The sequence below is a fragment of the Streptomyces thermocarboxydus genome (genome assembly GCF_024760485.1).
In the GTDB taxonomy this organism is placed as follows: domain Bacteria; phylum Actinomycetota; class Actinomycetes; order Streptomycetales; family Streptomycetaceae; genus Streptomyces; species Streptomyces cellulosae.
Window position 1 is genome coordinate 2,916,833 of record NZ_CP058273.1, and the last position, 457,088, is coordinate 3,373,920.

Annotated in this window: 419 protein-coding genes, 10 tRNA genes, 3 rRNA genes, 6 pseudogenes and 2 riboswitches (2 of these 440 running past the window's edge); of the genes and pseudogenes, 210 read left to right on the plus strand and 228 right to left on the minus strand. The window is 72.0% G+C overall.

The features are described from left to right. Both AY578_RS13320 and AY578_RS13325 read right to left on the minus strand, forming a co-directional pair. Positions 1-2,018, minus strand: partial view of an ABC transporter permease gene (locus AY578_RS13320; protein WP_215049189.1) — the 5' portion only. The gene continues 562 nt to the left of window position 1, outside the view; the window shows 2,018 of its 2,580 coding nt (coding positions 1-2,018); its start codon is at positions 2,016-2,018; the stop codon falls past the left edge of the window. Beyond that, positions 2,015-2,833, minus strand: a complete 819-nt coding sequence (locus tag AY578_RS13325; protein WP_026243481.1) for an ABC transporter ATP-binding protein — start codon at positions 2,831-2,833, stop codon at positions 2,015-2,017. Before AY578_RS13325 ends, AY578_RS13320 begins: the two co-directional genes overlap by 4 nt. A gap of 656 nt (positions 2,834-3,489) precedes the next feature. Here AY578_RS13325 and AY578_RS13330 point away from each other — a divergent pair. Together AY578_RS13330 and AY578_RS13335 are read left to right on the plus strand one after the other, a co-directional pair. Further along, positions 3,490-3,981 (plus strand): DUF485 domain-containing protein, encoded by a 492-nt coding sequence (locus tag AY578_RS13330; RefSeq protein ID WP_258902383.1) that lies wholly within the window; start codon positions 3,490-3,492, stop codon positions 3,979-3,981. A gap of 29 nt (positions 3,982-4,010) precedes the next feature. Then, on the plus strand, positions 4,011-5,594 hold the full coding sequence (locus tag AY578_RS13335; protein WP_037778230.1) for a sodium/solute symporter: 1,584 nt from the start codon (positions 4,011-4,013) through the stop codon (positions 5,592-5,594). Between the two features lie 34 nt (positions 5,595-5,628). Here the strand turns inward: AY578_RS13335 and AY578_RS13340 are convergent, their stop codons facing one another. The 3 genes from AY578_RS13340 to AY578_RS13350 form a co-directional block, all read right to left on the minus strand. Further along, entirely contained in the window at positions 5,629-6,543 is a 915-nt protein-coding gene (locus AY578_RS13340) for a coiled-coil domain-containing protein (protein ID WP_202415012.1), read from the minus strand. 175 nt (positions 6,544-6,718) lie between these two features. Then, entirely contained in the window at positions 6,719-9,544 is a 2,826-nt protein-coding gene (locus tag AY578_RS13345) for an SUKH-4 family immunity protein (protein ID WP_258902384.1), read from the minus strand. A 2-nt stretch (positions 9,545-9,546) separates the two neighbouring features. Next, a complete protein-coding gene (locus AY578_RS13350; protein ID WP_078611401.1) occupies positions 9,547-10,542 on the minus strand; it encodes an SMI1/KNR4 family protein in 996 nt (331 codons plus the stop codon). A gap of 344 nt (positions 10,543-10,886) precedes the next feature. On the opposite strand from AY578_RS13350, the gene AY578_RS13355 reads away from it, so the two are divergent. Continuing rightward, on the plus strand, positions 10,887-11,417 hold the full coding sequence (locus tag AY578_RS13355; RefSeq protein ID WP_136239592.1) for a YwqJ-related putative deaminase: 531 nt from the start codon (positions 10,887-10,889) through the stop codon (positions 11,415-11,417). 43 nt (positions 11,418-11,460) lie between these two features. Continuing rightward, on the plus strand, positions 11,461-11,955 hold the full coding sequence (locus AY578_RS13360) for an SUKH-3 domain-containing protein (RefSeq protein WP_258902385.1): 495 nt from the start codon (positions 11,461-11,463) through the stop codon (positions 11,953-11,955). Positions 11,956-12,019: 64 nt separating this feature from the next. Here AY578_RS13360 and AY578_RS13365 read toward each other — a convergent pair whose 3' ends face one another. After that, positions 12,020-13,333: a sensor histidine kinase gene (locus tag AY578_RS13365; RefSeq protein ID WP_019522628.1), complete on the minus strand. Its 1,314-nt coding sequence runs from the start codon at positions 13,331-13,333 to the stop codon at positions 12,020-12,022. A gap of 168 nt (positions 13,334-13,501) precedes the next feature. Here AY578_RS13365 and AY578_RS13370 point away from each other — a divergent pair, with 168 nt between their 5' ends. The 7 genes from AY578_RS13370 (at position 13,502) to AY578_RS13400 (ending at position 19,146) form a co-directional block, all read left to right on the plus strand. Beyond that, positions 13,502-14,374, plus strand: coding sequence for a helix-turn-helix domain-containing protein (locus AY578_RS13370; RefSeq protein WP_161107713.1), 873 nt, complete (start codon positions 13,502-13,504; stop codon positions 14,372-14,374). A 6-nt stretch (positions 14,375-14,380) separates the two neighbouring features. Then, positions 14,381-14,451 (plus strand) — tRNA-Gln (locus AY578_RS13375). 122 nt (positions 14,452-14,573) lie between these two features. Further along, on the plus strand, positions 14,574-16,019 hold the full coding sequence (gene glmU, locus AY578_RS13380) for a bifunctional UDP-N-acetylglucosamine diphosphorylase/glucosamine-1-phosphate N-acetyltransferase GlmU (RefSeq protein WP_063823411.1): 1,446 nt from the start codon (positions 14,574-14,576) through the stop codon (positions 16,017-16,019). Between the two features lie 89 nt (positions 16,020-16,108). Then, positions 16,109-17,089, plus strand: a complete 981-nt coding sequence (locus AY578_RS13385; protein ID WP_019522625.1) for a ribose-phosphate diphosphokinase — start codon at positions 16,109-16,111, stop codon at positions 17,087-17,089. 208 nt (positions 17,090-17,297) lie between these two features. Further along, entirely contained in the window at positions 17,298-17,891 is a 594-nt protein-coding gene (locus tag AY578_RS13390; protein ID WP_019522624.1) for a 50S ribosomal protein L25/general stress protein Ctc, read from the plus strand. A 75-nt stretch (positions 17,892-17,966) separates the two neighbouring features. Continuing rightward, positions 17,967-18,569, plus strand: coding sequence for an aminoacyl-tRNA hydrolase (gene pth / locus AY578_RS13395; RefSeq protein ID WP_019522623.1), 603 nt, complete (start codon positions 17,967-17,969; stop codon positions 18,567-18,569). Between the two features lie 91 nt (positions 18,570-18,660). Next, positions 18,661-19,146: a hypothetical protein gene (locus AY578_RS13400; RefSeq protein WP_019522622.1), complete on the plus strand. Its 486-nt coding sequence runs from the start codon at positions 18,661-18,663 to the stop codon at positions 19,144-19,146. A 77-nt stretch (positions 19,147-19,223) separates the two neighbouring features. Here AY578_RS13400 and ppc read toward each other — a convergent pair whose 3' ends face one another. Next, the gene (ppc, locus tag AY578_RS13405; protein ID WP_019522621.1) at positions 19,224-21,956 is read right to left on the minus strand and encodes a phosphoenolpyruvate carboxylase; all 2,733 of its coding nucleotides are present in this window, start codon (positions 21,954-21,956) and stop codon (positions 19,224-19,226) included. Positions 21,957-22,249: 293 nt separating this feature from the next. Here ppc and AY578_RS13410 point away from each other — a divergent pair, with 293 nt between their 5' ends. From AY578_RS13410 to AY578_RS13425, 4 genes are read left to right on the plus strand one after another with little or no spacing between them, the layout of a single operon-like run. Beyond that, a complete protein-coding gene (locus tag AY578_RS13410; RefSeq protein WP_136239587.1) occupies positions 22,250-23,263 on the plus strand; it encodes an acyl-CoA desaturase in 1,014 nt (337 codons plus the stop codon). Continuing rightward, the gene (locus AY578_RS13415; protein ID WP_026243476.1) at positions 23,260-23,934 is read left to right on the plus strand and encodes a TetR/AcrR family transcriptional regulator; all 675 of its coding nucleotides are present in this window, start codon (positions 23,260-23,262) and stop codon (positions 23,932-23,934) included. The genes AY578_RS13410 and AY578_RS13415 overlap by 4 nt, the downstream gene beginning before the upstream one ends. Positions 23,935-23,975: 41 nt before the next feature. Further along, positions 23,976-24,227, plus strand: coding sequence for a type II toxin-antitoxin system Phd/YefM family antitoxin (locus tag AY578_RS13420; protein ID WP_006135801.1), 252 nt, complete (start codon positions 23,976-23,978; stop codon positions 24,225-24,227). After that, positions 24,224-24,472: a type II toxin-antitoxin system RelE family toxin gene (locus tag AY578_RS13425; protein WP_161231215.1), complete on the plus strand. Its 249-nt coding sequence runs from the start codon at positions 24,224-24,226 to the stop codon at positions 24,470-24,472. Before AY578_RS13420 ends, AY578_RS13425 begins: the two co-directional genes overlap by 4 nt. 1 nt (position 24,473) lies before the next feature. On the opposite strand, the gene AY578_RS13430 is transcribed toward AY578_RS13425, so the two are convergent. After that, the gene (locus tag AY578_RS13430; protein ID WP_258902387.1) at positions 24,474-25,298 is read right to left on the minus strand and encodes a trans-aconitate 2-methyltransferase; all 825 of its coding nucleotides are present in this window, start codon (positions 25,296-25,298) and stop codon (positions 24,474-24,476) included. A gap of 115 nt (positions 25,299-25,413) precedes the next feature. Between AY578_RS13430 and AY578_RS13435 the strand changes: the two genes are divergently transcribed. Beyond that, entirely contained in the window at positions 25,414-25,911 is a 498-nt protein-coding gene (locus AY578_RS13435; protein WP_136239584.1) for a MarR family winged helix-turn-helix transcriptional regulator, read from the plus strand. Here the strand turns inward: AY578_RS13435 and AY578_RS13440 are convergent. After that, positions 25,870-26,637: a LuxR C-terminal-related transcriptional regulator gene (locus AY578_RS13440; protein ID WP_019522615.1), complete on the minus strand. Its 768-nt coding sequence runs from the start codon at positions 26,635-26,637 to the stop codon at positions 25,870-25,872. The two genes, AY578_RS13435 and AY578_RS13440, sit on opposite strands and share 42 nt — an antisense overlap. Before the next feature lie 293 nt (positions 26,638-26,930). Between AY578_RS13440 and AY578_RS13445 the strand changes: the two genes are divergently transcribed. Next, complete coding sequence (locus AY578_RS13445; protein WP_258902389.1) at positions 26,931-27,386, plus strand: GNAT family N-acetyltransferase; 456 nt, start codon at positions 26,931-26,933, stop codon at positions 27,384-27,386. Here the strand turns inward: AY578_RS13445 and AY578_RS13450 are convergent, their stop codons facing one another. The 4 genes from AY578_RS13450 to galT form a co-directional block, all read right to left on the minus strand. After that, positions 27,387-28,358: an SGNH/GDSL hydrolase family protein gene (locus AY578_RS13450; RefSeq protein WP_019522612.1), complete on the minus strand. Its 972-nt coding sequence runs from the start codon at positions 28,356-28,358 to the stop codon at positions 27,387-27,389. It lies immediately after the preceding gene. A gap of 110 nt (positions 28,359-28,468) precedes the next feature. Then, positions 28,469-29,641: a galactokinase gene (galK, locus tag AY578_RS13455; protein WP_215188954.1), complete on the minus strand. Its 1,173-nt coding sequence runs from the start codon at positions 29,639-29,641 to the stop codon at positions 28,469-28,471. Positions 29,642-29,669: 28 nt separating this feature from the next. Further along, complete coding sequence (galE, locus tag AY578_RS13460) at positions 29,670-30,632, minus strand: UDP-glucose 4-epimerase GalE (RefSeq protein WP_136239581.1); 963 nt, start codon at positions 30,630-30,632, stop codon at positions 29,670-29,672. After that, a complete protein-coding gene (gene galT, locus AY578_RS13465; protein ID WP_028959648.1) occupies positions 30,629-31,690 on the minus strand; it encodes a galactose-1-phosphate uridylyltransferase in 1,062 nt (353 codons plus the stop codon). Before galT ends, galE begins: the two co-directional genes overlap by 4 nt. 176 nt (positions 31,691-31,866) lie before the next feature. Here galT and AY578_RS13470 point away from each other — a divergent pair, with 176 nt between their 5' ends. Then, a complete protein-coding gene (locus tag AY578_RS13470) occupies positions 31,867-33,546 on the plus strand; it encodes a sodium:solute symporter family protein (protein ID WP_258902390.1) in 1,680 nt (559 codons plus the stop codon). Between the two features lie 21 nt (positions 33,547-33,567). Continuing rightward, positions 33,568-33,879 (plus strand): hypothetical protein, encoded by a 312-nt coding sequence (locus tag AY578_RS13475; RefSeq protein ID WP_258902391.1) that lies wholly within the window; start codon positions 33,568-33,570, stop codon positions 33,877-33,879. Between the two features lie 618 nt (positions 33,880-34,497). On the opposite strand, the gene AY578_RS13480 is transcribed toward AY578_RS13475, so the two are convergent. The 10 genes from AY578_RS13480 to rsmI form a co-directional block, all read right to left on the minus strand. Continuing rightward, the gene (locus AY578_RS13480) at positions 34,498-35,169 is read right to left on the minus strand and encodes a helix-turn-helix transcriptional regulator (RefSeq protein WP_019524226.1); all 672 of its coding nucleotides are present in this window, start codon (positions 35,167-35,169) and stop codon (positions 34,498-34,500) included. Positions 35,170-35,451: 282 nt separating this feature from the next. Next, a complete protein-coding gene (locus tag AY578_RS13485) occupies positions 35,452-37,359 on the minus strand; it encodes a BamB-related PQQ repeat family beta-propellar protein (RefSeq protein ID WP_136239579.1) in 1,908 nt (635 codons plus the stop codon). 68 nt (positions 37,360-37,427) lie between these two features. Continuing rightward, on the minus strand, positions 37,428-39,212 hold the full coding sequence (locus AY578_RS13490) for a BamB-related PQQ repeat family beta-propellar protein (RefSeq protein ID WP_028959630.1): 1,785 nt from the start codon (positions 39,210-39,212) through the stop codon (positions 37,428-37,430). Between the two features lie 244 nt (positions 39,213-39,456). Then, the gene (locus AY578_RS13495; RefSeq protein ID WP_136239577.1) at positions 39,457-41,268 is read right to left on the minus strand and encodes an ABC-F family ATP-binding cassette domain-containing protein; all 1,812 of its coding nucleotides are present in this window, start codon (positions 41,266-41,268) and stop codon (positions 39,457-39,459) included. Positions 41,269-41,380: 112 nt separating this feature from the next. Continuing rightward, positions 41,381-42,277 (minus strand): 4-(cytidine 5'-diphospho)-2-C-methyl-D-erythritol kinase, encoded by an 897-nt coding sequence (locus tag AY578_RS13500; protein WP_019524222.1) that lies wholly within the window; start codon positions 42,275-42,277, stop codon positions 41,381-41,383. Continuing rightward, complete coding sequence (gene rsmA / locus AY578_RS13505) at positions 42,274-43,176, minus strand: 16S rRNA (adenine(1518)-N(6)/adenine(1519)-N(6))-dimethyltransferase RsmA (protein ID WP_028959629.1); 903 nt, start codon at positions 43,174-43,176, stop codon at positions 42,274-42,276. Before rsmA ends, AY578_RS13500 begins: the two co-directional genes overlap by 4 nt. Before the next feature lie 50 nt (positions 43,177-43,226). After that, a complete protein-coding gene (locus AY578_RS13510; RefSeq protein WP_136239576.1) occupies positions 43,227-44,483 on the minus strand; it encodes a resuscitation-promoting factor in 1,257 nt (418 codons plus the stop codon). A gap of 118 nt (positions 44,484-44,601) precedes the next feature. Then, positions 44,602-45,483: a TatD family hydrolase gene (locus AY578_RS13515; RefSeq protein WP_161107703.1), complete on the minus strand. Its 882-nt coding sequence runs from the start codon at positions 45,481-45,483 to the stop codon at positions 44,602-44,604. 9 nt (positions 45,484-45,492) lie between these two features. Beyond that, entirely contained in the window at positions 45,493-45,846 is a 354-nt protein-coding gene (locus AY578_RS13520) for a hypothetical protein (protein ID WP_019524218.1), read from the minus strand. Positions 45,847-46,038: 192 nt separating this feature from the next. After that, positions 46,039-46,890 carry a 16S rRNA (cytidine(1402)-2'-O)-methyltransferase gene (gene rsmI, locus AY578_RS13525; RefSeq protein ID WP_215187929.1) on the minus strand — a complete coding sequence of 284 codons (852 nt, stop codon included), beginning with the start codon at positions 46,888-46,890 and terminating at the stop codon, positions 46,039-46,041. 85 nt (positions 46,891-46,975) lie between these two features. Here rsmI and AY578_RS13530 point away from each other — a divergent pair, with 85 nt between their 5' ends. Beyond that, entirely contained in the window at positions 46,976-48,721 is a 1,746-nt protein-coding gene (locus AY578_RS13530; protein ID WP_136239575.1) for a dolichyl-phosphate-mannose--protein mannosyltransferase, read from the plus strand. 52 nt (positions 48,722-48,773) lie between these two features. On the opposite strand, the gene AY578_RS13535 is transcribed toward AY578_RS13530, so the two are convergent. After that, positions 48,774-49,238, minus strand: coding sequence for a hypothetical protein (locus tag AY578_RS13535; protein WP_019524215.1), 465 nt, complete (start codon positions 49,236-49,238; stop codon positions 48,774-48,776). Positions 49,239-49,405: 167 nt separating this feature from the next. On the opposite strand from AY578_RS13535, the gene AY578_RS13540 reads away from it, so the two are divergent. Both AY578_RS13540 and AY578_RS13545 read left to right on the plus strand, forming a co-directional pair. Then, complete coding sequence (locus tag AY578_RS13540; protein ID WP_215187930.1) at positions 49,406-51,034, plus strand: penicillin-binding transpeptidase domain-containing protein; 1,629 nt, start codon at positions 49,406-49,408, stop codon at positions 51,032-51,034. Positions 51,035-51,202: 168 nt separating this feature from the next. Next, positions 51,203-52,828 carry a penicillin-binding transpeptidase domain-containing protein gene (locus tag AY578_RS13545; RefSeq protein ID WP_370879088.1) on the plus strand — a complete coding sequence of 542 codons (1,626 nt, stop codon included), beginning with the start codon at positions 51,203-51,205 and terminating at the stop codon, positions 52,826-52,828. A gap of 27 nt (positions 52,829-52,855) precedes the next feature. Here AY578_RS13545 and AY578_RS13550 read toward each other — a convergent pair whose 3' ends face one another. After that, positions 52,856-53,218, minus strand: coding sequence for an SsgA family sporulation/cell division regulator (locus tag AY578_RS13550; RefSeq protein ID WP_161107700.1), 363 nt, complete (start codon positions 53,216-53,218; stop codon positions 52,856-52,858). Between the two features lie 210 nt (positions 53,219-53,428). On the opposite strand from AY578_RS13550, the gene AY578_RS13555 reads away from it, so the two are divergent. The 4 genes from AY578_RS13555 (at position 53,429) to AY578_RS13570 (ending at position 57,299) form a co-directional block, all read left to right on the plus strand. Continuing rightward, positions 53,429-54,523 carry an energy-coupling factor ABC transporter permease gene (locus tag AY578_RS13555; protein WP_258902393.1) on the plus strand — a complete coding sequence of 365 codons (1,095 nt, stop codon included), beginning with the start codon at positions 53,429-53,431 and terminating at the stop codon, positions 54,521-54,523. A 1-nt stretch (position 54,524) separates the two neighbouring features. After that, entirely contained in the window at positions 54,525-55,286 is a 762-nt protein-coding gene (gene cbiQ / locus AY578_RS13560) for a cobalt ECF transporter T component CbiQ (protein WP_019524210.1), read from the plus strand. Beyond that, on the plus strand, positions 55,274-56,044 hold the full coding sequence (locus AY578_RS13565; protein ID WP_037953351.1) for an energy-coupling factor ABC transporter ATP-binding protein: 771 nt from the start codon (positions 55,274-55,276) through the stop codon (positions 56,042-56,044). The genes cbiQ and AY578_RS13565 overlap by 13 nt, the downstream gene beginning before the upstream one ends. A gap of 82 nt (positions 56,045-56,126) precedes the next feature. Beyond that, on the plus strand, positions 56,127-57,299 hold the full coding sequence (locus AY578_RS13570; RefSeq protein ID WP_258902394.1) for a serine hydrolase domain-containing protein: 1,173 nt from the start codon (positions 56,127-56,129) through the stop codon (positions 57,297-57,299). 12 nt (positions 57,300-57,311) lie between these two features. Here AY578_RS13570 and AY578_RS13575 read toward each other — a convergent pair whose 3' ends face one another. The 4 genes from AY578_RS13575 to AY578_RS13590 form a co-directional block, all read right to left on the minus strand. Continuing rightward, entirely contained in the window at positions 57,312-57,587 is a 276-nt protein-coding gene (locus tag AY578_RS13575; protein ID WP_028959621.1) for a DUF1876 domain-containing protein, read from the minus strand. A gap of 120 nt (positions 57,588-57,707) precedes the next feature. After that, on the minus strand, positions 57,708-58,220 hold the full coding sequence (locus AY578_RS13580) for a YbaK/EbsC family protein (RefSeq protein WP_019524206.1): 513 nt from the start codon (positions 58,218-58,220) through the stop codon (positions 57,708-57,710). Between the two features lie 106 nt (positions 58,221-58,326). Then, the gene (locus AY578_RS13585) at positions 58,327-60,549 is read right to left on the minus strand and encodes an MMPL family transporter (protein ID WP_258902395.1); all 2,223 of its coding nucleotides are present in this window, start codon (positions 60,547-60,549) and stop codon (positions 58,327-58,329) included. Positions 60,550-60,660: 111 nt separating this feature from the next. Further along, the gene (locus AY578_RS13590) at positions 60,661-61,263 is read right to left on the minus strand and encodes a TetR/AcrR family transcriptional regulator (RefSeq protein ID WP_019524204.1); all 603 of its coding nucleotides are present in this window, start codon (positions 61,261-61,263) and stop codon (positions 60,661-60,663) included. Positions 61,264-61,451: 188 nt separating this feature from the next. Here AY578_RS13590 and AY578_RS13595 point away from each other — a divergent pair, with 188 nt between their 5' ends. Further along, positions 61,452-64,703, plus strand: a complete 3,252-nt coding sequence (locus tag AY578_RS13595) for a S41 family peptidase (RefSeq protein ID WP_258902396.1) — start codon at positions 61,452-61,454, stop codon at positions 64,701-64,703. Between the two features lie 83 nt (positions 64,704-64,786). Here AY578_RS13595 and AY578_RS13600 read toward each other — a convergent pair whose 3' ends face one another. The 4 genes from AY578_RS13600 to AY578_RS13615 form a co-directional block, all read right to left on the minus strand. Next, on the minus strand, positions 64,787-64,963 hold the full coding sequence (locus tag AY578_RS13600; RefSeq protein WP_020700088.1) for a hypothetical protein: 177 nt from the start codon (positions 64,961-64,963) through the stop codon (positions 64,787-64,789). Between the two features lie 76 nt (positions 64,964-65,039). After that, positions 65,040-65,924, minus strand: coding sequence for an SDR family oxidoreductase (locus AY578_RS13605; RefSeq protein ID WP_136239569.1), 885 nt, complete (start codon positions 65,922-65,924; stop codon positions 65,040-65,042). After that, on the minus strand, positions 65,921-66,859 hold the full coding sequence (locus AY578_RS13610) for an alpha/beta fold hydrolase (protein WP_028959618.1): 939 nt from the start codon (positions 66,857-66,859) through the stop codon (positions 65,921-65,923). Before AY578_RS13610 ends, AY578_RS13605 begins: the two co-directional genes overlap by 4 nt. Next, the gene (locus AY578_RS13615; protein ID WP_019524199.1) at positions 66,856-68,373 is read right to left on the minus strand and encodes a flavin-containing monooxygenase; all 1,518 of its coding nucleotides are present in this window, start codon (positions 68,371-68,373) and stop codon (positions 66,856-66,858) included. The genes AY578_RS13610 and AY578_RS13615 overlap by 4 nt, the downstream gene beginning before the upstream one ends. 189 nt (positions 68,374-68,562) lie before the next feature. Here AY578_RS13615 and AY578_RS13620 point away from each other — a divergent pair, with 189 nt between their 5' ends. The 3 genes and pseudogenes from AY578_RS13620 to AY578_RS13630 all read left to right on the plus strand — a co-directional run bounded on the left by AY578_RS13620 (position 68,563) and on the right by AY578_RS13630 (position 71,400). Further along, the gene (locus tag AY578_RS13620; protein WP_026243726.1) at positions 68,563-69,192 is read left to right on the plus strand and encodes a MerR family transcriptional regulator; all 630 of its coding nucleotides are present in this window, start codon (positions 68,563-68,565) and stop codon (positions 69,190-69,192) included. An 86-nt stretch (positions 69,193-69,278) separates the two neighbouring features. Continuing rightward, positions 69,279-70,484 (plus strand): NAD(P)/FAD-dependent oxidoreductase, encoded by a 1,206-nt coding sequence (locus AY578_RS13625; RefSeq protein ID WP_136239568.1) that lies wholly within the window; start codon positions 69,279-69,281, stop codon positions 70,482-70,484. Then, a pseudogene (locus AY578_RS13630) lies at positions 70,481-71,400 on the plus strand (RNA polymerase sigma-70 factor). Before AY578_RS13625 ends, AY578_RS13630 begins: the two are co-directional and overlap by 4 nt. 12 nt (positions 71,401-71,412) lie before the next feature. Here the strand turns inward: AY578_RS13630 and AY578_RS13635 are convergent. Next, the gene (locus AY578_RS13635) at positions 71,413-72,213 is read right to left on the minus strand and encodes an exodeoxyribonuclease III (RefSeq protein WP_136239567.1); all 801 of its coding nucleotides are present in this window, start codon (positions 72,211-72,213) and stop codon (positions 71,413-71,415) included. Positions 72,214-72,264: 51 nt separating this feature from the next. On the opposite strand from AY578_RS13635, the gene AY578_RS13640 reads away from it, so the two are divergent. The 3 genes from AY578_RS13640 to AY578_RS13650 all read left to right on the plus strand — a co-directional run bounded on the left by AY578_RS13640 (position 72,265) and on the right by AY578_RS13650 (position 73,603). Next, positions 72,265-72,741, plus strand: coding sequence for a GNAT family N-acetyltransferase (locus tag AY578_RS13640; RefSeq protein ID WP_136239566.1), 477 nt, complete (start codon positions 72,265-72,267; stop codon positions 72,739-72,741). A gap of 203 nt (positions 72,742-72,944) precedes the next feature. Further along, positions 72,945-73,223, plus strand: coding sequence for a hypothetical protein (locus tag AY578_RS13645; RefSeq protein ID WP_240801112.1), 279 nt, complete (start codon positions 72,945-72,947; stop codon positions 73,221-73,223). 35 nt (positions 73,224-73,258) lie between these two features. Continuing rightward, entirely contained in the window at positions 73,259-73,603 is a 345-nt protein-coding gene (locus tag AY578_RS13650; RefSeq protein WP_136239565.1) for a hypothetical protein, read from the plus strand. Between the two features lie 366 nt (positions 73,604-73,969). Here the strand turns inward: AY578_RS13650 and AY578_RS13655 are convergent. The 7 genes from AY578_RS13655 to galU all read right to left on the minus strand — a co-directional run bounded on the left by AY578_RS13655 (position 73,970) and on the right by galU (position 79,573). After that, positions 73,970-74,043: transfer RNA gene (locus tag AY578_RS13655), tRNA-Ala, on the minus strand. A gap of 60 nt (positions 74,044-74,103) precedes the next feature. Next, complete coding sequence (gene sepX / locus AY578_RS13660; RefSeq protein WP_215048043.1) at positions 74,104-75,369, minus strand: divisome protein SepX/GlpR; 1,266 nt, start codon at positions 75,367-75,369, stop codon at positions 74,104-74,106. A gap of 173 nt (positions 75,370-75,542) precedes the next feature. Continuing rightward, entirely contained in the window at positions 75,543-76,205 is a 663-nt protein-coding gene (locus tag AY578_RS13665) for a GNAT family N-acetyltransferase (protein ID WP_037953348.1), read from the minus strand. A 17-nt stretch (positions 76,206-76,222) separates the two neighbouring features. Further along, positions 76,223-76,744 carry a MogA/MoaB family molybdenum cofactor biosynthesis protein gene (locus AY578_RS13670; RefSeq protein WP_028959613.1) on the minus strand — a complete coding sequence of 174 codons (522 nt, stop codon included), beginning with the start codon at positions 76,742-76,744 and terminating at the stop codon, positions 76,223-76,225. After that, a complete protein-coding gene (gene moaC, locus AY578_RS13675) occupies positions 76,741-77,256 on the minus strand; it encodes a cyclic pyranopterin monophosphate synthase MoaC (protein WP_019524183.1) in 516 nt (171 codons plus the stop codon). The genes AY578_RS13670 and moaC overlap by 4 nt, the downstream gene beginning before the upstream one ends. 86 nt (positions 77,257-77,342) lie before the next feature. Continuing rightward, positions 77,343-78,665, minus strand: coding sequence for a molybdotransferase-like divisome protein Glp (gene glp / locus AY578_RS13680; protein ID WP_258902397.1), 1,323 nt, complete (start codon positions 78,663-78,665; stop codon positions 77,343-77,345). Next, positions 78,662-79,573: a UTP--glucose-1-phosphate uridylyltransferase GalU gene (galU, locus tag AY578_RS13685; RefSeq protein WP_019524181.1), complete on the minus strand. Its 912-nt coding sequence runs from the start codon at positions 79,571-79,573 to the stop codon at positions 78,662-78,664. The genes glp and galU overlap by 4 nt, the downstream gene beginning before the upstream one ends. A 92-nt stretch (positions 79,574-79,665) precedes the next feature. Between galU and AY578_RS13690 the strand changes: the two genes are divergently transcribed. Beyond that, complete coding sequence (locus AY578_RS13690; RefSeq protein WP_078504557.1) at positions 79,666-80,301, plus strand: 5-formyltetrahydrofolate cyclo-ligase; 636 nt, start codon at positions 79,666-79,668, stop codon at positions 80,299-80,301. Between the two features lie 94 nt (positions 80,302-80,395). Here AY578_RS13690 and AY578_RS13695 read toward each other — a convergent pair whose 3' ends face one another. Continuing rightward, positions 80,396-83,233, minus strand: coding sequence for a penicillin acylase family protein (locus AY578_RS13695; protein ID WP_136239618.1), 2,838 nt, complete (start codon positions 83,231-83,233; stop codon positions 80,396-80,398). Between the two features lie 228 nt (positions 83,234-83,461). Here AY578_RS13695 and AY578_RS13700 point away from each other — a divergent pair, with 228 nt between their 5' ends. From AY578_RS13700 to AY578_RS13720, 5 genes are all read left to right on the plus strand, one after another. Then, complete coding sequence (locus tag AY578_RS13700; protein ID WP_051101641.1) at positions 83,462-85,036, plus strand: potassium/proton antiporter; 1,575 nt, start codon at positions 83,462-83,464, stop codon at positions 85,034-85,036. A gap of 224 nt (positions 85,037-85,260) precedes the next feature. Further along, on the plus strand, positions 85,261-86,553 hold the full coding sequence (locus AY578_RS13705) for an MFS transporter (RefSeq protein ID WP_258902398.1): 1,293 nt from the start codon (positions 85,261-85,263) through the stop codon (positions 86,551-86,553). Positions 86,554-86,620: 67 nt separating this feature from the next. Further along, positions 86,621-86,932, plus strand: coding sequence for an FmdB family zinc ribbon protein (locus AY578_RS13710; RefSeq protein WP_026243722.1), 312 nt, complete (start codon positions 86,621-86,623; stop codon positions 86,930-86,932). A 160-nt stretch (positions 86,933-87,092) separates the two neighbouring features. Continuing rightward, a complete protein-coding gene (locus tag AY578_RS13715) occupies positions 87,093-87,926 on the plus strand; it encodes an S-methyl-5'-thioadenosine phosphorylase (protein WP_037778488.1) in 834 nt (277 codons plus the stop codon). A gap of 238 nt (positions 87,927-88,164) precedes the next feature. Then, positions 88,165-88,746, plus strand: coding sequence for a hypothetical protein (locus AY578_RS13720; protein WP_052183272.1), 582 nt, complete (start codon positions 88,165-88,167; stop codon positions 88,744-88,746). Between the two features lie 53 nt (positions 88,747-88,799). On the opposite strand, the gene AY578_RS13725 is transcribed toward AY578_RS13720, so the two are convergent. Further along, on the minus strand, positions 88,800-89,828 hold the full coding sequence (locus AY578_RS13725) for a P1 family peptidase (RefSeq protein WP_258902399.1): 1,029 nt from the start codon (positions 89,826-89,828) through the stop codon (positions 88,800-88,802). Positions 89,829-89,871: 43 nt separating this feature from the next. Between AY578_RS13725 and AY578_RS13730 the strand changes: the two genes are divergently transcribed. Further along, complete coding sequence (locus tag AY578_RS13730; protein WP_202503938.1) at positions 89,872-90,045, plus strand: hypothetical protein; 174 nt, start codon at positions 89,872-89,874, stop codon at positions 90,043-90,045. 17 nt (positions 90,046-90,062) lie between these two features. Here AY578_RS13730 and mscL read toward each other — a convergent pair whose 3' ends face one another. Beyond that, the gene (gene mscL / locus AY578_RS13735) at positions 90,063-90,587 is read right to left on the minus strand and encodes a large conductance mechanosensitive channel protein MscL (RefSeq protein WP_136239620.1); all 525 of its coding nucleotides are present in this window, start codon (positions 90,585-90,587) and stop codon (positions 90,063-90,065) included. A gap of 321 nt (positions 90,588-90,908) precedes the next feature. Between mscL and AY578_RS13740 the strand changes: the two genes are divergently transcribed. Then, positions 90,909-91,655 carry a DUF6227 family protein gene (locus AY578_RS13740; RefSeq protein WP_258902400.1) on the plus strand — a complete coding sequence of 249 codons (747 nt, stop codon included), beginning with the start codon at positions 90,909-90,911 and terminating at the stop codon, positions 91,653-91,655. Positions 91,656-91,700: 45 nt separating this feature from the next. Here the strand turns inward: AY578_RS13740 and AY578_RS13745 are convergent, their stop codons facing one another. The 5 genes from AY578_RS13745 to AY578_RS13765 all read right to left on the minus strand — a co-directional run bounded on the left by AY578_RS13745 (position 91,701) and on the right by AY578_RS13765 (position 97,918). Next, positions 91,701-91,997, minus strand: coding sequence for a hypothetical protein (locus AY578_RS13745; protein WP_019524168.1), 297 nt, complete (start codon positions 91,995-91,997; stop codon positions 91,701-91,703). Positions 91,998-92,106: 109 nt separating this feature from the next. Continuing rightward, positions 92,107-94,371 carry a fructose-specific PTS transporter subunit EIIC gene (locus AY578_RS13750; RefSeq protein ID WP_258902401.1) on the minus strand — a complete coding sequence of 755 codons (2,265 nt, stop codon included), beginning with the start codon at positions 94,369-94,371 and terminating at the stop codon, positions 92,107-92,109. A 121-nt stretch (positions 94,372-94,492) separates the two neighbouring features. Continuing rightward, positions 94,493-95,440, minus strand: coding sequence for a 1-phosphofructokinase (gene pfkB / locus AY578_RS13755; protein WP_019524166.1), 948 nt, complete (start codon positions 95,438-95,440; stop codon positions 94,493-94,495). Then, positions 95,437-96,198, minus strand: coding sequence for a DeoR/GlpR family DNA-binding transcription regulator (locus tag AY578_RS13760; RefSeq protein ID WP_215048952.1), 762 nt, complete (start codon positions 96,196-96,198; stop codon positions 95,437-95,439). The genes pfkB and AY578_RS13760 overlap by 4 nt, the downstream gene beginning before the upstream one ends. Before the next feature lie 190 nt (positions 96,199-96,388). Next, the gene (locus AY578_RS13765; protein WP_215048953.1) at positions 96,389-97,918 is read right to left on the minus strand and encodes an MFS transporter; all 1,530 of its coding nucleotides are present in this window, start codon (positions 97,916-97,918) and stop codon (positions 96,389-96,391) included. Positions 97,919-97,980: 62 nt separating this feature from the next. On the opposite strand from AY578_RS13765, the gene AY578_RS13770 reads away from it, so the two are divergent. After that, positions 97,981-98,943, plus strand: a complete 963-nt coding sequence (locus AY578_RS13770) for a helix-turn-helix transcriptional regulator (protein WP_019524163.1) — start codon at positions 97,981-97,983, stop codon at positions 98,941-98,943. Between the two features lie 14 nt (positions 98,944-98,957). Here AY578_RS13770 and AY578_RS13775 read toward each other — a convergent pair whose 3' ends face one another. Both AY578_RS13775 and AY578_RS13780 read right to left on the minus strand, forming a co-directional pair. After that, positions 98,958-99,665: a TetR/AcrR family transcriptional regulator gene (locus AY578_RS13775; RefSeq protein ID WP_258902402.1), complete on the minus strand. Its 708-nt coding sequence runs from the start codon at positions 99,663-99,665 to the stop codon at positions 98,958-98,960. A 422-nt stretch (positions 99,666-100,087) separates the two neighbouring features. After that, positions 100,088-101,086, minus strand: coding sequence for a sigma-70 family RNA polymerase sigma factor (locus AY578_RS13780; RefSeq protein ID WP_019524161.1), 999 nt, complete (start codon positions 101,084-101,086; stop codon positions 100,088-100,090). A 194-nt stretch (positions 101,087-101,280) separates the two neighbouring features. On the opposite strand from AY578_RS13780, the gene AY578_RS13785 reads away from it, so the two are divergent. Continuing rightward, positions 101,281-101,799: a GNAT family N-acetyltransferase gene (locus AY578_RS13785; RefSeq protein ID WP_258902403.1), complete on the plus strand. Its 519-nt coding sequence runs from the start codon at positions 101,281-101,283 to the stop codon at positions 101,797-101,799. A gap of 28 nt (positions 101,800-101,827) precedes the next feature. Here AY578_RS13785 and AY578_RS13790 read toward each other — a convergent pair whose 3' ends face one another. Next, positions 101,828-102,589 (minus strand): dioxygenase family protein, encoded by a 762-nt coding sequence (locus AY578_RS13790; protein ID WP_161107683.1) that lies wholly within the window; start codon positions 102,587-102,589, stop codon positions 101,828-101,830. 128 nt (positions 102,590-102,717) lie between these two features. On the opposite strand from AY578_RS13790, the gene AY578_RS13795 reads away from it, so the two are divergent. Next, complete coding sequence (locus AY578_RS13795) at positions 102,718-103,236, plus strand: MarR family winged helix-turn-helix transcriptional regulator (RefSeq protein WP_019524158.1); 519 nt, start codon at positions 102,718-102,720, stop codon at positions 103,234-103,236. A gap of 94 nt (positions 103,237-103,330) precedes the next feature. On the opposite strand, the gene AY578_RS13800 is transcribed toward AY578_RS13795, so the two are convergent. Together AY578_RS13800 and AY578_RS13805 are read right to left on the minus strand one after the other, a co-directional pair. Beyond that, positions 103,331-104,887, minus strand: coding sequence for an MFS transporter (locus AY578_RS13800; RefSeq protein WP_019524157.1), 1,557 nt, complete (start codon positions 104,885-104,887; stop codon positions 103,331-103,333). A 146-nt stretch (positions 104,888-105,033) separates the two neighbouring features. Then, positions 105,034-105,681, minus strand: a complete 648-nt coding sequence (locus AY578_RS13805; RefSeq protein ID WP_258902404.1) for a TetR/AcrR family transcriptional regulator — start codon at positions 105,679-105,681, stop codon at positions 105,034-105,036. 286 nt (positions 105,682-105,967) lie between these two features. On the opposite strand from AY578_RS13805, the gene AY578_RS13810 reads away from it, so the two are divergent. The 3 genes from AY578_RS13810 (at position 105,968) to AY578_RS13820 (ending at position 108,407) form a co-directional block, all read left to right on the plus strand. Next, entirely contained in the window at positions 105,968-107,260 is a 1,293-nt protein-coding gene (locus tag AY578_RS13810; protein ID WP_215048954.1) for a M6 family metalloprotease domain-containing protein, read from the plus strand. 86 nt (positions 107,261-107,346) lie between these two features. Then, on the plus strand, positions 107,347-108,165 hold the full coding sequence (locus AY578_RS13815; protein WP_258902405.1) for an SAM-dependent methyltransferase: 819 nt from the start codon (positions 107,347-107,349) through the stop codon (positions 108,163-108,165). A gap of 169 nt (positions 108,166-108,334) precedes the next feature. Beyond that, a tRNA-Arg gene (locus AY578_RS13820) sits at positions 108,335-108,407 on the plus strand. A gap of 97 nt (positions 108,408-108,504) precedes the next feature. On the opposite strand, the gene AY578_RS13825 is transcribed toward AY578_RS13820, so the two are convergent. Further along, positions 108,505-109,344, minus strand: a complete 840-nt coding sequence (locus AY578_RS13825; RefSeq protein WP_161107671.1) for a site-specific integrase — start codon at positions 109,342-109,344, stop codon at positions 108,505-108,507. A 412-nt stretch (positions 109,345-109,756) separates the two neighbouring features. Here AY578_RS13825 and AY578_RS13830 point away from each other — a divergent pair, with 412 nt between their 5' ends. From AY578_RS13830 to AY578_RS13875, 10 genes and pseudogenes are all read left to right on the plus strand, one after another. Further along, the gene (locus AY578_RS13830; RefSeq protein WP_028959601.1) at positions 109,757-110,419 is read left to right on the plus strand and encodes a hypothetical protein; all 663 of its coding nucleotides are present in this window, start codon (positions 109,757-109,759) and stop codon (positions 110,417-110,419) included. A gap of 95 nt (positions 110,420-110,514) precedes the next feature. Further along, the gene (locus tag AY578_RS13835; protein WP_370879087.1) at positions 110,515-111,450 is read left to right on the plus strand and encodes a hypothetical protein; all 936 of its coding nucleotides are present in this window, start codon (positions 110,515-110,517) and stop codon (positions 111,448-111,450) included. Between the two features lie 40 nt (positions 111,451-111,490). Continuing rightward, positions 111,491-111,805, plus strand: coding sequence for a hypothetical protein (locus tag AY578_RS13840; protein ID WP_028959599.1), 315 nt, complete (start codon positions 111,491-111,493; stop codon positions 111,803-111,805). Further along, positions 111,802-113,004, plus strand: coding sequence for a putative T7SS-secreted protein (locus AY578_RS13845; protein WP_215188906.1), 1,203 nt, complete (start codon positions 111,802-111,804; stop codon positions 113,002-113,004). Before AY578_RS13840 ends, AY578_RS13845 begins: the two co-directional genes overlap by 4 nt. 12 nt (positions 113,005-113,016) lie before the next feature. After that, positions 113,017-113,589, plus strand: a complete 573-nt coding sequence (locus AY578_RS13850; RefSeq protein WP_028959597.1) for a hypothetical protein — start codon at positions 113,017-113,019, stop codon at positions 113,587-113,589. Then, positions 113,586-114,284 (plus strand): hypothetical protein, encoded by a 699-nt coding sequence (locus AY578_RS13855; protein WP_161107674.1) that lies wholly within the window; start codon positions 113,586-113,588, stop codon positions 114,282-114,284. The genes AY578_RS13850 and AY578_RS13855 overlap by 4 nt, the downstream gene beginning before the upstream one ends. Beyond that, a complete protein-coding gene (locus AY578_RS13860) occupies positions 114,281-114,829 on the plus strand; it encodes a hypothetical protein (RefSeq protein ID WP_028959596.1) in 549 nt (182 codons plus the stop codon). The genes AY578_RS13855 and AY578_RS13860 overlap by 4 nt, the downstream gene beginning before the upstream one ends. Positions 114,830-115,058: 229 nt before the next feature. Further along, positions 115,059-115,665, plus strand: a pseudogene (locus AY578_RS13865) (serine/threonine protein kinase); the annotation flags it as partial. Between the two features lie 462 nt (positions 115,666-116,127). Further along, positions 116,128-116,628, plus strand: a complete 501-nt coding sequence (locus AY578_RS13870) for a DUF6232 family protein (protein WP_258902406.1) — start codon at positions 116,128-116,130, stop codon at positions 116,626-116,628. Further along, on the plus strand, positions 116,625-116,957 hold the full coding sequence (locus AY578_RS13875; RefSeq protein WP_028959593.1) for a hypothetical protein: 333 nt from the start codon (positions 116,625-116,627) through the stop codon (positions 116,955-116,957). The genes AY578_RS13870 and AY578_RS13875 overlap by 4 nt, the downstream gene beginning before the upstream one ends. A 65-nt stretch (positions 116,958-117,022) precedes the next feature. On the opposite strand, the gene AY578_RS13880 is transcribed toward AY578_RS13875, so the two are convergent. Both AY578_RS13880 and AY578_RS13885 read right to left on the minus strand, forming a co-directional pair. Then, positions 117,023-117,694, minus strand: a complete 672-nt coding sequence (locus tag AY578_RS13880; protein ID WP_028959592.1) for an enoyl-CoA hydratase-related protein — start codon at positions 117,692-117,694, stop codon at positions 117,023-117,025. An 89-nt stretch (positions 117,695-117,783) separates the two neighbouring features. Beyond that, positions 117,784-118,137, minus strand: coding sequence for a GvpU-like protein (locus AY578_RS13885; protein ID WP_019524133.1), 354 nt, complete (start codon positions 118,135-118,137; stop codon positions 117,784-117,786). A gap of 302 nt (positions 118,138-118,439) precedes the next feature. Between AY578_RS13885 and AY578_RS13890 the strand changes: the two genes are divergently transcribed. Then, positions 118,440-119,456 carry a helix-turn-helix domain-containing protein gene (locus tag AY578_RS13890; protein WP_136239629.1) on the plus strand — a complete coding sequence of 339 codons (1,017 nt, stop codon included), beginning with the start codon at positions 118,440-118,442 and terminating at the stop codon, positions 119,454-119,456. A gap of 18 nt (positions 119,457-119,474) precedes the next feature. Here AY578_RS13890 and AY578_RS13895 read toward each other — a convergent pair whose 3' ends face one another. Next, positions 119,475-120,104: a DUF4352 domain-containing protein gene (locus tag AY578_RS13895; RefSeq protein ID WP_258902407.1), complete on the minus strand. Its 630-nt coding sequence runs from the start codon at positions 120,102-120,104 to the stop codon at positions 119,475-119,477. 132 nt (positions 120,105-120,236) lie between these two features. On the opposite strand from AY578_RS13895, the gene AY578_RS13900 reads away from it, so the two are divergent. The 3 genes from AY578_RS13900 to AY578_RS13910 all read left to right on the plus strand — a co-directional run bounded on the left by AY578_RS13900 (position 120,237) and on the right by AY578_RS13910 (position 122,559). Next, entirely contained in the window at positions 120,237-120,950 is a 714-nt protein-coding gene (locus tag AY578_RS13900; RefSeq protein ID WP_258902408.1) for a nucleotidyl transferase AbiEii/AbiGii toxin family protein, read from the plus strand. Positions 120,951-121,071: 121 nt separating this feature from the next. Continuing rightward, positions 121,072-121,581, plus strand: coding sequence for a glutathione peroxidase (locus AY578_RS13905; RefSeq protein WP_251143604.1), 510 nt, complete (start codon positions 121,072-121,074; stop codon positions 121,579-121,581). 87 nt (positions 121,582-121,668) lie between these two features. Further along, complete coding sequence (locus AY578_RS13910; RefSeq protein WP_258902410.1) at positions 121,669-122,559, plus strand: MerR family transcriptional regulator; 891 nt, start codon at positions 121,669-121,671, stop codon at positions 122,557-122,559. 189 nt (positions 122,560-122,748) lie between these two features. Here the strand turns inward: AY578_RS13910 and AY578_RS13915 are convergent, their stop codons facing one another. From AY578_RS13915 to AY578_RS13925, 3 genes are all read right to left on the minus strand, one after another. Beyond that, positions 122,749-122,937: a DUF397 domain-containing protein gene (locus tag AY578_RS13915; protein WP_258902412.1), complete on the minus strand. Its 189-nt coding sequence runs from the start codon at positions 122,935-122,937 to the stop codon at positions 122,749-122,751. Positions 122,938-123,162: 225 nt separating this feature from the next. Next, on the minus strand, positions 123,163-124,020 hold the full coding sequence (locus AY578_RS13920; protein ID WP_019524126.1) for a type II toxin-antitoxin system RelB family anti-toxin: 858 nt from the start codon (positions 124,018-124,020) through the stop codon (positions 123,163-123,165). A gap of 329 nt (positions 124,021-124,349) precedes the next feature. Then, complete coding sequence (locus AY578_RS13925; RefSeq protein WP_026243718.1) at positions 124,350-125,105, minus strand: GOLPH3/VPS74 family protein; 756 nt, start codon at positions 125,103-125,105, stop codon at positions 124,350-124,352. 238 nt (positions 125,106-125,343) lie between these two features. Here AY578_RS13925 and AY578_RS13930 point away from each other — a divergent pair, with 238 nt between their 5' ends. From AY578_RS13930 to AY578_RS13940, 3 genes are all read left to right on the plus strand, one after another. Next, positions 125,344-127,980: a D-alanyl-D-alanine carboxypeptidase gene (locus AY578_RS13930; protein WP_258902414.1), complete on the plus strand. Its 2,637-nt coding sequence runs from the start codon at positions 125,344-125,346 to the stop codon at positions 127,978-127,980. 134 nt (positions 127,981-128,114) lie between these two features. Further along, positions 128,115-130,016, plus strand: a complete 1,902-nt coding sequence (locus AY578_RS13935) for a DUF8823 domain-containing protein (protein WP_258902415.1) — start codon at positions 128,115-128,117, stop codon at positions 130,014-130,016. Between the two features lie 240 nt (positions 130,017-130,256). After that, positions 130,257-131,819, plus strand: coding sequence for a sodium:solute symporter family protein (locus AY578_RS13940; protein ID WP_136239634.1), 1,563 nt, complete (start codon positions 130,257-130,259; stop codon positions 131,817-131,819). A 178-nt stretch (positions 131,820-131,997) separates the two neighbouring features. Here AY578_RS13940 and AY578_RS13945 read toward each other — a convergent pair whose 3' ends face one another. Next, positions 131,998-133,116: an ADP-ribosylglycohydrolase family protein gene (locus AY578_RS13945; protein WP_258902416.1), complete on the minus strand. Its 1,119-nt coding sequence runs from the start codon at positions 133,114-133,116 to the stop codon at positions 131,998-132,000. Positions 133,117-133,250: 134 nt separating this feature from the next. Further along, positions 133,251-135,735 (minus strand): annotated as a pseudogene (locus tag AY578_RS34080) (tetratricopeptide repeat protein). 124 nt (positions 135,736-135,859) lie between these two features. On the opposite strand from AY578_RS34080, the gene AY578_RS13960 reads away from it, so the two are divergent. Continuing rightward, on the plus strand, positions 135,860-136,204 hold the full coding sequence (locus tag AY578_RS13960) for a hypothetical protein (RefSeq protein ID WP_258902420.1): 345 nt from the start codon (positions 135,860-135,862) through the stop codon (positions 136,202-136,204). A gap of 22 nt (positions 136,205-136,226) precedes the next feature. On the opposite strand, the gene AY578_RS13965 is transcribed toward AY578_RS13960, so the two are convergent. The 3 genes from AY578_RS13965 to AY578_RS13975 form a co-directional block, all read right to left on the minus strand. Continuing rightward, positions 136,227-136,796, minus strand: a complete 570-nt coding sequence (locus tag AY578_RS13965; protein ID WP_258902421.1) for a hypothetical protein — start codon at positions 136,794-136,796, stop codon at positions 136,227-136,229. A 69-nt stretch (positions 136,797-136,865) separates the two neighbouring features. Continuing rightward, positions 136,866-139,454 carry a bifunctional FO biosynthesis protein CofGH gene (locus AY578_RS13970; RefSeq protein ID WP_258902422.1) on the minus strand — a complete coding sequence of 863 codons (2,589 nt, stop codon included), beginning with the start codon at positions 139,452-139,454 and terminating at the stop codon, positions 136,866-136,868. A 24-nt stretch (positions 139,455-139,478) separates the two neighbouring features. After that, the gene (locus AY578_RS13975) at positions 139,479-140,339 is read right to left on the minus strand and encodes an LLM class F420-dependent oxidoreductase (RefSeq protein ID WP_215189064.1); all 861 of its coding nucleotides are present in this window, start codon (positions 140,337-140,339) and stop codon (positions 139,479-139,481) included. A 245-nt stretch (positions 140,340-140,584) separates the two neighbouring features. Between AY578_RS13975 and AY578_RS13980 the strand changes: the two genes are divergently transcribed. The 4 genes from AY578_RS13980 (at position 140,585) to afsS (ending at position 146,005) form a co-directional block, all read left to right on the plus strand. After that, positions 140,585-142,096: a CehA/McbA family metallohydrolase gene (locus AY578_RS13980; RefSeq protein ID WP_161231253.1), complete on the plus strand. Its 1,512-nt coding sequence runs from the start codon at positions 140,585-140,587 to the stop codon at positions 142,094-142,096. Positions 142,097-142,109: 13 nt separating this feature from the next. Further along, positions 142,110-142,505 (plus strand): nitroreductase/quinone reductase family protein, encoded by a 396-nt coding sequence (locus AY578_RS13985; protein WP_136239912.1) that lies wholly within the window; start codon positions 142,110-142,112, stop codon positions 142,503-142,505. Positions 142,506-142,630: 125 nt separating this feature from the next. After that, a complete protein-coding gene (gene afsR / locus AY578_RS13990) occupies positions 142,631-145,588 on the plus strand; it encodes an SARP-family global regulator AfsR (protein WP_258902425.1) in 2,958 nt (985 codons plus the stop codon). A gap of 228 nt (positions 145,589-145,816) precedes the next feature. Beyond that, the gene (gene afsS, locus AY578_RS13995) at positions 145,817-146,005 is read left to right on the plus strand and encodes a co-regulatory small protein AfsS (protein WP_019524593.1); all 189 of its coding nucleotides are present in this window, start codon (positions 145,817-145,819) and stop codon (positions 146,003-146,005) included. Positions 146,006-146,136: 131 nt separating this feature from the next. On the opposite strand, the gene AY578_RS14000 is transcribed toward afsS, so the two are convergent. The 3 genes and pseudogenes from AY578_RS14000 to kbpA form a co-directional block, all read right to left on the minus strand. Beyond that, entirely contained in the window at positions 146,137-146,667 is a 531-nt protein-coding gene (locus AY578_RS14000) for a hypothetical protein (RefSeq protein ID WP_136239914.1), read from the minus strand. Positions 146,668-146,869: 202 nt separating this feature from the next. After that, a pseudogene (afsK, locus tag AY578_RS14005) lies at positions 146,870-149,225 on the minus strand (protein serine/threonine kinase AfsK). A 222-nt stretch (positions 149,226-149,447) separates the two neighbouring features. Then, positions 149,448-150,170, minus strand: coding sequence for an AfsK-binding protein KbpA (gene kbpA, locus AY578_RS14010; RefSeq protein WP_078611467.1), 723 nt, complete (start codon positions 150,168-150,170; stop codon positions 149,448-149,450). 134 nt (positions 150,171-150,304) lie between these two features. Between kbpA and AY578_RS14015 the strand changes: the two genes are divergently transcribed. The 3 genes from AY578_RS14015 to AY578_RS14025 all read left to right on the plus strand — a co-directional run bounded on the left by AY578_RS14015 (position 150,305) and on the right by AY578_RS14025 (position 152,284). Continuing rightward, complete coding sequence (locus AY578_RS14015; protein ID WP_019524577.1) at positions 150,305-150,940, plus strand: TetR family transcriptional regulator; 636 nt, start codon at positions 150,305-150,307, stop codon at positions 150,938-150,940. Positions 150,941-151,159: 219 nt separating this feature from the next. Then, positions 151,160-151,585: a pyridoxamine 5'-phosphate oxidase family protein gene (locus AY578_RS14020; RefSeq protein WP_019524576.1), complete on the plus strand. Its 426-nt coding sequence runs from the start codon at positions 151,160-151,162 to the stop codon at positions 151,583-151,585. 15 nt (positions 151,586-151,600) lie between these two features. Further along, on the plus strand, positions 151,601-152,284 hold the full coding sequence (locus AY578_RS14025) for a pyridoxine/pyridoxamine 5'-phosphate oxidase (RefSeq protein ID WP_019524575.1): 684 nt from the start codon (positions 151,601-151,603) through the stop codon (positions 152,282-152,284). 23 nt (positions 152,285-152,307) lie between these two features. Here AY578_RS14025 and AY578_RS14030 read toward each other — a convergent pair whose 3' ends face one another. Beyond that, on the minus strand, positions 152,308-152,907 hold the full coding sequence (locus AY578_RS14030) for a GNAT family N-acetyltransferase (protein WP_019524574.1): 600 nt from the start codon (positions 152,905-152,907) through the stop codon (positions 152,308-152,310). A 102-nt stretch (positions 152,908-153,009) separates the two neighbouring features. Here AY578_RS14030 and AY578_RS14035 point away from each other — a divergent pair, with 102 nt between their 5' ends. Next, complete coding sequence (locus AY578_RS14035; protein ID WP_019524573.1) at positions 153,010-154,209, plus strand: flavin-containing monooxygenase; 1,200 nt, start codon at positions 153,010-153,012, stop codon at positions 154,207-154,209. Between the two features lie 42 nt (positions 154,210-154,251). On the opposite strand, the gene AY578_RS14040 is transcribed toward AY578_RS14035, so the two are convergent. Then, complete coding sequence (locus AY578_RS14040) at positions 154,252-155,559, minus strand: MFS transporter (protein ID WP_136238218.1); 1,308 nt, start codon at positions 155,557-155,559, stop codon at positions 154,252-154,254. A 72-nt stretch (positions 155,560-155,631) separates the two neighbouring features. On the opposite strand from AY578_RS14040, the gene AY578_RS14045 reads away from it, so the two are divergent. After that, positions 155,632-156,672, plus strand: coding sequence for a GlxA family transcriptional regulator (locus AY578_RS14045; RefSeq protein WP_136238219.1), 1,041 nt, complete (start codon positions 155,632-155,634; stop codon positions 156,670-156,672). A gap of 415 nt (positions 156,673-157,087) precedes the next feature. Here AY578_RS14045 and AY578_RS14050 read toward each other — a convergent pair whose 3' ends face one another. The 3 genes from AY578_RS14050 to AY578_RS14060 all read right to left on the minus strand — a co-directional run bounded on the left by AY578_RS14050 (position 157,088) and on the right by AY578_RS14060 (position 159,132). Further along, entirely contained in the window at positions 157,088-157,555 is a 468-nt protein-coding gene (locus tag AY578_RS14050; protein WP_019524570.1) for an ATP-binding protein, read from the minus strand. A 496-nt stretch (positions 157,556-158,051) separates the two neighbouring features. Then, positions 158,052-158,564 (minus strand): EF-hand domain-containing protein, encoded by a 513-nt coding sequence (locus AY578_RS14055; protein WP_019524569.1) that lies wholly within the window; start codon positions 158,562-158,564, stop codon positions 158,052-158,054. A 187-nt stretch (positions 158,565-158,751) separates the two neighbouring features. After that, positions 158,752-159,132 (minus strand): STAS domain-containing protein, encoded by a 381-nt coding sequence (locus AY578_RS14060; RefSeq protein WP_136238221.1) that lies wholly within the window; start codon positions 159,130-159,132, stop codon positions 158,752-158,754. Between the two features lie 361 nt (positions 159,133-159,493). On the opposite strand from AY578_RS14060, the gene AY578_RS14065 reads away from it, so the two are divergent. Both AY578_RS14065 and AY578_RS14070 read left to right on the plus strand, forming a co-directional pair. After that, entirely contained in the window at positions 159,494-160,075 is a 582-nt protein-coding gene (locus AY578_RS14065; protein ID WP_019524567.1) for a sigma-70 family RNA polymerase sigma factor, read from the plus strand. Further along, positions 160,072-161,250, plus strand: a complete 1,179-nt coding sequence (locus tag AY578_RS14070; RefSeq protein WP_258902427.1) for a maleylpyruvate isomerase N-terminal domain-containing protein — start codon at positions 160,072-160,074, stop codon at positions 161,248-161,250. Before AY578_RS14065 ends, AY578_RS14070 begins: the two co-directional genes overlap by 4 nt. 141 nt (positions 161,251-161,391) lie before the next feature. Here AY578_RS14070 and purU read toward each other — a convergent pair whose 3' ends face one another. Both purU and AY578_RS14080 read right to left on the minus strand, forming a co-directional pair. Next, positions 161,392-162,273, minus strand: a complete 882-nt coding sequence (gene purU, locus AY578_RS14075) for a formyltetrahydrofolate deformylase (RefSeq protein ID WP_019524565.1) — start codon at positions 162,271-162,273, stop codon at positions 161,392-161,394. A gap of 47 nt (positions 162,274-162,320) precedes the next feature. Further along, positions 162,321-162,767, minus strand: a complete 447-nt coding sequence (locus AY578_RS14080; RefSeq protein WP_019524564.1) for an SCO4402 family protein — start codon at positions 162,765-162,767, stop codon at positions 162,321-162,323. 172 nt (positions 162,768-162,939) lie between these two features. Between AY578_RS14080 and AY578_RS14085 the strand changes: the two genes are divergently transcribed. Further along, positions 162,940-164,247, plus strand: coding sequence for an ABC transporter substrate-binding protein (locus tag AY578_RS14085; RefSeq protein ID WP_161108012.1), 1,308 nt, complete (start codon positions 162,940-162,942; stop codon positions 164,245-164,247). Positions 164,248-164,298: 51 nt separating this feature from the next. On the opposite strand, the gene AY578_RS14090 is transcribed toward AY578_RS14085, so the two are convergent. Both AY578_RS14090 and AY578_RS14095 read right to left on the minus strand, forming a co-directional pair. Beyond that, positions 164,299-166,089, minus strand: a complete 1,791-nt coding sequence (locus AY578_RS14090; protein WP_258902428.1) for a hypothetical protein — start codon at positions 166,087-166,089, stop codon at positions 164,299-164,301. A gap of 188 nt (positions 166,090-166,277) precedes the next feature. After that, a complete protein-coding gene (locus AY578_RS14095; RefSeq protein ID WP_019524561.1) occupies positions 166,278-167,663 on the minus strand; it encodes an NsdA family TPR-like regulatory protein in 1,386 nt (461 codons plus the stop codon). A gap of 311 nt (positions 167,664-167,974) precedes the next feature. Here AY578_RS14095 and AY578_RS14100 point away from each other — a divergent pair, with 311 nt between their 5' ends. The 4 genes from AY578_RS14100 (at position 167,975) to AY578_RS14115 (ending at position 172,008) form a co-directional block, all read left to right on the plus strand. Next, positions 167,975-168,637, plus strand: a complete 663-nt coding sequence (locus tag AY578_RS14100; protein WP_019524560.1) for a bifunctional DNA primase/polymerase — start codon at positions 167,975-167,977, stop codon at positions 168,635-168,637. A 67-nt stretch (positions 168,638-168,704) separates the two neighbouring features. Beyond that, entirely contained in the window at positions 168,705-169,481 is a 777-nt protein-coding gene (locus AY578_RS14105; protein ID WP_037778536.1) for an ABC transporter ATP-binding protein, read from the plus strand. Further along, entirely contained in the window at positions 169,478-171,070 is a 1,593-nt protein-coding gene (locus AY578_RS14110; protein ID WP_019524558.1) for a hypothetical protein, read from the plus strand. Before AY578_RS14105 ends, AY578_RS14110 begins: the two co-directional genes overlap by 4 nt. A 197-nt stretch (positions 171,071-171,267) precedes the next feature. Beyond that, positions 171,268-172,008, plus strand: a complete 741-nt coding sequence (locus AY578_RS14115; RefSeq protein WP_019524557.1) for a dienelactone hydrolase family protein — start codon at positions 171,268-171,270, stop codon at positions 172,006-172,008. A 36-nt stretch (positions 172,009-172,044) separates the two neighbouring features. On the opposite strand, the gene AY578_RS14120 is transcribed toward AY578_RS14115, so the two are convergent. Beyond that, a complete protein-coding gene (locus AY578_RS14120; RefSeq protein WP_028960670.1) occupies positions 172,045-172,923 on the minus strand; it encodes an alpha/beta fold hydrolase in 879 nt (292 codons plus the stop codon). Positions 172,924-173,490: 567 nt separating this feature from the next. Further along, positions 173,491-174,183, minus strand: coding sequence for an iron-dependent transcriptional repressor DtxR (locus tag AY578_RS14125; RefSeq protein ID WP_006134258.1), 693 nt, complete (start codon positions 174,181-174,183; stop codon positions 173,491-173,493). A gap of 243 nt (positions 174,184-174,426) precedes the next feature. Between AY578_RS14125 and AY578_RS14130 the strand changes: the two genes are divergently transcribed. Beyond that, entirely contained in the window at positions 174,427-175,182 is a 756-nt protein-coding gene (locus AY578_RS14130) for an SIS domain-containing protein (RefSeq protein WP_019524555.1), read from the plus strand. 189 nt (positions 175,183-175,371) lie between these two features. Here the strand turns inward: AY578_RS14130 and AY578_RS14135 are convergent, their stop codons facing one another. Next, positions 175,372-176,766 (minus strand): PAS domain-containing protein, encoded by a 1,395-nt coding sequence (locus tag AY578_RS14135; protein WP_136238224.1) that lies wholly within the window; start codon positions 176,764-176,766, stop codon positions 175,372-175,374. A 511-nt stretch (positions 176,767-177,277) separates the two neighbouring features. Beyond that, entirely contained in the window at positions 177,278-178,378 is a 1,101-nt protein-coding gene (locus tag AY578_RS14140) for a citrate synthase 2 (RefSeq protein WP_019524553.1), read from the minus strand. A 307-nt stretch (positions 178,379-178,685) separates the two neighbouring features. On the opposite strand from AY578_RS14140, the gene pdxH reads away from it, so the two are divergent. Next, the gene (gene pdxH, locus AY578_RS14145; protein WP_028960667.1) at positions 178,686-179,354 is read left to right on the plus strand and encodes a pyridoxamine 5'-phosphate oxidase; all 669 of its coding nucleotides are present in this window, start codon (positions 178,686-178,688) and stop codon (positions 179,352-179,354) included. Between the two features lie 63 nt (positions 179,355-179,417). On the opposite strand, the gene AY578_RS14150 is transcribed toward pdxH, so the two are convergent. The 9 genes from AY578_RS14150 to AY578_RS14190 all read right to left on the minus strand — a co-directional run bounded on the left by AY578_RS14150 (position 179,418) and on the right by AY578_RS14190 (position 190,273). Beyond that, positions 179,418-179,999, minus strand: a complete 582-nt coding sequence (locus tag AY578_RS14150; protein WP_019524551.1) for a hypothetical protein — start codon at positions 179,997-179,999, stop codon at positions 179,418-179,420. 35 nt (positions 180,000-180,034) lie between these two features. Further along, positions 180,035-180,649, minus strand: coding sequence for a TetR/AcrR family transcriptional regulator (locus AY578_RS14155; protein WP_028960666.1), 615 nt, complete (start codon positions 180,647-180,649; stop codon positions 180,035-180,037). Positions 180,650-180,656: 7 nt separating this feature from the next. Next, a complete protein-coding gene (locus AY578_RS14160; RefSeq protein ID WP_258902433.1) occupies positions 180,657-181,391 on the minus strand; it encodes an enoyl-CoA hydratase family protein in 735 nt (244 codons plus the stop codon). Then, the gene (locus AY578_RS14165) at positions 181,388-182,968 is read right to left on the minus strand and encodes a 4-coumarate--CoA ligase family protein (RefSeq protein ID WP_137209437.1); all 1,581 of its coding nucleotides are present in this window, start codon (positions 182,966-182,968) and stop codon (positions 181,388-181,390) included. The genes AY578_RS14160 and AY578_RS14165 overlap by 4 nt, the downstream gene beginning before the upstream one ends. Positions 182,969-183,004: 36 nt before the next feature. Next, positions 183,005-184,168, minus strand: coding sequence for an acyl-CoA dehydrogenase family protein (locus AY578_RS14170; RefSeq protein WP_019524547.1), 1,164 nt, complete (start codon positions 184,166-184,168; stop codon positions 183,005-183,007). A gap of 153 nt (positions 184,169-184,321) precedes the next feature. After that, positions 184,322-186,169, minus strand: a complete 1,848-nt coding sequence (locus AY578_RS14175) for an acetyl/propionyl/methylcrotonyl-CoA carboxylase subunit alpha (RefSeq protein WP_028960664.1) — start codon at positions 186,167-186,169, stop codon at positions 184,322-184,324. Between the two features lie 8 nt (positions 186,170-186,177). Continuing rightward, on the minus strand, positions 186,178-187,776 hold the full coding sequence (locus tag AY578_RS14180; RefSeq protein WP_161231635.1) for an acyl-CoA carboxylase subunit beta: 1,599 nt from the start codon (positions 187,774-187,776) through the stop codon (positions 186,178-186,180). Further along, positions 187,773-189,464, minus strand: coding sequence for an acyclic terpene utilization AtuA family protein (locus AY578_RS14185; RefSeq protein WP_161231634.1), 1,692 nt, complete (start codon positions 189,462-189,464; stop codon positions 187,773-187,775). Before AY578_RS14185 ends, AY578_RS14180 begins: the two co-directional genes overlap by 4 nt. Then, positions 189,461-190,273, minus strand: coding sequence for a TIGR03084 family metal-binding protein (locus tag AY578_RS14190; RefSeq protein ID WP_258902434.1), 813 nt, complete (start codon positions 190,271-190,273; stop codon positions 189,461-189,463). The genes AY578_RS14185 and AY578_RS14190 overlap by 4 nt, the downstream gene beginning before the upstream one ends. Positions 190,274-190,793: 520 nt before the next feature. Here AY578_RS14190 and AY578_RS14195 point away from each other — a divergent pair. The 3 genes from AY578_RS14195 to AY578_RS14205 all read left to right on the plus strand — a co-directional run bounded on the left by AY578_RS14195 (position 190,794) and on the right by AY578_RS14205 (position 193,466). Further along, complete coding sequence (locus AY578_RS14195) at positions 190,794-192,137, plus strand: MFS transporter (protein WP_037953931.1); 1,344 nt, start codon at positions 190,794-190,796, stop codon at positions 192,135-192,137. A 93-nt stretch (positions 192,138-192,230) separates the two neighbouring features. Then, on the plus strand, positions 192,231-193,070 hold the full coding sequence (locus AY578_RS14200; RefSeq protein WP_028960659.1) for an IS5 family transposase: 840 nt from the start codon (positions 192,231-192,233) through the stop codon (positions 193,068-193,070). A gap of 39 nt (positions 193,071-193,109) precedes the next feature. Continuing rightward, positions 193,110-193,466 (plus strand): type II toxin-antitoxin system RelB family anti-toxin, encoded by a 357-nt coding sequence (locus tag AY578_RS14205; RefSeq protein WP_234008112.1) that lies wholly within the window; start codon positions 193,110-193,112, stop codon positions 193,464-193,466. An 11-nt stretch (positions 193,467-193,477) separates the two neighbouring features. On the opposite strand, the gene AY578_RS14210 is transcribed toward AY578_RS14205, so the two are convergent. Then, positions 193,478-194,428 (minus strand): EamA family transporter, encoded by a 951-nt coding sequence (locus AY578_RS14210; protein WP_028960657.1) that lies wholly within the window; start codon positions 194,426-194,428, stop codon positions 193,478-193,480. 245 nt (positions 194,429-194,673) lie between these two features. Here AY578_RS14210 and AY578_RS14215 point away from each other — a divergent pair, with 245 nt between their 5' ends. Continuing rightward, a complete protein-coding gene (locus tag AY578_RS14215) occupies positions 194,674-195,126 on the plus strand; it encodes an NUDIX hydrolase (protein ID WP_258902435.1) in 453 nt (150 codons plus the stop codon). 13 nt (positions 195,127-195,139) lie between these two features. Here AY578_RS14215 and AY578_RS14220 read toward each other — a convergent pair whose 3' ends face one another. Continuing rightward, positions 195,140-196,528 carry a hypothetical protein gene (locus AY578_RS14220; RefSeq protein ID WP_028960655.1) on the minus strand — a complete coding sequence of 463 codons (1,389 nt, stop codon included), beginning with the start codon at positions 196,526-196,528 and terminating at the stop codon, positions 195,140-195,142. A gap of 131 nt (positions 196,529-196,659) precedes the next feature. Beyond that, positions 196,660-198,717: a restriction endonuclease gene (locus AY578_RS14225; RefSeq protein WP_028960654.1), complete on the minus strand. Its 2,058-nt coding sequence runs from the start codon at positions 198,715-198,717 to the stop codon at positions 196,660-196,662. 198 nt (positions 198,718-198,915) lie between these two features. On the opposite strand from AY578_RS14225, the gene AY578_RS14230 reads away from it, so the two are divergent. Both AY578_RS14230 and AY578_RS14235 read left to right on the plus strand, forming a co-directional pair. Further along, positions 198,916-200,184, plus strand: coding sequence for a hypothetical protein (locus AY578_RS14230; RefSeq protein WP_028960653.1), 1,269 nt, complete (start codon positions 198,916-198,918; stop codon positions 200,182-200,184). 41 nt (positions 200,185-200,225) lie between these two features. Next, complete coding sequence (locus AY578_RS14235) at positions 200,226-200,651, plus strand: VOC family protein (protein WP_028960652.1); 426 nt, start codon at positions 200,226-200,228, stop codon at positions 200,649-200,651. A 9-nt stretch (positions 200,652-200,660) separates the two neighbouring features. Here the strand turns inward: AY578_RS14235 and AY578_RS14240 are convergent, their stop codons facing one another. Then, complete coding sequence (locus tag AY578_RS14240) at positions 200,661-203,546, minus strand: FAD-binding and (Fe-S)-binding domain-containing protein (protein WP_258902436.1); 2,886 nt, start codon at positions 203,544-203,546, stop codon at positions 200,661-200,663. A 291-nt stretch (positions 203,547-203,837) separates the two neighbouring features. Here AY578_RS14240 and AY578_RS34265 point away from each other — a divergent pair, with 291 nt between their 5' ends. The 6 genes from AY578_RS34265 to serC all read left to right on the plus strand — a co-directional run bounded on the left by AY578_RS34265 (position 203,838) and on the right by serC (position 211,092). Then, a complete protein-coding gene (locus AY578_RS34265; protein ID WP_475360437.1) occupies positions 203,838-206,408 on the plus strand; it encodes a roadblock/LC7 domain-containing protein in 2,571 nt (856 codons plus the stop codon). Continuing rightward, the gene (locus AY578_RS14255) at positions 206,405-206,752 is read left to right on the plus strand and encodes a DUF742 domain-containing protein (protein ID WP_019524534.1); all 348 of its coding nucleotides are present in this window, start codon (positions 206,405-206,407) and stop codon (positions 206,750-206,752) included. The genes AY578_RS34265 and AY578_RS14255 overlap by 4 nt, the downstream gene beginning before the upstream one ends. Next, entirely contained in the window at positions 206,733-207,368 is a 636-nt protein-coding gene (locus AY578_RS14260; RefSeq protein WP_026243761.1) for a GTP-binding protein, read from the plus strand. Before AY578_RS14255 ends, AY578_RS14260 begins: the two co-directional genes overlap by 20 nt. Then, complete coding sequence (locus tag AY578_RS14265; protein WP_028960648.1) at positions 207,365-208,597, plus strand: cytochrome P450; 1,233 nt, start codon at positions 207,365-207,367, stop codon at positions 208,595-208,597. The genes AY578_RS14260 and AY578_RS14265 overlap by 4 nt, the downstream gene beginning before the upstream one ends. Continuing rightward, a complete protein-coding gene (locus AY578_RS14270) occupies positions 208,594-209,844 on the plus strand; it encodes a cytochrome P450 family protein (protein ID WP_028960647.1) in 1,251 nt (416 codons plus the stop codon). The genes AY578_RS14265 and AY578_RS14270 overlap by 4 nt, the downstream gene beginning before the upstream one ends. 129 nt (positions 209,845-209,973) lie before the next feature. Next, positions 209,974-211,092 (plus strand): phosphoserine transaminase, encoded by a 1,119-nt coding sequence (gene serC, locus AY578_RS14275; protein WP_026243760.1) that lies wholly within the window; start codon positions 209,974-209,976, stop codon positions 211,090-211,092. A gap of 77 nt (positions 211,093-211,169) precedes the next feature. Here the strand turns inward: serC and AY578_RS14280 are convergent, their stop codons facing one another. Next, positions 211,170-212,159: a YncE family protein gene (locus tag AY578_RS14280; protein ID WP_028960646.1), complete on the minus strand. Its 990-nt coding sequence runs from the start codon at positions 212,157-212,159 to the stop codon at positions 211,170-211,172. A gap of 88 nt (positions 212,160-212,247) precedes the next feature. Between AY578_RS14280 and AY578_RS14285 the strand changes: the two genes are divergently transcribed. Together AY578_RS14285 and AY578_RS14290 are read left to right on the plus strand one after the other, a co-directional pair. Continuing rightward, positions 212,248-212,925, plus strand: a complete 678-nt coding sequence (locus tag AY578_RS14285; protein ID WP_028960645.1) for a GDSL-type esterase/lipase family protein — start codon at positions 212,248-212,250, stop codon at positions 212,923-212,925. Between the two features lie 81 nt (positions 212,926-213,006). Continuing rightward, positions 213,007-213,999, plus strand: a complete 993-nt coding sequence (locus AY578_RS14290; protein WP_019524527.1) for an aldo/keto reductase — start codon at positions 213,007-213,009, stop codon at positions 213,997-213,999. A gap of 133 nt (positions 214,000-214,132) precedes the next feature. Here the strand turns inward: AY578_RS14290 and thpR are convergent, their stop codons facing one another. Further along, entirely contained in the window at positions 214,133-214,705 is a 573-nt protein-coding gene (gene thpR / locus AY578_RS14295) for an RNA 2',3'-cyclic phosphodiesterase (protein ID WP_019524525.1), read from the minus strand. Positions 214,706-214,824: 119 nt separating this feature from the next. Here thpR and AY578_RS14300 point away from each other — a divergent pair, with 119 nt between their 5' ends. Beyond that, the gene (locus AY578_RS14300) at positions 214,825-214,962 is read left to right on the plus strand and encodes a hypothetical protein (protein ID WP_019524524.1); all 138 of its coding nucleotides are present in this window, start codon (positions 214,825-214,827) and stop codon (positions 214,960-214,962) included. Positions 214,963-214,984: 22 nt separating this feature from the next. On the opposite strand, the gene AY578_RS14305 is transcribed toward AY578_RS14300, so the two are convergent. Continuing rightward, the gene (locus tag AY578_RS14305) at positions 214,985-216,349 is read right to left on the minus strand and encodes an MFS transporter (RefSeq protein WP_019524523.1); all 1,365 of its coding nucleotides are present in this window, start codon (positions 216,347-216,349) and stop codon (positions 214,985-214,987) included. 31 nt (positions 216,350-216,380) lie between these two features. Next, a complete protein-coding gene (locus AY578_RS14310) occupies positions 216,381-216,818 on the minus strand; it encodes a MarR family winged helix-turn-helix transcriptional regulator (RefSeq protein ID WP_019524522.1) in 438 nt (145 codons plus the stop codon). Between the two features lie 202 nt (positions 216,819-217,020). On the opposite strand from AY578_RS14310, the gene AY578_RS14315 reads away from it, so the two are divergent. Then, positions 217,021-217,203, plus strand: coding sequence for a hypothetical protein (locus tag AY578_RS14315; RefSeq protein ID WP_037778541.1), 183 nt, complete (start codon positions 217,021-217,023; stop codon positions 217,201-217,203). A 22-nt stretch (positions 217,204-217,225) separates the two neighbouring features. On the opposite strand, the gene AY578_RS14320 is transcribed toward AY578_RS14315, so the two are convergent. Further along, positions 217,226-218,677, minus strand: coding sequence for an NCS2 family permease (locus AY578_RS14320; protein ID WP_019524520.1), 1,452 nt, complete (start codon positions 218,675-218,677; stop codon positions 217,226-217,228). A 242-nt stretch (positions 218,678-218,919) separates the two neighbouring features. Here AY578_RS14320 and AY578_RS14325 point away from each other — a divergent pair, with 242 nt between their 5' ends. The 3 genes from AY578_RS14325 (at position 218,920) to nhaA (ending at position 223,739) form a co-directional block, all read left to right on the plus strand. Beyond that, positions 218,920-219,213 (plus strand): DUF2530 domain-containing protein, encoded by a 294-nt coding sequence (locus AY578_RS14325; protein WP_019524519.1) that lies wholly within the window; start codon positions 218,920-218,922, stop codon positions 219,211-219,213. Between the two features lie 142 nt (positions 219,214-219,355). After that, positions 219,356-221,755, plus strand: a complete 2,400-nt coding sequence (locus AY578_RS14330; protein ID WP_215188180.1) for an HAD-IC family P-type ATPase — start codon at positions 219,356-219,358, stop codon at positions 221,753-221,755. Positions 221,756-221,834: 79 nt separating this feature from the next. After that, complete coding sequence (gene nhaA / locus AY578_RS14335) at positions 221,835-223,739, plus strand: Na+/H+ antiporter NhaA (RefSeq protein WP_258902437.1); 1,905 nt, start codon at positions 221,835-221,837, stop codon at positions 223,737-223,739. Between the two features lie 83 nt (positions 223,740-223,822). Here the strand turns inward: nhaA and AY578_RS14340 are convergent, their stop codons facing one another. Next, positions 223,823-226,948 carry a sacsin N-terminal ATP-binding-like domain-containing protein gene (locus AY578_RS14340; RefSeq protein WP_258902438.1) on the minus strand — a complete coding sequence of 1,042 codons (3,126 nt, stop codon included), beginning with the start codon at positions 226,946-226,948 and terminating at the stop codon, positions 223,823-223,825. 98 nt (positions 226,949-227,046) lie between these two features. Here AY578_RS14340 and AY578_RS14345 point away from each other — a divergent pair, with 98 nt between their 5' ends. Beyond that, on the plus strand, positions 227,047-228,309 hold the full coding sequence (locus AY578_RS14345; RefSeq protein ID WP_215188181.1) for an SLC13 family permease: 1,263 nt from the start codon (positions 227,047-227,049) through the stop codon (positions 228,307-228,309). Positions 228,310-228,660: 351 nt separating this feature from the next. Further along, the gene (locus AY578_RS14350) at positions 228,661-229,350 is read left to right on the plus strand and encodes a M23 family metallopeptidase (RefSeq protein ID WP_258902439.1); all 690 of its coding nucleotides are present in this window, start codon (positions 228,661-228,663) and stop codon (positions 229,348-229,350) included. A gap of 66 nt (positions 229,351-229,416) precedes the next feature. Here the strand turns inward: AY578_RS14350 and AY578_RS14355 are convergent, their stop codons facing one another. From AY578_RS14355 to AY578_RS14365, 3 genes are all read right to left on the minus strand, one after another. Next, the gene (locus AY578_RS14355) at positions 229,417-229,602 is read right to left on the minus strand and encodes a DUF397 domain-containing protein (RefSeq protein ID WP_019523890.1); all 186 of its coding nucleotides are present in this window, start codon (positions 229,600-229,602) and stop codon (positions 229,417-229,419) included. Then, complete coding sequence (locus AY578_RS14360) at positions 229,599-230,477, minus strand: helix-turn-helix domain-containing protein (protein WP_215048553.1); 879 nt, start codon at positions 230,475-230,477, stop codon at positions 229,599-229,601. The genes AY578_RS14355 and AY578_RS14360 overlap by 4 nt, the downstream gene beginning before the upstream one ends. Before the next feature lie 120 nt (positions 230,478-230,597). Then, positions 230,598-230,963 carry a VOC family protein gene (locus tag AY578_RS14365; protein ID WP_028960639.1) on the minus strand — a complete coding sequence of 122 codons (366 nt, stop codon included), beginning with the start codon at positions 230,961-230,963 and terminating at the stop codon, positions 230,598-230,600. A 100-nt stretch (positions 230,964-231,063) separates the two neighbouring features. On the opposite strand from AY578_RS14365, the gene AY578_RS14370 reads away from it, so the two are divergent. Both AY578_RS14370 and AY578_RS14375 read left to right on the plus strand, forming a co-directional pair. Beyond that, positions 231,064-232,053 carry a helix-turn-helix transcriptional regulator gene (locus AY578_RS14370; protein ID WP_161233067.1) on the plus strand — a complete coding sequence of 330 codons (990 nt, stop codon included), beginning with the start codon at positions 231,064-231,066 and terminating at the stop codon, positions 232,051-232,053. Positions 232,054-232,218: 165 nt separating this feature from the next. After that, on the plus strand, positions 232,219-233,025 hold the full coding sequence (locus AY578_RS14375) for a hypothetical protein (protein WP_251143090.1): 807 nt from the start codon (positions 232,219-232,221) through the stop codon (positions 233,023-233,025). A gap of 56 nt (positions 233,026-233,081) precedes the next feature. Here the strand turns inward: AY578_RS14375 and AY578_RS14380 are convergent, their stop codons facing one another. Further along, positions 233,082-234,008, minus strand: a complete 927-nt coding sequence (locus AY578_RS14380; RefSeq protein WP_019523895.1) for a DUF3027 domain-containing protein — start codon at positions 234,006-234,008, stop codon at positions 233,082-233,084. A gap of 377 nt (positions 234,009-234,385) precedes the next feature. Here AY578_RS14380 and AY578_RS14385 point away from each other — a divergent pair, with 377 nt between their 5' ends. The 4 genes from AY578_RS14385 (at position 234,386) to AY578_RS14400 (ending at position 237,924) form a co-directional block, all read left to right on the plus strand. Then, entirely contained in the window at positions 234,386-235,816 is a 1,431-nt protein-coding gene (locus AY578_RS14385) for an MFS transporter (RefSeq protein WP_019523896.1), read from the plus strand. Between the two features lie 61 nt (positions 235,817-235,877). After that, positions 235,878-236,357 carry a DUF2771 domain-containing protein gene (locus AY578_RS14390; protein WP_106432475.1) on the plus strand — a complete coding sequence of 160 codons (480 nt, stop codon included), beginning with the start codon at positions 235,878-235,880 and terminating at the stop codon, positions 236,355-236,357. A 23-nt stretch (positions 236,358-236,380) separates the two neighbouring features. After that, positions 236,381-237,070, plus strand: coding sequence for a futalosine hydrolase (locus AY578_RS14395; protein ID WP_019523898.1), 690 nt, complete (start codon positions 236,381-236,383; stop codon positions 237,068-237,070). Beyond that, positions 237,067-237,924 (plus strand): 1,4-dihydroxy-6-naphtoate synthase, encoded by an 858-nt coding sequence (locus tag AY578_RS14400; RefSeq protein ID WP_215189343.1) that lies wholly within the window; start codon positions 237,067-237,069, stop codon positions 237,922-237,924. Before AY578_RS14395 ends, AY578_RS14400 begins: the two co-directional genes overlap by 4 nt. Positions 237,925-237,990: 66 nt before the next feature. Here the strand turns inward: AY578_RS14400 and AY578_RS33855 are convergent, their stop codons facing one another. Then, positions 237,991-238,374 carry a cold-shock protein gene (locus tag AY578_RS33855; protein ID WP_019523900.1) on the minus strand — a complete coding sequence of 128 codons (384 nt, stop codon included), beginning with the start codon at positions 238,372-238,374 and terminating at the stop codon, positions 237,991-237,993. Positions 238,375-238,538: 164 nt separating this feature from the next. Between AY578_RS33855 and AY578_RS14410 the strand changes: the two genes are divergently transcribed. Further along, positions 238,539-238,814: a hypothetical protein gene (locus AY578_RS14410; RefSeq protein WP_136238246.1), complete on the plus strand. Its 276-nt coding sequence runs from the start codon at positions 238,539-238,541 to the stop codon at positions 238,812-238,814. On the opposite strand, the gene AY578_RS14415 is transcribed toward AY578_RS14410, so the two are convergent. Both AY578_RS14415 and AY578_RS14420 read right to left on the minus strand, forming a co-directional pair. Beyond that, entirely contained in the window at positions 238,796-239,425 is a 630-nt protein-coding gene (locus AY578_RS14415) for an HAD family hydrolase (RefSeq protein ID WP_258902440.1), read from the minus strand. The genes AY578_RS14410 and AY578_RS14415 overlap by 19 nt on opposite strands. A gap of 242 nt (positions 239,426-239,667) precedes the next feature. Further along, the gene (locus AY578_RS14420; RefSeq protein ID WP_136238247.1) at positions 239,668-240,639 is read right to left on the minus strand and encodes a hypothetical protein; all 972 of its coding nucleotides are present in this window, start codon (positions 240,637-240,639) and stop codon (positions 239,668-239,670) included. Positions 240,640-240,756: 117 nt separating this feature from the next. Between AY578_RS14420 and AY578_RS14425 the strand changes: the two are divergent. After that, positions 240,757-243,428, plus strand: a pseudogene (locus tag AY578_RS14425) (helicase C-terminal domain-containing protein). 240 nt (positions 243,429-243,668) lie between these two features. Continuing rightward, entirely contained in the window at positions 243,669-245,312 is a 1,644-nt protein-coding gene (locus tag AY578_RS14430; RefSeq protein ID WP_019523905.1) for a DNA repair helicase XPB, read from the plus strand. Positions 245,313-245,389: 77 nt separating this feature from the next. Here AY578_RS14430 and AY578_RS14435 read toward each other — a convergent pair whose 3' ends face one another. After that, on the minus strand, positions 245,390-246,184 hold the full coding sequence (locus AY578_RS14435; protein WP_028960634.1) for an ABC transporter permease: 795 nt from the start codon (positions 246,182-246,184) through the stop codon (positions 245,390-245,392). Then, entirely contained in the window at positions 246,181-247,137 is a 957-nt protein-coding gene (locus AY578_RS14440; RefSeq protein ID WP_019523907.1) for an ATP-binding cassette domain-containing protein, read from the minus strand. The genes AY578_RS14435 and AY578_RS14440 overlap by 4 nt, the downstream gene beginning before the upstream one ends. A gap of 224 nt (positions 247,138-247,361) precedes the next feature. On the opposite strand from AY578_RS14440, the gene AY578_RS14445 reads away from it, so the two are divergent. After that, entirely contained in the window at positions 247,362-248,093 is a 732-nt protein-coding gene (locus AY578_RS14445; RefSeq protein WP_019523908.1) for a GbsR/MarR family transcriptional regulator, read from the plus strand. A gap of 100 nt (positions 248,094-248,193) precedes the next feature. Here the strand turns inward: AY578_RS14445 and AY578_RS14450 are convergent, their stop codons facing one another. Continuing rightward, positions 248,194-248,379: a hypothetical protein gene (locus AY578_RS14450; RefSeq protein ID WP_019523909.1), complete on the minus strand. Its 186-nt coding sequence runs from the start codon at positions 248,377-248,379 to the stop codon at positions 248,194-248,196. A 274-nt stretch (positions 248,380-248,653) separates the two neighbouring features. Here AY578_RS14450 and AY578_RS14455 point away from each other — a divergent pair, with 274 nt between their 5' ends. Then, entirely contained in the window at positions 248,654-250,744 is a 2,091-nt protein-coding gene (locus AY578_RS14455; RefSeq protein WP_251143468.1) for a HelD family protein, read from the plus strand. 181 nt (positions 250,745-250,925) lie between these two features. Here the strand turns inward: AY578_RS14455 and AY578_RS14460 are convergent, their stop codons facing one another. Together AY578_RS14460 and AY578_RS14465 are read right to left on the minus strand one after the other, a co-directional pair. Beyond that, positions 250,926-251,615 (minus strand): copper homeostasis protein CutC, encoded by a 690-nt coding sequence (locus AY578_RS14460; protein ID WP_028960631.1) that lies wholly within the window; start codon positions 251,613-251,615, stop codon positions 250,926-250,928. 94 nt (positions 251,616-251,709) lie between these two features. Further along, a complete protein-coding gene (locus AY578_RS14465) occupies positions 251,710-252,387 on the minus strand; it encodes a maleylpyruvate isomerase family mycothiol-dependent enzyme (RefSeq protein WP_037778452.1) in 678 nt (225 codons plus the stop codon). Between the two features lie 101 nt (positions 252,388-252,488). On the opposite strand from AY578_RS14465, the gene AY578_RS14470 reads away from it, so the two are divergent. Then, entirely contained in the window at positions 252,489-253,391 is a 903-nt protein-coding gene (locus tag AY578_RS14470) for a Vgb family protein (protein ID WP_258902441.1), read from the plus strand. 34 nt (positions 253,392-253,425) lie between these two features. On the opposite strand, the gene AY578_RS14475 is transcribed toward AY578_RS14470, so the two are convergent. Continuing rightward, complete coding sequence (locus AY578_RS14475; RefSeq protein ID WP_258902442.1) at positions 253,426-254,331, minus strand: DUF3800 domain-containing protein; 906 nt, start codon at positions 254,329-254,331, stop codon at positions 253,426-253,428. Positions 254,332-254,580: 249 nt separating this feature from the next. Here AY578_RS14475 and AY578_RS14480 point away from each other — a divergent pair, with 249 nt between their 5' ends. Next, on the plus strand, positions 254,581-255,243 hold the full coding sequence (locus tag AY578_RS14480) for an HD domain-containing protein (protein WP_258902443.1): 663 nt from the start codon (positions 254,581-254,583) through the stop codon (positions 255,241-255,243). Between the two features lie 34 nt (positions 255,244-255,277). Beyond that, positions 255,278-256,336: a GNAT family N-acetyltransferase gene (locus AY578_RS14485; RefSeq protein WP_258907343.1), complete on the plus strand. Its 1,059-nt coding sequence runs from the start codon at positions 255,278-255,280 to the stop codon at positions 256,334-256,336. Here the strand turns inward: AY578_RS14485 and AY578_RS14490 are convergent. Together AY578_RS14490 and AY578_RS14495 are read right to left on the minus strand one after the other, a co-directional pair. After that, on the minus strand, positions 256,318-256,608 hold the full coding sequence (locus AY578_RS14490; protein ID WP_019523917.1) for a DUF4031 domain-containing protein: 291 nt from the start codon (positions 256,606-256,608) through the stop codon (positions 256,318-256,320). The two genes, AY578_RS14485 and AY578_RS14490, sit on opposite strands and share 19 nt — an antisense overlap. Beyond that, the gene (locus AY578_RS14495) at positions 256,605-256,994 is read right to left on the minus strand and encodes a DUF8819 family protein (RefSeq protein ID WP_026243691.1); all 390 of its coding nucleotides are present in this window, start codon (positions 256,992-256,994) and stop codon (positions 256,605-256,607) included. The genes AY578_RS14490 and AY578_RS14495 overlap by 4 nt, the downstream gene beginning before the upstream one ends. Positions 256,995-257,050: 56 nt before the next feature. On the opposite strand from AY578_RS14495, the gene AY578_RS14500 reads away from it, so the two are divergent. Both AY578_RS14500 and murQ read left to right on the plus strand, forming a co-directional pair. Continuing rightward, entirely contained in the window at positions 257,051-257,986 is a 936-nt protein-coding gene (locus tag AY578_RS14500) for a MurR/RpiR family transcriptional regulator (RefSeq protein WP_019523919.1), read from the plus strand. A gap of 86 nt (positions 257,987-258,072) precedes the next feature. Further along, complete coding sequence (gene murQ / locus AY578_RS14505) at positions 258,073-259,008, plus strand: N-acetylmuramic acid 6-phosphate etherase (protein ID WP_258902444.1); 936 nt, start codon at positions 258,073-258,075, stop codon at positions 259,006-259,008. 39 nt (positions 259,009-259,047) lie between these two features. Here the strand turns inward: murQ and AY578_RS14510 are convergent, their stop codons facing one another. Further along, positions 259,048-259,677 (minus strand): hypothetical protein, encoded by a 630-nt coding sequence (locus tag AY578_RS14510; protein ID WP_258902445.1) that lies wholly within the window; start codon positions 259,675-259,677, stop codon positions 259,048-259,050. A 135-nt stretch (positions 259,678-259,812) separates the two neighbouring features. Here AY578_RS14510 and AY578_RS14515 point away from each other — a divergent pair, with 135 nt between their 5' ends. Beyond that, entirely contained in the window at positions 259,813-260,382 is a 570-nt protein-coding gene (locus AY578_RS14515) for a hypothetical protein (protein ID WP_258902446.1), read from the plus strand. A gap of 113 nt (positions 260,383-260,495) precedes the next feature. On the opposite strand, the gene AY578_RS14520 is transcribed toward AY578_RS14515, so the two are convergent. The 6 genes from AY578_RS14520 to thrC all read right to left on the minus strand — a co-directional run bounded on the left by AY578_RS14520 (position 260,496) and on the right by thrC (position 267,806). Next, the gene (locus tag AY578_RS14520) at positions 260,496-261,977 is read right to left on the minus strand and encodes an MFS transporter (RefSeq protein WP_215188759.1); all 1,482 of its coding nucleotides are present in this window, start codon (positions 261,975-261,977) and stop codon (positions 260,496-260,498) included. A 189-nt stretch (positions 261,978-262,166) separates the two neighbouring features. Continuing rightward, positions 262,167-263,294, minus strand: a complete 1,128-nt coding sequence (locus AY578_RS14525; RefSeq protein WP_215188758.1) for an NADH:flavin oxidoreductase — start codon at positions 263,292-263,294, stop codon at positions 262,167-262,169. A 220-nt stretch (positions 263,295-263,514) separates the two neighbouring features. Further along, a complete protein-coding gene (groL, locus tag AY578_RS14530; RefSeq protein ID WP_019523925.1) occupies positions 263,515-265,137 on the minus strand; it encodes a chaperonin GroEL in 1,623 nt (540 codons plus the stop codon). A 355-nt stretch (positions 265,138-265,492) separates the two neighbouring features. Further along, positions 265,493-265,696, minus strand: coding sequence for a cold-shock protein (locus AY578_RS14535; protein ID WP_004986573.1), 204 nt, complete (start codon positions 265,694-265,696; stop codon positions 265,493-265,495). A gap of 430 nt (positions 265,697-266,126) precedes the next feature. Continuing rightward, entirely contained in the window at positions 266,127-266,402 is a 276-nt protein-coding gene (locus AY578_RS14540) for a ubiquitin-like small modifier protein 1 (protein ID WP_019523926.1), read from the minus strand. 114 nt (positions 266,403-266,516) lie between these two features. After that, entirely contained in the window at positions 266,517-267,806 is a 1,290-nt protein-coding gene (gene thrC, locus AY578_RS14545) for a threonine synthase (RefSeq protein ID WP_019523927.1), read from the minus strand. Positions 267,807-267,823: 17 nt separating this feature from the next. Next, positions 267,824-267,971, minus strand: a riboswitch (SAM riboswitch). Between the two features lie 136 nt (positions 267,972-268,107). On the opposite strand from thrC, the gene AY578_RS14550 reads away from it, so the two are divergent. From AY578_RS14550 to otsB, 3 genes are all read left to right on the plus strand, one after another. Beyond that, on the plus strand, positions 268,108-269,076 hold the full coding sequence (locus tag AY578_RS14550) for a glucosyl-3-phosphoglycerate synthase (protein WP_019523928.1): 969 nt from the start codon (positions 268,108-268,110) through the stop codon (positions 269,074-269,076). Positions 269,077-269,221: 145 nt separating this feature from the next. Continuing rightward, positions 269,222-270,610: an alpha,alpha-trehalose-phosphate synthase (UDP-forming) gene (locus AY578_RS14555; RefSeq protein WP_215188757.1), complete on the plus strand. Its 1,389-nt coding sequence runs from the start codon at positions 269,222-269,224 to the stop codon at positions 270,608-270,610. 10 nt (positions 270,611-270,620) lie between these two features. After that, positions 270,621-271,481, plus strand: a complete 861-nt coding sequence (otsB, locus tag AY578_RS14560; protein ID WP_019523930.1) for a trehalose-phosphatase — start codon at positions 270,621-270,623, stop codon at positions 271,479-271,481. Between the two features lie 115 nt (positions 271,482-271,596). On the opposite strand, the gene AY578_RS14565 is transcribed toward otsB, so the two are convergent. Both AY578_RS14565 and AY578_RS14570 read right to left on the minus strand, forming a co-directional pair. Beyond that, the gene (locus tag AY578_RS14565; protein ID WP_019523931.1) at positions 271,597-271,833 is read right to left on the minus strand and encodes a DUF3263 domain-containing protein; all 237 of its coding nucleotides are present in this window, start codon (positions 271,831-271,833) and stop codon (positions 271,597-271,599) included. A 16-nt stretch (positions 271,834-271,849) separates the two neighbouring features. After that, a complete protein-coding gene (locus AY578_RS14570; RefSeq protein ID WP_037953895.1) occupies positions 271,850-273,118 on the minus strand; it encodes an extracellular solute-binding protein in 1,269 nt (422 codons plus the stop codon). Positions 273,119-273,233: 115 nt separating this feature from the next. Between AY578_RS14570 and AY578_RS14575 the strand changes: the two genes are divergently transcribed. The 4 genes from AY578_RS14575 to AY578_RS14590 all read left to right on the plus strand — a co-directional run bounded on the left by AY578_RS14575 (position 273,234) and on the right by AY578_RS14590 (position 276,865). Continuing rightward, positions 273,234-274,205 carry an ROK family protein gene (locus AY578_RS14575; protein ID WP_258902447.1) on the plus strand — a complete coding sequence of 324 codons (972 nt, stop codon included), beginning with the start codon at positions 273,234-273,236 and terminating at the stop codon, positions 274,203-274,205. Continuing rightward, complete coding sequence (gene nagA / locus AY578_RS14580) at positions 274,205-275,368, plus strand: N-acetylglucosamine-6-phosphate deacetylase (RefSeq protein WP_258902448.1); 1,164 nt, start codon at positions 274,205-274,207, stop codon at positions 275,366-275,368. Before AY578_RS14575 ends, nagA begins: the two co-directional genes overlap by 1 nt. Positions 275,369-275,485: 117 nt before the next feature. Then, positions 275,486-276,415, plus strand: coding sequence for a 1-phosphofructokinase family hexose kinase (locus AY578_RS14585; RefSeq protein ID WP_019523935.1), 930 nt, complete (start codon positions 275,486-275,488; stop codon positions 276,413-276,415). A 66-nt stretch (positions 276,416-276,481) separates the two neighbouring features. After that, positions 276,482-276,865 (plus strand): SH3 domain-containing protein, encoded by a 384-nt coding sequence (locus AY578_RS14590; RefSeq protein ID WP_258902449.1) that lies wholly within the window; start codon positions 276,482-276,484, stop codon positions 276,863-276,865. A 63-nt stretch (positions 276,866-276,928) separates the two neighbouring features. Here the strand turns inward: AY578_RS14590 and AY578_RS14595 are convergent, their stop codons facing one another. Together AY578_RS14595 and cdgB are read right to left on the minus strand one after the other, a co-directional pair. Beyond that, positions 276,929-277,858, minus strand: a complete 930-nt coding sequence (locus tag AY578_RS14595; protein WP_215188844.1) for a carbohydrate-binding protein — start codon at positions 277,856-277,858, stop codon at positions 276,929-276,931. A gap of 114 nt (positions 277,859-277,972) precedes the next feature. Beyond that, on the minus strand, positions 277,973-279,658 hold the full coding sequence (gene cdgB / locus AY578_RS14600) for a diguanylate cyclase CdgB (RefSeq protein ID WP_019523937.1): 1,686 nt from the start codon (positions 279,656-279,658) through the stop codon (positions 277,973-277,975). Between the two features lie 315 nt (positions 279,659-279,973). On the opposite strand from cdgB, the gene AY578_RS14605 reads away from it, so the two are divergent. Beyond that, positions 279,974-280,558, plus strand: a complete 585-nt coding sequence (locus AY578_RS14605) for a flavin reductase family protein (RefSeq protein ID WP_019523938.1) — start codon at positions 279,974-279,976, stop codon at positions 280,556-280,558. Between the two features lie 53 nt (positions 280,559-280,611). Further along, a complete protein-coding gene (locus AY578_RS14610) occupies positions 280,612-281,079 on the plus strand; it encodes a GNAT family N-acetyltransferase (RefSeq protein ID WP_019523939.1) in 468 nt (155 codons plus the stop codon). Between the two features lie 75 nt (positions 281,080-281,154). Here AY578_RS14610 and arfB read toward each other — a convergent pair whose 3' ends face one another. Continuing rightward, positions 281,155-281,580, minus strand: coding sequence for an alternative ribosome rescue aminoacyl-tRNA hydrolase ArfB (gene arfB / locus AY578_RS14615; protein WP_019523940.1), 426 nt, complete (start codon positions 281,578-281,580; stop codon positions 281,155-281,157). Positions 281,581-281,740: 160 nt separating this feature from the next. Between arfB and AY578_RS14620 the strand changes: the two genes are divergently transcribed. Together AY578_RS14620 and AY578_RS14625 are read left to right on the plus strand one after the other, a co-directional pair. Continuing rightward, positions 281,741-282,316: a TerD family protein gene (locus AY578_RS14620; RefSeq protein ID WP_019523941.1), complete on the plus strand. Its 576-nt coding sequence runs from the start codon at positions 281,741-281,743 to the stop codon at positions 282,314-282,316. A gap of 115 nt (positions 282,317-282,431) precedes the next feature. Further along, complete coding sequence (locus AY578_RS14625; RefSeq protein ID WP_028960615.1) at positions 282,432-282,986, plus strand: GNAT family N-acetyltransferase; 555 nt, start codon at positions 282,432-282,434, stop codon at positions 282,984-282,986. Here the strand turns inward: AY578_RS14625 and AY578_RS14630 are convergent. Then, positions 282,983-284,398, minus strand: coding sequence for a M1 family metallopeptidase (locus AY578_RS14630; RefSeq protein WP_258902450.1), 1,416 nt, complete (start codon positions 284,396-284,398; stop codon positions 282,983-282,985). The two genes, AY578_RS14625 and AY578_RS14630, sit on opposite strands and share 4 nt — an antisense overlap. A gap of 50 nt (positions 284,399-284,448) precedes the next feature. Between AY578_RS14630 and AY578_RS14635 the strand changes: the two genes are divergently transcribed. Next, entirely contained in the window at positions 284,449-284,949 is a 501-nt protein-coding gene (locus AY578_RS14635; protein WP_026243693.1) for a hypothetical protein, read from the plus strand. A gap of 18 nt (positions 284,950-284,967) precedes the next feature. Here the strand turns inward: AY578_RS14635 and AY578_RS14640 are convergent, their stop codons facing one another. Continuing rightward, complete coding sequence (locus tag AY578_RS14640; protein WP_258902451.1) at positions 284,968-285,645, minus strand: pentapeptide repeat-containing protein; 678 nt, start codon at positions 285,643-285,645, stop codon at positions 284,968-284,970. A gap of 129 nt (positions 285,646-285,774) precedes the next feature. Here AY578_RS14640 and AY578_RS14645 point away from each other — a divergent pair, with 129 nt between their 5' ends. The 3 genes from AY578_RS14645 to AY578_RS14655 are packed head-to-tail and all read left to right on the plus strand — an operon-like array spanning position 285,775 to position 288,914. Beyond that, complete coding sequence (locus AY578_RS14645) at positions 285,775-286,932, plus strand: NAD(P)-binding protein (protein WP_161107979.1); 1,158 nt, start codon at positions 285,775-285,777, stop codon at positions 286,930-286,932. A 58-nt stretch (positions 286,933-286,990) separates the two neighbouring features. Next, positions 286,991-287,965 (plus strand): zinc-binding dehydrogenase, encoded by a 975-nt coding sequence (locus tag AY578_RS14650; RefSeq protein WP_258902452.1) that lies wholly within the window; start codon positions 286,991-286,993, stop codon positions 287,963-287,965. A 52-nt stretch (positions 287,966-288,017) separates the two neighbouring features. Next, entirely contained in the window at positions 288,018-288,914 is an 897-nt protein-coding gene (locus AY578_RS14655; RefSeq protein WP_136238261.1) for an aminoglycoside phosphotransferase family protein, read from the plus strand. A 55-nt stretch (positions 288,915-288,969) separates the two neighbouring features. On the opposite strand, the gene AY578_RS14660 is transcribed toward AY578_RS14655, so the two are convergent. Together AY578_RS14660 and AY578_RS14665 are read right to left on the minus strand one after the other, a co-directional pair. Beyond that, positions 288,970-289,046: transfer RNA gene (locus AY578_RS14660), tRNA-Thr, on the minus strand. Between the two features lie 70 nt (positions 289,047-289,116). Continuing rightward, a complete protein-coding gene (locus tag AY578_RS14665; RefSeq protein WP_019523949.1) occupies positions 289,117-289,533 on the minus strand; it encodes a DUF3224 domain-containing protein in 417 nt (138 codons plus the stop codon). 114 nt (positions 289,534-289,647) lie between these two features. Between AY578_RS14665 and AY578_RS14670 the strand changes: the two genes are divergently transcribed. From AY578_RS14670 to AY578_RS14685, 4 genes are all read left to right on the plus strand, one after another. Beyond that, positions 289,648-290,631: a helix-turn-helix transcriptional regulator gene (locus AY578_RS14670; protein WP_020700081.1), complete on the plus strand. Its 984-nt coding sequence runs from the start codon at positions 289,648-289,650 to the stop codon at positions 290,629-290,631. Positions 290,632-290,834: 203 nt separating this feature from the next. Beyond that, on the plus strand, positions 290,835-291,923 hold the full coding sequence (locus AY578_RS14675; RefSeq protein ID WP_019523951.1) for an ABC transporter ATP-binding protein: 1,089 nt from the start codon (positions 290,835-290,837) through the stop codon (positions 291,921-291,923). 184 nt (positions 291,924-292,107) lie between these two features. Continuing rightward, positions 292,108-292,563 carry a hypothetical protein gene (locus tag AY578_RS14680; protein ID WP_028960609.1) on the plus strand — a complete coding sequence of 152 codons (456 nt, stop codon included), beginning with the start codon at positions 292,108-292,110 and terminating at the stop codon, positions 292,561-292,563. 762 nt (positions 292,564-293,325) lie between these two features. Next, on the plus strand, positions 293,326-294,057 hold the full coding sequence (locus tag AY578_RS14685) for a nucleotidyltransferase family protein (protein WP_019523953.1): 732 nt from the start codon (positions 293,326-293,328) through the stop codon (positions 294,055-294,057). Between the two features lie 76 nt (positions 294,058-294,133). On the opposite strand, the gene AY578_RS14690 is transcribed toward AY578_RS14685, so the two are convergent. The 6 genes from AY578_RS14690 to AY578_RS14715 form a co-directional block, all read right to left on the minus strand. Further along, complete coding sequence (locus AY578_RS14690; protein WP_202503129.1) at positions 294,134-295,792, minus strand: DoxX family membrane protein; 1,659 nt, start codon at positions 295,790-295,792, stop codon at positions 294,134-294,136. A gap of 118 nt (positions 295,793-295,910) precedes the next feature. Then, positions 295,911-296,849 (minus strand): 23S rRNA (guanosine(2251)-2'-O)-methyltransferase RlmB, encoded by a 939-nt coding sequence (gene rlmB, locus AY578_RS14695; protein WP_019523955.1) that lies wholly within the window; start codon positions 296,847-296,849, stop codon positions 295,911-295,913. A 209-nt stretch (positions 296,850-297,058) separates the two neighbouring features. Beyond that, positions 297,059-298,459, minus strand: coding sequence for a cysteine--tRNA ligase (gene cysS / locus AY578_RS14700; protein ID WP_136238263.1), 1,401 nt, complete (start codon positions 298,457-298,459; stop codon positions 297,059-297,061). A gap of 147 nt (positions 298,460-298,606) precedes the next feature. Beyond that, a complete protein-coding gene (gene ispF / locus AY578_RS14705) occupies positions 298,607-299,101 on the minus strand; it encodes a 2-C-methyl-D-erythritol 2,4-cyclodiphosphate synthase (protein WP_136238264.1) in 495 nt (164 codons plus the stop codon). Further along, positions 299,091-299,867, minus strand: a complete 777-nt coding sequence (ispD, locus tag AY578_RS14710; RefSeq protein WP_019523958.1) for a 2-C-methyl-D-erythritol 4-phosphate cytidylyltransferase — start codon at positions 299,865-299,867, stop codon at positions 299,091-299,093. Before ispD ends, ispF begins: the two co-directional genes overlap by 11 nt. Before the next feature lie 354 nt (positions 299,868-300,221). Further along, positions 300,222-300,704, minus strand: a complete 483-nt coding sequence (locus AY578_RS14715; protein ID WP_003953493.1) for a CarD family transcriptional regulator — start codon at positions 300,702-300,704, stop codon at positions 300,222-300,224. Positions 300,705-301,357: 653 nt separating this feature from the next. Here AY578_RS14715 and AY578_RS14720 point away from each other — a divergent pair. After that, the gene (locus AY578_RS14720) at positions 301,358-302,053 is read left to right on the plus strand and encodes a copper chaperone PCu(A)C domain-containing protein (protein WP_136238265.1); all 696 of its coding nucleotides are present in this window, start codon (positions 301,358-301,360) and stop codon (positions 302,051-302,053) included. 85 nt (positions 302,054-302,138) lie between these two features. Here AY578_RS14720 and phoP read toward each other — a convergent pair whose 3' ends face one another. Both phoP and phoR read right to left on the minus strand, forming a co-directional pair. After that, the gene (gene phoP, locus AY578_RS14725) at positions 302,139-302,810 is read right to left on the minus strand and encodes a two-component system response regulator PhoP (protein WP_019523960.1); all 672 of its coding nucleotides are present in this window, start codon (positions 302,808-302,810) and stop codon (positions 302,139-302,141) included. Positions 302,811-302,815: 5 nt separating this feature from the next. Further along, the gene (gene phoR / locus AY578_RS14730; protein WP_136238266.1) at positions 302,816-304,102 is read right to left on the minus strand and encodes a two-component system sensor histidine kinase PhoR; all 1,287 of its coding nucleotides are present in this window, start codon (positions 304,100-304,102) and stop codon (positions 302,816-302,818) included. A gap of 218 nt (positions 304,103-304,320) precedes the next feature. Here phoR and phoU point away from each other — a divergent pair, with 218 nt between their 5' ends. Both phoU and AY578_RS14740 read left to right on the plus strand, forming a co-directional pair. Then, positions 304,321-305,022, plus strand: a complete 702-nt coding sequence (gene phoU, locus AY578_RS14735; RefSeq protein ID WP_136238267.1) for a phosphate signaling complex protein PhoU — start codon at positions 304,321-304,323, stop codon at positions 305,020-305,022. A gap of 143 nt (positions 305,023-305,165) precedes the next feature. After that, entirely contained in the window at positions 305,166-305,321 is a 156-nt protein-coding gene (locus AY578_RS14740; protein WP_019523963.1) for a hypothetical protein, read from the plus strand. 66 nt (positions 305,322-305,387) lie between these two features. On the opposite strand, the gene AY578_RS14745 is transcribed toward AY578_RS14740, so the two are convergent. After that, positions 305,388-306,674: an MDR family MFS transporter gene (locus tag AY578_RS14745; RefSeq protein ID WP_240801033.1), complete on the minus strand. Its 1,287-nt coding sequence runs from the start codon at positions 306,672-306,674 to the stop codon at positions 305,388-305,390. Positions 306,675-306,849: 175 nt separating this feature from the next. On the opposite strand from AY578_RS14745, the gene AY578_RS14750 reads away from it, so the two are divergent. Next, positions 306,850-307,611: a phosphoglyceromutase gene (locus AY578_RS14750; RefSeq protein ID WP_019523965.1), complete on the plus strand. Its 762-nt coding sequence runs from the start codon at positions 306,850-306,852 to the stop codon at positions 307,609-307,611. A gap of 80 nt (positions 307,612-307,691) precedes the next feature. On the opposite strand, the gene AY578_RS14755 is transcribed toward AY578_RS14750, so the two are convergent. The 10 genes from AY578_RS14755 to AY578_RS14800 all read right to left on the minus strand — a co-directional run bounded on the left by AY578_RS14755 (position 307,692) and on the right by AY578_RS14800 (position 314,717). Continuing rightward, positions 307,692-308,939 (minus strand): tyrosine-type recombinase/integrase, encoded by a 1,248-nt coding sequence (locus tag AY578_RS14755; RefSeq protein ID WP_258902608.1) that lies wholly within the window; start codon positions 308,937-308,939, stop codon positions 307,692-307,694. Beyond that, entirely contained in the window at positions 308,939-309,178 is a 240-nt protein-coding gene (locus AY578_RS14760) for a helix-turn-helix transcriptional regulator (protein WP_093845636.1), read from the minus strand. The genes AY578_RS14755 and AY578_RS14760 overlap by 1 nt, the downstream gene beginning before the upstream one ends. Next, positions 309,171-310,466, minus strand: coding sequence for a replication initiator (locus AY578_RS14765; protein ID WP_258902609.1), 1,296 nt, complete (start codon positions 310,464-310,466; stop codon positions 309,171-309,173). The genes AY578_RS14760 and AY578_RS14765 overlap by 8 nt, the downstream gene beginning before the upstream one ends. A 153-nt stretch (positions 310,467-310,619) precedes the next feature. Further along, on the minus strand, positions 310,620-310,865 hold the full coding sequence (locus AY578_RS14770) for a SpdD protein (protein ID WP_129839395.1): 246 nt from the start codon (positions 310,863-310,865) through the stop codon (positions 310,620-310,622). A 25-nt stretch (positions 310,866-310,890) separates the two neighbouring features. Then, positions 310,891-311,085, minus strand: a complete 195-nt coding sequence (locus tag AY578_RS14775; RefSeq protein ID WP_109539118.1) for a hypothetical protein — start codon at positions 311,083-311,085, stop codon at positions 310,891-310,893. Between the two features lie 15 nt (positions 311,086-311,100). Then, on the minus strand, positions 311,101-311,292 hold the full coding sequence (locus AY578_RS14780; protein WP_129839397.1) for a mobile element transfer protein: 192 nt from the start codon (positions 311,290-311,292) through the stop codon (positions 311,101-311,103). A gap of 12 nt (positions 311,293-311,304) precedes the next feature. Further along, the gene (locus tag AY578_RS14785) at positions 311,305-311,952 is read right to left on the minus strand and encodes a DUF2637 domain-containing protein (protein WP_258902612.1); all 648 of its coding nucleotides are present in this window, start codon (positions 311,950-311,952) and stop codon (positions 311,305-311,307) included. An 88-nt stretch (positions 311,953-312,040) separates the two neighbouring features. Continuing rightward, positions 312,041-313,420, minus strand: coding sequence for an FtsK/SpoIIIE domain-containing protein (locus AY578_RS14790; RefSeq protein ID WP_258902613.1), 1,380 nt, complete (start codon positions 313,418-313,420; stop codon positions 312,041-312,043). Then, positions 313,420-313,776 carry an SCO3933 family regulatory protein gene (locus AY578_RS14795; protein ID WP_258902614.1) on the minus strand — a complete coding sequence of 119 codons (357 nt, stop codon included), beginning with the start codon at positions 313,774-313,776 and terminating at the stop codon, positions 313,420-313,422. Before AY578_RS14795 ends, AY578_RS14790 begins: the two co-directional genes overlap by 1 nt. A gap of 155 nt (positions 313,777-313,931) precedes the next feature. Continuing rightward, positions 313,932-314,717: a GntR family transcriptional regulator gene (locus AY578_RS14800; protein ID WP_258902615.1), complete on the minus strand. Its 786-nt coding sequence runs from the start codon at positions 314,715-314,717 to the stop codon at positions 313,932-313,934. 107 nt (positions 314,718-314,824) lie between these two features. Here AY578_RS14800 and AY578_RS14805 point away from each other — a divergent pair, with 107 nt between their 5' ends. From AY578_RS14805 to AY578_RS14845, 9 genes are all read left to right on the plus strand, one after another. After that, on the plus strand, positions 314,825-315,232 hold the full coding sequence (locus AY578_RS14805) for an NUDIX hydrolase (RefSeq protein WP_093769033.1): 408 nt from the start codon (positions 314,825-314,827) through the stop codon (positions 315,230-315,232). Positions 315,233-315,278: 46 nt separating this feature from the next. Beyond that, positions 315,279-315,710 (plus strand): ATP-binding protein, encoded by a 432-nt coding sequence (locus AY578_RS14810; protein ID WP_258902617.1) that lies wholly within the window; start codon positions 315,279-315,281, stop codon positions 315,708-315,710. 155 nt (positions 315,711-315,865) lie between these two features. Next, positions 315,866-316,051: a hypothetical protein gene (locus tag AY578_RS14815; RefSeq protein WP_258902619.1), complete on the plus strand. Its 186-nt coding sequence runs from the start codon at positions 315,866-315,868 to the stop codon at positions 316,049-316,051. After that, positions 316,048-316,446 carry a hypothetical protein gene (locus tag AY578_RS14820; protein WP_258902620.1) on the plus strand — a complete coding sequence of 133 codons (399 nt, stop codon included), beginning with the start codon at positions 316,048-316,050 and terminating at the stop codon, positions 316,444-316,446. The genes AY578_RS14815 and AY578_RS14820 overlap by 4 nt, the downstream gene beginning before the upstream one ends. A 32-nt stretch (positions 316,447-316,478) precedes the next feature. Then, positions 316,479-317,435 (plus strand): IS481 family transposase, encoded by a 957-nt coding sequence (locus AY578_RS14825; protein WP_258902621.1) that lies wholly within the window; start codon positions 316,479-316,481, stop codon positions 317,433-317,435. Positions 317,436-318,776: 1,341 nt separating this feature from the next. Further along, positions 318,777-320,165, plus strand: coding sequence for a 3'-5' exonuclease (locus tag AY578_RS14830; protein ID WP_258902622.1), 1,389 nt, complete (start codon positions 318,777-318,779; stop codon positions 320,163-320,165). Continuing rightward, positions 320,162-320,863, plus strand: a complete 702-nt coding sequence (locus AY578_RS14835) for a DarT ssDNA thymidine ADP-ribosyltransferase family protein (RefSeq protein ID WP_258902623.1) — start codon at positions 320,162-320,164, stop codon at positions 320,861-320,863. The genes AY578_RS14830 and AY578_RS14835 overlap by 4 nt, the downstream gene beginning before the upstream one ends. Next, positions 320,845-322,677, plus strand: coding sequence for an ADP-ribosylglycohydrolase family protein (locus AY578_RS14840; RefSeq protein ID WP_258902625.1), 1,833 nt, complete (start codon positions 320,845-320,847; stop codon positions 322,675-322,677). Before AY578_RS14835 ends, AY578_RS14840 begins: the two co-directional genes overlap by 19 nt. Before the next feature lie 202 nt (positions 322,678-322,879). Further along, positions 322,880-323,236, plus strand: coding sequence for a GIY-YIG nuclease family protein (locus AY578_RS14845; protein ID WP_258902627.1), 357 nt, complete (start codon positions 322,880-322,882; stop codon positions 323,234-323,236). 256 nt (positions 323,237-323,492) lie between these two features. Here the strand turns inward: AY578_RS14845 and AY578_RS14850 are convergent, their stop codons facing one another. Then, a complete protein-coding gene (locus tag AY578_RS14850; RefSeq protein WP_161230928.1) occupies positions 323,493-323,951 on the minus strand; it encodes an SRPBCC family protein in 459 nt (152 codons plus the stop codon). 161 nt (positions 323,952-324,112) lie between these two features. Here AY578_RS14850 and AY578_RS14855 point away from each other — a divergent pair, with 161 nt between their 5' ends. Together AY578_RS14855 and AY578_RS14860 are read left to right on the plus strand one after the other, a co-directional pair. After that, positions 324,113-324,775, plus strand: a complete 663-nt coding sequence (locus tag AY578_RS14855) for a Type 1 glutamine amidotransferase-like domain-containing protein (RefSeq protein ID WP_258902629.1) — start codon at positions 324,113-324,115, stop codon at positions 324,773-324,775. Between the two features lie 20 nt (positions 324,776-324,795). Then, positions 324,796-325,233 (plus strand): RDD family protein, encoded by a 438-nt coding sequence (locus AY578_RS14860; RefSeq protein ID WP_258902631.1) that lies wholly within the window; start codon positions 324,796-324,798, stop codon positions 325,231-325,233. A gap of 186 nt (positions 325,234-325,419) precedes the next feature. Here the strand turns inward: AY578_RS14860 and AY578_RS14865 are convergent, their stop codons facing one another. The 8 genes from AY578_RS14865 to AY578_RS14900 form a co-directional block, all read right to left on the minus strand. Beyond that, positions 325,420-325,869, minus strand: a complete 450-nt coding sequence (locus tag AY578_RS14865) for a DUF4234 domain-containing protein (RefSeq protein ID WP_258902632.1) — start codon at positions 325,867-325,869, stop codon at positions 325,420-325,422. A 165-nt stretch (positions 325,870-326,034) separates the two neighbouring features. Further along, entirely contained in the window at positions 326,035-326,241 is a 207-nt protein-coding gene (locus AY578_RS14870; RefSeq protein WP_258902634.1) for a hypothetical protein, read from the minus strand. A 122-nt stretch (positions 326,242-326,363) separates the two neighbouring features. Beyond that, complete coding sequence (locus tag AY578_RS14875; RefSeq protein WP_258902635.1) at positions 326,364-326,675, minus strand: type II toxin-antitoxin system Phd/YefM family antitoxin; 312 nt, start codon at positions 326,673-326,675, stop codon at positions 326,364-326,366. Between the two features lie 58 nt (positions 326,676-326,733). Next, entirely contained in the window at positions 326,734-327,732 is a 999-nt protein-coding gene (gap, locus tag AY578_RS14880) for a type I glyceraldehyde-3-phosphate dehydrogenase (RefSeq protein ID WP_137210874.1), read from the minus strand. A 111-nt stretch (positions 327,733-327,843) separates the two neighbouring features. Next, positions 327,844-328,800: a GlxA family transcriptional regulator gene (locus AY578_RS14885; RefSeq protein ID WP_258902636.1), complete on the minus strand. Its 957-nt coding sequence runs from the start codon at positions 328,798-328,800 to the stop codon at positions 327,844-327,846. Positions 328,801-328,938: 138 nt separating this feature from the next. After that, on the minus strand, positions 328,939-329,322 hold the full coding sequence (locus AY578_RS14890) for a molybdenum ABC transporter substrate-binding protein (protein ID WP_234008108.1): 384 nt from the start codon (positions 329,320-329,322) through the stop codon (positions 328,939-328,941). A gap of 62 nt (positions 329,323-329,384) precedes the next feature. Beyond that, positions 329,385-330,140: a nucleotidyl cyclase domain-containing protein gene (locus AY578_RS14895; RefSeq protein WP_258902637.1), complete on the minus strand. Its 756-nt coding sequence runs from the start codon at positions 330,138-330,140 to the stop codon at positions 329,385-329,387. Positions 330,141-330,196: 56 nt separating this feature from the next. Beyond that, on the minus strand, positions 330,197-330,943 hold the full coding sequence (locus AY578_RS14900) for a hypothetical protein (protein WP_161230916.1): 747 nt from the start codon (positions 330,941-330,943) through the stop codon (positions 330,197-330,199). A 110-nt stretch (positions 330,944-331,053) separates the two neighbouring features. On the opposite strand from AY578_RS14900, the gene AY578_RS14905 reads away from it, so the two are divergent. Further along, on the plus strand, positions 331,054-331,752 hold the full coding sequence (locus tag AY578_RS14905) for a Crp/Fnr family transcriptional regulator (protein ID WP_161230915.1): 699 nt from the start codon (positions 331,054-331,056) through the stop codon (positions 331,750-331,752). A 35-nt stretch (positions 331,753-331,787) separates the two neighbouring features. On the opposite strand, the gene AY578_RS14910 is transcribed toward AY578_RS14905, so the two are convergent. Next, positions 331,788-332,210, minus strand: a complete 423-nt coding sequence (locus tag AY578_RS14910; protein ID WP_161230914.1) for a PTH2-like family protein — start codon at positions 332,208-332,210, stop codon at positions 331,788-331,790. 49 nt (positions 332,211-332,259) lie between these two features. Here AY578_RS14910 and AY578_RS14915 point away from each other — a divergent pair, with 49 nt between their 5' ends. Next, positions 332,260-333,090 (plus strand): helix-turn-helix transcriptional regulator, encoded by an 831-nt coding sequence (locus tag AY578_RS14915; protein WP_258902638.1) that lies wholly within the window; start codon positions 332,260-332,262, stop codon positions 333,088-333,090. A 51-nt stretch (positions 333,091-333,141) separates the two neighbouring features. Here the strand turns inward: AY578_RS14915 and AY578_RS14920 are convergent, their stop codons facing one another. The 3 genes from AY578_RS14920 to mshA form a co-directional block, all read right to left on the minus strand. Further along, positions 333,142-333,948 (minus strand): hypothetical protein, encoded by an 807-nt coding sequence (locus AY578_RS14920; protein WP_019523980.1) that lies wholly within the window; start codon positions 333,946-333,948, stop codon positions 333,142-333,144. Between the two features lie 121 nt (positions 333,949-334,069). Continuing rightward, positions 334,070-334,582 carry a type III secretion system chaperone family protein gene (locus tag AY578_RS14925; protein WP_019523981.1) on the minus strand — a complete coding sequence of 171 codons (513 nt, stop codon included), beginning with the start codon at positions 334,580-334,582 and terminating at the stop codon, positions 334,070-334,072. After that, positions 334,575-335,912, minus strand: coding sequence for a D-inositol-3-phosphate glycosyltransferase (gene mshA, locus AY578_RS14930; protein WP_019523982.1), 1,338 nt, complete (start codon positions 335,910-335,912; stop codon positions 334,575-334,577). Before mshA ends, AY578_RS14925 begins: the two co-directional genes overlap by 8 nt. A 220-nt stretch (positions 335,913-336,132) precedes the next feature. Between mshA and AY578_RS14935 the strand changes: the two genes are divergently transcribed. The 3 genes from AY578_RS14935 to AY578_RS14945 all read left to right on the plus strand — a co-directional run bounded on the left by AY578_RS14935 (position 336,133) and on the right by AY578_RS14945 (position 339,941). Then, entirely contained in the window at positions 336,133-336,954 is an 822-nt protein-coding gene (locus tag AY578_RS14935) for a class I SAM-dependent methyltransferase (RefSeq protein ID WP_258902639.1), read from the plus strand. A 204-nt stretch (positions 336,955-337,158) separates the two neighbouring features. Then, complete coding sequence (locus AY578_RS14940) at positions 337,159-338,262, plus strand: C40 family peptidase (protein WP_136238275.1); 1,104 nt, start codon at positions 337,159-337,161, stop codon at positions 338,260-338,262. A gap of 335 nt (positions 338,263-338,597) precedes the next feature. After that, positions 338,598-339,941 carry a PP2C family protein-serine/threonine phosphatase gene (locus AY578_RS14945; RefSeq protein WP_258902640.1) on the plus strand — a complete coding sequence of 448 codons (1,344 nt, stop codon included), beginning with the start codon at positions 338,598-338,600 and terminating at the stop codon, positions 339,939-339,941. Positions 339,942-340,042: 101 nt separating this feature from the next. Here the strand turns inward: AY578_RS14945 and AY578_RS14950 are convergent, their stop codons facing one another. The 3 genes from AY578_RS14950 to AY578_RS14960 form a co-directional block, all read right to left on the minus strand. Further along, a complete protein-coding gene (locus AY578_RS14950) occupies positions 340,043-340,375 on the minus strand; it encodes a DUF2516 family protein (protein WP_078504549.1) in 333 nt (110 codons plus the stop codon). Positions 340,376-340,570: 195 nt separating this feature from the next. Continuing rightward, a complete protein-coding gene (locus AY578_RS14955) occupies positions 340,571-341,203 on the minus strand; it encodes a hypothetical protein (RefSeq protein ID WP_019523987.1) in 633 nt (210 codons plus the stop codon). Between the two features lie 79 nt (positions 341,204-341,282). Next, positions 341,283-341,774, minus strand: a complete 492-nt coding sequence (locus AY578_RS14960; RefSeq protein ID WP_019523988.1) for a helix-turn-helix domain-containing protein — start codon at positions 341,772-341,774, stop codon at positions 341,283-341,285. A gap of 323 nt (positions 341,775-342,097) precedes the next feature. Here AY578_RS14960 and AY578_RS14965 point away from each other — a divergent pair, with 323 nt between their 5' ends. Further along, a complete protein-coding gene (locus tag AY578_RS14965; RefSeq protein ID WP_136238277.1) occupies positions 342,098-343,186 on the plus strand; it encodes a MerR family transcriptional regulator in 1,089 nt (362 codons plus the stop codon). Positions 343,187-343,259: 73 nt separating this feature from the next. Next, positions 343,260-344,126 (plus strand): GNAT family N-acetyltransferase, encoded by an 867-nt coding sequence (locus AY578_RS14970; protein WP_161230911.1) that lies wholly within the window; start codon positions 343,260-343,262, stop codon positions 344,124-344,126. Here AY578_RS14970 and AY578_RS14975 read toward each other — a convergent pair. Beyond that, complete coding sequence (locus AY578_RS14975) at positions 344,104-344,316, minus strand: hypothetical protein (protein ID WP_019523991.1); 213 nt, start codon at positions 344,314-344,316, stop codon at positions 344,104-344,106. The two genes, AY578_RS14970 and AY578_RS14975, sit on opposite strands and share 23 nt — an antisense overlap. Positions 344,317-344,397: 81 nt before the next feature. Here AY578_RS14975 and AY578_RS14980 point away from each other — a divergent pair, with 81 nt between their 5' ends. Beyond that, the gene (locus tag AY578_RS14980) at positions 344,398-345,027 is read left to right on the plus strand and encodes a DinB family protein (RefSeq protein WP_215188578.1); all 630 of its coding nucleotides are present in this window, start codon (positions 344,398-344,400) and stop codon (positions 345,025-345,027) included. 1 nt (position 345,028) lies between these two features. On the opposite strand, the gene AY578_RS14985 is transcribed toward AY578_RS14980, so the two are convergent. From AY578_RS14985 to AY578_RS15000, 4 genes are all read right to left on the minus strand, one after another. Further along, positions 345,029-345,865 (minus strand): carbohydrate ABC transporter permease, encoded by an 837-nt coding sequence (locus AY578_RS14985; RefSeq protein ID WP_019523993.1) that lies wholly within the window; start codon positions 345,863-345,865, stop codon positions 345,029-345,031. Continuing rightward, positions 345,862-346,893 carry a carbohydrate ABC transporter permease gene (locus AY578_RS14990; RefSeq protein WP_019523994.1) on the minus strand — a complete coding sequence of 344 codons (1,032 nt, stop codon included), beginning with the start codon at positions 346,891-346,893 and terminating at the stop codon, positions 345,862-345,864. The genes AY578_RS14985 and AY578_RS14990 overlap by 4 nt, the downstream gene beginning before the upstream one ends. After that, positions 346,890-348,185 (minus strand): ABC transporter substrate-binding protein, encoded by a 1,296-nt coding sequence (locus AY578_RS14995; protein ID WP_026243700.1) that lies wholly within the window; start codon positions 348,183-348,185, stop codon positions 346,890-346,892. The genes AY578_RS14990 and AY578_RS14995 overlap by 4 nt, the downstream gene beginning before the upstream one ends. Before the next feature lie 83 nt (positions 348,186-348,268). Beyond that, on the minus strand, positions 348,269-349,495 hold the full coding sequence (locus AY578_RS15000; protein WP_019523997.1) for an aminotransferase class V-fold PLP-dependent enzyme: 1,227 nt from the start codon (positions 349,493-349,495) through the stop codon (positions 348,269-348,271). A gap of 234 nt (positions 349,496-349,729) precedes the next feature. On the opposite strand from AY578_RS15000, the gene AY578_RS15005 reads away from it, so the two are divergent. Continuing rightward, the gene (locus AY578_RS15005; RefSeq protein WP_258902641.1) at positions 349,730-350,425 is read left to right on the plus strand and encodes a FadR/GntR family transcriptional regulator; all 696 of its coding nucleotides are present in this window, start codon (positions 349,730-349,732) and stop codon (positions 350,423-350,425) included. 16 nt (positions 350,426-350,441) lie between these two features. Here the strand turns inward: AY578_RS15005 and AY578_RS15010 are convergent, their stop codons facing one another. The 5 genes from AY578_RS15010 to AY578_RS15030 form a co-directional block, all read right to left on the minus strand. Further along, positions 350,442-352,481 (minus strand): HelD family protein, encoded by a 2,040-nt coding sequence (locus AY578_RS15010; RefSeq protein WP_215048796.1) that lies wholly within the window; start codon positions 352,479-352,481, stop codon positions 350,442-350,444. 48 nt (positions 352,482-352,529) lie between these two features. Continuing rightward, positions 352,530-353,132, minus strand: coding sequence for a TetR/AcrR family transcriptional regulator (locus tag AY578_RS15015; RefSeq protein ID WP_258902642.1), 603 nt, complete (start codon positions 353,130-353,132; stop codon positions 352,530-352,532). A gap of 36 nt (positions 353,133-353,168) precedes the next feature. Continuing rightward, positions 353,169-355,259: an aminoglycoside phosphotransferase family protein gene (locus AY578_RS15020; protein ID WP_258902643.1), complete on the minus strand. Its 2,091-nt coding sequence runs from the start codon at positions 355,257-355,259 to the stop codon at positions 353,169-353,171. Positions 355,260-355,665: 406 nt separating this feature from the next. Continuing rightward, positions 355,666-356,400, minus strand: coding sequence for an HAD family hydrolase (locus tag AY578_RS15025; protein ID WP_019524002.1), 735 nt, complete (start codon positions 356,398-356,400; stop codon positions 355,666-355,668). A 29-nt stretch (positions 356,401-356,429) separates the two neighbouring features. Next, on the minus strand, positions 356,430-357,314 hold the full coding sequence (locus tag AY578_RS15030) for a GntR family transcriptional regulator (RefSeq protein WP_078504546.1): 885 nt from the start codon (positions 357,312-357,314) through the stop codon (positions 356,430-356,432). 173 nt (positions 357,315-357,487) lie between these two features. Here AY578_RS15030 and AY578_RS15035 point away from each other — a divergent pair, with 173 nt between their 5' ends. Further along, positions 357,488-357,676 (plus strand): hypothetical protein, encoded by a 189-nt coding sequence (locus tag AY578_RS15035; RefSeq protein WP_006133950.1) that lies wholly within the window; start codon positions 357,488-357,490, stop codon positions 357,674-357,676. 61 nt (positions 357,677-357,737) lie between these two features. On the opposite strand, the gene AY578_RS15040 is transcribed toward AY578_RS15035, so the two are convergent. Continuing rightward, entirely contained in the window at positions 357,738-358,652 is a 915-nt protein-coding gene (locus AY578_RS15040; RefSeq protein WP_161108331.1) for a winged helix-turn-helix domain-containing protein, read from the minus strand. A 176-nt stretch (positions 358,653-358,828) separates the two neighbouring features. Between AY578_RS15040 and AY578_RS15045 the strand changes: the two genes are divergently transcribed. After that, entirely contained in the window at positions 358,829-359,014 is a 186-nt protein-coding gene (locus AY578_RS15045; protein ID WP_019524005.1) for a hypothetical protein, read from the plus strand. A 193-nt stretch (positions 359,015-359,207) separates the two neighbouring features. Here the strand turns inward: AY578_RS15045 and AY578_RS15050 are convergent, their stop codons facing one another. Together AY578_RS15050 and AY578_RS15055 are read right to left on the minus strand one after the other, a co-directional pair. Next, positions 359,208-360,464, minus strand: coding sequence for a GNAT family N-acetyltransferase (locus AY578_RS15050; RefSeq protein WP_019524006.1), 1,257 nt, complete (start codon positions 360,462-360,464; stop codon positions 359,208-359,210). A 72-nt stretch (positions 360,465-360,536) separates the two neighbouring features. Continuing rightward, positions 360,537-361,208 carry an RsiG family protein gene (locus AY578_RS15055; protein WP_106432478.1) on the minus strand — a complete coding sequence of 224 codons (672 nt, stop codon included), beginning with the start codon at positions 361,206-361,208 and terminating at the stop codon, positions 360,537-360,539. 177 nt (positions 361,209-361,385) lie between these two features. On the opposite strand from AY578_RS15055, the gene dtd reads away from it, so the two are divergent. Next, positions 361,386-361,811 (plus strand): D-aminoacyl-tRNA deacylase, encoded by a 426-nt coding sequence (dtd, locus tag AY578_RS15060; protein WP_026243702.1) that lies wholly within the window; start codon positions 361,386-361,388, stop codon positions 361,809-361,811. A gap of 50 nt (positions 361,812-361,861) precedes the next feature. On the opposite strand, the gene ygfZ is transcribed toward dtd, so the two are convergent. Genes ygfZ through AY578_RS15075 form a run of 3 tightly spaced genes read right to left on the minus strand, consistent with a single transcriptional unit; the run spans position 361,862 to position 363,898 of the window. Then, on the minus strand, positions 361,862-362,827 hold the full coding sequence (gene ygfZ / locus AY578_RS15065) for a CAF17-like 4Fe-4S cluster assembly/insertion protein YgfZ (protein WP_019524009.1): 966 nt from the start codon (positions 362,825-362,827) through the stop codon (positions 361,862-361,864). A gap of 9 nt (positions 362,828-362,836) precedes the next feature. Then, positions 362,837-363,274 (minus strand): Fur family transcriptional regulator, encoded by a 438-nt coding sequence (locus AY578_RS15070; protein ID WP_019524010.1) that lies wholly within the window; start codon positions 363,272-363,274, stop codon positions 362,837-362,839. A 48-nt stretch (positions 363,275-363,322) separates the two neighbouring features. Further along, entirely contained in the window at positions 363,323-363,898 is a 576-nt protein-coding gene (locus AY578_RS15075; RefSeq protein WP_019524011.1) for a heme-binding beta-barrel domain-containing protein, read from the minus strand. A gap of 232 nt (positions 363,899-364,130) precedes the next feature. Here AY578_RS15075 and AY578_RS15080 point away from each other — a divergent pair, with 232 nt between their 5' ends. After that, positions 364,131-364,493, plus strand: coding sequence for a DsrE family protein (locus AY578_RS15080; protein WP_028960573.1), 363 nt, complete (start codon positions 364,131-364,133; stop codon positions 364,491-364,493). A 5-nt stretch (positions 364,494-364,498) separates the two neighbouring features. Here AY578_RS15080 and AY578_RS15085 read toward each other — a convergent pair whose 3' ends face one another. The 8 genes from AY578_RS15085 to AY578_RS15115 form a co-directional block, all read right to left on the minus strand. Continuing rightward, on the minus strand, positions 364,499-364,759 hold the full coding sequence (locus AY578_RS15085; RefSeq protein WP_019524014.1) for a DUF3099 domain-containing protein: 261 nt from the start codon (positions 364,757-364,759) through the stop codon (positions 364,499-364,501). A gap of 72 nt (positions 364,760-364,831) precedes the next feature. Further along, positions 364,832-365,119: a DUF1416 domain-containing protein gene (locus AY578_RS15090; RefSeq protein ID WP_004986406.1), complete on the minus strand. Its 288-nt coding sequence runs from the start codon at positions 365,117-365,119 to the stop codon at positions 364,832-364,834. Positions 365,120-365,151: 32 nt separating this feature from the next. Next, positions 365,152-365,997 carry a sulfurtransferase gene (locus AY578_RS15095; protein ID WP_019524015.1) on the minus strand — a complete coding sequence of 282 codons (846 nt, stop codon included), beginning with the start codon at positions 365,995-365,997 and terminating at the stop codon, positions 365,152-365,154. 127 nt (positions 365,998-366,124) lie between these two features. Further along, on the minus strand, positions 366,125-366,232 hold the full coding sequence (locus tag AY578_RS34085; RefSeq protein WP_350328463.1) for a putative leader peptide: 108 nt from the start codon (positions 366,230-366,232) through the stop codon (positions 366,125-366,127). A 182-nt stretch (positions 366,233-366,414) separates the two neighbouring features. Further along, on the minus strand, positions 366,415-367,155 hold the full coding sequence (locus tag AY578_RS15100; RefSeq protein WP_258902646.1) for an LmeA family phospholipid-binding protein: 741 nt from the start codon (positions 367,153-367,155) through the stop codon (positions 366,415-366,417). Positions 367,156-367,885: 730 nt separating this feature from the next. Then, positions 367,886-368,983, minus strand: coding sequence for a hypothetical protein (locus tag AY578_RS15105; protein WP_028960239.1), 1,098 nt, complete (start codon positions 368,981-368,983; stop codon positions 367,886-367,888). Between the two features lie 3 nt (positions 368,984-368,986). Beyond that, a complete protein-coding gene (locus AY578_RS15110; RefSeq protein WP_028960240.1) occupies positions 368,987-369,241 on the minus strand; it encodes a MoaD/ThiS family protein in 255 nt (84 codons plus the stop codon). Positions 369,242-369,281: 40 nt separating this feature from the next. Then, positions 369,282-370,166, minus strand: coding sequence for an alpha/beta hydrolase (locus tag AY578_RS15115; protein ID WP_370879127.1), 885 nt, complete (start codon positions 370,164-370,166; stop codon positions 369,282-369,284). 266 nt (positions 370,167-370,432) lie between these two features. Between AY578_RS15115 and AY578_RS15120 the strand changes: the two genes are divergently transcribed. The 6 genes from AY578_RS15120 to AY578_RS15145 all read left to right on the plus strand — a co-directional run bounded on the left by AY578_RS15120 (position 370,433) and on the right by AY578_RS15145 (position 376,197). Next, positions 370,433-371,212, plus strand: coding sequence for a winged helix-turn-helix transcriptional regulator (locus AY578_RS15120; RefSeq protein WP_019527477.1), 780 nt, complete (start codon positions 370,433-370,435; stop codon positions 371,210-371,212). Positions 371,213-371,319: 107 nt separating this feature from the next. After that, entirely contained in the window at positions 371,320-372,342 is a 1,023-nt protein-coding gene (locus AY578_RS15125) for a LacI family DNA-binding transcriptional regulator (protein WP_078504698.1), read from the plus strand. 390 nt (positions 372,343-372,732) lie between these two features. Next, entirely contained in the window at positions 372,733-373,698 is a 966-nt protein-coding gene (locus tag AY578_RS15130; RefSeq protein WP_161108336.1) for a S1C family serine protease, read from the plus strand. A 99-nt stretch (positions 373,699-373,797) separates the two neighbouring features. Continuing rightward, positions 373,798-374,532: a response regulator transcription factor gene (locus tag AY578_RS15135; protein ID WP_019527474.1), complete on the plus strand. Its 735-nt coding sequence runs from the start codon at positions 373,798-373,800 to the stop codon at positions 374,530-374,532. Continuing rightward, complete coding sequence (locus AY578_RS15140) at positions 374,529-375,998, plus strand: sensor histidine kinase (protein WP_019527473.1); 1,470 nt, start codon at positions 374,529-374,531, stop codon at positions 375,996-375,998. The genes AY578_RS15135 and AY578_RS15140 overlap by 4 nt, the downstream gene beginning before the upstream one ends. 13 nt (positions 375,999-376,011) lie before the next feature. After that, entirely contained in the window at positions 376,012-376,197 is a 186-nt protein-coding gene (locus AY578_RS15145; protein ID WP_019527472.1) for a DUF1737 domain-containing protein, read from the plus strand. A gap of 64 nt (positions 376,198-376,261) precedes the next feature. On the opposite strand, the gene AY578_RS15150 is transcribed toward AY578_RS15145, so the two are convergent. Then, complete coding sequence (locus AY578_RS15150; protein WP_019527471.1) at positions 376,262-378,082, minus strand: bifunctional metallophosphatase/5'-nucleotidase; 1,821 nt, start codon at positions 378,080-378,082, stop codon at positions 376,262-376,264. 183 nt (positions 378,083-378,265) lie between these two features. Here AY578_RS15150 and mshD point away from each other — a divergent pair, with 183 nt between their 5' ends. Continuing rightward, on the plus strand, positions 378,266-379,192 hold the full coding sequence (gene mshD / locus AY578_RS15155) for a mycothiol synthase (RefSeq protein WP_028960243.1): 927 nt from the start codon (positions 378,266-378,268) through the stop codon (positions 379,190-379,192). A 55-nt stretch (positions 379,193-379,247) separates the two neighbouring features. On the opposite strand, the gene AY578_RS15160 is transcribed toward mshD, so the two are convergent. The 5 genes from AY578_RS15160 to AY578_RS15180 all read right to left on the minus strand — a co-directional run bounded on the left by AY578_RS15160 (position 379,248) and on the right by AY578_RS15180 (position 384,189). Further along, positions 379,248-380,033, minus strand: a complete 786-nt coding sequence (locus tag AY578_RS15160) for an ABC transporter (RefSeq protein ID WP_215048844.1) — start codon at positions 380,031-380,033, stop codon at positions 379,248-379,250. Further along, positions 380,030-381,553 carry an ABC transporter permease gene (locus tag AY578_RS15165; protein WP_258902650.1) on the minus strand — a complete coding sequence of 508 codons (1,524 nt, stop codon included), beginning with the start codon at positions 381,551-381,553 and terminating at the stop codon, positions 380,030-380,032. Before AY578_RS15165 ends, AY578_RS15160 begins: the two co-directional genes overlap by 4 nt. Beyond that, a complete protein-coding gene (locus tag AY578_RS15170; protein WP_258902651.1) occupies positions 381,550-382,410 on the minus strand; it encodes an ABC transporter ATP-binding protein in 861 nt (286 codons plus the stop codon). The genes AY578_RS15165 and AY578_RS15170 overlap by 4 nt, the downstream gene beginning before the upstream one ends. 391 nt (positions 382,411-382,801) lie before the next feature. Continuing rightward, complete coding sequence (locus AY578_RS15175; RefSeq protein ID WP_028960246.1) at positions 382,802-383,641, minus strand: hypothetical protein; 840 nt, start codon at positions 383,639-383,641, stop codon at positions 382,802-382,804. Further along, positions 383,638-384,189 carry an RNA polymerase sigma factor gene (locus tag AY578_RS15180; RefSeq protein ID WP_028960247.1) on the minus strand — a complete coding sequence of 184 codons (552 nt, stop codon included), beginning with the start codon at positions 384,187-384,189 and terminating at the stop codon, positions 383,638-383,640. Before AY578_RS15180 ends, AY578_RS15175 begins: the two co-directional genes overlap by 4 nt. Before the next feature lie 145 nt (positions 384,190-384,334). On the opposite strand from AY578_RS15180, the gene AY578_RS15185 reads away from it, so the two are divergent. From AY578_RS15185 to pstB, 10 genes are all read left to right on the plus strand, one after another. Next, positions 384,335-384,760 carry a GntR family transcriptional regulator gene (locus AY578_RS15185; protein ID WP_019526699.1) on the plus strand — a complete coding sequence of 142 codons (426 nt, stop codon included), beginning with the start codon at positions 384,335-384,337 and terminating at the stop codon, positions 384,758-384,760. After that, entirely contained in the window at positions 384,757-385,644 is an 888-nt protein-coding gene (locus AY578_RS15190) for an ABC transporter ATP-binding protein (protein ID WP_258902652.1), read from the plus strand. The genes AY578_RS15185 and AY578_RS15190 overlap by 4 nt, the downstream gene beginning before the upstream one ends. Continuing rightward, positions 385,641-386,648, plus strand: coding sequence for an ABC-2 membrane transporter-related protein (locus AY578_RS15195; protein WP_258902653.1), 1,008 nt, complete (start codon positions 385,641-385,643; stop codon positions 386,646-386,648). The genes AY578_RS15190 and AY578_RS15195 overlap by 4 nt, the downstream gene beginning before the upstream one ends. A 269-nt stretch (positions 386,649-386,917) precedes the next feature. Beyond that, on the plus strand, positions 386,918-389,152 hold the full coding sequence (locus AY578_RS15200; RefSeq protein ID WP_258902654.1) for an RNA degradosome polyphosphate kinase: 2,235 nt from the start codon (positions 386,918-386,920) through the stop codon (positions 389,150-389,152). Beyond that, positions 389,133-390,329 carry a CHAD domain-containing protein gene (locus AY578_RS15205; protein WP_370879126.1) on the plus strand — a complete coding sequence of 399 codons (1,197 nt, stop codon included), beginning with the start codon at positions 389,133-389,135 and terminating at the stop codon, positions 390,327-390,329. Before AY578_RS15200 ends, AY578_RS15205 begins: the two co-directional genes overlap by 20 nt. A 26-nt stretch (positions 390,330-390,355) precedes the next feature. Beyond that, positions 390,356-390,796 carry an NUDIX hydrolase gene (locus AY578_RS15210; RefSeq protein WP_161108341.1) on the plus strand — a complete coding sequence of 147 codons (441 nt, stop codon included), beginning with the start codon at positions 390,356-390,358 and terminating at the stop codon, positions 390,794-390,796. A 230-nt stretch (positions 390,797-391,026) separates the two neighbouring features. Beyond that, complete coding sequence (gene pstS, locus AY578_RS15215; protein ID WP_258902656.1) at positions 391,027-392,154, plus strand: phosphate ABC transporter substrate-binding protein PstS; 1,128 nt, start codon at positions 391,027-391,029, stop codon at positions 392,152-392,154. Positions 392,155-392,289: 135 nt separating this feature from the next. Further along, positions 392,290-393,297 carry a phosphate ABC transporter permease subunit PstC gene (gene pstC / locus AY578_RS15220; RefSeq protein ID WP_019526692.1) on the plus strand — a complete coding sequence of 336 codons (1,008 nt, stop codon included), beginning with the start codon at positions 392,290-392,292 and terminating at the stop codon, positions 393,295-393,297. After that, the gene (gene pstA / locus AY578_RS15225; RefSeq protein ID WP_019526691.1) at positions 393,294-394,352 is read left to right on the plus strand and encodes a phosphate ABC transporter permease PstA; all 1,059 of its coding nucleotides are present in this window, start codon (positions 393,294-393,296) and stop codon (positions 394,350-394,352) included. Before pstC ends, pstA begins: the two co-directional genes overlap by 4 nt. Positions 394,353-394,398: 46 nt before the next feature. Then, positions 394,399-395,175: a phosphate ABC transporter ATP-binding protein PstB gene (pstB, locus tag AY578_RS15230; protein WP_006136313.1), complete on the plus strand. Its 777-nt coding sequence runs from the start codon at positions 394,399-394,401 to the stop codon at positions 395,173-395,175. A gap of 105 nt (positions 395,176-395,280) precedes the next feature. Here pstB and AY578_RS15235 read toward each other — a convergent pair whose 3' ends face one another. Continuing rightward, positions 395,281-396,279 carry an inorganic phosphate transporter gene (locus tag AY578_RS15235; RefSeq protein ID WP_019526690.1) on the minus strand — a complete coding sequence of 333 codons (999 nt, stop codon included), beginning with the start codon at positions 396,277-396,279 and terminating at the stop codon, positions 395,281-395,283. A gap of 7 nt (positions 396,280-396,286) precedes the next feature. After that, positions 396,287-396,907 (minus strand): DUF47 domain-containing protein, encoded by a 621-nt coding sequence (locus AY578_RS15240; protein WP_026244101.1) that lies wholly within the window; start codon positions 396,905-396,907, stop codon positions 396,287-396,289. A 237-nt stretch (positions 396,908-397,144) separates the two neighbouring features. Here AY578_RS15240 and AY578_RS15245 point away from each other — a divergent pair, with 237 nt between their 5' ends. Continuing rightward, positions 397,145-397,567 (plus strand): metal-sensitive transcriptional regulator, encoded by a 423-nt coding sequence (locus AY578_RS15245; protein ID WP_028960254.1) that lies wholly within the window; start codon positions 397,145-397,147, stop codon positions 397,565-397,567. 4 nt (positions 397,568-397,571) lie between these two features. Here the strand turns inward: AY578_RS15245 and AY578_RS15250 are convergent, their stop codons facing one another. Both AY578_RS15250 and AY578_RS15255 read right to left on the minus strand, forming a co-directional pair. Next, complete coding sequence (locus AY578_RS15250; protein WP_026244100.1) at positions 397,572-397,781, minus strand: hypothetical protein; 210 nt, start codon at positions 397,779-397,781, stop codon at positions 397,572-397,574. A 115-nt stretch (positions 397,782-397,896) separates the two neighbouring features. After that, a complete protein-coding gene (locus tag AY578_RS15255; RefSeq protein ID WP_258902658.1) occupies positions 397,897-398,745 on the minus strand; it encodes an SCO4651 family lipoprotein in 849 nt (282 codons plus the stop codon). A gap of 102 nt (positions 398,746-398,847) precedes the next feature. Between AY578_RS15255 and AY578_RS15260 the strand changes: the two genes are divergently transcribed. Further along, entirely contained in the window at positions 398,848-399,009 is a 162-nt protein-coding gene (locus AY578_RS15260; protein WP_168713413.1) for a hypothetical protein, read from the plus strand. A 118-nt stretch (positions 399,010-399,127) separates the two neighbouring features. Beyond that, positions 399,128-400,669, plus strand: a complete 1,542-nt coding sequence (locus tag AY578_RS15265) for an FAD-binding oxidoreductase (protein ID WP_258902659.1) — start codon at positions 399,128-399,130, stop codon at positions 400,667-400,669. Positions 400,670-400,770: 101 nt separating this feature from the next. Here AY578_RS15265 and AY578_RS15270 read toward each other — a convergent pair whose 3' ends face one another. Beyond that, positions 400,771-401,478, minus strand: coding sequence for a phosphatase PAP2 family protein (locus tag AY578_RS15270; protein WP_028960257.1), 708 nt, complete (start codon positions 401,476-401,478; stop codon positions 400,771-400,773). Positions 401,479-401,687: 209 nt separating this feature from the next. Next, on the minus strand, positions 401,688-402,635 hold the full coding sequence (locus tag AY578_RS15275) for a bifunctional lytic transglycosylase/C40 family peptidase (protein ID WP_237490671.1): 948 nt from the start codon (positions 402,633-402,635) through the stop codon (positions 401,688-401,690). A 413-nt stretch (positions 402,636-403,048) separates the two neighbouring features. On the opposite strand from AY578_RS15275, the gene AY578_RS15280 reads away from it, so the two are divergent. The 6 genes from AY578_RS15280 to AY578_RS15305 all read left to right on the plus strand — a co-directional run bounded on the left by AY578_RS15280 (position 403,049) and on the right by AY578_RS15305 (position 410,135). Further along, positions 403,049-403,357 (plus strand): DUF8827 family protein, encoded by a 309-nt coding sequence (locus AY578_RS15280; protein WP_019526682.1) that lies wholly within the window; start codon positions 403,049-403,051, stop codon positions 403,355-403,357. Positions 403,358-403,555: 198 nt separating this feature from the next. After that, complete coding sequence (locus AY578_RS15285) at positions 403,556-404,356, plus strand: DUF8175 domain-containg protein (protein WP_028960259.1); 801 nt, start codon at positions 403,556-403,558, stop codon at positions 404,354-404,356. Continuing rightward, positions 404,346-405,677, plus strand: coding sequence for a hypothetical protein (locus tag AY578_RS15290; protein WP_028960260.1), 1,332 nt, complete (start codon positions 404,346-404,348; stop codon positions 405,675-405,677). The genes AY578_RS15285 and AY578_RS15290 overlap by 11 nt, the downstream gene beginning before the upstream one ends. Next, on the plus strand, positions 405,674-407,233 hold the full coding sequence (locus AY578_RS15295; RefSeq protein ID WP_019526678.1) for an SCO6880 family protein: 1,560 nt from the start codon (positions 405,674-405,676) through the stop codon (positions 407,231-407,233). The genes AY578_RS15290 and AY578_RS15295 overlap by 4 nt, the downstream gene beginning before the upstream one ends. 14 nt (positions 407,234-407,247) lie before the next feature. After that, positions 407,248-408,657, plus strand: coding sequence for an ATP-binding protein (locus AY578_RS15300; protein ID WP_136238303.1), 1,410 nt, complete (start codon positions 407,248-407,250; stop codon positions 408,655-408,657). Between the two features lie 20 nt (positions 408,658-408,677). Next, a complete protein-coding gene (locus AY578_RS15305; RefSeq protein ID WP_258902660.1) occupies positions 408,678-410,135 on the plus strand; it encodes a type IV secretory system conjugative DNA transfer family protein in 1,458 nt (485 codons plus the stop codon). On the opposite strand, the gene AY578_RS15310 is transcribed toward AY578_RS15305, so the two are convergent. From AY578_RS15310 to AY578_RS15330, 5 genes are all read right to left on the minus strand, one after another. Beyond that, positions 410,124-410,681: a GNAT family N-acetyltransferase gene (locus tag AY578_RS15310; RefSeq protein WP_215049427.1), complete on the minus strand. Its 558-nt coding sequence runs from the start codon at positions 410,679-410,681 to the stop codon at positions 410,124-410,126. The genes AY578_RS15305 and AY578_RS15310 overlap by 12 nt on opposite strands. Before the next feature lie 73 nt (positions 410,682-410,754). Beyond that, positions 410,755-410,871: ribosomal RNA gene (gene rrf, locus AY578_RS15315) — 5S ribosomal RNA — on the minus strand. Between the two features lie 84 nt (positions 410,872-410,955). After that, positions 410,956-414,039, minus strand: a 23S ribosomal RNA gene (locus AY578_RS15320). A 305-nt stretch (positions 414,040-414,344) separates the two neighbouring features. Further along, positions 414,345-415,873, minus strand: a 16S ribosomal RNA gene (locus AY578_RS15325). Together the 16S, 23S and 5S rRNA genes form the textbook arrangement of a ribosomal RNA operon. Before the next feature lie 622 nt (positions 415,874-416,495). Continuing rightward, the gene (locus AY578_RS15330) at positions 416,496-417,044 is read right to left on the minus strand and encodes a MarR family winged helix-turn-helix transcriptional regulator (RefSeq protein ID WP_019527782.1); all 549 of its coding nucleotides are present in this window, start codon (positions 417,042-417,044) and stop codon (positions 416,496-416,498) included. Between the two features lie 122 nt (positions 417,045-417,166). Between AY578_RS15330 and AY578_RS15335 the strand changes: the two genes are divergently transcribed. Next, positions 417,167-418,435: an MFS transporter gene (locus AY578_RS15335; RefSeq protein WP_258907354.1), complete on the plus strand. Its 1,269-nt coding sequence runs from the start codon at positions 417,167-417,169 to the stop codon at positions 418,433-418,435. 9 nt (positions 418,436-418,444) lie between these two features. Here AY578_RS15335 and AY578_RS15340 read toward each other — a convergent pair whose 3' ends face one another. Both AY578_RS15340 and AY578_RS15345 read right to left on the minus strand, forming a co-directional pair. Beyond that, positions 418,445-420,100, minus strand: coding sequence for an ATP-binding SpoIIE family protein phosphatase (locus AY578_RS15340; protein WP_026244268.1), 1,656 nt, complete (start codon positions 420,098-420,100; stop codon positions 418,445-418,447). A gap of 169 nt (positions 420,101-420,269) precedes the next feature. Next, complete coding sequence (locus AY578_RS15345; RefSeq protein WP_161232536.1) at positions 420,270-421,646, minus strand: NAD(P)/FAD-dependent oxidoreductase; 1,377 nt, start codon at positions 421,644-421,646, stop codon at positions 420,270-420,272. 377 nt (positions 421,647-422,023) lie between these two features. Here AY578_RS15345 and AY578_RS15350 point away from each other — a divergent pair, with 377 nt between their 5' ends. Continuing rightward, positions 422,024-422,740, plus strand: a complete 717-nt coding sequence (locus AY578_RS15350) for a TetR/AcrR family transcriptional regulator (protein ID WP_161108290.1) — start codon at positions 422,024-422,026, stop codon at positions 422,738-422,740. Positions 422,741-423,494: 754 nt separating this feature from the next. On the opposite strand, the gene AY578_RS15355 is transcribed toward AY578_RS15350, so the two are convergent. Further along, on the minus strand, positions 423,495-425,645 hold the full coding sequence (locus tag AY578_RS15355) for an asparagine synthase-related protein (RefSeq protein WP_258902664.1): 2,151 nt from the start codon (positions 425,643-425,645) through the stop codon (positions 423,495-423,497). Positions 425,646-426,383: 738 nt separating this feature from the next. Between AY578_RS15355 and AY578_RS15360 the strand changes: the two genes are divergently transcribed. From AY578_RS15360 to AY578_RS15375, 4 genes are all read left to right on the plus strand, one after another. Further along, complete coding sequence (locus AY578_RS15360; protein WP_019526033.1) at positions 426,384-427,808, plus strand: NsdA family TPR-like regulatory protein; 1,425 nt, start codon at positions 426,384-426,386, stop codon at positions 427,806-427,808. Positions 427,809-427,873: 65 nt separating this feature from the next. Continuing rightward, a complete protein-coding gene (lhgO, locus tag AY578_RS15365; RefSeq protein ID WP_019526034.1) occupies positions 427,874-429,097 on the plus strand; it encodes an L-2-hydroxyglutarate dehydrogenase in 1,224 nt (407 codons plus the stop codon). A gap of 96 nt (positions 429,098-429,193) precedes the next feature. Next, the gene (trmB, locus tag AY578_RS15370) at positions 429,194-430,030 is read left to right on the plus strand and encodes a tRNA (guanosine(46)-N7)-methyltransferase TrmB (RefSeq protein WP_258902665.1); all 837 of its coding nucleotides are present in this window, start codon (positions 429,194-429,196) and stop codon (positions 430,028-430,030) included. 63 nt (positions 430,031-430,093) lie between these two features. Next, positions 430,094-431,413 carry a PrsW family intramembrane metalloprotease gene (locus AY578_RS15375; protein WP_026243994.1) on the plus strand — a complete coding sequence of 440 codons (1,320 nt, stop codon included), beginning with the start codon at positions 430,094-430,096 and terminating at the stop codon, positions 431,411-431,413. A 109-nt stretch (positions 431,414-431,522) separates the two neighbouring features. Here the strand turns inward: AY578_RS15375 and AY578_RS15380 are convergent, their stop codons facing one another. From AY578_RS15380 to AY578_RS15400, 5 genes and pseudogenes are all read right to left on the minus strand, one after another. Continuing rightward, complete coding sequence (locus tag AY578_RS15380) at positions 431,523-432,545, minus strand: M23 family metallopeptidase (protein WP_019526037.1); 1,023 nt, start codon at positions 432,543-432,545, stop codon at positions 431,523-431,525. A gap of 12 nt (positions 432,546-432,557) precedes the next feature. Next, a riboswitch (cyclic di-AMP (ydaO/yuaA leader) is annotated at positions 432,558-432,715 on the minus strand. Positions 432,716-433,019: 304 nt separating this feature from the next. Continuing rightward, positions 433,020-433,093, minus strand: a tRNA-Met gene (locus tag AY578_RS15385). 63 nt (positions 433,094-433,156) lie between these two features. Then, positions 433,157-434,290, minus strand: coding sequence for a dihydrofolate reductase family protein (locus AY578_RS15390; RefSeq protein ID WP_019526038.1), 1,134 nt, complete (start codon positions 434,288-434,290; stop codon positions 433,157-433,159). A gap of 86 nt (positions 434,291-434,376) precedes the next feature. Continuing rightward, on the minus strand, positions 434,377-435,036 hold the full coding sequence (locus AY578_RS15395) for a response regulator (protein ID WP_019526039.1): 660 nt from the start codon (positions 435,034-435,036) through the stop codon (positions 434,377-434,379). Between the two features lie 30 nt (positions 435,037-435,066). Beyond that, a pseudogene (locus AY578_RS15400) lies at positions 435,067-436,070 on the minus strand (HAMP domain-containing sensor histidine kinase). A gap of 392 nt (positions 436,071-436,462) precedes the next feature. Between AY578_RS15400 and AY578_RS15405 the strand changes: the two are divergent. Beyond that, positions 436,463-436,756 (plus strand): DUF3040 domain-containing protein, encoded by a 294-nt coding sequence (locus AY578_RS15405; protein WP_019526041.1) that lies wholly within the window; start codon positions 436,463-436,465, stop codon positions 436,754-436,756. Between the two features lie 95 nt (positions 436,757-436,851). Here AY578_RS15405 and AY578_RS15410 read toward each other — a convergent pair. The 4 genes from AY578_RS15410 to AY578_RS15425 all read right to left on the minus strand — a co-directional run bounded on the left by AY578_RS15410 (position 436,852) and on the right by AY578_RS15425 (position 440,475). Further along, a tRNA-Lys gene (locus tag AY578_RS15410) sits at positions 436,852-436,924 on the minus strand. 154 nt (positions 436,925-437,078) lie between these two features. Next, complete coding sequence (locus AY578_RS15415; RefSeq protein WP_136239674.1) at positions 437,079-439,274, minus strand: DEAD/DEAH box helicase; 2,196 nt, start codon at positions 439,272-439,274, stop codon at positions 437,079-437,081. A gap of 228 nt (positions 439,275-439,502) precedes the next feature. Beyond that, entirely contained in the window at positions 439,503-440,051 is a 549-nt protein-coding gene (locus AY578_RS15420) for a hypothetical protein (RefSeq protein ID WP_019526560.1), read from the minus strand. A 73-nt stretch (positions 440,052-440,124) separates the two neighbouring features. Continuing rightward, on the minus strand, positions 440,125-440,475 hold the full coding sequence (locus AY578_RS15425) for a metallopeptidase family protein (RefSeq protein ID WP_026244081.1): 351 nt from the start codon (positions 440,473-440,475) through the stop codon (positions 440,125-440,127). Positions 440,476-440,559: 84 nt separating this feature from the next. Between AY578_RS15425 and AY578_RS15430 the strand changes: the two genes are divergently transcribed. The 7 genes from AY578_RS15430 to AY578_RS15460 all read left to right on the plus strand — a co-directional run bounded on the left by AY578_RS15430 (position 440,560) and on the right by AY578_RS15460 (position 447,279). Continuing rightward, entirely contained in the window at positions 440,560-442,209 is a 1,650-nt protein-coding gene (locus AY578_RS15430; protein WP_019526558.1) for a metallophosphoesterase family protein, read from the plus strand. Positions 442,210-442,289: 80 nt separating this feature from the next. Then, positions 442,290-442,362, plus strand: a tRNA-Glu gene (locus AY578_RS15435). 39 nt (positions 442,363-442,401) lie between these two features. Then, positions 442,402-442,476: transfer RNA gene (locus tag AY578_RS15440), tRNA-Asp, on the plus strand. 24 nt (positions 442,477-442,500) lie between these two features. Beyond that, positions 442,501-442,574, plus strand: a tRNA-Phe gene (locus tag AY578_RS15445). A gap of 107 nt (positions 442,575-442,681) precedes the next feature. Further along, complete coding sequence (gene hrpA, locus AY578_RS15450) at positions 442,682-446,662, plus strand: ATP-dependent RNA helicase HrpA (RefSeq protein ID WP_215188287.1); 3,981 nt, start codon at positions 442,682-442,684, stop codon at positions 446,660-446,662. 91 nt (positions 446,663-446,753) lie between these two features. Beyond that, positions 446,754-446,828 (plus strand) — tRNA-Asp (locus AY578_RS15455). A gap of 220 nt (positions 446,829-447,048) precedes the next feature. Continuing rightward, complete coding sequence (locus AY578_RS15460; RefSeq protein ID WP_019526556.1) at positions 447,049-447,279, plus strand: DUF6274 family protein; 231 nt, start codon at positions 447,049-447,051, stop codon at positions 447,277-447,279. A 436-nt stretch (positions 447,280-447,715) separates the two neighbouring features. On the opposite strand, the gene bldC is transcribed toward AY578_RS15460, so the two are convergent. Next, positions 447,716-447,922 (minus strand): developmental transcriptional regulator BldC, encoded by a 207-nt coding sequence (gene bldC / locus AY578_RS15465; RefSeq protein ID WP_003949541.1) that lies wholly within the window; start codon positions 447,920-447,922, stop codon positions 447,716-447,718. A 540-nt stretch (positions 447,923-448,462) separates the two neighbouring features. Beyond that, on the minus strand, positions 448,463-449,305 hold the full coding sequence (locus tag AY578_RS15470) for a DUF8083 family protein (protein ID WP_136239671.1): 843 nt from the start codon (positions 449,303-449,305) through the stop codon (positions 448,463-448,465). Between the two features lie 220 nt (positions 449,306-449,525). On the opposite strand from AY578_RS15470, the gene AY578_RS15475 reads away from it, so the two are divergent. After that, positions 449,526-450,614 (plus strand): Leu/Phe/Val dehydrogenase, encoded by a 1,089-nt coding sequence (locus tag AY578_RS15475; protein ID WP_258902783.1) that lies wholly within the window; start codon positions 449,526-449,528, stop codon positions 450,612-450,614. Positions 450,615-450,933: 319 nt separating this feature from the next. Then, positions 450,934-451,182, plus strand: a complete 249-nt coding sequence (locus AY578_RS15480; protein ID WP_006133346.1) for a DUF3073 domain-containing protein — start codon at positions 450,934-450,936, stop codon at positions 451,180-451,182. Positions 451,183-451,305: 123 nt separating this feature from the next. Here the strand turns inward: AY578_RS15480 and purM are convergent, their stop codons facing one another. The 6 genes from purM to purL form a co-directional block, all read right to left on the minus strand. Then, entirely contained in the window at positions 451,306-452,373 is a 1,068-nt protein-coding gene (gene purM, locus AY578_RS15485) for a phosphoribosylformylglycinamidine cyclo-ligase (protein WP_019526553.1), read from the minus strand. A gap of 33 nt (positions 452,374-452,406) precedes the next feature. Next, positions 452,407-453,933, minus strand: a complete 1,527-nt coding sequence (purF, locus tag AY578_RS15490) for an amidophosphoribosyltransferase (protein ID WP_019526552.1) — start codon at positions 453,931-453,933, stop codon at positions 452,407-452,409. Positions 453,934-453,995: 62 nt separating this feature from the next. After that, positions 453,996-454,781, minus strand: coding sequence for an META domain-containing protein (locus AY578_RS15495; protein WP_137210932.1), 786 nt, complete (start codon positions 454,779-454,781; stop codon positions 453,996-453,998). 56 nt (positions 454,782-454,837) lie between these two features. Further along, the gene (locus AY578_RS15500) at positions 454,838-455,635 is read right to left on the minus strand and encodes a maleylpyruvate isomerase family mycothiol-dependent enzyme (RefSeq protein ID WP_258902792.1); all 798 of its coding nucleotides are present in this window, start codon (positions 455,633-455,635) and stop codon (positions 454,838-454,840) included. A gap of 9 nt (positions 455,636-455,644) precedes the next feature. Beyond that, positions 455,645-456,877 carry a hypothetical protein gene (locus AY578_RS15505; protein WP_258902795.1) on the minus strand — a complete coding sequence of 411 codons (1,233 nt, stop codon included), beginning with the start codon at positions 456,875-456,877 and terminating at the stop codon, positions 455,645-455,647. A gap of 123 nt (positions 456,878-457,000) precedes the next feature. Continuing rightward, positions 457,001-457,088, minus strand: partial view of a phosphoribosylformylglycinamidine synthase subunit PurL gene (gene purL / locus AY578_RS15510; protein WP_258902798.1) — the 3' end only. The gene runs 2,171 nt beyond the window's last position; 88 of the gene's 2,259 nt are visible here — the last part of the coding sequence; its start codon lies beyond the right edge, outside the window; its stop codon occupies positions 457,001-457,003.

Sequence of the window (457,088 nt, forward strand, 5' to 3'; positions counted from 1 at the left end):
ACGTACCGGGCGAGGGTGTCGATCGACGTGTACATCGCGCCGGCGTCGATGGCGCCCTCGCTGCTGGTGACGGCCCGCACGGTGAGGGTGCCGGTCCTGCCGTCCTCGAAGGCGACGTCGACCGTCGAGCCGAGGGTGATGCCGTGGTCCTTCGCGTAGTCCTCGTGGACGGACATGGAGTCCGGCCGGTAGGCGTCCGCGAGCTTGCCCTCGACGGTCTCGATGCGCATGTCGACGGCGTACGTCGGGTCGGTGGCGGTGATGGCGGTGCCGTCGCTCGTCTTGCCGTCGGGCGTGGTGAAGTCGGCCTTCGTCCACTTGTACTCGGTGACCCGGTCCAGGCCCTCGGTGGCCTTGACCGCCGCGACCGCATCGGGGCTAAGGCCCTGCCCGTTGTCGTCCTGGACGATGAAGTCCGTGCCGACCACCTTGTCGAGCTCCTCCGTGGCCGAGGCGACCATGGAGGATCCGACCACGGACAGGCACGCCACCAGCGCGAGGCCGATCATCAGCGCGGCGCCCGTCGCGCCGGTGCGGCGCGGGTTGCGCAGGGCGTTGCGCTCGGCCATGCGGCCGACCGGGCCGAACACCCGCAGCAGGACCGCGCCGAGGACGCGGACCACGCCGCTCGCCAGCACCGGGCCGATGACGACGAAACCGATCAGGGTCAGCACGATCCCGAGGCCCAGCCACGAGGAGCCTTCGGTGGCCTTCTCGGCTGCGCCCGCCAGGTAGAGGGCGGCCGCCCCACCGCCGGTGAGGACCAGGCCGGTGACGGCACGGACCCGGCCGGTGCGGCCGTCCGCCGGGGTGCCGGAGTCGCGCAGCGCGGCCATCGGGGAGATCTTCCCGGCGCGGCGGGCCGGCAGGTAGGCGGCGAGGACGGTGACGACCACGCCGAGGAGCAGGCCGACCGCGGGGGTCGTCCAGGCGACGGTGAGGTCGTCGGTGGACAGCTCCATGCCGATGGCGCCCATGAGCTTCATCAGCCCGACCGCGAGGCCGACGCCCGCGCCGACGCCGAGGACGGAACCGACGACGCCGAGCAGCAGCGCCTCGATCAGCACGGAACGGTTGACCTGCCGGCGGGAGGAGCCGATGGCCCGCATCAGGCCGATCTCCCGGGTGCGCTGGGCGACCAGCATGGAGAACGTGTTGATGATCAGGAAGATGCCGACGAGGAAGGCGATCCCGGCGAAGCCGAGCATCGCGTACTCCATGACGTTCATGAAGCTCTCGACGTCCTTCTGGTTGGCCTCGGCGGTCTCCTTCGCGGTGAGCACCTTGTAGCCGCCGCCGAGCTCGGCCACGACGTTCTGCTTGAGCTGGTCGTCGCTGACGCCCTCGGCGGCCGTGACGTTGACGTCGGTGTAGACGCCGGTCTCGCCGGTGAGGACCTTCTGGGCGGTCGGGGTGTCGAAGTAGAAGACCGCGGCGCCGGGGTTGGTGACGGCGAAGTCGGCGATGCCGGAGATCTTCGCGGTGTGCGTGCCGAGCGCGGTGATGACGCTCAGCTCGTCGCCGATGCCCAGGTCGTGCTTCTCGGCCGTGTCGGCGTCGAGCATGATCTGGCCGGGGCCCTTCGGCGCCGCGCCCGAGGTGATGTCCATGGTGCGGGCGTCGTTGGAGTTCCAGCTGCCGACGACGGTCGGGGCGCCGCTGGTGGGTGAGAGGTTGTCCCGGTCGCCGTCGATGACCGTGACGGCGGTGGAGAACACCGCGCCCTCGGCCTCCTTCACGCCGTCCGCGCGCTTCACCTCGTCGACCACGGAGGCCGGTATCACCTGCGGCCTGCCGTTGCCGGCGGAGGTCTCGCCGCCCTCGTCGGCGTCCTTGGAGCTGACCGTGACGTCCGAGGCGGTCGCCGCGAACAGCTTGTCGAAGGTGGTGCCCATGGTGTCCGTGAACACCAGCGTCCCGCACACGAACGCCACCGACAGCAGCACCGCCACCGCCGACAGCGCCATGCGTCCCTTGTGCGCGAAGAAGTTGCGCAGCGAGGTCTTCAGCACGGTCATGACGTGCGCCCCCGGGTGTCGAAGTCGGGGGTCTGGGGGTCCCCGCCGGAAAAGCACAGCATGCGGTCGAGGACCTGCTCGGCGGTGGGCTGGTGCATCTCGTCGACGATGCGGCCGTCGGCCAGGTACAGCACGCGGTCCGCGTAGGAGGCGGCGACCGGGTCGTGGGTGACCATGACGATGGTCTGGCCCAGCTCGTCGACCGAGCGGCGCAGGAAGCCGAGCACCTCGGCGCCGGCGCGGGAGTCGAGGTTGCCGGTCGGCTCGTCACCGAAGATGATCTCCGGCCGGGCGGCCAGCGCCCGCGCCACCGCGACCCGCTGCTGCTGGCCGCCGGAGAGCTGCGTCGGCCGGTGCTTCAGCCGGTCCGCGAGCCCGACGGTCTCCACCACCCGGTCGAGCCACGCCTTGTCGGGCTTACGGCCGGCGATGTCCATGGGCAGCGTGATGTTCTCGATCGCGTTGAGCGTCGGGAGCAGGTTGAACGCCTGGAAGATGAAGCCGATCCGGTCGCGGCGCAGCCGGGTGAGCTTCTTGTCCTTCAGCCCGGTGATCTCGGTGTCGTCCAGGTAGATCTGACCGCTCGTCACGGTGTCGAGCCCGGCGAGGCAGTGCATCAGCGTGGACTTGCCGGACCCCGAGGGGCCCATGATCGCGGTGAACTGTCCGCGGGCGATGTCCACGTCGACGTGGTCGAGGGCGACGACACGGGTCTCCCCCGACCCGTACGCCTTCACGACCTGCCGCGCCCGCGCGGCAACGGCCGTAGTCCCTCCAGTACCCCCGTGCCTGGGAATGGTCACAGCCGATGTCACGGTAAGTCTCCTATGTCGGTCGTCAAGAGAAAGCGCTGCTCCCGGCGGCCGCCCTGGTGTGCGGCGGCCGCCCGGTGCGTGGTGTGCGGGACGTGCTTCAGTCTGGCGGGGGGAGGGGGCCCGGCGCGCTGATGTTCAGCGCAGTCTTCTGCTGTGGAAAACCCCACCCCCGGTGCTGTGCTCCGCCACCCCCCAGCGGCGTAAAGCCAGGTTAAGGACGGGGACGGCCCCGCTTCGTCCTCCGGTGGGACGAACCCTCCCCGAGCCGCGGTACGGAGATGCCCCTAGGGGCTCTCACCCCTGGGGCGGACACCGTCTCGGGGTCGGTCATCCTTCGGTCGCCCCCCGTTCTCCTCCCGTCCGCGCCCCGGAGCCCGCCCCGCCGGGCCCGCCGGCGTTCACCCTGACGCCGCGTCAGGGGCAAGCGCGGGCCCCGCCGGTGGACAGCGTGATGTCCCGCGTACACCGCAAAAGTCGGAGTTAATCCGGGTAACACCCCAGCTCAGGGCATGTACCACCCACGAGAGCGCTGACCGGCGCGCGAGTTGCGCCAAACCGTCGCGCTCCGCTCTACGCGCGAGTAACGTGCGGGCTCCGCTCCGCCACCCCCCTCCCTGCGGTCCCCGCACGGACCCGAACCACGCAAGGAGCACGGGATGCCCTCCGACCCCTTCCCCCCTCCCCGCGACCCGCACCGTCCCCCGCCCCCGTACGCCGATGCCCCGTACACCCATCCCCGCGCGGACGTCCCCCACGCCGCCTCCCCGACCCACCGCACCTACCCCTGGCTGCCGCCCGCCCCGCCGCCGCCCCGGCCGCACCGGGCCCCCCGGCACGCCCCCCTCGGCCACCACAGCGACCTGCGCCGGCTGCGCCACGCCTACCGCTGGCAGCGCCGCACCGCCACCCTCACCGCGCTCGGCTACTTCGTGCTCTTCCTGGTGCTGTCCGCGTTCGCGCCGGCCCTCATGTCCGGCACCGCCGCCGGCGGCGTCCCCACCGGTCTGCTGCTCGCCGTGGGCCAGGTGCCCGTCACCTGGCTCGCCGTCGCCCTGTACGAGGCGACCGCGCGCCGCCGCGTGGACCCGCTGGCCGCACTGATCCGCCGTCAGGCGGTCGTCGACGCCCGGCGGGAGGCGGTCCGGTGAACCCGCTGTTCGGCGACACCGCCGAGACCATGTCCCTGGTGGGCTTCTCCACGGTCGCCACCATCACCCTGCTGCTGTGCGTGCTGACCGGCCCCGACCGGGACGACCTCGACGAGTTCTACACCGGCTACAGCTCCCTCTCCCCCATGCGCAACGGCCTCGCCATCGCCGGCGACTACATCTCCGCGGCGACCGTCCTCGGCACGAGCGGCGTCATCGCCCTGTTCGGCTACGACGGCGTCGTGCTCGCCCTGAGCACCGCCCTGTCGCTGATGCTGCTGATGTTCCTGCTGGCCGAACCCCTGCGCAACGCGGGCCGGTTCACCATGGGCGACGCGCTGACCCGCCGGATGCCGGGCGCCCGCTCGGTGCGGATCACCGCCAGCGTCGTCACCCTCGCCTCCCTGCTGCCCCTGATGCTGGTGCAGCTCGCCGGCACCGGGCAGCTGATGGGGTTCATCCTGGGCTTCTCCGGCGAGTCGATGCAGACCGGGTGCATCGTCGGCGTGGGCGCGTTGATGATCAGTTACGCGGCGATCGGCGGCATGAAGGGCACCGCCCTCATCCAGATCCTGAAGATCGTGCTGCTGCTCGGCTCGGGCCTGGTGGTCGCCGCGCTGATGCTGCACCGCTTCGACTGGGACCCGGGCGCCCTCTTCGACGCGGCCGCCGCGAACAGCGGCACCGGCGACGCCTTCCTCGCCTCCGGGCTGCAGTTCGCCGGCAGCGTGAGCCCCGGCATCGACATGATCAGCTCGCATCTCACGGTGGTCCTCGGCGGCGCCTGCCTGCCCCACATCACCATGCGCATGTACACCGCGGACAGCGCCCGTCAGGTGCGCCGCTCGATGTCCTGGGCGGTGTCAGGGGTGGCGCTGTTCGTGCTGGTCATCACGGTCGTCGGGTTCGGCGCGACCGCGCTGCTCGGGCGGACCGTCGTCGCCGGGGCCGACCCGCGGGGCAACACCGCGTATCTGCTCGGCACGCGCGCAGTGTTCGGCGCGGAGGTGTCCACCGCGGAGACCGTCCTGTTCACCACCGTCACCACGGCGATCTTCCTGACCGTCCTCGCCTCGGTCGCCGGGATGATCCTCGCCTGCGCCAACTCCCTCGCGCACGACGTGTTCGCCGCCCGCGTCCAGGACATGACACCCCGCCGGGAGATGCTGCTCGCCCGCCTGTCCGCCGCGGCCGTCGGCGTCCCCGCGATCCTGCTGGCCACCCTGGTGCAGCACCACAGCCTGCACCCGCTGATCACGCTGTCCTTCTGTCTGGGCGCCTCGGCCATCGCCCCCGCCCTCGTCTACGGCCTCTTCTGGCGCCGCTACACCCGCACCGGCCTGCTCGCCACCCTCATCGGCGGGACGCTCTCCGTGCTGGTGCTGATGCCGGGCACCAACCTGGTCTCCGGATCCCCCGTCGCCGCCTTCCCCGACGCCGACTTCACCTGGTTCCCCTTCACCACCACCGGGCTGCTGTCCATCCCCGCCGGCTTCCTCTGCGGCTGGCTCGGCACCCTCGCCTCCGGCCGCCCCCGGGCGGAGGAACAGCGCCGCCAGTACGAGGCGGTCGAGGGCCGGATCCTCGCCGGCGCCATCCGCAGAAGGCCCTGACCGGCGGCGGACGCCGACCGGCCGCGCGGGTACGTCACTCCACCGCGCGGCCGGTCAGCGCGGACAGGCTCGCGCACACATGGTCCATCTGCGTCTGCACGTCCTCCCGCCGGTCCGCGTGCTCCCGCAGCACCCGCTCGGTCTCCCGCTCCACGCCCTCCACGCGCGCGCAGGCCTCCGCCAGCACCTCGGCCGCGCGCTCCCGCGCCTCGTCCGCGCCCCGCCGGGCCGCCTCCTCCGCGTCGGCGAACGCCTGCCGCGCCTCCGCCAGCACCCGCTCGGCCCGCTCCTCCGCCTCCGCCTGACGGGCGTCCAGCTCCGCCGCCCGCGCCGCCTCCTCCTGCGCCACCTCGTCGAGCCGCTGCGCCTGCGCCCGCGCCTCCTCGGCGAGCAGCTCCGAGGTGCGCTCCCGCATCCGCCGCACCTCCGCCAGCGCCTCCGTGCGCCGCTCCTTCACCTCGAGCCGCGCCTCGATACGGATCTCGTCGGCCTTCTCCCGCGCCACGGCCAGCCGCTCCCTGGCGTACTCGTCGGCGACGGCGCGCAGCGTGTCCGCGTATGCCCGCGCGGCCTCCTCCACCTCGGAGGCGTCGTCCCGCGCCAGGTCGACCAGGTCCTGAGCGTGCTGCTTCGCCGACTCCCGTACGGCCGTAGCCTCCTCCAGCGCCAGCAGGAACAGCCGCCGAGGACCGTCGCCGAGCGACTCGTACGTCTGCTCCGGCAGCCCCGCCGCCCGCTCGCGCAGCCGTTCGAGCTCCTCCTCCATCTCCCGCGCCAGGACGGTGAGCCGCGCCGCGCGCTCCCACGCGGCGTCCCGGTCGTCCGACAGCGCGTCGACGTACGCGATCACCTGCAGCGGGCGGTAGCCGCGCCCCCGGCGGACGATCTCGAACCCCTGCGACGACACCGATGTGCTGCTCACCCTGGAACCCCTTCCACCGACGGACATGAAGCCCAGCACGACGACCGAGCACAAAAGGGATGAATCGCGCACATCTTGATCGATGACAAGGAAGTGTTCATAACGCGACACTCCGCCGGGCGGGGGCGGACAGACGTGAGCCGGGCCCGGTCGTCGTCACGACCGGGCCCGGCTCACGGGTCACACCTTCAGCGGCGGCGGCTCACAGCAGCCCGTCCCACATCTGCTCCAGCAGCACCGACCACCAGGTCTCCGGCGACCCCAGCGCCGCCGGGTCCAGCGCGGCCAGCTGCGCCTGGAAGTCGACCGTCCAGCGGCCCGCCTGCTCCTGGTTCAGCCCGAACCGCAGCCGCCACATCCGGCCCAGCAGCGCCAGGCAGCGCGTGAACTCCGGCAGCCCGGTGTTCACGAACTGCGGCGGCACCGCCGTCCCGCCGGGACCGGCCTCCACCGGCACCGCGACGATGTTCGCCGTGCCGTACTGCACACAGATCGCCTTGCCGAAGTCACTGCCCATCACCAGGTACGAGCCCGCGTCCGGCGCCGGCTGCACACCCCGCTCCGCGGCCAGCTCCGCCAGCGTCGGCACCGGGCGGCCCGGCTGGGCCTGCGCCCAGAAGAACGGCCCCATGTCCGTCGGCAGACCCGCCGTCACCAGCGTGTGCGCCACCACCGGCGGCACGCCCTGACGGGACACCGCCGCCTGCTCGAACCGGAAGACGCCCGGCCCGAACGCGGCCGCCAGCTCCTGCCCGATCGCCTCCGGCGGGATCGGCGGGGCCGGCTGCACCGGCGGGATCGGCGCCCGCACCGGAGCGGGCCGCGCGGGACCGTCCGCCACCTGGTGCAGCTCGCCCTGATGGGCGAGGAGCTGCCGCATGCCCTGCTGCCGGCTCGCGTGGTCCGTGCCGTACGGCGCGATCGACGTGATGCGCGCCTGCGGCCACTGCTCGCGGATCATCCGCGCGCAGTACGCGCCCGGCAGCTCGCACGACTCCAGCTCCGTGTGCAGCTCCAGCACCTGGTTCGGCGGCACGTTCATCGCGCGCAGCTCGTGGAAGATCTGCCACTCCGGGTGCGGGGTGCCCGGCGCGGAACGCCGGATCAGCTGCTGCTCGGAGCCGTCCTGCGCGCGGTAGCGCAGCACGGCCTGGTAGCCGGGACCGACGGTGGGCTGACCGGGCGGCTGCTGCGGATACCCGTACGCCGGCGGCTGCCCCGGCACGGGGACGCCCGGCGGAGGCGTGCCGGGAGGCATGGCGCCGGGAGGCATCGCGCCGGGCGCCATCGGCGGGGTGCCGGGCACACCGGGCGGCGCCGGGGGCGGGCCCGGGCCGCCGACCGGGGGTGCGGCCAGGACGGTCTCCGCGTGGTGCACGGGGGCGGCGCCGGGTGCGCCGGGCTGACCGGGGGCACCGGGCTGGCCGGGCGCACCGGGATGGCCGGGCTGTCCCGGAGCACCAGGCGGACCGGGAGGCTGAGGCGCGCCAGGAGCACCCGGGGCACCGTGCTGACCAGGGTTACCCGGAGCACCGGGGGTACCGGGCGGGCCGGGAGGCTGCGGTGCGCCGTGGGCGCCCGGGGCGCCCGGCTGACCGGGAGCGCCAGGCGGACCGGGAGGCTGAGGCGCGCCAGGAACACCCGGGGCACCGTGCTGACCAGCAGCACCAGGCTGACCCGGAGCACCAGGCGGACCAGGCGGCTGAGGCGCGCCCGGCCGGCCGGGAGGCGTCGGCACCCCCGCGCCCGAGCTGTTCGGGTCGGCGAGCATCGTCGCCGCGTGATGCACCCCGCCCGGAGGCGTGCCGGGCGCACCCGGCGGAGGCGGCGTAGGCGCACCCGGCGGAGGCGTCTGCCCTCCACCCGGTCCCTCCGGACCCAGCGACGACACCAGCTGTGTCGGCACATAACCGCTCCCGCCACCCTGCGCGGGAGCGGGCGCGGGCGTGCCTCCCGGACGCACGCCCGGCGTGCCCGGGGCGCCCGGAGGCGGCGGGGTCGTCGGACCCTGCCCCCGCCTCGGCGGCGGAGTCGCCTTGCTGGTCGCGGCGTCGGCGATGTCACCGGCGTCCGGGGCATGCGGAGCCGACGGCGGCACGGGCGTACCCGGCGCCGGGGTTCCGGGAACTCCGGCCTGAGTGGGAGGCGGAGGCGTCGCGGGCCCCGCCTGGGTGGGAGGCGCAGGCGTGGCCTGACCGCCCGCGACCGCCGGCGCGACCGCCGTCGGCGGGAGCTGGCTGCCGCCCGACATCAGCGCCGTCTTCGCGTCCGGCGTCGCCGGGGCGTCCTCGCCCGGCTCCCTCACCTGCGGCGCGTACACGGTCTGCGGCAACGGCACCGAGCGGTCCTCGCCTGCGTCCGCCGTGGTGTCCGTACCGGCCCACGGCGTGCCCTCGCCCGGAGCACCGCCGCCGGCCGCCGGCCACGCGGCCCCACTGCCGCCGGACGCGGACGCCGCGGCACCGGAGATCGCCGAGGAGCCCTCGGAGCCACCCGTGCCGGAACCCTGCCCCGCACCCGAGGACGCGGACGACGACGCCCAGCCCGCGTCCGGCGCACCCGCCTGCCCCGGCACCGCGCCGGCGCCGGAATCCGCGGACGCCGCCGCAGCCGCCCCCGCACCCCCCGACGTCTCCCCCCGCCGGTCCGGAATCCCCAGCCGGTCCGCCGCCTCCTGCAGCCACTCCGGCGGACTCAGCAGGAACGACGTCTGATTGAGGTCCACCCGCGCCGCGGGCGCCGGCGCAGGCTCCTCCGCCGCCGCCTCGTCCCGGCCGTACTCCTCCTCGTACCGGCGGATCACCTCACCCACCGGCAGCGCCGGCCACAGCGTCGCCTCACCGCTGTCCCGCGCGATCACCAGCCGCTGCCCGCCGCCGTCGACACGCGGACCGTCCGCACGGTCCTCCGCCCACACCACGAACCCGAGACCGAACTCCCGCACCCGCACCTCACGATGCTGGTACGCGGGCACGTCCCCGTTGACCCACTCCTCCGCGCGCTCCTGCGCCTGCGCGAACGTCACCATCGCTACGACTCACTCCCCGCGGAAGAGACCGGAACGGCACGCGCGAACCCGCCGTCCACCATCAGATTCGCCACCGTCTCCAACTCCGGAGGAGACCCCGCGAGCCGCGACAGGAACACGTCGAAATCCTCACCGCACGGCAGCAGCAGCCGCTCCACACGGTCCGCCGGCGACCACGAAGGATCCACGTCCCGCACATCGTCGTACGCGCTGAACCACACCGAACCCTGCCGCTCGCCCCTCACCTTCACGGCCAGCAGACCGCCCTGCACGAAGGCGACGCACAGAAAGTCCTTGGTCAGATGGTCCCGCAGACACTTGTTCACATACACCAGATCGTTGACCGCGGCCTCGTCCCGCACCGTGAAGAACGGCTGGTCCACCAGCAGACCCAGCTCCGCGTCCAGCGCCGTCCCCACCGGCGCGCAACCGCCCGCCGCCTTCAGGAACGACCGGTACGCGCCCGGCAGCCGGTACCCGAGATCCTCCTCCACACCCAGCACCTGCGACTCCGTCACCGCCACACCCGACTTCGGCAGCCCGAAGTGCGCCGGACGCGTCTCCTGCAACGGCCGCGTGCCCCGCTTCGCATGGTCCACCGCCGCCGTCGCCACACCACCGTGATGCCGCAGCAACGCCTTCACCTCGACCGGCACCAGCTCCAGACGCCGCGTCCCCGCCACGTGATGCCACGTCCAGCCGTGCGGCGTCGCCACCGCCGGCACCGTGTCCCACAACTCGTGACCCGTCGCCGCCAGCGCCGCGTTCGCCGACACATAGTCCGTCAGCCGCAGCTCGTCCACACCGAAACCCTCCGGCGGATCCGCGATCTCCGCGGCAGCACGCGCATAGGGCGAGAAGTCGGGGTAACCGCGCTCGTCCACCCGCACCCCTCTCGGGTGACGGGCCGCCCGCACCGGATCCGGGAAGTGCACGACCTGCCCGGCATAGGCCGCGTTCGGCGGCGCGGCGGTCTGCCCCAGCCGACCTGTCGTCATGGCGGTTGCCCCCTGCGGCACTCTGTACGACCCGCCCCGCCCCGCCACCGGGGCCGTCACGGACCGTATTCGACTGTCACGTCTGTCTCGACTGCTTCTGGTGCCACGACCCCTCGGCGCCCGCGCACGGAACACCGCCGGATCGCGGTGCCGACAGCCTATGCGGTACACCCCCACCGGTCACCGGGCACGGTCACCAGGCCCTCCGCTTCCGTGACCCCACGTCACCCTGCCGTGACAGCCCGCCCCCGCCCTGGCGTGTCGCCCCGCCCCAGCTTCCCCAGCTGCCACGCGATTTGGCACTCTGTGACCACCGGGGGGATGCTCGGGAGGGGATGACGATCATGAACGCGACGCAGACGGGGACGCACACCGGACCAACCGGCGACCCCCGCTCCGGCGACCCCCGCGTCGGCTGGAGCGCCACCGACACCACCCCCGCACCCGCCCTCCGGCACCGCCGCGACGGCATCCTCCCCACCATCGCCGCCGCCCTCTCCGTCCGCGGCGCCACCCTCACCGGCACCGCCGGCCGCGGCGACACACCCCCCGCACTGCACCCCCTCGTCCAGGACTTCCTCGACACCCTCACCAGCGACCAGCGCGACCGCTTCACCGGACGCTGCGCCGAAACCATCCTCATCTCCCGGCACATCGCCACCGCCGACGCCGCCCGCAGCAAAAGAGCCGCCCGCAAACCCATGACCAACGGCGAGGCCCGCAAAGCCCTCAAACACGCCAAACTCACCACCCGCCGCATCCGCGAGGACGGCGACCCCCTCCACGGCAGCTACGCCGCCCCCTGCCGCGCCTGCACCGCCCTCACCGCCCACTTCGGCGTCCGCACGGTCGACCCCGCCGCCACCAACGGCTGAACCACCCCCGCACCACCACACGACCTCGACGAACGAAGAGCAGATGCACACCGACCGCACCTCCACCACCCGCTTCGCCGTGCCCGTCGACGCCGCACTGCGCGCCGCCGGCTGGCAGCCCGGCCGCTGGGACATCAAACAGGCCGAGATCTGGGCCGACACCCTCCGCGACCACACCTCCCCCGCCGGACACCGCCACACCGTCTTCCCCGCCGCCGTCGAAGCCTGGGCCGAATTCGGCGGACTCCACATCCGGCCCACCGGACCCGGCCGCCAGATCGCCCCCACCCCGGTCCACATCGACCCCCTCCACGGCCTCCACCTCGCCCGCACCCTCGGCGACCTCGGCCGCGCCCTCGACACCGAGGTCTGCCCCCTCGGCACCGAGACCGACACCCAGGCACTCCTCGCCATCGACACACAAGGCCGCGTCTACGCCCTCGACCACACCGGCGACTGGTACCTCGGCCCCGACATCGACCACGCCCTCGCCACCCTCATCTCCGGCATCCAGCCCCAACGCCTCACCACCGGCTGACCAGGAGCGGCCCCCGGCCCCACGACGCCGCGATCCACGAGGCCGGGACCTACGACGCCGGGACCTACGACGCCGGGATCACCGCCGACACCCGGAAACCCCCCGCATCCGTCGGCCCCGACACGAACACCCCGCCCAACGCCGACACCCGCTCCCGCATCCCCACCAGACCGTTCCCCCCCGAAGGCAGCCCCGCCGACGAACCCACGCCCGACGGCGGCTCGTTCTCCACCTGCATCGCGATCTCCGACACCCGATGCGCCAGCCGCACATACGTCTTCGCACCCGCCGCATGCTTGTGCACGTTCGTCAACGCCTCCTGCACCACCCGGTACGCCGTCGCCTCCACCTCCGGCGCATACGAGCGGCACTCCCCCTCCACCGACAGATCCACCACCATCCCCGCCGCCGCCGACTGCCCCACCAACTCGTCGATCTCCGCCAGCGAAGGACCCTCCGCCGGCTCCTCCACCGCCACCCGCGACGCCGCCGCAGCAGCCGCCGCACCCACCGCCGCCAACGGCACCGACGCACCCTCCGCCCGAGACCGCACCGCGTCCCCGCCCGCACGCAGCACCCCGAGCATCTCCCGCAACTCCGTCAACGCCTGCCGGCCCATGTCCCCCACCAGCGCCGCGTTCCTCACCGCCTTCTCCGGATCCTTCCGCGCCACCGCCTGCAACGCCGCCGCGTGCACCACCATCAACGACACCCGGTGCGCCACCACGTCGTGCATCTCACGCGCGATCCGCGTCCGCTCCTCGTTACGCGCCCACTCCGCGCGCTCCTCCGCACGCTCCGCCAGCAACTGAAGCTCCCGCTCCAGACTGTCCGCCCGCTCCCGCAGACTCTCCATCAGCCGCCGCCGCGCCCCCACGTACAAACCCAGCAGCACCGGCGGAGCCGTCACACCCAGCGCCGTCGTCACCGACGCGAACGGCACCAGCCAGTCACCGACGTCCACGTCCCCGCGCGCGATGTCCTGCCGCATCCGCACGAACATCACGATCAGCACACCGACCATCTGCATACCCGCCAGCGAACCGATGATCCGGCGCGGCAGATCCGACGCAGCCAGCGAATACAGCCCCACGATCCCCAGCAGGAACCCCATCGCGGCCGGCGTCACCGCGATCGCCACCAGCACCACCGCGATCGGCCACCGCCGCCGCACCAGCAGCACCGACCCCGCGGCCAGCCCGAACACCACCCCCACGGCGACCGGGATCCCCGCCTCCCACGCGAACGGAACCCCCTCGACCCCGCACTCCAGCGCGGAGGCCGCCGCAAGCCCCACATCGAGCACGGCACTCCGCCGCCGCTCCCACCACCAGGGCCCTCCCCGGGCCGTCACATGCTCTTCCCCCGTCGCGGTCATGCCCCCCAGCCTAAAGGCGCTCCCCGTCCGTTTTCCGGGGAGTTTTCACCTCAACCCCGGACCACACCGACCGACCGATCAGCCGCGATACGCCCCACAATCCCTCGAACTGCTGAATCGCGCACCGTTCGACCCGGGAACCCTCCATTCCGGCCGGACGGTATGCCCATGGCACATCCGACCGGCAAATACGCCGACTTCGAAGGCCTGCGCGAACAGGCCGTCGCCCTCCGGCGCGAGGGACTCAGCCGACGCCAGATCCGCGACCGGCTCCACGTCGACAACAACGACATCCTCAACCGCCTCCTCCAGGGCGAACCCGCCCCGGACTGGACCCGGCGCCCCAACGCCAAGGACGACCTGCGGGCGCGGGCCCGCGAGCTCCGCCTCCAGGGCTGGACCTACGACCAGATCCAGGTCGAGCTGGGCTGCTCCAAGAGCTCGATCTCGTTGTGGGTGCGGGATCTTCCCAGGCCGGATCGGAAACGCAGCCGCGAGGAGGCTGCGGCCATCGCCCGGCGGGGCTGGGAGGCGAAGCTGCGACTCCGCGAGGAGGAGCGGCAGCGGACCCGCGCGGCTGCGACGAACGAGATCGGCTCAATGACGGACCGCGAACTGTTCCTGCTCGGGGTGGGCCTCTACTGGGCCGAGGGCTCGAAGCGAAAGCCGCACAACCCGCAGGAGCGCGTCACCTTCGTCAACAGCGACCCGGACATGATCTCGGTTTTCCTGGCCTGGCTGCGCCTGCTCGACGTGGACCCGGCTCAGATCAGGTTCGCCGTACACATTCACGAGAATGCCGACGTACAGGGCGCCGAACAGTTCTGGGCCGACCATGTGGGCGTGGGCCGGACCGGCTTCCTGAAGACGACGCTCAAGAGGCACAACCCGGCGACGAACCGGAAGAACACCGGTGACACGTACCGGGGATGCCTCCGCGTGGACGTGAGGAACGGAGCCGACCTGTACCGTCGCATCGAAGGCTGGTGGTACGGCATAGTAGGGGCTGCCACCTCGTCCGATGCGCGAAATCGGACATAAGGGTAATCCCGGGTCGTCTAAGGGCAAGACGTCAGATTTTGGCTCTGATCATGGGGGTTCGAGTCCTCCCCCGGGAGCACATCCTCAGTTCGGGTCCTGACCGCTACCGGTCAGGACCCGCGCCCATGTCGGCCCGGAAACGCCCCGGTATCCTGCGGATGTCCATCCCCCCACCTCCAACACAGCCGAAGGGCATCCCGTGAGCGCCAATCGCCCGGCAGCCGTCGTCGTTCTCGCAGCGGGTGAGGGCACCCGTATGAAGTCGGCCACACCCAAGGTCCTGCACGAGATCTGTGGTCGTTCCCTGGTGGGTCATGTGCTCGCCGCCGCCGGTGAGCTGGACCCGGCGCATCTCGTCGTCGTCGTGGGTCACGCCCGTGAGCAGGTGACCGCGCATCTCGCCGAGGTCGCCCCCGACGTGCGGACCGCCGTGCAGGCGGAGCAGAACGGCACGGGGCACGCCGTGCGGATGGGTCTGGAGGAGCTGGGCGGTGCCGTGGACGGGACCGTGGTCGTGGTGTGCGGCGACACCCCGCTGCTGACCGGTGAGACGCTGCGCCGGCTGTCCGAGACGCATGTGGCGGACGGCAATGCGGTGACGGTGCTGACGGCGGAGGTGCCGGACGCGACCGGGTACGGCCGGATCGTCCGGGACGGTTCGGGCGCGGTGACGGCGATCGTGGAGCACAAGGACGCGTCGGACGAGGTGCGGGCGATCCGGGAGATCAACTCGGGTGTGTTCGCGTTCGACGGTGCGCTGCTGGCGGATGCGCTGAAGAAGGTGCGTACGGACAACAGTCAGGGCGAGGAGTACCTGACGGACGTGCTGGGGATCCTGCGTGAGGCGGGGCACCGGGTGGGTGCGTCGGTGGCGGGGGATCACCGGGAGATCGCGGGGATCAACAATCGTGTGCAGTTGTCCGAGGCGCGGCGGATTCTGAACGACCGGCTGGTGACGGCGGCGATGCTGTCGGGCGTGACGGTGGTGGATCCGGCGTCGACGTGGGTGGATGTGACGGTGACGTTCGAGCGGGACGCGCTGGTGCATCCGGGGACGCAGTTGCAGGGTGCGACGCATTTGGGTGAGGGCTGCGAGGTGGGTCCGAACACGCGGCTGACGGATACCCGGGTGGGTGCGGGGGCGCGTGTGGACAACACGGTGGCCGTGGGTGCCGAGGTGGGTCCGGAGGCGTCGGTGGGTCCGTTCGCGTATCTGCGTCCGGGGACGCGGCTGGCGCGTAAGGGCAAGATCGGTACGTACGTGGAGACGAAGAACGCGTCGATCGGTGAGGGGTCGAAGGTTCCGCATCTGTCGTATGTGGGGGATGCGACGATCGGCGAGTACTCGAACATCGGTGCGGCGAGTGTGTTCGTCAATTACGACGGACAGGACAAACATCACACGACGGTCGGGTCGCACTGCCGGACGGGGTCGGACAACATGTTTGTTGCTCCTGTCACGGTCGGAGACGGTGCTTACACGGCTGCGGGCTCGGTGATCACGAAGGATGTGCCGCCTGGTTCCCTGGCGGTGGCCCGTGGTCAGCAGCGCAATATCGAGGGCTGGGTGGCTCGTAAGCGTCCGGGGAGTGCTGCCGCGAAGGCCGCGGAGGCGGCGTCGCGGGAGCCGGCCGGCGAGGACTGACCGGAGAGCGTCCCGTCCGGGACGGCGTACCGTGAGAGGTGCGGAAACGCGCACCCCACCAGCTGAGACACCTCTGAGGAGACAGTGCTGTGACCGGGATCAAGACGACCGGCGAGAAGAAGATGATGTTCTTCTCCGGCCGCGCCCACCCCGAGCTTGCCGAGGAGGTCGCCCAGCAGTTGGGTGTCGGGGTCGTCCCGACGAAGGCCTTCGACTTCGCGAACGGCGAGATCTACGTCCGGTATCAGGAGTCGGCCCGTGGCGCCGACTGTTTCCTGATCCAGAGCCATACGGCGCCGATCAACAAGTGGATCATGGAGCAGTTGATCATGATCGACGCGTTGAAGCGTGCGTCGGCCCGTTCGATCACGGTGATCGTGCCGTTCTACGGGTACGCCCGGCAGGACAAGAAGCACCGTGGCCGTGAGCCCATCTCGGCGCGTCTGATCGCCGATCTGATGAAGACGGCGGGTGCGGACCGTCTGCTGACGGTGGACCTGCACACGGACCAGATCCAGGGCTTCTTCGACGGCCCGGTGGACCACCTGTTCGCGCTGCCGCTGCTGGCGGACTACGTGGGCGCGAAGGTGGACCGCTCGAAGCTGACGGTGGTGTCCCCGGACGCCGGCCGTGTGCGGGTGGCGGACCGCTGGTGCGACCGGCTGGGCGCGCCGCTGGCGATCGTGCACAAGCGCCGGGACAAGGACGTGGCGAATCAGGTCACGGTGCACGAGGTGGTCGGTGAGGTGAAGGGCCGCGTGTGTGTGCTGGTGGACGACATGATCGACACCGGTGGCACGATCTGCGCCGCGGCGGACGCATTGTTCGCGCACGGTGCGGAGGACGTGATCGTGACAGCGACGCACGGTGTGCTGTCGGGTCCGGCGGCGGACCGTCTGAAGAATTCGAAGGTGAGTGAGTTCGTGCTGACGAACACGCTGCCGACGCCGGGTGAGCTGAGCGAGAGTCTGGACAAGATCACGGTGCTGTCGATCGCGCCGACGATCGCGCGTGCGGCGCGTGAGGTGTTCGAGGACGGTTCGGTGACGAGCCTGTTCGACGAGCAGTAAGGGTTCTGCAGTCCGACATCTGTTCGGCTGCCGGTGATCGTTTTGGGTGCGGCCTCCTGGCCCGGGTAAACTGCACGAGTTGCTCGGCGAGGGAGGCCGTACCGCTTCTTCGGAAGTTGTCGTACGGCGGTCCGTTATCGACGCGCTCTTCGTAGCAGGCCGTTCGTGGCCGGGTGACCACGTCCGTTTCTGACTATGAGGAGTGATCATGTCCGAGGTGAAGATCGCCGCCGAGACGCGCACCGAGTTCGGCAAGGGTGCCGCCCGCCGTATCCGTCGTGCCGACAAGGTTCCCGGTGTTCTGTACGGTCACGGTTCCGACCCGATCCACCTGACCTTCCCGGGTCACGAGCTGCTGCTCGCCCTGCGTACGCCGAACGTCCTGATCGCGCTGGACATCGACGGCAAGTCCAACGAGCTGGCCATTCCGAAGGCTGTCCAGCGTGACCCGCTGAAGGGCTTCCTCGAGCACGTCGACCTGCAGCTGGTGAAGCGCGGCGAGAAGGTCCAGGTCGAGATCCCGGTGCACGCCGAGGGCGAGCTGGCCCCGGGCGGCAACCTGCTGGAGCACGTCCTGGACGCGCTGCCGGTCGAGGCCGAGGCCACGCACATCCCGGAGAGCGTGACCGTCTCCGTCGAGGGCCTGGAGGCCGGCGCTTCCGTCCTCGCCAAGGACATCAAGCTCCCCAGCGGTGTCACCCTCGCGGTCGAGGAGGACGCCGTGGTGCTGCAGGTCCTGGCCGCGCAGGCGGAGGAGGCGCCCGAGGGCGCCGAGGAGGGCGAAGAGGCCGCCGAGGCCTGAGCCTTTCGGATCCAGTCGTAACGTCGGCCGCTGCTCCCGTGCGGGGCGGCGGCCGACGCGTATGTGGGAGGAAGCGTGGGCGTGACGGAGGACGCGGCGGGCCCCTGGCTGATCGCCGGGCTGGGCAATCCGGGGCCGGGGTACGCGATGAACCGGCACAACGTGGGGTTCATGGTCGTGGATCTGCTGGCGGAGCGGATGGGCGGCCGGTTCAAGCGGGCGGCGAAGGCGCAGGCTCAGGTGGTGGAGGGCCGGATCGGTCCTCCGGGGCCGGGGAGCCGCCGGGTGGTGCTGGTGAAGCCGATGTCGTACATGAACCTGTCGGGCGGGCCGGTGAACGCGCTGCGGGAGTTCTACAAGGTGCCGCCGCAGCGGGTGGTGGCGGTCCATGACGAGCTGGACATCGACTACGGGACGCTGCGGCTGAAGCTGGGCGGCGGGGACAACGGGCACAACGGTCTGAAGTCGCTGACGGGCGCGTTCGGCCGTGACTACCACCGGGTGCGGTTCGGGATCGGGCGGCCGCCGGGGCGGATGCCGGTGGCGGACTACGTGCTGAAGGACTTCTCGTCGGCGGAGCGCAAGGAGCTGGACTACTTCGTGGACCGGGCGGCGGACGCGGTGGAGTGCCTGGTGACGGAGGGTCTGGAGCGGGCGCAGAGCGCCTACAACTCCTGATACGCGGCCGAAGGCGACTTCGGCCGACATGTCCCCAGGAGCCGCCCGCGGGAGTTGACCGGGCGCGAGGTCATGGCCAAAGATCGCGGCCATGCCTTCCGCTGTCCGTTCCTCGCGCGGTTCCTCCGCGCTGCGCTTCGGCCGGTTCACGGCGATGGGCGCAGTCGCCGTGCTGATCCTGATCGCCGGTGTGTGGGCGTCGTGGGGGACGGCGCAGCACGTGATGCTGACCAAGGGCCGTGAGCGCGGCACCGTCGAGGTGACGCGGTGCGCCGAGGACGCCTGCGAGGGTCCGTTCCGGCCGCTGTCGCCGGGGGCGCAGCCGCGCGAGAGGGTGGTGCTGGACGACACGGTGGCCGTGGAGAGGGGCCGCACCTACACGGTGGTGCTGAAGCCGGGCGGCCGGGAGGCGGTGCGCTCGGGTCCTGCCGGGGTGCTGTACGCGTGGGTGCCGCTCGGGGGCGCGCTGCTGCTGGCGTCGGTGGTGGTGGCGGGCGGTCTGCTGCGGACGCGGCTGGGGTGGGTGATGGCGCTGGCGGGCGCGGGGCTGCTGACGGCGGCGTTCGTGGCGCTGTAGTTCTGGACGTGCAAGGGGCGGTGCCCTCCGGGTCGTGAGGATCCGGAGGGCGCCGCCCCTTCGTCGTGTTCCGGGGGTCAGCCGGTGTTGCGCAGGCCCGCGGCGACGCCGTTGACGGTGAGCAGCAGGGCGCGGGCGAGCAGCGGGTCGGGCTGGTCGCCGGCGGCGGCCGCTTCGCGCTGGCGCTTGAGCAGGGCGACCTGGAGGTAGGAGATCGGGTCCAGGTAGGCGTCGCGGATGGCGAAGGTCTGCTTGAGGACGGGGTCGGCGTCCAGCAGTTCCTGCTCGCCGGTGACGCGCAGCACCTCGGTGACGGTGAGGTCGTGCTCGGCCTTGATGGTGTCGAAGACGTGCTTGAGCTCGTCGGGGACGAGGGTGTCGACGTAGTGCTGGGCGATCCGCAGGTCCGTCTTGGCGAGGGTCATCTCCACGTTGGAGATGAAGTTGCGGAAGAAGTGCCACTGCTCGTACATCTCGTCGAGCACGGTGTCGAGGCCGGCCTCGCGCAGCGCCTTGAGGCCGGAGCCGACGCCGAACCAGCCGGGGACGATCTGCCGGGACTGGGTCCAGCCGAACACCCATGGGATGGCGCGCAGGCCGTCGAGGGAGACGCCGGAGCCGGGGCGGCGGGAGGGCCGCGAGCCCAGGTGCAGTTCGGCGAGCTGGTCGACGGGGGTGGAGGCGAGGAAGTACGTCGGCAGGTCGGGGTCTTCGACGAAGGACCGGTAGGCGGCGTGGGCGGCGTCGGAGACGACGTCCATGGCGGCGTCCCAGCGGGCGAGGGCCTCGACGGACTGGCGGGGCGCGGTGTGCAGGGCGGAGGCCTGCAGGGTGGCGGCGACGGTCAGTTCGAGGTTCTCGCGGGCGAGGGACGGGATGAGGTACTTGTCGGAGATGACCTCGCCCTGCTCGGTGACCTTGATCTCGCCCTCGAGGGTGCCCCAGGGCTGGGCGAGGATCGCGTCGTGGGTGGGGCCGCCGCCGCGGCCGACGGTGCCGCCTCGGCCGTGGAAGAGGCGCAGGCGGACGCCGTAGCGGTGGGCGACGTCGCGGAGCCGGCGCTGGGCGCGGTGGATCTCCCACTGGCTGGTGGTGATGCCGCCGAACTTGGAGGAGTCGGAGTAGCCGAGCATGACTTCCTGGACGTCGCCCCTGAGCGCGACGAGGCGCCGGTAGGACGGGTCGGAGAGCATGTCCTCCAGGATGGTGTCGGCGGCCTTGAGCTCGTCGGTGGTCTCCAGGAGCGGCACGATGCCGATCTTGGCCCAGCCGGCGTGCAGGTCGATCAGGCCGGCCTCGCGGGCGAGGACGGCGGCGGCGAACACGTCGTCGGCGCCCTGGCACATGGAGATGATGTACGACTCGATGACCTCGGGTCCGAAGACCTCCAGGGCGCGCTTGACGGTCTGGAAGACGCCGAGGGTCTTCTCGCCGGCCTCGTCGACGGGCGCCGGGGTGGGGGCGAGGGGGCGGCGGGAGCGCAGTTCCTTGGCGAGGAGCTTGGAGCGGTACTCGCGGGGCATGTCGGCGTAGCGCCAGGACTCCTCGCCGAGCCGGTCGAAGAGCTGGCCGAGGGCGTGGTGGTGGGCGTCGGCGTGCTCGCGGACGTCCATGGTGGCGAGCTGGAGGCCGAACGCGGCGAGGGTGCGGATGGTGCGGGCGAGGCGTCCGTCGGCGAAGAGGCCGCCGCGGTGTTCGCGCAGGGACGCCTGGATGATCCGCAGGTCGGCGATGAGCTCGCTGGTGCCGAGGTAGTCGCGGCCGGGCTGGTGCGGGGTGCCCTTGGCGAGGCGGAGCTTGGTGTTCTCCAGCTTCTGCCGGATGCAGGTGGCCTTGAGCCGGTAGGGCTCCTCGGCGTTGAGCCGCTTGTAGCGGGGGCTGATCTCGGGGAGCGCCTCGAGGTCGGCCTGGAGGGAGGTGAGCAGTTCCTCGGTGGCTCCGGTGTAGCGGATGGAGTTGGAGAGGAAGCCGCGCAGCTCGTCGATCATCTCCAGAGCGTCGTTGATGCCGTGCTCGTGCTGGAGGATCAGGACGTCCCAGGTGACCTGGGGGGTGACGTTGGGGTTGCCGTCGCGGTCGCCGCCGATCCAGGTGCCGAAGGTCAGGGGGCGGGTGTCGTCGGGGAGGTGGACGCCGACGCGTTCCAGTTCGGCGGTGAGGTCCTCCAGGACGTCGCCGACGGCGCCGGCGTGCAGCTCGTCGAGGTAGTAGATGGCGTTGCGGGCCTCGTCGGCGGGCTCGGGGCGCACCACGCGCAGTTCGTCCGTCTGCCAGACGAGGTCGATGTTCTCGGCCAGGCGGGTGTCGAGGCGGCGCCGGTCGGTGGCCAGGACGGGGGTCTCGAGGAGGGCGGCGATGCGGCGGAGCTTGTTGAGGACGGAGCGGCGGGCGGCCTCGGTGGGGTGGGCGGTGAAGACGGGCCGCACGTTGAGATGCCGCACGGTCTGCCGCAGGTGCTCGGGGTCGGCGTCCTTGAGCCGGTCGGCGGTGCGGGAGAGCAGGCCGCCCTCGGCGGCGCGGCGGGCGGCGAGTTCGCGTCCGCGGTGCACCTGTTCGGTGACGTTGGCCAGGTGGAAGTAGGTGGAGAAGGCGCGCACCAGCTTGGCGGCCGTCTCCAGCTCGGTGCCGCGCAGCAGCTCGGCGGCGGCCTCGCCGTCCTCGCGCGTGAGGCGGCGGACCTTTTCGACGAGCTCGAGGAGCTCCGGGCCCTCCTGCCGGACGAGCGTCTCTCCGAGGAGGTCGCCCAATCGGCGGATGTCGGCACGCAGTTCGGCGCTCGTCGTGGTGGTCTGGTCGTCGGCACTGCTCACAGGTGCGGCTCCTTGCAGTGTTGGAAGCTCGTCTGGGAGGGAACCCGGACGAGCGTCTCGCGCGGCGTGCGCCGCTTGCGGGCCGGACGTCCGGGAAGAAATCAGAGCGGACCGCGCTGTCCGACCGACTTCCAAGGATAGGTGTCGAGCCGGACGCGCTGGCCCACGGGCTCTTGCCGCGGGGCGACGCACTGCCATACTTACGATGCCGTAGGTTACGGGACCGTAGGAAAGCGATGCGGTTCCGGCGGCCCGGCACCTTCCCTCAGTCCACATACCCCACAGGGGAACGCATGACCTCAACCTCCGACGTGCTCGACGAAGCCACGCAGCAGTCCCGGTCCGACGACACCGCTCCCTCCGCCACGCTGGGCGGGGAGCGGAAACGGTCCATCGAGCAGATCACGCTGCTCGCCTTCATCGTCGTCCCCTTCCTCGCGCTGCTGGCGGCCGTGCCGCTGGCGTGGGGCTGGGGGGTGAGCTGGCTGGACCTCGGCCTGCTGGTCTTCTTCTACTTCCTGGGATGCCACGGCATCACCATCGGCTTCCACCGTCACTTCACGCACGGCTCGTTCAAGGCGAAGCGGCCGCTGAAGATCGCGCTGGCGATCGCCGGTTCGATGGCGGTCGAGGGGCCGCTGGTGCGCTGGGTGGCCGACCACCGCAAGCATCACAAGTTCTCCGACGCGGAGGGCGACCCGCATTCGCCGTGGCGGTACGGGGAGTCGGTCCCGGCGCTGATGAAGGGCCTGTGGTGGGCGCACATCGGGTGGATGTTCGACGAGGAGCAGACGCCGCAGGACAAGTACGCGCCGGATCTGATCAAGGATCCGACGATGCGGCGGATCTCCCGGCTGTTCGTGCTGTGGACGGCGCTGTCGCTGGCGCTGCCCGCGCTGATCGGCGGTCTGGTGACGATGTCGTGGTGGGGCGCGTTCACCGGCTTCTTCTGGGGTTCACTCGTCCGGGTGGCTCTGCTGCACCATGTGACGTGGTCGATCAACTCGATCTGCCACGCGGTCGGGAAGCGTCCGTTCAAGTCGCGGGACCGTTCGGGCAACGTGTGGTGGCTGGCGGTGCTGTCGTGCGGTGAGTCCTGGCACAACCTGCACCACGCCGATCCGACGTCCGCGCGGCACGGTGTGGAGCGCTGGCAGGTGGACTCCTCGGCGCGGCTGATCCGCTGGTTCGAGCAGCTGGGCTGGGCGTCCGACGTGCGGTGGCCGTCACGCTCGCGTATCGATTCGCGCCGTGTGACCACGGATGGCGCCGCCCGGCGCGGGAAGGAACCCGCGAAGGCGGCATGATGGTCGCCGTGGCGACCGACTCCAGCACCCCAAGCAATGACAAGCCGCGGCGTGCGCGCCGCACCCGGATGACCGGTGCCGAGCGCCGCCAGCAGCTGCTGGAGATCGGCCGCACCCTCTTCGCGGCGAAGGGGTTCGAGGGCACGTCGGTGGAGGAGATCGCGGCGAAGGCCGGGGTCTCCAAACCCGTGGTGTACGAACACTTCGGCGGCAAGGAGGGGCTGTACGCGGTCGTGGTGGACCGGGAGATGCGGCGGCTGCTGGACATGGTGACCGGCTCGCTGACGGCCGGTCACCCGCGGGAGCTGTGCGAGCAGGCGGCGTTCGCGCTGCTGGACTACATCGAGGAGTACACGGACGGGTTCCGCATCCTGGTCCGTGACTCCCCCATCCCCCAGTCGACGGGGTCGTTCGCGTCGCTGATCTCGGACATCGCCACCCAGGTGGAGGACATCCTGGGCCGCGAGTTCAAGTCGCGCGGCTTCGACCCGAAGCTGGCCCCGCTGTACGCGCAGGCGCTGGTGGGGATGGTGGCGCTGACCGGCCAGTGGTGGCTGGACGTGCGCAAGCCGAAGAAGGCGGAGGTGGCCGCCCATCTGGTGAACCTGGCGTGGCACGGCCTGGACGGCCTGGAGCCGAAGCCGCGCCTGATAGGCCACCGGAAGAGCTGACACTACAGCGCACTAGATTAACCTTGTGCAATCATGTGTGCATGACTGAGATCACGATCAGCGCAGCCCGTGCCCAGCTCGGCGACCTCGTGCGTCGCGCAGCCCACGGCCGCGAGACCATCGCCCTCACGGATCACGGGCACGTGGCCGCGCTTCTCGTGTCGCCGCAGGTCATAGAGGATCTGGAAGACGCGTTGGCGGTCGCCGACTACGAGCGCCGCAAGGCTGCGGGCCTCCTCGGCGAAGGCATCCCGCACGAAGAGGTCGGACGCATGCTGGGGCTGCGCCCGTGACCTATCGCATCATCTGGGAGCCCAAGGCCACGGACGCGGCCGTACGGTTCCTCCGCGACGACCCGGCAGGGCCGGCCGCTGTCTACGAGGCCGTCGACACCCTGGCGAAGCAGCCCCGGCCCGCCCACTCCGTCGCCTACGGACCGACAGCGCGCCGACTGCGCGTCGGCGACTACCGGGTGCTCTACGTCATCGACGACGAGGTGATCCACATCCTCGTCACCCACCTGGGCCGCACCCCCTGAATCATGCCTCCCTGACGGCGACGGCGAACACGCGGCGGAAGCGGAACGGGGTGCCGTGCGCGGTGGCCGGGTAGGCCTCGCGCAGGGCGGCGCGGTACTCGGCGAGGAACTCCTCGCGGGCCGCGGGGTCGTCGTCGAGGGCGGTGAGGACGGGCCGCAGCCCGGTGCCCTTCACCCAGTCGAGGACGGGGTCCTGCCCCGTCAGCAGATGGACGTATGTCGTCTCCCAGGCGTCCACGGCGCAGCCGAGGGCGGCCAGGCGGTCCAGGTATCCCTCGGGCGGCAGGACGGCGTCCTCGTGGCGCAGCACCCCGGACAGGCGGTCACGCCACCGTGGTGAGGCGGCGAGGTCGCGCATCAGGGTGTGGCTGGGGGCGCCGAAGTTGCCGGGCACCTGGAAGGCGAGGACCCCGCCGGGCACGAGCCCGTCGGTCCAGTCGCGGAACCGCTCCGTGTGCCCGGGCACCCACTGCAGGGTGGCGTTGCTGACGATCAGGTCGTACGGCTCCTCCGGCGTCCAGGTGCGGACGTCGGCGTGGGCGAAGTCGAGCCGGCCGCCTCCGCCGGTGGGGCCCTCGTGGTCGGCGCGGGCCTTGTCGAGCATCTCCGGGGAGTTGTCGTAGCCGGTGATGCGGGCGGCGGGCCAGCGGCCGGCGAGGAGGGCGGTGACGTTGCCGGCGCCGCAGCCGAGGTCGGCGATGCGGGGCGGGTCGCCGGGCAGGCCGGGGACGCGGGCGAGCAGGTCGGTGAAGGGCCGGGTGCGGTGCCCGGCGTGACGCAGGTACTGGGCGGGGTCCCAGACGGGACGGGCGGCTGCGGCGGACACGGGACCTCCCGGGATCACGGATCGGCGTACTTCCAGCGTCCCCACGATTCCTCTCGACGTCAAGAAGATTGACATCAAGAGACTTCACATCGACACAACCACTACACTGATCCTTATGGAGGACGAGGTCGATCGGCTGGTCGCAGCGTGGCGCCGGGAGCGCCCGGACCTCGACGTGGAACCGCTCGAGGTGCTCAGCCGGGTCAGCAGACTGGCCCGGCACCTGGACCGCGCACGCCGCCTCGCCTTCACGGAGCACGGTCTGGAGTCCTGGGAGTTCGACGTGCTGACGGCGCTGCGCCGCGCGGGCACCCCGTACCAGCTCTCCCCCGGGCAGCTGCTGACGCAGACGCTCGTCACCTCGGGCACGATGACCAACCGCATCGACCGGCTCACCAAGAAGGGCCTGGTGGAGCGGTTGCCGGACCCCAGTGACCGGCGCGGTGTGCTGGTGCGGCTGACCGACGAGGGCAAGGACCGCGCGGACCAGGCGCTGGCCGGTCTGCTCGCCCAGGAACGGGCGATCCTCGGCGAGCTGACGCGCGCCCAGCGGGTGGAACTGGCGGGGCTGCTACGCCAGTTGACCGCCCCGTTCGACAACGTCCCCGGATAGGTCCACCGGCCCGACCCCGGCCCGCCGGGCGAGGGCGACGGCGGCCAGCGTGGAGTGCACGCCCAGCTTGCCGAGGACGTTCTGCATATGGGTGCGGACGGTGTGCGGGGACAGGTACAGCCGCTCGGCGACCGCCTTGCGCCCCAGCCCCGCGACCATGCAGCGCAGCACCTCCCGTTCGCGCGGGGTGAGCGACTCCACGAGCCGTTCGCTCTCCGTGCGATGACGCCGGGCGGCGGTCAACTCCCGCAGGACGCCCGTCAGCAGCGCGGGCGGCAGGTGGGTCTCGTCGCGCAGCACGCCGCGGATGACGGTGAGCAGCCGGCTCAGCGAGCAGTCCTTGGCGACCCAGCCGGAGGCGCCCGCCTGCAGGGCGAGGGCGGCGCGTGCCGGGTCGTCCTTCTCGGCGAGCACGACGACCCGCACCTGCGGGTGCGCGGAACGCACGCCGCCCACCAGGGAGATGCCGTCCACGGCGCCGTCCTCGTCGACGGCCTGCACGGGTACGGCGGGGCGTCCGTCAGGCGCCGGGACGCCCAGGTCGGCGTCGACGAGCATGACGTCGAACCGCCGCCCCTCGGCCGCCGCCCGCTCCAGACAGCGCAGCGCGGCCGGGCCGCTGCCCGCCGCGGACACGTCGACGTCGGGCTCCGCGGCCAGCGCCGCGGCCAGCGACTCGGCGAAGATGCGATGGTCGTCGACGACCAGGACTCGAATGCGAACCACGTAACCCCCTTCCCCACGCTCTTCCCAGAGCAGGGGACTACCCCGTCACCGGTGGACGACACCGGCGCGGACACGGCGCCGAGGCCCCCGTGGCTCTCCTCGCCGGACGCGGGACGGGCCGGCGTCGTCCGCACGGCCGCCGCCACGCGACAACCGCCACCCCCGCCCCGGACGCCGTGCCCGGCTGTCTCGCCCCCTGAACGCACGCCGGCCCCCACCGGCGCTGTGCATCAGAGTACGGGCGGGGGCCCGGAGCGGAAGCTGATTTGCAGAACTTGCGGCCTTCCGCGTTTATGGTGTGCCGCATGTTTCGTCTTGAGACAGAAGTCGACAAGGCCCGACGCGATCTGCTCCACAGACGGCTCCGGGACACCAACACGGCGGCCTCCCCGGTCCTGCGCGCCCTCCGCGGAACCCCGGCCGAGCGCGAATCCCCTTTGCACGTGTGGGCTTCGGACGCGAACGGCGCCCTCGCGGGCGGCCTGGTCGGCCACACCTGGACGACATGGCTCCACGTCACCTACCTCTGGGTCGACCCGGTCCACCGAGGCACGGGCCTCGGCACGACACTCCTGACGGAGGCGGAACGCCTCGCCTCCGTCGACCGCGCCTGCACGCACGCCCGCGTGGAGACATGGGACTTCCAGGCCCCGGACTTCTACAGGAAGCGGGGGTACGAGGTGGTGTGCGTGATCCCCGACTATCCGCCGGGGGTCACGGAGTACACGTTGACGAAGAGGCTGGTGTGATCACCGGTTGAGGATCTCCTCGATCCTTTCGGCCGCCTTCGCCGCCTGGATGTCGCGCCCTTTCTCGTTGGGGTGGGCGTACCACGGCAGCTGGTTCGGGGCGTGCTCCAGCAGGCCGCCGATGGCCCGGTCCGCGCCGTCGCATGCCGTGTTGGCGGCGGTGTCGGTGTAGAGGTCGACGAAGTCGGCGTCGTGGGCCGCGGCGGCCTTCTTCGTCACCTCGTCCAGTCGCTGCTGGATGCGGTCCAGGACCGGCATGGCGGCCTGGGGGATGTCGGCGAGGGGCAGTTGGGTCTGCCCCGGGGCCGGGGTCAGGCACTTGGTGGTGTCCTCGGGGACGAGCCTGGGGTAGCCGACCAGGACGGGGGTCGCCTCCGGGGAGAGGTTCCGGATGGTGCCCAGCATCCGGTTCAGGTCCGCTTCGACCTGTGCGAATCGCCCGTCCAGCCACGGCTTTCCGTCGCCCGACTCGAAGAACTCGCCGCAAACGGAGGCCGGTTCGGCCGGGGCCACCGGTTCTCCCGGCAGCAGGGACTGGTTTCGCAGCGCCGCCGAGCACTGTTTCAGGACGCTGTTGAAGCCCAGCGTGTTGCCGCCCACCGTGCCCACGGCCAGGCGGGTGTCGTTCGTGAGCGCGTCCTGCTGCGGCGGGACCTCCCCGCTGCCGAGGGGCAGTGCCTGCTTCTCCCAGAAGTGGTGGATGCGGGCTCCCGAGCAGGAGACGTCCGCCTGGATGTCGAGCGTGACGCCCTTGTCCGCGAGGCGCCGGGCGGCGACGGCGGGGTGGTTCTCCGCCGACCGGAAGCAGAAGGCCGCCTCGAGGCTCTTGTCACTGAGGGGCGGGACGCCGTAGTTGGCGGTGTAGGAGTCGCCGAAGAAGACGGTCGGTACGGGGTCGGCGGGCGCCGCGCCGGCGCCCACCGCCGGGGCGGCGAGCGCCAGGCAGACGCCCAGTGCGATGGCCGAATACATGGCTGTGCCCTTTCGTCGCGGCCCACGAGGAGCACAACGGATTGCCACTTTCCGTATTCAGCCATATACGGAAGGTGGCAATCCAGTCGCCGTGCGCCGCAACCGGGCGACTACCGCACCCGCCGGGCCCCCGCCGACGGCACCGCCTCGAAGACGCGGGGCGTCCTGTGGCCCGCCGACGCGAAGGCCTCCTCGACCGCCTTGGTGATCGCCGGGACGTCCGCCTCCTCCGCCAGCACGATCGCCGAGCCTCCGAAGCCGCCGCCCGTCATGCGGGCGCCCAGCGCGCCGGCCGACACCGCCGTGTCGACGACCAGGTCCAGCTCCGGGCACGAGACGCGGAAGTCGTCGCGGAGGGAGGCGTGGCCCTCGACCAGGAGGGGGCCGATGGCGCGGGTGTCGCCCGACTCCAGGAGGGAGACGACCTGCTCGACGCGGTGGTCCTCGGTCACCACGTGACGGACCAGGCGGCGGACCTCCTCGTCGTCGCCGAGGCGGGCCAGCGCCGCGTCCAACTCCTCGTACGGCACGTCCCGCAGGGCGTCGACGCCGAGCAGGGCCGCGCCCTTCTCGCAGCCCTCGCGGCGCCTGCCGTACTCGCCCTCGCTGTGGCTGTGCTTGACCTGGGTGTCGACGACGAGCAGGCGCATACCCTCGGCCGCCAGGTCGAAGGGGATCTGACGCTGGGACAGGTCGCGGGTGTCGAGGAACAGGGCGTGGCCGGCCTCGCAGCAGGCGGACGCGGTCTGGTCCATGATGCCGACGGGCGCGCCGACGTAGACGTTCTCCGCGCGCTGGGACAGCCGGGCGAGCTGCCAGCCGCGCAGGCCGAGGCCGAAGAGGTCGTTCAGCGCGAGGGCGAGGACGACCTCCAGGGCGGCCGAGGAGGACAGGCCGGCGCCGGACGGGACGGTGGACGCGAGGTGGACGTCCGCGCCGGTGACCGCGTGTCCGGCCTCGCGCAGCGCCCACACCACGCCCGCCGGGTAGGCGGTCCAGCGCTTGTCGGACTCGGGGGTCAGGTCGGCCGCCGCCAGTTCGACGACCGGGCCCTCCACGTCGGCGGAGTGCAGGCGCAGCACGCCGTCGTCGCGCCGGGACACCGCGGCGACGGCGGTGTGCGGCAGGGCGAACGGCATGACGAAGCCGTCGTTGTAGTCGGTGTGCTCGCCGATGAGGTTGACCCGGCCGGGGGCCGCCCACACCCCGTCGGGCGCACTCCCGTACAGCTCCTCGAACCGTGCGGCGACGGCTTCCGCCGCGGCCGCGCTGGACTCGCTCATGCCCTGACCCCTGACCCTTCGTTGCCTTCTAGTTGCCGCGCTGCTGCGCGAACGTCCACGCGTCCGCGACGATCCCCTCGAGGTCGGCGCGCGACGGGTTCCAGCCGAGCTTCTCGCGGGCCGTGGCGGCGGACGCGACCAGGACCGCGGGGTCGCCGCCCCGGCGCGGTGCGACGACCTCGGGGATCGGGTGCCCGGTGACCTTGCGGACGGTCTCGATGACCTCGCGGACCGAGAAGCCGTTGCCGTTGCCGAGATTGCAGATCAGGTGCTCGCCGGGCGTGGCCGCCTTCAGCGCGAGCAGGTGCGCCTCGGCCAGGTCGGCGACGTGGATGTAGTCGCGCACGCAGGTGCCGTCGGGCGTCGGGTAGTCGTCGCCGTAGACGGAGATCGCCTCACGCCGGCCCTGGGCGACCTGCAGGACCAGGGGGATGAGGTGCGACTCGGGGTCGTGGCGCTCGCCGTACGCGCCGTAGGCGCCGGCGACGTTGAAGTAGCGCAGGGAGACCGCGCCGAGCCCGTGGGCCTGCGCCTCACCGGTGATCATGTGGTCGACGGCGAGCTTGGAGGCGCCGTAGGGGCTGGTGGGGCGGGTGGGGGCGGTCTCCGGGATCGGGACCTGCTCGGGCTCGCCGTACGTGGCGGCCGTGGAGGAGAACACCAGGCGGCGCACTCCGGACTCGCGCATGGCGCCGAGGAGCGCCATGGTGCCGCCGACGTTGTTGTCCCAGTACTTCTCCGGCTTCTGCACGGACTCGCCGACCTGGGAGAAGGCGGCGAAGTGCAGCACGCCGTCGTACGAGGAGTCCAGCCACTTGGCGGCATCGCGGATGTCGCCCTCGACGAACGCGGCGCCCGCGGGGACGCCCTCACGGAAGCCGGTGGAGAGGTTGTCGAGCACGACGACCTCGTGCCCGGCCTCGACCAGATGCTGGGCGACGACGCTGCCCACGTAACCCGCGCCCCCGGTGACCAGGTACTTCCCGCTCATGAACTCGCTACCTCTCGCAGTCGCTCGGCCGCGCGCTCCGGCGGCACGTCGTTGATGAACACGTTCATGCCGGACTCGGAGCCCGCGAGGAACTTAAGCTTGCCGGACGTACGGCGGATGGTGAAAAGCTCCAGGTGCAGCGCGAAGTCGTCGCGGGTGACGCCCTCGAAGTCGTCCAGGGGGCCGAAAGGGGCCTGGTGCCAGGCGGCGATGTACGGGGTGGGCGGCTCGTTCTCCCCGAAGATCCGGTCGAAGCGCCGCAGCAGTTCCAGGTACACCCGGGGGAACTCCGCGCGCGCCGCCTCGTCGAGTCCCAGCAGGTCGGGCACCCTGCGCTTGGGGTACAGGTGGACCTCGTACGGCCAGTGCGCCGCGTATGGCACGAATGCCACCCAGTGTTCACCCTCCAGGACGACCCGCTCGGCGGCGCGTTCCCGCTCGACCACGGCGTCGAACAGGTTCTCCCCGCCCGTCGCCTCCTTGTGCGCCGCCACCTGGCGCAGCATCAGGGCGGTGCGGGGAGTGGTGAAGGGGTAGGCGTAGATCTGCCCGTGGGGGTGCTGGAGGGTGACCCCGATCTCGGCGCCCCGGTTCTCGAAGCAGAACACCTGTTCAACGGAGGGCAGATGCGACAGCTCGGACGTGCGGTCCGTCCAGGCGTCCAGCACCAGCCGCGCCTGCGGCTCGCTCAGCGAGGCGAAGGAGGCGTTGTGGTCGGAGGTGAAGCAGACGACCTCGCAGCGGCCGGAGTCCCCGGCGAGCGAGGGGAAGCGGTTCTCGAAGACCACCACGTCGTACGACGAGTCGGGGATCTCGCTCAGCCGGCCGTCCTCCGACGGGCACAGCGGGCACTCGTCGGCCGGCGGGTGATACGTGCGGCCCTGCCGGTGCGAGGCGATGGCGACGAAGTCGCCCAGGAGTTCGTCGCGGCGGATCTCGGACGTGGTCACGGTGGCGTCCAGCGGGCGGCGGTCGACCGCGTCGCGCACGGTGTCGTCGGCGAGGTCGTAGTAGATGAGCTCACGTCCGTCGGCCAGCCGGGTCGAGGTCTTCTTCACTGTGGCACTCCTCCGCACCCGCCGATCACTCAACACAATCGAACATAACACATCACAACCCACCAACCAGCGGCGCTCATCACGAACAAACAAAGAACGTGTACGAACGTGTTCAATAACTGAACACGGAGGCGTAGATTCCGCGTCGGATCAGTTCGCGAACGAAGCGAGTGTGTATGCATACCCCCACATATCTGGCCTCAGGGCTTCGGCTCCCCACCAACTGGCTGGACTACACGATCCTCGGGATCTACTTCCTCGTCGTGCTGGGCATCGGGTTCGCCGCCCGCCGGTCGGTCAAGACGAGCCTGGACTTCTTCCTGTCCGGGCGCTCCCTGCCCGCCGGGGTGACCGGACTCGCGTTCATCGCGGCCAACCTCGGCGCCACCGAGATCCTCGGCATGGCGGCCAACAGCGCGCAGTACGGCGTCTACACCACGCACTGGTACTGGATCGGCGCCATCCCCGCGATGGTGTTCCTGGGTCTCGTGATGATGCCGTTCTACTACGGCTCCAAGGTCCGCTCGGTGCCCGAGTTCCTGCTGATGCGCTTCGACAAGGCGGCGCACCTGCTCAGCTCGATCCTGTTCGCCGCGGCCGCCATCCTCATCGCCGGCGTCAACCTCTACGCCCTCGCGATCGTCGTCGAGGCGCTCCTCGGCTGGCCGCAGTGGGTGGCCATCGTCGTCGCCGGCTTCTTCGTCCTCGCCTACATCACCCTGGGCGGTCTGTCCTCGGCGATCTACAACGAGGTCCTGCAGTTCTTCGTCATCCTCGCCGCGCTCATCCCCATCACCGTGCTCGGCCTCAGGAGCGTCGGCGGCTGGGACGGCCTGACCGACAAGCTCACCGCGTCCCACGGCGACAACTTCGTCACCGCCTGGGGCGGCACCGGCATCGGCAGCGACAACCCCCTCGGCGCCAACTGGCTGACCATCGTCCTCGGCCTCGGCTTCGTCCTCTCCTTCGGCTACTGGACGACCAACTTCGCCGAGGTGCAGCGCGCGCTGTCCGCGAAGAACCTCTCGGCGGCCCAGCGCACCCCGCTGATCGCCGCGTTCCCGAAGATCTTCATCGTCTTCCTGGTGATGATCCCCGGCCTGGTCGCCGCCGTGCTGGTCCCCAAGATCGGCACCAGCGGCTCGGACCTGCAGTACAACGACGCCATCCCGTACCTGATGCAGCAACTGCTGCCCAACGGGGTGCTCGGCATCGCCGTGACCGGACTGCTGGCCGCGTTCATGGCGGGCATGGCGGCGAACGTCTCCTCCTTCAACACCGTCTTCACCGCCGACATCTGGGCGAAGTACGTGGTGAAGGGCCGCGAGGACTCCTACTACGTCCGCTTCGGCCGTCTGATCACCGCGGTCGGCGTGCTCGCGTCCATCGGCACGGCGTTCCTGGCCAGCTCGTTCTCGAACATCATGGCCTACCTGCAGACGCTGTTCTCCTTCTTCAACGTGCCGATGTTCGTCGTCTTCATCATCGGCATGTTCTGGAAGCGGGCGTCCATGAAGTCCGGCTTCTGGGGCCTGGTCGCGGGCACCACCGCGGCGATGGTGAACTACTTCTGGATCTACAAGCAGGGCATCATCGACATCCCCTCCGACCAGGGCGCCAACTTCGTCTCCGCGATCGCGGGCTTCGTCGCGGGCGCGGTCGTCATGGTCGCGGTGTCGCTGTTCACGGCGCCGAAGCCGCAGGCCGAGCTGCAGGGGCTGGTCTACGGCACCCGCTCGCCCGGCATGGCGGAGCCGCCCGCGGAGGGCGACGACGCGTGGTACCGCAAGCCGGCGCTGCTGGGCTGGGGCGCGGTGGTTCTGGCTGCCGCCTGCTACATCCCGTTCTCGTTCTGATCGCGGGAGGATTGAGAGAGCATGTCCGATCACTACTCCGAGGACGATCTCCAGAAGGAGATCACCGAGCTGGAGACCAAGTCCGCCACGGCCGCGCGGTTGTTCGACATCCGGCGGATCATCGGTGGGTTGTTCGTGGTGTACGGGGTGATCGTGATGATCGCCGGGTTCACGGCATCCGATGCCGACATCGACAAGGCGGAGGGGGTCAACATCAACCTGTGGACGGGGCTGGGGATGCTGATCCTCGGCCTCCTGTTCCTCCTCTGGCTCTGGCTCCGCCCGACCCCACCCCCACCGGCGGCGCCTGACGAGGACGCGTCCACTTCTTGACGCACGCTGCTTTTCCACACGGGGTGTGCGGTCTCCTGTACGGGGGTTGCACACCCCGTGTGCATTGGGGGCACCCGCGTGGGTGCAGGACGGCCTCGCCAGCGCCGGGGGTGCCCCCGTCGCTCAGCCGTACGACTGCTCGCAGTCGGCGAGGACAACAGCCACCGGCGTGGGTGCGGGCCCGGGGGGGTGTCGGCGCACCTCGTCGCCAACGAGGTGCCGCCGCGCCCACCGGTGCTGCCCCAGCGGCACGAATGCCCGCAGTTGGCGAGGGTTGCGGCCGCCACCCAGGCGCGAGCCGCGGGTTGCAGGGGTGACCGCACGCCACCGGTGTCGTGCAGGCGCCCGCGGCGGGGAGGGGACGGGGTGGGGGTGGGCGCCCGCAGCGGCTGGCGCGTCCGCGCCCTTCACTTACCGAGACGCACTCTCGCGCCAGACCGAGGACGACCACCCCCACCGCGGCCCCGCACCACTCACCCCACCGTTGGCGCTACATCAACCCCCACCCAACAGATGACTGCGCCGCAGGCGCCACACCTCAGCCCCCACCAGGCGCCGGGAGGCCACCGGACCTCAACCCCACCGAACAGACCCCCGCGCCGCAGGCCTACGCAGGCGTCACGTCCGCGTCGACGCCCGGTCCAGCAACCCCGTGCGGGCCGCCAGGGCCGCCGCTTCCAGCCTCGAACCCACCCCCAGCTTCATCAGCACCCTCTGCACGTGCGTCCGCGCCGTCGACGGCGCGATCCCCATCCCCGCCGCGATCAGCCGCGTGTCCTCCCCCTCCGCGACCCGCACCAGCACCTCCACCTCCCGAGGCGTCAGCATCGACAGCAGCCTCGCGCCCTCGTCGTCCGGCTGAGCCGCAGGGTTCAGCAGCTCCCCGAACGCCCCCTGCAACAGCGCAGGCGCGACCGCCGCCTCCCCCGCCCGCGCCTTCAGCATCGCCCGCTCGACCCCCTCGATCCGCTCGTCGTGCCGCACGTACCCCGACGCCCCCGCCGCGAACGCCGCCGCGATCCCCCGCGGCGACGGCACCGGCCCAAGCACCACGACCGCCACCTGCGGCCGCTCCCGCTTGATCTTCACCACCGGGTCGAACGTCCCGGCCTCCGCCGGCGCCGCCGTCCCCAGCAGACAGACCTCCGGCGCCCTGCTGATCACCAGGTCCGCGGCCCCGGCCGCGGGCGCCGCCGCGGCCAGCACCCTGTGCCCTCGCAGCTTCAGCGCCGAGGCGAGCGCCTCGGCGAGCAGTCGGTGGTCGTCGACCACCATCAGCCGCACTCCCATCGGACAACCATCCCCCCAGACAACACACCCCCGGATGCCCCCGGAAGCTACACGCTTGTTCGACGTCGCGCTCCCCCTACCGGCGAGAATCGCCCCGGAACGCCGAAATTCTCGTGTTCGATGGCGAAGAGCGTGTGATGAGCGGTACGCGAACGGCCCCGTCCCTGAACAGGGACGGGGCCGTAAGCCGAGCCAAGCCGAACCAAGCCGAGCCAAGCCGAGCCGAACCAAGCCAACCAAGCCCAGCCGAACCAAGCCCAGCCACAGAGCAACCGCGAACGATCACTCCGTGCCGAAGGCGATCACCGAATACTCCTTCTCCCGGCTCGTGAAGTCACTCGCGTACACGGAGGACATGTACAGCCCGCCCTGCCCGAACTGGATCTCCGAGTAGTCCGGCGACATCCGCGACTCCACGTCGCGCACCGCCTCCGTCGACGGGTTCTCCATCAGGACGGTCTCCTTGAAGGACTCGCCGTCGATGCTGACGATCTGCCCGCCCTTGTCGTACGGCGGCCGCTTGTACGCGATGACGTTGGGGCCGTCCATGCGCAGCGGGAAGATCTCGTAGTTCTCGCCGGCGTCGGCCCGCTGGCCGGTCTGCTTGCCGGTGGCCAGGTCGAACGCGACGACCTCGTTGGTCTGGCTGTAGCCGTCGCCGCCGCTGTCGTGCTCCTCGGTGGCGATGTACAGCCGGTCGTTGCCGACCGTGACCCCCGTGCAGTTCTCCACCTTGTAGATGGCGTCACAGCGGGCCGCGAACTCGTCGCCCGGCGCGGAGAGGCGGGCGCGCAGCTTGCCGGTCTTGTTGTCGATGGAGAAGAAGTCGGAGATGCCGCTGCCGTCGCCGGCGCTGTCGCCGACGTCGGCGGCCACGACGAGCGGGTCGGTGGAGACGACGGCCGCGTACTCGATGCCCTCGTCCATCTTGTACTCGGCGAGGATGTCGCCCGTCTTGGGGTCGACGTTCTGGATGTGCAGCTGACGCTGGTCGTACGAGCCGCACTTGCGGACCGCGACCAGCTTGGTGCCGCCGCCGTACCCGGCGTCGTAGCAGGAGTCGGACGTCTTCGGCGCCCAGCGCTCGTCACCGGTGGCGAGGTCCCAGGCGGCGCCGCCGCTGGTGGAGCCGGCCGCGACGGTGCCGCCGCCGATCGTCACGTTGCTGAAGCTGACCGGCATGGTGCCGGACTTGGCGGTCTTGGTCCACACCTTGGTGCCGGCCGCCAGGTCGACCACCGCGACCTCGGTGCAGGACTGGGGGTTCGTCTTGCTCGGCATGGCCGGCTTGTGGACGATCGCCGTCTTGTTGTCCGCGGTGACGTACGAGGTCGCCGCGCACACCGGACCGGGGAGGTCCAGCGTCCACTTCTTGGTGCCGGTCTTGCGGTCGTACCCGGTGATCTCCGACAGGCCGCTCTTGGCGTAGACGGAGTCGGTCAGCCAGGAACCGGCGATGGAGATGGTCGAGACGCCCTTGGGCACCTTGGGCGAGGGCACCTGGAACAGCACCTTGGACCCGGTGGAGGCGGGCGCCTTCTCCTTGGCCTCGCCGGTGGTGGCGCCTCCGTCGCCGGAGCCGCCGTCCTTGCCGTCGCCGCCCTTTCCGCCCTTGGTGTCGCCTCCCCCGGCGGTGGTCTGCTTGTCGTCGTCCTTGCCGGACGAGCTCGCGTACCAGACGCCTCCGCCGACGATCAGCGCGATCGCGACGACCGCCGACACGATGATGGCGACCTGGGCGTTGATCTTCCGCCCACCGCCGCCCTGTCCGGCCTGCGCCTGCATCGGCACGGTCGGCTGCGCGTAGCCGTACGGCGGCTGCTGCCCGTACGGTCCCGGCTGCTGCGGCTGGCCGTAGGGACCGGGCTGGCCGTACGGGCCGGGCTGCTGGGCCGGGTAGCCGTACCCGGCGGGCGGCTGCGGCGGCTGCGGCTGCTGCGGGTAGCCGTAGCCGGGCCCCTGCGGGGGCGTCGGCGGCGCGGCGGGCGGCGGGGTTCCCGGCGCCTGCGGGTAGCCGTAGCCCGGCTCGGGCGCCTTGTTCAGGTCAGGCCCGGCGGGCGGCTGCGCCGGCGGGGCGGGAGGCGTGCCGGGCGCCGAGGGCGCCGGAGCCTGCGGCTGAGACGGGTCCTGCGGCGGCCCGAACCCCGGCTGCTGCGGGGGCTGGTTGGGCGGCGGAGGCGGCTGGGTCATGACGTGGGTACCTCAAGGGAAGGGGACGACGGGCGGTGGGAGAGTGACGCGGGCTGCGCTCACGGGCCTCACTTGCCGTAGGCGAGCATCAGCTTCTCCTTCGCGTCGTCGTTGCCGTTCAGCCGGGTGGTGGACAGGTAGAAGCGGCCGTCGACCCAGTCGATCGCCTTGCTGAAGAAGCCGTTCTCGATGTCGGCGACCGCCGTCGGGTTCTGCATCAGCGTGGCCGGCTTGTGGTTCGCGCCGCTGACGGGCAGGGCGACGACACGGCCGCCGGAGTCGTAGGACGGCTCGACGTAGGCGACGAGCTTTCCGCCCTCGACCTTCATCGGGATCATCGACTCCTCCGCGGGGGAGGACTGGCGCCACAGCTCCTTGCCGTTGGCGAGGCTGATGGCGACGAGCTCGTTGGCCCCGGTGGTGGCGGCCGTCGGCAGATAGAGGGTGTCGCCCGCGACGACGACGCCCGTGCAGCCCTGGAGGTCACGCGCGAGGATCGCCCAGCCGCAGCCGGGGTCGAACTTCTCGTCGACGGCGACCTGGGAGCGGAGCTTGCCGGCGGCGGTGAAGGCGGCGATGTTCCACGACTTCTTGTCGCTGCCCTCCTCCTCCTTGGTCGCGTAGACGACCAGCGGCGAGACGGAGAAGGTGCGCTCGACGCGCCAGCCCTTGGCGTACTGGTAGGTCCACTTGGCCTTGCCGGTGGCGGGGTCGAGCTCGCGGACCTCGTCGTGGGCGTTGTCGCCGCCGGCGCCGCAGGAGGCGACCTGGATCAGCCGCTCGCCGCCCGCGAACGCGGCCGGGAAGCACGGGGCGTTGCCGTACTTCTTGGAGTCCCACAGCTTCTTGCCGGTGCGCACGTCGTAGCCCGTGCCGGACTGCGAGCGGCCCACCACCAGGGTGTTGCCGGCAAGGGTCATCTCGACGGAGAGCACGCTGTCGAACAGGTCGCCGTCGGCGACCTCCTGCGTCCAGCCCTTCTCGCCCGTGTCGAGGTCGACCAGCTGGAGCTGGTTGCACTTGGCGCTGTCGCTGCTGCCGCTCATGGACGCTACGACGATCTTGTCGTCGGCCGTCTTCTCCGGGGTGACCGCGCAGATCTTGTGGGGGAAGGTGATGGTGTCCCAGGCGGGCTTGCCGTCGGTGACGTCGTACCCGTAGAGGTCCTTGTAGGCCGCCTTCACCGCGGTCTTGGCGGTGATCCACTGGCCGGGGGCGTCGGCGCCGGAACCGGGGGCGTCGGGCGCCTCCTTGTACCAGAGCACCTTGGACTCGCCCGCCTGGCGGCCCTCGTTGAGGTCCTCGGTCTCCTCGCCGCCGTCGCCGCTGCCGTCGCCCGGGTTGACCGGGGCTCCGCTGGACTTGCCCGGCTTGGGGTCGTCCGTCTTCTCGGCGACCGGCTCCTTCTTGTCGTCGTCGCCGGAGACGGCCCACACCGTGCCGCCGACGATCAGCGCGACCGCCACCGCGGCGGCGGCGATCAGGAGCGGCTTGCCCTTGAAGGGGTTGCGGGAGCCGCCGCCGGGCGGGGTGCCGGGCGCGCCGGGGAAACCGGGCTGCTGCGGATAGCCGTACCCGGGCTGCCCGTACGGGCCGGGCTGCTGCGGCTGTCCGTAGGGTCCGGGCTGCTGGTACGGCCCGGACGCGTAGGGGCCGGGCTGCGTCGGGGGCTGCTGGGGGTAGCCGTGCCCGGGCTGCGGCTGCCCCTGCGGGGGCGGCGGCGTCGACGGGGCGCCCTGCGGGGGCGGAGGGGTCTGCGGCGGCGTCTGCGGCGGGCCGAAACCCCCGCCCGGCGGCGGATCCTGTGGAGGTCCGAAGCCGCCCTGAGGCGGCTGGTTGGGCGGCTGAGTCATCAGCGCGTTCCCCCTTGCTCACTGATTTTTAGCCACGCCCTGAGGTTCGTGATGACCCAGAGTCGTCGTCGGTCACTTACCGGACGGCTCTTTCTATCACCCGGCACCGACACGCCACCGGGCCGCGTCCTCCCCTGTTCCCAAGGGAGGACCGGCCTGTGATACGTCCGTTACGCGCCTTCACGCCCTCTTCACGCGGCGCGCGCTCCCCGGACGCAGGCGCGTGACGCGGCTCTCGCGCCGGTCAGGCGTCCTCGGCGAGTTCCAGCCAGCGCAGCTCCAGTTCGTCGCGCTGACCGGCCAGGTCCCGCAGTTCGGCGTCCAGTTCGGCCACCTTCGCGAAGTCCGTGGCGTTGTCGGCGATGGCGGTGTGGAGGGTGGCCTCCCTGGCCGAGATCTTGTCCAGCTGGCGCTCGATGCGCTGGAGTTCCTTCTTCGCGGCGCGCTGGTCGGCGGCGCTCTTCTCGGGCGTCGCGCTCCGGGCCGGGGCGGCGGCCTGGGCGGAGGCGGCTGCGGCCTCCTCCATGCGCTTGCGGCGTTCCAGGTACTCGTCGATGCCGCGGGGCAGCATCCGCAGGGTGCCGTCGCCGAGGAGGGCGAAGACGCGGTCGGTGGTGCGCTCGACGAAGAACCGGTCGTGGGAGATCACGATCATCGAGCCGGGCCAGCCGTCGAGGAGGTCCTCGAGCTGGGTCAGGGTCTCGATGTCGAGGTCGTTGGTGGGCTCGTCGAGGAAGAGGACGTTGGGCTCGTCCATCAGCAGCCGCAGCAGCTGGAGGCGGCGGCGCTCACCGCCGGAGAGGTCCCCGACGGGCGTCCACTGCTTCTCCTTGCTGAAGCCGAAGGTCTCGCAGAGCTGACCGGCGGTCATCTCGCGTCCCTTGCCGAGGTCGACGCGCTCACGCACCTGCTGCACGGCCTGCAGCACCCGCCAGGTGGGGTCGAGCTCGGCGACCTCCTGCGACAGGTAGGCGAGCTTCACCGTCTTGCCGACGCGGATCCGGCCGGCCGCGGGCTGCGTCTCGCCCTCGCTGCGGGCGGCCTCGGCGAGCGCGCGCAGCAGGGACGTCTTGCCGGCGCCGTTGACGCCGACCAGGCCGATGCGGTCGCCGGGGCCGAGCTGCCAGGTCACGTGCTTCAGCAGCACCTTGGGCCCGGCCTGGACGGTCACGTCCTCCAGGTCGAACACGGTCTTGCCGAGCCGTGAGGAGGCGAACTTCATCAGCTCACTGCTGTCGCGCGGCGGCGGCACGTCCGCGATCAGCTCGTTGGCGGCCTCCACGCGGAAGCGCGGCTTGGAGGTGCGGGCGGGGGCGCCGCGGCGCAGCCAGGCCAGCTCCTTGCGGACCAGGTTCTGCCGCTTGGCCTCCTCGGTGGCCGCGATGCGCTCACGCTCGGCGCGGGCGAAGACGTAGTCGGAGTAGCCGCCCTCGTACTCGTGGACGACGCCGCGCTGCACGTCCCACATGCGGGTGCAGACCTGGTCCAGGAACCACCGGTCGTGGGTGACGCAGACCAGCGCGGAGCGGCGGTTGCGCAGATGCTCGGCGAGCCAGGCGATGCCCTCGACGTCGAGGTGGTTGGTCGGCTCGTCGAGGACGATCAGGTCCTGCTCCTCGATGAGCAGCTTGGCCAGCGCGATACGGCGCCGCTCGCCGCCGGACAGCGGTCCGATGACGGTGTCGAGCCCCTTGGGGAAGCCGGGCAGGTCCAGCCCGCCGAACAGCCCGGTGAGCACGTCGCGGACCTTGGCGTCGCCGGCCCACTCGTGGTCGGCCATGTCGCCGATGACCTCGTGGCGGACGGTGGCCTCCGGGTCGAGGGAGTCGTGCTGGGTGAGCACGCCGAGCCGCAGCCCGCCGGAGTGCGTCACACGCCCGGTGTCGGCGTCCTCCAGCCGGGCCAGCATGCGGATCAGCGTGGTCTTGCCGTCGCCGTTGCGCCCCACGACCCCGATCCGGTCCCCCTCGGAGACGCCGAGCGAAATCCCGTCCAGCAGCGCACGGGTGCCGTACACCTTGCTGACGTTCTCGACATTGACCAGATTGACGGCCATTTCTCTCCTGCCCGGTGGATCGATCAGCTTTCCAGCGTAGGCCCTGCCGGGGGGCGGTCGTCACGCGCGGAGATGGTCACCCTTTGTGACGACGAACTCTGAGGGACGACCGTCAGACGACCGTGGCCCCCGGCACCGGCCCCGACGCAGTGCGTACATCCCGGCAGGTGCCGGAGGTCCGCAGCGCCGCCGCGAGGGCCTGCGCCGCCTCCGCGTCCCGCGCCAGGAACGCCGTCGTCGGCCCCGACCCCGACACCAGCGAGGCCAGTGCCCCCGCCGCGCGCCCCGTGGCCAGCGTGTCCGCCAGCTCCGGGAACAGGGACAGCGCCGCCGGCTGAAGATCGTTGGACACGGTGGCCGCGAGCGCTTCCGCGTCACCCTTGGCGAGTGCGCCGAGCAGTTCCCGCGAAGCCACCGGCTCCGGGATCTCCCGCGCTTCCGCCAGCCGGTCGAACTCCCGGAACACCGCCGGTGTGGACAGCCCCCGGGTGGCCATCGCGAACACCCAGTGGAAGGCGCCCCCGACCTCCAGCTCCGTCAGCTTCTCGCCCCGCCCGGTGCCGAGCGCGGCCCCGCCGACCAGGCTGAACGGCACGTCGCTGCCCAGCTCGGCGCAGATGCCGAGGAGTTCCTCCCGCGAGGCGCCCGTGCCCCACAGCGCGTCGCAGGCGAGCAGGGCGCCCGCGCCGTCCGCGCTGCCGCCGGCCATGCCGCCCGCGACGGGGATGTCCTTCGCGATGTGCAGATGGACGTCGGGCGTCCGGCCGTACCGCTCGGCGAGGGCGACGGCGGCGCGGGCGGCGAGGTTGGTGCGGTCCAGGGGGACCTGCGCGGCGTCCGGCCCCTCGCAGGTGATGCGCAGCCCGTCGGGCGACGGGGTGGCGGTGACCTCGTCGTACAGGCCGACCGCGAGGAAGACGTTGGCCAGCTCGTGGAAGCCGTCGGGGCGGGCCGCGCCGACCGCGAGCTGGACGTTGACCTTGGCGGGGACGCGGACGGTGACGCTCACTGCGGGGCCTTCTCCTCGTGTCCGACGGCCTTGGGCTCGGCGTCCTTGTGCTCGGCGATGCGCGCGAACTCCTCGACGGTCAGCGACTCGCCCCGCGCCTGCGGCGAGACGCCCGCGGCGACCAGCGCCGCCTCGGCCGCGGCCGGCGAGCCCGCCCAGCCCGCGAGGGCGGCGCGCAGCGTCTTGCGGCGCTGGGCGAAGGCCGCGTCGACCACGGCGAACACCTCACGCCTGCTCGCGGTGGTCTTCAGCGGCTCCGCGCGCCGCACCAGCGACACCAGGCCGCTGTCGACGTTCGGCGCGGGCCAGAACACGTTGCGGCCGATGGCCCCGGCGCGCTTCACCTCGGCGTACCAGTTGGCCTTGACCGAGGGCACGCCGTACACCTTGGAACCGGGGGCGGCGGCGAGCCGGTCGGCGACCTCGGACTGGACCATCACCAGCGTGCGCTCGATGCTCGGGAAGGTCTCGAGCATGTGCAGCAGCACCGGGACGGCGACGTTGTAGGGGAGGTTGGCGACCAGCGCGGTGGGGGCCGGGCCCGGCAGCTCGGTGACGTGCATCGCGTCGGAGTGGACCAGCGCGAACCGGTCGGCGCGCTCCGGCATGCGAGCGGCGACGGTGGCGGGCAGCGCCCCGGCCAGCACGTCGTCGATCTCCACCGCGGTGACCCGGTCGGCGGCCTCCAGCAGCGCCAGCGTGAGCGAGCCGAGCCCGGGGCCGACCTCGACGACGACGTCGTCGGGGCGTACCTCGGCGGTGCGCACGATACGGCGGACCGTGTTGGCGTCGATGACGAAGTTCTGGCCGCGCTGCTTGGTGGGCCGTACGCCGAGGGCGGCCGCCAGTTCGCGGACGTCGGCGGGGCCGAGGAGGGCGTCGGGGGTGGGGCTGGTCACGGGACAAGGGTACGGGGCGCGCGGGTACGCCCCGGTCACCGCCGGCGCCCTCACCCGCGCAGCCGGTCCCCGCAGTGCGGCCAGGCGGCGGCCCCGCTGCGGACGTAGAGCCGCTTCGCGCGGTACGTCTGCTCGGCCGGGGGCGCGTCCTGGGGTCGGCCGGCGCCGCCGAGGCGGCGCCAGGTGGGGGTGTCGAACTGGTACAGCCCGCCGTATGTGCCCGACGGGTCGGTGGCGTCGGGCCGGCCGCCGGACTCGCACCGCGCGAGCGCGTCCCAGTCCAGCGCGTCCGCGCCCCGCACGGACATCGGGACGGGCCGGGTGCCGACCCGCACCCGGCGCGCGACCGGCTCGCGCACCACCTCGGTGTGCAGCAGCCGGGGCCGCTGCCGGACGCCGTTGACGGTGCGCTGCGCGTAGGTGAGGCGGCGCAGCCCGGGCCGTCCGGCGCGGTCGACGACCATCGTGCCGTGGGCCAGCGCGGGGTCCTCGACGCGTTCCTCGGTGAACGGGATCTCCTCGTCGCGGACCTCCGTGCCGTCGGTGATGCGCAGCACGGTGACGACCTGGCCGTCGCGGGGGAAGCTGCCGGGGGCGACGGAGGTGGTGTCGCGTCCGCGCAGGGTGACCCCGGCCTGATGCACGGCCTCCCGCACGGTCGCGGCGTTGGTGCGGACACTGCGGGCCCGCCCGTCGGCGAGGACGGTCACCGCGCGTTCGGTGCGGACCTCCAGGGCGAGGCCTGCGGGTCCGACCCGGGTGCCGGGCGGGGCGGACAGATGGGCTCCGGCGACCCGTACGCCGAGCCGCCGCAGCGCCTCGCCGACGGTGGGCGCGGTCGTCCACACCTCCTGCCGGGTGCCGTCGAGGGTGAGCAGCAGGGGGCGCGCGTGCCGCACCCGGACCGTGTCGCCGTCCTCCAGGGCGGTGCCGGGGGCGGGGCTGATCTCGTCGTGCGGTCCGGTGCGCACGCCCTCCTCGGCGAGCAGCCCGGTGACGTCGTCGGCGAAGGTGTGCAGGGTGCGGGGGCTGCCGTCGACGGTCAGCTCGACGCCCTTGTCCTCGGCGACGAAGGCGCTGGTGCCGCCCGCGAGGAACGCGACGACCAGCGCCTTCGGCAGCAGCCGGCGCGCGGCCTCGGCCCGCTCGGCGTACCGGCCGGGGCGGCGGTGCGCCGACCGCCTCGGCGCGGGGGCGGGCGCGCGGCGGGGCAGGGCGGGCACGGTCTCCGCCTCGTGGATCCCGCCGCACACGGCGTGCGTCGGGCACGTCTTCTGATACGTCTCGAACCGCAGGGTGGTGCTCACGCCGACACGCTCCAGGGCTGGCCAGGGGAACCCCCGGAGGGGGCTCCCAGAACCTAGCCGAGCGCCGATCGCTCTCCCAGGCGACACGACTACGGAGCGTGGATGTGGCGCGGGTCCGTCAGTAGCCGAAGGCGCGCGCGGTGTTGGCGCCCAGCGCGGTGGCCAGGGCGTCCTCGTCGATGCCGCGCACGGCGGCCATGGCACGCACGGTGACCGGCACCAGGTAGGGGGCGTTGGGCCGGCCGCGGTAGGGCACGGGGGTGAGGAAGGGCGCGTCGGTCTCCACCAGGACCAGCTCCAGCGGGGCGACGGCCAGGGCGTCCCGCAGGTTCTGCGCGTTCTTGAAGGTGACGTTGCCGGCGAACGACATGTAGTAGCCGGCGCGGGCGCAGATCTCCGCCATCTCGGCGTCGCCGGAGTAGCAGTGGAAGACGGTGCGCTCGGGGGCGCCCTCCTCCTTCAGCACGCGCAGCACGTCCGCGTGGGCGTCGCGGTCGTGGATCACGAGCGTCTTGCCGTGCCGCTTGGCGATCTCGATGTGGGCGCGGAAGGACCGCTCCTGGGCCTCCTTGCCCTCCTCACCGGTGCGGAAGTGGTCGAGGCCCGTCTCGCCGACGCCCTTGACCTGCGGCAGCGCGGCCAGCCGGTCGATCTCGGCGAGCGCCTCGTCCAGCGCCGCGTCCCCGCCGGGCTCCCGGGCGCCCTGCCGGGACCAGCCGTCGGGATCCCCGTGGACGATCCGGGGCGCCTCGTTAGGGTGCAGGGCAACCGTCGCGTGCACGGCGTCGTACGCGGCGGCCGTCTCCGCCGCCCAGCGGGACCCCTTGAGGTCGCAGCCGACCTGCACCACGGTCGTCACCCCTACCGACGCGGCCTTGGCGAGGGCGTCCTCGACGGTGCCGGACTGCATGTCGAGGTGGGTGTGGGAGTCAGCGACCGGCACCCGCAGGGGCTCCGGGAGCGGCGGTGCGGCGTTCTTGTCGGTGTCGTGGGCAGGCATGCTCCGATCCTACGGAAGCGGCGCGGGCCCCTCCGGCGTCCAGGGCGCCTCCACCGGTCCGGCGGCCGGCACCCGGCGTTCCCGGTGGCGGGCGTCGCGGGCGGAGGCGACCCGGCCCGGACGGAGGATCCGTACGACGTGGCCGTCGCAGCTGCGGCAGGTGGGCCGGTTGAGCGGGGAGGGCACGATGCGGCCGTCCGCCACGTAGAGCACGAAGGTGCGGCCGTCGGCGTCGACGTGGTGCTCTATCTCGTACGCCTGCTCCCAGCCGTAGCCGCAGCGCATGCAGGCGAAGCTGTACGCCTCGGTGACGACGGCGGTGGCGCCCGCGCGCAGTCCGTCCGGTCCCAAGATCTCGGTCATGCCGGCTCCTGTCTGGTCCGCTGACGGGACGGGCCCGTGCCCGTCCCACCGACCAGTGGACTCCCCGGCGGCCATGAGCGCACGGGCGCGGACGGAGTATTGGCGCCGATTTGGCCGCGTCTTACCGGAACGCCCCGGACGCTTTACCGACGCGGGGGCGTTCCATGACGATGGCGCGCGCCGGCGCGCGCCTCAGACGCTCCCGGCGTTCTTCGCCGCTACCACCGCGTCGAAGACCAGCCGCTTGGGCAGCCCCGCCTCCGCCGCGACCGCCGCGATGGCCTCCTTGCGCCGCTCGCCCGCCTCCTCGCGCACCCGCACCCGGCGCACCAGCTCGGCGTCGTCGATCTCCTCGGGGCCCTTCTCGGGGGCGCCCTCGACGACCACGGTGATCTCCCCGCGCACGCCCTCGGCCGCCCACGCGGCCAGCTCGCCCAGCGGCCCCCGCTTGACCTCCTCGTACGTCTTGGTCAGCTCGCGGCAGACGGCGGCGCGGCGGTCGGCGCCGAAGACCTCGGCCATCGCGGCGAGGGTGTCGTCGAGGCGGTGCGGTGCCTCGAAGTAGACGAGGGTGCGGCGCTCGCCGGCGACCTCCCGCAGCCGGCCGAGGCGCTCGCCCGCCTTGCGGGGCAGGAACCCCTCGAAGCAGAACCGGTCGACGGGCAGCCCGGACAGGGCGAGCGCGGTGAGCACGGCGGACGGTCCGGGCACCGCGGTGACCCGGATGTCCTGCTCGACGGCGGCGGCGACCAGCCGGTAGCCGGGGTCGGACACGGAGGGCATGCCGGCGTCGGTGACGAGCAGCACGCGCGCGCCGCCCGTCAGCTCCTCGACCAGCTCGGGCGTGCGGGCGGTCTCGTTGCCCTCGAAGTACGACACCACCCGCCCCTTGGGGGTGACGCCGAGCGCCTGGGTCAGCCGGCGCAGCCGCCGGGTGTCCTCGGCGGCGACGACGTCGGCGCCGGCGAGTTCCTCGGCGAGCCGGGGCGGGGCGTCGGAGACGTCGCCGATGGGGGTGCCTGCGAGTACGAGGGTTCCGGTCACGCGTCCATCCTCCCAGGAGCGGACGGAGGCGGGGCATACCGCCCATGCGCGGGACTCACACAGCGCCGTTCCCTACGATGGCGCGGTGACCAGTACCGCGTCCTCCACGGACACCCGCCAGGAGCAGTCGCCGCTCGAGCAGCGGCAGACGTGGCAGCACCGGCTGCGGCGTTTCGGCCACCGTGCGTCCGCCGTCAGAGGCGATGTCCGCGACCGCCTGGTTCCGCCGTACACCGAGCCGTCGGGACGGCTGTGGAAGACGCTCGGCGTGCCGCCGGTGCTCGCCGACCGTCTCGTCCGCTGGTCGGGGTGGGGCGGTCCGCTGCTGGTGACGCTGGTGGCGGGGGTGCTGCGGTTCTGGAACCTGGGCCACCCCAAGGCGGTGATATTCGACGAGACGTACTACGCGAAGGACGCGTGGGCGATCGTCCACCGCGGCTTCGAGGTGAACTGGGACAAGGACGTCAACCGGATCGTCCTGGACTCGGGCGGCAACGTCCCGATCCCGACGGACGCCGCGTACGTCGTCCATCCGCCGGTCGGCAAGTACGTGATCGGCCTGGGCGAGCTGCTCTTCGGCTTCGACCCGTTCGGGTGGCGGTTCATGACGGCGCTGCTCGGCACGCTGTCGGTGCTGATGCTGTGCCGGATCGGGCGCCGTCTGTTCCGCTCGACGTTCCTCGGCTGTCTCGCGGGTGCGCTGATGGCGGTGGACGGGCTGCACTTCGTGATGAGCCGCACGGCGCTGCTCGACGGCGTGCTGATGTTCTTCGTGCTGGCCGCCTTCGGCTGTCTGCTGATCGACCGGGACAGGGCGCGCGAGAAGCTGGCCGCCGCGCTGCCGGTGGACGCGGACGGGCGGGCCCGTCCGGACGTGGACGCCGCCGAGAACACCCGGATCGGTTTCCGGCCATGGCGTCTCGCGGCGGGCCTGCTGCTGGGCCTGGCGATCGGCACGAAGTGGAACGGCCTGTACATCATGGCCGCTTTCTGTGTGATGTCCGTGCTGTGGGACGTCGGCGCGCGCCGGGTCGCGGGCGCGGTGCGGCCCCGGGTCGCGGTGCTGAAGCGGGACCTGGGCTGGGCGTTCCTGTCGACCGTGCCGGTGGCGGTGTTCACGTACTTCGCGTCCTGGATCGGCTGGATCCTCTCCGCGACGGACGGCAGCGGCGGTTATTACCGCGACTGGGCCACCCGCGACGGGCGGAAGAGCGACTGGGCGTGGCTGTTCCCCGACTGGTGGCGCAGCCTGTGGCACTACGAGAACCAGGTGTACGAGTTCCACGTCGGCCTGTCCTCGCCGCACACGTACGAGTCCAACCCGTGGAGCTGGATCGTCGCCGGCCGCCCGGTGTCGTACTTCTACGAGTCGCCCGCGCCCGGCGTGGACGGCTGCCCGGTGGACGCGGGCGAGAAGTGCGCGCAGGAGGTCCTCGCCATCGGCACGCCGATGCTGTGGTGGGTGGGCTGCCTGGCCCTGCTCTACGTCCTGTGGCGCTGGGCGTTCCGCCGCGACTGGCGCGCGGGCGCGATCGCGTGCGGCGTCGCCGCGGGGTACGCCCCCTGGTTCCTGTACCAGGAACGCACGATCTTCTACTTCTACGCGATCGTCTTCCTGCCGTTCCTGTGCCTGGCGGTGGCGATGCTCCTGGGCGCGGTCGTCGGCCCGCCCCGCTCCACGGACACCCGCCGCGTGGCGGGAGCGACGGCGGCGGGCGTCCTCACCCTGCTGATCGTGTGGAACTTCATCTACTTCTGGCCGATCTACACCGGCACCCCGATCCCGATCGACGACTGGCGGTCGCGGATGTGGCTGGACACGTGGGTGTAGCCCTCCGGGCGCCTTGACCGGGGCGCGGCGCCTTGCCGCGCCCTGCCCGGTCTCACCCCCCGTACCGGCGGCGCAGATCGTCGGTGACGCCGGCCATCGTCCGGGCCGCGTGCTCCGGGGCCTCGTCGAGGGGGTGCCCGGACTGGGGGTCGTAGGCGGTGAGTCCGGTTTCCTTCTCCACGACGGCCGCGAGGGCGGCGATCCGGCCGATCACGGACTCGGCGCCCTCACCGGTGTGCCAGTAGGGCACGGTGACACCGACCTCGCCGCCGTAGACGTACAGCTCGATCCCGGTGCCGTCATGGCTCAACGCGCGCTCGGTGGACCCCTCGTCGTCGATCTCCACCTCCCCCAGGAGGTCCCTGGCCTGCGGAACGATCCGCTCCCAGGCGTCGAGGAGGTGACCGGGAATCGCCTCGTCCCCCTCGTCCGCCTCGGCCGCGTCCTCCAGCGCCTTGAGGGCGTCGTCCCAGGACTGCCCGTAGCGCCGGCTGAGGAAGAGGATGTCGTAGCTCACCGCGTGATCGTAGTCACCCGGCCCGGCGCGCGCGGGAGGGGGTCTCTTTGGGACAACGATCCTTCGCACCCGCCCCCTTGGGCGCTCACAGCGCATAGGGTTCGGGACGTGCCGGGCTTTTGAACGCGTTCAGAAGACGCGGGGTCCGGCCGGGGGAGGACAGCCCGATGGGCAAGGGGGTCAAGGCCGCCGTCGTCGGCGGCGTGTTCGCCGTGATGGTCGGCGGTGCGGGGTACGGGGCGTACAACATCGTCTCGGCCCTGAACGGGGACGGGGGCGGCGCGAGCGCGGCGGAGACGCGCAAGTCGGGGCCGCCCGACCAGGACGAGGTGCGCGAGACGACCGACGCGTTCTTCGGCGCCTGGGAGAAGGGGCAGGCCACGCGGGCCGCCTCGTACACGAACAACGCGCAGGACGCGGGCGCGCTGCTGGCCGCCTACGGCGAGGAGGCCCGAATAGGGCGGGTGGACATCACGCCGGGCGCCCCGCGCGGCACCACCGTGCCGTTCACGGTGAAGGCGACCGTCTCCGCCGACGGCGTCTCCAAGCCCCTGCGCTACACCAGCACGCTGACGGTCGTGCGCGGGCAGACCACCGGCCGCGCGCTGGTCGACTGGAAGCCGTCCGTCGTGCACCCGGACCTGAGGGACGGGGACACCCTCGTCACCGGGGAGTCCGCGCAGCCGCCCATCGAGGCGGTGGACCGCGACGGCACCGTGCTGACGAGGGAGAAGTACCCCTCCCTCGGCCCGGTCCTGGACACCCTGCGGGAGAAGTACGGCGAGAAGGCGGGCGGCAGCCCGGCCGTCGAACTGTCGATCCGGCACGCGACCGACGAGGCGGACACCCCGCTGCTCACCCTCGCCAAGGGCGAGGCCGGCAAGCTGCGCACCACGCTCAGCGCCGGGGTGCAGGCGGCCGCCGAGACTGCGGTGAAGCAGTACCAGGAGTCCTCGGTGGTGGCGCTGAAGCCGAGCACCGGCGAGGTGCTGGCGGTCGCCAACAACCGCGGCGACGGCTTCAACGCGGCCTTCCAGGGCCAGGTCGCCCCCGGCTCCACCATGAAGATCATCACCGCCGCGATGCTCATCGACCACGGCGTGACCTCCATGAACGGCCCGGCGCCCTGCCCGGACACCGCGACCTGGCAGAGCCAGACCTTCAAGAACCTCACCGGCATGGAGCCGAACGAGGGCGCCACCCTGGCCAACAGCTTCCTGCGCTCCTGCAACACCGCCTTCATCAAGCTGATCGACGAGGAGCCGCTCGGCGACGCCTCGCTCACCGAGGAGGCGCAGGAGCGGTTCGGGCTCGGCCGGGACGACTGGAAGACGGGCATCGCCTCCTTCGACGGCAGCGTGCCGGCCTCCGGCGGCCCGGACCGCGCGGCGAACGCCATCGGGCAGGGCCAGGTGCAGATGAACCCGCTGAACATGGCCTCGGTGACGGCCACCGCGATCACGGGCGCGTTCCGCCAGCCGTACCTGGTCTCCCCCGAGCTGGACGGCCGTCAGCTGGCGCAGGCGAAGGGACTGCCCGCACAGACGTCGGCGCAGCTCAAGGAGATGATGCGGCTCACCGCCACCCAGGGCACGGCGGTGCGGGCGATGTCCGGCCTGGGCGGTGACATCGGCGCGAAGACGGGTTCCGCGGAGGTCGACGGGAACGCCACGTCGGACAGCTGGTTCACCGGTTTCCGGGGCGATGTCGCGGCGGCGGCGATGGCCCAGCAGGGCGGCCACGGCGGCGACGCGGCCGGGCCGATTGTCGCAGCCGTGCTACGAGCGGGCGGCTGAGCGCACGGCCCTCGCGGCGGGACTTTAGGGTGGGGGCCGTCGTCGGCGTGGCTGCGCCGACGGGGCCTTGACTCGATCGAGAGCCACGCGGGCCGCGGGGGGCCGGGGCGGGGCGACGGAGGACGGACACCAGTGGGGAACAGAGGGCGCGCCGGGGACCGGCGGAACATGAGACCGGTCGTGATCGGCGCGGCGATGGCCGTGCTGATGGGCGGCGCCGGCTACGGCGCGTACGCACTCGTGGACGGCGCGGGCCGGGACGGCGGGGACTCCGCCTCCCAGGCGGAGGCCGTGAAGTCGGGGCCGCTGTCGGCCGAGGAGGTCACCGCCGCCGCCGGGACGTTCCTCACCGCCTGGCAGTCCGGCCAGGTCGCCGAGGCCGCCGCCGCGACCGACGACCCGGTGGCCGCGAAGGCGGCGCTGATCTCGTACGTGAAGGACGCCCGCGTCCGGAACCTGGCCCTCACCCCGGGAGCCCCCGCCCGGAACTCGGTCACCTTCGCCGTGAAGGGCACGGTGACGTACGAGCGGACGACGAAGCCGCTGACGTACGACAGCACGCTGACCGTGGTGCGGCGGGCCGGGGACGGGGAGCCGCGCGTCGCCTGGCGGCCGTCCGTGCTGCACCCGGAGCTGCGGGAGGGCGACAAGCTGGTCACCGGCGAGGCGGGCACCCCGCCGGTGAAGGCGCTGGACCGCGACGGCGGCGAGCTGACCACGGAGAAGTACCCGTCGCTGAAGTCCGTGCTGGACAGTCTGCGCGACAAGTACGGCGAGAAGGCGGGCGGCGAGGCCGGCGTCGAGCTGCGTGTGGTGCGCGGCGAGGCGTCGAAGAAGGCGGAGCTGTCCGACACGACCCTGCTGGAGCTGAGCGAGGGCACGCCGGGCACGGTGAAGACCACGCTGAGCCCGTCCCTGCAGGCGCTCGCCGAGACCGAGGTGGCGAAGCGGAAGCAGGCCTCGGTGGTGGTGATGCGGCCGTCGACCGGCGAGATACTCGCGGCGGCGAACTCCTCGCACGGCTTCAACGTCGCCTTCCAGGGATCGCTGGCGCCGGGCTCCACGATGAAGGTGGTCACCTCCTCGATGCTGATCGAGAAGGGCCTCGCCTCCATCGACAAGAAGCACCCGTGCCCCAAGTACTTCAGCTACGGCGGCTGGAAGTTCCAGAACCTGGACAAGTTCCAGATCAAGGACGGCACGTTCCGCGCGAGCTTCGCCGCCTCCTGCAACACGGCCTTCATCAGCCAGGCCCCGAAGCTGGAGGACGACGACCTCACGAAGTTCGCCCAGGACTACTTCGGTCTCGGCCGCAACGACTGGAAGGTCGGGGTGTCCACGTTCGACGGCGCGGTGCCGGTGCAGTCGAAGGCGCCGATGGCCGCGTCGCTGATAGGCCAGGGCGGGGTGCGGATGAACCCGCTGAACATGGCGTCGGTGTCGGCGACGGTGAAGGCGGGCGTCTTCCACCAGCCGTACCTGGTGTCGCCTGAGGTCGACGGGCGCCGGCTGGCGACCGCGCCGCGCACCCTGTCCGCGGACACGCTCGCGCAGGTGCGGGAGCTGATGTCGTACACGGCGAGCGCCGGGACGGCCACGGAGGCGATGGCCGGAATCGGCGGTGACCGGGGCGCGAAGACGGGCTCGGCCGAGGTGGACGGACAGAAGAAGCCGAACGGCTGGTTCACCGCGTACAGCGGCGACCTGGCGGCGGCGGCCGTCGTGCAGGCCGGCGGCCACGGCGGATCGACGGCGGGCCCGATCGTGGCGTCGCTGCTGAAGGCGGGCGGCTGAGGCCCGCGCTCCGGACGGCCCGGGCGGTCAGTGAGGTACCGGCTGGGCCGTCTTCACGTGGGTGAGGCGGAGGAAGCGGGACAGGGTCTTGGTGTCGAACTCGACCACCGAGTGGCCCTGGCCGGTGTGGAACTCCACCACCGCCTGCACCCGGCCGCACGGCCACACCCGTGTGCCGCCGCTGTCGACGGGCGCCTTGAGACCGTGTTCCAGCAGGTCCCGGTCGACGACCCATCCGAGGGGCCGCGTCCCGGGCAGGTCCACCCGCACATTGCGGGGATCGCGCTCGGGGTCGTACCGCAGGACCACGGGGACGGCCCCGTGACTCTCCAGCAGGGGATCCTCATCCGTCACGATGTGGACTCGCGCGTACTGCTCGATCACGGACATCGGTGGGCCCCTTACGCTGCGTCGTGCGCCCGGCAAGGCATTCATGGCTTACAAGCCCTGTACCCACCCCTGTCCCATCCTGCACCCAAATCGGAATCTGCGCTTCCGAGCGGCCTATATCACAGATGAGGTACCCACCGAGCCGGGCGAGACGTAGGACAACCCACTCGCTCTTGCGAATGGTTCGCAAGAGGGGACATCATCGAGTCCGTGCACGCACCTGACGGATTCATCGACGTTCCCGTGTCCGCCGCCGCCGGCGTCCTCGCCGCCGGCGCGATCGCCGTGAGCCTGCGCGGCGCGCGCCGCGAGCTCGACACCGCCGCGCGGCCCGGCACGGGCGGCGGGGCCGAGCGCACCGCCCCGCTGGCCGGGCTGGTCGCGGCGTTCATCTTCGCCGTGCAGATGCTGAACTTCCCGGTGGCCGCGGGCACCAGCGGCCACCTTCTCGGCGGCGCGCTCGCCGCGATCCTCGTCGGCCCGTACACGGGTGTGCTGTGCGTGTCCGTGGTGCTGCTGCTCCAGGCCGTGCTGTTCGCCGACGGCGGTCTGACCGCGCTCGGTGTGAACATCACCACGATGGCGCTCACCACCACCGTGGTCGCCTACGCCCTGTTCCGGGTGCTGGTGAAGCTGCTGCCGAACTCCCGCCGCTCGGTGACCGCCGCGTCCTTCGTGGCCGCCCTGGTCTCCGTCCCCGCCTCCGCGGTCGTCTTCACCCTGCTGTACGCGGTGGGCGGCACCACCGACGTGTCGATCGGCAAGGTCGCCACCGCGATGGTCGGTGTGCACGTCCTCATCGGTCTCGGCGAGGCCGCCATCACCGCGCTGACCGTCGGCGCGGTCATCGCCGTACGCCCCGACCTGGTGCACGGGGCGCGCGGGCTGCGGCAGCAGCTCAAACTGCGGGTGAACGGCGAGCTGGTCGACGCCCCCGAGGCCGCGAAGCCCGTCCCGGCCGCCGCGCGCTCCCCGCGCACGGTGTGGATCGCCGGCCTGGTCACCTCGCTGCTGCTCGCCGGCTTCGTCAGCTTCTACGCCTCCGCGAACCCCGACGGCCTGGAGAAGGTCGCCGCCGACCACGGCATCGACAAGCAGGCCGAGGAGCACGCGGCCGCGGACTCGCCGCTCGCCGACTACGGAGTGAAGGACGTGGACGACGCCCGGCTGTCCGGCGGCCTCGCGGGCGTGATCGGCGTGGGCGTGACGGTCGTGGCCGGCACGGGCGTGTTCTGGGCGGTCCGCCGCCGGCGCACCACCGACGAGCAGGCGGAGGCCACCTCCCCCGCCGGCACGAGCGTCTGACGTGGGCGCGGGTCACTCCCACCGGCTCTACCGGCACGGCCACTCCCCCGTGCACGCGCTGCCGCCGCACACCAAGCTCGCCGCGGTGCTCGCGTTCGTGATCGTGGTCGTGTCGACGCCGCGCGAGGCGATGTGGGCGTTCGCGGCGTACGCGGTGCTGCTCGGCGCGGTCGCGTACGCGGCGCGCGTGCCGGCCGGGTTCCTGCTGAAGCGGCTGCTGATCGAGGTGCCGTTCGTCGCGTTCGCCGTGCTGCTGCCGTTCGTCGCCGAGGGCGAGCGGGTCGATGTCCTCGGGCTGTCGCTGAGCGTGAACGGCCTGTGGGGCGCCTGGAACGTGCTGGCCAAGGGCACCCTCGGCGTCGCGGCGTCCGTCCTGCTCGCCGCCACCACCGAGCTGCGGGAGCTGCTGCACGGCCTCCAGCGGCTCAGGCTGCCGCCGCTGCTGGTGCAGATCGCGTCCTTCATGGTCCGCTACGGCGACGTCATCACCGACGAGATGCGCCGGATGCGGATCGCCCGCGAGTCCCGGGGCTTCGAGGCGCGCGGGATACGGCACTGGGGTGTGCTCGCCAAGTCGGCGGGCGCGCTGTTCATCCGCTCCTACGAGCGCGGCGAGCGCGTCCATCTGGCGATGGTGAGCCGCGGCTACACCGGGGTCATGCCGGTGATCGACGAGGTGGCGGCGTCCCGGGCGCAGTGGTCGTACGCCCTGGCCCTCCCCTGCGCCGCCCTCGTCGTGTGTCTGCTGGGATGGACCCTGTGAGTACTGCTTCCCTGGAGGTCTCCGGCCTCGCCTTCGCCTACCCCGACGGCCATCAGGCCCTGTTCGGCGTGGACTTCACCATCGGGCGCGGCGAGCGGGTCGCGCTGCTCGGGCCGAACGGCGCCGGCAAGACGACGCTCGTGCTGCACCTCAACGGCATCCTCACCGGCGGTGCGGGCACCGTCCGCGTGGCCGGTCTGGAGGTCGGCAGGCGGAACATGGCGGAGATCCGGCGCCGGGTCGGCATCGTCTTCCAGGACCCGGACGACCAGCTGTTCATGCCGACGGTGCGGGAGGACGTGGCGTTCGGACCGGCGGCGGCCGGGCTGAAGGGGGCCGAGCTGGAGGCGCGCGTGGACCGGGCGCTGGAGCGGGTCGGCATGGCGGAGTTCAAGGACCGCCCGCCGCACCACCTCTCCTTCGGGCAGCGGCGCCGGGTGGCCGTGGCGACCGTGCTCGCGATGGAGCCGGAGATCCTGGTCCTGGACGAGCCGTCCTCCAACCTCGACCCGGCGTCGCGCCGTGAACTGGCCGACATCCTGCGGTCGTTGGACGTCACCGTCCTGATGGTCACGCACGACCTGCCGTACGCGCTGGAGCTGTGCCCGCGTTCCCTGGTCCTCAGCGACGGGGTGATCGCGGCGGACGGCCCGACGGGTGAGCTGCTCGCCGACGACGCGCTGATGCGGGCGCACCGCCTGGAGCTGCCGTACGGCTTCGACCCGCGGTCCGTGCCGGCGCCGCCCGCCCGTGGGTGACGAGCGCGCCGCACCCTGGAATCGCAGGCGTGGCAGCGTGGTTGCACCCACTGTCGCAGGCGAGTGGAAGGAACGACAGGACGTGGACGTCGAGGTGCGGGGCACGGTGGCCGGCGGCTGGGAACCGGTCCGGGAGGCGTTCGCCCGGAACTTCGAGCGGCTCGGGGAGCGGGGCGCCGCGCTCGCCGTGTACCGGGACGGCCGCAGGGTCGTGGAGCTGTGGGCCGGCACGAAGGACGTCGACGGTGACGCGCCCTGGCAGCGGGACACCGCGCAGGTCGTGCGGTCGGCGACCAAGGGGGTCGCGGCCGCCGCGGTGCTGATGCTGCACGAGCGGGGGCTGCTGGACCTGGACGCGCCGGTCGGCCGGTACTGGCCCGAGTTCAAGGCGCACGGCAAGGAGGGCGTGCTGGTCCGGCACGTCCTCGGGCACCGCGCCGGGCTGCCGGTGCTGGACCGCCCGCTGAGCTTCGCCGACGCCGCCGACCCGGTACGGGCCGCGGAGGCCGTGGCCTCGCAGGCCCCCGTGTGGGAGCCGGGCACGGACCACGGTTACCACGCGCTGACGTACGGCTGGCTGGTGGACGAACTGGTGCGCCGGGTGACCGGGAAGGGCACCGGGGACTGGATCGCGTCCGAGATCGCGGCTCCCCTCGGCGGGCTGGACCTGTGGGTGGGCCTCCCGTCCTCCGAGGCGCATCGCGTCGGGCGGGTCGGCAAGGTCGAGGCGCCCGAGCCGGCGGGGGCGCTGCGCGCCCGGCCCAAGCGCTCGGTCACCGCCGCCTACGCCGACCCGGACTCCCTCACCCGCCGCGCCTTCGCCGCGATCGACCCGTCCCCCGACCACAACGACCCGGCGTTCCACGCGGCCGCCCTGCCCGCCGCCAACGGCATCGCGACGGCGGACGGGCTGGCCCGCTTCTACGCGTCACTCGTCGGCCCGGTCGACGGCGTACGGCTGCTCGCCCCGGACACGGTGGAGCGGGCCCGCGCCGAGGAGTCGGCGGGCCCCGACCGGGTCCTGGTGGTCGGCACCCGCTTCGGGCTCGGCTACATGCTGCACGGCAGCGCCTCCCCGCTCCTGGCCCCGGGCTCCTTCGGCCACCCCGGCCGCGGCGGCTCCCTCGGCTTCGCCGACCCGGAGTACGGCGTCGCCTTCGGCTACGTCACCAACGGCTTCCGCAGGACGGTCACGGCGGACCCCAGGGCGCAGGCGCTGATCCGCGCGGTGCGGGAAAGCCTTCCGTCGTCCTAGACGCGGATCCTCCTAGACATGGATCGGGTGGGAGACGCGGCCGGCTGTCTCGTCGATCTCACGGTGCGCCTTGTCGAGCATCTGCATGGCGAGTTCGTTCAGGGCCCGGGCGCCGGCGATCTCCTCCCCGACCCTCGGCTGATTGGGGTCGGTGTAGTGCCGGGACGCGTGCCCGTGGGCGCGCACCTCGGACCCGTCGGGCAGCCGGACCAACGCGACCGCGCGGGTGTGCTCGTCGTCCTCCATGAACTCCATCTCGATGTGCCATCCCACTGCGGTGTGCATCATGACGGATCACCTCCGGATCTCCTCTCGTTCCAGAGTGCGCCTCCCGCCCGCGGGCCGCATGCGCCCGCCCTCCGCGGTCGGTGGAGCGGGCCGACCGGGACGACCGCGACGCCCGAGGCGTCACACCTCGCGGTCCCGAACATCCACCAGCGTCGCCCCCGCGTGGGTGATCAGGTCCTTCGGGGGCATCGGGAAGACCGTGTAGGGGGTGCCGGCCGCGGCCCATACGACCGGGTGGTCGAGGAGGGAGCGGTCGGCGAGGACGCGGGTGCGGGTGCGGTGGCCGAAGGGGGGTACGCCGCCGATGGCGTAGCCCGTGGTCTCGCGGACCACGTCGGCCTTGGCGCGGGTGACCTTCCCGGCGCCCAGCTCCTCGCGGACCCGGTCCAGGTCCACCCGGGACGCGCCGTCCATGAGGACGAGGACCGGCACGCCGTCGGCGGCGAAGATCAGCGACTTGCAGATCTGGCTGAGCTCGCAGCCGATCGCGGCCGCGGCCTCGGCGGCGGTGCGGGTGGCGTCGGGGAAGCGGCGGACCTGGCCGGCCACGTCCCCCAGGCCCAGCTCCCGCAGGGCCTCGGCGAATCGGGGGTGGGCCGCGGAGCCCTCGCTGTCGGTGGCTGAGGTCGTCATGCGGGGCACCGTAACCGCCGGAACCCGGTGGACGGAAACGAGAAAGCCGGTGAGGGCGCCCCGTCCCCACGGAGCCCTCACCGGCTGGTCGTGACCGTCCGGGCGGTCAGGCCCGGACGAGTTCCTTGTCCTCGTCGTCCCGGTCCGCCGTGCGGTCGTGCACGGCCAGGCTCTCGCCCTCGACGTCGACGTTGGGCAGCGCCCGGTCCAGCCACTTCGGCAGCCACCAGGCCTTGGCGCCGAGCAGCGCGAGGACGGCCGGGACGATGGCCATGCGGACCACGAACGCGTCGAAGAGGACGGCGATCGCGAGGCCGAAGCCGATCATCTTGACCATGGAGTCGCTGGACCCGATGAACCCGGAGAACACCGCGATCATGATGATCGCCGCGGCGGTCACCACCCGTGCGCTGTACCGGAACCCGGTGACGACGGCCTGCGCCGGCTTCTCGCCGTGGACGTGGGCCTCGCGGATGCGGGTCACGAGGAACACCTCGTAGTCCATGGCGAGGCCGAAGACCACGCCGACCATGAAGATCGGCATCATCGACATGATCGGGCCGGTCTCCTCGACGCCCATCAGGCCGGACAGCCAGCCCCACTGGTAGACCGCGACGACCGCGCCGAGCGCCGCCAGCACGGAGAGCAGGAAGCCGAGGGCCGCCTTCAGCGGGACCAGGATCGAGCGGAACACCACGATCAGCAGCAGGAACGCGAGCCCGACCACCAGCACCAGGTACGGCACCAGCGCGTCGTTCAGCTTCTGCGAGACGTCGATGTTCATCGCGGTGGCGCCGGTGACGAGGACCTCGGCGCCGGTGTCGTCCGTGATGTCGGCGCCTGCGGCCCGGATGTCGTGCACCAGGTCCTCGGTGGCCGCCGAGGACGGCTTGGCGTCCGGGACGACGGCGATCGTCGCGGTGTCGCCGGCCTTGTTGGGGGCCGCCGGGGCGACGTTCACGACGTTGTCGAGCGCCTTGATCTCGTCGCCGGCCTGCTGGAAGACGGCCTGCGGGTCGTCGCTGCCCTGGGCGTCGACCACGACCACGAGCGGGCCGTTGAAGCCGGGGCCGAAGCCCTCGGAGAGCAGGTCGTAGGCGCGGCGCTGCGTGGTGGACGTCGGCTGGGAGCCGTCGTCGGGCAGGCCCAGCTCCAGGGAGCCTGCCGGGACCGCTGCGGCGCCGAGGCCGACGATGCCGAGCAGCAGCACGGCCAGCGGACGGCGGACGACGAAGCTCGCCCAGCGGGTGCCCATGTTGGGCCGGTCCGCCTTGTCCTTGTTCTTGGCGCGTCCGCCGCCGAGCAGCTTGCTCTTCTCGCCCGCGGGGCGGACACGGCGGCCGGCGTAGCCCAGCACGGCGGGGATGAGGGTGAGGGCGATGAGGACCGCGACGGCGACCGTGCCGGCGGCGGCGATGCCCATCTTCGTCAGCATCGGGATGTTGACGACGGACAGGCCGACCAGGGCGATGACGACGGTCAGGCCGGCGAAGACCACGGCGGAGCCGGCGGTGCCGACGGCGCGTCCGGCCGCCTCCTCGCGCTCACGTCCCTCGGCCAGTTCGGCGCGGTAGCGGGAGACCACGAACAGGGCGTAGTCGATGCCGACCGCGAGACCGATCATCGAGGCCAGGATGGAGGTGGTGGAGCCCAGGTCGAGTGCGCTCGCGAGCGCCGTGATGGTGGCGACGCCGATGCCGACGCCGACGATCGCGGTGAGCAGGGGCAGCCCGGCGGCGAGCAGCGAGCCGAGGGTGACGACCAGGACGACCGCGGCGATGCCGATGCCGATGATCTCCGCGGAGCCGGTCTCCGGGACGGCCTGGAGGGCGTCACCGCCGATCTCGACGGTCAGCCCGGAGTCGCGGGCGTCCTCGGCGGCGGTCTTCAGGGCCTCGCGTGAGGATTCCTCCAGCTCCATGCCGGGGACCTTGTAGGTCACGGAGGCGTAGGCGACCGTGCCGTCCTGGCTGACGCCGCCGCCCTGGTACGGGTCGGTGACCTGGGCGACCTCGGCCCCGCCGGACAGCTCGTCGACGGTGTCCAGGACGGCCGTCTTGTTGCCGGGGTCGGTCATCTTCTGGCCGTCCGGCGCCTTGAAGACGACACGGGCGGTGGCTCCGTCGGCGCTGGCGCCGGGGAACCGTTCGTCCAGCAGGTCGAAGGCCTTCTGGGCCTCGGTGCCGGGGATGGAGAAGGAGGAGTTGCCGGCGGCGGGCGCGCCGGCCGCACCGGCGCCCGCGAGGGCCAGCAGCGCCACCCAGAACAGGGCGACGAAGTGCCGTTTCCGGAAGGAGAACCGGCCGAGTCGGTAGAGGAATGTGGCCACGAGGGCGTACTCCCGGTCAGGTCGTGGAGGTATCAGGGCAGGGGGGATCAGCCCGACGACGACGCGAGCGGATACGTCAGGAGGTGGCTGACTTGGGTCTGACTGGGGAGGTCAGTCGGGTGGGGCGACTCCGAGGGCGGGGAGCACCACGGCGTCGATGTACGAGGTGAGGAACGTCTGCGTGGGCGGCTGCTCGTCGATCAGCATCCGGGTGGCGAACGCCCCGACGAGCATGTGCACGATGTAGTCCAGCGCCGGGCAGTCCGCGCGGACCTCGCCCCGTCGGATCGCGCGGTCGACGATCCGGCGGAACTCCTCGACCTCCGGCTCCACCAGCAGCTCGCGGAGCGCCTGACGGAGGTCGTCGTTCTGGTGCACCGCCATGGCGAGGGCCCGCATGAGGGCGACGTTCTCCGCCATGACGCAGTCGTCCTCGCGGGCGATGATGGCGTGCAGGTCACCCCGCAGGGACCCGGTGTCCACGTCGGCGAGGCCGCCCGGCTTCTGGCTGTGCATCGCCCGGACCACCAGCTCGGCCTTGCCGCCCCACTGGCGGTAGAGCGTGGCCTTGCTGGACCGGGTGCGCGCGGCCACGGCGTCCATGGTGAGGGCGTCGTAGCCGACCTCACGGAGCAGGTCGAGCACGGCCCGGTACAGCTCGGCCTCGCGCTCGGGGGTGATCCGGCTGCGACGTGACGTCGCGATGTCACTCATGCCGACCACCTTTCCGCTCCGGGTCCCACCGCGTCAAAGAAACGACACGGTTTCGTACAAGAAGAAGGTACCCCGGGCCGCTAGCGAAACGAAACGGTTTCGTTCGTGTTCTGCGTCACGGTTGTTCGCTCGGCATAAGGGATTCACACGAGTTGCTGCGGTCCGTCCCCCGGAAAAGCATGGGGAGGGTGACCTATCTGCGTCTGCCGCACCTCAAGGACGACCTGCTGTGCTTCGTGGCGGAGGACGACCTCTGGCTCGCCCCGCTGGACGGGGCGGGCCGCGCCTGGCGGCTCACCGTCGACCGCACCAAGCTCGGCCACCCCCGCTTCTCCCCCGACGGCCGCCACATCGCGTACACCAGCTGGCGCAGTCTGGACCCCGAGGTGCACCTGGTGCCGGTGGACGGCGGCCCAGGACGGCGGCTGACGTACTGGGGCAGCTCCGACACCCGCGTCTGCGGCTGGGCCCCGCCCGACGAGCACGGGCACGAGGCGATCCTCGCCGTCACCTCGCACGGCGAGCCCTTCTCCTACTTCACCTGGGCCTACAAGCTCGGCCTCGACGGCAGCCCCGGACGCAAGCTGCCCTGGGGCCCGGTCTCCGACATCCAGGTCGCCGACCTGGAAGGGGAGCGCAAGTCACTGCTGCTCACGGGTACCCCGCCGCACGAACCGGCGTCCTGGAAGCGCTACCGGGGCGGCGCCACCGGCCGGCTCTGGCTGCACGGGCACCGCCTGCTGGAGGGCATCGACGGCCATCTGCACGCGCCGATGTTCGTCGGCGGCCGGATCGCCTTCCTCTCCGACCACGAGGGCATCGGCAACCTCTACTCCTGCGCCCACGACGGCTCCGACCTGCGCCGCCACACCGACCACGACGCCTTCTACGCCCGGCACGCCTCCACCGACGGCAGCCGCGTCGTCTACCAGTGCGCCGGCGACCTGTGGATCGTGGACGACCTCACGCCCGACTCCCAGCCGCGCCGGCTGGACGTGCGGCTGAGCGGTCCGCGCTCCGGCCGGCGCCCCTACCAGGTGCCCGCCACGCAGCACCTGGACGGCCTGTCCGTCGACGAGACCGGCCGGGCCAGCGCGGTCGTGGTGCGCGGCAGCCTGTACTGGCTCACCCACCGCGACGGCCCCGCCCGCACCCTCACCGACACCCCGGGCGTACGGGTGCGGCTGCCGGAGATGCTCGGCGCGGGCGGCCAGGTCGCATACGTGACGGACGCCGAGGGCGAGGACGCGGTGGAGATCGCCTCGCTGCCCCGGGCGACCGGCCACCGCGCGCACCGCAGGCTGGCCGCGGGGAAGCTGGGCCGGGTGCTGGAGATGGTCGCCGACCCCGAGGGGCAGCGGCTCGCGGTCGCCGCGCACGACGGGCGGCTGCTGCTCGTGGACACCGACGAGGCGACGGACGGGACGGCGGAGGAGGTCACCGAGCTGATCCACTCCGGCAACGGCCCGGTGCGCGACCTCGCCTTCTCCCCCGACGGCGCCTGGCTGGCCTGGTCCCACCCGGTGATCGGGCGGTCGCTGCGGCAGATCAAACTCGCCCGGATCAAGGACCGGCTGGTCCTGGACGTCACAGGCGGCCGCTTCGAGGACGAGAACCCGGTCTTCACCCGGGACGGCCGCTATCTGGCGTTCCTGTCCTGGCGCGGCTTCGACCCGGTGTACGACGTGCACACCGGGGACCTGTCGTTCCCGCTGGGCTGCCGCCCGTACCTGGTGCCGCTGTCGTCGGCGACGCCCTCGCCGTTCGCGCTCAACCCGGAGGGGCGGCCGGCCGCCGGGGGGCTCGACCCGCTGGAGGAGGAGGGCGAGGAGGGCGGCACGGTCACCGTGGAGGCGGAGGGCCTGGAGAGCAGGGTGACGCCCTTCCCGGTGGCCGCGTCCAAGTACTCGGGCCTGTACCCGGTCGCGGGGTGCGGGCTGGTGTGGCTGCGCTGGCCGATCTCGGGCGCGCTCGGCGAGACGTTCGCCAACCCCGACGACACCACCGGCCGGCCCACCCTGGAGCACTTCGACGTCCCCAAGGCCAAGAAGTCCGAACTCGTCGCCCACCTCGACTTCTTCGCGGTCAGCGGCGACGGCACCCGGCTGGTCGTGGTCGACGAGGGCGACCTGCGCGCGGTGCCCGCCACCGAGCCGGGCGACGCCGACTCCACGGTGTGGATCGACCTGCGCCGCATCAAGCACGAGGCGGACCCGCCGGCCGAGTGGCGCCAGGCGTACGCGGAGGCGGGGCGGCTGACCCGCGCCTACTTCTGGGAGCCGAACATGTGCGGCATCGACTGGGACGGCGTGCTGGAGCAGTACCGCCCGCTGGTCGAACGGGTCGCCTCCCCCGACGAGTTCGCCGACCTGCTGCGCGAGGTCCTGGGCGAACTGGGCACCTCGCACGCCTACGTCACCGCCGCCCGCCGCAACGAGGGACCCCCGCACTACCAGCGCCGCCAGGGCCTGCTCGGCGCCAATCTGGTGCACCGCGAGGACGGCTGGACGGTGAAGCGGATCCTGCCCGGCGACTCCTCCGACTCCCGCGCCCGCTCCCCGCTGGCCGGCACGGGCATCCGCGAGGGCGCGGTCCTCACCCATGTCGACGGCCGCCCGGTGGACCCGGTCGCCGGGCCGTACCCGCTGCTCGCCGCGGCCGGCGGCACCACCGTGGAACTCACCTTCCTGCCGGACGGCGAGGGCCCGCCCCGGCGGGTCGCGGTCGTCCCGCTGGTCGACGAGACGCCCCTGCGCTACCAGGACTGGGTGGCCAAACGGCGAGCCGTCGTGCGGGAGTTGAGCGGCGGGCGTTGCGGGTATCTGCACATCCCCGACATGGGCGGCTCCGGCTGGGCGCAGTTCAACCGGGACGTGCGGATGGAGATGTCACGGCCCTCGCTCATCGTGGACGTGCGCGGCAACGCGGGCGGGCACATCAGCGAGCTCGTGGTGGAGAAGCTGACCCGCACCATCATCGGCTGGGACCTCACCCGCGACGCCCAGCCCGTGAGTTACGCCTCCAACGCGCCGCGCGGGCCCGTGGTGGCGCTGGCCGACGAGGCGACCAGCTCCGACGGCGACATGATCACCGCCGCGTTCAAACTGCTGAAGCTGGGCCCGGTGGTGGGGCAGCGCACCTGGGGCGGAGTGGTCGGCATGACCGGCCGGCACCGGCTCGGGGACGGCACGGTGATCACGGTGCCGATGAACGCGGCCTGGTTCGACGCCTACGGCTGGTCCGTGGAGAACCGGGGCGTCGACCCCGACCTGGAGGCGCTGCGCACCCCGCTGGACTGGGCCGAGGGCCGGCACGCGGTCCTGGACGACGCCGTACGGATCGCCCTGGACCTGCTGGAGGCCGAACCGCCCGCCTCTCCCCCGGGATACGCCGACGTGCCCGACCGGTCGCGTCCCAAGCTGCCGCCGCGGAGCCGCTGAGCCGCTGAGGGCGTGAGAAAGGGGTGCCCCCTTCGCCAGGGGCACCCCTTCCTACGGCACGTCACTGCCAGGGTGCTTCGACGTCAGATCTCCTGATCCTGGTCGAAGCGCTCCTCGGACTCGCGGCGACGCTGCGGGTCCTGCTCGTCGTCCCGACGGCGGCCGCGGTTCTGCAGCTGCTCCTTGCCCTGCTGGGCGCGCTGCTTGGCCTGCTGCTGGAACTGGCCGGCCTTCTCCTGCATCTGGTCCTTCATACCCATGTGGGTTCACTCCCGTTGTGGGGTGGGGGAACTTGCCCGACCAGATTCACACGGGCGGTGACCCTGCGCATGTCGATCAGTCACGCACCGTAGCGCGGTGCTGTTCGTCGGCGTTGCCGCCCGCGCCGACCAGGCCGATGCGCAACCCGTCGAGCCGGCCCGCGAACCGCTTCATCTCCCGTTGCCCCACGGTGCCGATGAGGGCGGGGAGAAAGCCGCGGATGCCCTGCATGCCGCGCAGCCAGGCCTGCCCGTAGACGTGCGCGGAGCGCCGCTCGATACCGGCGACGAGACGGTCCACGGCGGGTCCGAGCGGGTAGGTCTTGTTGGCCGGCCACGGCAGCCGCTGCCTCAACTCCCGCATGACGTCGTCCTGGTCGGCGCCGCGCACCATGTCGGTGTCGGTCCACGACAGGTAGCCGACGCCCACCTTGACGCCGCGGTGGGCGACTTCGGCGCGCAGCGCGTGCGCGTACGCCTCGACACCGGACTTGGAGGCGCAGTACGCCGTCATCATCGGCGCCGGGGTGATCGCGGCGAGGGACGCGATCTGCAGCAGGTAGCCGCGGCTCTCGGCGAGCAGCGGCAGGAACGCCCGCCCGGTGACGGCCGACCCGATCAGGTTGACCTCGATGACGCGCCGCCAGGCGTCCGGGTCGGACTCGGTGAGCGGACCGCCCGTCGCCACACCGGCGTTGGCGACCACGACGTCCACCCGGCCGAACCGCTCGCGCACCTCTTCCGCGACCCGGGCCATCGCCTCGTGGTCGGTGACGTCCGCGTACCAGTGGTCGCTGTCGCCGTGCAGCCGGGCGGAGACGTCCTTCAGCGCGTCCGGTTCGAGACCGACGAGCGCCAACGTCGCGCCGCGCGCGGAGAGTTTGCGGGCGAGCAGCTCCCCGACCCCGCGCGCCGCGCCGGTGACGACGACGACCTTTCCTTCGAGACTGACCCTGCTCATGCGCTCTCCTCGGCGGGTACGGGCGGCTGTGGGGCACTGACGTGGGCGGTGACGAGGTCACGGATCCGCGTGGTGACCAGGTCGGGCGCCTCGACGGGGGTCATGTGGCCGACGCCGGGCAGTTCGGTCAGGCCGCGGCAGTCGGGCAGCGCGGCGGCGAGCGCACGGGCGTGCACGGGCGGGGTGAGCCGGTCGGCGGTGCCGGCGACGATCTCCGTCGGCACGGTCAACTCCCGCACGCCCGCGTCGAGATCGAGCGTGGCGAGCACGTGCGACCAGGCATGGCGGACGGTGCGGGGGCAGGCGTGCACGATGCGGGCGCAGGCCTCCACCATGTCCGGCGCCGAATCCGGACCCATGGTCGCGTACTTGAGGATGCGGCGGGCGGCGGGGGTGACCGGGCCGAGCGGGGCGCGGCTGCCGAGGATGTGCCCGGTGATCCAGGTCCTGACCCGGCCGGGCCGCAGCGGCAGCACCGTGGACTCGGGGACGAGCCGCGTACTGCCCGTGCTGCACAGCAGGACGGCGGCGGCGTGCTCGCGGAACGCGGGCCGGGTGGAGGCGGCCATCACCGTCATGCCGCCCATGGAGTGCCCGGCTATGACCGCGCGTTCGCCGGGGGCGAGGGTGGCGGTGAGGACGGCCTCGAGGTCGTCGGCGAGCGCGTCCGTGCTGCACGCGGGGCTCGCCGGGGTGCGTCCGTGGCCGCGCTGGTCGTAGGCGATCACCCGGTGGTCCGAGGCGAGTTCGCGGATCTGCGCGGCCCAGAAGGCGGTCGAGCAGGTCCAGCCGTGCGCGAGGACGACGGCGGGCGCACCCTCGGGTCCGTGCACCTCGACGTGGATCGGGGAGCCGTCGGCGGAGGTGGCGGTCAGCTCGCGCACCGGGGCGGGCGGGGCGTAGCGCCCCGTGGTGACGGGGGACGGGCGGCTCATGCGGCCACCTCCTCGTTCTCCGCGCCGGTCTCGGGGCGGGCGTCGGCGGGGCGCAGCACGGCGTACTCGGCGAGGTCGACGCGGCGGGTGGCGCGCCGGAACTCGGCGGTGGTGCCGGGCCAGATGGTGGTGTTGCGGCCGCTGGCGTCGAGGTACCAGCTGGTGCAGCCGCCGGTGTTCCACACCGTGCGCTTCATCCGTTCCTGCACCCGGTGGTTCCAGGCGCGGACCGCGCTGGGGCGGGCGTCGAGGGCGACCCGGCCTCCGAGGACGTCGAGCTGGCGCAGGTAGTCGGCCATGTAGTTCAGCTGAGACTCGATCATCAGGATCATTGAGGAGTTCCCGAGGCCGGTGTTGGGGCCGATGATCGTCATCCAGTTGGGGAAGCCGGCCGCGGAGGCGCCGCGCAGCGCCTGCACACCGCCCGACCACGCCTCGGAGAGGGTCTTGCCCTCGGGGCCGACGACCCGCTCGGCGATCGGCATGTCCGTGACGTGGAAGCCGGTGGAGAAGACGATCGCGTCGGCCTCGGTCTCGGTGCCGTCGGCGGCGACCAGGGTCGAGCCGCGCACCTCGGTCAGCCCGCTCGCGACGACGTCCACGTTGGGCTGCGCGAGGGCCGGGTAGTACGTGCTGGACAGCAGGATCCGCTTGCAGCCGATGCGGTAGTCCGGGGTGAGCTTGGCGCGCAGCTCCGGGTCCTTGACGGCCCGCGCCATGTTCCGCTTGGCGAGCTGCTCGACGAACCCGAGCTCGCCCGGGTGCTTGGTGAACGCCTGCACCTGGAGCTCGCGGATGCCCCACAGCAGCCCGCGGCGCAGCTTGGTGGTGAAGGGCAGCGCCCGGTGCACGGCGCGTTCGGCGGCGCCGATGGGCCGGTCCATGCGGGGCAGCACCCAGGCGGGGGTGCGCTGGAACAGGGTGAGCTTCTCCACCTGCGGCTGGATCGACGGGACGATCTGGATCGCGGAGGCGCCGGTGCCGATCACGGCGACGCGCTTGCCGCGCAGGTCGTAGTCGTGGTCCCAGCGGGCGGAGTGGAACACCTTGCCGGGGAAGGTGTCGAGGCCGGGCACGTCCGGCAGCTTGGGCTCGGACAGCGGCCCGGTGGCGGAGACGACGACGTCCGCGCTCCAGTCGCCGGCGGTGGTCTCGATGTCCCAGCGCAGCCGCTCGGCGTCCCAGGTCATCCGCTTCACCTCGGCGTTGAAGCGGATGTGCGGGCGCAGCCCGAAGGTGTCGGTGACCCGCTCCAGGTAGGCGCGGATGTGCTCCTGGCCGGAGAAGGAGCGCGGCCAGTCGGGGTTGGGCGCGAAGGAGAAGGAGTACAGGTGCGAGGGCACGTCGCAGGCGCACCCCGGGTAGCTGTTGTCGCGCCAGGTGCCGCCGACGCTGCCGGCCCGCTCCAGGACGACGAAGTCCGTGATCCCCTCGCGGCGCAGCCGTACGGCGGCCCCGAGTCCGCCGAATCCCGACCCGATCACCGCGACCCGTACATGCTCGTGCTCGGCCATCCCAAAGCCTCCGCGCATCGCTCAGAACCATGCCAGTGAACACTGGCGCAATGGGGAGCGTAGAGCAGCGCCGTACTCATGGGTAGGGGTCGCGCGAGGAAAGTTACCGGCGGTACGACCTAGGCTTCAGGCGTGACGGACGACAGCGGCACCGAGAGCGGCACCCCCACGGAACGGCGCGAGTACCGCATGGAGGAACTGGCGCGGCTCGCCGGCATCACCGTGCGCACCCTGCGCTTCTACCGCGAGCGCAAGCTCATCCCGCCGCCCCGCCGCGAGGGCCGTGTCGCCTGGTACGACGACCAGCACCTGGCCCGGCTGCGCACCATCACGGCGCTGCTGGAGCGCGGCCACACCCTGAACGGCATAGCCGAGCTGGCCGAGGCCTTCGACAGCGGCCGCGGCGTCGGCGACCTGCTCGGCATGGAGGTCCCCACCGAGGAGACCCCGGTCCGCCTCACCCCGGAGGAGCTCGCCGACCACTTTGCCGGCGAGGTCACCCCGGAGAACCTGGCCGCCGCCCTGGACCTCGGCTACCTGGGCGTCGACGGCGAGGAGATCGTCCACATCAGCCGCCGTCTGCTGGAGGTGTCCTCCGCGCTGGTCCGCGAGGGCATCCCGCTGGGCGAGGTCCTGCGCACCGGCGCGGAGGTCCGCACCCACGCGGACGCCCTCGCCGACCTCTTCGCCGACCTGATCCTCCGCCACGCCCCGGAGGAGACCCTCCACCGTCTGCGCCCGCTGGCCCGCAGCGTGGTGGACGCGGAGCTGTCGCTGGCGCTGGACCGGAGACTGCGGAAGCAGAACGGAAGCATGTGATGCACGCCACACACGCCTGATGTCACGTCCGGGCCGTCCGCTCCCATCCGGTGGGTGTCAGCAGGCGAGCCGAGGAGGACACGGCCATGAACGCACGACGGAGGACTGGCACGGAGCCCGCGCACCACGTGGTGGTGCTGGGAGCGGGCTACGCGGGCATGGCGGCGGCCGTGCAGCTCGCGGCCCGCTCGGGACGGCGCCCGGGGGTGCGGGTGACCCTGGTGAACGCGGACGACCGCTTCACCGAGCGGATGCGGCTGCACGCGGCGGCGACCGGGCAGCCGCTCGCCGAACTGAGCGTTCCGGGGCTGCTCGAGAGCACGGGAGCCGCGTTCGTGCGCGGCTGGGTGACCTCGGTGGACGCGGACGCGCGGACCGTCCGGATCGACGACGAGCGGGTGCTGACGTACGACACGCTGGTGTACGCGCTCGGCGCGGTGGCCGACACGGCGTCGGTACCGGGCGCCGCCGACCACGCCTACACCCTGGACGGCGCCCAGGACGCCGCGCTGCTGGCCGGGCGGCTGGCCCGGCTCGACAGCGGGACGGTGGCGGTCGTGGGCACCGGGCTGACCGGCATCGAGTCGGCCGCGGAGATCGCCGAGCGGTACCCGCGGCTGAGGGTGGTGCTGCTGGGCGCGCGGGAGCCCGGCGCGGACCTGAACCGCAAGGCCGGGGTCCGTGTTCGGGCCGCGCTCGGCCGGCTGGGCGTCGAGGTGCGGGCCGGCGCCGAGGTGACCAAGGTGCTGCCCGGCGGCGTGGAGCTGGCGGGCGGAGAGGGCGTCATGGCCGACGCGGTGCTGTGGACGGGCGGCACGCGGGTGTCGCCGCTGGCGGCGGCCGCCGGCCTGGAGACCGACGGACGCGGCCGCATGGTCACCGACGCGGCCCTGCGCTCGGTGTCCCACCCGGAGGTGTACGCGGTCGGCGACGCGGCCGCGGTCCGCCAGGGCTACGGCGTGGTGCACGGCACCTGCCAGAGCGGGATGCCCACCGGCGTGCACGCCGCGCTGTCCGTCGACCGCACGCTGCGGGGGAAGCCGCCGAAGCCCTTCCGCTTCGGCTACTACCACACGCCCGTGAGCCTGGGCCGGGGCGACGCCGTGGTGCAGTTCACGCGCCCGGACGGAAGCCCGCGCCGCATCTGCCTGACGGGACGCGTGGCCGTCCGGTACAAGGAGACGGTGACCGCCTCGCCCTGGCCGACGTACGGCCGTATGCGGAAGATGCCGGCCTCGGGCGCGTTCTGGCCCCGCGGCGGGCGGTGGACCCGCGTCCGGGCGGGCCGATGACCGCGCCGTACGCCGACCCCGGCCAGCGGGTCTTCGAGGAGCACCGACGCCTGCTGTTCTCCGTCGCCTACCGCCTGCTCGGCAGCGCGGCCGACGCCGAGGACGCGGTGCAGGACGCCTGGCTCAAGTGGTCCGCCGCGGACCGCTCGCAGGTGGCCGCCCGAAGGCCTACCTGACGCGGATCGTGTCCAACGTGGCGCTGGAGCGGCTGCGTTCGGCCCGGCACAAGCGGGAGCTGTACGTGGGCCCGTGGCTGCCCGAGCCGATCCTCACCGAGGGGGACGCCGCGGACGCCGTGGTGGACGCGGAGTCGGTGTCGACGGCGCTGCTGGTGGTGCTGGAGACCCTCAGCCCTCTGGAGCGCGCGGTGTTCGTGCTGCGGGAGGCGTTCGGCTTCGGCCACGCCAAGATCGCCGAGGCCGTCGAGCGCTCGGAGACGGCGGTACGGCAGGCCGCGCACCGGGCCCGCGCGCATGTACAAGCCCGCCGCCCCCGCTTCACCGCGGACCGGTCGCGGCAGCGCGAGGTCACCGAGCGGTTCCTCGCCGCCACGGCCGGCGGGGACGTCAACGCGCTGATGGAGCTGCTCTCACCGGACGTCGCCCTGTGGACCGACGGCGGGGGCAAGGTCCGCCAGGCGCTGCGCCCGGTGAGGGGCGCGGAGACGGTCGCCGCCTGGTTCGCGGCCCTCGGCCGCGTCACCTACCAGGGCGTGGACCCGGCGGACGTGCGGGCCGACCTCGTCGAGGTGAACGGCGGTCCGGGCGTGGTGTTCCACGCCCCGGACCGCGTGATCGCCACGCTCACCTTCGACTTCGACGCGGACGGCCGGATCACGGCCCTGCACAACGTGGCCAACCCGGACAAGCTCCGGGCGGTCGCCGAGGGCACCGCGTACGACGTGGGCACGCGATGAGGGCGGCCGGGGCTACCCGTAGACGACCGTGACCGGCGCGTGGTCCGACCAGCGTTCGGCGTGGGTGGCCGCGCGCTCCACGTACGCCTTCAGCGCGCGGTCCGCGAGGCCCCGGGTGGTCATCTGGTAGTCGATCCTCCAACCGGTGTCAGCGTCGAAGGCCCGCCCCCGGTACGACCACCACGAGTAGGGGCCGTCGACGTCCGGGTGCAGGGCGCGCACCACGTCGACGTAGCCCCCGTCGGCCGGGTCGAGGACGCGGGAGAGCCACTCCCGCTCCTCGGGCAGGAAGCCGGAGTTCTTGGTGTTGCCGCGCCAGTTCTTGAGGTCGGCCTTCTCGTGCGCGATGTTCCAGTCGCCGCAGACGACGACCTCGCGCCCGTCGGCGGCGGCCTTCTCCCGCAGCTCCTTGAGGTACACGAGGAACTCGTCCATGAAGCGGATCTTCTCGTCCTGCCGCTCCGTGCCGACCTCGCCGGACGGCAGGTACAGCGAGGCGACCGTCACACCGGGCAGGTCCGCCTCGACGTACCGTCCGCTGCCGTCGAACTCCGCCGAGCCGAAGCCGATCCGCACCCGCTCGGGCTCGCGCCGGGTGTACAGGGAGACGCCCGCGCGGCCCTTGGCGGCGGCCGGCGCGTGCACCACGTGCCACCCCTCGGGCTCCCGCACGGTCTCCGGGAGCTGCGCCGCCTCGGCCCGCACCTCCTGGAGGCACAGCACATCGGCGGAGGTCCCGGCGAGCCACTCCACGAAGCCCTTCTTGGCGGCGGCGCGGAGTCCGTTGACGTTGACAGAGGTCACAGTGAGCACCAGGGCACGATACGACACCCGCAGGTCCGGGCATGTTTTACGGTATTCGTCATGGAAATCCGCCGGGTCCCCTACGACCACCCCGACGCCGTGAAGCTGGACGCAGCAGTCCAGGCCGAGTACGACATCCGCTACGGCGACGGCGGCGACGCCACCCCGATGGACCCCGCGGACTTCCGTCCCCCCAACGGCACGTACCTGATCGCCTACGACGCGCTCGGCGTCCCGGTCGCCTCCGGCGGCTGGCGCGTCCAGGACGCCAACGAGGAGGGCAACCGGGACGGCGACGCCGAACTGAAGCGCATGTACGTCGTGGAGGAGATGCGCGGCAGGGGTCTCGCCCGCCGCATCCTCGCCGCCCTGGAGGAGGACGCCCGCGCCGCGGGCCGCGTCCGCATGGTCCTGGAAACCGGCACCAAGCAGCCGGAGGCCATAGCCCTCTACACCTCCAGCGGCTACGAGCCCTGCGAGAAGTTCGGCTACTACCGCTTCCACGAGGAGAGCCTCTGCTACGCGAAGACGCTGTAGTGAGGCATACAGGAGGTGCGCCTCACTCACTGCACAGCTAGCGCTTTCAGACACCATCGAAGAAGACCTGTGGAGGGAGTGGTTCACAGCGTTCCCGGGATCCGAGCCCAGAGACAGGGACCGCGGATTCCGCTGCTGAATACCGTCCCCTGCGTGGCATCGGCACTCCGACTGGCTGCCGCTGGAGCCGGGCCCAGCGCTACATGTCGCGGAAGTTCTCCACACTGCGCTGCGGCACCAAGACGTGGGGATGGAAGCACATCAAGGCCCGCCACGGCTGGAACACGAGCATGGACAAGAAGATCAGCGCGGCGATCTGGTCCGGGGAGCCCAACGGCCGCGGCGGGTTCTCCACCTACACGAACTCCTGCCCGAAGATCGAGAAGTTCCGGACGATCATCGGCACGCCGGCAGGGAAGAATGACCTGCTGACGGCGCACAAGGTCGACCAGACCCGCGCGGCAGCCGCCGCCAAGTGTTGACGCCTTACACGGCTCGGGAGAGGAGGTGAGCGTCCATGGCGGACCGGACACCGGCCGAGCAGGCGCTCGCCCGTTCGTACACGACCGGTGACGGCAGCACGAGGTTCGCCGTCACCGAGCTGTCGGTGGAGCACCGCCCGGGTGGTGCCGTCGTGCTGGCCTACCGGCTCACGGTGGAACGCGCCGGGCGAGAGGACGAACGCTGGGCCGTCACGCTGCCCTGGGAGGACAGCTCCTTCGCCGACGTCCTCGCCTCGCCCGCCCCGGACCCCGAACGGCTTCAACAGCTTGTGCACCTGGTACATGCGCTGCTGGAGGAGTGGTGGGACACCAAGGGGAACAACAGGCAGTCGGCGAAGATGGGGCACCGCCTCCCCTGAGAATGTCCCTACGAGCTTCGGCTCACCCGGACACCGGTCTTCAGCGGGCCACCCTCCCGTCTCCGCCGTCCCGGGTGGTGCCCATGCGCCGCCCGGGACGGGCCGCAGCCGGGTCGGTGGCCGTCACTCCCGCCGCGCCGTCTGCTCCCGCTCCGCCGCCGTGCCCTCGCCCTTCGCACGGCTTGTGGCCAGACGGCCTTCGCGGCGTCAGGGCAACCCGGCTGATCCGCGCTGGGCGGAGCGGGCGGCCTGACGCGCCCTCACGTGAGGCCGCTCACACCTGCCGGCCCGCGGCCCACGTATGCTCTCGAAGCTCCCGACAAGTCGAAGCCCCGACCAGGTAAACCCGGTCGGGGCTTCGTTGCGTGGACCTGAGGGGATTTGAACCCCTGGCCCCCTCGATGCGAACGAGGTGCGCTACCGGACTGCGCCACAGGCCCTTGCAACGAGTGAAACTTTAGCATCCCGATCGGGGTGCTCAAAAATCCGTTGGCCGGGTGCTACTCGTTCGCGGCCTTGGGGCGGTCGCCGTCCTCGTACTGGTCGAAGAGCGGGGTGCGGCCGCGCTCGCGGGAGCGGCGGGCGGAGGCGGCGCGGCGGGCGTCGGTGCGGCCGTCGTCCGCGTCCCGGTCGTCGGCCGCCGGGGGCTCCGGCTCCGCGTCCGCCTCCTCGGCCGGTACGGCGCTGGAGCGGGCGGAGCTCCAGGTGTCCGGGGCGCCGAGGTCGACGTCGCCGGAGGCGCGCGGGGCGACCGGGGCCGTCACGTACGTGGGGAGCGGGACGGGGACCGGGTCCCAGCTGTCGCCGCCCTGGCCGGGCCGCCTGCTGCGCTCGCGCTGCTGGTCGACCCACTCGGCGTGGTCGGTCTGCTCGACCAGCGCGCGCCGGTCCGCGGCGAGCGCGGACAGGCCGGGGTCGGTGTCGGCGCCGGCTTCCGGGCCCTCCGGTTCGTCCGGGTCGGCCTCGTCGACGACGGGACGGCGGCGGGGCCGCCGCTCGCGCAGCCGCTGGGCCGCGACCTCGGCCTGGCGGCGGTCCATCTGGTAGGCGAACCGGCGGCGCTCCTGGGAGCGCAGATAGGCGATGTAGGCGCTGAGCAGCACGGCGGGCACGCCGGGCGCCCAGAGGAACGCGAGACCGCCGACGGCGGCGACGACCGCGCCGAGCGTGAAGGCGAGGAACAGCATCGTGATGGTGCGCCGGCGGCGCGCGAGCACCTTCGAGCGCCGGGCGCGTTCGGCGGCGGCCTGCGCGGTCCGGTCCCGGCGGGCGGCGTCCGGGGAGCGGCGCGCGGCGGGGACGCGGGCCTGGGCGGCGGCGCCGCGGGCGGCGGGCCGCTCGTCGCGGGAGGCCGGCCGCTCGTCGCGCGGGGCGGGGGCCTCGGGCGCGTGCGGTTCGCCGCGCTCCTGCCGCTCCTGCCGCTCCTGCCGCTCCTGCCGTTCCTGCCGTCCCTCGGGCGGGGCCGGCACGGACACCTCGGTCTGCGGGCGGGTCTGGGACACGGCGAAGGCCCGGACGTCCACCGAGTCGGTGATCGCATCCGGGTCGTGGACGCCCTGCTCCCCCTCGTCGGCGGAGCGCGTCCGCAGGTCCTTGGCGTACCGGCGCTCCATGCCCGCCCGTCCGGACAGCAGCCGGATGGCGGTGCTGAAGCGTTCCGTCGGACGTGCCTCGTTCAGCTCGTCCTGCCTACGGAGCCACATCGGCACCAAGTAGGCGGCCCAGGCCCCGACGATGACTGCGTAGATGAGGCCGCTGCTGCTCACGTCTCACACCGTAGAGGGGTTTGCACGGGGCCATAGGCCAATTGGGCCGGTGTGTCGCACGATCTGGCTGATATTTCGAACTTTTCTTGTGATGGATGCGATCAGACAGTCGCCGGATCCCGGTAATTGCCGGTTCCGAGTCGGTCATCCCGTGCCGCAATTCGAACGTATATTCAATTACCGGGCCCGTGCGGGATTCCGCGGTCGCGCTGTTCGCGTCCGGGCAGCTCATGGCGGGACCGCTCCTGCGCGCGGGTGCGGCGCCAGCGGGCGAGGAGACCGTCGGGGACTTCTTCCGCGGTGAGCGCGAAGACGAGATGGTCGCGCCACGCGCCGTCGATGTGGAGATAGCGCGGACGCAGCCCCTCCTCGCGGAATCCGAGTTTCTCCACGACCCTGCGGCTGGGCCCGTTCTCGGGGCGAATGCAGACCTCGATGCGGTGCAGTCCGACCGTGCGGAAACAGTGGTCGACGACCATCGCGACGGACGTCGGCACCACGCCCCGTCCGGCGACGGCCTCGTCCACCCAGTAGCCGATGTGCCCGGAGCACATGGAGCCCCAGGTGATTCCGGCGACCGTCAACTGCCCGACCAGACGCCCCTGGTACTCGATGACGAACGGCAGCATGCGGCCCGCGCTGGCCTCGGAGCGCAGGTGGCGCACCATCTGCCGGTAGGTGGGGCGGTGGGTGACGGGGCCGCTGGGCGTGGGCGGCGGGATGGTCGCCTCCCAGGGCCGCAGCCAGTCGCGGTTGCGGCGGTTCACCTCGCGCCAGGCCTTCTGGTCGCGCAGCTTTATCGGCCGGAGGACGATGTCGCCGTCCCTCAGTTCCACGGGCCAGTACGGGGGGTTCAGGTCGCACCCCCGGAGCCGGCGTCCGGGCGGGGGTGGTCCCCGCCGCGCAGCTGGTCCACCGCGTGCCTCAGCAGCGGCTCCAGGACGGCGAGGCCGTCCTTCACCCCGCCGCTGGAGCCGGGCAGGTTGACGATCAGCGTGGCGCCCGCGACGCCCGCGAGACCGCGGGAGAGGGCCGCGGTGGGCACCTTGTCCCGGCCGTAGGCGCGGATGGCCTCGGCGATGCCGGGGACCTCGCGGTCGATCACCCGGCGGGTGGCCTCGGGGGTGCGGTCGGTGGGCGAGATGCCGGTGCCGCCGGTGGTGACGACGACGTCGTACCCGGCGTCGACGGCGGCGCGCAGGGCGGCCTCCACGGGGTCGCCGTCGGGGACGACCCGCGGGCCGTCCACGGCGAAGCCGAAGCGCCTGAGGCCGTCGGCGATCAGGGGGCCGCCCGTGTCCTGGTAGACGCCGGCAGCGGCGCGGTTGGACGCCGTGACGACGAGGGCCCGGTACGGGGCCGCGGAGGGCGTCATGACCGGCTCCAGTCGCCCGACTTGCCGCCCGTCTTCTCCTCCACCCGCACGTCCGTGATGACCGCCTCCTTGTCGACCGCCTTGACCATGTCGATCACGGTGAGCGCGGCCACGGACACCGCGGTGAGGGCTTCCATCTCGACGCCCGTGCGGTCCGTCGTCCGTACGGTCGCCGCGATCTCCACGGCGTCGTCCGCGACCGACAGGTCCAGTTTCACACCGGACAGCGCCAGGGGGTGACACAGCGGGATGAGGTCGGGGGTGCGTTTGGCGCCCATGATGCCCGCGATGCGCGCGGTGGCGAGCGCGTCGCCCTTGGGCACGCCCTCGCCGCGCAGCAGCTCGATCACGCGGGGCGCGACGAGCACGCGGCCGGTGGCGCGCGCGGTGCGCGCGGTGACGTCCTTGGCGGACACGTCGACCATGCGGGCGGCGCCCGCCTCGTCGATGTGGGTCAGACGGGACTGGTCGTCGGTGGGTCCGGGGGTGTCCCCCCGGGATGGCACGGTCATGATCGTGTGGCGCTCCCGGTCCTGGCCCGGCGCGGTGCGGGGCGCGGGCCTGCTGTGCGCGACACGGTACCGCCCTCGGGCGGTGCTCAGCCGAGCAGGACCACCTCGACCTCGGTGCCCGGCGCCACGTCCTCGACGTCCTCGGGGACGACGACGAGCGCGTTCGCCCGGGCGAGGGCGGCGACCAGATGCGATCCGGCGCCGCCGACGGGCGTGACGACGCCGTCGGCGTAGCGGCCGCGCAGGAACTGGCGGCGGCCCTTCGGCGAGGTCAGCGCCTTCTCGGCCCTCAGCTCGGCGCGGACGCGCGGCCGGTGGACGTCCTTCAGCCCCATGAGGGTGCGGATGGCGGGGCGGACGAACAGCTCGAAGGAGACGTAGGAGGAGACCGGGTTGCCGGGGAGGGCGAGCAGCGGGGTGTGGTCGGGGCCGACCGTGCCGAAGCCCTGCGGCTTGCCCGGCTGCATGGCGAGCTTGCGGAACTCCACGCCGCCGCCGGGCTCGTCCTCGTCGCCCGCGTGCGACAGCGCCTCCTTGACGACGTCGTACGCCCCGACGCTGACGCCGCCGGAGGTGACCATCAGGTCGGCGCGGACCAGCTGGTCCTCGATGGTGTCGCGGAGCGTCTCGGCGTCGTCGGCGACGGCGCCGACGCGGTAGGCGATGGCGCCGGCGTCGCGGGCGGCGGCGGTGAGGGCGAAGCTGTTGGAGTCGTAGATCTGGCCGGGGCGCAGCGGCTCGTCGGGCTGGACGAGTTCGCTGCCGGTGGAGAGGACCACCACGCGCGGGCGTGGGCGCACCCGGACCGTGCCGCGGCCGACGGCGGCGAGGAGGGAGATCTGCGGCGGGCCGAGGACGGTGCCGGCCTCCAGGACGCGGTCGCCGGCCCGTACGTCGCTGCCCTCGGCGCGCACATGGGCGCGGGCGGGCGCGGGGCGGTAGACGCTGACCTGTCCGCCGGCGCCCTCGGGGGCGAGGCTGCGGGCGCGCATCCCGGAGGCGGGGCCCTCGCCGAGTCCGCCGTCGGTCCACTCGACGGGGACGACGGTCTCGGCGCCGGGCGGGAGCGGGGCGCCGGTCATGATGCGCGCGGCCTGTCCGGGGCCGACGTGCACGGGGTCGGCCGCGCCCGCCGCGACGTCGCCGACGACCTCGAGGGAGGCCGGGTACTCCTCGCTCGCGCCCGCGACGTCGGCGACCCGGACCGCGTAGCCGTCCATCGAGCTGTTGTCGAAGGGGGGCAGGGAGACCGGGACCGTGACGTCCTCGACGAGGACGCAGCCCTGTGCGTCGAGGAGGTTCAGCTCGATGGGGTCGAGCGGGCGGACGGTCGCGAGGATGTCGTTCAGGTGCTCGTCCACCGACCAGAGGTGGTCCGCTTCTGCGGTGCGGGGCGCGGCGCTGCTCAACGTTGCTGCATCTCCTCGGTGACGAATCGCTGGAGCCAGGCCCGGAAGTCCGGTCCCAGGTCCTCACGTTCGCATGCGAGACGGACAATGGCACGCAGGTAGTCCCCGCGGTCGCCGGTGTCATAGCGGCGGCCGTGGAAGATGACGCCGTGCACCGGGCCGCCGAGCGTGGCGTCCGCGGCGAGCTGCTGGAGGGCGTCGGTCAGCTGGATCTCGCCGCCGCGGCCGGGCTCGGTCTTGCTCAGCACGTCGAAGACGGCCGGGTCGAGGACGTAGCGGCCGATGATGGCGTAGTGGGAGGGCGCCTCCTCGCGGGAGGGCTTCTCGACCAGTCCGCTGAGCCGGACGACGTCGGCCTCCGTGGTGGCCTCGACGGCGGCGGAGCCGTAGAGGTGGATCTGCTCGGGGGCCACCTCCATCAGCGCGACGACGCTGCCGCCGTGCTCCTGCCGCACCTCGATCATGCGCTGGAGCAGCGGGTCGCGCGGGTCGATCAGGTCGTCGCCGAGGAGGACGGCGAAGGGCTCGTCGCCGACGTGCGGGGCCGCGCACAGCACGGCGTGGCCGAGGCCCTTCGGGTCGCCCTGGCGGACGTAGTGCATGGTGGCGAGGTCGCTGGACTCCTGGACCTTGGCGAGACGCTCGCCGTCGCCCTTGTTCTCGAGCGCGGACTCGAGTTCGTAGTTGCGGTCGAAGTGGTCCTCGAGGGGGCGCTTGTTGCGGCCCGTGACCATGAGGACGTCGTCGAGGCCGGCGGCGACGGCCTCCTCGACCACGTACTGGATCGCCGGCTTGTCGACCACCGGCAGCATCTCCTTGGGCGTGGCCTTGGTGGCCGGCAGGAACCGGGTGCCGAGACCGGCGGCGGGGATGACAGCCTTGCTGATCCGCGGGTGTGACTGAGACATGGGCGACACCCTAGCCGGTGTCTTTGCACTGAATCTGTGACTCCGCTGAAAAAATCCTAATATGAGCACATTAAGCCAGCACAAGGATCGACTTGAGACATGACCGAGGCCAGCCCGAACCTGACAAGCGCACGCGACGGCGTGAAGTCCTCCAGGTGAGAAACGGATTGACGGCCGATGACGTTCAGGAGCATGCCGCGTCCCTGGCCCGCCGGGCGCTCGCCCTGCCCGAGCTGGCCGAGGCCCGCACGGTGGCCGCGTACGTCTCCGTGGGGAGCGAACCCGGCACCCTCACGCTGCTGGACGAGCTCCGGGCGCGGGGCGTGCGGGTGCTGCTGCCCGCGCTCCTGCCCGACAACGACCTGGCGTGGGGCGTCTACCGGGGCCCGGACTCCCTGCTGCCCACGCGGCACGGCGGCGGGCGGATGACGCTGCTGGAGCCCGCCGGGGAGAGGCTGGGGCCCCGCGCCGTGACGGAGGCGGACGCCGTGCTGCTGCCCGGCCTCTCGGTGGACGCCCGCGGAATGCGCCTGGGCCGCGGCGGCGGCTCCTACGACCGTGTCCTCGCCCGCCTGGAGCGGGCCCGCGTGCGTCCGGCGCTCGTGGTGCTGCTGTACGACTGGGAGGTCGTGGAGCGGGTGCCGGAGGAGCCGCACGACCGGCCGGTGGACGCGGTGGTGACCCCGTCCGGGGTGCGGCGGTTCGGCCGGCCCGCCCCGGAGGCCTGAGAGCCGCCCCTCCTCGGAAGAGCCTGAGACACGACGGCCGGCCTCCACGCGCGCGTGGAGGCCGGCCGTCGTGTCCGCGGGGTGCGGCGGAGGGTCAGGGCTTGAGCACCAGGGTGTCGGTGGTGGAGTCCTCGACCGCCTTCTCCGAGTAGGACCACTCCAGCAGTTCGCCCTCGGCCCACTTGTCCGTCTGGTCGACGTAGTGGGCGTTGTAGGCGTGGCCGGAGGATCCCGTGAGGTTGATCCAGCGGGACTTGTCGAGGTCGTCGAGGTTGACGACCATCCGCATGGACGGCACCCACACCACCCCGTAGCCGCCTGCGGCGTTCCAGCCGGTGGCGTTGACGGTGGCCTCGCCGCCGCCGAGCTTCCACGGGCCCCGGTTGAGCACGTACTTCACGAAGCCCGGGCCGTCGCTGCCGAGCGTCTGGTTGTCCAGGAACAGGCGGTGCAGGCGGCCCCAGTTCCAGGTGTCGATGTCCTTGCCGAGCTTGGCGGTCAGCTCCCAACGGGCGTCGATCATGGCCCGCTTGAACAGCTCGTCACGGTTCTCCGCGCCGGGCCGGGTGCCGCGCTTCGGCGTGGTCCACCACTCGCTGTCCTCGTCGGCCATCAGCCGGCGGACCACCTCGAACCAGCGGTCGCCGCCGTCCGGCTGCGCCTGGCTCGCGGAGCGCTGGCCGCACTCGCGGACCTTGCCCGCCTCGTCGGCCGGGCCGGTGGTGTTGACCGGCTCGACCCACAGGCACTGGCCCTTGACCCGCAGCTCCTTGGGCAGCTTGTGACCGAAGGACAGCTTGAGGATGTTGCGCCAGACGGAGTTGAAGTACGCGGCGGCGGCCGAGTCGGCGTCCTGGGTGTAGTCCCAGCCCTCCAGCAGCTTCTGCGCCTCGCGGACGTGCTCGTCACCGACGTCGATCTTGAGCAGTTCGGGCACCAGCAGCTTGGCGATGGAGCTGGAGTTGTCCAGCTGCATCTGCCGCATGTCGTCCGTGGAGATCTTCCCGCCGTCCTTGATCTTCGACTGGATCAGGTCGTTGATCCGCTGGCTGCGGGCGCCGTAGCCCCAGTCGGTGGTCAGCGTGTACGGGTAGTCCTCGCCGACGACGGCCTGGTTGGCGGTGACGATGTAGCCGCGCTCCGGGTCGAACTCGTAGGGCAGTTCGTCCTGGTCGACCCAGCCGGTCCACTCGTAGTCCGGGTCCCAGCCGGGGGCGGGGACGGAGCCGTCGTGCTGCTTCGCGCGGGTCGGGATCCTGCCGGGCAGGGTGTAGCCGATGTGGCCCTCGGTGTCCGCGTAGACGAGGTTCTGCGAGGGCACCTCGAACAGCTCGGAGGCCTCGCGGAAGTCGTCCCAGTCCTGGGCCCGGTTGATCGCGAAGACGGCGTCCATGGTGCGGCCGGGGTCCAAGGCGGTCCAGCGCAGCGCCACGGCGTAGCCGTCGCCCCGGTCGGGGGCCGCGCTGTCGACGGCGGCCTTCTTGCCGGCCTTCACCAGCTCGTCCGAACGGTCCGACAGCAGCGGGCCGTTGTTGGTCTCCCGCACGACGATCTTCCGTGAGGCGCCGCCGGCGACCTTGATGGTCTCCTCGCGCGTCTCGAACGGCACCACCTTGTCGCCGTACTGGTAGCCGTCGCCGGTGATCTTCTCCAGGTACAGGTCGGTGACGTCGACGCCGGAGTTGGTCAGGCCCCAGGCGATGTCCTGGTTGTGGCCGATTATGACGCCCGGCATGCCGGCGAAGGTGTAACCCGTGACGTCGTAGCGGCACTTGTCGGAGACGCTGCGGCAGTGCAGGCCCATCTGGTACCAGACGGACGGCAGCGAGGCCGACAGGTGCGGGTCGTTGGCGAGCAGCGGCTTGCCGGAGACGGTGTGCTGGCCGGAGACGACCCAGGAGTTGGAGCCGATGCCGTCGCCGTTGACGCCGACGGCGGTGGGGACGTCCTCCAGCACCTGCTGCAGGCCGGTGAGCTGGCTCTCGAAGCCGGCCGCGTCGCCCTCCGCGCCGGTGCCCGTGCCGCCTTCGGCGCCACCGCTCCCCGTGCCGCCGCCGAGCTCCGAACCGGCGCCCTCGCCCGATCCGGACTGGTCGCCGCCGCCGTCACCCTCGCCGTCGCCCGATCCGGAACCGCCCGCGGCCTCGAACGTGCCGCTGCCCTCGTCGTAGCCGCCCTCCTGCACGATCGGCTTGTTCCGGCTGTACGGGTACGAGGGGTACAGGTCGGCGATCTGCTTCGGGCCGAGGCGGCTGGTCAGCAGCGCCCGGTCGATCTCGTCCTGCATGTTGCCGCGCAGGTCCCAGGCCATCGCCTTCAGCCAGGCCACGGAGTCGACCGGCGTCCACTCGCCCGGCGCGTAGTCGTTCTCGAAGCCCAGCGCCGCGTACTCGAGGGAGATGTCCTTGCCCTCCTTGCCCTCCAGGTAGGCGTTGACGCCCTTGGAGTACGCCTGGAGGTACTTCTTGGTGGCAGGGGAGAGCTTCTCCTCGTACTCCTGCTTCGCGATGCGGTCCCAGCCGAGGGTGCGCAGGAACGCGTCGTTGTCGACCTGGCTCGCGCCGAACATCTCCGACAGCCGGCCGGACGTCATGTGCCGGCGCACGTCCATCTCGTAGAACCGGTCCTGGGCCTGGACGTAGCCCTGCGCCATGAACAGGTCCTCGTCGGAGGAGGCGTAGATCTGCGGGATGCCGTAGCCGTCGCGTCTGACGTCGACGGGCCCGGACAGTCCCTCGAGGGTGATCGACCCCGTGGTCTGCGGGAAGGAGGCGCGCACGGTACTGACGGACCAGTACGCCCCGTAGGCGACGCCTCCGATCAGGGCCAGCACCAGGACGAGCACGATGAGGCGGCCCTTGCGCCCCTTCTTCCTGCCGGACGTGCCGGCGGCCTGCTGACCCGTGGAGGCGGCGGTGGTGTCGGTGGGCATCGCTGTCCTTGCTGTCCTAACGCGAGCGGCAGGTCGGGCTGTGCTTTTAACTGAGCGCTGGAGCAACGATAGGCGCAGGGCTCCGCGCCCCTTGACGCGGAGTGGGGAACCAGCCCGGACGGGCGTTCGATCTTGCCGCCTTTCGCGTCAAGAACGCGTCAAGAGTTAGGTAAGGTAACGAAGTAGTTCGCCGTGACAATCGAAGCGGTTCGCCCGGAAAGCGGGCGCATCGCCCGCGACGGACGCGCGCTCCCTGACGGGTGCGCCTGGGCCGGGAAGGGAACGCCGCTGACTGTCCACCACCTCAACCAGCTCCTGCTCGTCTGCTCGCTCGTCCTGCTCGTCGCCGTGGCGGCGGTCCGGGTCTCCTCGCGCAGCGGGCTCCCCAGCCTGCTCGTCTACCTGGGCATCGGCATCGCCATAGGCCAGGACGGCATCGGCGACATCCAGTTCGACAACGCCGAGTTGACCCAGGTCATCGGGTACGCGGCCCTGGTCGTGATCCTCGCCGAGGGCGGTCTGGGCACCAAGTGGACCGAAATCAAACCGGTTCTGCCCTCGGCCGCCGCGCTGGCGCTCGTGGGCGTCGCGGTCAGCGTCGGCGTGACGGCCACGGCGGCGCATCTGCTGGTCGGCCTGGAGTGGCGGGCGGCGCTGATCATCGGCGCGGTCGTCTCCTCGACGGACGCGGCGGCCGTCTTCTCGGTGCTGCGGAAGGTGCCGCTGCCCGCCCGGGTGCGGGGCACCCTGGAGGCCGAGTCCGGCTTCAACGACGCCCCCGTCGTGATCCTCGTGGTGGCCTTCTCCACGTCCGGCCCGGTCGACCACTGGTACGTGCTGATCGGCGAGATACTCCTGGAGCTGGCGATCGGCGCCGCCATCGGCATCGCCGTCGGCTGGCTCGGCGCCTGGGGACTGCGGCGCGTGGCCCTGCCCGCCTCCGGCCTCTACCCGATCGCCGTCATGGCCATCGCGATCGCCGCCTACGCGGCCGGCGCGCTCGCCCACGGCAGCGGCTTCCTCGCCGTCTACCTCGCCTCGATGCTGCTCGGCAACGCCAAGCTGCCGCACTGGCCCGCCACCCGCGGCTTCGCCGAGGGGCTCGGCTGGCTGGCCCAGATCGGCATGTTCGTGCTGCTCGGTCTGCTGGTCACCCCGCACGAGCTCGGCGACGACATCGTGCCGGCGCTGGTCGTCGGGCTGGTGCTGACCATGGTGGCCCGGCCGCTCAGCGTGGTGGTGTGCCTGGTGCCGTTCCGGGTGCCCTGGCAGGAGCAGACCCTGATGTCCTGGGCGGGGCTGCGCGGCGCGGTGCCCATCATCCTGGCGACCATCCCGATGGTGCAGGGCGTCGACGGCAGCGAGCGGATCTTCAACATCGTCTTCCTGCTGGTCGTCGTCTACACCCTGGTGCAGGGCCCGACGCTGCCCGGGCTCGCCCGGCTGCTGCGGCTCGGCGACTCCGGCGCCGCCGATCTGGGCGTCGAGTCCGCGCCCCTGGAGCGGCTGCGCGGCCATCTGCTGTCCGTCACCGTCCCCGAGGGGTCCCGGATGCACGGCGTCGAGGTGGGCGAGCTGCGGCTGCCCGCCGGGTCCGCCGTCACCCTCGTCGTGCGGGACGGCACGTCCTTCGTGCCGACGCCGGAGACGATGCTGCGGCGCGGGGACGAACTCCTCGTCGTCGCCACCGACCCGGTACGGGACGCGGCGGAGCGCCGGCTGCGCGCGGTCGCCCGGGGCGGCAAGCTCGCCGGCTGGCTGGGCAACGGCCGTGACTCCGAAGGATCGCAGGCCGGACGCTGAGAGGGTGCTCACTTTCACAGGCGTGCGCGTCTGAGTCCCCTGTATCATGAGGCGACCCCAGATCGAACCAACTCTGCCTGACGCAGAGCTGGCGCGACCGTATGGCGGCCGGGCGCCCTGAGCTGTGGCGCCGGTATCTACCGCAGTCAGCGCAAGAGGACAGCTCTCGGCGTGCCCGCGCGACCTCGCGCGGGGCGCTACCAGGTGGCGGAAAGGCACGGGCCGTGGCATCCACGGTCACCACGTCGAAGGACTCGGCGGCCACCTCCCGACCGGGATACGGCCGCCTGCTGCGCACCCGCGGCGCGTGGACGTTCCTGCTCCCCGGCTTCGCGGCACGCCAGCCGTTCGCGATGCTCACCCTCTCCATCGTGCTGCTCGTCCAGCACACCACCGGCTCCTACGGCGCGGCCGGCGCCGTAGCGGCCGTCACCGGTGTCTCGATGGCGCTGTTCGCCCCGTACACGGGGCGGCTCGCCGACCGCCACGGCCAGCGCGCCGTGCTGGTGCCGGGCGTGCTGGTGCACGCGGCGGCCGGACTCGCCCTCACCCCCCTGGCGCTGAACGGCGCTCCCCTGTGGGCGCTGTTCGCCGCGGCCGTCCCCACCGGCGCCTCCGTGCCGCAGGTCGGGCCGATGGTCCGCGCCCGCTGGGGCGTCCGCCTCAAGGGCTCCCCGCTGATGGCGACCGCCGCGGCCTTCGAGTCCGTCACCGACGAGTTCACCTTCGTCGTCGGCCCGCTGCTCGCCACCGCCCTGTGCACCACGGTCGACCCGTCCGCGGGCCTGGTCACCGAGGCCGCGCTCACCCTGGTCGGCGGTCTGCTGTTCGCCGCCCAGAAGGGCACCCAGCCGCCGGTCGCCGTGTCCGCCGACGGCCACGCGCGCGTGCGGCACGCCTCCGCGCTGCGGGTGCCCGGCGTACGCGTGCTGATCGTGACGTTCCTCGGCATCGGCTCCGTGTTCGGCGGCATGCAGGTGTCCCTGGCCGCGTTCACCGAGTCCATCGGCGAACCGGGCCTCAACGGCGTCCTCTACGGCGTCTTCGCCGCCGGCAACATGCTCGCGGGCCTCGCCTGCGGCGCGATCGCCTGGAAGGTCGCCCCGCGACGCCGCCTGATCGTCGCCTACACCGCCCTCGCGCTGGCCGCGTCCGCCCTGTGGACGGCCGACTCGGCGCTGCTGCTGGGCACGCTCGGCCTGCTGGTCGGCATGTGCATCGCCCCGGCGCTGATCACCGGCTACACGCTGGTGGAGAGCCTCGTCCCGGCGGGCGCCCGCACCGAGGCGTTCACCTGGCTGACCGGCGCCGTCGCGCTGGGCCAGGCCGTCGCGGTCACCGTCGCCGGACAGTTCGAGGACCGGCTGTGGGACGGGGCCGGATTCCTGGTGCCGATGGGCGGCACGCTGCTCGCCCTGGTGACCCTGCTGGCGCTGCGCTCGCGGCTCGCGGGTGCTCCGCGCGGGCGTACCGTCGCACGTGGCATCGGTCACCGCGACCCCGTCGCAGTGGACTAGGCCCGCGGAATGCGTCACTATGGACCGTCGTTAGCACTCATTGAGTGAGAGTGCCAGGAGGAAGACAGTGCCGACCTACCAGTACCAGTGCACCGAGTGCGGCGAGGGCCTCGAGGCGGTGCAGAAGTTCACCGACGACGCCCTGACCGAGTGCCCCAGCTGCCAGGGCCGTCTGAAGAAGGTGTTCTCCGCGGTCGGCATCGTCTTCAAGGGTTCCGGTTTCTACCGCAACGACAGCCGCGGCTCCTCGTCGAGCTCCTCGCCGGCGTCGTCGAAGTCCTCCGGATCCTCGTCGTCGAGCTCCTCGTCGTCGGACTCCGGTTCGAGCTCGTCCTCGTCCGGCTCCTCCGGCAGCTCGACGAGCACCACGGCGGCGTGACCGCCTGACGTTTCGCGCTTCGCAGGGCCCCGTCGTCTTCGGACGGCGGGGTCCTCGGCGTTTCCGGGTCCGGGTCCGGGACCTGGGGAGGGCCCGGGGACGGCTGACGGGGCGCTCTCCCGGTGCATGGGCGTGCCGTTAGGGTCGGGCCATGGCGAACATGGCGAACGCCGAGATCGGCGTGATCGGCGGATCCGGCTTCTACTCCTTCCTCGACGACGTGACCGAGGTCCAGGTCGACACCCCCTACGGGGCGCCCAGCGACTCCCTCTTCCTCGGCGAGGTGGCCGGCCGGCGGGTCGCCTTCCTGCCCCGGCACGGGCGCGGCCACCATCTGCCCCCGCACCGCATCAACTACCGCGCCAACCTGTGGGCGCTGCGGTCGGTCGGCGTGCGCCAGGTGCTGGGTCCGTGCGCGGTGGGCGGCCTGCGCCCCGAGTACGGCCCGGGCACGCTCCTGGTGCCGGACCAGCTCGTGGACCGCACCAAGTCCCGGGTCAACACCTACTTCGACGGGCTGCCGCTGCCCGACGGCACCGTGCCGAACGTCGTCCATGTGTCCCTGGCCGACCCCTACTGCCCCACCGGTCGGGCGTCCGCCCTGAAGGCGGCCCGCGGCCGGGACTGGGAGGCGGTGGACGGCGGCACGCTGGTCGTCGTCGAGGGCCCGCGCTTCTCCACCCGCGCCGAGTCGCTGTGGCACCAGGCGCAGGGCTGGTCGGTGGTGGGCATGACCGGGCATCCGGAGGCGGCGCTCGCGCGTGAGCTGGAGCTCTGCTACACGTCGTTGACCCTGGTCACGGACCTGGACGCGGGCGCCGAGACAGGTGAGGGGGTCTCCCACGACGAGGTGCTGCGGGTGTTCGCGGCCAACGTGGACCGGCTGCGGGGGGTGCTGTTCGACGCGGTGGCGTCGCTGCCGTCGGCGGAGGAGCGGGACTGTCTGTGCGCTTCGGCGCTCGGGGGGATGGATCCGGGGTTCGTGCTGCCGTAGGCGGGGGCCCGCCCCGGGGGCGGGGCGGGCTGCGCGGAGTCGCGGAGGCGCGGAGGCGCGGCGTTACGGAGGCGCGGAGGCCCGGAGTCGCGGAGGCGCGGCGTTACGGAGGCGCTCGTTCGGGTGGGGCGGTTTTCCACAACCGTGGATGTGTTCACAGCCCCCGGCGGGATTCCGTCGGGGGCTTCATCGTGGGGTGCGCAAGCCGTTCCCGCGTCTCAGGTGGTGTCCCGTGTCCATGTCGTCCGCGCCCTCTCCCTGCCGTCGGTCCCCGTTCCCGCGTCCGCACGGCGCCGATGTGCCGCCGCCGTGCGAGGTGCCGCAGTTCGACCCCGTGCGGGTGCGCGGTGCGCTGCCGCTCGCGGGCCGGCTGGCGCGGCACCGGAGGCGGGCGGTGGCGGTCGGTCTCGCGGTGACCGCGGCGGCGCTCGTCGCGGCGGGCCCGAGGGACACCGACCGGTCGCGCGGACACCCCGAGCCGGCCAGGGCGGCGGCCGGGACTCCCGTGGCGTCCGGCGGCGACGACCGTCCCGTACGGCAGCGACGCGCGGGTAGGACGGTCACCGCGCCGGTGCGGATCGCCGACGCGGCCACGGTCCGGCTGCTGCGGCCCGGCGACCGGGTCGACGTGATCGCGGCCGAGGAGACGGTGTCCGGCGGTGAGGCGCGGGTGGTCGCGCGCGGGGCGCGGGTCAGGGAGGTGCCGGAGCCGGCGGACGGTGACGGGGGCGCGCTGGTCGTCCTGTCGGTGCCGCGCGACACGGCGGCCGAGCTGGCGGGCGCGAGCGCCACGGCACGGCTGGCGGTGACGCTGTGGTGACGCAAGCAGTACCCGCCACCCTGACCGGCGGGCGGTCGTCCCCGCCCGCCCCCTCAGCTCCCCCCGTACAGCTCCCCGTACGACGGCCACGCCCCGCCCGGACCGTCCACCGGGGTGGCTGCCCGCACCGCGCGGACGATCGCCCGGGTCAACAGGTCCGCGCCCGCCGCGAGCACCTCGTTCAGTGCAAGGGGGTCCTTCGCCTCCAGCGGGCGGGTGCCGGTGGCCAGGGTGAAGACGGTGTCGCCGTCGTTCAGCAGATGCACGGGGCGGACGGCGCGTGCGATGCCGTCGTGCGCGGTGCCGGCCAGCTTCTGCGCCTGTGCGCGGGTCAGGTCGGCGTCGGTGGCGACCACGGCGAGGGTGGTGTTCATCGGCGGCGGGGCGTTGCGCTCGGCGGACTCCGCCAGGCGGCGCCGTGCGGCCCGGTGCACCTCGGGGTCGGGCAGACGCGGGCGCCCGCCGAAGTACTCGCCGTAGAGGACCCCCGTCTCCAGGTCCACGGCCGACCCCACCGCGTTGGCGACCACGAGCGCGGCCACGGTCACTCCCGACGGCAGGACCGTGCTCGCCGAGCCGACCCCGCCCTTGAGCTGGCCCACGACGGCGCCCGTCCCGGCGCCCACGCAGCCCTGCGGCACGGGCGTCCCGGGTTCGGTGGCCGCGGCGGCCTCGATCGCCTCGCGGCCCAGGGCGGCGTCCGGCCGGGCCCGGAAGTCGCCGCCGCGCCGCAGGTCGAAGACGCAGGCGGCGGGCACGACCGGCACCACGTGCGCCGGTTCCGGACCGACCCGCACGCCGCGGCCCCGCTCCTCCAGCCAGGCCATCACCCCGGACGCCGCGTCGAGGCCGAAGGCGCTGCCGCCGGTCAGGGTGACCGCCTCCACGCGCTGCACCACGTTGCGCGGGTCCAGCGCGTCCGTCTCCTTCGTGCCGGGTCCACCGCCGCGCACGTCCACCGCGGCGACCGCGCCGCCGTCGGGGGCGAGCACCACCGTGGTCCCGGTGAGCCATCCGTCGCCGGTCCGTGTCGCGTGTCCCACGCGCACGCCGGCCACATCCGTCAGAGCGTCAGCCTTCATGGAGGCAGTCATGCCCCCGCGGCCCCGGCCGTACCCTGGACGCATGAGTACCGCTCCCGAGCCGCCGCGCGAGCCGAAGCCCGCGCTGGTCTTCGACGACCCGCTGGACCAGCCGACCTCCGACGACACGGACCGCGGCTGGGGCGAGCGCCCGCCCGGCGACAGCGCCGCCGACCTGAAGCGTTTCCTGGACGAGAAGCCGCCCCATCACATCTGACCGGGCGGCGGGGTGCCCTACCGTCCGCCGGCGCCGGGCTGCTCGCCGCCGTCGTCCGTCCGCAGGCTCTTGCCCACGCCCCGCGCGCCCTGCGCACGCTCGGCCAGCAGCGCGTCCCGGATCTCCTTCAGGACCTCCAGCTCGGTCACCTCGACGACCTCGTGGGCGCCTTCCTTCGCCTTGCGGCGGGCCTCCACACGGGCCAGGTACTTCGCCATGGGCAGCACCATGAGGAAGTAGACGACGGCCGCCGTGATCACGAACTGCAGCGTCGCGCCGAGGACCGAGCCCCACAGGATCCGCACGCCGGTCGCCGCGTCCCCGGTGCCCTCGCAGGGGCCCTTGAGGCAGGACGTGTAGCTGTCGAGGTTCTGGGTGCCGAACGCACCCACCAGCGGGTTGATGATCCCCTCGACGACCGAGTTGACGATGTTGGTGAAGGCGGCGCCGATGACGACCGCCACCGCCAGATCGATGACGTTCCCGCGCATCAGGAAGGCCTTGAAGCCCTGCCACAGGTTCGTCTTCTCCTGGTCGCTCACTGCGGGGCCTCATTTCTCGTGCGTAGGTGCGGAAGAAAGCGCTCCGCAACTTACGGCACCAGCGAGGAGCGGAGCCAAGGAGGGGGCGGAGTCACCGGCGTGCGCGGGTCGGCGCGCAACGGGTCGCGTCCCCTCCCCCACGCACCCCTGAAGTACCGTTTGACCAGGAGCAATTCAGGCCGTGGCGGGGTTCGCCGGGAACTTCTCGTGTGTTCCGCTCGTCGTTCGGGCATACGTTTTCCAGGTTCCCGGACACGACGTCCGGCCGAGGGGCTACGGTATGCACCCACAAGGTGACATGCAGCAACGCCGGGAGAAACCTTGAGCGTTCCGTACGAGACGGCAGCGTGCGAACCACCTGACTCGTCCGACTCACCGGAGGAGCATCTGGCGCGCCTCCTGGGCCGCGCCCTGAACTCCTTCGAGCTGCCGGACGAGACGATCCGCCGGCTGGACTGCGCGCTGGCGCACGACGGTTCCCTGCATTCGGCGCACCACAGCGCGGGTCTGCACCGGGAGACGTACCGGCACACGTGGCTGCTGGCGGACGGTTCCGCGCTGACGCTGTGGGAGCTGGTGCACAACACCGCCCCGGGCAGCGAGCCGCAGCACGAGGTGTACGTGGACGAGGAGGAGCTGCGGACGGCGACGGCGCGGCTGCCGCTCCCGCCGGAGGCCCCGGACTTCGAACTGCCGGTGACTGAACCCGCGTTCACGCTGCCCGCGGTGCGCCATGCGTACATCCCGGACGGCTCCCCCGATCACGCGCGGCGTTTACTGCGCCGCGCGGAGAACGCGGACCGGCCGGACGCCGCGACGGCGGCCCTGCTGTCGACGGCGTGCGCGCACCGCATCACCCAGGCGTTCGGCCGCCCGTCGCGGGCGGGCCGGGTCGCGCTGTGCTTCTCGCTGTACGAGCACGCGTTCCTGCTGGGGGACGGCGGCGAGGTCTCTCTGTGGGAGGTCGAGCACACGCTGACGCCGGACGGGCGGCACATGTGCGAGGTGTACGCGAGTGAGGACACCGCCCGGCGGGCGATGGAGCGCCGGGCCGCGCGGGGCTGCTGAACCCCGGCTGCTCCCGGCGCGGAGCGCCAGGCACGGCGCTCCGGTCTAGTCCCCTTCGGAGAGGCGCCGTACGAGGACGGCGAACGCGTCGCGTTCGGCCTCGGTGAGGCGTACGGTCTCCGCGCTCGGGCCTGTGGCCCGCTGCCGCGGGATGGTCGGGGCGCCGTGCTGGGTGTGGGTGTGTGCCGGGACGGGCTGCTCCGCCCCGGCGTGGTGGCGCGCGCGCCTGCGGAGGCGTACGCGGCGCCTGAGGGCGTCGGCCAGACCGGCCGCGCAGGCCACAACCACCAGGGTGAGGACGGTGGCACCCGTCGTCCGCGAGAGGGTCTCGTGCTCAGCCATGCCGCCCAGTACACACCACGGTCCGGGGAGTTGTACCCCGGACCGTGACGATCGTGATCTATATCGCACTAGGCATGAACTGCCCACACACCCCCAAACGGACTCATCGTCACACCGTCTGCGCGGCGACCGTCTCCTTGCCCGCCGCCGTGCTCCCGGCCGCCGGGGCGGGGGCGGTGTCCGCGTCCGTCGCCGGAGTGGCCGGACCTGCCGTGCGGCGCAGGCCCTTGAGGACGATCACGAGGGCCGTGGTGACGCCGACACCGGCGGCGACGGCGACCAGGTAGAGCAGCGGGTTGCCGATGAGGGGCACCACGAAGATGCCGCCGTGGGGTGCGCGCAGGGTGGCGCCGAACGCCATGGACAGGGCGCCGGTGACCGCGCCGCCGGCCATCGAGGCGGGGATGACGCGGAGCGGGTCGGCGGCGGCGAAGGGGATGGCGCCCTCGGAGATGAAGGAGGCGCCGAGGACCCAGGCGGCCTTGCCGTTCTCGCGTTCGGCGCGGTTGAAGAGCCGGCCGCGCACGGTGGTCGCGAGGGCCATGGCCAGCGGCGGGACCATTCCGGCGGCCATCACCGCGGCCATCACCTTCATCGCCGAGTCGCTGGGATCGGCGACGGCGATGCCGGCGGTGGCGAAGGTGTAGGCGACCTTGTTGACGGGCCCGCCGAGGTCGAAGCACATCATCAGGCCGAGGAGGGCGCCCAGCAGCACGGCGTTGGCGCCGGTGAGGCCGTTCAGCCAGTCCGTCATGCCCTTCTGGGCCTCGGCGATGGGCTTGCCGATGACGACGAACATCAGGAAGCCGACGACCGCCGAGGAGATCAGCGGGATCACCACCACCGGCATGATGCCGCGCAGCGCCGCCGGGATGTTCACCCGCTGAATGGCGAGCACCACACCGCCGGCGATCAGGCCGGCGGCGAGGCCGCCGAGGAAGCCGGCGTTGATGGTGAGGGAGATGGCGCCGCCGACGAAGCCGGGGACGAGTCCGGGCCGGTCGGCCATGCCGTAGGCGATGTAGCCGGCGAGGACGGGGACGAGGAAGCCGAAGGCGACGCCGCCGATCTGGAAGAGCAGCGCGCCCCAGCTGTCGGCCTGGGTCCACACGAAGTGGTCCATGACCGACGGGGCCTCGTTGATCTCGTAGCCGCCGATCGCGAAGCCGAGGGCGATGAGGAGACCTCCGGCGGCGACGAACGGGACCATGTAGCTGACGCCGGACATCAGCCAGCGGCGCAGACGGGTGCCGTAGCCCTCGCCTTCGGTGCCGGCGCGTTCGACGGGGGTGGCTCCCCCGGCGGGAGCGGCCTCGGTGGTCTCGCCCCGGGCGGCCTTGTCGCGGACCTCGGTGATGAGGGCGGCGGGACGGTTGATGGCGGCCTTCACGCCCGTGTCGACGGTGGGCTTGCCGGCGAAGCGCTGCTTGTCCCGTACGGGGACGTCGTGGGCGAGGATCACGCCGTCCGCGGCGGCGATCACGGCCGGGTCGAGCCGGGTGAAGCCGGCGGAGCCCTGCGTCTCGACGACGATCTCCACGCCCGCCTCACGGCCGGCGTTCTCCAGGGACTCGGCGGCCATGTACGTGTGGGCGATGCCGGTGGGGCAGGAGGTGACGGCGACGATCCGGAAGGGGCGGTCGCCGTCGGCGGCGGGGCCCGTGACGGCGCCGACGGAGGCCGCCGCCGGCGCCGCCACGGAGTCGTCGGGGGCAGGGCCCGCACCCTCGGAAGTACCGCCCTCGGAAGCCGCGCCCCCGGAAGCCGCCCCCTCGGAAGCCACTCCCTGGGATCCAGCACCCTCAGAAACCGCGCCCCCGGAAGCCGCCCCCTCGGAAGCCACACCCTGGGATCCAGCACCCTCAGAAACCGCGCCCCCGGAAGCCGCACCCTCCGAAGCCGCCCCCTCCGAAGCCGCACCCCCCGAGCCCGTCTCCTCCCCCCGGATCAGCGCCGCCGCGCGCCCCGCGTCGGTCTCGGCCCGCAGCGCGTCCGTGAACTCGCTGTTCATCAGCCGCCGCGCGAGGGCGGACAGCAAGGTGAGGTGGGCGTCGTCCGCGCCGGCCGGGGCGGCGATGAGGAAGATCAGGTCGGCGGGCCCGTCGGGGGCGCCGAAGTCGACGCCTGCGGCGCTGCGGCCGAAGGCGAGGGTCGGCTCGGTGACGTGGGCGCTGCGGCAGTGGGGGATGCCGATGCCGCCGTCGAGGCCGGTCGGCATCTGCGCCTCACGGGCGGCGACGTCGGCCAGGAAGCCCTCCAGGTCGGTGACCCGGCCCAGGGCCACCATGCGCTCGGCGAGGGCGCGGGCCGCCGCTTCCTTGGTGTCGGCGGACAGGTCGAGATCGACCAGGTCCGCGGTGATGGTGTCGCTCATCGCGGGCTCCTTCGCACGCGTATCGCCCGGGTGGCCCGTACGGCGGGCCGGGCGGGGGTGGGGACGAGAGGGGGACGGGGGAGCTCGTAGGAGAGGTCGTGGGACAGGGGGTCGGCGGGTGTCATCCGGCGGCTCCGTCCAGCGGCCGGTCGACGGGGATGTCGGCGGTGACGGTCACGGCGGCGGGGTCGAGGTCGCCGGGGGACGGCATGACGCTGCCGGGGAGGCGTACGGCGGCGGCGCCGTGGGCGACGGCGGAGGCGAGCGCCTCGGGTCCGCGCCCTCCGGCGACGAGGAAGCCGGCGAGGGAGGCGTCGCCGGCGCCGACGTTGCTGCGGACGGCGTCGACGGGGGCGGTGCCGTACCAGGCGCCGTCGGCGTCGACGAGGAGCTGGCCGGCGGCGCCCAGGCTGGCGAGGACCGCGCCGGCGCCGGTCTCGCGCAGGTCTTCGGCGGCCTTGAGGGCGTCGCCCACGGTGGCGAGGGGACGACCGACGGCCTCGGCGAGCTCCTCGGCGTTGGGCTTGACGACGTCGGGGTGTTCGCGAAGGGCGGCGAGCAGGGCGGGCCCCGAGGTGTCGAGGGCGATGCGCAGGCCGGCGGCGTGGACGCGGGCGACGACGGCGGCGTACCAGGAGGGGCCGAGGCCGCGCGGGAGGCTGCCGCAGCAGACGATCCAGTCGGCGCCGGCGGCGTGGCGGCGGACGGTGTCGAGGAGGTTCTCCTGCTCGGCGGGGGTGAGCTCGGGGCCGGGCGCGTTGATCTTCGTGAGGACGCCGTCGGCCTCGGCGAGGGCGATGTTGGAGCGGGTGGCGCCGGTGACGGGGACGGGGGCGACCTCGATGCCCTGGGCGTGGAGGAGGTCGGCGACGAGGGCGCCGGGGGCGCCGCCGAGCGGCAGGACGGCGACGGTGCGGCGGCCGGCGGCGGCGACGGCGCGGGAGACGTTGACGCCCTTGCCGCCGGGGTCGACGCGTTCGCCGGTGGCGCGGACGACCTCGCCGCGGTCCAGGGACGGCACCTCGTAGGTGCGGTCCAGGGACGGGTTGGGGGTGACGGTGAGGATCATGCGCGTACCACTTCCGTGCCGCCGGCCTCGATGGCGGCGGCGTCCTGCGGGCTCAGCCCGGTGTCGGTGACGATCAGGTCGACGTCGTCGAGGCCGCCGAAGCGGGCGAAGTGCTCCTTGCCGTGCTTGGAGGAGTCGACGAGCAGCACCACGCGCCGGGCGGCGGCCATCGCGGCGCGCTTCACCGCGGCCTCGGCGAGGTCGGGGGTGGTGAGCCCGTGCTCGGCGGAGAACCCGTTGGCGGCGAGGAACAGCACGTCGGCGCGGATCTCGGCGTACGCCCTGAGCGCCCAGGCGTCGACGGCGGCGCGGGTGCGGTGCCGTACGCGTCCGCCGACGAGGTGGAGCTGGATGCCGGGGTGGTCGGCGAGGCGGGCCGCGATGGGCAGGCTGTGGGTGACGACGGTGAGGGAGAGCTCCGGGGTCAGGAAGCCCGCGAGACGGGCGGCGGTCGACCCGGCGTCGACGATCATGGTGCCGTCGGCGGGGACCTCGGCGAGGGCGGCGCGGGCGATGCGGTCCTTCTCGTCGGCGGCGGTCGTCTCGCGTTCGGCGAGGTCGGGTTCGAAGTCGAGGCGTCCGGCGGGGATGGCGCCGCCGTGGACCCGGCGGACGAGTCCGGCGCGGTCCAGTGCCTTGAGGTCCCGGCGGATGGTCTCGGCGGTCACCTGGAACTCCTCGGCGAGGGAGACCACGTCGACGCGTCCGCTGTCGCGGGCGAGACGCAGGATCTCCTGCTGCCGTTCCGGTGCGTACATGGCCGCCAGCCTCCCGGTTCCGTCCGCGTCCGCACCCGTCGCGCGACCGCGTCCGTGTCCGAACGTGTGATTTCGCTGGGAGGCTACGTCGGGATGTCCGGAAAGTAAACAGTCGGAGCCCGAAAGCGGGCATGACCGGGCGTCCGGTCATGCCCGTTTCCGGGCTCCGTCCAACCAGCACACGGCTCTGTCAGGGCACCAGCACCCGCTCCTTCTCCTCTGTCACCGGCGTCTCCTCGGCGCCCGCGCCGCCCTCGACGTGCTGCGCCGGCCGCTTCGGCAGGGCGAACATCAGCAGGAAGATCACGCCGAGCACCGCGGCCACCCAGCCCAGTGCGTGGGTGAAACCGTCCACGAAGGCGGGGCCCACCTCGGCGGGCGCGAGCGGTTCGTCGATGACGCCGAAGAACACCACCGACACCAGGCCGAGGCCGAGCGCGTTGCCCATCTGCTGCACGGTGTTGATGAGCCCCGACGCCGATCCGGCGTGCTCGCGCGGCACCTCGGACAGCACCGCGTCCGTCAGCGGGGCCACGATGAGGCCCATGCCGGCGCCCATCACGACCAGCGGGAGCGCCATCTGCCAGGACGTGATGCCGAGCCCGTACCGTTCGGCCTCCGTCAGGTAGATCAGCACGCCCGCCGCCATCACCAGGGCGCCCGCCTGGAGCACCTTGCGGCCGAAGCGCGGGACGAGCTGCTGCACGGACATCCCTGCCGCGACCGACACCGCGAGGGAGAACGGCACGCCCGTCAGTCCGGCGCGCAGCGCGCTCCAGCCCAGCCCGATCTGCATGTAGAGCGTCCAGACCAGGAAGAACACGCCGAGGCCGACGCCGAACACCGTCTGGACGGCGATGCCCGCCGCGAAGCTCTTCACGCGGAACAGCGACACCTCGATCAGCGGGGACCCGTCCCGGGCGCCCTTGGCCCGCTCGTACGCCACCAGCGCCGCGAACACGACGAGCGCGCCCGCCATCGACACGTAGCCCCACACCGGCCAGCCCAGCTCGCGGCCGCGGGTGAGCGGGTAGAGCAGCATCAGCAGGGCGAGGGTGACGAGGGCGACGCCGGGCAGGTCGAGCTTCAGGGCGCGGGGCGCCCTGGACTCGGTGATGAAACGGCTGCCGAGGACGAGGGCGGCGACGCCGACGGGCAGGTTGATCAGGAAGATCGGCCGCCACTCCAGGCCGAAGAGGTTCCCCTCCGTCAGCAGCGCGCCGAGCAGCGGTCCTGAGACCGCGCCGAGGCCGACGATCGCGCCGAACAGGCCGAAGACCTTGCCGCGTTCGTGCGCGGGGAAGGTGGCGTGGACGATCGAGAGCACCTGCGGCACCATCAGCGCGGCCATGCCGCCCTGGAGGATGCGGGAGGCGACCAGCATCTCGGGGTTCACGGCGAGCCCGCACAGGGCGGAGGCGACGGTGAAGCCGCCGATGCCGACGAGGAAGATCCGCTTGCGGCCGTGGATGTCACCGAGCCGTCCGCCGGTGACCAGCCCGGCGGCGAAGGCGAGCGCGTAACCGGCGGTGATCCACTGGATCTGGCTGAAGGTGGCGCCCTCGTCACGCTGGATCGACGGGACGGCGATGTTGACGATGGTGACGTCGACGAGGTCCATGAAGGCCGCGGTCATCACGATGGCCAGCGCGAACCAGCGCCGGCGGTCGCCCGTGGCGGGCTCCGGGGTCGGTGCGTGAGCGATGTCGGTGGAGTGCATGTCCGTGACGCTAGAACCCCAGTAGGTCAGATCCGGTCCTAGTGGTGCGGCATGCTCGACGCATGACGACGGACACCCCGGCACGGCTGCTCCAGTTGCTCTCGCTCCTCCAGACGCCCCGCGAATGGCCCGGCGGCGAGCTGGCCGGCCGGCTCGGCGTCTCCCGGCGCACGGTCCGCCGGGACATCGAGCGGCTGCGGGACCTCGGCTACCCCGTGCAGGCGACGATGGGCTCGGACGGCGGCTACCGGCTCGTCGCGGGCAAGGCGATGCCGCCGCTGGTGCTGGACGACGAGGAGGCGGTCGCGATCGCGGTCGGCCTGCGGGCCGGCGCCGGGCACGCCCTGGAGGGCGTGGACGAGGCGTCGGTACGGGCGCTGGCGAAGCTGGAGCAGGTGCTGCCCGGCAGGCTGCGCCACCGCGTCAGTGTGCTCCAGGCCGCGACGACCCCCCTGACCAGCGGCGACGGTCCGACCATCGCCCCGGAGACGCTCACGGTGATGGCGTCCACGGTGGCCGGGAACGAACGCCTGCGGTTCTCCTACCGCGCCGCCGACGGCACCGAGTCCCGGCGGCTGACCGAACCGCACCGCCTGGTGTCCACCGGCCGCCGCTGGTACCTGGTCGCCTACGACCTCGACCGCGCGGACTGGCGCACCTTCCGCGTCGACCGGGTCAGCGACCCCTTCGCCACCGGCGCCCGCTTCACCCCGCGCGAGCTGCCGACGGGCAGCGCCGCGGAGTTCCTGCGCCGGTCCGTGAACCGCGCACTCGACTCGTACGAGATCACCGTCACGTTCGCCGCGCCCGCCGCGACGGTCGCGTCCCGGCTCCCGCCCTGGATGGGTGCGCCCGAGCCGCTGGACGAGGCCAGCTGCCGGCTCCGGGCGACGGTGAGCGGCCCGAAGGACTGGATGGCGGTACGCCTGGCCATGATGGGGCACGCCTTCACGGTGCAGGATCCTCCGGAACTGGCGGAGGCGGCACGGGTGTTGGGGGCGCGGCTGACGGAGGCGGCGGGATAGCGCGCCCTGTCGACCTACGGCTCCTCCACCACCGCGTCCCACGGGAAGTCCCGTAGGGCTGACAAGTTGGCGGCGGCCAGTTCGGCGGGACCGTCCGGGCCCTCCGCCGGACCGTCCCCCGCCGCCCAGCTCTCCATGGCGGTGCGGACGGCCGCGCCCGCGACGGACGCGGCGAAGCACAGGCGGGAGCGGGCGGCGACGTCGGCGTCCGGCGGCGGGGGCGCGCCGCCGGTCAGCCGGTGGGCCAGCGCCTCCGCGAGGTGCCGGTCCGCGGCGCGGCAGGCCTCCGCCCACACCCTGCCCAGCGCGGGGTTGTCGGCCGCGAGGCGGATGAGGGTGCGGACCCAGTTCCATGACTCCTCGGAGACCCCGCGGCCGGGGGTGAGGGCGTACCGGGCGGCCTCCTCGAGCACGCGCGGCAGGGGTGTCCCGGCGGGGGCGGTGCGGACCGCGTCCACCCAGCGCCGGGCGCCGAGCGCGTAGAGGGGGCCGATGGCCTCCTCCTTGGTGGGGAAGTACCGGTAGAAGGTGCGCGGGGCGACGCCGGCCGCGTGGGCGATGTCCTCGGCGCGGGTGGCGCGCAGGCCGTTCCGGACGAAGAGGGCGGCGGCGGTACGGGCGATGTGGAGGCGGGTCTGCGCCTTGCGCCGTTCGGTCAACGAGCCGTCGGACGCCGGGTCTTCGGGGAACGGCGGGGGCGGCGTCGGGGTGGTGCTGCTCACGTTCGGCAGGCTATGCCCATGTGGCACAATCTGCCATCTGGCGGGCCACCCCGGGGTTCAGGTCCGGGGTGACCCGCTGTTGAGCGCTACAGAAAAAGCCGGGCCCGGCGCCCGGGGGGACAGGCGCCGGACCCGGCGTGGGAAGTCCCGGCGCCGGGGGGGTGGTGCGTCGGGACGTGGTGCGTGGGCCGGCCCCGGAGCCTTGCGGCCCCGAAGCTTTCCGACTGCTGGGTTCTCACGTCTTGTTCCCTGCTCCCGCCGGGTTGAAGCGGCGGGGAACAGCCATGTTTGCGCGGTCTTCCGCCACCCGGCGCACACGGCCCGCGCCCCTCACGCGACCGCGCGGGACACGGCCGTCACGCGGGACGGCCGGGCGCGCGGACGCGGGGGCCGGGCGCCGCGCCGGCGGACGGGAGACCCCGTCACGCCGCCGCGTCGAACCCGGTGGAACGGGCCAGCTTCTTCAGCTCCAGCAGCGCGTGCTTCTCGATCTGGCGGATGCGCTCGCGCGTCAGACCGTGCTCCTTGCCGACCTCGGTCAGCGTGCGCTCCCGGCCGTCCTCGATGCCGTAGCGCATCTTGATGATGGAGGCCGTGCGCTGGTCGAGCCGGCCGATCAGGTCGTCGAGCTCCTCGCTGCGCAGCAGTGTCATCACGGACTGCTCCGGCGACACCGCGGAGGTGTCCTCCAGGAGGTCGCCGAACTGGGTCTCGCCCTCGTCGTCCACCGACATGTTCAGCGAGACCGGGTCGCGCGCCCAGTCGAGCACGTCGGTGACGCGCTCCGGCGTGGAGCCGAGCTCGGCGGCGATCTCCGCGGGCTCGGCGTCACGGCCGTGCTCACGGTTGAACTCGCGCTGCACACGGCGTATCCGGCCCAGCTCCTCCACGAGGTGGACGGGCAGGCGGATCGTGCGCGACTGGTCGGCTATGGACCGGGTGATGGCCTGCCGGATCCACCAGGTGGCGTACGTCGAGAACTTGAACCCCTTGCGGTAGTCGAACTTCTCGACCGCGCGGACCAGGCCGGCGTTGCCCTCCTGGATCAGGTCGAGCAGCGGCAGACCGCTGCGCGGGTACCGCCGGGCGACGGCGACGACCAGGCGGAGGTTGGAACGGATGAAGATGTCCTTCGCCCGCTCGCCCTCGTCGACCAGGGCCTGGAGCTCCTCAGGGGTCGCTCCGGCCTTGTTCTCCTCGAGGCCGTCGAGGATCTGTCGTGCGAACACACCCGCTTCGATGATCTGGGACAGCTCGACCTCCTTGGCGGCGTCGAGCAGCGGTGTGCGCGCGATCTCGTCGAGGTACATGCCGACCAGGTCGCGATCGGCGATCTCGCCGCCATGGGCGCGAACACTGCTTGCCGAGTCGACCGTCTCGCCGGAGGCGGACTGACGACGGGCGACGGCACGGGTTGCCATGCGTGCTCCCTTGCGATGATGAGGTCAGCGGGTGGTCCTGCGGACACTCGGCACGGTCTTCAGAATCTCTTCCGGACTCTGCTCGGGTGCCCGCATCCGTAGGAAACAACGACTGGAATCAGGACAGAATTCCCAACCCGCCCCCCGATTTTTCTGATCATGCAGTACCCTGTCCGGCCACGCAGGGAGGTGCGATGGCGTCCGACGACGCGGAGGTGCAGGTCAGGCCGGGGGCCGAGGGTGACCTCGTGGCCCTCACCGACCTCTACAACCACTACGTACGTGAGACGGCCGTCACGTTCGACACCGCGCCGTTCACTCCGGCGGAGCGACGCCCCTGGCTGCTCTCCCACCCTGTAGACGGCCCCCACCGCCTCATGGTTGCCACGGACGCCACCTCCGGCCGGGTCCTCGGGTACGCGTCGTCGAGCCCGTTCCGTGTGAAGCCCGCCTACGCGACGTCCGTGGAGACGACGGTGTACGTCGCCCCGGACGCCGGCAGGCGCGGCATCGGCACCCTGCTCTACCAGGCGCTTTTCGACGCCCTGGCGGACGAGGGCCTGCACCGCGCCTACGCGGGCATCGCCCAGCCGAACGCCGGCTCGACGCGCCTGCACGAGAAGTTCGGCTTCCGGTACGTCGGCACGTACCGAGAGGTGGGTCACAAGTTCGGCCGCTGGTGGGACGTGGCCTGGCACGAGAAGGAGCTGTGACGCGGCCGTCCCCGCGACGGACCGGCCCTCAGCCGAACTGCACCGACCGCTTGGCCAGCCCCATCCAGAACCCGTCGATCACGGACTTCTGTTCCCCGAGCTCCCCGGCCGCGTCGGCGGCGCCCATCGTGACGAAGAGCGGGGCGAAGTGCTCGGTGCGCGGGTGGGCGAGCCGGCCCGCCGGTGACTTGCAGGTGAAGTCGAGCAGCGCGTCCACGTCCCGCGCCTGGAGCGCCTCCCTGCCCCACGCGTCGAACTCGGCCGACCAGGCGGGGATGCCGCCCTGGCGCAGCGCGGCGAGGTTGTGGGTGAAGAAACCGGAGCCGATGATCAGCACGCCCTCGTCCCGCAGCGGCGCGAGCCGGCGGCCGATCTCCATCAGCTTCACGGGGTCCAGGGTGGGCATGGACACCTGGAGGACGGGGATGTCGGCGTCCGGGTACATCTCGACGAGCGGCACGTAGGCGCCGTGGTCCAGGCCCCGGTCGGGGACGTCCTGGACGGGGGTGCCGGGGGCGCGCAGCAGCTTGCGCACGGACTCGGCCAGCTCGGGGGCGCCGGGGGCCGGGTAGGTCACCCGGTAGTAGTGCTCGGGGAAGCCCCAGAAGTCGTAGACGAGGGGGACCGTCTCGGTGGCGCCGAGCGCAAGCGGGGCCTCCTCCCAGTGGGCGGAGACGACGAGGATCGCCTTGGGGCGGGGCAGGCCCGCGGACCAGGCGGCCAGCTCGCCGGGCCAGACGGGGTCGTCGGCCAGGGGCGGGGCGCCGTGGCTGAGGTAGAGCGCCGGCATGCGCTCCTGAGTGGCGGCGGTCATGACGGCGACTCCTTTCGGGCATCTGCTTGAACTCTCAACTTCCACGGCCGACTGTACGCCCCATTTGTTTAACCTTCAAGGAGAACGCCCGTACAGTGGAGTACATGAACACGGCACCCGCATCTTCGGCAGCCGCCGGGGAGCCACGCTGGCTCACCGACGAGGAACAGCGCGTCTGGCGTGCGTACGTCGACGCCACCACGCTTCTCGAGGACCACCTCGACCGTCAGCTCCAGCGGGACGCGGGCATGCCGCACGTCTACTACGGGCTGCTGGTGACGCTGGCCGAGGCGCCGCGCCGGCGCCTGCGGATGACGGAGCTGGCGAAGGACGCCAAGATCACCCGCTCGCGTCTGTCGCACGCGGTCGCGCGCCTGGAGAAGAACGGCTGGGTCCGCCGGGAGGACTGCCCCTCGGACAAGCGCGGCCAGTTCGCCGTGCTCACCGACGAGGGCGTGGACGTCCTGCGCCGCCACGCGCCCGGCCATGTCAACGCCGTACGGCAGGCGGTGTTCGACCGGCTCACCCCGGAACAGCAGAAGTCCCTCGGCGAGATCATGGGGATCGTCGCCGAGGGACTTCAGCCGAGCGAAGCGGGTGCGGACCTGCCCTGGCTCCGCTGACGCGGCGGAAGCCGGGGCAGGTCCTTCAAAACCGCTCGGAAGGGGCGTCCCCTTCCCCTCCCGCGCGGATGGCTCCGGGAGGCGGGCCCGTGGGTCAGTGCATGGCCACCGGCACGGCCGCCTCGTTCTCCGCGGCCGCGTCGGAGGACCCGGCGACCGCCGTGCCGCCCGGACGGCCCGCGTTGATCAGGGTGAGGGCGATGGCCGCGGCCACCACCAGGATCCCGACCGCGAACCAGATGGCGCTGGTGTAGCCCTGCACCTGCCCCTGGAGCTGGACCAGCTGCTGCTGGGCCCGGCCCGAGGCGCCGCCGATGTGGTCGGCGACGTAGGCGGTGGTGGCGGAGGCGGCGATCGTGTTCAGCAGGGCCGTGCCGATCGCGCCGCCGACCTGCTGCGAGGTGTTGACCATCGCGGAGGCGACACCGGAGTCACGCGGCTCGACGCCCAGGGTGGCCAGCGACATGGCCGGCATGAACGCCGTACCCATGCCCAGACCGAGCAGCAGCATCGCCGGCAGCAGCAGCGCCGCGTACGAGGAGCCGATCTCCAGCTGGGTCAGCAGCAGCATGCCGAGCGCGGCGACCAGGAAGCCGGGGCCCATCAGCAGCCGGGGCGGGACCCGGGTCATCAGCCGGGTGCCGATCTGGGTGGAGCCCGTGATCATGCCCGCGATCATCGGCAGGAAGGCGAAGCCGGTCTTCACCGGCGAGTACCCCTTCACGACCTGCAGGTAGTAGGTGAGGAAGAGGAACAGGCCGAACATCGCGATGATGGCCAGCCCAAGCGACAGGTAGACCCCGCCGCGGTTGCGCTCGGTGATCACGCGCAGCGGCAGCAGCGGCGCCTTGACCCGCGCCTCAACGGCCACGAACGCGGCGAGCAGCACGGCCGAGGCGACGAACATGCCGACGGTGACGGAGTCGCTCCAGCCCTCGGACTCGGCGCGGGTGAAGCCGTAGACCAGCGCGACCAGGCCCAGAGTGGACAGGATCACGCCGGGGACGTCCAGCGGGGAGCGGTTGCGGCCGCCCTTGGGCTCACGGACGACGAAGTACGCGCCGAGCGCGGCGACCACGGCGAACGGGATGTTCACGAAGAACGTCCAGCGCCAGTCCAGGTACTCCGTGAGGAAGCCGCCGAGGATCAGGCCGACGGCGCCGCCGCCACCGGCGATCGCGCCGTAGATGCCGAACGCCTTGGCGCGCTCCTTGCCGTCGGTGAACATCACCGCGAGCAGCGACAGCGCGGCGGGCGCGAGCAGCGCGCCGAACGCGCCCTGGAGTGCGCGGGCGCCGAACATCATCGCCTCGTTGGTGGCCGCGCCGCCCAGCGCGGACGCCAGCGCGAAGCCGCCGAGACCGACGACGAAGGCCCGCTTGCGCCCCCACAGGTCGGCGATCCGGCCGCCGAACAGCAGCAGTCCGCCGAAGGCCAGGGCGTAGGCGGTGACCACCCACTGGCGGTTGCCGTCCGAGATGCCGAGGTCCTGCTGGGCGGAGGGCAGGGCGATGTTCACGATGGTGGCGTCCAGGACGACCATCAGCTGGGCGATCGCGATGAAGACGAGCGCTTTCCAGCGGTTGGCGTCCGGGCCGCCCGCGTCGACGCGGCCCGGGGCCTTTCCGGCGGGGGAGACTGTTTCAGACATGGGTGTACCCACTTCGGGACTTGTAGCGGAATGAAGGTGTGAGTAACGAAAAATCGGCGCGTTCGGCCGACGGCACGTCCCCGTCGACGGCCGTTCCTGCCGGTGCCCGTGGTCAGGACGGGCGGCCTGAAGGTGTCAGGAGTGGCTCAGCGGCGCAGATCCTCCACGGTCACGGCCGTACCCGGCAGGACGGAGGGGGCGGGAGCCCGCATGCCGTCCAGGAAGAGCTGGATGTGGCGGTGGACGAAGCGGTCGGCGTTCAGGCAGGCGGTGCCGGCCGGGGGCCGGCTCAGCTGCGCGACGCCCACCATCAGGTCGCCGTACTCCACGTCGTCCCGCAGCTGGCCGGCCGCGCGGGCGCGGTCCATGAGCTGGGCGACGAGGCTTTCGGCGCGTCGCCGCGCCTCCTCCAGGTCGGGGTGGCACTGGTCGAAGGTGCTGGAGATCATCGGGCACAGCGCACTGATCCGCTCGTCCGCGGCCGTGTGCGCGAAGCGCTCCAGCGCCTCGAAGGCGTCCCCGGTCTCGCTCAGCGCCTGCTCGGCCGCCCGCACCGTACGGTCCATGACGGAGCAGACGACCTCGCGCACGAGCGCGTCGCGGTCGGGGAAGTTGCGGTACACCGTGGCGTTTCCGACGCCGGCCCGGCGGGCGATCTCGTCGAGCGGGACCTCGGGCCCGAACTCGGTGAACATCTCCCGGGCGGCGGCGACGATCCGCTCCCGGTTACGCAGGGCGTCGGCACGGGGCCGGGGCGCCTTGCGCGTCACGGGGGTCTCGGTCGTCGCGGTCACGGTGCCCTCCTCGGGGTGTTGCTCTGACGTCTGTGCTGTGTCTGCGGTTCTGCGTGCGGTGAACCGGGGAGCGCGTCCCCGGATCGTGCGGACACAGGGGTAAACGGGGAGACGATCCCCGGTTATTTCCCGGCACGGGACATTTCTCGTGTGACCCAGGTCACATTTTTACGATCGACTATCCCCACGATCGGACCACCCGGCGAGCGCACCCCCGACCCGTGACGCAGGGTGATCACGAGGGTGCAGTCGGCGACGGCGGCTGCCGTGCGAGCGGAGGTCCCCCATGCAGCCGCAGCCGAGCCGAGGCCGGATATCCCCGCGCCGTCTGGCCGCCCTGGGCTCGGTCGCCGCCCTCACCCTCGCGGTCTGCAGCTCGGCCGGGAGCGGCCACCTCTCCCCCACGACCACCGCCCCCGGCGCCGGCCCGAGCGCCCTCTCCCGCAGCTCCGCCCACGGCCCGTGCATGATCGGCAGCGACCGCGACGTCCAGATGTCCGAGGGCGTCCCCACGGACCCGGGCTACACCCGCTCCACCGGCACGGTCCGCGCCCTCACCCTGATGATCGACTTCTCGGACGCGCCCGGCGACGGCGACGCCCTGGACCGCTACCGCGAGTTCTTCCCGCAGACCCGCGAGTGGTTCACCACCAGTTCCTACGGCCGCCTCGACTACCGCCCCGAACTCCCCGTCCCCGAGTGGCTGCGCATGCCCAAGTCCTTCCGCCAGTACGGCATAGAGCGCGGCGCCCCCTTCGACCCCGGCTACCGGGAGCTGATCCGCGACATCGTCTCCGAGGCCGACACGGAGGTGGACTTCCAGGAGTACGACCTGGTCAACGTCCTCGTCACCCCCAACGCGGGCCCCGCCGCCCTGGACACCGTCCTGTCCGTCACCTTCGCCGGCAACGACGAGGCCCCCACCGCGGACGGCCGGCCCGTCTCCAACGCGTCGTTCGTCTACTCCCGCCAGGACGACGGCTCCGGCTCCTACGGCCGCACCGGCTACCGCGTGCTGCCGCACGAGAACGGCCACGTCTTCGGCCTGCCCGACCTCTACACCGCCGAGGGCGGCGGCGCCGTCGGCCACTGGGACATCATGAGCGAGGACTGGGGCGCCAACAACGACTTCCTCGCCTGGCACAAGTGGAAGCTGGGCTGGCTGGACACGTCCCAGGTGAGCTGCGTGGCCGAGCGGGGCTCACGGGAGTACGTCCTGACGCCGCTGGCCCGCGCGGGCGGCCCGAAGCTGCTCTTCATCCCGCTCGACGCGCACTCCGGGTACGCGGTCGAGGTGCGCACGCGCGGGGGGAACGACGAGGCGGTGTGCCGGCCGGGCGTCCTGATCTACCGGGTCGACGCGGACGTGGACACAGGGATGGGCCCGATCACCGTGCACGACGCGACCCGGGACAGCGGAGGCTGCACCCGGGCGCCGAACGTGCACGCGGAACTGTCGGACGCGACATTCAGACCGGGGCAGAGCTTCATGGACCGGGAGGAGGGGGTACGGGTGGCGGTGCTGGCGGAGGGCGAGGAGGAGTACCGGGTGAGGGTGACGCGGATGTCGGGGCGGTAGCGGGGGCGGGGCAGCGTGTTTTTTCTCAACTCCCGCGGCTAGGTTGCTCCTTGACAGCAACCGGCCGGCCCCGGGAGGACGACGTAGTGACGGAGATATCCGCGGCAGCGCTCGAGGCGCGCAAGCGCATCAGGACCGACCAGCCGCACACCGCCCGCATCTGGAACTACTGGCTGGGCGGCAAGGACAACTACCCGGTCGACCAGGCGGCGGGCGACCAGATCCGCGAGCTGCACCCGGGCATCGGCGACTACGCCCTGGCCGACCGCCAGTTCCTCGGCCGGGCGGTGCGGTACCTGGCCGGCCAGTGCGGGATCCGCCAGTTCCTGGACATCGGCACGGGCCTGCCCACGGCCGACAACACCCACGAGGTGGCGCAGCGGGTCGCGCCCGACTCGCGGGTGGTCTACGTCGACAACGACCCCATCGTGCTGGCCCACGCGGAGGCGCTGCTCACGAGCACACCGGAGGGCAGCACGGCGTACCTCGACGAGGACCTGCGCAACATCGACGCGATCTTCGAACAGGCCGCGAAGACACTGGACTTCAGCAAGCCGGTCGCGCTGGTCCTGCTGGGCGTGGTCATCTTCGTCGAGGACGACGAGGAGGCGTACGGGGTGGTGCGCCGCCTGATGGACCGGCTCCCGTCGGGCAGCTACCTGGTCCTCTCCCACACGATCACGCGCCCGGACATGCCGGACGTGGACGCGGCGGTGGCGTTCTGGAACGAGAACGGCACACCGAAGCTGACGCAGAGGACACCGGGGGCGGTGTCCCGCTTCTTCGAGGGGCTCGAGCTGCTGGACCCGGGCGTGGTGTCCTGCAACCGCTGGCGCCCGGAGGACGGGGCCGATGAGCTGCCGGCGGAGGTGGCGATGTTCGGAGGGGTGGGGCGGAAGCCGTGAGGCGGGGGTAGGCGGGTGGGGGCCGGGGAGAGCCTGGTCGATCGTCTCGATCTTCGGCTGTCCCCGACCCCCACCCACCCGGACACCGATCCGGTACCCTGTGGATCGAGCGCCCAGGCGGTCGCCGCTGTCCCCGTGACCGGGCCCGCAGCCACCGACCAGGACGCACGCCTTCGTAGCTCAGGGGATAGAGCACCGCTCTCCTAAAGCGGGTGTCGCAGGTTCGAATCCTGCCGGGGGCACGCTGCCTGACCAGGCAATATGCGTCGAACAGGCCCCTCGGAGTGACCTCCGGGGGGCCTGTTTCGTGCCCGGTGGGGACAAGGTGGGGACGTAACGCTAAGAGACGTCCTGATTACAACTCTTCCCGTCCTCGCTCGCGTCGGGCTGGACGAGGTACAACGCCTTCGGCTCCCCGGCCTGTGAAGGCTCCCCGGCCTCCGTGGAGTTGTCGGTCGCCGGGTCCGCACCCTTGCGGGGCACCAGCGCGACGGGGGCGTCGGCGGCCTCCTTCTCGAACTGGGGCATCAGCGAGGTGTACGTGTCCGCGGTGAGCGAGTAGGAGGCGCGGCCGAGGAGGGCCTGGATGGCCTTCATGGAGAGGCCGGCAGCGAGGCTCAGGGAGGCCGCGCAGTGCTTGCCCTCCCATTCCGTCCGCTGAGCCTTCTGCACGTCGCGCCAGGCGGTCATGAGGGCGAAGGTCGCCGAGTCGAGGGTGACGGTGCGGCGGCCGCTGCGGCTCTTGGGGGTGTCCTCCCAGACGTCGTAGGAGGCGTCGGAGACGAGCTGTTCGACGATGTTGGCGCGCCCCTTGGTCATGTCGACTCCAGCCCAGGGCAGGCCGGCGGCCTCGCCTCGGCGGGGCGCGCAAAAGACCATGAGGTGCCACATGACGTAGAGCGGGTGCTCGACAGCCGCGTCGAGGAACTCGCCCGTCTGTTCCGGTGCCCCGACCATGACGGGGCCGGGCTTCCGTCCGGTCTCGCGCCAGCGGGCCACGCGTTCGTCGGTCCAGACGAGCGGGTCGGGGCGGTGGTACTTGGGGATGGCGACGCCGTCGGTCCAGTTCTCGGAGATCAGCTTCTCCCTGACGGCGTCGCCGAGGGCGGCGGGGACGGTGTCGAGGTATCTCTTCTGGGCGCCGGGGCCACTGTTCTTGCGGGGTTCGGCGTTGGCCACCTTCAACGCCGCCTGGGCGGCCTTCCATCGGGCACGCAGGTGGGGCGGTCGGGGCTTCTTGGCCTGCTTCCACGCTCTGGGCCGTCGCTCCGTCGGCCCACGCGTCGACGACACGGCGGTCGTCGCCGTCGAACTGGTCACCGACGCGCTGCGGCATACGAGAAGCGGCCCCCGACCCCACACCGGATGCTCTCCGTCCGGGCTCCCCGTATTCAGCACCGACGCGTTCATGTTCACAGACTTCGTTGCGTTGTGAAACGGTGACCGCACGACCACGCTGCGTATGACGGCATCTGGAGGGATTTGCCCAGTTGGAAGATCGCGCTTGACGTAAACCCGACTGGTTTCGCGCAAATCCCAATAGATAGCGTTGGCGCACTCGTGAGAACCCTCGCCCCACCGGGAGCCATCCGTGAACCGCCGTCCCAGATTGCTCGCAGCCGCCGCGCTGACCGCTGTCGCGGTTCTGCCGCTGTCCGCCTGCGGAGGCGGCGATGACAGTTCCAAGGGCAATGACAACATCGCGGGGGCGGACACCGGGGGCGATTCGTCAACCTCCGCTTCACCGAGCGCCAGCGCATCGGACACCGCCGACCGGCCAGACATCACGCTGCCCGAGGACATGAAGAGCGTCTTCGAAGGCTGGAAGACGGGGGATGCCACCAAGGACGCGGCTCTGGCCGACGCTGAGCGAGCACTCGGTTCTGTTGACGACGCGATTGCCCGAGGCGATACAAAGTCGAAGGCACTCGGCTTCTACTACCAGGACGACGCGCTCATCAGCGAAGTCAAGTGGGTTCAGGCGTGGCTTGACGCCAACATCTCCTGGACCGGAACCATCCGCTACTTCGATCCGCAAGTGACGCTCAGCGACAAGAAGACCGCTGACGTCATCTACTGCGCGGACGACAGCAAGGCGTACAACAAGGACCGAAAGACCGGCAAGGTTGACAAGACGCCGGCCAGCGACAGTCCTTACGTCCTTTACAACACCCGCCTGGAGAAGAACGACGACGGCGTATGGGTGACCACCGGCCTGACCACCAAGCGGGGACACGAGCGGTGCGGAAGCTGATCACGCCGACCCGGATCGGCACCGTTGCCCTCCTGGTTCTGGTTTCGGCTGGGATTCCGAGTGCGGCGTGGGCGACACCAGGACCTGCGCCTTCCGTGACCGAAGTCGACTCCGGCGCATCAGGCGGCGCGGACGGCGACAAGCTCACCTCGACCGTCTCCGCCGGGATCGTCTACGACCGTTCGAAGAACGGCAGCGGCACGTCGACGGGTGCCGTCACGTCGACTTCCACGTCCTGGACTCCCCCTGCCTGCTACTACGCGCCGAAGTACACGCCCAAGGAACTTGAGGCGCAGATGCGGCAGGTGTGGGCGAGCAGCGCGCCCAGCCACGATTGGGCCCTGAAGACGCAGAACTACTTCGTCAGCGGCGACCCGTACAACGACTTCAACAAGGACAAGGCGGACGAGGGCTACTGGTGGGACTCGTACGTCACCGAGGGCCGGGAGGCCGACCCGGCGTCCAATGAGTGCGACGAGATGCCGTTCTGGGTCGACAAAGGTGACACGCCGCCGGCCGACCGTCCGCAGGCCATTACCGCCGAGACCCTCGCCCAGCTCGCCTACGGCGAGATCCGTGTCCCCTCCACCAAGGTCGACCTCGCCCCGGCGAACATGACGAAGGTGAACCTGCCGACGTGGGCCTGGCTGGACACCGCGGACTTCAAGCCGGTCTCTGTCACGGCCTCCGTCCCGCTGCTCGGCCTCAGCGCGACGACCACCGCCGAGCCGATCTCGCTGAAGATCAGCCCCGGCACGGACGACGCGGTCACCTATCCCGCCTCCGGCGAGTGCGAGATCCGCAACGGCAAGATCGGCGAGCCCTACGCCAAGGGCAAGGCCGGCGAGACCCCGCCGTGCGGAGTGAAGTACCTGCGGTCCTCCGGCGACGGCTCGTACAAGCTGCAGGCAACCGTCACCTGGAAGATCAGCTGGACGAGCACCACCGGCCAGGGCGGCGACCTCCCCGACGGCGCCTTCGGCGCCGACCAGGACGTCGTCGTACAGGAAATCCAGGCCGTCAACCGGTAAGCATTGAAAAGTAGTTCAGCATCTTCATGGGAGATTCGGCGTGGCCGACAGGATGCAAGCGGACCTTGACATGATCAAGGACTGCTCAGACGCGCTCTTCCGTCTCCACAAGGAGTTCGACAAGCACGGCAACCCGGCCGACGGCTACGGCGACGAGTTGGGCAGCGACACGCTCCGGGACGTCTTCGACGACTTCTCCGACACCTGGGAGAAGAACCGCAAGAAGCTGATGAAGGACATCGAGAACCTGGCCAAGTTCACGCAGAACGCGGCCAAGTCCTACGACGGGCTCGACCACGAACTGGCCAACGCTCTGCGAGAGGCCAAGAAGAGCGGGAAGAAGGGGAAGAAGTGACAGCCCGCCCGAAGGACTGGTCGCCGCTGTACGACTCCGACCCCGTGCCCGGCGACCCCGACGAGGTGGCCAGGCTCGGCAAGAAGCTGCGTGCCATGGCCGACGAGATCGACAGGCAGGCCCGCAACATCAAGGCGCTGTCCTCGGTCGACGGCTGGAACAGTGAGGCCGGCCGAGCCTTTCATGAGACGGCGGGTGACACGGCGGGCCGGCTGAAGAAGGCGTACGACCGCTACGACGAGGCATCGGCCGCGCTCGGCACCAAGGTCATCGACGGGGAGAGCGAGGAGTACGCCAGCGAGCTGCACCGGGCGCAGCGTCTGGCAGACAAGGGTCTGCGGGAGTACCGGGACGCCGAGGCCGACTACAAGGCCGCCGACAAGGTGCTGGAGCCGCTCAACGGCAAGGTCCTGACCGGCGACGATGCGGTGACGCACAGCAAACAGCAGAAGAAGCACGACGATGCCGCGCAGCTCATGCTCGAAGCCGAAAAGAAGATCATGCGGGCGAAGACCATCCGCGATGAGGCTGCCCGTCGTGCTGCCAGGCGGATCAAGAACGTGATCCACCATGACGGGGTCCATGATCCCGGCGGCATCATGGACTGGATCGCAGATCATGCGGACTGGTTGTCTGCCGCGGCGACCGTCTTGGCGGTGGTCGCTCTGGGAGCCGCCATTGTCTTCTCCGGTGGTCTCTTGGCGCCGGTCATCGCAGGTTTGGCCTCGGTGGCCAGCGCTACAGCCCTGTCGGGACGCCTGTACGACGTCTTTGCACGAGGCGGGAAGTTCGACGCGCTGAAGATCGGCCTGGATGTCCTCGGGGTGTTCCCCGGGTTCGGTGCCCTGCGCGGTCTGACCGCGGCGGGCAAGGGCGGTCGCCTCCTGGCCGCGCAGAGGGGCATCTGGGAAGGCTTCACGAACGGCTTCGGCGTGAAGAGGATCAACGACGGGGTCAGGATCGCCTCCAGGATCCTCAAGAACAAAGGCATCACCAAGATCAAGCTGCCCGAAGAGGGGTTCAAGCCCGAGGTTGTGACCCGATACATCAAGGGGACCAGCCTGGGTCTCCTCATCGGCAAGGGCGTCAACAAGGTGACCGACCAGCTGTCCGAGCCAGAGAGCACCACCCGGTCTCTGAAGCCACGGACCACTCCCTCGTCGGCTTCCTTCCACGCCGCCCTGGCACCCGCAGCATAGGAGTAGACCGTCATGAGCAATCAACACGGCCTGGAGCTTGGGCAGTTCGTGGGAGACGACGGCGGAGTCCACGACATGGTCCCCTCGTCCGTCATCGCCGCCGTCCCCGAGGCCAAAGCGGCAGCCGAGCGCTACGGCCGTGAAGTGCGCTTCGATTTCCTCGACGACCACTCCGTCCACTGGCTGCTGTTCCACCGCTGGGAGGACAACCGGAAGTGGCGCGTGCGCGGCTGCCTGGCCAGCATTCCCCTCTTCGTCTTCGCAGCGGGTGCCTGGCCGTTCTGGGACCTGGTGGCATCCCAGAAACCCCGCTCCTTCCAGATCGCCTTCATCTGCGCGCATGCGCTGATCGTCCTCGGGATGATCGTCGGCCTGTATCTGTGGCGCCGCCCCAGCCTGCGTGACCCGTCGATGCGCAATGTGCGCATCCGGGCCCGCCGGTACCGTGAGATCGCAGGCATCGCACGCAGCGGCGGCGCCGACATCCCCGCCGCCTACCCCTACTACGGCATGTACGCCTCGTCCCGGAAGTTCTTCCCGGACGCCCCCGAACTGCCCACTCCCGATCAGGGACGGCCCGAGTGACCACCGTCCCCGAGCTCTCCGCACTGATCCCGTCTCAGCCCGCACCGGTCGCCGTCCGCTCCGACGACATCCACGTGCGATGGATGATGCCGGAGGGCTTCCACGACCTGCCCATCCACGAGACGGACCACGACCAGGCCGCGCGGCTCCTGGCAGAGCTGGCGGACAAGGCCCTCCCCGGTGTGTCGGAGGACGACAAGACCGCGTTCGCGGTCATGTGCGCGCTCGGCTTCGACGGGCTCCGGGCGGCCGGAGCGGAGTACGCCGGTGTCTGTGTGACGGCCGTGGACGGGACGCCTTGCTCCGCCACGGTGTTCGCGACCCTGGTGGACAGCCCAGATGCGGCAGACGTCGCCGGCGCAGCACGGAACATCGCATCAAGCCTCCGCCGGGTTGCGGCCGGAGAGGTCTCCGAGATCGAACTCCCCTGCGGCCTCGCCGTGTCCTGCATCGGTACCCAGCAGCCGCAGCTCCCAGGCGAACTCACCGAGACGGGCGAGAGCCTCCCGTTTCCGACGGCGTTCATCCGCGTCTACGTTCCCCTCCCCAACGGCACGACTCTGGTCATGGAGATGGGGACACCCACGATGGAGGGCTGGGACCTCTTCTCCACGATGTTCGGCAACACCGTCAGCAGCATCCGCCTCTACAACGCCAACGGCTCTGCGCTGATTACCTCCAGGACCACGCCATGACCACCGCCGAGGCGCCGCCATCGGACTACCGGCTCCTCGTTCCCCGCGACTGGTTCCGTGTCGACCTCACCCACGAGCGGTGGCGCCGCCAGCTGAAGACGTTCGTCGACAAGCAGTCCGCGGGTCGCGGTGCCTCCGCCGAGGTCACCCGGCGCATCTGGGAGACGCTGCGGAACACGGCCGAACTCGGGCTAGTACAAAGCGCGTTGGAATTCTTCCTCAAAACCGAATCGCCGGACGGTGCAGCCGTACCGGCTTCGCTCCTGATCGCGATGGCGCCCTCCCCGCGTGGGCTGGCCCCGCAGGCAGTCGACTTCGCTCACGCCCTGGTACAGCGAGTCGATCCAGGTACGAGGGTGGATACTGTCGAACTGCCTGCTGGGGAGACGGTCCGCGCGCTCACGGAGACGACCATGGACTTCCATGTCCGCATGCCTGGCGAAGTCGGTTACCTGCATCTCGCGTTCTCCATGCCGCTGAGCGGCACAGGTGGCCCCATGGGCGATCTCTGTGACGCCATAGCGCACTCCCTCCGCTGGGTCTGACACGAGGACGTGGCGGCCTGGTGCTCGAGAGGTCGCGCGGTTGCTGACTGTGCGACCTCATCAGCGCCTGGCCCCAGCTCGGGCTCGGCGGTCAGTTCGTGCGAGTGTTCGACAAATGCGGCCCTATGTAGCCGACGATCACCTTGCCCGTGGTGCCGGCTGTGTCGTCGTAGACGCAACAGAGCGGCCCCGAAGGGAAGCGGCTACTTCCCTTCGGGGCCTGAGCCGACTGATTGGCGCGGCCCCACCGGTGCCCGTCCCCGCCCGGCTGCGCGAGGAGATCAAGGAGGCGTACGCCCACTCCGACGCCCTGCTGGAGGAGGAGCGGTTCGCGCAGGCCGCCGAGGTGTTCGGTGAGGTCATCGAACCCGCCGCCCTCGCCCTCGGCTCCGAGAGCAAGCAGGTCCTGGCGCTGCGCCGCCAGCGAGCGGCCATCCGCCTCCTAGGCGGTGACTACCGGGCCGCCCTGCCCGAGTTCGACGCCCTCACCGACGCCTACACCCGTATCGCCGGGCCGACCAGCGAGCAGGCCCGCGCCCAGGCGGCCCGTTGCCGCGCCGAACTCGGCCAGGTCACCGACGCGCTGGCCGCGCTCCAGGCCGTGCTGAACGTCGTGCGGGCTGTCGGCAGCGACGTGAGCGAGGAGGCCGTGGAGCTGCGGCACAACATCGGGATGCAGTTGCCCGCCCAGGGCCGGACCGCCGAGGCGCGGCAGGTCCTCGAACCGCTCCGCCAGGACCTTGTGCATGGTGTTCGGCCCAGAGGACGAGATGACCGTCGAGATCGCCGAGGCGCTCGTCGTGATCCGCCTCGACCTCGACGGTTCGGCTTCCTGACCCGCTTCCTGCAGAAGCAGCATCGCCAGAACCGTGCTGCTCCGCGGCCGAGGGTTTCGCGACGGTCACGTCGCCGGACGGTTCAGCGCTCACCGGTGTCGCCGCCAGGCTAGTGGTGCCACCGGCCGTCTTCCGATCCTCTGGCGACAGGCCCACGGCGTCTGGTCTTCCACTTGCCGTGGGCTTGCCGGTCAAATGTCGGCCTGCCGCCCGGCGCGAGCGTACCTGCGTGCCGTCGGTCGGAGATTCCTTTAGCACGAACAGCACCGTCGTGATCAGTGATGCGCGATGTCGCCCCCTCATCACACTTCCCTGGCGGCGCCTGCCTTTATTTGCCTTCTTTTGGGCGTGCAAAACAACCCTCCCCATATTCGGGCGACAAAACCAGGAATCCCCGCACATATCCAGACCCCCTTCGCTAGTCTTCGCAGCTCAGTGTCCAAAAGCTGACAGGAGGGTCCTGTGGCGGCCCAAGTAACCATCAATGAGGGCGTGCTGTGGGTGGGGGGCGAGGCTTATCCTCTGCGTAACATCTCCCACGTCGGTCAGCGCATGGTAGAGGTCGACAAGGGTGCGGCGTGGAAGGAATTCTTCGTCCGTACCCTCGTCTGGCTGTTCTTCGGTGGCATTTTCGCCGCCATTGTGGACGTCGTAGGCGTCATTCTTTTCCTCGGCGTCCAGGCCTTTCTGGTGTGGAGGCTGGTCAACGCCCTGCAGAGGCCGCCGGTGTACGGACTCGTCCTGAATACCTCCGGTACTCAGCGCGAGGCCATCTGGTCCACCCGGCAGGAGGAAATTCACCAGCTGATCCACGAGATCACCAAGGCGATCGGCAACCCCGACATCGCCCAGATGATGATCAACGTGGAGCACGCGGTGGGCGGCGACCTCATCAAGCAGTACGGCTCGGGCAGCATCGGCAAGGCACAGCACAGCGGCAGCGGGGGCATCCAGGCGTCATGAGCGGGGACCAGATCCAGCAGTACGGGGCGGGCAGCATCGGCAAGGCCGAGCACACCGGATCCGGGGACATCGTGGCCGGCGGCAAGAACGTCGGCGTGGCGGAAGCGGGGCCCGCGTTGCAGGCCCTGCTCGCCGAGATCGAGCGGCTGCGGCCGCACTTGGACACCGCGGACCAGGCGGAGGTGGACGCCGCCGCCGGCGCCATCGCCCAGGAGACCTCCGCGGAACGCCGGCGTTCGCTCGTGCAGCGCATCTCCGGCATCGCCGCCCTCGTCGGCGAGGTGGGCCTGCCGGTCGTCACGGCCGCGAAGGCCCTGCTGGCCGGTTGAGAGCACCCAGGGAAAGACCCCGGACCGGTAACGGTCCGGGGTCTTTCCGTACGGACGAAAGGCCGTCAGCCCATCGGGTTCGTCGTGTCCCTCAGGGTCGTCAGGACCTCCGTGTACAGGCGGGACTTGATCGTGCCCAGGGTGTTGCCGGCCTTGCCGGCGAGGGACTCGGCCAGGGCCACCGCCGTCGGGCGGACCTCCGCCTCCGGGACCGCGCGGTCCACGATCGACGCCCTCGCCGCGTCCTCGCCCCCGTACCGCCGTGCCGTCGTCATCGCCTCGTGGGCCGTCTGCGGGGTCAGGCGGGCGCGGATGAGGCCGGACATGCCCGGGGTGAACGGGATGTCGATGTCCGCCTCCGGGAGGCACCAGTAGCCCCGGTCCGCGCGCATCACGCGGAAGTCGTGGGCCAGGGACAGCATCGCCCCGGCCGCGAACGTGTGGCCCTGGAGCGCGGCCACCGTGATCACCGGCAGCGACAGCATCCGCGCGAACAGCTGGTGCACCGAGACCACGTAGTCGTGGTAGTGGTCCGCGTTGGCGAACAGCCACTCCAGGTCCAGGCCGTTGGACCAGAACTTGCCCGTCGCCGCCGTCACCAGGGCGCGCGGGCCCTCCGCCTTCTCCACCTCGTCGAGCGCGGCCCCGACCGCGGCGATCCAGTCGGGGTGGAAGCGGTTCTCGCCGTCTCCCAGGTCGAGGACGAAGACGTTCTCGTGGCGGTCCAGCGTGGGCATGGCGGCGCTCCGTTCACCTGTGGCCTACTCGTCAGTAACTTAAGGGCCGGGCACAGGGAACGCAAGACTCCGGAGCATGCCCGCGTGCGTCAGGAGTAGCTGAAGTCGCCCACCGTCCAGGCGCTGACGTCCTCGATCGCCACCCGGTACATGCCGCCCGTCTCCGGGACGCCGACCGTGCCCTGGATGATCCGGGCCACGTGGAAGTGGAGGTGGGTGGGCGGGCCTTCCCGCTTCACCGGGGCGTCGAAGACGGAGGCGAACTCGGCGAGCTGTTCCGAGTCCTTCAGCACCTCCGCGACCCTCTTCCGCCACACGGATTCGGGAGCCAGCCGGCCGGTGATGACGGCACCACCGGTAACCACGGTCAGAGACATCTGGCTGCTCTGCCCCGATTCCACGCGGGCGGCGATGTCTACGATCAGCTCGTCGGGCTTCACCATGGGCCGGATTCTATGCGGGGCCACCCCTCGGCGCGCCGCCCGCTGTCCGGGACACGACCCCCGCACGCCTCTGACCTGCCCGGACAGGGTGACGGTTGTCCGGGACAAGCACTTCCCGTTGATCCCGGCCGCCGCCGTCGGTCATGGTCGAGAGTGTCAGCGGGGGGCACGGGCCGCGGCCAGGGGGAGCCGCGGCCCACACCGCCGACGCGGGTCCGCGCGCACACGGCCGCGGGGCCCCGGCATGCGCGCACGCGCATGGCGGGTTTCCCCGTTGTTCAGCGTGCAACGACCGCAGCAAGATGGCACGCGTGGGGAACCTGCGTGAGTCGTCTCCGTACGCGGCCCAGGATGCCGCCGGTTTCGTCGAGTCGATGAGGCGGCTCAAGGAGCTGTCAGGGATGACCTATCGCGAGCTGGAGGAGCAGGCCGGCCGGAACGGGGACGTGCTGGCGCGCAGCACCCTGGCCGACGTTCTCCGGCGTGACCGTCTCCCCCGGCCCGACGTCCTGGCCGCCTTCGTGCGCGCCTGCGGGGACGGACAGCGGGTCGGGGACTGGCTCGACGCACGGGAGAGGATCGCGGAGGGGGGTGGGCGGGACGACGGCACGCCTCGTCCCGTCCCGGCCGCTTCTCCGTCCTCCCCTGACGAGACACACGGGGAGGTGAGTGCGGTGGGGGAAAACCGCGAGGGCGCCTCGGGCAGGACGCCACGGCGCCGGCAGACCCTTCTCGCGCTCGCCGCCGTCGCCCTCCTTCTCGGCGCCGGCGCCGGTCTCTGGGCCTGGCAGTCCGGGAACGGGGACGCACCCGAAGGTACGCGGGACGACGTCCCCGTCGCCAAAGGCGCCAAGGGTGAGCAGCAGACGCCCGTCGACGGCTGGGTGACGATCCGGCCCGCCGGGCGGACCGACCTGTGCCTCACCGACGGACGCGACCGCCGCGGCGCCTACGGCAGCGCCGTCGCCGTGCACCTCCCCTGCGCCGGGGCCCCGGTGCCGCGTACGTACCTCGAACCGGCCGGCGCCGGGCTGTACCGCATTCAGTGGCACCACCCCGAGCTCGGCAAGGGGTGTCTGACCGTCATGGACACCGGCCCGGTGAAGGGCATGCTCGAACCGCGTGACGACTGCGCGGGCGCCACCCTCTTCCGGGCCGAGCCCGCCCCGTCCGGCGCCCCCGGCGCCTACCGGTTCCGTACGGTGCCGGGCGCGCAGTGCGTGGGCACCGCCGACGACTCGGTCGCCGAGGGCGTGGAGGCCGTCCAGGAGCCGTGTGCCGGCTCACCGGACCAGGCCTTCGTCGTACGGCCCGACTGACGCGGCAGGCGTCCGGCCTCAGGACACGTCCACCCGCACCGGGTCGCCCAGCAGGCCGTCGGTGTAGGTCACGTACTTCGGTGTGAAGGTGCCCTTGCCGGTGACGGTGCCGGAGATGTTCTCGCCCGGGGCGAGGTCCACGGTGTCGATCTGCTCCTCGTCCACGCCGAGTTCGACGGTGTGCTTGGTGCCGTCGGTGTCGGTGATCGTGAAGTACAGCGGGTTCACGCTCACCTCGTCGTCGCCGTCGTTGACGACGGTGACCCGCACGCTGGTGTAGTCGCCGCCGTCGGCCAGGATGCTCTTGCTGAACTCGGCGCGCTCCGCGGTGAGCTTCACCGGACCTCCGCCGCCCTGCTCGGATTTCTTCTTCGCCCCGGCGGAGGCGCTGACGGAGGAGTCGGCGGCCGTGTTCCCGCCGTCGTCGGAGTCGCCGTCGCCCGCCGTCAGGGCGGCGACCAGGACGACGAGGCCCAGGACGCCCGCACAGCCGAAGCCGGCGAACTTCAGGAAGCGGCCCTTCCTCGGGGGCGGCGGGGGCGGGCTGCCGGGGAAGCCGTACCCCGGAGGCTGCGGGTACGGCTGCTGGTTCGGGTGGGGCGGCTGGTTCCCGTAGGGCGGCTGGTTGGGGTCGTTCGGCTGGGTCACGGTGCTGCATCCCTCGTACGTACGTCGTTCGCTTCGTGTGCGTAGGTGACCCGCGAGATATGCGACCCGTTGCCCTGTACCGGACGGATTCACCCGATCGTGGTGGAGCGTCCCCGCCGCGATAATCGGGGCATGACCTCACCTCCCCTCGGCGTGGACGCCGTGCACGAGCGACTGGCGGGCGATCTGCTCGCCGTCGGGGCGCCGTACGGCCTGGTGCTGGCCGGCGGGGAGGCCGTACGGGCGCACGGGCTGGTGGACGCCCGGGTCAGCGAAGGGATGGATCTGGCCACCGAGCACCCCGCGGGCATGGCGGAGATCGCCGGGGCGGTGCGGGCGGGGCTGGAGGCGCGCGGGTGGCCCGTCGAGGTCCCGGTGGTCGATCCGCTGGCGGCGCGGCTGGTCGTGGGGGACGAGGAGACCGGGGTGCGGTGGCGGGTGGACGTCCGCAAGGAGGTGCTGTGGCGGCCGCCGGTGACCACGGAGGCCGGTCCCGCGCTGTCGCTCGAGGACCTGGTCGGTACGCGGGTGCGGGCGCTGGCGGACCGGGGGCTGCCGCGTGACCTGGTGGACGTGCACGCGGCCGCGGACCTGTGGAGTCCGGCCGAGCTGGAGGAGCTGGGGCGCCGGCACGCGCCCGACAGCTTCGACCTGGCCGAGCTGCAGTCCCGGCTGACCGGCACGGAGTGGCTCGACGACCGCGAGTTCCGCACGCACGGGCTGGACGCCCCGCAGATCGAGGAGCTGCGGCGCTGGGCGCTGGCCTGGGCGGACGACATCGCGGAGCGGCTGGTCGAGGGCGAGGCCCCCGAGGACTCCGAGGGTTCTGAGGACTTCGGGTTCTGAGGGCTCCGAGGGCCCTGACGGCCCCGGGGAACCCTGACGGCCCCGGGCAGTAGCCCCACGCCCCGGGATTCCGGTCAGGGTGCCCTGCTGAGCGCCCGCGGCCGGAGCTAGGGTCGGCCCCATGACGACTACCGAGAACAACAGCGCCTCACCGCTCGCCGTCGAGATCGGCGCCCTCACCGGCGGTCCGGCCGACCTGTCCCAGTACGCGGGCCGTGCCGTGCTCGTCGTGAACGTGGCCTCCAAGTGCGGGCTGACCCCGCAGTACGAGGGTCTGGAGCGGCTGCACGAGCGGTACGCGGAGCGCGGGTTCACCGTGCTCGGCGTGCCCTGCAACCAGTTCCTCGGGCAGGAGCCGGGTTCCGCGGAGGAGATCGCGGAGTTCTGCTCGGCGACGTACGGGGTGACGTTCCCGATGACCGAGAAGGTCGAGGTGAACGGGGACGGGCGGCACCCGCTGTACGAGCGGCTGGTGGGCTTCGCCGACGCCGAGGGCCACAGCGGGGACATCCGCTGGAACTTCGAGAAGTTCCTCGTCGGCCGGGACGGCTCCGTCGTGGCCCGCTTCTCCCCGCAGACCGAGCCGGAGTCGGCGGAGGTCGTGGCGGCCGTGGAGAAGGCCCTCGGCTGATCTCCGCCCCCACCCCTCGACGTACCCGTTGACCTTGCCCTTGGGGCAAGGGTGAGGGTCTGCGTCACCGGGCGGACGGACCGCCCGGTGACGGAGAATGTCGACGTGGACGAGGAACTGCTCTCCATCGGGGCGTTCGCGGCCCGCAGCCGCCTGTCGGCGAAGGCCCTGCGGCTCTACGACCGGCTGGGGCTGCTGGCGCCGGCGCGGGTCGACGCGGACACCGGCTACCGGTACTACCGGGCCGCCCAGGTCGAACAGGCCCGGCTGGTGGCGCTGTTGCGGCAGCTGGACATGCCGCTGGCGCGGATCGCCGAGGTGGTGGACGCGGGCGACGGGGCGGCGCGGGCGCGCCGGCTGGACGCGTACTGGGCCGAGGTCGAGGCGCGCCACGCCTCGCAGCGGACGCTCGCCGGCTATCTCCGTGGACGGTTGTCGGGGAGGAGCCTCGAGATGTACGGGAAGTTCACGGTGGACACGGTGGACGTGCCGGAACAGGTGGTGATCACCGAGTCGCGGCACATCCTGGCGGACGAACTGCCGGCGTGGATCGGCGCGTCGCTGGGACGGCTGGAGGAGGGCGCCCGCGCCTGCGGCGGGGTGTCCGGGTCGCCGTTCGTCGTCTACCACTCCGAGGTGTCGGTGGAGAGCGACGGGCCCGCGGAGGCGTGCGTGCCGGTGGCCGACGAGGCGGCGGCCCGTGCCTGGGCCGAGGAGCGGGGCCGGGCACGGGGGACGACGGTGCGGGTGGAGCCGGCGAGGCGGCTGGCCCGCACCCGGATCACCAAGGCGCAGGTCGCGCACCCGCAGATACTGGCCGCCTTCGAGGCGGTGGAGGCGTGGATGCGGGAGCAGGGGCTGACGTACGCGGGACCCTGCCGTGAGATCTACTTCGCGGACTGGGACGCGGCGGGCCCGGAGGACCCGGTGTGCGACGTCGCCTTCCCGGTCACGGAGGCGAAGTCCACGGCTGGATAGGGCGGATCGGAAGGGGATCGCGGGCGGTCGCGGAGGTTCCTGCGGCCGGCCTGCCGTCTTCCGGTGGGGCGGGCGGGGTTCGGGGCGCGCGCCGGGAGCGGGGCGCGCCCCGGCCCTCTCGGCAAGGACGGCGGACTCGTCGAGAGGGCCTGTCGGTGGTGCTGCTGCCTGCGCCGGAGGACGCGGGGACTACTTGACCGAGGCCACGAAAGCGTTCCACGCGTCGGCCGGGAACGCCAGCTTCGGACCCTCGGGGATCTTGGTGTCCCCGAGCTCCAGCGCCTTCTCGGTGGTCGACCTGACCATCACGCACGCGCCGTTGTTGTTGGTGTAGGAGGACGTCGTCCACGTTTCCGTGGCGCCCAGACGAATTGCCATGTTCGCTCCGTAGCCAGATGCTGAGTTGCTGTCACCGGCCTGCGCATTCCGGCGTGGACCGCAGAACGGATTGCGCCAACCGTCGGTGCTGGTTGGCGTGATCGACGCTACTCGTCACTCTCGGCGTCCGGAGGTGTCGTTCACTCGACCGGATGGCATATTCCGGGCGGGGCTTCCAGTCGTACCTGTCGGCCGTGTATCATCCGCCACTTCCGCCACGGGAGTTCAGCGCGCGTACTCCTTGGCGAGCCGCTCCACCAGCCGCCGCGACTGCTCCACGTTCAGCGACTGCGCCCTCAGGTGCTCGTACATCACCGTGTACTTCTGCACGTCGTGCGGCTTCTCCAGGTACAGGTCGCTGGTGACGCCCTCGATGTAGACCACGCTTGAGTCGGCCGCGTCGGCGAACTCCAGGATGGAGTACTGGCCGTTGATGCCCGCGTGCGCGCCGACCTCGAACGGCAGCACCTGCACGGTGACGTGCGGCAGCTGGCTCAGCTCCAGGACGTGCTCGAGCTGTTCGCGCATCACCTGGCGGCTGCCGACGACCCGGTGCAGCGCGGCCTCGTCGAGCACCACCCACAGGCGCAGCGGGTCCTGTTCGGCGGTGATCCGGCTCTGCCTGCGCAGCCGCACCTCCACCCGCTTGTCGTTCTCCTGCTCGGTGGACTCCGGCGAGCCTCCCTGCACGATCGCCTCTGCGTACGGGCGGGTCTGCAGCAGGCCGGTGATGATCTGCGGCTCGTACACCCGCAGCGACTCCGCGTCCGTCTCCAGACCGATGTAGACGCTGTACGGGATGTCGCCGAACGCGTGCCACCAGCCCTGCTGGCGGGAGTCCTTGGCCATCTGCATCAGCGAGTCGACGATCCGCTGGTCCTCGACCTCGTACACCCCGCACAGGTCGCGCACGTCGCGCTGGCTGATGCTGCGGCGGCCGTTCTCCAGCCGGCTGATCTTCGACTGCGACACCAGCAGCCGCTCCGCGACCTCCTCGGCGGTCATGCCCTTCAGCTCACGGAGCCGGCGCAGCTCCTGGCCGAGCCGGCGCCGCCGGACGGTGGGATTGACATTGGACGCCACGGGACGTGCACCTCCGGCTGCGTGCCTCGTACTTGCACTGTGAACCTGGACTTCGTCGTGCCACTGTGTGTGTCTGCTCGATGACTCGACGACTCGTTGAGCAGACTGCCACCAATCTGCGTACTACCGCTGGGAAATGGTGGATATACGACCGGTACACGCCGGCTCACGGCCTCGGGACCGTGAGCTCGGCGTGCCCGCGGGCACGCCGAGCGGGGCGGAGAGAGCCCGTGTGCTCTCTCCGCCCCGCTCGGACAGCGGCTCCCGTGACCGGGTCTGCGGTGCCGTGGATCCGTGGTGCGCCCCGCCGAGCCCGGGGGACGTACGGCTCAGTGTGCGGCGGCGCGTGCCATGGATCCACGGTGTGGTTGCGCCGGAACGCCGCGGGCGGGCTCCGGTGCGCCCCTGCCGCCGGGGGCCTGCCGGCCCGCCGGTGGTGCGGAGCTGCGGCGCGGCTGGGCCGCGGCGCCGTTCTGGACGTCCATCACCGCGTGTGCGACGAGTCCGCCCATGGGGTCGTGCCGGATCAGGTCCCGCAACCGGGAGCGCGAGGACCGGCCCTCGTTCCCCGGGTACAGGTGCTTGCCGAGGCCCACCGCGTGCGCCAGCGCGGCGAGCGCCGCGGTCCGCGGGTCCGGCGGCACGCCGGTGCGGATCGCGGAGTCCAGCCGGGCCCTGATCTCCCGGCTGATCTCGGTGTCCGTCGCCTGGTAACGGGTCGTCGGCAAGACCCCGCACATCTGGCCGGCCACGGCGTGCACCATGCCGCACCGCTCCAGATGCGAGAGGTAGGTCTGGCGGAGCCCGAGTCGGGGCCCGCCGATCCAGTGGACGGCCCGCACGGGAGCGCCACGCCTTCGCAGCAACTCCAGTGCGCTGTCCAGTGTTGGGTCTCCAGTCGGCCGTGGTACCACCACGGCGATACGATCCCCGTCTGGGGCTATCCGTCCGGCCAGCGCCAGCTCCACTAGCTGTGCTCCGGCCAGACCGAGGTCGAGCGACTGCGGCTGTGCAGTGGTACCCGTGGCCGGGTCCAGTGCCAGCAGCAGAAGCTCCTCCGGAAGTGTTCTGCGGCTCCTGCCCATCCATGCCTCCCCGCGTGGATGAATGACAGGGTGACCCCTCTCACATTGGTCTGTCGAGGGTGCGTGACCGGTTCGTAGTGGAACCAGTAGGTATGTCGTTCTCGTCTACCGCGTGGGGTAAGCCCGCACACAGGACACTGGTACATGGTTCGGACAGCGCTTCGGAGCGATGTCACGGGCGGGCGGTTCACGGTTCGGTTGGCGCACGCGGGGCGTGCGGCACATGGAGGAGGCATCGGTGGCGGGCGAGTCCCCCGACAGGTCGAAGCAGCGCGAGTCGTCGGCAGAACAGACGTCGGGGAGCGCCGGGCCGGTTCCCGAGAAGCAGGACCCCCGCCTTGCGGTCGCCCGTGAGGCGGGTGACTCGGAGGGCGGGAAGAAGGCCGACACCGCGACGCGCGTGCTGTCGGTGCCGAAGGCTTCGGCCTCGGCTTCGGCTTCCGAGGACGCCGGCGCCGAGGGCGCGGAGGAAGGTGACGGGCGCCTGCGGCAAGCCGTCGCGGCGTGGGTGCGGTCGGCCGAACCTGGGTCCGAGGCTTCCTCGGAGGCTCCTGAGGACGCCTCCGGCGTCGAGGGGGACGAAGGGGCCGAGGAGGGCGCCGAGCCCGCCGCGGGCGGCGAGACCCGCGATGAGGGGGCTCGCGGGGACGGTGCGGCCGACGAGGACGCGGGTACGTCGTCCAAGGACGCGGGTGCATCGTCCAGGGACTCGGGTGCGCCGTCCAACGACGCTGGTGCGTCCGGTGACGTGACGGCGGACGCCGCCGCGTCCGACGGAGCCGGCCGGGGTGACGCCCCGGAGGGCGAGGACGCCGAGGGCGAGACCGACGAGGCCCCGGCGGACGCGCCCAAGGGCGCCGACGGCAAGGCTGACACCAGGAGCGCCGACGCGGCCAACGATGTCGACGCCGACCAGGCCGGTGACGCCAAGGGGGATGCCGAGACCGACGGCGGCAAGAACAGTGGCAAGAACAGCGGTAAGACCGCCGCCGACGCCGCGGCCAAGGACGACGACGCCGCCGGTAAGGGCAACGACGAGCCCACCGACAAGGACGGCGACAGCAAGAGCACCGGCAAGACCGCCGCCGGTGCCGCAGCCGCAGCCGCGACCAAGGCCGACACCGGCGCCGACGCCGACGCCGACAAGAGCAACACCCAGGCCGACGCCAAGAACGGCGACGCCAAGGAAGGCGCCAAGGCCACCGACCGCAAGGGCACCGCCAAGCCCCCCGCCGCCGAGCGCGACGAAGACGGCGCCGCCCCCAAGCCGGGCGAAACCGGCTCCGCCGCCAAGGGCGACGAGAAGACCGACGGCGACACCGACACCCCCGTCGATCAGCCCACCGCCGTCTTCCGCGCGCCCCGCCCCGCCAAGCCGGCCGTCGATCAGCCGACCACCATGCTCAAGCTGGGCGACGCCGCCGCGCGTACGGACGCCCGGGCCGCCGAGGCCGAGCGGACCAGCAAGTTCGTCGCGCTGAAGCCCGACCCCGCCATAGGGCAGACCCCGCGTCAGGGCGGGCCCGCCCCGGCCGAGTCGACGACGTTCCTGCCGCAGGTCGGGCCGGAGCGGACGACGCAGCAGCCGTTGCCGCCGAAGCCGCCGCTGGACCTGCTGGCCGAGCTGACCAACACCCCGCCGCCCCCGCAGACCCCGCTGCGGACGGCCGTGCGGCGGATCAAGATCTGGACGCCGCTGGTCGTCCTGCTGGTGATCGTCTTCGCGGTCGTGCAGAACTTCCGTCCGCTGCCGACGCCCACGCTGGTGCTGACCGCGCAGGACAGCTACACCTTCGAGGGCGGCAAGCCGCAGATCCCGTGGCCGGAGAGCGGCCAGGCCGCGCTGGACGTCGACGGCATCGGCACCTTCGGCTCGTCCGGCGAGCAGAAGCCCGTGCCGATCGCGAGCGTCGCCAAGGTGATGACCGCGTACGTGATCCTGCGTGACCACCCGCTGAAGAGCGGCGCCGAGGGGCCGAAGATCGAGGTCGACGCGCTCGCCGAGCAGCAGTCGGACGCCGGGCAGGAGTCGACGGTGAACGTCACCAAGGGCGACGCGATCAGCGAGCGGGAGGCCGTCGAGGCGATCCTCATCGCGTCCGCGAACAACGTGGCGCGCCTGCTGGCCCGCTGGGACGCGGGGTCGGAGAAGGCGTTCGTCGAGAAGATGAACGAGGCCGCCGAGGACCTCGGGATGTCCGACACGACGTACACCGACCCGTCGGGCCTGAACAACACCACCGTGAGCACCGCCGTGGACCAGGTGAAGCTGGCCCGGGCCGCGATGCAGCAGCCCGCGTTCCGCGAGGTCGCCGCGATGATGGAGTACGTCGACTACAAGGGCGAGAAGCACGGCAACTGGAACCGTCTGGTCGGCAAGGACGACGTGGTCGGCATCAAGACCGGCACCACCACCTCCGCGCTCGGCAACCTGTCGTTCGCGGCGAAGAAGGACGTCGACGGCGAGGTGCACCGGATCGTCGGCGCGGTGCTGCGCCAGCCCGAGGGCGGCGAGGACCACACGATCCTGTCGGGCGCCCTGGACGCCGGGCACAAGCTGATCCTGGCCGGCCAGGACGCGCTGCGGGCGGAGACCATCCTGAAGAAGGGCACGGTCGTCGGGTACGCGGACGACGGGCTCGGCGGCCACACCCCGGTCGTCGTCACCGAGGACGTCAAGGCCGTCGGCTGGGCGGGGCTCGAGGTGAAGCTGACGTTCGCCGGGACGGAGCTGCCGCACACGGCCCGGGCCGGGACGAAGGTCGGCACGCTCACCGTGGGTGACGGCAAGAACGGCGCCGTCAAGGTGCCGGTCGCGCTGAAGGAGGACCTCGTGGAGCCCGGCTTCACGGACAAGCTGACCCGCGTCGCCTGATCCGGCGGCGGATCGACGACGGCCGCACCCCGCGGACCGCCGCCCACCCGGGCGGACGGTCCGCGGGGTGCGTGCTAGCGTCACGAAACGGGCAGGAAACGGGCGAAGAACGGGATCACGGGGAGTGCCGACAGGTGGCGACAGCGGAGCCGACACGCGCCGACGACGCGAACCCGGGCCCGGGAACCGGCCCACGAATACCCGCATCCGAGACGGAGCGGTCACAGGCGGACGCCTCCCAGGAGGACGCCACGAAGGATCACACCCCCGAGGGTGACTCCCCGCAGGGGGACCCACCGGGCCGGGCGAAGGCCGCCGTCCTCGCCGTGCGCGCCCGCATGCTGCGCCACCCCGTGCTGTCCGTCACCGCGCTGTCCGGACTGCTGCACGTCGTCTGGTTCTTCACCTTCGCGAACAGCGGCGGCGACCTCGCCGCGCAGGACGCGTGGGCCGAGTTCGTGGGCCGGCACCCCGACTCCGCGTACAACCTCGCCTGGTACGGCGGGATGCACCCGGTGTCGTACAGCGTGGTGTCGCCGTACCTGATGTCGGTGCTCGGCGTGCGGACCACGATGATGATCGCCGGCACGGTGTCGGCGGGTCTGCTGACGCTGGTGCTGATGCGCAGCCGGTCCGTGCGCAACCCCCTGTGGGCGGCGCTGGCGGGCGTGTTCGCGCTGCTGTGCAACGCCGCCTCCGGCCGGGTGACGTACGGGCTGGGCACGATGTTCGCGCTCGGCGCGGTGGCGGTCGTCTTCTGCTGGCCGTACCGGTGGCGCTACAAGCGCTGGGCGAAGGCGCTGTGCGCGGCCCCGCTGGCGGCGCTCGCGACGATGGCCTCGCCGGTCGCCGGCCTGTTCGTGGGCCTGGTGGCGGTGGCGCTGTTCCTGCAGAAGCGCCGTCCGGGGGCCTGGGCGCTGGGGCTCGCGCCGAGCGCGGTGGTCGCGGTGTCGGCGTGGCTGTTCCCGTTCTCCGGCACGCAGCCGATGGGCTTCGGCTCGGTCGTGCTGCCGTTCGTGTACTCGGTGCTGGTGTACGTCATGGTGCCGAAGGACTGGAGGACGGTCCGGATCACGGCGGCGGTGTACGGGCTCGGGGTGCTGCTGGTCTGGCTGATCAGCTCGCAGATCGGGTCGAACATGACCCGGCTGGCGATGCTGTTCGGCGGTGTGGTGCTGGTGGCGGCGCTGCCGTTCGCCGAGCCCCGCTCCCGCAAGTGGTACGCGCTGGTCGTCGCCATCGTCGGCTTCACCTGCTGGATCGGCGTGAAGTCGGTCAACGACGTGGTGAACACGACGCCCGCCGCGTCCTGGGCGCGTGAGCTGGCGCCGCTGGTGAACGAGCTCCAGGAGGTCGGCGCCGAGCAGGGCCGCGTGGAGGTCGTCCCGGCCCGCTCGCACCGCGAGGCGTCCGCGCTGGCGCCGTACGTGAACCTGGCGCGCGGCTGGAACCGCCAGGCCGACATGGAGCGCAACCCGCTCTTCTACGACGACACCCTCAACGCGGCCAACTACCACGAGTGGCTGAAGCGCTGGGGCGTGCACTACGTGGTGCTGCCGAAGGACGAGCCGGACGGCGACGGCGGCCAGCGCGAGCGGGAGCTGGTGCAGCGCGGGCTGCCCTATCTGAAGCAGGTCTGGGGCGACGCGAACTGGCAGCTGTTCGAGGTGCGGGCGCCGACCCCGCTGGCCGAGCCGAACACGGTCGTGGAGCGTGCCGAGCAGGGCGAGTGGACGCTGCGGGTGGAGAAGCCGGGCCGGATCCTGATCCGGGTGCCGTACTCGCCGTGGCTGGGCCTGGTGGACGCCGAGGGCAAGGCGCTGGACCCGCCGCAGGAGACGGAGGAGTCCGAGAACCGCCCCGAGGGCGAGCCGAAGTCGTACGAGAACGTGCACGGCTGTCTGATGGAGACGGAGGAGGACGCCAACGGGGACAAGTGGACGATGCTGCTGGCGCCCGAGGCGGGGACGTACCGCCTGGCGGCCCCGTACAAGTGGGGTGAGCGGGGCACGCCGTGTCCGGAGGAGATGCGCTGAGGCCGGCCCCGGGGAGGGTTCCCCGGGGCTTCTTCATGTCGCCATTCTGTTCAGGTCGCTGAACGACGGTCAGTAAGCCGAACGTTTTTGCCTGGTCTTGACCTGCCGTTTTCTTGTCGTGCTCCCGCCACAGCGCCCACGATGAGCGGGCACTTCGCACCCTTCCGTGTTCCTGCCCCGCTCAGGCGAAGTGCCAACCAGCTGAGCGGTGTTCACAAGGCGGACCCTGGAAGGGGGGACATGAACGGTCTCGACTGGGCGGTGCTCATCGGCTACTTCGCCGTGATGGTCGCCATCGGTGTCTGGTCGCACAAGCGGGTGGACAACGTCAGCGACTTCTTCACCGCCGGCGGCAAGATGCCCTGGTGGCTCTCCGGGATCTCCCACCACATGTCGGGCTACAGCGCGGTGATGTTCACCGGCTACGCCGGCATCGCCTACACGTACGGCGTTACCTCGTTCGTCACCTGGTCCTTCCCCATCGCCCTCGGCATCGCCATCGGGTCCAGGCTGTTCGCCCCGCGCATCAACCGGCTGCGCTCCCGGCTCCATGTGGCCTCGCCGCTGGAGTACCTGAAGAACCGCTACGACCTGCGCACCCAGCAGGCGCTGGCCTGGTCCGGGATGCTGCTGAAGATCGTGGACGTGGGCGCGAAGTGGGCGGCCATCGCCACCCTGCTGTCGGTGTTCACCGGGGTCTCGCTGAATCAGGGCATCCTCATCACCGGCGCGGTCACCGCCGTCTACTGCACCATCGGCGGGCTGTGGGCGGACGCGCTGACGGAGCTCGGGCAGTTCGTCATCCAGCTGCTCGCCGGCATCGCGATGTTCGTCGCGGTGGTGCTGGAGCTCGGCGACCACGGCGGCTTCCTCGGCGCGTGGGACGAGCCGGAGCTCCGGGGCCACGGGGAACCGCTGGTCGGGCCGTACGGCACGGTGTTCCTGCTGGCGTTCCTCTTCATCAAGCTGTTCGAGTACAACGGCGGGATGCTCAACCAGGCCCAGCGGTACATGGCCACCTCCGACGGGCGGCAGGCGGCGCGGTCCGCGCGGCTGTCGGCGGTGCTGTGGCTGGTCTGGCCGCTGGTGCTGTTCTTCCCGATGTGGATGTCGCCGCTGCTGGTCGAGTCGCAGAAGGCGGACGGGTCCGACTCCTACGCCCTGATGACCGAGCAACTGCTGCCGCACGGGCTGCTGGGGCTGGTCGTCGTCGGGTTCTTCTCCCACACGATGGCCATGTGCTCCTCCGACGCCAACGCGATCGCGGCGGTGTTCACACGGGACGTGGCGCCCGTGCTGTCCGCCCGGGCGCGGGCGTGGGGGGAGCGGTCGGGTCTGGTCGCGGCGCGGGTGACGACCGTGGTGTTCCTGGGGCTGTCCATGGCGGTGGCCACGCAGGTGGACTCGCCGACGTTCAAGGACATCATCACCGTGGTGATCAAGTGGGTGGCGGGGCTGATGGGGCCGATCGCGATTCCGATGATGCTGGGACTGCTGCGGCCGTTCCGGCGGTCCGGGCCGACCGCCGCGCTGGTCAGCTGGGGGCTGGGGCTGGTGGCGTTCTGGCTGGTGAACTACCCGGTCCACTGGGCCGTGGAGGGTGGGGTGCCGTTGGAGTACCAGGTGTCGATTCCGCTGGCCGTGTCGTTGGTGCTGTACGTGGTGGTCGGGTTCGTGAGGCCTGAGGACACGGAGGAGAGGGTCGCGGTCATCGAGCGGGTCAACTCCGACGGGGACGAAGGCGGGGCGGGGGTTGCCCTTCCCGCGCCTGCGGGGGAGGGCGGGGTGCCTGTGAAGGACTGAGGTTCCTTCGCCCCCTCCGCCCCTTCCCTTCCCGTCCCTCGGGGGCTTCGCCCCCGGACCCCCTTCGCGCAGTTCCCCGCGCCCCTTGGGCCTGTCCGGCGGATCAAGTCGGGGGAAAGGCGCAGCGTCTTGCAACCCAGGTGACCCCGCGTCCTCGGCGTGATCCGCCGGACAGGCCCTAAGCGCCTCGCGGATAGCGCGTCAGCCAGGCCGGGGAGGATGTGGCCGGGGTGTGGAGGGCGGGGCCCTGGGTCATTTCCATCGCGAAGTCGTCGGCCAGTTCCAGGATCGTGGGGCGGCCCTCCAGTTCGGCCAGCCAGGCCGGCGGGAGGGCCGTCTCGCCGTGCAGGGCCCCCAGCAGACCGCCCGTCAGCGCGCCCACCGCCGCGCTGGGGCCGCCGTGGTTCACGGCGAGGCACAGCCCGTGCCGTACGTCCTCCCCCACCAGCGCGCAGTAGACGGCAGCGGACAGCAGGCCCTCGGCGGTGGCGTTGCCGAGCAGTTCCGTGACCCGGTCCGGGCCGGGCATCCCCTGCCGTACCGCGCCCAGCGCCCGCTGGAGGGCGTCCGTCACCGGCTGGTGGCCCGGCCGCGCGGCCAGCAGCGCGAGCGTGCGCTGCACCGCCGCGTCCAGGCTGTCGCCCCGGGCCAGCGCGTGCACCACCACCGCGTACGCGCCCGCCGCGAGGTAGGCCACCGGATGGCCGTGGGTCTGCGCCGCGCACTCCACGGCGAGCTGCGCCACCAGCTGCGGGTCCCAGCCGACCAGCAGCCCGAACGGCGCCGAGCGTGCCGCCGCCTCCGGTCCCGCCTCGCCGGGGTTCTTGGGCGCGTCCAGCGTGCCCATCGTCGCGTCGCCCAGGCCGAGGAGCAGCGGGCGGGCCGGGTCGCGGCGGGCGTACAGCCACTCCTCCCGGGCCAGCCAGCCGTCCTCCTTGCGCCGCTCGTCCGGGCCCCAGTCGCGCTGCGTGGTCGCCCAGCGCAGATACGCCCGGTGCAGATCGGTCGGCGGGTGCCAGGCGCCGGTGTCGCGGCGCACCTGGGCGCGGATCAGGCCGTCCACGGTGAAGAGGGTGAGCTGGGTGTGGTGGGTGACCGCGCCGCGCCGGCCGTAGGCGGGGGCGAGGTCGGTCAGGCCTTCCGCGCCGTGGGTCCGGCGGATCGTGTCGAGGTCCAGGCCGTCCACGGGTGCGCCCAGCGCGTCGCCGACGGCCGCCCCGAGCAGCGTTCCGCGCACCCGGCTGCGGAAGTCCTGCTGCTCACGGCGCCCCCACACGGGCCCGGCAGTACCAGCCACCAAGACCTCCCCGGGACCGTCCGTACGTACGACGCCCTGCACTGTAATCGAACGGGGGTGGTGGGCTACGGGGCCGGATCGCCCTCCCGCGCGCTATACGGAGTGTGACCCGAGCGGCCGGAAGTGGCCTGTTTTCACCCGTCGCGGTCCTGTACGACCGCATCGCGCCGCTCGCGCGCCCAGGCGTAGGACGGGTTCAGCTCCAGGGCGCGGTCCAGGTCGGCGAGCGCCTGGTCGAGGTGGCCGAGGCGGTGGTGGGCGACGCCCCGGCTCGCGTACGCCGACGCGTACCCGGGGTCGAGGTCGAGGGCGCGGTCGTAGGCGTCGAGGGCCTCCCGGTCGCGGTCGGCGGCGCGGAGGGCGTCCCCGCGTTCGCAGTGGGCCCACGCGGAGTCGGGGTCGGCGGCGACGGCACGGTCCAGGGCGGAGAGGCGGCCCTCCGGGTCGCCCAGCTCCCGGGCCACGCGGGCGCGGCGGACCAGGGCCCAGCCGTAGTCGGGCTTGAGGGCGAGGGCCCGGTCGAGGGCGGTACGGGCGCCCTCCGGGTGGCGGAGGGCGAGGCGGGTGGCGCCGAGGGAGGCCCAGGCGTAGGCGTCGGCGGGGTCGAGAGCGGTGGCGCGTTCCAGGTCGGCGGCGGCTTCCGTGAGGAGTCCGACGGCGCGCAGGAATTCGCCGCGCAGGCCGAGGGTGCGGGGGTCGTCGGGGGTGAGGGCGAGGGCGCGGCCCAGCTCGGCGACGGCGGCCATGCGGTCGTGCCGCGCGGCGTGGGCGAGGGCGCGGTCGCGGTGGATGCGGGCGAGGAGGGGAGCGGGGAGGGTGATCCGGTCGGGGATCGTGCCGTACGCCGGCCAGGTCCGCGACCACGTCTGGGTCTGTGAAGGAGGCGCCCCGTACCCCGTGTCGCCGGCCGGTTCGGGAACGGGCCTCGTGTCGCCGCGCTGGTACACCGCGTCCGCCGGAACGGGTCCGGAGCCCGGCTGCGCCCACACCGGCCCGGAGCCCGGCGGCGCCGCCCCCGGCTGGGGCGGAGGGGCACCCGTCCAAGTGAGCACCGCGTCGAGGACTCCCTCCGTCCCGCCGGCGGCGAGGGCGCCCGCCAGTTGCTCACCCCACGCGACAGCGTCGGGCACAGTCGCATCTCGCCCCGCGTCCTCCAGCACCCGGATCCACCGTCCGGCGAGGGCCTCCCCTTGATCGCATGCCTCCACCAAGTCCTGCAGTGTGTCGGAGACCGCGGCGGCCTCGTCGGCGCACAGGCGGTGGTACAGCTCCCCCAGCCGCAGCTCGCACCAGGTCTCGTCGAGCCACAGCGTGCCCGTGTCCCGGCCGTCCTCCATCTGCTCGCGCCACAGGCGACAGGCGTATGCCAGTCTGCGGTGACCGTCGGTCCAGCTTCGCGGGGAGCGGCCGCGCTGAAGCCGCAGCATGGGGGGCGCGGACGATGTCGTGGTAGCGGAGCCGGCCGCCGAGGCGGTCGGCGAACGGCAGGGTCTCCACCCAGGCGTAGAGCTCCTCGGCGCGGTCCCGGTCGCAGTCGGCGGCGACCGCGAAGACGTCCACGTCGAGCAGCCGGGGCAGGGCGCCCGCGAGGGCGGCGGACCGGCGACCGGGGTCCTGCTCCCACTTCAGGAAGCGTTCGACGGCGGTGGCGCTCGGGTCGGTGACGTCCTCCGGCCCAGCCGGGCGGGTGCCGGCGATCGTGGACAGCAGCACCGGGAGGCCACCGGTGAGGCGCAGCGCCTCGGCGACGACGGGTTCGGCGGTGACGCCCCGCCCGGCGAGGAGTCCGCGCGCCTCCGCCTCGGTGAACGGCTGGAGCGGCAGGGAGGTCATGAAGTCGGCGAAGGTGCCCCAGCGGGCCGGGTCGGCGGGGTGCTGGCCGGCGGTGACGACGACGACCGTGTCGGGCAGGACGCCGTAGCGGTCGGTGGTGAGCAGGTCGTGCAGCCAGGCGTCGAGGAAGGGGCCGGTGCGCTCGTAGGTGTCGAGGAGGAGGACGAGCCAGGGGACGTCGGCGGCGACCGCGTCGAGTTCGTCCGCGAGGACGGGGGTGAGGACGCTCGCCGGGTCGAGGACCAGGCGGACGTCCTCGTGGCTGCGGAAGCGGGCGGCGAGGACGGTGCGCAGCCGGTCGGCACCGTGGGCGAGTTGCTCGGGGTCGAGGACGGCGGTGAACGGGGCGACGCCGGGGACGAGCCCGAGCCCGGCGAGTCCGGCGCGGGCGAGGGCCATGCCGCCCGCGGAGGGGGCGCCGTCCGGGGCGGGGTCGAGGGCGGCGAGGGCGGCGGTCTCGGCTTCGTGCCGCCGCTCACGGTGAGTCGCGAGCGTCCGCTCGAGATCCTTCAACCGGTGTCCCTGTAAGGCGAACTGACGGCTCACCGCCTCCAGCACCTCGGGCACGGACCCGGAGGTCTCGTCGACGTACGCCGTCAACGCCCCCTGTTCACGGGCGAGATGCTCGAACTCCTTGACCAGCCGGGTCTTCCCGACGCCCGCGGCGCCGTGCACATGGAAGAGGAAGCGGTGCCGCTCGTCGTCGGGCGAGGTGTCGAAGTTCCGCCGGAACAGCTCGCGTTCGGCACGGCGGGCGACGAGCCCGGCCCGCGTCCGCCGCCGCACCCGCTCCTGCAGAGAAACCCGCCCACGCGCCACCCGCACACCCCTTCCCCCGTGTCACGACAGCCTCATTGTGTCGCACGCCGATCCGACACCGCAGGGCGGCGACAGTCGGACTTCACTCTACGTGACCGTTCCCCTTGACTTCGGAATATGTTCCGAAGTACAACGGCGTCTGCGTTTCGCGACGAACGAGGCCGCGAAGGGGTGGGGCGAACTGGGCGCGGAGGCGCCGGGCAACGCGTGCCGCTGCTTCGAGGCCCTGCGCAGGGACCCGACGTCCCGCTCGGACCCGGATCGTCAGCACCGCCTGCGGGGCCGGCTGGCCACGGGGAACCTCGGGGGCCGGGACCATCCCCAGTGGGAGTACGAGGTCACGGCCGGCGGCCGGGTGCGCTACCTCGTCGACGAGGCGCGACGCACCGTGCACTTCGTCCACGCGTCGCCGCGGCACCCGAAGGACACCGAGTAGCCGGGACAGGTCGAACGGTCGGCTACTCCACCACGTACACCGTCGTCCCCGCCGTCCCGAACGTCCACAGGGCCTTGCCGTCCTGTTTGGCGACGCGGATGCCGCCCGTCTGGGCGCCCGGGTCGGGCGGTGGGGGTGAGGAGCCGTCGACCGCGTTGGAGAAGGCGACGAAGACGCCGGACTTCTGGGCGAAGTACATGATGTGCTCCACCGGGACGCCGTCGCTGCCGGTGGTGGCCTCGTTGCGGGTGCCGATCGCGTAGGAGCCGGGGTCCGGGGCGACCGTGCCGGGCCACACCGGGAAGGAGCGGCGGGCGGCGTCGCTGGCGTCGACCAGCCAGACGCGCTTCTGGCCGAGGGAGTAGACGATGCGGCGGCCGGTGCCGGAGTCGGCCGGGACCGCGGGCGCCGCCGGCTTCTTCGACGGGGCGGCGGACGGCTTGGGGTCCGCCGTCGCCGTGGCCGTCGGCCCGGTGGTCGCGGCGACGGGCGTGGTGCCCTGGTCCGCCTGGACGCCCAGGACCACCACCACGGCTATCGCGCCCGTGGTCAGCCCGGTCACCCAGGCCCACGAAGGAAGACGGGCAGACACCGGTACGCACTCCTCAGCAACCGAAAGCGGGTCGGATCATCCTACTGCCCACCGGTACCGGCTCCGGCGTCAGTCGAGGACCGGCAGCAGTTCCGGCAGGTGGCCGTCCGACGTCTCCGCCGCGCGCCGCCGCTCCTCGGGGACCTCGCCGTACAGGGTCGTACGCGGCTTCGCCGGGCGGTCCGCCGCGTCCGCGACCGCGATGAGGTCCTTGACCGACTTGTAGGAGCCGTAGGAGGAGCCCGCCATGCGGGAGATGGTCTCCTCCATGAGGGTCCCGCCCAGGTCGTTGGCGCCGGAGCGCAGCATCTCCGCCGCGCCCTCCGCGCCCAGTTTGACCCAGCTCGTCTGGATGTTGGGGATCCACGGGTGGAGCAGCAGGCGGGCCATCGCCGTGACCGCGCGGTTGTCGCGGACCGTCGGGCCCGGGCGGGCGATGCCGGCCAGGTAGACGGGGGCGTTGGTGTGGACGAAGGGCAGCGTCACGAACTCGGTGAAGCCGCCGGTGCGCTGCTGGATGCCGGCCAGGGTGCGGAGGTGGCCGAGCCAGTGGCGCGGCTGGTCGACGTGGCCGTACATCATCGTGGACGAGGAGCGGATGCCCAGTTCGTGCGCCGTCGTGATGACCTCGATCCACGTCGCCGCCGGCAGCTTGCCCTTGGTGAGGATCCAGCGGACCTCGTCGTCGAGGATCTCCGCCGCCGTGCCGGGGATGGTGTCCAGGCCCGCTTCCTTCGCCGCCGTCAGCCACTCGCGGACGGACATGCCGGTGCGGGTCGCGCCGTTCACCACCTCCATCGGGGAGAAGGCGTGGACGTGCATGCCGGGGACGCGTTCCTTCACGGCGCGCGCGATGTCGAAGTAGGCGGTGCCGGGCAGGTCGGGGTGGATGCCGCCCTGCATGCACACCTCCACCGCGCCGACGTCCCACGCCTGCGCGGCACGGTCCGCGACCTGCTCCAGGGAGAGCGTGTACGCGTCGGCGTCGGTGCGGCGCTGCGCGAAGGCGCAGAAGCGGCAGCCGGTGTAGCAGACGTTGGTGAAGTTGATGTTGCGGGTGACGATGTACGTCACGTCGTCCCCGACCGCCGACTTCCGCACGTCGTCCGCGATGCGGCACAGCGCGTCCAGGGCGGGCCCGTCCGCGTGGAACAGCGCCAGCGCCTCCGCGTCCGTCAGCTTCGTCGGGTCGTCGGCCGCCGTGCGCAGCGCCTCGCGCACGTCGGTGTCGATCCGCTCCGGGACCATGCCGGGCGCGGCGGCCTCGCGCAGCGCGTCCCAGTCGCCGTACACCTCGTCGAAGTCCGCGCGGCGGTCGCCGGTGCGGCCCTCGGTGTCGATGGTGCGGTGCAGATCGGTGCGGCCGGTGGCGGTGAACGCCTCGTCCGGCTCCTGCCAGGGCAGGCCCTTCGGGAGGGCGTCGGGGCGCGCCAGACCCGTCTCCGGGTCGGCGAGCGCGGCGACGTGCGGGCGCAGCCGCGGGTCCAGCCAGGGCTCGCCGCGCCGCACGAACTCCGGGTACACACAGAGGCGTTCTTGCAGCTCGAAGCCGGCCGCGCGGGACTGCTCGGCCAGTTCCTCGATCTGCGGCCAGGGCCGCTCGGGGTTGACGTGGTCGATGGTGAGCGGGGAGATTCCGCCCCAGTCGTCGATGCCGGCGGCGATCAGCCGCCCGTACTCGGCGTCGACCAGGTTCGGCGGAGCCTGGAGACAGGCGGTGGGGCCGAGGACCAGACGGGCGACGGCGACGGTGGCGACCAGCTCGTCCAGCTCCGCGTCCGGCATGCCGCGCATCGCCGTGTCCGGCTTGGCGCGGAAGTTCTGGATGATCAGTTCCTGGATGCCGTGGTGCGCGCGGGAGACCTTCCGCAGGGCGAAGAGGGACTCCGCGCGCTCCTCGTACGTCTCCCCGATGCCGATGAGGACGCCCGAGGTGAAGGGGACCGAGGAGCGGCCGGCGTCCTCCAGGACCCGCAGCCGTACCGCCGGTTCCTTGTCGGGGGAGCCGTGGTGCGGGCCGCCGGGCTCCGACCACAGGCGGGTCGCCGTCGTCTCCAGCATCATGCCCATCGACGGCGCCACCGGCTTGAGGCGCTGGAAGTCGGTCCAGGACAGCACGCCCGGGTTGAGGTGCGGGAGGAGGCCGGTCTCCTCCAGGATGCGGATGGAGATGGCGCGGACGTAGGCGAGGGTGTCGTCGTAGCCGTGCGCGTCGAGCCACTCGCGGGCCTCGGGCCAGCGGTCCTCGGGCTTGTCGCCGAGGGTGATGAGGGCTTCCTTGCAGCCGAGCGCGGCGCCCTTGCGGGCGATGTCCAGCACCTCGTCCGGCGACATGAACATCCCGTGCCCGGCCCGCCGCAGCTTGCCGGGCACGGTGACGAACGTGCAGTAGTGGCACTTGTCCCGGCACAGCCGCGTCAGCGGGATGAACACGCTCTTGGAGTAGGTGATGACGCCGGGCCGCCCCGCCGCCTCCAGGCCCGCGTCACGGACCCGGGCGGCGGAGGCGGAGAGGTCCGTCAGATGCTCACCGCGGGCCTGGAGCAGGACCGCGGCCTCGGAGACGTCCAGGGAGACGCCGTCGCGGGCGCGCCTGAGCGCGCGGCGCAGACTGTTCTCGGTCGGGCCGCCGGTTCCGGACGTCGCGGAAGTCGTCATTCTCTGAGCATACGTTCGGCGTGATCAGGACCCGGGAGCGGTGACGAACGGCTGGAGGGCGTCCAGCGCCCGCAGCACCTCCGTCTCCCCCGCCGGCGGCAGCTGCGCGACGACCTCCTCGACGCCCAGCTCCGCGAAGTGGTCCAGCTTGCCCGCGCTGGGACGGACCGCGTACGGGACGACCTGGAGGGCGGCCGGGTCACGGCCGGCGTCGGCCCAGGCGGCGCGCAGCGCGGGCAGCGCCTCGGTCAGTCCGCGCCCGCCGATCGGCAGCCAGCCGTCGGCGTACGCGCAGATGTCGGCGAACAGCTTCGGTCCCGCCGCGCCGCCGACGAGGGTGCGGGGGCCGCTCACCGGGCCGCGCGGCTTCTGCACCGGCTTGGGGTAGGCGACGCTCGCCCGGACGCTCGCGAACTCGCCGTCGTAGGCGGTCGGTTCGTCGGCCCAGAGGGCGCGCATCAGGCCCATCCGTTCGCGGACGAGGGCGCGCCGGGTGCGCCACTCCACGCCGTGGTCGGCGGCCTCCTCCACGTTCCAGCCGAAACCGACGCCCAGGGTGAACCGGCCGCCGGAGAGGTGGTCCAGGGTCGCGATCTGCTTGGCCAGGTCGATCGGGTCGTGCTGCGCGGCGAGCGTGATGCCGGTGCCGAGCCCGAGCCGCTCGGTGACGGCCGCGGCCTGCCCGAGCGCGACGAAGGGGTCGAGGGTGCGGCCGTACTCGCGGGGCAGCTCGCCGCCCGCCGGGTAGGGGCTGGTGCGCTCGACGGGGATGTGCGTGTGCTCCGGCAGGTACAGCCCGGCGAAGCCCCGCTGCTCCAGCTCCCGGGCCAGCCGGACCGGGGTGATCGTCTCGTCGGTGAGGAAGATCGTGACGGCGATGCGCATGGGCGGCCTTTCGTACGCGGACGACGCCCCATGCATACCCGCCCGCTCCCCTCCTGTCCATACCGACCGGTCGGCATCACACCGCGCCCGGCCCGCGGAATCACAGGCGGCCCGATCCACGGACCCGTCCCGAAATCCGTCGATTCCCTTCCCTTCCACGGCAGTTCACCGCTCAATACAAAGGTCGCACCGCACCACCCCTGCATCACCCAGCCCTGTCCTCACCGACACCCGGGAGCAGCAGCATGTGCGAGGAGCATCAGGCCGGCGTCGGACGGCGTGCCGTCTTCCTGACGGGCGCCGCCGCCGCGCTTACGTTGGGAAGCGTGAGCTTCGCCTCCGCGGCCGAGGGCGGCCGCAGCCAGACCAGGACCGTGAAGGGCACCCTCGACCCGGGCGCCCCCGACTTCGTGTACGTCCCCGTCGAAGTACCGCACGGCGTACGGGAGATCAGGGTCGCGTACACCTACGACAGACCCCAGGTCCCGTCCGGCACCGCGGGCAACGCCCTGGACATCGGCGTCTTCGACGAGCGCGGCACCGGCCTGGGCGGCGAGGGCTTCCGCGGCTGGTCGGGCGGGGCGCGCACCGAGTTCTTCGTGCGCGCCGACGAGGCCACCCCCGGCTACATCCCGGGCCGGGTGCGCGCGGGCACCTGGCACATCGCGCTGGGCCCGTACACGGTCGCCCCGCAGGGTCTGTCGTACGAGATCACGGTGACGCTGACGTTCGGCGAGCCGGGCCGGACGCCCCGGCCGGTGTATCCGCCGGAGCGGGCCAAGGGGCGGGGGCGGGCCTGGTACCGGGGCGACTGCCATCTGCACTCCTGGCACTCCGACGGCCGCCGCACCCCCGGGGAGATCGCCGCGCTCGCCCGCGCGGCCGGACTCGATTTCATCAACTCCAGCGAGCACAACACCCCTTCCGCGCACGCCCACTGGGCCGAGGCGGCCGGGGACGACCTGCTGGTGCTGCTCGGCGAGGAGGTCACCACCCGCAACGGGCACGTGGTGGCGCTCGGCACCGACCCCGGCACGTTCGTCGACTGGCGCTACCGGGCCCGCGACAACCGCTTCGGCCGGTTCGCCCGGCAGATCCGCCGCGCGGGCGGCCTGGTCGTGCCCGCCCACCCGCACGCCACCTGCATCGGCTGCAACTGGAAGTTCGGCTTCGGCGAGGCGGACGCGGTGGAGGTGTGGAACGGCCCGTGGACGCCCGACGACGAGGTGGCGCTGGCCGACTGGGACGGCATGCTGGTCGCGTCCGTGCGGGAAGGACGCGACTGGATTCCCGCCATGGGCGGCAGCGACGCGCACCGCGACCCGGACGTCGTGGGCCTGCCGCAGACCGTCGTCCTCGCCGACGACCTCTCCCGCCGCGCGATCCAGGACGGCATCCGCGCGGGCCGCTGCTACGTCGCCGAGTCCGCGGCCGTCTCCCTCGCCCTGACCGCGTCAGGGCCGCGCGGCGAACACGCGGGCATCGGCGAACGGCTGCGGGTGGCGGACGACTCGCCCGTCACCGTCCGCGCCGAGGTCACCGGCGCCCCCGGCTGCACCGTCCGTCTCGTCACCGACCAAGGAGTGCTGCACACCTCCGCGCCGCTGCCGGCGAGCGGCGAGGGCGCCGTGGAGTGGCGGACCACCCCGGCGTACGCCGCGTACGTGCGCGCGGAGGTGCGGCACGAGGCCACCCTGCCTCCGCTGCCGGGAAGCTTGGCCGCTTTCACCAACCCCGTCTTCCTCGGCCGCCGGTAGGCTCGGCGCCACGATGACTTCTCGCGCCGAACGCAAGTACCGCGTCGCCACGGCCTTCCAGCGCCGCGTCGGGAACCCCCTGCTGCGCCGGATGCCGTTCCAGACCCTCCTGGAGACCACCGGCCGCGTGTCGGGCCTGCCCCGCACCACACCGGTGGGCGGGCGGCGCGCCGGAGATGCCTTCTGGCTGGTGTCGGAATTCGGCGAACGCTCGCAGTACGTGCGGAACATCAAGGCGGACCCCCGGGTGCGGGTGCGCATCCGGGGCCGCTGGCACACCGGCACCGCCCACCTGATGCCCGAGGACGACCCCGTCGCCCGGCTGCGCTCGCTCCCCCGCCTCAACAGCGCCGCCGTCCGGGCCGTCGGAGCCGAACTGCTCACCGTACGGGTGGATCTGGACGGATGAGGTCGCACATGTGTGGAGTCCGTGGCGGCCCGCCGCTCCCCGTGTGATCGGTGTCTCGCACGGCTGACTCATGCGTCAGGAGAAGGCAAACTGGCGTAGTTGCTCGGAATGCATAGGGGGACTGCATGGACGGTGTGCCGCGAGGACCCGAGCAGCGGGGTCCCGGCTCCTCCCCGGAGCCGGTGGCGCTGCGGTTCGGCGTGCTGGGTCCGGTGCGCGCCTGGCGTGGCGACGTGCCGGTCGCCACGGGCAGTCCGCAGCAACGTGCCCTGCTGGCCGCCCTGTTGCTGCGCGAGGGCCGTACCGCGACGGCCGCCGAGCTGATCGACGCCCTGTGGGGCGAGGAACCGCCCTCCCAGGCACTGGCCGCGGTACGCACGTACGCGTCCCGGCTGCGGAAGGTGCTGGACCCGGGCGTCCTGGTCAGCGAGTCGGGCGGCTACGCCGTGCGCGGGCTCGGCGAGGGCGCGCTGGACCTCGGGGCCGCGCAGGAGCTGGCGGCGGAGGCGGAGAAGGCCCGCAACACCGGCGACCTGTGCCACGCCCGCGACCTGCTCAACCGGGCGCTGGCGCTGTGGGACGGCGAGACGCTGGCCGGGGTGCCCGGCCCGTACGCGGAGGCGCAGCGCGTGCGCCTGGAGGAGTGGCGGCTCCAACTCCTCGAGACACGGCTGGACATGGACCTGGAGCAGGGCTGCCACGCGGAGGCCGTGTCCGAGCTGACCGCGCTGACCGCCGCCCACCCGCTGCGGGAGCGGCTGCGCGAGCTGCTGATGCTGGCGCTGTACCGCAGCGGCCGCCAGGCGGAGGCGCTCGCCGTGTACGCCGACACCCGGCGGCTGCTCGCCGACGAGCTGGGCGTCGACCCGCGCCCGGACCTGAGCGAGCTGCAGCAGCGCATCCTGGAGGCCGACCCGGCCCTCGCGGAACCGCCCGCCCGGCTGCCCGCCTCGGAACCCGTCCCCGTGCGTCCGGCACAACTCCCGGCGACCGTCCCGGACTTCACGGGCCGGGCGGCGTTCGTACGGGAGCTGGGCGAGGTCCTGGCGTCCGCGACCGGCGAGCAGGCGCAGGTGATGGCGGTGTCGGCGCTGGCCGGCATCGGCGGCGTCGGCAAGACCACCCTCGCCGTGCACATGGCGCACGCGGCCCGGGACGCGTTCCCCGACGGGCAGCTCTACGTCGACCTCCAGGGCGCCGGCGCGCGCGCCGCGGAGCCGGAGACGGTCCTCGGCTCCTTCCTGCGCGCCCTCGGCACCGCCGACTCGGCGATCCCGGACTCCCTGGAGGAGCGGGCGGCGCTGTACCGCTCGGTGCTGGACGGCCGCCGCGTGCTGGTGCTGCTGGACAACGCGCGCGACGCGGCCCAGGTACGGCCGCTGCTGCCGGGCACGGCGGGCTGCGCGGCGCTGGTGACGTCCCGGGTGCGGATGGTGGACCTGGCCGGGGCGCACCTGGTGGACCTGGACGTGATGTCGCCGGAGGAGGCGCTGGCGCTCTTCACGAAGATCGTCGGCGAGGAGCGGGTGCGCTCCGAGCGGGAGGCCGCCCTGGACGTGGTGGCCGCCTGCGGCTTCCTGCCGCTGGCCATCCGTATCGCCGCGTCCCGGCTGGCCTCCCGCCGCACCTGGACGGTGTCGTTCCTCGCGGCGAAGCTCGGCGACGAGCGCCGCCGCCTCGACGAACTCCAGGCGGGCGACCTGGCCGTCGCGGCCACCTTCGAGCTGGGCTACGGCGCGCTGGACGCGGCGCAGGCCCGCGCGTTCCGGCTGCTGGGCCTGGCCGACGGCCCGGACATCTCGGTGGCCGCCGCCTCCGCCCTGCTGGACCTGGACGCGGACGCGACGGAGGACCTGCTGGAGTCCCTCGTCGACACGTCCCTGCTGGAGTCGGCGGCGCCCGGCCGCTACCGCTTCCACGATCTCGTCCGGCTCTACGCGCGTGCGTGCGCCGAGCGGGACGAGCAGCCGCCGTCCGAGCGGGAGGCCGCACGGTCGCGGCTGCTCGACTACTACCTGGCCACGGCGGTGCGCGTGTACGGCATCGAGCGGCCGGGCGACCGGACCGTGGCGCACCTGGAGAAGGGCCGGTTCGAGGGCGAGGAGTTCGGCGGCGCGGCGCAGGCGCTGGACTGGCTGCACAGCGAGGCGGGGCCGCTGCTGGCCTGCGTGCAGCAGTCGCTGTCCGGGGCGATGGTGCGCCGGGCCGTGGACCTGCTGGTCGCCGCCATCGACCTCGCCGAGTCCGGGGCGGACTCCCGCCAGTACAGCAAGACCGCGCGGGCCGCGTGCGAGGCGGCGGCCGCCCTCGGGGACGCCCGCGCCGAGGTGCGGGCCCGGGTCACCGTCGCCCAGGTGCTCAGCCAGGCGGGCCGGTTCGAGGCCGCCGAGGAGGAGGCGAGGCGGGCGGACGCGCTGCTGGCGGAGGCGGACGACCCGTGGGCGAACGGCACCGCCCCCAACCAGCTCGGCATCATCGCCCTGTGCACCGCCCGGTACGCGGACGCCGAGGGGTACTTCCTGCGCGCGATCGACGCCTTCCGCGCCGACGGCAACCGGCCCGGAGAGGCCAGCGCCGTCTGCAACCTCTCCCGCACCCTCGCCTCCATCGGCCGCAGCAACGAGGCCGTCGAACTGGCCCGGCGGGGCGTGGAGATCTACGACGAGCTGGGCATGTCGATGCGGCTGGCCAACGCCCGGTACGCGTCCGGGATCGTGCTCAGCCAGGCGGGCCGCCCCTCGGAGGCGCTGGCCCAGCTCGACGAGGCGCTGTGCATCTTCGCGGAGAACCGCCAGTCGCTGTGGGAGGGCACGACCCACTACCGCATCGCCGAGGTGCACCTGCGTGCCGGACGCCCGGCACGCGCCGCCCGGCACGCCGAACAGGCCCTGGCGATGGGTTGCATCGGCGGCGACTGGATGCGGGCCAACGCCCTCACGCTGCTCGGCCGGGCGCTGCACACCCTCGACCAGGGCGACCGGGCGCGCGCCTGCTGGCGCGAGGCGCTGACCCTGTACGACGAGACGGGCTCCGCCGAGGCCGTGCAGGTGCGCCGGCTGCTCGCTCCGCTGTCGGCGGCCTGAGGGGGCCGAGGGGGCCGAGGACGGTCCCGCGGCAGGCGTTCATCGAACGTTTATGGCGGGCTGCCACTCTCATGGAACGGATGCGTCGCGTCGGGGGGCAGGCGGATCCGAGGGGCTCATCTCTACTCTGAGACCCGCTGGAACGCCCGTTCGGCGGCCCTCGGGGGAGTCGCCGAGCGGGCCGTTCAACCGCTCGTCCCAGTCCACCTGTTGGGGGTTGCACAGATCATGACGGAAGCCACGAACGAGCCGGAGTTCACCACGCAGGACCAGCACGCGCCGACGCCGCCGAGCAAGGACGACCCGGAGGTCACCACGCTCGACCAGCACGCGCCGGCCCCGCCGAGTATCGGCGAGGTCACCACGCTGGACCAGCACGCCCCGGCGCCGCCGGCCCTGGACCGGGACGGCCAGTAAGCCTTCTTCCCACACGGGGACCGGCCACGGCGGCACGGAGGGGGAGCCGTCGCGGGCGGGTAGTGAGAGGGGCCTTGGTCCGGTGTCGTTGCGACATCGGACCAAGGCCCCTCTCCCATGTGATGTCGGGGTCAGGCCGCCGGGGCGTAGGAGTCCAGCTCGCACTCGTCGATCTGCGGGAGGCTCGTCTCGTCGTCCACCGGGACCTCGGCCGTGGTGGTCTCGCCCGCCGGGACGAGGACCTCCTCGGTGCCGCGGGTCAGTTCCTCGCCGGCGGCGTCCTTGAAGACCACCGTCACCGAGAACGTGCCGTCCACCGTGTCGTCGTTGGTGACCTCGACGGTGGCGTACGGCGTCTGCTCGGACACGCACTCCACCAGCGTCACCGTGGCCGCGTCCGGGGACATCGACGCCTCCGAGCCGCCCGACCCGCCGCTGCTGCCGTAGTCGTCGTCGTAGTCGTCATCGTCGTAGTCGCGGTGCGAACCGCCGCTCGACGAGTCGTGGTTCTGGCTGGAGCTGCTGCAACCGCCGCCGCCGCTGTCGCCGTCGTGGTGCCCGCTGCTGCCGCCGTGGCCGCGGCCGGTGGAGAAACCGGTGAGCGTGAGGACGACGAGCGCCGAGACAGCGGTGAGCTTGAGTGTCTTCCCCCGAGAAGTCATGACCGTCAGGCTAGCGATCTTTGTGTCACGGCCATGTCACTACCTGGCGACCGTCCCGTACCCGGCGTAGCGTCGGCCCTGAGGGCGGCGGACACCGCCGCCCCCGAGGCGGCCGCCGTCCGGGCCCCTTCCGTGCAGCCGGCACGACGGCCGTCCCGCGCGAAGGCCACGAGAGACGCCGGGCCGCCGGGGACGGCGCGTCTCACGCCGTCCGTGCCGTGCCCGTGCCCTTCTCCGCGTCCAGCGCGTACACACAGCGGTCCTTGCTGCACGCGTACACCACGCCGTCCCGCACCACCGGCGAGCCGGTGATCTCTCCGCCGGTCGCGAGCTTCCAGCGCAGCCGGCCGTCGTCGGCCTTCAGCGTGTACAGCAGGTGGTCGCTGGAGCCGAAGTGGATCCGCCCCTCGGCGACCGCGGGCGCGCCGACGATCTCGCCGCCGGACTGGAAGCGCCACTTGGGCGTGCCGGTGACCGCGTCCAGCGTGTAGAGGCCCTTGCCGCTGCCCACGTGGACATGGCCCGCGGCGACCAGCACCGGCTCCACCGAGGAGCGCGCCTCGGTGGCGATGCGCCAGCGGTCGCGGCCGTCGGTGGCGTCCAGGGCGTACACCGTGCCGAGGTAGTCGGCGAGGTACACGCCGCCGCCGGTGACCGCGGGGCCGGGCACGAAGGCGGGCGGGCACAGGAAGACCGCCGGGGCCTCGAAGTGCCAGCGGACGTGCCCCGAGCCGGCCTCCAGGGCGAGCACGCGGGTGCCGGCGCAGACGTAGACGTAGCCGTCGGGCGCGGCGGTGAGGCGGACCGGGACGCCGCCGCAGGAGGCCGCGTCGCCGATCGGGTACGACCAGCGCTCCTCGCCGGTGCGGGCGTCCAGGGCGCGTAGCCGGGCGTCCTGCCACACGTAGGCGGTGCCGTCGAACAGGGCGGGTCCGGCCTCCGGGGACTCGAAGTCGGTCTGGCAGCCGGTGAGTTCCCACAGCTTCTGCCCCGTGGACGCCTCCCAGCCCTGCACGCCGCCGCCTCGGGTGCCGGTGAGGACCGTGCCGCGGTCGGCCTTGAGGGAGTACACCCAGGCGTCGGTGTTCAGCCGCCACAGGTCGCCGCCCTCACGGGCGTCGAGCGCGTACAGGGTGGGCCCGTCGGAGGCGTGGATCCGGCCGTCGGCGACCGCCATCGACCAGGCGACGTCCCGCGTCTTGAAGCGGCGCCGGCCGGTGGCCACGTCCAGGGCGTGCACTTCGAAGGAGGTGACGTACACCAGGTCGCCGGCCACGGCGGGCGTGCCCCACACGTCGTTGGACATGCGGAACCGCCAGGGGCGCCAGCCGCCGGGGCTCTCCGGCGGCGCGGCGGGCGCCGGGTGCGCGGGGGCGGCGGGCTCGGTGCCGTTGACGCCGGGGCGGGGCTTGGTCCAGGTCGCGGCCAGGGCGGCGGCGGGCGGGGCGCCTGCACGGCGGCCGCGCGCGTGTCGGCGACGCGCGGGCCGGGGCCGATGGGCACCGCGGCGCCCGCAAGGCGGACCGGCCCCGTGCCGGCCGCGCCCACGGGGGCCGGCTGGGGCGGGGCGGCGGGACGACCGGGTCGTGCGGCGGCGGGGGCGGTACGTGGGGACGGGCGCCGCCGCCGCTGCGGCCGCTGTTCTGCGGCGGTCTGGCGGGACGGCCGCCGCGGCGCGCCTCGATCAGGCTGACGGCCCGCTCGGGCAGCCAGGCGGACGCCGTGCCGCTGTCGTCGGAGCCGGAGCCGAACAGGTGCGGGGCGAGCTGCGCCTGGAGGTCGGCCGGGTTGGGCCGGGCCGTCGGGTCCATCTGCATGCAGGACTCGATGAGCGGCCGCAGCTCGTCCGGCAGGCCCTCGAGGTCCGGGCCCTCGCGCAGCAGCATGAAGACCGTCTCGACGGGGTTGGCGCCGTGGAACGGGGGGTGGCCGGTGGCGGCGAAGACCAGCATGGAGCCGAGGGAGAACACGTCGCTCGCGCCGGTGACGCTGCGGGAGTCCTTGGCCTGCTCCGGGGACATGTAGGCGGGGGTGCCGACGGCGACGTTGGTCATCGTCAGCCGGGTGTTGGACACCCCCGAGGCGATGCCGAAGTCGATCACGCGGGGGCCGTCCTCGACGACCAGCACGTTGGACGGCTTGAGGTCGCGGTGGACCAGGCCCGCGCCGTGGATCGACTGGAGCGCCTCGGCGACGCCCGCGGCGAGCCAGCGCACGGCCTGCGCGGGCAGCGGCCCGCACTCGTTCACTATCTCCTCGAGCGAGGGGGCGGGCACGTACGCGGTGGCCAGCCACGGCACGGCGGCGCGCGGGTCGGCGTCCACGACGGCCGCCGTGTAGAAACCGGAGACCGCGCGGGCCGCCTCCACCTCGCGCGTGAAACGCACCCGGAACAGCTGGTCCTCGGCCAGCTCGGTCCGGACCGTCTTGATCGCCACCCGCCGGCCGGACGCCGAGCGCGCGAGATAGACCAGCCCCATGCCGCCGGCTCCCAGCCGTCCCAGCACCTCGAACGGCCCGATTCGCCGCGGATCGTGCTGCGTCAGCTGATCCACCACTTGCCTGCCACCTCCCCGTACGCGTCGCGCCACCACCTGTGCGCGACCGTAGTGCAGCGTCTCACCACCGCACCGCCGTGGCGGCACGCACCCCGATTCTTCCTGTCCGGGCCCCCTGGTGCGAACCGGCCGACAAATCGGGTGTCCAGGTTTACATATGACTCGAATGGACGGTCGGACGGCGTACAGGAGACGGACCGCGGCGGCGCACCGAGCGTACGGTCAGCGCCGCAGCAGCGCGAAGGACGCCCCCTGATTGTCGGTGACGACGGCCGCCGTTCCGTACGACGTCTCGAAGGGCGGAACCTGCGTGCGTCCGCCGAGGCGGGTCACCGTCTCCAGTGCGGGCTCCAGCTCCGTCACCGCGAAGTGGACGAGGAGGTGCGGGGGCATTTCGGGGGCGAAGACCTCGGAGACGGGCGCGCGTCCGAATTCCGGGTCGGCGCCCTCACCGAACAGGGCGTCGTGGAAGAGGTCGCCGTAGAAGGCGTTGGCCGTCTCCGTGTCCCGGGTGTAGAGCTGGACCCAGGCGAAGGTGCCGGGCTCGTGCCGGCGTCCGAAGCCGGTCGCGGTGCCGGGCTCCCACAGCGAGAACACCGCGCCCTCGGGGTCGGTGACGAGCGCGGTGCGGCCGAGGTCGCCGAACGGCGCGGGGGGCGCGACCACGCGTCCGCCGGCCGCGCGGATGCGGGCGCACAGGCTGTCGGCGTCCGGGGTCCAGAAGGACACCGTCCACACCGTGGGCAGCCGTCCGTCCGTCTTGCGCGCGAGGGAGGCGACGGGGTCGCCGTCCTTCAGCGCCCGGACCGTCCCGGTGGGCTGGTCCTCGAAGGTCCAGCCGAACAGCTCACCGTAGAACCGCTTGCCCGCCTCCAGATCGGGCAGCTGCGCGTCCACCCAGCAGGGGGTGCCCTCTGTGTACTCCGATGCCCTGTTTTCGGCCATGCCGACAACGTAGCCGTGCCGCCCGCACCCCGCCGACCAGGCACACCAGGGTTCTTCGGGCCCCGCACCCCATTTGCAGTCGGCCGAATCGCGCTCCTGAACCCCGTCGGTAAGCTGACGGCATGACAGGACAAGTGCGTACCGTCGACGGCCGCGTGGCCGGCCGGCGTGGGCAGGAGACCCGGCAGAAGCTGCTCGACTGCCTCAGCGAGATGCTCAGCTCGTCCCCGTACCGGGATGTCAAGGTCATCGACGTCGCCCGCCGCGCGGGGACCTCGCCGGCCACCTTCTACCAGTACTTCCCCGACGTCGAGGGCGCCGTGCTGGAGCTCGCCGAGACCATGGCGGCGGAGAGCGGCTCCCTGAGCGAGCTGGTCGAGGGACGCTCCTGGAGCGGGCGGGCCGGGTGGCAGACGGCGCAGGAACTGGTCGACGGTTTCCTGGAGTTCTGGCGGAAGCACGACGCGATCCTGCGTGTGGTGGATCTCGGCGCCGCCGAAGGGGACAAACGTTTCTCCAAGATCCGTCTGAAGGTGCTCAACGCCGTGGAGGGCTCGCTCGCCGAGGCGGTCTCCGAGCTCCAGGCGAAGGGCCGGATCGACAAGGACGTCAACCCCGGCGCGATCGCCGGGTCCCTGGTCGCCATGCTGGCGGCCGTGGCCTCGCACCAGAAAGGTTTCTCCTCCTGGGGCGTCAAGCAGGCCGAGATCAAACCGAACCTGGCGCTGCTGGTGCACCTGGGGGTCACCGGGCGCAAGCCGACCAAGTAGCGGGCCCGGCCCCGCATCCCCTCCCCGACCTCGCGATTCCTGTCATCCGGGCGGCGGTTCACTCCGGTGGACCGCCGCCTGTCGCGTCCCCGGGGGCGGTCCGGTTCCGATGGTGGGGGCGCGAGGGCGGAAAACGCCCGCGCCCGGACGGTGCGGCACCGCACGGCTGCCTGCCGCCCATGTGCACGTCCCGACGCCGACGACGCTGGAGGAATCGCCATGGCCCTGTCCCGTGAAGAGCGCGAGACGTTCCTGTCCGAACCGCGCGTGGCCGCGTTCGCGGTGGACGCGGGCGAGGGCCGCGCCCCGCTGACCGTGCCGATCTGGTACCAGTACGCGCCCGGCGAGGACGTGTGGATCCTCACCGGGCTGCACTCCCGCAAGAACCGGCTGCTGCAGGCGTCGGGCCGCTTCTCCCTCCTGGTGGAACGCGTCGAGCCGACCACCCGCTACGTCTCCGTCGAGGGCCCCGTCGTCGACACTTCCCCCGCCACGATCGAGAAGCTCCGGGAGATCTCCGCGCGCTATCTGCCGCCCGAGAAGGTCGAGGGGTACGTGGACTTCGCGTGGAAGAACCGCGGGGAGCAGGTCGTGGTGCGGATGCGGCCGGAGCGGTGGGTGTCGTCGGACCTGGGCTCCATCTGAGCCGACAATCGCTGCATGCAACCGGAACCGGAACCCGAACCTGATCTCCACGAGCTGCTGCGTTCCCTGCGGGTGTGGGACCCGGCCGTCACCGACCTGCGCCCCTTCGACCCGGAGCGGGCCCCCGCCGAGCCGCTGCCGCTGTTCGCGCGGTGGCTGGCGGACGCGGCGGCGGCCGGACAGCCCGAGCCGCACACCATGTCCCTGGCGACGGCGGACGCGGACGGTCTGCCGGACGTGCGGATCGTGATGCTGCACGGCGCGGACGAGCGGGGCTGGTCGTTCGCCACGCACGCGCACAGCCGCAAGGGCGGCCACCTCGCCGCCCGCCCGTACGCGGCCCTCGCCTTCTACTGGCCCGTCCTGGGCCGCCAGGTCCGTGTACGGGGCCCCGTCACGGCCGCCCCGCCCGAGGAGGCCCAGGCCGACCTCCACGCCCGCTCGACCGGCGCGCTGGCCGCGGCCCTCACGGGCCACCAGAGCGGGGTGCTCGCCTCTCCCGAGGAACTCCGCCTTGCCTCGGAGGCGGCCTGGGAGAAGGCGCGCAGTGCCCCGACGACCCCGGCGCCGTCGTGGACGCTGTACCACCTCGCCCCGGCCGAGGTGGAGTTCTTCCAGGGCGATCCCCAGCGACGCCATGTGCGGCTGCGGTATCGGCGGGAGGGGGCGGACTGGGTGCGGGAGTTGCTGTGGCCGTGAGGGGGTGGCTCCACGCCTGAAGCTCATGGCCCCGCCGGCTCCCGGTCCGTCGCGAGGCGGGCGTGGAGGTGGGTGTCCCGGAAGGCGTCATGGCGGTCGGGGGCGAACATCGCGTCTCGCAGCGTGCCCTCCGGGAGGAAGCCGCAGCGGGTCGCGATGCGGCAGGACGCCTCGTGGCCTATCGCGTGGCCCAGTTCCAGGCGGTGGAGGGCGCCCTCGGTCAGGGCCCAGTGCGCGGCGAGCAGGACCGCGCGGGTGGCCACGCCCCGGCCCCGGGCCTCCGGCAGGACCCAGTAGCCGATGCGGCCGACGCGCATCACCGGATGTATGTCCTGGATGCCGATGTGGCCGAGCGGTGTGCCGTCGGTGTCGTCCGCGACATGGAAGGAGAGGGTGGACCCCTCCTCGGCGAGGGCGACCCGGGCGCGCAGGGAGCGGCGGGCGCCGGCCAGGTCGTCGACCGGGCGCAGCGGGGTGTTCCAGCGCCGGAACTCCGGGTCCGTGAGGCCGCGCAGCCAGGCGTCCGCGTCGTCGGCGGAGTCCGGGTCCCAGGCGCGCAGCAGCAGTCCGTGGCCGCGGAGTTCGGACGGCGGGAGGGGTCGGGTGGGCTGGGGAGAAGACATGGGGACATTGAACCCGCGATCACGACATCATGTGATCATTCCGCAACCAATTCCGGTCTTGACCGAGACCCATCAACCCCCTGCTTGATTACGCTCGCGGTCATGGCCGACTCCTCCACGTCCGCGCAGCCCACCGCGCCCCTCCGGGCGGACCGCCCCGTCCATGTCGTCGGCGGCGGCCCCGGCGGACTGTCCGTCGCGCACGCCCTGCGCGCCCGCGGGGTGCGGGCCGTCGTCCTGGAGCGCTCCGAGCGGGTCGGCGACTCCTGGCGCCGGCACTACGACCGGCTGCACCTGCACACCACCCGGCGCCGGTCGGCGCTCCCCGGCCTGCCGATGCCGCGCCGCTTCGGACGCTGGCCGTCCCGCGACGACGTGGTCCGCTACCTGGAGAAGTACGCCGAGCACCACCGCCTGGAGATCGTCACCGGCGTCGAGGTGTCCCGGATCGAGCGCAGCGAGGACGGCGCCGGCTGGCTGCTGCGCGCCACCGGCGGACGTGAGCTGACGGGCGCGGCGGTCGTCGTCGCCACCGGCTTCAACCACACCCCGCGCGTCCCCGACTGGCCCGGACGGGACACGTACACGGGCGAGTTGCTGCACGCGTCCCAGTACCGCAACCCCAAGCCGTTCGCCGGGCGGGACGTGCTGGTGGTGGGCGTCGGCAACACGGGCGCCGAGATCGCCGTGGACCTGGTGGAGGGCGGCGCGTCCCGGGTGCGGCTGGCGGTGCGCACCCCTCCGCACATCGTGCGCCGCTCGACGGCCGGCTGGCCCGCGCAGTACTCCGGGATCCTGGTGCGCCGGCTGCCGGTGCCGCTGGTGGACCGGATCAGCCGCCTCCAGGCGCGGGTCGCGGTGCCGGACCTGTCCGAGCACGGCCTGCCCCGCCCGGAGACCGGGCTCTACAGCCGCGTCCTGGAGGGCGCGATCCCTGTGCAGGACGTCGGTCTGATCGACGCCGTGCGCGCGGGCTCGGTGGAGGTGGTCGCCGCAGTGAAGGGCTTCGAGGAGGGCGAGGTGCTGCTGACGGACGGCGAGCGGATCTCCCCGGACGCGGTGATCGCGGCCACCGGGTACGAGCGCGGCCTGGAGGGCCTGGTCGGCCACCTCGGCGTGCTGGACGAGCGCGGCAGACCCGTGGTCCACGGCGCCCGCACCCCGGCCGGCGCCCCGGACCTGTACTTCACCGGCTTCACCAACCCGATCAGCGGCAACCTCCGCGAGATGGCCCTGGACGCCCAGCGCATCGCCCGCGCGGTCGCCCGCAGCGGGAAGGCGTCCCCGCTGCCGGGCGCCTGAGACCCGGTTTTCAGCTGCCGGGCGCCCGGCCCTCCGGGCGCCTCAGCTCGCCGTCAGGACCGCGGGCCGCTTGCGGATCACCAGCGCCATCAGCGCCGCCGCCGCGCACAGCGCGCCCGACGCCAGCCACACCACGTCGTACGAGCCGAACGCGTCCCGCGCCAGCCCGCCCGCGAAGGCCACGATCGCCGCGCCCACCTGGTGCGAGGCCAGCACCCAGCCGAACACGATGGGACTGTCGTCGCCGTAGTGCTCCCGGCACAGCGCGAGGGTGGGCGGCACGGTGGCGACCCAGTCGAGGCCGTAGAAGACGATGAAGAGCAGCATCGGCGGGTGCACGGAGGGCGCCAGCAGCAGGGGCAGGAAGAGCAGGGATATGCCGCGCAGCGCGTAGTACACGGCGAGCAGCCGGCGCGCGTCGAAGCGGTCGGTGAACCAGCCGGAGGCCACCGTGCCGACGACGTCGAAGACGCCGATGACGGCGAGCAGGGACGCGGCGGTGGTGATGGGCATGCCGTGGTCGTGCGAGGCGGGCACGAAGTGGGTCTGGATCAGCCCGTTGGTGGAGGCGCCGCAGATCGCGAACGTCCCGGCGAGCAGCCAGAAAGGGCCGGTGCGGGCGGCCGAGCCGAGCACGGTCAGCGCGCGCCGGGCGGCCCCGGGCACGGGCGCCGGCTTGGGCACGAACTCCTCGGCCCCGTACGGCTTCTGGCCGACGTCGGCCGGGTGGTCTCGCAGCAGCAGCCAGACGAACGGCACCACGGCGAGCGCGGCGAGGGCGACCGTCACGGCCGCGGGCCGCCACGAGTAGCGGTCGACGATCCACGACAGCAGCGGCAGGAAGATCAGCTGTCCGGAGGCGGACGCGGCGGTGAGGATGCCGCTGACCAGACCGCGCCGCTCGGTGAACCAGCGGTTGGTGACGGTGGCGGCGAAGGAGAGCGCCATGGAGCCGGAGCCGAGGCCCACCAGCAGGCCCCAGCAGAGCATCAGCTGCCAGGGGGCGGTCATCCACACGGTGGCGCCGGAGCCGGCCGCGATCACGGTCAGCGCGACGGCGACGACCCGGCGGATGCCGTAGCGGTCCATCAGCGCCGCCGCGAACGGGGCGGTGAGTCCGTACAGCGCCAGGTTGACGGAGACCGCGGCGCCGATGGTGCCGCGCGACCAGCCGAACTCCTCGTTCAGCGGGTCGATGAACAGCCCCGGCACGGCGCGGAAGGCGGCGGCGCCGATGATCGTCACGAAGGTGACGGCGGCGACGAACCAGGCGCGGTGCACGCGGAGGCGGGTCGGCTTGCGGCCGCTCGCGGGCGGCCCGACGGCGGCGGTCTTGCTGGTCGTGGTCACGCCGTACAGCTTCGGTGAAGCATGTCTGTTTCAACGAGTGGCCCGAGGGACAGTATTCGCTAGGATCGGGCCATGCCTTCACGTCCGGACGAGTCCCGCTCCCCCGCCGGCCACCGGCCCCACCGCGTGGTCGTCCTCGCCCTCGACGGCGCGCTGCCGTTCGAACTGGGCATCCCGCACCGCGTGTTCGGCCGGCCCCGGGACGAGAAGGGGCGCCCGCTGTACGAGGTGGTCACCTGCTCGGTCCGGCCGCCGGGTCCTGTGGAGACGGACGCCGACTTCACCATCCATGTGCCGCACGGCCCGGAGGCCCTGGCCACCGCCGACACGGTGGTCGTCCCGGCCTCCTACGAGCTGGGCCCGGTCTTCGAGCGGGGCGAGCTGACGGACGAACTCGCCGACGCGCTGGGCCGCATCCCGCCGACGGCCCGCATCGCCTCCATCTGCACCGGGGTGTACGTCCTCGCCGCCTCCGGCCGCCTCGACGGGCGCCGCGCCACCACGCACTGGGCGGACGCGGAGCGGCTGCAGCGGCTGTTCCCGCGGATCGACGTCGACCCGGACGTGCTGTTCGTCGACGACGGCGACATCCTCACCTCGGCGGGCGTGGCGGCCGGGATCGACCTGTGCCTGCACATGGTGCGGCGCGACCACGGCGCCGCCGTCGCCAACGACGTGGCCCGGCGCACGGTGGTGCCGCCGCACCGGGACGGCGGCCAGGCGCAGTACATCCAGCGCCCGGTGCCCGACCCGCAGCAGGCGTCCACGAGCGGCGCCCGCGCCTGGGCGCTGGGCCGGCTGCACGAGCCGATCCAGCTGCGGGACATGGCGGAGCGGGAGTCGATGTCGGTGCGCACCTTCACCCGCCGCTTCCGTGAAGAGACCGGGGTCAGTCCGGGGCAGTGGCTCACCCGTCAACGGGTGGAGCGGGCACGGTACTTGCTCGAGACCACCGAGCTGACCGTGGACCAGGTGGCGCGGGACGCGGGGTTCGGGACGGCCCAGTCCATGCGCGCCCATCTCCAGGCGGCCCTCGGTGTGACGCCCACGGCCTACCGGCGCACCTTCCGCGCGGGTTCGACGCGCGAGGAGGGGGCGGCGGTCGCGGTCTGAGTTCCGCACGCGTCCGCTTGTCCACAGGCTGTGGACAGATCGCCGCGGCGGCGGTGCGGCGCTGCTCGCCCCGAGCACGGCAGCCCCGCACCGCCCTTCGTCTCCGGCGGCCCCGCCAGGTCCCCCGCGCCCGGGAGGCACACGCCGGATCACGACCCACACTCGCCGAGGGCCCCCGTCGCGGCGCCCTCGCCGTCCCCTCACGGCGAATCGCTGACGACCAGAGTCATCACCCGGTCATGGCGCGTCAATACCATTTCGAGGGTGGATACGGCGTTCGCGGCAATTGCCCTGTTCGTCGGCTCGGCGCACGGGAGCACATCCGGCGCACCGCATCACGCACGGCACCGGAGCGCCGTCGCGCCATGCACCCGTGCCTCCCCGAAGGCGCGGCAACCGTCGGGGCGCGGAGCGCTCAGACCGCCTCGTACGCCAGCCCGTCGTACGTCACCGCGCTGCCGCCGCAGGAGGTGCGGGCGGCGTCGGACGCGGCGCCGCAGCGGTCGAGTTCGCACCAGATGCGTTTGCCGGCGCCCTCGGTGGTCCAGCCCCAGCGGTCGGCGAGACCGTCGACGAGGGCGAGTCCGCGCCCGCCGGTCGCCTCGTCGCCCGCGCAGCGCGGCACGGGGGCGCGGCCGCTGCGGTCGGCGACCTCCAGGCGGACGGTGACCTCCTCGGCCGCGTCCGCGCCGGGCAGCGAGAGTCTCAGGACGGCCGGACAGCCCGTGTGCACCACGGCGTTGGTGACCAGTTCGGAGACGAGCAGGATCAGCGTCTCGGCCAGCGGTTCGTCGGCCCCTATGCCGGACCCGGCCAGCCGTGAGCGGGCCCAGCGCCTGGCCCGCCCCACCTCAGCGGGGTCGGGCCGGATCTCCAGCTGCACTTGAAGCACCTGCACCGCTCACACCATCCGAACCGGCGGACACTTGGACTCGCGCCTCACGAGGGCCACGATCCTAGCCATTTTCCGCATGGCCAGAACAATGACCGGGACCGGGATCACGGACCGTGACTCCCTTGTGGGACAGCATGGTTGACGTACAGTCACGCCAACAAGCGCTTCGGGCATATTCCAACGCGAAGGAGTACCCGTGCGGCATACTGTGCGACGCTTGCCGCGCCGACTCGAACGGAGCGCGGTACACGGCCCGTTGAGCCCACGGACACCCGCAGGAACGGCGCCTCGGGCAACCGTCACGAGGGAGCCCCGGCCGTGGCGGACACTCACGACGACTCGCATCCCTCACAACGTACCGGAGCCGCGCCCCGACTCCGGGCCGTGACGAGAGAACTCACCCGGCCCGGTGCCGTACGGACGCTCCGTGATCAGGAAAATGCCACGATCGGTGACACGAATGCCGTCGGGAGCGCCCGGCGCGTCACTCGGGAACGGTGAAGTAGCGGGCGAACGCGGAGACGATCTCCTCCTCGCCGATCCGCCCGTCCCCGTCGGTGTCCAGCTGTGCGGCGGCCTGCGCCGCCACGTCCCCGTCGACGCCCAGCACCCGGAGCACGCGCGCGGTGTTCTCCACGCCGACGGCACCGTCCCCGGTGGTGTCCGCGACGGCGAGCGCCGCGTGCAGGAAGGGGCGGGCGATCTCGGCGAAGCGCTCCGGATTGTCCCGCAGCCGCTTGACCGCGCCGGTCACGAACTCCTCGCGGGTGATGCGCTGGTCGCCGTCCCGGTCGGCGATGCCGGCCATGCCCTGCCAGAACGCCTCGGCGCCGACGTACAGGGACTGGCCCCGGTCGGAGCGGGCCGCCGTGCCGAACTCGGCGAGCAGCGCCTTGGCCGCCGCCATGAAGTCCTCGCGGTCGATGTAGCCGTTGCCGTCCTGGTCGAAGCCTGCGAAGCGGGCCGCGATCCTGCGCTCGTACTCGCTGGTGACCATGTCTTGTTCAGGCCGCCTTAGGTCGGAGGGGTCGTCTCGCTGGGAGCGTACGGGGTGCGGGGGCGCGGGGAAGCCGGAAAGCGGCGCTTGGGCCAGGACCGGGGGAACACCGGGACAGACGTGTGACACGTGTGAGCGGCACCACGCGCGGACCACGAGGTGGGAAGGGGGTGACGGGGGCGGCGGCTCAGGCGGAGAGCGGGCGGGCGTCCTCGTCGACGGCGGACGGCACGTCCGGGTGGACCTCGAACAGCCGACGCACCCCGAGCGCGCCGAGCACCTTGTTGACGTGGCTGCCGTCGGCGGCGCCGCGCGCGGGCAGGATCAGCCGGAGCCGGCCCTGACAGGAGCGCAGCAGCCGGCGGGAGGCTATGAGCACGCCCACCCCGCTGGAGTCGCAGAACCACACCTCGGAGAGGTCGAGGACCAGCTGGTGCCGCCCCTCCGCCACGACGTCGTGCACCCGCTGCCGCAGCACCGGGGACGTCATCAGGTCCAGCTCGCCGGAGACCCGGAGGACAGCCCATTCGCCGTTCTCCTGGTCGGTCACTTTGAAGGTCACCACCACGCCCCTCGCTCGCTGAAACGGAAGCAATGCCTACGCTTCCTTGCTGCGCGGCTGCCCACCGGCCGTTCCCTGAAACACGGACCCGGAAACGGTTACCGAACAGAAGGGGCTTGTTCTGGTCGTAATCGATCCGATTCGATCGGTTCCGATCGACAGGCGACGGGGCAGACATGATCCGCGGGCTGTGCCACCTGCGTGCGCGACCCTCTACCACGGAAGGCGCCGCGAGGGGCGCACATTGCCACAAAGGGGCGTGCACGCACGTGGATGGCGACTACATTCGTGGCGTCGCCGGTCACACGCCGGTCCCGGGACCGACCACCCCGGGGACCCGCGGGACGAACAGGGGGTGAGGGGCCGCATGCAGAAGAAGGACGTACCGCCCCGCTGGGACCGCAAGATGCAGCAGCGGCTCGCCCGCGGGGAGGCGGCCGCCCTCGGCGAGCTCTACGACCGTTTCGCGTCCCTGGTGCACGGCCTCGCCCACCGCGTCCTCGGGGACGAACACGCGGCTGACACCGTCACCCGTGACGTCTTCGCGCACGTCTGGCAGCACCCCGACACCTACGACCCCCGCCAGGGCCCCCTGCGCAGCTGGCTCGCCGCTCTGACCAACCGGCTGGCCGTGGAGCGGCTGCGCACCACCGAGACCGCCGCGCTCGCCCGGGGCGGGCCCGGCACCACCGAGGACCTGGAGCGCAAGGTCCGGCACGCCACGGTCGCCGCCCGCGCCGACTACATCGTCCAGTCGATGCCCGCGCCCCTGCGGGCCGCGCTGGAGCTGGCCTACTTCCAGCGCCGCGACTACCGGCAGACCGCCGCCGACCTCGGCGTCACCGACGAGGAGGCCCGCCGCCGGCTGCGCCTCGGCCTCCAGCTGCTGGCCACCGCCCACGACGCCGGGACGCCGGGGGCGCCGCCCGGAATGGGGGGTGCCGCGTGAGCGGGCGCCGCCCCGGGCCGTACGACGACCGCGGAACCCTCGCCCCCGGGCCGGACGCGCTGCCCCCGGGTCCCGAGCACCAGGTGCTGAAGTCGCTGCTCGGCGCCTGGGCGCTGGCCGCCTGCGCGCCCGCCGAGGCCGACGCCGTCGAGGAGCACCTCGGTGTGTGCGGGTCCTGCGCGGACGAGGCGCTGCGGCTGCGCGAGGCCGTGGGCCTGCTCCAGCGGCCCGAGAGCCTGGACCTGAACCCGGCGCTGCGCACCCGCGTCCTGGAGACCTGCCTGGAGCGGCGCCCGCCGCGCATCCCGGTCCCCGACTGGGCCACCGCCTACGACACCGAGACCGCCCGGCTCGACGCGCTGCTCCAGGACTTCGGCGACAACGAGTGGCACGCGCCGGTGCGGCTGCGCTGGTACGAGGGCGACGAGGCGAGCACCCGGCGCACCACCGTCGCCGGGGTCATCGCCCACCTGATGAGCGTCGACGGGCTGGTCGCGGTCGCCCTCGGCCTGGAGGACCCGCTCGGCGACGTCCGTCCCGAGCGGGCCACGCCGTCCGACCGCACCGAGGCGTACTGGCGTGCCGCCCGTTTCCCGCCCACCCGGGCCGTCCGCCGGCCCTGGCGGGAGCAGAGCCACCGGCTGATCCGCACGGTCTCCTTCACCGGCAGCGACACCGGCCGCATGACCGTCCCCTACGGCGACTTCGCGCTGCCGCTGCACGACGCGATGCTGGACCGGGCCTTCGAGTGCTGGGTCCACGCGGAGGACATCGCGGAGGCGGTGGACTATCCGTACGACCCCCCTGCGGGGCGCCATCTGCACGAGATGGTGGACCTCGCGGCCCGTCTGCTTCCCGTGGTCCTGGAGAACCGCCGCCATCATGGGCTCGCCGCCCCGGTGGAGCGCCGGCTGATCGCGGCCGGGGAGCCGGGGCGGAGCCTGCGGCTGGAGATCGAGGGGTCGGGCGGCGGGGAGTGGCTGATCCCGCTGGACTCGCCGGCGGCGAAGGGGTCCGCTGAGCACGAGGTGGCTCATGTCGCCCTTGACGGGGCGGAGTTCTGCCGGCTGGCGGCCGGACATGTGCCGCCTCGGGAGGCTGCCGCCGGGCAGGAGGGTGATCGTGAGGCGATCAGGGATGTGCTGCTCGCCGCGGCGAGCTTGAGCCGCATGTAGGGGCGGGTCGCGCTCGTCGCCGGCTGCGGGTGCGTGGTGGTTGCTCGCGCAGTTCCCCGCGCCCCTTCCGGGGGCGCGGGGAACTGCGCGAACGACCCCCGACGGCCCGCAGCCGCCGACGAGACCCGGAGGCCCCGCCTCTCAGGCGAACACGACCGTACGGCGGCCGTTCAGCAGAATCCTCCGCTCCGCATGCCACTTCACGGCCCGCGCCAGCGCCTGGCACTCCACGTCCCGCCCGATCGCGACCAGCTGGTCGGGCGTGACGTCGTGCGACACCCGCTCGACCTCCTGCTCGATGATCGGCCCCTCGTCCAGATCCGCGGTGACGTAATGAGCCGTGGCCCCGATCAGCTTCACACCCCGCGCATGCGCCTGGTGGTACGGCTTCGCGCCCTTGAAGCTCGGCAGGAAGGAGTGGTGAATGTTGATGATCCGCCCCGACAGCTGCTTGCACAGGTCGTCCGAGAGCACCTGCATGTAGCGGGCGAGGACGACGAGTTCGACCTCGTCCTCACGCACGATCTCCAGCAGCCGCGCCTCGGCCTCCGGCTTGGTGTCCCTGGTCACCGGGATGTGGTGGAAGGGGATGTTGTAGGAGGCGACGAGCTCGGCGAAGTCGGTGTGGTTGGACACCACTCCGGCGATCTCCACGGGCAGCGCGCCGGTCCGCGCACGGAACAGCAGGTCGTTCAGGCAGTGCCCGAACTTGCTGACCATCAGCAGGATGCGCATCTTCTCGTCGGCCCGGTTGATCTGCCAGTCCATCTGGAAGGAGTCGCCGATCGCGGCGAAGCTCGCCCGCAGCTTGTCCACCGTGACCGGCGCCTCGGCGGAGAAGTGGACGCGCATGAAGAACAGACCCGTGTCATGGTCGCCGAACTGCTGGCTGTCCTCGATGTTGCAGCCGGTCATGAACAGGTAGCTGGACACGGCGTGCACGATGCCCTGCTTGTCGGGGCAGGACAGGGTGAGGACGTACTGGTCGGCAGGTGCCGCGGCTCGGGTGGACTGCTCGCTCATGGGGAAAAGGGTCGCACACCCGGACCGGCTCCCGGCCGGTCGTCCCGCTACGCGGAACGCGTCATGATGCGCAGCACCTCGAGCGTGCTGGGCTGCGCGTCCGGGTCGTCGCCGTCGCTCGCCGCCATCCGCACGTGCGCGTCACGCGCGGCGCGCACCGCCTCCGGCCAGCCCTCGTGCTCCACGTACGCGGTGACCGGGGCGTCCGGCCCGACCTGGTGCATGATCCGCAGCACGCGCAGCACGGCGGTGTCGACGAGCGCGGCCTCCTGCGAGTCGCGGAAGATCGTGCCGACGTACTTCTCGGCGGACCAGTTGTCCAGCCAGGTGTCCTCGACGAGCCGGTACACGGCGTCGGTGACGTCCCCGTAGCCGGGCACGCCGGCCAGCCAGACGTCCCGCTGGAAGACGGGGTCGGAGAGCATGTGCAGCGCGGAGCGCACATTGCTGCGCCAGCGCCACCACGGCATGTCGTTGAGTGGCATGCCGCCCATGGTGGAGGAGCGACGGCCGCGACGGGAAGAGTTCTCCGAACCTTGCACGGTCGTCGATCGTACGTTTCCGCTCCGTACGCCCCGGACGGGCCCCCGCAATTCACCTCCGCGTCACCTGTCGTTGACCGAGCGTCACGGCGCGGTTCGCCGTGTGAGGGAATGGTGCGGGGACATGACCGGCAGGCGACGCATCCGCAGTACCGTCCTCCCCCGCTCCCTCGTCCGGCCCGCCCGCGCCGGCGCCCTGGCCGCAGGCGCGCTGGCGGCGTGCGCGGCGCTGGTCGCCGGCTGCGGGGTCGTCCCCGGCGTCACGGGGGGCTCAGGGGACGACACGATCACCGTGATGACGTGGGCGCCCGAGAACACCGGCGCGACCAACAAGCCCGGCATGCCCGCGTTCGCCGAGGCCTACGGCCGCTGGGTGAACGCCCACGGCGGCCTCGGCGGCCGCCCGCTGAGGGTGCTGACCTGCGACGAACACGACGACGCGGTGGCCGCGGCCCGCTGCGCCCGGCGCGCGGTCGCGGAGAACGCCGTCGCCGTGGTCGGCTCGTACAGCCAGCACGGCGACGCCTTCCTGCCCACGCTGGAGGCCGCCGGCATCCCGTACATCGGCGGCTACGGCCTCACCCACGACGAGTTCACCAGCCCGCTGTCCTACCCCGTCAACGGCGGACAGCCCGCGCTGCTCGCGGGGCTCGGCCGGACCCTCGCCGACGCGTGCGGTCCTGTCGCCCTGGTCCGGCCCGACACCATCGCGGGCGACCAGCTCCCTCCGCTGCTGGACTCGGGCCTCGCCGCGGGCGGCCACGACCGGGCGGGCGACCTGCGCGCCGCCGAGGACGCGACCTCCTACGGCGACGCCGCCGAGCGCGCCCTGGAACACGCGGCCGACGGCACCGGGGAGAAGGGCTGCGTGGTGCCCGCGCTCGGCGACCGCACCGGCACCTTCATGGACTCCTTCCGGCGCGCCCGCGCCCGGTACCCGAAGGTGCGCACCGCGACCGTGCTGGGCAGCGTCGACCAGACGGTGCTGGACGCCTCCGGCGGGGCGTCGGGACCGTACGAGGGGGCGTACGTCACCGGCTGGTACCCGGAGGCGGGGGACGCGCGCTGGGATCCGATGAGGGAGGTGATCCGGGCGGAGGCCTTCGGCGACAACCGGATCGACCCGGCGGACGCGGGCGTGCAGACGACGTGGATCGCCTACACGGTGCTCCGCCAGGCCGTGGAGTCGCTCGGCGACGGCGAGGTCACCGCGGACACGGTGTCCGCCGCCCTGGACGGCGGTCTGAAGGTCACCACCGGCAACCTCACCCCGACCCTCCGCTGGAAGTTCCAGGACACCCTGGCCTCCGTCGGCCTCCCCCGCCTGGTCAACGCGAACGTCACCCTCCACCAGGTCCGCGACGGCCGCCTCACAGCAGCGGCGAACGGCTTCACGGACGTGACGTCCACGCTGGAGGACGCGGCGCTGTGAGAAAGGGGCGCGGGGAACTGCGCGCCCCGCCCCCACGCACCCGCACCTGACCTACAACTGCGTAGGAGCACGCTCGGTCAGCCCGTACTGACGGGCGATGGCGTTCCACAGCTCGGACGCCTTCTGCTTCTGCTCGGTGGCGGTCCCGCTCTCCCGGTTCCCCGCAGCGGTCTGCTCGGTGCTCCGGGCGGACCCCTTCTTGCACCCCTTCTTCCCCTTGGCCTGCTCCGCCCACTTCGCATAGTGGTCGTCGGCCGAGGCGGACGCCTTCCACGCCTTCCGCAGCGCCTCGCTCAGCGCCTCGTGCTCGGGCAGCTTGTCCACGGAGAGCTGACCCAGGTCGGTGACGAGCTGCCGCCGCTGCTTCGCGGCCTCCCGCAGATCGGACGCGGCCTGGCCGAGGTCACGGCACGCCTTCACGTCCTCCACCGCGTTGATCACGGAGCTGCGGCTGTCGCCGCTGTGCGCGAGCAGCTTGTCCAGCTCGACGGCCTGCTCACGGGCCGGGTCGGCGCTCGGCGACGCCGAGGCCTCGGTGCTCGCGGGCGCGGTGGCGGAGACGGGCTGGTTGGTGTCGCCGTCGTCGTCCTTGTCGCCGCTGCCGAGCAGGGCGCCGGCGCCGATGCCGACGAGGGCGATTCCGACGCCGACCGCGGCGATCAGCGGCCAGCGCGGGCTGCCGCCACCGCCGCCGCGTCCGCCGCCGTGGCCTCCCCCGTGGCCGGAGCCGGGCGGGGCGGGCGGTCCGGGCGGGGTGCGGTCGGTCCGGACGGGACGGCCGTAGTCCATGCGCGGCATCTGCTGCGTGGCGCCGGCCGCGCCGTCCCCGTCGCGGAAGAGGTTGTCGAACTCGGCGGGCGGCTGCCGGCCCGCGTCGCCCTGCGCGGCGCCGTACGGCGGGGGCCCCTGGTCGGTGATCGGGGCGATGAACTGGGTGGGCTCGGCGTCCGGGCTGCCCGGCATCGGGCCGGGACCGGCCGGCGGCTGGGCGATGCCGAGGTGGTGGGTGAGCTCCGCGTCGTGCGCGGCGGGCATCTCGGGCGGCAGCGCGCCCGGGGCGACCGGGGGTATGTACTGGGTCGCGCCCTCGTCGGCGCCGCCCGCCGGGACGTGCGGTATGACCTGTGTGGCGCCCTCGTCCGCGCCGGGCGCGGGGGGCGGCAGCGGGGCGCCGTGGGCGGGCGGGTAGCCGTACCCGCCGCCGGGGGCCGCGTAGGCGGAACCGTTCTGCGGGGGCAGCTGGCCGCCCGCGGCGTGACCTCCGTACGGGGCGGGCTGGCCGTAGTCGCCGCCCTGGCCGTACGGGTCCTGCCCGCCGTGCGCGGGCGGGTAGCCGCCCTGGGACGGGGCGCCCTCGGGCGGCAGCGGCCCGGGGCCGCCCTGCGGCTGACCACCGCCGTGCTGCCCACCGTGCTGCCCACCGTGCTGACCGCCCTGGACCTGACCCGAGGCGTCCCACGAGGGCTGCTGCCCCTGCTGCTGACCGTACGGCAGCTGGGCGTGATGGCCGCCGTGCTGCGGCTGACCACCCTGCTGGTGATGGCCCCCGTCCCACCCGGACGGCGACTGCTGCTGCCACTGCCCGTCGTTCGCCGACGGCCACTCCTGGCCGGCGGACGGGGCGGCGGCCTGCTGGTCGGGGCCCCAGGGGTTCCCCCAGGTCTGGCCGCCGGGCGGCGCCGAGGCGGGGAACCCGCCGGCGGGCGGGCCGTCCGTACCGCCGGGCGCGGCCGGACCGGACGTCATGCCCGGCAGCAGGGGCTCACCACCGTCCGAGGGCAGCACGATGCCTTCGCGCGCTTGGCGCGCCGAGGGCTCCTCGCCCTGTCCACTCTGCGTCACCGGGACTCCTACCAATGGGGGACCTTGTGAATCGCGCTCACGCTACCGGGTCCCCGGAGCCCGGTGCCACGCAGCACAGAACCTGACCTCCTGCCCTGTGAGCGCGGTAACAAAACCGGGTCACCGCACGCTGATTACGTCACCTCCGTCCCGTCCGTCTCCCGTGTCCCACGGGAGTGTCGCGTACGTCACGCCGCCGTCTGCAGCTCCATCCGTGCCCCGAATTCCCGTACTACCGGCTCCTCCCGGTACGGCTCGAGGCGCTGCTGGAGGTCCTCCAGGTACTCCGCGCCCCGGTCGGAGCGCAGCCCGCCGAGCAGTTCGGCGGCCTTGAGGCCCGTGGCGCAGGCCTGTTCGATCTCGCGCTGCTGCACCTGGGCGGTGGCGAGCAGCACATAGCCGATGGCCCGCCGCCGTGCCCGCGTGGGCGGGTGGCCGTCCAGCGACTCCCGCGCGCACCGCGCGGCGGCCTCCGCCTGGCCGAGGTCACGGTGGCAGTGCGCCAACTCGTCCGCCAGGTAGGCCTCGTCGAAGTGCGCGATCCACGGCGGGTCGTCGCCGGAGGCGGGGTCGGCGGCCTCCAGGGCGCTCACGGCCCGTCCCGCGGCGGCGTGCGCGGCCGGGGCGTCGCCCATCAGCGCGTGCCCGCGGGCCTCCGCCGCGAGGAACATCGCCTCCGCGCGCGGTGTCACGCGCCCCCGTGCGCCCTCCTGGGCCGCGCGCGCCAACTGGGCGATCTCGCGCGGGTTTCCGAGCTGCGCGGCGAGGTGGCTCATGGACGCGGCGAGCACGTATCCGCCGTAGCCGCGGTCCCCGGCGGCCTGCGCGAGCCGCAGCGCCTGGATGTAGTACCGCTGGGCGAGGCCCGGTTGGCCGGTGTCGACGGCCATGTACCCAGCCAGCTCGGTGAGTCGGGCGACGGCGGCGAACAGGTCCCGGCCCACCGCCTCCCGGTACGACCCCGCCAGCATCCCCGAGACCACGCTGTTGAGGTAGTGCACCACGACCGGGCGGACGTGCCCGCTGCCGTACTGGTGGTCCAGCGCGACCAGCGCCTCCGTCATGGAGCGCACCGCCGCCACGTCCGACTGGCCCACGCGCGGGCCGGTGTTGCGCGCGACCTGCCCGTCGGGCCCGGAGATCAGCCAGTCCCGGCTGGGCTCCACCAGCGCGGAGGCGGCGACGGACGAGCCGGACAGGAAGTCCCGCCGCCCCACGTCGCTGCGCCACAGCTCGCAGACCTGCTCGATGGCTCCCAGCACCGTCGGCGAGAACTGGAGGCCGACCCCGGACGCGAGGTTCTTGCCGTTGGCCATGCCGATCTCGTCGATCGTGACCGTACGGCCCAGCTTGCGGCCCAGCGCCTCCGCGATGACGGCCGGCGCCCGGCCCCGCGGCTGCTGTCCCCGCAGCCAGCGCGCCACCGACGTCTTGTCGTAGCGCAGGTCGAGGCCGTGCTCCGCGCCGCACATGTTGACCCTGCGGGCCAGTCCGGCGTTGGAGCATCCGGCTTCCTGGATGAGCGCCTGCAGCCGTTCGTTCGGCTGCCGGGCGACGAGCGGCCTTGCGGCCATGGCGTACCCCCTGAGGCTGCGGTGCCTGCCCACGCACCGGGTTGACGTGTCTCTTCCGCGGCCGTACGTCTCACGTCGTCCCGGCGAGACGTCCGGCCGGGAGGATCAATGCCCCGTCGACATACCGACAATGCGGGACATGTGAGAATTGCCGGGGTATCGACGGCTGTCGACCCCCCTCCTGGTTACCCCGATGCGGAGGCGGATCCCCCCGCGCGCCCCCACGGATGCACCCATGCGCCCCGGAGACGGGCGCGGTGCCCCTCCCCCGCGCATACGGCGGGGCGTAACCCCTGGTGACGGGTGAAGTTGTGTTCATCGTGGAAGAGACGATCGCGGGCGCCGAAGCCGTACAGATCCCGAAGCAGCGCGGGGAATCGCTGCTGGACACCGCCGTGCGCTATGCCGAGGAGCGCCACTGGGACGTGGTGCCGGGCACCTGGACCGAGGTCGTCGACGGGGTGCACGTCTGCTCGTGCGGTGACACGGCGTGCTCCGCCCCGGGCGCGCACCCGGCGGAGCCCGGCTGGGCGGACCAGGCGACCGGGAGCGCCGGCGCGGCGCGCCGGATGTGGCAGAAGCAGCCCGGCGCCTCGGTCCTGCTGCCCACGGGGCGCGCCTTCGACGCGATCTCCGTGCCGGAGACGGCCGGTCTGCTGGCGCTGGCGCGGATGGAGCGGATGGGGCTCACGCCGGGACCGGTGACCCTGACGCCGTACCGGCGCACGGAGTTCTTCGTCCTGCCCGGTGCGGCGGCGAAGCTTCCGGAGCTGCTGCGCAAGCTGGGCTGGACGGCGTCGTCGCTCGACCTGGCCGTGCTCGGCGAGGGATCGTACGTGGCCGCGCCGCCGACGCGGGTCGGGCGGCACGGCGCCGTGCAGTGGGCGCGCCGGCCGACCCAGGAGAACCGCTGGCTGCCGGACGCCGAGGAGCTGGTGCCGTCGCTGGCGTACGCCTGCGGCCGGGACCGGTGACGGCGGACTCCCCGGGCCCGCGGATCCTGTCGCCGTCCCCGTAGGCTCGGGGGCGACGGAGGGAGACGTGGTGGGCGCTGTTGCCGTACGCGTGCAGGGGCTGTGGAAGCGGTTCGGGGAGCAGGTCGCCGTCGGCGGGATCGACCTGGAGCTGCCCGCGGGGCGGTTCATCGGTCTGGTCGGGCCGAACGGCGCCGGGAAGACGACCACCCTGTCCATGGTGACGGGGCTGCTCCGCCCGGACCAGGGCACCGTCGAGATCGCCGGGCACGACGTGTGGCGCGACCCGGTGGGGGTGAAGGCGCGGATCGGCGTGCTGCCGGAGGGACTCCGTCTGTTCGAGCGGCTGTCCGGGCGTGAACTGCTCGCCTACAGCGGCCGGTTGCGCGGGCTGCCCGGCGAGGAGGTCGACAAGCGGGCCACCCAGCTGCTCGACGTGCTCGACCTGGCGGGCGCCCAGCACAAGCTCGTCGTCGACTACTCCACCGGCATGCGCAAGAAGATCGGCCTCGCGGCGGCCCTGCTGCACAACCCCGAAGTGCTGTTCCTGGACGAGCCGTTCGAGGGCGTCGACCCGGTGTCCGCGCAGACCATCCGGGGCGTCCTGGAGCGCTACACCGCCTCCGGCGCGACCGTGGTGTTCTCCTCCCACGTCATGGAGCTGGTGGAGTCGCTGTGCGACTGGGTGGCCGTGATGGCCGCCGGCCGGATCCGCGCCCACGGTCCGCTCACCGAGGTGCGCGGCGACGCGCCGTCCCTGCAGCGGGCGTTCCTCGAACTCGTCGGCGCGGACAGCCGCGACGCCGGGTCCGACCTCGACTGGCTGGGCGGGGGCGCCCGGTGAGCGCGCCAGCCCTCACCCCGGTCGTCGTCCGGCTGAAGCTGTCCCTGCTGCGCAACGGCCTGCGCCAGTCCGGCGGGCGCCGCGCCGCCTGGATCGCCTCCGCCGTGATCGCGCTGCTGTTCGCCGCGCTGCAGATGCTCGGTCTTGTGGCGCTGCGCGGCGTCGGCGGCGCGGAGTCGCTGGTGGTGCTGCTGGTGGCGGTGCTGGCGCTGGGCTGGGCGGTGATGCCGCTGTTCTTCCCCGGCGGCGACGAGACGCTCGACCCGACGCGCCTGGTGATGCTGCCGCTGCGTCCGCGTCCGCTGGTGCGGGCGCTGCTGGCGGCGTCCCTGGTGGGCATCGGGCCGCTGTTCACGGTGTGCCTGCTGACCGGTTCGGTGATCACCGTCGCCCGGGGCCCGGCGGCGTGGGCGGTGGGCGTCGTCGCCGTGCCGCTGGCGCTGCTGGTGTGCGTGGCGCTCGCGCGGGCCGTGGCGGCGGCGAACGTACGGCTGCTGACCAGCCGCAAGGGGCGGGATTTGGCGGTGCTCAGCGGGCTGGTCGTCGCGATCGGCGCGCAGGTGGTCAACTTCGGCGCGCAGCGCCTCGGTTCCGGCGGCCTCGACCAGCTCGACCCGGTCGCGGGGGTGCTGCGCTGGCTGCCGGGCGCGTCGGCGATCGACGCGGTGCACACGGCAGGCGAGGGCGCGTACGGGGTCGCCGCGGCGCAGCTGGCGGTGAGCGCGGGGGCGCTCGTGGTGCTGCTCGGACTGTGGTCGCGCACCCTGACCCGGCTGATGACCGCGCCGGACGGCTCCACCCTCCAGGCGGGCGACTCCGCGGCCCGCGACCGCCCCTCCACGGGCCTCGCGCGCCTGCTCCCGGCGGGCAGGACCGGCACGGTGATGGAGCGCAGCCTCCGCTACATCTGGCGCGACCCGAAGACGAAGGCCGCGTGGGTGACGTCGCTGGCCATCGGCCTGATCGTGCCGGTGTTCAACGCCTGGCAGGGCACGGGCTCGGTGTACTTCGCCTGCTTCGCGGCCGGGATGCTCGGCATCCAGATGTACAACCAGTTCGGCCAGGACACGTCCGCGTTCTGGATGGTCGCGATGACGATCTCCTCCGCCCGCGAGGCCTACGCCGAACTGCGCGCCCGCGCTTTCGCGTTGCTGCTGATCACCCTCCCGTACGCCACGCTCGTCACGGTGCTGACGACGGCGATGCTGGACGACTGGGCGCGGCTGCCGGAGGCGCTGGGCCTGTCCTTCGCCCTGCTCGGCGCGATGCTGGCCACGGGCGCGTGGACGTCGGCGCGGTTCCCCTACTCGGTCCCGCAGGAGGGCTACAAGAACGTGGCCCCCGGCCAGGTGGGCCTGGCGTGGATCTCCATCTTCGGCGGCATGATGGCGGCGGCCCTCCTCTGCCTGCCGGTCATCGCCCTCACGATCTGGCTGAATCTCAGCGACGCCGGCCAGGACCTCCGCTGGCTCCTCCTCCCGGCCGGGGCCGTCTACGGCGCCCTCCTCACCTACGGCGGCCTCCGTCTGGCGGCCCCGCGGACGGCGGCGCGGCTGCCGGAGATCGTGACGGCGGTGAGCAAGGGGTGAGGGGTCTGGGGTCCGCGAAATCCCGTGGAAGCCGGCCCCGGACCCTGCTAGCGTCCGCCGTGGCCGTGCTCGAACCGAGGAGGTGGTACCCGTGACCGCAGCAGCGACGACATGGGTGCTCCCCTCCGGGGTCACGGTCGGGTGACAGGCAGGTCGCCCGGGAGCGCCGTAGCAGCGCATTCCCGGAAGGCACGACCATGCACTTCATCTCGGAACACCCCCTCGACGACGGCGTCCTGGAACGCCGCTTCATCCTCGACGGCATCCCGGGCATCCTCTGGACGCCCGCGTCCGCGTCCGCGCCGGCCCCGCTGATCCTGCTCGGCCACCCGCCGCTGGGCCTCAGCACGATGTACCCGCGCCTGGTGGCCCGCGCCCGGCACGCGGCGGCGGACGGTTTCGCGACGGCCACGATCGAACTCCCCGGCAGCGGCGACCGCCCGTCCTGGCCGGCTCTGAACCAGGCCCGCGAGGACCTCCGCCGCACGCTGCGGGCGGGCGACCCGGTGAACGACGACCTCGTGGACGCGCTCGTCCTCCCGCTGGTGGACGCGGCGGCCCCGGAATGGCGGGCGGCCCTCGACGCCGTGCTCGCGCTCCCCGAGATCACCGGCCCGGTGGGCATCTCGGGCGGCCTGATCTCCCTCGCCGTCCGCCTGACGGTGACGGACCCGCGCATCAAGGCCGCCGGACTGTTCGCCGGGAGTTTCGCCCCCCGCGCGACGTTCGAGGAGGCCCGCCGCGTCACGATCCCGCTGCACGTCCTCCTCCAGTGGGACGACGAGGGCAACAACCGCGACGCGTCCCTGGCCCTGTTCGACGCCTTCGCCTCGACGGACAAGTCCCTCCACGCCCACCTGGGCGGCCACACGGGCGTCCCAGCCTCCGCAGCGGACGCGGCGGCGGGCTTCTTCCGGCGGCATCTGAGGGCGGGGTGACGTAAGAGGCCGGGGCCCGGCGGACACCGGGCTCGCTCACTCCCCGTCGAGCGAGTCCAGGAACGGTTCGATCGCCGTGAGCCAGGCTTCCGGCTGGTCGTAGTGGACGAGGTGGCCGGCGTCGGCCACCTCGGCGTACTGGCCTCGGGGGAGGACGCGGACCATTTCCTGGGCCTCCGCGCGGCCCAGTTCGCCGTCGAGGCCGCGGACGACCAGGGCGGGGCAGCGGACCTGGGCCAGTTCCTCCCAGTGGGCGTCGTAGACCCAGGTCTCGCGGGAGCGGAGCATCTGGCCGGGGTCGAAGACGGGGCGCCAGCCGTCGGGGGACTCGGCCATCACCTCGGCGTAGAACTCGCCGCGGGCCGGGTTGGGGCGCTCGACCCAGGGGTCGTCCTCGCCGAACCACTTCCGTACGTCGGCGAGGGTGGCGAAGGGGACCGGCCAGGACCTGAACCACTCCGCCCACTCGCGCTGCGAGGCGCCTCCGAGGGCGGAGGCCCGCATGTCGCAGATGACCAGGCCGCGGACCAGGTCGGGGCGCTTGGCGGCCAGTTGCCAGGCGGTGAGGGCGCCCATGGCGTGGCCGATCAGGACGGCGGGGCCGAGGGCGAGCTGTTCCAGGGCGGCCTCCGCGTCGTCGACGTAGGCGTCGCGGGTGAAGGCGCCCTCGGGGGGCTTCTCGCTGCGGCCGTGGCCGCGCTGGTCGAGGGCGACCGCGCGGTGCCGCGCGGAGAGACGGCGGGCGGTGGACGCCCAGTGCGAGGCGCGGCCCATCAGGCCGTGCAGTAACAGCACGCCGGGCGCGTCCGGCGCGGCTCCTTCCTCGGGCCCGGCCCCGGCCTTGGCCGGGTCGCCGAACTCCCAGGCGGCCAGGCGTACGCCGTCCGCCCCCGTCACGTCGATGCGTCGCGCCATGGTCTGGCACCCCCCAAGCTCGCTGCCTGCCCACTGACCCTGTCCGTCGCCGGCGCTCCGGCCCCCGCCGGCCGCCGGCCTCTGCCTGTTGCCACTGCCGCACGCTATCGAATAGGTATTCGAAAATGCCCTTCTGTCCGGCAACACCCCTCGTTCGAGTGACCCCCCGCGGGGATTGTCCGGCGCGGGCCTGGGGAGATCTTCAGCGGGAGGCGGACCGCTCGGGGAAATCGGTCCGAGGGGAATGACCCTGGGAGCTCGGGGCTCCGGGTCAGCACAGGGGAGGACAGGCCCCGGCGCCGTGCGGCGCCGGGGCTCCTCACGTGGTCACGGCACATCGTCCCGCCCCTCCCCGGCCCGGGCGGCCTCCACGCCACCGGGCCAAGAACCCCTCAGGTCATATGCCTCACGCGACAGCCTCGCACGCCGGCCGGGCGAACGCTGCGATTCGGCGCAACGCGGACGCGGCACAGCCGGATCCGGCGGGTGATTCGGCGCGTTCGCGTCCGGCGGGCGGGCGTCGTACGCCTCCTGGGCCCCGGTGGTCCCACCGGTCCGCAGGGCGCCTCAGGGCTTCGCGACGAACACGTGCGAGGCGACCTCCGACTCCAGCTCCGCCGCCTCCCCGCTGCTGCCCACCAGCACGCCGCCCGCCGACTCCGTCACGCTCACCACCGAGCCGGGCTGCACACCCGCCCGGCGCAGCGAGTACATCAGCTGGGCGTCCGTCTGGATGGGCTCGCCGATCCGGCGCACGACGACCGTCTTGCCCTCGGCGCCCGGGTCCAGGTCGGCCAGCGACACCATGCCCTCGTCGAGGAACGGCACCGTGCCGTCCGTCTCGCCCAGCTCCTCGAGCCCCGGGATCGGGTTGCCGTACGGCGACTCGGTCGGGTGCCGCAGCAGCTCCAGCACGCGGCGCTCGACGGCCTCGCTCATCACGTGCTCCCAGCGACACGCCTCGGCGTGCACCTGCTCCCACTCCAGGCCGATCACGTCGACCAGGAGACACTCGGCGAGACGGTGCTTGCGCATCACACGGGTGGCCAGCCGGCGGCCCTCCTCCGTGAGCTCCAGATGGCGGTCCGGGGCGACGGACACCAGGCCGTCACGCTCCATCCGCGCCACCGTCTGGCTCACCGTCGGCCCGCTCTGGTCGAGCCGCTCGGCGATCCGGGCGCGCATGGGGACCACACCTTCCTCCTCCAGCTCGAGGATGGTGCGGAGATACATCTCCGTGGTGTCGATCAGTCCGGACATACGTGCCCCTTGATGAGATCTGCGGATTGGCTCTGCCGGAAGGCCGGACGGCTCACCGGCGTGTGCGCTGGCCCGAGACTCAATTCTTACGCATACGACGGACAACCGGGCCGCGCCGCGGAAACGCGCGGCTTTAGAAGGCCGCGGACGGGGCGTCCCGGACACCGGTCGGACACCGTATTGACACGGCAGTGGTCCAGACCGCACGGTGATCCGCGACATGTCCGCCCCGAAGGGAGCCGCATGAGCGACCGCACGCCCGCCGGTCAGTACCTCGACGCCGCGATCGGGCTGCTGCGGCGGCTGCGCGACGAGGAGGCCGGGCCCATCGCGGCGGCGGGCACGATGATCGCGGACACGGTCGCAGCCGGCGGACGGCTCTTCGCCTTCGGCGCGGGCCACTCCTCGCTGGCCGCGCAGGACCTCGTCTACCGCGCGGGCGGGCTCGCCCTGATGAACCTGCTCACCGTGCCGGGGGTCGTCGGCGTCGACGTCCGCCCGGCCACGCTCGGGTCCGCGCTGGAGCGGGTGGAGGGGCTGGCGGGCACCGTGCTGGACTCCTCGCCGCTGCGGGAGGGCGACCTCCTGGTGATCATCTCCCTGTCCGGGCGCAACGTGATGCCGGTGGAGATGGCGACGAGGGCGCGCGCCAAGGGCGTGAAGGTGATCGGCGTGACGTCGGTGGCGTACGCGTCGGAGACGTCGCCGCTAAATCCCTCCGGGACGTTCCTCAAGGACCACTGCGACCTGGTGCTGGACTCCGGGATCACGGTCGGCGACGCGGAGCTGACCTGGGACGGCGTGGCCGCGCCGTTCGCGCCCGCGTCCACGGTCGTCACCTCGGCGCTGCTCCAGGCGGTCATGGCCACGGCCGCGGCCGCCCTCGCCGACCGCGGGGCCGAACCGCCCCTGCTCCGCTCGGGCAACGTGGACGGCGGCCACGACTGGAACACGCACGTGATGACGGAGTACGGGGACCGGATCTTCTACCAGCACTGATCCCGGTACGACCCCGGGCCGCCCCGGGCAGGCGCTGCTCACGGCGTGCCTTCGTCGGCGGCCCGGCGTGGGCGTGGCGCGCAGTTCCCCGCGCCCCTCAAGGGTGACGGCGGGGTCGCGCCCCGAAGGGGCGCGGGGAACTGCGCGACCGGCCACCACGGACCCGCAGCCGACGTCCGCGCCCGGCTCTCACCCCTCCTTGGGCAGCAGCCCCGCGAGATCCAGCGCCGTGGCGATGTGCGCCGCCACGTCCTCCGCGTACATCGCGTCCGCGCGTTCGAAAGCCGTGCGGTTGGACGTGCGCAGAAACGTCACGGCACCGAGCGTGCGACCGCGGCTGCGCAGGACCGTGCACAGGGCGTGGACCGTGTCCTGTGACCACTGGCGGGCCAGCGCCCACTCGCGTGCCGCGTCCGGCTCGAGCGAGCCCGCGCCCGCCCGCACCGTCCCGGCGCGCTCCACGCACTGCAGGGCCGGGTGCCCCTCGGCGTACAGCGCCGGCAGGCCCGCCCGGCCTTCGAGACGACTCGGGCCCGGAGCGCCGGAGGGGGTCTCCGCGATCCGCACCAGGCGGACCCGGCCGGTGTCCGTGCCGCCCTCGGCGACCCGGTCGATCAGCGCGTGGTCGGCGAACCCGGCGAGCGCGAAGTCGAGGTGGACGGTGGCCGCCTCGGCCGGGTTCTCGCACTCCGCCGCCGCGCGGGCGGCCCGGTGCAGCTGCTGGGCGCGGAACCGCAGCAGCGACGCCTCCTGCTCGCCCTGCCGCGTCTCGGTCACGTCCTGGAACAGCCAGCCCACACCCAGCGGTACCGGCTCCTCCGCGAGCGGCGACGACAGTCGCACGAACCCGTTCCGCCAGCAGCGCCGGCGCTCGCCCTCGGGCGTCCGCAGGGTCACCCACAGCTCGGCCGGCGCGGGCGGCGCCCCCTCGGCGAGCACATGGGTGAGCGCGCTCTCCAGCTCCTCGACGCCCTGCGTCAGCAGCTCCCCCAGCGGCCGCCCCAGCACCGACCTGCGGCCCGCGCCGAGCGCCCGCGCCGCGTACGCGTTGACGACGGCGGGACGCAGGTCGGCGTCGACGAGGACGACGCCCCAGCCGGCGTCCTCCAGCAGCGCCTCGCTCAGGGCGATGGAACGCTCCAGGTCGATCTGCGCGTGGACCTCGCTGAACGCGCAGTACACCCCGGCGGGCTCGCCGTCGGGACCGCGTACGGCGGCGGACTGGGTGCGTACCAGGACCCGGCGGCCGTCCTTGGTGAGCAGCGCGAACTCGTTGACCTGCCGGCCGGGCGCGTCCATGGCCGACATCAGCCGCGCCTCGACCTCCTCGGCGTCCGCGCTGCGCACGGCCCACCCGGCGAACCCGGCGCGCCCGACCGCCTCCTCGGCGGTCCAGCCGAGGATGCGCTCGGCCTCACGGTTCCAGTGGGTCACCACGCCGTCCGCGTCGAAGGCGCACAGGGCGGCGTCCATGCCGTCGAGCAGCGCCGCGAGCAGGTCGGAGCCGCCAGGCCCCTCCCGCTCGGGCTCGGGCCCCTCCGGCCCCAGCTCGTCGGTGGCCCCACTACGCCGGGATGCACTCACCTGAACCCCCTGCAGGCTGTGTCCGCACGTACGGCACGACGATTCGCTCACCAACAATCATTCAACTTGAACGTGACCCAGCGCACATCGAGTTCCCGACAAGATTGTGGGAATTGTTGCCTGCTCCCTGGTACCCACGCTTTCACGAGGCAAAAGACCTCGAGCCGCGGACCGGGTCGCACGGGGTCCGGCCGACGACGGAGGCCGGCACAAAAAAGTGGTTGATCCGGCGGCGGGGGGTTCTTAGGGTGGCGGTACTTCGGAAAGGAGGTGGTTCGGCAGATGTATGACAACCGGACGGAAGAGGTGGCTGCGGGCTAGTGGCCCGCCGTCGTACTCGGTTCGGCGCCGGACCGGCGTGCGCGAGATGCACGCAACCGGCCCAATCCAACGCAGTCACCCGACCCGCGAGTCGCCGGTAGCGTCCGGCCGGCTCCCCCGAGGGGGAACCGGACTCGCGGGTCGCCTGCGTTTCCGAGCGCTTTTCAGCCCGCGGACGGGCCCAGGGCGCTCAGTGCGCGAGGGACGCGTAGCCCTCGACCTCGCGCGGGTCGCGCGGGCCCGGGCCCACGTAGCGGGCCGACGGGCGGACCAGCCGGCCCGTGCGCTTCTGCTCCAGGATGTGCGCCGACCAGCCCGCGGTGCGGGCGCAGGTGAACATCGACGTGAACATGTGCGCCGGGACCTCCGCGAAGTCCAGCACGATCGCGGCCCAGAACTCCACGTTCGTGGCCAGCACCCGGTCCGGGCGGCGGGCGTGCAGCTCGGCCAGCGCGGCCTTCTCCAGCGCCTCGGCGACCTCGTAGCGCGGCGCGCCCAGCTCGCGGGCGGTGCGGCGCAGCACGCGGGCGCGAGGGTCCTCCGCGCGGTAGACGCGGTGGCCGAACCCCATCAGGCGCTCGCCCTTGTCGAGGGTCTTCCGGACGTACGCGTCGGCGTCCCCGGTGCGCTCGATCTCCTCGATCATGTGCAGCACGCGCGAGGGGGCGCCTCCGTGCAGCGGTCCGGACATGGCGCCGACGGCCCCGGAGAGCGCGGCGGCGACGTCCGCGCCGGTGGAGGCGATGACGCGGGCGGTGAACGTGGAGGCGTTCATGCCGTGCTCGGCGGCGGACGTCCAGTACGCGTCGACGGCGGCAACGTGCTTGGGGTCGGGCTCGCCGCGCCAGCGGATCATGAAGCGCTCGACGACCGACTCGGCCTTGTCTATCTCGCTCTGCGGCACCATCGGCAGCCCCTGGCCGCGCGCCGACTGGGCGACGTACGACAGGGCCATGACGGCGGCGCGGGCGAGGTCGTCGCGGGCCTGCTCGGCATCGATGTCGAGGAGCGGTTTCAGGCCCCACACGGGGGCGAGCATGGCGAGCGCGGACTGAACGTCGACGCGGATGTCGCCGGAGTGCACGGGGATGGGGAACGGCTCGGCGGGCGGCAGTCCGGGCGCGAACGCCCCGTCGACGAGCAGCCCCCAGACGTTGCCGAAGGAGACGTGACCGACCAGGTCCTCGATGTCGACGCCCCGGTAGCGGAGGGCGCCGCCCTCCTTGTCCGGTTCGGCGATCTCCGTCTCGAACGCGACGACTCCTTCGAGCCCAGGTACGAAGTCGGACATCAGGCGGCTCCCTCGATAGGTGGGTGACAGATGGTGTTGTGGGGTGGGACGACCATGTGTCGTGGCGCGATCGGTGTGGGTCCGGGGGATCCGCGGTCGGCTCGGTGAAAACTCGCGGTCTGGACGTCACCCCTGTGATGCCCGGCTGGCGGTCACCCAACCGGATCAGTGCCAGCACGATATCCCTGAGTGCCAGTTTTGGGGAGGGTTCGCGGCACTGAGTGCCACCCGTGAGGTTGGGCACCGGCTGTCTGTGACGTGGGCCACCACGCCCTCGCGGCCTGGGCGGATACGGCAGGATGACGGCGTGACCGACCGAGACGCCGTCCCCCTCGATCCCGCCTCGATGCGCAAGCAGTACCGGACCGAGGGGCTCTCCGAGACCGACCTCGCCGCCACCCCCGTCGAGCAGTTCGCGCGCTGGTTCGCGCAGGCCGCGCGGGAGGGCGGTCTCTTCGAGCCGAACGCCATGATCGTGTCGACCGCGGACGCGGCGGGCCGGCCCAGCTCGCGCACGGTGCTGCTGAAGCACTTCGACGAGAGCGGATTCGTGTTCTACACGAACTACGAGTCCCGCAAGGGCCGCGACCTGGCCGGGAACCCGCACGTCTCGCTGCTGTTCCCCTGGCACCCGGTCGCCCGGCAGGTCATCGTCACCGGCACGGCACGGCGCACCGGACGCGACGAGACGGCCGCGTACTTCCGCACCCGGCCGCACGGGTCGCAGCTGGGCGCGTGGGCCAGCGGCCAGTCGACGGTGATCGCGTCCCGCGAGGAGCTGGACGCGGCGTACGCCGCCCTGGCGGCACGCTATCCGGAACACGAGCGGGTCCCGGTGCCCCCGCACTGGGGCGGCTTCCGGGTGGTCCCGGAGACGGTGGAGTTCTGGCAGGGCCGCGAGAACCGCCTCCACGACCGCCTGCGGTACGCGGCCGTGCCGGGCGGGGGCTGGCGGGTGGAGCGGCTGGCGCCGTGAACGGAGCCCTTGCGGGGCGCGGCCCCGCGTACCGGGCGTGGGGCCGCGCGCCCCGGTGCGGTCCTACAGCTTGCCCCACACCCGTACCGTCCTGTGGTCCTCCAGGACGCGGGTGAAGCGGGTCAGGAACTCGTCCGTGAGCTCCGGCCAGTTCCAGAACCGGAAGCCCAGGTGGCCGAAGGCGAAGTAGTCGTCGGCCCAGCGGTACTCGGGGAGGGGCACGGACGCGGCGCAGGCGGGGCAGACGACGTCGGCCTCCCCGTCCTCGTCCCAGGCGCGCAGGGCTTCTCCGAACGGCTCCCACGCCTCGTCGTCCGACTCCCACGTGGCGGTCATCAGACGTGTCGTGACCTCGCAGCGTGGGCAGGTCACCGCCTCCGGCTCGCCCTGGCCGCCGCCGAAGACCGTGCGGCCCACCTCCACGGCCAGCCCGTCGGACGGCTTCCACCCGGCGTCCTCCGGGGAACACGCGCGGAGCCAGTCCGGACCCGGCGGATGCCCCAGTGGTGCGCCGAGGACGCAGACTGTGCGTTCGGCCAGGACCACGCCCTCGGACACCAGCCACGCGAGCCCGCGCTCCGCGTACTCCGCCGCCTCGTCGGGCCCGGCGTCGAGGTCGACGATGGTCTGGAAGTAGTCACCCATGGCGGACACCGTAGGGCCGGCCGCCGACAGTGATCTCAACGCAGCGCGTCGTCCAGGAGGTCCGCCCACTGGGCGACGACCCGTTCGCGGCGCGCGGTGTCGTCGGTGAGGAGGTTGGCGAGGCCCAGACCGCGGGCCATGTCGAGGAAGCCCTGGACGGTCTCGCGGACGCCGGGGCGGGACTCGTCCGCGCCGAGGAGTTCCACCGCGATGCGGTGCGAGTCGCGCCCGACCCGCAGCTCCAGCTCGGTCACCCGCGGCCGCAGCTGCTCCTCGTTGGACGCGGCCACCCACAGGTGCAGGGCGGCCCGGAACAGGGGGCCGGTGTAGAGGCCGACGAGGGCGGCGATCACCGCGCGGCGGTCGGAGGCCGCGGCTCCTTCGGGGAAGAGGGCGCGCAGGGCGGTGGAGCGTTCCTCGGCGACGTACTCGACGGCGGCCGTGAACAGGTCCTCCCGCGTGGGGAAGTGGTGCTGGGCGGCGCCCCGGGAGACGCCGGCCCGTTCGGCGACGACGGAGACCGTGGAGCCCGCCCAGCCGTGCTCGGCGAGGCAGGCCACGGCGGCCTCCAGCAGCCGCTGCCGTGTGGCCCGGCTGCGGTCCTGCTTGGGGACGCGTGCGGCACGGTCGGCCGTGTTCACCTCACCCATGCCGCGTTCACACCGCCCATTCCGGATCCCGTCGTTCGAGGAACGCCGTCATGCCCTCGCGCGCGGGCGCGGAGGCGAAGAGGCGTGCCGAGAGCGCGGTCAGGGCGTCCGCGTCCCGGTCGAAGGTCTCCAGAACCTTAGCCGTGAGCAGCCGTTTCGTCTCGGCGAGGGCCTCGGGGGCGGACCGGCGCAGACCGTCGAGGACCGGCTCCAACGTCGAGTCCACGTCCTCGCCGGCCGCCGTGAGCAGGCCGATGCGGGCGGCCTCGTCGGCGTCGAAGCGCTCCCCCGTGAGGTAGTAGCGGGTCAGGGCGCGCGGGTCGGTGCGGGGCAGCAGCGGCAGGGAGATCACCGCCGGGGCGACTCCGATCCGCACCTCCGTGAAGGCGAACGTCGCCGTGCGGGAGGCGACGCCGATGTCGCAGGCGGCGAGCAGCCCGAGCCCGCCGGCGCGGACGTGCCCGGTGACGCGCGCGACGACGGGTTTGGGCAGCTCGACGATCTGCCGGAGCAGGCCGACCAGCGAGGCGGGCGCGGGCGGGTCCTTCAGGTCGGCGCCCGCGCTGAACGTGTTGCCGGTGTGGGTGAGGACCACCGCGCGGACGCCGGGGTCCTTCCCGGCGTCGGTGAGCGCGGCGGCGAGGTCGCCGACGAGTGCGGCGGACAGGGCGTTGCGGCGCTCCGGGGCGTCGAGGGACAGCGTCGCGACGCCCCGGGTGCGACTGCGGCCGATCAGGGTCACGAGGGCTCCTTGTGCGCCGCGCGGAGTTCGCGGCGCAGGATCTTTCCGGAGGCGGCGCGGGGCACGCCGTCGATGAAGGTGACGTGCCGGACCCGCTTGTACGGGGCGACGCGTTCGGCGATGTGCATCATGACCTCGCCCTCGGTGAGGTCCGGGGCGGAGGGGTGGCGGACGACGAAGGCGTGCGGGACCTCGTTGCCGTCCTCGTTGTAGACGCCGATGACGGCCGCGTCGGCGACGCCGGGGTGGGTGAGCAGCAGCGCCTCCAGCTCGGCGGGCGCGACCTGGAACCCCTTGTACTTGATCAGCTCCTTCACCCGGTCCACGACGAACAGCCACCCGTCGTCGTCCACATGGCCGACGTCCCCCGTGTGGAGCCACCCGTCCTCGTCGATCATCGCGGCGGTGGCGTCGGGGCGTCCGAGGTAGCCCTTCATCACCTGCGGGCCGCGGATCAGGATCTCCCCGGACTCGCCGGGCCCGAGGTCCTTGCCGGGATCGTCGAGGGACACGATCCGCATCTCGGTGCCGGCGATGAGCTTGCCGACGGTGCCGGGCGGCGCCTGGTCCATGAGGTCCAGCGGGACGACGTGGGTGCCGGGCGACAGCTCCGTCATGCCGTACGCCTGCCCGACCGGCGGCAGCCCGAGCCGCTGCGCGCAGGCGGCGGCGAGCTGGGCGTCCAGGGGCGCGGCGGCGCTGATGACGTGCTTCAGGGACGACAGGTCGTACTCGGCGACCAGCGGGTGCTTGGCGAGGGCCAGCACGATCGGCGGGGCGACGTACAGGGCGGTGATGCGGTGGTTCTGGATGGCGGCGAGGAACGTCTCCAGCTCGAAGCGCGGCAGCACCACCACGGTGGCGCCGTGCCGCAGCGGGGCGTTCATCAGCGCGGTGAGGCCGTAGATGTGGAAGAACGGCAGCACGGCGAGGACGCGGTCGCCGGGTCCGGCCGTGATCGACGGCTGGAGCTGGGCGAGGTTGGTGGCGATCTGCCGGTGGGTGAGCATCACGCCCTTGGGTATGCCGGTGGTGCCGGAGGAGTACGGCAGCGCGGCGACGTCCTCGACCGGGTCGATGTCGACGGCCGGCTCGGGGCCTGTACAGCCCAGCATGTCGATCAGCGAGCGGTGTCCGGGCGCGCTGTCGCAGACGAAGATCTCCTCGACGCCGCCCGCGAGTTCGGCGGCCCGGCGGGCGCTGTCCAGCAGGGGCGACACGGTGACGATCCACCTCGCCGCGCTGTCCTTCAGCTGCTTGGCGAACTCCTCGGGCGTGGCGAGCGGGTGCACGGTGGTGACGGAGGCGCCCGCGCGGGTCGCCGCGTAGAAGGCGGTGGGGAAGGCGATCGTGTTGGGGCTGTGCAGGGCGAGCACGTCCCCCTTGCGGACGCCCGCCTCGGCGAGTCCCGCGGCGACCCGCCGGTGGAAACGGTCGAGCTGTTCGTAGGTGAGGGTGGTGCCGTCGGTGCCGTCGATCAGGGCCGGGGTGCTCCCGAACTCGGCGGCCCGGGCCAGCACCGCGTCGTGGATGGGGAGTTCGACCGGCGTGACGTCTGCGTACGCGCTGCGGAACATGGTTCCTCCAAGACGGCCGGGAGGCCTGCCGGTCGCCTAGTACGACTTGGGCAGGCCCAGGGTCTGGTGGGAGACGTAGTTGAGAATCATCTCCCGGCTGACCGGCGCGATACGAGACACGCGCGCGGCCGTTATCAGCTGGGCGAGCCCGAACTCACGGGTGAGGCCGTTGCCTCCGAGGGTGTGCACGGCCTGGTCGACGGCCTTCACACAGGCCTCGGCCGCCGCGTACTTGGCCATGTTGGCGGCCTCCCCCGCGCCGATGTCGTCCCCCGCGTCGTAGAGGTGGGCGGCCTTCTGCATCATCAGGCGGGCCAGTTCGAGGTCGATGTGCGCCTGCGCGAGGGGGTGCGCGATCGCCTGGTGGGAGCCGATGGGCGCCTTCCATACGGTGCGGTCGCGGGCGTACTCGACGGCGCGGGCCAGCGCGAAGCGGCCCATGCCGATCGCGAACGCGGCCGTCATGATGCGCTCGGGGTTGAGGCCGGCGAACAGCTGGAGCAGGCCCGCGTCCTCGTCGCCGACGAGCGCGTCGGCGGGCAGCCGTACGTCGTCGAGGGTGAGCTCGAACTGCTTCTCCGCCGCGTTGAGTTCCATGTCGATCTTGCGGCGCTCGAAGCCCGGGGTGTCGCGCGGGACGATGAACAGGCAGGGCTTCAGACGGCCCGTGCGGGCATCCTCGGTGCGGCCGACGATGAGGGTGGCCTCGGCGATGTCCACACCGGAGACGAACACCTTGCGGCCGGTGAGGAGCCAGTCGCCGGTGGAGGGGTCGCGGCGGGCGGTCGTCGTGATGCGGTGGGAGTTGGAGCCGGCGTCGGGTTCGGTGATGCCGAAGGCCATGGTGCGGGTGCCGTCGGCGAGGGCGGGGAGCCACTCGCGCTTCTGGTCCTCGGTGCCGAAGCGGGCTATCACCGTGCCGCAGATGGCGGGGGAGACCACCATGAGGAGGAGAGGGCAGCCGGCTGCGCCGAGTTCCTCGAGGACGATGGAGAGTTCGGAGATGCCGCCGCCTCCGCCTCCGTACTCCTCCGGGAGGTTGACGCCGAGGTAGCCGAGTTTGGCGGCCTCCGCCCAGAGCTCTGTGGCGGGCCTGCCCTCCTCGACGGTGCGGGTGAAGTAGGCGCGGCCGTATTTGTGGCCCAGGGCGGACACGGCTGCGCGGAGGGCTTTGTGTTCTTCTGACTCGATCACCGGCATGTGGGCTCCTTGGGAGGAGGGGCTGTGAGTCGTGGGGTGGCGGTGCGGGTTGGGTGTGGCTGGTCGCGCAGTTCCCCGCGCCCCTATGGGGGTGGTTCTGGTCGTGCGGTGCCTGCGGGTTCGTCGTGGCTGGGCGCGCAGTTCCCCGCGCCCCTAGGGGGCGCTTTCCTCCACCACCGCCAGCAAGGTGCCGAGTTCCACCTGCTGGCCCTCCGTGGCGTGGAGGGTGGTCAGGGTTCCTGTGGTGGGGGCCGTGACTTTGTGTTGCATCTTCATCGCCTCCAGCCAGAGCAGGGGTTGGCCCGCCTCCACCGTCGCGCCCTCCGTGACGCCCTCCGCGATGCGGACCACCGTGCCCGGCATCGGGGCGAGGAGGGAGCCCGGGGCGTGGTCCGCCTCGGGGGCGGGGAAGCGGGGGAGGGCGGTGAGGGCCGTGGGCCCCGCGTAGACGTGATCGCCGTAGCGGGCGACCTCATAGCGGCGGCGTACTCCGTCGGTCTCCAGGATGACCAGGGACGCGTCCGCGTGGACGACCGTCACGCCGTCGGCCGTGAGGCCGGTGCGGGTGTGGTGGTAGCGGACCTCGTGCTCCTCGCCGTTCATCGCGTACCGCTTGATCTGCGGCTGCGACGGCACGTTGCGCCAGCCGCCGAAGCGGGAGCGGCCGTGCGCGTCGGCGAGGGCGGCGGCGAGCGGGGCGTACGGGTCGGCGGCGGGCTCGGTGAGGGCGGGCAGGTGGCGGTCGTAGAAGCCGGTGTCCATGCGGCCCTGGGTGAACTCCTCGTGGCGCAGGGAGCGGACGAGGAGGTCGCGGTTGGTGACGGGGCCGTGGATCACCGCGCGTTCCAGGGCGGCCGCGAGTTTGCGGACCGCCTCCGCGCGGGTGGGGGCGTGGGCGACGACCTTGGCGAGCATCGGGTCGTAGTGGACGCCGATGTCGTCGCCGTCGGTGTAGCCGGTGTCGAGGCGTACCGCGCCGGGGACGGCGAGGCGGTGGAGGCGGCCGGTCTGCGGGGCCCAGTCGTGGGCGGGGTCCTCGGCGTAGAGGCGGGCCTCGACGGCATGGCCGCGCGGGGCGGGCGGCTCCGGGTCCAGGGCGTGGCCCTCGGCGACCCGGATCTGCTCGGCGACCAGATCGACGCCGAACACCTCCTCGGTGACGGGGTGTTCGACCTGGAGCCGGGTGTTCATCTCCAGGAAGTGCGCCCGGTCGCCGGCGACCAGGAACTCCACGGTGCCGGCGCCGGTGTAGCCGACGGCGCGGGCGGCGCGTACGGCGAGGGTGTGGAGTTCCTGGGTGAGCGCGTCGGTGAGGCCGGGCGCCGGGGCCTCCTCGATCACCTTCTGGTGGCGGCGCTGCAGGGAGCAGTCGCGGGTGCCGAGCGCCCACACGGTGCCGTGGGTGTCGGCGAGGACCTGCACCTCGACATGGCGGCCGTTCTCCAGGTACGGCTCGACGAACACCTCCCCGTCGCCGAAGGCGCTCGCGGCCTCGGCGCGGGCGGCGGCGAGTTCGGCGTCCATGTCGGCGAGGCGGCGTACGACGCGCATGCCGCGTCCGCCGCCGCCCGCCGCGGCCTTCACCAGCACCGGAAGGTCGGCCTCGGTGACGTCCGTGAGCGGCTGGACGCCCATGAGCTGCTTGGCGCGCGTCTTGGACGCCATCGCCTCGATCGCCTCCGGCGGCGGCCCGATCCACACCAGTCCCGCGTCCTGGACGGCGCGTGCGAAGCCGGCGTTCTCGGAGAGGAAGCCGTAGCCGGGGTGCACGGCGTCCGCGCCGGCCGCGAGGGCGGCCTTCACGATCAGGTCGCCGCGCAGATACGTGTCGGCGGCCGCCGAGCCGGGGAGCCGTACGGCGGTGTCGGCGGCGCGCGCGTGGAGGGCGCCGGCATCGGCGTCGGAGTGCACGGCGACGGTCGCGATGCCGAGGTCGCGGCAGGTGCGGGCGATACGGCAGGCGATCTCACCGCGGTTCGCCACGAGGACGGAAGTAATCACGGGTTGCCTCACATCCGGAAGACGCCGAAGCCGCCGCGCGCGCCCTCGTAGGGCGCGGTGTGGACGGCGGACAGGCACAGGCCGAGGACGGTGCGGGTGTCGCGCGGGTCGATGACGCCGTCGTCGTACAGCCGCCCCGACAGGAACATCGGCAGGGACTCGGACTCGATCTGCTGCTCCACCATGGCGCGCAGCGCCGCGTCCGCCTCGTCGTCGTACGGCCGTCCCTTCGCCGCCGCGGACTGGCGGGCGACGATGGACAGCACGCCGGCGAGCTGCTGCGGGCCCATGACGGCGGACTTGGCGCTGGGCCAGGCGAACAGGAAGCGGGGGTCGTAGGCGCGGCCGCACATACCGTAGTGGCCGGCGCCGTAGGAGGCGCCCATGAGGACGGACAGGTGCGGGACGCGGGAGTTGGAGACCGCGTTGATCATCATCGCGCCGTGCTTGATGATGCCGCCCTGTTCGTACTCCTTGCCGACCATGTAGCCGGTGGTGTTGTGCAGGAACAGCAGCGGGATGTCGCGCTGGTTGGCCAGCTGGATGAACTGCGCCGCCTTCTGCGACTCCTCGCTGAAGAGGACGCCCTGCGCGTTGGCGAGGATGCCGACCGGATAGCCGTGCAGGGACGCCCAGCCGGTGACGAGGCTGGCGCCGTACAGCGGCTTGAACTCGTCGAAGTCGGAGGCGTCGACGATCCTCGCGATCACCTCGCGCGGGTCGAAGGGGATCTTCAGGTCGCCGGGGACGATGCCCAGCAGTTCCTCCGGGTCGTACTTGGGCGGCTCGGCGGGGCCCGGATCGGGGTACGCCTTGCGGTGGTTGAGGCGGGCGACGACCCGGCGGGCCTGGCGCAGCGCGTCCGGCTCGTCCACGGCGAAGTGGTCGGCGAGGCCGGAGACGCGGGCGTGCATGTCGGCGCCGCCCAGGGACTCGTCGTCGCTCTCCTCGCCGGTCGCCATCTTCACCAGCGGCGGGCCGCCGAGGAACACCTTGGCCCGCTCCTTCACCATGATCGTGTGGTCGGACATGCCGGGCACGTACGCGCCGCCCGCCGTGGAGTTGCCGAAGACGACCGCGATCGTGGGGATGCCGGCCGCCGACAGCCGGGTCAGGTCGCGGAAGATCGCGCCGCCCGGGATGAAGATCTCCTTCTGCGAGGGCAGGTCGGCGCCGCCGGACTCGACGAGGCTGATGACGGGGAGCCGGTTGGCGAGCGCGATGTCGTTGGCGCGCAGGGCCTTCCTCAGCGACCAGGGGTTGCTGGCGCCGCCGCGCACGGTCGGGTCGTTGGCCGTGATCATGCACTCGACGCCCTCGACGACCCCGATGCCGGTGACCATGGACGCGCCGACGGTCCAGTCGCTGCCCCAGCCGGCCAGCGGGGACAGCTCCAGGAACGGGGTGTCCGGGTCGAGCAGCAGCTCGATCCGCTCACGGGCCAGCAGCTTCCCGCGTTTCCGGTGCCGCTCGACGTACTTCTCGCCGCCGCCCGCGAGGGCCTTGGCGTGCTCGGCGTCGAGCTCCGCCAGCTTGGCGAGCATCGCCTCCCGGTTCTCGCGGTGGTCCGGGTCGGACGGGTTCAGGGCGGACGCGAGGACCGTCACAGGAGCACCTCCGGGATGTCGGCGTACCGGGAGCGCAGCCACTCCCCCAGCGCCTTGGCCTGCGGATCGAAACGGGCCTGCGCGGCGACGCCCTCGCCGAGGATCCCCTCGACGACGAAGTTCAGGGCGCGCAGGTTCGGCAGCGGGTGCCGGGTGACGGGAAGGTCGCGGGCCTCGGGGATCAGCTCCCGGAACCGCTCGACGGTCAGCTCGTGCGCGAGCCACCGCCAGGCGTCGTCCGTCCGCGCCCACACGCCGACGTTGGCGTTCCCGCCCTTGTCGCCGCTGCGGGCCCCGACGACCCGGCCGAGGGGCGCGCGGGTGGTCCGCCCCGGCGGCAGCGGCTGGGGAAGCTGCGGCTCCGGTACGTCGTCGAGTGCGGCGGTGTCCTGGGGCGGGTCCACGGTGATCCGACGCCCGTCGTGGAGGACGGCCACATGGTCGACGTCCCCATGGGGCACGTACACATCCTCGAAGACCCCGTACGGGGAGCCCTTCCCCGGTGGCGCCACCACATGAAAGCCGGGGTAACTGGCCAGCGCCAGCTCGATGGCGGCCCCGCTGAGCACCCGCCCGACCTTCTGCTGGTCCGGGTCCCGTACGACGAGCCGCAGCAGCGCGCTGGCGGTCTCCTCGGTGTCGGCGTCGGGCTTGTCGGTACGGGCGAGGTCCCACCGCACGTCCGCGGGCGGGGACACGGCGAGGGCGTCGCCCATCTGCTCGCGGACCAGCGCGGCCTTGGCCTCGATGTCGAGTCCGGTGAGCACGAAGACGACCTCGTTGCGGAACCCCCCGAGCCGGTTGCGGCCCACCTTGAGCGTGGGCGGCGGGGCCTCCCCCCGCACCCCCTCGATCCGCACCCGGTCGGGGCCGTCCTGGGTGAGCGTGACGGTGTCCAGGCGCGCGGTGACGTCCGGCCCGGCGTACCGGGCGCCGCCCGTCTCGTACAACAGCTGCGCGGTGACCGTGCCGACGTCGACGAAGCCGCCGGTGCCGGGGTGCTTGGTGACCACGCAGGAGCCGTCGGGGTGGATCTCCGCGAGCGGGAAACCGGGCCGCCGCAGGTCACGGGGGTCATGCTCGGCGAAGAACGCGTAGTTGCCGCCGGTCGCCTGCGCCCCGCACTCCAGGACGTGCCCGGCGACGACCGCACCGGCCAGCCGGTCGTGGTCCGTCGGCTTCCAGCCGAAGTGCGCGGCGGCGGGCCCGGTGACCAGGGCGGCGTCGGTGACCCGCCCGGTGACGACCACGTCGGCGCCGGCCCGCAGGCACTCCGCGATGCCGAAGCCGCCGAGGTACGCGTGCGCGGCGAGGCTGCCGGGGTGGCGGGCGGTGAGGTCGTCGCCCTCGACGTGGGCGACGCGCAGGGGGATGCCGAGGCGGCCCGCCACCTCCCGTACGGCTTGGGCGAGTCCGGCCGGATTGAGCCCGCCTGCGTTGGTGACGATCCGGACGCCCTTCTCGTGGGCGAGGCCCAGGGTGTCCTCCACCTGGCGCAGGAAGGTGCGGGCGTATCCGGCGGAGGGGTCCTTCAGCCGGTCGCGGGCCAGGATGAGCATGGTCAGTTCGGCGAGGTAGTCGCCGGTGAGGACGTCGAGGTCGCCGCCGGTCAGCATCTCGCGCAGGGCGTCGGAGCGGTCGCCGTAGAAGCCGGAGAAGTTGCCGACGCGCAAGGGCTGTGACTTCACCGCGCGCCGTCCCCCTCAGCGTCCTTCTTCGGCTCGCGCCCGCCGCCGGGAGGCCCGGCGAAGGCCTGCGCGACGTCCAGCCAGCGGTCGGCGTCGGGGCCGTCGGCGGTGAGTGCGAGGTCGGCGCGGTGGGCGCGCTGGGTGACCAGGAGGCAGAAGTCGAGGGCGGGGCCGGTGACGCGCTGCGGGGCGTCCTCGGGCCCGTACGCCCAGACGTCACCGCCGTCCGGCGCGGTCAGCTCGACGCGGAAGGGGTCGGCGGGCGGGGTGAGGCCGTGCACGCCGTAGGCGAAGTCGCGGGTGCGGACGCCGAGCCAGGCGATGTGCCGGAGGCGGGCGGTGGGCGCGCGGGTCACGCCGAGCGTGTCGGCGACGTCCTGGGCGTGCGCCCAGGTCTCCATCAGACGCGCGGTGGCCACGGAGGCGGCGGACATCGGCGGCCCGAACCAGGGGAACCGCGCCCCGTCCGGCGCCTCCCGCAGCGCCTTCTCCAGCGCCGCCCGCCCCTCCCGCCAGCGGGTGAGCAGCGCGGCGGGCTCGGCGCGGGCGTACTCCTCCGCGCCGTCGTCGACGTACGTGTACGGGGCGGCGAGGGCCTGCTCGACGAGCGCGCGGAAGCCGTCGGGGTCGGTGACGGCGGTCAGGGCGTAGTGGTCGGTCCAGGCGAGGTGCCCGATCTGGTGGGCGACGGTCCATCCGGCGGCAGGCGTGGGCAACGCCCACCGCTCCGGCTCCAGCCGGGCCACCAGCCGGTCGAGCTCCTCACTCTCCTCACGCAGATCGTCGATCACAGGCGTCGGATCGGACACGAGGTCGCTCCCCTCGGGACACGGACACGGCGGTGTGCGGCGTGGTTGGGGGGAGCATGGCAGGGGGTCAGGAAACAAGCAAGCGTGCTTGCATGCATTTTTTCCCAGCGCAACTGAGGCCGGATTATTAGAGGTCGCGCGGATAGGTGGGAGTTCTGTCCGACGGCGCTGGCTCGGCCGGGCGTGACGGGGGACAGGAGCTGGGTGTGGTGCGGGGGTGGCTGGTAGGTCTGCGGCGGAGTGACGTCAAAGGATCGCTTGCCGTCGGCTCCGGTAGCATCTGCGGCATGTCTGGTGCTTCGTGCGCGGCGTGTGCCGCGGTGACGAGGACGCTCCGCTAGCGGCGGGGCGTTCGTCTCACTTCTGTTGAACGTTCTGCTGCTTCGTGGTTGAACCGGAGCGGCACGTTCGTGCTGCTCGGAACTTCTTCTGGGCAACGGAGCACTCGGTGGTTTCAGGCATTTTCTCTTCGCGCGGGGACGGACCGTCTCCGGTGCGTGCGTGGCTGGTGCTGTGCTGCATGGCCATGCTGCAGTTCTTCATCGCGGTGGACGTGACCGTGGTCAACGTCGCCCTGCCCTCGATCGGCGCCGATTTCGGGGTCGACGGGCATGCCCTGGTCTGGGTCGTGGTCGGGTATACGATCACCGGCGGCGGGCTGTTGATGCTCGGCGGACGGCTGGGCGACGTGCTCGGCAGGCGTCGCATCCTCCTGCTCGGCACCACGCTCTTCGGTGCCGCGTCCTTGCTGGCCGGGCTCGCGCCGTCCTTCGCCGTGCTGGTGACGGCCCGGCTGCTGCAGGGTGCCGGGGAGGCGATCGCGCTTCCGGCGGCGATGGCGGTGGTCGTGCTCATGTTCCCCGAGGGGCCGCCCCGGTCGCGGGCGCTTGGCGTGTGGGCGGCCGTCGCGAGCTGTGGTCTCGTCCTCGGGTTCGTGCTCTCAGGGATCATCACCGAGCTGCTCGGCTGGCGGTGGATCTTCCTGGTGTCGGTGCCGTTCATCCTGGCCGTGCTCGCGGCTGCGGCCCTTCTCGTGCCGGGCGAACGGCCCGCCGAGCCCGCACCGCTGGACCTTCCCGGTTCGCTCCTGCTGGTCGCGGCTCCGCTGTTATTCACCCTCGGTGTCGTCGAGGCGGGACAGGCGGACAGCCCGTTGCCCTGGTTGCCGCCGGTGGCGCTGGCCGGCGCGGTGGCAGCCGGAGCCCTGTTCGTCAGGGTCGAGCGCCGTTCACGCAACCCGCTCGTGCCGCTGCGGTTCTTCCGCAACCGGCCGCGCGTCCTGGCCAACCTCGCCACCGCTCTGCTGAGCGCGGCCCTGTCCACCTCGTTCCTGCTGTTCACCTACTACCTGCAGGACCGGCTGGGCGCCGGCCCGCTCCAGGCCGGCCTGACGATGCTGCCCCTGGCGGTGTCCCTGATCACGGCCTCGGTGCTGGTGCCCCGGCTGCTCGGACGGTGGGGCGCCCGGGCCTGTGTCCTGGCCGGGATCGGCTTCACCATGCTGGCGATGGCCGCCATCGCCCTGGTTTCCTCCCTCGGGGCCACCGGCTGGGCGATGATTCCGGCCATGGTGCTCATCGCGGCCGGGATGGGGTTCGGGATCGTCGGACTGCAGTACGTCGCGGTGACCGGCGTGACTGAGGACGACGCCGGCATCGCCTCCGGCGTCCAGCGAGCCGCCGACCAACTGGGCGGTTCCACCGGTGTCACACTCTACGTCGGCATCGGGTTCGCTCCCGCCCTGGACGGCACCGACCCGTTCCTCACCAGCAGCCTCCTGGCCGTCGCCGGGCTCGCCGCGGCCGGGTGCGTCGCCTGGCGGATCTCCCTGCCCGCCACGGTGCCGGAGGAAACGCTCGGGTGATCTTGGGCAAGGCTGCGCCCGTCCGGCGGCCCGGCCGGGCGCAGCCCTGGAAACAACAGGTCCACGATCACCACCGGCCAAGCAGAAGGTCATGTGCCCGTCCTGCCTTCCTCCATCACCGCCCCTCTGTGGGAGCAGTTCCACGCGCTGATCCCGCGCCGCCAGGTCGCTCATCCGCTGGGCTGTCATCGGCCCCGCGTCCCGGACAGGGTCGTGTTCGACAAGCTCCTGGCCCGGCTCGTGCTGGGCGGCACCTACCAGCAGCACGCCGACCACCAGGTCTCCGCGACCACGCTGCGGTCCCGGCGGGACGAGTGGATCGCCGCAGGAGTCTTCGAAGCCCTGCACCAGGCCGCGCTGGAGGCCTATGACCAGGCCATCGGCCTGGACCTGGACAACCTCGCCGTGGACGGGTGCATTGTGAAAGCCCCCGGCGGCGGGGAGAACACCGGCCCCTCGCCTGTGGACCGCGGAAAATCGGGGACCAAACGATCGCTGCTGGTCGAAGGCGGCGGGCTCCCGATCGGGTGCGCGCTCGCCGGCGCCAACCGGCACGACTCGCCGCTGTTACGCCCCACTTTGGAGACCCTTGGGCGCTTCGGCTTCCATCTGCCCGACCGGATCACGGTGCACCTGGACTCGGGCTACGACTCGCGCGTGAGCCGCAACCTGCTGACCGAGCTGGGCTGCGGATGGCGGATCACCCCAAAGGGAGCGTTCCTGCCGATCAACCACACCCGCCGGTGGGTTGTCGAACGGACGAACTCCTGGCACACACGGGGCTTCAAGTCACTGGCGATCGTCACGGACCGGCGTGCGGTGGTGCAGGCCGCGTGGGTGGCGCTCGCCGGCGCGGTCATCGTGATCCGGCGCCTGATTCGCAAAGCATGGACGGCCTACCGATGGGACACACGGACCGCCCGACGCCCGTGACCTATCCGCGCGAACTCTTAGGTGAACTAATCTCCCGTTGTGGCAGAACTCCACGAGCCGCGCTTCTTCGAAGACAGGAGGGCAGGGCAGATGAATCTGGGCTCCATGGACGATCTGACGGCCGACATCACCCGCGAGAAGCGTGAGCGGATCGACGCCATCAAGGCGGAGATGATCGACGCGGAGCGAGGGCACGAGCTGGCCTCACTCAGGAAGGCACAGGGCCTTACCCAGACCCAGGTGGCCAAGGCGATGGGGGTCACCCAGGGTCGGGTCAGTCAGATCGAGCGGGGCGCGGCTCGCCTCGACACTTCGACGATGGCGGCGTACCTGCACGCCATCGGCGGCGAGCTGACGATAACGGCCACGGTCGGCAACCTCTCGGTAGGCCTCTAGGGCACGCCGTTTCACCGACCGGCCTTCTTCACCTTCCCCCGCCCCACCTGCGTCCGCACCGCCCCCATGCTCGCTCCGATGACCAGCGCGATGGCGGCGGCCTCCGTCGCGGCGAGGGCCTGGTCGAGGACGAGGAAGCCGGCGGTGGCCGCGAGGGCCGGTTCCAGGCTCATCAGGATCGCGAACGTGGACGCGGGCAGGCGTCGCAGCGCCAGGAGTTCGAGGGTGTACGGCAGGACGGACGACAGCACCGCGACCGCCGCGCCCAGCGCGAACGTCGTCGGGTCCAGCAGCTTCGTACCGGACTCCAGCACCCCCAGCGGCAGGAACAGCACCGCCGCCACCGCCATGGCGAGCGCGAGCCCGTCGGCCTGCGGGAAGCGGCGTCCGGTCCGCGCGCTGAAGACGATGTACGCCGCCCACATGGCGCCTGCGGCCAGGGCGAACGCGACGCCCAGCGGGTCGAGGCCGCTGAAACCTCCACCGCCGAGGAGGAACACGCCGGCGAGCGCCAGCGCGGCCCACACGAGGTTGACCGCGCGCCGGGAGGCCAGCACGGAGAGGGTGAGCGGGCCCAGCACCTCCAGGGTGACCGCCGGGCCGAGCGGGATGCGGGCGACGGACTGGTAGAAGAGGCCGTTCATCGCGGCCATGGCGACGCCGAAGACGATCACGGTGCCCCAGTCGGTCCGCGAGTGACCGCGCAGCCGCGGCCGGCACACCACCATCAGCACCACCGCCGCGACCAGCAGCCGCAGGGTCACCACCCCGAGCGCCCCGGCGCGCGGCATCAGCGTCACCGCGAGCGCCCCGCCGAACTGCACGGAGATGCCGCCCGCCAGCACCAGCCCGACCGGCCCGAGGGAGCCGCGGCGACCGCCCGGGGCGCCGGCCTGCGCGGGGGCGGGACCGTGGGCCTGCCCGGAAGCGGTGGACGAGGTGGCGGCGCTGGGGGTGGTCACGGTGCCTTCCAGGGACGTAGGAGACGCGAGCGGTGCGAGGTGATGCGCGACTGCATCGAGTGTGCACCTCGATGTACTCACGGGTCCAGCGTATTGAACTACGTCAGCACCGTGAAGCGTTTATATGCCTGACGATGCGACCCGCCTCCCGTCCGGGTCAACTCCGTCCACGGTGCGGACGTCCTACCCGGTACGGTTCCCCGTGGTGACACCCCGTCCGCTCCCCCCCTTTCGACTGAGGTTCCGTGCGACGACTCCTGGTCCGTGTCTGGCGGCTCCTGCGCCCGCTGCAAAGCCGCATCGTGTGGCTGCTGCACGCCAAGTTCGTGGTCGGCGTGACGGGCGTGGTGCGCGACGACGAGGGACGGGTGCTGCTGCTGAAGCACCGGATGTGGCCGCCCGGCCGCCAGTGGGGCCTGCCGAGCGGCTTCGCGCGCAAGGGCGAGGACTTCCGGGCGACCGTGGTGCGCGAGGTCAAGGAGGAGACCGGCCTCGACGTGGAGGTCGGCCGCCTGGTCATGCTGAACAGCGGCCTGCGCACCCGCATGGAGGTGGCCTTCGAGGCCCGTCTGCTGGGCGGCGAGATGCGCCTGAACCCCCTCGAGATCCTGGAGGCCCGCTGGTGCGAGCCGGACGCCCTGCCCGAGGGCGTCCAGCCGGTGTGCCACCCGTTGGTGAGGGGCGAGACGTCACCCTGAGACCCGCCGGCGCTCAGCGGGGGACGCCGAGGGCGTCGAGGCGCTCGTGCATGACGTTCGCCGGGAGAGACGGGTTGCGGAGGGCCGAGGTCTCGGTCGCCGGTTCGTCGCACGCCCGCAGCAGCAGGTCCGGCGGCAGGGCGGGGTGCCCGGCCGCCGCACTGCTCACGGAGCTGTCGTCGTCGGCCAGCAGGCGGGCCAGTACGTCGGCGTCGACGTCCGGATCCAACACCGCAAGGGCCCGCTTGCCCCGGTCCGGGTCGTCGGCGAAGCGCTCCGCGAGGCCGGCCTTCGGGAAGTTCCGGTGGGACAGCAGCAGGCTCTTGGTGATCACCTGGCACTTCAGGTAGGTCTCCAGCACCACCTCCCCGTCCACGGTCGGCTGTCTCTCGCACAGCAGCAGCCGTACGGCGTAGTCGTCGTCGTGCGACAGCAGCTCGACGGCGTCGGCGGGCAGGTGCTCGGCGAAGGCGGCACTGCGCCGGAGCCAGGTGTGGGACGACCGCGCGCAGTCGCGCAGCACGTCGGCGTCCTCGCAGGTGCGCACCCACTCGACGGGGTCCAGCCGGTCGGACGGGCCGACGGTGAAATCGATGGCGGCCCGCTCGGCCTCCGTGAACTCCGGGCGGACCGACACGGCCAGACGGACGCTGTGCTCAGGGTCGTCCGCGAGCTTCCGCACGACGTCGAGGGGAGCGCGGGTGTTGAGCGCCAGCGCTTGCCGGTCCGACGCGTCGACGCCGGCCGCTACCTGTTCGGCGAGCGCGGCGGTCATGGCTCCGTACCGAATCACGTACCGCCGGGAACTGCCGTCCAGCCCGCTCTCGAGAAGCACGCCGGTCCAGAAGACGTCGGCACCGCAGGCCGCGATCCTGGCCCGCTGCCGGACGTCGTCGTCCGGGTCGTGCAGCAGACGCTCACGGTCACTCCCGGACAGCAGGGACCAGGAGCCACAGGAGGCCCCCCGCATGAACGCGTCCTCGTGGTCGCAGAGCCCGGCGATCAGCCGATCGTCGAAGTTGCCGTAGAAGGCCGCGTCCCTCCGCACGATCGGCTCGGGGTCGTCGAGGAGCCGCCGCTGCACGGGGAGCGGAAGCGACGGAGCGCCCGAACGGAAAGGGTTCGGCGCGTTCGCGAGCACCTGTCGGACGCGGAAATGGGGATCGTCGACCAGCCGTCCACGCTGCTCCCCGGAGACCGCGAAACTCTCCGCGAACGTGGAACGGAGACGCCGCTCCGGATGCACGACGATCGCGTCGACCACCTCGTCCGGCAACGGGCGCGCCATGAAGGCCCCCCACGCACCGGCGGCCTCCTGATGCAGCAGCCGCAGCAACACGTCGGTCGGAGCCGAGGTGTTGAAAGCGATCGCGTTCAGCTGATTCCTACGTCGGTCGAACATCAACCCGTCCCCCACTGCCCCACCCGATCACCCCGAACCCGCCGATTCTGCCCACCCGGACACGGCGGGTCAACGCCGACGATCACGCCCGTGACCTGCGTGTGCGTACGCCGCACCCCCGCCCCGCAGGCCTAGCGCACCTCGATCCCGAAGTCCTGCACCAGTTCTTCGAGCCCACCGCGGTAGCCCTTGCCGCCGAGGACGAAGTCCCAGTCGCCGTTCGCGCGGCGGCGGAACGAGCCGAGGACCAGGGCCGTCTCCCCCGTCCGGCCGTCGGACACCTCGAGCTGGCCCAGCTCGGTCAGCCCCGGATCGAGGAGGCGAATGCGAGCGTCCGTGAAGCCCGCGAGGTCGGCGTCAGGGTTGACCTCCGGGTCGACGGCCGCGACCAGCACGAAGCGGTCGGCCTCCTCGGGCAGGCCGTCGAAGGCGACGCGGATCGCTGCCTTGTCGGGTGCGGTGGCCTCCAGGGCGCGGACGGCACCGTCGGGTGTGCCCGGATTGTTGAAGAAGACGAAGTGGTCGTCGCTGAGCACCCGGCTGCCGCGGCACACCAACGCACACACGTCCAGGGCGACGCCGCCGGTCCAGCCCATACCCAGGATGTTGTAGTCGTCCGGCAGTCGGTCCTCGTCCGGGTCCGCCGGGCGGGCCGTGTCCGTGTTCCCGTCGCCCAGCCGTCCCCGCAGTCCGTGCCGGTGGAGGAGGTCGACCAGCTCGGGGCCCGCGATGAGCTCCAGCGGCTTGCCGTTGGCGAAGGTGTGCGAGCCGGGGCCGAAACCGGACGTCGTCACGAGCACGCCCTTGTTGGCACCGGCGTCCTGCACGGTGCCGTAGAGGTCGCGCACGGCGGTGGGCGGCACCGTGTTCCGGTAGCGCTTCACCTGGACGACGATCTTGCCGCCCCGGATTGGGGTCGGGTCCAGGGCGTCGACGTCCACGCCGCCGTCGTTGGAGCGCTGGGTGGTGACCGCCTGCATGCCCATGGCGCGGAAAAGGTCGGCGACCAGGTTTTCGAAGGCCACGGGGTCCATCGCGAACAAGTCGGGGTCCTCGTCGCCGCCGTGGGCGACCACGCGGTTGCCGACGTCCTGCGGCCGCCTGCCCGGCCGTACGGGCGTGAGCTGGTCGGGGCGTGCCGAGACCTGTCCGCGCAGCGCGTCGGTGAAGCAGCTCTCGGGGTCCACCTGGGCCAGGTGCAGCTCCTGGAACGCGGCGCGCTCCGCCATGACGGTGGCGAGGACGATCTGCCCGGGCCGGCCCGTCGTCGGGTCGTGCCCGTCGACGAAGCCGTTCAGCGCCACCGACTCCAGCGCGCCCTGCTCGTCCGCGGTGAACAGCTCGTGCAGCACGAGCAGCATGCACTGGGCCAGGACCTCCTTGTACAGCGCCCGCCGCTGGCCCACGGGGCGGGGCGTCTCCTTGTCCTGGTCGACGCTCGCCATGTACCGGATGGCCTTGGTCTCCGGCACCACGTCGTACGCGGGCAGCTCCCAGTCCAGGACGAGCTGCCCTGCCGCCGGGTCGTAGGCCGCGGCCACCTGGCGCGGGAACCCTTCCGGCCAGGCCGTCGAGGAGTACAGGGCGGCCGAGAAGTACTCGATCACCGCGTCGGGCTCGCGACGGCGCACGCCCTCGACGGTCGCGGTGACTCCGGCGTTGTGCCGGCGCACCTCGGCCAGCTGGGCGTCGGCCCACTCCTGGTACTGCCGCTGGTAGGCAGCGAGTTGCTGCTGCCGCTGCGCCTCGGCGGCCTGCGCCGCGTGCCAGTCCCGCTCGAACCGCGCCCGTGCCTCCGCCTGCGCCTGGGCCCTGCGGTTCGCGGTCCAGCCGCCGCCCTGCGGCTGGTAGGCGCGGGCGTCCGGCATGGGCACCGGCTGGGCGAGCGGGCCGGGCGCGAACGGCTGCACGGTCTCCGCCCGCATCAGCGTCGTGGCCCGGAACGGCGCGGCCCGGCACCCCGACGCGAGCAGCGCCCGCAACGACGCGACCTGCGCGTCCAGTTCCTCCGTACGCCGGAGGGCCTCCGCCTTCCGGTACTCACGGTGGTCCCGCTCGACCCGCCGCTGATGGGCCCGCGCCCGCTGCTCCTCCTGCCGGAGCCGCCTGGCGTCGGCCTCCTGCTGACGCTGCTGCTGCCGTTGCATCTCGGCCCAGACGCCGACGAAGCCGGTGGAACGACGACTCATGTGCTGCGGGCCCTCCCCCAAGGTGCTCCGGTTGTCCCCACAACCAGGTGTGACGCACGACTCTAACCAGCAACAGCTGCCCCGCACATCCACTTGACACAGGTCACCGCCCACGCCCGCCGAGACGCCAGGGACTGCGAGAGCGGCCGCGCGGGTAGTGCTGGCACGGGTGCGCGGTCGGCCGGGGGAGGTAAGCGTATGGACGTCGAGCTGTGGCTGGGCCTGCTGGGCGCGGTGATCGGTGCCGGCGGGGCGTACTTCGCTTGGCGCGCCTTGGACCAGGCTGTGGTGGACGAGTCGCGGAAGGTGTTCGTCAAGCAGCGGACGGACCTCCGTCAGCGCCACGGTCCTCTCTGCGAAACCGCTGCCGGCCTCCATCTCCGCGCCCGTCCCGCACTGGAGCGCATCGGAGGCAGTTCCCTGCTGTGGGAACCGGCCATGCGCCCGCCCGCTCCCGTGCCCCTGTCCGCGGTGAGGCTGGACTGGTCAGACGCGCCGCCGCCGGTCAACTCCCGGCTGCTCGCCGCGGCACGGCGCTGTCTGCCGAAGGAGTCGAAGCGACGCCGGTACGAACGGTATTCCGCCGCCATGGAGACGCTGGCGCGCCCTGCCCTGTTCGAGAACCGGCCCTCGTTCCGGCTCATCCACGCCGACTGGTCCGGTCCTCAAGGGCCGCGTCTGGTATTCGGCACAGGGCAGTACTTCGACCTCATCGACCAGAATGAGGCGGTGGCCCACGAGTTGGCGGTCGCCACGAGCCGGACTCCCGAGGCTGTCCCGCGCTGGAAGGCGCTGCCCCTGCGCAGTCTGCTGGCGCGCGACCCGCTGTCCCTCACGGAACGCGTGGTGCTGCCGTCGATCGGCACACTCACCGTGCGCCGCACGCCCGACGGGGAAGGCACCTTCTTCCTGCTTCTGAGAGGCGCCGACCGCGTCGCCACGGGGGAGAGCATCTACGGTCCCCTGCCGGCCGGCATGGTCCAGCCCGCCTCCCTCTCGCCCCTGGCCCATAGGCGGGACCTGGACCTGTGGCGCACGGTCATGCGCGAGTACAACGAGGAACTGCTCGGAGCGCCGGAGGCACAGGGGGACTCGGGCACGGAAGTGGACTACGACCAGCCGCCCTACAGCCTGCTCGACGCCGCCGTGGCCGACGGCTCCCTCCGGATCTGGTGCCTCGGTATGGCCGTCGAGCCCCTAAATCTCGCCGCGTGCATCCTGACCGTGGCGGTGTTCGAGGCCGCCACCTTCGACACGATTTTCGCGGGTGCGGTCGAGCAGAACGAGGAAGGCACGGTGATCAGCGGCTCACGCACCCACGGGGTCATCAAGGGATTACCACTGACCGATTCCGGTGTCGCCGATCTTCCCGCGAGTCGCTTGTCATCTCCCGCCGCCGGCCTGCTCCAGCTGGCACTCCGGCACAAGAGCGTCTTCCTGGCCGCACCGGACCGCCACCAGGCGTAATCCTGTTTCTCGCCTGGCGCTCCGCTGTTAGGGTCCGCCCCGTGGCAGAGATCAGGCAGGTTCAAGTCACGTTCGACTGCGCCGAACCCGAGCGGCTGGCCCGGTTCTGGTGCGAGGTGTTGGGGTACACCGTCGTGCCGCCCGAGGGGTACGGCTCCTGGGACGACTTCAACCGGGAGCGGTTCCCCGACGGGGACGGCGCCTGGTGTTCGGCGAGCGACCCCACCGGCGCCGGCCCGCGGCTGTTCTTCCAGCGGGTGCCCGAGGGCAAGACCGTCAAGAACCGCGTCCATCTCGACGTCCGCGTCGGCACCGGGCTGACCGGTGAGGAGCGGCTGGCCGCGCTGGAGGCGGAGTGCGCCCGGCTGGTCCCCCTCGGCGCCACCCGGCAGCGGCTGCTCTACGACGGCACCGACTCGTGCATCGTCATGCAGGACATCGAGGGGAACGAGTTCTGCCTCGACTGAGGCACCCCCTCACGCCTCCGGCGTCTCCGGCGCGTCCAGCGCCTCCGCCAGGATCTCCGCGAAGTGGCGGCCCCGCACTCCCCCCAGCTGCTCCAGCTGCGTCCGGCAGGAGTAGCCGTCCGCCTGGACCACCGCGGCCTCCGGCGCCTCCCGTACGGCAGGGAGCAACTGCTCCTCCGCGCAGACGCGCGAGACGTCGTAGTGGCCCTGCTCGAAGCCGAAGTTGCCTGCCAGTCCGCAGCAGCCGCCGGCCAGTTCACCCGTCAGACCCGCCGCCTCCCGGAGTCTGCGGTCGGGGCCGTCGCCCAGGACAGCGTGCTGGTGGCAGTGGGTCTGGCCGGTGACCGGGCGGTTCACGGCGGGCGGGGTCCAGTCGGGGGCGTACCGCTCCAGCGTTTCCGCGAACGTCAGGACGCGCGAGGCGAGTCGTGCCGCCCGCGGATCGTCGTGCAGAAGCTCCGGCGCGTCCGTGCGCAACGCGGCCGCACAGCTCGGCTCAAGCACCACCAGCGGCGCGTCCGTCGCGAGGACGGGCTCCAGCAGGTCCAGCGTGCGGCGGAGCACCGTACGGGCGCGGTCCAGCTGGCCCGTGGAGATGTACGTCAGCCCGCAGCAGACCCGGCCCCTGCGGGCCGTGAGCAGGGACAGCGGGGAGCGTGACCGGGCGTCGCCCAGCCGGGCGGCCGACGGCAGCCGCAGCGTCGGCGGCAGCACCACCCGCATCCCCGCCGCCTCCAGCACCCGTACCGCCGCCCGCCCCACCGACGGCGACAGATGCTCCGTGAACGTGTCCGGCCACAGCACCACCGGCGGGCCACCGCCCGCACCAGGCCTCCGCCTCCGCCACCAGCGGGTGAAGGGCTCCGTCGCCAGACGCGGGATCTCCCTCTCCCCCGCGATCCCTCCCATCCGCTTCGCCGGCCGCGCGAGCGGGCCCACCGACGCGAGCGCGTTCACCACGCCCGCCGTCCGGGTCCGGGCCGCCCAGGACAGCCACACCGGCAGCCACCCCATCGCGTAGTGCGCGGCCGGCCGGCGGCGGCCCTCGTAGTGGTGGTGCAGGAACTCCGCCTTGTACGTGGCCATGTCGACGCCCACCGGGCAGTCGGAGCGGCACCCCTTGCAGGACAGGCACAGGTCGAGCGCGTCCCGTACCTCCGTGGAGCGCCAGCCGTCCGTCACCACCTCGCCCGCGAGCATCTCGTGCAGCAGCCGGGCGCGCCCGCGCGTGGAATGCTCCTCCTCGCCCGTCGCCCGGAACGACGGGCACATCACGGCGGACCCCGACACGGACGTCGTACGGCACTTGGCGACGCCCACGCAGCGCCGCACCGCGGCCGAGAAGTCGCCGGCGTCGGCGGGGTAGCCGAAGGCGACGTCGACCGGTTCGCGCGGGAGGGCGGTGAAGCGGAGGTCCGCGTCGAGGGGCGCGGGGCGGACCAGCATGCCGGGGTTGAGCAGGCCGTCCGGGTCCCACACGCCCTTGACCCGCTCGAAGAGGGCGACCGTCTCCTCCCCGTACATGCGCGGCAGCAGTTCCGCGCGTGCCTGCCCGTCGCCGTGCTCGCCGGAGAGGGAGCCGCCGTGGGCGACGACGAGGTCCGCCAGTTCCTCCGAGAATCGCCGGAAGCGGGCCACGCCCGGCCCGGTCAGCAGATCGAAGTCGATACGGACGTGGATGCAGCCGTCCCCGAAGTGCCCGTACGGCGTGCCGCGCAGACCGTGCTCGGCGAGCAGCGCCCGGAAGTCCCGCAGATAGTCGCCGAGCCGGGCGGGCGGCACCGCGCAGTCCTCCCAGCCGGGCCACGCCTCACTCCCGTCGGGCATACGGGTCGCCGTCCCGCTCGCGTCCTCACGGATCCGCCACAGCGTGCGCTGCCGGGCCGGGTCGGTGACGACCAGCGCGTCCACGACGTCCGCCGCCCGCACGATCGCCTCGGCCTCCGCGCGGGCCTCCGCCTCGGTGTCCCCGCCGGCCTCGACGAACAGCCACGCCCCACCGCGCGGCAGATCGGCCGCGGACGGCACCAGATCGGCCGCCATGCCCTCCACCGTCAGCGGCCCGTACGGCAGCAGCCCCGCCGCAGCCTGCGCGGCCCCGCTCTCGTCGGCGTACGCCAGCACGGCGAGCGCCCGCGCGCGGGGCGCCCGTACCAGGGTCAGCTCCGCCTCGGTGAGCACGGCGAGGGTGCCCTCCGAGCCGCAGAGGGAACGGGCGACGTCGGCGCGGTTCTCGGGGAGCAGGGCGTCGACCGCGTACCCGGAGATACGGCGCGGCAGGTCGGGGAATCCCGTGCGCAGGCGCGCCAACTCCCCCTGCACGAGCGGGCGGAGGCTCTCCGGGGCGCCCGCCCAGCCGGGTCCGGGGCGCAGCCGTTCGCCGCGCGCGGTGATCACCGACAGGGTGCGCACGTTGTCGGCGGTGGTGCCCCAGGCGACCGAGTGGGAGCCGCAGGAGTTGTTGCCGATCATGCCGCCGAGGGTGCAGCGGCCGTGCGTCGACGGGTCGGGGCCGAAGCGGAGTCCGTGCGGGGCGGCGGCCTCCTGGAGCCGGTCGAGGACCAGACCGGGCTGCACGACGGCGGTGCCCGCGTCCGGGTCGAGGGAGAGCAGACGGTTCATGTGGCGTGTGAAGTCGAGCACGATGCCGGTGCCGGTCGCCTGTCCCGCGATCGACGTTCCGCCTCCGCGCGGCACCACGGGCACCCCGCGCTCCCGGCACACGGCCAGCGTCGCCGCGACGTCGTCGGCGTCCCGGGGCGCGACCACGCCGAGCGGAATCCGGCGGTAGTTGGAGGCGTCCATCGTGGTCAGGGCCCGTGCGGTGACGCCGAGGTCCACCTCGCCGCGTACCGTCGCGCGCAGCGCCGCCGCCAGTTCCCGCTGTTCCGTCATGCCTTCAGGATGCCTCCGCGGGGTCGCGGCGCGGGCGGCGGCACACCCGCGGCGGAAGCGGGCCGGGAGGTGCGGCGTGGATCGTTCAACCAAAAACGGAAGCAGAATCTTCCCAACCCGATCACGAACTCCCATATAGTGACGGCGAGTTGCGCGCCGTTGCCGGACCTCGTTCGCAAACTGACCCCTTGCGGCATCAGGTCCGGCGTCCATCGAACGGCCCGAGGGCCGCGCAGCCACGACGGTGCACGCCCGCGGACCCGACCGAGGACCTGACCGAGGACCTGACTGATGACCTCCCCCCTGCTCCCCGGCGACCGCCCCACCGCCCGCAGCCTGCTGCCCGCCCCCGTGCTCACCGCCGCGTTCTGCGCGATCGCCGTCGTGGCCTCGTTCGTCGTGTTCCCGCCGGAGGCGATCGGCGCGGTCCTGGTGACCGGCGTGGTCGCGTCCGTGCTGCTGTGCGCCGCCGTCACGGCCGCCGCGTACGCCCGTCTGTCCGCGCGCGCCGCCCGGGAGCGGCTGGAGGCCGTCACCCAGGACGTCGGACGGCTGCTCCAGGAGCGGTCCCGGCTGACCGAGGACGCCCGCCGCCAGCACGAGCTGCTGACCGGTGAACTCACCCGTGAGCGCGCCCGGTTGTCCGCCGAGCTGGACCAGGAGCGGGCCCATCTCGCCGAGGCGCTGGCCGACGAGCGCGACCGGCTCGCCGAGCAGCACGCGGCCGAACTGGCCCGGCTGGCGCAGGAGCGGGCCGAGGAACGCACCCGGGCCGACGACGCGCACACCGCGGAGCTGGCCCGGTCCGCGGAACGGCACACCGCCGAACTGGACCGGCTCACCGCCCAGCACGCCGACGAACTGGCCAAGCTCACCGGCGAGCACACCGAGGAGCGGGAACGGCTGGAGGAGGAGCGCGACCGCCTGGCGCGCGAGCGGATCCGCCTGGCCGGGGAGAACGCGCGGCTCACCACCCGGCTGCGGGAGGCCGAGGGCGCCCGCGCGTCCGCCCTCGCCGCCACCGCCAACGCGGCCGGACGGATGCAGGCGCTGGCCACCGGCATGCTCGCCGACCTGCGCGCGATGGAGGAGAAGCACCACGACGAGGAGGTCCTCGCCGACCTGCTCCACCTCGACCACCGCACCGCCCAGGCGGGCCGTCTCGCCGACTCCGTCGCCGTCCTCACCGGCGCCCGCTCCGGCCGTCGCTGGGCCCGCCCCATCCCGATGGAGTCGATCCTGCGCGGCGCGATGGGCCGCATCGCCGGCTACCAGCGGGTCCGCGTCCACTCCGCCAGCGACACCTCCGTCGCGGGTCACGCCGCCGAGGGCGTGATGCACGCGCTCGCCGAACTCCTCGACAACGCCGCGAACTTCTCACCGCCGACCGCCGAGGTCCACGTCTACGTGGAGGAGGTCCCGGCCGGTGTCATCGTGTCCGTGGAGGACAGCGGCCTGGTGATGGGCGAGGCGCAGCTGCGGCGCGCCGAGCGGGCCGTCACCGGCGAGTCGACCGAGCTGGGCGGTCTCACCGGCACCCGGCTGGGTCTCGCGGTCGTCGGCCGGCTGGCCCGGCGGTACGGGCTGCGGGTGTCGTACCGGCCCTCCGCGCGCGGCGGCACGGGCGTACTGGTGCTGCTGCCGCAGGACATCCTCGTACCGGCGGACGCGGCGCCCCTGCGGCCGGTCACGGAACCGGCGGCGAACGGGGCTGCCGCCCGCACCCCGACCGCGGCGGTGAAGCCGGCGGCCGCGAAGGAGCGGGAGGCCTCCGCCGGGGTGCCGTCCGCCGCGAAGGCCGCGATGCCGTCCGGCACGAGCGACGCGGAGCCCGACGCCCCGACGGGCCCCTCCGGCACGCGCGGCGCGGAGTCGTCCGGCACGGAGGACGACCAGCCGTCCGCCGCCGACGACAAGGCGCCGGCCGCCGAGGACGCGCCCCTGGTCCTCCCCCAGCGCCGCTCCGTGACCCGCGAGGCCACCGAGCCCGAGCCCCGCCACGGCGCCACCGGCGACACCGCCGCCTCCCCCGCCTCCCCGGAGACGGAGCGCCCGGCCGCCCCGGCCCGCGCCGCCGTCCTCCCCGCCCCCTCCTACGCCGCCGCCCGTTCCGGCGGTGACGTGGACGCCGACCCGGTGCCCGTCCACGCCTCCGCGTCCGGCGACGGTGACGCGCCGCGCTGGTGCCCGCCGGCGCCGTGGCCGCACCCTCGCCGACGCGGAGCGCCGGGCGGGCGCCGGAAGCCGTGGAGCGGAGTCCCGGCCCGCGCCCACGGCCGAGGAGACCCGGGCCCGCACCGCACGCTTCAGCAGCTTCCGCCAGGCCGTGCGGACCCCCACCCCGGACGACACGGCCGACCCCGACGCGGGCGTCCCCCCGGCCCGCGAGACCACCCCCGACCCCGAGACCGCACCTCAGCCCACCCCCGTGACTTCGGAAGGCGACACCACCTCATGACCGGCACGACCACCGCGGACGAAAAGCTCACCTGGCTCATCGAGGGCCTGTTGGAGCGCACGCCGGGCGCGCGCCACGCGCTCGTGCTGTCCCGTGACGGCCTGAAACTGTGCCGCACGACCGAGCTCTCCAACGACCAGGCCGACCAGCTCGCCGCCATCGCGGCCGGCATCCAGTCGCTGTCGCACGGCGCGTCCGTCGAGTTCGGCGACGGCACCGGCGGGGTGCGCTCGGCGATGACCGAGTTCTACGGCGGCGTGCTGTTCATCGTGGAGGCCGGCCAGGGCGCGCACCTGGCCGTCGTCACCACGGAGGACGCGGACGCCGGGCTCGTCGGGCACAACATGAGCGAGCTGGTGGAGCAGCTCGGCGAGCACCTGACCGCGCCGCCGCGCAGCTCATGAGCCGGCCCGGCAGGGACGACGCGCCCGACCGGCTGTACACCCTCACCGGGGGGCGCAGCCGGTCCGGGCCGGACAACCCGTTCGACCTGGTGACCCTGGTCGTCGCCGAGTGCGACCCGGTGCCCGGCATGCAGTCGGAGCACGCGGCGATCCTGCGGCTCACCGGGCGGCCCACGGCGGTCGTGGAGATCGCGGCCGAGCTGAAGCTGCCGGTGAGCATCACCCGGATCCTGCTGTCCGACCTCCTCGCGGCGGGCCGGGTCAGCGCCCGTCACCCCCGCAAGGCCGCCGTACCCGACCCCGACATCCTGGAGCAGGTGCTCGTTGGACTCCGCAACCTCTGAGACGCCGGTGGCGTCCGAGACGCGCACCCCGCTGGGCGCGTCGGCCGACAACGGACTGAAGATCGTGGTCGTGGGCGGCTTCGGCGCCGGCAAGACGACGATGGTCCGCTCCGTCAGCGAGATCCGTCCCCTCAACACCGAGGAGACGATGACCCAGGCCGGCGAGGGCGTCGACGACCTCAAGGGGGTGCGCGGCAAGACCGCGACCACCGTCGCCTTCGACTTCGGCCGCATCACCCTGGACGAGCGCAACGTGCTGTACCTGTTCGGCGCGCCGGGGCAGGAGCGGTTCTGGTTCCTGTGGGACCGGCTGTTCTCCGGCACGCTCGGCGCGGTGGTGCTGGTCGACACGCGGCGCATCGACGACTCCTGGTACGCCATCGACCGGCTGGAGCGGCACGGCACGCCGTTCATCGTGGCCTGCAACGACTTCGGCGGACCCACGTTCACCCCGGGTCAGATCCGCGAGGCGCTCGACCTGGACCCGCACGTGCCGCTGGTGAACTGCGACGCGCGGTCCCGCGAGTCCAGCAAGATCGTGCTGATCACGCTGGTGGAGCACATCAAGGAGCTGTACGCCGATCAGGCCCGAGCCTCCCGTCAGGAGCTGGTGTGAGTCCCGCCTCCGTCCCCGACGCCGTCCCGTTCAGCGGCCCCCTGCTGCAGGACGACCCGGCCCGCGTCTACCGCGAGCTGCGCCGTGAGCACGGCAGCGTGGTGCCGGTCGTGCTCGACGGCGACGCGCCCGCCTGGCTGGTCCTCGGCTACCGCGAGCTGCACCAGGTCACCGGCGACCCGGTGCTGTTCAGCCGCGACTCCGAGCTGTGGAACCAGTGGGGGAACATCCCCGACGACTGGCCGCTGCTGCCGATGATCGGCCGCCGTCAGCCCTCCATCCTCTACACCGTCGGCGAGCGGCACCGGGAGCGGGCCGCGATGCTGGGGAACGCGCTGGAGGCGGTCGACCCGACCGAACTGCGCGGCCACTCCGAGCGGTTCGCGGACGAGCTGATCGACGCGATCTGCCCGCGCGGCTCCGCCGACATCATCGGCGAGTTCGCGATGCTGCTGCCGGTGCGGGTGCTGGCCCGGCTGTACGGGTTCCCCGACGACAAGGGTCCCGCGCTGGTCACCGCGCTCAACGACATGATCGACGGACGGGAGCGGGCGCTCGCAGGGCAGACGCACCTGTTCACGTCGATGACGGAGCTGGTGGCCGAGCGGCGCAAGGAGCCCGCTCAGGACGTCGCCTCCCGGATGCTCGCCGACACCTCGGGGTTCACGGACGAGGAGATCGTCCAGGACCTGATGGTGATGATGGCGGCCGGGCATCAGCCGACCGCGGACTGGATCGGCAACTCGCTGCACCTGATGCTCACCGACTCCCGGTTCGCGGCCTCGCTGTTCGGCGGCCGCAACAGCGTCGCCGAGGCGATGAACGAGGTGCTGTGGGAGGACACCCCGACGCAGAACGTGGCGGCGAGGTGGACGTCGCGCGACACGCAGCTCGGCGGGCGCCGCATCCGGGCCGGCGACATGGTGCTGCTGGGCCTCCAGGGCGCCAACTCCGACCCGCAGGTGCGCACCGACGGCTCGCTCACCGGCGGCAACGGCGCGCACTTCTCCTTCGGTCACGGGGAGCACCGCTGCCCGTTCCCGGCGCAGGAGATCGCCGAGGTGATCGCCCGGACCGGCATCGAGGTGGTCCTGGACCGGCTGCCGGACATCGACCTGGCCGTGCCGGCCTCCTCCCTGACCCGCCGCCCGTCGCCCTGGCTGCGCGGCCTGTCCGAGCTCCCGGTCACCTTCACACCCACCCCCGCCCTTGGAGGCTCGCTCGCATGACGGCTGGTACGGACCTCACCGCGACCGACACCGAAGAGACCCGCATCCCCCTCGACCCGTTCGTCTCCGACCTGGACGGCGAGAGCGCCGCGCTGCGGGCCGCCGGACCGCTGGCCGCCGTGACCCTGCCGGGCGGCGTGGACGTGTGGGCGGTGACGCATCACGCCGAGGCGAAGAAGCTGCTGACCGACCCGCGGCTGGTGAAGGACATCAACGTCTGGGGCGCCTGGCAGCGCGGGGAGATAGCCCCGGACTGGCCGCTGATCGGGCTGGCGAACCCGCCGCGTTCCATGCTCACCGTGGACGGCGCCGACCACCGGCGGCTGCGCACCCTGGTCGCCCAGGCGCTCACCCCCAGACGGGTGGAGCGGATGCGGGGCCGGATCACGGAGCTGACGGAGTCCCTGCTCGACCAGGTGGCCGCGCAGCCCGGCGACAGCGTGGACCTGAAGGCGGTGTTCGCCTATCCGCTGCCGATGTACGTGATCGCCGACCTGATGGGGCTGGCGGAGGAGCGGCTGCCGCGGCTGAAGGAGCTGTTCGAGAAGTTCTTCTCCACGCAGACCCCGCCCGAGGAGGTCGTCGCCACGCTCACCGAGCTGGCCGGGATCATGGCCGAGACGGTCGCGGCCAAGCGGGAGAACCCGGGCGACGACCTGACGTCGGCGCTGATCCAGGCGTCGGAGGACGGCGACCGGCTCACGGACGAGGAGATCGTCGCCACGCTCCAGCTGATGGTGGCGGCCGGGCACGAGACCACGATCTCCCTGATCGTCAACGCGGTGGTCAACCTCTCCACCCACCCCGACCAGCGGGAGCTGGTGCTGTCGGGGAAGGCCGACTGGCCGGCGGTGGTCGAGGAGACGCTGCGCTGGTCCACACCGACCTCGCACGTGCTGATCCGGTTCGCCACCGAGGACGTCCCCGTCGGGGACAAGGTGCTGCCCGCCGGGGACGCGCTGATCGTGTCGTACGCGGCGATCGGCCGGGACGAGCAGGCGCACGGGCCGACGGCCGGCGTCTTCGACATCACCCGGGAGAGCCCCAACCGGCACATCTCCTTCGGGCACGGCCCGCACGTCTGCCCCGGCGCCGCGCTGTCCCGCCTGGAGGCGGGCGTCGCCCTGCCGGCGCTGTACGCGCGCTTCCCGAAGCTGGACCTGGCGGTGCCGGCGAGTGAGCTGCGCAACAAGCCCGTGGTGACCCAGAACGACCTGTACGAGCTGCCGGTGACGCTCGGCGGGTGAGAGACGCGGGTGGCGGACGCCCCTCCCCCCGGACCGTCCGCCACCCGTCCCGGTGACGTGTCTCAGCGACGCGTCTCAGCGGACGGACGAGATTGCGCCCGTGTTTCCCCCAGCCGCTAGGCTCCGCTCGTGGCTGAGATCCGGATTCCTGCTGACATCAAGCCCGCCGACGGTCGTTTCGGTGCGGGTCCCTCCAAGGTGCGGACGGAAGCGCTGGACGCGCTGGCCGCGACCGGCACCTCCCTGCTGGGCACCTCCCACCGCCAGGCGCCGGTGAAGAACCTGGTCGGCCAGGTGCGTGAGGGCATCCGCGAGCTGTTCCAGCTCCCCGACGGCTACGAGGTCATCCTCGGCAACGGCGGGTCCACCGCGTTCTGGGACATCGCGACCCACGGCCTGATCGAGAACAAGTCGCAGCACCTCAGCTTCGGCGAGTTCAGCTCCAAGTTCGCCAAGGCCGCCAAGCTCGCCCCGTGGCTGGCCGACCCGGACGTCATCTCCGCCGACCCGGGCACGCACCCGGAGGCGGTCGCCGCGGCGGGCGTCGACGTGTACGCCCTCACCCACAACGAGACCTCCACCGGCGTCGCCATGCCGGTCAAGCGCGTCGCCGGCGCCGACGAGGGCGCGCTGGTCCTGGTGGACGCCACCTCCGGCGCGGGCGGCCTCCCGGTCGACATCGCCGAGACGGACGTCTACTACTTCGCCCCGCAGAAGTCCTTCGCCTCCGACGGCGGCCTGTGGATCGGCGTGTTCTCCCCGGCCGCGATCGAGCGCGCCGAGCGGATCCACGCGAGCGGCCGGCACGTCCCGGAGTTCTTCTCGCTGCCGACGGCGATCGACAACTCCCGCAAGAACCAGACGTACAACACCCCGGCGCTCGCCACCCTCTTCCTGCTGAACCAGCAGCTGGAGTGGATCAACGGCCAGGGCGGCCTGGACTGGGCGGTCCGCCGCACCGCGACCTCCGCCCGCACGCTGTACGGCTGGGCCGAGGACATCAAGTACGCCAACCCGTTCGTCACCGACCCGGCGAAGCGCTCGGCTGTCATCGGCACGATCGACTTCACCGACGAGGTCGACGCGTCCGCCGTCGCCAAGGTCCTCCGCGCCAACGGCATCGTCGACACCGAGCCCTACCGCAAGCTGGGCCGCAACCAGCTCCGCGTCGCGATGTTCCCGGCGATCGACCCGTCGGACGTCGAGGCCCTGACGAAGTGCGTCGACTACGTCATCGAGCAGCTGTAGTCCTGCTCACGTGAAAGGGCGCCCGGTGGTGATCCACCGGGCGCCCTTCGTCGTCCTCTGCGCGCAGCGGGCCCCGTTCAGCCCCTGCGCCGCCGGCGCCTGCTCAGCCCGAACAGGGCCGCGACCACCAGGGCGACCGCCAGCGCTCCTCCGACCTTCGCGGTGTCCCCGTCCCCGGCGGCGCCGGCGCCGCCGTCCGCGCGGGAGCCGGAGCCGCCGCTGGAGCCGCCCTCCTCGTCCGCGCCGGGCGCCGGGCGGCTCACCACGCCGCTCTGCTCCCCCTCGCTGCCGAACAGCAGCCGGGAGCCGTCGGCCGAGTAGGTCACCGACTCGCCCTGCCCCTGGAGCGGCACGCTCAGCCGGTCCTTGCGCTGCAACTTGCCGCCGTTCCAGGCGTAGTGGATGCCGCCGAAGTAGCCGCGCACCGCGAGGTCCTGGCCGTCCGGGGAGAGCGCGGCGTCGGTGGTCCACAGTTCGACGGGGGCGATGGGCCTGAAGACGTTGTCGCCCTCCGGTGAGAGCTTCGCCGGGCCCTCGTAGAGGTGCCCGCCGTCCTCGTGCTTGTCGATGAGGTACACCCGCCCGGTCTTCGGGTGGACGACCATCGCCTCGGCGTCGCGCGGGCCGTCGGAGTACTTCACCACGTACTGCGTGGCCTGCACGGTCGCGTCCTGGAGACGCTTCGGCTCGGGGAGTTCGTAGATCCACACGTACGGCCAGGTGCCGCCGAGGTTGTCTCCGGTGTCGGCGACGAAGAGGCGGTTGCCGGGGCCGACGGAGATCGCCTCGACGTCGCGGGGCGTGCCGATGCCGGTGAGGGTGAGGCGGGCGACGGTGTCTCCGGTGCTGCCGTCGACGGCGTAGAGGTAGGGGCCGTCGTCGCTGTCGTTGTGGGTCCAGTAGACGCCCGGGTGCTGCCGGGAGGCGGCGAGCCCGCTGGACTCGGTGATGCGCGGGTCGTTGATCGTGAACCCCTCGTCCCCGTCGTCGTTGTCGGCGGCGGAGGCGGGCACGGCGAGCGCGGCCGTCAGCAGGGTCGCGGCGAGCAGGGCGAAGGGTCTGCGCATGAGCCAAGACTGCCATCAGCAAGGACGCTTGGGTGCGGGTGTCGGGGCTCACATCGCGTCGAACGCGCTGATCCACCATGATGATCGGGTGCTCAGGTTCATGCCCGTAGGTGACTCGATGACGATCGGGAGCGCGGGTGAACACACCTGGCGCTACCGCCTGTGGCAGCACCTGTGCACCGCGTACGGCGGCCCCTTCACGCTGGTCGGCCCCCGCGAGACGCTGCACGACCCGTCCACGGACGCCCCCACCTCGTACGCGTACGCCGACCCCGACTTCCCCCGGGCGCACCTGGCCGGCTGGGGTGAGGGCTGGTGCCACATGGCGCCGCTGATCGGCGACGCGGTGCGGTCCTGCCGCGCGGACGTGCTGCTGGTGTCGCTGGGCCTGATCGACCTGGGCTTCTACACCAACGCCGAACAGACCGCGGACAACGTCCGCGCGTTCGTCGCCGAGGCACGCGCGGCCCGCCCGAAGGTGCGGATGGCGGTGATGCCGGTGGTCCGCAACATCCGGGTGGACGCGGACGAGACGTTCGCGGGGCAGGTCGCCCGGTTCAACACGCTGCTGGGCGAGACGGTCGCCGACCTGGACACGGCGGCCTCCCCGCTGCTGCTCGTCCCGCCGCCGGCGACGTACGACTTCCATGTGGACACCTACGACGGCACGCACCCCAACGAGAGCGGCGAGCACAAGATCGCGGGGGCGTTCGCCGAGGCGATGTGGCAGGAGTGGTCGCTGGGCGGGCCGTACAAGCCGTCCTGACCGTCCTGGCCGGACCGCTTCCGACGCCTGACGCGTGAAGCGCTTGCATGGAGCGCACTCCAACACGTTGGCTGGACGTCCATGAGGTACACGCAGCTCGGACGCACAGGACTCAAGGTCAGCCGGCTCGTTCTCGGGACGATGAACTTCGGTCCGCAGACCGACGAGGCCGACAGCCACGCCATCATGGACGCGGCGCTCGACGCCGGCATCAACTTCTTCGACACCGCCAACGTCTATGGGTGGGGTGAGAACAAGGGCCGCACCGAGGAGATCATCGGCAGCTGGTTCGCCAAGGGCGGGGACCGCCGCGACAAGGTCGTCCTCGCCACCAAGGTGTACGGCAACATGGGCCCGGACGGCGAGGCGTGGCCCAACCACGACAAGCTGTCCGCGGTGAACATCAGGCGCGCGGTGGACGCCTCGCTGAGGCGCCTGGGGACCGACCACATCGACCTCTACCAGTTCCACCACATCGACCGGGCCACCCCGTTCGACGAGATCTGGATGGCGATCGACGTCCTGATCCAGCAGGGCAAGATCCTCTACGTCGGCTCGTCGAACTTCCCCGGCTACAAGATCGCCCAGGCCAACGAGACCGCCGCCCGGCGCGGCGGGACCATCGGACTGGTCAGCGAGCAGTGCCTGTACAACCTCGCCGAGCGGCGCGCGGAGATGGAGGTGATCCCGGCCGCGCAGGAGTACGGGCTGGGGGTCATCCCCTGGTCGCCGCTGCACGGCGGTCTGCTGGGCGGGGTCATCAAGAAGGAGGCCCAGGGCGGCCGCCGCGCCTCCGGTCGGGCCGCGGACACCCTGGCCGACCCGGCGGCGCGCAAGCAGATCCAGGCGTACGAGGACCTGCTGGAGAAGCACGGCGTGGAGCCGGGCGAGGCGGCGCTGGCCTGGCTGCTCACCCGTCCCGGGGTGACCGGCCCGATCGTCGGCCCGCGCACGCGCGAGCAGCTCGACTCGGCGCTGCGCGCGCTGGAGCTGGAGCTGGGCGAGGAGCTGCTGGCCTCGCTGGACGAGATCTTCCCGGGCCCGGGTCCGTCCCCGGAGGCCTTCGCCTGGTGACGGCGGACAGGCCGTGACGGCCCGGCGGCGGCGCTACCTACCGAGCGCCGCCGCCAGGGCCACCACGACGAACATCAGCACAAGCGCACCGGCCATGATCCGGTTCCGGGTCTTCGGGTCCACGCCGTCGAGCCTAACCGGCCGCGCCGAGTGCCCGGCGGGCGACCGCCTCGTAACGGGGCTGCTCGCCCGGAACGCCCGACCTGGGCAGGTGGCTGCGCACCAGCACCAGCTCCTCCACGATCCAGGTGCGGCTGCGGAAGTCGTCCAGCGCCGCGAGGTACGGCCGTACGTCCACGGCGTCGCGGCTGCGCGCCACGGTCAGATGGGCCTGGTAGCGCCGGTGCTCGTCCATCTCGATGCCCGCCTTGCGGCCGGCCGCCTCGGAGCGCTCGGCCAGCAGCCGCATGGTGTGCAGGTCGCCCGACGCCCCGGTCCACAGCGCGCGCCCCCGGCCGAACTGGCCGCCGCCGGACAGCGCCAGCGGGAACGGCTCGGTCCGCGCCGCCGCCCGCCCCAGCCGGGCGGTCAGCTCGGGCACGGTGTCGTCGTCCACCTCGCCGTAGAACGCGAGCGTGAAGTGCCACCCGGCCCGCTCGGTCCACCGCAGCCGGTCACCCCCGCCCAGCGCCCGCAGCCCGCCCACCTCGGCGTCCAGCGCCCCGATCACGTCCTCGGGCGGCAGCACGGCGGCGAAGAGTCTCATGCCTCCAGTGTCCCGCGTGCCCTGGTCGCCGTGCGTATCGTTGTTCTGCGCGGCTGTACGCATCGAGCGTCGGCCGGGGAGGACCGCCACGATGACCGTCGCTCGAAGACAGGATCGAGATGGCCGAGAGCGGCGATGAGCTCACGCTCGACTTGAAGTACCACGGCAGCGTGTGCTTCGACTTCGGCATCGAGATCGACCTGACCAGGACGGCCGTCGGCCTCATCCTCACCACCGACGACTTCCCCCGCGGCTGATGACGGGCCAGGGCCCGGCGGCTCACGCCGCCGGGGCCAGGGCCTTCGGGTGGTCGCGGGGGACGAAGCGGACGACCGGGTGGCCGTGGTGCCAGTGGACCGCGAGGCGCAGGCCGCCCGCGCGGGCCAGGATCAGGCCGATGACGGCCGCAGCGGTCATCGCGATCGCGCCGCCGGCCGCGAAGCCGAGGCGGGCGCCGTAGGTGTCGGTGACCCAGCCGACGATGGGCGCGCCGACGGGGGCGCCGCCGAGGAACACCATCATGTACAGGGCCATGACGCGGCCCCGCACCGACGGGTCGGTGGACATCTGCAGGCTGGTGTTGGTGGTGACGTTGACCGTCATCGACACCAGGCCCAGCGGCACCATGATCAGTGCGAACATCCACAGCTCGGGCGCCGCGGCGGCGAGGATCTCCAGCGCGCCGAAGGCCAGCGCGGCCATGATCAGCAGCCGCAGCCGGGCCGTGCCGCGCCGGGCGGCGAGCAGGGCGCCGGAGACGGAGCCGACCGCCATCAACGTGTTGAACATGCTGTAGACGCCCGCGTCCCCGTGGAACACGTCGTCGGCGAAGGCCGACAGGTAGACGGGGAAGTTGAAGGCGAACGTGCCCATGAAGCCGACCAGCACGATCGGCCAGAGCAGGTCGGGCCGTCCGGCCACGTAGCGCAGGCCCTCGCGGAGCTGGCCCTTGCCGCGCGGGGCGCGCTCGACGGGGTGCAGCTCACGGGCACGCATCAGCATCAGGCCGGTCAGCGGCGCGATGAAGGACAGGCCGTTCAGCAGGAAGGCCCAGCCGGTGCCGACTCCGGTGATCAGCAGACCCGCGACGGCGGGGCCGACCAGCCGGGCGGACTGGAAGTTCGCGGAGTTCAGGCTGACCGCGTTCTGCAGCTGTCCGGGGCCGACCAGTTCGGACACGAACGACTGGCGGGCGGGGTTGTCGACGACGGTCGCGAAGCCGAGGGCGAGGGCGGCGACGTAGATGTGCCACACCTCGACGAGGCCGGTCAGGGTGAGGACGGCGAGCGCGATCGACGTGAGCGCCATCGCGGTCTGGGTGACCATCAGGGTGGGCCGCTTGCGCAGCCGGTCGACGAGGACCCCTCCGTAGAGCCCGAACAGCAGCATCGGCAGGAACTGCAGCGCCGTGGTGATGCCGACGGCGGCCGAGGAGCCGGTGAGGCTGAGCACCAGCCAGTCCTGGGCGATGCGCTGCATCCAGGTGCCGATGTTGGAGACGACCTGGCCGAGGAAGAACAGGCGGTAGTTCCTGATCCTCAGCGAGGAGAACATGGAGTTCTTGCGGGCGGGGGCGTCGAGGGCGGTCTTGGTGTCGTAGGGGTCAGGTGCGGGGGCGGAAGCTGCTCCGGATCCCGTACTCAAAAGGTTCGCCTCCTGTGACTGCCGGGGGTGGTCAGATGTGCGCCAGTTTCTCCAGCACGGGGGCGGCGGCGCGCAGGGTCGCCCACTCGTCCTCGTCGAGCTCCTCGACCAGCGTGGCGAGGAACGCGTTGCGCTTGCGCCGGCTCTCCTCGAGCATCGCCTCGGCCCGCTCGGTCTGCGTGACGACCTTCTGACGCCGGTCGTCGGGGTGCGGCTCGAGCCTGACCAGGCCCTTGGCCTCCAGCAGCGCCACGATGCGGGTCATCGACGGCGGCTGGACGTGTTCCTTGCGGGCGAGCTCGCCCGGGGTGGCACTGCCGCAGCGTGCCAGGGTGCCGAGCACCGACATCTCGGTGGGGCTGAGCGACTCGTCGACCCGCTGGTGCTTGAGGCGGCGGGAGAGCCGCATCACGGCGGAGCGAAGGGCGTTCACGGCGGCGGCGTCGTCGCCATGGCTGAGGTCCGGCATGTTCTTTAGCGTAACTCATTACTCTGGCTAAGGACCACCCGGTACGGCGCGCCCCGCCCGTGAGCCGCGCCACGCCCGCCTCAGCAGCACCGCCCAGGGGCGGGCCGAAATCAAGACAGCCCCCGGCGGAGATCACCCATATGAGTGATCGATGCATGAAATGCCACGCGCCGCACCGTGAGGTGCGGCGACTCTCGTGGGCATGGGGACCGACGTGCTCAGCCTGCGGATAGACCATGAACTGCTCGAACGGCTCCGCGACCATGCCGCCAAACGCGGCATGAGCGTCCAGGACTATGTCGTCCGGACGCTCATGCGCGATGACTTCGACCAGCGCTTCCGCGCCGCCGTCGAGGAGACGGAGAAGTTCTACGGGGTCACCTGATCCCGCGCTCCCCCGGCGGGGATCAGGTCAGACCCAGCGCCGGCATCAGGTAGTAGAAGCCGAAGACCGCCGCCACCACGTACATCGCCGTCGGGACCTCCTTGCCGCGGCCCGCCGCGAGGCGCAGCGCCACGAAGGTGAGGAAGCCCATCCCGATGCCGTTGGTGATCGAGTAGGTGAACGGCATCATCACCATCGTGATGAAGGCCGGGATCGCGATGGTGTGGTCCGCCCAGTCGATCTCCTTGATCCCGTTGGCCAGGATCAGGAAGCCCACCGCGAGCAGCGCGGGGGTGGCCGCCTGGGACGGAACCATGGTGGCGATCGGCGTGAGGAACAGCGCCACGGCGAACAGGCCGCCGGTGACGACGCTGGCGAAGCCCGTCCGCGCGCCCTCGCCGACACCGGCGGTGGACTCGACGAACGCGGTGGTCGCGGAGGAGGAGCTGGCGCCGCCCGCCGCGACGGCGACGCCGTCGATGAACAGCACCTTGTTGATGCCGGGCATCTGGCCCTCGCCGTCGGTGAGCTTGGCCTCGTCCGAGACGCCCATGATCGTGCCCATCGCGTCGAAGAAGCACGACAGCAGCACGGTGAAGACGAACAGCACGCCGGTCAGCACGCCGACCTTGGAGAATCCGCCGAACAGGCTGACCTGGCCGATCAGGCCGAAGTCGGGCGTGGCGACCGGGTTGCCGGGCCACTCGGGCGAGGTCAGACCCCAGGAGGGCACGTCGGCGACGGCGTTGATCACGACCGCGACGACGGTCATCACGACGATCGAGACGAGGATCGCGCCGGGCACCTTGCGCACGATCAGCGCCAGCGTGAGCAGCGCGCCGAGCACGAAGACCAGCACCGGCCAGCCGTTGAGGTGGCCGTCGGCGCCGAGCTGGAGCGGGACGGTGGTCTGGGCGGCGTCCGGGATGCGGGAGACGAAGCCGGAGTCGACGAGCCCGATCAGCATGATGAACAGGCCGATGCCGATGGCAATGGCCTTGCGCAGGCCGTGGGGCACGGCGTTCATCACGCGCTCGCGCAGGCCGGTGGCGACCAGGAGCATCACCACGAATCCGGCCAGCACCACCATGCCCATGGCGTCCGGCCAGGACATGCGGGGCGCGAGCTGCAGCGCGACCACCGAGTTCACGCCGAGGCCGGCGGCCAGGGCGATGGGGACGTTGCCGATGACGCCCATGAGCAGCGTGGTGAACGCGGCGGTCAGGGCGGTCGCGGTGACCAGCTGGCCGTTGTCCAGCTGGTTGCCGTACATGTCCTTCGCGCTGCCCAGGATGATCGGGTTGAGCACGATGATGTACGCCATCGCGAAGAAGGTGGCGAAACCGCCCCGGATCTCGCGGGACAGGGTGCTGCCGCGCTCGGTGATCCGGAAGTAGCGGTCGAGGGCGCCGGACGCGGCACCGGACCCCGGCTGCTCGGGGGTGGGCGCCTTGGCGGGGGCCGACGTGGACATGTGCAGGGACCTCATCACCGGCGGGCTCCCCCGGAGCCGAGCCTTTGGTGTTTTCTACGAATAAAAGCGGTCAGAGGCAAACGGATTCAGTATGAACATATAACGCCCCCGACACCATCTCCGCGCGTAGACCGCCTGCGGCCGGTGTGATTCCCGCACCATCGCGGGGCTCACCCGGCGCGGGAGCGAGGGCCGCCCGACGCGGGGCGCCACGCCCCCGACGCTCCTCGTAAGCTGTCCGCATGGCGAAGTGGACCCCCAAGCACGAGGCGCCGGAGCCCCTGGAGGGCCCCGTGGTCGCCACCATCACCGGCGGCACGATCGTCTGGTTCGTCCTCTTCCTGGTGCAGCTGCCGTTCTACGGCTGGTTCGACGAGCACGGGCACGCCTGGTGGGTGTGGACCTGCCTGGCCGGCGGCGGTCTCGGCCTGATCGGCATCTGGTACGTGCGCAGGCGCGACGCCGCGATCAAGCGTGCGCGGGCCGAGGAGGCCGACGCAAAGGCGGGCCGCGCCTCCGCCGCGCACACCGACTGATTCACGCCAACCCGGCACCCTGAGACGGAAGTTGACGGAACTACCACCGCGGTAGGAGACCGGTGGGACGGCCGTCCTCCCCTGGTCGGAACTTCCCCGCCCCAGCGGGTGAAGCACCGGATCCGCACGTACCGTCGAATGCATGACGCATCTCGATGCGGGCGACCGGACCGAGGACGTCCGGCCTGCCACGGCCACGTCGCCGGCGACCGGACTGACCTCGGCGGAAGTGGCCGAGCGGGTGGCGCGCGGACAGGTCAACGACGTCCCCGTACGCAGCAGCCGGTCACTCTGGGACATCGTCCGTGCGAACGTCTTCACCCGGTTCAACGCGATCATCGGCGTGCTCTGGGTGATCATGCTGATCGTCGCACCGCTCCAGGACAGCCTGTTCGGCTACGTCATCCTCGCCAACACCGGCATCGGGATCGTCCAGGAGTGGCGGGCGAAGAAGACGCTGGACTCGCTCGCGCTGATCGGCGAGGTGCGGCCGACGGTGCGCAGGGACGGGGTGTCCGCCGAGATCGGCACGTCCGAGATCGTGCTGGACGACCTCATCGAGATCGGGCCGGGGGACAAGGTCGTCGTCGACGGGGTGGTCGTCGAGGCGGACAACCTGGAGATCGACGAGTCGCTGCTCACCGGTGAGGCCGACCCGGTGGTGAAGCGGCCCGGCGACCCGGTGATGTCCGGCAGCTTCGTCGTCGCGGGCGGCGGCTCCTTCCAGGCGACCCGGGTGGGCCGCGAGGCCTACGCGGCTCAGCTCGCCGAGGAGGCGTCCCGCTTCACCCTCGTCCACTCCGAGCTGCGCAGCGGCATCTCCACGATCCTCAAGTACGTCACGTGGATGATGGTGCCGACCGCGATCGGCCTGGTCGTCAGCCAGCTCGTGGTCAAGCACAACGAGCTGAAGGACTCGATCGCCCGCACGGTCGGCGGGATCGTGCCGATGGTGCCGGAGGGGCTGGTGCTGCTCACCTCGGTCGCCTTCGCGATCGGTGTGATCCGGCTGGGCCGCAAGCAGTGCCTGGTGCAGGAGCTGCCCGCGATCGAGGGCCTGGCCCGGGTGGACACGGTGTGCCTGGACAAGACCGGCACGCTCACCGAGGGCGGCATGGACGTCACCGAGCTGCGGGTGCTGGGCGACGCGGACGAGACGTACGTACGGAAGGTGCTGGGCGAGCTGGGCTCGGCGGACCCCCGGCCGAACGCGTCGCTCCAGGCGATCATCGAGGCCTGTCCGGACACCACCGACTGGCGGCTCACCGACACCCTGCCCTTCTCCTCGGCCCGCAAGTACAGCGGCGCGACCCTCGACGAGGGTGACGGACGCCCGGTCACCTGGCTGCTGGGCGCCCCGGACGTGCTGCTCCCCCACGACGACCCGGCGCTGGGAGAGACCGAGCGGATGAACCGGGAAGGCCTGCGGGTGCTGTTGCTCGCGCGGGCCCGCGAGGAGGTCGCCGTCGACGACCCGGCCGCCGTGGACGGCCTGCGGGCGGTCGCGCTGGTGGTGCTGGAGCAGCGGCTGCGGCCCGACGCCGCCGACACCCTGCGCTACTTCGAGGAGCAGGACGTCGGCGCCAAGGTGATCTCCGGCGACAACGCGGTGTCGGTCGGGGCGGTCGCCGGCAAGCTCGGCCTGTCCGGCACGACGGTGGACGCGCGCCGGCTGCCCGCCGAGCCGGAGGCCATGGCCGAGGAACTGGAGGCCGGCACGGTCTTCGGGCGGGTCACGCCCCAGCAGAAGCGGACCATGGTGGGCGCGCTCCAGTCGAAGGGCCACACGGTCGCGATGACCGGAGACGGCGTGAACGACGTGCTGGCGCTGAAGGACGCGGACATCGGCGTGGCGATGGGCTCCGGCTCGGAGGCCACCCGCGCGGTCGCGCAGATCGTGCTGCTGAACAACAGCTTCGCCACGCTGCCGTCGGTGGTGGCCGAGGGCCGCCGGGTGATCGGCAACATCACGCGGGTCGCCACGCTGTTCCTGGTGAAGACGGTCTACTCGGTGCTGCTGGCGGTGCTGGTGGTGGTGTCGCGGGTGGAGTACCCGTTCCTGCCGCGCCATCTGACCCTGCTGTCCACGCTGACCATCGGCATCCCCGCCTTCTTCCTCGCCCTCGCCCCCAACAAGGAGCGGGCGCGGCCGCACTTCGTCCGCCGGGTCATGCGGTACGCGGTCCCGGGCGGGGTGCTGGCGGCGCTGGCCACCTTCGCCACGTATCTGCTGGCCCGCAGCCACTACAGCGGCCCGGGCTCGCTGGGCGCGGAGACCAGCGCGGCGACGCTCACCCTGTTCCTGATCTCCATCTGGGTGCTGGCGATCATCGCCCGCCCCTACACCTGGTGGCGGATCGCCCTGGTCGCGGCGATGGCCGGCGCGTTCCTCGTGGTCCTGGCCGTGCCCTGGCTCCAGGACTTCTTCGCCCTGCGCCTGGTCGGCGTGACGCTGCCGTGGCTGGCGGTGGGCATCGCGGCGGTCGCGGCGGTGGTGCTGGAGTTCCTCTGGCGCTGGGTGGACCGACGGTTCCCCGTCTGAGACGGGTCGATCGGGCGATATGCCCGGTATGTGGGTGACCATGGGAGTCTGCCGCAGGTGATCGGAGACGGAAGACCTCATGAAGCTGCTGTCCCGGAAGAAGTCCGACGAGTCGCAGACACGGTCGAGCAGGGGAGAGCTCGCGGCGCAGCTGGCCGCGCCGGTGCGCCGGTTCCTGGCGACGGAGGCGGGCAGCTCCGGACTGATGCTGCTCGCGGTGGCCGTCGCCCTGATCTGGGCGAACTCCGGCTGGTCGGAGTCGTACTTCTCGCTCTGGCACACCGAGGCGTCCGTCGCGATCGGCGACGCGGAACTGGCGATGAGCCTCGGGCACTGGGTGAACGACGGGCTGATGGCGCTGTTCTTCTTCGTCATCGGCCTGGAGGTCCGCTACGAGCTGTCCGTGGGCTCGCTGAACGACCGCCGCCGGATCATGATCCCGGGCCTCGCGGGCGTCGGCGGCATGCTCATGCCGGTGCTGCTCTACCTGCTGATCGCGCCCGGTTCGAAGGCCGCGGACGGCTGGGGCATCGTCATCGGCACCGACACGGCGTTCCTGCTGGGCGCGCTCGCCGTGGTGGGCCCCCGCTTCACCACCCAGCTGCGGATCTTCCTGCTGGCGATCACCGTCATCGACGACATCGTCGCGGTCACCGTCATCGGCGTCGTCTACTCCGGGTCGATCCGGGTGCCGGAGCTGATCGGCGCGCTGCTGCTGGGCGCGGTCCTGTCGGCGCTGTCCCGGTTCGACGTGTGGCCGGCCGTCCCGTACGTGCTGATCGTGCTGGCGATGTGGTACCTGACCCTGAACGCCGGGCTGCACGCGTCCATCGCCGGCATGCTCGGCGGTCTGCTCATCCCCGCGCGCGAGCCGTCCCGAGAGGGCGTCGAGCAGGCGGCGCGGCTGTTCCGCGCGTTCCGTCAGTCGCCCCGCGCGGACGTGGGCAAGACCGCGCGCAAGGGCCTCCAGAAGGCCGTCTCGGTCAACGAACGCCTCCAGATGTATCTGCACCCCTGGTCCAGCTATGTCGTCGTCCCGGTGTTCGCCCTGGCCAACGCGGGCGTCGACCTGCGCGGCGGCGTCCTCACCGACGCGCTGGGCTCCGCGCTCACCTGGGCCGTGGCGGTCGGTCTCGTCGCCGGCAAGTTCATCGGCATCTGGGGCGGCACCCGGCTCGGCACCCGGTTCGGGCTGGGCGAACTGCCCCCCGGGGTGGATCAGGGTCACGTCCTGGGCGGCGCGGCCCTGTCCGGCATCGGCTTCACCGTCTCCCTGCTGATCGCGGGCCTCGCCTTCGACGACGAGCCGGAACTGCTCGCCCGGGCGACCGTCGGCGTGCTGCTCGCGGCGGTGATCGCCACCCTGCTGGGCTGGCTGGCGTTCCGCGTCTCCACGATGCTCGGCGGCAAGACGGACGCCGACCTTCCCCGCTATCTGGACCGCCTGGTCGACCCGGAGACGGACCACATCCTCGGCCCCGTCGACGCGCCGCTCACGCTGGTCGAGTACGGCGACTTCGAATGCCCCTTCTGCGCCCGCGCCACCGGCGTCACCAAGGAACTGCGCAACCGCTTCGGCGACCGCTTCCGCTACGTCTTCCGGCACCTCCCCCTCCCAGACGTCCACCCGCACGCCGAACTGGCCGCACGGGCGGCGGTCGCCGCGGGCGCCCAGGGCCGCTTCTGGGACATGCACGACCTGCTGTACCGGCACCAGGACCAGCTGGAGTACGAGGACACCGTCGTCTACGCCATCGACCTCGGCCTCGACATGGAGAAGTTCCTCAACGACCTCGAGTCCGAGTGGGTCGCCGAACGCGTCCGCCGCGACGCCCGCAGCGCGGAGGCAAGCGGGGTCCAGGGCGCACCGACGTTCTTCATCGGCAACCGCCGGCACACGGGCCCGTACGACGCGGAGACGCTGGCGCGGGAGCTGGAGCAGTTGGAGCACGAGGGGTCGGGGGCGACCCCCACGGACCGGTGACCCATCCCGGGGCTCCGCCCCGGACCCCGCTCCTCAAGCGCCGGAGGGGCTGGTTCCAGCCCGCCCGGCGCTCAAGGACGAGGTCAGTCGAACCACCGGTCCCGCGCCAGCTCCTCCGTCCGCGACGGATCCTCCATCAGCGCCGCCACCTCGAACCGCCGCGGCCACTGCCCCGCCGCCCAGGCGAGCCCCGCCGCCACGCCCTCCAGCGTCGCCGCGTGCAGCACCCCGTCGTCGGTGAGCCGCCAGTCGATCTCCACGCCGTCCACGACGAGCTCCTCGTGCTCGACGTACGACGCCGGGGTCCGCGGCCCCAGCAGGACCCGCACCGCCTCCGGCACCTCGTGCTCCGTGCCCTCGGAGTCCACCCGCCCGGTGACGGACTCGCTGAGCCGCCGCACCTGGAACAGCTCGGCGAGTTCGGCGGCCCGCGCCGGGCGGACCGGCAGCAGCGGCACCCCGGCGGTGAACGGCAGCAGGTCGGGCGAGTCGACGACCACCGCCTCGGAGGCGTCCACCACCTCCACCCGCCCGTCGGCCACCGCGCGCAGCTCGTCCGGCAGGGTCACCTGCTCGGGGTCCAGCTCGGCCAGCGCCCCGTACAGCCCGTGCAGCTGGGCCGCCGTGACCGGGCGGTCGGGATCGGCGAGGCGCTCCAGCAGTTCGGCCGCCCCGCCCGGCTCGTCCAGCAGCGCCGCGACCGATGTGCGCACGCCCAGCGCGCGCAGCACCTGCTCGTCGTCGAAGCCGGTCGCGTCTGCCTCGTCGTACAGGCCGCGCAGCAGCGGGTCGCCGCCCGCCGCGCGCAGTCCGGCCGGGCGGCGCCCGCCGAGCACGGGGTGGCCGCGCAACCACCACGCGGTGTACGGCCGTACGGTCTCGTGGGTGCCGTCGTGGAGCAGGATCCGCACCGGCTCGACCAGCGCGTCCCGCAGCGGGGGCCGGGAGAGCAGGGCGAGCGCCTGCGGCCAGCGGTCGTCGTCCACCAGGTCCAGGTCGCGCACGGCGACGATCTCGGTGGCGACGGGTGGGACGGGCGCGTCGGGGAAGCGGTCGAGGATGTCCTCGGCCCACACGTCGACGGCGTCCAGCAGACCGGGGTCGTCCGGCTCCGCGTAGTCGCTCTCGCGCGGCTCCAGCTCGTCCGGGTCGAGGACGACGTCGGTGGCCCGCACCAGCGCGAAGTCGACGAGCACCCCGCACGCGGCCAGCGGCTGCTCGCCCCACTTGCCGGCCAGGTCCGCGTCCACGGCGGCCAGCTCGCCCTCCCGCATGACCTGCGCGAAGGGGCCGCCGGGGAAGACGAGTTCGCAGGCCGGGGAGAGTTCGCCGTCCTCGTCGGGCAGGGCGAGCGCGCCCAGCCAGGGCTCGTCGCCGGGCTCCAGGCCCGCGTCCCGCACCAGCGTCAGGACGACCTCCACGAGTTCGTCGGCGTCGAGGGAGTCCTCCTCCCAGTTCACCCCGCCCTCGTCGTCGAGGGACGCGGCGACGGCGGCCCGCACCTGCGGGGTGGTGAGCACGGCGCGCGGGGTCGCGGGCAGCGCGCCCAGCTTCTCCAGGAGCGGGTGCGCGGCGTCCGGGTGGGCGACCTTCAGGCCGAGCCGGGCGAGTAGCCCGGCGTCGAGGGTCGCGTCCGGGGTGGGCAGCAGCACCTGCCGGGGGCCGATCGTCGTGCGCCCGTCGGCGAGCGGCACGGGAAGTCCGCTGAGCCGGTCGGGGTCGACGCCGGCGAGGCTGTCGTAGAGCCGCCGCCACCAGTCGGGGGACTTCTCCAGGCCGGCGAGCCGGTCGATCGCGTCGGTCAGCGGCACCCGCGCGACCCCGAGGGTGCGCAGCTCGGCGCGCCGTTCCAGACCGGCGGGCAGCAGCGTGGGCAGGACCTCCGCCAGCACCCGTACGGTGTCGGCTCCCGCGCCCTCGGCGATCTCGGCGTCGCGCGGGCGCAGCGCCTCGGGCAGCCCGGAGTCGTCGTCGGCGACGGGCGCGGCGGCGGGCGGCAGGAAGGCGGTGCGCGGCAGCCGCTCCAGGATGGCCGCGCGCAGGGCGCCGTCCAGCTCGCCCTTGCCGAGCGGTCCGGGCACGAGGTCGATGGCGCCGGCGGTCACCGGACGCCAGTCGGCGAGGAGTCCGGCGTAGGCGTCGGCGGCGCGCTGCACGAGGAAGTCGGTGAGCGGTCCTGGCGCGGCGTGCCGGCGGGTGGAGTCCAGCGGCAGGGACGCGATGAGCAGGGCGGGCACGCCGAGCGGCTCGTCGCTGGGGGTGGGCGCGTGCACGACGGCGGCGGTGCGCGGCCGGGCGGGCGCTCCGTCGGAGCCTACGGGGACGGCCCAGGTGACCGACCAGTGCGGGCGCAGCCGCTCCTCGACGGGCCGGTCGGCGAGCAGGTCGGGGGTGAGGTCGCCGTGCGCGGCGGCGGTGCGCCAGCGGGTGACGCCGTCGCGGGAGTCGGTGACCACGGTGAGGTCGCCGTCGGTGCGGCGGCTCACGGTGCGGGGCGCGTCGTCGCCGATCTCGACGACGACCTCCTCCAGGCCGGGCAGGGCGAGCAGCAGGGCGTCGTCGACGGCGTGCAGCAGCCGCTCGGCGAGGTCGGCGGCGGCGGTGTCGCGCAGCGGCAGGATGACGGCGGTGTCGTACGGGTCGGGGGCGGTGCCCTCGGCGGCGAGGGGGAGCCGCAGCAGCGGTACGTGTCCGTCGCGGCGGCGGATCTCGTCGCCGAGGCCGGGGCTGTGCCGGGCGGTGTCCTGCGCGAGGTCCCGCGCCTCCGCGAGGGACCAGCGCACCCCGCCGTGCCGGCCGACGACGGCGGGCTCGTCGGTGACGGCGAGCACGGCGGCGAAGCCGACGCCGAACCGCCCGACGGCCCGGTCGGGGGTGTCCCGCTTGGCGGAGGCGCGCAGCGTGGACAGCGACTCGACGCCGGCCGCGTCCAGCGGGGCGCCGGTGTTCGCGGCGACGAGGACCCCGTCGCGGAGGGTGAGCCGGAGACGGCCGGGCACGCCGGCCCGGGCGGCGGCGTCGGCGGCGTTCTGCGCGAGTTCGACGACGAGCCGGTCCCGGTAGCCGCCGAGGACGAGGTCCTCCTCGGCGTTGGCGTCCTCGCGGAACCGCGCGGGGCTGGTGGCCCAGGCGTCCAGGACCCCACGCCGCAGACGCGCCGTACCGAACGGGTCGGCACCCTCGGCGGCGGGCCGCACGAACTTGCTCACGTTGACTCTCCTCATCGGGCCCTGATCTGCGTGAGGTCGAAGGTACCGCTCCGCGACACCACGGGGACGCGGTGTCCGGGAGGCCGCCCGCCTTGTGGATGATCAGCGGTGTGCTGCTCGAATCGCTGTCCGTCGCCGCGCTCGCCGTGGTGCTGGTGTGTGCCGTCGTCCGTCCCTTCCGCTGGCCGGAGGCGGCGTTCGCGGTGCCCGCCGCCGGGGTGGTGGTCGCGACGGGCGCGATCGGCACGGACGCCGTGCGGGAGGAGGCCGGGCGGCTCGGCCCGGTGATCGGCTTCCTCGCCGCAGTGCTGGTGCTGGCGAAGCTGTGCGACGAGGAGGGGCTGTTCCACGCGTGCGGCACCTGGATGGCCCGCTGGTCGCACCACCGGCCGCGCAAGCTGCTCGGCGCGGTGTTCGTGCTGGCCTCGCTGATCACGGCGGTGCTCAGCCTGGACGCGACGGTGGTGCTGCTCACCCCGGTCGTGTTCGCCACCGCGACCCGTATGGGAGCGCGCCCCGCCCCGCACGTCTACGCGGGCGCGCACCTGTCGAACACGGCGTCCCTGCTCCTTCCGGTGTCCAACCTCACGAACCTGCTCGCGTTCACCGCGACCGGTCTGACCTTCACCCGCTTCGCGCTGCTGATGCTGCTGCCGTGGCTGGCGGCGATCGCCGTGGAGTACGTGGTCTTCCGCCGCTTCTTCGCCGCCGACCTCGCGGCGGCGCCCACCGCGCCGGACACGGGGGACGAGCCGGTGGAGATGCCACTGTTCGCGCTGGTCACGGTGGCGGCCACGCTCGCCGGGTTCGCGGTGGCGTCCGCCGTCGGGATCGACCCCGCGTGGGCGGCGGCGGCCGGGGCGGGCGTGATGGCCGTACGGGCCCTGACCCGCCGCCGCACCAGCGTCGTACGGCTGCTGCGCGCGCTGGACCCGCCGTTCCTGGCGTTCGTGCTGGCGCTTGGCGTGGTGGTGCGGGCGGTGCTGGACCGGGGGCTCGGCGACGCGCTGGACGCGGTCCTGCCGGACGGCACCGGGCTGGTCTCCCTGCTGGCGGTCGCCGCGCTGGCGGCGCTGCTGGCCAACCTGATCAACAACCTGCCCGCCGTGCTCGCCCTGGTCCCGCTGGCCGCGCCGTCCGGCCCCGGCGCGGTCCTCGCGGTCCTGCTCGGCGTGAACATCGGCCCGAACCTCACCTACGCGGGCTCCCTCGCCACCCTGCTGTGGCGCCGGATCGTCCACCACCACGGGCACGAGGTGAGCCTGGTGCGCTTCACCCTCCTCGGGCTGGCCACGGTCCCGGCCGCGCTGGTGGCGTCCACGGCGGCGCTGTGGGTGTCGCTGGAGCTGTTCGGCACGTAAGCAGGTGCCCCGCAGCACCGAAATACGGAGACCCACGCCACATTCACTCAGGCCTCTCGGTGACATGCTCCACAGGCCTCGACGGGTGTACTACCCGGAATAGTGAAGAAATGCCCGATTTCATATCGGACATAAGGGGCGGAAGCCTGATCGATCGGCTTGAAATGGGGGTTTTGCCCCCTGTACGGGCCTCCGTCAAGAGACGTGCATCTCATTCCCTTTCTACGGCCTTTCGTCGTAGGTCACACCTTTGCGGCTTTTGGGCGGTGGCGGTTACCAAGGAACAGCCATCACGGCACGGACCACGTTCCGCGGATGGCATCCCCCCGTCCCCTCCCCCATGAGGTTTCGATGTTCGAGCGCGTCACGTCCCGTTTCCCCCGTATGACCGTCACCCGCACCCGCGCCGCCGTCATGGCAGCCGGCCTGGGCTCCACGGCCGTCCTGGGAGCCGGGGTCGCGGTCGCCGCCTCCGGCAACTCCGCCGCGTCCGGCACCGCCACGTCGGTCCAGGCGCAGGCCGCCGCGCAGGCCGAGGCCGCGAAGACGCAGGCCGTGAAGACGCAGGCCGTGAAGGCCTCCGCGGTGAAGAAGGCGACCGAGGCCGCCAAGAAGTCCACCGCGTCCTGGGTCTCCCCGGTCAAGAGCTACAAGCTGTCCGCGAGCTTCGCGGCGAACGGCGGCATGTGGGCGCACAAGCACTCCGGCCAGGACTACGCGGTCCCGACCGGCACCCCGGTCGTCGCCGCCCACGGCGGCACGGTCGTCAAGGCCGGCGGCAACGGCGCGGGCGACGGTCCCGCGTACGGCAACGCCATCGTGATCAAGCACGGCAACAAGACGTACTCGCAGTACGCCCACCTGTCGTCCGTGAACGTGAAGGTCGGCCAGGTCGTGAAGACCGGCCAGAAGATCGCCCTGTCCGGCAACACGGGCAACTCCAGCGGTCCGCACCTGCACTTCGAGATCCGCACGACCCCGAACTACGGCTCCGCCGTCAACCCGGTGAGCTTCCTGCGCGCCCACGGCGTCAGCCTCTGACGCAGACCCGCGCGCAACACACACCCCCGAGAGCGGCTCCGGCCGCCCCCGGGGGTTGTCGTGCGTTCAGCCCCGCTGCACGTAAGGAAGGAAACGCGCCCACGCGTCGGGGGCGAAGGCCAGCCGGGGGCCGGTGGTGTCCTTGGAGTCCCGGACGTGGACGGTCCGGGGGGTGAGGGCGAGTTCGACGCAGGAGTTGCCGTCGTTGCCGCCGCTGTAGCTGCTCTTGAACCAGTTCAGCTCACTGCTCATGCTTCTCCCAGCAGTTGTCGGACGAAGGCCAGCGACTCACGTGGAGTGAGCGCCTGCGCTCGGATCGTTCCATACCGCAGCTCGAGAATGCGCAGTTGTCGCGGATCCGAGGTCGGGCGGCCGTTGAACGCGCCGTCGGAGCGCCCCATCGCCGTGCCGTCGTCGAACTTCAGCAGCTCGATCCTGCCGTCCAGTCCGGAGTGGGTCTCGCAGTCCGTCGGCATCACCTGGAGCACGACATGGTGCAACTGCGCGACGTCCAAAAGCCGTTGCAGCTGGCCCTGCCAGGCGGCCCGCCCGCCGATGGGGCGGCGGAGCACGCCCTCCTCCATGACGAAGCTGAGCGCCGGAGCCGGATCACGGTCGAAGACCGTCTGCCGGGCCAACCGTGCGGCCACCATGCGCTCCACGTCGTCCGGTGAGTAGGGCGGCTGAGCCGAACTGATCACCGCACGAGCGTGTTCCGGCGTCTGCAGAAGGCCGGGGATGATGTGGCACTCGTAGAGGCCGATCTCGACCGCGCGGGCCTCCAACTTACCGAGCGCACGCACCTTCTTGGGATACCGGACCTTCTTCACGTCCTCCCACGCGGCCGACAGCAGACCTCCCGCCTCCAGCAGCTCGTCCGCCCGGTCCAGGAACTCCTGGCGAGGAATCCGCTTCCCGCTCTCGATCTTGTAGATCATGTCCTCGCCGTACCCGACGGCCCGCCCGAAGTCGGGCACCCTCAGCCCTGCCGCCTCGCGCCGCAGCTTGATCTGGCGGCCCACGGTCGTGATGACCGCGACGCCCCACTCGTCGTCAGGGTCGACCTCCCAGCCGGGCTCGTCCATCTCGTCCTCGACCCCGCCCGACTCCGCCTCCACCGCCGTCATCCCGCACCTCTCCCTCGGATCCGTCCGTGACGCACCCCGGCGCCCTACCCGCACCAACGGCGGGTACGGCGCCGACGGCTACGGACAACCTCCGGACAGTGACCGGACACACACACCGTGTCAGCGGGTGAAGAAGTTGACGAGGTTGCCGTCGGGGTCCCGGAAGAGGAGGGAGCGGTTGCCCCAGGGCATGGTGGCGGGGCCGTTGACGACGTCGGTGAGGAAGTCGTCCAGTTCCTTGTGGACGCGGTCCACGTCGTCGACCTGGAACTCGACGATCGCGCTCGCGTTGGCCGCCGGGCGCGCTGAGCCGGGCGCGAACATCGGGACGGTCGCGGTGCCGGCGATCGCGAGGGTCGCGCCGTCGGTCCGCAGCTCGGCGAAGTGCTCGGTGGCCCAGGCGGCGGGCACGCCCAGGACGCGCTCGTAGAAGGCGACGAGGCGGGCCACGTCGGCGGTGATGATGCGGACGGATGCGAACTGCATGGGGTGACTCCTCGGCCGTACGACGATTTTGACGTGCACGGCCGACGGTAGAAGCAATACCGGTCAGAACCCGCCCGGTATCGGAACTAACGTGGTCCCCATGCCCCGACCCGCCGCCCGCGTCCTGACCTTGCTGGAGCTGCTGCAGTCGGGCGGCACCCGGACCGTGGCGGAGCTGGCCGACCGGCTCGGCGTGGACGGACGGACCGTGCGCCGGTACGTGGACCAGCTGGTCGACCTGGACGTGCCGGTGGAGTCGGTGCGCGGGCGCTACGGCGGGTACCGGCTGGGGCGGGGTTACCGCGTGCCGCCGCTGATGTTCGGCGACGAGGAGGCGCTGGCGGTGCTGCTCGGTCTGGTCGCGGGGCGCAGGGCGGGGCTGACGACGGCGCAGCGCACGGCGAACGAGACGGCGGCGGCGAAGATCCGCCGCGTGCTGCCCCGGCATCTGGCCGGCCGGCTGGACGCCGTGCTGGAGTCGCTGTCCTTCACGGAAGGGCCCGGGGACTTCGCGAGCCCGGACGCGGGCGTCCTGCTCACCCTGGCCGACGCGGTACGTCACCGCCGCCCCGTCTCCGTCCGCCACACCGACCGCGAGGGCCGCGGCGGTGACCGCACCCTGCACCCGTACGGGATCGTGGCGCACGCGGGCCGGTGGTACGTCACGGGGAAGGACGCGGACCGCGACGAGGACCGCACGTTCCGCCTCGACCGCATCACTGACGCCCGCACGCTCCCCGGCTCGTTCGAGATGCCGGAGGACGTGGACCCGGCGGACCGCGTGGTGACGGGCTTCGCGACGGCCGCGTACCGCTACGAGGTGACCCTGCGCGTCCGGGCGACGCCCGAGCACCTCCGCACGCACCTGCCCGCGACGGTCGCGACCCTGGAGGAACACGAGCCGGGATGGCAGCGGGTGGAGATCCACGCGGAACACCTGGACTGGCTCCCACCCGTCCTGGCCGCCCTGGACCGCCCCTTCGTCATCGAGGGCCCACCCGAACTCCGCACCCTGATGCGCGACTTCGCCGCCCGCCTCACGACGTACGCCGCCCGGACACCGCCGACAGAAGATCACCCGGGCGGATGAACGTCCCCCGCTCGATGGGAAGTTCGCACCCTGGCGCTCCTACGCTCGACGCCTCAGCCCAGAATTCCGTAGGAGCCCAGGAACCCCATGGTCAGCCCGCCCCACGAGGCAATGCACCGGATCTTTTAGCACGACCCGGGACTCTTCAGCCGCGTCTCCCGCTATCTGGGGGTCGACATCCCGCGGCCGACGAAGGCAGCCGTTCTGCCGACCGACCTCACGGAAACGAGACCGGTCGAACGCCGGGTCGACACACTCCTCCGCTTCGAGACCGAGGCGGAGGGCCCCTTCCTTCTGACCATCGAGTCCCAGGGCAAGCGGGACGTGGAAAAGCCGGCGAGCTGGGCGTACTACACCGCGTACCTGTGGACGAAGTACCGGCTTCCGACCGCGCTCCTGGTCGTCTGCCAGGACCACGCCACAGCCGCCTGGGCCCAGCGCGCCGTGTCCAGCGGACCGCCCCAGCTCCCCACGCTCACCCTGCGCCCCGTGGTCGCGGGACCGCACAACATGCCCGTGATCACGGACCCGGAGGAGGCCCGCGCCGACCTCGTCCTGGCCAGCCTGGCGGCCATCACACACGCCGCCGAACCATGTGTCGATGCGATACTGAAGGCCCTGTCCACCGCACTGCGGGACGCGCCCGAGGACATCGCGGACCCCATCGTCGAATTCACCGCACAGGGCCTGGGCAAGTACCCGGCCAAGCACGTCTGGAGGAACCTGGTGGCCGTGGACCTTTCCTTCTACAAGTCCTACCTCGTCGAAGAGATCAGGGAAGAAGCCCGCGCGGAGGCCCGCGCGGAAGGCCGTGCCGAAGACGTGCTGCTCGTCCTCGAACAGCGCGGCCTCGACATCTCCGACGCCGTCCGCAGCCGCGTCACGGAGTGCGGCGACCCCGAGGTTCTCCGCAGCTGGCTCGCCCGGGCCGTCACCGTTCCGAAGGCCGAGGAGATCTTCGAGGACGAGTGAGCGAGGGGCCCCCGTGAGCGGCGGCACGCCTCCGTGGCGTGCCGCCTCGGGTGGCGCTACGAGTGCCCCAGCTCCGCCGACGACGCGTCCTCCGTCGCCGGGACCGAGCCCGAATCGGGGGACGGGCGGAGGGGGAAGGGGTCGACGCGGGTCTCGTCGATGACCGGCGGGGCCGGCTGCGGGGTCTTCGGCATGACCGCGGCCTCGGAGTGGCCGCCGCAGCCGAAGGCGAGGGAGACGACCCGGCCGTCGGCCGGGGAGAACTCGTTGGCGCACACGCCGAACGCCTGGCCCAGCGAGCCGCCGATCGGGACGAGGAAGCCGCAGGACTCGCAGGAGGCGGGAGCCGCCTGCGCCATCGGGGTCTTCGGGCCGAACGCCTCCTCCCAGCGGGCGGCGGCGGAGTGCAGCCCGTAGCGGGAGAGGACGCGGGCGCGGCGCAGGCCCAGTTCCTCGGCGACCGCGGCGATCGAGCCGCGGGACGGGGTGACGGTCTGCTGGGCGGGGCTGCCGCCGGTGACCTCCGCGTCCTCGGCGTCCACGAGGTCCGCAAGGTCCTCGGTGAGCGCCGAGTTCGGCGGCGGCTCGTCCGCGCCGGTGTAACCGGGCTCCAGACGCGGGTCGTCGGCCTCGGTCGGCAGCAGGTCGCCGGGGCCCAGGTCGCCGGGGCGCAGCCGCTCGCTCCACGGCACCCACTCGGGTGCCAGGACGGCGTCGGGGCCGGGCAGCAGGACGACCTCGTCCACCGTGACGATCTTGGCGCGGGAGGCGCGGGCGACGGTGACGGCCCACCGCCATCCGCGGTAACCGAGCTCGCGGCACCCGAAGTAGTGCGTGACGACGCGGTCGCCCTCGGAGACCATCCCCTCGTGCTCGCCCACGACCCCGGGCGCGGCGGCCTCCTCGGCTGCGGCACGGGCGAGGTCGACGGCCTCGGCGCACAGACGGTCGGGGGTGCGGCTTCGCGTTGTCGCTGCGCTCACAGGTATCGCTTCTCTCCTACGCCGTCTCACGAGTGCGCCACTCCCAGCGCGGGGGGCGGACGGAGCGGACCGGGGGACCGCGTCGACGTCCGCGCCGCATCGTGCTCGGGCGCGCCCACCATCCATTCTGCGGGATGGCTGAGATACGCACGCTACCTGCTCGCGTGCGCTGGGCCTACACCGACGGTTGTTACGGAACGGCGCGCGCCGGTTTGTCGGGCGCCGGGGGGCGCCCGGGGGGCGGCGGGCGGGCGGTCCGCCGGCGTCCGCGGGCCGCCCGCCCGCCGCCCCGGCGCGTTCGGCCGTACAGTGGCACCGAAGGCCCTGTACCCGGTGTTACGGCACTACGCACCGCCAACTCGGGGCACTATGACGTCGTGGCTACCGCGAGGACACCCCAGGACGCCACCGGTACCGGTGGGACCCCGGGGGGCAAGGGACGCGGCCGGCGCCTCGGCACGGTCCGGGCGGGCGGCCGTCTTCGCGCGTTCGGCCGGGCGCTGCACTTCCCGGTGACCAGAACCGCTCGCGGCATCCGCAAGGTGACCCACGCGCACGGCGCGGGCGAGTCCGGCCTCGGCAAGCTGATCGAACTGCACGGGGTGAACGGCGCCGGCGACATGATGATCACGGTCGCGCTGGCGTCCACCGTGTTCTTCTCCGTCCCCACCGACGAGGCGCGCGGGCGCGTCGCCCTCTACCTGGCCATCACGATGGCGCCGTTCACGCTGCTCGCCCCGGTCGTCGGCCCGCTCCTCGACAAGGTGCCGCACGGCCGCAGGGCCGCCATGGCGGGCGCGATGCTGACGCGTGCGCTGCTCGCGCTGGTGCTGTCCGGCGCGGTGGTCAGCGGCGGCCTGGAGCTGTATCCGGCGGCGCTGGGCGTGCTGGTGGCGTCCAAGGCGTACGGGGTGGTCAGAAGCGCGGTCGTGCCGCGGCTGCTGCCGCCCGCCTTCTCCCTGGTGAAGGCGAACTCGCGGGTGACCCTCGGCGGCCTGCTCGCCACGGGGATCGCGGCGCCGATCGGCGCGGGCCTTCAGCATCTGGGCGCGCGCTGGCCGTTGTACGGGGCGTTCGTGCTGTTCGTCGCCGGCATGTTCCTGTCGTTCCGGCTGCCGCCGAAGGTGGACTCCGCCAAGGGTGAGGCCGTGGCGCTGCTCGCCGCCGACGAGCAGCATCTGCACGGGCCGCACCGCAAGGCGGAGAAACCCGGGCTGCGCACGGTCGGCCCGGCGGTCACCCACGCGCTGGGCGCCAACGCCTCCATCCGCTGCCTCACCGGCTTCCTCATCTTCTTCCTGGCGTTCCTGCTGCGCGAGCATCCGATGACCGGTCAGAGCGCGGCGGTGTCGCTGGGCATCGTGGGCGTGGCGGCGGGCGCGGGCAACGCGCTGGGCACGGCGGTCGGGGCGGGACTGCGGTCCCGCGCGCCGGAGATCATCATCGTGACGGTGGTGGCGGTGGTGCTGGGGGCCGCGATCATGGCGGCGGTCTTCTTCGGCGCGGTGCTCGTGGCGTGTCTCGCGGCGGTCGCCGGGTTCGCGCAGGCGCTGGCCAAGCTGTCGCTGGACGCGCTGATCCAGCGGGACGTGCCGGAACAGGTGCGGACGTCCGCCTTCGCACGGTCGGAGACGCTGCTGCAGATGTCGTGGGTGCTGGGCGGCGCGATCGGCATCGCCATGCCGCTGATCGGCACGCTCGGGCTCGCGGTCGGTGCCGCGATCGTCGGCGCGGGCTGGCTGACGACCGTCCGCGGGCTGCTCCGTTCGGCCCGTCAGGGGCACGCCGGGCGCCCGCGAGTGGCGTAACCAGGGGCCACGCCGTACCCCGCGTGGCGGGCGGGGCACACCTGACCGATAGCCTTCCGCCATGACCACGTTGCAATCCGCTGTGCGACGCCGCCGCGCCGTCGCCGCCGCCGGCGCCGTATCCGCCGGACTGCTTCTCCTGTCCGCCTGCGACAAGCCCACGGCGATCTCCACGATCACGGTGGGCAGCGACTCGGTGAGCTCCGAGGCGACCTGCGGTGGCGAGGGCAAGGCCCTGACCACCGAGGCCCTCAACAAGTGCCTGCAGGACAAGGACATCCACGAGATCAAGGTCGACCCGACGGAGACCGTGCGCTTCGGCGTCGACCCGGACATCGCCGACAACAGCTGGACGATCCTGCTGAACGGCCAGCCGCTCGTCGAGTCCACCAAGAAGACCTACCAGGCCATCCCGGGCAGCGTGTTCTTCAACGCCCAGTACGGCGCGCAGGGCGACTCGACCCTGGTGTCGGTCAAGGAGGGCGGCGAGAACGAGGCCACCGGTCTGTGGTCCTTCCGGCTGAAGAAGGACGAGGACTGATCACGTCCCTCGCACGCGTTCTCGTGGCCACCGCGGTCCCCGCCGAGCGGGACGCGGTGGCCGAGGCGTTCCCGGGGCCGGTACGGGAGCGCCGGCTGCCCGGCGCGGTCGTGCACCGCGTCACGGGCGGGCCCGGCCTGCTGGCCGCCGGGGTCGGCCCGGCGGCCGCCGCCGCGTCGACGGCCGCCGCGCTGACCGCCGCCGCCCTGGAGGGCCGCCCCTACGGCCTCGTCGTCTGCGCGGGCATCGGCGGCGGCTTCGCGCCGGACGCGCCCCTCGGCTCCCTCGTCGTCGCCGACGCGATCACCGCGGCCGACCTGGGCGCCGAGACGCCCGACGGTTTCCTGCCGGTCACCGAGCTCGGCTTCGGCACCGTCACCCATCACCCGCCCGCGTCCCTCGCCGAGGCGGTGGCCGCCGCGTCCGGCGCGCGCACCGGCACCGTGCTCACCGTGTCCACGGTGACCGGCACAGCCGCCCGCGCGGACGCCCTGCGCGCCCGTCATCCCCGTGCCCTCGCCGAGGGCATGGAGGGCTTCGGCGTCGCCGAGGCCGCCGCCGCGCAGGACGTGCCCGTCCTGGAGGTGCGGGCGGTCTCGAACCCTGTCGGCCCGCGCGACCGCGCCGCCTGGCGTATCGGCGACGCCCTGGCCGCCCTCACCGAGGGCTTCGGGAAGCTCGCGCCCGTCCTGGAAAGTTGGAACACGGCATGACCACCAGTGAGCAGCAGCGGCTGCGCATCGCCTACTCGCCCTGCCCGAACGACACCTTCGTCTTCGACGCCCTCGCCCACGGCCGCGTGCCGGACGCGCCCGCCCTGGACGTCACCTTCGCCGACATCGACATCACCAACGGCATGGCCGAGCGCGGCGAGCTGGACGTGCTGAAGGTGTCGTACGCGGTGCTGCCGTACGTCCTCGACGAGTACGCGCTGCTGCCCTGCGGGGGCGCGCTGGGGCGGGGCTGCGGGCCGCTGGTGCTGACCCGGGAGCCGGGCACGGACCTCACGGGCCGCACGGTCGCGGTGCCGAGCGAGAAGTCGACGGCGTACCTGCTGTTCCGGCTGTGGGCGGCGGACGTCGTCCCCGGCGGGGTCGGCGAGATCGTGGTGATGCCGTTCCACGAGATCATGCCCGCCGTGCGGGACGGGAGGGTCGACGGCGGTCTCGTCATCCACGAGGCGCGCTTCACCTACCAGAACTACGGGCTGCACAAGCTCGCCGACATGGGCGAGCACTGGGAGAACACCACCGGCCTGCCGATCCCGCTCGGCGCGATCCTCGCCCGGCGCGCGCTCGGCGAGGAGACGCTGACCCGTCTCGCGGACGCGATCCGCACATCCGTGCGGGCGGCCTGGGACGACCCGGAGGCCTCCCGCCCGTACGTGATGAAGCACGCCCAGGAGATGGACCCGGCCGTCGCCGACCAGCACATCGGGCTGTACGTCAACGAGTTCACCGCCGACCTCGGCGAGAGCGGCTACGCGGCCGTCCGCGGGCTGCTCACCCGCGCGGCGGCCGAGGGGCTGGTGCCGCCCCTCGGCCCGGACGCGCTGCGGTTCCCGTAGACCGGTGGTCCCGGAGGTCTGGCCGGTGGTCCCGGGGGGCTGGCCGGTTGTCCCATGGGGGGCTAGCTAGACGTCCAGCTGGTCGGCGACCGCGCGGAGCAGCCCGGCGATCTTCTTGCCGGCCGCGCGGTCGGGGTAACGGCCCCGCTCCAGCGACGGCGTGATGTTCTCCAGCAGCGTCGTGAGGTCCTGCACGATCGAGGCCAGCTCGTCGGGCTTCTTGCGCTGGGCGGCCGCGACCGACGGGGTCGGATCCAGGATGGTCAGGGAGAGTGCCTGGTCGCCGCGCTGCCCGGCGACCACGCCGAACTCCACTCGCTGCCCCGGCTTCAGGGCCTCGACTCCGGCGGGGAGGACCGAGGAATGCACGAAGACGTCGCCGCCGTCGTCACGGGAGAGAAAGCCGAAGCCCTTCTCGCTGTTGAACCACTTGACCTTGCCGGTAGGCACGTCTGTCCTCGTCCTCGTACTCGTCGGGAAAACTGCATCGGAAAACGGCTCTTGATAGCACTCGGGCGGGCCCGATGACCCGCCGGTACCCAGGCTAATGGTCTTCGAGCCGGTGACAAGACGTCACCGCCTCGTTCCCTCGCGCAGGGAACTACCCTGGTGCGGTGCGTGACAAAACCCAAGCGAATTCCGCCCAGCCCGGTGACGGGCTGGTCCGTGCAGGTGCCCTGGTCTTCTTCGTCGGCGCCGTGGCCACTCTGGTCACGGTCGCCCCGCTGTTCCTCGGAACGACGCCCTTTCCGACGTACATGTTCGGATTGAGCATGCTCATGGGCGTCGGATTCGCCGTCGCGGCCGCCGGTGTACTGCGTTCCGCCGCCGCGGGACGACGGCGGGCGCGGGCCGCCCGTGCGGTTTCCGGTCAGTTGTCCGAGCAGTAGTCCGAAAACCAGCGGGGGAATTCCGTCAGATCGGTGAGGACGGCGTCCGCGCCGGCTTCCCGGAGTTCCGCCGCGTCGCACGGGCCGGTGGCGACCGCGACCGACACCGCACCCGCGGTGCGGGCTCCGCGCACGTCGCCCGTGTGGTCGCCGACGTACACGGACGCGCCGTGCTCGCGCAGCGCCAGCGCCTTCTGCTCGGCCCACAGGCCGCCGATCACGGCGTCCGGCTCGATCCCGAGGTGCGCGAGGTGCAGTTTGGCGTTGGGCTCGTACTTCGCGGTCACCACGATCGCCCGCCCGCCCTGCGCCTGCACGGCCGCTATCGCCTCCGGCGCGCCCTCGAGGGCGAGGGTGGGGGTGATCGCGTACTCGGGGTACATGGCGCGGTAGAGGTCGGCGACCTCGTCGACCCGCTCGGCGGGGAACCAGTTGACGAGCTCCTCCGCAAGGGGCGGGCCCAGCCGGCTGACGGCGAGATCGGCGTCGATGTGGGTCCCGGTGCGGTCGGCGAGGGCGAGGTAGCAGGCGCGGATCCCTGGCCGGGAGTCGATGAGGGTCATGTCGAGGTCGAACCCGACGGTGGGGGCGGGTGGGGTCGTGTTGGCCATGCCGGCCATTGTCCGCGACGCGCTCTGCGACGCCGGGTGCGGGTGGTACGGGGCTGAGCGCGCAGTTCCCCGCGCCCCTGAAGGGCGCCCCAGCTGCGGGCAGTCGTGCCGCTAGGGGCGGCACGGGTGGGCGCGGCGGCACCCCGTAAGCGCCGGGCTGCGCGAACACCCCCCGGCAACGTCCACCCACGTGGGCATGGGGAGCGCCGGTGCCCGAACGCCCCCGCTCCCGCCGAACCCCCTCAGCGTTGGCGCTGGGAGCGCCATACCAGGAACAGCGCCGACGTCACCGCCGCCGTGCGGATCACCCACGGCCACGTTTCCGTCAGCGCCGCGTTCATCTGGCCCTCGGCCACCGGCTCACCCCATCGCCCCACCGCACGCCCCCACAGCCACACCATCCCCCCGATCAGCGACAGCCCCGGCAGCACGACCACCGCCGCCTTCACCTCCCCCGGACTCAGCCGCCGCGAGGCATACGCGATCAGCCACCCCAGGATCAGCGCGAACCAGTTCCCGAGCACCGCCCCCACCACCAGAGAGGCCGCCGCGACCAGCAACAGCGGGTTGCTCCACCGCCGGGACGGCAGCCGCAGCAGCCTCCGCCGAGCGGGCACCTCCTCGACCGCCTCGGCAGCGGGCGCCGCCTCGGCCGCCTGCTCCTCCTCCTTCGGCGCCGGCCGCTTCAGAAGCTCGGGGATCTCCACCCCGCCGACGAACCCCGGCACCTCGTCCCCCACCCCGAAGGGACCGCTGTCCACCCGCCACCAGTCGGGCCGGCTCCCGCTGTCCCCGACCTCGTCGAGCCCGGCCCGATGCGGCGGCGTCGGCGCTTCCACGGGAGCGGCGGGCACAGCCTCGGACGCAGAGGACCGGGGCCGGGGGACGACCTTCCGGAACATCCCGCCCGCCGGCTTCGCCTCCCGCTGCACGGGAACACCCGAAGGCCGGTCCCGTTCCGACGCGCCCGGCGCAGCTCCCGGAGCCGAGTCCTCCGCGGCAGCGACCACCTCCGTGGGCGTCCCCATCCGCGCGATGATCCGCCGCACCGCGGCGGGCGAATCCACCACCGCCTTGGCCCGACGCCGGTCGATCTGGTCGCGCAGCTCCGCGACCAGCCGCATCCGCGCCGCCGACGGCAACTGCCGCTGCTGCGCCACGTCGCCGACGCGGCTCAGATACTCGTAGACGACCTGGTCACTCTCGATACCCACGAAGTCCCCTCCGGGACGGATGCGTCGGGACACCGTCGCCCGACGGTACCGCGAGTGCGGCGACCCGGCCCAACTCCCGGCACGCCACGGACGTACCCACCCGCTAACGTGATGCGGATGAGCACCGAGGAGAACCCCGCGGCGGCCCCCCGATCCCTCGCCGAGGCGCTCCGGGGGCGGGACGACGCCTCCCTGGCCGCGCTCCTGCGCAGCCGGCCGGATCTCATCACGCCCGTGCCCACGGACCTGACCCAGCTCGCGACCCGCGCGGGCACGCGCGCCTCGGTGGTCCGCGCGCTGGAGCGCCTCGACCGGTTCACGCTGCAGACCGCGCAGGCGCTGGCGGTCGCGTCGGACCCGGCGACGTACGACGAGCTGCTCGGGCTGATGGCGGGCGACGACGGCGACCCGGCGGTGTCCGCCGCGCTGCCGCACGCCCTCGGCACGCTCCGCGAACAGGCCCTGGTGTGGGGCGGCGACGACCGGCTGCGTCTGGTGCGCACCGCCCGCGAGCTGCTGGCGCCGTCGCCGCAGCACCCGTCGCCGACCGGTCTCGGCCCGACCGTGCGGGAGGCGGGCGCGGGGATCTCGCCGGGCCGTATCCAGGAGATCCTGACGACGGCCGGGCTGCCGTCGACGCACGACTCCGTCTCCGCGCTGACCGCGCTGGCGGACCTCTTCAGCGACCCTGAGCGGATGTCCGCGCTGCTCGACCAGGCGCCGAGCGAGTCGGTGGAGGTGCTGGAGCGGCTGGTGTGGGGCCCGCCGTACGGGCAGGTCACCGCCGATCCGGCGCCCCGGCTGCGCTGGCTGCTCGACCGGGGGCTGCTGCTGCCGACGGCGCCCGGCACGGTCGTTCTGCCCCGCGAGGTGGCGCTGCGGCTGCGCGCCGGGCGGGCGCACCGGACGACGGAGCCGGTGCCGCCGCCGGTCGAGGCGGCCGCCGCGCACAGTGCCCGGATCGTGGACGCGACGGCGGCCGGGCAGGCGTACACGGCGCTGGCGACCGTCGAGGAGCTGCTGAAGGACTGGCACGAGGGCGGGCCGGCGGTGCTGCGGGCCGGCGGGCTGAGCGTGCGGGACCTCAAGCGGACCGCCGTGGCACTGGACGTGCCCGAGCCGGTGGCCGCGTTCTGGGTCGAACTGGCCTACGCGGCCGGACTGCTGGCGTCCGACGGCGAGGCCGACGAGCGGTACGCGGCGACCCCGGCGTACGACGAGTGGCGGGAGCGGCCCGCCGGTGAGCGGTGGGCGCGGCTGGCCACGGCGTGGCTCGCGGCGACCCGGACGCCGGGGCTGGTCGGGGAGCGGGACGCGAAGGACCGCACGCTGTCCGCGCTCGGCCCGGGCCTGGACCGCTCGGCCGCCCCGGAGGTACGGCACCGGGTGCTGGCCCTGCTGGCGGGACTCCCGGAGGGCGCCGCGCCCAACACCGAGTCGCTGCTGGCGCGCCTGCGCTGGGAACGGCCCCCGCGCGCGGACCGCGCCGGGGGCGGCGCGCCCTCCCCGTACGCCCGCCGTACGCCGGCGCAGCCCGCCGAAGGGGCGCGGGTGCCGCGGCCCGCGGGGCCGCGGCACCCGGGTATCCGGCCGACGGCGGCAGCGGGGCGGGCGGGGAGGAGGACCTGCGGTCGCGGCTGGCCCGCTGGACGCTGGCAGAGGCGGAGATGCTCGGCATCACCGGGCGCGGCGCGCTCTCCTCGCACGGGCGCGCGCTGATCGGCGCGCCGCCCGCGCCCCACCACGCGGACGCGGAGACCGAGCCCACGGGGCCGGGCGACAAGCTGCCCGTGCACCACCGGCACACCCCGCCGCCGGCCGTCCTCTCCCCCGCCGAGCAGGCGACAGCCGCCGCCGCGGCCGCCCGGCTGCTGGAACCGCTGCTGCCCGAGCCGCTGGACCACGTGCTGCTCCAGGCCGACCTGACGGCGGTCGCGCCCGGCCCGCTGGAGCGTCCGCTGGCCGACATGCTGGGCGTGCTCGCGGACGTGGAGTCGAAGGGCGGGGCGACCGTCTACCGGTTCACGCCCGCCTCGGTACGGCGCGCCCTGGACGCCGGGCAGTCCGCCGCCGACCTGCATGCCTTCCTCGCCGCGCACTCGCGTACGCCGGTGCCGCAGCCGCTGACGTATCTGATCGACGACGTGGCCCGCCGGCACGGGCATCTGCGGGTGGGCGCGGCCTCGTCGTACGTGCGGTGCGACGACGACGCGGTGCTGAACGAGATCCTCGCGGACAAGCGCGCCGCCGGGCTGGGACTGCGGCGGCTCGCCCCGACGGTGCTGGCGGCGCGGACCGATCCGGCGGCGCTGCTGGAGGGGCTGCGGGCGATGGGGTTCGCACCGGCCGCGGAGTCGGCGGAGGGCGATGTGCTGATCGCGCGGGCAGACGCGTACCGGACGCCTCCGCGGACGCCTCCCGAGCCGGTGCCGGACGGGCCGCCGGTGCCGGACGACACGTTGCTCGCTGCCGCGATCCGGGCGGTTCGGGCGGGGGACCTCGCGTCCACCGCGCCGCGGAAGCCGGTCGGTGGGGAGGCGGGGGACGTGGCTCCGGGGCAGTTGCCGCGTACGTCGGCGGCGGACACGTTGGCGACGCTGCAGGCGGCGGTGCTGACCAACGAGACGTTGTGGATCGGGTACGTGAACGCGGAGGGGGCGGCCAGTCAGCGGGTCATCGCGCCCATTCGGGTCGAGGGTGGGTTCGTTACTGCGTACGACCACACTGCGGACGAGGTGCGGACGTATCCGCTGCATCGGATCACGGGGGTGGCGGAACTCGCGGAGTGAGGGGGCGGCTGCGCGGGGTGGGTAGGCGCGGGTTCGTCGTACCTGGTCGCGCCCACGCGGCGCCAGCCGCATATCGACACAGCCCCGCGCCCTGAGGGAGCTGCAGTTCCGCGCCCCTGAGGGAGCTGCAGTCACGCGCCTCTGAGGACACTCCGGGTCCGGTCTGGAATGTGATCAGGCAAACTGGACGTTTGGCCGTGCAGTGCCCGTGCCGAGCCCGTCGCAGAAAGGCAGCCGCGCGTGAATGGTCCGCTCATCGTCCAGTCCGACAAGACCCTGCTCCTCGAGGTCGACCACGAGCAGGCCGACGACTGCCGTCGCGCCATCGCGCCGTTCGCCGAACTGGAGCGCGCCCCCGAGCACATCCACACCTACCGGGTGACCCCGCTGGGCCTGTGGAACGCGCGGGCCGCGGGTCACGACGCGGAGCAGGTCGTCGACGCGCTGGTGCAGTACAGCCGCTACCCCGTGCCGCACGCGCTGCTCGTCGACATCGCCGAGACCATGGACCGCTACGGCCGGCTCAGCCTGCTCAAGCACCCGGCGCACGGTCTCGTCCTCACCACCACCGACCGCCCGGTCCTGGAGGAGGTGCTGCGCTCCAAGCGCGTCGCCCCTCTCGTCGGCGCCCGTATCGATCCGGACACCGTGGCCGTGCACCCCTCGGAGCGCGGCCAGATCAAGCAGACCCTGCTGAAGCTGGGCTGGCCGGCCGAGGACCTCGCCGGGTACGTGGACGGCGAGGCGCACCCGATCGAGCTGGTCGAGGACGGCTGGGCGCTGCGCCCGTACCAGAAGCAGGCCGTGGAGAACTTCTGGCACGGCGGCTCCGGCGTCGTCGTCCTCCCCTGCGGCGCCGGCAAGACGCTGGTCGGCGCGGGCGCGATGGCGCAGGCGAAGTCGACCACGCTGATCCTCGTCACCAACACCGTCTCGGCCCGTCAGTGGAAGCACGAACTGGTGAAGCGGACGTCGCTCACCGAGGAGGAGATCGGCGAGTACAGCGGCACGAAAAAGGAGATCCGCCCCGTCACCATCGCCACCTACCAGGTGCTGACGACGAAGCGGAAGGGCGTCTACCCCCACCTCGAGCTGTTCGACTCCCGCGACTGGGGTCTGATCCTCTACGACGAGGTGCACCTGCTGCCCGCGCCCGTCTTCAAGTTCACCGCCGACCTCCAGGCCCGGCGGCGCCTCGGCCTGACCGCGACCCTGGTGCGGGAGGACGGCCGCGAGTCGGACGTGTTCTCGCTGATCGGGCCGAAGCGGTTCGACGCGCCGTGGAAGGAGATCGAGGCGCAGGGCTACATCGCGCCCGCCGACTGCGTCGAGGTCCGCGTCAACCTCACCGACTCCGAGCGGCTGGCGTACGCGACGGCCGAGCAGGAGGAGAAGTACCGCTTCTGCTCGACGACCGCCACCAAGCAGAAGGTGACGGAGGCGATCGTCCGGCGTTTCGCGGGGCAGCAGATCCTCGTCATCGGCCAGTACATCGACCAGCTCGACGAGCTGGGCGAACACCTGGACGCGCCGGTCATCAAGGGCGAGACGTCCAACGCCCAGCGGGAGAAGCTGTTCGAGGCGTTCCGGCAGGGCGAGCTGAGCGTGCTGGTGGTGTCGAAGGTCGCGAACTTCTCCATCGACCTGCCGGAGGCGACGGTCGCCATCCAGGTGTCGGGCACCTTCGGCTCCCGCCAGGAGGAGGCGCAGCGCCTGGGCCGTGTGCTGCGGCCGAAGGCGGACGGCCACCAGGCGCACTTCTACTCCGTGGTCGCCCGCGACACCATCGACCAGGACTTCGCGGCGCACCGGCAGCGGTTCCTGGCCGAGCAGGGGTACGCGTACCGGATCGTCGACGCGGACGAACTGCTCGCGGACAGCTGACGCCCCCCGCGGCGAGTGCGGCCCCGGTGCGACTGGCGCACCGGGGCCGCTGCTCGTCCGGGCGGGTGTACGCGTCCTCACTTCGGGTCGCGGGCGAAGGAGGCCGTCGACCAGAAGTAGCCGAGCAGCACCAGCGCCACGCACCAGGCCACGGCCAGCCACCCGTCGTTCCCGATCTCGCTGCCGAGCAGCAGCCCGCGCAGGGTCTCGATGGCCGGCGTGAAGGGCTGGTACTCGGCGATCGGCCGGAACCACCCCGGCATCCCGTCGACCGGGACGAAGGCGCTGGACAGCAGGGGCAGCAGGATCAGCGGGGTGGCGTTGTTGCTGGCGGCCTCCGCGTTGGGGGCGCCGAGCCCCATGCCGACCGCGATCCAGGTGAGCGCCGTCGCGAACAGCACCAGCAGCCCGAAGGCGGCCAGCCACTCCAGCGCGGTGGCGTCGGTGGAGCGGAAGCCGATCGCCACGGCGACCAGGCCCACGACGACCACGCTGAGGACGGCCTTCAGCACGCTGCCGACCACGTGCCCGACGAGCACCGAGCCGCGGTGGATGGCCATCGTGCGGAAGCGGGCCACGATCCCTTCGGTCATGTCCATCGACACGGACACCGCGGTGCCGACGGCGGTGGAGCCGACGGTCATCAGCAGCAGTCCCGGCACCAGGTAGGCGACGTACGCGGACCGGCCGCCGCCGCCCATTCCGGCGCTCATCACGTCCCCGAAGACGTACACGAAGAGCAGGAGCAGCATGACCGGTGTGAGCAGCAGGTTGAGGGTGAGGGAGGGGTAGCGGCGGGCGTGCAGCAGGTTGCGGCGCCCCATCGTGGACGAGTCGCGCAGGGCGAGGGAGAGGGTCTGCGGGGCGCTCATCGGACGGCCTCCTTCGAGGGAGCGGGGACGGTGGCGCCTTCGGTCAGGGCGAAGAAGACGTCGTCGAGGTCGGGGGTGTGCACGGTCAGCTCGTCCGCCTCCACTCCGGCGGAGTCGAGCAGGTCGAGCACGGCGCGCAGTTCGCGCTGGCTGCCGCCGCTGGGGAGGGACAGGGTCAGCGCCGCGTCGTCCGGGGCGGCCACGGTCAGGACGGCGGCGGCCGACCGGTAGGCGGAGGGGTCGGTGAAGCGGAGCCGTACGTGTCCGCCGGGGACGATCCGCTTCAGCTCCTCCGCGGTGCCCTCGGCGGCGATGCGGCCGTCGTGCAGCACGGCGATGCGGTGGGCGAGCTGGTCGGCCTCCTCCAGGTACTGGGTGGTGAGGAAGACGGTCACCCCTCCGTCGACCAGCTCGCGGATGATGCCCCACATGGTGTGACGGGAGCGCGGGTCCAGTCCGGTGGTGGGCTCGTCGAGGAAGATGATCCGCGGGTCGCCGACCAGGGTCATGGCGATGTCGAGGCGGCGCTTCATGCCGCCGGAGTAGGTGGACGCGGGCTTCTTCGCCGCGTCCGCGAGGTCGAACTTCTCCAGCAGCTCGGCGGCCACGCGCCTGCCCTCCCGGCGGGGCAGGTGGTGCAGGTCCGCCATCAGCAGCATGTTCTCCTCGCCGGTGATCAGACCGTCGACGGCGGAGAACTGTCCGGTGACGCCGATCGCGGCCCGCACGGCCTGCGGGTCGGCGGCGAGGTCGTGCCCGCCGACCCGCAGGTCGCCCGCGTCCGCGCCGACGAGCGTGGAGAGGATCCTGACGACCGTGGTCTTGCCCGCGCCGTTCGGCCCGAGCAGGGAGAAGATCGTGCCTTCGTCGACGGCGAGATCGACCCCGTCGAGGACGACCTTGTCGCCGTACGCCTTGCGCAGCCCGTTCGCCGCGATGGCCGAGCCGGTCATGTGCGCTCCTTCGGGTCATTGTTTCTGACACCGGAAACGCTACGTTGCGTTTATAAAGACAGCAACTAACTTGTTGCACTCAGATACTGTTCATGCAGCTCAGCGCATTCGAATCGTTGCAACGTATTGAGATTTAACGCAACATGAGCACCCGCGATTCGTTGCAATTAAAAGGGAGTGAACGCTATGCTCGACTCCCCCACCGCCCATGAAGGAGACCCGCGTTGCCCGGAGGCAGGCTCACTCAGCAGGAGCGCCAGCAGATCGCGTCGGGGCTGGCCGACGGGTTGGCGTACGCGGAGATCGCGCGGCGGCTGGAGCGTCCGACGTCGACGGTCACGCGGGAGGTCATGCGCAACGGCGGCCCCACCGCCTACCGCCCCGAGCTGGCGCAGCGCGCGACCGAGCAGCGCGCCCACCGGCGCAGGCGCGGCGCGCGGCAGGCGAAGGCGGCGCCGGACGCGTACGGGCGGGACCCGGAAGCGGTGCGGGCGTTCGAGGAGACGCTCACCACCGTCTTCATCGCCTCGGGCACGCCCAGGATGATGGCCAGGGTCATGGCCTGTCTGACCCTCAGCGACTCCGGCAGCCTCACCGCCGCCGAGTTGGCGGAGCGGCTCCGGGTCAGCCCTGCGTCGGTGTCGAAGGCGATCGCGTTCCTGGAGACCCAGGACCTCGTGCGCCGGTTCCGCGACGAGGGCGGGCGGCGGGAGCGCTACGGCTTCGACGAGGACATCTGGTACCGGTCGATGGCCGCCAGCGCCCGGTCCACCGCGCAGATCGCGGCGACCTCACGGGAGGGCGTGGACGTCATGGGACCCGGCACACCGGCCGCGACACGGCTGGAGAACGCCGCGCGGTTCCTCGACTTCGTCTCCGAGACCATGCTGCGGGCGGCGGAGGAGGCGCGGGACCTGCTGCACGGGAAGCCGCACGAGAGTGCGGAGCAGGGTTAGGGCCTGTCCGGCGGATCAAGTCGGGGGAAAGGCGCAGCGTCTTGCAACCCAGGTGGGCGTGCCAGACCCCGCGTCCTCGGCATGATCCTCCGGACAGGCCCTAGCGGCGGCGGACGCCGGCCTCCTGGCCGTACTCGCCGAGGAGGATGACGTCGAAGGCCGCGCCGAGGAACACCTTCACGGCGCGCAGGGCGTCACCGACGCGGTGCGGGTGACTGCCCTCGGCCGGGGCGGCGCCGCCCGGGCGGACCGGCGGGCTGGTGGGGTGGACGGTGGCTGCGCTCATGCACTCATGGTTGCTCCGTGACCCCGGTCCGGGCATCGGCCCACGGGACCGGACCGCCGGGCCGCCGCGTACGTCTGCGGGACGAGCCGTCCCTCTCAGGCAGGACGGGGTGACCCCTAAGGGGTGGAAAAACCGTTTGGACCACCCCCACCCCACGGCCTAGAATCTCCGCTCTCTTCCCGCCTCCCTCACGGAGCGCCGCCGTCCGGACGGAAACCGGCCGGCATTCCTTCCTCGCAGCACACCCGGCAGCAGGTCCCTCGGAGGCACTCCCTTGTCCGCGTCCACGCCCGTAGACGAGCCCGCGCACGACCCCGTGGACGGTCCGGCCACCCCGTCCGACGACCCCCTCGCCCGCGAACGCTCCCATCTCACCGCGTCCCGCGCCGCCCTGCGCGCCATGCGGGAGGACGTGGAGGCGCTCGACATCCGTGACGTCACGGCCAACTGGGTGAACGCGGCGGTGCTGCAGCACCAGATCGAGGAGCGGATCAAGGCGCTGGCCGATCTCAGCGACACTCCGCTGTTCTTCGGCCGCCTCGACTATCTGCACGCGCCGGGTGTCGGGCAGGCGGAGGGGGCGGAAGGAGAACGCTTCTACATCGGGCGCCGGCATGTGCACGACGCGGACGGCGACCCGATGGTGATCGACTGGCGTGCGCCGGTGTCGCAGCCGTTCTACCGGGCGTCCAAGAAGGACCCGATGGACATCGGGCTGCGCCGCCGCTTCGGCTACACCGGCGGCGACCTCACCGCGTACGAGGACGAACACCTCTCCGACCCGGCCGAGGCGGCGACCACCAGCAAGCTGCTCCAGCAGGAGATCGAGCGCCCGCGCGTCGGCCCCATGCGCGACATCGTGGCGACGATCCAGCCCGAGCAGGACGAGATCGTACGGTCCGGGCTGTCCGGCAGCGTGTGCGTGCAGGGTGGTCCCGGCACCGGAAAGACAGCCGTCGGCCTGCACCGGGTCGCGTATCTGCTGTACGCCCACCGCGAGCGGCTGGCCCGTACGGGCACGCTCGTCGTCGGCCCGAACCGCTCCTTCCTCCACTACATCGAGCAGGTGCTGCCCGCCCTCGGCGAGCTCACGGTCGCGCAGGCCACGGTGGACGACCTGGTGGCGCACGTGGAGGTGCGCGGCACGGACGACGCGACGGCGGCGACGGTCAAGGGCGACGCGCGCATGGCGGAGGTGCTGCGGCGGGCGCTGTACTCGCACGTGACGATGCCGGCGGAACCGGTCGTGGTGGTGCGCGGCTCCCGCCGCTGGCGCGTCCCGGCGTACGAACTCGAGGAGATCGTGCGGCAGTTGCTGGACCGGGACATCCGCTACGGGGCCGCCCGTGAGGCGCTGCCGCAGCGGATCGCGCACGCGGTGCTGGTGCAGATGGAGCGGGCGGGCGAGGCGCCGGACGACCGGGTGCAGGACGCGGTGGCGCGCAACGCGGCGGTGAAGGCCGCGGTGAAGGCGGTGTGGCCGGCGGTCGACCCGGCGAAGCTGGTGCTGCGGCTGCTGAGTGACGCGGAGTTCCTTGCCGAGCACGCGGAGGGGCTGCTCGACGAGCAGGAGCAGAAGGCGGTCCTCTGGGCGAAGCCGGCGCGGTCGGTGAAGTCGGCGAAGTGGTCCGCGGCGGACACGGTGCTGATCGACGAGGCGGCGGACCTGATCCAGCGCACGCCGTCGCTCGGGCACGTGGTGCTGGACGAGGCGCAGGACCTCTCCCCCATGCAGTACCGGGCGGTGGGCCGCCGCTGCACGACCGGCTCGGCGACGGTCCTCGGCGACCTGGCGCAGGGCACCACGCCGTGGGCGACGCGCAGTTGGGAGGAGGCGCTGACCCACCTGGGCAAGCCGGACGCGGTGGTGGAGGAGCTGACGGCGGGTTTCCGTGTCCCGACGGACGTCATCACGTACGCGTCCCGCCTGCTCCCGCACATCGCGCCGGGGCTCACCCCGGTGGCGTCGATCCGCGAGAACCCGGGCTTCTTCGAGGTCCGCGACGCCTCGGGGACGGACGAGGTGCTGGCGGCATGCCGCGAACTGCTCACCCGCGAAGGCTCGGTGGGCCTGATCGCGGCGGACCCCCGCATCCCGGCCCTGACGGAAGCCCTGGCCGCGGCGGGCCTGCCCCACGTGTCCCCCGGCGAGGAGACAACGGAGTCGACCCGCCTCACCCTGGTCCCGGCCTCCCTGGCGAAGGGCCTGGAATACGACTACGTCCTCCTGGACGAACCCCAGGCGATCGTCGACGCGGAACCGGACGAACGCACGGGCCTGCGCCGCCTGTACGTGACCCTGACCCGAGCGGTGTCGGGCCTGATCATCACGCATGGGGCGCCGTTGCCGGCGCAGTTGACGTAGACGCTCGCCCCGCCCCCGCGAACGCGCCGCGGACCGACCCACCCGGCCCGGCCCGCGGGCATTCGTGCCTCCCCCAGTGCCTCAAGGGTCTGGGAGGCACCCCCAGGCGGCACGGGTGGGCGCGGACGGCACCCGCAAGCGCCGGGCTGTGCGAACACCCGCGCCCGGCGTCAGAGGCGACTCAGCCTCCCAGCACCGTCCGCCACCGAGCCACGGCCTCCGCCGACACCGGCCCCGTCCAACCCTCCGGCCGCGCCGCGCCCCCGATGTGGAAGGCGTCCACCCCCGCGTCCAACAACCCCGGCACGTGCTCCAACCGCAGCCCGCCCCCCACCAGCAACTGCTGCCCGTACCCAGGCTCCCCGCGCCGCGCCGCCTCCGCGCACAGCACCGACACGCCCGCGTCCACCCCCTCCGCCGATCCGGCGGTCAGGTAGGTGTCCAGCCCGGGAAAGTCCGCGAGTTGCTTGCGCACCGTGTCCCGGTCCGTCGCGTGGTCGATCGCACGGTGGAACGTCCACCGGCACCCCTCCAGCTCCGCCGCGACCCGTTCCACCGCCGCCAGGTCCACCTGGCCGTCCGCGTCGAGGAAGCCGAGGACGAACTCCTCCGCCCCCGCCTCCCGCATCTCGCGCGCCGCCGCGACCAGCCGCTCCACCGCGCCCGCCGCGAAACCGTCCGCGAGCCGGATCATGACCCGGGCCGGGATGTCCACGGCCGCGCGGATCGCCGTCACCGTCGATGCCGCGGGGGTCAGCCCGTCCGCCGCCATGTCGGTGACCAGCTCGAGGCGGTCCGCACCTCCCGCCTGGGCGGCGACGGCGTCCTCGACGTCGAGGGCGATCACCTCCAGGACTGCACGCTTGCTCATGGGGCCCCATTCGTCGGCTCGGAACGGCTCCTACAGGTCTAGTCCAATCCAAGCCTACGCCCGGTCCCGGCCCCGGAAACGCCCCACCCACCGCTCAGCCGAAGATGTTCAGCTCCGCCGCGTCGACACCCGCCAGCTCGTACGACACCCCGTCCACCGGTCGCCCCGCGTACAGCCGCACCAGCGTGGGCCCGTCGCCGATGAAGCGGGCCGGGGGCCGCTCCCCGGACGCGTCGCCCAGCCGTACCGGCTCGTCCGCGTCGTCCAGGTCGGCGTGCAGCGGCACGTGCCCCCGCGCGCTGGTGACCTGCGCGAGCAGCGCGAGCGCGAACGGCAGGCCCGAGCCCGCGTACGCCCCCGGCTCCCCGAGCGCCACGCGCACGTCCCCGGCGTGCACCCACTCGCCGAGCGCCACCCCGTCCAGCAGTCCGCCCGCCTTGGCGATGACAGGACCGGCCTCGGTCATTCCGCGTTCCAGTTCGTCGAGGACCTCGGCATTGGTCCAGCCGGCCCGCTCGTCGATGTCCCGCTGGTTGGCCGCCGGCGAGAACACGTCCTTGTCGTACCGGCTCTCCACCACCCGCGCCAGCGCCGCCGAACAGTGCGCCAGCACGTCCCGTACCGTCCAGCCCGGACACGCCGTCACCGGCAGCGTGAAGTCGCCGTCGCCGCGAGCCCGCAGCAGCGGGAGCAGCGCGTCCCGCTCGACGCTCAGCAGCCGTCCCGGCAGCTCGGGGTCCCGTACCTCGTGCACATCCGCAGGAGTCGTCATGCGACCACGCTAGTCGCGGGGCCCCGGGCACGAAACGAGGTTGCGCCGGAGCGCCTCGCCCCGAGAGGGTGCCGGAGTGACCGTCCCCCACGGGAGTTGATGTGCCGTTCCCCCACACCCCCTCCGTCACGGCGTTCCGCCTCACGGACGACAAGGCCGGGCCGTACGGCATCACGGCCGGCCCCGACGGCGCGCTCTGGCTCACGCTGGTGCACCGCGGCGGCGTCGCCCGCCTCACCCTCGACGGCGTGTACGAGGAGTACACCCTGGACGCGCCCGACTGCCGTCCCACGGTCATCGTGCCCGGACCGGACGGCGCCCTGTGGTTCACCCGCTTCCAGGACCACCGGATCGGCCGCGTCACCGTGGGCGGCGAGGTGACGTCCTTCCCGCTGCCGTCCGCCGGCGGCGGGCCGTACGGCATCACGGCGGGGCCGGACGGCGCGCTGTGGTTCACGGAGACGACCGGTGACCGCGTCGGCCGGATCACCGTCGACGGGGAGATCACGGAGTTCGCGCTCCCGGTCGCGGGCGGCTTCCCCTCCGCGATCACCACGGGCCCGGACGACGCGCTGTGGTTCACCCTGAACGGCGCGAACGCGATCGGCCGCATCACCGTCGACGGCGGCACCGTCGTGCACCCGCTGCCCACCGACGCCGCCGGGCCGGTCGGCATCGCCGCCGACGGCGACGCCGTCTGGTTCACCGAGATCCTGGCCGGCCAGATCGGCAGGATCACGCCGGACGGCCGGATCACGGAGCTCCCGCTCCCCGACCGCTCGGCCAAACCGCACGCGATCGTCGCCGCCGACGACGGCGAGTGCTGGTTCACGGAATGGGGCACGGGCCGCGTCGGCCGCGTCACCGGGACCGGCGAGATCACCGAACACCCCCTCCCCGACCCGTCCTCCGAACCCCACGGCATCACGCTGGGCCCGGACGGCGCCCTGTGGACGGCCCTGGAGACGGGCGGGGTGGCGCGGGTGGACCGACGGCTGCCGTGAGGGTGAGGCCGGCCGGCCTCATGTACGCCCCTCTTTACACCCCGCTCGGCAGACTGCCACCGCCCGACTGCTGCACCGGGATCATGACCGCGTGCGCGTCGGCCTTCCCCGGCCTGAACATCGGACTCGACGGCTGCGCGGTCCGGCGGTCGGACACCACGATGCCGCCGCGCCACTTGCCCGAAGGGTCCTGGTAGCGGAACTGGAGCTTCTTCAGCCGCTCCCCGAACTCTTCCCGCAGTGGGCGGTACGCATCGTCGCAGTGCACGTTCCACGCCACGTCGCCCAGGTAGGCGTGACAGGCGATGGGGAAGAGCAGGGAAGACACCACCAGGTCCGCGAGCTGTAGCAGCGTGTGCGTGTCACTGTGCCCGAAGACGGGGGACTCGATGACACCTTTGAGCAGGTCACCGCCCGCGCGGTACTTGCGCGTCGTGACGCAGTGGACGTTCGGCGCGTTCTTCGACTTGGTGCGGCTGTCGAGGATCATCACGCCGCGCGAGTGACTGTCCAGCAGCTGGGCCTGGAAGGTCTCTGTGAGGCTTCCCACCGAGGTGCTGTACACCCCCGTCTCGTTCACGGCGTGACCCTCCTGTTTCACCCACACCCGGGCCAGCACGCGGGCGTTGTAGCGCTCCAGCAGGCCGAGGACCGAGTCCACGAGGAGCGTCGCAGCCCGGCGCCGGTCCCGGTTCCCCACGCGGATGTCCTTACGGACGTCGGCCCCCTTGACCTCCGTGTGGATCACCTCGGAGAGATGCCGGGCACGGCCCAGCTGCGGCCGGTACGTCTTTTTGACGGTCAGGAAGTCCCAGGTCAACTGCTTGATGCAGGAGTCGTGGACGGTGAAGCCACCGACGACGAGAACCGGTGGTGCGTCCGGTCGCGAGGGGTCGAGGGTCTGACCGTTCCCCGCCTCGTCGATGTAGCACAGGTACAACGAGCCTCCCGGAAAGCACTCGGGCCGCTCCCGAAGGAGCGGCCCCAGGACCTGGTGCAGCCATATGCACCGTGCTTTGTTTGCTGCCCCGATGCTGCCAAGAACGACATCGACCGGTCAAGCCGATCGTCACATTCAGTTGACATTTGCGTGCAGTGGGTAACGCGATGCAGGTGTGGGGCAACCCCGCGACGGCGGCTCACCATGGAGAAGACGGCGCACGGAAGCAGCACCGGGAAGAATGACGGCATGGCCGACACCCAAGACCTCCGCACCCGTTTCGTCCGTGCCCTCGAAGGGGCCCGGGGTTCCTCGGAGGGGCCCGACCCCCTGCCGTACGCGGAGAATCTGATCGCCCGCTGGCAGGAGCCGCAGCGGCGGTACCACACGCTCGATCACCTCACCGCGGTCCTCGACCGCGTCGACGAGCTCGCGGAGCACGCCGACGACCCCGACGTCGTACGGCTCGCCGCGTGGTTCCACGACGCCGTGTATCTGCCGGACCGGTCCGAGAACGAGGAGCGGTCCGCGCGGCTCGCCGAGCGCGCGCTGCCGGAGGCCGGGGTGTCCGCGGAGAAGACCGAGGAGGTCGCCCGGCTGGTGCGGCTCACCGTGACGCACGACCCCGCCGACGCCGACCGCGACGGACAGGTGCTGTGCGACGCCGACCTCTCGATCCTCGCCGCCGCGCCGTCGGCGTACGCCGCCTACGCCGCCGCCGTCCGCGAGGAGTACCACTTCGTCCCGAACGACGCCTTCCGCGAGGGCCGCGCCGACGTCCTGCGCCAACTCCTCGGCCTGCGGCGCCTGTTCCGCACCCCGTACGGCCAGGAGCACTGGGAGGCCACCGCCCGCCACAACCTGCGCGGCGAGCTGGAAATGCTGTCGACCCCGCCCCCGCCCTCCGCCTAACCTCCCCGTCATGCATGCATCCGGAGCGGAACAGGTGGAGGCGGCCGTCGCGCACAGCGTGGCGGTTCTGGGGGCGGTCACCGACCGCGACTGGACGGGGGTCCGGGCGGGACGGCTGGAGTGGAGCTGCCGGGAGACGGCGGCGCATGTCGCGAGTGATCTGATCGCGTACGCGGGGCAGCTCGCGGGACGGGCGCAGAACGCCTACGTTCCCTTCGAGATCACGCTCGACGGAACCGACGACGGCCTGGAACCCGCAGACAACCCCGGCCTCCTCCACGTCATCACCACCACCGGCGCCCTCCTCGCCGCCGCCGTCCGCACCACCCCCCGCTCCGTGCGCGCCTTCCACCCCTACCCCTTCCGGCACGCAGGCCGCGAGGGCTTCGCCGCGATGGGCGTCGCCGAGGTGCTGCTGCACACGCACGACATGGCCGAGGGGCTGGGCATCGCCTACGAACCGCCCGCCGAGCTCTGCGAGTTCGTGCTGACGCGGATCTTCCCGCGCGTGAAGCCGGGCCCCGCGCCCTGGCCGACGCTGCTGTGGGCCACCGGCCGCGGCGAATTGGAGGGGCGGGAGCCGGTCAGCAGCTGGCGCTGGTGCAACAACCCCGTCCTGCGCTCCGAGCGGCTCGACCTGGAGGGCGCCACCCCCGCGGTCGCCGCGAGTCTGGCCCTCGCGGGGGACGGCGGCTTCACCTGGGCGGGCGGCGCCCCCGCCGACGGCACGCGTGTGGGCGCCGGCATCGGGGTCAAGCAGTACGAGGAGGGCGCGTACCACCCCGAGTGGGGCACGTACGTGCTGGTCCGCCGGGAGGACGACCGCGCGGTGGGCGCGATGGGCTTCCACAGCGCGCCCGTCGACGGACGGGTCGAGATCGGCTACGACCTCGTCGTGGAGGCCCGCGGGAACGGCTACGCGACCGAGGCCCTGCGCACCCTGTCGGCGTGGGCGCTCGCACAGGACACCGTGCACACCGTGGTGGCCGTCGTCGACGAGACCAACGTGCCGTCGCAGAAGGTCGTCACCCGCGCCGGGTTCACCGAGGTGTCCCGGCACGAGAACCAGATCACCTACGAGCTGCGCGCCTGATCCGAGGCCCGCCCCGTCCGCTTGCGCCGCCGCAGTCCCGCCCCGTGCAGCAGCCGCACCACCTCGCGGCTGCTGACCTCCACCGCGCCCGCGCGCACCGCGTCCGCGTACCGGTGCTCCGGGATGTCGTAGTGGTCGCGTTCGAAGGCGCGGCGGGGCACGCCCAGGCCTGCGGCGAAGAGGTGCAGCTCGGCGTAGGAGACGTCGCTCACCAGGTGGGACCAGAGGCGGCCGTGGCCCGGCCAGGTGGGCGGGTCGATGTACACCGTCACGAGGCGCCCGTCTCGCCGAGTCCGCCGACCGCCGCGACCTTCACGCCCGCCTTGTGGCACACCCAGTGCGGGTCGGGGCCCAGCTCCGGCTCGATCTCCAGCGCGTGCGGGTCGCCGCTGCCGCACACCGGGCACAGCGGCCAGCGTCCGTACCGCTCGAGCAGGGCGTCCTGCACGTCCTGCGCGACAAGACCGGCCAGGAAGCCGGCGCCCTCCGGCCACTGCTCGACCCACCAGCGGCGGTGCGACACGGAGTCCTCCACCAGTGACACCACGTCCGCCTCGGCGACCCCGCGCGCCATCAGGTCGGCCAGCACGAGGGCGCGCGCCGCGTGCAACGCTTGTTCCAGGGGCGGAGTGGGGCCGGGTTCACGCTGGGGGTCCATGTCCCCATTGTGCGCACTCTTGACCAGGAGCCCGCGACGAAAATATCTTTCATTTCGTGACCAATGACGTGAAGGAAATTTTCGGGAGCGCCGGCGCCTCACCCGCTCCGCCCGCGCCCGCCGCCCTCGCGGCCAAGGTGCGCACGCTCGCCCCGTCGATGACGCGCTCCATGCAGCGCGTCGCCGAGGCCGTCGCCGACGACCCGGCCGGCTGCGCGGCGCTCACGGTCACCGGCCTCGCCGAGCTGACCGGCACCAGCGAGGCCACCGTCGTCCGCACGGCCCGCCTGCTCGGCTACCCGGGCTACCGCGACCTGCGGCTCGCCCTGGCCGGGCTCGCCGCCCAGCAGCAGTCCGGGCGCGCTCCCGCGATCACCACCGACATCGCCGTGGACGACCCCATCGCCGACGTCGTCGCCAAGCTCGCCTACGACGAGCAGCAGACCCTCGCCGACACGGCCGCCGGACTGGACACCGTCCAGCTCGCCGCCGCCGTGACCGCCCTCGCGGGCGCCCGCCGCACCGATGTGTACGGCGTCGGCGCGTCGGGGCTGGTCGCCCAGGATCTCACCCAGAAACTGCTGCGCATAGGCCTGATGGCGCACGCCCACAGCGACCCGCACCTCGCGGTGACCAACGCCGTGCAGCTGCGCTCCGGGGACGTGGCGATCGCCATCACCCACTCCGGCACCACCGGCGACGTCATCGAGCCGCTCCGGGTGGCCTTCGAGCGGGGCGCCACGACGGTCGCGGTCACCGGCCGCCCCGACAGCCCCGTCACGCAGTACGCCGACCACGTCCTCACCACCTCCACGGCCCGCGAGAGCGAGCTGCGCCCGGCCGCGATGTCCTCCCGTACGGGTCAACTGCTCGTCGTGGACTGCCTGTTCGTGGGCGTCGCCCAGCGCACCTACGACGCCGCCGCGCCCGCCCTCTCGGCGTCGTACGAGGCGCTGGCGCACCGGCACCGGGCGACCCGCAAGGGCCCGTGAGGGCGGACCCCGCCGCGCACGAGCCGCGTGCGCGCCCCCGCCGTACCCCTTCCGAGCCGCCGGCCCCGACCGAAAGAACCCCGCCCATGACCTCCGCCTCCCGCGACCGTGATCTGCGCTCCCAGCTCGAGACCCTGACCACCGAGGCGTTCCGGCCGGAGCTGGCGGACGTCGACCGGCTGCCCACGCCCGAGATCGCTCGCCTGATGAACGCCGAGGACGCCTCGGTCGCGGGCGCCGTCGCCGAGCAGGTGCCGGCGATCGCCGCCGCGATCGACGCCGTCGCGGAGCGGATGGCGCGGGGCGGGCGGCTGATCTACGCGGGCGCGGGCACGGCGGGGCGGCTGGGCGTGCTGGACGCCTCCGAGTGCCCGCCGACCTTCAACACCGACCCGTCGCGGGTCGTCGGCCTGATCGCGGGCGGCCCCCGGGCCATGGTGAGCCCGGTCGAGGGCGCCGAGGACTCCCCCGAGCTGGCCGAGTCCGACCTCGCCGCGCTCGGCCTCACCCCCGACGACACGGTGGTCGGCATCTCCGCCTCGGGGCGCACCCCGTACGCGGTCGGCGCCGTCACGTACGCCCGGAAGCGCGGGGCGCTCACCCTGGGGCTGTCGTGCAACCGGGACAGCGCGCTCGCGGCGGCGGCCGAGCACGGCATCGAGGTGGTCGTGGGCCCGGAGTTCCTCACCGGCTCCACCCGCCTGAAGGCCGGCACGGCGCAGAAGCTCGTGCTGAACATGATCTCGACGATCACGATGATCCGGCTCGGCAAGACGTACGGGAACCTGATGGTCGACGTACGCGCCTCCAACGAGAAGCTGCGCGCCCGCTCCCGCCGGATCGTCGCCCAGGTCACGGGCGCGGACGACGACGCGGTGGAGCGCGCCCTGGCCGCCACGGACGGCGAAGTGAAGAACGCGATCCTGGTCCTGCTGGCCGGCGTGGACGGCCCGACGGCGGCCCGCCTCCTCGCCGAGGCCGACGGCCATCTGCGGGCGGCGCTGTCCCGCACGGGCGGGTGAGGGGCGGGCCCCCGATGAGAGGTGGGCCCCGGTGAGGGCCTAACCCCGGCGTCGCAGCCCCGCGTACACCGTGGTGCCGAGGACGAGCGCGGTCAGGCCGACGGTGGCGGCGAGGGTGATCCGTCGGCTGTCCTCCTGCTCCGGGCCGTCCGGCATCCGCGGGTCGAGGAGATCCAGCGGATCCTTGACGATCGTGACCCGGTCGCCCGCCTTCGCCTGCCCGAAGCAGTTCTCCTGCTGGGAGACCCGGTGGACGCGCCGCTCGCCGTTCAGCTCCCGGAGCGTGCAGAACATGCTCGGTCCCCGTCGGCGCTCCTCGTCGACGACCTGGACGACCACGGCGTCCACCGGCTCGCCCACCGCCCCCATGTACCCCTCGTACACGGCGGGAGACGCGAACATCATCAGGGCGAAACCCCCGAAGGAGACCGTGACCGCCGCGCCTGCACGGTGCCAGGCGCCGCCCACGAGGCACGCCGCGACGGCGACGGCCGCCAGGCCGACGACGACCCCCAGCCACGTGACCCACGCGGCGACGGCGGCACCCAGGAGCAGCCCGGCCGTCACCCCGAAGGCCCACAGCAGGGAGGTGCCGACCTCGCGCCGCTCCCCCGCGGGCCGGACGTCCTCGGCGCCGTCCGGCACCGGTACCGCCCCGGTCCCCCTCATCTTTTCCCCCGCCCTTTCGACAGCCGTCCGTCCGACCAGGCATCGTAGGGCCTGGCCGTTCCGGCACCAGGGCCACCCTGGCCGCGCTTCGTGGTGCACGCTGGGAGCACCGGCCCCACCCACACGGAGACCACCATGAACCACGCACAGCTCACCGCCCTCGGCCGGGCGCTGCGTGTGCTCGGTGAGCACGGCGAGGCGCTCTCCGCCGACACCCCGGACGCCAAGCTGCACGAGGTGCGCAACGACCTGCGGCGGGCGCTCGACCTGCTGGAGGACACCGTGACCACGGCGCCGCCCACCACGCGCTGCGCCGAGCACCCCACCGGGCCGGTCGACGAGAGCGCCCCGGACCTGTGCCTGCTCTGCGAGACGCGGCGCCGCGCCGCCCGCCGCGCCGAGTTCAACGGTCCGGCCCCGCAGGCCCGCCCCGCCGGTCCCGCCCCCTCCCGCTACGGGGTACGCGGCGACCGCCCGCAACCGCAGCAGCGCTGGCTGCCGGAGATGTGGAACGGCCAGGCGTGGCAGCTCTGCGGCACCCCCCGCCGTGACCGCCGCGAGGCGGAACTCTTCGTCAAGGCCCAACTCCGTTCCGCGCGCCCGGCGATGGCCTACCGGGTCGTCCACGAGTTCACCGACTACGAGGTCCTGCGGGTGTGGGGCAACCCCGTCCACGTCGACATCGAGCCGATGGGGAACCTCTGAGGGGCCTCCCTCGCCGACAGCAGAACGGCGGCCACCGTCCCGAGGGCATCGGGACGGTGGCCGCCGGTTTCGTCCGGGCGCGGGTGAGCACTCCGCCCACCCGCCCGCAGGTGTCACGCCTTCGCCGGCTCCGCCGTCCCGTCCGCGCCCTCGGTGACGAGGGACTCCGCCCCGGCGGCGCCCCGCTGCTTCGGGATGAACGCCGCCACCACGAAGCCGAGCAGCGCCGCGCCCGCGCCGAGGGCGAGGACCGTGCGGAACGCGTCCTCGGACGGCAGCGCGTACGTGCCGAACCGCGTGGTCATCTGCGCCAGCACCACACCGGCGACCGCGCTCGCCACGGACGTGCCGATGGAGCGCATCAGCGTGTTGAGGCTGTTCGCGGCGCCCGTCTCGGAGGCGGGCACGGCGCCCATGATCAGGGTCGGCATGGCGCCGTAGCAGAAACCGATGCCGGCGCCGATGACGCAGGACGCCAGCACGAAGTGCCAGACCTCGCTCATCAGCGCGACGTTCAGCCCGTAGCCCGCGGCCACGATCAGCGCGCCGATCATCAGCGTCACCTTCGGCCCCCGCGCGCGAGTGACCAGCGCGGAGACCGGGGCCAGCGCCATCATCACCAGGCCGGACGGCGCCATGACCAGACCGGCGCTCAGCAGCGACTGGCCGAGACCGTAGCCGGTCTGCTCGGGCAGCTGCAGCACCTGCGGGATGACCAGCGACATGGAGAACATCGCGAAGCCGATCGCCACGGAGGCGAGGTTGGTGATCAGCACCTGGGGGCGGGCGGTGGTGCGCAGGTCCACCAGCGGGCGCTCGGTGCGCAGTTCGAAGAAGCCCCAGGCGAGCAGGACGACGACGGCCGCGGCGAACAGGCCGAGCGTGGTGCCGCTGGTCCAGCCCCAGTCGGCGCCCTTGGAGATCGCCAGCAACAGGGAGACCAGTCCGGCCGCCATGCCGGCCGCGCCCACCACGTCGAACCGTCCGCCGGTCCGCACCTTCGACTCGGGCACCAGCGCGAGGACCAGCACGAGCGCGACGGCGCCCAGCGCGGCGGAGGTCCAGAACAGCGCGTGCCAGTCGAAGTTGTCGGCGATCAGCGCGGCCAGCGGCAGGCCGAGCGCACCGCCGACGCCGAGCGAGGCGCTGATCATCGCGGTGGCGGAGCCGAGCCGCTCCGCGGGCAGCTCGTCGCGCAGGATGCTGATGCCCAGCGGGATGACGCCGGACGACAGCCCCTGGAGGGCGCGGCCCACGATCATCGGGGTGAGGCTGTCGCTGAGCCCGGCGACGACGGAGCCGACGACCAGCATGACCATGCTGAGCAGCAGCATGCGCCGCTTGCCGTACATGTCGCCGAGCCGGCCCATCACGGGCGTGGCGACGGCGGCGGCCAGCAGGGTGGCGGTGACGGCCCAGGCGGCGTCCGACGCCGAGGCGTTCAGATACTGCGGCAGCTGCCCCACGATCGGGATCACGAGCGTCTGCATCAGCGAGACGACGATCCCGCCGAGCGCCAGCACGGGCACTACGGCACCCGTTTTCGGCGGCGCGGCGGTGCCGGTCGTGACGGATTCTTCGGGTGCGTCGGACATGAGGGAGGTCTCCGGAAGAGTATGTCTCTGCTTGACTCAGGCAACTTTATGCTCCTTGATTGACGCAAGCAAATGAAAAGTGCGTGACGGTCGCATGACATGGAGCACGCAACACAAAGGCGCGGCACCCCTGACCAGGGGTGCCGCGCCTCGGTCCGCGGGCCGCGCCCGGACTCGGCTCAGCTCAGCTCAGCTCAGCGACGTGAGCGACGCCGCGTCGTACGACGTCAGCTCGTCGAAGCGGCCGGCCAGCACCTTCGCCGCCCACTCCGGGTCCTGGAGGACCGCGCGGCCCACCGCGACCATGTCGAACTCGTCCCGCTCCAGACGGTCGAGGAGGTCGTCGATCCCGCGCAGTTCGGCGCCCTCACCGAGGAACGCGCGGCCGAACTCGCCGTCCAGGCCCACCGATCCGACGGTGATCGCCGGACGGCCCGTCAGCTTGCGGGCCCAGCCGGCCAGGTTGAGGTCGGAGCCGTCGAACTCCGGGAGCCAGTAGCGGCGCGTGGACGCGTGGAAGGCGTCGACGCCGGCCGTGGCGAGCGGGGCGAGGATCGCCTCCAGCTCCTGCGGGGTCTCGGCGAGCCGGGCGCCGTAGTTGTCGGACTTCCACTGCGAGAAGCGGAAGACCACCGGGAAGCCGGGCGACACCGCCGAGCGCACGGCCTGCACGATCTCAACGGCGAACCGGGTACGGGCCACCGGGTCGCCGCCGTAGGCGTCGGTGCGGCGGTTGGTGCCCGCCCACAGGAACTGGTCGATGAGGTAGCCGTGGGCGCCGTGCAGCTCCACGCCGTCGAAGCCGATGCGCTCGGCGTCGGCCGCCGCCTTGGCGAACGCCGCCACGACGTCGTCGATGTCGGCCTGGGTCATGGCCTTGCCGCCCTCGGTGCCGTCCAGGCGCAGCCCCGACGGGCCGACCGCCGGCGCCTCCGGGAAGGGCGGCTTCCCCTGCTCGCGGACCGTGCCGACGTGCCACAGCTGCGGCATGATGCGGCCCCCGGCCTCGTGCACCGCCGCCGCGACCTTCGCCCAGCCGGCCAGCTGGTCCTCCCCGTGGAACCGGGGAATCCGGTCGCTCATACCGGCGGACGGGTGGTCGACGTACGTGCCCTCGGTGACGATCAGCCCGACCCCGGCGGCGGCCCGGCGCGCGTAGTACGACACGACGTCCTCCCCCGGCACGCCGCCCGGCGAGAACTGACGGGTCATGGGCGCCATGACGATGCGGTTGGGCACGGTCAGCCCGTTCAGGGCGACCGGCCGGGCCAGGATCTCGGCGGCACGTCCGGTGGTCTCGGAGGCGGCGACGGTCATCAGGAGGGCTCCTCGCGGATACTCGACGGTATGTGTACGTGCATGGAACGCACCCTTCGTCGAACCCGCGCGACGCGACGGTCATTCCCGTCCCTCCCCCGGCCGCACCTGTGACGCCGGTCACCCTGTGAGGCGTCCGGACACGCCGAAGGGCGGCACCCCCTGTGCGGGGAGTGCCGCCCTCCGGTCTTCGGACGGGTCCGAACCTGACGGGTCAGGCTCAGAAGTCCATGTCACCGCCCGGCATGCCGCCGCCGGCCGGGGCCGCGGCCTTCTCCGGCTTGTCGGCGATGACGGCCTCGGTGGTGAGGAACAGCGCGGCGATCGACGCGGCGTTCTGCAGCGCGGAGCGCGTCACCTTGGCCGGGTCGATGATGCCTTCCTTGACCAGGTCGACGTACTCGCCGGTCGCGGCGTTCAGGCCGTGGCCCGGGGTCAGGTTGCGCACCTTCTCCACCACGACACCGCCCTCGAGGCCGGCGTTCACGGCGATCTGCTTCAGCGGGGCCTCGAGCGCGAGCTTCACGGCCTGGGCGCCGGTCGCCTCGTCACCCTCGAGCTCCAGCTTCTCGAACACCTGGGAGGCCTGCAGCAGGGCCACGCCACCACCGGCGACGATGCCCTCCTCGACGGCCGCCTTGGCGTTGCGCACGGCGTCCTCGATGCGGTGCTTGCGCTCCTTGAGCTCCACCTCGGTGGCGGCGCCGGCCTTGATGACGGCCACACCGCCGGCGAGCTTCGCCAGGCGCTCCTGCAGCTTCTCGCGGTCGTAGTCCGAGTCGCTGTTCTCGATCTCGGCGCGGATCTGGTTCACGCGGCCCTGGACCTGGTCGGCGGAGCCGGCGCCGTCCACGATGGTGGTCTCGTCCTTGGTGATGACCACCTTGCGGGCCTTGCCCAGCAGGTCGAGGGTGGCGTTCTCCAGCTTGAGGCCGACCTCCTCGGAGATGACCTCGCCGCCCGTGAGGATGGCGATGTCGCCGAGCATGGCCTTGCGGCGGTCACCGAAGCCCGGGGCCTTGACGGCGACGGACTTGAAGGTGCCGCGGATCTTGTTGACGACCAGGGTCGACAGGGCCTCGCCCTCGACGTCCTCGGCGATGATCAGCAGCGGCTTGCCCGACTGCATGACCTTCTCCAGCAGCGGGAGCAGGTCCTTGACCGAGGAGATCTTGGAGTTGGCGATCAGGATGTACGGGTCGTCGAGGACGGCCTCCATACGCTCCATGTCGGTGGCGAAGTACGCCGAGATGTAGCCCTTGTCGAAGCGCATACCCTCGGTGAGCTCCAGCTCCAGACCGAAGGTCTGGGACTCCTCGACGGTGATGACGCCTTCCTTGCCGACCTTGTCCATGGCCTCGGCGATGAGCTCGCCGATCTGGACGTCGGCGGCGGAGATGGACGCCGTGGAAGCGATCTGCTCCTTGGTCTCCACGTCCTTCGCCTGCTCCAGCAGGGCGGCGGAGACCGCCTCGACGGCCTTCTCGATACCGCGCTTCAGGGCCATCGGGTTGGCGCCGGCGGCGACGTTGCGCAGGCCCTCCTTGACCAGGGCCTGGGCGAGAACGGTCGCCGTGGTCGTACCGTCACCGGCGACGTCGTCCGTCTTCTTGGCGACTTCCTTGACCAGCTCGGCGCCGATCTTCTCGTACGGGTCCTCGAGCTCGATCTCCTTGGCGATGGAGACACCATCGTTGGTGATCGTGGGGGCGCCCCACTTCTTCTCGAGGACGACGTTGCGGCCCTTGGGGCCGAGCGTCACCTTCACGGCGTCCGCGAGCTGGTTCATGCCGCGCTCGAGGCCGCGCCGCGCCTCCTCGTCGAACGCGATGATCTTGGCCATGTGAAGTGGTCCCTCCAGGACTGGGGGTGATTCCTTCGGACCGCGCCCGCGCCCGCGACGGACGGCTCGCCGGCCGGGTGGTTCCTTGCCCCACCTGACCTGGCGGGCCTCACCGACCCGGTCCTTCGTTGTCACTCTCACCTTCAGAGTGCTAACGCCAATGATTAGCACTCGACCCCCGAGAGTGCAAGGCGCTTCGGCGGCGCGTAGGCGTGCGCGCCAGATGTACCAAGGGGTTGCGCCCCCACTCAGCCGCGGGCGAACACGCCGGGTCCGGGCACGACGAAGGGCCCGCACCCCGGGGGGTGCGGGCCCTGTCGCCGGCAGAAGATGTCGCGTGCGGCTGGTAGCGCGTTCAGGCGGTGACGCGAACCATGTCGGCCTGCGGGCCCTTCTGACCCTGCGAGATCTCGAATTCGACCCGCTGGCCCTCTTCAAGGGTGCGGTAGCCGTCCATCTGGATGGCGCTGTAGTGGACGAAAACATCCGCACCACCGTCGACCGCGATGAAGCCGTACCCCTTCTCCGCGTTGAACCACTTGACGGTGCCCTGAGCCATGCCTAACTCCCCTATTACTGGCCCTTGCACAGATCCACACTTCGCGGACCCGGGTCAGACCTCACCCCCCAACGGTTGGGGGCGTGCGCCGGAACGCGTCGACCGCGGCTGAATGTATCTGTCCAACTGCCGTCTGCAACAGGTCAATCGGACGAGAAATCTGGACGCCACCGGTCCGGAATGTGGCAAGAATTCGCCAGAATTCAGGGCAAGTCGGGCCGGGCAAAGGTGACAAAAGCCGCGAAAGGAGCCCGCACTTTGGCTACATCCAGTCGGGTCTGCGGCAGGAATTCAGGGTTCCCGATCTTCGGATCGGGAGCGCGTTCCCCAACTCTACCGCGCTCAACCCCATGGAATTGCCCCCTCCGCATCTCTCACGGAGGGGGCAATGCCATAAACGCTCGGTAACGGTCATTACCGAAGGTAATGATCAGCCTCCGGCGACCGCCGGAATGATCGAGACGCCGGCGCCCTCGGGGGTGGCCGTCTCGAGCCCCTGCTCGAAGCGCACGTCGTCGTCGTTGACGTACACGTTCACGAACCGGCGCAGCTTGCCCTGGTCGTCCAGGACGCGGGCGGCGATGCCCGTGTGGTTCTTCTCCAGGTCCTGGATGACCTCGCCCAGGGTGGCCCCCTCGGCGACGACCTCGGCCTTGCCACCCGTGTAGGTGCGCAGGATGGTGGGGATGCGGACGGTAACGCTCACTTTTGAACCTCCGGTCGGATGACGTACTCAGGGGCGCGGGGCCGTGCTCGATGTGCGGCTACCGCCGCGTGGGCGCGAAGAACCCCCACTGGCCCGCGGACGGCAACGAAGCTGCTAGACGAGCCCAGCCTCACGGAACGACTCCAGACTGGGCCGGATCGTCGCCGTGAGCCCCGTCCCCGCCACCGCGTCCAGCGTCTTGAGCCCGTCCCCGGTGTTCAGCACCACGGTCGTGAGGGACGGATCCAGCAGCCCGTCCTCGATCAGCTTCTTCGTCACGCCGACCGTGACCCCGCCCGCGGTCTCCGCGAAGATCCCCTCCGTGCGCGCCAGCAGCTTGATCGCGTCGACCACCTGCGCGTCCGTGACGTCCTCCACGGCGCCGCCCGTGCGCCGGGCGATGTCCAGCACGTACGGCCCGTCCGCCGGGTTGCCGATCGCCAGCGACTTGGCGATGGTGTCCGGCTTCTGCGGGCGGACGACGTCGTGCCCCGCCTTGAAGGCGGTGGACACCGGCGAGCACCCCTCGGCCTGGGCGCCGAAGATCTTGTACGGCTTGTCCTCGACGAGCCCGAGCTTGATCAGCTCCTGCAGCCCCTTGTCGATCTTCGTGAGCTGCGAGCCGGAGGCGATCGGGACGACCAGCTGGTCGGGCAGGCGCCAGCCGAGCTGCTCGCAGATCTCGTACGCGAGGGTCTTGGAGCCCTCGGCGTAGTACGGCCGCAGGTTGACGTTGACGAAGCCCCAGCCCTCGCCGGCCGGGTCGCCGATCAGCTCGGAGCAGAAACGGTTCACGTCGTCGTAGTTGCCCTCGATGCCGACGAGCTCGCCGCCGTAGACGGCGGCCATGACGACCTTGCCCTGCTCCAGGTCGTGCGGGATGAACACGCAGGAGCGGAAGCCGGCCCGGGCGGCGGCGGCGCCGACCGCGCCGGCCAGGTTGCCGGTGGAGGAGCAGGACAGCGTGGTGAAGCCGAAGGCGCGCGCGGCCTCCAGGGCCTGGGCGACGACGCGGTCCTTGAAGGAGTGCGTGGGGTTGCCGGAGTCGTCCTTGACGTAGAGGCCGCCGGTGACGCCCAGCTCGCGGGCCAGGTTGTCGGCCTGGACGAGCTTGGTCCAGCCGGGGTTCAGGTTGGGCTTGGTCGCCACGTCCGCGGGGACGGGCAGCAGCGGCGCGTAGCGCCAGATGTTCGCAGGACCCGCCTCGATGCGCTTGCGGAGCTCTTCGGTGTCGTACCCGGAGAAGTCGTAGGCGATCTCCAGCGGGCCGAAACACTCCTCGCAGGCGAAGACGGGGCCGAGGGGCACACGGTGGCCGCACTCGCGGCAGGACAGCGCGGCGGCGGGACCCAGGTCTACGGAGTTCGCGGAGTCGGTGGTGCTTGCAACAGTCTGCACAGCCATGGAGGCGAGGCCCTTTCTCCTCATCTTCCTCACGACGCACTTCGCCGCGAGACGGATTTGGCACCTTCCCTAGCCGGGAGCCTCGCCACGTCCGCGTGACAGGAACCGACTGGAGGGTTGCCGGGGCTTCATCGGGCCGTATCCCTCTGCCCCTCTGGATGAGCGGTGTTCAGTTGTGCGCCGTGCGACCCCGGGATGCGGGGCCCGTCGGCGTTGTTCAAGACTGTAACCGAAGGCCCGGACGGCGGAGCGAGCCGTCCGAACCCCGAGATGGATCACCGGCCAGTGAGGAGCCCGGACCGTGCTGGAAGAAGTCGAGCGCTGGCTGATCGAGCGCTCCTGGTCGGTCGCCGACCGTCCCCTGCACCGGGTCCTGGCGGCGAAACGGGCCTCGGGACAGTCGGTGAGCGTGGTGCTGCCCGCGCTGGACGAGGAGGCCACCGTCGGGGAGATCGTCTCCGTCATCCGGCACGACCTGGTGCTCCAGGTGCCGCTGGTCGACGAGGTCGTGGTGATCGACTCCGGCTCGACCGACCGCACCTCCGAGGTGGCCGCGGCGGCGGGCGCGAGGGTGGTGCACCGGGACTCGATCCTGCCCCGGATACCGGCCGTGCCCGGCAAGGGCGAGGTGCTGTGGCGGTCCCTGCTGGTCACCCGCGGCGACATCGTGTGCTTCGTCGACGCCGACCTGAAGGACTTCTCCTCCGACTTCGTCACCGGCGTCGTCGGCCCGCTGCTCACCGACCCCGGCATCCAGCTCGTGAAGGCCATGTACGACCGGCCGATGACCCGGGCCGACGGGAGCACCACCGGCGCCGGCGCCGGACAGGGCGGCCGGGTCACGGAGCTGATGGCGCGCCCGCTGCTCAACATGCACTGGCCGCAGCTCGCCGGGTTCGTGCAGCCGCTGGGCGGCGAGTACGCGGCCCGCCGCAGTCTCCTGGAACAGCTCCCGTTCCCCGTCGGGTACGGCGTCGAGCTGGGCATGCTGGTCGACGCGCTGCACCTGGTGGGCCTGGACGCGCTGGCGCAGGTGGACGTGGGCGTGCGCAAGCACCGGCACCAGGACGGGCAGGCGCTGGGCCGGATGGCCGCCGCGATCTACCGCACCGCCCAGCTGCGGCTGGCCCGCGCACATCTGCTGCGGCCCTCGCTGACCCAGTTCGAGCGCACCGGGGACGCCTTCGAGCCGCGCACGTACTCGGTGGACACCGAGGAGCGGCCGCCGATGACGGACATCGCGGAGTACCACGCGCGCCGGGTGGCGTGACCCTGCCGGGCCGCCCCGTGCCCCCGGGGTGGCCCGACCCCGCCGGCCGGCCCGGTGCGGCCGGGTGGCCTGACCTCGTCCACGCCCGGCCGGTGTGACGCACCGGCACGTTTGAGGCCCGGGGGGCCGGGCTAGGTTGAGGCGTATGGCTTCAAGCTTCGGTGCAGCTCAGGTGCTGGTCGCCTCCAACCGGGGGCCCGTGTCGTACGCGGTCGCGGACGACGGTTCGCTGAGGAGCAAGCGGGGCGGCGGAGGACTGGTCTCCGGCCTCTCGGCCATCGGCTCCGGATCGGGCTCGCTGTGGGTGTGCTCGGCACTGTCCGACGGCGACCGCGAGGCCGTGCGGCGCGGCGTCGCGGTGGACGGCGTGCGGATGCTGGACATCCCGGCCGACGTGCACGCGGACGCCTACAACGGCATCGCGAACTCGGTGCTGTGGTTCGTCCACCACATGCTGTACCAGACTCCGCTGGAGCCGGTGTTCGACGCCGAGTTCCGCCGCCAGTGGGCGTCGTACGAGACGTACAACCGCGCGTTCGCCGAGGCGCTGGCCGAGGAGGCCGCCGAGGGCGCGGCCGTGCTGGTGCAGGACTACCACCTGACCCTGGTCCCCGGCATGCTCCGCGAGCTGCGCCCCGACCTGCGCATCGGGCACTTCTCGCACACGCCGTGGGCGCCTCCCGAGTACTTCGCGCTGCTGCCCGACGACATCGCGCGGCAGGTGCTGCGCGGCATGCTCGGCGCCGACCGGCTCGGCTTCCTCACCCGCCGCTGGGCGGACGCGTTCACCACGTGCTGCGAGCGGTTCGCGGGCGGGCTCGGCGACACCCGCATCGGGGTGCACGGCCTGGGCGCCGACGCGGACTTCCTGCGCGCCCGCTCGCACGAGGCGGACGTGGACGAGCGGATGGCAGCCCTGCGGGAGGAGATCGGCGAGGGCCGCCAGGCCATCGTCCGGGTCGACCGCACCGAGCTGTCCAAGAACATCGTGCGCGGCCTGCTGGCGTACCGGCGGCTGCTCGACGACCGGCCCGAGTGGCGCGAGCGCGTGGTGCACGTCGCCTTCGCCTACCCGTCCCGGCAGGACCTCGCCGTCTACCGCGACTACACGGCCGAGGTGCAGCGGGTCGCCGAGGAGATCAACGAGCAGTACGGCACCCCCGGCTGGCGCCCGGTCGTGCTCCACGTCAAGGACGACTTCGCCCGCTCGCTGGCCGCGTACCGGCTGGCCGACGTGGCCCTCGTCAACCCCATCCGCGACGGCATGAACCTGGTCGCCAAGGAGGTCCCGCTGGTCTCCGACGCGGGGTGCGCCCTGGTGCTGTCCCGTGAGGCGGGCGCCCACGAGGAGCTCGGCGAGGACGCGATCACCGTCAACCCGTACGACGTGGTCCAGACGGCTCAGGCCCTGCACGAGGCGCTGTCGATGCGTCCCGAGGACCGCACGGAACGCAGCAAGCGGCTGGCCGCGGCGGCGACGGCGCTGCCGCCGGCGCGGTGGTTCCTGGACCAGCTCGAAGCGCTGCGTGGATAGGTTGGGGCGCATGGCCAGTCAGACGGATTCCACGGACCCCGGCGACCTGCCGACGCCCTCCACGCAGGCCGGGCGGGACGGACTCGACGCGCTTCTGGCCCACCCGGGCAAGGCGCTGATCGGGCTCGACTTCGACGGCACGCTCGCGCCGATCGTGCCCGACCCCGAGCAGGCCCGCGCCCACCCGGACGCGGTGCCGGCGCTCGCCGCGCTCGCCCCGAAGGTGGCCTCGGTGGCGGTCGTGACGGGTCGCCCGCCGGGTGTCGCCGTACGGCACGGCGGTTTCGCGGGCGTGCCCGGTCTCGAGCACCTGGTGGTGCTCGGCCACTACGGCGCCGAGCGCTGGGACGCGGTCACCGGTTCCGTCACCGCCCCCGCCCCGCACCCCGGCGTCGCCGCCGCCCGCGCGGAGCTGCCCGGGCTGCTCGACCGGGTGGGGGCGTGGCAGGGCACGTGGATCGAGGAGAAGGGGCGCGCGGTCGCCGTCCACACCCGCAGGGCGTCCGACCCGCAGGCCGCCTTCGAGGCGCTGCGCGCTCCGCTGACGGACCTCGCGACGCGGCACGGTCTTGTCGTGGAGCCGGGGCGGCTGGTGCTGGAGCTGCGGCCGCCGGGGATGGACAAGGGGGTCGCGCTGCTGGAGTACGCGCGGGAGATCGGGGCGGGGTCGGTGTTGTACGCCGGGGACGACCTGGGCGACCTCGCCGCCTTCACGGCGGTGGACAAGCTCCGTGCCTCAGGCACGCCGGGGGTGCTGGTGTGCAGCGGCAGCGAGGAGGTCACGGAGCTGCGTGACCGGGCCGACCTGGTGGTGGACGGGCCGGCGGGTGTGGTCCGGCTGCTCCGGGCGCTGGCGGCCCGGCTCCCCTGACGAGGGGTTCCGCCCCCGCCGCCCCTTCCCGTCCCGTCCCTGGCCAGCGGGCTGGAATCAGCCCCTCCGGCGTTTGAGGAGCGGGGTCCGGGGCGGGGCCCCGGGGTCGGGTATGTCACCGCTCGCCGCGACGCGCCTCCCGCACCCGCCGCAGCCGGTTCACCGTCACGGGATCGTGGGCCAAAGCCCGCGGATCATCGAGCAGCGCGTTCAGCAGCTGGTAGTACCGCACCGGCACCAACCCCAACTCCTCCCGGATCACCCGCTCCTTCACCCCGGGCGACACGACCCCCCGCCGCTCCAGCGCGAGCACCGCCCGCTCCAGCTCGCCCAGTTCCTCACCCTCACCCATGCCGGCAGGCTAACCGCTACCCCGCGCTGTCCGCCCGCACAGCGGCCGCCTGCAGCTCCCCCAGCACGTCCTCAGGGCTGCCCCCCGGCTCCACGGCCCGCCCGATCTTCTGCTTGATCGCCGCGTTCACCGCGGCCCACGACGTCTTGCCCACCGGATACAGCTGCGACAGCGGCAACTGGTCGAGGAACGGCTTGAGTTCCTTGTCCTGCCCCGACGCCGCCATCGCCCGCGACGCGGAGTTGGTGACCGGCAGCAGGTCGTACTCGCGGGAGAAGTCGAGCACGTTCTCCTCGCTGTAGACGAAGTCGAGGAAGTCCCCGATCTCGTCGCGGTGCCCGTTCTTCTCGAACGCCATCATCCAGTCGGCGACGCCCAGCGTGGAGGGCGTCTCGCCGTCGGCGCCGGGGATCGGCACCATGCCGTACTTCACGCCCTTCTTCTTCGCCATCTCCATCAGCGAGGGGTGCCCGTTGAGCATGCCGACGTCCCCCGCGGCGAACGCCTGGAACGCCTTCGCGCGGTCGAGCTTGCCGGGGGCGACGGGCCCGGTGAGGCCCTTGCCGACGAGTTCGTCCCGCAGCCAGCTGAAGGTCTCGACGTTCTCCGTGGAGTCGATGCCGTAGGTGCCGCCGATGTCGGTGTAGCCTCCGTCGCCGCTGAGCAGCCACTGGAGGGTCTCGGCCTGCGCCTCCTCGGGGCCGAGGGGGAGCGCGTACGGGAACTTCACCCCGTTCGCCTTGAGCGCCTCGGCGCATTCGACCAGCTCGTCCCAGGTCTCGGGCGGGGTGAGCCCGGCCTCGGCGAAGAGGGACTTGTTGTAGAACAGCAGCCGCGTGGAGGCGGCGAACGGCATGCCGTACTGCACGCTGTTGAGCTCGCCCGCGCCGGAGAGCTGGGAGAGGAAGTCCGCCTGGACGGGGATGGAGAGCAGGTCGCCGGCGCGGTAGAGCAGGCCCTGGGAGGCGTAGTCGGCGTACGCGCCGATCTGGGCCATGTCCGGCGGGCTGCCGGCGTCGACCATCTCCTTGACCTTGCGGTCGACGTCGTTCCAGGAGTAGACGCTGACGTCGATGTCGACGTCGGGGTGGTCGGTCTCGTACCGCTCGACCAGGCCGGCCCAGTACTTCTTGCTGCTGTCGGCGGCGCCGTTGCCGTAGTCGGCGGCGACCAGTGTGAGGGTCACGTCGGAGGAATCGCCGCCGACCCCGCATCCGCTCAGGACCGCTGCCAGTCCCAGCGCGGACACCGCCGCGATCGTCCTTGTCCTGACCCGCCCTCGCACGTGCTCTCCCCTGGTCCGGCGCCGCGCGCCATCCGTAGTTCCGATAATCGGATTAAGGTCTACACCACGTGAGTGGACTAGACCTCTTGTGGGTCCACGGGCCACACTGTTCCCCGTGAAACATGTCATCGCCCTCGACGTGGGCGGCACCGGGATGAAGGCCGCCCTGGTCGGGGCGGGCGGCGAGCTGCTGCACCAGGCCCGCCGTCCCACCGGCCGCGAGCGCGGCCCGGACGCGGTGGTCGAGGGCATCCTCGGCTTCGCGGCGGAGCTCCGCGCCCACGGCATCCGCGCCCACGGCGAACCGGCCTCGGCCGCCGGCGTCGCCGTGCCCGGCATCGTCGACGAGGCGGAGGGCGTCGCGGCCTACGCCGCCAACCTCGGCTGGCGCGACGTGCCCCTGCGCGCCCTGCTCTCCGAGCGGCTCGGCGGCGTCCCCGTGGCCCTCGGCCACGACGTGCGCACCGGCGGCCTCGCCGAGGGCCGCATCGGCGCCGGGCGCGGCGCCGACCGCTTCCTCTTCGTTCCGCTCGGCACCGGCATCGCGGGCGCCATCGGCATCGACGGCAAGGTCGAGGCCGGCGCGCACGGCTTCGCCGGCGAGATCGGCCACATCGTCGTACGGCCCGGCGGCACGGAGTGTCCGTGCGGTCAGCGCGGCTGTCTGGAGCGGTACGCGTCCGCGTCGGCCGTGAGCCGGGCGTGGGCCGAGGCGAGCGGCGACCCGGACGCGGACGCGGCGGACTGCGCCAAGGCCGTCGCCTCGGGCGACGAGCGGGCCGTACGGGTGTGGCAGGAGGCGGTGGACGCGCTCGCCGACGGGCTGGTCACCGCGCTCACCCTGCTGGACCCGCGCACGCTGATCATCGGTGGCGGGCTCGCCGAGGCGGGGGAAACCTTGTTCACACCGCTGCGGGAGGCCGTCCGGCGGCGGGTCACCTTCCAGAAGCTGCCGTCCCTGGTCCCCGCGGCCCTCGGGGACACCGCCGGATGCCTGGGCGCGGGACTTCTCGCCTGGGACCTGATCGGGACCGGGACCACCGATCCCTCGGCCGAGACCACTGACCCCTCGGAGGTAACCACCTGATGGCCCCCACCAAGGTTCTCACCGGTGCCCGGGTGGTCCTGCCCACCGGGACCGTGGACGACGCCCGCGTGACCGTCGAGGGCACGCGCATCGCGGCCACGGAGCCCGGCACGTCCCCCGCGGAGGGGACGGCCGGGACGGTCGACCTGCGCGGCCACTGGCTGGTCCCCGGCTTCGTCGACATCCACAACCACGGCGGCGGCGGGGTGTCCTTCGCCGGCGGCACCGCCGAGGACGTCCTCCAGGGCGTCCGCACGCATCTGCGCCACGGCACCACCACCGTGGTCGCCTCCGCCGTCACCGGCGACCTCGACTTCCTCGCGCGGCACGCGGGGATGCTGGCGGAGCTGGCCCAGCAGGGCGACATCGCCGGCATCCACTTCGAGGGGCCGTTCATCTCCCCCTGCCGCAAGGGCGCCCACGACGAGACGCTGCTGCGCGACCCCGACCCGGCGGAGGTCCGCAAGCTGATCGACGCGGCCCACGGCCACGCCCGGATGATGACGCTCGCCACCGAACTCCCCGGCGGCCTGGACTCCGTGCGGCTGCTCGTCGAGCACGGGGTGATCGCCGCCGTCGGCCACACCGACGCCACCTACGAGCAGACGGTGGCAGCCGTCGACGCGGGCGCGACCGTCGCCACCCACCTGTTCAACGCGATGCCGCCGCTCGGCCACCGCGCCCCCGGACCGATCGCCGCGCTGCTGGAGGACGAGCGGGTCACCGTCGAGCTGATCAACGACGGCACGCATCTGCACCCGGCGGCCCTGCAGTTCGCGTTCCACCACGCGGGCCGCGACCGGGTCGCCTTCATCACCGACGCGATGGACGCGGCCGGCTTCGGCGACGGCCGCTACATGCTCGGCCCGCTGGAGGTCGAGGTCGCGGACGGCGTGGCCCGGCTGGTGGAGGGCAACTCGATCGCGGGCTCCACGCTCACCCTGGACCGCGCCTTCAAGCGGGCGGTGACGGTGGACGGGCTGCCCGTCGAGGACGTCGTCGCGGCGGTCTCCGCCAACCCGGCGCGGCTGCTCGGCCTGTCCGACCGCATCGGCTCTCTGGAGCCCGGAAAGGACGCCGACCTGGTCGTCCTGGACGACGCCTTCGAGCTGGTCGGCGTCATGCGCAAGGGGGAATGGGCGGTCGCGCCCCAACTGGTCTGATCCGTCCCCGGGATCGGCCCACAGTGGCCTTTCCCGGGGGTGGGCCGACCGCCTTCCTTTTGGCATGATCGTGACCCCGGGGCCACGGAAGGCAGGCAAGAGGGGGAGGTCGGCCCGGTGATTCTCACGGTCACGCTGAACACCGCTCTCGACATCACCTATCGCGTCCCGTCCCTGCGGACGGGCGCCTCCCACCGGGTCTCCGAGGTGCTGGAACGCCCCGGCGGCAAGGGCGTCAACGTCGCCCGGGTACTGGCCGCGCTCGGCCACGAGGTGACCGTCACCGGCTTCTCGGGCGGCCCCACGGGACGCGTCCTGCGCGACCGCCTCGCCGAAGTGCCGCGCCTCACCGACGCGTTGCTCCCGGTCTCCGGCGCCACCCGCCGCACCGTCACCCTCGTCGACGACCGCACCGGCGCCACGACCCATCTCAACGAGCCCGGCCCGGACATCACCCACGCCGAGTGGTCCGCGTTCCAGGAGGTCTACGAGGACCTGCTGGCGTCCGCCTCGGCGGTGGCCCTGTGCGGCAGCCTGCCCCCGGGCGTCCCGGTCGGCGCGTACGCGGGACTGTGCCGCACGGCCCGCGCGGCCCGGGTACCGGTGCTGCTCGACACGAGCGGGGCGGCGCTGCGCCGCGGGGTGGCCGGGCGGCCGGACTTCCTGAAGCCCAACACGGAGGAGCTGGCCGAACTCACCGGCTCCCACGAGCCGTTGCGCGCCACCCAGGACGCCCGCCGCCGGGGCGCGGGCACGGTGATCGCGTCCCTGGGCGCGGAGGGCCTCCTCGCGGTGACCCCGGAGGGCCGCTGGCGCGCGACCCCGCCGGCCCCGCTGACCGGCAACCCCACAGGCGCGGGCGACGCGGCCGTCGCGGGCCTGCTGTCCGCCCTGGTGGAACACCGCCCCTGGCCGGAACGCCTGATCCGCGCCACAGCCCTCTCGGCGGCGACGGTCCTCTCCCCCACAGCGGGCGACTTCGACCGGGCGGCCTACGACCGGTTCCTGACAACGGTCACGGTCACGGGCGTGGCCACGGCGGCTTGAGATCAACTGCGACCGAAATGCACCCTGCGCCCAACCTGTGTAGCTCATAAGATCATCAGCGACCAAATGATCAAGCTCTCGCAGGGGGAACACATGCGAAAGTCGACGGTACTCAGGCAGCTTGCCGCGGTAGGCATGACGTGTCTGGCCCTCACTGTCACCACCACGTCCACCGCCTCGGCGGAGAACATCCAGGCCGGCGCCTGGCAGAAGGACGGCCACGACTTCAACATACGGGCCGCCGCCAGCACTTCGGCTGCCAAGATCGTGACCATCAAGGACCCTGACACCAGAGTTCCTTGCGGTGCGTCGAGGTGCACGCGGAACAACAACGGCGGCACGTACACCTGCTGGTCCGGTGGCCCCACCGACAACGACTGGCTGAAGGTGCGCTGGGCCGGCAAGACCGGGTGGGTCGCTGCTCTGTGCGTTGAGGTCGGACGCCTCTGACAGCTTCAACACAGCGGCCGCCGGTGTTCTGCACACCGGCGGCCTCCGCATCTCCGCTGCTGCCTACTCCTTGACCTGGCCTTCCTTGATCCACACCTGGTCGAGCAGCACGTTGCACTTGTCGCCGTCGCCGCAGGACAGCGAGATGGTGTTGGTGCCCTCGTTCAGCGTCGGCCAGGCGTAGGTCTTGGTCCAGCCCTTGGAGAAGTCGCCGCCCTTGGCCTCGGCAAAGTTGTCCATGTTCAGCTTGCTTCCGAACGGCTTGCCGTTGACGGTGAGCGTCATCGACTGGGGCTCGTCGGCCGTGCTGTAGCGGAAGAAGACCGTGTACGGGCCGCCCTTCGGGATGCCGTCGACGGTCCAGGTGACCGAGGCTCCCGGCTGGTTGAGGTTTGTCACGTAGATGCCGCCGTCGGACTGGGCGCCCTCGACGTCCGAGGCGGTCGTGACGCCCGGCGACAGGCGGAGCGCCTTGGCGTCGATCGTCGGCGACTTGAACTGCTCCTCCTCCTTGTCCTCCTCCGAGGACGACGGGCTCGGCTCGCCGGTTTGCTGGGTGGCCGTCGGGGACGGCCCCGCCTCGTTGCCGCCCTTGTCGTCGTCGTCACCGCTGAGCATGGCGACGCCGATGCCGATGACGACCGCCGCGACCACGGCGATCGCGCCGATCAGCAGCCCCTTGGTGTTGGGGCCGCCGCCACGGCCGCCGCGGGAGGGCTGGGTGCGTGCGGTGGGCGCGCCCCCGGGCAGCGTCTCCGGCGCGGCGTAGTGCGCGCTGGGCTGGCCGAAGGCGCCCTGCTGGGGCGGTGCCTGCGGGGCGGGCCCCTGCTGGCCGTACTGGCGGGAACCGACCGGCCGCACCCGGTTCACCGAGTTCGGGTAGCCGTAACCCCCGGACGGCGGCTGGGCTCCGTTGGCCTGCCCGTCGGCGTACAGATAGCCGAACGGGTCGTCGTCCTCGGGCGTGCTCGCGCCGTTGTTGCCGGGCGTCATCCCCTGTGCTCCTAGCTGCGGATCGGGTGCGTACGTGTGCGGAGAAGCCGAGCCTACCCGGTTCCACTGACCCGAAAGGGTGACCCGGACCGCATCAACCCGCCGACCTGGAGATCATCCGGCACGTCTGTGCTGTTTGGGACGAGATCGTTTCTCGACGTACATCCGCTCGTCGGCCGACTTCAGCACTTCGTCGGCCGTCATGCCGCAATGGGCCCACCCGATGCCGAAGCTGGCCCCCACCCGCACGGCCCGTCCCTCGGCACGGATGGGCTGGATGATCTCGTTGCGCAGCCGTACGGCGAGGTCCTGCGCGTCGGCCCGGCCCAGCCCGTCGGCGAGGATGACGAATTCGTCACCCCCTAGCCTGGCGACGGTGTCGCCGTCCCGCACGCCGTTGCTGAGCCGGCGGGCGACCTCGATGAGAACCGCGTCACCCGCGTTGTGCCCGAACCGGTCGTTGATCGACTTGAAGCCGTCGAGGTCGCAGAAGAGCACCGCGAGCCCCTTCGTGCCGTCGTCGGCGTCCGCGGCGGGCGCGACGGTGTGCACATGGTGGTCGAAGCCGTCGTACGCGTCGCTGCCGGGCGGGAAGTCGAAGTCGTGGCCGCGGTCGAAGGCGGGCGGGCCGAAGGCGGCGTCGTGGGAGTCGAAGGACTCGTAGGGCTCCATGGAGTCCACGGCCGCCGGCAGCGCCTGCGGCTGCTGGCTGCACAGCCGGGCGGAGAGCCGGGAGCGCAGTTCCGCGGAGTTCGGCAGGCCGGTGAGCGAGTCGTGGGAGGCGCGGTGGGCGAGCTGGAGCTCGCGGCGCTTGCGCTCCTCGATGTCCTCGACGTGGGTGAGCAGGAAGCGCGGCCCGTCGGCGGCGTCGGCGACCACCGAGTTCCGCAGGGAGACCCATACGTAGGTGCCGTCGCGCCGGGCCAGCCGCAGTTCCGCCCGGCCGCCCTCGGCGGAGGTGCGCAGCAGGGTGCCTATGTCCTCGGGGTGGACCAGGTCGGAGAAGGAGTAGCGGCGCATCGCGGAGGCGGGCCGCCCGAGCAGCCGGCACAGGGCGTCGTTGGTGCGCAGGATGCGGCCGTGCTGGTCGCCGCCCATCTCGGCGATGGCCATGCCGGAGGGCGCGTACTCGAAGGCCTGCCGGAAGCTCTCCTCGCTGGCCCGCAGCGCCTGCTGCTCGCGCTCCAGACGGACGAGGGCGCGCTGCATGTTGGAGCGCAGCCGGGCGTTGCTGATCGCGATGGCGGCCTGGAAGGCGTACATCTGGAGGGCCTCGCGGCCCCAGGCGCCGGGCCGGCGGCCGTTGCGCGGGCGGTCGACGGAGAGCACGCCGATCAGTTCGCCGGAGGTGCCGCCGCCCGCGGGGCCGGGCGCGTACATGGGGGCGAAGAGCCGGTCGGAGGGGTGCCACTCGTCCTCGAAGCGGGGAGCGGGCCCGTCGGTGTACCACTGCGGGACGTCGTCCTCGTCGAGGACCCAGCCCTCGGTGTGCGGTATGAACACCAGGTCGCCCCAGCGCTCGCCCATGGTGAGCCGGCGGTCCCAGGACTCGCGGGAGCCGACCCGGCCGGTGATGAGCGCCTCCGCGGCCGCGTTCCCGGACAGGGCGGCGACCACCAGGTCGCCGTCGGGGCGTACGAGATTGACGCAGGCCAGCTCGTACCCGAGGGCGCCCACGACGCCGTCGGCGACCGTCTGCAACGTGTCAGCCAGACTGCGCGCCGTGTTCATGTCGGCCATGGCCCGGTGGAGTTGTCGCAGCGATGCCAGACGGACGTAGGGTTCCGACTCGGTCTCCATCCTCGCCCTCCCCCCGAGACCTCGCAGCGCATCAAGGGTCATCATCGGCGTATCGTCGCAGCAGCTTCCCCGCCACTGAATCACAGCGCGCTGCTCACCCGGTACACAGGGTCAACAATTCTTGCCCCTTGTGACTCAAGTCACAGCTAAACGTGAACAATTGCGTGGTCTACGCGCGGTATTCCGACCCATTTCCGCGACGCGGATTATGTGGTGATTGTGCATGCATTGCGCCTGGATCAGCCGCTGGTCCTAGGTCCCGGTTCGGGCCACGGTCCGATGCGGTGTCGTGCAGCGGAGATTAGCGTTCCCGGTGTGCTGAACACTCCCGCCGCCCCGGCCTCGATCACCGTTCCGCCCGCCGCCCGGCATGCTGAGGGGGTGAGCAACGACGAGTTCCGTGCCGCCATGTCCCGTCTGGCCGCCGGTGTGGTGCTGGTGACCGCCGTGGAGCCGCCGCTGGACCCGGACGACCCGGACGCGCCGGCCGGCGAGGACGTCGGCATGACCGCGACCGCGTTCCTGTCCGTCTCCCTCGACCCCCCGTTGGTGCTGGTCAGCCTGCGGACCGGCTCCCGCATGGACGAACTGCTGGAGGAGCAGCCGCTGTGGGCGGTGTCCGTGCTGTCCGAGAGCCAGCGCCACATCGCGGGCCGCTTCTCGATGAAGGGCCGGGTCAGCGACCGTTTGCTGTTCGCGGACATTCCCTACCGGCGCGGTGAGTACACCGGGGCTCCCCTGGTCGGCGGTGCGCTGGCGACCCTGGAATGCCGCACGGAACAGCGCGTGACGGCGGGCGACCACACCCTGGTGATCGGCCGTGTGATGACGGCCGCCGTGCCGAGCGCCGAAGGCGGCCCGCTCACCTATTTCAAGGGCCGCTACCGCCAGTTGGGCTGAGCGCGCCCGAAATCCCTTTTACCGCCGCCGTTTTACCTGCCTACCCTCCCCGCATGACGACCGCCAGGGCCCCGCGCCTCGAAAAGATCACACCCGCGAATCTCGAGGCCGCCCTCGCCCTCCGGGTCCGCCCGGATCAGGAATTCGCCGTCGACCCGGTGGCCCACTCCCTCGCGGAGGCGTACGTCCGCCCCGACAAGGCGTGGCCCCGCGTGATCGTGGACGACGACCGCGTGGTCGGCTTCGTGATGGCGTTCCTCGACATCGACTGGCGCGACGACGGCACCGACGTCCGCTCGGGCCTGTGGCGCCTCAACATCGCGGCGGAGGAACAGGGCAAGGGCTACGGCCGCTTCGCGGTGACGGAGGTGGCACAGGAACTACGCCGCCGCGGCACGAAGACGCTCCACGTCACGTGGCACCCGGGCGAGCACGGCCCGGAGAACTTCTACCTCACCATGGGCTTCGAGAAGACGGCCGAGAAGGTCAACGACGAGCACGTAGGAGTCCTACGTCTGTAAGAACACCCTCAGGGGCGCGGGGAACTGCGCGACCGACCCCCACCGGCCCGCAGGTGTCCTGAAGCACAACCCGTCTCACCAGTCCCGCGCGGAGCGCCCCCGCTTGGTCTCGGACCGCCGCTTCTTCTCCCTCAGCCGCCGCTCATTGATCCCCCGGGGCACCCGAGTAGGCCGCCGCGGCTTGGGCGGGGGCGCCGTGGCCTCCGCGAGCAGAGCAGCCAGCCGCACCGCCGCCGCCTCCCGGTTCCGCCACTGCGACCGATGCTCGGACGCCCGCACCGTGAGCACCCCGTCGGTCAGCCGCCCCTCGAGCCGCTCCAGCGCCCGCCGCTTCCACACCTCGGGCAGCGCCTCGGTCCTGGCGAGGTCGAACCGCAGCTCGACCTGGGTGTCGCTGGTGTTGACGTGCTGCCCGCCCGGCCCGGACGACCGCGAGAAACGCCACATGAGCTCGGCCTCGGGCAGGGAGACGGAGCCGCGTACGACAAGGGGACCGGACATGACATACAGGTTCCCGCGCCGGCACCGGTCACGTCACTCGAATATCCGTACCCGGGTAAAGAAAGTAAAGAGACCTGGAACCTCGCACACCCCTCTCGGCGTTCAAGGAGGTAGCTGTAGCTTCATAGCCGTACGCAAACGAGGGAAGGGACTCCCAACAATGGCTGTAAGCCTGTCCAAGGGTGGCAACGTCTCGCTCACCAAGGAGGCTCCGGGCCTGACCGCCGTCACCGTGGGCCTCGGCTGGGACGTCCGCACCACCACGGGAACGGACTTCGACCTCGACGCGTCGGCGATCGCGGTCAACGCACAGGGCAAGGTCTACTCGGACGCCCACTTCGTGTTCTTCAACAACAAGCAGACCCCGGACAACACCATCGTCCACACCGGTGACAACCGCACCGGTGCGGGTGAGGGCGACGACGAGGCGATCAACGTCAACCTGGCGGCCCTCCCGGCCGACATCGACAAGATCGTCTTCCCGGTCTCGATCTACGACGCCGAGAACCGCAGCCAGAACTTCGGCCAGGTGCGGAACGCGTACATCCGCATCGTCAACCAGGCCGGCGGCGCCGAGATCGCGCGCTACGACCTGTCGGAGGACGCCGCCACCGAGACCGCAATGGTCTTCGGCGAGCTGTACCGCAACGGCGCGGAGTGGAAGTTCCGCGCGGTCGGCCAGGGCTACGCCTCGGGCCTCGTGGGCATCGCCCAGGACTTCGGCGTGAACGTCTGACGGACGCACCGCGACCGGTCCGCCGGAGCCCCCGCCCGCGTTTCGCCGGGCGGGGGCTCCGCCGCGCCCGCCCGGCCACCGCGCCCGCCCGGCGCCCGCGCGCTACGTTGCCTGCGTGTTCCTCGACCCGCTGCGCCTCTCCCCGGACGGCGACCTCCCCGGCCCCGTGCTGACCGAGGTCACCGCCCTGTACGCCTCCAACCACGCCTTCCACGCCCTCAGCGGCGACTTCCCCGACCCGTACGACATCCGGCCGGAGCAGGTCGCGGCCGAGCTGGCCCGCGAGCTGGCGGACCCGCACACGGAGGTGCTGCTCGCCCGTGAGAAGGGCCTTCTCGTCGGTATCGCCGTCACGCTCTGCGAGCACCCCGACCCCGCCGATCCCGACCCGTGGATCGGCCTGCTGATGGTCGACGCAAGCCTGCACGGCCGCGGTCACGGCCGCCGCCTCGCCTCACTCGTCGAGGACCGCCTGCGCGCGGCCGGCCACACCGCCGTACGGCTCGCGGTGCTGGAGGACAACGCCCCGGGCCTCGCCTTCTGGACGGCCCTCGGCTACACGGAGATCGACCGCCGCCGCGACCGCGAGCTCGGCCGCCCCTGCGTGGTCCTGCGCAAGCCCCTCACCACCCCCGCCTCGCCCCCCGCCCAGGAACCGGACCCGGCCTAGGACGTGCTCTCCGGCCGCCCCTCCCCGTACAGCCACTCCTCCCACACCCGGGAGAAGTCCTTGTCGGGCACCGTCTTCTCGACGTACGCGGTGAAGTCGTCCGTGCTCGCGTTGGCGTGTCGGTGCTCCGCCGCCCAGCCGCGCAGCAGGCGGCCGAAGGCCTCGTCGCCGGCCGTTCTGCGGACCATGTGGAGGACCATCGCGCCGCGCCAGTACACCGGCGTGGCGGAGATCTGCGCCGCGTCCGGCGGGTCGGCGGGCGGGAAGGACCAGAGCGCGGCGTTGGTGCCCGCGTCCGGGAAGTACGAGCCGGAGTACAGGCGGTCGAAGGCGCTCTGCGCGCTGCCCTCGCCGTGGTCCTCCTCCCACAGCCACTGCGCGTACGTGGCGAAGCCCTCGTTGAGCCACATGTCCCGCCAGGTCCGCGGGGTGACGGAGTCGCCGTACCACTGGTGGGCGATCTCGTGGACCAGCAGGGCGGTGTCGGGGGCGCCCGCGAAGACGGGGCGGTTCTGCGTCTCCAGGGCGTACCCGGCGTCCCCGGGGCGTTCGACGATCGCGCCGGCGGAGGAGAAGGGGTACGGCCCGAACCGCCGCTCCGCCCACTCCACGACCTCCGGCAGGAGCTTCACCGCCGCGCGGCTCGCCGCCGCCTGCTCCGGGTCGACGGCGGTGAACAGCGGCAGCCCGCCGGCGGTCTCCGCGCGGTGGACGTCGTAGCGGCCGATCGCGACCGTGGCGAGGTAGCTCGCCATGGGTTCGGGGCTGTGCCAGCGGTACGTCGTACGGCCGTCCTCGGTCTCCTCGCCGGCCGGTTCGCCGTTGGAGACTGCGCGCAGGCCCTCGGGCACGGTGACGGAGAGGGTGTAGGTGGCCTTGTCGGAGGGGTGGTGGTTGCCGGGGAACCAGGCCATGGAGCCGACCGGCTGGCCCAGGGCGAGCGCCCCGTCGGCGGTGCGCAGCCAGCCCTCCTCGGAGCCGTCGGGGTCGGTGACGGTCTCGGGCCGCCCCGAGTAGCGGACGACCACCCGGAAGCGCGCGTCCCGGTCGAGGGCGCGGCGGGGGCGCACGGTCAGCTCCTGCCCCTCGCGGTCGAAGGGGGCGCCCGCGCCGTCGACGGTGACGGCGTCCACGTCGAGGCCCTGGAGGTCGAGGTTCAGGGCGGTGAGGTCCTCGGTGGCGCGGGCGTCGAGGGTCGCGGTGCCGGTGAGGCGGCGGTCGTCGGGGTCGTAGGAGAGGGCGAGGTCGTAGTGGGTGACGTCGTAGCCGCCGTTGCCCGCCTTCGGGAAGTACGGGTCGCCCGCGCCGTCGTCACCGGCGCCCTCGGCGCCCGATCCGGGCCCGCACGCGGCGAGCACCACCGCGAGCAGGGCGGCGGCGGTTCCGCGGCTCAGGGGGCGGGGGGTGCGCACGCCGGGATCCTATGGCGGCCCACGGCCTGGACCGTGACACCATCACCCACGTGCTCGACATCGGTTACGCCCTCTCCAACCGCTTCCCCGACCCCCCGCAGACCGACTACCGCCGCGCGGACGTCCACGCCCTGCGGCACGACCTGTTCTGCGGCGACGTCTATCTCGCCGACACCGAGTCGGACCGTGAGATCTCCACAGCCTGGGGATGGGTGCCGGTGCTCGACTTCGCATGGGCGCTGTGCGACATCGTGGAGCGCGTCGACCGGGACCCGGCGGGCTCGCGCGCCTCACGGCCGCAGCACGCCGAGCTGGACTTCACCGAGTCCACGGACCGCCTGCTGTTCGAGCGGCGCTTCGGCTGGGTGGACATCGAGGCGGAGTGGCTGCCGGCCTCGGAACCGCCGCTGACCTTCTCCCACTCCGAACTGCGCCGCGAGGCCCGCGACTTCCTGCACGACCTGCTGGCCGACCTGATCGACCTGCACGAGGACCTCGGCGAGAACCCGGCGGTCTGGACCCTCCAGTCCCGCTTCCCGCGCGTGAGCTGACCGCCCGGCTCCCGGGCCTCACCCCTCCACCCTGATCCCCAGCTCCCCCGCCAGCACCGGTGCCAGGTCCAGCAGCTGGGACGGGCTGATCACCGCGCCGGACAGGCGGTCCACCCCGCGGGCGATCTCCAGGGAGGACGCCTGACGGAGGTCCACGTCCTTCAGGGTGGCGCCGGACAGGTCCACGGCCGTCAGCGTGCAGTCGGTGAACTCGACACGCTCCAGGCGGGCCCCGCCGAAGTCCGGCTCGACCAGGACGCAGCCCTCGAAGACGACGTCCTTGAGGGCGGCCGAGCGCAGGTTCAGGAAGTCGATCTTTCCGCCGCGGATGCGGACCCGCTCCAGCGCCGCCCCGTGCAGCTGTGTGCCGCCGAGCCGGGCGTCGGTCAGCTCCACGTCGCGGAGGGTCGCGCCCGCCAGGTCCGTGCCCACGCCCCGCACGCCGTCGAGCACCGAGTCCAGCAGCCGGGCCCGGGACAGCCGTGTCTCGTCCAGCGCGCACCCCCGTAGCGCGCAGTCCATGAAGCGCGCGCCCGCGCCGTCCTGCCCGGCGAGGTCCGCGCCCGCGAACTCCAGGCCGTCGTAGTCCCCGTCCGGCTCCAGACCACCCCCCTCGAACGCCTCCAGCGGGGGCAGCCGCAGCTCCGGCCTCCGCGCCGCCCGCACACCCGGTCTCCCTGCCGCTCCACGCACCATGCGCACCATGCTGCACCCCGGCTCCGACATCCCGTCCGGCCTGCGGAAACGCCCCGCGTGTCACATCCCGGCGCCGCCGCGCGTCCTGGTTGTGTACCGACCGAGCCCGACCGAGGGAGAAGCCCAGTCATGCACGGCATCACCGTCGTCGGCGGCGGATTCGCCGGACTCACCGCGGCCGTCTCCGCCGCCGAGGCGGGCGCCGAGGTCACCCTGTACGAGGCCCACCACACGCTGGGCGGCCGCGCCCGCACCGCCGACGCCCCCTACCGCACCAACGAGGGCCCGCACGCCCTCTACAGCGGTGGACCCCACTGGACCTGGCTGCGCGAGAGGGGCCTGCTCGGCCCGCTCGCCCCGCTGCCTCTGCGGGAGGCGGCCCGGCTGCGGCTGCGTCACCGGGGCGCCCTGCGCCGCACCCCGCCGCCCGCGATGCTGAAGCTGCTGCGCCCCGGCCTGCGCGCGCCCGTCGAAGCCGACTTCCTCACCTGGGCCACCGGGATCGCCGGCCCGGAGGGCGCCAGGGCCGCCGCGCACTTCTCGGCGGTCGCGCTGTTCCACCACGACCCCGGCTCCCTGTCCGCCGCGTTCGTGCACGAGCGGCTGCGCCGGGCCACGAAGCTGCCTCCGGAGGCGCACTACCCGCGGGGCGGCTGGGGCGCGCTGATCGACCGGATGGCCGCCCACGCCTGGAACCTGGGCGTGCGCGTCGAGACCCTGTCCCGCGTCGACACCCTCCCCACCGACACCCCGGTGATCGTCGCCACCTCCCTGGAGTCCGCCCGCCGTCTCCTCGGCGACCCCTCGCTGACCTGGCCGAGCGGCCGTACCGTCCTGGTCGACCTGGCCCTGCGCACCCGGCGCGGCGACCCGTTCGTGGTGTCCGACCTGGACGCGCCCGGCTGGCTGGAGCGGTTCACCGCGCAGGACCGCACCCTCGCCCCGGCCGGCGAGCAGCTGATCCAGAGTCAGATCCCGGTCGGGCCGGGCACGTCGAAGGCCGAGGGCGCCGCCCGCGCGGACGAGCTGCTGGACCTGGGGTTTCCCGGCTGGCGCGACCGGCTCACCTGGCGGCGCGAGGCGCTGGCGGACGCCCGTACCGGCGCCGTCGACCCGCCCGGCGCCACCTGGCGCGACCGGCCCGCCGTGGACCGCGGGAACGGGGTCTATCTGGCCGGGGACCGGGTCGCCGCGCCGGGCGTGCTCTCCGAGGTGTCCTTCACCAGCGCCCTCACAGCCGTCTCCCTCGCCCTCGGCCGGGACGCCCTTGACCTCAAGCGCGCTTGAGGTCGCACGGTGGATGCCGGGGCGCACGGGCGCCCCGTGACAGCCCAGGGGGAGCACGATGCACGCCGTCCGACTGCACGCCTTCGGTCCCGCCGAGAACCTCACGTACGAGCAGGTCGAGGACCCGGTGCCGGGTCCCGGCCAGGTCCGGGTCGCCGTCCGGGCGGCCGGGGTCCACCTCCTCGACACCGCCCTGCGCGAGGGCCTGCGCGGCCCCGGCCCGGGCCCCGCCGAGCTGCCGACGATCCCCGGCCGGGAGATCGCCGGGGTGGTCGACGCGCTCGGACCGGACGCTCCCGACGGCTGGCTCGGCAAGCGGGTCGTCACCCACCTCGGCTTCGCCCCCGGCGGTTACGCGGAACTGGCCGTCGCCGACGCCGCACGCCTGCACGAGATCCCGGAGCGCCTGGACTTCGCCGAGGCCGTCGCCATGATCGGCACGGGCCGTACGGCGATGGGGATCGTGCAGTTCGCCGAGCCGGGCCCCGGTGACGTGGTCGCCGTCCCGGCCGCGGCGGGCGGCATCGGCACCCTCCTCGTGCAGTACGCCCGGAACGCGGGCGCGACCGTGATCGGCCTCGCCGGAGGCCCCGCCAAGACCGCCCTGGCCACGCGGGCCGGCGCCGACCTCGCCGTCGACTACACCGACCCCGGCTGGCCCGGGCGTCTCGAGGAGTACCGGGGCAAGCTCACCGTCGTGTACGACGGCGTGGGCGGGGATGTCGCCCGCACCCTGGTCGGCCTGCTCGCGCCGGGCGGACGGCACGTGGTGTTCGGCTGGACCTCGCAGGGCATCGGCAGCGACCGCCCGTACCTCGTCGACGGTGTCTCGGTGAGCGTCCTCGGCCCCGAGATGCTGCGCCGGGCCGGCGGCGACGACCCGATGCGCACGCTGGAGACCCGCTCCCTCGCGGAGGCCGCCGTGGGCCGGCTCACCCCGGCCGTGCAGCGTTTCCCTCTCTCCCGGGCGGCCGATGCCCACCGCGCCCTGGAGAACCGGGGAACGACCGGGAAGGTGGTCCTGGAGCCGTAGGGCCTGGCCCGCACGGAAATCTCGACGCGCCCCGCCCCCGTACGGCGCTACCGTGCGAGGCGTGATCGACATCCCCGCGGAACTCGCCGAGACCCAGGTCAAGTTCAACAAGGAGGCCGGGCGCGCCTTCATCGCCGCCCTCCCGGACCTCACCGCGGACTTCCTGGACCGCTGGGAGCTGCGTCTCGCCGGGGCGCCCATGCACGGCGTCAGCGCCCTGGTCCTCCCGGTCGACCGCGCCGACGGCACCCCGGCGGTGCTCAAGCTCCAGCTCCGCGACCACGAGAGCGAGGGCGAGCCGGTCGCCCTGCGCCTGTGGAACGGCGACGGGGCGGTCCGGCTCCTCGACCACGACGAGGCGACCGGCACCATGCTGCTGGAGCGCCTGGACTCCTCCCGGATGCTCGCGCACCGGCCGGACGTCCACGAGGGCGTCCTGGTCATCGCGCGCCTCCTGGCCCACCTCCACGCCACCCCGGCGCCCCCGGAGATGCGCCGCCTCGGCGACATCGCCGCGTCCATGCTGGAGCGCACGCCCGCCGTCCTCGACCGCATCCCCGACCCCGAGGCCCGCCGCCTGGTCGCCGACTGCGCGGCCGCCGTGCGCGAGGTCGCGCACGAGCCCGGCGACCGGCTGCTCCACTGGGACCTGCACGACGAGAACGTCCTCGCCGCCGACCGCGCGCCCTGGCTCGCCATCGACCCCAAGCCGCTCGCCGGCGACCCCGGCTTCGACCTGTGGCCCGCCCTCGCCAACAACTTCGACCCCGACGACGTCCTGTGGCGCTTCGACGCGATGACCGAGGTCCTCGGCCTGGACCGCGCGCGGGCCCGGGCGTGGACGTACGGGCGGGTGCTGCAGAACTGCCTGTGGGAGACCGAGGAGGGCCGCCCCCTGAACGAGGCGGACCTTCAGATCGCCCGCCGCCTGCGCGGCCGTACGCGATGAAGGGCCCGGGACATGAAGAACCCGGGCCGGAGAAGGCCCGGCCCGGGGAAGTCGCTGGAGCCCCCTGTCGGATTCGAACCGACGACCTGCTGTTTACAAGACAGCTGCTCTGACCATCTGAGCTAAGGAGGCACCGCGCGCGGCGCGCGCGAAGCGCGGTCCACTGTACACAGTGCCGGTTTCGCCGAGCCACGCACTTGATTCAGGCGCGCCCCACCTCGTACGCGAAGGTGTACGGCACCTTCGCCTCACCGTGCCGGTAGGTGAACCCGCCCGTGCCGCGCAGCCCGGCCAGCTCCCCGGTGCCGGAGCCCTCGACCACCTCGAACGTGCAGTGCACGGTGCCGTCGTCGGCGAAGCGCCCCCGCTCCTCCAGCACGAAGGCGCCGGAGCGGCCGTCGACCCGGCCGGTGACCAGCTCCATCCCGGCGAAGGTGCCGGTGGCGGCGGAGTCGTAGGCGATGGCATAGCTGCACACGGTCGCCTCGGCCTCGACGACTCCGGTGAAGGCGTTGACGACGGTGGCGTGCGCGAGCCGGGGGAAGGCGTCCTCCGGCGAGACGGGGTTCTCCTTCCAGTCGGCGAACGTGAAGTGGCCTGCGGTCTCGGTGACGGGCATGCGGGTTCCTCCGGGGTCGGTTCGAGGGGCGCGTCCAGCGCTGTGCCGCCCAGCTTTCCGGCCGTACCTGACACCTTCTGTCAGGTACGGCGCCACGGCCTGAGAATGGTCCGCATGCGCGCCGACCGGCTCCTCACCCTGCTCCTGCTGCTGCAGAACCGCGGCCGGATGACCGCGCCCCAACTCGCCGCCGAACTCGAGGTGTCGGTGCGCACCGTGTACCGGGACGTCGAGGCGCTCGGCGCGTCCGGGGTGCCGGTGCGCACCGAGCGCGGGCCGCAGGGCGGCTTCCGGCTGGTGGAGGGCTACCGGACGCGGCTCACCGGGCTGACCGACGCGGAGGCCGGTTCGCTGGTCCTCGCGGGGCTGCCGGGGCCGGCCGGGGAGCTGGGGCTCGGGGCGGTCCTGGCGAGCGCCCAGCTCAAGGTGGAGGCGGCGCTTCCGGAAGGGCTCGCGGACCAGGCGCGGCGGGTGCGCGAGCGGTTCCACCTGGACGCGCCCGCCTGGTTCCGGGACGCCGACCCGGTGCCGTACCTGACGGTGGTCGCGCGGGCGGTGTGGGAACGGCGGGTGCTGCGGACCCGGTACGCCCGCTGGCGCGGCGAGGTGCGGCGGGAGGTGCGGCCGCTGGGGCTCGTGCTGAAGGGCGGCATCTGGTACCTGATCGCGCTCGCGGACGACGCGGTGCGCACCTACCGCGTCTCGCGGTTCCAGGAGGTGGAGGAGACCGGTGAGGAGTTCACCCGGCCCGCCGGGTTCGACCTGGCCGCGTACTGGACGCAGACCTCGCGGCGGCTGGAGGCGGCGCTGCGGCAGGACACGGCCCGGCTGCGGCTGTCCCCGCGCGGGCGGAAGCTGCTGCCGATGCAGTTCGGGGCGGCGGGCGCGCGGGCGCTGGCGGCGGCGGGGCCGCCCGACGCGGACGGCTGGGTGGAGGTGCGGCTGCCGGTCGAGTCGGAGGCGGTGGCCACCGGCGATCTGCTGCGCCTCGGCGTGGAGGCGGAGGTGCTGGGCCCGCCGGGACTGCGGCGGGCCGTCGCCGAGGCGGTGGCGGTCCTGGCCGCCCGCTACGGAGCCGACCGCCCCGAAACAGGCTGATCCAGAGCCGACCGGACCCGAACAGGATCGAAAGTTTCAGCGAAATTCACAGCCAGGAAACTGCTGACAAGCAGGTGAACGCCAGGTACCGTCCTGAGCCAGTTCACTCGTGTGGACCACACCACAACGGAACACCCGTCGTGGCATCACCTTCCTACTCGGATCGTCCGGCACGTTCCTGCCGGTAGAAGGGGACCATTCACATGGCCACTGTCACGTTCGACAAGGCGACCCGCATTTACCCGGGTTCGACCAAGCCCGCCGTCGACGCCCTGGACATCGAGATCGCGGACGGCGAGTTCCTCGTCCTGGTCGGCCCGTCCGGTTGCGGCAAGTCCACCTCGCTCCGCATGCTCGCGGGCCTCGAGGACGTCAACGGCGGCGCCATCCGCATCGGCGACCGCGACGTCACGCACCTGCCGCCGAAGGACCGGGACATCGCCATGGTGTTCCAGAACTACGCGCTCTACCCGCACATGACGGTGGCCGACAACATGGGCTTCGCGCTCAAGATCGCCGGCGTCAACAAGGCGGAGATCCGCAAGAAGGTCGAGGAGGCCGCGAAGATCCTCGACCTCACCGAGTACCTGGACCGCAAGCCGAAGGCGCTCTCCGGCGGTCAGCGTCAGCGTGTGGCGATGGGCCGCGCCATCGTGCGTGAGCCGCAGGTGTTCCTCATGGACGAGCCGCTGTCCAACCTGGACGCCAAGCTCCGTGTGTCCACCCGTACGCAGATCGCGTCGCTCCAGCGCCGTCTGGGCATCACCACCGTCTACGTCACCCACGACCAGGTCGAGGCCCTCACCATGGGCGACCGCGTCGCGGTGCTGAAGGACGGTCTGCTCCAGCAGGTCGACACCCCGCGCAACATGTACGACAGGCCCGCGAACCTCTTCGTCGCCGGCTTCATCGGCTCCCCGGCCATGAACCTGGTCGAGGTCCCGGTCGCCGACGGCGGTGTGAAGTTCGGCAACTCGGTGGTGCCGGTGCAGCGTGACGCGCTCTCCGCCACCAGCGACAAGACCGTCACCGTGGGCGTCCGCCCCGAGCACTTCGACGTGGCCGGCGCCGACTCCGACCAGGGCGTCGCGGTCACCGTGAACGTCGTGGAGGAGCTGGGCTCCGACGCCTTCGTCTACGGCACCGCGCAGATCGGCGGCGAGGCGAAGGACCTGGTGGTCCGCGTCGGCGGCCGTGAGGTCCCGGAGAAGGGCAGCACGCTGCACGTCGTGCCGCGCTCCGGCGAGACCCACGTGTTCTCCACGTCGACGGGCGCCCGCCTGTCCGACTGAGCGCACTGACGCCGAGGGGCCCCGCAGCGGTGCTGCGGGGCCCCTCGCGTTGTCGACAAATACCCCGGCAATCCGGGCGAATTACCCCAACTCGTCAACACGCGGCGCGGAAGTCGGCGTTCCACGTCCCCCGTAACGGTGACGGAATGTTTAACCTCGGCTACCGGACGCTACCCTCACACGCGTGACGCACTCCATTCACCCTCAGACGCGACGCGGCCGGGGCCCCGCCCGCCGGATCGGCCGCTCCCTCGCCCTCGTCCTGCCCGTCGTCCTGGTGCTCTCCGGCACCCTCGCGGTCGCGCGGGTCGACTGGTCGGGGAACCCGCAGAGTCCGGTGCTCACCGCCGCGGACACGTCCGCCGCAGGCGCCTCGTCGCGGGCCGCCTCCCGCGCCCCCCAGGACGTGCTGCGGGACCAGCTCCTGATGGAGCTCCAGAAGAAGGACCCGGGCGCCGCCCTGACCCAGCTCCAGCAGGCGGTGAACGACCGCCCGTCCCTGGCGAAGCACTGCGTCTCCATCGCCCGCTCCCTGGGCAAGGCGGCCGTCCGCGTCTACGGCCCCACCAAGGCCCAGTCCTACGCCCGCCCGGTCTGCGACACGTCGTTCGCGTCGGGAGTGGTCGCGGCGAACGGTTAGCGCGCCCGCGCTTCCGGTCACGCCCGCCCGCCGCCGCTACGGGCAGTCGTGCCTCCCCCAGTGCCTCAAGGGCCTGGGAGGTGCGCCCAAGGGCAATGGGGGCACCTCCCGCTCGAGCGAAGCCCAGAGTGGGGGAGGGCGGGCGCAGCCGCACCCCTTCAGCGCCGGGTGCGGGTCGTCCGTGGCTGAGCGCGCAGTTCCCCGCGCCCCTTGAGGGACGCCTCCGCAGCCGCGGGCAGTCGTGCCCCAGGGCGATGGGGCACCTCCCGCTCGAGCGAAGCCGGGAGTGGGGAGGACGGGCGCAGCGGCACCCCCGCAGGCAGCAACGACGCCGCCCGCACCGCACCGCGTCCCGGCGGGACGCGCCGCGCTGCCCCGCCCCGCACCGGCGGCACCGGTCCCACGCCCTGCGGCCGGCCGGCCGAGGGCGGAGGCCCGCCGCTGCATCGCGGCGGTGAGGCCCCCCACCCCGGCACCGCAGGCCCTCGCCATCCGGCGCAGCGGTGTCTCGCCCCCCGCCCGAGCCCGTGCGGTGTCGGGCAGCAAGGCCGAGCGCCACTGGCCGCACCGACGTCACCTCCCCGTCCGAGGGCGTCCGTCCCCCGCGCCGCCCGGTGCCGCCCGGCAGCACAGCCGTGGACCACAAGCCGCCCCGGTACGAACTCCCCTGCCCGAGGGCGCCCGGGGCCCGCCCCGACACCACCGCGCCCCGCGTCCCGAACCCCCAGGAGTCCGCGGCCCCCGGCCGCGTAAAGTGCGGGCATGACCGATCCGCGTGCCGTGTCCCGCCCCACGCAAGCCGTAGTCCTGGCCGGCGGCCAGGGGTCCCGGCTCCGTCCGTACACCGACGACCGGCCCAAGCCGATGGTCGAGATCCCCGGCACGGGAACCCCGATCATCGGCCACCAGCTGACCTGGCTCGCCGAGGAGGGCGTGACCGACGTCGTCGTCTCCTGCGGCCATCTCGCCGAGGTGCTGCAGAAGTGGCTGGACAGTGCCGACCTGCCCGTCTCCGTCACCACCGTCGTCGAGCCGGAACCCCTCGGCCGCGGCGGCGGACTGAAGTACGCGGCCGCCCGTCTGCCGCACCCGGACCGCCCCTGGTTCGCCACCAACGGCGACATCTGGACCCGTTTCTCGCTGCGCGACATGGCCGACTTCCACGCCGAGCGGGACGCCGTCGCCACCGTCGCGCTGGCCCGCCCGCGCCTGCCGTGGGGCGCGGTCCGCACCGACGGGTTCGGTCTGATCACCGACTTCATCGAGGCCCCGCCGTCCACCTTCGAGATCAACGCGGGCGTCTACGTCTTCTCCCCCGAGTTCGCCGGGCTGCTCCCGGAGCGCGGTGACCATGAGCGCACCACGTTCCCGCACCTCGCGCGCGAACGCCGGCTCGCCGGGTTCACGATCCCTCAGGGCTCCTACTGGCGGGCCATCGACACCGCCAAGGACCTCACCGAGGCCGCCAAGGAGCTTTCCTCCCACGGTCGTTGAGACGCCCACGGCCACACGAACGGGGTCCCGTACGCCACCGCGTACGGGACCCCGCTGTCGTATCCACCGGCGTCCGCTACCCCAGCAGGCCGCCCACCAGGCCGGGACGGTCGGAGGAGCCGCCGTCGTCGCCGCCGGGCGTGCCGCCCCCGCTGCCGCCGGAGCCGTCGCCGCCGCCCGAGGTCGGGCCGGCGGTGGTGCTCGGCGCCTGGCCCTCCGGGGAGGACTGCTGCGGCGCCTGCCCTGTGCTGCCCTGGGTCTGGCTCGGCGCCCCGGTGACGGCGCCCGCGCCCTGGGTGGCGCCGGGCGTGCTGCTCGTCCCGGCGGACGGGCTCGCCGAGCCCGAAGTGGCGCCCTGGGTGGGCGAGTTGGACGCGGACGGCGCCCCCTTCCCGCCCTTCTCGTGCCGCTCACCGGACTCCTCCGGCAGCGGGGACCCCGGCAGGTTGTTGCGCGGCGCCTCGCCGGGGCCGGGCACGACCACCCGGTCCGCGTCGCGTACGGCCCCGCCGAGCAGCGCGCCCACGAGCATGCTGAACCCGCACACCACGAATGTGACGAGCGCCCCGCGGCGCAGCACGTAGCGCCGCAGGTCCCAGATGTCGGCGCGCGGCCCGAGCCGCCGCCAGGCGCGGCCCGCGAGGCTGCCGTCGACGGAGTAGACGGGCGCGCCCGCGATGATCAGCGGCGACCAGGCGGCGAGGTAGATGATGTCGGGCGTCTCGTAGACGGGGACGCTCTTCCAGCTGACGCTCACCAGCAGCGCCGCCGACAGCATCGCCCCGACCCCGGCGGCCACCCGCTGCCAGCAGCCGAGGACGGTGAGGACGCCGACGACGACCTGGGCGAAGGCGATGGCGAGCCCGGTGCCGACGGGGTGGGCGAGCGCGAACTGCCGCAGCGGCTCGGCGGCCTCCCACGGGTGCAGGCTGTGCAGCCACTTGACCATGGACCCGCGCGGCCCGCCGTCGAAGTACAGCGGGTCGCACAGCTTGCTCATCCCGGCGTAGACGGAGATCCCGCCGAGGAAGACGCGCAGCGGGAGCAGCACCACGCCCAGGTTCATCCGGCGCCCGGGGTAGTACGCGTGGCGCGCCGGGTCGTCGCCGTGCCGCCGGGAGCGCCGGCCGCCCTCCTGCCGCTCCTCGATCTCGTAGGCGGGCTCGTACGTGTCCTCGTCGAGGGACGCGTGGCCGTCCTCGTCGTACGCGCTGCCGACCGTGCGCATCGGGGGCAGCAGCGGGCCGTCGGAGTGGCCGCGCTGGGCACCGACGAAGGGGCTCTCCAGCGGCTGGGTGTCGTCGTCGAACGCGTCGTAGCCGCCGCCCTGCTGCGGGAGGACGCGGGTGCCGCCGGAGTCGGTGAGGGGCTCGTCGGCGTGGCGCAGGCCCCCGTGGCGTACGGCCTGGAGGAGGCGGTGGGCGCCCGTGTCGTCGGGGGCGGACCTGCCGCTCCACACGACGGGACGGCGGCGCGGGGCGGCCGGACCCGCGCCCACGGTGGTGACGACGGGGATCCGCGCGGTGTCCGCGCCGGACGTCATGTGCCGTGCGATCCGCGGCGACCGGACGCCTCGCGCCGGACCGGCCAGCTGCACGCGGAAGCTGGCGTGGTTGACGATGACCTGGGCCGGATCGCTCGGCACCTTCACCATGCTCAGCGCGGGAGCGTCGTCGAGTCCCGACGAGCGGGCCCCCGTGGGTGTGCGGGGTGGTGTTCTGGTGTCCACACTCATCTAACCGAGTGACAAGGCGTTAGGACACTGCCTTGACCGGCCAGATGTGTCCGGACCGCGTCAAGCCGGTCCGGACCGCCCGGAATCCACCAAGTGGGTGACGGAGTCGCACACCCGTTCAGCTGCGGCGGCGCGCCGCCTCGTACAGCACGATGCCCGCCGCCACACCGGCGTTGAGCGACTCGGCGCCGCCCGGCATCGGGATCCGCACCCGCACGTCGCAGGTCTCGCCGACCAGCCGCGACAGGCCCTTGCCCTCGCTGCCGACGACGATCACGACCGGCCCGTCCAGCGCCTCGACGTCGCCCAGCTCGGCCTCCCCGTCGGCGGCGAGACCGACGACGAGGATGCCCGCCTTCTTGTACGCCTCCAGCGCCCGCGTCAGGTTCGTCGCGCGGGCGACGGGCGTCCGCGCGGCGGTGCCCGCGGACGTCTTCCAGGCGCCGGCGGTCATCCCGGCCGCCCGCCGCTCCGGCACGAGCACGCCGTGCCCGCCGAACGCGGAGACGGACCGGACGACCGCGCCGAGGTTGCGCGGGTCGGTGACGCCGTCGAGCGCGACGATCAGCGGGTCCTCGCCCTCGTCGTGCGCGGCGGCGACCAGGTCCTCGGGGTGCGCGTACTCGTACGGCGGGACCTGGAGGACCAGGCCCTGGTGGTTGAGGCCGTTGGTCATGCGGTCCAGCTCGGGGCGGGGGGCCTCCATGAGGTTGATCCCGCCGCGCTCGGCCGCGAGCTGCAGCGCCTCACGCACCCGCTCGTCGTTGTCGATGAACTGCTGGACGTACAGCGTGGAGGCGGGCACGCCGCCGCGCAGCGCCTCGACGACCGGGTTGCGGCCGACGACCAGCTCGGAGGCGGACCGGCCGCCGCGCCGCTGGGTGGTGCGGCCCTGGGCGCGGCGGGCCTTCGCCTGGGCGGCGCGCTGCTTGGCGTGCCCCTTGCGCATCTCGGCGGGCGGGGTCGGGCCCTTGCCTTCGAGGCCTCGGCGTCGCTGGCCGCCACTGCCGACCTGCGCGCCCTTCTTGCCGGACATGCGGCGGTTGTTCGCGGCCATGAGGTATCCGTCTCCGTGAAGTCGTGGGGGGTGCGCCACAGGGGTGGGCGCTCCCGTGTTCGTGGGTGTGCCTGTGCAGTGTGCCGCCCGGCGGCCCGGACAGCACACTCGATCTTGCGCACGGCCGGGACCTGTGCGGTCCCGGGCCGGGTTCCGCGGCCGGCCGGACGTGGTCCGCAGCCGGTCGGCCGTGGGTCCCGGGCGGTGTCTCAGCGGGGGCCGAGGCTCCAGCGCGGGCCCTGCGGGCTGTCCTCGATGACCAGCCCGGACTGGTTGAGCTGGTCGCGGATGGCGTCCGCGGTGGCCCAGTCCTTGCGGGCCCGGGCGGCCTCGCGCTGGTCGAGGACCATGCGGACCAGGGTGTCGACGACGCCGTGCAGGTCGTCCCCGCGGCCGTCGTCACCGGCCCAGTGCGGGTCCAGCGGGTCGAGGCCGAGCACGCCGAGCATGGCGCGGACCTCGGCGAGGCGGGCGACCGCCTCCTCCTTGTCGTCGGCGGCCAGCGCGCTGTTGCCCTGCCGGACGGCGGTGTGCACGACGGCGAGCGCCTGCGGGACGCCCAGGTCGTCGTCCATCGCCTCGGCGAACGCGGGCGGCACCTCGGCGGCGGGCTCGACGACCCCGCCGGCCTTCTCCACCACGCGCTGCACGAAGCCCTCGATCCGCGCGAACGCGGACTCGGCCTCGCGCAGGGCCTCCTCGCTGTACTCGATCATCGACCGGTAGTGCGGGGTGCCCAGGTAGTAGCGGAGCACGATGGGCCGCCAGCGCTTGACCATCTCGCTGACCAGCACCGAGTTGCCGAGCGACTTCGACATCTTCTCGCCGCTCATGGTGACCCAGGCGTTGTGCACCCAGTACCGGGCGAACTCGTCACCGTAGGCCTTGGCCTGGGCGATCTCGTTCTCGTGGTGCGGGAAGATCAGGTCCAGGCCGCCGCCGTGGATGTCGAACGCGGTGCCGAGGTACTTGTGCGCCATCGCCGAGCACTCCAGGTGCCAGCCCGGGCGGCCGCGTCCCCACGGCGTCTCCCAGCTGGGCTCGCCCGGCTTGGCCGCCTTCCACATCGCGAAGTCGCGCGGGTCCCGCTTGCCGGTCTCGCCCTCGCCGGACGGCTGGAGCAGGTTGTCCAGCTCCTGGTTGGACAGCTGCAGGTAGTCCGGGAACGAGGTCACGGCGAAGTACACGTTGCCGTCGGCCTCGTAGGCGTGCCCGCGCTCGATCAGGCCGCGCATCATCTCGATCATCTCGGTGATGTGGCCGGTGGCGCGCGGCTCGTACGTCGGGGGCAGGCAGCCGAGCGCGCGGTAGCCGTCGCTGAAGGCGCGCTCGTTCTCGTACCCGATGGCCCACCAGGGGCGGCCCTGCTCGGCGGACTTGGCGATGATCTTGTCGTCGATGTCCGTGACGTTGCGGATGAACGTGACCTCGAGGCCGCGGTACTCGAACCAGCGGCGCATGATGTCGAAGTTCAGGCCCGAGCGGATGTGACCGATGTGGGGCGCCGCCTGCACGGTGGCACCACACAGGTAGATCGAGACGCAACCCTGCCGGAGCGGGGTGAAGTCACGGATCTGCCGGGCGCTGGTGTCGTACAGGCGAATAGTCACGGGTCCAAGGGTAGTAGGCGCGGGGGTGTGCGGTGTGCCTCCGGCTGTTTCGGGTCGCATGTCACGTGCGGGCCCGGTGGGGGTTGACCGCGTCCCGCGGCTGAGCCGCACATCGATACAGCCCCGCGCCCCTGACGGTGTGGTTCTTCACCCCGCTTTTACGACCAAGGCCGTCGCCACCGCCATCAGACCCTCGTCGCGGCCCGGGAAGCCCAGGCCGTCCGTCGTGGCGCCCGACACCGAGACCGGGGCGCCCGCTGCCTCGGAGAGGATCTTCTGGGCCTCCTCGCGGCGTCTGCCGATCTTGGGGCGGGGGCCGACGACCTGGACGGCGATGTTGCCGATCCGGAAGCCGGCCTCGCGGACGATGCGGGCGGCCTCGGTGAGGAGGGTGACGCCGGAGGCGCCGGACCACTCGGGGCGGCCGGTGCCGAAGTGCTGTCCGAGGTCGCCGAGGCCCGCCGCGGAGAACAGGGCGTTGCAGGCGGCGTGGGCGACGACGTCCGCGTCGGAGTGGCCGGCGAGGCCGGGGCCCTCGCCCTCCCACTTCAGGCCGGCGCACCACAGGTCGCGGCCGTCCTCGAAGGCGTGGATGTCGGTGCCGATGCCGACCTGCGGCAGGGGGTACGCCTCAGAAGCCATCGTTGAGCCTCCTGCGCGCCAGGACCGCCTCGGCGAGGACCAGGTCGAGGGGGCGGGTGACCTTGAAGGCCTCCTCGTGCCCGGGGACGGTGACGACGGTGAGGCCGAGCTGCTCGACCATGCTCGCGTCGTCGGTGACGTCGTCCGTCACGGTCTCGTGGGCGCGGACCAGGGTGGCCCGGTCGAAGCCCTGCGGGGTCTGGACGGCGCGCAGCCTGGAGCGGTCGGGGGTGGCGACGACGGGCTCGGGCTCGCCGGGGGCGGCGGCCGGCTCGACCTGCTTGACGGTGTCGGCGAGCGGCAGCGCGGGGACGACGGCGGGCGCTCCGTCCCGTACGGCCTCGATGACCGCGTCGACGGTGTCGACCGGGACGAGCGGGCGGGCCGCGTCGTGGACCAGGACGATGTCGTAGCCCTCGGGGAGCGCGTCCAGGCCGAGCTTCACGGATTCCTGGCGGCTCTCGCCGCCGGGGACGACGAGGACGTCGGTCCGCTCGGGCAGGGGGTGCGCGTCGAGCAGCGACTTGACCTCGCCGGCGCCGTCGGGCGGCGCCACCACGACGACGAGGGAGACAGCGCGGGAATCGGCCATCGCGCGGACGGCGTGGACGAGCATGGGCGTGCCGCCGAGCGCGCGCAGCGCCTTGGGGGCACCGGGGCCGAGCCGCACACCCCGGCCCGCGGCCGGGATGACGGCCGCTGTCCGGACCGTCGGACGGCCGGGTGCGGGGGTCGGCGAGGACGGCGGGAGCGGATCGTCAGACATCGGTTCCTGTCAGGTTTGTGGGCTCGGCCTACGTGGGTATGGCCAGGGCGTGCCCCGCTCCCATGAGCGGGGAAGTGCCGGGCGTTCCGCCTTGACCAGCCCCTTCCGTGACTCTGGTCGAGTGCGACCGCCCGGGCCCGGCACGCCAGGGGTGGGGACGTGAGTGATGACACATTCCCCGTTTCGGCGCAAGTGCAGCCTACGTAGGGTGTCCGGGTACGAACATGCCGCAGCGCCCGGCGACGTCCTGGACGTCATCGGGCACCGCGGCATTTCGATGCGCTGAGTGCTCTGAGTGCTGCTCCGACGGCCGGCGTGACGGCACGCGACGGGCGGAGCCACGACTCGGAGGACTCAGGAGGCGAGAACCTCGTCGAGGAGGGCCTCGGCCTTGTCCTCGTTGGTGTTCTCGGCGAGGGCCAGCTCGCTGACCAGAATCTGACGCGCCTTCGCGAGCATGCGCTTCTCACCGGCGGAGAGACCGCGCTCCCGCTCCCGGCGCCACAGGTCACGCACGACTTCCGCGACCTTGATGACATCGCCCGAGGCGAGCTTCTCGAGATTTGCCTTGTACCGACGGGACCAGTTCGTGGGCTCCTCGGCGTACGGCGCGCGCAGCACCTCGAAGACCCGGTCCAGCCCGTCCTGACCGACCACATCACGCACGCCGACGAACTCCGCATTGTCCGCTGGCACACGTACCGTCAGGTCACCCTGGGCGACCTTCAGCACCAAGTAGGTCTTGTCCACGCCTTTGATCTGGCGAGTTTCGATTGCCTCGATCAGCGCGGCCCCATGATGGGGATAGACCACGGTGTCGCCAACCTTGAACGTCATGTGACAGGTACCCCTTCCGTGGCTATCCAGGGTAACACGGATACGGCGTCTTCTGAATGGCGTTTTCGCAGGTCAGGGCCATTCTCGGGGCTTGACAACAGCAACAGGAACGTGCTTCGGGCGGCTGGCGGAACCGGGTATTCGCAGGTCGGAGCGGTTCTCCGGGGGAAGTGAAACGCGCACGCTACACCCTTCCGGAGCCCTACACGACTGGTCGAACATTCCCATATGTCCGGTTCCAGATGCGCGACTTCCGCTACTCCGTTCGGTGCGCCGAGCCGGTTCCGGACGAATCCGGAATTGATCACACGGTGTGAGGATCGGCGGCCGGTGATCAATTGCCGGTATCCCCCTCATTCCTTCACCGAAATGCTCGCGCGTGTGAATGGAGGGGCTCCCCGGACGGAAGTGGCTGATGTTTACTCGGGGTCACTTGTGGTTCGCGCGACGCATGAGGCGCGGTGCGCGGGAGTCGGCGGTGATCGGGTGACATCCCCGGCGCGGGCACTCCTCACCGCCGCCGGCCGGGTAGGCGTGGGGAGGGTCGGGTGCAGCAGCCTGCGGGAGGCTCGGTAACCTGAGGCCGCTGACAACCACTTAGGGCGGCTTTACCCGGTCGCCACACACGCTCGAGTCAAGGAGTTGCCGCCGCCGTGAGCAGCAGCCTTCGACGCGGCGCCCTCGCCGCCGCCGCCATCGCAATCTCCCTCGCCTCGCTCTCCGCGTGCGCGGCCGGCAACAACGCCCAGACCCTGCAGATCAAGCCGGACAACGCGGCGACGACGGTCGGCGACATCAAGGTGCAGAACGCCACCGTCATCACCCAGCCCGACCTGGAGTCGACCGGCCCCGCCGTCGTCTCCGCCACCCTCTTCAACTCGGGCGACAAGGACCAGACCCTGGAGTCGGTCACCGTCCCCGGCACCGGCAAGACCGCCGAGCTGTCCCCCGCCAAGGGCGGCGAGCTGGTCGTCCCGGCCGGCGGCAGCCTGATCCTCGGCGGCGAGGGCAACGCCTCCGCCGTGCTGCCCAGCAGCCGTGAGGCCGTCCAGGACGGCAACGCCCAGAAGATCACCTTCACCTTCAGCGAGACCGGCGACGTGAGCCTGCGCGCCCTCGTCGTCCCGGCCGAGCACTTCTTCAAGGGCTGGGGCCCGAGCGAGGCCCCCGCCGCGGGCGCCTCCACGTCGCCGTCGGCGGACGCCTCCGGGAAGCCGGCCGACGAGGCCACGGGTGAGGGCGAGCAGGCGGGCGAGCCGGACTCCGGCGACGAGCCCACCAGCACCGGCGCCCCGTCGGGCACCCCCTCTGACGCGGCCTCCGCGAGCCAGGACGCGTCCGGCCACTGACGGCCGTCCGCGCACCGCACGTGACGCCGAAGGGCGGGACCCCTCACCGGGGTCCCGCCCTTCGTCCGTGTCCCTGTCCCGCGGCCTACGGCTCGAACTTGTAGCCCAGCCCGCGCACGGTCACCAGATAGCGGGGCGCGCCCGGGTCCGGCTCGATCTTGGCGCGCAGGCGCTTGACGTGGACATCGAGGGTTTTGGTGTCGCCCACGTAGTCCGCGCCCCACACCCGGTCGATGAGCTGCATCCGGGTCAGCACCCGGCCCGCGTTCCGCAGCAGCATCTCGAGCAGGTCGAACTCCTTCAGGGGCAGGTCGATCTTGGTGCCGCCGACGGTCACCACGTGCCGGTCGACGTCCATCCGCACCGGACCCGCCTCCAGGGCCGCCGGGGCGGTCTCCTCGGGCTCGCCGCGCCGGCGCAGCACCGCGCGGATCCGCGCGACCAGCTCGCGCGAGGAGAACGGCTTGGTGACGTAGTCGTCGGCGCCTATCTCCAGGCCGACCACCTTGTCGATCTCGCTGTCCTTGGCGGTCACCATGATCACGGGGACGTTGGAGCGGCCGCGCAGCTGGCGGCACACCTCGGTGCCCGGCAGTCCGGGCAGCATCAGGTCGAGGAGGACGAGGTCGGCTCCGTTGCGGTCGAACTCGTCGAGTCCGTCGGGCCCGGTGGTCGCCACGGCGACCTCGAAGCCCTCCTTGCGGAGCATGTACGACAGGGCGTCGGAGAAGGACTCCTCGTCCTCGACGACGAGCACTCGGGTCACGGGAGGACCTCCGGGGAGGGAAGCGTTGCGTACGCGGATGGATCGGACGAGTGGGGGGAGGGGTGGGACGTCTGTCCGGCCTCTGCGTCGAGGCTCTCGGAGTCGTCCCGCTCGGACGGCCGGCGGCCGCGGGCCGCAGGGGCCTGGGGCAGCCGCAGGGTGAAGGTGGAGCCCTGGCCTTCGGCGCTCCACACCGTGACCTCTCCGCCGTGCGAGGCGGCCACGTGTTTCACGATCGCGAGGCCCAGCCCCGTGCCGCCGGTGGCGCGGGAGCGGGCGGGGTCGACGCGGTAGAAGCGCTCGAAGATGCGCTCCTTGTCCTTGTCGGAGATGCCGATGCCCTGGTCGGTCACGGCGATCTCGATCAGATTCCCGCCGGGCTGCGCGACCGAACGGACCGCGATGCCCACGCGGGTGCGGGCGGGCGAGTAGTTGACCGCGTTCTCGACGAGGTTGCCGAGCGCGGCGGCGAGCTGGCCGCGGTTGCCCCAGACCCGCAGGTCGGCGGCGCCCGCGGCGGCCATGGTGATCTCCTTGGTGCCCGCCTGGTGGCGGCAGCGGTCCATGGCCTCGGCGACCAGTTCCCCGACCGGGACCGGCTCGGCGTCCTCCAGCGGGTCGTCGTTCTGCACGCGGGAGAGGTCGATCAGCTCCTGCACCAGGCTGGTCAGCCGGGTCGCCTCGATCTGCATGCGCCCCGCGAACCGCTGCACGGCCTCGGGGTCGTCGGAGGCGTCCATCACGGCCTCGGACAGCAGGGACAGCGCCCCGACGGGGGTCTTGAGCTCATGGCTGACGTTGGCGACGAAGTCGCGCCGCACGGCCTCGATGCGGCGGGCCTCGGTGAGGTCCTCCACCAGCAGCAGCACCAGCCGGGAGCCGAGCGGCGCCACCCGCGCGGACACCGCGAGGGCCTCGCCGCGCCCGGTCCCCCGGCGGGGCAGGTCCAGCTCGACCTGCCGTATCTCGCCGTCCCGCCGGGTGTCGCGGGCCATCTTCAGCATCGGCTCCACGGCGAGCTTGCCGCCGCGGACCAGTCCGAGGGCGTACGCGGCCGAGCTGGCCTTCACCACGCCGTCGTTCTCGTCGAGGACCACGGCGGACGAGCGCAGCACGGACAGCACGGTGTCGACGCCGGGCGGGAGCACGGCGTCGGTGTGCAGCGAGGCGCGGGTCGGGCGCCGCTGTTCGCGTTCACTGACACGGAACGCCAGCATGGCGATGACGCCGGTGAGCACTCCGGCGATCGCAGCCGCTGCGGCGACCGCCGCGTTCACGTCCATGCGTCCAGGTTAGGCATGGGGCGCGCGCGGCCCACAGCGCTCGGCGGGCGACCTCGGACACTCGTCGCCCAGAGTTCACCTACAGGCCAGTACCGGTTCACGCGAGGTGACGGAACCGGACGCGTGGAGCGCGGAACGTGGGAGCGTGGGTGGGACCCGAGGGCCCCGGAGAGCCCGGACCGGGACAGCCCGGACACAGACGCACGAGAGGAACTGCGATGCGGGACGCGTACCACGAGGAACTGGATTCGATCGGCGACGGTCTGGTGGAGATGGCCCGGCTGGTCGGATCGGCGATCGGGCGCGCCACGACCGCCATCCTCGACGCCGATCTGAAGCTCGCCGAGAGCGTGATCGAGGCCGACCAGAAGGTCGACGAGCTGCAGCACGACCTGGAGGCGCGGGCCATCGCCCTGCTGGCCCGGCAGCAGCCGGTGGCGACCGACCTGCGGATCGTCGTCACCTCGCTGCGGATGTCCGCGGACCTGGAGCGCTCCGGCGACCTCGCCCAGCACGTGGCGAAGCTGGCCCGGCTGCGCTACCCGGAGCGCGGGGTGCCGCGGGACCTGCACGCCACGATCCTGGAGATGGGCCAGCTCGCCCAGCGTCTGATGGCGAAGGCGGCCGAGGTGATCATCACCAAGGACGTCGACCTGGCGCTCCAGCTGGAGCAGGACGACGACGCGATGGACCTGCTGCACCGCACCCTTTTCCAGCACCTGATGGACGACCGCTGGAAGCACGGCATCGAGACGGCGGTGGACGTCACCCTGCTGGGCCGCTACTACGAGCGGTTCGCGGACCACGCGGTGTCGGTCGCCAAGCGGGTGGTGTACCTGGTGACGGGCGAGCACGCGGACGAGATCCAGGCGGACCTGCAGCCGGAGATCGCGTCGGTGCAGGGGGTGGAGGGCAGCTGAGGCTGCTCGTGGACACGGCGTACGGGCGGCGGCCGGGGGCGCGGGCGAGCTTCCGTCTCCCCCGATGCGCCGTTGATGCGCCCGGCCGGTCGGGAGTGCAATGGGGACCAGGTGTGCGCTGGCCCCAGCCCGAGGAGGGACCCATGGCCGAAACCCCCGGCACGACGCCCGACCCCACGCAGGAGCGCGAGACCGAGCAACCCGCCGAGGTCAGGAACCTCACCCTGATCGCCGCCTGCGGCTGCGGTTCGGGGTGCGGCTGCGGGTGCCAGTCGGGCAGCCCGTGCCAGTGCGGGTGAGACGACGTACGTACGCAGGCCCCGCCCGCCGGTGACGGTGGGCGGGGCCTGTGGTCGTGGGGCGTGTCAGGCGCTTTGCTCGGCGGGCTCGGCGGAGTGCTCGGTGGAGTGCCTGGCGGGCTCGGCGCCGGTGTCCGCGTCGGTGTTCCCCGGCAGCCCCCGCATGAGCAGCCCGTACCCGAGGCCGGCGACCGTGCCGACGACGGCGCAGGTGCCCCAGAGCCAGGCGGCGCCCCAGCGGTCGATGACGAAGCCGGACAGCAGCGGGGCGACGAGGGCGGCGACCGCCCAGGACGAGGTGTAGACGCCCTGGTAGCGGCCGCGCCCGTGCACCGGGGAGAGCCGTACGACCAGACCGGTCTGCACGGGCGCGTTGACGATCTCGGCGAGGGTCCACACGCAGACGGTGAGGGCGAAGACGCCGACCGACCCGGCGAAGGCGGTGAGGCCGAAGCCGTACCCGGCGAGCAGTGAGGAGACGATCAGCATCCGGCGCGGGTCGCGGTGCTCGATCAGCCGGGTGACGGGCAGCTGGAGGACGACGATCAGGACGCCGTTGACGGCGATGGCCATGCCGAAGTCGGCGGGTGTGAAGCCGGCCGCGCCCATGGCGACCGGGAGTCCCAGGTAGCCCTGCTGGAAGACGAGGGCGATGAGGAAGGACAGGCCGACGACGCCCATGAACCGGCCGTCCCGCAGCACGGTGCCGAGGGAGACGGAGTCCTCCTTGGTGCCGCCGGGCCCCGTGGCCTTCTGCTCCGGCCGGGACTCGGGCAGCTTGACGAAGACGAGCACGGCGCACAGGAGGGTCATCCCGGCCTCGATGAGGAAGCCGGCGAGGTAGCTGACCTCGGCGATGAAGCCGGCGCCCACGGAGGAGACCGCGAACCCGAGGTTGATGGCCCAGTAGTTGAGGGAGAAGGCCCGGATACGGTCCTCCGGCCGCACGATGTCCGCCATCATCGCCTGCACGGCGGGCCGGGAGGCGCTGGACGCCATGCCGACGAGGAAGGCGACGGCGGCGATGGCGACGGGGTCGTGGACGAAGCCGAGCAGGGCGACGGACAGCGCGGTCGCGGTCTGGGCGACGAGCAGGGTGGGCCGCCGCCCGAGCCGGTCGGTCATCACGCCGGCGCCGAGGGAGGAGATGACGCCGCCGAGCCCGTGGAGGGCGACGACGAGGCCGGCGTAGGAGGCGGAGTAGCCGCGGTCGAGGGTGAGGTAGAGCGCCATGAAGGTGGCGACGAAGGCGCCCAGCCGGTTGACCAGGGTGCTGGTCCACAACCACCAGAACGCGCGGGGAAGCCCTGAGACGGACTCGCTCAGGGCACGTCTGACTCCGGTGACGGACATGGATGGCCCCCTGACGCCCGGGCCCGGCCCGGGACGGCATGTAAGTGCTGGTATCGGCGAGCACAACTTACGAAGGCGGTCCTGTCGGAGGCCACTCAATTAACAGATCCCGTCAAGCGTCCGCCAGGCGGGCAGGGCGCGCGGGCCGTGCGGGGCGTCGATTACGCTCGGGCACATGGCCGACGCACCGTACAAGCTGATCCTCCTCCGCCACGGCGAGAGCGAGTGGAACGAGAAGAACCTGTTCACCGGCTGGGTGGACGTCAACCTCACCGCGAAGGGCGAGAAGGAGGCGACGCGCGGCGGCGAGCTGCTCAAGGACGCCGGCCTGCTGCCCGACGTGCTCCACACCTCGCTCCAGAAGCGCGCGATCCGCACGGCCCAGCTCGCGCTGGAGGCCGCAGACCGCCTCTGGATCCCGGTCAGCCGCAGCTGGCGCCTGAACGAGCGTCACTACGGCGCCCTCCAGGGCAAGGACAAGGCGCAGACGCTCGCGGAGTTCGGCGAGGAGCAGTTCATGCTGTGGCGCCGTTCCTACGACACCCCGCCGCCGCCGCTCGACCGCGACGCCGAGTACTCCCAGTTCAACGACCCGCGCTACGCGACCCTCCCGCCGGAGCTGCGTCCGCAGACGGAGTGCCTGAAGGACGTCGTCGTCCGCATGCTGCCGTACTGGTTCGACTCGGTCGTCCCGGACCTCCTGTCCGGCCGCACGGTCCTGATCGCCGCCCACGGCAACAGCCTCCGCGCGCTGGTCAAGCACCTGGACGGCATCTCGGACGCCGACATCGCGGGCCTCAACATCCCGACGGGCATCCCGCTGTACTACGAGCTGGACTCCGACTTCAAGCCGGTCACGCCGGGCGGCAAGTACCTCGACCCGGAGGCGGCGGCTGCGGCGATCGAGGCTGTGAAGAACCAGGGCAAGAAGAAGTAAGCCCGCACGAATAGGCCCCCTACCTGCGGTTTCTCCGCGAGTAGGGGGCTTGTCTTTGTCTCTGGGCCGTCTCTGGGCCGTCAGGTGCTGGACGGCTCCGACCGGGCCGTGTCGAAGATGGCGGCCACCGCCTTGCGGGTGCGCTCCTGGCTGGACGGCATCAGGTGCGCGTACACGCGGAGCGTCAAGCCCGGGTCCGAGTGCCCCAGGTACTCGGCAAGAGCTTTGATGTTCTCGCCCGCGTCCAGGAGCACCGAGGCGTAGAAGTGGCGGAGGGCGTGCATGCCGTTCTCGCGCGACTCCGCGTACGGTCGACCTCGCTTGGGCACAGGGATGACGCCAGCCGCAGCCAGCGCTGGCTTCCACGCCTCCTCATTGAGCGACGTACGCCAGACGTGCCCGCCGCGCGGCCCGGTGAAGATGAGCCGCTTGGTCACCGGAGGACCGTCGGCGACCTTCCACGGCAAGGTGATCTCGACCGGCGGGAACCGCTTCATGTGCGCCCGCAGCGCATCGGCGACGGGACCAGGAAGCGGCACGTCCCGCAGCTTGCCGCCCTTCGGCGGCGCGAACACCGGCTTGCTGCGGCTCAACTTCAGTTGTTGGACCACGTGGAGCGTGTCCGAGGCGAAGTCGATCGCATCGACGGCCACGCCTAGGATCTCGCCCTGGCGAAGCCCGCAGCCGCCGCCCAGGTCGACCATGGCTTGATAGCGCTCGGGCATGGCGGCCCGGACGGCGAAGACCCGCTCAGGCGTCCAGGGCACGATGCGCTTGTTGTCGACGGTCGGCGGGCGGACGGAGCGAGCTGCACAAGGGTTCCGGGGAAGGTGCCCGTCGTCCACGGCCGCGCTGAGCGCTGCGCGCACGTTGGAGTAGATCGTCCGGGCGTACGACCCGCGGATGCCGTTCTCCTGCAACTGCCGCACCCAGTCCCGGATGTGCGCCGGCTGGAAGGAGCCGAGCGGACGCGAGCCGAGGTAGGGGAAGGCGTGCAGCCGTAGTTGCGACTCCATCGAGGCCTGGGTGTTCGGGTCGGCGCCCTGTGTGGCGACCCAGCGCTCGGCGTATTGCTGGAAGGTGATCCGGGCGGCGCGCGGGTCGATGTACTGCCCGCGCGCCATGTCCGCCTCGATGTGCGCCAGCCACTGATCAGCGAGCCGCTTCTGACGGTCGGGGAAGCTCTTGGACTTCTCCGTACCGTCCGGGCCGACGTAACGAGCGCGGTAGCGCTGACCGGACCCGTAGCGCTCAGTCTTGACCCTGCGCGCCTTCCCATCCGGGCCGGTCTCGGTCCGGTACCACCGGTCCTGGATGTGCCCAGCCATCAGGCAACAGCCCCTTCCCGCAGGGACTCGACCCAGGCTTGGACGTCCGCAGGGTCGTAGCGCAGGTGCCGGCCGACCCGGAAGCCACGGGGTCCGGTGCGCTTGCGGCGCCACTGGTAGACCGTCTCGACGCTGGGCAGGTCGAACATCGCCACGAGGTCGTCAGGAGTCAGGTACCGCGACGGCAGGCCACGCGGCTCGGAGGCCGCTTCTGCGACAGCGAGGCGTCGGCTACCCATGGGTGGGTTCTCCTTCCGTTCCGGGGGCGGGTTCGAGGGTTTCGGCGAGCCAGGCTTCGGCGTCGGTGAGGCCGGTTCCGGCGTAGACCCAGTGCGCGAGGACGAGGGTCGTGTCCGGGTCGGTCCCGTTCGCTGCCATGGCCTGTGCGCGGCGCCATTCGGCGCGGGCGTCGCGGAGGGCGCCGAGGGTGGTGGAGTAGCGGCGGGACTTGGTGGAGAAGTGGCCGCGGAAGCCGAGCATGTGGGCCCAGGCCCGCAGGCGGAGGTGTTCGAGGTCCTTGCGGGCGCCGAGGGTCCAGGCGGTGCGGATGAGCCGGCGGGCGTGGTCGCTGATGTCGAGCTGGGCGAGTTCGGCGAGGAACCTCAGCGGCCGGTCGAGAGCTCCCGTGGCGGTCTCGGCGCCCTTGGTGGCGTACTTGGCGATGTAGGCGGCGACGGCCCGTTCGGTCAGTTCCTGGCCGCCGTCAAATTCGGCCGAGCGGATGGTGCGGACGTCGAGCTGTCGGCCGAAGGCGAAGGCGTGGGCCCGGCCGTCGAGGACTGGGCCGTCCACGCGGGCGGCGGTGGCGGCGGCCCGGATGGCGTCGGTCAGCAACTCGGCGGTGGCCCAGGCGGGAGGCGGGGTGTCGCCGCCCTCGGGGCCGTCGATGCGGATGACGGCGTGGAAGTGGACGGCCCCGCGCTTCTGGTACTCGGCGACCTTGGCGAAGGACACCCGGGCGTACTCGCGGAAGGCCCGCTGGGTGAGGCCGGCGCGCTTGGCGACCTCCCGGCGCAGGTAGATCGAGAAGCGCCGCCACAGCAGACCGGCGTGCGCGTTCCAGAGCACGGCCGCTTCGTAGTCGTAGGTGTCCGGGTCGAGCGGGGTGCCGAGGGCGGGGTCGTCCTGGTCGTGGAGCGCGCCGCAGCGGCAACGGCGGACCGAACCGGCCGGGCCGGTGGGGCGGTTGTGGACCGGGCCGAAGCCGGGTGCGGTGAAGGTGGCGAAGACGCGCGGGTGGGCGGCGACGCGTTCGGGGACGCCCTTGCCGCCGCGCAGTCCGGAGGTGATCAGGTGGAAGGTGTCGCGGCGGTACACCTCGGCGCAGGCCGCGCACCGGGTGGTGCGGCGGTTGTTGCAGCGGACCAGGAGGTGACCGGCCGGGAGGTTGGAGGAGTCGAGGTGGTGGAGGACGTTGCCGATCTCGCCGGTGCGGGTGTCGACGGCGTACTCGGTGCGGTGGCCGTCGAGGCGGATCGGGTGCGTGCAGCCGCCGAGGCCGGCGAGTTGGCGCAGGAGTGCGGGCATGGTGCCGAGGGCGGCCAGTTCGCCGAGTTCGTGGAGCGGGGGCGGAGTGGCGCGGGTGATGATGGCTTTCTCCTTCTGGTTCGGCTGGAGGGAGACGGCCCCCGGGGCGGCGGATGCTTGGCGGTATCGAGGCCGCCCCGGGGGTCCGGTGCGTCAGCGGCGGTGCTGGTCGCGGAGCAGCGAGCGCAGGACCACGGCGGCGACGGCCACAGAGACGGCCGTGACGGCGACGGCGGCCAGGAGCGCGGTCAGCACGACGCCGCCGACGAGGACGGCCGCGACCGCTCCGGTGCTGACGGAGATCTGAGGGACCGGCCGCCGAGCGGGCATCTGGTCGACCACGGTGTGGGGGTGCGCGGGCGGCGGCGTCGGGCTGTCGGGGTACTTGGGCAGGAACACGGCGCAGCTCTCCTTACCTACTCGTCTAGTCATGTGAGCCGTTGACGATGTCCACGCCAGAACGCGTGCCGGACTCGATGGCGGGGGCCAGGAAGGTGTCCGAGAGCCAGAAGCCGAAGAGGGCGATCAGGACGACGATCCATGTGCGGACGCCGAGGAACTTGACCGCTCCCCAGGCGAAGAGGCCGAGGAGGACGACGAGCGGCAGGCTGACGGTCACGGTGTACGGGTCCTTTCAACGGACGGGGCAGCTGTGGGTACGGGCGGCCAGTTCGGCGGCGGCGCGGCTGTCGTAGTCGGCGGAGAAGCCGCAGCGCGGGGCTGTACAGGCGGCGGTGTGCTTCTCCCGGCCGCGGCCGTCGTAGGACGTGCCGACCTGGACGGGGCCGATGCGGGTGACGGAGCGGAAACGCCGGTTGGCGCTCACGTGGGTCTCCTCTCAGAGCTGGGCAGCGATGGCGTCGGCCATGGGCGGCGGGACGCCGAGGCGGGCGCGCAGGGTCGGGGGGTCGATGGCCGTTCCGGTGCGGGCGTGGTGCTCGGCGGCGACTTTGCGGGCGTGCTCGACCAGGGCGGCCGGGACGGCGACCGGCGGCGGAACCGGTACCGGATCGACTGCCGGAGGCGCCGGGAGTTCCGGTGTGGGATCGGGCGCGTCCTCCTGGTCCTCGATGTCCTCGGGCGTCTCCTGTCCCACGGCGTCACTGGTCTCGTCGTGCGTGGTCGGCGACGAGTGGACGAGGAGGGTTCCGCCGAGGAAGGCGACCGCGGGCCAGCCCGCGACGAGGATGCGGAGCCAGGTCGGCACGTGGTCCAGGTCGAGCAGTCCGGCGGTGGCGACGTTCGCGCCCAGGGACGCGGCGAGGGCGATCAGGAACCAGCACCACCCGGCCGCTTTCGCGTCGCCGGACCGCAGTCGACGCCAGGCGGCGACGAGCAGCAGGTCGACCGAGACGGGATAGGCCCACGCCTTCCACCCGTCCTGTCCGGCCGCCGAGGCGACGTCGTGCAGGTGGGCGAAGGACAGCGCGGCGGCGATGACCGCTTGGACGAGCACCGCGTCGACGCGGGCCAGGTGGGCGCGCATGCTGCGGCTCCTTCCGGATTCGGGCATGGGAGGGGTAGAGACATGGCGTGAGGCGGTCACGCTGACCGGGGATGCATGCGAACGCGGGTCAGTCGGTCACCGGGCGGGGCCGCACGACCGGGCTCGGTGCCTCGACGGGCGGCCGTACGGGCACCTCGGGCCGGAAGGGCTTGAGCGCGGGCAGGTCAGGGACCAGGTGGGCCGACTCGCGGCAGGTCTCGGCGGCGTCGCCGAGGGAGAGGTACGGCGTGCGGATGCGGGACCAGCCGCCGGAGGTGTCACCGGCCACGGCGAGGCCGGGCCGTTCGGGGGCGATGGCGCAGGCGGCCGAGACCGCCTCGGGGGCGATGTCGCCGAGCGCCATCTTGGCGGAGGCTTCGTCGTTGACGCGGTGGCAGACGCGGCCGGTCAACTGGGCCCGCAGCATGGTCGCGCCCTTGCCGAGTTCGGCGCCGAAGCGCTGGCCGCAGACCTCCAAGTAGATGCCGGCGGCCCGGCCGAGCTGGGCGAGCCGGATGAGCTGGGTGACCATCTCGTCCCGGCGTTCCTCGTCCTTCTTCGTCGCGACGAGGAAGAGTTCGGCCACCTCGTCAACGAACAGCACGACAGGCGCCGGGCGTTCATGCTCGGGCAGGCCCCAGATGTCGGAGGTGATCTCCTCGTCCGGCATGCTCGGCGCGATGCCCTGCCGAGCCTTGATCAGGTCGTACCGGTCCTCCATTTCCTTGATGAGCACGGGCAGCAGCTCGGCGGCCTGCTCCGGGTCGGTGGCGAGCGCCGACAGGCGCGGGGCGAAGGGCGCCAGTTCCACGCCCCGTTTGCAGTCGATGCCGACCAGGGCGACGGGTTGGCGGGCGAGGCCGGCGACGAGGTGACGCAGGTACATGGACTTGCCGGACAGCGTGGCGCCGAGGGTGAGTTGGTGCGGCACGGTGCGGTAGTCGCGTACGAATGGAGTGGCGTCCTCGCGCAGCGCGACCGGCACCCGGAGGATGTCCGGGCGGAGCTTCCGCGGCATACGCACCCGCCGCAGCACGTCGAAGCCGACGAGCCGCAGTTCGACCACGCCCGGCTTGATCGTGGTCACGTAGACGGCGTGGACGCCCCAGGCGTGCCGCAGCCGTTCGGCGGAGGCGGCCACGTCGGCGGGTTCCTGCCCCGGGGCGAGCCTCAGGCGGACCCGCAGTCCCGTCGTGGTCGGGCGGATGACCCCCCGGCTCGGCGGTACGGGCCGGACCTCACGGCGGGTGGTGGCCTTGACTGCCAGGACCCGCAGCCGGGAGGGGGCCACGGTCAGCCCGCACGCCTCCATGACGGAGCCGTAGGAGCTGAGCAGTCGGACTGTGGACACCGGTAAGCCGACCATGGACCAGTAGACGCCGGGGTGTCGCGCCCGGGCGTAGGCGGCCCCACCGCCGAGCGCGGCGACGGGACCTCCCACCTCCAGAAGCGTTGCCAGGTCGGTCATCAGGCCGACGCCCCCATGGCGGCCGGGAAGGCGGCCGGAGTGACGGCGGCGGCCCGGAAGGCGATGCCGTGCCGCTGCTGGCCGTTGAACACGCTCTCCCACGGCCGTGCGACCAGGCCCGGCAGCGAGACCGGGGCACCGAGGGCGAGCCCTTCCGACACCCCGCTCTCCGGAACGGTCACCTTGATCAGGGACGACTCCCCCTCCTCGATGTACACGACGCCGATGGTCATCAGCGCCTCACCGCTGACGGCGTCCTTCGCGATCTCGCCCGACTGCCGGTCGCGGACCTTGGGCTCGGGCGCCTCGGTCAGCAGGATCGTCGCGGCCGAGGACTCCACACGGATGGTGCGCAAGGTTTCTCCCCATCTACTCGTCTAGACAAGATGCATCCTTCGAACCCAGCGGCGCCGGGAACGGGATCACCTTGCCACACAACTTGCCCACTCGTCTATACGAGTATGCGTGTCGGTGTGTACGAGTCCGGAGAAGTGGCCTCGCGCACCGCCGATCAGGTCGCCGGAAGCTGGTAGGAGAGGACGTAGGCGTCGGCCGCCATCACCGTGTCGCAGACCTCCACGGCCCGTCCCGAAGTGTCGAAGGCGGTACGGATCAGGTGGATCACCGGCACGCCGGAGGCCAGTTGCAGCGTCTTCACCTCGGATGGCGAAGGCATCCGGGCCCGGATCTCCTCCTCGAAGTGGTCGAGCTGGTGGCCCAGTTCCTCGAGACGGGCGTAGATGCCGCCGGGGCCCGGGTTGGGCTCGGCGATCTGCGTACCGCGGGCGATGTCGAGCGGGAGGTAGGACGTGGCGAACTCGACCGGCCGGCCGTCGAGCAGGTACCGGCGACGCCGGGCGAGCACGCGCCGCACGGAGCCGAGCCGGGTGGAGATGTCCTGACTGGCCTTCTCCTCCTTCACCTCCAGACTGTCCACGGTGGGGTGACTGCCGGCGGCGTCGGCCTCCACGATGAATGCGGACTTGCCCTGCTCGCGGTGGCGCCGGGCGAATCGGTCGGAGGCGAGGCGGCGCACCGGAGGCCGAGGCCGGACGAAGACGCCCCTGCCGTGCTCGGCGTGCACCAGGCCCTCGCCCTGGAGGATCGAGAAGGAGTTCCGGACCGTCATCCGGGAAACCCCGTAGTGCTCGACCAGCTCAGCCTCGGAGGGCAGCTTCTCCCCTTCCTTGAATCGCCCACGGTCGATGGCCTCGCGCAGCTGGTCGGCGATCTGCCGGAAGACCGCACGATCACTGGTCGGGTCGAGGCCGCCGAGAATGCTCGGTAGAGACGCCATGCGTACTCCTTTAGGTATCTAGACGAGTGGGCGAGTGTTGTTGCTACGGTGGAGAGCCTAGTCAGCCGAGAGGGCCGAGGAACGTGAGCACAGAACGCCCGCACTCCGTGAGCGTCGCCGGGGTCATCGTCGATGACCAAGGCCGGGCCCTCCTGATCAAGCGCCGCGACAACGGCCACTGGGAACCCCCGGGCGGAGTCCTCGAACGCGAGGAGACCATCCCCGAGGCCCTTCAGCGCGAAGTCCTCGAAGAGACCGGCATCAAGATCGAGCTTCCCGCGACCCTGACCGGTGTCTACAAGAACATGACGGGCCTGATCGTCTCCCTCGTCTTCCGCTGCCAGGCGGCCGACGGCACTCCCACCACGGGGGACGAGACCCGCGCCCTGCACTGGGCCACCCGCGAAGAAGTCATCGAACTCACCGACGAGGCGTACGCGATCCGCGTGCTTGACGCACTCGACGCGGCGTCCCCGCCGGCCGTCCGCGCCCATGACGGCGTGAAACTCGTCTAGCCCGAACCCGCTGCACATGGCGGCCTACCAGCATGAAGGAACTTGTATGCACGAGTATACGAGTAGCGCCCGGGTCTGGGGGCTCAGTTGCCCAGGTTTCCCGGAAGAGGTCAGCAGGGTCCGCCGCTGGACCCGCGACATCCTGCGGGGATCGCCGTTGGCCGAGGACGCCGAGCTGATCGTCAGCGAGCTGAGCGCGAACGCGATCCTCCACACGGCCAGCGGCCAGGCATCCGGCACCTTCCATCTGGCCCTCGCGGTCTCCCCGCAGGGGATCGCCCTGTCCGTCACGGACGACGGAGGCACCGGCACGGCGCCGAAGGTCGAGCACCAGGACCAGGAGGCGGAGCACGGCCGGGGCCTGGGCATGGTCATCGCGCTCGCTCACCGGGTCGTCGTCCACGGCAGCCATGGCGGCCACACGGTCACCGCGGAACTCTTCACCGATGCCGACCCGGCAGGAGGGCGCCCGTGCTGACGTCCACTCCTCCCGCAGCGCTGAGCACAGGCAGCCAGCCCCTCCCCTACCGATGCCGGGCCGCCGCCTACCCGTTGAACGAGGTCCGTTCCATCCCCCTGGGATCACACGACGCCACGAGCCCACGCCTGGCACTGCGCTGGTTACGCGAGCGCATGCAGCACCTCACCGACCAGCTCGACGCCGCATACGCACAGCCGGGCCTGCACTGGCTGACGGACGAGGCCGAACACGAACGGGCCCTCGCCTACCTGACCGGTGGCACGGGGTACCAACTCACCCTCTACGACGAGAGCACCCGCTACGTGCTGTTGGCCTACCCGGCGGGAGCGACCTCATGAACGGGCCCACCCGCGGCTACTGGTGCGAATGCTGGACCGAGGAAGTCACCAGCGCAGGAGGGTCGGTGCGCCTGGCATCGTTCGACGCGTACTCGGCACCCCAGGCAGACCGATGGGTCGCCATCGCTCTCCGCACCATCTCACCGGCGCTCGACTCCGACGCGTCGGAGGAAGCGTGGACGTGGCTGTACGAAGAGCGCGCCGAGACCCGCAGAGCCCTGATGCGCTCCGAGCCCTGCACGGTGACCATCACCCATGCCGACGTCCGCATCACCTGGACGATCCGACCAGTGATCTTCCTGCCCCTCGCACACCGGCAGGACGCCGAACTCCCCTCATGCGCACGAAGCTTTTTAAGCCCCACCGCGCAGTCTAAAACTGCCGATCATCGTTGACACCTGGGTCTCCGATCACTACGGAGATCCACATGTCGAAGTCCACCCCCACCATCCCGCCGCTTGACCGTGAGGCCAAGCGGCGCCTGGCCGTCATACGCCACGTCGAAGAGGTCAGCGGGAACGTTGCGATGTCCTGCCGCTACTTCGGCATCTCGCGGGCGTACTACACCTGGTACCGCCGCTACCAGGCCGAGGGCGTCGACGGCCTGCGCACCCGTTCCAAGGCACCCAAACACAGCCCCAATGCGACACACGTCGAGGTAGTCGGGAAGATCATCTATCTGAGGCAGAACTACCACTTCGGGCCCGAGAAGATCGCGATGTACCTCAAGCGGTACCACGACGTCACCATCAGCAAGTCCGGCGTCTGGCGGATACTCAACCGCCTGGACATGGGCCGCCTGCCGGCCTCGCAGCGCTACAAGCGCCACGACCGCAGATGGAAGCGGTACGAGAAGCAGCTGCCCGGCCACCGCGTGCAGATCGACGTGAAGTTCATCGAGCCCCTCGCCTCGATGCCCCAGGGCCGCCGCGGCGGACGCAACAAGTACTTCCAGTTCACTGCCATCGACGACTGCACCCGGCTTCGCGTCCTACGGATCTATCCGACCTTGAACCAGGCGACCGCGATCCAGTTCCTGGACTACGTCATCCAGCGCCTGCCGTTCCAGGTCGAGGTCATCCAGACGGACAACGGCGCGGAGTTCCAGTCCGCCTTCCACTGGCACGTGCTGGACAAGGGCATCGCCCACACCTACATCAAGCCCCGCACCCCACGGTTGAACGGCAAAGTTGAGCGCTCTCACCGTATCGACGCCGAGGAGTTCTACCGGCCCCTCGACGGCGTCATCATCGACGACGCCGAGGTCTTCAACGACAAGCTGCGCGAGTGGGAGGACTACTACAACTACCATCGCCCCCACGGCGGCCTCGGCGGCCAGACCCCCTACGAACGCCTCAAGCAGAAGACCACGACCCAGGCGTAATCGGTGATCGTCAGTTGCACAAAGCCCCACCGCGCAGACTGAGTTACAACTTTCTCTACTGGTTCAAGGGCCCGCGCGAGGCGCGGGCTGGCCCCTTGGGCTCGGCCCCTCCGCGCCTTCGGCGCCGGGGCCGGCCCATGGGGCCGCAGCAAAGCAACGGCCCGAGAGTAGAGCCCGCATAGCGCAGTGACCGTCAAGGGAAATGCCTCCGGCGGGGGATCGGCCGGCACCGGGATGGAGAGAGCGCCGTCGCCGACCGCGGGTCCGTAGCGGCGTGCGTGGGGAGCTCCCATCCCGTCCACCGTCGACCCAGGCAGAGCCGAGCAGACGCGGCCCAGGGGCGTCAAGGTCGTTCGTACAGTGGCGCGCTCCACCTTGACGCCCCTGAACCACGCCCGCTCCACGGTGTGTGGGTCGACGGCGGACGGGATGGGAGCTGAGGAACGTGGTGGGTTAGGGAGACCACAGAGCCTGCTGCTCCCAACGACCCGCGAAAGAAAGGCTCTTCTTCAGCCTCCGCCCAGCGGTCTTCACACCTGGGAGTGGGTATCTACCGAACCCAACGGCGTGCAAGCAACAGCGGAGGGACGGGCAGCATCTGCAAGCGTCCGGGCGGACACACCAGTTCACTTGGCACAGCGAGACATCCCTCACACCAAAACAGCGCCTACCTGCATGAACCGATCAACTGTGGCACGGGGTGACGCCGCCGTAATCAGCAGCGTTGCTTGTGGGGCTGACGAACCGGCCGCCGCCAGCGGCACGCAGTGTCTCGCGCAAGTATGACTATCCGTCAGCTATGTCCCGTAACCTGATTGCCGTAAGGCTGCCTTCGATGTGAAGGCAGCCTTGGCAGCTCCAGCGCAGGTGCGGCCGCCGAGGGCGTGAACGACAAGGGAGTCAAGTTGCTGCGGTGCGAAGTCATCCTCGTCCAGCGCCAGCAGCCCTGCCGGCGCTGTAAATGCCGCATCAAGGCGAGCCAACTGAGGAGGAGTTCGGTGCCACCCCCATAGAACAGTCGATACGCACCTTCGCCTTGGAGAGCTTCCGCTGACGCACCGACCGACTGCTGGCGACCTCACGTCTGTTACGGGACTCACGCTCAGCGAGCGTCTTGGGGGAGGTCGCAGGACCCCAGGTACGACCGACGTCACAGTTGAGGGCGCCTCCGTCCGTCGTCGTAGTTGAACCCCGCCCATGGAGCGGCTCAGCGCGGCATGATCAAGTCACATTCGGCTCGCGGGCTATACACAGAAGGTAAGCCCCAGGTTGGATTCGAGCCGGGTACCGCAACCAGATTTTGCAGTGCGTGCACACCCGCATGGATCTACGGGAGAAATCATGGGATTGCCGACCCTGGTCGGGCGTCAGCCTCACGTCGCATACCTGCCAAGTACGGGCCATCAGGTCGTCCTGGGGACAGCTGGTACTGGCAAAACGTTGATGGCGATCGTACGTGCCCTATACCTATCCAACCCGCAGGTCAGCGGATCTGGCAGGACACTGGTAGTTACGTACAACAACTCATTGGCGTCGTATCTATCGCACTTGGCAGAAGGCGCCTCCTCTGAGATCGACATCCGCACCTACGGGCGTTTCTCCCGCGGCTATCTGGCCAGCCTTGGGCATATGAAAACGTGGAATGACATTGCTGGCGCGTGGCGTCGACGCGCCCTTATCACTTCAGCAGTCAACAGAGTTTCAACGGGCTACCGGCCTCATCAATTCTTCTCGCGTGACACTGACTGGTTCCAGGATGAGCTCGCCTGGATCACGGGCATGGGAATCCGATCGCGAGAAGATTACCTCGCTGCCGAGCGACTGGGCCGGAAAACGCCACTCACCTCACCTTTTCGTGAGATCGTATGGAAGATCCTGGAGGAGTATCGCGATCTGCGAACCGCAGCGGGCCATCAGTACGACTGGACAGACATCGGCATGGCGGTTCGGGACCACCTCGCTACTGACAGCAGACCCCGCTTGTACCGACACGTCATCATTGATGAGGGGCAAGACCTTGCCCCGGAGGAAATCCGTTCACTGGTTGATGCTGTGGATCCAGACGGATCAATCACCTTCTTTGGCGACTACGCTCAGCAGATTTACGGACAAGCCATGTCTTGGAGAGCCTGTGGCTTGCAAGTACGACACATCGAACAGTTCAAGGATAATTACCGGAACTCGACCGCCATCGCTGAAGTGGCCATCGCGCTGAGTTCCATGCCGTTCTTCGGCAAGGTTGATGACCTTGTAGCACCTGTAGCACCGAGGTCTATCGGCCCCAAACCAACTCTCGTAGAATGCACAGACGAAGCGCAGGAAATCGCCATAATCCAAGATGCCGCAAAGCGCCTCGGGTCAGTCGGCACCGTTGCTATTGTCGCACGCACATGGGCGGACGTTAACCGGGCTTGTCGCGGCCTCCAGGTGAAGCAAATCAAAGAGGATAAGCACTTCTGGACGGACGCTCCCGGCATTTATTGCACTACGTATCACTCCGCGAAGGGACTGGAGTTCGACGCGGTACTCATGCCGTTTTGCGGAGCCAACAAGATGCCCCTGCCCGACGTGGTTAAAGCCTTCGGAGCAGGCGACGCCGCCGAGAGGGAGTCTAAGCTCCTTTACGTCGCGATCACCCGAGCAAAGTCTGACCTGCTGATCACTTATAGCGGCGAGAAGACCGCGCTTCTCCCTAGCGACCCTAACCTTTTTGTTCAGGTGAATCCATGATCAACGATGCGGCGATGGAACTCCGTGACGCTCTCGCTCAGAGCGGAGCCACGCGGCTTGCGCATTTCACCCCGGCACGGAACCTCTTCCACATCTTGCAGGACGGCGCCATCCGAAGCAGTGCAGACCTCGCCGAGGCGGCACCGGACCACTATGATCCGACGGATCGCCACAGATTCGACAGAAACCCCGACAAAGTGTGCTGCACTTTCCAGTATCCTAATGGATACTACTTGGATAAGGCGCGCAATAAGTCGGATTTTCAGAATTATCCTGACTGGGTCTGCATCTTCTTGGACGTTGAACTCGCCCTCAGGCCGGGTGCATTGTTTGCGCCGTGCAACGCTGCCAAGCAGTCGGGTGCCTACCTACAACCAGGGGCATCCGCCCTTGCGGCATGCTTCGCTGCGGTCAGCGATGGTTACAGACGAGGTCCACGCCACGCGACAGGGGCTGCCACGAACCTGCAGGCAGAGGTACTAGTCCCCGGGCCGATCGACATCAGTCACGTCAAGACCATTGTTGTACCGAGTGCGGATGCGGCGGCCAACGAGTGGGAGCGGTTGAAGCTCCTCAACCTCGACCCGAACCGCTTCCAGTGGACCGTAGCGTCAGTCCTGTTTGATAGGAACAGCCTCAGCACGAGTGTCCGCTATGGCCATCCCATCCACGAGACGCCATGGACACCACCAGCCTGATGGAGCAACACATGAGCCTTGCAAGGTCGGCTGACCTCCTAGACCGCAGCCGCGGGCTGTTGGTCGGGGCTGCGGCAGGTGACGCCCTCGGGTGGCCTCAGGAGCAGCGCAGCGGCATCGTTGGAGGCCGAAAGGCCCGCGAGACGCCACCAACCATGGCCTTTCGGGCATGGAATCGTTGGAGCGGTGCCCTGTATGCGAAGTACGAAGATGCAGTGGCGGCCGGCGAGTACAGCGACGACACTCAGCTCTTGCTCGCTACCGCACGGGCCTGCTTGCACGGGGGGGCATGGTGGTCCTGGCTGACCGACGTTGAGCTACCCGCCTGGCCTTTGTATCAAAGGGGCGGCGGTAGGGCGGTACTGACGGCATGCCGTTCATGGCAGAGCGCGACGCCACCATGGCACGGACCGGAGAAGAAGGTCCGCGCTTACTTCGCCGCCGGCGCTAATGGAGTGGCTATGCGGATCGCGCCACATGCGCTGGCAACGCTTGATGACCAGTCCTCTAAACAACTGGTCACTCGGGTTTTGATGGATGGCATCCTCACACACGGACATCCGCGCGCTCTGCTCGGCGGAGTGGTCTACGCTCTTGCCGTTCGCCACACTTTGCTACACGAAGGCGCCATGGAATATGGCGACCTGCTTGATGCCATAACAAGTGAGCCTATCTGGGCGAATGCAGATCATGCCGCCAGCTCGTTTCCGATCGAGTGGCTGGAGGCTTTCGAGGAAAGTTCCAACACCGGATTTTTGATCTCTTGGAGGAACACTGTTCAAGAGATGCATGACCTTCTTCATGTTGCCAAGCAATCCCTGGAGCGCGCCGCCCTAGCCGACGATGAGCGAACGCTGCGAGAACTCGGGTGCTTCGATCCAAAGCGGAACGGCTCTGGCACAATCACGGCAGCTGCCGCCATTTATCTGGCGTCTCGCTTCTCCGTGCGTCCTTCGATGGGGCTTTTGCGTTCGGCCTTTCTTGCACACGCAGACACGGACACCCTCGCATCGATGACCGGAGCGCTCCTGGGTGCTCTGCACGGCTCTGAGTGGCTAGCAGCACTGTCTCGAACACTGCAAGACAGGCCATACATCGAGCAGCTCTCGCGCTCGCTGATTGCAGACCATACTGAACTATCCGTAGACGACCAAGCCAGAAGAGTAAGTCCCACAACCTGGATGCAGTCCCTGGTTTCCACACAAGACGTACCTACTCTTTTCGATGGACGGCCGATTCAATCGATCAAGAGAGAGCACGTTCGCGATACCGAAGCCGTTCAGGTAACAAGGTATCGGGTCGTCACGACTGACGGCCAGTCGCTCGTCATCGATAACGTGGTACGCAATAGAAAGGGGTCCTCTGCGCCGAAAGCTCGGGTGGCGCAGATGCCAGAAGACAGTTCAACGGCCAAGCCAAAAAAGGAAGAATCCCCAAGGAATCGAAGTTCGGAAGTAACTCGTGTAGCTATCTATGTCTCAAACCTAGCGCGGTCTCGTTGGTTCTATAGCGAGGTGCTAGGAATCGACGTTGGTGGAACCAATCGACTTTTCTACATCAGTCCTTGGATCGCTGTACTTCCCAAGACTGAAGACTCCACGCAAAGTCATGGACACGCCCTGCAGATCACGGTAGCGACGTCGCATCCTGACTACATTTCTGCCATGGTCGAGAAGCATGGGATTCCGGTGATCGCGCCCGGGCCGCGAGACATTCCCGGATCTTTGAGAGTACTGGACCCTGACGGGCATGAGGTACTCGTTTGGCCAAGCAATAGCCCTCACCGACACTCAATTCCATCGTCCAAGGATTGAGTTCCGTAGGAGCGCATAACGCTCCGGCCCCCGCTGGACTGGGTACCACGCGCGGTCGAGTACGTGGGGTCGGAGAGCCATGCGCCCGAGGCCGTCTGTGGGCCGTCCGACGCCACCCGAGGAAGACCAACGCTGACAGCCAGCGACGTCTTCTGAGCTGGTGGCAGCGTTGGTCATCCTCGACTTATCAGGTAGGTAAGGCTTGAATCACTTCCTGCGCAAGCGAGTGCGCTACCACTACCGGGGCAACGCGGCCGGCTCGACTCTGCGCCTCACCCTCGGATGTCTGCTCGGAATGGAGCTGCGCCGCGTGGGCAGCGGCAAGCGGATGACCTTCGGCAAGGCCGGCGAAGCCACCCTGAGCCAGTGGATGGCGGACAACGCGCGAGTCTGCTGGATCGAGCGGAGCGAACCGTGGGACCTGGAGTCGCAGCTCATCTCTCAGCTCGACCTACCACTGAACCTCGACCAGAACCGTCACAACGCGTTCCACACCCGCCTGAAGGAGCTACGGGCCCAAGCACGCCAGCGAGCGCGGGAGCTGCCAATCAGCTCGTAGTCCTGGCCGACGGGTCTTTGTCTGGGCCGTCTCTGGGCCGTCCGAGGCTGCTCGGCAGCGACCAATGACGACCATCAACGACCACCAGGCGCACAAGCCCACCGCCCCTGAGCAGCGAAAACGCAGGTCACCAAGATCCCCGGCAAGACCCAGGGCAAGAAGAAGTAAGGGTCGTAAGGGCCTACGCGTAAGCCCCCTGCCTGCGGGTTCTCCGCCAGGAGGGGGCTTTTCGCTGTAGTCCGTTGCCGCTGGGCCGTCAGGCGGGGCGGGTCAGGCGGTTCGTCAGGACACGCGCCCGGGATCGCTGGACCTTTCGCGCCTGGGAAGCGGCGAAGCGCAGCAGGCCCAGGGGTGTCCGCAGGCGGAGGGTGTCGGTGACGACGCTGCCGGCCCCGTCGCGGTCGATGACGAAGCGGTAGCTCATGCGGACCCCGCCGGGGCTACGGACCTCGCCGGAAACCTCGGCGGAGTACGGGAGGCCGTCAGAGGCGGCGGCCAGCGTGACGTCGATGAGGTTGTCGTGCCGCACGACGCCCAGGAAGCGGAAACGCTCCACGGCCGTGTAGTGCACGGTGCCGCCGTCACGCCGCACGTCGCGGACGGCGACGACGAGCGGCGACAGGCCGACGTAGTGCGACGGTTCGGCCAGGTGCGCGAAGACCTCCTCCGGCGGCGCGGCGATCTCGAACGAGTGCTTGAGCTCGGTGGACGGCACCTCGGCCCCTCCTCGATACGGCACGCCTGCACGGTGATCCTGCCATCGCCCCTATATGAAGCGGCAGAAGCGGCAGCCACGCTCTTCCGGGACCGCGATGAGTTCCGGCACGTTCCGGAGTCCTCAGGTGCGTCCATCTTCCGCGCGCACCTGGAGGCACCTTGAAGCTCTTGCTCACGTCGGGCGGCGTCACGAACCCGAGCATCCGGTCGGCACTCGTGCAGCTCCTCGGCAAGCCGATCGACGAGTGCCACGCCCTCTGCATCCCGACGGCACAGTGGGGTCACCCGATGTGCGGTCCGGCATCGGTACGGGGCTTCGTGGCTGCCGAGCCACGGTGGCAGCACCTGACCGGTCTGGGCTGGGGGTCGCTCGGCGTCCTGGAACTCACCGCCCTGCCGACCATCGGCACGGAGCGGTGGGTCCCCTGGGTCCGGGACGCCGACGTCCTCCTGGTCGGCGGCGGCGACGCGACCTACCTGTGCCATTGGATGCGGGAGTCCGGGCTGGCGGACCTGCTGCCGTCGCTGCCGGACACGGTCTGGGTGGGAGTGAGCGCCGGAAGCATGGTGATGACACCTCGCATCGGCAGGTACTTCGTCGAGTGGCCGTCCGCCCCGGACGACCGCACCCTGGGAGTCGTCGACTTCTCGATCTTCCCGCACCTGGACGCGTTCCCGGAGAACACCATGGCCGACGCGGAGCGCTGGGCCGCGGACCTCGGCGTCCCGTCCTACGCCATCGACGAGCAGACGGCCGTCAAGGTCGTCGACGGCACGGTCGAGGTGATCTCCGAAGGACGGTGGAAGAAGTTCGGGGCGTAGCGGCACATAGGCTGAACCGCATGATCGAGGGTCCCGCACGCACAGCTCCTCCGGAAGCCGCAGCGTCCGAGGGGCGTCGTCTGTGCGCCGTGCTGGTCGACGGGGTGACCGGCCTGCTGGCCGGTCTCGCGATCGGAGTCGCGGCAAGCAGGTCCCCGGGCTGGCCCACACCTTGGGTGGCCGGTCTGGGCGGTGCCCTCGCCGTGTCCTTGGTCAATCACGTCCTCGTGACCTGGGCTACGCAGCGAAGCCTGGGAAAGCTGGCCGCCGGCCTGCGGGTGGTGCGGGGCGCCGACGGCGGACGGCCTCAACTGCCCGCACTGGCACGGCGGTGGATCTACGGTCTCGGCTGGATGCTGTTCGCCGTACCCCTCCATGTCGCATCGGACAGCGACATCCGGCAGCAGGACGCGTGCGGGCTGCGTATCGTCCGCCGCACGTCCGGTGGGAGGGTCTGAGGGGCGCCTGAACGTCAGAACGGGCGTTGGGGAGAGCGTCCCTCAGGGCGTTGTCCGGGCACCCGTTGCTGGACGGCCGTGCCGCCACTCGTACGCGCCGGGGGACGTCTTGACCACGGTTCTCCTGAGGCAGCTCGGTCCACGGCACCCGGGAGGGCGGATGCCGTGGACCGAAGAGGGGGTGGGTCAGGCCGCCAGGGGGACCTGCGTGCCCGGAGCCGCGCCCGGGTAGGCCTCGGTCACGCGGTTCAGTTCTCGCTGCATGTACCAGACGTTGATGCCGAAGACGAAGGCCAGCCAGGTGCTCGCGGCGGGGCTGCACGTGACCTGGAGGCCTGCCGCGCGCTGCGCGTTCGCGATCGCCTTGCCGGTGTTGTGGAACGAGATCAGCGGGGCGATCAGGGTCCAGCTCAGGAAGAGCAGCACCAGCGTGCTGCCCGCGGGGCTGAGGTCCTGACGGCGGTCGTGCTCGTTCAGCTCCTTGTGGATCTTGTAGTACCAGACCAGCTGGTAGATGCCGAGCGTGATGATCGGCAGACCCAGCCACACGGCGACGGGGCCGCGGCGCTTCATGGCCAGTCCGGACAGGGGGGCCGCGGCGTTCGGACCGGGCTCGGTGGGCTGTGTGTCGGCCATGGCGGCGCTCCAGGTGCGGGTGCGGAGTGATGCACTGATGCGTACTGATCAGTACTGATCTCGGGCCGCGCCAGCATGGCAAGAAGTGAGCGCTACGTGAAGATCCGTGATGCTTTCATCAATACTTTTGTCACGCCATCGTGATCAAGTTCCGCCCCGCCGAGGTCAGACGCGCGTGCGCCGGGCGCGGAGGTAGCGGGTGCCCAGGGCCGTCAGGGCGGCGAGGGTGACGAGGCCGGTGGCCAGGTTCACCACGAGGGGGGCCTGGGCAACGGACGCGACGAGGTTGGCCACGCCGCTCACGGCCACGACGGTCCACAGGGCCGTGTGGGTCGCGGAGTTGTCGGAGGCCTTGGGGTGGGTGGTCGTCATGGTGGCTGCTCCTGGCGGGAGTTCGGACGTCGGTTCCGTGGTCTCCACGCTAGGGAGCGGGGGGTTCGGGGTCGCCCCGGCGAGCACCCCTCTTCGCGGTACAGCAGGCTGTACCGTCCGCCTCAGCGTTCGTGCGGCACGCGCGGGCGGCTGACCGGGACGACGGTGAGGAGGCCGTCCAGCCCCTCGTAGGTGTCCGCCGTGGCGTCCTGGCCGGCGCGGAACGTGTCGAGGTCGATCGCGGGGGCGGTCTCGGACATCGCGGCGAACTCCTGGCGCGAGACGAACCGACGGCGCCCGCGCATCGGCACCAGCTGGCCGACCAGGTGGCCGTCACGCGTGACGGTGAACGACTGACCGCTCTGCACGGCGTCCATGATCTCGCGGTACCGGTTCCGCAGATCCCGCTGGGTGATTTCCGGCTGAGGGCTCATCCTCACGACGGTAAGCAAGGCGTGGCACCTGGTGCCACGCCTTGCCGTGAACCTACGCTCAGCCCCGCGCCAGCAGCTCCAGCGTGTCGATCACCCGGTTCGAGAAACCCCACTCGTTGTCGTACCAGGCCACCACCTTGATGTGCCGGCCGTCGACGCGGGTGAGGGCCGAGTCGAAGATGGACGACGCCGGGTTGCCGGTGATGTCCGAGGAGACCAGCGGGTCCTCCGAGTACTCGAGGACGCCGGCCAGCGGGCCCTCCGCGGCCGTGCGGTACGCGGCCAGCACCTCGTCGCGCGTCACGTCGCGGGAGACCGTCGTGTTCAGCTCGACGATCGACCCCACCGGCACCGGCACACGGATCGAGTCGCCGGACAGCTTGCCGTCGAGGTTCGGCAGCACCAGGCCGATCGCCTTCGCGGCGCCCGTCGTGGTCGGCACGATGTTGACGCCGGCGGCGCGGGCGCGGCGCGGGTCGCGGTGCGGGCCGTCCTGGAGGTTCTGCTCCTGCGTGTAGGCGTGCACGGTCGTCATGAACCCGTGCTCGATGCCGGCCAGGTCGTCGAGGACGGCAGCCAGCGGCGCGAGCGCGTTGGTGGTGCAGGACGCGTTGGAGACGATGGTGTGCAGCTCGGCGTCGTACGCGTCGGTGTTCACGCCGTACGCCAGCGTCACGTCCGCGCCGTCCGAGGGCGCGCTGACCAGTACCTTCCGCGCGCCCGCGTCGAGGTGGGCGCGGGCGGCCTTCGCCGAGGTGAAGCGGCCGGTGGCCTCCAGCACGAGGTCGACGTCCAGCTCGGCCCAGGGCAGCTGGGCCGGTTCGCGCTCGGCCAGCACCTTGATCCGGCGGCCGTCCACGACGAGGGTGTCGCCGTCGACGCTCACCGGGCGTCCGAGGCGCCCCGAGGTGCTGTCGAAGGCGAGCAGCCGGGCGAGGGCGGCCGGCTCGGTCAGGTCGTTGACGGCGACGACCTCCAGGGCGGTGTCCCGCTCCAGCAGGGCACGGAGCACGTTGCGTCCGATGCGGCCGAATCCGTTGATGGCGATGCGAGTCATGAGTGGTGTCCCTTCCTCTCGCGACCCAGGCTCGCGCGCCGTCGCCGCCGCTGACAGTGGCGGGATCGCCATGGTTCACAAGGATCCTGCCAAGCCGCCGAGAACCGCGGATCACTCGCCTCGCGTGAACGTCCGCCGGTACTCGCTCGGCGTCGTGCCGAGGATCCGCTGGAAGTGCAGCCGCAGATTCGCCCCGGTGCCGAGCCCGGTGTCGGCGGCGATCTGCTCGACGCTGCGCTGCGAGCGTTCCAGCAGCTCACGGGCCAGGTCGACGCGGGCCCGCATCACCCACTGCATCGGCGTGTACCCGGTCTCCTCCACGAACCGCCGGGAGAACGTCCGCGGCGACACCCCCGCCTGCCGCGCCAGCACCTCCAGGGTGAGCGGCTCGCCCAGCCGGTGCAGCGCCCACTCGCGCGTCGCCGCGAACCGCTCGCCCAGCGGCTCGGGCACGCTGCGCGGCACGTACTGGGCCTGGCCCCCGCTGCGGTACGGCGCCGCGACCAGCCGCCGGGCCGCGTGGTTGGACGCGGCCACGCCGAGGTCGCCGCGCAGGATGTGCAGGCACAGGTCGATTCCGGAGGCGGCGCCCGCCGAGGTGAGCACGCTGCCCTCGTCGACGAACAGCACGTTCTCGTCGACGTGGACGCGCGGATGCCGGGCCATGAGGGCGCGTGTGTAGTGCCAGTGCGTGGTGGCGCGCCGCCCGTCCAGCAGGCCGGTGGCGGCCAGCGCGAACGCGCCCGTCGAGATCGCGGCGAGCCGCGCGCCCCGCTCGTGCGCGGCGACCAGCGCGTCGACCACGGCGGGCGGCGGATCCTCACGGTCCGGGAAGCGGTACCCGGGCACGAAGACGATGTCGGCCCACGCCAGCGCGTCGAGGCCGTGCGACACGGCGTACGCGAGACCGTCCCCGCCGGTCACCAGGCCGGGCGCCGCCCCGCACACCCGCACCTCGTACGGCATGCTCGCGCGGGTCGTGAAGACCTGCGCGGGAATCCCGACGTCGAGCGGCTTCGCGCCCTCGAGCACCAGGACGGCGACACGGTGGAGGCGGGGTGCGGGCACGGAAAAAGCGTACGCGGCGCGCCACCTCGTCCAGCCTCGCCCGGTCGTGACCGCCCCGTTCCGCCACCCGAGGGCGGGCGGGCGGAACGGGGCGGTGGACCCGGACCGCTCGGGCGGCTGCCGGAGCCGCCGTCCGGTTCACTCGGGCAGAGAGAACGAGCCCGAGCCCAGTTGGTGGCCGCAGAGGGCGGCGACGTTTCGCGTGGCCTCGCTGAGTTCCAGTTCGGACGTCGAGTCGGAGTCCGCTATGGACTCCAGCCGTTCCGCGTCGGCGGACAGATCCTCCGGCCCCTCGTACCGGCCGGCCACGTCGGCGAGGTCGCCCGCCGCTGAGAACACCGGGTTGCCGAACACCTGACCGATACCCAGCCGGTTACCCAGCGAGTCGTACTTGTCGCAGACCTCCTCCTGGGTCGTCGGCCCCGTGGAGCACCCGGCGGTCGTCGCGGTGAACAGCCCCGCGACGACGAGGGCCGCAGCGACGCGTCGTAAGCGCAGGACGTGGTGTGTCATCTCTCGCATGCCTCTCCTTGTCGCCGTCCCGCCCCGCGGTCGGAGCGGTCCGAATGCCGTGCGACGGCCTCTCACCGCGTGCCCCGGTCCCAACGGCGCCGCTGCTCGGGCTCCATGGTCACGTGGGCGTCTCCCCCGGCGACGACCGCGCCGTCCATGTACACACTTCGGCCCGCGCTGACGGACACCCCGCCGTGGCCGGCGCCGTCCCGCCCGTCGCGCGTGCCGGGCTCGGACTCCCCGGCGATCCGGAGGGCGCAGGCGGGATCACCCGGCACGTGCAGATACGCCCGGGCCCTGGTCTCCTTGACCTGGAAGGTGACGGGGTGGAACGTCGCCGGCTCCACGCCCGGGAGACCCGCGCGGACCACCGCGTCGTGAACGGCCTCGGAGACCAGGACCGCCGTGTCGCCCGTGGCCTCGTCGAGTGCCTGGCGCAGCGGCGCCCCGTCGCACAGGCGGAAGACGTGGTTCACCGCGTTGCCCGCGAAGCCGTGGCGGTCGCGGTGCACGGAACCCTCATGGACGGCGATCCTCAGCCGGAGCAGCGGGTCGCTGCGCCTCCTGCCGCCCAGCCCGTTCTCCAGCCGCGGCAGCACGTCGGTGAACAGCGTTCCCGGCGGCAGGGCGGGGTCGGGGGGTATGACGACCAGCACCCCGTCCCCTCGGTCCTCGTGACGGCACGCCCCCCACAGTTCTTCGGTGAACGCCGACTTCATCTCGGCGTAGAGATCGCTGCGGGCGCGCAGCTGCGCGTGGTCACTGCGTGAACTGAACTCCTTGATGTCGGCGAAGAGGAGCTGGGAGTGCTGGGCATGGCTGATCACAGCGGGGTCGCATTCTGTCGGAGGTGGCGCCGGCCGCGGGCCGGCGAGGACGCGGACTATGTCGTCGGGATCTGGAAGGCGCCGCAGCGCAGTTCCTGGCTCCTCGCGTCGACCAGCGAGAGGAAGATGCCGACCCGGCAGAGCTTCAGCAGTGCGTAGTCGCTGGAGTCGACCTGCCAGCGCCCGCCGGTGTGGACGAGCCGTACGGTGCCTTGGCCCTTGCCCTTCCAGCTGAGCATCACCTGGGCGCCGGTGGCGGTCTTCTCGGGCTCGCCCAGGCCGATCTCGTCGACCCGTTCGCGGTAGGGCGCTGACTTCTCCGAGAACACCGAGCCCATCGTGCTCTCGCACGCCCCGTCCCCCGGCGCCACCAGGTGGCACCAGGACGCGGCGTCCCCGAGCCGCTCGGCTTCGCGGGTCTGCTCGACGGTGTGCCCGGCGCCGGTCAGCCCCTCCTCGTTCACGACGGAGAGGTCGACCCCGGACCCGTCGCCGGAGCCCAGCGAGATTCCGCCCCAGGTCGCTCCGGATATCAGAACGATTCCTGCGATTACGGCCACCGGGTGCGCGTAAGCCCACTCCTGGGCCCTCTTGACGATCGTGACGTTGGTCTCGTGCGTGACGTTGGTCTCGTGCCGGTCGCCGAAGTGCGCGTTGTCACCCATACGCAGATCACGGCCGGCCACGGCTCCGTTGACGGTGACGTCGCGGTCGGACCGCATGTACACCCCGTACGGTGCGCCGCCCGCGTCCTGTTCGTCGTCCGGGTTGCGGCGCTGCGGAGGCTGCTGCTCATCGAGCATCTGTCATACCTGTCTACTCATGTGGCGATACCGCACATGAGAGCAGCACTCAGCTGAACAAAATGAGGCAACTGCCTCTCAACGACAGGTGACTTCGGGACACTGCCGAAGTGAGGCACACGACGTTCTGGGACTCGCTCGACCACGACGAACGCAAGGCCATGGAACGTGTCGGCCGCGTCCCACGGGACCCTTTCGAAGCCGGTGACACCATCCTGCGGCAGAGCGACCACGCCGACCGGGCCGCGCTGATCATCAGCGGGAAGTGTCGCGTGCTGTGGCACGGAGAGCACAACCGCACGACCTACCTGGCCACCCGACGGGGCGGTGAACTGATCGGCGAGATGGGCGTGCTCGACGGAGGTCCCCGGACCGCGACCGTCGTCGCGCTGCAGCAGACCTACGTCCGCTGGTACGGGAGTGAGGCGTTCCTGGGACTGCTGGCCGAGTGTCCCGGGATCCTCCAGAAGGTGTTCCTGTCCGTCTGCACGCGGCTCAAGGAGTCGGACCACCACCGCATCGCCATCGCGAGCGCGCCCGCACGGCTCCGGCTCGGCCGCCTGCTCGTACGGCTCGCGGAGGTCGAGGGTGTTCCCACGGCCCAGGGCATCGAGGTCAGGGTGACGCAGACGGAGCTGGGCGACTGGACCGGCATGGGCCGCGAGGCAGCCGGAAGGCGGGTCAGAGAGCTGCAGAAGCTCAGTTTTGTCGCTGACGCCCCGGCGCGGTCACGCGTGACCGTGACCGATCTCCCGGCGCTGCGCCGGTACGCCTTCGGCTCCGGGGACTCGGACAGCACATCCGCCTGACCCGGCCGTGCCGCGCAGTGGCCCGTGGACCGACCTCACGGATGCATCCGCGCCCCCTTCAACACCTTGTCCACCGCGTTCCTCGGCCCGTGGACCGCGAGACCCACCAGGTCCAGGTCCGCAGTACCGACGGCCCGGACCGCCGCGCGGTTGGCGTCGTCGTGGCCGGTGGCGAAGAGGTCGGAGGTGAAGACCGCGCGGGGCAGGGCGCGGGAGAGGGCGCGTTCGTGGGCCGCCTTCAGGGTCTCCTTGGCGCCCTGGAAGACCAGCACCGGCTGGCGGAACATCGGCAGGTACGGCACGCCGTCCGCGTCCTCGTACGGCTGCCCGATCAGTTCGGGGACCTGTGTGCCCAGGCCGCTGACCAGGAACGCGGTGACGTTGAGGCGCTGCCAGGACTCCAGGTCCTCCCGCAGCAGGACGGCGATCTTCGTGTCGAAACGGGTGCTCGTGCTCATGCCTCGAGACTCCCGCCCGGGTCCGCCCCGCGTCTTGTACGTTGTTTGCATGCCCGCCCCGGCATCCCTTCCTCCGGCAGCCCCGCCCCCGGCCACGGTCAGCGCCTGGCGGCCCTCCGTCCCCGGCGTCGTGGAGGTGTTCCACGCCCGGTTCACCGAGTACGCCTACCCGATGCACGTCCACGACGCCTGGACGCTGCTGATCGTCGACTCCGGCGCCGTGCGGTACGACCTGGACCGGCACGAGCACGGCACCCCCAACGACACGGTGACCCTGCTGCCGCCGCACGTCCCGCACAACGGCGAACCCGCGACCGAGGAGGGCTTCCGCAAGCGGGTGCTGTACCTGGACTCCAGCCGGCTCGGCGACGACCTCATCGGGGCCGCCGTGGACCGCCCCGACCTGCGCGATCCCCTGCTGCGGCGGCGGGTCGGGCAGGTGCACTCCGCGCTGGTGCGGCCGGGCGACGAACTGGAGGCGGAGAGCCGGCTGACGCTGGTCGGTGAGCGGCTGCGCGAGCATCTGCGGTCGCGGGAGCCTGCCGCGCCCCGCCGCCCCGACCCGGTACTGGCGCGGCGGCTGCGGGAGTTGCTCGACGCGCGGGTGGCCGACGGGCTGACGCTGGCGGAGGCGGGGGCCGAGCTGTCGGCCCATCCCGCCCATCTGGTACGGGCGTTCAGCACCGCGTACGGCATCCCGCCGCACCAGTACCTGATGTCCCGTCGGGTCGGGCGGGCGCGGCGGCTGCTGCTGGAGGGGTGGCCGCCGGGCGACGTCGCGGCCGCATCGGGCTTCTACGACCAGGCCCACCTGACCCGGCACTTCCGCCGGCTGGTGGGGGTCACTCCGGGGCGGTACCGGAGCGCGGAACGCCCGTGAGCAAGCACGCCGTCGGGGGTCCGCACGCGCGAACCCCCGGCGGAGCGCTGGTCACTTCACGTCGACGTAGTCCGCCGCCGACGTCGCCCCGCCGGTCGTGGTCGTCTGGCCGAACATCCAGCGCCAGTAACCGTCCGCGGTCGCCTTCACCGTGGTCTTCAGCGACCCGCTGGAGTTCGCCCGCACCGTCTTGACCGCCGTCCATGCGGTGGTGCCCGCCTTGCGGAACTCGAGCCGGGCCGCCTTGCCGCCGTAGGCGGAGTAGGCGCGCCTCGCCCAGTCGACGCGCGTCAGCTTGCCCGTGACGGTGAGCGTCCTGTTCCTGACCACCGGCTCCGGCGACGCGTTGACCGTGGCCCGGGCGGCCCGCTTGACCTGGAGGGTGGCCGAGCTGTTCAGGTACTCGTGCTTGATCTTGCCCTTCACGTCCAGGAGGGCGACGAACGCCAGCTTCCACGTCGTGGCGTCCGCGGCCGAGTCGAGGTTCTCGCGGGGCCGGATACGCAGCGCCCCCTCGCAGTTCGCGGCGCGCGAGCCGTCCTCGTTGCACGTGATCATGTCGTGGTGGAAGACCTGGTTGCCCGGGCCCTCGTAGGCCTTGACCGCCGTCGTGCCGTGGTACATGAACGGCATGGCCGACGCGGTGCTGATGGTGTGCCCGGCGGGCCAGGTCACCCGGAAGCTGATCGTCGGGTACTTCGTCTCGGTGGTGCCCACCACGATGGGCTTGCCCTTGTTCACGACCACCTTCGACACCTTGATGCCGGTGTCGGCGGCCTGGGCGGGCTGAGCGGTCAGCACCCCGAGGGCGATCGTTCCGCCGAGCACCGCCGCCAGGGCGGATCTGCCAGTGCGCATGCACGTCCTCTTCATGCATGGGGCCCCTGTGTCCGGGGCCCGGATCGCGGCAGGCTAACAGCCCGGTTCCGTACGCCAGTTCGGACCCCCATCACAGTGCGGGCGCACACGTCCCGGGAAGTCAGCCCTCCGAAGGCCGCTCCAGCAGATGCGTGAACGCGTCCAGGTTGCGGGTGGACTCGCCGCGTGAGACGCGCCAGGCGTACTCCTTGCGGATCGCTGACGCGAACCCCAGTTCCAGCAGGGTGTTGAAGCTGCCGTCGGCGGCCTCCAGGACCTGGCCGAGCAGCCGGTCCAGCTCCTCCGGGGTGATCGCGGGCAGCGGCAGGCGGCCGGTGACGTAGATGTCGCCGAGCGGGTCGACGGCGTAGCTCACGCCGAACAGCTTGAGGTTGCGCTCCAGGAGCCAGCGGTGGACGCCGGCCTCGTTCTCGTCGGGGTGGCGGATGACGAAGGCGTTGAGGGACAGGGTGTGCCGTCCGACGATCAGGGAGACCGTCGTGGACAGCTTGCGGGTGCCGGGGAGTTTCACCACGTAGTTCCCGGGGGCCGGGCTCTCCCACTCCAGCTCGGCGTCCTTCAGCACGCCCTCGACGACCTGTGCCGCCCGCTGCTCCGCTTCCGTGTCAGCCATGGTGGGAGCGTACGTGACGGCGGTGGGCGTGGGTCGCGGCCGTGTACACGTCGGCCGTGGCGGCGGCCGCGGTGTCCCAGCCGAAGTTCTGGGCGTGCCGGGCGGCGGCCTCGCCCATGCGTGCGGCGAGCTCCGGCCGGTCGGCGAAGTCGCGCAGCACGCGCGCGTACGCGGCCGGGTCGTGGCCTTGGATCAGGAAGCCGGTCTCCCCGTCCCGCACGGCGACCGGGAGGCCGCCGACCGCCGCGGCGAGCACCGGGGTGCCGGACGCCTGCGCCTCTATGGCGACCAGCCCGAACGACTCGCTGTACGACGGCATGACCAGCACGGACGCGGCGCGGAACCAGTCCGCGAGCTCCTCCTGCCCGACCGGCGGGTGGAAGTGGACGACGTCGGCGATGCCGAGCCGCGCGGCGAGCTTCTGCAGCCCTTCCGGCTTGGCGAGGCCGCTGCCGCTGGGGCCGCCGACGACGGGCACGCAGATCCGGGAGCGCAGCTCGGGTCGGTCGGCGAGCAGCACGGCGACCGCGCGCAGCAGCACGTCGGGGGCCTTGAGGGGCTGGATGCGGCCGGCGAAGAGCGGGATCAGCGCGTCCTGCGGCAGGCCTAGGCGGGCGCGGGCGGCGGCGCGGCCGTCGGCTGGGCGGAAGCGGTCGAGGTTCACGCCGGGGTGGACGACGGCGACCTTGGCGGGGTCGGCGCCGTAGTGGTGGACGAGCTCGCCGGCCTCCTCGGAGGTGTTGGCGATCAGCCGGTCCGCGGCGGCGACGATCTGCGTCTCGCCGATCACGCGCGCGGCGGGCTCGGGTGTGTCGCCGTCGGCGAGGTTGGCGTTCTTGACCTTGGCCATGGTGTGCATGGCGTGCACCAGGGGGACGCCCCAGCGCTGCGCGGCCAGCCAGCCGACGTGCCCGGACAGCCAGTAGTGGGAGTGGACCAGGTCGTAGTAGCCGGGGCGGTGTCCGGCCCAGGCCTGCATCACGCCGTGGGTGAAGGCGCACAGCTGGGCGGGCAGGTCCTCCTTGGCGAGGCCCTCGTAGGGGCCCGCGTCGACGTGCCGGACGAGGACGCCGGGCGCGAGTTCGACGACGGGCGGGAGGGCGGCCGAGGTGGCCCGGGTGAAGATCTCCACCTCGATGTTGATCGCGGCGAGGCGCTGGGCCAGCTCCACGATGTAGACGTTCATGCCGCCCGCGTCGCCGGTGCCCGGCTGGTGCAGCGGCGAGGTGTGCACGGAGAGCATCGCCACGCGGCGGGGCCTGCGGTGCAGCCGCAGGCGCGGCGGTACGGCGGGGGAGCGCCGCCCGAGCCTCGCGATGTACTGGCTCACGTGGCGTTCCTCCTCGCTGCGGGCACGGCTGGGAGAGGGCGTACGACCCTCGGCGACGTCAACATCGGAACATTGCGTTCCCATTTCCGTACGGCGCGGTCGTCGGCGGTCTTTACCGAATCATTGCCTTGTCTAGCTCAACCGTTCGACTGCGTGGTGCGTGCCCGTGTCGGCGCACGCGCCGCGATCCGGGGGCGGGTACCCCCGTACCCTCGTCCTCATGACACCGCGTCCCGCCTCCGCCCCCGTGGGCACGGTGACGCGCGGCACCACCAACCCCAACCGGCTGCGCCGCATGGACCGCTGGATCGCGGCCGCGCACGGCGCCGAGCTGCGCCGCGCCGCCGACCCCCTCGCCGTCGACCTCGGCTACGGCGCGGCCCCCTGGACCGCGCTGGAACTGCTGCACCGGCTGCGCACGGCGGCGCCCCGCACCCGGGTGGCGGGCGTGGAGATCGACCCGGCCCGGGTCGCCTCGGCACGGCCGTACGAGCGGGAGGGGCTGGTGTTCCTGCGCGGCGGCTTCGAGATCCCGGTCGCGGGCAGCCCGGTCCTGGTCCGCGCGGCGAACGTGCTGCGCCAGTACGACGAGGGGGAGGTCGCCGGCGTGTGGCGGCGGCTGTGCGCGCGGCTCGCCCCGGCCGACCCGGCGGCCGGATCTCGCGGCGGGCTGCTGGTCGAGGGGACCTGCGACGAGATCGGACGCCGGCACGTGTGGGTCGCGCTCGGCCCCGAGGGACCGCGCACGGTGACCTTCGCGACCCGGCTCGGCTCCCTGGACCGCCCCTCCGACCTGGCCGAACGGCTCCCCAAGGCGCTCATCCACCGCAACGTCCCCGGCGAGCCGGTGCACGCCTTCCTGCGCGACTTCGACCGCGCCTGGGCCGCCGCCGCGCCCTACGCCTCGTACGGCGCGCGCCAGCGCTGGGTCCGCGCGGTGCGGGACCTCACGGCCGACTGGCCGGTGACGGACGGTCCGGCGCGCTGGCGGCAGGGGGAAGTCACCCTGCGGTGGGGGGCGTTGGCGCCACGCGGGTGGTGAGGGCGCCGGAGGCGGTGCCTCCGCATTCAGGTGCGGGAACGATCTCCCCCGGCCGTTCGTCACACCGACCGGGATGACGGTCGTACAGGGACCAGCGGGACGCAAGGGGCGTTGTCCACACCCCCTGTCGTTTCTCGCCCATTAATGGCAGCATCCCCCCGGCAGCGAAAAGTTACTGACGATTAACCAGGCGGGGGTGCACGCATGGGGGCAGGCAAGCGCGGAGTGCTGACGGCGGCCGTGACCGTGGTCTGCGCGGTCACCGTACTGGCCGTGCCCGGTACGGCGTTCGCGGCGCCCACTCCCCCGCCCGGCCCGGGCGCGACGGCGAGCGTCACCGTGGTCACCAGCGACGTGGAGCTCGAGGCCGTCCGCAAGAAGCTCGACAAGCTCTACCACGCGGCCGCCAAGGCCACCGACGAGTACAACGCGGCCGAGGAGAAGGCCAGGCAGCAGACCGCGCAGGTCGTGCGGCTGGCGAAGAGGATCACCGAGGGCCGGGAGAAGCTGGACGACCTCAAGAGCCGTGCGGGGGCCGCGGCCGCCGCGCAGTACCGGAGCGGCGGGCTGCCGCCCGAGGCGCACCTGGTGCTCAGCGACGACCCGCAGGAGTTCCTCGACGGCGCCGGCCGGGTCCGCCAGGAGCAGCACGCGACCAAGGGCCTGATCGGCGAAATGACCCGCACCCAGCGGGACTTGGAGCAGTACGCCGAGGACGCCCGGGAGCAGATGCGCAAGCTGGAGGCGGGCCGCAAGGTCAAGGCCGCCGCCCAGAAGCGGATCGAGAGGCAGATCAAGGCCGCCGAGAAGCTGGAGGCCGCGCTCGAGCAGGAGGAGAAGGAGCGGCTGGCGAGGCTGGAGCGGCAGGCCGCCGCCCGCGCCCAGGCCACCTGGCTGAGCTCCGGCGTCCTCGATGCGCTCTCCTCCGAGGCGACCCCGCAGGGCCGCAAGGCCGTGGCGTACGCCACCGCGCAGATCGGCAAGCCCTACCAGTGGGGCGCCGAGGGCCCGAACACGTTCGACTGCTCCGGGCTCACGTCACAGGCGTGGCTGGCCGCCGGGAAGACGATCCCGCGCACGTCGCAGATGCAGTGGCAGCACCTGAAGCGCGTCGACGTCAAGGACATGCGGCCCGGCGACCTCATCATCTACTGGGCCGACGCCAGCCACGTCGGGATGTACGTGGGCGACGGCGTCATGGTCCACGCGCCCCGTCCCGGCCGGACGGTGACGCTGGCCGGGGCCGGTTCGATGCCGATCCTGGGCGTCGTACGGCCCGATCCGGACGCGGAGCGACACCCTGAGTGACGTCCGGGGGTGGTGTCCGGCGGCCCCAACGGCCGCGTGACACGGGCCACGTGACCCACCGCACGTGGATCTCGTGACCAACGCCCCGTGGACGTGACGTTCGTCATCCCCACAGCATCTCCGGCCTGTCCAACTGCGGTAGCAAACGCGGCATATGACAGCGGCCGTTGGCCGGGCGGCGTGGTTCGCACCATTCCGCTGCGGCGCGGTCACCCGCTATGGTCCCCGTTCGAAGGGGCAACCCCTGCCCGCTCAGATCAGACACACGCGGGGGGGACAGGCCGAGATCCGTCGCCCCCGCCATGCCCTCGGGGGGAGGGAAGGAACCCGGAACAATGCCCGCACCCGTACCGCGGCAGAGAGCGATCCCGGCCGCGGAAGGTGGTCAGGGGACGGTCGCCGCACCGAACGAGTCCGCACAGGAGCTGCCCGAGAACCGGACGGCGGCCGCCGACGCGGCCACCCCGGCCGGCGCCGAACCGGCGAAGGCCACGACGACCACGACACCCGCACAGCTGACCCTGCTGCTCATCGAGAACGACCCGGGCGGCACGCCGATCGTGCCCGACCTGCTCGACCGGGCGGGGCGCCCGATTCGCATCCGCACCGCCCGCAACCTCACCGAGGCCGAGCGGCTGCTCACCGACGACGTCCACTGCATCCTGCTGGACCTGGCGCTGCCCGCGCCCGGCCGGGCGGACGACGGCGACGAGCTGGCCGTCCTCCGGCACGTCCTGGAGCTGGCGCCCCGGCACGCCGTCCTCGCCCTCACCGGCGCGGACGACACCGAGCGCGGCGCCGAGGCCGTACGCGTCGGCGCGCAGGACTATCTGGTCCGCGACGAGCTGGACGGTCGGCTGCTGAGCCGCGCCATCCGCTACGCGGTGGAGCGCAAGCGGTCCGACTCCGCGGAGCGGCGGCTGGCCGAGGGCCGGCTGCGCGCCCAGGAGAACCGCCGGCTCGAGCGCGGCCTGCTGCCGACGCCGCTGCTGGACGGCTCCCCGCTGCGGTTCGCGGCCCGCTACCGGCCCGGCCGCTCGCGCGCCCTGCTCGGCGGCGACTTCTACGACGTGGTCCGCACACCCGACGGGACCGTGCACGCCATGATCGGCGACGTCTGCGGGCACGGCCCGGACGAGGCGGCGCTCGGCGTGGAGCTGCGCATCGCCTGGCGGGCGCTGACCCTGGCGGGGCTGTGCGGGGACCAGCTGCTGAGCACGCTGCAGCAGGTGCTGGAGCACGAGCGTCCGGACGACGAGATCTTCGCGACGCTGTGCACGGTGGACATCGCGCCGGACGGCCGCCGGGCCGGCCTGTGCCTGGCCGGCCACCCGTCACCGCTGCTGGCGCGCCCAGGCATGCCGGCACGGCTGCTGCCGTACGAGAACAACGGACCCGCCCTCGGGCTGCTGCCCGGCGCGCGCTGGCCGCGGATGCAGGTGGAGCTGGGCGCCGAGTGGAGCCTGATGCTCTACACCGACGGCCTGATCGAGGGCCGCGTCGGCGACACCGGCGAGCGGCTGGGGCAGGACGGCATGGTCGACCTGATCCGCCGCAGGCTCTCCGAGGGGTTGCGCGGGGAGGAGTTGCTGCGCACGGCGGTGAATGAGGTGCGCGACCTCAACGGGGGCGAGCTGACGGATGACGTCGCCGTCCTGTTGCTGGACCGGACGCGCTGATCGCCGTACCGGCACGGTTTCGGGGCGGCTGCGGGCCGTCGTGGGCCGTTCGCGCGGTTCCCCGCGCCCTTGAAGGGGCACGGGGAACTGGGTACTTCCGCTCAGCGACCGCCGTTGTACGGGCCGTACGGGCCGTCGCTGCTGGAGCCCCTGCGGGCCCGGCCGCCTCCGGGGAGCGACCTGAGGGCCGGGCGGACGTCGACCATGTACACGATCGTCGCGATCAGGCCGATGATCGGCAGGAACGACAGGATGTTGAAGATCAGGCTCACCACGAAGGCGAGACCCAGGATGATCAGCCAGAACGGCTTGGTCTTCTTGTCCGCCGCGCGGTAGGCGTCCTCACGGCGCGTGGCGGCATCGATCAGCGCGAAGCCGCTGAACACGATCAGGGCCAGGTTCAACAGCCACAAGAAGTTAGCGAAGCCCTGCATCAGCACTACGTCCACCACCCGTAATCGGCTCGTCCACCGCGCCGTCGTCCTTGCCGCGCCGCCGACGGGCGCCACGTCGTCTTTCCGCCGTCACCGTACCCGCATCCGCCGGCCGGCTACCCGATGAACGGGCCGGGCACCGCGTAAGTGCCCGGCCCGTGCCGTTCGTCCCGCTTCAGCGGGGTGCGGCGCCGCTCACTTCGCGGGCGGCGTCGTCTTCTTCGCCGTGGCCTTGCGGGCCGCCGGAGCCTTCTTCGGGGCGGCCGGCTTCTTCGCGGCGGCCTCGGCGGGCTTGACCTCCGTGACCTTGGCCTCGGCCGGCTTGGCCTCCGCCGTCCTGGTCTCGGCCGGGGCGGCGGCGGGCTTCGGCTCGGCCGGCGGCTCGACGGCCACCGCGATGTCCTCGATGCCCTCGGCGGCCTCGCCGCGCCAGGTCTTCACGGCCTGCTCACCGTGCTCGGCGAGCTTTTCGTAGGTCTCGCGGGCCTTGACCGCGTACTCGGCGGCGACGCCCACGCTGCGCAGTGCCAGGTCCTGGGCGGTCTCGCCGAGCTTCTTCAGGTCGGTGTCGATCGTCCCGAACAGCTCGTTGGCCTTGGTCTGCAGGGTCTCCTGCGTCTCGCGGACCCGGACGGTCACCCGCTCCTGGACGGCCTTGGGGTCGGTGTTGCGCACGGCCTCGATGCGGGCCGGGGCCTCGGTGCGCAGCTGCTCCACCAGGGCCGGCACCTTCTTGGCCTGCTGCAGCGCCAGATCGGCGGTGCCGGCGGCGAAGTAGAGCGGCTTGGGGTCGCTGAAGGTCTTGCGCAGGTCGTCGGTGATGGCCATGGTGATGGTCCTCCCGGATGTCGTTTCTTCGGCTGAGGGTCTGTGTGGTCCGTGGCGGGCGTCCGGCGCCCTGGCCGGCTCAGCCGGCCGTCCGCCGCGGACCGTTGTCGTCGCCGCCGGCCTCGTGGCCGGGGCGCTCGGCGGGTCTGCCGCCCTTGCTGATGGAGCCCTCCGTACCCGGCTCGGGCCCGACGGGATCCACCTCACCGTCCTCGGTGCCCCCGAATCCGTTCTCCTTGCGGAAGGACTCGTAGATCTGGAGGAGCACCTGCTTCTGGCGCTCGTTCAGCGTGGGGTCGGCGAGGATCACGGCGCGCGTCTCGACCTCGTCCCGGTCGCGCTCGGCGTCGAGGATCCCGGCGCGGACGTACAGCGTCTCGGCGGAGATGCGCAGCGCCTTGGCGACCTGCTGGAGCACCTCCGCGCTGGGCTTGCGCAGCCCGCGCTCGATCTGGCTCAGATACGGATTGGACACCCCGGCGGCATCGGCGAGCTGCCGCAGCGACAGCTGCGCGTTGCGCCGCTGCTCACGCAGATACTCACCGAGTCCGCCGACGTTCAGGGATGCCATATCCCCACCATGACGCACCCCGCTAACAATTGCAAGCACCCTGCTTGCAAGAGTGCGCTAGCTCTCCCGGCGGGCTGTGCGACGGGTGAAGGTCACCGGTTCCATCCGCGTGCCGGACCTGGCCCACGGCTGGGCGGCCACCCCTCCGAGGTGGTCGAAGCCGGCCGGCGGATCACCGCCGAGGTGGTCGTCGTCGACACGTGTTCCGGGCAGGTCGCACTCTCTCTGACGGGTGCGGGAAGAATCGCTGTTGACCTTCACCTTGGGGCAGCGCCCAGCATCGGTGGGGCCGGGCGTTCGGCCCGGTACGAGGAGGGACACGCATGGAGCTGCTGACCATCGGAGCGTTCGCGAAGGCGTCCCGGCTGTCGCCGAAGGCGCTGCGGCTGTACGACGAGCTCGGTCTGCTGACTCCCGCCCGCGTCGACCCGGACACCGGCTACCGCCGTTACGCGCCCGAGCAGCTGGAGCAGGCACGGCTGGTCGCCTGGCTCCGGCGGCTGGGCATGCCGCTCGCCCGCATCCGGCAGGTGTGCGCCATGGGACCGGGCGAGGCGGCCGGCGAGATCCGCGCGTACTGGGCGCGGGTCGAGGCCGACACGGCCGCGCGGCGGGACCTGGCGGCCTTCCTCGTCGACCATCTGACCGGGAAGGACCCCACCATGTCCCGCACCACCGCACCTCTCGCCCTCCGCTACGCCGCCCTGTCCGACACCGGCCGGGTCCGCCCGAGCAACCAGGACACCGCCTACGCGGCCTCCCGCCTCCTCGCCGTCGCCGACGGCTTCGGCGGCAAGGGCGCCCTCGCCGGCGCGGCCGCCGTCGACGCGCTGCGAAGTCTGGAGTCGGAGACCGTCCCGGCAGGCGACCTGCTCAACGCGCTCGAGGACGCCCTCGGCCGCGCCGAACGGGCCGTGCACGGAGTCTCCGCCCCCGACGACGGCATCGGCGGCGACGACTCCGACGCCGGCACCACGCTCACCGCGATGCTGTGGACCGGCTCGCAGCTCGCGCTCGTCCACATCGGCGACTCCCGCGTCCATCTCCTGCGCGACGGGGAGCTGTTCCAGATCACCCACGACCACACGGTGGTGCAGTCGCTGATCGACGAGGGGCGTCTCACTCCCGAGGAGGCCGTCTCGCACCCGCAGCGGTCCCTGCTGCTCCGCGCCCTGGGCCGGGGCGCCGACTCCACGCCCGACCTGCGGCTGCACGACGCCCGCGCCGGCGACCGCTACCTCCTCTGCTCGGACGGCCTGTCCACGGTCGTGCCCGCCGGGGACATCCACCGCGTGCTCACGGACGCCCCCGAGCCCGAGTCGGCCGTCCGTGAACTGGTCGACCTGGCCAACGCGTCGGGCGGCCCGGACAACGTGAGCTGCGTGGTCGCGGACGTGGTGGCACAGGCGTAAGCGTTCCGGCCACCCGTCGGCGGGATCGGCGCGAACCCCCGCTCGCCCGGTCCCGCGTCCGGCACGATGAGGCATGCTCCCGGACCACTGGCACTTCACCACCGACGTCGAGGACTTCCTCACCCGCGCCGGCGCCTTCCTGCGCTCGCGCCCCGCCCTCCACACCACCCCGCTCACGGACATCGCGAAGCTCCGCCTTCCCGGCGCGGGCGACTTCGTCCTCGGCCGCCTGGAGACGGAGGGCGAGGTCCGCGCGGTCTGCTACCTCACCCCGCGCGGCCGCCTCGGCCTCACCCCGCTGACCGCCGACGACGCCGGCGCCCTCGCCGCCCGCCTGTCCGCCCTCGGCCACTCCCCCGCCCAGGTCATCGCCGACCAGGAGACCGCCGACGTCTTCGCCTCGGCCTGGCAGGGACACACCGGTGCCGTGCCGAAACTGTTCTGGCACACGCACCTCTACCGCCTCGGCACCCTCACCCCGCCCCGGCCGCACCCCGAAGGCCGGGCCCACCTCGCGGGGGAGGCCGACCGCGAGCTCGTGGTGCGCTGGTGCCGGGAGTTCTGCGTCGACGTCGGCGAGCAGCCGTCCATCGATCTGATCGACGCGGGCGCGTGGGACCGGTCGCGCTTCGGCGACCGGCACTTCACCTTCTGGCGGACCCCGGACGGCACCCCCGTCTCCATGGCGGCCGTCACCTCGGTCACCGGCGGCATGGTCCGCGTCGACCCCGTCTACACCCCGTCCCGCTTCCGCGGCCACGGTCACGCGGGCGCGGTGACGGCCGCGGTGAGCCGGGCCGCGCGGGAGGCGGGCGCCACGGACGTCGTCCTGTTCGCCGCCCCGGCCAACCCGACCAGCAACGCCCTCTACCAGCGCCTCGGTTACGTCCGCCTCACCGACTGCGCCGGCTACCGCTTCACGTACGACGCCCCGGCGTGAGGCGGTCGGAAACCCGGTGGCCTCCGGGGCGGCCGGGGACCACACTGCCGGTGCCGGGGTGGACGGCGAAGCCGATGCCGAGCAGGCCGCCGACCGGCCGGTCGAGCACCTTCCGCCACGGCTTTGGTGCCGCCATGACGGGTGCGGAGAGGTAACGCTCGCGGATCTTCCGCTGGTGGTCCGTGATCACGCCCCGAGGATCCTGTGCGCGGCATCCCGGCGCAACTCAATTGGGCGGACGAGGACGCCCCGTGCCGACACACTGATCCCCATGACGTACTCCGATCCCGCCAAGGCTGACCTGCACCGCTATCTCCAGGAGGCGCGGGACGCCCTGCTCTGGAAGCTGGAAGGGCTGGCCGAGTACGACGTGCGGCGGCCGCTGACACCGACCGGGACCAATCTGCTCGGGCTGGTGAAGCATGCCGCCGGGGTCGAACTCGGGTATCTCGGCGACACGTTCGGGCGTCCCTCGGGCGAGCCGCTTCCGTGGCTGGCGGAGGACGCCGAGGTCAACGCGGACATGTGGGCCGCCCCTGACGAGACGCGTGACGCCATCGTGGAGCTGTACCGGCGGGCCTGGGCGCACGCGGACGCGACGGTCGAGGCGCTGCCGCTGGACACGACCGGCACGGTGCCGTGGTGGCCCGAGGACCGCGCCGAGCTGACCCTGCACCACGCCGTCGTCCGGGTCATCGCCGACACCAGCCGGCACGCGGGCCACGCCGACATCCTGCGCGAGCAGCTGGACGGCGCGACGGGCGAGCGGCCGGGCGCCACCAGCATCCCCTCGGACGACCCCGCCTGGTGGGCGGCCTACCGCGACAAGCTGGAACGGGCGGCGCGGGAGGCCGCGGGGCCGGGAGGCGGCCCCGGCCCCGGCACCCACGTCACCCCCTGACTCAGCCCTTCACCGCCCCCGCCGTCAGCCCCTGCACGATGTGCCGGCTGGCGAAGGCGAACAGCACCATCGTCGGCAGGATCGTCAGCACCGCCGCCGCGGACATCGACCCCCAGTCGATGTTGAAACTGGAGATGAAGCCGTTGAGCGCGGTCGGCACGGTCTTGTTCTCGTCGCTGTTCATCAGCGTCACCGAAAGGAACAGCTCGTTCCAGCAGTTGACGAAATTGAAGATGAACGCGGCGACGATCCCCGGCCGCATGACCGGCAGCAGCACCTTGATCAGCGCCCCGAGCCGGGACAGGCCGTCGATCATCGCGGCCTCCTCCAGCGCGTCCGGGACGTTCTCGAAGAAGCCGCGCAGCATCACCGTGCAGAAGGGGATGCACACGGCGATGTAGACCAGCATCAGGCCGAGCCGGTTGTCGACCAGCTGAAGGTCGGTCATCAGCAGGTACAGCGGGCCCAGCGCGATGAACGACGGGATCATCTGCGTGACGAGGAACGCCATCAGCAGCGCCGACTTGCTGCGGAACTCGAACCGGGCGAGGACGTACGCCGAGAGCGTGGAGATGGCGGTGGCCACCGCGCCCGCGACGGCCGACACGACCAGGCTGTTCACCAGGTACGTGCCGAAGTCCGCCTTGCCGAACAGGCCTTGGTAGTTCTCCAGGGAGAAGTTCTCGGGCCAGTAGGAGATCGGGAAGGAGAAGATGTCACCGGGGTCCTTCAGGGACGTGACGGTGATCCAGTACAGCGGGAAGAGGGAGAAGACGAGCCAGAGGCCCAGGAAGGTGAACTTCGCGGCCCGGCCGGCCGTGGTTTCCTTGCCGATCACGCTCGCACCCCTCGCTTTCCGCCCCGGCCGGCGCCCCGGCGGCCGCCGCCCCGCTCCCGCGTCGCCGTCAGGAAGAACATCGCGAACACCAGCAGCACCGCCACAACCAGCAGGCCGAGCGCGGACGCCTTGCCGTAGTCGCCCTGCTGCGTGATCTTGATCATCCAGGTGGTCACGATGTGCGTCTCGTCGTTCGGCCCGCCCCCGGTCATGCCGAAGATCAGGTCGGGGAAGTTGAAGATCCAGATGACCCGCAGCAGCACCGTGAGCACCAGCGTCACGCGGATGTACGGGATGGTGATGCGGAACAGCGTCCGCGCCTTGCCCGCGCCGTCCAGCGCCGCCGCCTCGTACAGCTCGTCCGGGATCGACTGGAGCGCGGCCAGGATCATGATCGCGAAGAAGGTGACCCCGTACCAGACGTTGGCGACCAGCACGGCGATCATCGCGGTGTCGGGGTCGGCGAGCCAGGCGACCGGCTCGTCGATCAGGCCGGCCTTCTGGAGCAGGTCGTTGACGACGCCGAACTCGCTGTTGAACATCCAGCGGAACAGGATGCCGATCAGGAACCCGGAGATCGCCCACGGGAAGAAGATCAGCGCCTGGTAGAGCCCGCGCAGGCGGAACCTGCGCCTCAGCCACAGCGCCAGCGCGAACCCGATCACCAGCTGCGGCACGATCGAACCGACCACCCACAGCGCGGTGTTGCCCAGCACCGTGCCCCACGCGGGGTCGGTGAAGACCTCCCGGAAGTTCTTGAACCCCACCCACGAGGTGTCCGTGAGGTCGGTGAGGTTCCAGTTCCGGAACGCCATCTGGCTGCCGGCGATCATCGGGTAGTACGTGAACAGCGCGACGAAGACCGCCGCCGGCGCCATGAACGCGGCGACGACCAGTCCCCGCCGGGTGGTGAACTCCCTGCGCCTGCGGCCCCCGCCGGTCCCGCCGCGGGGCGGGGCGCCCTCCTTGCGTACGGAGGGCGCCGCGGTCACGCCGGACGTCGGCGTGGACGTACCGGACATGGTCACTTCTTCCACTTCTCGGTCCAGTAGGCGTCCCAGCCGGCCAGCAGCTCCTTCGGGGCGAGCTTGCCGAGGATCATCTTCTGCACGTCCGTGTCGGCGCGCTGCTGCCACTCCGTCCACCACGCGACGCCGCGCGGCTGGGTGACGACGAGGTACGTGTCCGGGTTCTCCGTCATGGTGACGTAGCTGGCCCACGGGCCGGAGCGGTAGAAGTCGTCCTCGGCCGCCGCCTTGAGGATCGGCACCAGGCTGTTGCCCTTGGTGAACCGCGTCGACGCCTCACCCTCGGAGAGGAACTGCACCAGCTTCACGGCCTCGGCCTTGTGCTTGCTGCCCTCCGCGACACCCCATCCGGCGGTCGCCAGCGGCTGCACGGTCTTACCGCTCGGCCCGGCCATCAGCGGCGCGGTGCTCCACTGGTTCGCGTCGAGGGACTTCGACTCGGAGACGGTGGCGATGACCTCGGGGTCCTGGAGCAGGAACGCGGTCGAGCCGTTGGAGAAGCCCTCCACCATCTCCGGGTAACCCCAGGCCACGGACGACTTCGGCGACGCCTGCTTGAACAGCTTCAGGTACATCTCCATCGCGTCCAGCGCCTCGGGCGCCGAGAAGATGGTCTTGCCGTCCTTCAGGAGGTACCCGTTGGCCGGGTCGATCCGGTCGGCGACGTACGCCTCGATGGCGGCGGTGGCGTTGCTGTGCGCGTTGGCGCCGCCGCGGAAGGCGTAGCCGTACCGGCGCGACGACGGGTCGTGGATCTTCGACGCCTGCTCCAGCAGCTCCTCCCAGGTGGCCGGCGGCTTGTCGAAGCCGGCCTCCTTGATCAGGTCGGTGCGGTGGAAGAGGCTCAGCCCGTAGAAGCCGTACGGCACGAAGTAGGTGCGGCCCTTGTCGTCCTCGGAGGCGGCGACAGCGTTGTCCGTGAGCGCGTCCCAGCCCTTCCAGCCGGCCAGGTCCTTCTTCATGTCGTACAGCCAGCCGTTGTTCGACCAGGGGCCGACGGTGATGTCGCGGACCTCCAGGACGTCGACGCCGCTGCCCGACTGCAGCATCTGCTGGAGCTTCTGGTCGGCCTGCTCGGTGGGCGGCGAGACCAGGTTGACCTTGACCTTCGGATTCTTCTCCTCGAAGTCGGCTATGAGCTCCTCGAGGAGGTCGGTGCGGGCGGGGTTGGTCAGGCTCTCCACCATGTTGAGGGTGACCGTTCCGCTCTCACCGGGGCTCATCGTGGAGCAACCGGTCAGGACCATCGCGGCGGCGGTGCCGAGCGCGAGAGCTGCCGTCCTTCTTCTCATCGTGCTGACCTCTTCCTTGCGGTGAACGGGGCGACGGGGGGCGCGGGTGCGGGTGGCGAGGAGGTACAGGGGATGGGGGGGGATCAGGGGCGGGAGGCGCGGGCCCACTCGCCGAGCACGGGCACACACCGCTCGGCGAAGTACTCGTAGTCCTCGGCGGTGTTGTAGAGATGCGCGGACAGCCGTACGTAGCCGATCCCGCCGAAGGCGGTGAACGCGGCCTCGACGCCCAGCTCGGCGGCGGCCCGGTCGCGCAGGGCGTCCGCGGCCTCCCGGCAGTCGGCGAGACCGTCCGGCAGCCGCACCAGCCGCATGCCGGGAACCGGCATCCCCACGTCCACGCGGGCGTCCTCGCCGGTCAGCGCGGTGACGGCGGCGGCCACGACCCGCTCGCCGTACCCGGCCAGCTCGTCCATGTAGCGGCGGGCCGCGTCCCAGCCCCAGGTGCTGTCGACGAAGTCCAGCGCGGTCCGCGCGGCCAGGTAGTTGGTGGCGTCGAGCGTGCCCTGCTGGTCGAAGCGGTCCGGGTACGGGTCGGGGGCGCCCCAGGAGTCGATCAGGGGGTGGAGGTCGTCACGGAGCGGGCCGCGGGCGACCAGGGCGGCGGTGCCACGCGGGGCGCAGGCCCACTTGTGGAGGTTGCCGGCCCAGAAGTCGCAGGTGAGGCCCTTGAGCGGCGAGGCGAGCAGGGCGGGTGCGTGAGCGCCGTCGACGAGGAACGGCACCCCGCGGCGGGCCGCCTCCGCGCCGATCCGCTCCACGGGGAACCGGCGGGCGGTCGCGGAGGTGATCTGGTCGACGACCAGCAGGGCGGTGGCGTCGCCGACCTCCGCCATGACCGCCTCGTACGCCTGCTCCTCGTCCGCGTCCAGCGGCACACGGGCGGTGCGGACGCGGCCGCCCCAGCGGCGGGCGAGGCGTTCGGCGCCCATGGTGACGGCGCCGTAGCCGTGGTCGGTGACGACGATCTCGCCGCCGTTCCGTGCGGGGAGGTTGGCGTAGACGACGCTGACGCCGGCGCTGGCGTTGGGCACCAGGGCGAGGTCGCCCGCGTCCACGCCGAGGAACGCGGCGAGGCCGGTCCGGGCCGCCGCGATCCGCTCCGGCAGCTCGGGGAACCACACGACCGGCGCCCGCTCCATCTCCGCCCGCAGCGCGTTCTGCCGCTCCTGGGCGACCAGCGGGACGGCGCCGAAGGAGCCGTGGTTGAGGTGGCGCAGGGCGGGGTCCAGCGACCACGCGTCCGCCGCGGGCCGGCCGTCGGCCAGCAGCAGGGGGCGGGGCGCGGTGCTGACGTCGGTCTCGCTCACATGACTCCCATCCGCGAGGGACATCGAGGGACGTCGGACCATCGGGAGAACCGAAGGCCAAGACGTATGATGACTCGGGATGTTGGCATGGGGTTTTCGGCCATGACAAGCCCTGTGAGCCAGAAGAAATCAGATGACTCGAGAATGTTTCACCGAAGACATCTGATCTCTCGCCCCGCTACAGTTCACTCGGGCGGGGGCGCGGAGTGCGCGGCCCGTCAGGGGAGGCAACGGATGTCGGCAGTCGACAAGGCGTTCCACGGCCTGCGCCACATGATCGCCACGGGGCGGCTCGGCGCCGGGGAGCGGATTCCGCCCGAGGCGGACCTCTGCGAGGAACTCGGCGTCTCCCGCGGCTCGTTGCGCGAGGCGGTACGGATGCTGGCGGCGCTGGGCGTGATCGAACCGCGCCACGGCTCGGGCACGTACGTCTCGCAGCTGCGCCCCGAGGACCTGATCGGCAGCCTCTCCCTGACCCTGCAACTCCTGCCCCTGCCGGGCCTGCTGGAGGTCTACGAGATCCGCCGCGTCCTGGAGGCGCACGTGGCGGCGCAGGCGGCGGCCCGCGCGACCCCGGAGACCATCGAGACGCTGTTCTCGCTCATCGAGGCGATGGAGGCCACGCAGGACCCGACCAAGGCGTCCGACCTGGACCACCGCTTCCATGCGGAGATCGCCCGCGCGGCCGGCAACCCCACCCTGGCCTCCCTCCTGACGGTCTTCCGCTCCCGCTCCCGCAAGTACCAGGTCTTCACCCTCCCCGAGGGCCCCGACCTCCGCCGCAAGAGCGACGCCGACCACCGCGTCCTCGCCACGGCCATCGCCGCCCACGATCCGGGAGCGGCGGCGGGCGCGGCGGAGGCCCATGTGGCACAGACGGAACGGTGGCTGCGGGCGTTGGAGCCGCCGGTGGAGGACGAGGGGGCATGAGCGGCCGGTCGCCGCGTCAGAACGGCAACGGCCGCGCCCGTACCACCTCCAGGCGGGACACCGCCCGGGTCAGCACCACGTAGAGCCGGTGCAGTCCGCGCTCCTCCGCCTCGGCGATCGCGGCCGGCTCCACCGCCACCACGTGGTCGTACTCCAGACCCTTGACGACGCTCGCGGGCACCACGCTGACACGCGCCGCCGGGCACTCCGGCCCCGCGGCCTCGACGCCCGCCTCCGCCAACGCCCGCAGCAGCGCGGGCACATCGGCATCCGCCGCCACGACGCCCACGGACCCCTCCCGCTCCAGGGCGTCCTCTACGGCGGCGACGACCGCGCCCGGCACTTCGGCGGGGTCGTCCACGACCCGGCTGCGCACCTCGCCGTCCGGGCGCAGGGAGCGGGCCGCCGGCACATCGACGTCCAGTCGCCCCAGCAGCCGGTTGGCCAGCTCCACCACCGCCTGCGGTACCCGGAAACCGGTGGTCAGCGGCACGACGGCCGCCTCGGGACGGCCCAGGTGACGCAGCGTTCCGGCCCAGGAGCGGGATGCCCAGGGTGTCGTCCCCTGCGCCAGGTCGCCCAGCACCGTGAGCGACCCGAAGGCGGCCCTGCGGGCGATGGCCCTGCACTCCATCGGGGACAGGTCCTGCGCCTCGTCGATCACGACGTGCCCATACCCCTCGGGGTGCTCGATCAGCCCGGCCACCTCGTCGAGCAGCAGCAGATCGGCGGACGACCAGACCGCCGACCGCCATGACCGCGGCGGGCACGCCCACAGCAGACCCTTCTGCTCCTCCGCGTCCATGATCCCGTCGGCCGCCCGCGCCAACCGGTCGGCGTCGGACAGCAATTCCGCCACCACCTGCTCCGGCCGCACGAGCGGCCAGACGGCGTCCACGTACGCCGACACCGGCCGCGCCCGCTCGATCCGGCGCACCCAGGCGGCGCCCCGCGGACCGCTGCGCCGCTCGGCCTGGTCCTGGACGGCCCGCACGATCCGGGCCCGCACCCGCTCCCGCCCCACGGCGTACGGCGGTTTCTCGTGCAGCACGCCGGTGACGATCCGGGCGAGTGCGTCCCCGTCGACCCGCCACCGGCAGGAGCCGTCCGGGACGGCGAGGGAGTCCGCGTGATCGGTGTGCACCCGCGCGTACAACGCCCGGCGCAGGACCTCTGCTGTGCGGGCGTCGTGCTTGAGGAGGGCGGTCCGCTCGTCGTCCTCACCGGTCACCGGGTGCCGGGCGATCTCCTCGGCGAGGGTCGACTGCCGTACGCCGGTCTCGCCGAGGGAGGGCAGCACCTCGGCGATGTAGGTGAGGAAGGTCCGGTTCGGGCCGAGGACGAGGAGGCCGCCGCGGCGCATCCGCTGCGGATGGGTGTAGAGCAGATAGGCCGCCCGGTGCAGGCCGACGGCGGTCTTGCCGGTGCCGGGAGCGCCCTGCACGCACACGGTGAGGTCCAGGCCGCCGCGGACGAGGTCGTCCTGCTCGGGCTGGATGGTGGCGGCGATGTCCCGCATCGGCCCGACACGCGGCCGCTCGATCTCCCGGGCGACGATTCCGCTGACCCGGTCCTCGCCCCGCTCCAGGTGCTCGTCCTCCAGGCCGGTGAGGTCACGGGAGTCGCCCTTGCTGCCGGGCGCCCAGCCGAACCGGCGGCGCACGGCCACACCGTGCGGGTCACGGGCGGACGCCTGGTAGAAGGTGCGGGACACCGGTGCCCGCCAGTCGACCACCAGGGGCGGGGCGGCCGGGTGTTCGGTGATCCGCAGGCGTCCGACGTGGTAGCTCTGCCCGGCGTGGCCGGGTTCGTCCCGGCCGAAGTCCAGCCGCCCGAAGAACAGCGGGCCTGGCGGCAGTTCACGCAGTTCCTTGGCCCGGCTGCGCAGCCGGTACCCGAGGACCTCGGCGTCGGCGCCGGACGCGGAGACGTCCTCACCGGAAAGCACCTGCTCGTCGGCGCCTCCGGTCATGGCGGCGAGGGCTGCACGGCAGCGGTCGTGATGGGCGCGTTCCTGGGGGAGGGCGTGCTGGGGCACGGGGGCGTCGGACGTCATTCCCCCGAGCGTAGCAAGAAACGTTACTCAGTAATCTTTTTTACTTAGTCACGCAACCGGGAGGCTGTGCTCCAGCACCCCGAACGCCCGCTCCGCCGCGGCCACCGCGTCCTCCCGTACGGCGTCGAGGCGCTCCCCCGCCGCGATCCGCCGCCAGTTCTCCTGCGCGAGGATCCGCCGTACGGCGATGATCTGTCCGGCGGCCAGCCGGGCGTCGAGCCCGCCGCCGAGCGCCTCGGCCAGCGCCTCCTCGGAGCGCTCGAGATGGCTGTGCAGCCGGGCGACCAGGGACGGCGTGCCGTAGAGCAGGGCGTGGAAGGAGAGCACCTCGGGGTCGTCGTTGAGCCCCGTCACCGGGTCCCGGCGCTCCAGCCCCTCCAGGAAGTGACGCTTCAGCGCCTCGATGGGTGTCGGCCCCTCCCGCACGACCCGGGCGGGCTCCTCCTCGTGGTCCGCGATCCGGTACAGGACGAGGTCCTCCTTGGCGGGGAAGTACCGGAAGAGCGTCGGCTTGGAGATCTCGGCCGCGGCGGCCACCTCCGCGACGGACACCGCCTCGAACCCGCGCTCCTGGAACATCCGGATCGCAAGGTCCGACACGGTCCGGTACATCCGCCGCTTCTTGCGCTCCCGCAGCCCGATCTCGCTCATGCGGCGAGCCTACGCACTGCCCGGGGCGCGACGGCCTCAGCCCAGCGCGCGGGCCAGGTACGGGTTGGCCGTGGCCCGGACCGGCAGGCCGAGGGCGCCTGTGGCGACCGCCAGGGTCACCGCGTACGAGGCGACCGCCCGGCGGACGTTGGGGGCGTCGAGGCTCGCACCGGTGACGATGCGGTCGAGGTCGATGTACGCGGAGCGGACGACCTCCAGGCGCCGGTACACCTGCCAGTCCTTCTGCCAGTCGCGTGTGTACTCCGGCGGGAGCTTGCGTGCCCAGCGGCGGAACATGCGGTCCCGGATCTCCGGGCGGGTCGGGGTGAGGTGCATGTGCCGGACCAGGTCGTAGAGGGGATCGCCGATGAGGGCCATCTCCCAGTCGATGATGCTCAGCCCGCCGTCCCGGCGCACCAGGTTCCACGGGTTGAGGTCGCCGTGGAGGAGGGAGGGCTTCCGGTGGCTCACCTCCTGTCGGGACAGGATGTGGGCGAGGCGTTCGGCGTCCGGCAGTCCCAGCTGCCGGGCGAGTTGCTGCGTCTTTCTGGGGAGCTCGGCGACGAGGCGCACCAATTGGGCCGTGAGCCACCGGTGGAAGCCCGGCTCGCCGGCCGTCGGGTCGATCTGCTTGTAGTCCACCCGGGTCAGGGCGCAGAGCTGGTCCACCAATCCGTCCGCCTCGTGGGGCAGAAGGCCGTGCACGGGGTGGTTCGGGGGGCGGTCGACGTCCTCCGGTCCCATGTAGGTGTGGATCGCGAAGTGATCGTTCGCGTACGTCTCGCCCAGTGCCAGCGCCCTGGGCGCGTTCACGGCGACCTTCGCCTCCTCGATGCTGCGCAGCACGGCGTGCTCGCTGAGGAAGTGCGGCTCCAGCCGGGTGACGTCGGGCAGCCTGCGCCGGACGACCACCGGGTAACAGGCCCCGGGAACCCGAACCACGGTGTTGAGGTGGGCCGTTCCCTTGAAGACGCGGCTGGCCGGGGCCGCGCCCTCGACCGACAGGGCATCGAGGACGTCCCTCTCACCGAAGTCGTCCGGCAGCGTGAGGCGCCGGTCCGGCAACCACCCGACGACCTGAGCGCCGCGCACCTCGCGTGACGCCAGCCAGCGGAACAGGGCGCGCTCGATCTCCTTCGGCCCGGGGAGGCTCCGCAGTCCGAGCGGCCGCGCGGCCGCGTGCAGCGCCCGCTCCACCTCTGCCGTCGCCTCGTCCAGGTTCTTCTGCGAGTACGCCTGCTCGAGGGACTGCGCCGCCCGCATCACGTCCGGGAACACGGACTGCGCGCGCTCGAAGTCGAGGTAGTGCTGGAGGTCCTTGCCCAGCCCGTTCACGGCCGCCGGGCGGACGCGGCGCATGGCCTCTTCCCACGCGCCGATCACCTCGGGCCACTGGTGATCCGGGTACCGCATGCGCACCAGGTGGGTCGCCAGGTCGTGGAGGGGGTCGCCGTACGTCGCCAGTTCCCAGTCGACACAGATGAGAGGAAGCGATTCGCCGTAGGAGACGATCACGTTGTCCCGGTGCAGGTCGGCGTGGAGCAGGCTGTACGGCCGTCGCGCCATGGCGGGGGTTCGCTCGGCCAGCCGGACCAGGGCGTCCTCCGGGATGCCGAGCGCCGCGAACAGTCCGCCGAAGGCAGTCCAATTGGGCCGGCGGATCTGCTCGTCCGCGAGATGCGCGAGGGTGCGCAGGAACGCCTGGCTGTCGGTGTCGTTGCTCGGCCAGTGGAGAGGCAGGGGTGGCAGGGAGCTGCGTCTGACCCGGGTCATCTGGGCGAGCAGTCCGGCCAGTGCCCGCACGAGCAGGGTGTCCACGGGCTTTCCGTTGGCGCAGATGCTGGAGAGCGGAACGCCTTCCACATAGCTGTGGACGGCGAAGTCCTCGCCCTTCGCGAGACACTGCGGTACATGCGGCAGCGCGTCCTTGACCGCCCCGAGGATCTCGTCCTCGTTGTCCCAGGTTCGGATCACCACCGGCAGCGCCCCGGCCCGGCGGATGCGCACCGTCACCGACGTCCCCGGCTCACGGCCCAGTAACCGCGCCTCGGGCTCGTCCGGTGCCAGCACGTAGTTCTGATTATGGTGACCGCTGGCGGCCGTACCGCACAGCGTGGCGCGTGCCACGAAATCGCGGAGCCGGTCGTCCGGCGAAGTGGGCACCCCGAGGGCCGGTCGGGGAAGAGGTGGTGCGCCCACTGGCCGCTCCGTGACGTACGAGGGAGACACAAATGACGGTAGGCATGCGGCCTCCGTTTCCGCACGCGGAAGTCAACCGCATGGCGTCTGGCGCCGGACAGCGGGGTGTCACCCAAGTGCCCGAGTCACGGAAGCCCGTCCCAGTCGCTGATGTGCTCCCTGGTACGAACGGGGTAAGAGCTTTGCTCAATCGGTGGCCGGATCGTACAGCACCACGGTCACCGGGCGAGGTGATTCCACGCCTGGGCCTGCTCCGCCTCGTGGGCGTAGGCGTACGCGCCCGTCGTGAAGGGCTCGCCGTCGGGGCGGCCGTTCTGCTCACCGCTCTGATGATTCAGGCCTGACCCACCTCACCGGCTTTCCACACCGCCTTCAGCAAGGGTTCGAGCGACCCCACGATCCGCTCCGCCCCCGCCTCCCGCAGCACCTTGTGCTTCCGTTCGTTCCGCGCGTACCCCAGGAACGGCACCCCCGCCGCCCGCGCCGCGAGGAAGTCGGACGGGGTGTCCCCGATCATCAACGCCGTCGACGGCGCCGCGCCCATCGCGTTCAACGCCCGCTGGACGCAGTGCGGATGCGGCTTCAGGTGGCGGAGTTCCTGGGTGCGGCCGTAGATGTGCGGGGCGAAGCACGGCAGGACGCCGCGGGACGTCAGGTACTCCTTCACCACCCGCGGCGAGTTGTTCGTGGTGATGGCCAGGCGGGCGCCCACCGCCGTCCAGGTGCGGACCAGGGGGTCTGCGTACGGCGTCGGTCTCGCGGAGGCCGCGGCCTTCAGCTCCTCCTGGGTGAGACGTTCCTCGAGTTCCGCCACGAGGTCGCTGCCGGGGTGCCGGCGGTCCACCGCGCGCAGAACGAAGTGCGGGTCCAGGGACTCGCGCTCGGAGTCTTCGAGCAGTCCGTGCAGCCCCTGCCCTTCCAGCCAGTCCACCAGGTCCCTGGCCACCCGCTCGGCGGAGTGGCCCGCGAACAGCCGGCAGACCGGGCCGTCGAAGTCCCACAGCACGACTCGGGCGCCTTCGATCAGGTTCCGCAGGTCGTTCGGTTCCGTCTCGGTCTCGGTTGTCACCGATTCAGTCTGCTGCGTCTCAGAAGTCACTAGGAGAGTGTCAGGTCCGTCGTGATGGTTTCCCAGAGGGCGTCGAACCACTTCTGGGATTCCTCCACGAACGCCCGGTCCCGCTGCCCCGCCCGCTTGGCGAAGGAGAAGAGGAGGGAGGCGGAGCCGAGGGCGTCGTACATCTCCAGGGTCTGGCTCTCCCACTCCTCCTCGCGCCGGGTCAGCATGTAGTAACCGATCAGCGCCTCCTCGCCGTTGAGCAGGTACAGCTTCACCGGCGGGGTGAAGGGCAGCGCCCGGAAGGACACGTGCACGTCGATGCCGTGCGTGGCGCGCAGCGCCTGGAGGTTGTGCTGGAGCACGCGGGCCTGGGAGTTGCGCTGGGCCAGCCACCGCTCGTGCACCGGGTCCTCGTCGCCGGCGTCGCGGCCGTCGACCGGCACCGGGAAGGCCAGGTTGATCCGCCGCGACGGCAGCATGATGCGCACGTCGATCGCCTCGGGGCGGATACGGCCCTCGTGGATGTGCCGGACCGGCTCGCCGACCGCCAGCATGAAGCTCTCCGCGGTGAGGCACACGGCGTCGACCCGCACGCGGGGTGTGGAGAAGGCCTCCGTCAGCCGGGGCGCCAGCCCCACCATCGTCGGCTGGGGCTCCTCCCGCGCCGGTGCGGGCGCGGCGATCCTGGGCGGGCTGCCCTTGCTGACGTTGCTGAGGAGCCCGTCGTCCTGGAGGGCGCGCAGGGCCTGGCGGACGGTGCCGCGCTCCACGCCGAACTCCTCGGCCAGCTCGGCCTGTGTGGGCAGCCGGTCGCCCGCCTTCAGTTCACCCCCGCGGATGCGTTCCCGCAGGATGTCGGCGATCTCCTGGGCCGAGAGCCTGCTGCTGCCGTTCACTGACACGTTCTCCTGGGCCACGACCAAACGCTACAACTTTGATCCATCTAAAGGCAGTTGTTTGAAAGTTGTTTATGAGTAGGAGCCAAGTGGGGACAACTTAACTGAAGTTGGTTGCCAACTTGCCACAGTTGGCGGAAGTTAGCGTTCCGCTCGCGCCGCCGCCCCGTACCACCGTTTCCGCCCGAAGGGGGTACACCATGCCCGTCATCGCCCTGATCTCCGCCGTCGTCGTCGTCACCGTCGAGCAGCTCGTCCAGTGGAGGTACGGCGCGGCCGGCCTCCTCGGCCTGCTGCTGGTCACCGTGGGCATCCACGCGAACCGGCCGGGCGTCAGCTCCGCCGGAGCGGTGCTGCTGGCACTGCTCGTGGCCCGCCCGGCCCTGTGACCGGCCCGCCCCGGCCGCCACGGGACCGTGGCCGGCCCCGACCCGACCTCTGTGGGAGACGTCAGTCCGTGAGCTCCAGCTCCGAACTGATCGTCTCCCACAGTGCGTTGAACCACAGGTGGGACTGTTCCACGAAGGTCGTGTCGCGCAGCCCGTCGCCCTGTTCGAAGGCGAACAGCATCGACCGTACGCCCTGCGCGTCGTACGTCGGCAGGGTCTCCTGGCCGATCAGCGCCTCGCTGCGGGTCACCGTGTAATAGGCGAACAGCGCCTCGGTGTTGTTGAGCAGATACAGCTTCACCGGTGGTGTGAACGGCAGGGCCCGGAAGCTCACGTGCACGTCGATCCCGTGTGTCGCGCGCAGCGCCAGCAGGTTGTGGCGGAGCACCTGCCCCTGGGCGTTGCGCTGGGCCAGCCAGCGCTCGTGCACCGGGTCGTCGTCGCCCTGGCGCCCGCCCACCGGCACCGGGAAGGCCAGATCGATGTTCCGGCTGGGCAACAGCACCCGGACGTCGACCTTGGCCGGTTTCAGCCGCCCCGCGTAGATCTGCCGCAGCGGCTCCCCGATGGCGAGGGTGAGCGAGACGGCGGTGAGGCAGACGGCGTCGATCTCCACGTGCTCCGCCTCGAAGGCGGAGGCTATCCGCGGTGCGAGCGCCACCGTGGTGGGCTGTGGCGGGGCCGCGGGGCCCGCCGGGGCGCGGTCGGCACGATCGGCGACCGTCGCGGGCGCCCCTTTGGAGATGTTCGTCAGCAGATGTTCCGACTGCAGGATGCGCAACGCGCCCCGCACGGCCTGCCGCTCGACGCCGAACTCGGCGGCCAGCTGCGCCTGCGTGGGCATGCGCTGGCCCGGCCGCAGCACTCCGGACCGGATCCGGGCGCGCAGCTCGTCGGCCACCTCGCGATGCGTCCGCTGTGGCCGCTGTGGCTTCTTCCGTCCATTGACGGTGGCGTGTTCCGGCTCCACGGCCAAACACTACAACTTCTCGCCATCTTACGGCAGTTCAACGAAGGGTGGTTATAGGCCTCTTCCAAGTGGAGATAACTAAGAACAAGTTGGTCACCAACTCGCCCAACCTGGCAGACCCATACAGGGGTTGGCTCACCAGGACGGCGGTGGGGGAGGCCACCGGACAAAGGGGGACCGCCATGCCGATCGTCGCCGTCGTCGTCGCCGCACTGGCCATCGGGTTCGAGCAGCTCGTCCAGTGGAAGTACGGCCCGATGGGGATCATCGCCTTCGTCGCCCTCACGGTGGGCATCAAGGCGCGCAGCACCATGCTCGGCGGCATCGGCGCGGTCATCCTCGTGATGCTGTTCGCCCAGTCCGGCTGACGGCACTCCGCACGGACCGCCGGCCGGGCTCCCTTCCGGAGGGGAGCCGGGAGCCCGTCGGCGGGCAGCACCACCACAACCACAACTGAACAGCTCGCTACGGATGCACGAGCACGCCCACCCGTCCCCGCCAGAAGGAGGAAGCGGCACCAGGAGCGCGGCCACGCGAACCGCGCTCACCCGGCGACAGCACTCAGAAGATGTCCGGGCACCACGGTCGCCTGGACGTACGCAGCAGGGCGTCGGCCTGACGGGCGGCGCCCGCTCGTTCTTCCCGAACCCGGCCCAGTGCCGCGAGCCGCACCGCCGACTCGTCGCCGAGCCACAGCGTGGCCAGGTCGGCCACGTCGAGGGAGAGGTCCGGGTTCTCGGTCGTCGGCGCGCAGGTCCCGGCGCCGTCCGCCGACGCCTCCAGCCGGTACCGCCCTCCGGCCAGCCCACCCGCGTCGGCCACCTCCAGCACCAGCGCCCCCGTCCCCTCGTACGTCCGCGCCTCCAGGGCCCGTACGACGTCGAGGATGCGCACCCACAGCCAGTCGGCGTGGGTGGTGACGGCGGCGGCGCGCGGATCGGGGAGGAGGTGCGGCAGCAGGTCGTCCGGGGCGCGGTACCCGCTCTTCACCTTGACCACCCAGTCGATCGAGCACAGGTACCGCCACAGGGCCCGCTCGGCGGCCGGGGTCGTCCCGATCAGCCACTTCACCTTGGCCGTGTTCAGCGGCTGCTTGGCATCACCCCACGTGTCGTCCGTGGTGTAGGCGGCCATGCCCTCGATCTCACCGGCCGCCGAGCGGTAGGTCACGTAGAACGGCTCGTGGAACTGCGAAAAGATGCGCACGGAGCCGGTGGTGAGCTGCCACCACAGCTCGTCGCGGCTCACCACGCCCGGCTGGGACCGGCGCAGCCGCCCGTGCAGTTCGGGGCCGAGCTTGCGGACGTCCTCGGCGTCCACCAGGTCGATGCGGCCGCCGTCGTCCGGGCCCGCCCAGCGCGGGTCGAGCCCGGTGCGCGGCACGTCGATCGTCCACTGGGTGGTCCAGGTGGCCGGGCCGAAGCCGTACCGCCCGTAGATCGGGTACTCGGCGGCGATCAGCGTGGCGACGACGTCCCCGCGCTCCTTGGCCGCCGCCAGGTCCTGCGCCATCATCCGGGTCAGCAGGCCGCGCCTGCGGTGGGTCGGGGAGACGGTGACGTTGGTGACCGCGTCGGCCGGCACGGCCGCCCCGCCGACCGCGGTGAGCTCCTGCGCGAAGGAACGGAAGGTGGCGACGCACCGCCCGTCGTCGAAGGCGCCCACCGTGCGTCCGGGTGTGAACTGCGCCCGGCGCGCCTCCAGGAACTCCTCGCTGATGGTCGGTTCCCTCAGGAATCCGACGTTCATCGCCCGGCTCCAGTCGGGGAACTCGGACTCGTCGATGGGGCGTACGTCGATGTCGGCACGGGAGGTCATGGGCTCACGGTAGGTCGGCCCCCGGGCGGGTGTCGACGCGGTTTTCCCTGACCTCCCTCCCGGCCCCGGATCTCACATCAGCAGGTCGTCGACCTGCGCCTCCCCCTCCCGGTAGCGCCGGGTGATCTCCGCCCCGCACGCGTCGGCGGTGCGCTGCAGCCGCTGCCTGCGGCGCGACACCTGCTGCTCGTACCCCACCAGCCGGCCCATGGCGGTGTGCAGCTCGCCGTCCGTGCGCGCGCCGAGGTCGGAGAGCTCCACCTCGGCGAGCATCTCGGAGGCCAGCCGCCGGTACTCCTCGCTCCGCGGTGTGCCCAGCGTCAGATGGCGGGCGGAGGAGCGGTGACGCGCGGGGGTGTCCCGCAGGATCTCCGGCAGCCGCTCCACGACGGGGGTCTCCCCCGGCGCGACGGCCGCGGGCACCCCTCCCGGCAGGCCACGCCGGGCCAGCTCCGCGCGCAGGATGTCGATCCGCCCTTGCAGCAGCCTCCGTACGTAACTGAGGTCGGCCTCGTCGCGCTGTGCGTCCCGCCGCTTCGTGCGCAGCTCGGCCAGGCTCAGCCCGGTCAGTTCGTCCTCCGCCCCGTCCCCGGGCAGCGCGGGGCTGTCCGTGCGCTGTGTGGGCGGCCGGCGGAACTCCCGTTCCCCGCCGCCCCCTTGGGGCAACCCCGGGGTCAGCCCCTGGGTCGGCCCTTGGGTCAACGCGACAGCCGCGAACGACTGCCCGATCCCCGATGTGCTCATGTGCCTCAACCGTCCCCTCGACCGGCATGTGCCAGCATCGTGCCACCCCTGGCGGCCGCAATGTGAGCGAGTGGCCCCGATCCGCCCCAGATGGGCGCTAAGGAGTAAAAATAGCCCGACCGGGGTGGATCGCGGGCCGCCGTCGGTCGTCTGTTCGCGGACCGGCATCATGGGCGTATGCGTGCAGTGGTGCAGAGGGTGGACGGCGCGAGCGTCGTGGTGGACGGCGAGACCGTGGGGGAGATCGAGGGCGAGGGCCTGTGCGTCCTGGTCGGCGTGACCCACGAGGACACCAAGGAGAAGGCGGCGCAGCTCGCCCGCAAGCTGTGGTCGATCCGGATGCTGAAGGACGAGAAGTCGTGCAGCGACGTCGGCGCGCCGCTCCTGGTGATCAGCCAGTTCACCCTCTACGGGGACGCCCGCAAGGGCCGCCGCCCCACCTGGAACGCGGCCGCCCCCGGCGATCTCGCCGAGCCGCTGGTCGACGAGGTGGTGGCGCAGCTGCGCGCGCTGGGCGCGACGGTGGCGACGGGCCGGTTCGGCGCGCAGATGCGGGTGTCGCTGACGAACGACGGCCCGTTCACCGTGCTGCTGGAGATGTGAGCCGCTCGGAGAGGTGAGCCGCACCGCACGTACGGCTCACGGCTCACGGCTCACGGCTCGACGACGGTCTCCTGCGCGGCGGCCGTGTCCCCGGCGAGCAGCCGGGCGTCCACCGGGACGTTCCGCTTCACCAGGGCGAGGGCGACCGGGCCCAGCTCGTGGTGGCGTACGGAGGTCGTGATGAAGCCGATCTTCCGGCCGTCGGGGCCGTCGTCCGCGAGGCGCAGCTCGGTGCCCGGCACCGGCAGGTGCACCTCGCTGCCGTCCAGGTGCAGGAAGACCAGCCGGCGCGGCGGCTTGCCCAGGTTCTGCACGCGGGCGACCGTCTCCTGGCCGCGGTAGCAGCCCTTCTGCAGGTGCACGGCGGAGCCGATCCAGCCCAGCTCGTGCGGGATGGTGCGGTGGTCGGTCTCGAAGCCGAGGCGCGGCCGGTGCTGCTCGACGCGCAGCGCCTCGTAGGCGAGGAGACCGGCGGCGGGGCCCGCCTCGGTCGCGAACTCCTCCAGGTCGCCGCGGGGCAGGAAGAGGTCCCTGCCGTACGGCGTCTCGCGCACCGCCACGCCCTCGGGCACCTCGGTGATGGACCCGGCGGGCAGGTGCACCACCGCGATGTCCTCGGTGCGGTCGGCGACCTCGACCCGGTAGAAGAACTTCATCGACTCCAGGTACGCGACCAGCGCCTCCTGGGTGCCGGGCTCGACGTGCGCCCAGGTCGTCTCGCCGTCGTCGACCAGGTAGAGCGCGTGCTCGATGTGGCCGTTGGCGGACAGGATCAGCGCCTCGGTGGCCTGGTGCGGCGGCAGCTCCTGGACATGCTGGGTGAGCAGCAGGTGGAGCCAGCCGAGCCGCTCGGGGCCGGAGACGGTGACGACCCCGCGGTGGGACAGGTCGACGAAGCCGGTGCCGTCGGCGAGGGCGCGCTGCTCACGGAACAGGTCGCCGTAGTGGGCGGCCACGCCTTCGTCCACGCCCTCGGCGGGGACGGCGCCGGGCAGGGTCAGCAGGGGGCTTTTCATACGCCTAGCCTACGACTCGGTAGTTGAAGTCTTCAGGGAACAGTCCTGGCACCGGCCGAAGATCGCGAAGTGCTTCATGTCGGTGTCGAAGCCGAAGGTGTCCCTCAGCTTCTCCGTGAACTCGGCGGCCACCTCCACGTCCGCCTCGATCACCTTGGTGCAGTCGCGGCAGACCAGGTGGAGGTGGTGGTGGCGGTCGGCGAGGTGGTAGGTCGGCGCGCCGTGCCCGAGATGGGCGTGGCTGACCAGGCCCAGCTCCTCGAGGAGCTCGAGGGTGCGGTAGACGGTGGAGATGTTGACCCCCGACGCCGTCTTCCTCACTTCCACGAGGATGTCGTCGGGGGTCGCGTGCTCCAGGGTGTCGACGGCTTCGAGCACGAGCTGGCGCTGGGGCGTCAGCCGGTAGCCGCGCTGCCTGAGGTCGCTCTTCCAGTCGGTGCTCACCACACCACGAGTCTAGGGCCTGGCGTGTGGATCACCCTGGGGCCGGACGGCCTACTTGAAGAAGGCGATGCCGTCGTCCGGCATGTCGTCGGGCAGGGCCTTGGCCCAGCGCTCGACCTCCTCCGGGGTGACGACCTTCTTCAGGTGCGCCGACATGTAGGGGCGCAGCTCGACCTCGGGGGTCTGCTTCTCGCCGACCCACATCAGGTCGCCCTTGACGTAGCCGTACAGCCGCTTGCCGCCGGTGTACGGGCCGGCGGCGGCGGTGCGGGCGACGGCGTCCGTGACCAGGTCGATCTGCGGCTTCTTCTCGGCCATCTCGCCGTACCAGATCTCGACGACGCCGGCGTCGCGGACCATGGTCACCTCGACCTTGCGGTCGGCGTCGATCCGCCAGTAGCCGTGCTCGGACTCCAGCGGGCGGACCTTGTTGCCCTCGGCGTCGAGCACCCAGGTGCGCGAGCTGTACTCCAGGAAGTCCCGCCCGTCGTGGGTGAAGGTGACCTCCTGGCCGAAGTTGCACTTCTCGGAACCGGGGAAGTCGTGCACGCCCGCACCCGCCCAGTTGCCGAGCAGGAACGCGAGCGGGACGAGGTCCTTGTGCAGGTCGGACGGGATCTCGATCATGAGGGGAACTTCCTGGCGTCGGTGATCAGCGCTGGCCCTGGAACAGCTTCTTCACGGTCAGCCCGGCGAAGGCGAGAACGCCGACGCAGACCAGGACCAGCAGGGTTTCGAAGAAGGCGATCACGGTGTGCTCCTTGAGCGGGGTGCGAGGGTGTGCACAGGGCCGGTCCCCAGCTTACGCGGCCGGGTGCGGGCCCCGTCGTGCGAGGTGGGGCCTGACTACGATGCGGTCATGGCGAAAAAGCTCGTGATCAAGGTGACCGCCGGGGCCGACGCACCCGAGCGCTGTTCTCAGGCGTTCACGGTGGCCGCCGTGGCCGCGGCCAGTGGGGTCGAGGTGTCGCTGTGGCTCACCGGGGAGTCGGCGTGGTTCGCGCTGCCGGGGCGGGCCGCGGAGTTCGAGCTGCCGCACGCCGCCCCGCTGCCGGACCTGCTGGACTCGGTGCTGGCGGCCGGCCGGGTCACGCTGTGCACGCAGTGCGCCGCGCGCCGGGACATCACGGAGAAGGACGTGATCGAGGGCGTGCGGATCGCGGGAGCGCAGGTCTTCGTGCAGGAGGCCATGGCGGACGGCACACAGGCCCTCGTGTACTGACGGGGCTAGCGGGGCCCCTTCTTGCCGTCCAGCTCGTCCCACCATTCGTCGGACTGCGGGTCTCCGGAGGGGTCGTCCCACCAGCGGTCGTCGGGGCCGCGGCGGTTGGCGACGACCGCGGCGACCGGCGGGATCACCATGGCCACCAGGCACATCGCCACGGCGGCGGGCACCGACCACAGGCGTACGACGCCCCAGGCCAGGACGAACAGCCCGATGCAGCCGCCCATCAGCGCGAAGTAGGTGTGCCGCCTGCGCGCGTACATACCTCCAGCGTAGGTCCGGACATGCCGAAGGGCCGCGTCCGTCACCGACGCGGCCCTTCGTACGGACCCTGCTCAGACCGCGATCGCGACCTCGGCCAGGCCGCCCTGCTGGGCGACGACCGTGCGGTCGGCGGTGCCGCCGGGCACCAGGGCGCGGACGGTCCAGGTGCCCTCCGCCGCGTAGAAGCGGAACTGTCCGGTGGCGGAGGTGGGGACCTCCGCGGTGAACTCGCCGGTCGAGTCCAGCAGACGGACGTAGCCCGTCACCGGCTCGCCGTCGCGGGTCACCTGACCCTGGATGGTGGTCTCACCGGGCTTGATCGTCGAGGCGTCCGGGCCGCCGGCCTTCGCACCGCACATGTCTTACTCCTGAGAGGTCGGTCGGGGAGGGATTACTTGCCGGAGCCGAGCTCGATCGGCACGCCGACGAGGGAGCCGTACTCGGTCCAGGAGCCGTCGTAGTTCTTGACGTTCTCCACGCCGAGCAGCTCGTGCAGCACGAACCAGGACAGCGCGGAGCGCTCACCGATGCGGCACAGGGCGATGGTGTCCTTGGACAGGTCGATCTCCTCGTCCTCGTAGAGCTTCTTGAGCTCCTCGTCGGACTTGAAGGTGCCGTCGTCGTTGGCGTTCTTCGACCACGGGATGTTGCGGGAGGTCGGCACGTGGCCGGGGCGCTGCGACTGCTCCTGCGGCAGGTGGGCCGGGGCGAGCAGCTTGCCGGCGAACTCGTCGGGCGAGCGCACGTCGACGATGTTCTGCTTGCCGATGGCGTCCACGACCTCGTCGCGGAAGGCGCGGATGGAGGTGTCCTGCGGCTTGGCCTTGTACTCGGTCTTCGGGCGCTCCGGCACCTCGTCGCCGGGGACCAGCTCGCGGGCGTCGAGCTCCCACTTCTTGCGGCCGCCGTCGAGGAGCTTGACGTTCTCGTGGCCGTACAGCTTGAAGTACCAGTACGCGTAGGCGGCGAACCAGTTGTTGTTGCCGCCGTACAGGACGACCGTGTGGTCGTTGGCGATGCCCTTGTCGGACAGGAGCTTCTCGAAGCCCTCCTGGTCGACGAAGTCACGGCGGACCGGGTCCTGCAGGTCCTTGGTCCAGTCGATCCGGACGGCGTTCTTGATGTGGTTCTTGTCGTAGGCGGACGTGTCCTCGTCCACCTCGACGATCACGATGGTCGGGTCGTCCAGGTGCTCCTGGACCCAGTCGGCGTCGACCAGGACGTCGCTGCGAGCCATGTTGTTCTCCTCCGGGGCAGTTGCGGGGGGCATGCGGGTACGGGGGTGCGCGGCGCCCGGGCCGGGGCGGCGCACGGGTCCCCTGATCAGGGAACGGAACGGGAATGCGGACGGAAGACGCGTCCGCTCAGAAGGTGCGACAGAGCATGGCGGCGACACGGCACAGGTCCACTGCCCGCCGCTTCGTGAGATCCGCCTGTCCCCTCGGACGGAGGACGCTCGTCTGACACTGCATGGGGACGATCGTAGGGACGGACGAGGGGCCCTGTCACCGGCATGTCGCATACTGAGACGAGATCGTCCATCCATCGATACGGAGACCGGGAAAAACGCCCGGGCAAGCGCCCGCGGCCGCACACCCGGACCCATCCCATCTGTCCAGCGGACGCGACCGTCTCGCCCACCGGACAGCCGGGCTCATCCCGCCAGGCGTACGTCCTTCCCCGTCACCGTCACGTCCACACCGTCCTCGGCCGCCTGGACCTTCTCCAGGCTGATCCCGCCGGGCAGTCCGTCGATCTTCTGCTCGAAGTCGGTGATCCGCCGCACCCGCGACTCGGCGATCTCCACCCCGCCCAGCACCGGCAGCGCGTCCGCCCGCACCCGCACGGTGTTCCCGTCGATGACGGTCACCGAGCTGAGCACGGACACGGGCTCGGGCAGCTTGGTGCCGAGCACGGTGGTCTCCAGGGCGACCTTGATCTTCCCGTTGCCCCCGTCGGACAGAGCCACCACCTCGGCGGTGATGCCTGGCGCCACCTGCGTGGGCTCCGCCTTGGCGTTCCTCAGCAGCTCGTCGTAGGCGATGGTGGCCGTGCCGGTGGCGGTGTCGGCGACGGCGGAGCCGAAGTCACCGGAGAACTCGACGCCGCGGAGGTCCGCGCGGAGGTCGGCGATGCGGATGGTCTTGCCGCCCTCGCCGCCGCCGGCCTCGTAGTCCGAGATGCCGACCCGCACCTCGTCGAACGAGCCGCCGAGCACCTGGGTGAGGAAGGGGAAGCCCTGAATGTCCACGTCGGGGGTGGAGGCCAGCCCCTCGGAGGCGCGGACCCGGTCGGCGGCCTCGCCCTCGGCGAAGTGGACGGCGACGCGGTCGACGATCACGAAGATGCCGCCGAGTACCACGGCGATGACCAGCAGTATTCGCAGTGCGCGCATGCGGAGTCCCCCACCTGACGTGTCCCGACGACCGGCGGCCGCCCTCACGCGAGCGTAGTGCGGGGGTGGTGGGAGAGCGGGGGATTGTGGATCACCTGTGACAGGGGGCCCTGGACCGGGGCCCCATGGCACCGGCATTGGTGCGGGCCGGGGGTGTTGGCGCCCCTCGGCGCCAACGAGGCGCCGCCGCGCCCGCCCTCCCCCACTCTCGGCTTCGCTCGAGCGGGAGGTACCCCCATCGCCCCAGGCAGCACGATTGCCCGCAGTTGGCGGGGGCCCCGCCAACTGTGTCGGGGTAGCCGCACGCGGCGGGGAGGGGACGGGGTGGGGGTGGGCGCCCGCAGCGGCTGGCGCGTCCGCGCCCTCAGCCTCTCCAGCACGCACTCTCGCGCCAGACCGAGGACGACCGCCCCCACCGCGGCCCCGCACCACCCACCGCCCGTAGGCGCTACACCCGCCCCCACCGGACAGGTGGATGCGCCGCAGGCGTCACACCGCAACCCCCACCAGGCGTCGGGGGCACCGGACCTCAGCCCTCACCGCACAGAACCCCGCGCCGCAGGCGTCCGGGGCACCGGACCTCAGCCCTCACCGCACAGAACCCCACGCCGCAGGCGTCGGGGGCACCGGACCCCAGCCCCCACCGCACAGAACCCCACGCCGCAGGCGTCCGGGGAACAACGGACCCCAGCCCCCACCGCGCAGAACCCCGCGCCGCAGGCATCGAGCCTCAGCCCAGTACCCGGCCCAGGGTGTAGACCACCGGGCCCGCCGCCGCCAGAGGCAGCGCGACTCCCGCCGTGAAGTGGACGAAGCGGGACGGGTAGTCGTAGCCGGCCACCCTGTGGCCGATCAGGGCGCAGACCGCAGCCCCCGCCCCCACCAGCGCCCCCTCCGACGCCATCCCGCCGACCGCGTACCCCGCCCCGACGCCCGCCGCCACCGCGAGCACCGCCGACGCCGCCGTCCCCACCGGCAGCGCCCGTACGACCATCGCCGCCGCCACCGCGACCGCCCCCACGACCACCGCGTCCGCGTCCGCCGCGAGGTAGCCGCCCGCCGCGATCGCCAGCGCTGCCGCGACCACCGTCGCCATCAGCCCGTACATCCGCTCATCGGGCTCCGCGTGCGACCGCAGCTGCAGCACCAGCGACAGCAGCACCCACACGCCCAGCACCCCGAGAATCACCCCGGGCGACCGGTCCGAGAGCAGCATCGCCGCGTCCGCGGCCAGCGCCCCCAGGAACCCCAGCGCGATGCCCTGCCGCGCCGGCCACATCCCGTTGAGCCGGAACCACCCCGCCGCGGTCAGGCCCTGCAGCACCACCAGCGGCACGAGCAGCGCGTACGTCCCCAGCGCGGCGCCGCCCGCCAGCAGCAGACCCAGCACCGCCGTCAGCAGCGCGGGCTGCATCCCGGGCTCGATGATCGGCGACCGCCCCTCGGCGCGGGCGCGCTGCGCGTCGGTGATCCGGGCGTTCCCGGCGAGGGTGGCGGGGCCGTACTCCGGCTCCGGTTCACCAGCGGCCACCGGAGCGGGCTCCGGGACCTGACCAGAACCCGGAGCGGGCTCCGAGACCTGAACAGGATCAGGAGTCACAGGAGCAGCCGCCGCCACCGGCGGCTGCATCTGCGTCTCCCACGTCTGCCCCTGCCACTGCTGCGTGTGCTGCTGATCCGCGTACGGGTCGTACGCGTTGTCGTACCCCTGCCCGGGCCACGCCTGCGGCTGCGACCGCGGCTGCTGGTACGGCGCGTGGGGCTCCTGAGCTCCGTGGCTCCCGTGCCCCCCGTACCCGTAACCCCCGCCGTACGGCTGGTTCGTCATCCCTCACCCTCCTGCGAACGGCGGAAGCACCTCGACCGTGCCGCCGTCGGCCAGCCGTACCGTCTCATGCGCGCGCTTGCCCACGGGATCGCCGTCGACGAGGAACGAGCACCTCAGCAGCACGCGCACCAACTCGCCGGGGTGCCGTTCACGCACGGCGGCGAGCGCGTCGGCGAGTGTGTCCGCCTCGTACGGCTCCTCGGCCACCCCCGCCGCGGCCTTGGCGGCGGCCCAGTACCGCACCGTGACCTTTGCCATCTGCTGGTTCCTCGATCGGTTGACGGTGAACACGGTCAGGCTAGCCCGCCCGGGCGACCGCCCAGTCCCCGATCCTCCTCAACAGCGGTTCGGGCGCCGCGTTCTCGGCGTGCCCCATGCCGTGCTCGACCCACAGCTCCCCGTGCTCCCCGGCGGCGTCCGCCAGCATCCGGGGGTGGTCGAGGGGGAAGTACGCGTCCTGGTCTCCGTGCACGACCAGCAGCGGTGTCGGCGCGATGCGGGGCACGGCCTCGAAGGGAGCCAGCGGCACGGGGTCCCACTGCCGGTGGTGGATGCGGGTGCGCAGCCCGTACCGCCCGACCAGCCGCCCCGAGGGCCGCGTCACCAGCCAGTGCAGCCGCCGCATGGGCGGGGTCCCCCGGTAGAACCACCGCGCGGGCGCGCTCACCGAGACGACGGCGTCCACGCCGCCCCCGTCCAGCGCCGCGTGCCGCAGCACCACCGACCCGCCCATCGAGAACCCCACGGTGACCACCCGCGTGTGCCCCAGCTCCCGCGCCCAGCGGACGGCCGCCGCGAGATCGAGCACCTCCCGGTCGCCGACGGTGGACCGTCCGCCGGACCGCCCGTGCCCGCGGAAGGAGAACGTGACGACGGCGCCGTACCGCGCGAACTCCCGGGCTACGCGTCGCACGTGAGGGCGGTCGGCGTCCCCGGTGAAACCGTGCGCGATCACGAAAACGAGCCCGCGCGAAACACCGGAGACCGCATTCCCGGAACCCTCCCGCGACCCCTCGTCCACCGGTTCGTATACGGCCTTCCGCGGGTCGTATACACCGCATCCCGGTTCGTATACGGAATCGATCGCCACTCCGTCCGCCGTGCGCAAGAACGTCCGCATTGACGTGCCGTCCCGTGTCACATTCAGCGTCTCGGAATATGGACGAATGGTGGATCGCGCCACATGACCTGCCGCATCGGTGCCCATGTCGGCTATTCTGCTGCGAAGAGGACTCGGGCAGCGAAGCCCCCGGGTCCTTTTGTGCTTTCGGAAGCGTTGTATACGAAGGCGGGAAACCGCCAGGTGTACGGGCCGTCGAACGCACGCAGCAATGCCGTAAACGTCCTCGCGGGGACCGAGGAGGAACCAGACGTGGGCGAGCGAACCGTGCACCAACGCAGGACGGCCGTGTTCCGGGCGGCCACGATCCGAGCAGGTGAGGCGACCCGATGAGTTCCCTGCTGCTTCTGACCAACGCGCTCCAGCCGTCGACGGAGGTGCTCCCCGCCCTCGGTCTGCTCCTGCACAACGTCCGGGTGGCGCCCGCGGAGGGCCCGGCGCTGGTGGACACCCCCGGCGCCGACGTGATCCTCATCGACGGCCGCCGCGATCTCCCGCAGGTCCGCAGCCTGTGCCAGCTGCTGCGCTCCACCGGTCCCGGCTGTCCCCTCGTCCTGGTCGTGACCGAGGGCGGCCTCGCCGCGGTCACCGCGGACTGGGGCATCGACGACGTACTCCTCGACACGGCCGGCCCCGCGGAGGTCGAGGCGCGGCTGCGGCTCGCGATGGGCCGCCAGCAGATCGTCAACGACGACTCCCCGATGGAGATCCGCAACGGCGACCTCTCCGTGGACGAGGCGACGTACTCCGCGAAGCTGAAGGGGCGGGTCCTGGACCTGACCTTCAAGGAGTTCGAGCTGCTCAAGTACCTCGCGCAGCACCCCGGCCGGGTGTTCACCCGCGCCCAGCTGCTGCAGGAGGTCTGGGGCTACGACTACTTCGGCGGCACCCGCACGGTCGACGTGCACGTACGCCGGCTGCGCGCCAAGCTCGGCCCGGAGCACGAGTCGCTGATCGGCACCGTACGGAACGTCGGTTATCGATTCGTTACGCCGGAGAAGGTGGAGCGCGCGGCCGAGGAGGCCAAGGCGAAGGGCGCCCGGCAAAAGGCGGCGGAAGCGGACGAGACGGCCGCGCAGGACGCGGACGGGGTGCGGGCGAAGGCCTGAGGGTCGCACGCATGAGCGGCGCGTTCGCGCAGACGAGCCGCTTTTCCGCTGTTCACAACCTCCGGCACGCCCTGCCCGGAGGGGATATATCCGCGTAGACTCCGCGCGTGGCCAAGGTAACCAGGGATGATGTGGCGCGACTGGCGGGGACGTCGACCGCGGTCGTCAGTTATGTCATCAACAACGGACCCCGGCCGGTCGCTCCGGCCACGCGCGAGCGGGTGCTCGCCGCGATCAAGGAGCTGGGGTACCGGCCCGACCGCGTCGCCCAGGCGATGGCGTCCCGGCGCACGGATCTCATAGGTCTGATCGTGCCGGACGCCCGCCAGCCGTTCTTCGGCGAGATGGCGCACGCGGTGGAACAGGCCGCGTCCGAGCGCGGAAAGATGGTGCTGGTCGGCAACTCCGACTACATCGGCGAGCGCGAGGTCCACTATCTGCGCGCCTTCCTCGGCATGCGGGTCTCCGGGCTGATCCTCGTCAGCCACGCGCTGAACGACCTCGCGGCGGCGGAGATCGAGGCGTGGGACGCCCGGGTGGTGCTGCTGCACGAGCGGCCGGAGGCCATCGACGACGTCGCCGTCGTCACCGACGACCTCGGCGGCGCGCAGCTCGCGGTGCGCCATCTGCTGGAGCACGGCTACGAGTACGTCGCCTGTGTCGGCGGTACGGCGGACACGCCGGCCGTCGGTGACCCGGTCTCCGACCACGTCGAGGGCTGGCGGCGCGCGATGGACGAGGCCGGGATATCCACGGAGGGGCGCCTTTTCGAGGCCCCGTACAACCGGTACGACGCGTATCGGGTCGCGCTGGAGATTCTGTCGGGGCCGCGGCGGCCTCCCGCGATCTTCTGCTCGACCGACGACCAGGCGATCGGTGTGCTGCGTGCCGCGCGTGAGCTGCGGATCGACGTGCCCGGGGAGCTGGCGGTCGCCGGGTTCGACGACATCAAGGAGGCGGCGCTCGCCGATCCGCCGCTGACCACGGTCGCGTCGGACCGGCCTGCGATGGCCCGCGCGGCGGTGGATCTGGTGCTGGACGACGGTCTCCGCGTGGCCGGCTCCCGCCGTGAGCGGTTGAAGGTGTTCCCGTCGCGACTGGTCCTGCGCCAGTCCTGCGGCTGTTCCTAGCCGCAGCTTCCCACGCCCCTGAGGGGCGTGCCGCCCCAGCTGCGGGCGCCGCGGCAGCCCGCCGACGTCGGGTGCGGACCGTCTGTGGCTGTTCGCGCAGTTCCCCGCGCCCCTGAGGGACGCCGCCGCTGCGGGCAGTCGTGCCTCCCCCAGTGCCTTAAGGGCCTGGGAGGTACGCCCAGGGCGATGGGGGTACCTCCCGCTCGAGCGAAGCCGAGAGTGGGGGGGTGGGCGCAGCGGCACCCCGCCGACGCCGGGTGCGGGACCTCCGTGGCTGAGCGCGCAGTTCCCCGCGCCCCTGAGGGCATTCATGCCAGCCGTACGCACTTCTGCCGGGCTTCTCAGGTCGCCCTCAGGTAGCTCTCATCACCGAGCGGGACGCTCAGGTACATGAGCGAAAACCTCCCTCCTCACCACGTGAACCCCGAGTGGCCGCCGCCGCCGGCCTACGCTCCCCCCGCTCCCGGCCCCGCGCACAAGCGGAGCCGTGGCCCCGCCAAGCTGCTCGTCGCCGTGGCGATCGTCGCCGCCGCCGTGGGCGGGACCACGGCCTACGGCGTGCAGGAGCTGACCGGTGGTTCCTCCACCGGCGTCACCGCGTCCTCCGCCACGGAGACCGACGTCGTGCCGGCGTCGATGAAGGGCACCGTCGCCGGGGTCGCCAAGTCGGTCAGCCCCAGCATCGTGGAGATCAAGGCCGCCTCCTCGTCCGGTTCGGCCACCGGGTCTGGTGTGATCGTCACCGGGGACGGCGAGGTCGTCACCAACAACCACGTCGTGTCCGGCGCCTCGCAGATCCAGGTGCGGACGCACGACGGCAAGACGTACAGCGCCCGCGTCGTCGGCACCGACAGCAGCAAGGACCTGGCGCTGATCAAGCTGGAGGACGCCTCGGGTCTGAAGGCCGCCACCCTCGGCGACTCCGACGGTGTGCGGGTCGGCGACCAGGTCGTCGCGATCGGCTCGCCCGAGGGCCTCACCGGCACGGTGACCAGCGGCATCGTCTCCGCGCTCGACCGGGACGTCACCGTGTCCAAGGACGAGAGCCAGGGCCAGCAGCAGTGGCAGCGCGGCGGCGGCTGGCCGTTCGAGTTCGGCGGCCAGGAGTTCAACGGCGACACCGGCGGCTCCACGACCACGTACAAGGCGATCCAGACGGACGCCTCGCTCAACCCGGGCAACTCCGGCGGCGCGCTGATCGACATGAACGGCAACATCATCGGCATCAACTCCGCGATGTACGCGCCGAGCGGCGCGGAGTCGTCCACGGCGGGCAGCGTCGGCCTCGGCTTCGCCATCCCGGTGAACACGGTCAAGGCGGACCTGCCGGACCTGCGGGCCGGTGCGGGCGGCTGACGCGCGGGCAGGGAAACGTGCGACGCTGAAGATCCGACAGCCCGTCCCCTCCCCCGCCGCGCCCGCCGCGCGGCGCGCAGACGAAGGACCCGCCACCCGATGAGCCCCGCAGACGGCGACCGTGCCCCGCAGCGCATCCTGATCGTCGACGACGAGCCGGCGGTGCGTGAAGCACTCCGGCGCAGTCTGGCCTTCGAGGGATACGACACCGAGGAGGCCGTGGACGGCGTGGACGCCCTGGAGAAGACGGCGGCCCACCACCCCGACCTCCTCGTCCTCGACATCCAGATGCCCCGGATGGACGGGCTGACCGCCGCCCGCCGTATCCGCGCCACCGGCGACACCACGCCGATCCTGATGCTGACGGCCCGGGACACCGTGGGCGACCGGGTGACGGGGCTGGACGCGGGGGCGGACGACTACCTGGTGAAGCCGTTCGAGCTGGACGAGCTGTTCGCGCGGATCAGGGCGCTGCTGCGGCGCAGCTCGTACGCGGCGGCGGTGGCCGCGTCCGCCGAGACCGACGACGTCCTCACCTTCGCCGACCTGACGATGAACCTGGCCACGCGGGAGGTGACCCGCGCCGGACGCCCGGTGGAGCTGACCCGCACGGAGTTCACCCTGCTGGAGATGTTCATGGCGCACCCGCGCCAGGTGCTCACCCGTGAGCAGATCCTCAAGGCGGTCTGGGGCTTCGACTTCGAGCCGTCGTCCAACTCGCTGGACGTGTACGTCATGTACCTGCGCCGCAAGACCGAGGCCGGCGGCGAGCCGCGCCTGGTGCACACGGTGCGGGGGGTGGGGTACGTACTGCGGCAGGGCGGCGCGGAGTGACCGGACCCGTACGCCGTTTCCGCGCCCTGCCGATCCGGGCGCGGCTGTCCCTGCTGGTCGCCGCGGCGGTGGCGTTCGCGGTGGCGGCGGTGTCGGTGACCTGCTGGTTCATCGTGCAGGGCAAGCTGTACGAGCAGGTCGACGAGGATCTGAAGAAGGCGACCGTGCTGCAGGGGCCGCAGCGGGTGGACGAGATCCGCAGCGCCCTCACCGACTGCGTGGACACGCCCCGCGACAACGGCGCGGGCGGTTTCCAGTACACGTACTCGCAGGTGGTCAAGGAGGACGGCACGGTCTGCCTGTTCCCCAGCTCGGTGGGGAGCGTGAAGGTCACCGCGTCGGACCGCAAGGTGATCGAGAACGCGGGCAGCGGGTCCAGCGGCATCTTCCGCGACGGCACCGACCAGGACGGCGACGACGTGCGGGTGCTGACCCTGCCGCTCGTCATCAACGACCCGTCCACGCTGACCAGCACGCACGCGGCCGTCATCGTGGCGGTGCCGCTGAAGGGCACCCAGTCCACGCTGAACGACCTGGCGCTGATCCTGCTGCTGGTGTCCGGCATCGGGGTGCTCGGCTCGGCCGCCGCGGGTCTCGCCGTGGCGCGCACCGGACTGCGGCCGGTCGACAAGCTCACCGAGGCCGTGGAGCACGTGGCCCGCACCGAGGACCTGGGCGTCCGCATCCCGGTGGAGGAGGAGTCGGAGGACGAGATCGCGCGCCTGTCACGCTCCTTCAACTCCATGACGTCCGCGCTCGCCAGCTCCCGCGACCTCCAGCAGCAGCTCATCGCGGACGCCGGGCACGAACTACGCACCCCGCTCACCTCGCTGCGCACCAACATCGAGCTGCTGACCCGCAGCGAGGACACCGGGCGGCCCCTCCCCCCTGCCGACCGCAAGGCGCTGCTCGACTCGGTGAAGGCGCAGATGACGGAGCTGGCCGCGCTGATCGGCGACCTCCAGGAGCTGTCCCGTCCGGACCCGGGCCATCAGGCGGGCCGCGTGGAGATCGTCGCCTGGCAGGACGTGGTGGAGGCGGCCCTGCGCCGGGCCCGGCTGCGCGGCCCGGAGCTGACCATCACCGCCGAACTGCACCCCTGGTACGTGCGGGGCGAACCGGCGGCGCTGGAGCGGGCGGTGGTCAACGTGCTGGACAACGCGGTGAAGTTCAGCCCGCCGGGCGGCACGGTCGAGGTGCGGCTCGCCGACGGCGTCCTCACCGTCCGGGACCACGGTCCCGGCATCGCGGCCGACGAACTCCCGCACGTCTTCGACCGGTTCTGGCGCTCCCCCGGCGCCCGCGCCCTGCCCGGCTCCGGTCTCGGCCTGTCGATCGTGGCGCGCACGGTGCAGCAGGCGGGCGGCACGGTCGCCCTCACCCCTGCCGAGGGCGGCGGCACCACCGCCACCATCCGCCTCCCGGGCGCCCCGACCCCTCCCCCGGACGTGCCCGGGACCCCGTGACACGCTGGGACGCATGGCGAATCCACCCGACGGACTGCCCGTCTACCGCGTACTGACCGGCCCCGACGACTCCGCCTTCTGCCGGCGGGTCAGCGAGGCGCTGGAACTGGGATACCGGCTGCACGAGGGGCCGGCCGTGACCTTCGACGGGGAACGCGTGATCGTCGCACAGGCGGTCGTGTGGGACGCCGAGGGCTGAGACACGGAAGAGGGCCGGTGCATGGCACCGGCCCTCTCCGTCGTACGGGTACTCGTGCCGCGGGTTACTGCACGATCGTGATGCGGTCCGCCGCCGGCGGGGCCAGCGGGGAGGCGGCCGAGGAGTTGGCCGTCAGGTACTGCTCCAGCGCCTTCAGGTCGTCGTCCCCGACCAGGTCGTCGGTGCCTTCGCCCAGCGTGGTGAAGCCGTCGCCGCCGCCCGCGAGGAAGCTGTTCGTCGCGACGCGGTAGCTCGCCGACGGGTCGATCGCCTCGCCGTTCAGACGGATGGAGTCCGTGACGACCCGGTCCGCGCCGGACTTCGTCAGGTCCAGCGTGTAGGTCAGGCCGTCGGACACCTGGAGGATCTTCGGGGCGGCCTCGTTGGAGCCGCTGACCTGCTCCTTGAGCGCCTGGATCAGCTGCGCGCCGGTGAAGGTCTGCAGGTTGACCGTGTTGGCGAACGGCTGGACCGTGAACGCCTCCGCGAAGGTCACCACGCCGTCGCCCTCGGCGCCGCTCGCCGCGTAGGTGAGGGAGGCGCGGATGCCGCCCGGGTTCATCAGGGCGACGTCGGTCTCCGCGTCCAGCGTGCGGGCGTACTCCAGCTGCGCGTCGGCGATCAGGTCGCCCAGCGGGGACTCGGTGCCGTCCTTGACGATGTCACCGGAGATGTGTCCGATCGCGCGGTTGCCGATCGGGGCGGCGAGGGTGTTCCACTTGCCGATCAGGCTGGTGATGTCGGGCGCCTTGGGGACGTCCCGGGACACCACGTGGTTCGCGGACTTCACGGCCGTACGCGCGATGTCGCCCGTCGTGCGGTCGTAGGTCAGCGTGGTGTCGGTGTAGAGCCGGCCGAAGGACGCGGCGGAGGTGACCATGCGGGGCTTGCCCGCCGGGTCCGGGACGGTGCACACGTACGCGTTGTGGGTGTGGCCGGTGACCAGCGCGTCCACTTCGGGCGAGACGTTCTTCGCGATGTCCACGATGGGACCGGAGATGCCGGCCCCGGAGCCCCCGGAGTCACAGTCGTAGTTGTAGTCCGGCGAGGCCGGGAAGCCGCCCTCGTGGATCAGCGCCACGATGGACTTCACGCCCTTGCGGCGCAGCTCCTCGGCGTACTTGTTGATCGTCTCGACCTCGTCCTTGAAGACGAGACCCTTGACGCCCTCGGCGGAGACGATGTTCGGGGTGCCCTCGAGGGTCACGCCGATGAAGCCGACCTTGACGTCCTTCTTCTGCCACACCCAGTACGGCTTGAGGAGCGGCTTCCTGGTCTTCTCGTTCAGGACGTTCGCCGACAGGTACGTGAAGTCGGCGCCCTTGAACTTCTTGTCGCCGTAACAGCCGTCCGTCGGGTGGCAGCCGCCGTTCTGCAGACGGGACAGCTCCTTGGCGCCCTCGTCGAACTCGTGGTTGCCGACGGAGGTGACGTCCAGTTCGAGCTTGTTCAGCGCCTCGATGGTGGGCTCGTCGTGGAACAGGCCCGAGAGCAGCGGGGAGGCGCCGACCATGTCACCGCCGGCCGCGGTGATGGAGTACGCGTTGCCCTTGCGGGCCTGGCGCAGATGCGTCGCCAGGTACTCGGCGCCGCCCGCGTCGATGGTCTTCGTGGTGCCGTCCGGCTGGACCTCGGTGACCCGGCCGGAGGAACCGGTGGGCGGCTCCAGGTTGCCGTGCAGGTCGTTGAACGACAGCAGCTGGACGTCCTGGTAGCGGCTCGGCTTGTGGCCGTGGCCCTTGCCGTGCTCGCCCACGCTGGCGCTCGCCGACCCCGGCAGGGCCGCGGCGGCCAGGGCACCGACGGTGAGGACACCGGCGGCGGTCGCGAGGAGACGGTTCGTACGGCGTCTGCGGCGCGGGTGCGCCGGGGATGTGGCTGGCATACGCCCCCCTGTCGGTGCGAGTGGGTACCGGCGCAGCCTAGAGTCAACGCGCGTAGCGCGACAGGGGCTTCCGGGTTACAGCCTGGTTTATCTTTTCCCGCCGCCTTTGAGGCGGTCGCCGCCGTGGGTCCTGCGCGCCCCGTTGCCGTCCCCTCACCGTGCCGTCCCTTTACCCTCGTACGCATGACCAGCGACGCGTTCTCCCGGCCCGGCCGCCCCCGTTCGCTCCAGACGTACACCGCGCTCGACCAGGAGCAGGTTGACGCGGTGCTCGCGCTGCTCGACGAGGCGGCGCGCGCCGACGGCCAGCAGGCCGTGTCCGAGCAGGGCCGGCTGCAACTGCGCGGCGGGGAGCGGGAAGGCGTCCAGCATCTGCTGCTTTCCGTCGGCGAAGAGCTGGTCGGATACGCCCAGTTGGAGGACACCGACCCGGTGGAGCCGCCCGCAGCGGAACTGGTGGTGCACCCCGCGTACCGGGGTCAGGGACATGGGCGGGCGCTCGGCACGGCGCTGCTCGCCGCGTCGGGCAAGCGGCTGCGGGTGTGGGCGCACGGCGGGCACTCCGCCGCCCGGCATCTGGCGCAGGTGCTCGGGCTGACGCTGTTCCGTGAACTGCGGCAGATGCGGCGGCCGTTGGCGAACCTGGATCTGCCGGACCCCGTGCTGCCGGAGGGCGTCACCGTGCGCACCTTCGAGCCGGGCCGGGACGACGCGGCGTGGCTCGCGCTGAACGCCGCCGCGTTCGCCCACCACCCGGAGCAGGGCTCCCTCACCCAGCGGGACCTCGACGACCGCAAGGCCGAGCCGTGGTTCGACCCCGCGGGCTTCTTCCTCGCGGAGCGCGAGGGGCGCCTGGTCGGCTTCCATTGGACGAAGGTGCACGCCGAGGAGGGCCTTGGCGAGGTGTACGTCCTCGGGGTCGCCCCGGACGCGCAGGGGGGCGGGCTGGGCAAGGCGCTGACCACGATCGGGCTGCGGCATCTGGCGGAGCGGGGGTTGCCCACCGCCATGTTGTACGTCGATGCCGACAACAAGGCGGCGGTGTCCGTGTACGAGCGGCTGGGGTTCGTCACGCACGAGACGGATCTGATGTACCGGACGGAGACGTGAGGGCCGGCTGAGGCCGGCACCTTGTCGGTCACGTGGGGCCTGAACACCGCAGGCTTCACGGGCGACAGGGTTTTTCGCCCCCGCCGCCCCTTCCCTTCCCGTCCCTGGGGGCTGCGCCCCCAGAGCCCCCTTTCGGCCCTTCGGGCCTCGTCCTCAAGCGCCGGACGGGCTGGAAGGGGCGGACCGGTTCCGTCCAGCACACCGCGACCGCCAGGAGCGCGCCGCACAGCAGCAGCGTCCAGTGGCCGCGGCCGTCCCCCCAGTGCGGGTCGCCTGGTGCGGTGAACAGTGCCCAGTCCGCGGGGCTCAGCAGCGGTGCCAGGACCGCCGTCACCAGCAGGGTCGCGGAGACCGCCTGGCCCGGCCGGTCGGCGCCCCGGCGGCGTACCGCGTAGGCCACGCCGGCCAGGGCGAGGGCGAGGGCTGTCGCCGCCTCCAGGGTGACGGCCCCGGCCGGGGGGCGTGCCTCCTGCGGGACCAGCAGGACGGCCGTCGTCCACCACGCGGCGGCCACCGGCAGCAAGAGCCCGCACCGCAGCGCGTGCCGGAGGACGCGGCGCACGGGCACGGCGGCGGTGGTCTGCCGGGCCGGGTCGTCCAGGAGGAAGGCGGCGCCCAGGGCGAAGCACAGGGCGGCGGCCCGCAGGGCGTTCACCCCGGCCCACGGGGTGACCTCGCCGCCCGAGAGCCGGGGCACCGCGGCCGCGAGGAGTCCGAGTCCGCCGCCCGCCGCGAGAGCCCACCAGGGCACCGTGCGGGCGACCGGGCGGACCAGCGGGAGCAGGACGCCCCGCCGGGTCTCGCGCACCGGGGTGTCCTCGGCCGTCCGGGTTCCGGTCACAGGCACTCGTTCTCCCCCTCGGGCTTCTCCAGGCCCAGCACCTGCGCCACGCGGTCGGTCGTCACCTTCGGGGCGGTCAGCTCGGGCCAGCCGGCCTTCACCTTCGCGGAGGCCTTCTCGCGGGGCAGGTCCAGGAGTTCGCGCAGCAGCTCCGTCTGGGCGGAGGTCATCTGCGACGGCTCCGTCTGCGAGATGACGAGCGCCGAGCCGGTGTCGCTGTCGTCGAGCCGCACCCGGCGCAGGTCCGCGAGCGGGTCGGGCCGGCCGGCGAGGGCCAGCCACATCACGGTGACCATGCGTCCGTCGCACACCTCGACCGCCGTGGCCTCCGAGCCGGTGACCAGCACCCCGGCCACCGCGACCGCGAACTCCGGCACCCGGTTGCCGCCCCAGGCCGTCCCGACCGTGACCTCGCCGGGGCGGGTGAGCGGGGAGAGGGTCGCGTCGGCGTCCAGGCCGTAGCGGGCCTCGACCCGCTGCCGTACGGCCAGCGGACGGTTCCGGGCGTCACCGGCGGCCAGGGCGCGGACGTCGTCGACGACGCGGGCCCAGTCGCCGGTGCGCGGCTCCCACTCGTCGAAGGCGCAGTACGTCGTGGCGTCCCGTTCGACGCAGGTGTGGAGCTTCTCCGGGGTGACCGAGGCCCGTACGCGCGCCTCGGTGACGGACTCCGGCACGCCACGGGACTGGCCCACCACGCCGACCAGGGTCAGCGCGACCGCCCCGGCGACCGCGGCCTGCGCGGTGCGCAGCCGGGCGCCGCCGGACAGCAGCACCGCGGCCGTCATCAGGGTCAGCGCGAACCCGCCCAGGTACAGGGCGTGCCAGGCGGCGGGGCGGCCGATCAGGCCGGAGGGCAGGGTGACGACGCTGTGCGCGCCGACCGAGGGCATCAGCCACCGCGACCAGCCGTCGGCGGCGAAGCCGGTGAGGAACGTGGCGAGGAAGAGCATCAGGACGATCAGCAGCGGCGCCGCGAAGGGCGCGGTGACCAGGCGGGCCAGCAGCACCCCGAACGCGCCGAGGAGCAGCACTGACAGCGGGCCGACGAGGAGTTCGGCGGGCGAGCCGTGCCCGACCGCGCCCGGCTTGAGCGCCTCCCAGGCGAACTGCCCGCCCACGCACACCGCGGTCATCAGTGCCGCCGCCGCGACGGACAGCAGGTGCGCGACCGTGCGTCCCCAGCGCGGCAGGACCAGCACGTCGAGGTGCCGTTCGGTGTCGTGGCGCCGGGAGCGCAGCACGGCGTGGTTGGCGCTCAGCAGCACCGCGAGCCCGACGAGCAGCGGCCCGTCCTGGGTGGCGCGGTCGGCGTCCTGCAGCGCGGGGAAGCCGTCGAAGGAGACGCGGGTGCGCCACACGGTCCAGCCGACGTACACGGCGAAGGCGACGAGCACCGGCAGGCGGGTGAGGAGCCTGCGCGTCTCGAAGCGGGCGAGGGCGAGAACCGCTGCCCGGGAGGCGCCGGGCGGGGACGTCGCGGGGGCCGGGGCGGGGGCGAGGGCGGTGGCCGTGGTCATGCGGTCACCTCCGCGGCGGCGCCGTCCAGGGTGAGCAGGTAGCCGTCCTCCAGCGTGGGTTCGAGGAGGTCGGCGCCAGGGGGCGGATCGCCCACGTTGCGGAAGGTGCCGAGTCCGGTGCGCCAGCCGGCCAGGGCGCCCGGGTCACGGCCCTCGCTGCTCCACACGCGTCCGGCGGCCCGTGCGGTCAGCTCGGCGGGGGTGCCGTCGAAGCGGACGGTGCCGCCCGCGAGGACGACGACACGGTGGCAGAGCATCGCCACGTCCTCGGTCTGGTGGGTGGACAGCAGCACGGTCCGGCCCTCGCCCGCGGTGGCGATCAACTCGCGGAACCGCATGCGCTGTTCGGGGTCGAGGCCGACGGTGGGCTCGTCGAGGACGAGGAACGCCGGGTCGCCGGCCAGGGCCGCCGCCAGCGCCACCCGCTGCCGCATGCCGCCGGACAGCTTGCGGATCCGCTTGCCGCGCACGTCGGCCAGGCCGACCTCGTCGAGCACCCGGCGCACCTCGCGGTGGCGGGCGGCGCGGTCGGTCAGCTCCTTGAGGATCGCCACGTAGTCGACGAACTCGAATGCGGTGAAGTCCGGGTGGAAGCCGGGGGTCTGCGGCAGGTAGCCGAGCCGGCGGCGCACCTCCTGGCGGCCGCGCGCGGTGGACGGGTCGTGGCCGAGCACGGTGAACGCGCCCCGGTCGGCCGGCACAGCGGTGGCGAGGACCCGCAGCAGCGTGGTCTTGCCGGCGCCGTTGGGGCCGAGCAGCCCGGTGACGCCCGGGGACAGCCGCAGCGACACGTCGTCCAGGGCGCGGGTCGCGCCGTAGTGGAGGCTCAGCCCGGAGGCCGAGACGGTGGGGGTCATGAGTACTCCCGTGGCAGGTGTGGTGGGACCGGGGCGGCGGTGCGCCCCGGCCGTCGGAACGCCGGGTGCGGTGGGACCGCGGGGGTCCGGCTCAGGTCGGTGCGGGTGCGGTGGGACCACGGGGTCCCGGCACAGGTCGGTGCGGGTGCGGTGGGACCACGGGGGTCCGGCACAGGTCGGTGCGGGTGCGGTGGGACCACGGGGGTCCGGCACAGGTCGGTGCAGGTGCGGTGGAACCGCGGGCCCCGGCACAGGTCGGAGCAGTGCGGTGGAACCGTGGGGCCCCAGCCCAGGTCGGAGCAGGTGCGGTCGGACCACAGGGCCCCGGCCCAGGCCGTTGCCGGACGTGGTCGGACCGCAAGCCCCCGGCCCGGATCGAAGCCGCACGCGGTCACACCGCGGAGTCCCGGCACAGGTCGAAGCGGTCCCTCAGCAGGACCAGCAGTCCGGCGGCGAGCACGGCGACGGCCGCCGACACGCCCTGTCCGGCCGCGGTGAACGGGGCGAGCGTCTCGTGGGTGCCGGAGCGGACCGCGTCCGCCGTGACCAGCAGCGCGGCCCAGCCGCCGCCGGTCAGCGCGGGCGCCAGGACGGGCCCGAGCCGGGCCGACAGCGCGAGCGCCGTGGCGGTGAGGGCGAGCGCGGGCAGCAGCCAGCTCAGGGCGAGCAGCCCGTACCCGGGCAGGGCGAGCGTGGCCAGGCCGTTCAGGCCGAGCCCGGCGGTCAGCGCGGCGACCGTGCGGATCATCAGCAGCCGGAACCCGTGCATGGGCGCGACCACGGCCATCTCGTACGTCGGGTCCATCCGCGGCCCGTACGACAGCGCCACCCCCGCGAGCGGCAGCAGCGGGGCGAGCGCGAGGAAGAGGGTGGGCCGGCGGCCCGCGGTGACGGCCACGGTGAGCAGCAGCACCGCCGACACCGCGCCCAGCCAGGAGCGGCGCAGCGCCGGGGTGGCCGCGAGCAGCCGGGCCGTGTGGTCGCGGACGCCGAGCCGCAGCAGCAGCGACTCCAGCAGCCCGGGCCGGGGAGCGTCGAGCTCGGCGTCCAGCCGCTCCCAGCCGTCGTCCAGGGCGACGGTGTCGCCGAGGCCGGCGAGCACGGCACGGCAGTGCGCGCACGCCGTCAGATGGGTGTCGGCCGACCACAGCGCGGGCGCCTCGAGACCGCCCCGCGCGTAGGCCCGCAGGTCGTCCTCCGGCACATGCCAGCGCCTGTCCTCGTACGTCATGCCAGCGCCTCCCGGAGTTGCCTGCGGGCGCGCATGGCCCGCGTCTTGACCGTGCCCGGCGGGATGCCGAGCAGGACCGCGGCCTCACGGGTGGTCAGCCCGTCGACCACGGTCGCCTGGAGCACCGCGCGCAGTTCCGGCGACAGCCGCACCAGGGCACCGGCGAGGTCCCCGTGCTCCACCCCCGCGAGCACGCGCTCCTCCGCCGACACCTCGTCCCGGTGGCGCAGCCGCGCCAGCGCCTGCCTCAGCCGCCCCCGCGCCCCGGCCCCGCGCAGCGCGTCGACCAGCCGGCGTGAGGCGATCCGCCACAGCCAGCCGGCGGCGTCCGCACCCGCCGCGTCCTCACGCCAGCGGGCCGTGCCGCGCCACACCGCGAGGAAGGTCTCCTGCACGACGTCGTCGACGAGGGCCGCGTCGGCGCACCGGGTGCGCATGCGCGCGGTCAGCCACGGCGCGTACCTCCGGTACAGCTCCTCGAAGGCGCGCCGGTCGCCGTCGGCCGTGACGGCGCGCAGCAGCTCGCCGTCGCTTCTCATCTCGCTCACGTCTCCTCATCGGACGGGCCGTGCCGATCGGTTCACGGATCGGCGGTCGAATGCGCGGCCGGGTTCGCGATCGGGTCCCGCTTGACTTTCGCACCCCCCATGCACCACCCTTTCACTACTCAATTAGTGAAAGGGTGGTTGTCGAGTGGTCGACTACCGCATCGACCGGCGCAGCGGCGTGGCCACCTACGTCCAGATCGTCCAGCAGACCAAGCAGGCGATCCGCCTGGGCCTGCTGGCGCCCGGCGACAAACTCCCCACGGCCCGCGAGGTCGTGGAGGCCACCGCCGTCAACCCGAACACCGTGCTCAAGGCGTACCGGGAGCTGGAGCGCGAGGGCCTGGTCGAGGCCCGGCGCGGCCTCGGCACCTTCGTGCGCCGCTCCCTCGGCGCGGCCCCCGCCGACTCCCCGCTGCGCGCGGAGCTGGAGGACTGGGCCGCCCGGGCGCGGGAGTCGGGCCTGGAGCGGGAGGACGTCGCCGCGCTGTTCACCGCCGTACTCGAGACGCACTATCCGGAGCAGGCCGCGCACGCCGCGTCTGCGCACACCCCCCAGGGAGACCCGTCATGACCGTCCCGGCCCTCGAGGCGGACGCGCTCGGCAAGCGCTTCGGCCGTCGCGCCTGGGCGCTGCGCGACTGTTCCTTCCGGCTGCCCGCCGGACGCGTGTGCGCCGTCGTCGGCCCCAACGGCGCCGGCAAGTCCACGCTCCTCGCGCTCGCCGCCGGACTGCTCGCGCCCACCGAGGGCACGGTCCGCGTGCTCGGCGCCCACCCGGCCGCCGCCCGCCCCCGCGTCGGCTTCGTCAGCCAGGACAAGCCGCTGTACCCGCAGCTCACGGTCGCCGAGACGCTGCGCATGGGCGCCGATCTCAACCCCGGCCACTGGGACGCGGACACCGCGCACCGGGCCGTGGCCGGCGGCGACCTGGACCCGGGCAGGCGGATCCGGGCCCTCTCCGGCGGCCAGCGCACCCGGGTCGCGCTCGCGCTCGCCCTGGGCAAGCGGCCCGAACTGCTGCTCCTGGACGAGCCGATGGCCGACCTCGACCCGCTCGCGCGGCACGAGCTGATGGGTCTGCTGATGGGCGAGGCCGCCGCCCACGGCACCACCGTGGTGATGTCCTCGCACGTCGTCGCCGAGCTGGAGGACTCCTGCGACCACCTGCTGCTGGTCGGCGGCGGCCAGGTCCGGCTCTCCGGCGCGATCGACGACCTGCTGGCCGCCCACACCCGGGTGACCGCCACCGCCGGCGCGGACCTCGACCCCCACGAGGTCGTCGAGTCCCGCACCACCGGCCGCCAGCTCAGCGCGGTGATCCGCCCGTCCGGCCCGCTCCCCGACGACTGGCGCGCCCACACGCCGTCCCTCGAGGAACTCGTCCTGTCCTACCTGCGCAACCCCGCGGCCCCGGCCCCGGCCCCCGCGCCCGAGATTCTGGAGGCCGCCGTATGACCGCCGCTCTCACCACCCCGGCCGCGCCCGCCGCCGCCCGCCCCGCCGGCGTCCCCCGCCAGTGGCGCTGGCTGGCCCGGCTGCAGCGTCCGGCCCTGATCGGCGGCGGCGCGCTGGTGCTGCTCACCGCGGCGGCCCTGGTGTGGCTCGGCGGACCTCTCACCGACGCGTCCGCGGCGGCGTGGAAGGCGTACAACGCCTGCGGGTTCACCCCGCGCTGCTCCTACGACCAGAGCGCCATCCTGCTCTACAAGGACGTCTACAACTACGTGACGTTCGCCGTGCTGGCCGTGCCCTTCCTGGTGGCCGCCTGGGCCGGGGGCGCGCTCGTGGGCCGCGAGACGGAGTCCGGCACGGCCCGCCTCGCCTGGACCCAGGGGGTCTCCCCGGCCCGCTGGCTGGCGTCCCGGCTGGTCCTCCCGGCCGTGCTCACGGTCGCCGGGACCGGTCTGCTGGCGGCCCTGCACCGCTGGGCCTGGGCGACGGGCAGGGACCGCATCGACACCACCAAGTCCTGGTACGACGCGGCCACCTTCCACGCCAACGGCACCGTCCCCGTGGGCCTGGCGCTGGCCGGTCTCGCGGCGGGCGCGCTGGCCGGGCTGGTGCTGCGCCGCGCGACGGCCGCGCTGGCCGCCGCAGCGGTCGCCGTCGGCGTGCTGTGGGGCGCCGTGCACGCGGCAATGCCGTACCTGTGGCCGTCCGTGACCCGGGTCACCGCCCTGGACGAGGGACCGCTCGGGCGCGGCCTCCACGTCGGCGAAGGGGTGCTGACCGCCGGGGGCAGCCGGGCAGCGGCCCCGTGCCTCACCAGCCGGATGCAGAGCTGCCGCGACACCCTGGCCGACATGGGCGCCACCGCCTTCTACCGCGACCTGCACCCCGCCTCGCACTACTGGCCGCTCCAGCTGGTCGCCACGGGCATCCTGCTCGCCGTCGCCGGCCTGCTGACGTACGCGGCCTTCCGTGTGCTGCGCCGTACGACCGGGACGGCGCGCGGCTGACGCGTCCGCGTACCGGGGGGCCGTGCCCGTGGGGCACGGCCCCCCCTTGTCGTGAACACCCCGTGGGCCACCGCCCGCTGCCCTGGACGTCATGTCGCCGTAACCACGGATTCAGACAGCCTTGCGACGCTCGGTGAATGCATCCCGCCGCGGCAGAGCCCTCACCCCGCCGGGTGAACGGGCGGTACGGGGACGCCTCAGAGCCACCACCGCTCCCACCCGCGTTTTCCGACGCGCCCACGACGCCCCTCGCGCGGAAGAATGGGGTCATGAGCCAGCCCAACACCCAGGCACAGGTCCAGCACCCGCAGCCCTCCGTGGGCTCCATCGCCGCGCACCGGCCGCACACCGTGGCCGGGACGGTGTCCGACCTGGAACCCGACATCGACGCCGACCTGGACGGCTACGAGGAGGCGCAGCCCGACGGCGCCGCCCCGCTGCCGCAGGGCCGTTTCCTCGACCGCGAGCGCAGCTGGCTGGCGTTCAACGAGCGGGTGCTCGAACTGGCCGAGGATCCCGAGACGCCGCTGCTGGAGCGGGCGAACTTCCTCGCGATCTTCGCCAGCAACCTGGACGAGTTCTTCATGGTCCGGGTGGCGGGACTCAAGCGGCGCATAGCCACCGGCGTGGCCACCCGCTCCGCGTCCGGCCTCCAGCCGCGCGAGGTGCTGGAGATGATCTGGGCCCGCTCCCGGGAGCTCATGGCGCGGCACGCCGCCTGCTACCACGAGGACGTCGCCCCCGCCCTCGCGGAGGAGGGCATCCACCTGGTCCGCTGGAACGAGCTCACGGAGAAGGAGCAGGCCCGCCTCTTCACCCTGTTCCGGCACCAGATCTTCCCGGTGCTGACTCCGCTCGCGGTGGACCCGGCGCACCCCTTCCCGTACATCTCGGGGCTGTCGCTCAACCTGGCCGTGGTGGTGCGCAACCCGGTCACCGGGCACAAGCACTTCGCCCGGGTGAAGGTGCCGCCGCTGCTGTCCCGCTTCCTGGAGTCCTCCCCCGGCCGCTACGTCCCCGTCGAGGACGTCATCGCCGCGCACCTGGAGGAGCTGTTCCCGGGCATGGAGGTGCTGGAGCACCACGCCTTCCGGCTCACCCGCAACGAGGACCTGGAGGTCGAGGAGGACGACGCGGAGAACCTCCTCCAGGCCCTGGAGAAGGAGCTGATGCGGCGCCGCTTCGGGCCGCCCGTGCGCCTGGAGGTGGAGGAGTCCATCGACCGCGAGGTGCTGGACCTCCTCGTGCGCGAGCTGAAGATCTCCGAGGCCGAGGTGTACCCGCTGCCCGGCCCCCTCGACCTGACCGGCCTGTTCCGCATCCACAGCCTGGACCGGCCCGAGCTGAAGTACCCGAAGTTCGTCGCCGGCACCCACCGCGACCTGGCGGAGGTGGAGTCCGCGTCCGCGCCGGACATCTTCGCCGCCCTGCGCAACAAGGACGTGCTGCTGCACCACCCGTACGACTCCTTCTCCACCTCCGTGCAGGCGTTCCTGGAGCAGGCGGCGGCCGACCCGGACGTGCTGGCCATCAAGCAGACGCTGTACCGCACCTCCGGCGACTCCCCGATAGTCGACGCGCTCATCGACGCCGCCGAGTCCGGCAAGCAGGTCCTCGTCCTGGTGGAGATCAAGGCCCGCTTCGACGAGCACGCCAACATCAAGTGGGCGCGCAAGCTGGAGGAGGCCGGCTGCCACGTCGTCTACGGCCTGGTCGGCCTGAAGACCCACTGCAAGCTGTCGCTGGTGGTCCGTCAGGAGGGCGAGACGCTCCGGCGGTACAGCCACGTCGGCACCGGCAACTACCACCCGAAGACGGCCCGGCTGTACGAGGACCTCGGGCTGCTCACCGCGGACCCGCAGGTCGGCGCGGACCTCTCCGACCTGTTCAACCGCCTCTCCGGCTACTCCCGGCGCGAGACCTACCGGCGGCTCCTCGTCGCCCCCAAGTCCCTGCGGGACGGGCTGATCTCACGGATCGACAAGGAGGCGCAGCACCACCGCGCCGGGCGGCCCGCGTACGTACGCATCAAGGTCAACTCGATGGTCGACGAGGCCGTCATCGACGCCTGCTACCGGGCGTCCCAGGCGGGCGTGCCCGTCGACATCTGGGTGCGCGGCATCTGCGCGATCCGGCCCGGCGTGCCGGGGCTGTCGGAGAACGTGCGGGTACGGTCCATCCTCGGCCGCTTCCTCGAGCACTCCCGGGTGTTCGCCTTCGGCAACGGCGGCGAGCCCGAGGTGTGGATCGGCAGCGCCGACATGATGCACCGCAACCTCGACCGGCGGATCGAGGCGCTGGTGCGGGTCACCGACCCGGCGCACCGGGCCGCCCTCAACCGGCTGCTGGAGACGGGGATGTCCGACACCACGGCGTCCTGGCACCTCGGCCCGGACGGCGAGTGGACGCGGCACTCCACGGACGCGGACGGCCAGCCCCTGCGGAACATCCAGGAGATGCTCATTGACGCCCGGAGGCGCCGGCGTGGCACAGCGGCACCCTGATCCCGCGGACGTCCTGGCCCGCCATCTGCGGGCCAGGGCCACCGAGTTCCTCCGCGCGCTGCGCCTGAACCGGGGCGCGGCGACGCCGGAGGACTCCGCGGAGGCGGCCCGCGCCCTGCGCCGCGCGGCCCGCCGCATCAGCGCGGGCCTCTACACCTTCCAGCCGGCCCTGGACCCTGCCTGGTCCCAGAGACTGGGCCCGGAACTGGCCTGGGTCTCGGGCACCCTCTCCCAGGAAGACGCCTGCACGACCCGCCTGACCCGCCTCCAGGACGCCCTCCACCACCTCTCGGGCCCTGCGGCCCCGACACCCCCCTCGGCCCGTCGGTCAACGCCCAGCACTTCCGGTGTGCCCCTTCCCGCCGACGCCACCCCGCCGGACGCGCCCCGGCCCGCGACCTCCGTGTCCGGCACCCCGGCCCCCGCCCGCGCGACCGGGGCCCTCCCCGCAGCGCCCCGCCGCGCCCCCACCGCGACCGCCACCGTTCCGGCCCCGGACGGCCGGCGCGCCGTCGCACCGCGTCCCGAAGGCGGATCCGGCGCCGCCCCCGGCCGCGTTCCCCTGGCCGTGGGCGCCGCCAAAGCCGCCGCTCTCCTGGAGCGGCAGCTCACCCTCGCCCGGACGCGGGCGCACTCCGCCGCGCTGCAGGCGCTCGGGTCCGCGCGGTTCCACGCCGTCGCCGATCAGGTGGCCGTGCTGGCCAGTGAGGTGCCGTTGGCGGGCAGGGCCGCGAATCTCGAGCTGCGGCCGCTCGCCGAGGCCGCGCGGGAGCGGCTCGTGGACGCCGTGGCCGCGTTGCCGCTGGTCACCGCGGGGAGTCCGTACAACGCGGAGGCGCTGGTGCACGGCCTGTCGCCCGACCCCGCCCCGCACCCGCAGGACGCCCCCTGGCACCAGGTGCGGCTCCTGCTGAGGCTGCACCGGTACGCCCAGGAGGTGCTGGACCCGGCCGCGGGCGGCGACCCCCGGCTGCGCGCCGCGGGCGAGGCGCTGGACCGGCACCGGGACGCCGCCGAGGCGGCGGCCGCCGCCGCGCAGGCGGCCCGCACGCCGAGGATCGCCCCGGCGACGGCGTACGCGCTGGGCGTGCTCCACGCCGGCCAGCGGCATGAGGTGGAGGCGGCGCGGTACGCGTTCCAGCGTGCCTGGCAGCAGCCGCATGCCGGCACGACGTAGAACGCCCCGGAACAGGGAGGCCCCCGGTGCCTACCACCCCACCCGCCGCGAACGGCGCCCTCACCATCGAGGCGGCCGGCTGCGTCCTGTGGCGCCGCTCGCCCGTCACCGGCGAGCTGGAGCTGTGCCTGGTCCACCGGCCCAAGTACGACGACTGGTCCTGGCCGAAGGGCAAGCTGGAGCGCGGCGAGGACGCGCTCGCGGGCGCCCTGCGCGAGGTCGCCGAGGAGACCGGGTACACCGCCGTGCCGTCCGTCGAGCTGCCCAGCACCCGCTATCTCGCGCACGGCCGCCCCAAGCGGGTCCGCTACTGGGCGGCCGAGGCGGTCTCCGGCACGTTCACCCCCAACGAAGAGGTCGACCGCATCCTCTGGCTCCCGCCGGACGAGGCCCGCCGCCGCCTCACCTCGCCGATGGACGCCGGTCTCGTCGACGCCCTCCTCGCCACCCTCCGCCCGGCCCGCTGACACCGCCCGCGCCGTACCTGCCACCGCCCGCGCCGCGGCCTCACCGCACCGTCCTCAGGGGTTCACCCCTCGTTCATGTACGCCCTTCGGCCGCTTCACCTCTTCTGCCTAATTTCGGCCTTACGCGGTGCGGATCGCCCGTACAGGAACCCTTACAGGACGAGGCGGACCGCCTCACCACACTTCGCACGCCGCCGAATTCAGGACGGCGGCCACTGGAAGGAACACAAGTGAAGCTTCAGCGCATGAACCGGCGGGCCCTCGCTCTCGGTGCTCTCGCCGTCACCGGCGCCCTGGCCCTCACGGCGTGCGGCTCCGACGACACCGGCAACAGCAGCGGCGGCGACGCCTCCGCCGCCGCGCAGGCCGGGAACATCGACTGCGGCGACGCCAAGGGCCAGCTCCAGGCGTCCGGCTCCTCCGCCCAGAAGAACGCCATCGACGCCTGGGTGAAGCAGTACACCGCAGCCTGCAAGGACGTGCAGATCAACTACAACCCGACCGGCTCGGGCGCCGGCATCACCGCGTTCACGCAGGGCCAGACCGCGTTCGCCGGCTCGGACTCCGCGCTGAAGCCGGACGAGGCCGAGGCGTCGAAGAAGGTGTGCACGGACGGCCAGGGCATCGACCTGCCCATGGTCGGCGGCCCGATCGCGGTCGGCTTCAACGTCCCCGGCGTGGACACCCTCGCCCTGGACGCCCCGACCCTCGCGAAGATCTTCGACAACAAGATCACCAAGTGGAACGACCCGGCGATCGCCAAGCTCAACCCCGGCGCGGACCTTCCCGACCTGAAGATCCAGGCCTTCCACCGCTCCGACGAGTCCGGCACCACGGACAACTTCACCAAGTATCTGAAGGCCGCCGCGCCCAAGGACTGGACGTACGAGCCGGGCAAGTCCTGGGAGGCCGAGGGCGGCCAGTCCGCGCAGGGCTCCTCCGGCGTCGCCCAGCAGGTGAAGCAGACCTCCGGCGCCATCTCGTACTTCGAGCTGTCCTACGCCTCGGACGGCATCAAGACCGTCGACATCAAGACCGAGGCGACCCAGCCGGTGAAGGCGACCATCGAGAACGCCACCGCCGCCATCGGCGCCGCCAAGGTGGTCGGCACCGGCAAGGACCTCGCCCTGGAGCTGGACTACACCCCGTCCGCCGAGGGCGCGTACCCGATCGTCCTGGTGACGTACGAGATCGTCTGCGACAAGGGCAACAAGGCCGACACCCTGCCCGCCACCAAGTCCTTCCTGAACTACATGGCCTCCGAGGAGGGTCAGGGCCGGCTCGCCGAGGCGGGCTACGCCCCGATGCCGCAGGAGATCATCACCAAGGTCCGCGAGACGGTCTCGAGCCTCAGCTGACCCGAGTGTGCGGCCCGCGCCCGATCCGGGCCGGGCCGCACCGTCCGGTGCACCGCCCACAGGAGCCCCGAGGGCTCCGGACGGCTCCGACCGAGCCGTCCGGCCGCCCGGCGGCTCCGCAGACCGGAGAACCCGATGGACATCACCACGCAGAAACCCGCCGCACCACCGGCGCCCGGCCCGGCCGCGCCGCCCCCCGACACCCGAGCCGCGCGCAGCGTCACCCGCCCCGGCGACCGGATCTTCCTCGGACTGTCCCGGGGGTCCGGCATACTCGTCCTGGTCCTGATGGCCGCCATCGCGGCCTTCCTCACCTACCGCGCCTCGCTCGCGATATCCAAGGACGAGGCCAACTTCTTCACCACCTTCGAGTGGAACCCCAGCGGCCTCCCGCCGGAGTTCGGCATCGCCGTCCTCGCCTTCGGCACGGTCGTGTCGTCGGTCGTCGCGATGGTGATCGCCGTGCCGGTCGCCGTCGCGATCGCCCTGTTCATCACGCACTACGCCCCGCGCCGCCTCGGCGGCCCCATCGGCTACGTGATCGACCTGCTCGCCGCCGTCCCGTCCATCGTCTACGGCCTGTGGGGCGCCCTCGTCCTGGTGCCGCACCTGGACGGCCTGTACGGCTGGCTCGACGACTACCTCGGCTGGACCGGGATCCTGGAGTGGAACGACGGCGCCCCGCGCTCGCTGTTCACCGTCGGCATCCTGCTGGCGGTGATGATCCTGCCGATCATCACCAACGTCAGCCGTGAGGTGTTCCGCCAGGTCCCGCGGATGCACGAGGAGGCCGCCCTGGCCCTCGGCGCCACCCGCTGGGAGGTCATCCGCATGTCGGTGCTGCCGTTCGGCCGCTCCGGCGTGATCTCCGCGTCGATGCTGGGCCTCGGCCGCGCCCTCGGCGAGACGATGGCCGTCGCCATGGTGCTCTCCCCGAGCTTCACGATCAGCGCCAGCCTGCTCGACCCGGGCGGCGGCACCTTCGCCCAGAACATCGCCGGCAAGTTCAACGAGGCCACCGAGATGGGCCGGGACGCGCTGATCGCCTCCGGTCTCGTGCTGTTCGTCATCACGCTGCTGGTCAACGGCGCGGCCCGGCTGATCATCGCCCGCCGCAAGGAGTACTCGGGGGCCAACGCATGACCCACACGATCGACGACACCCGCCGGTCCGGCTCGCTGCGCGGGGCGACCCTGCCGAAGTGGTTCCCCTGGGCCGTCGCCGGCGCCTCCGCCGCGCTCGGGTACGGGATCAGCGCCGCGGCCGGGCTGCACAGCGACATCCAGTGGGCGCTGATCGCGGCGCTGCTGTTCGTCGGCGGCTCGTTCGCCGTGTCCGCCAAGGTCGAGGGGCGCCGCCAGGCCCGGGACCGCACCGCGACCAGCCTGGTGTGGGTGGCGTTCCTGCTGGCGGTCATCCCGCTCGCGTCCCTGACCTGGGAGACGGTCAAGCGGGGCATCGAGGTTCTCGACGGCTACTTCCTCACGCACTCGATGGGCGTGGTCGCCGACTCCGAGCCGGGCGGCGGCATCTACCACGCCCTGCTGGGCACGCTGGAGCAGGTCGGCCTGGCCACCGCGATCTCCGTGCCGGTCGGCGTGCTCACCGCGATCTACCTGGTCGAGTACGGCCGCGGCCGGCTGGCGAAGGCCGTGACCTTCTTCGTCGACGTGATGACGGGCATCCCGTCCATCGTCGCGGGCCTGTTCGTCCTCAGCCTGTGGATCCTGATCCTCGGCATGGGCTACTCCGGCTTCGCCGGGTCGATGGCGCTGTCCATCCTGATGATCCCGGTGGTGGTGCGCTCCACGGAGGAGATGCTCAAGCTCGTCCCCAACGAGCTGCGCGAGGCGTCCCTCGCCCTCGGCGTCCCCAAGTGGCGCACCATCCTCAAGGTGGTCCTGCCGACGTCCGTCGGCGGCATCACCACCGGCGTGATGCTCGCGATCGCCCGCATCACCGGCGAGACGGCCCCCGTGCTGCTCCTGGTGTGGGGCACGAACTTCATCAACGCCAACCCGTTCCAGGACCCGCAGGCCTCCCTGCCGATGTACATCTACCTGCAGTACACCAACGGCTCCGAGGCGGCGTACGACCGTGCCTGGGCGGCGGCCCTGACGCTCATCGCGTTCATCATGATCCTCAATCTGGTGGCCCGCGGCATCGCCCGCTGGAAGGCCCCGAAGACCGGTCGCTGACCGGCTCCCCCGCACAGTCGGCGACCCGAAAGAAGCAGTGATACCCATGGCCAAGCGCATCGACGTCAGCGGCCTCAACGCCTACTACGGATCCTTCCTGGCCATCGAGGACATCTCGATGACCATCGAGCCCCGCTCCGTGACGGCCTTCATCGGACCGTCCGGCTGCGGCAAGTCGACCTTCCTGCGCACCCTCAACCGCATGCACGAGGTGACCCCGGGCGGCAGGGTCGACGGCAAGGTCATGCTCGACGACGAGAACCTCTACGGCGCGGGCATCGACCCGGTGGCCGTGCGGCGCGAGGTCGGCATGGTCTTCCAGCGCCCGAACCCGTTCCCCACCATGTCGGTCTACGACAACGTGGCGGCGGGCCTGCGCCTGAACGGGAAGTACCGCAAGTCCCAGCTGGACGACGTCGTCGAGAAGTCGCTCAGGGGCGCCAACCTGTGGAACGAGGTCAAGGACCGGCTGAACAAGCCCGGCTCGGGCCTCTCCGGCGGCCAGCAGCAGCGCCTGTGCATCGCACGGGCCATCGCGGTCGAGCCGAACGTGCTGCTGATGGACGAGCCCTGCTCCGCCCTTGACCCGATCTCCACCCTCGCCATCGAGGACCTGATCGGCGAGCTGAAGGAGCGCTTCACGATCGTCATCGTGACGCACAACATGCAGCAGGCGGCGCGCGTCTCGGACCGCACGGCGTTCTTCAACCTGGCGGCGGTCGGCAAGCCCGGCAAGCTGATCGAGATCGACGACACGGAGCGGATCTTCTCCAACCCGTCGGTCCAGGCCACCGAGGACTACATCTCCGGCCGCTTCGGCTGACCCGGCTCCTCGCGACGCTGCATGGCGGTGCCGCCGCGAGGCACGAAGGGCCCGCCCCCGCTCATCGGGGGGCGGGCCCTTCCACGCGCAGGTGCCGGCGCGCCGCTACAGCGCGACCAGATGCACCAGTCCGAAGCAGGCCGCGGCCACCAGGGCGGCGGCCGGCATGGTGATGAACCAGCCGAGGACGATGTTCTTGGCGACGCCCCAGCGGACCGCGTTGACCCGCTTGGTGGCGCCCACGCCCATGATCGCGGAGGTGATCACATGGGTGGTGGAGATCGGCGCGTGGAAGATGAACGCGGAGCCGAACATGATCGACGCGCCGGTGGTCTCGGCGGCGAAGCCCTGCGGCGGGTCCAGCTCGATGATCTTCCGGCCGAGGGTGCGCATGATGCGCCAGCCGCCCGCGTAGGTGCCGAGCGACAGCATCAGCGCACAGGCGATCTTCACCCACACCGGGATCGGGTCGCCGAATTCCTCGACGTCGGCGATGACCAGGGCCATCACCACGATGCCCATGGTCTTCTGGGCGTCCTGGAGGCCGTGGCCGAGGGCCATGCCGGCCGCGGACACCGTCTGGGCGATGCGGAAGCCGCGCTTCGCCTTGTGCGGGTTGGCCCGCCGGAACATCCACAGGATCACCGTCATCACCAGGTAACCGGCGATCAGACCGATGACCGGTGACACGAACATGGGGATGACGATCTTGTCGAGGACGCCGTTCCAGTACACCGTCGTCCCGCCGGCCAGCGCGGCGCCGACCATGCCGCCGAACAGGGCGTGGGACGACGAGGAGGGCAGACCGAAGTACCAGGTGATGAGGTTCCAGACGATGGCGCCGATCAGGGCCGCGAAGAGGATTCCCATCCCCGTCGACCCTTCGGGCGTCTCGATCAGCCCCTCACTGACGGTCTTGGCGACCCCGGACCCCAGGAAGGCGCCGGCCAGGTTCATCACGGCCGCCATGGCGAGCGCCGCGCGGGGCGTCAGCGCACGCGTGGAGACGGACGTGGCGATGGCGTTGGCCGAGTCGTGGAAGCCGTTGGTGTAGGTGAAGAAGAGCGCGACCCCGACGGTCAGGATCAGAGCGAAGGTGTCCATGAAGGGCTCAGGACTCCTTGACCGCGATGGTCTCCACCGTGTTCGCGACGTGCTCGAAGGCGTCCGCCGCCTCCTCCAGCACGTCCACGATCTGCTTGAGCTTCAGCACCTCGATCGCGTCGTACTTGCCGTTGAAGAGGTGGGCGAGCAGCTTGCGGTGGATCTGGTCGGCCTGGTTCTCCAGCCGGTTGACCTCGATCCAGTACTCGGTGAGGTTCTCCATGGTCCGCAGGTGCGGCATGGCCTCGGCGGTGAGCTCCGCGGCCCGCGCCAGGACCTCGATCTGCTGCTCGACGCCCTTGGGCAGTTCCTCGACGTTGTAGAGGACGACCAGGTCGACGGCCTCCTCCATGAAGTCCATGATGTCGTCGAGGGAGGACGCCAGGTTGTAGATGTCCTCGCGGTCGAACGGCGTGATGAACGAGGAGTTCAGCTGGTGGAAGATCGCGTGCGTGGCGTCGTCACCTGCGTGTTCCGCGGCCCGCATACGCTCTGCGATCTCGGCCCTGGCGGAGGTGTCCGCCCCGAGCAGTTCCATCAGGAGCTTGGAGCCCGTGACGATGTTGTCCGCGGACGCGGCGAACATGTCGTAGAAGCTCGTCTCCCTGGGGGTCAGACGAAAGCGCACGTGGGGTCCTCGGTATGCGTCGGTTTCGGTCAGGCTGATGCTAGGCACATCATCCGGCCACCAATAACGGCCGCCCCCCAGTGTCGCCCATCGGACAGAGTGATGAGTACGGGGGCGGCGGGTGCGGCCGGGCGGATCCCGTGACCGGCGCGGACGGGCCGTCCGCGGACCGGCGAAGTTCGGTACCATATACCCACCAGGGGTATATAGCGCCCATCAGGACACCAGGAGGACGCGATGACCACCACCGGAACCGGCGCGCACGCGCCCTCCTCACCGAACGCGGACGACGCCGTGGACACCTCACTCGCGACGGGCGCCCCGGACACCGAGGATGTGACGGACGTAACGGACATCGTGACCGATCACGACCGGGGCATCCACGGCTACCACCACCAGAAGCAGGAGCACCTCAAGCGGCTGCGCCGCATCGAGGGCCAGATCCGCGGACTGCAGCGGATGGTCGACGAGGACGTCTACTGCATCGACATACTCACCCAGGTGTCCGCCTCCACGAAGGCGCTGCAGTCGTTCGCGCTGCAGTTGCTGGAGGAGCACCTGCGCCACTGCGTCGCGGACGCGGCCGTCAAGGGCGGCGACGAGATCGACGCGAAGGTCAAGGAGGCCACGCAGGCCATCGCCCGCATGCTGCGGACCTGACCGGTCAGGACCGTGGGGGCCGGGGCCTGGAGCCTCCGGCGGTGTCCGTCCGCGTCTCGGCCACCCGCAGCACCTCGTCGATGCTCTCCAGGCTGAGCCGGTCCTCGGCGTTGGACGCGGCGATGATCAGCTCGCCGCACAGTTCGATCTCGGCGAGCGCCACGTGATCCTGGACCGGAACCGTCCCCCTCCCGAGCGGAGCCACGCGCCTCACCTCACTCTGTCGTCACCGACTTCCTAGAGTAGGGAGCGCCCTACGGACCGCGCATGGCACGGAAGGGCTAGTTCGGCCCGGCCACTGCCGGTCCCGTCCCCGCCCGCCGGCGCCGTCACTCCTGGGCGATCCGCCCGGCGTAGATGTCCTCGTCCGCAGGAAGCCGCACGTCGGCGGGGGCGCCGAAGTCGTACAGCAGGGTGGTGGAGGCGACCGCGACGGGCTCGTGCCGCTCGCCGTTCACGAAGCTGAACCGGTGCCGGATCTTGCGGATTCGCCCCTCGTCGTCGAGGTACACGTCGAACGGCACCCGCGCCGTGGCGAACCCTTTCGCCGCCGCGCCCAGCGGACCCCGGTTGACCTCCGACGCCGCCTGCGAGGCCGCGTCCAGGTCGGCGGTGCCGCGATAGTGCCGCACCCGCGCCCCGGCCACCTCCGTCCGCCCCACGAACTCCGCCGAGAGGGTCCCGCGCAGCACCTCGGCCGCGGCGAACGGATCGGTCGCCCCGCCGGTGACCAGGTTCCCGTCGGACAGCGTCGCCGTGTCCACCCGCACCCACTTGTCGGCGGGCACCCCGGCGCCCCGGTTCTTCATGTACAGCGCGCCGGGGGCGAGCAGTTCGGTGATCGGCCGGCGGTCGGCGGCGCCCGCGGGGTCCTGCGGCAGCCGCACGTTCAGCCGCCCGAGCCGCCTACGGTAGTCGTAGACCCCCTCGCCCCGGATGGTGACCCGGGTGCCCCCGGCGGCCATCTCCAGCGAGGTGCGCGTCTGGGAGGTGCCGGCCTCCACCAGCGCGTCGGCGGCCGTGCGCAGCACCTGCACGGGATCACCGGCGGGCGGCCCCTGCGCGACGGCGTCGCCGCCCGCGCACCCGGCGGCGCCGAGGCCGAGCCCGAGACAGCAGACGACCCCGGCCACGGCCGTCATGCCGTGCGTGCGCCTGTGCTGTCTCGATCGCGCCATCCCCGTATACCCCCGCTCCGTCCGACACGGGCCGCTGTCAGTGGCGTTAACGACGGGTCAGGGGCCCCGTCACGCGGCCCGGCGGGCGTTACCGTGGACGGCGTGCCGCACCAGGACGACGCGCCGGAGTCCCGGCCCCACCGCACGACCACCACCGAGCAGGGGCCCTTCTGCACCGCCCGCTGCAGCTGCGGATGGCGCGGCCCGGCCCGCAGGGCCAGGAGCCTGGCCCGCAGGGACGCCGAAAACCACACGGGGGAGTGACGCGGCCCCCGCCAGGTGCCGAGAATGGCCCGGCACCCGGTCCTGAGACCTCCCGCGGTCCGCCGCTCCCGGGTGCCGTGACAGGCCGTCCCCCCACCCGACGTCCGGAAGGCCGCCCGTGAACCGCCGCACCTTCGTCGCCGGCACCGCCGCGCTCACCGCGTCCGCGTGCACGCCCTCGGAACCCCGGCCGACGCGGCCGACCCCGCGTGCCCCGTCCTCCCCCACGCGTTCCAGCACCCCGCGCCCCGCGACGCCCGCCGACTGGACCGCCCTGGCCGGGCACCTCGACGGCCGCCTGGTGCGCCCCGGCGACGCCGACTGGACCACCGCGCACCGCCTCTACAACACCCGCTTCGACACCCTCAGGCCCGCCGCCGTCGCCTACGTCCGGCACGCCGACGACATCCGCACCGCCCTCACCCACGCCCGTGAGCACGCCGTCCCGCTCGCCGTCCGGGGCGGCGGCCACTCGTACGCCGGCTGGTCCTCCGGCGACGGGCGGCTGATCGTCGACGTGTCCGGCCTGGCCCACATCCGCGTCGAGGGTGACACGGCCGTCGTCGGCGCCGGCGCCAAGCTGATCGACGTCTACCGCGCCCTCGCCGCCCGCGGGCTCACCGTCCCCGGCGGCTCCTGCCCCACCGTCGGCATCTCCGGCCTCACCCTCGGCGGCGGCCACGGCGTCACCTCCCGCGCCTACGGCCTGACCTGCGACAGCCTCACCGAGGCCACCCTGGTCACCGCAGACGGCAGACAGCTCACCGCCTCGGGATCCGAGCACCCGGACCTGTTCTGGGCGCTGCGCGGCGCGGGCAACGCCCAGTTCGGCGTCGTCACCGAGTTCCGCTTCCGCACCCACCCCGCCCCGCGGAGTGTCACCGGCTATCTGACCTGGCCGTGGGAGCGGGCGGCCGCCGTGGTCGCGGCCTGGCAGGAGTGGGGCCCCGACCAGCCCGACGAGATCTGGTCCTCCCTCCACCTGGAGAACACCGGAGCCGGACCCTCCGTCTCCGTCGCCGCCTTCTCCCTCGGCACCTACGGCGAGCTGCAGAACGCCGTCGACCGGCTCGCCGACCGCATCGGCGCCTCCGCGAACAACGTCCTGCTGCGCCGCCGCTCGTACCAGGAGTCGATGGAGCTGTACGCGGGCTGCACGTCGTTCGCCGGCGACCGGTGCACCCTGCCCGGCAGCACGCCCGGCCGCAGCCCCGAGGGCGCCCTGTCCCGCGAGACGTACGCGGCACGCTCCGACTTCTACGACCGCCCCCTCGACGACGCCGGGATCGCCACCCTGCTGGACCGGATCCGGGCGGCCCGCGGCGGCTCGGCGAGCATCGCGCTCACCGCTCTCGGCGGCGCCGTCAACCGGGTCGCGCCCACCGCGACGGCGTTCGTGCACCGCCGCTCCCGCGTGCTGGCCCAGTACCTCGCGTCCTGGCACCCCGACAGCTTGGACGGCAGGGAGGTCCGGGACTGGCTGACGGCCACTCACGAGGCGCTGCGCCCGCACGCGTCAGGCGCCGCCTACCAGAACTACACCGACCCCGACCTGGCCGACTGGCGCCGCGCCTACTACGGCGACGCCGCCCCGCGCCTGTCCCGCCTGAAACGGCAGTACGACCCGGACCGGGTCTTCACCACCCCGCAGACCCTCTGAGGTCGGCCTGCCGGCATGCCCTTGGAGCGCCGGACGGACGAAGGGCCCGTGACCGCCCGCCCCTTAAGGGGACGGAGGTCACGGGCCCTCGTGCGACGTCGTCAGGCCGCCAGGTCCCGCTCCTCGGGACCGGCGCCCGCAGCCCCGCCGCCGCTGCGCTCGGCCACCCGCCGGCGCTGGCCCTGCGGCCGGGCGGACACCAGCCAGCCGGCCTTCGGCGACCGCTCCACCGCGCGCATCAGCGGCGTCAGCAGCGCCATCGCGAGCGGCGACAGCAGCAGCGCGACCGCGGTGCCGAGCGCCAGTCCGCCCACCACGTCGGTCGGGTAGTGCACACCCATGTAGACGCGGATGAAGCCGCCGATCAGGCCCAGCACCAGCGCGACGAGGCCGAAGCGCCGGTTGGCCAGGAACAGACCCACCGCCAGCGCCATGCAGAGCGTCGCGTGGTCGCTCACGAAGGAGAAGTCGTTCTTGCCGTCGACGAGCACCTCGAGCCCCTCGTGGTCGTTGAACGGCCGCGGCCGCTCGACGAATCCGCGGATCGGCACGTTCACCAGGACCGCGACGCCCGCCGCGAGCGGGGCCCACGCCAGGGCCGCCACCGATGACGGGGCGTCAGGTCCGCCACGCCTGCGCACGCCCCACCAGCACCAGAGCACCATCGCGACGAGGCCGAAGAGCACCCCGTACTCACCGACGAACTCCATGACGTGGTCGAACCACGGCGGGGCGGCCTTCGCGAGGCCGTTGATGTCGTAGAGCAGGTCGACGTCGGGGTTCGACCCGGAATCGGCGAGTCCAGCCATGGTGCTGCGGCCCCTTCGTCATGTCGTCCGGCGCACGGACGCGCGCCGTTCTGCCACCCCCGTGGTCTGTAGATCCGCTCGTCCGCTCGGCTACGAGAACAGGAACGCACGGCCTGCGCCGATCCGTTCCGCACTCCACCGAAAGATCACGCAGACGTTATCGAAGAGAGATGCGTTCTCGCAGCTCAGGGGGGTGTCTGTCGCTCCGCTCACACCGTCGTGGGGAGCGCTTTCGCGCCATCTTCCGTGACCCGGGTGGCACCAAAGTAGTCAGGAGTGTCGATCGGGTCGAATCGGATCACCGCACCGGGACGCGGCGCGTCGATCATGTACCCGCCGCCGACATAAATACCCACATGCCGGATGGCCCGCGAATTGGTCAGGTCGTCCGAGAAGAACACCAGATCACCCGGCAGCAGCTCGTCCCGGTCCGGATGCGGACCCGCGTTGTACTGGTCGTTCGCCACACGCGGCAGCGTGATCCCCACACTCTCGTACGCGGCCTTCGTCAGACCCGAGCAGTCGAAGCGTCCGCCCTGGTCAGCGGTGCCGTTGCCGCCCCAGAGATAGGGAGTGCCGAGCTTCTTCTGCGCGAACGCGATGGCCCCGGCGGCCTGCCGCGACGGGTCCACCCGCCCCACGGGCGCCGCGAAGCTCTTCTCCAGTTCGCGGATCCGCTTCACATAGTTCCGCGTCTCCTCGTACGGCGGCACACCCCCGTACTTGATGACCGCGTACGCCCCCGCGTTGTACGAGGCGAGCATGTTTTCGGTCAGATCCCCGCCGACGTCCTTCACGTAGGACGCGAGCGCGCAGTCGTAGGTCGCCGCGGACGGGATCGCGTCCGCCGGGTCCCACACGTCACGGTCCCCGTCCCCGTCGCCGTCGATGCCGTGGACGGCCCAGGTGCCGGGGATGAACTGCGCGATGCCCTGCGCGGCGGCCTGGCTCTGCGCCCGCGGGTTGAACCCGCTCTCCTGGTAGAGCTGCGCGGCGAGCAGCGCCGGGTTGATGGCGGGACAGAGATTGCCCCAGCGGGAGACGAGCTGCTGATAGGCCGCCGGCACACTGCCCTTGGCCAGCGACTTGGCGGCGCCGCCGCCCACCCCGTTCACCAGGTTCCCGGCGACGACATACACCCCGACGACGAGCAGCATCACGAAGGCGAGCGCGGATCCGACGGCAAGAGTCGCACCGACCCACACCTTACGCACCGTCAACCACCCCTCACCATCCGGCAGTCCGCCGCCGCCCGACAGTGTAGAGGCGCGACGGCCGAACGGAAGTGATCAGATACGACGACATGCACGGTCCACGCCACCGGGGCGAGCCGCGCTTCATTGCCCGGGGTTACGCAGCGTGATACACAGAGTGACGATACGACTCTTCACCCTTCGGAGCGCGCCCCTCCCGGAGTCCGGCGCGCGCCGGTGGCAAGCTATTCCCACGAAACCCGCCAACAGATGACGCCAAGTCGACATACGACGGCGTCATCGTCGGCGACAATGAGGCCTGACCTCTGCACCCCCGCAGAGGATGCGGAACTACCCATACAGGGGCGGTGACTTACATGCTCTTTGCGGCCGACGAGGGAGACATCAACACCATCATCGGCGGGATCGCTCCGGACTGGGGCCCCTTCGGCAGCCTGGGCAACGAGGCCAAGGTGATGATCGAAGTGGTCATGGCCGTCGCCATCCTCCTCTGCCTCGGCATCGCCATCTGGGGGGCGGCCAAACAGCGCATCGGCGCCACCGCGTTGAGGGACACGTTCAGCGCCGAACAGGGCAAGGGCCTCATCATCGCGGGGCTCACGGGCGTCTTCATCATCGGCTCGCTCGGCACCCTGTTCACCATCGTGTACGGCATGGCCGTCTGATCCCGCACCATCGGTCCCGACCGGGCACGCCCGGCCCCCTCCATCCCACCCGCCCGTCGTGCCCACCGGCTGAGGTTGCGTTTCCCTGATGTCCAGTCACCACACCACGCCCGAGCGGCGGCCGGTACGGCTACCGTCGTACGTGGAGTACACGGAGTACGAGGTGTTCCCGCACGACGCTGAGGGGGCGTACGCGGCATGAGTCTCGGAGACGACACGGGCCGGACCCGCACCCGCCTGCCCGAAGCGAGCGGCGACCCGTACGGCGGCGCGCGCAGAAACGGCCGGTCGTCGTCGCGCAGCCTGGTCACCGTCGTGGGCGTGGTGGTCCTCCTCATCGCGGCGATCGCCTTCGCGAACCGTGGAGGCGGGGATTCCGACGCGGAGGAGGGCGGCGACGCGCCGAAGGCGGCGGCAACGGCCCCGACAGGCGAGAAGCCCGTCACGGCGGGCGCGTCCGGCATCCCGGCGGGCTTCGCCCACGACCGGCAGGGGGCGGAGAGTGCGGCGGCCAACTACGCGGTGGCGCTCGTCTCCGCCGACATCCTCAAGCCGGACCGGCGCGCCGAGATCGTCCGCCAGGTCTTCGTGGCCGACAAGCAGGCGTCCCTCGAGGACCGGTTCGACAAGGCCTACTCCAAGGAGTTCCTGAGCAGCATCGGCCTGGACGAGAACGGCAACGCCGCTCCGGGCGAGACCTACGTGTCCCGCACCATGCCGATCGGCACCAAAGTCACCGGCTACTCGGACACGGAGGCCGACGTCGACGTCTGGTGCTCCGGTGTGTTCGGCACGGCAGGCGAGAAGACGACCAACCCGGTCACCAGCGACTGGTTCACCATGACGCTGCAGCTGCGCTGGGCCGACGGCGACTGGAAGGTCGACAGTTTCGCGCAGAAGGACGGCCCCGCGCCCGTCCCCGGGGACGACAAGGCGTCCACCGCCGAGGAGATGGCCAAGGCCGTCCAGGAGTACGGAGGCTTCACCTATGCCCGGTAGCCCGCGCCGCGTACTCAAGCTGGCCACGGCCGTCACAGCCGTGCAGGCCGCGCTGCTCATGGCGGCCACCCGCGCCATGGCGGCGCCCACACCCTCGCCGACCCCGTCGGACGACAACTGCGACCTGATCGTCGGCCCCGCCAAGGACTACTGCGAACGAGGCGAAGGCGGCTCCGGCGGAGGCGGCGGTGGAGGGCGCTCCACCTTCAACGACCCCACCACCGCCCTCGACCCCCTCGGCTCCCTCGCCCGCGGCTGCGCCGACGCCGCGTCCTGGACGGTCAAGCAGCTCAGCGCCGCCGTCGAGGACACCGCGAAGGTGGACTTCACCAACGACACGTTCCTCCAGCAGTACGCCGTCGTCTTCGCCGCGTCGACGATCCTCACCCTGCTCCTCTGGCTGCTGGCGGTCGCCAAGCGGGCCGTCCGCGGCGTGCCGCTGACCACCGCCCTGTCCGAGGCGATCGGCTTCCTCTGGCTGACCGTCCTCGCCTCCGCCTTCACCCCGCTGATCCTGTACACCGTCGTCTCCGCGACCGACGGCGTCACCGACGTGCTGGCGAAGGCGACCGGCGACCAGACGGACACGTTCTTCGGGACGTTCTCCGCCGCCCTGGAGAAGGGCAACGACATCGGCGGCGGACCGATCATGCTGATCGTCGTCTCCCTGGTGTCGATCCTCGCCGCCGGCGTCCTCTGGCTGGAACTGGTGATCCGCGCCGCCCTGCTCTACGTCGGCGCGCTCCTCGGCACCGTCGTCTACGCGGGCCTCGTCGACAAGAACCTGTGGGGCCACGTCCGCCGCTGGGCGGGCATCATGATCGCCGTGATCATGGTGAAGCCGGTCATCGTGATCGTGCTCGGCCTGGCCGGCGCGCTCTCCGCCGACGACGGCCCGGACGCCTTCTCCGCCGTCGTCTCCGGCCTCGCGATCATCCTGCTCGCCATCTTCGCCTCGGCGATGATCTACCGCTTCGTCCCCGGCTTCGGCGACGAGATCGCCGGCTCCCGCAACAACCGCATCATGCAGGGCGCCGAAGGCAAGGCCGCCGCCGTCATCAGCTCCCCCGCCACCCTGGTCGCCCAGGGCATCAAGACCCACAGCACGCGCGCCGACAACCACGGCGGCGGGGGCGGCCAGTCCTCCGCACCCCGCCCGTCCAACCCCGCCTCCGGGGGAGTCGCCGCGCACAGCTCCCGGCCCTCGGGCGGCGGCGGATCCGCCGCCGCGCCCCCGCCCCGGACGGGCAGCCCGGTGAACACCCCGCACGCCGGCACCCGCAACAGCAGCAACAACCGCACGGGAGGTGAAGGGCGTTGACGACCGAGTCCCATCTGTCCCCCACGGTCACGCCCCGCCGTACGTATCTGATCGGCCGCGCCCGGCCGAACGCGATCGTCGGCCGCAATCGCGAGACCGGTGAGATCGCGCTCATCGTCATCGGCGCGTTCCTCGGCATGATGTGCGGGCTCCTCGTCCCCGTCCTGTCCGTGCGGATCGTGCTGCTGGCGGGCCTGCCGATGCTCGCGCTCGCCGCCGTGTACGTGCCGTACAAGCACCGCACGTTCTACAAGTGGTTCGAGATCAACCGCAGTTACAAGCGCACCCTGCGCCGCGGCGCCACCTACCGCTCCGGCGTCATCGAGGCCGGCACCCGGCTCGACGGCCGCGAGATCGAGGTCGGCCCGCCGCCCGGCATCGGCAGGATCACCTGGCTCGCCGCGCCGTTCGGCCCGGACGAGATCGCCGTGCTGCTGCACGCGGACCGCAAGACCGTCACCGCCGCCATCGAGATCGAGGGCCCCGGCGTCGGCCTGCGCGACTCCGAGGACCAGGAGGCCCTCGTCGACCGCTTCGGCACCCTGCTCAAGCACGTGGCCAACGGCGACGGCTTCGTCACCCGCATCCAGATGCTCGCCCGCACCCTCCCCGCCGACCCGGACGCGCACGCCAAGGACGTCGCCGTCCGCGGCGACGACAGGGCGCCCGCCTGGCTCCAGCAGTCGTACGACCAGCTGCAGTCCATGGTGTCGACCAGCAGCGAGCAGCACCGCGCCTACCTGGTCGCCTGCATGCACTACAACCGCGAACTCGCCGCCGAGGCCAACACCATGGCCCGCGCCATGCGCAGCCAGGGCGGCGGCCGCGTCGACCGGGACGCGGGCCTCGCCGTCGTCATGGCCCGTGAGCTGACCGACATCTGCTCCCGGCTCCAGGAGGCCGACATCCGCGTACGCCAGCCGCTCGGCCAGAGCAGGCTGTCCTCGCTGATCCACTCCATGTACGACCCGGACCACCCGATCGACCACATCCAGGCGATGTCCCGGCGCAACGCCTGGCCGGCCGAGCTGGACGCCACGGAGCCCACGTACCTCCAGGCCAAGACCCGCGAGTCCGCCACCCGCGCCCCCTGGTGCCACGCCACCGCCTGGGTCAAGGAGTGGCCGATGACCCCGGTCGGCGTGAACTTCCTCGCGCCGCTGCTCGTCCACACCCCGGACGTGATCCGCACCGTCGCCGTCACGATGGACCTCGAGCCCACCGAGGTCGCCATCGAGCGCATGCTGACCGAGAAGACCAACGACGAGGCGGAGGCCTCCCGCGCCGCCAAGATGAACCGCACCGTCGACCCGCGCGACATCGCCGCGCACAGCCGTCTCGACCAGCGCGGCGAGGACCTCGCCAGCGGCGCCGCGGGCGTCAACCTGGTCGGCTACATCACCGTCTCCTCCCGCACGCCCGAGGCCCTGGCCCGCGACAAGCGGACGATACGGGCCTCGGCCGGAAAGTCGTACCTGAAGCTGGAGTGGTGCGACCGCGAGCACCACCGCGCGTTCGTGAACACTCTCCCGTTCGCCACCGGCATTCGTAGGTAGGGGCTGAGCTGAAGATGCGGGATCCGCTGTCCGTCGTCACCGACGCCTTCACGTCCTTCCTGTTCGGGAAGGTCGAGACGACCCGGCTGCCGGTGCGCACGTCCACGGGCCAGGCGCAGGCGGTGTACCTGCCGACCGCCGCGCCCGGCCTCGGCGACTCCGGCGTCATCATCGGCCGCGAGGTCTACTCCGGCAAGGGCTACATCTACGACCCCTTCCAGCTCTACGGCCAGCAGCTCCCGGCCCCCCACTGGCTGGTCCTCGGCGAGTCCGGCAACGGCAAGTCGGCGCTGGAGAAGACGTACGTCCTGCGCCAGCTCCGCTTCCGCGACCGCCAGGTCGTCGTCCTGGACGCACAGGGCGAGGACGGCGTCGGCGAGTGGAACCTCATCGCGCAGGAGCTCGGCATAACGCCCATCCGGCTGGACCCGACGGCCGCTCTGGACCACGGCATCCGGCTCAACCCGCTCGACCCGTCCATCACCACGACGGGCCAGCTGGCGCTGCTGCGCACCATCATCGAGGTCGCCATGGGGCACGGCCTCGACGAGCGCTCCGGCTTCGCCCTGAAGGTCGCGCACGCCTACGTCAACGAGACCATCGTCGAACGCCAGCCGGTCCTGAACGACATCGTCGATCAGCTCCGCCACCCGGAACCGGAGTCGGCGGAGGCGATGAACGTCGCCATAGACGATGTCCGGGCGTGGGGCCTGGACGTCGCGCTGGTCCTCGACCGTCTGGTCGACGGTGACCTGCGCGGCATGTTCGACGGCCCGACGACCGTCGGCATCGACCTGGACGCCCCGCTCATCGTGTTCGACCTGTCCCACATCGACCGCAACTCCATCGCCATGCCGATCCTCATGGCGATCGTCGGCGTGTGGCTGGAGCACACCTGGATCCGCCCCGACCGGAAGAAGCGCATCTTCCTGGTCGAGGAGGCCTGGCACATCATCAACAGCCCCTTCGTGGCGCAGCTGTTCCAGCGGCTGCTGAAGTTCGGCCGACGCCTCGGCCTGTCCTTCGTCGCGGTCGTCCACCACTTGTCCGACGTGGTGGACGGAGCGGCGGCGAAGGAGGCGGCGGCGATCCTGAAGATGGCCTCGACCCGCACCATCTACGCCCAGAAGGCGGACGAGGCGCGGGCCACGGGCCGGGTGCTCGGCCTGCCCAGGTGGGCCGTGGAGATCATCCCGACGCTCACCCCGGGCATCGCGGTCTGGGACGTCAACGGCAACGTCCAGGTGGTCAAACACCTGATCACCGAGACGGAACGCCCGCTGGTCTTCACCGACCGCGCGATGACCGAGTCGTCCGCCGACCTCGCCGACGACGCCCTGCGCGCCGCCGAACGGGAGGCCGAGGAGCGGGCGGCGGCCTTCGTGGAGCAGCACGTCGGGGACTCCGAGTCGACGGTGGCGTAGGAACGGCAGGAGGGGGACGCGTGAGACCGGACGAGCGGCGCGGGCACGACGGCGGGCCAAGCGGCGGGATCCCGGACGGACTGCTGGTCGGGGTGCTCGCGTTCCTCCTCGGCATGACGGCGATGGTGTGGACGGCCACCGGCCTCGCGGGCCTCTTCGCCCACGGTCACTGGCCGTCCGGCCTCTCCTTCGCGCGCACCCCGCTCGCCATGCGCCACCTCATCGCCGAACCGCACGACATCCCCGGCGCCTGGCACGACACCCCGCCCGCCGAACTCTCCGGCTACGGCCTCTTCTGGGGCCTGTTCATCGGCCAGCTGATGATCCTCGTGGTCCTCACCGTGTTCGTCCTGGGCACGGTGGCCCGCTGGAGGGCGGTACGGGCACGGCGGCGGGCGGAGGCAGCGGTGAAGCGGGCGCCCGCGTCCACGAAGGAGATGCCGGAGCCGGTGACTGCCCCCGCACCGGTGGCGGAGCCCGAGCCGGCGCCGGCGCACGAGGTCCCGGCCCCGAGGCCCCCCGAGCCGCACCCCCGGCCCGTCGCGGAGACGCCCGCCCCCGGCCTGCACTACGGCCCCCCGGCCACCCGCCACACCACCGCCGCGCAGACCGTACGCGACGCCGAGGGCCCCGCGCTCGTCCTCACCTCCGACCCGGCCCTCTGGTACGAGACCAAGGACGCCCGCGCCAAGCTCGGCCCCATCCACGTCTACGACCCGACGCACCTCTGCGACACCCCGGCACGCCTCCACTGGTCGCCCAGCGCCGGCTGCGAGGACAAGGACACGGCGACCGCCCGCGCGGCGGCACTCCTCGCCCCCGTCCGCCCCACCTCACGGCTCGACCAGCAACTCGGTGACACCGCCGAACTGCTCCTCCGCAGCTACCTGCACGCGGCCGCCGTCGACGACCGCACCGTCCGTCACATCCACCGCTGGGCCCAGGGCCTCCAGGTCCAGGACGCCGTACGGGTCCTGCGCACGCATCCCAAGGCGGCGTCCGGCTCCGCGGGCGAGCTGGAGGCGGCGCTCACCGCGCACCCCGAACGCCGGGACATGGCACAGCAGCTGACGGCGCGTGCGCTGGCCGCCCTCTCCACGGTCAACGTCCGTGAAGCCTGCAATCCGCACCGAAGTGATGCCCTCGCCTTGGATTCCTTCATCCACGAAGGGGGAACGCTTTACGTCGTGGGCGAATCCATCGAGGATCCGCGCACCGGTCCGGGCGCCATGCCTCTGCTCACGGCGCTCGTCTCGTACGTGGTCGAGCACGGCCGGCGCATGGCCGAACGGTCATCCTCCGGTCGGCTCGACCCACCACTCACCCTCGTCCTCGACGACGTGGCGGCAGTGGCCCCCCTCCCCCAGCTCCCCGAGCTGCTCACAGCGGGCCCCGAACTCGGCATGCCCACGGTGGCCCTACTGCGCTCCCGCGAGCAGGCCCGCGCCCGCTGGCCGCACGCGGAGCTACCCGTCTGACTCCGGCCGCTCCACGACCAGTTCGAGCTCCCGCTCGTCCCTGTCGGGCCCCAGCGCCGTGGTCACCCCGGTCTCGGTGAACCCGGCCTTGCGGTAGGCCCGCAGCGCCCGCGCGTTGTCCTCGTGCACGAGGAGCCGCACCCGCTCGGCGCCCTGCGCCCACGCCCACTCGAGGCCGGCGTCGAAGAGCACCTCGGTGAGCCCGATCCCCCGGTGTCCCGGCTGCACGTACACCCCGACGAAGTGCCCCTGGAGCCGCTCGACGGGCATCCCGGCCCAGTCCGTGGTCCCGGGCTTCTCCATCAGCACGGTGACGGTCCCGACCCACTCCCCGTCGGGCCCCTCGGCGATGATCTGCTGCGCCCCGGATGCCCCTTCGGCGCTCCCCTCGGCCCGCTCCTGCCAGAAGGAGTCGGGCTGAGCAGCTGCGGACTCGTAGGTCTCCATGAAGGCGATGGGTGCCACGGGATCCTGAAGGGCTTCGAGCCGCAGGGCCTTGGCCCGGGGCCACTCGTCGACGCGCAGGGACCGCACTTGGTAGTTCATCCGGCCACGGTAATACCGACGCGGAAATGCAGAAAGCCCCGTGCCGAATGGCACGGGGCTTTCTATAAGAATTGTTCGGCGGCGTCCTACTCTCCCACAGGGTCCCCCCTGCAGTACCATCGGCGCTGTAAGGCTTAGCTTCCGGGTTCGGAATGTAACCGGGCGTTTCCCCTACGCTATGACCACCGAAACACTATGAAACTCTCAACCGCACCATGTGTGGCACATGGGGTTGTTCGTGGTTTCAGAACCAACACAGTGGACGCGAGCAACTGAGGACAAGCCCTCGGCCTATTAGTACCGGTCAACTCCACACGTTACCGTGCTTCCATATCCGGCCTATCAACCCAGTCGTCTACTGGGAGCCTTACCCTCTCTAGGAGGTGGGAGTCCTCATCTCGAAGCAGGCTTCCCGCTTAGATGCTTTCAGCGGTTATCCCTCCCGAACGTAGCCAACCAGCCATGCCCTTGGCAGAACAACTGGCACACCAGAGGTTCGTCCGTCCCGGTCCTCTCGTACTAGGGACAGCCCTTCTCAAGACTCCTACGCGCACAGCGGATAGGGACCGAACTGTCTCACGACGTTCTAAACCCAGCTCGCGTACCGCTTTAATGGGCGAACAGGCCCAACCCTTGGGACCGACTCCAGCCCCAGGATGCGACGAGCCGACATCGAGGTGCCAAACCATCCCGTCGATATGGACTCTTGGGGAAGATCAGCCTGTTATCCCCGGGGTACCTTTTATCCGTTGAGCGACGGCGCTTCCACAAGCCACCGCCGGATCACTAGTCCCGACTTTCGTCCCTGCTCGACCCGTCGGTCTCACAGTCAAGCTCCCTTGTGCACTTACACTCAACACCTGATTGCCAACCAGGCTGAGGGAACCTTTGGGCGCCTCCGTTACTCTTTAGGAGGCAACCGCCCCAGTTAAACTACCCATCAGACACTGTCCCTGATCCGGATCACGGACCCAGGTTAGACATCCAGCACGACCAGACTGGTATTTCAACGACGACTCCACCCGAACTGGCGTCCGAGCTTCACAGTCTCCCAGCTATCCTACACAAGCCGAACCGAACACCAATATCAAACTGTAGTAAAGGTCCCGGGGTCTTTCCGTCCTGCTGCGCGAAACGAGCATCTTTACTCGTAGTGCAATTTCACCCGGGCCTATGGTTGAGACAGTCGAGAAGTCGTTACGCCATTCGTGCAGGTCGGAACTTACCCGACAAGGAATTTCGCTACCTTAGGATGGTTATAGTTACCACCGCCGTTTACTGGCGCTTAAGTTCTCAGCTTCGCCCACCCGAAGGTGAGCTAACCGGTCCCCTTAACGTTCCAGCACCGGGCAGGCGTCAGTCCGTATACATCGCCTTACGGCTTCGCACGGACCTGTGTTTTTAGTAAACAGTCGCTTCTCGCTGGTCTCTGCGGCCACCCCCAGCTCAAATCGGATCACCGAGTGTGGCCCCCTTCTCCCGAAGTTACGGGGCATTTTGCCGAGTTCCTTAACCATAGTTCCCCCGAACGCCTCGGTATTCTCTACCTGACCACCTGAGTCGGTTTAGGGTACGGCCGCCATGAAATCGCTAGAGGCTTTTCTCGACAGCATAGGATCATCCACTTCACCACAATCGGCTCGGCATCAGGTCTCAGACACATGTCAGGCGATTTGCCTACCTGACGTCCTACACCCTTACCCGGGACAACCACCGCCCGGGATGGACTACCTTCCTGCGTCACCCCATCACTCACCTACTACCAGCTCGGGTCACCGGCTCCACCACTCCGACCTCGTCCGAAGACTCAGCCGGCGGCTTCACGGGCTAGCATCACTGGATTCGATGTTTGACGCTTCACAGCGGGTACCGGAATATCAACCGGGTTATCCATCGACTACGCCTGTCGGCCTCGCCTTAGGTCCCGACTTACCCTGGGCAGATCAGCTTGACCCAGGAACCCTTAGTCAATCGGCGCACACGTTTCTCACGTGTGAATCGCTACTCATGCCTGCATTCTCACTCCGTGAACCGTCCACAACTCGCTTCCGCGGCTGCTTCACCGGCACACGACGCTCCCCTACCCATCCACACAGGCGTTGGCCTATTGTGTGAAATGACACGACTTCGGCGTACGCTTGAGCCCCGCTACATTGTCGGCGCGGAATCACTAGACAGTGAGCTATTACGCACTCTTTCAAGGGTGGCTGCTTCTAAGCCAACCTCCTGGTTGTCTGTGCGACTCCACATCCTTTCCCACTTAGCGTACGCTTAGGGCCTTAGTCGATGCTCTGGGCTGTTCCCTCTCGACCATGGAGCTTATCCCCCACAGTCTCACTGCCGCGCTCTCACTTACCGGCATTCGGAGTTTGCTAAGGTCAGTAACCCGTAGGGCCAATCGCCTATCCAGTGCTCTACCTCCGGCAAGAAACACACGACGCTGCACCTAAATGCATTTCGGGAGAACAGCTATCACGGAGTTTGATTGGCCTTTCACCCCTAACCACAGGTCATCCCCAGGTTTTCAACCCTGGTGGGTTCGGTCCTCCACGAAGTCTTACCTCCGCTTCAACCTGCCCATGGCTAGATCACTCCGCTTCGGTCTTGAGCGTGCTACTAAAATCGCCCTGTTCGGACTCGCTTTCGCTACGGCTTCCCACCCGGGTTAACCTCGCAACACACCGCAAACTCGCAGGCTCATTCTTCAAAGGCACGCAGTCACGACGCAAGGACAAGTCCTTGCGCGACGCTCCACGGCTTGTAGGCACACGGTTTCAGGTACTATTTCACTCCGCTCCCGCGGTACTTTTCACCATTCCCTCACCGTACTATCCGCTATCGGTCACCAGGGAATATTTAGGCTTAGCGGGTGGTCCCGCCAGATTCACACGGGATTTCTCGCCCCGTGCTACTTGGTGTCTCTCAAACGAGCCGCTGACGTTTCGACTACGGGGGTCTTACCCTCTACGCCGACCTTTCGCATGTCCTTCGCCTACATCAACGGTTTCTGACTCGTCGACCAGCCGGCAGACTGATCAAGAGAGATCCACAACCCCGAATGCGCAACCCTGCCGGGTCTCACACGCATACGTTTGGCCTCATCCGGTTTCGCTCGCCACTACTCCCGGATCACGTTGTTTTCTCTTCCTGCGGGTACTGAGATGTTTCACTTCCCGCGTTCCCCTCCACTTGCCCTATGTGTTCAGCAAGGGTGACAGCCCATGACGACTGCCGGTTTCCCATTCGGACACCCCCGGATCAAAGCCTGGTTGACGACTCCCGGGGCCTATCGTGGCCTCCCACGTCCTTCATCGGTTCCTGGTGCCAAGGCATCCACCGTGCGCCCTTAAACTTGGCACAGATGCTCGCGTCCACTGTGCAGTTCTCAAACAACGACCAACCACCCATCACCCCCCGGATAAACCCGGAGTTCACTGGGCCGGCACTGAAGGCGACCATGCGGCCGTACCCTCAGACACCCAACAGCGTGCCCGACACACTCCCCGCTTCCCTCAACGTTCCACGCTCCGAAAGCAGTACTAGAAGGAGAAGACGATCAAGTGTGCCGAGTAATCAACGTTCCACCCATGAGCAACCAGCATCAGACGTTCGCTGCATGAACTGGCCTCTGACCAACCGAAGCTGGTAAGAAGTGCTCCTTAGAAAGGAGGTGATCCAGCCGCACCTTCCGGTACGGCTACCTTGTTACGACTTCGTCCCAATCGCCAGTCCCACCTTCGACAGCTCCCTCCCCACAAGGGGGTTGGGCCACCGGCTTCGGGTGTTACCGACTTTCGTGACGTGACGGGCGGTGTGTACAAGGCCCGGGAACGTATTCACCGCAGCAATGCTGATCTGCGATTACTAGCGACTCCGACTTCATGGGGTCGAGTTGCAGACCCCAATCCGAACTGAGACCGGCTTTTTGAGATTCGCTCCACCTCGCGGTATCGCAGCTCATTGTACCGGCCATTGTAGCACGTGTGCAGCCCAAGACATAAGGGGCATGATGACTTGACGTCGTCCCCACCTTCCTCCGAGTTGACCCCGGCGGTCTCCCGTGAGTCCCCAGCACCACAAGGGCCTGCTGGCAACACGGGACAAGGGTTGCGCTCGTTGCGGGACTTAACCCAACATCTCACGACACGAGCTGACGACAGCCATGCACCACCTGTACACCGACCACAAGGGGGCGCCCATCTCTGGACGTTTCCGGTGTATGTCAAGCCTTGGTAAGGTTCTTCGCGTTGCGTCGAATTAAGCCACATGCTCCGCCGCTTGTGCGGGCCCCCGTCAATTCCTTTGAGTTTTAGCCTTGCGGCCGTACTCCCCAGGCGGGGCACTTAATGCGTTAGCTGCGGCACGGACGACGTGGAATGTCGCCCACACCTAGTGCCCACCGTTTACGGCGTGGACTACCAGGGTATCTAATCCTGTTCGCTCCCCACGCTTTCGCTCCTCAGCGTCAGTATCGGCCCAGAGATCCGCCTTCGCCACCGGTGTTCCTCCTGATATCTGCGCATTTCACCGCTACACCAGGAATTCCGATCTCCCCTACCGAACTCTAGCCTGCCCGTATCGACTGCAGACCCGGGGTTAAGCCCCGGGCTTTCACAACCGACGCGACAAGCCGCCTACGAGCTCTTTACGCCCAATAATTCCGGACAACGCTCGCGCCCTACGTATTACCGCGGCTGCTGGCACGTAGTTAGCCGGCGCTTCTTCTGCAGGTACCGTCACTTTCGCTTCTTCCCTGCTGAAAGAGGTTTACAACCCGAAGGCCGTCATCCCTCACGCGGCGTCGCTGCATCAGGCTTTCGCCCATTGTGCAATATTCCCCACTGCTGCCTCCCGTAGGAGTCTGGGCCGTGTCTCAGTCCCAGTGTGGCCGGTCGCCCTCTCAGGCCGGCTACCCGTCGTCGCCTTGGTGAGCCATTACCTCACCAACAAGCTGATAGGCCGCGGGCTCATCCTGCACCGCCGGAGCTTTCGATCACCAAGGATGCCCAAGGCGATCAGTATCCGGTATTAGACCCCGTTTCCAGGGCTTGTCCCAGAGTGCAGGGCAGATTGCCCACGTGTTACTCACCCGTTCGCCACTAATCCACCCCGAAGGGCTTTCATCGTTCGACTTGCATGTGTTAAGCACGCCGCCAGCGTTCGTCCTGAGCCAGGATCAAACTCTCCGTGAATGTTTACCCGTAATCGGGTGCACACATCACGAGAGCGGAACATCGGGAGGAATAATCCCGACGTTCACAGCGTCCTCGCTGTGTTTTTCTTCAAAGGAACCTCGTCTCAGAGAGACGGGGTATCAACATATCTGGCGTTGACTTTTGGCACGCTGTTGAGTTCTCAAGGAACGGACGCTTCCTTTGTACTCACCCTCTCGGGCTTTCCTCCGGGCGCTTCCCTTCGGTCTTGCGTTTCCGACTCTATCAGATCTTTCCGATCCGATTTCCTCGGTGCTTTCCAGTCCGGCGCTTTCGCGCTTTCCTTTCCGGCGGTTCCGACTTTATCAGATCCGTTTCTCGGCCTGACCCCCAGTCAGCGGGGCTTGTCTTTCCGGCCGTTGCGGGCCGTTCCGACGTCCCAAACCTTAGCGGACTCTCTCCGTGTTTCCCAAATCGGGAGTGTGGAATTGAATTCAGGCATGCGGACACGCCGAAGTCGTTCCCACTGGGAGGTCGTACTGAGGTTTGGTTGCCGCTTTCGCGGCGGAAGTGCTGCCGGAGAACCGTTACGGCCCCGTGGCAACCCGAAGAACCTTACGGATGGTCCGGGGCCACGTCAAGTGGCGCTGGCCAAGATCTTTCAGTCCAGGTCGGTGAGGCGTCCGCCGGCGTCCGGCTGGGCATCCTCCACCCTGCGCAGCAGGCGCGTCAGCACCTCACCGAGGGCGGTCCGCTCCTCCGGGCTGAGGTCCTGGAGGAGGTCCGCCTCGAAGACGGTGGCCATCCGCATGGCCTCCTGCCACTTCTCCCGGCCGGCCGGGGTGAGCTCCACGATGACGCGGACCCGGTTGCTCTCGTCCCGCTCCCTGGTGACCAGACCCTCCGCGACCATCCGGTCGATGCGGTGGGTCATGGCGGCCGGGGTCAGGCCGAGGCGCTTGGCGAGGTCGCTGGGGCCCATCCGGTACGGGGCGCCGGAGAGGACGAGGGCCTTCAGGACCTCCCAGTCGGCGTTGGTGATGCCGAGCTCGGCGGTCTGACGGCCGTAGGCGACGTTCATGCGGCGGTTGAGCCGGGACAGCGCGTTGACGATCTTCTCGACCTGCGGGTCGAGGTCCTGGAACTCGCGCTGGTACGCGGCGATCTGCTCTTCGAGGGTCGGCTCTTCCACGCCGGGGGTGTCGGCCATGCCCGCAGTATGGCACGCCACCCCTTTGCCTTGAAGTCCTTCTCTATGTACTCTTTAGCTTCGAACTTTAGCTTCTAAGTCTTCACTCCTAACTTGTGAGAGAGGTGAACGTGACCAGGGCGATGGGCGCAGCGATGCGCCGGATCCACGTGGGCAACGCACTCAGCGCTTTCGGGCTGGGCTTCACGGTCCCGTACCTGTACGTCTACGTGGCGCAGGTGCGCGGGCTGGGGCCGATGACGGCGGGGCTGGTCCTCGCCGTCTTCGCCGTGGCCGCGCTGATCGTGCTGCCGCTCGCCGGACGGGCGATCGTCCGGCGCGGCCCGCTTCCGGTGCTGCTCGCCGCCCTGCTCACCGCCGCGATCGGCTCGCTCAGCCTGGGACTGTCCGCGAGCGCGGCGACCGTGCTGCTGTCGGCGGCGGCGCTCGGCGCCGGGCAGGCGGTCATGCAGCCGGCCCTGGCCACGATGATCGTGGACTGCTCGGGTCCGGAGACCCGGTCGCGCGCGTTCGCCATGCAGTTCTTCCTGCAGAACCTCGGGCTCGGGATCGGCGGTCTCATCGGCGGCCATCTCGTCGACCCGACGAAAGCGGGCTCCTTCATCCTCCTCTTCGCGATCCAGGCGGCGATGTTCCTGCTGCTGGTCGTGGTGATGTCGACGGTGCGGATGCCGCACTCGCCGCGCATCGAGGGCACGCCCGCGCAGTCGGCCAAGGGCAGCTGGAAGCAGCTGCTGGGCAACCGCGCCATGGTGCAGCTGTGCGTCCTGGGCTTCGTGCTGTTCTTCGCCTGCTACGGCCAGTTCGAGTCGGGCCTGAGCGCGTACGGCGTCGAGGCCGCGGGGATCTCCACCTCCACGCTGGGGACGGCGCTGGCGGCGAACACGCTGATGATCGTCGTCGCGCAGTTCGCGGTGCTCCGCTTCGTGGAGCGGCGCAAGCGGTCGCGTGTGATCGCTTCCGTGGGTCTGATCTGGGCCGTGGCGTGGGCCGTGGCCGGGTACGCGGGGCTTGGCGGTGCGAGCCAGGAGATGGCGACGGCCGCGTTCGTGTCGACGTACGCGCTGTTCGGGCTCGGGGAGGCGATGCTGTCGCCGACGCTCGCGCCGCTGGTGGCGGACCTGGCGCCGGCCGGGATGGCCGGTCAGTACAACTCGGCGTTCGCCCTGGTGAAGCAGCTCGCGCTGGCCGTGGGTCCGGCGGTGGGCGGGCCGATGGCGGCCTCGCTGCACGCGCCGTACATCGTGGTGTTCCTGCTGTTCTCGCTGGGGATCACCGTGCTGGCCCTGCGTCTCGGGCGGCAGCTCACCGCCGTGCAGGACCAGCCGTCGGCCGCGGGCAGCCGGGTCGTGGCGCAGGGCGGCGCCGAGCAGGCCCCGGCCCCCACCTGACCGCGCGCGTCAGACGACGGCGCCGGCGGTCTTCGGCAGCAGGAACTCGCACCAGACGGCCTTGCCGCCGCCCGGCGTGCGTCTGCTGCCCCACGCTGAGGCGATCGTCGCGACGATGGCGATGCCCCGGCCCGACTCGTCGCCGGGCTCCGCGCGGCGGCGCCTGGGCAGGTGGTCGTCGCCGTCGGTGACCTCGATGATCAGGCGGCGGTCGGTGCGGCGCAGGCGCAGCCGCATCGGGGGCGTGCCGTGCTGGAGGGAGTTGGCGACCAGTTCGCTGGTCGCCAGGACGCCCAGGTCGTGCAGCTCGGGCGGGAAGCGCCAGCTGGTCAGGACGCCGGACGCGAAGGCACGCGCGCGGGGCGCCGCCTCTACGCCGCCGAGCAGTTCCAGCGCGGCGTTGCGGAACAGTTCGCTGTCCGGGCCCGAGCGCGCGGGGTGCTGGAGGACGAGGACGGCGACGTCGTCGTCGTGGTCCGGGGTGACACCGGCCGAGCGGACCAGGCGGTCGCAGACGACCTGCGGGCCGCCGGTCGCTCCGGCGAGGGCGCGCTCCAGGGAGGCGATGCCCACGTCCAGGTCCTCGTCGCGGCGCTCGACCAGGCCGTCCGTGTAGAGGACGGCGGTGGAGCCGGGGCCGAGCGGCACGGAGCCGGAGGAGTGCATCCAGCCGCCGGTGCCGAGCGGGGGGCCGGTCGGTTCGTCGGTGCGCCGGACGGTGCCGTTCTCGTCGCGCACCAGGATGGGCAGGTGCCCCGCGGAGGCGTACACGAGGCGGCCCTCGTTGGGGTCGTGGATGGCGTAGACGCAGGTGGCGATCTGGTTGGCGTCGATCTCCATGGCGAGGCCGTCGAGCAGCTGGAGCACCTCGTGCGGCGGGAGGTCCAGGCGCGCGTACGCCCGTACGGCCGTGCGGAGCTGGCCCATGACCGCCGCCGCGCGGACCCCTCGTCCCATCACGTCGCCGATGACCAGAGCGGTGCGGCCGCCGCCGAGGGTGATCACGTCGTACCAGTCGCCGCCGACCGCGGCCTCGGTGCCGCCCGGGTGGTAGGTGGCGGCGATACGCAGGTCGTCGGGCTCCTCGAGCTCCTGCGGGAGCAGGGAGCGCTGCAGGGTGACGGCGGTCTCGCGCTGGCGGCGCTCGCTGGCGCGCAGCCGCTCCGCGGCCTCGGCGTGGCCGGTGACGTCGGTGGCGAAGACCAGTACCCCGCGGCTGTCTCCCTCCCCTGCCGGCGTGCAGGTGAACGTGTACGAGCGGCCGTCAGGCGCTTTGCGGGACTTGACCGTCCGCGGTTTGCCGCTGCGCAGGACCTGGTCGAGGAGGGGCAGCAGGCCCAGTTCGTCGAGCTCCGGGAGCGCTCCCCTGGCGGGCGCGCCGACGGGGCGGAGGCCGAAGGCGGTCGTGTAGGCGTCGTTGAGGTAGGCGATGCGGTGGTCCGGGCCGTGCACCAGGGCGACGAGGCAGGGGACGCGGTCCAGGACCTCGCGGACGCCGAGGTCGTCGACGGCCGGGACCGGCCGGTCCCCGTCGGTGAGCTGCTCCGCGCGGGCCGCGGGCACGGAGCCCTCTCCCCGCCGGTCCGGGGGTGCCGTCTGCTCGGTCCGCGCTGCGGCGCGGCGCTGCGTTCCGGGGAGCCGGGCGCTCCAGCGCGTGAAGTTCACGAATCCTTGCCTCGTGTAGTTGTCGGCGGCCGGATACCGGAACCGGCCGGGGCCCGGGGGCCGCACCGGGGCGGGCCCTCCCGCCCGCGGTGGTGGACCAGTGTGGCAGGGTCCGGCCGGGCCGACATCCGCTAGACGCCGGTCCGGCCCCAGGAGTTCCTGGGTCCGGTCAGGTCGACCCCTTCGGGTTGTGCGGTGGGTCTTGGGAAGGCTTTCCACCGGCCGCCAGTTCGAACTCCGCCCGAGGATGTTCGAGTGATCCGAGCGAGACGACCTCCCGCTTGAAGAGGCCCGCGAGCGTCCACTCCGCGGCCACGCGCGCCTTCCGGTTGAAGGTCGGCACCCGGCTGAGGTGGTAGGTCCGGTGCATGAACCAGGCGGGGTAGCCCTTCAGCTTGCGCCCGTAGATCTGTGCGACGCCCTTGTGCAGCCCCAGGGAGGCCACGGACCCGGCGTACTTGTGGGCGTACGTCTCCAGGGGCTCGCCGCGCAGGGAGTGGACGACGTTGTCACCGAGCACCCGGGCCTGGCGCAGGGCGTGCTGCGCGTTGGGGGCGCATTCGCGGGCCTCCTCGCGCGCGGTGACGTCGGGTACGGCGGCGGCGTCACCGGCGGCCCAGGCGTGGGGGACGCACTGGACGGCCAGTTCGGCGGTGCAGCGCAGCCGGCCGCGCTCGTTCAGGGGCAGGTCGGTGGCGGCCAGCACGGGGTGCGGTTTCACTCCGGCGGTCCACACGACGGTCCGCGTGGGAAAGCGCGACCCGTCGCTCAGCACGGCCACCCGGTCGGCGCAGGACTCCAGCCGCGTCTCGAGCCGCACATCGATGTTCCGCCGCCGCAGCTCGGTGACGGTGTAGCGCCCCATCTCCTCGCCGACCTCGGGAAGGATCCGGTCCGACGCCTCGACCAGGATCCACTTCATGTCCTCGGGGCGGACGTTGTGGTAGTACCGCGTGGCGTAGCGGGCCATGTCCTCCAGCTCGCCGAGCGCCTCCACGCCCGCGTAGCCGCCGCCGACGAACACGAAGGTCAGGGCTGCGTCCCGCACGCCCGGATCACGCGTCGACGAGGCGATGTCCATCTGCTCGAGCACGTGGTTGCGCAGCCCGATGGCCTCCTCCACCGTCTTGAAGCCGATGGCGTGGTCGGCGAGCCCCGGGATGGGCAAGGTACGCGCCACGGAGCCCGGTGCCAGCACCAGCTCGTCGTACTCGATCCGCCGGCCGTCCGTCCCCTCCTCCTCGGTGGCCGGGGTGCGGACGGTGGCCGTGCGCGCGGCGTGGTCGACGGCCGTGGCCTCCCCGATGACGACGCGGCACCGGTCGAGGACACGACGCAGGGGTACGACGACATGACGAGGGGAAATGGCACCGGCGGCCGCTTCGGGCAGGAACGGCTGGTACGTCATGTACGGGTCCGGCGTGACGACCGTGATCTCGGCCTCGCCCCGCGCGAGCTCGCGTTTCAGTCTCCGCTGCAGACGCAGGGCCGTGTACATCCCGACGTAGCCGCCGCCGACAACGAGAATGCGCGCACGTTCCTTCACCCTCCCATGACGCACCTGTCGCTTTCGTTTGTCCACAGCCCCGACGAATTGTGTGACCGGAGATCGCCCCTGCCCGTGGTTGGCCGAATTACCGACCTAAGCCGGATCACCGCAGGTCACACCGCATGATCGACACTCGCGCACCGGCACATTCGGGACGTAAAAGACCCGTGCTCCGATCGAGGGGCGCTCCGTGCGGAACGTGCCCCTTCTGAATTGACCCCCTCTCAACTATGTTCATACGTCGACGGGGTGCAGGGGGATGTGCTCATCGGGTCCGCGACGGGCGGCGCCGACAGGCCGGTCCCGTTTCCACGCCCCGGACGTCAATGGCGGGGAGAGTCTCCGGGGGGAGACGTCATTACCGGGGGATACACATGCATGTTCAGGACTCTCGATGGTCGTCCGCTGTCACCTCTGGCGCGACGATGAGCGCCGCCTCCGGCGGGCGCCCGGACGGCGCACGCACGACACCGCTGCGCGTCGACGCCCAGCGCAATCTGGAGCACGTGCTGCGCGCGGCGCGTGAGGTCTTCGGCGAGCTGGGGTACGGCGCGCCGATGGAGGACGTGGCGCGCCGGGCACGGGTCGGCGTCGGCACGGTGTACCGGCGGTTCCCGAGCAAGGACGTGCTCGTACGGCGGATCGCCGAGGAGGAGACGTCCCGGCTGACGGAGCAGGCGCGTGCCGCGCTGGGCCAGGAGGACGAGCCGTGGTCGGCGCTGTCGCGCTTCCTGCGCACGTCGGTCGCCTCCGGCGCGGGGCGGCTGCTGCCGCCGCAGGTGCTGCGGGTGGGCGTCGCGGAGGAGCGGGGGCTGTTGCCGCAGCAGCGGACGCAGCCGGCGGGTGAGCTGCGGCTGGTGTCCGAAGAGCGGGAGGACGACGGCGGAGCCGCTGAGTTGCTCGACGTGGTCGGGCAGCTGGTGGAGCGGGCTCGGGCGGCGGGGGAGTTGCGGGCGGACGTGTCGGTGTCCGACGTGCTGCTCGTCATAGCGACGGCTGCGCCGTCCCTCCCTGACGCGGCTCAGCAGGCGGAGGCGTCGGCTCGCCTCCTGGACATCCTCCTGGAGGGCCTCCGCAGCAGGCCTGCCTGACCTGCGGTCACTTTCCCACTCACGTGGGCCGGTTCCCGTACGGCACGGGGGCCGGCCCTCGCGTGTTGCACCTACGGTGCCGGCAGGCACGCATGGCGTAGGGGCAGGGACAGCGCGTGTGGCACCTACGGTGCTGCGTGCACGCCCGGCGTGGGTGTGGGCCGGGGGGTGTCGGCGCACCTCGGCGCCAACGAGGCGCCGCCGCGCCCACCCTCCCCCACTCTCGGCTTCGCTTGAGCGGGAGGCAGCCCCATCGCCCTGGGGGCACCTCCCAGGCCCTTAAGGCACTGAGGGAGGCACGACTGCCCGCAGTGGGCGGCAGCTTGCGGCCGTCGGCTGGCCGCGCGCCCGCGGTTGGCGGTGGGTTGCGGCCGCCCGCGCAACCGGGTGTCCATCCAGCCGCCCGCGGCGGGGAGGGGACGGGGTGGGGGTGGGCGCCCGCAGCGGCTGGCGCGTCCGCGCCGTTCACGTACAAGCACGCACTCTCGCGCCAGACCGAGGACGACCGCCCCCACCGCGGCCCCGCACCACCACCGGCCGTAGGCGCTACGCCCGCCCCCACCGGACAGGTGGATGCGCCGCAGGCGTCACACCGCAACCCCTTACCAAGCATCAGGGACACCGGACGGCAGCCCCCACCAGCCAGAACCCCGCGCCCCAGGCGTCGAACCGCAACCCCCCACCAGGCGTCCGGGGAACACCGGCCCTCAGCCCCCACCAGCCAGAACCCCGCGCCGCAGCCGCACCACCACCCTCAGCGCGACCCCGCAGCCCCCGCAGCCCCCGCAGCCCCCGCCCCCAGCGCCCCCCTCTGCGGCGCGATCCCCCCAGGCACCGCCCGCTGCCGCGCAGGCGTCCCCGTCCAGCACGTCCCCCGCCGCGCCAGCAGCCGGCGTAGCCACACCTCCAGCGCCACCAGGTCCGCCAGCCCGTCCAGCGGCAGCGGCTCCCCCTCCGCCGCCCCCCGCAGCGCCTTCCGCACGACCCGTGCCTCCACCAGCCCCGCCTCCGCCAGCAGCGGCGTGTCGAAGAGCGCGATCAGCGACCCCGCCGCCACCCGCAGCCCCGTCCGCGCGGCCACCGCCGACGTGGGTACCCCCGGCGCCCCCCACCCCGCCGGCAGCTCCCGCACCCCCGCGCCCTCCAGCACCGACCGCAGGATCGCCGCCCGCGCCCCCGGCCGTACCCGCAGCGCCTCCGGCAGGGCCCTGCACGCCCGCACCACCTGGTTGTCGAGGAACGGCGTGTGCAGCCGCTGCGAGCGGATCTCCGCCGCCTGTTCCAGCACCCGTACGTCCGCCGCGTACCGCGCCAGCGCCGCCCGCGCCCGGAAGTCCCCCGGCCGCTGCCCAGGACCGACCTCCGACCGCCAGGTCGACGCCTGGAGGCGAACCGATACTTCAGCCAGCGCCTCCCCGGTCAGCCACCGCGCCGCGGGTCCGGGCCGCCCCCAGGTCAGCGCGGCCAGCGAGGCGTCCGCGGCGCCCCCGGGCCCGTCGTCGTCCAGCTTCTTGTGCAGCAGCCGCTGCGCGAGCGACTCCAGCCCCGTCCGATAAGGCGTCCGCGCCAGTCTCCGCGCCGCCGCGTACACACGCGCCGGCACCATCACGGACCCGTCCGCCTTGGCCAGGGCAGCCACCGGCCGCACCAGATGCCGCCGCTTGCGGTCCATCAACAAGTCGGCCAGCCGCGCCGGATGAGCGTCCAGCACCTGCTTGGCGCCGTACCCCGTGAAGTGGTCCGCGCTGCCCGCCGCCAGCCGCGCCCGGTGCCGCGCGGCGGCGACCAGCGAAGGGCCCGGTTCGTCCGTCAGCGGCACGTCCAGTTCGACGTACGGAAGGGTCGACTCCTCACCGGCGACCACCACATGGTGCAGCCGGGGATTGGCGGCGAGTGCACCCGCCCGCTCCAGTTCGCCCTCGTCGCGCCCCCCTGCCCCGCCCGAGGCGAGGTCGTTGAAGGTGACGGCCAGCAGCCGCTCCCCCGCGCCGGTCCCGTGCCCCAGCACGGTGCCGGGTCTCCCCGGCAGCCCGGCCGCGAGCAGCGCCAAGGCCCCCGACGCCGGCCCGCCCGACAGATCCGCCCCGATCCCCGCCACCGGCGTCCCCCGCGCCGCACGCCGCTCCGCGGGCCCCATGCCCGGCACCGGCCCGGGATCTATGTCGGCCCCGGGGACGTGCCGAGGCGCGGCGAGCCGCGTCCGCACGGCCTCCACCAGCGCGTCCCGCACCGCGTCCACCGCGTGCTCGGGGTCGGCGGGAGGAGCGGCGACGGCGAGGGAGGCGACGGGTTCGTACCCGGCGATCTCCCGGGCCCCGGCGCGCAGGATCAGCGCGTGCCCCGGCGGAACGCGCTTCACGCCCTCGTACGGGGTGGAGTCCTGGAGCGCGGCGGGCACGTCGGGCGCCGCGAGCAGCGCGGCGAGGTGCCCGAAGTCGAGGTTGGCCTCGACGAGGTCGGCGAGCGGCAGGGCGGCGGTGGCGTAGGCGACGCCCCGTTCGAAGGGGGTGTAGAAGACGGGCCGGGCGCCGGCGAGGTCCCCGCACACGGTGATGCGGCGTCCGACCTGGACGACGGCCGTGTAGCTGCCGGGCCAGGCGGTCAGATGGCGCAGGGCGCCGCCGCGCGCGGCGAACAGGGCGACGCGCAGCTGTTCGTCGGAGGCGCCGCAGGTGCCGAGGACGGCGATGCGGGTCTGTTCGTCGGCGGAGACCACCCGCACCTCGTCGGGGCGCCAGTCGCCGACCGCCCACAGGGGGTCGGGGTCGCCCCACAGCGGGTGGGAGCCGACGGGCTGCAGGGTCTCACCGTCGACGCCGGTGGCGCCGGCGGAGCCGACCGGGCCGACGGGGCCGTGTCCTCCGGCCGCCGCGGCGGTGCTGCTCCATCCCACCAACCACCGCATCGCCGCCTCCACAGGCTGTGGACAACCAGTGCACCGCACGAACCGGTTCCCCATGCTGCCATGAAGGAGGCGCTCGGCAACGCTGCCGGAGCGGTGTGTGCTCCGTCGAATGCGCCCCGGCGGATACACCCACCCTCCGCGGGCGTTGACCTCGCGCGCGCCCGAACACCCGCCCGAGACAAGGAGATCGACATCCGGGCGGCCGCCGCCCACCAGGCCACTTCGACGCGAATGCGCCCCCGCAGCGCGCCCCCAAAACCACCAACGCGCCCTCAACTACCTGGATAGAAGCATGGATACACCAAAACGAGTGGCGTCGATTTTCAGCCAAATCGGAGCAGTGAGATCACCCTCGAACACGCTCCGTACAGGCTGTGCGTACCACCGCGGGGCGTACGGTCCGGGAGACGGAGCACGTCTCCCGGACCGTTCCGCCGCCCGCGGGGATGAAGGCGGCGGTGTTCCCCCAGCCCACTGGATCCAGTACAGCGGGCCGACCCACGCACCGACCATGGAACCGCTCCCGGGATGGCCGGAGAAGAGCGCACGGACGGGCGCACGGCCACACACCGGGAGCACGCCGCAACTGCGCGTATCGGTCCCGTACTTCAGTGCGGACCACAATCCCGCCATCCGGAAGAATGCCCCTTAACGCTTGGGATGCGGCGAACTACGCTGGGTTTACGAATGCCGCGTGGTTATGCCAGAGCGGCAGCCGTCTGTGTCGAGGGGTGGCGCATGTCCAGGGAGCAACGCGGGCCGAACGAAAAGCTCGGCGCCGTTCTCGCCCTCGCGGGAATCAGCAACGCCGGCCTCGCGCGGCGCGTCAACGATCTTGGCGCCCAGCGGGGACTGACGCTTCGCTACGACAAGACGTCGGTGGCGCGCTGGGTGTCGAAGGGAATGGTGCCGCAGGGTGCCGCCCCGCACCTGATCGCGGCCGCCATCGGCCAGAAGCTGGGCCGCCCCGTGCCGCTGCACGAGATCGGGCTCGCGGACGCCGATCCCGCGCCCGAGGTGGGTCTCGCCTTCCCGCGCGACGTCGGCCAGGCGGTGAAGTCCGCGACGGAGCTGTACCGGCTGGACCTCGCGGGCCGCCGGGCCGGCTCCGGCGGCATCTGGCAGTCGCTGGCCGGGTCGTTCGCGGTGAGCGCGTACGCCACGCCCGCCTCACGGTGGCTGATAACCCCGGCCGACAGTTCGGTCGCGCGCGAGGCGAGCCCGTCCGACGGCTCCGGCGCACCGCTCAAAGTCGGCCACAGCGATGTGCGCAAACTGCGGGAGGCCGCCGAGGACGCCCGGCGCTGGGACTCCAAGTACGGCGGCGGCGACTGGCGTTCGTCGATGGTCCCCGAGTGCTTACGGGTCGAGGCGGCCCCGCTGCTGCTCGGCTCCTACTCCGACGACGTCGGCCGCTCCCTCTTCGGCGCGGCGGCGGAACTCACCCGTCTCGCGGGCTGGATGGCGTTCGACACCGGCCAGCAGGAGGCGGCGCAGCGCTACTACATCCAGGCCCTGCGCCTGGCCCGCGCGGCGGCCGACGTGCCCCTCGGCGGGTACGTCCTCGCCTCGATGTCGCTCCAGGCGACGTACCGCGGCTTCGGCGACGAGGGCGTGGACCTCGCCCAGGCGGCACTGGAGCGCAACCGCGGCCTGGCCACCGCCCGCACCCTGAGCTTCTTCCGCCTCGTGGAGGCACGCGCGCACGCACGCGCCGGGGACGCGCAGGCGGCCGGAGCCGCGCTGAAGTCGGCGGAGAGCTGGCTGGAGCGGTCCCGGCCCGGCGACAGCGACCCGAGCTGGCTCGGCTTCTACTCCTACGACCGGTTCGCCGCCGACGCCGCCGAGTGCTACCGCGATCTGAAGGCGCCCCGCCAGGTGCGCCGCTTCACCGAGCAGGCGCTGTCGAGGCCCACGGAGGAGTTCGTGCGCTCGCACGGACTGCGCCTGGTGGTCTCCGCCGTCGCCGAACTGGAGTCCGGGAACCTGGACGCGGCCTGCGAGCAGGGCGTACGGGCCGTGGAGGTGGCGGGGCGCATCTCCTCCGCGCGCACCACGGAGTACGTCAAGGACCTGCTGCACCGGCTGGAGCCGTACGGCGACGAGCCGCGCGTGGTCGAGCTGCGCGAGCGCGCCCGCCCGCTGCTGATGACCACGGCCTGACCCGTCCCGCCCCGCCCTTGGTTTGAAGCCGTTGTCAGTGGCGCAGTGCACTATCGACGCGGGAGGTGGCGCAGGTGGTGGCGGGGTCGTACGACTGTGACGTGGTGGTGATCGGCGGCGGGATCGTCGGCCTGTCGACGGCGTATGCCATCGGCCGGGCGGCCCCGGGGACGCGGGTGACCGTGCTGGAGAAGGAGCAGGGCACGGCCCGGCACCAGACGGGCCGCAACAGCGGGGTGATCCACAGCGGCATCTACTACCGCCCCGGCTCCCTGAAGGCGCGGTACGCGGTCTCGGGTGCGGCCGAGATGGTCAAGTTCTGCGCGGAGTACGACATCCCGCACGCGGTGACGGGCAAGCTGATCGTCGCCACGGAGCGCGAGGAGCTGCCCCGGCTGCACGCCCTGGTGCAGCGCGGCCGGGAGAACGGCCTGTCGGTGCGCGAGCTGTGCGGCGCGCAGATCGCGGAGTACGAGCCGGAGGTCGAGGGCCTCGCCGCGATCCATGTCGGCACCACCGGCATCTGCGACTACGGGGCGGTGGCCCGCCGGCTCGCGGAGGCATCCGGCGCCGACGTGCGGCACGGCGCGGAGGTGGTCCGGATCGACCGCCGCCCCGAGCGGGGCGTGGCCGTGCTGACGGCGGCCGGCGACATCGTGCGCGCCCGGATGCTGGTGAACTGCGCGGGGCTGCACTGCGACCGGATCGCGCTGCTCACGGGCGACGAGCCGGGCGCCCGCATCGTGCCGTTCCGCGGGGAGTACTACGAGCTGGCCCGCCCCGAGCTGGTGCGGGGCCTGGTCTACCCGGTGCCGGACCCGGCGTTCCCGTTCCTCGGCGTCCACCTCACCCGGGGCACGGACGACGGCGTGCACGTGGGGCCGAACGCGGTCCCGGCGCTGGCCCGCGAGGGGTACGACTGGCGGACGGTGCGGCCGCGCGAGCTGGGGGCGACCCTGGCCTGGCCGGGCTCCTGGCAGCTGGCCCGCCGCCACTGGCGGTACGGCGCCGGGGAGCTGCACCGCTCGCTGTCCAGGCCGGCCTTCGCGCGGGCGGTGCGCCGGCTGCTGCCCGCCGTGCGGGACGAGGACCTGGTGCCGACGGCGGCCGGGGTGCGGGCGCAGGCGGTGCTGCGCGACGGCACGCTGGTCGACGACTTCCTGATCCGGGAGGCGCCCCGCGCGGTGCACGTGCTGAACGCCCCCTCGCCCGCCGCGACCGCCTCGCTGCCGATCGGCCGGGAGATCGCCCGCCGGGCGCTGGCCGGCCTCACCGAGAGCGAGCGGTGAGCCGCGTGGCGGGAGCGTGCGCCGGGCCGACGCTCGCGGCCGGGCGGCCGTGCGAGATGTCCCCGTAAAATCGAGGGCACTGTGTCTGATTCCGTGATGAGCACCCCCGAAGCACCGCACGCCGAGCGGACCGCCGGCGAGCCGTCCCCCCGCGCCCGCGCGAAGGGGGAGCCGCGCTTCCCCGACGGCCCGAAGGCCGACCCCGCCGGGTCGCACTTCGAGCGCCGGATCCGCAGCTTCCAGCCCCGCCGCAGCCGCGTCACCTCAGGTCAGGCGGATGCGCTGCAGCGGCTGTGGCCGGTGTGGGGGCTGGACATCGACGGCAGCCGCCGGCTGGACCTGGCCGAGCTGTTCGGGAACGGCCGGCCGGTCGTCCTGGAGATCGGCTTCGGCATGGGCGAGGCCACCGCGGAGATGGCCGCCGCCGACCCGGGGACGAACATCCTCGCGGTGGACGTCCACACCCCCGGCCAGGGTCATCTGCTGCACCTCGCCGAGGAGCGCGGCCTGACCAACGTGCGCGTGGCGAACGGCGACGCGATCATCCTGCTGCGCGAGATGCTCGCCCCCGACTCCCTGAGCGGGCTGCGCGTCTTCTTCCCCGACCCCTGGCCGAAGAAGCGGCACCACAAGCGGCGGCTGATCCAGCCCGAGTTCCTGACCCTGGCCGCGTCCCGCCTGGCGCCGGGTGCGCTCGTGCACTGCGCCACCGACTGGGAGCCGTACGCGGAGCAGATGCTCGAGGTGCTGACCGCGCACCCCGACTTCGAGAACACCCGGGAGGACGGCGGTTTCGCGCCGCGTCCCGAGTTCCGTCCGCTCACCCGTTTCGAGCGGCAGGGGCTGGACAAGGGTCATGTGGTGAACGACCTGCTCTTCCGCCGCGTACCGCACGACGACCGCGCCGGGCACCGGGACGGGGACAGCGCCTGACCTCCCCGACCCTCCTCCTGCGCCGGCACGCAGCCCTGCCCCTTTCTCGTTAGGGTCGAATCCGTGGCCAGCAGCCCTCCGTACCCGCCGTACCCCGGCGCAGCTCCCGGCAGCACGCTGCGGCACCCCCACTGGTGGCAGCGCCCGGCGGTCCGCTACGGAGCGGTGGTCACCCTGCTGGCCCTGTCCGGGCTGGTGATCCTGGCGCTGGTGCGGGAGCAGACCGGTACGCAGGGCTTCCTGGTCGGTCTGGGGCTTGCCGTGCTGCCGGTGCCGCTGCTGCTCGCGGCTTTCCGCTGGCTGGGCCGGGTGGAGCCGGGCCCCTGGCGGAACCTGCTGTTCGCCTTCGCCTGGGGCGCGTGCGCGGCGGCACTGATCGCGATCGTGGCGAACAGCTTCGCCACCCGGTGGATAGCGACGACCACCGCCGACCCGGCCGGCGCCGACACCCTGGGCGCGACGGTCATAGCGCCGGTCGTGGAGGAGACTGCGAAGGCGGCGGCGGTGCTGCTGCTCTTCCTGTTCCGCAGACGCGACTTCCACGGGATCCTCGACGGCGTGGTGGCCGCCGGGTTCACCGCGACCGGTTTCGCGTTCACCGAGAACGTCCTCTACCTGGGCAACGCCTTCGGCACCGACCAGCTCACCGGCGGCAGCGGCATCGCCTCGGTCACCGCGGCGACCTTCTTCGTCCGCATCGTCATGTCGCCCTTCGCGCACCCCCTGTTCACCGTGCTCACCGGCATCGGCTTCGGCGCGGCCGCGCTGGCCGCCGACCGGCAGCGGGTGCGGCGCGTGCTCCTCCCCCTCGCCGGGCTGCTGCTCGCGATGGGCATGCACGCCCTGTGGAACGGCTCCGCCACGCTCGGCCAGTTCGGCTTCATCGCGGTGTACGGGGCGTTCATGGTGCCGACGTTCGGGCTGCTGACCTGGCTGGTGGTGTGGACGCGGCAGCGGGAGCTGCGGACCGTGCGCACGGAGCTGCCCGCCTACGCGGTGGCGGGCTGGCTGCGTCCGGCGGAGCCGTTCGCGCTGGGCTCGATGCGGGCGCGGCGTCTCGCCCGGAAGTTCGCCCGCGAGCACGGAGGGAAGCCCGCTGCCCGCACGGTCGCCCAGTACGAGGCGTACGCGACCCAGCTGGCGTTCCTGCGCCACCGGGGCCGCGCGGGGAAGGCGGGGGCGGACTTCGTGACGCGGGAGCGTGAGCTGCTGCTGGAGCTGTGGCACCGGCGCGGGGCGGCCCGCCCGGCCCTTGAGCACGCGGCCCGGCTCACGGCGCCCCCGGTGCCGTACGGCGCGGGCTGGGCGTACGGGCCCATGCCCGCCGCGTGGCCGGCGCAGCCGCCGTATCCGGCGTACGGGGAGAACCCCTACCGGCGCTGAGGCAAGAACCCCCGGACATGCGGAACCGGCAGCCCTGACGTCGGGGGGTCGTCGTCGGGGCTGCCGGCGTTCACGGCGTCGGCGGCCGGTACGCGGCCGCCGGAGTGGTTCAGATGGAGAGGCCCTTGCCCGCCAGCCAGGCGGCCGGGTCGATGCCGCCGGAGCCGGTGTGGACCTCGAGGTGCAGGTGGGCGCCGGTGACGTTGCCGGTCGCGCCGACGCGGCCGATCACGTCCCCGGTGTTGACCTTCTGGCCGACGCTGACGTTGATCGACGACTGGTGGGCGTACCAGATCTCGGTGCCGTCGTCGAGGGTCAGCACCGTCTTGTAGCCGTACGAGCCGTCCCACCCGGCGGAGGTGATCGTGCCGGTGTGGACCGCCTTGATCAGGGTGCCGGTGGGGGCGGCGAAGTCGAGGCCGGTGTGGTGGCCGGAGGACCAGTAGGCGCCGGCCTCACCGAAGGTGGAGGTGATGGTGTACGAGGAGGTCGGCAGCGCGTACTGCTTGGCCAGCTCGGCGAGGCGCTCGGCCTCGGCCTTCTTCGCGGCCTCCTCCTCCGCCTTCTTCCTGGCGGCCTCGGCCTTCTCCTTGGCCTCCTTCTCCGCCTTGGCGGCGGCCTCGGCGGCCTCCTTCTCGGCGGCGGCGAGGGCGGCGGCCTGCGCCTTGCTCTGCGCCTGGCCCTGCTGCTGCTCGACCTGGGCCATGATGCGGGCGCGCAGCGCCTCGCCGGCGTCGGCGGCGCCCTCCTCGGTGCCCGTGTCGGCGGCGGCCATCCTGCCGATGTCGCTGAGGGGGGTGCTGGAGCCCTTCGGTGTTTCCTCGTCGGAGATGAGGGAACCCACGTTGGGCAGGTCGGGCAGGGAGATGGAGACGGGCGGCTTGCCGGTCTGGGCGCTGGCCATGCCGCCGGCGCCGACGGCGGCTATGACGCCGACGCCCAGGACGGTGGAGCTGCGGGCGAGTCCGCCTCCGCGCTGCTTGGCGACGCGGTGCCGGCCACGCACGGGCCGGACGGACTCCGCAGTGGGGTTCCACTCCTCGAAGGGGCCCTCTTCGGCGCCGGGGGCGCCGTAGACGAAGGTGTCGCTCGGCTTGAACGGGGCCTCGGGGGCAGGCGGGTTGGACGCCACGTGGGCGCGCTCCTTTCCTTCCGTCTTCGCCTACCGGGTTAGCTGACGGGTTCGGAGCGGGAAGGTCTCCTACGCGCGTATACGAACCGTGTTTCCACGGCGGTATCCGCCCGATTCACCCCATGGTGGTGGTTCCCCGGTTCCCTTGCGGGATTCGGCGCGTGCGCACGGAGCCGACTTCTGTGACGGCTGGGACGACCGCGCTGCGTTATCGAACGTTAATAGACGCGGGGGCCGGATTCCAAGCCGTTCCTCTTGATCGTTAACGATTTCCGCACGGACTTAAGCGCCATCAGCGGGCGAAAACGGGCGAGTTGACCGGGCCTCTGACGGCCCGTCGAACCTGACGGTGTGTCAGTTGTTATGCGCTGCGGCGCCGTTCACTCACTCTGCGTGAGAAGTAAGGGAGAGGGTGCCGTCAGGGGGAAACACCGAGGGCCGGAACCCTTTCGGATTCCGGCCCTCGGCCTTCAGTAGCGGGGACAGGATTTGAACCTGCGACCTCTGGGTTATGAGCCCAGCGAGCTACCGAGCTGCTCCACCCCGCGTCGGTAAACACAAGTGTACGGCATCCGCGGGGTGCTCCGCACATCCCTTCCCGGTGGGTGCGTTCAGCCGCCCAGCAGATGCGCGTTCGGCGCCTTCGCGCGCTGCTCGAACTCCGGCAGCACCACCACCGTGGCGCCCCCCTCGGCCAGTACGGCGCTGCCGTCGGCGTCCGTCACGAAGGTGTCCGGCTCCCGCCAGGCGGTGACCACCCGGCGCACCCCCGCGTCCAGGATCAGCCGCGCGCAGGGCGCCGGCCGGGACGCGCGGCGGGCGCACGGCTCCAGGCTTGAGTAGACGGTGGCGCCCGCCAGCCGCGGGTCGGTGGGGTCGGCCTTGGCGAGCGCGGCCTCCTCCGCGTGCACCACGGGGTCCTCACCCTCCCGGGAGTGGCCCCGCGCCAGCTCGGTGCCGTCGGCGGCGACCACGACCGCGCCGACGCTGAACGCGGTCTCGGAGGGCGGGCATTGCGCGGCCAGCTCGCAGGCGAGGGCGAGCCAGTGGCGGTCGGCGGCGGACGGCAGGGCGCCAGTGCCGGGCGCGGTGGGCTCGTAGCGCATCAGGACGACGTCGCCGATCGGCCGGGTCTCGAGCAGGCGCAGCCGCCCGCCCTGGTAGGCGCCGGGGCCGAACAGGCGGGGGGCGTCGGGGTCGCCGACGAACAGCGGGGCGAGGACGAGCTGGAGCTCGTCGGCGAGGCCCTCGGTCATCAGCTGCGTGTGGATCCGCCCGCCGCCCTCCACCATCAGCCGCCGCACCCCGCGCACGTCGTGCAGGTGCTCCAGGAGCCGCCGCCAGTCCAGGGCGTCGCCGAGCGGCACGACGTCGGCGGCGATGCCCAGGGCGCGGGCCCGTTCGGCGCCCTTGTCCGTGGTGTAGAGCACCTTCTCGCCACCCGTGTGCCAGAAGCGGGCCGTCGGGTCGAGATCCCCTGAGCCGCTCACCGTGACCTTCAGCGGGTACTCCGGCAGCCCGTCGGCGACCCGGGCGGCGCGGCGCTCGGGCGAGTTGACCAGCAGCCGGGGGTTGTCGGCGCGGATCGTGCCGGCGCCGACCAGGATGGCGTCCACGGACGCCCGTACCTCGTCGACCCGGTCGAAGTCGGCCGGGCTCGACAGCAGCAGCCGCTCGGGGCCGGTGTCGTCCAGGTAGCCGTCGAGGGAGACGGCGGCGGACAGCAGGACGTACGGGTACGGCATCGGCGGGCTCTCCCGGGTGCGGGCGGCGGCGGGACCGCTGCGCGGTCCGTCTCCAGTCTGGCAACCCGTGCGGCCGGGCGCGGAGGTCAGGGCTCGATCAGGCCGACCCGGATCGCGTACCGGGTGAGCTCCAGGCGGTCCTTCAGGCCCAGCTTGGCGAGCAGGTTGGCGCGGTGCCGCTCCACCGTCTTGGGGCTGATCACCAGCATGTCCGCGATCTGCTGCGAGGTGTGGCCCTCGGCGACGAGCTTGAGGATCTGCTCCTCGCGGTCGGTGATCGCCTTCGGGGGCAGGGTCCGGCCCTCCCGCGCGAGGTCGAGGTAGTTGTGGATGAGGGCGTTGACCGCCCCCGGGTAGAGGAACGGCTCGCCCCGCATGGTGGCGTGGCAGGCCTGCACGAGGTCCTGGTCGGCGACCGACTTGAGGACGTAGCCGGAGGCTCCGGCGGCCAGCGCCTCGAAGAAGAACTGCTCGTTGTCGTACATGGTCAGCACGAGGATCCGGGTTTCCGGCAGGGTGCGGGAGAGCTCACGGGCCGCCTGCAGACCGGTCAGGCGCGGCATGGCGATGTCGAGGATGGCCAGGTCGGGGCGGTGCTCACGGGCCAGTTCGAGGGCTTCGGCGCCGTCGGCGGCCTCCGCCACCACGGTCAGGTCCGGTTCGCCGTCCAGGATGAGACGGACCCCCCGGCGGACCAGCGCGTGGTCGTCGGCGAGGAGGATGCGGGTGGGGGAGGCGTCGGTCATGGTTCAGCGTTTCCGGTCGGGGGGCGTCGGTCACGGGGGCGGCGCGTGCGCGGGCGCGGAGCGGCGCACGGCGGCCGGGGTGGTCGAGGGTGCGGACGTGCGCACGGGCCGTACGGGAACGAGGGCGTGCGCGGGGAAGCGCGCGGGGACGGGCACGGCGAGCCTCGCGCCCACCAGCAGCGCCCGCTCCCGCATGCCGCGGATGCCGGCGCCTCGTCGGCGCCGCCGATTCCGCGGCCGTCGTCGCGGACCCGCAGCTCGACCCCGCCGGGCGTGCGGCGCAGGGCCAGCTCGGCCCGGCGCGCCCCCGCGTGCCGCGCGACGTTGGTGAGGCCCTCCTGGGCGACCCGGTAGAGCACCAGCTCCGACTCGCGGTCCAGCTCGGGCAGGCCGGGGTCGAGGCAGTGCTGCACGGTCAGCCCGGGCCCGCCGAACTCGGTGGCGAGCGCCTTGAGGGCGCTGGCCAGGCCCAGCTCGTCCAGCACGCCGGGGCGCAGCCGGCGGGCGATCCGCCGGATCTCCTCCAGGGAGGCGCGGGTGGTCTCCTGCACCTGCCGCAGCTCGTCGCCGAGTCCGGCGGGGGCGTGGTCGGCGGCCCGCTTGAGCTGGAGCAGCACGGCGGTCAGCGACTGGCCGACCTCGTCGTGCAGCTCACGGGCGATGCGGCGGCGCTCCGCCTCCTGCGCGGACAGGGCGCGTGCGCTGCTGGTGGCCCGCTCGTCCTCGAGCCGGTCGAGCATCGTGTTGTACGTGGTGATCAGCTCGGCGATCTCCCCGCGCCCGCCGACCGCGGTCCGGTGCCCGGGACGCAGCAGGTCGGTGGTGTTCATGGCGCGGGTGAGGCGCTGCAGCGGGGCGAGTCCCACGCGCAGCAGCAGCGCGTTGGCGACGAGCATCGCCGCCAGGCCCACGGTGAGCACGGCCGCCTCGGTGAGCAGCACCGGCGTGGACACCGTGACGGGTCCGAGGAGCAGGGCGGTGGCGACGATCAGCACGACGGCGTTCAGCAGGAAGATGCGCCAGAACAGAGGCACCCGGTTCCGCCTCCTCGCCGTCGGTACGCTCAAGGCCCCGACAGCCCGCGGCCGGGGGCGCGGCGCGGGCCGTCACCGTCCAGCCTCCGCTCCCGCGCGGGGCGGCGCCATCGGTGACAGTCCCCATTTTCCTGGCGTGGGCGGCCACGGGTCCGCGGTCCCGTGCGTACCGGTCCCCCAGGGAGTTGGGGGGCGCGACGGATGGTTCCGGCCGTGCGCCCCGGGCGACCCTGGAGGCACCGTACCGGGCGGGTGACGACCTCGGCGCACGGGCAAACTCCTGGACATCGGCCCGAGTTCGCGGCATGCCGGCGGTTCACGCACGTCCCGGTGCTCGGAGCGACGGCCGTCGACGGTGTGACCGGACGGCCACCTTCTGGGAAGGAGGAGCCGTGCCCCAGTCCGACGACGACCGCCTGGTCGACCTCGCGGCCCGACTCGAGCACGAGGACCCCCGTTTCGCCCGCTCCCTCGCCGCCGGCCGCCCGACGCGCCCGCGCGAGTACCGGCGGACCCGTGCCTGGTGGGTGCTGGCCGTGGGGCTGGGCATGCTGGTCGCGGGCATCGGCGTCCCCGACGGACTGCTGATCGCGGCCGGCCTGGTGACCAGCGGCATCGGCGTGCAGCTCATCGACCCCTACCGGCGCCCGGACGAGGACGACGCCCGGCGCCCGTCACCCCGCTGACCCTCCCCCTTCCGGGAACGCGAACGGCGCCCGTACCGGCCTGGCCGGTGCGGGCGCCGTTCGCGCGCGTGGGGGGCTTCCCCTCCCGCGGGAGGTAGGCCCTGTGGGACTCGAACCCACAACCAATGGATTAAAAGTCCACTGCTCTGCCAATTGAGCTAAGGGCCCCTGGCGATGTTGCCTCCCCGAGCATAGCCGGACGCGGGCGGGGAGCCGATCGGGTATCGGGCAGGCGCGTGGCGGTCACCGGGGGCACACAGGCGCGAGGGCCCGCGCGACGCGTGTCGCGCGGGCCCTCGGCGGTCACTTCGGTGAGGCGGTGTCAGCCGTTGCGCTTCCAGCGCGGCTTGTCCTCGCGGCGCTGGAACGAGCCGCCGCCTCGGTGGTCGTCACGACGGCCGTAGGGGCGGTCGTGGCTGCCGGAGCGGAAGCCCGGGCGGTCGCCCTGACGGTCACGGTTGAACGGGCGGTCGCTGCCCCGGTGGCCGGGACGGTCGTCACGGCGGAAGCCGCCGCGGTCGCCGCCGTCACGGCGCTCGAAGGAACGGCCACCGCGGTCGCCGCCACGGTCGTCCCGGCGCTCGAAGGAGCGGCCGCCACGGTCGTCGCGTCGGTCGTCCCGGCGGTCGTCACGACGGAACCCGCCACGGTCGCCACCACGGTCACGGTTGAAGCCGCCACGGTCGCCACGGTCGTCACGACGGAACCCGCCGCGGTCGCCGCCACGGTCGTCCCGGCGCTCGAAGGAGCGGCCGCCACGGTCGTCGCGTCGGTCGTCCCGGCGGTCGTCACGACGGAACCCGCCACGGTCGCCGCCACGGTCACGGTTGAAGCCGCCACGGTCGCCACGGTCGTCGCGACGGAACCCGCCGCGGTCGCCGCCACGGTCGTCCCGGCGGAAGTTGCCGCGGTCGCCCCGGTCGTCACGGCGGAACCCGCCGCGGTCGTCCCGGTCGTCCCGCCGCTCACGCCGCTCGTACGGGGCCGAGGCCGCCGGGCGCTCGACGCGCTCGGTCCGCTCGACGTCCCGCGCGGTCGGCTGCTCCGGCAGCGTCGCCTCGGCCTCGGCCACCACGGCCGCCGCCTCGGCGATCACGGCCTGCGGGTCGTCGCCCCGCTCACGCGCGGCGCGGGCCAGCAGACGGTCGGCCTCCTCGCGCAGCTCGGTGGCGCGGCGCTGGGCGCGCTCCAGCTCCTTGGTGAGCTGGGCGACCTCGCGCTCGGCCTGCTGCGCGGCGTTCCCGGCGGACTCGGCCTGCACCTCGGTCATGGAGCGGGCGCCGGTGATCTCGGCGACCTCCGGGTCGAAGGCCGCGCCGCCCTGGATGATGTGGCGCGTGGCGTCGACGCCCGCGTCCTCCATCAGGCGGAAGATCTGGCGCCGCTGGTGCGGCAGCGACAGGGAGACGACCGTGCCGGTGCGTCCGGCGCGCGCGGTGCGGCCGGCGCGGTGCAGGTAGTCCTTGTGGTCGCCGGCCGGGTCGACGTTCAGCACCAGGTCGATGCCGTCGACGTGGATGCCGCGGGCGGCGACGTCGGTGGCGACCAGGACGTTGACGTAACCGTCCTTGAAGTCGGCGAGGGTGCGGGTACGGGCGCCCTGGGTCATGCCGCCGTGCAGCGCCTCGGCCTTCACGCCGGAGTCGCGCAGCTGCTCGGCGACGCGGTCGGCGCCGAGCTGGGTGCGGACGAAGATGATGGTGCGGCCCTTGCGGGAGGCGATGGCCGCGGTGACCGGCGCCTTGTCCTTGGGCTTCACGACGAGGATGTGGTGCGACATGGTCGTCACCGCGCCCTGCGCCGCGTCCACCTCGTGGGACACGGGGGACTCGAGGTAGCGGTCGACGAGGGTCTTGATCTCGTTCTCCATGGTGGCGGAGAAGAGCATGCGCTGACCGCCCGCGGGGACCTGGTCGAGCAGCTCCGTCACCTCGGGCATGAAGCCGAGGTCGGACATCTGGTCGGCCTCGTCGAGGACCGCGATCTCCACGTTCTCCAGGGAGCAGGCGCCGCGGTTGATGATGTCGCGCAGCCGGCCCGGGGTGGCGACGAGGACGTCGACGCCGCGCTCGAGGGCGTAGATCTGGTTGCCCATGGAGGTGCCGCCGCAGACGACCTTCATCTTGAGGCCGAGGACGTCGCCGTAGGGCTGGAGGGCGTCGGCCACCTGCATGGCCAGCTCACGGGTCGGCGTCAGGATGACGGCGCGCGGCTTGTGCTTCTCGGTGCGGCCGCCGGCGAGCTGCGCCAGGGTCGGCAGACCGAAGGAGAGGGTCTTGCCGGAGCCGGTGCGGCCACGGCCGAGGATGTCCTTGCCGGCCAGGGCGTCCGGGATGGTCGCGGCCTGGATCGGGAAGGGGCTGGTCACGCCGTTCTGCGCGAGCTTGCGCACGACGCCCTCGGGCAGGCCGAGGTCGGCGAAGGTGAGTTCGGGAGCCGCAGCCTCGACGGCGGCGGTGGTGTCGGTGTCCTCGATGTTCTCGGGCACGACGACGTGATCAGTACTGGCGATGGGCATACGAATGCGAAACCTTCCGGAGTCTCTTCGGCACGCGCCCGTCAACTCCGTGATTCGCAGTTCGCAATTACGACCGCCTCAATGCGGTCCACCACGGCAAGGGAGAGAGTACGCGCCACACGGCGCGCTCTGTTGTGGCGCCGGGCAAATAGGATCAAACGATCTGCCACCATACGCACCCCGGCACCTCGGATGCAAATCCGCAGGTGAACGGGGTATCGGAGGGGGCTAGGCGGGCGCTCCCGCCCTCGGCGCGGGCTCCCGCTGCCCGAGCTGGGTGTCGGGCGGCTGGTGGGCGGACGAGGACGGTTCGGCCTGGGTCGGCTCGGAGGTCGGCCCCGGGTCCTGCGGCGGATCCGAGGGCTGCGGGTCCGGGGTGCGGCTGGGCTCGGGCGGGTCGGGGCGGTCGTCGGGGGTCGGGCGCGCGGGCTCGTCGGGGCCGCCGCCGTCGGACGCGGGGCGGCTCTCCTCGGCGGACGGCCGGTCGCCGGACGGGGACGGGTGCTTGCCCTTGTGCTTCTTCTCGCCGTCCTTCCCGTCCTTGTCCTTGCCGCCCTCCTCGTCGCGTCCGCCGTCCGCCCCGGCGGCTCCGTGGCCGGCCTTGCCGCCCACCCCGTCGGTGCCGCCGTCCGGGGCGTCGCCGTCCGAGCGCCCCGCGGAGTGGGACGGCGCGGCCTTCCCGCCCGCGTCGCCGTCACCCACGCTCACGCATCCGGCGGCAGCGGCGACGGCCACGACCGTGGCGGCCAGGCGGACGGGTACGTACAAGCGGCGCACGGGGCCACCTCCGTTTGGGGTACAGGGTCGACAAGCCCAACTCCCGTCACCCGCAAGAGGACACGCGAACGGCCTATCCGTAGCCGAGCGCGTGCAGCCGCGCGTCGTCGATCCCGAAGTGGTGCGCGATCTCGTGCACCACCGTGATCTCGGTCTCCGTGACCACGTCCTCCCGGGACTCGCACATCCGCAGGGTCGGCCCCCGGTAGACCGTGATCCGGTCGGGCAGCACCCCGGCGTACCACTCCCCCCGCTCGGTCAGCGGCGTCCCCTCGTAGAGCCCGAGCAGCTCGGGATCGTCCGCCGGCGGCTCGTCCTCCACGAACACCGCGACGTTGTCCATGAGCCGCGTCAGTTCCGGGGGGATCCGGTCCAGCGCCTCGGCGACCAGCTCCTCGAACTCCTCGCGCGTCATCTCCAGCACGAAGCCATTGTCGGGGACGATCGGTCCGTACGAGAGGCGGGCGACGCCCGCATATCCGGCCGCCCGCACGGGCATAGGGGATCAATGGCCCGCGTCCCGACTGCCGTCAAGAACCTGATCCACCGCTTCCCACGGCTCCCGCAGGCCCCGACCCGCCGTCACCACTCAGGCGGCACCCGGCCCCCGGCCGCGCCGGCCCTCGCGCTCACCCCCGGCGCACGGCCGCGCCCCTGGGTGCGCGCCCTCGGTCTGGTCGCGGTGGTGCTGCTCGGCGCCTGGCTGGGCCTGCTCGTCGTCGGCAACGTCCGTGTGCCGGTCGGCCCGATGAACACCACCATGACCCTGCGCCCGTCCTTCACCGGCGGCACGAAGATCAACATCTCGCCCCTGGGCGCCCTGCAGCTGGACAGCCACATCGCCCCGGTGCGTCTCGACGTCAACGTCGACCAGCTCGACCCCGAGCGCTCCCGCGCCCTGGTCGACCACCCGGAGCGCCTCTCGGGGCTCCAGGACGAGGTCACCGAGGACATCGCCCGCGGCACCGCGGACCTCGCCGTGCGCTCCTGCGTCGCCGTGGTCACCGGCGCCGCCACGCTCGGCCTGCTCGTCTACCGCCGTCCCCGCCGCGCCCTGGCCGCCGGAGGGCTCGCCCTCGGCCTGCTGGCCGCGTCCGGCGGCACGGCGTACGCGACCTGGAACCCGGACTCCGTGCTGGAGCCGAAGTTCTCCGGCCTGCTGTCCTCCGCGCCCTCGCTGGTCGGCGACGCGCGCAGCATCGTCACCGAGTTCGACGTCTACCAGCAGGAGTTGGCCCGTCTGGTCACCAACGTGACCAAGCTCTACGACGCCACGTCCACGCTCCCCGTCTACCAGCCGGACCCGACCACCATCCGCGTCCTGCACGTCTCCGACATCCACCTCAACCCCGCGAGCTGGAAGATCATCGCGTCGCTGGTGGAGCAGTACCGGGTGGACGTGATCGTCGACTCCGGCGACACGATGGACCACGGCACGGCCGCCGAGAACGGCTTCCTGGACCCGGTCGAGGAGCTGGGCGCCCCGTACGTGTGGGTGCGCGGCAACCACGACTCGCTCATCACCCAGCGCTATCTCGACCGGATGAGGAACGTGCACGTCCTCGACGACGGCCGGGCCCGGACCATCGCGGGCCTGCGCTTCGCCGGCATCGGCGACCCGCAGTTCACCCCCGACCGCACCCAGAAGACCGGCGCCGAGCAGTCCCAGGAACTGGCGGGCGCCCGGCTCGCCTCCTCGATCCGGGACCAGAGGCGGTCCGGCACCCCGGTGGACGTGGCGGTGGTCCACGAGCCGTCGGCGGCCCGCGAGGTCGACGGCACCGTGCCGCTGGTCCTCTCCGGCCATCTGCACCGCGAGGACACCGAGGTCATGCGGTACGGCACCCGGCTGCGCATCGAGGGCTCCACCGGCGGCAGCGGCCTGCGCGCGATCGAGGGCAAGTACCCCGACCCGATCGAGACGTCGATCCTCTACTTCGACCGGGACACCAAGCGCCTCCAGGCCTGGGACTCGATCGAGCTGGGCGGCCTCGGGCTCACCACGGCGGAGGTCAGCCGGCACCTGCCCGAGGAGAACCAGCCGGGGGCGGACAGCTCGCCCTCCCCCTCCGGAAACTCACCCGGCGCCGCGTCCGGCAGCCCGTCGGGGACCACCCCCTCGTCCCCCTCCGCCACGCCGTCCCGGCCCCGTCCCTAAACCGTTTTGGCGAACCATCCCGCCATCCCATATGCTTCTCACGTCCCCGACGCGCTGAGAAGCGCCCAGGCGGGCCGATAGCCCTCATCGTCTAGCGGCCTAGGACGCCGCCCTTTCAAGGCGGTAGCACGGGTTCGAATCCCGTTGGGGGCACGCACCACCCTGTGCGACACTGTCGTACGACACAAGCTTGGTCCTGTGGAGCAGTTTGGAGTGCTCGCCACCCTGTCAAGGTGGAGGCCGCGGGTTCAAATCCCGTCAGGACCGCTGATGTTTCACGTGAAACATCGCGGCTGGGTAGCTCAGTTGGTACGAGCGTCCGCCTGAAAAGCGGAAGGTCGCCGGTTCGACCCCGGCCCCAGCCACAGCAAAGGCCCCGATCTCTGATCGGGGCCTTGTTGTGTGCCCCGGCTGTCTGCCCCGGCAAAATGGCTCGCCGCGTTTTTCCGCGGTCTGAGATCCTGGAGTCCGTATGTCTACGCACTCTGCCCCCGCCCTCGGCTCCCTCGCCTCCCGCCTCTCCGAGCTGTCGCTGCGCGATGCGCACCGGCTCGGGCGGCGGCTCGAAGGTGCCCGCAAGATCCGTAAGCCGGAGGCGCGTGCCGCCGTGCTCGGTGAGATCGAGGCGGAGGTCGCCGCGGCCGAGGAGCGGATGGCGGCACGCCGGGCCCGGGTGCCGGAGGTCCGGTATCCCGAGCAGCTGCCCGTCAGCCAGAAGAAGGACGCCATCGCCGAGGCCATCCGTGATCACCAGGTGGTGATCGTGGCCGGTGAGACGGGCTCCGGCAAGACCACGCAGATCCCGAAGATCTGCATGGAGCTGGGGCGCGGCGTCCGCGGCATGATCGGGCACACCCAGCCCCGGCGGATCGCGGCCCGTACGGTGGCCGAGCGGGTCGCCGAGGAGCTGGACACCCCGCTCGGCGAGGCCGTCGGCTGGAAGGTCCGCTTCACCGACCAGGTGGACCCGGAGGCCACGTTCATCAAGCTGATGACGGACGGCATCCTGCTCGCGGAGATCCAGACCGACCGCGAACTGCGCGCCTACGACACGATCATCATCGACGAGGCGCACGAGCGGTCCCTGAACATCGACTTCCTGCTCGGCTATCTCGCGCAGCTGCTGCCGAAGCGTCCCGACCTGAAGGTCGTCATCACCTCGGCGACCATCGACCCCGAGCGCTTCTCCCGGCACTTCGGCGACGCCCCGATCATCGAGGTCAGCGGGCGGACGTACCCGGTGGAGGTGCGCTACCGGCCGCTGCTGGAGGAGGACTCCGAGGACGCCGACCGGGACCAGATCACCGCGATCACCGACGCCGTCGAGGAGCTGATGGCGGAGGGCCCCGGCGACATCCTGGTGTTCCTCTCCGGTGAGCGGGAGATCCGGGACACGGCGGACGCGCTGAACAAGAAGCGGTACCGCTCCACCGAGGTGCTGCCGCTGTACGCCCGGCTGTCGCACGCCGAGCAGCACCGGGTGTTCCAGCAGCACAGCGGCCGCCGGATCGTCCTGGCCACCAACGTGGCCGAGACGTCCCTCACCGTGCCCGGCATCAAGTACGTCATCGACCCCGGCTTCGCCCGTATCTCGCGCTACAGCCACCGCACCAAGGTGCAGCGGCTGCCGATCGAGCCGGTCTCGCAGGCCAGCGCCAACCAGCGCAAGGGCCGCTGCGGCCGTACCTCGGACGGCATCTGCATCCGGCTGTACAGCGAGGACGACTTCCTCTCCCGTCCCGAGTTCACCGACGCGGAGATCCTGCGGACCAACCTGGCCTCGGTCATCCTCCAGATGACGGCGGCCGGCCTGGGCGAGATCGAGAAGTTCCCCTTCATCGACCCGCCGGACCACCGCAACATCCGCGACGGCGTCCAGCTGCTCCAGGAGCTCGGCGCCCTGGACCCCACGCAGAAGGACCCGCGCAAACGCCTCACCCCGACCGGCCGGAAGCTGGCCCAGCTGCCGGTGGACCCGCGTCTGGCGCGCATGGTGCTGGAGGCGGAGCGCAACGGCTGCGTCCGCGAGGTCATGGTCATCGCCGCCGCGCTGTCGATCCAGGACCCGCGCGAGCGGCCCGCCGACAAGCAGACGCAGGCCGACCAGCAGCACGCCCGCTTCCGCGACGAGACCAGCGACTTCCTCGCGTTCCTCAACCTGTGGCGGTACATCCGCGAGCAGCAGAAGGAGCGCGGCTCGTCGTCGTTCCGCCGGATGTGCAAGCAGGAGTACCTGAACTTCCTGCGCATCCGCGAGTGGCAGGACATCTACGCCCAGCTGCGCACCGTCGCCAAGCAGATGGGTATCCACCTCAACGACCAGGACGCCCCCGCCGACCGCATCCACGTCTCCCTGCTGGCCGGTCTGCTCTCGCACATCGGCATGAAGGACGTGAAGGAGTCCAAGGACTCCGGGCAGGGCGGCGGCCGGCGTGAGGGCGGGCGCAACGAGTACCTCGGCGCGCGCAACGCCAAGTTCGCCGTCTTCCCGGGCTCCGCGCTGTTCAAGAAGCCGCCGCGGTTCGTGATGTCGGCGGAGCTGGTGGAGACGTCCCGGCTGTGGGCGCGGGTCAACGCGAAGATCGAACCGGAGTGGGTCGAGCCGCTCGCCGAGCACCTGGTCAAGCGCACCTACAGCGAGCCGCACTGGGAGAAGGACCAGGCGGCCGTGATGGCGTACGAGAAGGTCACGCTGTACGGCGTGCCGATCGTGGCGCAGCGGAAGGTGAACTACGGGCGGATCGACCCCGAGCTGTCCCGGGAGCTGTTCATCCGCAACGCCCTGGTCGAGGGCGACTGGCGCACGCACCACAAGTTCTTCGCGGACAACCGCAAGCTGCTGACCGAGGTCGAGGAGCTGGAGCACCGGGCGCGGCGCCGGGACATCCTGGTCGACGACGAGACCCTCTTCGACTTCTACGACCAGCGGATCCCCGACCATGTGGTGTCGGGGGCGCACTTCGACTCGTGGTGGAAGCGCAAGCGGCGCGAACAGCCCGACTTCCTCGACTTCGAGCGGGAGATGCTGATCCGCGAGTCGGCGGACGCGGTCACCAAGGCCGACTACCCCGACACCTGGCGCCAGGGCCCGCTCACGTTCCGTGTGACGTACCAGTTCGAGCCGGGGGCGGACGCGGACGGCGTGACCGTCCACATCCCGCTCCAGGTGCTGAACCAGGTCACGGACGAGGGCTTCGACTGGCAGATCCCGGGTCTGCGCGAAGAGGTCGTCACAGAGCTGATCCGCTCCCTGCCCAAGCCGATCCGGCGCAACTACGTGCCGGCGCCGAACTACGCCAAGGCGTTCCTGGAACGCGCGGTGCCGCTGCAGGAGCCGCTGACCGTCACGATGGCCCGCGAGCTGAAGCGGATGGTCGGGGTGCCGTTCGAGGCGGAGGACTTCGACTGGTCCCGTGTCCCGGACCACTTGAAGGTGACGTTCAGGATCGTCGACGAGCGGCGCCGCACGCTCGCCGAGGACAAGGACCTGGAGGCGCTGAAGCTCAAGCTGCGTCCCAAGGCGCGCAAGGCGCTGTCGCAGGCGGCGGCCGCCACGGCGCAGCGCCAGGGCGGGGAGTCGCTGGAGCGCAAGGGGCTGACGGACTGGACGATCGGTTCGCTCACGCGGGTGTTCGAGACGCGCCGGGCCGGCCAGCCGGTGAAGGCGTATCCGGCTCTGATGGACGACGGTGACTCGGTGTCGGTGCGGCTGTTCGACTCGGAGGCCGAGCAGGCGGAGGCGATGTGGAAGGGCACCCGCCGGCTGATCCTGCTGAACATCCCGGTCAACCCTGGGAAGTTCGCGTCCGAGAAGCTGACCAACCCTCAGAAGCTCGCCCTGTCGGCCAATCCGCACGGTTCGGTGCAGGCGCTGTTCGACGACTGCGCCATGGCCGCTGCGGACAAGCTGATCGCGGACTTCGGCGGCCCGGTGTGGGACGAGGAGTCCTACCGGAAGCTGTTCGACAAGGTGCGCGCGGAGATCGTCGACACGACGGTCCGCGCGGTCGGGCAGGTGCAGCAGGTGCTGGCCGCCTGGCAGGCCTGTGAGCGCCGTCTGAAGGGCGTCCGCAGCCCCGCGCTGCTGCCGAACCTCCAGGACGTCCGCACGCAGCTGGACGGGCTCGTGAAGCCGGGCTTCGTGACCGAGGCGGGGCTGCGCCGGATGCCGGACCTGATGCGGTACCTGGTGGCCGCGGACCGCCGGCTCCAGCAGATGCCGACGAACGCGCAGCGGGACACCACGCGCATGGCGAAGGTCCACGAGATGCAGGACGAGTACGCCTGGCTCCTGGAGCAGATGCCGCAGGGGCGGCCGGTGCCGCAGCAGGTGCGGGACATCCGCTGGATGATCGAGGAGCTGCGGGTCAGTTACTTCGCGCACGCGCTGGGCACGGCGTACCCCGTGTCGGACAAGCGGATCGTGAAGGCGATCGACGCCGCCGTGCCGTGACGGGACCCGCACGCAGGGTGAGTTCGACCAGGGGGCTTCTGCTCCTGTACAGTCCTTCTCGCAGCGCAACGCAGGAAAGCGCCGCGATCCTGGTCCTGTGGAGCAGTTTGGAGTGCTCGCCACCCTGTCAAGGTGGAGGCCGCGGGTTCAAATCCCGTCAGGACCGCATACCGGAAGGCCCGCCCCCCGTAAGGGATGGCGGGCCTTCCGCATGTGCAGACCCGTCCGGGTGTTCCGGAGGCACTGTGGAGGCTCCTCCGCAGGCCCGTGACCCGGGAAGGGCCTCGACGGCCTTGTCGCGGGCCCCAGCGCCGTCTTGACGGCCTCGCGCTCCCTCGGTACTCCAGGAACAGGGCACGTGTCCGCGGGGGGACCGGAGGTGGCGCATGACGGCATCGGCCAGGCATGAGACACGGGCGCTGCTCCGCGCGCATCTCGCGGCCGCGTCGTCGTACCGGCACCTCACCCGTCAGTGCCCGGTCTGCCACCGTCTCCAGCGCCTGGCGATGGACTCCGCGGGGGACTCCGCGCCCTTCGACGGCGCCGAGCCCGTCGAGCCGTCAGAACCCGTCGAGGGCCCTCAGGAACAAGCCGCCACCGAGGCGCGTTCCGTCTAGCGCATATGCCGTCGGCTCAACAACCCAACTGGTATGTGACGGGTGTCACCGCATGAGTTTTCACAAGGGCGGAACTTACGCCTCACCTACAACGGGTCAATTTAATATGTGCAATTGCACTCCCTCGAGTGCTCCGTCCCGACCTCTCCGGAGCCGATCCCACAGACGTCCTCAGGCTCCGACAAGCCCGCGCACATAAGGGCGTTGAGGCAGTCCGGACCCGCACGCGGACCCACCACCGGCGCACAAAAAAGATCGCGCTGGACCCGGCGGAGTCCAGCGCGATCGACGACGCACCCGGTGTTCAGTTGGCTGTGAAGCTCTGATTCGGTTGGGCGAGAGGGCTGTTGGGGCAGTCCCCGCGTCGCTTGGAGCTAAAGTTCCCGGGCGTCGTGGCCGGTGGGGGACCAGCCGGTTCTGCCCGGTTCATGCAGGTTCAGGCCTCGCTGCGCTGCTGCGGGATGCCCGCGAGCAGTGCGCGGACCTCGGCCTCGCGGTAGCGGCGGTGGCCGCCGAGCGTGCGGATCGACGTGAGCTTGCCGGCCTTCGCCCAGCGCGTGACCGTCTTCGGGTCGACGCGGAACATGGTGGCAACCTCAGCGGGGGTCAGCAGCGGCTCGGCATCAGGGGTGCGAGCGGTCATGAGCGGCCTCCTCGGGAGAACCGAACCTTCTCGGTTCTTTCCTCTAAATTCTGCACCTTGACCCGCGTTGCCCGAAATGGCGGACGCGAGTCGAGTCGGTTATAGGACGAACGGCTTGTCCTCGGCACTACAACTACACCATCTGTCCAGCCACGTCGGCCAAACCGATGGAATTGCCCTCCCAGGTGTTCATCAGCCGCGGAAGCCGATGGACCATGCCATAGCGGACAGTCACGCCCCTGTGACGATCAGTCACAGCAACGTGCAGGAGTCACCGGACCCCCCAAAGCGTGCAATGCTGAGATTCCGCCCATAGTGGAGCACAGCAGGACGGAGGAGTCCTCCCCGGACTCCTTGTCCTATTTTGGCATGAGGAGGGGCAAGAGACGCAAGGGTCTTGTGCGTGCGGTCCGTCACGCTTGACACGCTTGAGACTTACGCCCGGTAAGGCTGCTACGTCCGATGTCGCATCCGGATTGACGCGACTTCAACCAGCCTCAGGCCGAAGACAAAACCCCAAGAAGGGCGTTTGGTCAAACGTCAGTTCGCCGATCGCAGGTCACGGACCGCGCGCCAGCGATCGACGAGGCGCCCGTACGCCTCCGCCGCACCCCCCTCGTCGCCCCGCCGCAGCGCCGCGATCCCCTCGCCGACGTCGGCTGCCGAGTGGTCGTCCGCCAGGGCGCCGGCCGGCACGGCGTGCACCAGCCCCCCGTAGTCCAGCTCGACCAGCGACCGCGGGTGGAACTCCTCCAGCCAGCGGCCGACGTCCACCAGGCCGTCGATCAGCAGACTCTCGTCCACGGCGTCCCGCAGCGCCCGCAGTGCCCGCGCCACCCGGCGCCGCGCCTGGACCATGGGCGTGCGGTAGCGCAGGACCGGGACCTCGCCGGCGGAGCCCTTGGCGTACTGGCGCTCCTCGTCGGTGAAGAGCACGAACCAGTTGATCGGCACCTGCCAGGTGGAGGTGCGGATCCACGGGCGCGCGTCGGGGTGCTCGGCCAGCCAGCGCTCGTAGTCCCGGCTCGCCTCCTGCCGCACGACCGGGGGCAGCAGGGCGTCCAGGACCGGCAGCGGGTACTCCTCCGCGAGTTCGCCCAGGGTCTGCCAGCCGCGCAGCCGGGTGCGCCACGGGCAGACCCGGACCTCGCCGTCCGTCTCCAGCACGAAGGCGTCGCCGCTCTCGTGCACCGGGACCGGCGCCGGCGGGACCGCCGCGAGGTCGGCCAGCGACCGGCGCAGCTCCTCCTGGTACGAGGGGAGGTCGTCGCGCCGGGCGTACCGCTCCCAGTGGCCGCGCTCCGGCTCGGGGAAGGCGGCCAGCGGTTCGTACACGCGCAGGTAGGAGGCGTAGGGGACGATCACCGAGGACACCTTGGTCACGCTCTGCTCCCTCCCCCGCGGACCGCCGCGAAAACCTGCCGGGACCCCGCCCGGACGGGTGGGAAACCCCGGCAAATCGTCGCACGGGGTACTCCGGACGGAGGTGATCCGGGACACAGTGCCGCCGACCGGCGGGTAAGGATCTACTCTCGTGCCACAGCCCCCGCCACCCGTACGGGAGCCCGTCCCACCCGCCGCTACTTACTCAGGAGTCACCACAGTGACCGACGTATCTGACGGCGTCCTGCACACCCTGTTCCGTTCGGACCAGGGCGGCCACGAACAAGTCGTGCTCTGCCAGGACCATGCCAGCGGCCTCAAGGCCGTCATCGCCATCCACTCCACCGCGCTGGGCCCCGCGCTCGGCGGTACGCGGTTCTACCCGTACGCCTCCGAGGAGGAGGCCGTCGCCGACGCGCTCAACCTCGCGCGCGGGATGTCGTACAAGAACGCCATGGCCGGTCTCGGCCACGGCGGCGGCAAGGCCGTGATCATCGGCGACCCGGAGCGGATCAAGACCGAGGAGCTGCTGCTGGCCTACGGCCGGTTCGTCGCCTCCCTCGGCGGCCGCTACGTCACCGCGTGCGACGTCGGCACCTATGTCGCCGACATGGACGTCGTGGCCCGGGAGTGCCGCTGGACCACCGGCCGCTCCCCCGAGAACGGCGGCGCGGGCGACTCGTCGGTGCTCACCTCCTACGGCGTCTACCAGGGCATGCGGGCCGCCGCCCAGCATCTGTGGGGCGACCCGTCGCTGCGTGACCGCAAGGTCGGCGTGGCGGGCGTGGGCAAGGTCGGGCACCACCTGGTGGAGCACCTGCGGGCCGAGGGCGCCGAGGTCGTGATCACCGATGTGCGTGAGGACGCCGTCCGCCGGATCCTCGACCGGCACCCCGAGGGCGTGTCGGCCGTGGCCGACACCGAGACGCTGATCCGCACCGAGGGCCTGGACATCTACGCCCCGTGCGCGCTCGGCGGCGCCCTGAACGACGACACCGTGCCCGTGCTGACCGCCAAGGTGGTCTGCGGCGCGGCCAACAACCAGCTCGCCCACCCAGGTGTGGAGAAGGACCTCGCCGACCGCGGGATCCTCTACGCGCCGGACTACGTGGTGAACGCCGGCGGCGTGATCCAGGTGGCGGACGAGCTGCACGGCTTTGACTTCGACCGGTGCAAGGCGAAGGCGTCGAAGATCTTCGACACCACGCTCGCCATATTCGCACGTGCGAAGGAGGACGGCATTCCGCCGGCTGCCGCAGCCGACCGGATCGCCGAGCAGCGGATGGCGGAGGCGCGTCCGCTGCGATGAGGTCCGTGCGGGGCGCCCCCGATCGGGGCGCGTTCGCACACATGAGCGGTACCCGCCGGGGGGCACTTGGAGAGAACTCTCACTTCTCCCGGCGGGTCGACCGGCGATAAGTGGTTAGAATCGCGGTTGACCAGCGAGGACAGGGCGCCTCGACGGTCCCGGGCGCGGGCACGTCATGCGGGCGACGTACCGTATGGGCGCGGGCTCAGGTACCGTGGAAGCCCTACGGACCGGTCTCTCCATGGAGAGCCCGTTCTGGACCATGAACGCGTGTCAAGACTCTGGGGCCGTCGAGCCCCGTCGTTGAGGGGGTCGAGCCATGGGGCGCGGCCGGGCCAAGGCCAAGCAGACGAAGGTCGCCCGCCAGCTGAAGTACAACAGCGGTGGGACTGACCTCTCACGCCTGGCCGAGGAGCTGGGCGCATCGACGTCGAATCAGTCACCGAACGGTGATCGTTTCGAGGACGATGAGCAAGACGACGACCTGTACGCAAAGTACGCCGACCTCTACGAGGACGACGAGGAGGACGAGGACGGCCCGTCCTCGCAACAGCGTCGCGGCGCTTGACCTTGCGTGAAGCATGAGCCCGGTCGGTGACCCAGGTCACCCGCCGGGTTCAGTGCTGCCCGGACCGGCCCGGCCGGCCGGTGTGCTGCCCGCCCGGACATCGGGCGGGCAGCCTTTCCGTGCTCAGTTCGCGTAGTCACCGACAAGAGCAGCACCCGTGGTGTGGTCTCCGCGCTCGGTGATCTCGCCGGCCACCCAGGACTCCACGCCGCGGTCGGCCAGCGTGGTCAGCGCCACGTCGACGGACTCCTGGGGCACGATCGCGATCATGCCGACGCCCATGTTCAGCGTCTTCTCCAGCTCCAGCCGCTCGACCGAGCCGGTCCGGCCGACCAGGTCGAACACCGGGCCCGGCGTCCAGGTGGAGCGGTCCACCGTGGCGTGCAGCCCGTCCGGGATCACCCGGGCCAGGTTGGCCGCGAGTCCGCCGCCGGTGACGTGGCTGAACGCGTGCACCTCGGTGGTGTGGATCAGCGACAGGCAGTCCAGCGAGTAGATCTTGGTGGGCTCCAGCAGTTCCTCGCCGAGGGTGCGGCCCAGTTCGTCGATCCGGGCGTCCAGCGACAGGCCCGCCTGGTCGAGCAGCACGTGGCGGACGAGCGAGTAGCCGTTGGAGTGAAGCCCGGAGGACGCCATGGCGATCACCGCGTCACCCGAACGGATGCGGTCGGCGCCGAGCAGCCGGTCGGCCTCCACGACGCCCGTACCGGCCCCGGCGACGTCGAAGTCGTCCGGGCCCAGCAGACCGGGGTGCTCGGCGGTCTCGCCGCCCACCAGGGCGCATCCGGCCAGCACACAGCCCTCCGCGATGCCCTTGACGATCGCGGCGACACGCTCGGGGTGGACCTTGCCGACGCAGATGTAGTCGGTCATGAACAGCGGCTCGGCCCCGCACACCACGATGTCGTCCATGACCATCGCGACCAGGTCGTGCCCGATGGAGTCGTAGACGCCCATCCGGCGGGCGATGTCGACCTTGGTGCCGACGCCGTCCGTGGCGGAGGCGAGCAGCGGGCGCTCGTAGTTCTTCAGGGCGGAGGCGTCGAAGAGGCCGGCGAATCCGCCAAGGCCGCCGAGGACCTCGGGGCGCTGCGTCTTCTTCACCCACTCCTTCATCAGTTCGACCGCGCGGTCGCCCGCTTCGATGTCGACGCCCGCCGCTGCGTAGCTGGCACCAGTGTTCTGGGACATGGCTGTGAGAGCTTTCGTGTCGTCCGTCAGGGCTTACGGGCGGCGGATCGCGTCGACCGCGGCCGGGGCGGCGGTGCCGGCGGCCAGCTCGGTCTCCAGCAGCTGCTTGCCGAGGAGCTCGGGGTCGGGCAGGTCCATCGGGTACTCGCCGTCGAAGCAGGCGCGGCACAGGTTGGGCTTGGCGATGGTGGTCGCCTCGATCATGCCGTCGAGCGAGATGTACGCCAGGGAGTCGGCGCCGAGCGAGGTGCCGATCTCCTCGATGGTCATGCCGTTGGCGATCAGCTCGGCGCGGGTGGCGAAGTCGATGCCGAAGAAGCAGGGCCACTTCACGGGCGGCGAGGAGATCCGGATGTGGACCTCGGCGGCGCCCGCCTCACGGAGCATGCGGACCAGGGCCCGCTGGGTGTTGCCGCGCACGATCGAGTCGTCGACGACGACCAGGCGCTTGCCCTTGATGACTTCCTTGAGCGGGTTCAGCTTCAGCCGGATGCCGAGCTGCCGGATGGTCTGCGAGGGCTGGATGAACGTACGGCCGACGTACGCGTTCTTGACCAGGCCGGCGCCGAAGGGGATGCCGGAGGCCTCCGCGTAGCCGATGGCCGCCGGGGTGCCGGACTCCGGCGTCGCTATCACCAGGTCGGCCTCGACCGGTGCCTCCGCGGCGAGCTTGCGGCCCATCTCGACGCGCGAGAGGTAGACGTTCCGGCCGGCGATGTCGGTGTCGGGGCGGGCCAGGTACACGTACTCGAAGACGCATCCCTTGGGCTTCGCTTCCGCGAATCGGGACGTTCGCAGTCCGTTCTCGTCGATGGCGACGAACTCGCCCGGCTCGATCTCGCGGACGTACGCGGCGCCGCAGATGTCGAGGGCGGCGGACTCGGAGGCGACCACCCAGCCGCGCTCCAGCCGGCCGAGGACCAGCGGGCGGATGCCCTGCGGGTCACGGGCGGCGTAGAGGGTGTTCTCGTCCATGAAGACGAGGCTGAAGGCGCCCTTGACCTTGGGCAGGACCACGTGCGCGGCCTGCTCCACGGTGACCGGCTCGCCGTCGGCGGCGCGCTGGCCGGCCAGCAGGGCGGTGATCAGGTCGGTGTCGTTGGTCGCGGCCACCTTGGGGGCGCGGCCGTTCTCCTTGGGGAGCTCGGCGACCATGTCGGCGAGCTGCGCCGTGTTGACCAGGTTGCCGTTGTGGCCGAGCGCGATGGATCCGTGCGCGGTGGCGCGGAACGTCGGCTGGGCGTTCTCCCACACGGAGGCTCCGGTGGTCGAGTAGCGGGCGTGACCGACCGCGATGTGACCCTGGAGGGAGCCGAGGGAGGTCTCGTCGAAGACCTGGGACACCAGGCCCATGTCCTTGAAGACGAGGATCTGGGAGCCGTTGCTGACCGCGATTCCCGCGGATTCCTGGCCCCGATGCTGGAGGGCGTAGAGCCCGAAGTACGTGAGCTTGGCGACCTCTTCGCCCGGAGCCCAGACACCGAAGACGCCGCAAGCGTCCTGGGGGCCTTTCTCACCGGGGAGCAGGTCGTGGTTGAGTCGTCCGTCACCACGTGGCACGCCTCCGAGTGTAGGCGAGACCGACCACTGGTCCGAATGCGGGATGCGGCCCCGCAGGCGGATCAGCGGGCCGCGACGGCCCGCACTTCGGTTCCGTTTCCGCTGGTCAGCGTGAGGGTGTCGCCGTCGACGGCGTACGTGGCGGTCCCGTCGAAGAGCTTCGTCAGGGCCTTCTCGGCGTCCATGAGTGAGTCTTCGCACATCATTCGTGTCAGGGACGGGAGGCCGAGGGTGATATGGCCGTCGCGCACGGTGGCCCTCGCGTTCACCTGGTTGCAGCCGAGGTTCCCGGAGACCGTGCCGCGCTCCTGGTCGAAGGTGAGGTGGGCGCGGCCGGCGCCGTCGGGGGTGGTGACGTTCCAGCGGGTGCCGTGCAGGGAGCTGTCCTTCGCCTCGCTGAGGCGCACGGTGTCGCCGGACTCGGTGGTCAGCGTGAGGCGGTCGCCGCTGACGTCGGCCTTCAGCTCGCCGGCGGCCAGGGCGCCGGAGACGGCGCTCTCGCCCGCCATGACCTGGTCGTCGCAGGCCCGCAGGGTGGTCTCCGGGTCGGAGAGGCGGACGCGGTCGCCGTCGGTGCGGACGCGGGCCTCGAAGAGGTTGCAGCCGTAGCTGCCGGTGGCGCGGCCGTCCTCGCCGAGGGTGAGGTGGGCGCCGTCCGGGGCGCGGCGGGTGGCGCCGTCGACGGTGACGCTGTCGACGGTCCAGCGGACGCCGGTGACCGGCCGCTCCGCCTCGGCTGCGCCGCTGCCGGCTCCCGCCTTCTCGCTGCCGCAGGCCGCGGCGAGCGGGACGACGAGCACGGCAACGGCCGCCAGGGTCCTGCGGGAGGTGTGCTTCTGTCGGTCCATGCCGCTTCGACGGGCCACCGGAGCGGGCGGTTCCCCTGGGTTTCGGTGCCCGTGTCTCAGCCGAGCAGCGGCAGGTACGGCCCGAGGTCGGCGCGCTCGCCGCTGGCGCTGACCTCGGCGGAGGCCACGGCGTCCGTCCAGGAGAGCCGCCCGCCGGCCAGCCGGATCCAGGTGAGCGGGTCGGTCTCCACCACGTTCGGCGGGGTGCCGCGCGTGTGCCGGGGGCCCTCGACGCACTGCACCACCGCGAACGGCGGGACGCGCACCTCCGTGGAGCCGCCGGGCGCCTTCGCGGCGAGCGCGTCGGCCAGCAGCCGTACGCAGGTGGCGAGCGCCTGCCGGTCGTACGGGACGTCCAGGCCGGGGACGGCGGCGTTCAGGTCGTCGGTGTGGACGACCAGCTCCACGGCGCGGGTGACCACGTAGTCGGTGAGGGGCAGGGCGCCCGCGCTGGTCGGGAGCAGTCTGCCGCCCGGGTGGGCGTCGAGGCGGGCGGTGAAGCGCCGCTCGGCGTCCGCGAGGTAGGCGTCGAGGTCGGGGTGGCCGGCGGCGAGCCGGTGCGCGGTGTCCGCGATGGCTCCGGCGTCGGCGGCGATGGCGGTGGGCCAGTCGGTGAGCCGGGCGTCCTGCTTGGCGGGCTCCGGCTCGTCCAGCAGCCGGTCGACGGCCAGCAGCGCGGTGCCGATGTGGGCGACCAGTTCCCGGACGGTCCAGTCGCCGAGCCGGGTCGGCGCGGCGAGCTCCTCCGGGGTGAGGGCGCGGACCGCGGCGCGCACGTTCCCGAACTGGGCCAGGACGGCGGCGCGGGTCTTGGCGGGGTCGTAGGAGCGGGGGCGTTTCCTGGCCGGTGGCATGGGGTGAGCCTATGCGGGACGGAAGGGGAAGTCGGGGGACTTCGGGAGGACGACGTCCGTGCAGCCACGGCGCTCGGTGACGTCGGTGACGTAGGCGCGGAAGACCTTTTTGATCTCGGCCGGGATCACCTGGTCGTAGCCGAGGGCGAGGGTCATGGTGTGGACCTGCGGCTGCCCGGAGCAGACGGAGGAGGCCCACCAGACCGGGTCCTCGCTGCTGCGGCCCGCCCCGCCGGGCCTGGCGGGTTCCGGTTTCTCGTCACCATTGGTGCTGGTGAGCAGGACGTTCCTCGCCCTCTCGCCGGAGTAGGTGTGGAGGGAGACGAACCACTGCCCCGGCGCCGTCGGCCTCAGCAGATAGGACTGGTTCTCCACCTCGGCGTTGTAGAGGCCCGCCGCGCGCTCGGCGCCGAGCACGAGGACGCACCGCTCGTCCCAGAGCCGGTCGTCGGTACGGCTCTGGAGGACCTGGTCCGGGAAGCGGACGCTCCGGGCGAAGTCACCCTCGCGGTACCAGGCGCAGGTGCCCTCGGCGCGGGAGGCCGGGACGGGGCCCTCGGGCAACACGGGGATGTTCTCCGGCGGGTCGGGCAGCCGATCGGCGCAGCCCAGCCGGTCCGCGAGGTTGTTGGCGGTGGTCACGGCGGTCTCGGCGAGGACGTCCCGGTCGTGGTCGGTGAGCTGGCCGTTCTCCGAGAAGGGCGGCTTGGTGACCATCAGCTCGGCCCGCGCCCACAAGGCGGTGACGGGCCGCCCGTCCGCCTCGCCCTCGGCACACGGGAGCTCGACGACGACCCCGGAGTCCGTGACGATGCCGGTGATGCCGCCGCCGAGCGGCTGATACGGATGGGTCGGACCGCCATGGGGATCGAGGAGGACGTCCAGCGGATCGTCGGCGACCTGCGGGCCCGCCGGCAGGACACCCATCGCACCGGTGAAGAACCAGCGCTCCCCGCTGTTCGTGCCGTACGCCTCGCCCGCCTCGGTGCTGAAGATCTCGCAGTTCTGCGGCAGCCCGTCGTCGAGGTCGATCGTGCCTTCCTCGGAGTCGCGGTGGGTGAGGGTGCCGCCCGCCGGGGACAGGGACAGCACCCGTTCCGCCGGGACGAGTCCTCCGCAGGCATCGTCGATCTGCTGTCGGGCCTCGACGGTCAGCCAGGTCTCCCGCCCACACCAGCCGAGGGCCACCACGGCTGCCAGACACAGCAACACGCACACGGGCTTGCGCACCCCGCTCGGCATGGCCACCGCTCCCCTGGATCCCCTCCGACAGCCCGTCGAAATTAGCAGCAGCGCGCGGGCGCACAGAACAGAGGCCCCGCACACACCGTGCGGGGCCTCTGCCGTGTCGTACTCCCGTGCCGGTCAGGCCAGCAGCGCCGGGATCGTCCCCTCGTGGGCCTCTCGCAGGTCGGTCAGGGGGAGGGAGAACTCGCCCTGGACCTCGACCGTG

Coding starts and splice junctions, on each gene's coding strand:
- AY578_RS13860 (WP_028959596.1), top strand. CDS start 114,281: ATGACCACCGCCGAGGCGCCGCCATCGGACTACCGGCTCCTCGTTCCC.
- pfkB (WP_019524166.1), bottom strand. CDS start 95,440: ATGATCCTCACCGTCACCCCCAACCCGTCCCTGGACCGCACCTACGAG.
- AY578_RS13785 (WP_258902403.1), top strand. CDS start 101,281: ATGGCGTCCGACGACGCGGAGGTGCAGGTCAGGCCGGGGGCCGAGGGT.
- purU (WP_019524565.1), bottom strand. CDS start 162,273: ATGAGCGAGCAGTCCACCCGAGCCGCGGCACCTGCCGACCAGTACGTC.
- AY578_RS14355 (WP_019523890.1), bottom strand. CDS start 229,602: ATGAGCAGTGAGCTGAACTGGTTCAAGAGCAGCTACAGCGGCGGCAAC.
- AY578_RS13470 (WP_258902390.1), top strand. CDS start 31,867: ATGCATACCCCCACATATCTGGCCTCAGGGCTTCGGCTCCCCACCAAC.
- AY578_RS15255 (WP_258902658.1), bottom strand. CDS start 398,745: ATGGCGCGATCGAGACAGCACAGGCGCACGCACGGCATGACGGCCGTG.
- AY578_RS13410 (WP_136239587.1), top strand. CDS start 22,250: ATGACCTCAACCTCCGACGTGCTCGACGAAGCCACGCAGCAGTCCCGG.
- AY578_RS13695 (WP_136239618.1), bottom strand. CDS start 83,233: ATGCCCACCGACACCACCGCCGCCTCCACGGGTCAGCAGGCCGCCGGC.
- AY578_RS15120 (WP_019527477.1), top strand. CDS start 370,433: ATGAGTTCCCTGCTGCTTCTGACCAACGCGCTCCAGCCGTCGACGGAG.
- AY578_RS14865 (WP_258902632.1), bottom strand. CDS start 325,869: ATGGCCGACACACAGCCCACCGAGCCCGGTCCGAACGCCGCGGCCCCC.
- AY578_RS15005 (WP_258902641.1), top strand. CDS start 349,730: ATGTCGGCAGTCGACAAGGCGTTCCACGGCCTGCGCCACATGATCGCC.
- AY578_RS13495 (WP_136239577.1), bottom strand. CDS start 41,268: ATGGCCGTCAATCTGGTCAATGTCGAGAACGTCAGCAAGGTGTACGGC.
- AY578_RS14650 (WP_258902452.1), top strand. CDS start 286,991: ATGCACGCCGTCCGACTGCACGCCTTCGGTCCCGCCGAGAACCTCACG.
- AY578_RS14610 (WP_019523939.1), top strand. CDS start 280,612: ATGACGACCGCCAGGGCCCCGCGCCTCGAAAAGATCACACCCGCGAAT.
- AY578_RS13670 (WP_028959613.1), bottom strand. CDS start 76,744: ATGACGCCCTCCGCGGCCCCGTACCGGGCCCTCGTCGTCACGGCGTCC.
- AY578_RS15390 (WP_019526038.1), bottom strand. CDS start 434,290: ATGCCGTACCCGTACGTCCTGCTGTCCGCCGCCGTCTCCCTCGACGGC.
- AY578_RS14835 (WP_258902623.1), top strand. CDS start 320,162: ATGATCAACGATGCGGCGATGGAACTCCGTGACGCTCTCGCTCAGAGC.
- AY578_RS14910 (WP_161230914.1), bottom strand. CDS start 332,210: ATGAGCACGAGCACCCGTTTCGACACGAAGATCGCCGTCCTGCTGCGG.
- AY578_RS13790 (WP_161107683.1), bottom strand. CDS start 102,589: ATGCCGGCGCTCTACCTCAGCCACGGCGCCCCGCCCCTGGCCGACGAC.
- AY578_RS15075 (WP_019524011.1), bottom strand. CDS start 363,898: ATGATCGAGATCCCGTCCGACCTGCACAAGGACCTCGTCCCGCTCGCG.
- AY578_RS13545 (WP_370879088.1), top strand. CDS start 51,203: ATGAGACCGGTCGTGATCGGCGCGGCGATGGCCGTGCTGATGGGCGGC.
- AY578_RS14365 (WP_028960639.1), bottom strand. CDS start 230,963: ATGCAGTTCGCATCCGTCCGCATCATCACCGCCGACGTGGCCCGCCTC.
- AY578_RS14350 (WP_258902439.1), top strand. CDS start 228,661: ATGTTCGAGCGCGTCACGTCCCGTTTCCCCCGTATGACCGTCACCCGC.
- AY578_RS15235 (WP_019526690.1), bottom strand. CDS start 396,279: ATGGACACCTTCGCTCTGATCCTGACCGTCGGGGTCGCGCTCTTCTTC.
- AY578_RS15035 (WP_006133950.1), top strand. CDS start 357,488: ATGCCCGTCATCGCCCTGATCTCCGCCGTCGTCGTCGTCACCGTCGAG.
- AY578_RS15505 (WP_258902795.1), bottom strand. CDS start 456,877: ATGCCGAGCGGGGTGCGCAAGCCCGTGTGCGTGTTGCTGTGTCTGGCA.
- AY578_RS14860 (WP_258902631.1), top strand. CDS start 324,796: ATGATCGAGGGTCCCGCACGCACAGCTCCTCCGGAAGCCGCAGCGTCC.
- AY578_RS13600 (WP_020700088.1), bottom strand. CDS start 64,963: ATGGGTATGAAGGACCAGATGCAGGAGAAGGCCGGCCAGTTCCAGCAG.
- AY578_RS14025 (WP_019524575.1), top strand. CDS start 151,601: ATGCAACCGGAACCGGAACCCGAACCTGATCTCCACGAGCTGCTGCGT.
- AY578_RS14785 (WP_258902612.1), bottom strand. CDS start 311,952: ATGCGCGCCCACCTGGCCCGCGTCGACGCGGTGCTCGTCCAAGCGGTC.
- AY578_RS14535 (WP_004986573.1), bottom strand. CDS start 265,696: ATGGCTCAGGGCACCGTCAAGTGGTTCAACGCGGAGAAGGGGTACGGC.
- AY578_RS15460 (WP_019526556.1), top strand. CDS start 447,049: ATGACGGCATCGGCCAGGCATGAGACACGGGCGCTGCTCCGCGCGCAT.
- galU (WP_019524181.1), bottom strand. CDS start 79,573: ATGTCTCAGTCACACCCGCGGATCAGCAAGGCTGTCATCCCCGCCGCC.
- AY578_RS14815 (WP_258902619.1), top strand. CDS start 315,866: ATGCAGCACCTCACCGACCAGCTCGACGCCGCATACGCACAGCCGGGC.
- AY578_RS15085 (WP_019524014.1), bottom strand. CDS start 364,759: ATGTACGCGCGCAGGCGGCACACCTACTTCGCGCTGATGGGCGGCTGC.
- cdgB (WP_019523937.1), bottom strand. CDS start 279,658: ATGGAGACCGAGTCGGAACCCTACGTCCGTCTGGCATCGCTGCGACAA.
- AY578_RS15360 (WP_019526033.1), top strand. CDS start 426,384: ATGTCCAGGGAGCAACGCGGGCCGAACGAAAAGCTCGGCGCCGTTCTC.
- AY578_RS14035 (WP_019524573.1), top strand. CDS start 153,010: ATGGCCGACTCCTCCACGTCCGCGCAGCCCACCGCGCCCCTCCGGGCG.
- AY578_RS13520 (WP_019524218.1), bottom strand. CDS start 45,846: ATGACCGAGATCTTGGGACCGGACGGACTGCGCGCGGGCGCCACCGCC.
- AY578_RS13900 (WP_258902408.1), top strand. CDS start 120,237: ATGACCTCACCTCCCCTCGGCGTGGACGCCGTGCACGAGCGACTGGCG.
- AY578_RS14925 (WP_019523981.1), bottom strand. CDS start 334,582: ATGGCTGACACGGAAGCGGAGCAGCGGGCGGCACAGGTCGTCGAGGGC.
- AY578_RS14080 (WP_019524564.1), bottom strand. CDS start 162,767: ATGGGCGGCATGCCACTCAACGACATGCCGTGGTGGCGCTGGCGCAGC.
- AY578_RS15290 (WP_028960260.1), top strand. CDS start 404,346: ATGCCCGGTAGCCCGCGCCGCGTACTCAAGCTGGCCACGGCCGTCACA.
- bldC (WP_003949541.1), bottom strand. CDS start 447,922: ATGACCGCTCGCACCCCTGATGCCGAGCCGCTGCTGACCCCCGCTGAG.
- AY578_RS14095 (WP_019524561.1), bottom strand. CDS start 167,663: ATGGCCGCAAGGCCGCTCGTCGCCCGGCAGCCGAACGAACGGCTGCAG.
- AY578_RS13330 (WP_258902383.1), top strand. CDS start 3,490: ATGCCCTCCGACCCCTTCCCCCCTCCCCGCGACCCGCACCGTCCCCCG.
- AY578_RS13590 (WP_019524204.1), bottom strand. CDS start 61,263: ATGAGTGACATCGCGACGTCACGTCGCAGCCGGATCACCCCCGAGCGC.
- AY578_RS14620 (WP_019523941.1), top strand. CDS start 281,741: ATGGCTGTAAGCCTGTCCAAGGGTGGCAACGTCTCGCTCACCAAGGAG.
- AY578_RS13720 (WP_052183272.1), top strand. CDS start 88,165: ATGTCGTCCGCGCCCTCTCCCTGCCGTCGGTCCCCGTTCCCGCGTCCG.
- AY578_RS15500 (WP_258902792.1), bottom strand. CDS start 455,635: ATGCCACCGGCCAGGAAACGCCCCCGCTCCTACGACCCCGCCAAGACC.
- AY578_RS14595 (WP_215188844.1), bottom strand. CDS start 277,858: ATGACGCCCGGCAACAACGGCGCGAGCACGCCCGAGGACGACGACCCG.
- AY578_RS13445 (WP_258902389.1), top strand. CDS start 26,931: ATGGTGTGCCGCATGTTTCGTCTTGAGACAGAAGTCGACAAGGCCCGA.
- AY578_RS14290 (WP_019524527.1), top strand. CDS start 213,007: ATGAGGTACACGCAGCTCGGACGCACAGGACTCAAGGTCAGCCGGCTC.
- AY578_RS14255 (WP_019524534.1), top strand. CDS start 206,405: ATGAGCCGGCCCGGCAGGGACGACGCGCCCGACCGGCTGTACACCCTC.
- rlmB (WP_019523955.1), bottom strand. CDS start 296,849: ATGGCCGCGAACAACCGCCGCATGTCCGGCAAGAAGGGCGCGCAGGTC.
- AY578_RS14230 (WP_028960653.1), top strand. CDS start 198,916: ATGGACGTCGAGCTGTGGCTGGGCCTGCTGGGCGCGGTGATCGGTGCC.
- AY578_RS13905 (WP_251143604.1), top strand. CDS start 121,072: ATGACGACTACCGAGAACAACAGCGCCTCACCGCTCGCCGTCGAGATC.
- AY578_RS14915 (WP_258902638.1), top strand. CDS start 332,260: ATGCCCGCCCCGGCATCCCTTCCTCCGGCAGCCCCGCCCCCGGCCACG.
- AY578_RS15395 (WP_019526039.1), bottom strand. CDS start 435,036: ATGACCGACGCCTCCCCCACCCGCATCCTCCTCGCCGACGACCACGCG.
- AY578_RS14300 (WP_019524524.1), top strand. CDS start 214,825: ATGGCCGAGAGCGGCGATGAGCTCACGCTCGACTTGAAGTACCACGGC.
- AY578_RS14370 (WP_161233067.1), top strand. CDS start 231,064: ATGCCCCGACCCGCCGCCCGCGTCCTGACCTTGCTGGAGCTGCTGCAG.
- nhaA (WP_258902437.1), top strand. CDS start 221,835: ATGAAGCTGCTGTCCCGGAAGAAGTCCGACGAGTCGCAGACACGGTCG.
- moaC (WP_019524183.1), bottom strand. CDS start 77,256: ATGACCGTGCCATCCCGGGGGGACACCCCCGGACCCACCGACGACCAG.
- ispF (WP_136238264.1), bottom strand. CDS start 299,101: ATGGCTTCTGAGGCGTACCCCCTGCCGCAGGTCGGCATCGGCACCGAC.
- AY578_RS13350 (WP_078611401.1), bottom strand. CDS start 10,542: ATGACGACAGGTCGGCTGGGGCAGACCGCCGCGCCGCCGAACGCGGCC.
- AY578_RS13780 (WP_019524161.1), bottom strand. CDS start 101,086: ATGGCAACCCGTGCCGTCGCCCGTCGTCAGTCCGCCTCCGGCGAGACG.
- AY578_RS15055 (WP_106432478.1), bottom strand. CDS start 361,208: ATGAGCACATCGGGGATCGGGCAGTCGTTCGCGGCTGTCGCGTTGACC.
- AY578_RS14315 (WP_037778541.1), top strand. CDS start 217,021: ATGGGGACCGACGTGCTCAGCCTGCGGATAGACCATGAACTGCTCGAA.
- AY578_RS14940 (WP_136238275.1), top strand. CDS start 337,159: ATGGGGGCAGGCAAGCGCGGAGTGCTGACGGCGGCCGTGACCGTGGTC.
- AY578_RS15190 (WP_258902652.1), top strand. CDS start 384,757: ATGACCGTCCCGGCCCTCGAGGCGGACGCGCTCGGCAAGCGCTTCGGC.
- AY578_RS15100 (WP_258902646.1), bottom strand. CDS start 367,155: ATGCGCGCACTGCGAATACTGCTGGTCATCGCCGTGGTACTCGGCGGC.
- AY578_RS13810 (WP_215048954.1), top strand. CDS start 105,968: ATGCAGCCGCAGCCGAGCCGAGGCCGGATATCCCCGCGCCGTCTGGCC.
- AY578_RS14435 (WP_028960634.1), bottom strand. CDS start 246,184: ATGAGCGCCCCGCAGACCCTCTCCCTCGCCCTGCGCGACTCGTCCACG.
- AY578_RS13420 (WP_006135801.1), top strand. CDS start 23,976: ATGACTGAGATCACGATCAGCGCAGCCCGTGCCCAGCTCGGCGACCTC.
- arfB (WP_019523940.1), bottom strand. CDS start 281,580: ATGTCCGGTCCCCTTGTCGTACGCGGCTCCGTCTCCCTGCCCGAGGCC.
- AY578_RS15095 (WP_019524015.1), bottom strand. CDS start 365,997: ATGGCTCGCAGCGACGTCCTGGTCGACGCCGACTGGGTCCAGGAGCAC.
- AY578_RS13715 (WP_037778488.1), top strand. CDS start 87,093: ATGGCGAACGCCGAGATCGGCGTGATCGGCGGATCCGGCTTCTACTCC.
- AY578_RS14765 (WP_258902609.1), bottom strand. CDS start 310,466: ATGCCCGCACTCCTGCGCCAACTCGCCGGCCTCGGCGGCTGCACGCAC.
- AY578_RS13625 (WP_136239568.1), top strand. CDS start 69,279: ATGAACGCACGACGGAGGACTGGCACGGAGCCCGCGCACCACGTGGTG.
- AY578_RS14000 (WP_136239914.1), bottom strand. CDS start 146,667: ATGACTTCTCGGGGGAAGACACTCAAGCTCACCGCTGTCTCGGCGCTC.
- pstC (WP_019526692.1), top strand. CDS start 392,290: ATGGACATCACCACGCAGAAACCCGCCGCACCACCGGCGCCCGGCCCG.
- AY578_RS13620 (WP_026243726.1), top strand. CDS start 68,563: ATGGAGGAACTGGCGCGGCTCGCCGGCATCACCGTGCGCACCCTGCGC.
- AY578_RS15165 (WP_258902650.1), bottom strand. CDS start 381,553: ATGACCACGGCCACCGCCCTCGCCCCCGCCCCGGCCCCCGCGACGTCC.
- AY578_RS14240 (WP_258902436.1), bottom strand. CDS start 203,546: ATGACGGAACAGCGGGAACTGGCGGCGGCGCTGCGCGCGACGGTACGC.
- AY578_RS14325 (WP_019524519.1), top strand. CDS start 218,920: ATGGCGAAGTGGACCCCCAAGCACGAGGCGCCGGAGCCCCTGGAGGGC.
- AY578_RS13800 (WP_019524157.1), bottom strand. CDS start 104,887: ATGTCTGAAACAGTCTCCCCCGCCGGAAAGGCCCCGGGCCGCGTCGAC.
- AY578_RS15280 (WP_019526682.1), top strand. CDS start 403,049: ATGCTCTTTGCGGCCGACGAGGGAGACATCAACACCATCATCGGCGGG.
- AY578_RS15330 (WP_019527782.1), bottom strand. CDS start 417,044: ATGGCCGACACCCCCGGCGTGGAAGAGCCGACCCTCGAAGAGCAGATC.
- AY578_RS15200 (WP_258902654.1), top strand. CDS start 386,918: ATGAGCCAGCCCAACACCCAGGCACAGGTCCAGCACCCGCAGCCCTCC.
- thpR (WP_019524525.1), bottom strand. CDS start 214,705: ATGAGACTCTTCGCCGCCGTGCTGCCGCCCGAGGACGTGATCGGGGCG.
- groL (WP_019523925.1), bottom strand. CDS start 265,137: ATGGCCAAGATCATCGCGTTCGACGAGGAGGCGCGGCGCGGCCTCGAG.
- AY578_RS14195 (WP_037953931.1), top strand. CDS start 190,794: ATGGCCATGCTGCAGTTCTTCATCGCGGTGGACGTGACCGTGGTCAAC.
- afsR (WP_258902425.1), top strand. CDS start 142,631: ATGGACGGTGTGCCGCGAGGACCCGAGCAGCGGGGTCCCGGCTCCTCC.
- AY578_RS13745 (WP_019524168.1), bottom strand. CDS start 91,997: ATGGCTGAGCACGAGACCCTCTCGCGGACGACGGGTGCCACCGTCCTC.
- galE (WP_136239581.1), bottom strand. CDS start 30,632: ATGAGCGGGAAGTACCTGGTCACCGGGGGCGCGGGTTACGTGGGCAGC.
- AY578_RS13850 (WP_028959597.1), top strand. CDS start 113,017: ATGAGCAATCAACACGGCCTGGAGCTTGGGCAGTTCGTGGGAGACGAC.
- AY578_RS14320 (WP_019524520.1), bottom strand. CDS start 218,677: ATGTCCACGTCGGCCCCCGCCAAGGCGCCCACCCCCGAGCAGCCGGGG.
- mshD (WP_028960243.1), top strand. CDS start 378,266: ATGACCAGCGACGCGTTCTCCCGGCCCGGCCGCCCCCGTTCGCTCCAG.
- AY578_RS13880 (WP_028959592.1), bottom strand. CDS start 117,694: ATGCCCACGCTGGACCGCCACGAGAACGTCTTCGTCCTCGACCTGGGA.
- galK (WP_215188954.1), bottom strand. CDS start 29,641: ATGAGCGAGTCCAGCGCGGCCGCGGCGGAAGCCGTCGCCGCACGGTTC.
- AY578_RS14810 (WP_258902617.1), top strand. CDS start 315,279: ATGCACGAGTATACGAGTAGCGCCCGGGTCTGGGGGCTCAGTTGCCCA.
- gap (WP_137210874.1), bottom strand. CDS start 327,732: ATGACTCGCATCGCCATCAACGGATTCGGCCGCATCGGACGCAACGTG.
- AY578_RS14030 (WP_019524574.1), bottom strand. CDS start 152,907: ATGTCTTCTCCCCAGCCCACCCGACCCCTCCCGCCGTCCGAACTCCGC.
- AY578_RS14065 (WP_019524567.1), top strand. CDS start 159,494: ATGCAGAAGAAGGACGTACCGCCCCGCTGGGACCGCAAGATGCAGCAG.
- AY578_RS14645 (WP_161107979.1), top strand. CDS start 285,775: ATGCACGGCATCACCGTCGTCGGCGGCGGATTCGCCGGACTCACCGCG.
- ispD (WP_019523958.1), bottom strand. CDS start 299,867: ATGTCTGACGATCCGCTCCCGCCGTCCTCGCCGACCCCCGCACCCGGC.
- phoR (WP_136238266.1), bottom strand. CDS start 304,102: ATGGACGTGAACGCGGCGGTCGCCGCAGCGGCTGCGATCGCCGGAGTG.
- AY578_RS14465 (WP_037778452.1), bottom strand. CDS start 252,387: ATGACGACTCCTGCGGATGTGCACGAGGTACGGGACCCCGAGCTGCCG.
- AY578_RS13540 (WP_215187930.1), top strand. CDS start 49,406: ATGGGCAAGGGGGTCAAGGCCGCCGTCGTCGGCGGCGTGTTCGCCGTG.
- AY578_RS15090 (WP_004986406.1), bottom strand. CDS start 365,119: ATGTGCGGTGCGAAGGCCGGCGGCCCGGACGCCTCGACGATCAAGCCC.
- AY578_RS14830 (WP_258902622.1), top strand. CDS start 318,777: ATGGGATTGCCGACCCTGGTCGGGCGTCAGCCTCACGTCGCATACCTG.
- AY578_RS14120 (WP_028960670.1), bottom strand. CDS start 172,923: ATGGCGCGACGCATCGACGTGACGGGGGCGGACGGCGTACGCCTGGCC.
- AY578_RS13480 (WP_019524226.1), bottom strand. CDS start 35,169: ATGGGAGTGCGGCTGATGGTGGTCGACGACCACCGACTGCTCGCCGAG.
- thrC (WP_019523927.1), bottom strand. CDS start 267,806: ATGGCTGTGCAGACTGTTGCAAGCACCACCGACTCCGCGAACTCCGTA.
- AY578_RS14330 (WP_215188180.1), top strand. CDS start 219,356: ATGACGCATCTCGATGCGGGCGACCGGACCGAGGACGTCCGGCCTGCC.
- AY578_RS13515 (WP_161107703.1), bottom strand. CDS start 45,483: ATGCCTGCCCACGACACCGACAAGAACGCCGCACCGCCGCTCCCGGAG.
- AY578_RS15415 (WP_136239674.1), bottom strand. CDS start 439,274: ATGCCCATCGCCAGTACTGATCACGTCGTCGTGCCCGAGAACATCGAG.
- AY578_RS14900 (WP_161230916.1), bottom strand. CDS start 330,943: ATGCTCGATGAGCAGCAGCCTCCGCAGCGCCGCAACCCGGACGACGAA.
- AY578_RS15015 (WP_258902642.1), bottom strand. CDS start 353,132: ATGAGCGAGATCGGGCTGCGGGAGCGCAAGAAGCGGCGGATGTACCGG.
- hrpA (WP_215188287.1), top strand. CDS start 442,682: ATGTCTACGCACTCTGCCCCCGCCCTCGGCTCCCTCGCCTCCCGCCTC.
- AY578_RS14125 (WP_006134258.1), bottom strand. CDS start 174,183: ATGTCCGGACTGATCGACACCACGGAGATGTATCTCCGCACCATCCTC.
- AY578_RS14920 (WP_019523980.1), bottom strand. CDS start 333,948: ATGCGCACTGGCAGATCCGCCCTGGCGGCGGTGCTCGGCGGAACGATC.
- AY578_RS14800 (WP_258902615.1), bottom strand. CDS start 314,717: ATGGCGTCTCTACCGAGCATTCTCGGCGGCCTCGACCCGACCAGTGAT.
- AY578_RS14280 (WP_028960646.1), bottom strand. CDS start 212,159: ATGCGCAGACCCTTCGCCCTGCTCGCCGCGACCCTGCTGACGGCCGCG.
- AY578_RS14950 (WP_078504549.1), bottom strand. CDS start 340,375: ATGCAGGGCTTCGCTAACTTCTTGTGGCTGTTGAACCTGGCCCTGATC.
- AY578_RS15150 (WP_019527471.1), bottom strand. CDS start 378,082: ATGCCAGCCACATCCCCGGCGCACCCGCGCCGCAGACGCCGTACGAAC.
- AY578_RS14480 (WP_258902443.1), top strand. CDS start 254,581: ATGGCCGACACCCAAGACCTCCGCACCCGTTTCGTCCGTGCCCTCGAA.
- AY578_RS14130 (WP_019524555.1), top strand. CDS start 174,427: ATGAGCGACCGCACGCCCGCCGGTCAGTACCTCGACGCCGCGATCGGG.
- AY578_RS34265 (WP_475360437.1), top strand. CDS start 203,838: ATGACCTCCCCCCTGCTCCCCGGCGACCGCCCCACCGCCCGCAGCCTG.
- AY578_RS14955 (WP_019523987.1), bottom strand. CDS start 341,203: ATGGCCATCACCGACGACCTGCGCAAGACCTTCAGCGACCCCAAGCCG.
- AY578_RS14510 (WP_258902445.1), bottom strand. CDS start 259,677: ATGAGGGGGACCGGGGCGGTACCGGTGCCGGACGGCGCCGAGGACGTC.
- AY578_RS14055 (WP_019524569.1), bottom strand. CDS start 158,564: ATGGTCACCAGCGAGTACGAGCGCAGGATCGCGGCCCGCTTCGCAGGC.
- AY578_RS14675 (WP_019523951.1), top strand. CDS start 290,835: ATGGCCACTGTCACGTTCGACAAGGCGACCCGCATTTACCCGGGTTCG.
- AY578_RS15105 (WP_028960239.1), bottom strand. CDS start 368,983: ATGACGAACCAGCCGTACGGCGGGGGTTACGGGTACGGGGGGCACGGG.
- AY578_RS14965 (WP_136238277.1), top strand. CDS start 342,098: ATGGAGCTGCTGACCATCGGAGCGTTCGCGAAGGCGTCCCGGCTGTCG.
- AY578_RS13565 (WP_037953351.1), top strand. CDS start 55,274: ATGGACCCTGTGAGTACTGCTTCCCTGGAGGTCTCCGGCCTCGCCTTC.
- AY578_RS14225 (WP_028960654.1), bottom strand. CDS start 198,717: ATGAGTCGTCGTTCCACCGGCTTCGTCGGCGTCTGGGCCGAGATGCAA.
- AY578_RS13890 (WP_136239629.1), top strand. CDS start 118,440: ATGGCACGCGTGGGGAACCTGCGTGAGTCGTCTCCGTACGCGGCCCAG.
- AY578_RS13940 (WP_136239634.1), top strand. CDS start 130,257: ATGAACGGTCTCGACTGGGCGGTGCTCATCGGCTACTTCGCCGTGATG.
- AY578_RS15145 (WP_019527472.1), top strand. CDS start 376,012: ATGGCGAATCCACCCGACGGACTGCCCGTCTACCGCGTACTGACCGGC.
- AY578_RS14640 (WP_258902451.1), bottom strand. CDS start 285,645: ATGGTGCGTGGAGCGGCAGGGAGACCGGGTGTGCGGGCGGCGCGGAGG.
- AY578_RS14170 (WP_019524547.1), bottom strand. CDS start 184,168: ATGCCGGTGATCGAGTCAGAAGAACACAAAGCCCTCCGCGCAGCCGTG.
- AY578_RS13795 (WP_019524158.1), top strand. CDS start 102,718: ATGAACACGGCACCCGCATCTTCGGCAGCCGCCGGGGAGCCACGCTGG.
- AY578_RS13770 (WP_019524163.1), top strand. CDS start 97,981: ATGACGACGGACACCCCGGCACGGCTGCTCCAGTTGCTCTCGCTCCTC.
- AY578_RS13750 (WP_258902401.1), bottom strand. CDS start 94,371: ATGAGCGACACCATCACCGCGGACCTGGTCGATCTCGACCTGTCCGCC.
- AY578_RS13725 (WP_258902399.1), bottom strand. CDS start 89,828: ATGAAGGCTGACGCTCTGACGGATGTGGCCGGCGTGCGCGTGGGACAC.
- AY578_RS13485 (WP_136239579.1), bottom strand. CDS start 37,359: ATGACCCAGCCGCCTCCGCCGCCCAACCAGCCCCCGCAGCAGCCGGGG.
- AY578_RS13345 (WP_258902384.1), bottom strand. CDS start 9,544: ATGGTGACGTTCGCGCAGGCGCAGGAGCGCGCGGAGGAGTGGGTCAAC.
- ygfZ (WP_019524009.1), bottom strand. CDS start 362,827: ATGAAAAGCCCCCTGCTGACCCTGCCCGGCGCCGTCCCCGCCGAGGGC.
- AY578_RS14715 (WP_003953493.1), bottom strand. CDS start 300,704: ATGACGTTCAAGGTTGGCGACACCGTGGTCTATCCCCATCATGGGGCC.
- AY578_RS13435 (WP_136239584.1), top strand. CDS start 25,414: ATGGAGGACGAGGTCGATCGGCTGGTCGCAGCGTGGCGCCGGGAGCGC.
- AY578_RS13550 (WP_161107700.1), bottom strand. CDS start 53,218: ATGTCCGTGATCGAGCAGTACGCGCGAGTCCACATCGTGACGGATGAG.
- AY578_RS15430 (WP_019526558.1), top strand. CDS start 440,560: ATGGCCCGCGTCCCGACTGCCGTCAAGAACCTGATCCACCGCTTCCCA.
- AY578_RS14590 (WP_258902449.1), top strand. CDS start 276,482: ATGATCAAGCTCTCGCAGGGGGAACACATGCGAAAGTCGACGGTACTC.
- AY578_RS14945 (WP_258902640.1), top strand. CDS start 338,598: ATGCCCGCACCCGTACCGCGGCAGAGAGCGATCCCGGCCGCGGAAGGT.
- purM (WP_019526553.1), bottom strand. CDS start 452,373: ATGTCCCAGAACACTGGTGCCAGCTACGCAGCGGCGGGCGTCGACATC.
- AY578_RS14220 (WP_028960655.1), bottom strand. CDS start 196,528: ATGTTCGACCGACGTAGGAATCAGCTGAACGCGATCGCTTTCAACACC.
- AY578_RS14140 (WP_019524553.1), bottom strand. CDS start 178,378: ATGTCCGACTTCGTACCTGGGCTCGAAGGAGTCGTCGCGTTCGAGACG.
- AY578_RS14415 (WP_258902440.1), bottom strand. CDS start 239,425: ATGGCCAACACGACCCCACCCGCCCCCACCGTCGGGTTCGACCTCGAC.
- AY578_RS13490 (WP_028959630.1), bottom strand. CDS start 39,212: ATGACTCAGCCGCCCAACCAGCCGCCTCAGGGCGGCTTCGGACCTCCA.
- AY578_RS14750 (WP_019523965.1), top strand. CDS start 306,850: ATGGCCGACGCACCGTACAAGCTGATCCTCCTCCGCCACGGCGAGAGC.
- AY578_RS14875 (WP_258902635.1), bottom strand. CDS start 326,675: ATGAGCCCTCAGCCGGAAATCACCCAGCGGGATCTGCGGAACCGGTAC.
- AY578_RS14360 (WP_215048553.1), bottom strand. CDS start 230,477: ATGACGGCGGTGGAGGCGGAGTCGGGCGGGGTCGAGGACGAGATGGAC.
- AY578_RS14970 (WP_161230911.1), top strand. CDS start 343,260: ATGCTCCCGGACCACTGGCACTTCACCACCGACGTCGAGGACTTCCTC.
- AY578_RS14460 (WP_028960631.1), bottom strand. CDS start 251,615: ATGAGCAAGCGTGCAGTCCTGGAGGTGATCGCCCTCGACGTCGAGGAC.
- AY578_RS15135 (WP_019527474.1), top strand. CDS start 373,798: ATGAGCCCCGCAGACGGCGACCGTGCCCCGCAGCGCATCCTGATCGTC.
- AY578_RS13915 (WP_258902412.1), bottom strand. CDS start 122,937: ATGGCAATTCGTCTGGGCGCCACGGAAACGTGGACGACGTCCTCCTAC.
- AY578_RS13925 (WP_026243718.1), bottom strand. CDS start 125,105: ATGGGCAGGAGCCGCAGAACACTTCCGGAGGAGCTTCTGCTGCTGGCA.
- AY578_RS14935 (WP_258902639.1), top strand. CDS start 336,133: ATGACACCGCGTCCCGCCTCCGCCCCCGTGGGCACGGTGACGCGCGGC.
- AY578_RS14020 (WP_019524576.1), top strand. CDS start 151,160: ATGGCCCTGTCCCGTGAAGAGCGCGAGACGTTCCTGTCCGAACCGCGC.
- AY578_RS13475 (WP_258902391.1), top strand. CDS start 33,568: ATGTCCGATCACTACTCCGAGGACGATCTCCAGAAGGAGATCACCGAG.
- AY578_RS14345 (WP_215188181.1), top strand. CDS start 227,047: ATGATCAGCGGTGTGCTGCTCGAATCGCTGTCCGTCGCCGCGCTCGCC.
- AY578_RS13575 (WP_028959621.1), bottom strand. CDS start 57,587: ATGATGCACACCGCAGTGGGATGGCACATCGAGATGGAGTTCATGGAG.
- AY578_RS13610 (WP_028959618.1), bottom strand. CDS start 66,859: ATGAGCCGCCCGTCCCCCGTCACCACGGGGCGCTACGCCCCGCCCGCC.
- AY578_RS13370 (WP_161107713.1), top strand. CDS start 13,502: ATGGCACATCCGACCGGCAAATACGCCGACTTCGAAGGCCTGCGCGAA.
- AY578_RS14685 (WP_019523953.1), top strand. CDS start 293,326: ATGACCGATCCGCGTGCCGTGTCCCGCCCCACGCAAGCCGTAGTCCTG.
- AY578_RS14520 (WP_215188759.1), bottom strand. CDS start 261,977: ATGTCCGACGCACCCGAAGAATCCGTCACGACCGGCACCGCCGCGCCG.
- AY578_RS13580 (WP_019524206.1), bottom strand. CDS start 58,220: ATGACGACCTCAGCCACCGACAGCGAGGGCTCCGCGGCCCACCCCCGA.
- AY578_RS15045 (WP_019524005.1), top strand. CDS start 358,829: ATGCCGATCGTCGCCGTCGTCGTCGCCGCACTGGCCATCGGGTTCGAG.
- AY578_RS14980 (WP_215188578.1), top strand. CDS start 344,398: ATGACGTACTCCGATCCCGCCAAGGCTGACCTGCACCGCTATCTCCAG.
- AY578_RS13365 (WP_019522628.1), bottom strand. CDS start 13,333: ATGACCGCGACGGGGGAAGAGCATGTGACGGCCCGGGGAGGGCCCTGG.
- AY578_RS13765 (WP_215048953.1), bottom strand. CDS start 97,918: ATGCACTCCACCGACATCGCTCACGCACCGACCCCGGAGCCCGCCACG.
- AY578_RS15245 (WP_028960254.1), top strand. CDS start 397,145: ATGACCACCACCGGAACCGGCGCGCACGCGCCCTCCTCACCGAACGCG.
- otsB (WP_019523930.1), top strand. CDS start 270,621: ATGGCCAGTCAGACGGATTCCACGGACCCCGGCGACCTGCCGACGCCC.
- AY578_RS14825 (WP_258902621.1), top strand. CDS start 316,479: ATGTCGAAGTCCACCCCCACCATCCCGCCGCTTGACCGTGAGGCCAAG.
- AY578_RS15285 (WP_028960259.1), top strand. CDS start 403,556: ATGAGTCTCGGAGACGACACGGGCCGGACCCGCACCCGCCTGCCCGAA.
- AY578_RS14960 (WP_019523988.1), bottom strand. CDS start 341,774: ATGGCATCCCTGAACGTCGGCGGACTCGGTGAGTATCTGCGTGAGCAG.
- phoU (WP_136238267.1), top strand. CDS start 304,321: ATGCGGGACGCGTACCACGAGGAACTGGATTCGATCGGCGACGGTCTG.
- AY578_RS14890 (WP_234008108.1), bottom strand. CDS start 329,322: ATGCGAGAGATGACACACCACGTCCTGCGCTTACGACGCGTCGCTGCG.
- AY578_RS13340 (WP_202415012.1), bottom strand. CDS start 6,543: ATGTCCGTCGGTGGAAGGGGTTCCAGGGTGAGCAGCACATCGGTGTCG.
- afsS (WP_019524593.1), top strand. CDS start 145,817: ATGACGGAAGCCACGAACGAGCCGGAGTTCACCACGCAGGACCAGCAC.
- AY578_RS15170 (WP_258902651.1), bottom strand. CDS start 382,410: ATGACCCCCACCGTCTCGGCCTCCGGGCTGAGCCTCCACTACGGCGCG.
- AY578_RS14400 (WP_215189343.1), top strand. CDS start 237,067: ATGACCACCAGTGAGCAGCAGCGGCTGCGCATCGCCTACTCGCCCTGC.
- AY578_RS13970 (WP_258902422.1), bottom strand. CDS start 139,454: ATGACGACTTCCGCGACGTCCGGAACCGGCGGCCCGACCGAGAACAGT.
- AY578_RS14670 (WP_020700081.1), top strand. CDS start 289,648: ATGCGCGCCGACCGGCTCCTCACCCTGCTCCTGCTGCTGCAGAACCGC.
- AY578_RS13400 (WP_019522622.1), top strand. CDS start 18,661: ATGCCTTCCGCTGTCCGTTCCTCGCGCGGTTCCTCCGCGCTGCGCTTC.
- AY578_RS13615 (WP_019524199.1), bottom strand. CDS start 68,373: ATGGCCGAGCACGAGCATGTACGGGTCGCGGTGATCGGGTCGGGATTC.
- AY578_RS14310 (WP_019524522.1), bottom strand. CDS start 216,818: ATGCCGGACCTCAGCCATGGCGACGACGCCGCCGCCGTGAACGCCCTT.
- AY578_RS15175 (WP_028960246.1), bottom strand. CDS start 383,641: ATGACGTACGAGGACAGGCGCTGGCATGTGCCGGAGGACGACCTGCGG.
- AY578_RS34085 (WP_350328463.1), bottom strand. CDS start 366,232: ATGCAGTGTCAGACGAGCGTCCTCCGTCCGAGGGGACAGGCGGATCTC.
- AY578_RS13975 (WP_215189064.1), bottom strand. CDS start 140,339: ATGCGCATCGCCGTCACGATCTTCCTCACCGACGAGACGATCACCCCG.
- pstB (WP_006136313.1), top strand. CDS start 394,399: ATGGCCAAGCGCATCGACGTCAGCGGCCTCAACGCCTACTACGGATCC.
- AY578_RS13640 (WP_136239566.1), top strand. CDS start 72,265: ATGGAAATCCGCCGGGTCCCCTACGACCACCCCGACGCCGTGAAGCTG.
- AY578_RS14270 (WP_028960647.1), top strand. CDS start 208,594: ATGACGGCTGGTACGGACCTCACCGCGACCGACACCGAAGAGACCCGC.
- AY578_RS13645 (WP_240801112.1), top strand. CDS start 72,945: ATGTCGCGGAAGTTCTCCACACTGCGCTGCGGCACCAAGACGTGGGGA.
- AY578_RS14820 (WP_258902620.1), top strand. CDS start 316,048: ATGAACGGGCCCACCCGCGGCTACTGGTGCGAATGCTGGACCGAGGAA.
- AY578_RS15080 (WP_028960573.1), top strand. CDS start 364,131: ATGGCGAAAAAGCTCGTGATCAAGGTGACCGCCGGGGCCGACGCACCC.
- AY578_RS13605 (WP_136239569.1), bottom strand. CDS start 65,924: ATGAGCAGGGTCAGTCTCGAAGGAAAGGTCGTCGTCGTCACCGGCGCG.
- AY578_RS14840 (WP_258902625.1), top strand. CDS start 320,845: ATGGACACCACCAGCCTGATGGAGCAACACATGAGCCTTGCAAGGTCG.
- AY578_RS13985 (WP_136239912.1), top strand. CDS start 142,110: ATGACTTCTCGCGCCGAACGCAAGTACCGCGTCGCCACGGCCTTCCAG.
- kbpA (WP_078611467.1), bottom strand. CDS start 150,170: ATGGCCGAAAACAGGGCATCGGAGTACACAGAGGGCACCCCCTGCTGG.
- AY578_RS13360 (WP_258902385.1), top strand. CDS start 11,461: ATGCACACCGACCGCACCTCCACCACCCGCTTCGCCGTGCCCGTCGAC.
- AY578_RS15195 (WP_258902653.1), top strand. CDS start 385,641: ATGACCGCCGCTCTCACCACCCCGGCCGCGCCCGCCGCCGCCCGCCCC.
- AY578_RS14085 (WP_161108012.1), top strand. CDS start 162,940: ATGACCGGCAGGCGACGCATCCGCAGTACCGTCCTCCCCCGCTCCCTC.
- AY578_RS14690 (WP_202503129.1), bottom strand. CDS start 295,792: ATGAGTGTGGACACCAGAACACCACCCCGCACACCCACGGGGGCCCGC.
- AY578_RS14450 (WP_019523909.1), bottom strand. CDS start 248,379: ATGAGCGCAGCCACCGTCCACCCCACCAGCCCGCCGGTCCGCCCGGGC.
- AY578_RS14155 (WP_028960666.1), bottom strand. CDS start 180,649: ATGGGTGAGGTGAACACGGCCGACCGTGCCGCACGCGTCCCCAAGCAG.
- AY578_RS13885 (WP_019524133.1), bottom strand. CDS start 118,137: ATGGTGAAGCCCGACGAGCTGATCGTAGACATCGCCGCCCGCGTGGAA.
- AY578_RS15495 (WP_137210932.1), bottom strand. CDS start 454,781: ATGGACCGACAGAAGCACACCTCCCGCAGGACCCTGGCGGCCGTTGCC.
- AY578_RS14565 (WP_019523931.1), bottom strand. CDS start 271,833: ATGGGTGAGGGTGAGGAACTGGGCGAGCTGGAGCGGGCGGTGCTCGCG.
- AY578_RS14555 (WP_215188757.1), top strand. CDS start 269,222: ATGGCTTCAAGCTTCGGTGCAGCTCAGGTGCTGGTCGCCTCCAACCGG.
- AY578_RS14740 (WP_019523963.1), top strand. CDS start 305,166: ATGGCCGAAACCCCCGGCACGACGCCCGACCCCACGCAGGAGCGCGAG.
- AY578_RS15310 (WP_215049427.1), bottom strand. CDS start 410,681: ATGAACTACCAAGTGCGGTCCCTGCGCGTCGACGAGTGGCCCCGGGCC.
- AY578_RS13415 (WP_026243476.1), top strand. CDS start 23,260: ATGATGGTCGCCGTGGCGACCGACTCCAGCACCCCAAGCAATGACAAG.
- AY578_RS14525 (WP_215188758.1), bottom strand. CDS start 263,294: ATGACCGTCGCCGCCTCCGAGACCACCGGACGTGCCGCCGAGATCCTG.
- AY578_RS14165 (WP_137209437.1), bottom strand. CDS start 182,968: ATGTTCCGCAGCGCGTACGCAGACGTCACGCCGGTCGAACTCCCCATC.
- AY578_RS14045 (WP_136238219.1), top strand. CDS start 155,632: ATGCCTTCACGTCCGGACGAGTCCCGCTCCCCCGCCGGCCACCGGCCC.
- AY578_RS14790 (WP_258902613.1), bottom strand. CDS start 313,420: ATGACCGACCTGGCAACGCTTCTGGAGGTGGGAGGTCCCGTCGCCGCG.
- AY578_RS13335 (WP_037778230.1), top strand. CDS start 4,011: ATGTCCCTGGTGGGCTTCTCCACGGTCGCCACCATCACCCTGCTGCTG.
- AY578_RS14755 (WP_258902608.1), bottom strand. CDS start 308,939: ATGGCTGGGCACATCCAGGACCGGTGGTACCGGACCGAGACCGGCCCG.
- AY578_RS14870 (WP_258902634.1), bottom strand. CDS start 326,241: ATGACGACCACCCACCCCAAGGCCTCCGACAACTCCGCGACCCACACG.
- pstA (WP_019526691.1), top strand. CDS start 393,294: ATGACCCACACGATCGACGACACCCGCCGGTCCGGCTCGCTGCGCGGG.
- AY578_RS15130 (WP_161108336.1), top strand. CDS start 372,733: ATGAGCGAAAACCTCCCTCCTCACCACGTGAACCCCGAGTGGCCGCCG.
- AY578_RS13875 (WP_028959593.1), top strand. CDS start 116,625: ATGAGCGGGGACCAGATCCAGCAGTACGGGGCGGGCAGCATCGGCAAG.
- AY578_RS15480 (WP_006133346.1), top strand. CDS start 450,934: ATGGGGCGCGGCCGGGCCAAGGCCAAGCAGACGAAGGTCGCCCGCCAG.
- nagA (WP_258902448.1), top strand. CDS start 274,205: ATGGCCCCCACCAAGGTTCTCACCGGTGCCCGGGTGGTCCTGCCCACC.
- AY578_RS14995 (WP_026243700.1), bottom strand. CDS start 348,185: ATGAGAAGAAGGACGGCAGCTCTCGCGCTCGGCACCGCCGCCGCGATG.
- AY578_RS15050 (WP_019524006.1), bottom strand. CDS start 360,464: ATGACCTCCCGTGCCGACATCGACGTACGCCCCATCGACGAGTCCGAG.
- AY578_RS13450 (WP_019522612.1), bottom strand. CDS start 28,358: ATGTATTCGGCCATCGCACTGGGCGTCTGCCTGGCGCTCGCCGCCCCG.
- AY578_RS14665 (WP_019523949.1), bottom strand. CDS start 289,533: ATGCCCGTCACCGAGACCGCAGGCCACTTCACGTTCGCCGACTGGAAG.
- trmB (WP_258902665.1), top strand. CDS start 429,194: ATGAGCACCCCCGAAGCACCGCACGCCGAGCGGACCGCCGGCGAGCCG.
- AY578_RS14760 (WP_093845636.1), bottom strand. CDS start 309,178: ATGGGTAGCCGACGCCTCGCTGTCGCAGAAGCGGCCTCCGAGCCGCGT.
- AY578_RS15355 (WP_258902664.1), bottom strand. CDS start 425,645: ATGCGGTGGTTGGTGGGATGGAGCAGCACCGCCGCGGCGGCCGGAGGA.
- AY578_RS14115 (WP_019524557.1), top strand. CDS start 171,268: ATGCACTTCATCTCGGAACACCCCCTCGACGACGGCGTCCTGGAACGC.
- AY578_RS15010 (WP_215048796.1), bottom strand. CDS start 352,481: ATGACGTCCGACGCCCCCGTGCCCCAGCACGCCCTCCCCCAGGAACGC.
- AY578_RS14745 (WP_240801033.1), bottom strand. CDS start 306,674: ATGTCCGTCACCGGAGTCAGACGTGCCCTGAGCGAGTCCGTCTCAGGG.
- AY578_RS15270 (WP_028960257.1), bottom strand. CDS start 401,478: ATGGCTGGACTCGCCGATTCCGGGTCGAACCCCGACGTCGACCTGCTC.
- AY578_RS14150 (WP_019524551.1), bottom strand. CDS start 179,999: ATGGGTGACTACTTCCAGACCATCGTCGACCTCGACGCCGGGCCCGAC.
- AY578_RS15275 (WP_237490671.1), bottom strand. CDS start 402,635: ATGCTGCTCGTCGTCGGGGTGTATGTCGTCGCCGGGAACCTGGTGAAC.
- AY578_RS13650 (WP_136239565.1), top strand. CDS start 73,259: ATGGCGGACCGGACACCGGCCGAGCAGGCGCTCGCCCGTTCGTACACG.
- AY578_RS14440 (WP_019523907.1), bottom strand. CDS start 247,137: ATGACCGGCTCGGCCATCGCGGCGAACGGGCTGCGCAAGGCGTACGGC.
- AY578_RS14515 (WP_258902446.1), top strand. CDS start 259,813: ATGAACCACGCACAGCTCACCGCCCTCGGCCGGGCGCTGCGTGTGCTC.
- AY578_RS13760 (WP_215048952.1), bottom strand. CDS start 96,198: ATGTACGCACCGGAACGGCAGCAGGAGATCCTGCGTCTCGCCCGCGAC.
- AY578_RS14495 (WP_026243691.1), bottom strand. CDS start 256,994: ATGGACCCCCAGCGTGAACCCGGCCCCACTCCGCCCCTGGAACAAGCG.
- dtd (WP_026243702.1), top strand. CDS start 361,386: ATGCGTGCAGTGGTGCAGAGGGTGGACGGCGCGAGCGTCGTGGTGGAC.
- AY578_RS15335 (WP_258907354.1), top strand. CDS start 417,167: ATGGGCGCAGCGATGCGCCGGATCCACGTGGGCAACGCACTCAGCGCT.
- AY578_RS13730 (WP_202503938.1), top strand. CDS start 89,872: ATGAGTACCGCTCCCGAGCCGCCGCGCGAGCCGAAGCCCGCGCTGGTC.
- AY578_RS15110 (WP_028960240.1), bottom strand. CDS start 369,241: ATGGCAAAGGTCACGGTGCGGTACTGGGCCGCCGCCAAGGCCGCGGCG.
- AY578_RS13355 (WP_136239592.1), top strand. CDS start 10,887: ATGAACGCGACGCAGACGGGGACGCACACCGGACCAACCGGCGACCCC.
- AY578_RS15350 (WP_161108290.1), top strand. CDS start 422,024: ATGCATGTTCAGGACTCTCGATGGTCGTCCGCTGTCACCTCTGGCGCG.
- murQ (WP_258902444.1), top strand. CDS start 258,073: ATGACCTCCGCCTCCCGCGACCGTGATCTGCGCTCCCAGCTCGAGACC.
- AY578_RS13980 (WP_161231253.1), top strand. CDS start 140,585: ATGTGCGAGGAGCATCAGGCCGGCGTCGGACGGCGTGCCGTCTTCCTG.
- AY578_RS14390 (WP_106432475.1), top strand. CDS start 235,878: ATGACCACGTTGCAATCCGCTGTGCGACGCCGCCGCGCCGTCGCCGCC.
- AY578_RS15300 (WP_136238303.1), top strand. CDS start 407,248: ATGCGGGATCCGCTGTCCGTCGTCACCGACGCCTTCACGTCCTTCCTG.
- AY578_RS13390 (WP_019522624.1), top strand. CDS start 17,298: ATGTCCGAGGTGAAGATCGCCGCCGAGACGCGCACCGAGTTCGGCAAG.